Origin of the sequence: Nocardioides sp. ChNu-153 (assembly GCF_030466625.1) — a bacterium.
In the GTDB taxonomy this organism is placed as follows: Bacteria; Actinomycetota; Actinomycetes; order Propionibacteriales; family Nocardioidaceae; genus Nocardioides.
Genome location: NZ_JADEVT010000001.1, coordinates 398,558 through 764,977 on the forward strand (window position 1 = coordinate 398,558; position 366,420 = coordinate 764,977).

Sequence of the window (366,420 nt, forward strand, 5' to 3'; positions counted from 1 at the left end):
CGTCGGGCACGAGGCCCCGGGTGGGCCGCTCGAGCGCCGACATGGGCGCGCGGCCGGCTCCCACGTAGTTGAGCAGCGGCCGGTAGTGGTGGGTGGTGCGCGGCTCGACGATCGCGACGTCCGCGACCCCCTCCCGGCGCAGCCGGGCGGCGAGCGAGATGCCGGCGTTGCCGGCCCCGACGATGGTCACGTCGTGATGGTCCACGCCGCCGATCCTCCCGGCCGGCTCCAACTGACCGACCGGCGCACGCGGGGCGGGCCTCAGCGCTGCTCGAGGATCTCCTTCATCCGCGCCAGCGTGGCGGGGATGCCGGTGCGTGCGGCCTGCTCGCGCCCGGCGATCTGCGCCTCGGGGTCCTCGGGGAACTTCGCCGCCAGGAACGCCTGCCCCTGCGGCGTGAACTCCCACGACTCCGTCAGCTCGGTGCCGCCCTCGACGGGCCGCATCGTGTAGGTCCACAGCACGTTGCCGCCCGTCACGCTCCACCCGAACGCGCGGCCCTCGTCGGCCACCGTCACCTCGCAGCGCGTCTCCCACGTGCGGCCGGGCGTCACGTTGCGGCCCGTGAAGGTCGCGCCGACGCGGGGTCCGTCGCCCTCGTCCCACCAGCAGGCCTCGCACACGGGCGACCACTCGCCCGTACGGGTCACGTCGGCGACGAGCGCGTAGACCGCCTCGGGGGAGGCGGCGATGACGGTCGAGTCGGCGAAGGTCAGCGATCCGGTCGCGGCGTCGGTCATGGGTCGAGTCTGCCGCCGACCGGTGACCACCACCTCACAGGGGCGCGACCCGGTCGGCCCACGGCACCGACTCCTCGAGCTGGGCGGCCAGCTGGAGGAGCAAGGTCTCGCCCCCGAGCGGGGCCACGAGCTGCACGCCGAGCGGGAGCCCGTCCGCCGTCTGGTGCAGCGGCAGCGAGATCGCCGGGCGGCCCGTGACGTTGGCGAGCTGGGTGTAGGGCACCCACCCCAGGTTCTTCTGCACCATGTCGTCGACGATCGGCGTGCGGGTGAGCAGGCGCGCCGTACCCGTGCGCAGCAGCGCGTCCGCCGCGACCCGCAGCGCCGCCGGCAGCTCGAACTCCCCGACCTTCGGCGGGGGAGTGGCCAGGGTCGGGGTGAGCAGCAGGTCGTAGGTGTCGAAGTACGTCGAGAGCCGCCGCGCGTGCTGGTGGCGCCGCTCCACCGCGTCGAGGTAGTCGACCCCGCTCGTGGCGTTGCCGAGCGCCGCCATGATCCGGGTGTCGCGCTCGAAGGCCGTGGCGGGGGCGCTGCTGGGCGTCGCGCACCTCCCAGGCGATGTAGACGAACCAGGCGAGCAGGAACTCGCGGGCCAGGGCGGCGTCGTCGAACGGCGCCTCCGCCAGCTCCTCCACCTCGTGGCCGAGGTCGGTGAGCGCGCGCACGGCGCCGGCCACCGCGGCGTACGCCTCGGGGTGCGGGTCGGGGGTGATGGCGGACGGCACGCGGACGCCGATGCGCAGGCGGCCGGGGTCCTTCCCCAGCACCGAGGAGTACGGCGCGGACGGCAGGCTCGGCTGGTACGGGCCCCACGGCTCGCCGCCGGCCATCACGTCGAGCAGCGCCGCGCTGTCGCGGACGGTGCGGGTGACGACGCCCTGCACCGCGGCGCCGTGCATCATCTCGCCCGCACCGGGGCCGAGCGGGGTGAGCCCGCGGCCCGGCTTGAGACCGACGAGGCCGCAGCACGCGGCGGGGATGCGGGTCGAGCCGCCGCCGTCGTTGGCGCCGGCGGCGGGCACGATGCCGGCCGCGACCGCCGCCGCGGAGCCGCCGGACGACCCGCCGGGGGTGCGGGTGAGGTCCCACGGGTTGCGCGCCGGGCCCCAGGCGTCGGGCTCGCTGATGGCCTTGGCGCCGAACTCGGGGAGGTTGGTCTTGCCGAAGATCGCCAGGCCCGCGTCGAGCCAGCGCTGGACGACGGTGGAGTGCTCGGCGGCGGGCACGGACTGCAACGACCGCGACCCGCTCGAGGTGGGCAGACCCGCGTAGTCCTGCCCCAGGTCCTTGATGAGGAACGGCACGCCCGCGAAGGGGCCGCTCCGCTCCTCGTCGCCCGCGCACGGCACGTCCCGCACGATCGCGTTGATCCGCGGGTTCACCTCGGCGGCGCGCTCGCGGGCGACCTGCAGCAGCTCGGCCGCGCTGACCTGCTTCTCGGCGACCAGCCGGGCCAGGCCCGTGGCGTCGTGGCGGCGGTACTCTGCGAAGTCCATCGGTGCTCCCGTCGGCGGTGCGTGCGTACGGCGCGATCCGTACGGGGCCGATCCAACACGATCGGGGGCCGCCGCGGGCCCGGAAGCGGCGAGCGGCCGACGCCGGACGTCGTACCGATCGGGGCCCCGGCGCCACCCTGCGCATGACGTCCGCGGCGGACGAGGACCCCGGGCGTGGGGCGTCATGCGGACCGAGCGCCCAGGGGCACGCTTCGCATGACGTCCCGCGAACGGACGTCCGCCCGTCACGGCTGACATCTCGACACCGCCGTCGTCGCCGAGTCCTCGAAAGACGCCACGCCACGCGCCCACGACTGCCACAGTGCCCGCCATGGAGACGACAACCATCACCAACTGGACCCTGATCCAGGAGATCCCCATCCCGGACGATGTGAACGACCTCCTGGTGGAGGGGGAGCAGGCCGTCGCGGCGTACAAGACGTTCCGTGACTCCGCGGTGTTCACAAGCAAGCGGCTGATCGTGCGCGATGCTCAAGGCTTGACGGGAAAGAAGGTGGAGATCTACTCCCTGCCCTACAGCCGCATCGACATGTGGTCCTCGGAGAACGCCGGGAAGCTCCTCGACTTCAATGCGGAGCTCGAGCTGTGGACCCGTGCGGGTCACATCAAGATCAAGCTCGACAAGAAGGTCGACATCCGACGCCTCGACAAGTTGATCGCGTGGGCGGTCCTGTCGGCGAGCTGAGACCGCGCGACCGGGCTCAACCCGCTTCCGCGTCCCACCACCGCAGCACGCGCAGCGCCTGGAGCGTCAGCCACGGGCTCGGCTCGCCCTCGTCGACGTCGACCGGGAACCAGGTGCGTCCCCGGTGCGGCGGGCCCTGCAGCCACCGGCCGTCGGGCTGCTGCTGCTCGCGCAGGATCGCGACGGCCTCGGCGAGGCGCGGGTCGGGCGGGGTGCCCTCGTGCGCGGCCGCGGCGCGGAAGTGGTCGAGCGCGTTGAGCACGTCGTAGTAGGCCCGGGGCGGGTACGTCGGACGCAGCGCCCACGGCGCCACTGTCTCGCCGGTGGACAGCCGGCGGTGGAGGCGGCGCTCGAGCAGGTACTCCTCCCCGGCCCGGCGCGCCTCCCGGGTGCGTCCGGCGTCGCCCGTGCGCACGGCGTGGTCGAGCAGCCCCTTGAGGGCGTTCAGCGTCGAGTGGAACGAGGAACGGCGCGCGCCGTCGACCCAGAAGCAGTTCCAGCCGCCGTCGGGCAGGCGGTGGTCGAGGAACCAGTCGACGAGGCCGTCGACGTCCGCGCCCAGCCACAGCCCGTTCGACAGCGTCCACGAGTTGATGCAGACGTCGACCTCGCCGCCCCAGTAGGGGAGGTCGTCGTACTCCCAGCGGCAGCCCGCGGCGAGGCGCTCCGCCGTACCGGCGAGGTGGGAGGCGTCGACGCCCCACTCGCGCAGGCTGCTGAGCGACCACGTCGTGGCCGTCCACGGCTGGCCCTCGGCGTCGGGCGCGTGCTCGGAGAAGTCGGCGGGGAAGAAGGCGCCGCCGGCCCACTGGCCGTCCGGGTCCTGCAGGGCCAGCAGGCGGGCGCCGTACCCCTCGGTCGTGACCCGTGCCCGGGTGGCCCGCCACACCTCGTCCGGGGCGTCGAGGAGGTCGCGCTCCACCTGCCAGCGCAGCGCCGGATCCTGGTCGAGCAGCCACTCCCGGGTCCCCGTGTCCACGCGCGCGACGCTAGGCGAGCAGGGCCGGTCGGGGGAAGGCCCGCGTCAGGCCTGGTTGACGCGCACGAGGTTGCCGGCCGGGTCGCGGAAGGCGCAGTCGCGCACGCCGTAGTCCTGGTCCGTCGGCTCCTGCACGACCTCGGCACCGCTCGCCTCGATGCGGGCGAAGTCGGCGTCCAGGTCGTCGCTCGCCAGGGTGAGCGCGGCGAACGTGCCCTTCGCGATGAGGTCGAGCACCACGCGGCGCTCCTCGTCGCTGATGGTGGGGTCGACGGCCGGCGGGTGCAGCACGATCGAGGTGCCCGCTCCACCGGGCGGGCCGACGGTGATCCAGCGCATCTGCTCGTGGCCGACGTCGTTGCGGACCTCCAGGCCCAGCGCGTCGCGGTAGAACGCCAGCGAGGCCTCGGCGTCGGTGTGGGGGAGGAAGGCGTGGTGGATGCTCAGGCTCATGCCGCTCAACCTAGGCGCGGGTCGGGCCGGGGTGCTTCTCCGTTCCTGACCGGTCGCGTGGCCTGCTTGGCGACGCAGGGCGGGATGCCGGCGCCGTCGCCGGCCGCCGCCCGCGCGCGGTAGGTGCTCGGCGCCATCCCGACCAGCTCGGTGAACCGGGTGCTGAACGTGCCGAGCGAGCCGTAGCCCACCGCGAAGCACACCTCCGTCACGCTGAGGCCGCCGCGCCGCAGCAGCGTCATGGCCCGCTCGATGCGCCGCGTCATGAGGTAGCTGTACGGCGACTCGCCGAACGCCCGCCGGAACTCGCGGCTCAGGTGGCCCGCCGACCAGTGCACGCCGCGCGCCAGGGACTCGACGTCGAGCGGTTGCGCGTGGTCGCGGTCGATGCGGTCGCGCACCCGGCGCAGGAGCACGAGGTCGCGCCGCCGCTCCTCCTCGGTCTGGGCCACCGCGGCAGGGTGCGACGGCACTCGCCGCCCGCCGGTGGGTTTGCGCGTCCCCGCGACCGGACAGACCGGCCGGGGGCGGCGAGTGCCGCCGTACCGGACGACGAGGGGGACAGCGATGACGACGTGGCCGACGGACGCGCAGGTGTGGCGGGAGCGCGAGGCGCGCGGCGAGGACACGCCGTGGAGCGAGGAGGGCGTCACGTTCCTCGCCGACGGCGAGGTGCCGGCCGTGCTCGACGAGTCCTACCTGACGCCCGACGACCTCGCGAACCCCGACATCGCCGCCAACGTGGCCGCGAACCGGGACACCGCCGCCCTCGTCACCTGGGTGGCGCAGCGCGAGGAGGAGGCGGCCTACGGCTACTGGCGGGGGCCGGACGACACCCCGCTGGCCGAGGCGGCGGTCGTGCTGCTCGACACCGAGGGCCAGTTCGGCGTGCTCGAGGGCCGCACGATCAGCGAGGCGCTGAGCGCCGACCACGACGGCCTCCGCGTCGACTACGAGGACTACGTGGCGGCCTGCGCCGAGGCCGGGGTCGAGATCGCCGCGGACCTCGACGACCTCGAGCAGCCCGAGGTCGCCGTGACGCCCCGGGCCTTCCACCAGCAGCGGTACGACGCGCACCGCGCCGGCTGACCCCCCGCGGGCCGCCGTGGGCCGCCGGGGCCGCGCGGGCTACGGTCGCCCCTCCCTCCCGAGGAGCACACGTGGACGACGACCGCCCTGGCGACGACGCCGGTCTCTGGCGCCTGCACGGCCTCGTGCCCGCGGCCGAAGAGGTCGACCTGCGCGAGGAGCTGGAGCGCGACCGCACCGTCGAGCGGGCGCTGCGCCGGCTCGACGTGCCGGTGCCGGCGGACGAACCCGAGGAGCCCGAGGAGCCCGAGGTGAACGGCCCACCCGTCACCGACGGCCAGGCGCTGGGGATCCTGGAGCACCTCCTCGGTGCCGAGCCCGAGGACCCCGAGGGCGAGTGACCGTCGGTGGCCCCAATGGTTGAGGTGCTCGCGCTAGCGAGCCTCGAAGCCACGTTCGGATTCGGTGGTGGTTTCGAGGGGTGCTGGCGCACCCACCTCAACCACCGGAACTGTCGCTGGCGCACCCACCTCAACCACCGGCGCCGGGCTGGCTCCCCGGTGGTTGAGGTGCTCGCGCTAGCGAGCCTCGAAACCACGTTCGGATTCGGTGGTGGTTTCGAGGGGTGCTAGCGCACCCACCTCAACCACCGGAACTGTCGCTGGCGCACCCACCTCAACCACCGGCGTCGGGCTGGCTCCCCGGTGGTTGAGGTGCTCGCGTTAGCGAGCCTCGAAACCACGTTCGTGTCCGGTGGTGGTTTCGAGGGGTGCTGGCGCACCCACCTCAACCACCGGGGTGGGGCTACGGCTTGACGGCCAGCACCGGCACACCGGCGCCGAGGAGCACGCGCTGGGCGACGCTGCCGAGCACGAGCTTGCCGACGGGGGACCGCTTGCGCAGGCCCACGACGATCACGGTGCCGCCGTCGGTCTCGGCGACCTCGAGCACGGCCTCGGACACGTCGGGCGCCATGGGGCGGCGGATGACGTGCTCGATGCCGGACTCCGCGAGCGCACTCTCGAGCGCGTCGATGGCGGCGTCGTCGGCGTACCGCTCGTCCACGAGGGCGTCGCCGCGGGTGGCGTTGACCGCGACGATCCGCGCGGAGCGGCGGCGGGCCTCGACGATGCCGTGTTCGAGCGCGGCGCGCCCGAACTCGTCGGGGGTGTAGGCGATGACGACGGTCTCGGCGCTCATCGGGCGGTCTCCTTCTCACGAGGCTCACGGGGGTCGGTGGGGTCGGTGGGGATGGTGTCCTCGGCGACCCGGGCCGTCGGCGCCGCGCCGGGGCGCACCCGGGACAGCACGAGCGGCACGACGACGAGCAGCACGATGACGCCGTAGACGATCACGGCCAGCGGCTCGTCGACCAGGCCGTTCAGGTCGCCGTCGGAGATGGCGAGCGCCTCGCGCATCTTCGTCTCCATCAGCGGGCCGAGGATGACGCCGAGGATGAGCGGCAGCACCGGCAGCCCGAAGCGCCGCATGGCCAGGCCGAGCAGGCCGAAGACGAGCAGCAGGAACAGGTCGAAGGGCTGCTGGTTCGCGGTGTAGGCACCCAGTGAGGCGAAGAACAGGATGCCGGCGTAGAGGTAGGGCCGGGGGATCCGCAGCAGCTTCGCCCACAGCGGGGCCAGCGGCAGGTTGAGCACGAGCAGCAGCGTGTTGCCGATGAGCAGGCTGGCGAGCAGCGTCCACACCAGGTCGGCGTGCTCGGTCATCAGCTGCGGGCCGGGCTGGATGCCGTAGCCCTGCAGCGCGGCCAGCATGATCGTCGCCGTCGCGGTGACGGGCAGGCCGAGCGCGAGCAGCGGCACGAAGGTGCCGGCGGCCGAGGCGTTGTTGGCCGCCTCCGGTCCGGCGACGCCCTCGATGGCGCCGTGGCCGAACTCGTGGCCCTTGCGGGCCAGGCGCCGCTCCAGCACGTAGGACAGGAACGTCGGCGTCTCGGCGCCACCGGCCGGCACGGCGCCGAACGGGAAGCCGAGCGCGGTGCCGCGCAGCCACGGCCCGACCGAGCGCCGCCAGTCGTCGCGGCCCATCCACGGGCGCCCGACGGGGATCACCGAGAGCGGCTTGCGCCGCAGGTGCGCCGCGACCCACAGCGCCTCACCGACGGCGAAGATGCCGACGGCCACGACGACGATGTCGATGCGGTCCGCGAGCAGCGGCTGGTCGAACGACAGGCGCGGCTGGCCGGTGTTGAGGTCGAGGCCGACGAGCCCGATCGTCAGGCCGAGGAACAGCGCGATGAAGCCGCGCAGCCGCGACGACCCCAGCACGCTGGTGACCAGCACCATCGCCATGAGCATGATCGCGAGGTACGACGGCGCGCCGATCTCGACGGCGACCTCGGCCAGGGCCGGGGCGAAGAACACGACGAGCAGCGTGCCGATCGTGCCGGCGATGAAGGAGCCGATGGCGGCCGTGGCGAGCGCCTGGGCGGCCCGCCCCTTCTTCGCCATCCGGTTGCCCTCGAGCGCCGTCATCACCGACGCCGACTCACCGGGTGTGTTGAGCAGGATCGAGGTCGTCGAGCCGCCGTACATGCCGCCGTAGTAGATGCCGGCGAACATGATGAACGCCTGGGTCGGCTCGAGGCCGAAGGTGACGGGCAGCAGGAGTGCCACCGCCATGGCGGGACCGATGCCGGGCAGCACGCCGACGAAGGTGCCGAGCAGGACGCCGATGGCGGCCCAGAGCAGGTTCTCGGGGGTGAGGGCCGTCGCGAGGCCGTCGCCGAGCAGCGAGAGACTTTCCATGGTCCAGGCCCCTCTCAGAGGATTCCGTCGAGGACGCCCGGCGTCAGCGGGATGCCGAGGCCGACGTAGAACGCGTACCAGCTGGTCACCGACAGCACGACGCCGATGAGCAGGTCCCGCACGGGCGTGCGGGAGCCGAGCGCCCACGTCGCCCCCGCGAACAGGAAGGCGCCGGTGACGGCCCAGCCGAGCCAGCCGACGGTGGCGATGGTCAGCACCAGCACCGCGACGAGCTTGACGACGGTCATCCAGTCCGACCCCTGCGAGAGGTCGACGTCCTCGCCGTCGTCGAGGTCGGGCACGTCGCCGCGCAGGGCCGCGACGGCGAGCAGCACGCCGAGGCCCGTCAGCACGGCGCCGATGACGTAGGGGAACGCCTTCGGCCCGACCGGGTCGGCGAACCCGACGACGAGGGTGGAGGCGTCGTACACGGTGTAGAGGCCCACCACGACCAGCGCGGCGGCGAGGCCCAGCTGCGCGAGGTCGCGCTCGGGCGCGGGGGGATCGAGGGTCACGGGGTCACCTGTGGCTGCGGGGGAGGAGGGGGCGGAGGAGGGGTCGGGGGTACGGCGGAGCGCGCCGTCGCGGGTGGCGCTCACGTCGCGAGACCCAGCTCGTCGAGGGTGTCGGCGACGCGGGCGTCCTCCGACTCCAGGAACTCGGTGAACTCGTCACCGGTCTGCAGGGCGTCGATCCAGCCGTTGTCGGCCATCGCCTGCTGCCACTCGTCGGTGGCGTGCATCTCCTCGACGAGGTCGATGAGGCGCTGGCGCTCCTCGTCGGTGATGCCGGGCGGGGCGAGCACGCCGCGCCAGTTGTTGAAGACGAGGTCGACCCCGCCCTCCGTCACGGTCGGGACGTCGGAGAGCGACGGGCTGTCGACGCGCTCCTCGCCGGAGACGGCCAGGGCGCGCAGGTCGCCCGAGGCGATCTGGCCCTCGAACTCGCCGAGGCCCGAGAAGCCCACCTGGATCTTGTCGCCGAGCAGCGCGGACGTCAGCGGCCCGCCGCCGTCGTACACGACGTAGCGGACCTCGCGCGGGTCGATGCCCGCCGCCTGGGCGAGCAGCATCGGGAAGAGGTGGTCGGGGCCGCCCACCGACGAGCCGCCGCCCACGACGATCGCGTTCGGGTCGGCGCGCCATGCGGCGATGAAGTCCTCGAGCGTGCGGTAGGGGGAGTCGCGGGGGACGAGCACGCCCTCCTGGTCCTCGATCAGCTTGGCGATCGGGGTGGCGTCCTGCGGGCGGAAGTCGTTGCCGTTGGAGTAGAGCGAGCCGACGACGCCGAGACCCATGTACATCATCAGCCGCGGGTCGCCCTCGGCGTTCATGAGCCGCGACATGGCGACCGAACCGCCGGCGCCGATGATGTTGCTGATCTCGAAGTCGCCGCCCGTGAGGTCGTTGCGCTCCATGGCCGCGACGGCGGCACGGCCGGTCTGGTCGTACCCTCCACCAGGGCTGTTCGGGATGTAGACGGTGAAGTCGTTCGACGCGTCACCGCGCGTGACGCCGCAGCCGGTGAGGGCCGCGAGCAGCACCACCGCCGAGACGGTCCCGGCCGCGCGTCGTCGCGCGGTCCGGCGGGAGAATGGGTTCCACATGTGGGGATCGTCACCGGTGGTGTGGCCCCCGTCACGCTTTGGGTCGCAACGGAGGTTCGGCAACTTGTGGTCACGCTCGCGCCTCACGCTCGCGGGGCAGTTCCTGCTGCTCCAGCTGAGCGTGCTGCTCGTCGTGCTGACCGTGGCGGGCTTCGTCACGGTGCAGCAGGCGGACTCGGCGTTCCGCGACGACCGCGGCAGCCGGCTGCGCTCAGCGGCGGAGAACCTGGCCAACACCGGGGCCGTGCGCAGCGGCCTGCAGGAGCGGTACCCGCCCGAGGAGGCGCTGGCGTCGTACGCCGGTGACGTGCGCGACCGCCTCGGGGCCGACGCGGTCTACCTCCTCGACGCCGGGGGTCGGCAGGTGGTGGGCCCGAATCCGACGGAGGAGGGCGAGCAGGTCGACGTCGGCGACGGCTCGATCCTCGAGGGGCGGGTGTGGACCGGGGACGTCCGCGAGCGCGGCCGGCCCTCGCTCGCCGCCCTCGTGCCGGTCCTCTCCGACACGGGCGACCAGGTGGGCATCGTGATGGTCGCCGAGCGGTACCCGGGCTGGCAGGCCCGCCTGGAACGGTCCGCGCCCGACCTCGCCGTCTTCCTCGGCCTCGGGTTCGCCCTCGGCGCGGTCGGCTCCTTCGGCCTCTCCCGGCTCATCAAGCGCCGCACCCGCGGGCTCGAGCCCGCCGAGATCGGGGCGCTGGCCGACCAGCGCGAGGCGCTGCTGCACTCCATCCGCGAGGGCCTCGTGGCCGTCGCCGACGACGGGCGCATCACCGTCGTCAACGACACCGCCCGTGAGCTGCTGGAGCTCGACCCGGCCGTCGGCCCCGGGACGGCGCTGCTCGACGCCGCGCTGCCGCCCGAGGTCGTCGCGGTGCTCGCCGCGGCCGGCGACGTCGAGGAGATCCGCGACGCCCTGCTCGTCGTCGGCGGGCGGGTGCTGGTGGTGAACCGCACGCGGGTGCGCGGCGGGGGCGTGACCGGCGGGGTCGTGGTGACGCTGCGCGACCACACCGAGCTGCTCGCCCTGCGCAGCGAGGTGCGCGCCCGCGAGTCGGTGACCGAGACCCTGCGCGCCCAGACCCACGAGTTCGCCAACCGGCTCCACACCATCTCCGGGCTGCTCCAGCTGGGCGAGCACGACGAGGCGGCGGCCGCCATCGGCACCATCGTGCGGCGCCAGGCCGCGATCAGCGACCGCGTGCGGGCCCGGGTCGAGGACCCGCAGGTCGCGGCGCTGCTCGTGGCCAAGTCCACCGTCGCCGCCGAGCGCGGCCTGGCCGTCGAGCTCGTGGGGGAGGAGACGCTGCCGCGCCTCGACGCCGACCTCGCGGCCGACGTCGGCACCGTCCTGGGCAACCTCGTCGACAACGCCGTCGACGCGGTCGCCGGGCAGGTGGCGGGGCAGGCCGGGCAGGCCGGGGACGCCGGGGTCCGCGTGCGGCTCTGGTACGACGGCGCCGCCGCGTGGGTCGAGGTCGCCGACTCCGGTCCCGGCGTCGACGCGGCCGAGCGGGAGCTGGTCTTCGAGCGCGGCTGGTCGTCCAAGGAGCCGGTCGCCGGGGGCCGGGGCATCGGACTGGCGCTCGTGCGCCAGGTCTGCCAACGTCGGGGCGGCGAGGTACGGGTCGGCACGGGGTCGCCCGGCGCCGTGTTCACGGCGGTGCTGCCGGGAGGTCGGGCATGAGCGGGGCGGGTGACGAGCTGCGGGTGCTCGTGGTCGACGACGACTTCATGGTCGCCTCCATCCACACGCGCTTCGTCGAGCAGATCCCCGGGTTCGTGCCCGTCGGCGTGGCCGCCACCGGCACGGCCGCGCTGGCGGAGGTCCAGCGCCTGGCCCCCGACCTCGTGCTCCTCGACGTGCACCTGCCCGACCTGTCCGGCATCGAGGTGCTGCGGCGCCTGCGCGGGCGGGGCGACGACACGGGCGTCATCATCGTGACGGCGGCCCGCGAGGTCGACACGGTGCGGGCGGCGGCGGCCGCCGGCGCCGCGCACTACCTGGTCAAGCCGTTCGAGCGGGACGACCTCGTCGCCCGTCTCGAGCACTTCCGCCGCAGCCACCAGGCGCTGGCCGCGATCGGGGCGGACGACGGCGAGACCGGCCCGCGGCCCGAGGCGCGCACGACCCAGCACGCGATCGACGCGGTCTTCGCCCCCGTCGGCGCCGCCCGCCGCCAGCTGCCCAAGGGGCTGTCGCCGGAGACCGCGGCCGCGGTGGCGGCCGAGCTGACCGGCGACGTCGAGCTCCCCGCGGCCGAGGTGGCCGACCGGGTGGGGGTGTCGCGGGTCAGCGCGCGGCGCTACCTCGAGCACTTCGTCGAGACGGGCGAGCTGACCGCCCGTCTGCAGTACGGCGGCGCGGGCCGCCCGCAGCGGCTCTACCGCCGCACCGCGGGCTGAGCCCCGAGCACGACCGTGGGGTCCGTCCCGCGCGGTTCGGTCACCGCGCGCACGGCCACGGCGAGCAGGATGAGCACGCCGCCGACGACCCCGACGGGCCCGAGGCGCTCGTCGGCCACCAGCGCCGCGAGCAGGGCGGCGCTCACCGGCTCCAGCAGGGTGGCGACGGTCGCCGTGCCGCTGCTCGTCGTGCGCAGCCCGGCGTAGAGCAGCCCGTAGGCCAGCGCCATCGTCGCGACGCCCAGCCACACCAGCCACGTCAGCGAGACGGGGTCGGTCGTCGCCACCGGCAGGCCCCGCGCGGCCTCGACGGCCGCCCACGGGAGGAGCAGCAGGGCGCCGACCGTCGTCGCCAGCGTCGTGAGCGCCAGGGGAGGGGCCTCCTGGCTGACCGTGCGCCCCACGAGCGTCGTCGCGGCGTAGCCCACCGCGGCGGCGACGGCGAGCCCGACCCCCAGCAGCGGCGACGGGCCCGCGGCGGCGTCGCTGCCGCCGTACGTGACGAGGGCGAGGCCGGCCAGAGCCGCCACGAGGGCGACGAGCTCGCCGGGGCGCGGCGCCCGGCGCTCGCGCAGGCACTCGACGACCGTGACGAGCGGCGGGGCCAGGCCGAGCGCGACCACCGTCGCGACCCCGATGCCGGCGGTGAGGACGGCGGCGAAGTAGAGCCCCTGGTACGCCGCGGTCGCCGCGCCGAGCAGCGCCGTGCGGACCGGGTGGCGACGGGCCAGCGCGGCCACGGCGGGTCCCTGGCGCAGCGCCAGCACGACGACGACGAGCACGAGCGCCGCCAGGCCCATCCGCCACGCGCTGACGGTGCCGGACGCCATGCCCTCGCGCTCGTGCAGCTCGTGGACGGCCAGGCCGCCCGTGCCCCACAGCACCCCCGCCGCGCACACCTGGGCCAGGCCGCGGCGGGCGGGTCCGGCGGCGGGTGCGGTGGTCACGGGCGGTCCTCGGGGTCGGGCGGGTGGTCCTCGGCGCGCCGAGCCTAGGGCTCGTCGGCCGTTGTGGTCGGGCCCCCTCCTCCCTACCCTGCTCCCATGAGCGTCTCGGGCCCCGCGTCCCCCCTCTCGTCCCGGCGCCGGTGGCGCAGCCCGCTGCGTCCGCGGGGCACCGTCGCGGTCACCGGCCTCGTCGTCGCCGCCCTGCTCGTGGCCCCGGGGGTGGGGTACGCCGACGCGACCGCGCCGTCCGCGGCCGCGGCGCCGCACGCGGTCACCGCCGAGACGGACCCGCCGGCCTCCGAGCCGACCGAGCCCACGACGCCGACCGAGCCGGCCGAGCCCGCAGCGCCGAGCCAGCCCGCCCAGCCTGCCCAGCCCGACGCGGGGGCGACCGAGCCCGACGCCGGCGCGGCGGAGCCCGACGCCCCCGCCGACCCCGCCGCCGCGGCGCCCGCCCGGGTCACGGTGAGCGCCCCGGCCGGGTTCAAGGGCGACCAGGTGGACGTCACCATCGCCGTCGCCGACGCCGACGGCGCGCCCCTGGCCGGTGCCCGCGTGCGCGTGGAGCGCTTCACCTACGGCAAGTTCGCGCCCGTCGCGACGCTCACGACGGGCGCCGACGGCACGACGACGGCGACGGTGGTCGTGGCGGCGTACTCCCGCGACAACGTCGTGCGCGCCCTCTTCGACAGCGACGGCGAGCACGCGGGGGCCATCGGCGAGGGCCGCATCACGCTGCGCCAGCGCCGGGCGGTCGTCGAGCTCGCCGCGCCCACGAGCGTGCGCGACGAGCACCCCCTGACGCTCTGGTACGCGGTGCGCGACGAGGCCCGCAACCCGGTCACCGGCACGGTCGAGGTGCACGCCAACGACGGGTCGGGTTACGAGGTCGTCGCGGCGCGCGCCCCGCTGGCGTCGAACGGCGGCGGCAAGGTCGTGTTCAAGCCCCGCAGGGGCACGAAGTACCGCGTCGTGTTCCGCCCGCAGGAGTGGATCGCCCAGGGCATCAGCCCGGAGCGCTGGGTGAACGTCGCGCCGTACGCCCCGCCCGTCGTGCTGCCCAGCGGCGCGCCCCGCCCGACGGTCTACGTGCCGCCGGCCCCCCGCGCCACCATCCCCGGCCCGGCGCCCGAGGTGCTGACGATCCCGAACCACATCTGGGCGGACATGGTCGGGCGCTCGTGGCGCCCCGGCTGCCCCGTGGGCCGCGCCGACCTGCGGCTGGTGCGCGTCAACTACCTCGGCTTCGACGGCTTCCGCTACCGCGGCGAGGTCGTCGTGCACCGCTCGATCGCGACGCGCACGGCGCGGATGCTGAGCGCCCTGCACGACGGCGGCATCCCGATCCGCTCGATGGTGCGCCCCGACGGGTTCGGCTACAGCTCGCGGCTGCGGGGGGCCGACGACTACAAGTCGATGGCCGCCGACAACACCTCGGCGTTCAACTGCCGCGGCGTCGTGGGCAACCCGAGCCGCCGCTCGCCGCACTCGACGGGCCGCTCCATCGACATCAACCCGTGGGAGAACCCGTACCGCTCGGCCCAGGGCGCGGTGCCGAACACGTGGTGGCTCAGCCGGTCGCACCCGACCGTCGCGTGGCGCAGCCGCTCGCACCGGGTCGTGCAGATCCTCGCGAACCACGGCTTCCGCTGGACCTACGGCCTGGGCGACCTGCACCACTTCGACGGCTGAGCGCCGGGTGCCACCAGCACGGGCCGCGACCGTGTGCGTCTTCTGCGCCATCGTGGCGCGGGAGGCGGACGCCGACGTCGTGCACGCCGACGACGACCTGGTCGCCTTCCTCGACCAGCGCCCGGTGTTCCACGGCCACGTGCTGCTGGTGCCGCGCGTCCACGTCGTGACGCTCGACGAGCTGCCGGCCGCGCTGCGCGACCCGTTCCTCGCGACCGCCCAGCGGCTGTGCCGCGCCGTGGTCGACGGCCTCGGCGCCCAGGGGTCGTTCGTGGCGGTCAACAACGTCGTCAGCCAGTCGGTGCCGCACCTGCACCTGCACGTCGTGCCCCGCACCAAGGGCGACGGGCTGCGGGGCTTCTTCTGGCCCCGGCAGAAGTACGGCGCGGGCGAGCGCGCCGCCGCCGCCGGCCGCATCCGGGACGCCCTGGCCGCGCCGGGCGATGGCCTAGGGTGACGCGCATGGGTCGATTCGACGGACGGGTGGCAGTCATCACGGGCGCGGCGCGGGGCATCGGCTTCGGCACCGCCCAGCGGTTCGCGAGCGAGGGCGCGTCGGTCGCGATCCTCGACCTCGACGAGGGGGCCGCCGCCGACGCGGCCGGCCGCGTCGAGCTCGCCGACGGGGCGCGAGCGGTGGGCATCGGTGCCGACGTGTCCGACGCGGCCTCGGTGGACGCGGCCGTCGACCGGGTCGTCAGCGAGCTCGGCGGTCTGCACGTCCTGGTGAACAACGCGGGCGTGACGCGCGACAATCTGCTGTTCAAGATGACCGAGGTCGACTGGGACCTCGTCATGGGCGTGCACCTCAAGGGCGCCTTCCTCATGACCAAGGCGGCGCAGAAGCACTTCACGGAGCAGCGCTACGGCAAGGTCGTGTGCCTCTCCAGCACCTCCGCGCTCGGCAACCGGGGCCAGGCGAACTACTCGGCCGCGAAGATGGGCATCCAGGGCTTCGTCCGCACGCTCGGCATCGAGCTCGGCCCCTTCGGCATCAACGTCAACGCGGTGGCCCCCGGCTTCATCGCCACCGAGATGACGGACGCCACCGCGGCCCGGATGAAGATGAGCGTCGAGGACTTCCGCGCCGGCGTGGCCGAGCGCAACCCCGTCAAGCGCATCGGCCTGCCCGAGGACATCGCGGCCGCGGTCACGTTCCTGGCGAGCGACGAGGCGTCGTACATCACCGGCCAGACCCTCTACGTCGACGGCGGCGCCACGCTCCTCTGAGCGCCGGCGACCGCCCCGGTCCCCCCTCTCCTGCAGGCACCTCGGACGCCCCACTGGTCTCGACCAGTGGGGCGTCCTGCGTCATCCGTGCGCGTGGCGCCGTGCCGTCCCGGCCCCCGCGGCCCAGACTGGCGCGCGCCGGCGGCTGCGCCGGGCACGACGGGACGACGAGGAGCGGGGCAGTGACGGGTACGGCGCGGGCACGGGCCCGGCGGACGATCGGCGGGGTCGGTGCGCTCGCGCTCGCCCTGGCTGTGGCGGCCTGCTCCGGCGACGCGGGCGACGTCGCCGCGCAGGGGGACGACCCCGCACCCGCGGCGGCCCCCGAGCCGCCGCCGACGTGGCCCTTCACCGGTCTGCCCGCGGACCCGTCGGCGACCACGGGGCCCGCCTTCGTGGTGAAGATCGACAACACGGCGGCCTCGGCGCCCCAGCGGGGGCTCGGCAGCGCCGACCTCGTGGTGGAGGAGCTCGTCGAGGGCGGTACGACGCGGCTCGCCGCCTTCTTCCACACCGAGCTGCCGGACGAGGTCGGGCCGGTGCGGTCGATGCGGGCCAGCGACATCGGCATCGTGCCCACCGACGACACGACCGTCGTCACCAGCGGGGCGGCGCAGCGCACCATCACACGGCTGCGCGACGCCGGGGTCGGCTTCGTCGAGGAGGAGGGCGCGCCCGCGGGGTTCTCCCGCAGCGACGCGCGCCGCATCCCCTACAACCTCTTCGCCGACCTGACCGAGGTCGTCGGCACCCCCTCCGACGGTGAGCGTCCCGACGACTACCTCGCGTGGGGCGACGGCGCCGCGTGGGCCGGGGGCGCGCCCGCCACGGAGGTCGACGTCCGGTTCTCGGGGTCGCACACGACGAGCTGGGAGCTCGACGGGGACGCCTACGCCGTGGTCGACGGCAACGCCGGCGAGGGCGACGACTTCCGGGCCGACACCGTGGTCGCCCTCGAGGTCGACGTCGTCGACGCCGGCTACCTCGACCCCGCGGGCAACCCCGTCCCGGAGTCGGTGCTCGAGGGCACCGGCACGGCGACGGTGTTCCACGCGGGTCGTGCCGTCGAGGCCACGTGGTCGAAGGCCAGCGCGGCCGCACCGCTGCGGCTGCTCGGCGCCGACGGCGCCGAGCTGGCCGTCCCGGCGGGCCACACGTGGATCGAGCTGGTCCCGGCCACCGAGGGGTCGGTCACCTACGACTGAGCGGCGCCAGCGTCAGTCGGCCGCGGGCGGGGCGCCGTCCGGGTCGGCCTCCCCCTCGAGGGCCTCGGGCTCGTCGAGCTGCTCGGTCGTGGGGAGTGCGACGCCCCCGTCGCGCATGAGCTGCATCCCGCTGAGGATGTAGCCGACGACGACCTCGACGCGGCGGCTGGCCGCACCCGGGTCGTCCGAGTCGGCGACGAACTCGCCGGCGGCGGACAGCGCGCCGAAGAACACGCTGCTGAACGACGAGAGCAGGAGGTCGTCGAGCGGGGCGCCCGGGTCGGCGAGCACGTCGGCCACCATGTCGTGCACGAGCGCGAAGCTCGTGCGCTCCTGCTGCTCGCGGATCCGCTCGTAGCCCAGGACGGCGGGCCCCTCCTGCACGACCACCCGCCGGTACGCCGGCTGCTGCACCACGTCGACGAAGGCGCGCAGCCCGGCCAGCGCCTTGTCCCACGGGTCGCGCGCCTGGCCCATCGAGCGCTGGATCGCCTTGACCGCCTCGCCCTCGACGCGCTCGAAGACGGCCTCGAAGAGCGCTCGCTTGCCGTGGAAGTGGTGGTAGAGCGCGCCCTTCGTCACCTCGGCGCCCGCGACGATCGCGTCGAGGGAGGCTCCGGCGTACCCCTCCTCGGCGAAGAGGCGCTCGGCCACGTCGACCAGTGCTCGCTTCGTCGACGCCGAGTACTGCGCCCGCCGGTTGGTGCCGGGGACGGACGGCAGCCCGGGCAGGCGGCGCTTGGACGAGGGGGGCTTGCTCATGGCGCCGCCCAGCATAGGTGGGGCGGCGCGCGGCTCCGGGAGGGTGAGCGCCGCCACGTGCGCGACGTCACCGTCACGGTGCCTTCGGTGCGGGGTACCTGCTGGGCATACTCGCAGTACGTACCGCTGGTATGTGAATGCCCGACCGAAGGAGACGACCATGACGTGGAACTCGTACCACCGCCGCGGTGAGGTGCTCGCGGCCGTGGCCGCGACCGCGGACGCCCGGCGTGACGGCCTGCTGCCCACCGACGTCGCCGGGGTCGCCGAGACCTTCCGCGACGACCTCGACCTGCTCGGCGCGCTGCAGCTGCGCTGGCACACCCGGCTGGCCGGGCGCATCGACCGCGAGCTCTCCGGACAGCCGCTCGACCTCGAGGCCGCCGTCGTGGCCGCGTGGGTCGCGACGGCGGGCGACCTCGCCGGCGTGCGGATGGTGCTCGACCGGGCGATGACCGAGGGCGCCGGCGAGGAGGCCGACCGCATGCTCGGCATCGCCGTGACGAAGGAGCGCCTGGTGCTGGCCGCGATGGCGGGCCGCTCGAGCTTCGACGACGCCGCGTCGGCCGCGGTCGGCGCCGCGATCGAGGACCGCGCCCGGGCCACGCTCGCCGCCGAGGCGGCGGCGCCCCCCCGGGTCGGCGCCCACGCCGCCGGGCCCCGCCCGACCCTGCTCGACCGGCTGCGGGCGGCACTCGCCGCGTGAGGCCGCCCCCGCGACGCCGCCGCGACCGCCGTACCCCCCAGGTGCGGCGGTCGCGTGCATGATGGACGCATGATCGAGGCCCGTCCCGGGATGCTCCTGGTCGCCTCGCCGGAGCTGCAGGACCCGAACTTCGCGGAGGCAGTGGTGCTGCTGCTCGACAGCGACGAGGACGGTGCGCTGGGCGTCGTGCTCAACCACCCCTCGCCCGTGCTCGTCGCCGACGTGCTCGACCAGTGGCGCGACGTCGTCTCCGACCCCGACGTCGTCTTCCGCGGCGGACCCGTCAGCCCCGACGGCGCGCTCGGCCTCGCCCGCCCGGCGGACCCCGCGGCGCCGCCCGTCGGCTACCGCGAGGTGATCGGCGGCATGGGCATGGGAGTGGTCGACCTCGACACGCCGGTCGAGCTGCTCGAGGGCGGTCTCGCCGCCCTGCGCATCTTCGTCGGGTACGCCGGGTGGGGCCCGGGCCAGCTGGACGCCGAGGTCGCGGAGGGCAGCTGGTACGTCGTGCCCGGCGTCCCCGCCGACGCCTTCGCCGACGACCCCGACGACCTGCGCCGCGACGTGCTGCGGCGCCAGCCGGGCGAGCTCGCCTGGGCCGTGAACCGGCCCGTCGACCCCACCCTGAACTGACCCCCTCGGCCGCTCCGTCGAGTCGGTCGGAACGCCCGGGGGACCGTAGGATCGACCCCGTGAGCACTCGCATCGGATTCTCCGGCCCGGGCACGAGCGGTGGCACCAGCGTGGTGGAGGACCGTCGTACGGTCCCGGTCGACGACGGTGACCACGAGCGGTTCAGCCACTACGTGCCGAAGGACAAGCTCACCGAGGCGATGGTGCTCGGCACCCCCGTGATCGCCCTGTGCGGCAAGGTCTGGGTGCCCAGCCGTGCCCCCGAGAAGTTCCCGGTCTGCCCGGAGTGCAAGGAGGTCTGGGACTCCATGCAGGACGGCTCGGGCAAGGGCGGCGGCTCGGGCGACGAGGCGTGAGCGGGGGAGCACCCGGCAGGCCGCAGGAGCCCAGCACCGTCGACCTGTCGCCGGCCTGGCCGGAGCGTGCGGCGTGGGGCACGGCCCCGTCGCTGCGTGCGTGGCAGGTGGCCGCGATGCGGCAGTACCTCGAGGACTCCCCGAAGGACTTCCTGACGGTCGCGACCCCGGGCGCCGGCAAGACCACCTTCGCCCTGTCGGTCGCGAAGGAGCTGCTGGAGCGGCGCGTCGTCGACCGCATCACGATCGTCGCGCCCACCGAGCACCTCAAGGTGCAGTGGGCCGCGGCGGCCGCGAAGGTCGGCATCCCGGTGGACCCGGCGTACGCCGCGGGCCAGGGCCGCACCTCGAAGGAGTACGTCGGGATCGCCGTCACCTACGCCGGCGTCGCGGTGAACCCGCTCGCGATGCGCATCCGCACCGAGCGGTTCCGCACGCTGGTGATCCTCGACGAGATCCACCACGCCGGTGACGCGCTGTCGTGGGGCGAGGGCGTCCGCGAGGCGTTCCAGCCGGCCCAGCGCCGCCTGGCCCTGACGGGCACGCCCTTCCGCTCCGACATCAACCCCATCCCGTTCGTCACCTACGCGCCGGGCCCCGACGGGGTCCCGCGCTCGGTGGCCGACTACACCTACGGCTACGAGCACGCGTTGGCCGACCACGTCGTGCGCCCGGTGCTCTTCCTCGCCTACTCGGGCGAGATGCAGTGGCGCACCCGCGCGGGCGACGAGGTCGCCGCCCGCCTCGGCGAGCCGTTGACGAAGGACATGACGGCGCACGCCCTGCGCACCGCCCTCGACCCCGCCGGGTCGTGGATGCCGTCGGTGCTCGCGGCCGCCGACAAGCGGCTCTCGGAGGTACGCCGGCACGTGCCCGACGCGGGCGGCCTCGTCATCGCCACCGACCAGACCTCGGCCCGGGCCTACGCCAAGCTGCTGCGCGCCATCACGGGCGAGGCGGCCACGGTCGTGCTGAGCGACGAGAAGGCGTCGTCGAAGAAGATCTCGGAGTTCGCCGCCGCGGAGAGCCGCTGGATGGTCGCGGTCCGCATGGTGTCGGAGGGCGTCGACGTGCCGCGCCTGGCGGTCGGGGTCTACGCCACCACCACGTCCACGCCGCTGTTCTTCGCGCAGGCCGTCGGCCGGTTCGTGCGCGCCCGCAAGCGGGGCGAGACCGCGTCGGTCTTCCTGCCGTCGGTGCCGCGCCTGCTCGAGTTCGCCTCCGAGCTCGAGGTGCAGCGCGACCACGTGCTGGGCCGCACTGTGAAGGACGAGGACGACATCTTCGCCGCCGAGGACGACCTGCTGGCGCAGGCCAACGCGAGCGAGTCCGCGATGGCCGAGGAGGGCCAGCTGCCGTTCGAGGCGCTCGGCTCGGAGGCCGTCTTCGACCGGGTGCTCTACGACGGCGGCGAGTTCGGCCATGCGGGCGAGGTGAGTGTCGGCTCGGAGGAGGAGATGGACTTCCTCGGCATCCCGGGTCTCCTCGACGCCGACCAGGTGCGCGACCTCCTGCAGTCGCGACAGTCGGAGCGCGCCCGCAAGCAGAAGGCCGCGGCCGACGCCGGGCCACCTGCACCGGCCCGCGCGGCCGACACCGCCGACGAGCTGACCGCCCACGAGCAGCTGGCGGTCCTGCGTCGCGAGCTCAACGGCCTGGTGGCGGCGTGGAACCACCGCACGGGCCAGCCGCACGGCGTGACCCACGCGGCGCTGCGCCGCGACTGCGGCGGACCGCCGGCGGCCGTCGCCACCGCGGAGCAGCTGCGTGCGCGCATCGACCGCATCCGCGACTGGGCGGTGCGGCGCACGTCCTGAGCGAGGACCGGCCGGCGGCTCAGCCCCCGGCCGTGGGCAGCAGCCGTGCGCCCGGGCCCGGCTCGATGCTCGTCTCGCGGGGGTCGGTGAGCACGTGACCGGCCGAGCAGACCGGAGCAACGTCCACCGAGGCTCCGCAGTCGCGGTGGCGGAACTCCAGCGGCGGCCCCTCGGGGTCGGCCAGGTGGCGGTCGCCCCAGCGGGTCAGGGCGACGAGTGCGGGCTGGAGGTCGAGGCCCTTCTCGGTCAGCCGGTACTCGTGGCGCTCGCGCGCCCCCGGCTCGCGGTAGGGCGCGCGGTGCAGGAGGCCGGCGTCGACGAGGGTCGCCAGGCGGGTGGTGAGCACCTGGCGGGGGATGCCGGTGTGGCGGCGGATGTCGTCGAAGCGGCGCACGCCGATGAACACCTCGCGCAGCACGACGAGGGTCCAGCGGTCGCCGAGCACCTGCACCGCCCGCACGAGCGAGCAGTTGTCGGTGGCGTGGTCGAGCACGGAGGGGCGGGACACCCCGCCACCCTAGGTCTCGTTGACAGACTCAGCAACGCCCTGCTTGGCTGCGTCCATGACACAGACCCAGCCCGCCCCGATGGACGGCCTCGCCCAGCTCCGCGCCATGGTCGCCGGCGTGCTCCCCACGGCGCCCATCGCGACCACCCTCGGCATGAGCGCCTTCGACGTGCCCGAGCGCGGCCGGGTGCGGGTCGAGCTGGTGCCCGACCTGACCCGGCACGGCAACCCGCTCGGCACGGTGCACGGCGGCGTGCACTCGACGCTCCTCGACACGGTGTGCGGCTGTGCGGTGCACTCGACCCTCGCGCCGGGGGAGCGCTACACCTCCCTCGACCTCACCGTGAAGTTCCTGCGCCCGGCCACCGACGCCTCCGGCGTGCTGCGGGCCGAGGGCACCGTGGTGCAGCGGGGCCGGCGCACCGCCCTGGCCGAGGGGCGCCTCACCGACGCCGACGGTCGCCTCGTGGCGTTCGCGACCTCGACCTGCATGATCTTCCCCGCGGACGACGGCGCCGCCGGCTGAGGGAACCGCCCGGGGCCGGGCCGCGTCCTAGGGTGGACCGCAGCCCGACCGACCCAGGAGCTGATCTCGGATGGTCCTCGACCGCACGCGCCTGCGCACCCCGCTGGCCGGACTCGCCCTCGTCGCGACCCTCGCGCTCGCGGCCTGCGGCGGCGACGGCGACACCGGCGACGACGCGGCCCGCGACCGCACCACGCCCAGCACCTCCGGTGCGACCCCCTCGGCAGGAGACGACATGAGCGCGACCCCCGGCGGCACGACGTACGACGAGGTGGTCGCCGCCGCGGTGGCCGACCTGGCCGAGCGCGAGGGCGTCGACCCGGCCGAGGTCACCCTCGTCTCCGACGACGCCGTCGAGTGGCGCAGCGGCGCGCTGGGCTGCCCCAGCGCGGGCGGGATGTACACCCAGGCCGTCGTGCCCGGCCGGCGCGTCGTGCTGGCCGTGGAGGGCCGGGACTTCGCCTACCACGGCCCGGCCGAGGGTGCCGTCTCCTACTGCGCCAGACCCGAGGCGCCCGCGGCCCGGTAGGCGCGAGCGCGCGCCGACGCCCGCGCGCGGCACGGGTGCGCGACGATGACGGCGTGCCCACCTACGTCGCGTTCCTGCGGGCCATCAACCTGGGCCCGCGCCGCCGGTATCCCATGGACGAGCTGCGCGCGGCGCTGCAGGCCGCGGGCTTCGCCGACCCCACGACGTACATCCACACGGGCAACGTGCTCCTGCGCACCCCGATGCGCAGCGTGGCACGCCTGACCGAGCGGCTCGAGGAGGCCCTGAGCGCCGAGCGCGGCTTCCCGATCGAGGTCGCCGTGCTGACCCCCGCGGAGGTCCGCACGGCGGCCGCGGAGGGCGAGGCGATGCTCGCGGCCGCCACCGCCGCGGCGGCGACGAGCGGCGCCGCGCCGCCCGCGGGGCAGTACGTCACCCTCCTGCGCGACACCCCCGCGCCGGAGGCGGCGGCCGCGTTCGAGGCCCTGTCGGGGGACGACGCCCGGGTGCGGGTCAGCGGCCGGGCGGTGCACCTGACGCTGTCCGGGGGGTACGTCGCGACCCGCCTCGACAACGCCCGCGCCGAGCGCGTGCTCGGCGTGACGGGCACCAGCCGCAACCTGACCGTCGTACGACGGGTGGCCGCGGACTGGTGCTGAGCCACCGGCGCCGGGGTGGGTCGGGGCCGTCTGCGACGATCGGGGCATGGCTGTCAGCGACCTCGTGCTCGGGTGCATGTACTTCGGGACGAAGACCGACGAGCGCACCTCGATGGCGCTGCTCGACCGCTTCGTCGAGGCGGGCGGGACCACGCTCGACACCGCCGACTGCTACGCCTTCTGGGCCTCCGAGACCGGCGCGGGCGGGCAGAGCGAGGCGCTGCTGGGGGAGTGGCTGCGCCGCAACCCCGGGGTCCGCGACGAGGTCGTGCTGGCCACCAAGGTCGGCCCCGAGCCGGTCGTGCCGGGTGACCCCTCCCGCGTCGTCGGCCTGGCCCCCGACGTCGTGCGCCGCTCGATCGTCGCCAGCCGCGAGCGCCTCGGCGTCGACGTGGTCGACCTCTACTGGGCGCACCTGGAGGACCGCAGCGTGCCGCTCGAGGACGTCGTCGCGACCTTCGGCGAGCTCGTCGCCGACGGCCAGGTGGCCCGGCTCGGCATCTCCAACCACCCCACGTGGCGGGTGGAGCGGGCCAACGCGCTGGCCGCGGCGGCGGGCACGGAGCCGTTCACGGCGCTGCAGCTGACGACGTCCTACGTGCGCCCGCGCCCCGACACCGAGGTGCCCGGCAAGGACCACCGCTTCGGCTTCGTCACCGACGAGACCGTCGACCACGTCACCGAGAACCCGGGCCTCGACCTGTGGATCTACAGCCCGCTCGTGCAGGGCAGCTACGACCGGGCCGACCGGCCCTTCCCCGAGCCCTACGACCACCCCGGCACGACGCGTCGCCTCGCCGTGCTGCACGAGGTGGCGGGCGAGCTCGGGGCGCGGCCCGGCCAGGTGGTCCTCGCCTGGCTGCTCGGCGGTCGGCCCGCGATGCGCCCGATCGTCGGCGTGTCCTCGCCCGAGCAGCTGGACGAGGCGCTCGCCGCGGCCGCACTCGAGCTCGACCCCGACCAGCGCGCGCGTCTCGACGCCGCTCGCTGAGGGGTCCCGCGGGGGCCGGGTGCCGCCGTACGCTCGGGACATGTCCCTCCTCCTCGCCACCCCGCTGGCCCGCGTGCGGCGGGTCGTGCGCGCCCTCACCGGCGACCCGACGAGCCCGCTCGCGGGCCGCACCGTGCTGGTCACCGGCGCCTCCTCGGGCGTCGGCGAGGCCACGGCGCGGGCGGTCGCCGCGCGCGGCGCGACAGTGCTGCTGGTGGCGCGGCGCGCGGCGGAGCTCGACCGGGTGCGGGACGCCGTCGAGGCGGCGGGGGGCACGGCGTACACCTTCGTCGTGGACCTCACCGACGGCCCCGCTGTCGACGCGCTGGTACGGCGGGTGGTCGCCGAGTTCGGGCCCGTCGACCACCTCGTCAACAACGCGGGCCGCTCGATCCGCCGCTCGCTCGACCTCACCTACGACCGGTTCCACGACTTCGAGCGCACGATGGCGGTGAACTACTTCGGTCCGCTGCGCCTGACGATGGGCCTGCTGCCGGCGATGCGCGCGCAGAAGTTCGGCCACGTGGTCAACGTCGTGACGTGGGGCGTGCAGGTGAAGAGCCCCAAGTTCGCGGCCTACATCGCCTCGAAGTCCGCCCTCGACGTCTTCGGGCGCATCGCGGGGCGCGAGACCTACCGCGACAACGTGACCTTCACGAACCTGCGGCTCTCCCTCGTGCGCACCAACATGGTGGCGCCGACCGAGGCGTACTCCCGCGTGCCCGCGCTGACGCCGGAGCAGGCGGCCCTCAAGATCGTGCGGGCGCTCGAGGAGCGGCCGATCACCGTCGACGTGCTCCCCGCCCGCCTCGCCGAGATCGCGAACGTCGTCGCGCCGCGGCTCACCGACCTCGTGTTCTCGCTGGCCGACCGGGCCTTTCCCGACTCCGTCGCCGCGCGCGGCACCGGTGACGCGGAGCGCCTGCGCTCCCGCGACGGCTCGCTGGGCTGAACCGGGGCCGGCACGACGGGGGGAGCGGGTCAGCTGGCCTTGCGCTCGGCGGCCTTCTTGGTGGTGGTCTTCTTCGCCGCCGTCTTCTTCGTGGCGGACTTCGCGGTGGTCTTCCCGGCGGCCGCCTTCTTGGCCGGCGCCTTCGCGGCGGTCCCGCTCGTCGCCGTCTTCCGCGGCGTGCGCTTCCGGGCGGGCTTCTCGTCGGCCTCGTCGGACGTGTCCGCTGCCTCGTCCTCCGCCTCGTCGTCCGCCGCGTCCTCGGCCTGGTCCGGCACGTCCTCGCCACGGGCCTTCTTCGCGGCCTGCACGGAGCGCTGGAGCGCGGCGAGCAGGTCGACGACCTCGCCGGAGCTCTTCGTGGAGGTCTCGGTGCGCGTGACCTCGCCGCCCTCGACCTTGGCCTTGACGACGGCCTCGACCGCCTCGGCGTAGTCGTCGGTGAACTCGTCGGCGTCGAAGTCGCCGGCCAGGGTCTCGACGAGCATCTGCGCCATCTTGACCTCGGTGTCCTTGACCTCGCCGACCTCGACGGAGAAGTCGGGGGTGCGCACCTCGTCGGGCCACATCATCGTCTGCAGCACGATCACGTCGTCGCGCACGCGGAGCACCGCGATGGTGGTGCGGTTGCGGATCGCCACGGTCACGACCGCCATCCGGTCGGCGGCCAGCAGCGCCTCGCGCAGCAGCGCGTAGGGCTTCGCGCCGCTCTTCTCGGGCTCGAGGTAGTAGGACTTCTCGAACAGCAGCGGGTCGATCTGCTCGCTCGGCACGAACTTCTCGACCGCGATCTCCCGCGACGAGCTCGACGGCAGCGACGCCAGGTCGTCCTCGTCGAGCACGACCATCTCGCCGTCCTCGGTCTCGTAGCCCTTCGCGATGTCGGCGTAGGGCACCTCCTCGCCGTCGAGCGAGCAGACGCGCTGGTAGCGGATGCGTCCGCCGTCCTTCGCGTGCACCTGGCGGAACGAGACGTCGTGGGACTCGGTCGCGGCGTAGAGCTTGACCGGCACGCTCACCAGGCCGAACGAGACCGCACCCTTCCAGATCGCGCGCATCGCCCACTCCTCTCCGTCGCCACCGGGCCACCAGCTCCGACCCCGACGGGGCCCCGGACTCATCGGGGGCGGGGAAGACCGTCGGGCGACCCGGTCAGTATCGCCCCCACCGGTACCCGGGACCAGGGCAGGATGACCGCGTGACGACCGACCTGCGCCCGATGCTCGCGACCCGGGGCGACGCCGTGCCCGCCGCCGCGGGGTGGGTCCACGAGGTCAAGTGGGACGGGATGCGCGTGCTCGCCCACGTGCGCGACGGCGCGCTGCGCCTGGGGAGCCGCAACGGCAACACCGTGACGGCCGCCTACCCGGAGCTCGCCGGGCTCGTCGACGCGGTCGGCGGGCGCGACGCCGTGATCGACGCGGAGGTGGTCGCCTTCGCCGACGGCCGGCCCAGCTTCGCCGCGCTGGCCGACCGGATGCACGTGCGCGACACCCGCCGGGCCGCCCGCCTCGCGGCCGCGCAGCCGGTCACCCTCGTCGCCTTCGACCTGCTCGAGGTGGGCGGCCGGTCGCTGCTGCGCCGGCCGCTGGCCGAGCGCCGGGAGCGCCTCGAGGCGCTCGTCGCCGTCGACGACCGCTGGCAGGTGCCCCCGACGTACGACGACGGCGCCATGCTGCTCGCCGCCACGGACCAGCAGGGCCTGGAGGGCATCGTCAGCAAGCGCGCCGAGTCGCCGTACCAGCCCGGCGCGCGCAGCCGTGACTGGCTGAAGTTCCCCCACCGGCGCCGCGAGTCCTACGTCGTGGGCGGCTGGCGCCCGGAGACCGGCTCGACGTCGCGCCTCGGCGCCCTCCTCGTGGGCACGCCGACCGCGGCCGGCCTGCTCTACCGCGGACGCGTCGGCTCGGGGATCGCGGGCAAGGCGGGCCCCGTGCTGCGCGACCTGCTGGCCCCGCTGGAGCGCGGCACCAGCCCGTTCGCCGACGAGGTGCCGCGCGTCGACGCGACGGGGACGCACTGGGTGGAGCCCGTCGTGGTCGTCGACGTCGAGGCGCTGGGCCTGGGCGGCGCTCCCGACGAGTCCGGTGCGCGGCTGCGCCAGCCGTCGTACCGTGGGGTCCGATCCGATCTCGAGGCGGAGGACCTGTGAGCACACCCCCCACCACCCCCGGCCCCACGCCGTACACGGCCACGCGACGCGCGGCCCTGGGCACGGTCGGCGCCCTCGCCGTCACCGGCCTGGTGCGTCCCACGGCGGCGCGGGCGGCGAGCACCGTGCGCCTCGACGGCATCGACGTGGCGCTGCGCAGCGGTACGCGCGCCGTCGTCACCGTCAACCGCACGAGCGGCTACCGCGCCCGGGTCGCGTTCTGGCAGCTGCGCAGCGGCCGCTGGGACGTGCAGTTCCTGACCACGGACGGCCGGATCGGGTACGGCGGGCTCGTCGCCCCCACGCGCCGCCGGCAGGGCAGCGGCACGACACCGCTGGGCACCCACGGGCTGATCTCGTCGTTCGGCAGGTGGAACCACCAGACGGCGTGGCGGATGCCGTACCGCAAGATCATGCCGGGCGACTTCTGGGTGCAGGACAACGCGTCGGGCCACTACAACCGCTACCGGCACCAGGACCAGGGCGGGTTCCGGTGGTGGCTGACGGGGGCCGACTCCTCGGAGCGGCTGACGGACTACGGCGCGCAGTACGAGATGAGCGTCGTCACCGACTACAACTACCGCGAGCAGGTCCGCTACCGCGGCGCCGGGATCTTCCTGCACGTCAACGGCTCGGGCGCGACCGCAGGGTGCGTCAGCGTGCCGCGGCACGTGATGGAGGCGCTGATGCTCCACCTCGAGCCCGCGCAGGTGCCGCTCATCGCGATGGGCCACTGAGGGTGCCGGCTGCGGCGGGGACGGAGGTCCGGGTCGAGGTCGAAGGCCGTGTGCTGCGCCTGACCAACCTGCAGAAGGTGCTGTACCCGGTCACCGGCACCACCAAGGGCGAGGTGCTCGACTACTACGCCCGCATCGCCCCGGTGCTGCTGCCGCAGCTGCGCGACCGGGCGGTGACCCGGGTGCGCTGGCCCCACGGGGTCGGGGGCCAGAGCTTCTTCGAGAAGAACGCTCCGTCCGGCACCCCGCCGTGGGTCCGCACCGCCGAGGTGTCGACGACGGGCTCGCGCCGCGCCCGCAGCACCGGCGGTGAGCCGGAGGACGGCACGATCCGCTTCCCCGTCGTCGACGACCTCGCGACGCTGACCTGGCTGGTCAACCTGGCCGCGCTCGAGCTGCACGTGCACCAGTGGCGGGTCGGGCGCTCGGGTCGCTCGCGGCGCCCCGACCGGCTGGTCATCGACCTCGACCCGGGCGACCCCGCCGGGCTGCACGAGTGTTGCGTCGTGGCGCTGATGGTGCGCGAGCGCCTCGCGGAGCGCGGGATGGCGACGACCCCGGTGCTCAGCGGCAGCAAGGGCCTGCACCTGTACGCCGATCTCGACGCCCTGCCGCGGGCCGAGGCGCCGGTGGACCCGGACGCCTCGACCGCGCTGGCCCGCGAGGTGGCGGAGGACCTGCAGCGCTCCCACGGTTCGCTGGTGACGGCGACGATGACGAAGCAGCGCCGGGGCGGCAAGGTGTTCCTCGACTGGTCGCAGAACGCGGGCTCGAAGACGACCGTCGCGCCGTACTCCCTGCGGGGACGCGACCGCCCGTTCGCCGCGGCCCCGCTGACGTGGGACGAGGTCGAGGACGGCGCCGACGACCCGCTCGCGCTGGAGCAGATGACCTTCGACGTCGTCCTCGACCGGGTCGCCGCCCACGGCGACCTGTACGGCGTCAGCCGATGAGGTCGCGCAGCTCCGCGATCGTGGCGGCGGGGTCGGCGGAGACCGGGGTGACGTTGATGTCGGTGACGCCGGCCTCCTCGAAGGCGGCGAGCCGCTCCTTCACGTAGGAGGCGGGGCCGACGAGGTTGGCGGCCTCCAGCCACTCGGTGGGGACGAGCGCCTCGGCCTCCTTCTTCTTGCCCGAGAGGTAGAGCTCCTGGATCTGCTCCGCCTCGTGCCCGTAGCCGTAGGCCTTGGCGACGTCGTTGTAGAAGTTCCTGCCCTTGGCGCCCATGCCACCGACGTAGAGCGCGAAGACCGGGCGCGCGAGGTCGAGCAGCCCGCGGGTGTCCTCGCCCTCGCCGATGGCGAGCATGCCGCCCGCCATGACCTGCAGGGTGCCGAGCTCGTCGGGTCGCTTGGCCGCGCCGGCCGCGAGGGCGTCGCCCCACACGCCGGCGGCCTTCTCCGGGTGGAACAGGTGGGGGATCCAGCCGTCGGCGTACTCGGCCGTGTGCTCGACGTTCTTCGGGCCCAGCGCGGCGATCCAGATGGGGATCGAGGAGCGCTCCGGCTTCGTGAGCAGCTTGAGCGGCTTGCCGAGACCGGTGACCGCCCCCTGCTCCTTGGTGAGCGGGAGGTTGATGAGGCCCTCGTGCTGCAGCGGCTCGCGGCGCAGGCCCTGGCGGATGATCTCGACGACCTCGCGGGTGCGGGCCAGCGGCTTCTCGTAGGGCAGGCCGTGGAAGCCCTCGATGACCTGCGGCCCGGAGGCACCGAGACCGAGGATCGCGCGACCGCCGCTGACGTTGTCGAGGCCCGCGGCCGTCTGCAGGAGGGCGCCGGGGGTGCGGGAGAAGATGTTGAGGATCGCGGCGCCGATCTTGACCGTCTCGGTCTTCGCGGCCAGGTAGCCCATGAGGGTGGGGGAGTCGAACCCGTACGCCTCGGCCACCCACACGGAGTCGAGACCGGCCTTCTCCCAGGCGCTGACCTGGTCGGCGGCGGAGCGGGGGTTGCCGTCGTACATGAGCATGGACGCGATGCGAAGGGTCATGGCGGCCACGATGACAGCACGACTGTCACCGTGACAACCGCCCCGTGCGGTGCGTCACGTCGCGGCGCTCAGAACCCGCCGCCACCGCCGTCGAAGCCCCCGCCGTCGAAGCCCCCGCCCCCGAAGCCGCCGCCGTCGTCGGAGCCGCCCATGTCCCAGCCCCCGCCGGCGCCGTCGGCCCCGCCGTACGTGTCGAAGGCGGAGGCGTCGCTCGCCATCATGCTGAGGACGAGCACGGGGAAGAGACCGTTCATGGCGGCCACCCCGTAGTAGCCGTCGGCGTACGGGCGGTAGGCGGCGCCGCCGTCGTACCAGGGCACCATGCGGCTGCCGTCGCGGACCATGCGGGTGTCGGGCTCGGCGCCTGCGGCGAGCCGCTCGGCGTCGTCACGGCAGACGGGTACGTCGCGCGCGACGCCGCCGGGCGGCGCCCACTCGACCTCCTCGCTCGACGGGCCGTGCGCGGCGTTGAAGAAGCAGGGGGCGAGGCGCTGGGGGAGCGGGTCCCCGGCCTGCCGGGCGAGGACGCAGGCCATGGCGTAACGGCCGTCCTCCAACGAGCGGGTGACGGCCTTGACGTCCTCGGGGCGGGCGACGTCGCGGAGCAGGTCCTTCGCGGCCTCGTAGGAGTCGAGCGCGCGCTGGTAGTCCTGGCGCATCGCGACGTCGAGGTCGGTGGTGAGCGTCTCGACGTGCAGGTCCTGCAGCTCCTCGCCGAAGCGCGTCACGTCCTCGTCGGCGACGCGGGTGACGGCCTCGAGCGCGGCCACCCGCTCCCGCTCGCGCCTCGCGCGCGCCCGCTGGGCGGCGGCCACCGCGACAGCGGCGACCGCGGCGAGGAGCAGGACGACGACGACCGCGGTCATGCCGTCGAGCCTACGAGCGGCCCGGTCGTCGCGCCGGCCGCCCGGCTTTGGTGGTTGAGGTGGCCGCCCGGGCACTCGGTGGTTGAGGTGGCCGCCCGGGCACTCGGTGGTTGAGGTGGCCGCCCGGGCACTCGGTGGTTGAGGTGGCCGCGCTAGCGGCCCTCGAAACCCCGCCCCGCGGATTCGGTGGTTGAGCCGGCCCCGCGGCTTCGGTGGTTGAGGTGGCCGCGCTAGCGGCCCTCGAAACCACGCACCTCGTCCTCGCCCGGGAGCAGGTCCACGAGGTCGAACGCCTCCGCGAGCGCCAGCGCCACCGTCTCCCAGGTGGCGATGGCCTCGTCGCCCCCCTCGTGCGGCAGGTTCCGCGACCGGGCCTCGCGTTGCTCGTGGCGCAGCCACTCGGCCTGGGCGCGCGCGTAGTGGACCAGGTCGCCCACGCGGTCGGGAGCGAGGTGGGGCGGCTCCGGCGGGACGTCGCCGCGTGCGTCGCACACGCGGGACGAGGCCACCTCGTGGGGCTCGTCCGACGGAGGCACGACCGGCGGCTCCGGGTAAGTCCCCGGCTGCCCGCCCAGGGCTTCCCGGACCTTCTGCACCTCGGACTCGACGAAGTTACGGCCCTGGAGAGCGAGCACGGCCTGTGCCTCCTCCTCGCCCAGGTCGTAGGTCTCCTGCAGCGCGACGACCGCCTCGTCCAGCGTCCGGACTGCCGAGATCAGGTCCCAGTAGCGGTGGGGTGCCGCGGTCACCGCCGCGATCGCCCTCAGCCGGCTCAGGTGTCGCTCGTCGCGTCCGTCCATCCCCGCATCCAAGCAGCGGAGCCGTCTTGGGCTGGCGCCGGGCGGACCGCCGGCCTGCGGAGATGCGCGTGGTCCGCTCCCGCCCGCACCACGTGACGTCGCGCACGTCGGGCCCGGATCGAGCCCGCCGTACCCCGTCCGGCTTGGAGCCGGGGACCTCCGTCGTCCTATGGTGGTCGGGTGAGCGCGGACGCCTGGTGCGAGCACTGTGACATGTCGTTGACCTACTGCCCCCACGGTGCGCCGAAGCCGCCGCCGGAGCCGGCGGCCGCACCTCCCGCCGCCCGGGCGCCGCGCACGACGCGCACCACCGTCCCCGCCGGAGCGGGCACCACCCGCCGTGCCGCCGCCCGCGTCCCGGGCGCCCCGGCTGCCCCGGCCGCGCCCGTGCGTCGCGCCCCCCGCACGGCGCCGGGCCGCACGCCGCAGTCGGCCTTCCGCCCCTACGTGCTCGCGATCCTGGGCGACCACGCCGGCCGCCTCGAGCGCGAGCTGGTGATGGACGAGCTCGCCGTCCGGATGGCCCGCGTCCTGCAGCGCGACGACCTCGCGGTCGGCCCCAGCGGCGAGGTGCGCTGGCGCACCGTCGTCACCAAGGAGCGCCGTGCCCTCGGGGACGACGGCCTCGTCACCTCGGGCGGCCCCGGGCTGTGGGAGCTGACCCCGGCCGGGTACGCCGCGCTCGAGGCCATCCGCGCCGCCGTCGCCGCCAGCGAGGCGGCCGCCGTGGAGCAGCCCGCGTCCGAGTGAGCGTCGGCGCCTGTGCGCGCCGATGTCACCTCGCCGTCACCCGACGGTGGCGCCGCCGTCGTTCCCGGCTGGTGCTCTCGAGGGCGTGACGGTCCAGATCACGCTCGATCCCGGACGTACGACGCCCACCCGCAGCCGCGCGGCCCTGCCGAGCCCGGCGCGACGTGTCGTCCCCAGCCTCGTCGTCACCCCCAACGTGACGGCCCACCGCGGAGCCTCCGGCTACCGCCCCGAGCACACCCTCGACGCCTACCGCACGGCGATCCGCGCGGGCGTCGACGACATCGAGCTCGACCTCGTGTGCACCGCCGACGGCGTGCTCGTCGCCCGCCACGAGAACGAGCTGTCCGTCACCACCGACGTGGCGACCCGCCCCGAGCTCGCGCACCGGCGTACCCGTCGCGTCGTCGACGGCGTGCAGCGCGACGGCTGGTTCGTCGAGGACCTCACCGTCGCCGAGGTCAAGACCCTCACCGCCCGCGAGCGCTTCCCCGAGCTGCGCACCTCCTCCGCCGCCCACGACGGCCGCGAGGGGGTCCCCACCCTCACCGAGGTGCTCGCGATGGTGGAGGCCGAGTCCGTGCGCCGCCAGCGCGTCGTCGGCGTGATGCTCGAGCTCAAGCACGTCGAGCACGCCCGGCTGCGCGGGCTCGACGTCGAGGGCGCCCTGCTCGCCGACCTGCGTCGCCACGACCTGGACCACCCCCGGGCGCGCGTCACCGTCATGTCGTTCGAGACCGCCGTCCTGCGCCGCCTGGCCGCCCGCACGAAGGTGCAGGTCGTGCAGCTGCTCGACCTCCCCGACCGCCAGCCGCCGGACGCCGTCGTGCACGGCCTGGCGACGACGTACGGCGACCTCTCGACGCCCGAGGGCCTCGCCCGCGTCGAGGAGTACGCCGACGGCATCGGCGTCTCGAAGGCCCTCGTGCTCCCGCCCGCCGACGACGGCGGCCTCGGCCGACCCACGACGCTCGTCCGCGACGCGCACCGTCGCTGGCTGACCGTGCAGGTCTGGACGCTGCGCGCCGAGAACCGCTTCCTGCCGGTCGACCTGCGCAGCGGTGACGACCCGGCCGCGTTCGGCGACCTGGCGGCCGAGGCCGCCGCGTTCCTCGACGCCGGGGTCGACGGCCTCACGACCGACCACCCCGAGATCGCCCTCGCGGTCGTCGCCGCGCGCACCTGACGTCGCCCCCCGGGTTTGGCCCTCCGGTCCCGGGGGGTAGGCCGGTCGCGGTGCGCGGGACCACCCCGCGCGATCGGCGAGGGGGATCGATGGACGCGGCGGTACGAGCGCGGCTGGACCAGCTGCGACGGCACGGTCGGAGGGGGTACGCCGAGCACGCGCCGGTGGAGGGCAGCAGCCTCGACGGTGCGGTGACGCTCGTGGTGGACGCGAGCGGCTGGGTCGACGAGGTGCGGGTCGGCGACGTCACCGGGCTGCGCGAGCCGGCGGCCCTGGCGTCGGCGGTCAACGAGGCCTACCAGGTCGCGACGCTGCGCCGGACCCTCGAGGCCAGCGCCCACGACCCGGCCACCCCGGAGGAGAAGGAGGCGGCGCTCGCCCTCGTGGAGGGACGGGGCGCGGTCCGCGTGCGGCCGGCCCCCCGGGTCCCCCTCCCGTCCCCGCCGGCGCTGTCGCCCGAGGACCTCGCCGGCCCGGGCATCGGCGACCGCCGCCCGGCGCCGCTCCGGGGGACCTCGCGCGACCGCGAGCTCGACGTCGTCGCGCACTTCCCGGCGGGTTTCAGCAGCTTGGAGGCCGACGCGGCCTGGCTGTCGTCGGCGTCCGCCGACGACGTGCGCTACGCACTGAAGGAGGCCTTCGCCTCCGCCTACACGAGAGGGGAGTGGTGATGGGACACGGGGACCCGGTGGCGCCGGGCGGGGGGTTCAGCGTCGAGGCCCAGCGGCTCGTCGACGCGGCCGCGCGCTGGGACGACATCCGCAGCAAGCTGAGGACGGCCGGCGAGAACGTCAGTGCCGACTTCGACCTCACCGGCCTCTTCGGCATCGCGGACGCCCTCTACACCGCGAGCGGCAAGCACGCGGCCTTCAACGCGGCCATGGTGACCGCCCTCGAGACGGGCGCCACGGCGGCCGGGCTCCTGGCCGACGGCCTCGTCGAGACGGCCAACGACTACGCGGGCACCGACACGAGCGCAGCGGACAACTTCGGGGTGCCGGCATGACGACGATGAGCCCGGAGACGTTCCTCTCCGAGATCGACCAGGGCATCGAGGACGTCGCCGCCGCCATCGGTCAGATGTTCGAGGACGTCGCCACCTGGCTGACCGAGAACGCCGAGTGGGTCGGGACCGTCATCGGCTTCGCCGGCGGCGGACTCCCCGGTGGCATCGCCGGCTGGCTCCTCGGTCGGGCGATCCAGGAGATCTACGACGGCGCCTGCGACCAGATCAGCGAGCGGTGGGAGGTGGCGGTCGAGGAGATTCGGACGGCCACCCAGAAGATCCTCGGCGACCCGCCGCGGATGGCCGGCCTGGCCGCCGACTACCGGTCCGCGGTGACGGAGATCGGCCAGGTCAGCACCACCGTGGCGTCGACCAACACCGCGGTCGGCAACTACTGGGAGGGACGCGGGTTCAACGCCTACGTCACCATCGCCGAGCAGCAGGACCAGGCGGCGAAGGCCGTCGGCACCGTGCTGGGCGAGGCGGCGTCGCTGCTCGAGGAGGGATCGGCCCGGCTGCTCACCGAGTGGGCCAACCAGATCAGCAACCTGGTGGACCTGCAGGCCGGCATCGTCAACGCGGCCGGGGGCTTCGCCAGCCTCGACAAGGCGACCGGAGCCTGGGTCGCGCCGACGATCAACCTCATCACCGAGATCGTCACCAACATCAACACGATCGTCACGGACTTCGTGAACTACTTCATCGAGCTCAACGTGACGTACGCCGGCTCGTGGGCCGACATCACCAGCGGGCTCGGCATCGAGGGGCTCCCGGGCGGCGCCTGGCCGCCGTTCGACCCGTTCCTCGTCACCGACGCCAACACCGACGGGGGTTGGCGCCCCGGCGAGGGCTGAGCGGCTCGTCGTACCGCCCGGCTGTACCTGCCGCGGCTACTGCTCGGCGTCGTCGTCCTCGCCGACGGCGGCGTCGAGCCGTTCGCGGGCCCCGTCGAGCCAGGTCTGGCACGAGCGGGCCAGCAGTTCGGCGCGCTCCCACAGCGCCAGCGACTCCTCGAGCGTCGTGCCGCCGCTCTCGAGCCGGCGCACCACCTCGACCAGCTCGTCGCGCGCCTGCTCGTAGGAGAGGGCCTCCTCGGTGGTGGCCTGCTTCTCAGCCATCGGTCTCCTCGATGTCGGGGTCGAAGTCGGAGTCGGAGTCAGGGGCGGGGGCGGGGGCCGGGTCGGCCTCGACCCGCTCGAGCCGGGTGGGGGTGGCGTGGACGCGGCCGTCGGCGATCCGCACCGTCACCGGCTCGCCGACGCCCACCTGGTCGAGCGCGGTGACGACCGCGCCGTCGGCGCTCTGCAGCACGGCGTACCCCCGCCGCAGCGTCGCCAGCGGCGACAGCGACTCGGCGCGGGCCCGGCGGTGCTCGACGTCGTCGGCCGCCCGGTCGAGGCGGTGGCGCAGGGTGCGCCGGGCGCGGTCGCGCAGGGCTGCGACCTCGTCCCCCCGTACGGCGAGCAGGTGCCGCGGGTCGGCCATGGCCGGGCGCGAGCGCAGGGCGTCGAGCCCCGCCTGCTCGCGGGCCAGGAAGTGCTCCAGCACCCGGCGGGCCCGGTCGCGGGCGTGCGCGACGCCGCGCCGCTCCTCGGTCACGTCGGGCACGATGCGCTTCGCCGCGTCGGTCGGGGTGGCCGCGCGCCAGTCGGCGACGAGGTCGAGCAGCGGCGAGTCGGGCTCGTGCCCGATCGCGGAGACCACCGGCGTGCGCACCGCGTGGACGGCCCGCACCAGGCCCTCGTCGGAGAAGGGCAGCAGGTCCTCCACCGAGCCGCCGCCCCGGGCGACGACCACGACGTCGACCTCGGGGTCGCGGTCGAGCCGCTCGACGGCCTCGATGACCTCCGGCGCGCAGCGCTGACCCTGCATGGCGGCGTGCACCACGCGGAACCGCACCGCCGGCCAGCGCCGTCGGGCGACCTCGAGCACGTCGCGCTCCGCGGCCGAGCCCGGCGCCGTGACGAGCCCGACCACGCCGGGCAGGAACGGCAACGGCCGCTTCAGGTCGGAGGCGAACAGGCCCTCCGCGGCGAGCAGCTGCCGGCGCCGCTCGAGCCGGGCGAGCAGCTCGCCGAGGCCGACCATGCGGATCTCCCGCGCGTACAGCGAGAAGGTGCCCCGGTTCGGGTAGTACGACGGCTTCGCGTGCACCACCACGCTCGCGCCCTCGACCAGCGGCGGGTTGAGCCCGTCGAAGAGGGTGCGCGAGCAGGTGAGCGTCACCGACAGGTCGGCCACCCCGTCGCGCAGCGTCATGAAGACGGTGCTGACCCCGGGGCGGCGGCTGACCTGCGCGACCTGGCCCTCGACCCACACGGGCCCGAGCCGGTCGATCCAGCCGGCGACCGCGTTGGCGATCTGCCGCACCGGCGCCGGCTGCTCGGGGGAGGTCTCGAGGGCCACGGCGGTGAGCCTAGGGGAGCCCGCCGACGCCGGCGCGCGCCGCCGTACCGCAGGACTTCGGCCGCGTGCCCCGCTCGCCTAGACTCGGGACCCATGAGCACCGACCTGGGTACGCCGCGACTCCTGCCGCGCGACGACGCCGAGAGGGCCGTGCTGCTGGCGGCGCCCCGCGGCTACTGCGCCGGCGTCGACCGCGCCGTCATCACGGTCGAGAAGGCGCTCGACCTCTACGGCGCGCCCGTCTACGTGCGCAAGCAGATCGTCCACAACAAGCACGTGGTGCGCACGCTCGAGGAGCGCGGCGCCGTCTTCGTCGAGGAGATCGAGGAGATCCCCGAGGGGGCCACCGTCGTCTTCTCCGCCCACGGCGTCTCGCCGATGGTGCACGCCGAGGCCGCCGAGCGCTCGCTGAAGACCATCGACGCGACCTGCCCGCTCGTCACGAAGGTGCACCACGAGGCCATCCGCTTCGCGCGGGAGGGCTACCGCATCCTCCTCATCGGCCACGCGGGCCACGAGGAGGTCGAGGGCACGGCCGGCGAGGCGCCCGACCACATCACGCTGGTCGAGAGCCCGGACGACGTCGACGGCCTCGAGTTCCCCGAGGGCACGCGGCTGTCGTGGCTCTCGCAGACGACGCTGAGCGTCGACGAGACCATGGAGACGGTGCGCCGGCTGCGCGAGAAGTTCCCGCAGCTGGAGGACCCGCCGAGCGACGACATCTGCTACGCCACGCAGAACCGCCAGGTGGCGGTGAAGGAGATCGGCGCCGGCGCCGACCTCGTGATCGTGGTCGGTTCGGGCAACTCGTCGAACTCCGTGCGGCTCGTGGAGGTCGCCCTCGAGGCGGGGGCGAAGGCGTCGTACCGCGTCGACGACGCGAGCGAGATCGAGGAGGCCTGGCTCGACGGCGTCGAGACCGTCAGCGTCACCTCGGGCGCCTCCGTGCCGGAGGACCTGGTGGAGGGCGTGCTGGCCTTCCTCGCCGAGCGCGGCTACCCCGACGCGCGCGCCGTGCAGACGGCCGAGGAGTCGCTGATCTTCGCGCTGCCGCCCGAGCTGCGCCGCGACCTCAAGGCCGCCGGGCGGGTCTGAGCCGGTGGCCCGCTACCTCGACCTCCACCCCGTCGACCCCCAGCCGCGCCTCGTCGCGCAGGTCGTCGAGGCGTTGCGCGACGACGCCCTCATCGCCTACCCGACCGACTCCGGCTACGCACTGGGCTGCCAGCTCGGCAACCGCGACGGCAAGGACCGGATCCTGCGGATCCGCGACCTCGACGAGAAGCACCACTTCACGCTCATGTGCTCCGACTTCTCGCAGCTCGGGCACTTCGTGCAGGTCTCCAACCACGCGTTCCGCTCCGTGAAGGCGGCGCTGCCGGGGCCCTACACCTTCATCCTGCCCGCGACCCGCGAGGTCCCGCGTCAGCTCATGCACCCGAAGAAGAAGACGGTGGGTGTCCGCATCCCCGACCACCCGGTCGTCGCCGCCCTCCTGGCCGGCCTGGGCGAGCCCATGCTCACGAGCAGCCTGATCCTCCCCGGCGAGACCGAGCCGCGCACGATCGGCTGGGAGGTCAAGGAGGACCTCGACCACGCGGTCGACATCGTCATCGAGGCCGGCGAGACCCCGGCCGTGCCCACCACGGTCGTCGACTGGTCGGAGGACGCCCCCGAGGTGCTCCGCCACGGCGCCGGCGACGCCGCGCGCTTCGAGGAGTAGGTGCTCAGTCGCCCGTCATGCGGGCGGCGAGCGTCACCAGGCACAGGGCGTAGCCCACGCCGAGCCCCACCGCGTGGTGCAGGACGCCCGACACGAGCGCCTGCACGGCACCGTCCTCCGGTCGGGCCAGGGCGCCCGGGGCGAGCACCGCCACGATCGTGAACGCGCCGAGCAGCAGCAGGGGCGGCAGCACGCCGACCACGAAGACGTCCGCGCGGTCCACCAGCACCGCCAGACCCAGGCACAGCACGATGAAGCACAGGTCGAAGAAGAGGCCGACGGTCGGGCCCAGCAGCAGGTCCAGGCCCAGGACGCCCAGCACGGCCACGACGCCCAGCAGCACGACGCGACGACCGGGGACGTGTCCCGTCGTCGGACGGGTGGCCGCGAGCAGGCTCACGCCCACGACCCTAAGGCGCGCTGTCAGGCGCCGTGCGCCGACGCGCCGGGGTCCGGGCGCACCGCGTCCGGCCGCACGGGGTCGACGACCGCCTCGAGGCCCGCGTCGCCGAGCACGTCCCCCTCGGGCCGCCCGTCGTGGGGGTCGGCGACCGTCGTACGACGGGGGAGGTCGCCCACCGCGCGGGGACCGGGCAGCTCCTCGTCGGTGACCCCGAGCTCGGCGAGCCGGCGCGCCGAGACCAGCACCCGGCTCTCCAGCGACCCGACGGCGCTGTTGTAGTGCCGCGTCGCTGCCCCGAGCGACCGGCCGAGGGCGTCGAGGTGCTCCGCCCACGTGCGCAGCCGCTGGTGGAGCTCGCGGCCGGTGCGCTGGATCTCCTCCGCCCGCTCGGCCAGCCCCTCCTGGCGCCACCCGTGGGCGACCGTGCGCAGCAGCGCGATGAGGGTGGTCGGCGTCGCCAGCACGACCTGGGCCGCGGCCGCGTGCTCGAGCAGGCCGGGGTCGGCCTCGAGCGCGGCGGCCAGGAACGCGTCGCCCGGCACGAACAGCACGACGAGCTCGGGGGAGTCGGGCAGCGCCGCCCAGTAGCGCTTCGCGCCGAGGGCGTCGACGTGGCTGCGCACCTGCCGGGCGTGGCGGGCCAGGTGGGCCCGCTGGCGCTCCGCCTGCTCGGCGTCGCCGCCGTCGAGCTCGGCGGCGTCGAGGAACGCGTCGAGCGGCACCTTGGCGTCGACCACCAGCGAGCGCCCGCCCGCGAGGTGCACCACGACGTCGGGCCGCAGCGCGCCGTCGGCGAGGCGCACCTGCTCGGAGAAGTCGCAGCGGTCGACCATGCCGGCCAGCTCGACGGCGCGGCGCAGGTGCAGCTCGCCCCAGCGCCCGCGCACGGTCGGGCGCCGCAGGGCGGTCGCGAGCGCGTGGGTCTCGCGGCGCAGCTCGCCCGTCTGGTCCCGCATCGCGGCGACCTGGGCGGTCAGCTCGCCCTGCCACACGGCTCGGTCGTGGTGGAGGTCGGCGAGCTGGTCGCCGAGCCGGTCGATGCCCTCGGCGAGGCGCAGGGCGTCGACCGCCGCGGCGCGCTCGGCCGGGCGGCCCCGGGACCAGAGCACCCCGACGTACCACCCCGCCGCCACGCCGACCGCGAGCAGGGCCAGCGCCGTCACCACGTCGAGCACGTCCATGGGCGACAGCATGGCGGGGCCCACCGACCGTTCGCCGGAGCCCCGCCACGCCCAGGCGCCCGCGTCGGGCTCAGGCCTCGCCGGCCGCCAGCACGCGCGCGGCCTCCCGCGCGGCCGCCGCGTTCGCGACGCCGGCGCGGGAGCCGGCCAGCTTGGCGCGCAGGTGCTCGGCGACGGTGACGGGCTCGTAGGCCGAGGCGCCGTCCGCGTCGCGGCAGGTGGGCAGGGTGGCGATGACGGCGTCGATGTCACCGTCGTGGAAGTACGCCGCGCTGCGCCGACGCCGGATCGTGCCGTCGACGATCGGCGGCTTGACGCGGTGCACGGTCGACATCCAGTGGTCGTTCGTCCAGCGCGCCATGAGGTCGCCGAGGTTGATGAGCAGCGCGCCGTCGGCCGGCTGGACGTCGTTCCACGACCCGTCCGCACCGAGCACCTGCAGGCCGGCGACCTGGTCGGCCCACAGCACGGTGACGATGCCGTAGTCGGTGTGGGCGCCCATGCCCGTGAGGTCGCCGTCGAGCTCGACGGCGCCCGGCTCGAGCGCGTAGTTGTTCATCCGCAGCACGTCGACGGAGTGACCGGTGAAGGCGTCGAAGTAGCCGGGCTCCAGGCCGAGCGCGTCCGCGAACAGCGTCGTCAGGGTGCGCGCGACGCGGCCGGCCTCGTCGAAGTACGCCGACACGGCTGCCCGGAAGCCCTCCGCCCCGAGGGTCTCGTCGGGCCACACGTTCTCCGGGTAGTCGGCCAGGGGCAGGTCGAGGCCGGGGAAGTCGGAGACCGCGAGGCCCACGTTGAAGGCCTCGAAGAAGTCGTGCATGCGGTTCGACGGGGCGACGCCGAGGCTCAGGCTGAGCGACTCCGTCTTGGGCGGGCTGTAGCCCCGGTTCACCTCGGGCGGGGTGCGGTAGGTCTTCTTGGCCTCCAGCGGCATCCCGAAGAACGCGTCGAGCCCGTCCGCGAATCCGCGGAGCACGTCGTCGGGCACGCCGTGGCCGACGACCTGCACGAAGCCGACGGTGCGCGCCGCCTCGTCGAACGCGGCGGCCGCGGCGGCGCGGGCGGCGGCGTCCCCGTCGCCCACGTAGGCGCTGATGTCGACGGTCGGCACGCGGAAGCCGTCGGGGCCGACGCGGGCGCCGCCGCGCACGGCCTCGGTGGTGGTCTCGCTGGTCATGGGGTCCTCCTGGGGTACGGCGGAGCGGGCGGGGTCAGGCGGGGTCGGGCGGGTCCGCGAGCAGCGGGGCGCAGAGCTCGTCGACGCGCCGGGCGAGGTCGGCCTTGTCGCTCTCGTCGAGCCAGCAGGCCTCGACGGCGTTCCTCGTGAACGCGGCGAGCTCGGGCGCGCCGTACCCCAGCGCGTGGGCGAGCACGCGGAAGTCGTGGGTGGGGTCGGTGCCGAACATGGGCGGGTCGTCGGAGTCGATGGTGACGAGCAGCCCCGCGTCGACCATCTCGCGGATGCGGTGGTGGGTGCCGTCGCCGGAGCCGGAGTACCGCCCGATGTCGGAGCTGACCGGCGTGCAGTTGAACGGCACCCGCTCCTCGACGCAGCGCGCGGTGATCGCCGGGTCGTCGACCACGTGGTAGCCGTGGTCGACCCGGGAGCAGCCGAGCTCGTCGAGCAGGGTGAGGACGTGGGCGGGCGGGCCGGACTCGCTGTGCGCGGTACGACGCAGGCCGTGGCGCCCGGCGAGGCGGTAGGCCTCGACGAAGCGCCCGGGCGGGCCGTTGACCTCGGCGTAGTCGAGGCCGATGCCGAGCACCTCGTCGCGCCGGTCGGCGACGACCTGCTCGACGAGCTCGACGGCGTCCGCCCCGCTGCGCTCGCGGTTGATGCCGATGACCAGGCCGAACGAGATGCCCGTGTCGGTCTGGGCGTCGCGGGCGCCGGCGAGCACGCCGTCGAGGAGGCGGCCGTACGGCACGTCCGGGTGGCCGGGCGGGCTCAGCTGGATCTCGCGGTGCAGCACGTGGTGGTCGGCGCCGCCCTGCGTGAGCGACTCGTAGGTGATGCGGTGCAGGTCGTCGGCGTCGCGCACGAGCGAGCCGACGACGTCGAGGACGCGCAGGAACTCGCCGAGGTCCTCGTAGCTGCCGTGGTCGTAGAGCTCGTCGGCGCTGCGGCCCAGGTCGACGCCGTGCTTGCGGGCGAGGTCGACGACGGTGCCGGGCGCCACGGTGCCGAGGAGGTGGCAGTGCAGGCTGACCTTCGGCAGCGCCGCCACCAGCGCGTCGATCGCCGGGTCGGCGGGGGTCGGGGTGGAGTGGGCGAAGGTGCTCATCGGCCCCGCCCCGCGTCGTCGCCGTAGCGGGCGAGCACGACCGACTCGACGAGCTGGGCGACGAGGTAGAGCACGAGCGACGCCACCGTCACGATGACGACGAGCGACCAGGTCTCGTTGATCCGGCCGTTGCGAGAGGCCGACACGATGGCCGAGCCCATGCCCTGGCCGGTGGCCAGCCACTCCGCCAGCAGGGCGCCGGTGATCGCGCCGGGCACGGAGATGCGGATCGCCGCGAAGAGCGACGGCAGCGCCGCCGGCAGGGCGGCCCGGCGCAGGACGGTGCCCTCGCTCCCGCCGTACACGGTCACCACGTCGCGCAGCTGGGGTGAGACCGAGCGGAGGCCGAACACGACGGTCACGAGCGCGGGGAAGAGGACGACGACGCCGCTGATGAAGGCGACGGTGAGGAACCCGCGCCCGGCCAGCAGGATGATGATGGGCGCCAGTGCGACGAGGGGCACGGAGCGCAGCACCATCGCGACCGGCATGACGGCGCTCTCGACCGCGCGGAAGCGCACGATGAGCAGGGCGAGGACGACCGCGGCGACGAGGCCGACGACGAAGCCGGTGGCCGCGTCCTCCAGCGTCACCAGGAGCAGACCCAGCATGCCGTCGCGGTTCTCAGCCGCGTCGGGGTCCGTCACGAGGTGGGCCCACACGTCGGCGGGGCCCTTGCCGACGAAGTCGTCGACGTCCCACAGCGCGAGCCCGGCGACCCACAGCCCGACGACGACGGCGAGGACGAACGTCATCGTGACCAGGGTGCGGCCCACGGACCGCAGCACGGCGAGGCCCGTGCGGCTGCGCACCGGCTGCTGCTCCGGTCCCGTGTCGGCGTGCGGCGGGGTGAGGGTGGCGCTCATGCCGCGACCCCCTTCGACCACGGGCTGACGACGCGGCCGAGCAGCCCGAACGCGGCGTAGCCCAGGCCGGCGACGAGGGCACACAGCAGCCCGGTGGCCCAGGCCCGCTCGACGTCGAGGTTCTGCTGGGCCGTGACGAGCACGCGGGCGACGCCGGGGCGCAGCCCGCCGGCGTACTCCCCGAGGATCGCGCCCAGGAAGGCGGCGGGAGCGGCGATCTGCAGGGCGTTGAGGATGGACGGGAGGGCGGAGACCAGCTGCACCTTGCGGAGCTGGGCCCACCGGCCGCCGCCGTACACGCTCACGACGTCGAGGCTGGTGCGCTCGGCGGAGCGCAGCCCCAGCACGGTGCCGACCACGGTCGTGAAGAAGACCGACAAGGTGGCGAGGGCGACCGCGGTGCCCGAGGGGGCGCCGTCCTCCGGGATGCCGATGACGATGTAGAGCACCGGCGCGATGGCGACGATGGGGATGCAGTAGCTGATGACGGCCAGCTGCATGATCACGCTCTCCAGCTGGGGCACGAGCAGCACGAACGAGGCCAGGGCGATGGCCGCGACGTTGCCGTAGACGAAGCCGACGAGGGCCTCCTCCACGGTCATCGAGAAGTTGGGACCGTAGTAGGCCCAGCCGTCGTCCAGCACCGAGGCGACGACGCCGCCGGGGGTGGGCACCCGGGCGTCGGCGAGCAGGGTGAGGGCCAGCAGCCACCACAGCAGCACGACCACGACGACGCCGGCGGCACCGACGAGCAGGGAGCGGGCACGTCCGGGAGCGCGCACGGGGCGGCCCTCAGTCCGTGCCGTGCGAGCCGAAGAGCAGCTCGCTGGCCTGGTCGTGGAGGGCGTGGAACTCGGGCGTGCGCATCATCTCGGGCAGGCGGGGCCGCGGCAGGTCGACGTCGATGACGGCCTTCACCCGGCCCGGCCGCGGGCTCATCACCGCGACCTGGTCGGACAGGAAGATGGCCTCGGAGATGCCGTGGGTGACCATGAGCGTGGTCGCCGGCTTCTCGGTCCAGATGCGGAGCAGCTCGACGTTGAGGCGTTGGCGCGTCATGTCGTCGAGCGCTCCGAAGGGCTCGTCGAGCAGCAGCACCGACGGTTTCACCACCAGCGACCGGGCGATCGAGACCCGCTGGCGCATGCCGCCCGAGAGCTGGGCGGGCTTGGCCTTCTCGAACCCGGTGAGGCCCACGAGCTCGACGAGCTCGGCGATGAGGGCCTCGTCGGGCTTCTGGCCGGACACCTCGAACGGCAGCCGGATGTTGGCGACCACCGAGCGCCACGGCAGGAGCGCGGAGTCCTGGAACGCGATCCCCAGCTCGTGGTCGCGGCGCAGCTCCAGCGGGGTGCGGCCCTCCACGAGCGCGGTGCCCGAGGTGGGCTTCTCGAGCCCGGCGAGGATCCGCAGGATGGTCGACTTGCCGCAGCCCGAGGGCCCGAGCAGCGAGAGGAAGCTGCCCTTGTCGGTCGACAGCGTGGCGTCGTCGAGCGCGGTCACGCTGCGCCGGCCCATCCGGAACGTCTTGGTCAGGTTCTCGATCCTGACCCCCGTGCCGGTGGAGGCGGGGGTGCCGGACGGCGTCCGGGGCGGGACGACCGCGGCGGCGGTCGGTGTCGTGCTCACGGGGGACTCCCTCGGGTGCTGCGGGGGCGGGCGGTGCGGACGCGGGCGTGCCGCCGCCCCGCGGGGGGCGGCGGCACGCGCGGGGTCAGGACGTCGGGACCTCGACGCCCTCGGGCAGCTCGGCCAGCTCGGGCTTCTCCTCGAGCAGCTCGGTGAGCAGGGAGAGGTCGAAGACGTCCTCGGCGCTCACGTCGATGTCGGCGGCGGCCAGGGTGGCCAGGTTCTCCTCGATGAGCGCGTCGCTGATGGTGAACAGGCCGTTGCTGACGACGTCGGGGGTGACGATGAGACCGGTCTGGACGCGGGCCTGCTCCAGCTCCTTGTCCATCGACAGGTCGAGGTCGGCGCCGTACTCCTCCACGGCGAGGCGGGCGGCCTCGTCGGGGTCGGCGAGCGCGTCCTGCCAGCCGCGGATCTCGGCCTCGAGGAACGCCTTCACCATCTCGGGGTCCTCCTCGATGGTGCGCTCGTTGGCGATGAGCGACTCGCCCACGAACGGCAGGCCGTTGTCGGCGAAGGGCAGGTTGGTGACCTCGTGGCCGTCCATCTGCACGGTGATGGACTCGTTGGTCAGGTAGGCGAGGAAGCCGTCGACCTCGCCGTCCACGAGCGGGGAGGGGTCGTACTCCACCGGCACCTTGGTGACGTCGGCCGGGTCGATGCCGTTGACCTCGAGCAGGGCGTCGAAGAGCGTCTCGTTGCCGCCGGCCTGCACACCGATGCGCTTGCCCACGAGGTCCTGCGGCGTCGCGATGTTGCCGCCGTCGGCCATCGACAGGATGGTGAACGGGTTCTTCTGGAACTTGGTGCCGACGATCTTGATCGGGGCGTCCTCCTCGGCGACGAGCTGGGCCGTGGCGATCGCGTTGCTGAGGCCGAACTCCGCCTCGCCCGAGGCCACGAGGGTCTCGATGGCGCCGGGGCCGGGGTTCATGGTCACGTCCCCGAAGCCGGCGTCGGCGTAGTGCCCGTTGGTGTCGGCGAAGAACTCGCCGGCGAACTCGGCGTTCTTGACCCACGAGAGCTGCAGGGTGACGTCGCCGAAGTCGCCGTCGGCGGCGTCGGACTCCTCCGAGCCGCCTCCGCAGGCGGACAGGACGAGCGCGGTGGCGCTGGCGACGGCGGCGCAGCGGGCGAACCGTCGGTGGCGCAGGGACAGCTTCATGGTCTCTCCTCGATCAGGGGTGTTGGCGGCACCTGTCGGTGCGGGGCCCCGAGTACGCGAGGAGGCTAGGAAGGGCGGGTAACGCCGCGACGTTGGCGGCGTTTCACCGCTGTTACGTTCGTTTCAGTCCTCAGTAGCGGGTGCGGTCGACCTTGGCGAGCCAGGCGTCGAACGGCGCGGCGGCATCGTCCGGGCGCACCTGCACCACGGGCATGGCCCACTGCTCGCGGGGCGCGGCCAGCAGGTCGTAGAACGCGCGGTCGTCGAAGCCCCCGTGCGCGGCGTCGTCGCGGTCCGCGGCGTACACCACCCGGTCCACCCGCGCCCACAGCGACGCGGCCACGCACATCGGGCACGGCTCGCACGAGCTGAACAGCTCGCAGCCGGCCAGGGAGAAGTCGCCGAGGGCGCGGCATGCGGCGCGGATGGCCTGCACCTCGGCGTGCGCCGTCGGGTCCAGGGTCGGCGTGACGCGGTTCTGGCCGGTCGCGACGACCTCCCCGTCGCGCACGACGACGGCGCCGAAGGGCCCACCGCCGTCGGCGACGTTCTCCACCGCGAGCGCGACGGCGCGGGCCAGCCAGGTGGCGTCGGTGGCCGTCGGGCCGGCTGCGGGCGCTGCGGGGGCTGCGGGGTGGGGTGCGCTCATCGGGGGTCCTCGCTCGGGGTGGTCGGGGTGGCCGGGGTGGCCGGGGTGGCCGGGGTGGCCGGGGTGGCCGGGGGTGCGGCGGGCCGCTGCTGCGCGAGGCGCCACACCCGGTCGCGGCTCATCGGCACCTCGTGGGGGCGGACGCCGAGGGCGTCGCGCACGGCGTTGGCCATCGCGGCGGCGACGGGGTTGTAGGGCGCCTCGCTCATCGACTTCGCGCCGGCCGGGCCGAGGGTGTCGACGGTGTCGGCGAACAGCACGCGGGTGGGCGGCACGTCGGCCATCTGCGGCACCCGGTAGTCGCGGAAGGCGGCGGTGGTGACGGCCCCGTCCCGGGTCATCACCTCCTCGTGCAGCGCGCCGCCGACGGCCTGCGCGACGCCGCCCTCGACCTGCCCGCGCAGCTGTTCGGGGTTGAGCACGACGGCGGCGTCGACGCCCTGCACGGAGTCGAGCACCCGCACCTCGCCGGTGCGCGGGTCGACCGCGACCCGGAAGCCGTGCACGTTGAACGCGACCGAGCGCGGCGATCCGGTGTGGGACGCGCGGGCCGTGACGGGCGACTCCAGCACCCCCGGGCCGCCGACGGCGTCGAGGCGCGCCCGCAGGTCGGCGGCCGCGCGGGCGACGGCGGCGCCCGCGACGACGGAGCCCGTCGAGCCGTAGGCGCCGGTGTCGTAGCCCGACGTCGCCGTGTCGGAGGTGCGCAGCGTCACGCGCCCGACGGGCACGCCGAGGGCGTCGGCGACGAGCTGGGTGTGGACGGTGGCGGTGCCGTTGCCGAACTCCGCGGTGCCCACGTCGACGGTGACCGACCCGTCGGGCGCGACGGTCACCGCCGCCTCGCTGTGGTGCCCGCGCGGGGGGATGGTCGCGATCATGGCCGCGGCGACCCCCTCGCCGAGCAGCCAGCCCTCGCCGGGTACGGCGGCACTCCCGCGGGTCTCGGACAGGGCGGTCTCGACGAGGTCGAGGCACTGGTCGAGCCCGTAGCTGCCGAAGACGAGGTCGGCGTCGGGCGGGCCGTTGACGACGAAGTCGTCGCCCGGCACGACGGCGTTGCGCCGCCGGACCTCGAACGGGCTGATGCCCACCTCGCGGGCCAGCTCGTCCATCGCCGACTCGATGCCGAGCACCACCTGGCCCAGCCCGTAGCCGCGGAAGGCGCCCGACGGCACGTTGTGGGTGTAGACGGCCTCGGCGTCGACCCGCTTGTTCGCGCAGCGGTAGAGCGCGACCGACTCGTGGCAGCCGTGGAACATGACGCCCGGCCCGTGGTTGCCGTAGGCACCGGTGTCGGACAGCACGTCGACGCGCAGCGCGGTGAGCACGCCGTCGGCGTCCGCGCCCAGCTCGACCTCGACGCGCATGGGGTGGCGCAGCGGGACCATCGTGAACTGCTGCTCGCGGGTGAGCTCGAGCTGCACCGGCGCGGTCTCGCCGCGCTCGGCGAGCCGCAGCGCGGCGACGGCGACGAGGTCCTCGACGATCATCTCCTGCTTGCCGCCGAAGCCGCCGCCGACGCGGGCCGCGACGACGCGCACCGTGGCGGGGTCACGGTCGAGGATGCGCGCCAGCTCGTCGCGCACGAGGAACGGCACCTGGGTGCTGGTGCGGACGACGAGGGTGCCGTCGGGCTCGACCCAGGCGCGCGCTCCGTGGGTCTCCAGCGCGGCGTGGGTGACCCGCGCGGTGCGCCACGTGCCGCTCACCCGGTGGGCGGCGGCGGCGAGACCGGCGGCCACGTCGCCCACCTCGCCGTGGCTGCGCGCGACCGTGTTGCGGCCCGGGTCGGCGATGCGGCTCTCCGGCCCCTTGTCGCCGTGGACCAGCGGCGCCCCCGGGGCCCGGGCCTCCTCGGGGTCGAGCACCGCCGGCAGGGGCGCGTAGGTGACCTCCACGAGGCGGGCGGCGGCGGCCGCCGTACGGGGGGAGTCGGCGACGACCGCGACGACGCGCTGGCCAACGAACCGCACCACGTCGTCGAGCACGCGGGTGTCGTCGGGGTCGTCGAGGCGGCTCTGGTGCCGCGCGGTCGAGAAGAGCACGCCGGGGACGTCGCGGTGGGTCAGCACGAGCCGCACCCCCGGCAGCGCCTCGGCGGCCCGCGCGTCGACGGCCACGACGCGCGCGTGGGCGTGGGGGCTCTGCACGAGGGCGACGTGCAGCACGCCGGCCTCGGGCAGGTCGAGGGTGAACGGCTCGCGGCCCGTGACGACGCGGCGCGCGGCCGGGGCGCCGACGGAGCGGCCGAGGGCGGCGGTCGGGGCCGGGCCCGGCCCGCCCGGCGCGCCGTCCGGCTCCTCGACGTTGCACCGCCCGGCGAGGGCGTCGCGGATGGAGCGGTAGCCGGTGCAGCGGCACAGGTTGCCCTTGAACGTCCGCGCCACCTCCTCGGCGCGGGCGGGGTCGTCGGCCCCGGGCACGACGCCGCGCTCGTCGGCGAGGGCGGCCGCGGTCACGACGTACCCCGCCGTGCAGAAGCCGCACTGGAAGCCCGCCGCGCGGGCGAAGTTGCGCTGCACCGGGTGCAGGTCGTCGGGCGCCCCGAGGCCGGCGACGGTGGTGACGGCGCGGCCCTCGGCCCGGTGCAGCGGGAGCACGCAGGAGTGGGTGGCCGCACCGTCGACGAGCACGGTGCACGCGCCGCAGTCGCCCGCGTCGCAGCCCTTCTTCACCTCGAGGTGGCCGGTCTCGCGCAGGAACGTGCGCAGGCACTGGCCGGGGTGGGCGCCGGACGCGTCGACCGCGGTGCCGTTGACCTCGATCACGCGGCCACCTCCTCGCTGCTGGTGGTGACGGCCAGCTCGGCCAGCACCTCCGCGGCGAGGACGGGGGTGATCCCGGCCCGCCAGTCCGCGGGGCCGTGAGGGTCGTCGTACCAGGTCGTGACCCCGGCGAGCGCGTCGGTGACCTCGGCCGCGCCGGGCAGGGCGGGGAAGCGGAGGCGCAGGGGACGGGTGGTCGCGGCGGTGACCACCAGCGTGCAGGCGCCGTCGGCGTCGAGGCGGCCGACGACGAGCGCGGAGGAGCGGCCGACGGGGGTGAGGGCGAGCTGGCGGGAGGCGTAGCGAGCGGTGAGGGCCGCGGCGGGCACGTCGACGCCCCGCAGCAGCTCGTCGCCGGCGCGGTCGGTGCGGCCGGGGCCGGTGACGAGGTCGACGACGGGTACGGCGCGCGCCCCCCGGTCCGGCGACCACAGGTCGGCGACGCCGTCGAGGGCCGCGGTCAGCGTGATCATCGCGCCCGCGGGGAGGCCGAGGCAGAGGTTGCCGCCGACGGTGGCGACGCTCCAGACCTTCGACGACATGAGGAAGGCGTCCGCGCAGCGGCGCACGAGGGCGGCGGCGCTCGCGGTGGCCGGGTCGGCGGCGGGCCACGTCGCCGCGGCGGCGACGAGCTCGGCGACCGTGCAGGTGCCGGCGATCCGCAGCGCCCCGTCGTCGTCGCGGGCCGTCGGCGCCCAGCCCATGCCGGTCAGGTCGACGAGGCCGGTGAGGTGGGGCTGCGGGGTGGAGTAGAGCCACGACCCGCCCCCCAGCCACGCCTCACCGGGGCGGAGCACGAGGTCGTCGGTGGTGCGGGCGACGCGCACGCCCGTCAGCTCGGCGAGGTCCATCACTCGATCTCCCTCAGGCGCAGGTAGGCGTTGCTGATCGTGGTGACGCGCTCCCGCCCGGCGGCGCCGCGCGCGGCGAGGACGCCGTCGGCCAGCACGGCGGCCATGCTCATCGCGGCCGCGTAGGAGTCGAAGGCGAGCTCGGTGGCGATGGGGCACCCCAGCCAGGTGCCGCGCGGCCCGAGGTGGCGGCGGTGGTCGGCGGCGGTCGGGTCGGCGAGCAGCACGACGTCGGCGCCGGTCGCGACCGCGTCGGCGAGGAAGGCGCTGAACCCCACGGGACGGCGGCGGAACCCGACGAGGAGCACCGCGTCCCCGGCGTCCACGTCGGCCAGCTCCTCGCCCATGACCTGGCCGGGCAGGGGCGCGAGGCGCACGTCGGGACGGGCCTGGGCGAGCTGCTGGCGCAGGTGGAGCGCGACCGCGTGGCTGCCGCGCCACCCGACGACGTGCACGCGCCGGGCCGAGGCGAGGGCCGCGACGGCCGGTACGACGCCGGGCTGGCCGACGACGGTCGCGATCGTCGCCGCCTCGGCCCGGGCGTGCGCCGGCAGGCTCGCGGGTGCGCTGAGCTGGCGCGGCTCGCCCGCCACGCGCTGGGCCCGGAGGTGGTCGCGGACCTCGTCGAAGTCGGCGTACCCCAGGCTGCGGAACAGCCGGCTCATCGTGGCCTTCGAGACGCCGGCCAGGTCGGCGAGCTCGGCGGCGCGGTAGGTCGCGAGGTCGTCGAGGTGCTGCAGCAGTGTGTCGGCGGCGCGGCGCTCCTGCGGCGACAGGGTGGCGCGGTGCGTGGCGATGCGCTCGTCGATCCGCACCGTCGTCACCGCACCGGTCCCGTCGCAGGGGCGGGCACGGCGGCGGTGCCACCGGCCTCGTACGCCGCGGCCGCGGCGAGCACCGCGGCCTCGAGCGCGTCGGCGGCGCGGGCCACGTCGACCTCGCGGACGTCCTCGCCCGGGTGGTGGCTGATGCCGTCGTGGCAGCGCACGAACAGCATGCCGATGTCGGCGACGGCGACGACCGCCATGGCGTCGTGGCCCGCGCGGCTCCACAGGGCCATCGGGTCGGCGTCACCGGTCGCGCGGATGCCGTCGACGACGGCCTGCTGGAGCCACCCGGCGCACGGGGCGGCGGGCGCGCGGTGGGTCTCGCTCACCTCCAGCGTCAGGCCGCGCGCCGTGCAGGCGGCGGCGATGGCGGCGTGCAGCACCTCCCACGCGTGGTCGCGGTCGGCGTCGCGCGGCGCCCGCAGGTCGAGGCTGAGGTCGGCGCGGCCGGGGATGACGTTGACGGCGCCCGGCTGCACCTCGATCTGCCCGACGGTGGCGATGACGCCGAGCTCGCGGGCGAGGCGCTCGACCGCGGTGACGGCCTCGCTGGCGCCCACGAGGGCGTCGCGCCGCCGCTCGTACGGCGTGCCCCCCGCGTGGCGGGCCTCGCCGTGGACGGTCAGGGCGAAGCGCCGGGCGCCGGCGATGGTGGTGACGACCCCGAGCGAGGCGTCGGCGGCCTCGAGGTAGGGCCCCTGCTCGATGTGGGCCTCGAGGTAGCCGACGAGGCTGCCGGGTGTCCGGGCGGCCTCGTGGTTGCGCGCGGGGTCGAGCCCGAAGGCGCGGTAGGCCTGCGCGAGCGTGGTGCCGTCGCGGTCGGCGAGGTCCCACCAGGCGTCGTCCCACGTGCCGGCGAGGGCCTGGCTGCCGAGCAGGGCCGTGCCGAAGCGGGCGCCCTCCTCGTCGGAGAACGCGACCAGCTCGAGCGCGAAGGGGAGGTCCGCGACCCGGTCGCCGAGGCGCTGGGCGACGGCCACCGCCAGCACGACGCCGAGCATGCCGTCGAAGCTGCCGGCGTCCGGCACCGTGTCGAGGTGGGAGCCGAGGAGCAGCGCCGGGAGACCGGGCTCGCGGCCCTCACGCCGGCCGCAGAGGTTGCCCGCCGCGTCCTGCCACGTCGTCAGGCCGGCCTCCGTCATCCAGGTGCGCACCAGCGCGTTGGCCGCCGCGTGCTCGGGCGTCAGGTGGAGGCGCTCGAGCCGGTCGGGCGCGGCGGAGAACGCGTCGAGCTCGGCGCAGCGGGCGAGCACGCCGGCGGCGGTGGTGGAATCGGTCGTGGGGTCGGTGGTGGGGCCGGTGGTGGTCATGCTGCGGCCCCGGCGGTCGCGGCGGCTCCGTCGTACACCTCGCGGGCCGCGGCGACCCCGCCGCCGCCCGTCAGCGGCACGCCGTACCCGCGCAGGACCTGCTCGAGGGCGGCGAGGGTGGTGAGCACGGCGTCGCGGCGGGCGTTGTAGCCCATCGTGCCGATGCGCCAGACCCTGCCGTGGAGGGGGCCGAAGGAGGTGCCGATCTCGATGCCGAAGTCGGTGAGCATCGCCGCGCGGGCCGCGTCGCCGGGCACACCGTCGGGGATGTGGACGGCGACGACGTTGTGCATCTTGTGGGCGACGTCGCCGAAGACGGCGAGGCCGAGGCCCGTCACGCCCGCCAGCATGGCGTCGCCGTGGAGGCGGTGGCGCTCGACGGCCGCGTCGACGCCCTCCTCGACGAGGATGCGGGCGCACTCGCGGGCGCCGTAGAGCATCGTCGTGGCCTCGGTGTGGTGGTTGAGGCGGCGGGGGCCCCAGTAGTCCATGATCTGTGCCAGGTCGAGGTAGTTGGACGCGATGCGGGTGCCCGCCTCGCGCGCCACGTCGGCCTCCTCGCGGATGCCGGCCTCGACGTGGCGGCGCCCGTCGACGACCGCGACGGCGCGCGGCGAGAGCGTGATCGGGGCGCTGCCCGAGGGCCCGCCGAGGCACTTCTGCAGCCCGGCCGACGCGACGTCGACGCCCCAGTCGTCGGTGGCGAAGGCGTTGCCGCCGAGGGTGGCCGTGGCGTCGACGTAGAGGAGCGCGTCGTGGCGCCGGCAGATCTCGCCGAGGTGGGCGAGCGGCTGGGCCATCGTCGTCGCGGTGTCGCCGTGGACGACGGCGACGAGCTTCGGGCGGACGGCGCGGACGGCGTCCTCGACCTGCTCGGGGGCGAACACCGTGCCCCAGTCGGTCGCGAGCGTGTGGACCTCGGCGCCGCAGCGCTCGGCGATCTCCACGAGGAGGTGCCCGAAGCGACCGAACACCGGAACGAGCACCCGGTCGCCGGGCTCCAGCAGGCTGACCAGCGCCGCCTCGATGCCGGCCCGCGAGGTGCCGTCGACGAGCAGCGTCTGCTCGTTCGTCGTGCGGAACACCTCGCGGTAGAGCGCCATGGTCTCGTTCATGTAGCCGGTCATCGCCGGGTCGTACTGGCCCACGAGCGGCGCCCCCATCGCCCGCAGCACGCGGGGGTCGGCACTGATCGGGCCGGGGCCCATCAGCAGGCGCGCGGGTGGGTGGACCGGGGCGACCGGTGGGGCGACGGGCATGGCGAGGACGCTATGAAACGGTCGTTTCCCGGGTGTTTCGGCGCGCGAACGGGTTGTTTCGGGGCGGCGGGAGTGCGCAGGTTCAGTCGGGTGGGGCCTCGGCGACCGGACCTGCGCACTCGGGCGGCGGAATGGGGGGCGCCGCGGAGGCGTTGGCCCGTCCGTGACCGGTCTGTGGATCCTGCTCGCCGCCGTCGTGCTCGCCGGCGGCCTCGGCCTGTGGCGCCTGCGCACCGACGGCGCCTTCCGGGGTGCGCGGCGCGGCGCCGCTCCTGACGCCGCTGCCGGTACGCCGGAGCCCGCCGCGGCTGCCCCCGCGGCCGGAACCGCGGCGCCGGACACCGAGCCGGTCGAGGCGGCCGAGCCCGGCGCGTGGGCGCGGGCGGCGGCTGCCGGCGTACCGGGGGAGCCCGGCGAGCGCGCCACGCTGCTGCAGTTCTCCTCCGCCTTCTGCGCCCCGTGCCGGGCCACGCGGCGCGTGCTCGGCGAGGTCGCCGCGGTGGTGCCGGGCGTGGCCCACGTCGAGGTCGACGCGGAGCACCACCTGCAGCTGGTGCGGGACCTGGACGTCCGTCGTACCCCGACGACCCTCGTGCTCGACGCCGCCGGTCGCGAGGTCACCCGCGCCGCGGGCGCGCCGACCAAGCAGCAGGTGCTGGCCGGCCTCGAGGCCGCGCTGTAGGGACCTAGCGCACCCGCTCCAGCATCCGCCCCCAGGTGTGGTCGGGGCGGTCGACGTCGACGGCGTTGCCGCGCACGACGGTGCGGACGACGCGGCCGCCGTACCGGATGCCGTCGTACGCCGAGATGGGGTTGCGGTGGGCCAGCTGCGCGGCCTCGACGCGGAAGTCGACGCCGGTGTCGTAGACGGCGAGGTCGGCGTCGGCGCCCACGGCGATGCGGCCCTTGTGGCCGAAGCCGACGAGGTCGGCGGTGTGGCGCGACATCCACCGGCTGACCTCGGCGAGCCCGATGCCGCGCCGGCGGGCCTCGGCGGCCATCACCGCGAGCCCGACCTGCAGCCCCGACACCCCGCCCCACGCCTGCTGGAGGTCGCCGTCGCCGCGGCCCTTCTCCTCCGCGGTGGCGGGGGAGTGGTCGGAGACGACGCAGTCGATGATCCCGGCGCGCAGCGCGGCCCACAGCTCCTCGCGGTTGCCGGCGTCGCGGATCGGGGGGCAGCACTTGAACTGCGCCGCCCCGTGCGGCACCCGCTCGGCGTCGAAGACCAGGTAGTGCGGGCACGTCTCGACGGTCAGCCGCAGCCCCTCGGCGCGGGCGTCGGCGATCATCCCCAGCGCCCGCGCGCTCGACAGGTGCAGCACGTGCACCCGGGCGCCGGTCTCGCGGGCGCCGTCGATCACCTGCCGGATCGCCGCGGTCTCCGCCTCGTGGGGCCGCGAACGCACGAACGCGCGGTAGGAGCCGCCCGCCTCCTGCGGCGCCGCGGCCAGCACACCTGCGTCTTCCGCGTGCACGATCATCAACCCGTCGAAGCGGGCCACCTCCCGCAGCGCGAGCAGGAACTGGGCGGGGTCCAGCGGCGGGAACTCGTCGACGCCGCTCGGCGCGAGGAAGCACTTGAACCCCAGCACCCCGGCGTCCCACAGCGGCTCGAGGTCGCCGACGTTGCCGGGCACCGCGCCGCCCCAGAACCCCACGTCGACCATGAGCTGGTCGCGCGCGACGGCCCGCTTGACGCGCAAGTGCTCCACCGTCGTGGTCGGCGGCAGGGAGTTCAGGGGCATGTCGACGAGCGTCGTCGCGCCGCCGAGCGCCGCGGCCCGCGTCGCGGACGCGAAGCCCTCCCACTCGGTGCGTCCCGGCTCGTTGACGTGCACGTGGGTGTCGACGACCCCGGGTACGACGTACGCCGTGTCGGCGGCCTGCACGACCACGCCCTCCGCCTCGTGCTCGTAGGCCTCGACGGCGGCGATCCGTCCCCGCTGGACGACGACGGTGGCGGGCACGAAGGCGTCCCCGACGAGCACCCGCCGGCCGCGGACGGCGTCGACCCGCATCAGGCGAACGCGGGCACGGTGGCCCACGCCTGCGGCACCTCGGCCTGCCCCTCCCGGGTGATGGTGGCCTGGATGAGCCCGTACGGGCGGTCGGCCGCGTAGAACACCTCGCCCGGGTTGTCGAGGCCGAACGGCTCGAGGTCGACGAGGAAGTGATGCTTGTTCGGGCACGACAGGCGCACCTCGGCCACCACGCCGTACCGCTCCAGCACCCGGCGTCCCATGGCGAAGAGGGTCTGCTGCAGGGCCAACGAGTGGAGGTCGGCGAACGCGGCGAGCAGCTCCGCGCGGATGCCGTCGTGGAGGGCGTCGAAGTCGAGCTCCTCGAGCTCGGCCTGGGTCTGCGGGGCGTAGCGCCACCACGCGGTCACCGACGTGGCCATGACGCGGTCGTCGACCTCCGCGAGCGTCGTGTAGCGGTCGCGGGGGAACCCGTGGAACTCCGAGCCCGTCGACTTCAGCACCACGCAGTCCTTGAGCCCCGACACGATCCAGGTGGCGTCGCCGTCCTTCTGCACGACCGTGGTGCGGGTCTCCTGCCCGCGCCGCACGAACGAGTGGTCGTGCGGCGCGCCGTCGACGCTGATGCGGTCCCAGGTGGACGTCTCGGCCTCCCAGCGCCCGCCGCTCACCCAGTCGAACCCCTCGACGAAGTGCGCGCCGTACGTCATGAGGAAGTGCTCGGGCGTGCGCACGCCGTGCTCGCGGGCGAAGGCGTAGAGCGTGTTCTTCTGCGTGTCCGTGGCGACCACCTGGCTGTTGTCGCCGTCGGTGTGGCAGGCGGTGAAGTCGCCGCGCAGCTGGGCGGTCACGGTGAGGTCGGTGATGCGGTGGACCGGGCTGTCACGGTCGACGCGCACGAGGCGGCACTCCGCCTTGCCGTACTGGTTGGCCCCCAGGACGATGTCGCCGATCGCCATCTCAGCTCCCCTTGTAGGTGGTGTAGGAGTACGGGCTCAGCAGCAGAGCGACGTGCACGTGCGGTCCCGCGAGGGCCACGGTCAGCTCGACGCGCGGGAAGAAGGTGGCGCGCCCGGCGGCCGTGAACCACGGGCCGGTCGCGAACCGCAGCTGGTACGTCGCGGGGTCGAGCTCGGCGCCCGCGCCCGCCCGCTCCAGGGGCTCGTCCCAGCGCACCCGCCCGTCGCCGTCGGTGGTGGCGTGGGCCAGCGCGACGCCGTCGGCGTCGGCCAGGGTCACCTTGAGCCCGGCCGCCGGCACGCCGCGGGCGGCGTCGAGCACGTGGGTGGAGCAGGTGGTCACGAGAGGATCCCGTCGAGTCGGAGGAGCGCGATCTGGGTCAGCTGCTCGGCGACCTCGGCGGCCTCGGCGGCCGGCTCGTTGTCGAGCCGGCGCACGAGCTCGTCGAGGATCTCCTTGCGCGTGCGGCCCGCGGCACGGATGAGGAAGACGCGGTCGAAGCGGGCCTCGTACGCCGCGTTCCCGGCCGCGACGGCCTCCTCGAGGCCGGGGTCGCGGGGGCCGGGGTCGACGATCGCGGCCTGCTCGCGGCGGCTGTGGGCGGCCTCGGCGCCCTCCCCGGCGGGGCGCTCGCCGATCCGGGGGTGGTGGGCGAGGGCGGCGTCGACGTCGGCGGTGCTCCACCGGGCCGCGTCGCGCTCGGCGCGGGCGAGCAGGGCGTCGCGGTCGTCGTACGGACGCGCGGCGACGAGCCCGTCGACCCACCAGCCGACGTCGGCGGCCGGGCGCAGCACCTCCCGCGCCGCGTCGGCCGGCAGGCCGTTGAAGTCCTCGATCCGCACGCCCCTGGCTCCCTTCCCCGCGGTCGGCGACCAACCTAGGGACGCCGTGTTTCACGGACCGGCGCGCGCGTTTCGCCGTGGTAACGAACGTTTCGTCAGGCGCCGGCGCGGCTGCGGGCGAGGTCGGCGGCGAGCGCGAGGAGGTCGCGGTCGCGGCCCGGGGCGGCGACGAGGCAGACCCCGCAGGGCAGTCCCTCGGCGGTGCGCAGCGGCACGTTGACCGCCGGGAGGCCGCCGATCCCGGCGATGGAGGTGAGCGCGAGCAGGGTGTCGCGCAGCTGCTGGTCGGCCGTGCCGGGGTACGGCGCCACCGTCGGCGTCGAGGGCAGGAGGAGCACCCGGTCGCCGATGCGGTGGCGGATCTCGAGCCGGATGCCGGTCAGGGCGTCGGCGGCGGCCGCGACCTCGGCGGGGTCGAGGCGGGCGGCGGCCTCGAAGCGCTCCCGCACCGGCGCGCTCAGGGTCGAGAGCCGGGAGGCGACCCAGCCCGCGTGCTGGCGCCACGCCTCGGCGGACTGCACGAGCACGAACGTGCGCCGCCAGGCGGCCAGCTCGTGGGCACCGAACGGCTCGCGGAAGACGGTGCCCCACGACCGGGTGACCGCCTCGACCGAGGCGCGCACGTCGGGCGCGGCCAGCGCCAGCAGGTCGGTGGCGAGCACGAGGTCGCTCACGGCCGGGGGCGGGGCCGGGGGGAGTAGCACGTCGCCGACGCGGGCGAGGAGGCCGGCGTCGCGGGTCATCCACCCGACGGTGTCGAAGGTCGGCGCGAGGGCGAGCAGCCCGTCGCGCGGCACGGCGTTGCGGGAGGTCCGGATGCCCCACAACCCCTGCCACGAGGCGGGCACGCGGATCGACCCGCCGGTGTCGGTGCCGAGCCCGATGCTCACCTGGCCGAGGCTCGTGGCGGTGGCGGAGCCCGACGACGACCCGCCGGGGATCCGGCGCGGCGCGTGCGGGTTGGGCGGCGTGCCGTGGTGCTCGTTGGTGCCGAACAGGCTCCACGCGAACTCGTCGGTGCGCGCGATGCCGGTGACGTCCGCGCCCGCGTCGAGCAGGCGCTGCACGGCCCGGGCGGTGCGGGGCGCGGGCGGGGCGGCGGCGAGGTACGCCGGACTGCCCGCTCCCACCTTCTGGCCCGCGATGGCGTAGACGTCCTTGACGGCGACCGTCTCCCCGGCCAGCTGGCCCTCGTCGCGGCCGGTGACGAGCGGGTCGCCCACGACGCGCCAGATCCGGGTGTCGAGGGCGGGCGGGGTGGTCGCGACGTGGGCAGCCGTGACGACCCAGCCCTGCTCGCGGCGCTGCCACAGCTGGGTCTGCACGCCGCGGCCGCCGCGGGCCAGCTCGGTGGTGGCCATCACGAGCGCGTTGACGTCGTCCACCACCTGGACGCGGACGTCGACGACGGTACGGCGGGGCGCGCCGCCCCGGCCGCCGCGGAACGCGCTGATCTGCTCGTGGCCGACGAGGACGCCGGCGGCGTCGGCGCGCAGGGTGTCGGGACCGGGGGCGAAGAGCGCGTCCAGCGTCGCCAGGTCGTCGGCCATCAGCGCCCGCTCGTAGGACCAGAAGGCCTCGACCAGACCGGGGGGCAGGTCGTCGGGGGCGCTCGCCGTACCGCTCATGCGCGGCATCATCGCGTGCGGGGGCCGGTCGGCGGCGGTAGGTGGGCGAAGTCGGCGGTGCGGATCCGCGCGTGGACGCCCTTGACGACGTCGACCACCTGGGAGATGTCGAAGTCGGTGGCGGCCGAGAGGTAGGCGTAGGCCATCGCCGGCTCCATCCCGTAGCGGGCGCCGAGCAGGGCGATGGCGGCGCGCACGCAGTTCTGGGTCGCGACGTCGAGGTCGGGGTCGAGGCCGGTGGGCACGAGGTGGTCGGAGGTGGCGGCGAGCGGGCCGGCCAGGTCGCCGAAGGCGGCCACCGCGTCCTCGTGCGCGACGACGTCGAGGCGGACGGTCGCGCGGAGGCTGGCCTCCATCGCCGTGAGCGCGACCTCGCCGTCGCCCTGCGCGAAGTGGGGGTCGCCGAGGTAGGCCAGCGCCCCGGCGACCTGCACCGGGAGGTAGAGCGTCGACCCGACGGTCAGCAGGTTGATGTCGAGGTTGCCCCCGTGGGCGCCGGGCGGCACCGAGTGGGGCCGGGCCTCGTCCGCGACCGCCACGCCCATGATCCCGAGGAAGGGCGCGAGCGGGAACCGGGCGCGCGGCGCCTGCGGGTCGCCGTACCCCGCGTGGGTGAGGGGCAGCTCCCCGTACGACGCCCGCTCCCCGCCGGCGCCCGTGTGCTCGGCCATGGCTGCGAAAGCGGAGAAGACGGGGAGGTCGTCGAGGGGGTACTCGCCGGGCAGCGTGCCGCGGCCGTGCCGGTTGGAGACGACGCCGTAGGGGACCCGCGGCAGGGTCTCGAGGACGGTGATCGCGAGCAGGTCCCCGGGGCGCGCGCCGGTGACCGCGATCGGCCCGGTGACCACGTGCGGGCCTTCGGTGCCGGGGTCGTGCGGGTGGTCGGAGGCGGCGAGGTCGACGGCGTCGGCGAGCACTCCGTCGCCCTCGACCCCGTGGCGGGCGAAGAAGGCGCGCGGGTCGCGGCCCTGGTCCTCCAGCACGCCCTCGTGGCTGAGGGTGTCGACGGTGACCTCGGTGCCGGGGTCGACCGTGAGCACCGGCCGGTCGCGCGCGCAGGGCAGGCGCCCCCACAGGAGGTTCTCGCGGGCCGACGGGAGGTAGGTCGCCGAGCGGATCGGCCCCACCCCGGCGTCGAGCGGCCGGTCGGGCACGGGGAGGAGGGTCACGCGCCGCACGCTAGGAAACCGATGTTTCGGGGGTGTTCCGGGCGTTGCAGCGCTGAGGTTTCCCCGCCTGGGCGCTGCCCGCCCGGACGGCGGCCGGGGGAGTGCGTGGATTCAGTCGGCGGGCGGGGCCGTGGCTGAATCTGCGCACGCGGACGCTGCGCGCTCGGGGTCCCTGCGGTGGAGGCCGCGGGCGGTCAGGAGGTCCGGTTCCTGCCGAGGTACCGGAGCAGCGCGAAGGCGAGCACTGCGTACACGACCACAGCGAGGGCCACCACAGGAAGGAACGACCAGTCCGGCAGGTCGAACAACCTCGGGAGCGTGGACGCGGCGAGGATGAACAGCACGTTGAACGCGGCAAAGACGTCGTTGCGGCGGTCGGGGTGGTGGTCAGTCGTCACGGTCCACTCCCGCCGCCACCCGACGGGACCTCTTCGACCGGAGGAAGACGATCTGGACGAGGACCGCAGCCGCTCCGGTCAACGGCATCACGATCGTGACCTTGAGCCACCAGTGAACGTCTGGCCCACTGAACAGCACCAATGCTGAGGAAGCCGGTGGTGAGGCCGAAGAAGAGTCCCCACTGCTCGTCGGTGGACATCGGCTCCCGCCGCGCGGGGCGTCTCCACCTCTCCCGACCGCGGACGGTGGCGACGGAGTAGCCGAACAGGCAGCCGACAGCCACGCACGACGTCTGACCCGCTGTGCGGTGGGTGGTGGAGACGTCGTCGACCAAGAAGCCCGCCACGAAAATGACGGCAGCGCCGGTCGCGACCACGACGGGCATGAGAAGCGCTGTCACGGCGTCCCGCGGGGGTCGTGCTCGAGCGGACGGCTGGGCGCGTCTGGGCCTGCGACGACCTGGTGCCGGCTCAGGCGCAGGACGGTCTTGTCGATGACGAACATGACAGCGCCACCCACGGGAAATAGGACGAGGACGCCGAACCAGTAAGGGAGGTCGAGACCGATCCAGACGGCCAGGACGACGGCTGCGATGGCGGCACCCGAGACGGCCGCGGCGACTCTGCCCCGGGCGCTGGTGGGCGCGCCCGCGACGGTGGTGATGCTGGCCCGCCCGCGAGGGGTGAGGAGGTGGTACGCGCAGAGCGTCACGGTGGCGAGCAGGAGCAGCCCCGCTGCGACTCGATCCAGCGTGGCATCGTCGCCGTCGAAGATGTAGAGCGACGTGCTCGTCGACACGCTGATCAGCAGGGCCGTGAGGCTCACGGCCGCTCGTCACCGGTGAGTGCCACAACCGTCAACCTAGCGAAAGTGCGCCGCCCTGTACCCAGAGTGCTCGCGACAGCCGCCCGTGGCTGGTGGGCCTGGGCGTGTGGTCGTGTCTCCGCCAGGCTGCGCGGCTCCTCAGTCCAGGTCCACCACGACGGGGGCGTGGTCGGACGCACCCTTGCCGGCGCGCTCCTCGCGGTCGATGAAGGCCCCCGTCACGCGGTCGGCGAAGCTCGGCGAGCCGACGACGAAGTCGATGCGCAGGCCGCGGTTCCGCTCGTACCGCTGCCGGTAGTAGTCCCAGTACGTGTAGACGTCCGGCCCCGGCGTGTGCGGCCGCACGACGTCGACCCAGCCGTCGTCGAGGAACGCCTGGAAGGCGGCGCGCTCGCGCGGCGTCACGTGCGTCGACGTCGCGAACTGCTTCATGTCGAACACGTCCTCGTCCCGCGGCGCGATGTTCCAGTCGCCCACGAGCGCGGTCGGGGTGTCCGCCCAGGCGCCGGCGGCCTCGCGCAGGCGGGCGAGCCAGTCGAGCTTGTAGACGTAGTGCGGGTCGTCGACCTTGCGCCCGTTGGGCACGTAGAGCGACCACACGCGCACCCCGCCGCAGACCGCGCCGATCGCCCGCGCCTCCGGCTCGACGGGCTCGCCCCAGCCCGGCATGCCGGGGAACCCGACCTCGACCTCCTCGAGGCCGACGCGGCTGATGATCGCCACGCCGTTCCACTGGCTGGTGCCGGCCGCGGCCACCTCGTAGCCGCGCGCCTGCAGGCCCATCAGCGGCAGCTGGTCGACCCGCGCCTTCGTCTCCTGCAGCGCCAGCACGTCGACGTCGTGCCGCTCGAGGAAGGCCTCGACGCGGTCGATGCGGGAGCGGAGGGAGTTGACGTTCCAGGTCGCGATGCGCACCGCTCGAGGCTACGTGGCCCGTGCGGGGGCGGCGCGGAACGGGGTCAGCAGGCCCGGCGTCGCGGCGTCGGCCAGGCGCAGCCCGACGCCGAGGTCGACGTCGCGCACGCGCACGGACTCCCCGCCGGCCGCGGTGGTCGCCACCAGGTCGGCCAGACCCGTACGACGCTGGAAGAACGACTGCTCGACCACCCAGCCGATGACGCCTTCGGCCTCGAGCACGGTGCGGGTGCGCGCGAACGCGCCGCTGCCGGCCACGAGGTGCCGCGGCCGCCCGTCGAGCGTCGTGAGGGCGTGGCCGAGGTTGCGGTACGACGACTCCGCCCCCGCGACGCCGAGCACCGCGAAGAACACGACGACCGGCACGGGCGCCCAGCCGGGCGTGCCGTCGACCAGGAGCGCGGCGAGGGCTGCCGTGCCAAAGATCAGCGTCGACCACTGCCAGCGCACGTGGGCGCGACGACGAGCACCCGGGCCGTGCTGCACGAGGGGGGTGGTGAGGGGAGCGGCGGCCGCCGCGTCGGGGCCCAGCACGTCGTGACCGACGGCGACCGCCACGTCGAGGGGGCAGGAGGGCAGCACCTTGGTGGTGCCGTTCTCGACCCCGGTGGCGAGCGTCGACAGCTCGGCGCCGTCCGCAAACCGCATCAGGGCGGGCTCGACGAGCTCGACGCCGCGCACGCGCCGCTCCTCCACGGTGACGGAGCGCGTCGTGAGCAGGCCGGCGCGCAGGTGGAGCGAGGTGTCGCCGGGCCGGCGCCCACCGGGCTCGCGCACGAGGCGGAAGCCGGCCCACTGCACGACGTACCCCGTCAGCGAGATCACCAGCCACAGCACCAGCAGCACGACGGCGACCACGAGCAGCAGCAGCGGCAGGAACTGCCGGCCCAGCCAGTCCCACAGCGCCGAGGCGTGCTCGGTGTCGAAGATCGGCAGGTCGTCGAAGAACTGCGAGCCGGCACCGAACGCGCCGGCCACGATCGCGAGCCGCGCGAGGCTCAGCGGGGCGAAGCGCAGCCACGACCATCGCAGCGTCGCGAGCACCTGCTCCGCACCGGGACCCGGCACGCCGACGGGGGCGCCCGGCACGGCCTCCGGCGGGTACGGCGACGCGTCCGCCGCCGCCTCGCCCCCACCGACGGCGGGGGTCGGGGCCGGCCCCGCGCCCTCCGCGGTCCGGGGCAGCAGCGCGACCTGCAGACGGTGGGCCTCCGGTGCGGTCACGACGTCCAGGGTGATGCGGCTGTCGTCGACGCCGGTGCCGATCTCGACCTTCGTCACGCCGAGCACGCGGTGCAGCAGCGACGCGGTCTGGTCGACGCTGCGCACCCGGTCGAGCGGCGCCGTCTGGTTGGTGCGGTTGAGCAGGCCGCGGCGGACCTCGAAGTGGGTGGCGGTCTGGCGGTAGTACGTCGTCAGCCACGGGATCGCGCCCAGCACGCACGCGGCCACGACGGCGATCGGCACGAAGAGCAGCGCCCACGGGCCCATCTGCGTGCCGATGCCGATGAAGCCGAGCAGCAGCGGGAAGGCGAACTGCCCCAGCACGCGCACCGGGCCGATGACGAGCATCCGCTTGTCGAGGCGCGTCCAGCCGTCGTCCGGGTCGACCGGCCGGTCGACCGGCCGGTCGTACGGCGGGGGGTGCGGCGGGGCGTACGGCGGGGGGTGCGGCTCGCTCACGTCGCGTCGTCCCGGGTGGCGGAGGTGATGGCCGTGAGGTCGGCGACGAGCTCGCGGGCCAGCTGTTCGTCGAGGCACTCGATGCTGATCGGGCCGGCCGCCGACGCGGTGGTGACGGTCAGCGACCTCAGGCGGAACATGCGTTGGATCGGCCCCTGCGAGGAGTCGACCGTCTGCACGCGCGACAGCGGGGCCACCCGCTCGTCGATGCTCAGCCAGCCGCTGCGGGTGTGGACGGCGTCGCCGGTGACCTCCCACCGGTGGATGCGGTAGCGCAGCGGCGGCATGACGACGACCTCGACGAGAAGCACCACGACGGACGCGACGAGGAGCAGCGTGAACCACCACGGCCGCTCGCCCCACAGCACCCAGGCCACCGCCAGGCCGATCACCGGGAGCGACGTCGCCAGCGCCGCGGTGAGCCGCCAGTAGCCGCGGGCGCGCGGCGACACCTGGTGCGCCGGGAGGCGCAGGGCGACGGGGGTCGGGTCCGCGGGCGGATCCTGCCGGGGCGGCGACGTCGGGGTGCTCACGGAGCGAGCCTCCCACGCCGCACCGACGGGGCGGCCGCAGATGTGAGCGGCGGGTGCGGCGCGCCGTACACTCGCGCCCCGTGGCTCTCACCATCGGCATCGTCGGTCTCCCCAACGCAGGCAAGTCGACGCTCTTCAACGCGTTGACGAAGAACGACGTGCTCGCGGCGAACTACCCGTTCGCCACGATCGAGCCCAACGTCGGCGTCGTGGGCGTGCCCGACGAGCGCCTCGCGGTGCTCGCGGAGATCTTCGGCTCGGCCAAGGTGCTGCCCGCGACCGTCGAGTTCGTCGACATCGCCGGCATCGTCCGCGGCGCGAGCGAGGGCGAGGGCCTGGGCAACAAGTTCCTCTCCCACATCCGCGAGTCGGCCGCGATCTGCCAGGTCACGCGTGTCTTCCGCGACGAGGACGTCACCCACGTCGACGGCGAGGTCAACCCCGCCAACGACATCTCGACCATCCAGACCGAGCTGATCCTGGCCGACCTGCAGACGGTGGAGAAGGCGATCCCGCGCCTGGAGAAGGAGGCGCGGGCCAAGAAGGAGCTGGCCGCCACCCTCGCCGCGGCCAAGGAGGCGCTGGGCCACCTCGAGGCCGGTACGCCGATCATCGCCACCGCGGTCGACCGCGAGCTCGTGCGCGAGCTGTCGCTGCTGACCGCCAAGCCGTTCATCTACGTCTTCAACTGCGACGCCGACGAGCTCGCCGACGAGGAGCTCAAGCAGAAGATGCGCGACCTGGTCGCGCCCAGCGAGGCGATCTTCCTCGACGCGAAGTTCGAGGCCGAGCTGGTCGAGCTGGGCGACGACGACGAGGCCCGCGAGATGCTGGCCGAGACGGGCGTCGACGAGCCCGGCCTCGACGTGCTCGCCCGCGTCAGTTTCGACACCCTCGGCCTGCAGACCTACCTGACCGCCGGCCCCAAGGAGACGCGGGCCTGGACGATCAAGAAGGGCTCGACCGCCCCCGAGGCCGCCGGCGTCATCCACACCGACTTCCAGCGCGGCTTCATCAAGGCCGAGATCGTCTCGTTCGACGACCTCGTCGCCGCGGGCTCGATGCAGAAGGCCAAGGAGGCCGGCAAGGTCCGCATGGAGGGCAAGGACTACGTCATGGCCGACGGCGACGTGGTGGAGTTCCGCTTCAACGTGTGAGCCGCGCAGCGGCAGACGCCCTGCCACCCACGCCCGCCGTCGGTGACCATCGGCCGCCGACGACGAGCGTGGGTGTCAGAGCTTCGGGCGCGAGCGTCGGTTCTTCGCCGACGCCACCGCCTTCTTGATCTTGGCCTGGTTGTGCGGCTTGCGGGCCTCGTCGTACAGCTTCTTGCCGATCCCGATCACAGCGGCGCTCCTCAACAGCTTCATGGAGGTTCGGTACCCACCGCCCGCTGGCTCACCCGCCGTGGGAGCGTGGTCGGCGCGCCCGGTGGGTAACGGGTGCGGAGCGCGACGACCCCAGCAGGGCCACGACGAGCCAGCCGATCCGGAGGAGGAGCCGCATGCCGCCGCAGATCATCGCCGGCCGCTACCGCATCGAGCGGGAGATCGGACGCGGGGGGATGGGCAGCGTCTGGCTGTGCCACGACGAGGTCCTCGGCCGGGCGGTAGCCGCCAAGCAGGTCGGCAAGCTGCCGGGCGAGTCGACGCCCGACATGGCCCGCGCGATGCGGGAGGCGCGCTCGCTCGCGGCGCTCAACCACCGCAACGTCGTGTCGGTGTACGACGCCATCCAGGACGGCGACCACATCTGGATGGTGATGGAGTACGTCGCGGGCCGGACCCTCTCGCAGATCGTCGCCGAGGAGGGTCCGTTGTCGCCGGCGCGCGTCGCCCGGATCGGCGCGCAGGTCGCCGACGGTCTGGTGGCCGCCCACCACCGCGGCACGGTGCACCGCGACGTGAAGCCCGGCAACATCCTGGTCACCGAGGACGACGTCGCGAAGATCTCCGACTTCGGCATCGCCCGCACCTCCGGGGACGACCAGCTGACGCGCTCCGACATCGTCGTCGGGAGCCCGGCGTTCTTCTCGCCCGAGCTGGCCCGCGGTGAGGAGCCCAGCCGGGCCGCCGACGTCTGGGCGCTCGGGGCCACGCTGTACACGGCGGTGGAGGGCGCTCCGCCGTACCCCGAGCAGGGCAACGCCATCGCGCTGCTCGCCACGATCGCCACGCAGCGCCCGCCGCAGCCGCAGCGGGCAGGCGTCCTCGGCGACGTCCTCGCCCGGATGATGGACCCCGACCCGGTGTCCCGCTGGTCGATGGACGACGCCGCCCACGCCCTGCGCCGCGTCGCGGCGCGGCACGGCTCCGGGGAGGCGCTGCCGCGCTCGGGAGCGTTCCTGGGCCCGACCACGCCGGCGTCGCCGGCCGAACCGGTCGCCGTACCCGTCGCCACGCAGACGCGCCCGGCACCACCCCCGCCCGTGGCGCCGGACCCGGTCGACGACCGCGCCCGCCGGCGCTGGCCGCTCGTGGCCGCTCTCGCGCTCCTCGCCGTGCTCGGCGGCGTCGCCTTCCTCGTGTGGGGCCAGGGCGACGACGACCAGCAGAGCGCCGACGACCGCACGAGCACCACCCCCACCCGCGAGGCCCCGGCGAGCACCGCCACCGAGGACGAGCCGGCGAGCCCGGAGCCCAGCGCCTCGACCTCCGAGCCCGCGCCCACGACGACCACCCCCGCGCCCGACGACGAGGCCGGCCGTGCTGCGTTCGTCGAGTCCTACTACGGGGCGCTGCCCGGCGACACCGCGATGGCGTGGGCGATGCTCGGCAGCGACTTCCAGGCCGAGGTCGGCAGCCTCGACGACTACGAGGGCTTCTGGGCGACGATCGACGCCGTGTCGGTCGACGACGTCCAGCCGGCGGGCGAGGACGCGGTCGACGTGTCCCTCACCTACACCACCGACGGGTCGTCGCAGAGCGAGGTCCGTCGGCTCTACCTGGAGCCCACGGACGGCGGCTACCTGATCGTCGACGACGAGGTCACCGGCTGACGGGCGGCCGGGTCGGGTACCTGCCCCGGTCCACGCCTACCCCCGGAGGCCCCCGTGTTCCTGTTCTTCAGCAACCGCCTCGGTTGCTTCGGCTCGATCCTGCTCTCGCTGGCGCTCACCGCGCTGCTCGTCCTGGTGCTGGTCGTCCTCTGACCCGTCCGACGTGACCCACCGGGCCGGTACGGCGCTCGCCGTACCGCTCAGCCGCCCGCCGCGTGCCACCACCGCGGGGGCGCGTCCACGAGGTACCACGCCACCCACGTGACGGGGAACAGCGCGCCGGCCGCCGCCGCGCGCACCCGTCCCGCACCGCGCCGCCGACTGCCGAGCGCGGTGAGGACGACGAGCGCGAGCGGCAGTGCCGTCAGCGCCGCAGCCACCCAGACGAGCTCCATGCCGAGCAGTGTGGCCCAGGCGCGGCCGCCGCGCACCCCCCTGCTCGCCGGGCGCTGAGACCGCGGGCCCCGCGCGCGGCGCCCCCGTGCTACGTTCGCGGGCGAGTCGATCGCATCCGAACGGATGCCAGGGAACACCGGTGGGAATCCGGGACTGGCGCGCAGCGGTGAGGGAGACGGCGACACCAGGTGCCACTGGGGCGGGAGTCCTGGGAAGGCGGTGTCGTCGGACGATCCCGAGTCCGAAGACCTGTCGGCTCTCGTGTTCGACAGCGGGCCCTCGCGCACAGGGCCCCGGACCCGAGAGGCACCTCGCCGTGGACCCGTCACCCCGTCCTCGACCCACACCCGGCCCCACCCCGTGAGCCACGGGAAGCGGACCCGGACCGCGCGCCCCCGCCGGCGCCTGCCGTTCTGGCCGCTCGTCCTCGTGCTGGCCGCAGCCGGGCTCGCGAGCATCGTCGTGTCGCTGGCCTTCGGGTCCGAGGCCATCCCCGTCGGCGAGGTCGTGTCGGCGGTGACCGACCGCCTCGCCGGGCGCGAGCCGGGCCGCTGGGACGTGATCGTGTGGGAGCTGCGCCTGCCGCGGGCGCTGCTGGCCTTCATCGTGGGCGCCGGCCTGGCCGTGGCCGGCGCCGGCATGCAGACCCTGGTGCGCAACCCGCTGGCCGACCCGTACCTGCTGGGCATCAGCTCGGGGGCGTCCGTCGGCGCGACGGCGGTCATCACCATGGGGGTGCTCGGCGCGCTCGGCATCTACGCCATCTCCGTCGGCGCCCTGCTGGGCGCCCTCGTGGCCGCGCTCCTCGTGTGGCTGGTGGCGACCGCGCAGGGCGGCCTGACGCCGCTGCGCCTCGTGCTCTCCGGGGTCGTCCTCTCCTCGGGGCTGTCGGCGATCGCCTCGTTCCTCGTCTTCCTCAGCGACGACCCGCGCGCCGCCAACTCCGTCATGTTCTGGATGCTCGGCAGCGTCGGCGGCGCGACCTGGGAGAAGCTCGTGATCCCCGCCGTCGTCGTCGCGGTGGCGACCGTGGCCATGGTCGCGATCCACCGGTGGATGGACGCCCTCGCGGCCGGTCCCGAGACCGCGTCGGCGCTCGGCGTCAGCGTGGGCGGGCTGCGCACCACCCTCTTCGTGGGCCTCGCGGTGCTCGTCGGCGTGCTGGTCGCGGTGAGCGGCGGCATCGGCTTCGTGGGCCTCATCGTGCCCCACGCCGCCCGGCTGGTCGTCGGCGCGCAGCACCGCGTCGTGCTGCCGGTCGCGGCGCTCGGCGGCGGTCTGTTCCTGCTCTGGGTCGACGTGGTGGCCCGCCTCGCGGTGCGGCCCCAGGAGATCCCCCTGGGGGTCGTGACCGGGGTCGTCGGCGCGCCGCTCTTCCTGCTGCTCATGGGCCGGGGCCGCTACGAGTTCGGCGGCGGCCGGTGAGCGCCGGGAGCCCGTCGCAGGCGCCCCCCGACCTGGCGCTGCGCCTGCGCGGCGTCACGGCCCGTCTCGGCGGGCGGGAGGTCCTGCGCGACGTGGACCTCGACGTACCCCGGGGAGGCCGGCTCGGGATCGTCGGCGTCAACGGGGCCGGCAAGACTACCCTGCTGCGCGTGCTGGCCGGCGTGCTGCACCCCGGGGCGGGCGACGTGCTCATCGCCGACGCCGCCGGCCGGCTCGAGGACAGCCACGACGTGTCGACCCGGGAGCGGGCCCGCCGCCTGGCCTACGTGCCCCAGGAGGAGGTGGTCGCGGCCGAGCTGCTGGTCGGCGAGATGGTGGCGCTGGGCCGCGTCCCGCGCGCCCGGCCCTGGTCCCGCGGGGGTACGGCGGAGCGCGAGGTCGTGCTCGCCTCGCTGGCCGCCGTCGGCCTGGCCGACCGCGTCGACGACCCCTGCGACCAGCTCTCCGGCGGCGAGCGCCGCCGCGCGGTGCTGGCCCGCGGCCTGGCCCAGCAGTGCCCGGTCATGCTGCTCGACGAGCCCACCAACCACCTCGACGTCTCCTGGCAGCTGCGCCTGCTCGAGGTGCTGGCCGAGCGCGCCGAGACGCTCGTCGCCACCATCCACGACCTCGACCTGGCCCTGCGCTTCTTCGACGTCGTCGCCGTCGTCGGGTGGCCCGACCCCGACCGGCGGGGTGCCGGGCCCGCCGGCCTCGTCGCCGTCGGCCGTCCCGAGGACGTGCTGAGCGCCCCCAACGTCGCGGCCCACTTCGGGGTCGGGTCGACCCAGGTCGCCCACCCCCACCTCGACCAGTCCCACCTCCTCATCCACGCCCGGAAGGACCTCTCGTGAGCAGCAGCGCCCCCGCCCGCCTCGTCGGCCTCGTCTCGCTCGCCCTCGGCGCCTCCCTGCTCGCCGGCTGCGGGGCGGACGACCCCGGCTCGGCCGCCGCGGGCGGCATCACCGTGGAGAACTGCGGCGAGGACCTGACCGTCGCCGAGCCCGTCACCGAGCTCTACGCCTACGACGGCGGCATCATCTCGATCGCCCTCGCCGCGGGCGCGCGCGAGGAGCTCGTCGCCGTCACCGGCATGGCGCGGGACCAGGACGTGCTCGAGCTCGCCTACCCCGACGACCGTGTCGACGAGCTCGAGGTCGTCGGCGACCAGTTCCCGACGCTGGAGAACGTCCTCGCCGTCGACCCGCAGCTGATGTTCGCCGGGTGGGGCTACGGGTTCAGCGAGGCCCGCAACCTCGTGCCCGACATGGTCGAGGAGCACGACATCGCGACCTACCTGCTGAGCGAGACCTGCCAGCAGGACGACGGCGGCCGCGGCACGATGGACGCCTGGACGGCCCTGACGACCGACCTGCGCAACATCGGCGAGCTCACCGGCCACGCCGGGACCGCCGAGCAGGTGGTCGCCGACATCGAGGCCCGTCGTACCGCGCTGCAGGAGGCGCCGCAGCCCGCCGAGGCGCCGACGGCGTTCCTCTTCGACTCCGGCACCGACGCGATCTTCACCTCGGGCTCGTACGGCGGGCCCCAGGCCATCTTCGACGCCGCCGGCGTCACCAACGCCACGGCCGACGTCGACGACACCTGGACCGAGGTCGGCTGGGAGACGCTCGCCGCCGCCGACCCCGACGTCATCTTCTTCGTCGACTACCCGGGCCAGTCCTTCGAGGACAAGGTCGAGGTGCTGCGCTCCAACCCGGCGTCGCGCGACCTGGCGGCGGTGCGCGAGGAGCGCTTCGTGAACCTGCCCTACGCGCTGTGGGTCTCGAGCCCGCTCAACATCGACGCCGCCGAGTGGGTACGGCGGGCGGTCGAGCACTACGGGTTCGCCCCGGAGTCGGGCATCGAGCCGACCCTCGACATCACCGCGCTCGACGAGCTGACCGGGAACGAGTGGATCGGCTGACGCCGAGGCCCTCCCGTTCGTGCGGGGTCGCGGTGGCGGAGGGCGAGCCGTCGCCGGCCTGCTGTCGCAGGTGCGCTCAGCGCGACCGCACCTGCCGCACGAGGTCGGCGGCGGCCTCGGGCCACGACGGGTGCTCGAAGGTGAAGCCCGCCTCGAGCAGCCGCCCGGGCACGACGCGGCGGCTCTTGAGGAGCAGCTCCGTGTCGCTGCGCAGCGCGAACGCCCCGAGCGCGGCCATCCACCGCGTGGCCGGCAGGCCGGGGCGGTGGCCCCACTCCCGGCGCAGGGCGCGCATCAGCTCTCGCTGGGGGAGCGGCTCCGGGGCGGCGACGTTGACCGGCCCGTCGATGTCGTCGCGCTCGAGGAGCAGCAGGACGGCGCGGACGAGGTCGTCCTCGTGGATCCACGAGACGTACTGCCCGCCGCCCGCCACCGGCCCACCCACGCCGAGGCGCGCCATCCACAGCAGGTAGTCGAGGATGCCGCCGCGGTCGGGGCTCATCACGAGGGCGGTGCGCAGCGCCACGCGGCGGGTGGCGGGCGTCGCCGCCTCCGCCTGCGCCGCCTCCCAGCTCCGCGCGATCCGCACGCTGTACTCCCAGTACAGGGGTACGTCGGGCTCCTCGCCGCCGATGACGCCGTGGGTCTCGTCGTGGGCGGGGCCGCGCGTGTCGGCGTAGATCGTCGCGGTGCTCATCTGCAGCCACACCCGGGGCGGCCGTTCCGCCTGCGCGATCGCGGCGCCGACGACCCGGGTCGAGGTGACCCGCGAGTCCATCATCTGCCGCAGGTTGCGGTCGGTGTAGCGGCAGTTGACGGAGCGGCCGGCGAGGTTGACGACGGCGTCGACCCCGTCGAGCTCCTCGGCCCACGGGCCGACGGTGCGCCCGTCCCACACCACGTGCCGCACGCCCGGCTCGAGGGCCTCCGGACGCCGGCTGAGCACGACGACGTCGTGCCCCTCCGCCGCCAGCGCCCGCCGCAGGATGCCTCCGACCTGCCCGGTCCCGCCGGGTATCACGATCCTCATGGGCTGACCGTAGCGCAGAACTGAACGCGTTCAAATAGGCGGCGGGCCTAGGACGCGACAGGATGCCCCGGTGACCGGACCAGAGCACCCGAGCGCTGTCGACATGGCGGGCCCACCAGCGCCGTGAGATCCCTCCTCGAACGGCTGCGCGGCTGTAGGTCGGGCTCGTTCCGGGAGCCCGCGGACTCCGGAGACGCCCGGGCCCTGAGCGCCGCCTGGGCGGCGGCGTGGCCGGGACACGCGCCCGACGCGTGGGAGGTCCGGGCGCTGCCAGGCGCCCACCACGTGCGGCTCGACGGACTGGCCGACGGCCGGCTGCCGCACGGTGACGCGGACGACGCCGACGTGGTGGACCTCTACCTCCGGCTCGTCCGGCGGCTGCGCAAGCTGCACGAGGACGAGCCCCTCGTGATCGTCGGGCACGAGTACGGGCGACGCAACATCATGGCTGGCCACTTCCGGAGGGCGTTCCCCGAGGCATGGCCCTGGCGGACCGACCGTCCGTACGGGGGCGTGCAGCGCGGCGGTGAGCCCATCACGTACTTCTGGGTCGTGGGTCCCGGGGTAGAGGCCGGTGAGCTGCGCCGTCTGCTGCGGGAGATCGTCCGCGACGAGGCGCTCACGGTCGTCCTGGCCCCGTCGTCCTTCACGTGGCTGTTCTACCCCTTCGGGCAGGCGGGCGACCTCGCCGTCGTCGACCGTTGGCGCTTCGACCTCGTGCTCGCCGAGTTCGAGGCGTGGGTGTGCCACCACGACGACGTCCCGGACGACGGGTTCCCGCCCGGCGCCTAGGGTGGCCGCCGTACCCCCAGCCGAGGAGGCAGCCATGGCCACCGTCGTCCTGTTCCACCACGCCCAGGGCCTGACGGACGGCGTCCTCGGGTTCGCCGAGCGCCTCCGCGAGGCCGGCCACGAGGTCCACACCCCCGACCTCTTCGACGGGCGCACGTTCGACACGGTCGTCGACGGGGTCAACCACGTCGCCGACATCGGCTTCCCGGCGATGCTGCAGCGCGGGGCGGCCGCGGTCGGCCACCTCCCGACCGAGCTCGTGTACGCCGGGTTCTCCCTCGGCGTGCTGCCCGCGCAGATGCTCGCGCAGGGTCGTACGGGCGCCCGAGGTGCGCTGCTCCTCGAGGCCTGCGTGCCGCCCAGCGAGTTCGGCGACCGCTGGCCCGACGAGGTCCCGGTGCAGGTGCACGGCATGACCGAGGACCCGTACTTCGCGGGCGAGGGCGACCTCGATGTCGCCCGGGCGCTCACCGCGCAGGTCGAGGGCGGCGAGCTGTTCCTCTACCCCGGGGACGCGCACCTGTTCGCCGACCCGACGCTGCCGTCGTACGACGAGGAGGCCGCCGGCCTGCTCATCGACCGCGTCCTGGCCTTCCTGGAGCGGGTGGACGCCCGGGCCTGAGCCAGGACGTCAGGAGCGCGGGCCCGTGCTGCCGCCGCGGTCGAGCTCGGCGGTCGTCATCGCGCGCAGCGCCCCGGTGTCGCCGTCGAGGACCGCGCCGTGGCGGGCGCCGGCGTCGTCGCGCCACACGATGTCGACCCGCGCGTCGATGGGGCGCAGCAGGAGCACCAGCTGGCCGTCGCCCTCCTGCAGGCTGCGGGCCCGCACGTCGGAACCCGGGTAGAGCGCGGTGCGGGGGTGGGGGAGGGCGACCACGTCGTGGACCGTGCCGTGCCCCGCCCAGCTGACGTGGTGGCTGCGGTGCTGCTCGTCGCCCTGCGCGGAGCTGCGGACGACGAGGTGGCCCGGTCGTCGGACCTCGCCGTGACGTTCGTGCGTCAGGTTCACGGGGTGCGCTCCTGGGGCAGGCGGATCGTGGCGGTGGTCCCGGCGCCGGGGGCGCTGTCGAGCTCGATGGTGCCGGCGTGCGCGGCGACGACGCGCTGCGCGACGGGCAGGCCGATGCCGAGGCCCTGGGTGGCGCTGCGGCGGGCCCGCTCGGTGCGGTAGAAGCGCGTGAACGCCTGGCGCGCCTCCGCCGGGGTCATGCCGTCACCCGTGTCGCGCACGGCCACCACGGCGTCGGGGCCGTTGGGCCCGTCCTCGCGGCGCACCGTGATGGTGACGCAGCCGCCGTCCGGGGAGTGCTTGACGGCGTTCGACACGAGCTGGTCCACGGCCTGCGCCAGGCGGGGCTGCGCCAGCACGCGCACCGGCGCGGGTGGTACGTCGAGGCGCAGCGTCGTGCTGCGCTCGGCCGCCAGCGCGCGGTGGCGGTCGTGCGCCTGGCGGGCCAGGTCGGCGAGGTCCGTCGGGCTGCGGTCGCCACCGACGTCGGCGAGGTCCTCGCGGGACGCCTCCAGCAGGTCGTTGATGCGTCCCATGAGGACGGCGGCGTTGCGGCGCGCGGAGTCGACCGAGCGCACCAGGCGCGGGTCACCCGGGCGGTGGCCGCCGTTCTCCAGCGCCTCGGCGAGCAGCTCGTTGTGGCCGATGATCGAGGTGAGCGGCGTCCGCAGCTCGTGGGAGACGGTCGAGAGGAACCGGTCGCGCACCTCCACCGCCTCGGTGAGCTCGGTGACGTCCCACGCAGCGACGACGGACCCGAGGTGCACCGGCGGCTCGTCGGCCCGCTCGTCGGCCGCCCCCGAGCCGGGACCCGTGCCCGTGCCGGGGAGGGGGCCGCGGTGCTGCCCGCCGCCGGAGGGGGCGCGGCCCTCCCACAGCTGGTGGCAGGAGGCCATCATGGCCCGCTGGTCGCCGGGCGGACCGACCCAGTAGAGCCGGCCGGGCTCGTCGTCGCCCCGTCGGGCCCGGGCGACGATCTGCTCGCGGGCCGGGACCGGGGTGACGCGGTCCTCGTAGAAGACGCGGTGGGGGGAGCCCGGGGGCGGACCGACGGGGACGGGCTGGCTCGCGTCGTACCCCGCGAGCGCCGCGAGGTGCCGCGCGTAGGGGTTGAGCAGCGCGGGGCGGCCGCGGTCGTCGAGGTAGCAGACGCCGGCGTCGATCACGCCCGTGACGCGCTCGGCGACGAGCAGGCGGTGCCGCGCCAGGTCGAGCTGCTCCCGCAGCGCCGCCCGGGAGGCGAGGAGGTCGTCCTGCTTGCGCTGCAGCAGCATCGCCAGCGAGCGGGCGGTCACGACCACCGCGATCGTCACCACGGGGAACAGCGAGGCCTGCACCCAGGCGAGGCCGGTGGACAGGCCGGTGCCGGGACCGACGAAGGTCCAGGCGCTCTGGGCGAACGCCCCCGCCAGCGCGAGGACGATGCCGCGCCCCCCGAACTCGAACGCCAGCCACGTCAGCGGCAGCACCGAGAGCAGGCCGATCGAGCGGAGGTCGCCCAGGTCGAGGCGCAGCACCACGGTCGCCAGCAGGGTGGCCGCGGGCACGACGATGCGCCAGGCGAGGCCCCAGCGCTCCCACGGCGCGGCGAGGGCGGCGACGGAGGCCGCGGCGACGAGGGCGAGGGAGAGGACGATGGGTGTGCTCGCCAGGAGGTGCGGGGCCGTCAGGGCCAGGGCGGTCGCCAGGTAGGCCGTCAGCAGCAGCGTGGGCAGCTGCCAGACGACGAACACGCGCACGCGTCCGCGCAGCGTCACATCACGTTCCGGTCCGAGCACCCGAGTGTCCTTCCATCTCCACGCACCGCGCGTGGGAGGGAACAGTCCACACCAGGAACGGGATGACGCCACCGTGCTTGTGGACAACCACCGCACAACTTGTGGCGGTGCAGAAGCGGTCTTCAGCAGGGCGCGGGAGGCGGCGCCGCAGCGCCGGGGTCCTCGCCAGACTAGGGCTTCGCGGCGCCCCTGTCCGACGATCCGGCGGGCCAGGCCGGCAGCAGCGGGACCAGCACGGCGAGCTGCTCGCGGGACACCCAGGACGGGTTGGAGCCGGCGGGCATCCGCAGCACCTCGAGGTCGCCCGCGCCGGCGGCCCGGACCTCCTCGGCCGGCACGCCGTCCGGCAGGAGCGGTACGTCGAGCCCGACCTCCGGGCGTCCGTCACCGTCGCGGGGGCGCACGGCGGCGGTCACGTTCCCCAGCCCCCAGATGCCGCGCGTCAGCAGCCGCCCGTCGCCGGACACCCAGAGGAGCACCCGGTCGCCCGGCGCCATCATCCGGCCGCGGTAGTTGTCGCTGACGCAGCGCCTCGTCACCACGAGCGGTACGCCGCCCCTCGCCGCCGCGACCAGGTCGGGGTTCGCGCGGGGGTCGGTCTTGACGAGCCACGCGCCGAGCGTCGCGGGGGTGATGCGGGCGGTGGCCACGCTTCGTTCCTACCAGGACCGGGCATGAAGACCGCTCGGAAGGGGAAGGAGAGCAGCCGTGAGCAACGGCAGGAACACCACCCTCGTGAGCTGGCTGTGGGCGCTCGTGCCCGCTGTCACGCTGGGCCTCGGCACCCCGGCGATCATGGCCCACGCGGCGGTCAAGAAGCGCAGCCGGGCGCAGGCGGTCGCCGTCGCGGTCTACCTGGCCGCGGTCGCGGCGCTGTTCGGCGTCGACCGTGATCGGGGCGGCCTCGATGCTGCCCTGTTCACGGCGGCGATGGTCGTGCTCCTGTTCGTGGGTCTGGCGCACGCCGTGGCGATCCGGGCGTGGGTCTTCGCGGACGACAGTCCTGCGGTGTCCCGCTCGCAGCCGTCGCCCGTGCTCGAGCAGCAGGCCGCGGCGGTCGCCGTGCACCGGGAGACGGTAGCGGCACGGGAGACGGCCCGGCACCTGATGGACGACCAGCCCGCGCTCGCGCACGAGCTGCGGATCGGACGCCCCGATCTCGTCGGCCGGACGTTCCCCGACGGTGGCCTCGTGGACGTGAACCGCGTCGACGCCCGCACCCTCGCGCAGCACGCCCACCTGCCCCTGCCGCTGGCGGAGCAGGTGGTGGCCGTGCGGGACGGCATCGGCGGGTACGGGTCGTTCGACGACCTCGTCGCGCTCTCCGGCGTCCCCCCGCACGAGCTCGACCCCGCCCGGGGCGTGCTGGTCTTCAGCCGCCGCCTCGGGTGACGCGGGCTCAGGCCAGCAGGTCGGGCTCCGTCTTGGCGCGGACCTCGGCCTCGTCGACGCCCGGCGCGAGCTCGACGAGGCGCAGGCCGTCGGGGGTGACGTCGATGACGGCGAGGTCGGTGATGATGCGCTGCACGACGCCGCGGCCGGTGTAGGGCAGCGAGCACTCCCGCACGATCTTGTAGGACCCGTCGCGCGCCACGTGCTCCATGAGCACGACGACCTTCGCGGCGCCGTGGACGAGGTCCATCGCGCCGCCCATGCCCTTGACCATCTTCCCGGGGATCATCCAGTTGGCGATGTCGCCCGCCTCGGACACCTGCATGGCGCCGAGGATGGCGGCGTCGACCTTGCCCCCGCGGATCATGCCGAAGCTGGTCGCGGAGTCGAAGTAGGACGCGCCCCGCCGCACCGTCACCGTCTCCTTGCCGGCGTTGATGAGATCGGGGTCGACGGCATCGTCGGTGGGGTAGGCGCCGACGCCGAGGATGCCGTTCTCGCTCTGCAGCACGAGCTCGACGTCGTCGGGCACGAAGTTGGGGACCCGGGTCGGCAGGCCGATGCCCAGGTTCACGTAGGAGCCGTCGTGCAGCTCTCGGGCCGCGCGGGCCGCCATCTCGTCGTGGGTCCAGCCCATGTCAGGCCTCCTCGCCGCTCGCGCGCACCGTGCGCTTCTCGATCCGCTTGTCCGCCGCCTGCTCGGGGGTCAGCGGCACCACCCGGTGCACGAAGACGCCCGGGAGGTGCACGTGGTCGGGGTCGAGGTCGCCGGGCTCGACGAGCTCCTCGACCTCGGCGATCGTCACCCGGCCGCACATGGCGGCCAGCGGGTTGAAGTTGCGGGCCGAGCGGCGGAACACGAGGTTGCCGTGGCGGTCGCCGCGGGCGGCCCGCACCAGGGCGAAGTCGGCGACGATCGCCTCCTCGAGCACGAACTCCTTCTCGCCGTCGGTCGTCTCGAAGACCTGGGTCTGCTTGGCGGGCGAGGCCTTCACGACGTTGCCGTCGGCGTCGTAGCGCCAGGGCAGGCCCCCGTCGGCCACCTGGGTGCCGACGCCGGTGGCGGTGAAGAACGCGGGGATGCCCGAGCCGCCCGCGCGCATCCGCTCCGCCAGGGTGCCCTGGGGCGTGAGCTCGACCTCGAGCTCGCCGGAGAGGTACTGCCGCGCGAACTCCTTGTTCTCCCCGACGTAGGAGGCCACCATCCGCCGCAGCCGGCCCGCTCCGAGCAGCAGGCCGAGGCCCGCGTCGTCCACGCCGGCGTTGTTGGAGAACGCCTCCAGCTGGTCCACGCCCGTGGCGAGCAGTGCCTCCAGCAGGACGGTCGGGATCCCGCAGAGGCCGAAGCCCCCGACGGCGATGCTCGACCCCGACCCGATGTCCGCGACCGCCTCAGCGGCCGAGGCGACGACCTTGTCCACCCGGCTCCTCCTGCCCTCGTCCTGCCCTCGTCCTGCTGCGTCCGTCCGGTGTCGCCCGAGCGACCCGTCCGCGAGTCCACCGCTGGGCCCGCACGGGGTCAAGCGACCGGTCGGGACTGCTCGCCGGGTGACCGCCTCTCGCTGGACGCGTCCACTGAGCGGACGCGTCGTACGATCCCGTCGTGAGCGAACCCCTGGGCATGGTCGGGCGCACCGCGGCCGTGCTGCGGGCGCTCGCCGAGCTCGACGCCGCGGGAGCCCGCACGGCCGACCTCGCCCGGGCCGTCGGGCTGCCGCGCCCGACGGTCCACCGGCTGCTGAGCGCGCTGCTCGAGGAGGGGTTCGTGGACCGCGCGGCCGGGAGCGGCCGCTGGCACCTCGGGCCGGAGCTGTTCGTGCTGGGCGCGGCGGCGGCACGTCGCTACGACGTCGCCCAGGTGGCCCACCCCGCGGTGCGGCGCCTCGCCGAGGTGACGGGGGAGAGCGCCTTCTTCTCGGCGCGCCGCGGCGACGACACCGTCTGCCTGCTGCGCGAGGACGGTGACTTCCCCATCCGCTCCCACGTGCTCGTCGAGGGTGCACGGTTCCCGCTCGGGGTCGTCTCGGCGGGGCTCGTCGTGCTCGCCCACCTGCCCGACCGCGAGGTGGAGGACTACCTCGCCCGCGTCGACCTCGCCCCCCGGTACGGCGCGCCCCACGCCCCCGAGGCGTTGCGGGCCCGCATCGCCACCACCCGGGCCGACGGCTACGCCACCAACCCCGGGCTCATCGTCGAGGGCAGCTGGGGGCTCGCCGCCGCGGTGTTCGACGGCGCGGGTCGCCCGGCGTGGGCGCTGACCCTCACGGGGATCGAGGCCCGGTTCGCCCCCGCCCGGCGCCGCGAGCTGGGCGCCCTGCTGCTGCGCGAGGCCCACGCGCTCGGGACCCGGCTGAGCGCCGGCCCCGCTCGCACGCCCGTCCCCGACGCCTGACGCGCCCCCGGCGTACCGCCCCGCGGGGACGCCCGGTGCGCCATCATGGGCGCGGCCGACCGGGAGGTGCCCGGCCGGGGGAGGGAGCCCACCCGTGCGCACGGACGTCGTCGTCGTCGGAGCCGGCCTGGCCGGACTGGTCGCCGCGGCGGAGGCCGCCGACGCGGGCCGCTGGGTCGTGCTGGTGGACCAGGAGCCCGAGCAGTCGCTGGGCGGCCAGGCGTTCTGGAGCCTCGGCGGGCTCTTCCTCGTCGACAGCCCGGAGCAGCGGCGCATGCGCGTGCGCGACTCCGTCGACCTCGCGCTGCAGGACTGGATGGGCTCCGCGCAGTTCGACCGTGAGGAGGACCGCTGGCCCCGGGCCTGGGCGGAGGCCTACGTCGACTTCGCCGCGGGCGAGAAGCGCTCGTGGCTGCGGGCGATGGGCCACCGCATCTTCCCGGTGGTGGGCTGGGCCGAGCGCGGCGACGGGCGGGCCGAGGGCCACGGCAACTCGGTGCCGCGCTTCCACATCACGTGGGGCACGGGCCCGGGCGTCGTCGCGCCGTTCGAGCGGCGGGTGCGTGAGCACGTGGCCACGGGCCGGCTCAAGCTCGCGTTCCGGCACCGCGTCGACGAGGTCGTCGTCGAGGGCGGTGCGGCGGTGGGCGTGCGCGGGCGCACCCTCGCCCCGGACGACGTCCGGCGCGGCGGCGCCTCCAACCGCGACGAGACCGGCGACTTCGAGATCCGCGCGCAGGCGGTCGTCGTCACCAGCGGCGGCATCGGCGGCGACCACGACCTCGTACGGCGCAACTGGCCGGCCCGCCTCGGCGAGCCGCCCGCGTCGATGGTCGCCGGTGTCCCGGCCCACGTCGACGGCCGGATGCTCGGCATCACGGAGGCGACGGGCGCCCGCGTCGTCAACCCCGACCGCATGTGGCACTACGTCGAGGGCATCCGCAACTGGGACCCGATCTGGGCGAACCACGGCATCCGCATCCTGCCCGGCCCCTCCTCGCTGTGGCTCGACGCGAACGGCGACCGGCTGCCCGCGCCGTACCACCCCGGGTTCGACACCCTGGGCACCCTGCGCCACCTGCGCTCCACCGGCCACGACCACTCGTGGTTCGTGCTGACGCAGAAGATCATCGAGAAGGAGTTCGCGCTCTCGGGATCCGAGCAGAACCCCGACCTCACCGGCAAGGACCTGCGGCTGCTGCTCAAGCGTGTCACGCCCGGCGCCCCGGGCCCGATCGAGGCGTTCAAGGAGCACGGCGAGGACTTCGTCGTGGCCGACGACCTCACGACCCTCGTCGCCGGCATGAACGAGCGCAACGGCACCGCCCGCATCGACGAGACCGCCCTGCGCCGCCTCGTCGAGCAGCGCGACCGCGAGATCGAGAACCCGTACACGAAGGACGCCCAGATCACCGCGCTGCGGGGGGCGCGGGGCTACCTGGGTGACAAGCTCGTCCGCGTCGCCTCCCCCCACCGCCTCCTCGACCCGGCGGCGGGTCCGCTCATCGCGGTCCGCCTGCACGTGCTGACGCGCAAGAGCCTCGGCGGGCTCGAGACCGACCTGCGCGCCCGCTGCCTCACCGCGTCGGGCGCCCCCCTGCCGGGCCTGTACGCCGCGGGCGAGGTGGCGGGCTTCGGCGGCGGCGGCATGCACGGCTACAACGCGCTCGAGGGCACGTTCCTGGGCGGCTGCCTCTTCTCGGGGCGTACGGCGGGGCGCGCCGCCGCCGCCGACGTGCGCTGAGGCGACGCCCCCGGGGAGCGGTCGCGACGACGTCGGGAAGGCGGACCGCCACGGTCCGCCACCGGCGCTAGCGTGCGGGCATGGACACCACGAAGGATGTGCTGCACGCTACCTGCGCTCGCACCGCGAGGCGGTGCTGTGGAAGCTCGAGGGACTGCCCGAGCGCGACCAGCGCTGGCCCGCGACCCCGTCGGGCACCAACCTGCTCGGTCTCGTCAAGCACCTGGCGTTCACCGAGGCGGGCTACTTCGGGCTCGTGTTCGGACGCCCGCCGCACTGGGCGCCCCAGTGGGTGCTCGACATCGCCACGGGGGCCGACGAGGAGCCCAACTCCGACATGTGGGCGCGCCCCGACGAGTCGCCCGAGGAACTGGTCGCCCTCTACCGCCGGATGGCGTCCCACTCCGACGACACCATCGCCGCGCTCCCGCTCGACGCCCCGGGTCGGGTGCCGTGGTGGGGCGAGCAGGGCGACACGACGCTGCACCACGTGCTCGTCCACATGATCGCGGAGACGGCGCGGCACGCCGGGCACGCCGACGTCGTCCGGGAGGGCATCGACGGGGCCCGCGGCCTGGCCGCCGGCAACGACAACCTGCCGGACGCCGACGAGGCGTGGTGGGACCGCTACGTCGACCGTCTCCGCGACGTGGCGCAGGCGGCCGACGGCTGAGCGCCGCCCGGCGCCGGCAGTTGGCCCCTCAGGCGCCGGGCGCCACGCGGTGCACCTTGTGCTGCGCCGCCTGGGCGCGGGGCCGGATGACGAGCTCGTCGATGTTGACGTGGCTCGGGCGCGTGACGACCCAGCCGATGGCGTCGGCGACGTCCTCGGCGACCAGCGGGTCGGGCACGCCGGCGTACACGCGGTCGGCGGCCTCCTGGTCGCCGCCGAAGCGCACGAGGGAGAACTCGGGCGTGTGCACCATGCCGGGCGCGACCTCCGTGATGCGGACGGGCTCGCCGACGAGCTCGAGGCGCAGGGTCTGCGTGACGACCTTCGTGCCGTGCTTGGCGGCGGTGTAGCCGGCGCCGCCCTCGTAGGCCACCCGGCCGGCGGTCGAGCCGACGTTGACGACGACGGCGTCGCCGCTGGCCCGCAGCGCGGGCAGCAGGGCCTGGGTCACCTGCAGCAGGCCGACGACGTTGACGTCGTACATCGCGCGCCACTGCTCCGCGTCCGCCCGCTCGACCGGGTCGGAGCCGAACGCCCCGCCGGCGTTGTTGACGAGCACGTGCACCACGTCGCCCGCGGCCCGGGCGAGGTCGGCGACCTGGGCGGCGTCGGTGACGTCGCAGGCCACCGCGGTGCCGTCGATCTCGGCGGCGAGCGCCTCGACCCGCTCGGCGCGCCGGGCGGCGCACACGACGTGGAACCCGGCGGCGGCCAGGGTGCGGGCGGTCGCCGCACCGATGCCGCTGCTGGCTCCGGTGACGACGGCGGTACGGCGGGTGGCGGGGGCGCTGGGCGTGGACATGCGCCCAGTCTGACCGACCTTGGGGCCGGGGTGGACAATGGGCGGCGGTGCCCGGTCCCCGACGTGGGGCGGGCCGAGGCGAGGAGGTGCCGGGTGAAGCGGGTCGCGATGGTCAGCCTCCACACCTCGCCGCTCGACCAGCCCGGCACCGGCGACGCCGGCGGCATGAACGTCTACGTGCTCGAGCTCGCGCGCCGCATCGGCGCCCTCGGCGTGGACGTCGAGGTGATGACGCGGGCGACGTCGTCGCGCCAGCCCGCCGTCGTGGAGGTGGCCGAGCACGTCCGCGTCAGCCACCTCGTGGCCGGCCCCTACGAGGGCATGGACAAGGCCGACCTGCCCGCCCAGCTGTGCGCCTTCGCCCGCGAGGTGCTCCGGCAGGAGGCCGAGGCGCCCCGCGGCCACTTCGACGCCGTCCACACCCACTACTGGCTGTCCGGCCAGGTCGGGGCCCTGGCCCGCGACCGGTGGGACGTGCCGCTCGTGCACTCCATGCACACGATGGCGAAGGTCAAGAACGCCGCGCTCGCGGCCGGCGACCGCCCCGAGCCGGCCGTGCGCGTCATCGGGGAGGAGCAGGTCGTCGACGCGGCCGACCTCCTCGTGGCCAACACCGTCCGCGAGGCCGACGAGCTGGTGAGCCTGTACGGCGCGGCGCCCGAGCGCGTGCAGGTCATCCACCCCGGTGTCGACCTCGGACGCTTCCGTCCGCAGCACCGCGCGAGCGTCCGCGCCGCGCTCGGGCTGCCGCGCGACGCCCGCGTCGTGCTCTTCGCCGGCCGCATCCAGCCCCTCAAGGCGCCCGACGTGCTGGTGCGCGCCGTGGCCCGCCTGCTCGCCGACGACCCGGCCCTGCGCCCCGGTCTCGTCGTCCCCATCGTCGGCGGTCCGTCGGGCTCGGGGCTGGCCCGCCCGGAGGCCCTGGCGCAGCTGGTCGGCGAGCTCGGGCTCGACGACGTCGTCCGGTTCGTGCCGCCGGTCGGCCAGGCCGAGCTCGCGTGGTGGTACGCCGCCGCCGATCTCGTGGCCGTGCCGTCGTACAACGAGTCGTTCGGCCTCGTCGCGCTCGAGGCCCAGGCGACCGGTACGCCGGTGGTCGCCGCCGGCGTCGGAGGCCTGACGACGGCCGTGCGCCACGGCGAGAGCGGCTGGTTGGTCGACACCCACGAGCCGGGCGACTGGGCCGCGGTGCTGCGCCGCCTCCTGCGCGACGACGCCGCGCGCCTCGCGCTGTCGGCGGGAGCGCTGGAGCACGCCCGCGGGTTCGCCTGGGAGCGGGCCGCGGAGGCCACGCTGGCGGCGTACGAGCACGCGCGTCGCACGATGCGCGTGACGGCAGGACGGTGACCCGGTGAGCGAGCTGGACGAGCAGCAGCCCGAGCCCGACGTCGACGAGGGGGCCCGCGCGCTGGTGCGCGCCTACCTCGAGGCGGGCGGCATCGAGCACGACGAGCAGGTCCCCGGCGTCTTCTCCCTCTCGCTGCCCGGCGAGCGCAAGCTGACGATCCCGGTGCGCCTCGACGTGGGCCGGCACGCGCTGGGGGTGCACGCGTTCGTGTGCCGCAACCCCGACGAGAACCACGAAGGCGTCTACCGCTGGCTGCTGCAGCGCAACCTGCGGATGTACGCCGTCGCCTTCGCCGTCGACCGCACCGGCGACATCTACCTCGACGCGCGCCTGCCGCTGGAGGGGCTCGGCGAGGAGGGGCTCGACCGCCTGCTCGGCTCGGTGCTGACCTACGCCGACGAGTCGTTCAACACGATCCTCGAGCTGGGGTTCGCCACCTCCATCCGCCGCGAGTGGGAGTGGCGCATCGAGCGCGGGGAGTCGACCCGCAACCTCGACGCGTTCCGGGGCTGGCTCGAGCAGGGCCCCGACACCGACGCCGGCGCGCGGCGCGGCTAGGACCCTGCAGCGGCCGGCCGCGGCCGGCGCCGGGTCAGCAGCACGCCGCCGATGCACAGCGCGCCGCCGAGGAACGCCAGCGGCGGGGGCACCTCGTCGAGCGCCACCCATGCGATGCCCGCGGCGAGGAACGGCACGAGGAACGTCGTCAGCGCCATCGTCGAGGCGTTGGTGCGCGACAGCGCGTAGGCCCAGGTGCTGAACGCCAGCGCCGTCGGGAACAGCCCGAGGTAGACGATCCACACCACGGTGTCGACCGACGAGTCGCCCAGCATCGTCACGAGGTCGCCGGCCCAGGGCAGGCACACGGCCGCGCCGATCGCGCAGGCCAGGAAGGTCACCTCCAGGGCGCCCGCGTGGGCCAGCACGGGCTTCTGGCTCAGCACCCCCACGGCGTAGGTCAGCGCGGCGACGAGGGCGAGCAGCACGCCGCCCAGGTCACCCGTGCCGTGGCCCGAGGAGGCCTGCGCGATGACCACGACGCCCGCGAAGCCCACGACCATGCCGACGACGAGCCACCGGTGGAGCACCTCGCCGAGGAACACGGTGGCCAGCAGCGCGACGAGGATCGGGCCGACCTGCACCACCAGGGCGGCGGTGCCGGCGTCGATGCGCCGCTCCGCGGCGTTGAGCGCCACGTTGTAGACCCCGAACCAGGCGACGCCGCAGAGCAGCAGGACGGGGAGGTGCCGGCGTACCGGCCAGCGCAGCGAGGAGCGGCGGCGCAGCAGCAGGAGCGCCCCCAGCACCAGGGCGGCGACGAGCAGCCGGCCGAGCGACAGGGCGCCCGGCGAGACGGACTCGCCGAGGTGGCGGATCGCCACGAAGGCCGAGGCCCACAGCACCAGCGTCACGGCGCCGGCGGCCACCGGCAGCCAGGGCCGCTCCGTCGGGCGGGGCGTGACGTCGTCGGGCGCGGGGGCCGGGGCGGGGGCCGCGGCGGGCGGGGGAGTGCTGCTCACCCCCGCACGCTAGGGCACCCCGCCGACCCGGCGACACTGGGTTTCCTGCCGGGCCGCGACGATCCCCCGCCAACCCTCAGAGGTCGAGCTTGTAGCCCAGGCCGCGCACGGTGACGAGGTACTTCGGCTCGCTCGGGTCCGGCTCGAGCTTGGCGCGCAGGCGCTTCACGTGCACGTCGAGCGTCTTGGTGTCGCCGACGTAGTCGGAGCCCCACACGCGGTCGATGAGCTGGCCGCGGGTCAGCACCCGGCCCGGGTTGCGCAGGAACATCTCGAGCAGCTCGAACTCCTTGAGCGGCAGCCGCTGCTCGTTGCCGTCGACCGTGACGACGTGACGCTCCACGTCCATCCGCACCGGCCCGGCCTCCAGCGTGGAGGGCGACAGGTCCGGCTCGGCGCCGCGCCGCAGCACGGCGCGGATGCGGGCCACCAGCTCGCGGGGCGAGTAGGGCTTGGTGACGTAGTCGTCGGCGCCCAGCTCGAGGCCGACCACCTTGTCGACCTCGTCGTCCTTCGCGCTGACCATGATGACCGGCACGCTCGAGGTCTGCCGGATCTGGCGGCACACCTCGGTCCCGGGGATGCCGGGGAGCATGAGGTCGAGCAGGACGATGTCGGCGCCGTTGCGGTCGAACTCGGTCAGGGCCGTGTTGCCGTCGGCGGCGATGGCCACCTCGAAGCCTTCCTTGCGGAGCATGTAGGCGAGCGCGTCGCTGTAGCTCTCTTCGTCCTCGACGACGAGTACCCGCGTCACGGGCGTTCCTCCTGGTGGGTGGGGCGGAGCTCGGAGCTGGACACGAGGTCCCGGGGGTCCTCGGGCACGACGAGGTCGTCGTGGTGGGGGGAGTGGTCCAGGCTGCGGGGCAGCCGGAGCCGGAAGGTCGAACCCTGGCCCTCGACGGACCAGACGCGCACATCGCCGCCGTGCGTGGCGGCGATGTGCTTGACGATGGACAGGCCGAGGCCGGTGCCGCCCGTCGAGCGGTGGCGCGCCGGGTCGACGCGGTAGAAGCGCTCGAAGATGCGGTCGATGTCGCTGGCCGGGATGCCGATGCCCTGGTCGGAGACCGCGATCTCGACGTCGTCGTCGCACGCCTTCGCGGTGATCGCCACCGTCGAGCCGGCGGGGCTGTAGGTCACCGCGTTCGCGACGAGGTTGCCGACCGCGATGAGGATCTGCTCGCGGTCGCCGAGCACCACGAGGTCGGGCTCGGCCGAGAAGGCCACCGTGACGTCGCGCGTCTGCGCGTCGATCGTGTTCGTGTCGACGGCGGCCTCGACGACCTGGGCGACGTCGACCGGCGCGGCGTGCTCCAGCGGGTCGTCGCCCTGCAGGCGGGAGAGCTCGATGATCTGCTGGACGAGCACGGAGAGCCGCTCGCTCTCCTTGATCATCCGCAGCGCGAAGCGCTCGACCGCCTCGGGGTCCTCCGACGCCTCGACGGCTGCGTCGGCCAGCAGGCGGATGGCGCCGACGGGGGTCTTGAGCTCGTGGCTGACGTTCGCGACGAAGTCGCGGCGCACCGCCTCCACGCGGTGCTCGCGGGTGCGGTCCTCGACCAGGCCGAGCACGAGGCGCGAGCCGAGCGGCGCCACCCGGGCCACGATCGTGCGCGTCGGGTAGCCCGGGCGCGCCATCGTGATCTCCTGCTCGCGGATCTGCCCGTCGCGGCGCACGTCGCGCACCATCTCGGCCAGGCGCGGGTCCACGACCTCGCGGCCACGCACGATGCCCAGCGCGTACGTCGGGGCGGAGGCCTTGAGCACGACGTCGTCGTCGTCGACCACCAGGCCGCTGCTGCGCAGCACGGACAGGACGTCGGCGACGCCGGCGGGCAGGGCGGGCTCGGCGGCGGGCGGGGCGGAGCGCTGCAACCGGTCGCTGATGTGCCAGGCCATCACGGCCGACCCGGCCACGAGGGCGCCCAGGAGGGCAGCCACGAGTGCCTGGGTCGACGGGTCCACGCGGCGATCGTACGCATCCTCCACCCGTGCCCCCTCCGCCGTGGACCCCTGCGAGGGGATGTTCACCGCCCGTTCACGCATCGATCGCCGCAGCGGTCGGCGGCCCCGCGGGGCACGTCGTACCGTCGGGGCATGCGCGTCATCTTCCACGAGAAGCTCGACTCCCTCTTCGACGACCTGGCCACGATGGCCGGCCTGATCCGTCACGCGGTCGCCGACGCCACGGAGGCGCTGCTCTCGGGCGACGCCGAGATCGCCGAGCGCGTCATCTCCGCCGACAAGGAGATCGACGACCTCCGCGAGCGCACCGAGGAGAACGCGTTCGCGCTGCTCTCCCTCGAGGCCCCGGTCGCGGGCGACCTGCGCGTCGTCGTCGCCGCGCTGCGGATGGTCACCGAGCTGGAGCGCATGGGCGACCTCTCGGTGCACGTCGCGAAGATCGCCCGCCTGCGCGTGCCGGAGCTCGCGGTCCCGGAGCCGGTGCGGCCCACGCTCGAGCGCATGGCGAAGGTCGCCGAGACCATGACGGCGCGCGTCGAGACGATCATCGCGAACCGGGACGCCGAGTCGGCCGCCGACCTGCGCCTCATCGACGACGAGATGGACCAGCTGCGGCGCGCGACCTTCACGGCGATGCTCGGCGACGACTGGCCGCACGGCGTCGAGGCCGCCGTCGACCTGGCCCTGCTGGGCCGCTACTACGAGCGGATCGCCGACCACGCCGTCTCCGTCGCGAACCGCGTCGTCTTCGTCGTCACGGGCGAGAACCCGTCGGCGCACCAGGTCGCCCGCTGACCCACCGACGACGAAGGGCCCGGAGTGATCTCCGGGCCCTTCGTGCGTGGGGTGGCCGTCGTGACGGCGTCACGGGGGGTACGGCGGGACTCAGCGCCCCTGGTTGGCGACGGCCGCCGCGGCCGCGGCGGCGGCCTCGGGGTCGAGGTACTCCCCGCCGCGCACCGTCGGCGTCATCGACGCGTCGAGGCGGTAGACCAGCGGCATGCCCGTCGGGATGTTGAGCCCGGCGATCTCGTCGTCACCGATCTGGTCCAGGTGCTTGACGAGGGCGCGCAGGCTGTTGCCGTGCGCGGCGACGAGCACCGTGCGGTCGGCCTGCAGGTCCGGGACGATCTCCGACTCCCAGTACGGCAGGAACCGCTCGATGACGTCCTTCAGGCACTCGGTGCGGGGCAGCTCGTCACCGAGGTCGGCGTAGCGGGGGTCGCCGGCCTGCGAGAACTCGTCGTCGTCGGCCAGGGGCGGGGGCGGCACGTCGAACGAGCGGCGCCAGAGCATGAACTGCTCCTCGCCGAACTCCTCGAGCGTCTGCTTCTTGTCCTTGCCCTGGAGGGCGCCGTAGTGGCGCTCGTTGAGGCGCCACGAGCGCTTCACGGGGATCCAGTGGCGGTCGGCGGCGTCGAGCGCGAGCGCGGCCGTGTTGATGGCGCGGCGCTGCAGCGAGGTGTGCACGACGTCGGGGAGCAGGCCCGCCTCGCGGATGAGCTCGCCGCCCCGGACGGCCTCGGCGCGACCCTGCTCGGTCAGCGCCACGTCCACCCAGCCGGTGAAGAGGTTCTTGGCGTTCCACTCGCTCTGGCCGTGGCGCAGGAGCACGAGGGTGTGCGTCATGGCGCTCAGCCCTCCGAGCCGTCGTCGGTCGCGGACGTGGTGGGCTCGCCCGAGGTCGTCGGGGCGACCGTCGCGGCCTCCCCGGCGACGCCGTCGGCCGAGCGGTCGAGACCGGCCCAGGGGTTCTCCGCGCCGTCGTGCGCCTCCTCGTGCTCCTCCCCGTCGCCGCTCTCGTGCCCGTCGCGGCGGGGCTCGGTGGTGAGCTCGTCGTCGTCGGGGACGACGGGCACCCACATGGTGCGGGCGTCCTCGCCCTCGCCGACCTCGAACGGGATGGAGGCACCGGCGTCGACGTCGTCGCCGGACACGGTGATGGGCTCCATGGTCTCGTCGGCGAGGTTGACCGCCTCGTTGCCCGAGAGCTCGAACGGCTCGTAGCCGACCAGCTCGACGCCCTCGGTGGCCTCGATCTGCGGGGTCGTCATGGTGTCGCGCGAGGTGTTGAGGAAGGTGGCGACCAGGGTGCCCCGGCCGTCCTCCGCGGACACGATCACCATGCCGTTGACCTGCACGAGCGCGTCGAGGGAGGACACGCGGTAGTTCGCCCCGTGGTTCGGCACGTAGGGCCGGTCCGTCTCGACGTCGAAGCCGGTCAGCTTCGAGCAGCCGGTCAGCGCGGGGGCCGCCAGCAGGGCCCCGGCCAGCACGGCGCCGGCGGTGCGGCGCCTGCGGGCGCGGGAGGCGGCGGAGGTGCGTGCGGGGGTGCGCGACATCGTGTCTACCTTCGACGGTCGGTGGGCGGGACCTGCGCCGCGCCGGGGCGTGGCGGACGACAGCCTAGCGTCCGGCCCGGGGCCGGGGACGCGTGCCCTCAGGCGGTCAGCCCGACGGTGGCCCCGGCGACGAGGAGCCCGACCACGACCAGGCCGGTCGCCACCCCGGAGAGCAGCAGCAGCCGCGAGGCGCCCGTCCGCAGGGCGACCCGGAGGGGGAGGTGGCGGCGGCCGTCGCGGTTGTCCTGCACCAGCCCGGGCAGGGCCCGCAGGAAGTGCACGCACACGCCGAGGAGCGCCGCCAGCGCGACGACGACGAGGTGCGGCGGCTCGCCCTCGTGGCGCCCGCCGAACCCGCCGTACGAGAGGAAGACCGGGTAGAGGCCGAAGGAGACGGCCCACGGCAGCCACGACAGCACGCTGCCCCGCAGCACGAGGTTGCCCAGCAGGGCGACCACGAGGCTGCCGACGTACGCAGCGGCGGCCACCAGACCGTTCGCCACGGACAGGGGCACGAGGGCCAGCACCGCCGCCGCGACGGCGAACCACACGGTCCCCGCGTCGAGGCGCCCGTCGGCCACCGGCTTGCCGGCCCGTCCCGCGTCGCGGTCCGCCTCGGCGTCCACGACGTCGTTGTGCCACCCCAGCACGGCCTGGCCGATCGCCACCGTCAGCCCGACGAGCGCGACCTCCTCCACGGGACGCCCGGCGACGAACGCGGCCAGGGCCACGGCGGCGGCGGTGAGCACCAGCTGGCGGGGGTGGGCGGCGACGACGAGGGCCAGGGCGTTGCGGACGGCGCCGGGCACGGGGATGCGTCGGCGGGCGCGCGCGGGAGCGGCGTCCGAGGGGCTCGTCGAGGTCGGCGAGGGGGACGAGGACGGCGACGCCGCGGACGTCGTCGTCCCGCTGCTCGTGGTCGGGGCGGCCATGGAGGGGAGTATCGGTCACGACGGGCCGCCCGGGGAGGTCTTGCGCGCAGATCGCGTCCACCGCGGGCGTGCGCACCACAGCGGATCCTGTCTTGTCAACCCCTTGCGAGGCGCTGACCTGCACAAACGTCCCTGAGAGGGAGATGAGAGCCGTGTTAGACTCGACCCCCTAGGAAGGGGAACCTGACATATGACTTTCACCGTCGGCGAAACGGTCGTCTATCCCAATCACGGGGCCGCAGTCATCGAGGACATCGAGATGCGGAAGATCAAGGGAGAGGACCGGCAGTACCTGGTGCTGCGGATCGTGGCCCAGCAGGACCTGGTGGTGAGGGTGCCGGCGTGCAACCTCGACCTCGTCGGAGTGCGCGACGTCGTGGACAAGGCCGGCCTGGACCGGGTGTTCGACATCCTCCGCGCCGAGCAGGTGGAGGAGCCGACCAACTGGTCGCGCCGCTACAAGGCCAACCTGGAGAAGCTGCACAGCGGCGACGTGAACAAGGTGGCCGAGGTCGTCCGCGACCTGTGGCGCCGTGAGCGCGACCGCGGTCTGTCGGCCGGCGAGAAGCGCATGCTGGCGAAGGCGCGCCAGATCCTCGTGTCCGAGCTCGCGCTCGCGGAGAGCACGAACGAGGACAAGGCCGAGTCGATCCTGGACGACGTGCTCGCCTCCTGAGCACCACCACTGCACCACCACTTCCGTCGAGGGCCCCCGGGGTGATGACCCCGGGGGCCCTCGTCGTCCCGGTGCCCGGGTCGTCCCGCCTGAACGACCCCCGTGCCGGGTAACGGCACGGGAGGAGGTCGCATGACGCACGACACGCCCACGTTCCCGGGGACCCACCCCGGCGCCCGCCCGCAGCCCCGTCCGGAGGTACGGCGGGAGCCCCGCCCCGACCCGGCCCGGGGACGCCGGGTGCTCCGTGCCCCCCACCGCCCGCCCGCGTCCTCCGTCCCGCCCGCGACGTGCCTCTACACGCCCTCGGCGGACCCCTCCGGGATGGGTCAGCACATGCTCGACCTCGCCGCCTGCCTCTTGGAGCGGGGCACCGACGTCACCCTCATGGCGTGGCCCACCGACCCGGGCCGGCGCCTCCTCGAGCGCGCGGCGGCCGCGGGCGCCGTACCCGTCGCCCTGCCCCACCCCCGCGACCCGGGCTTCGCCGCCGCGATCGCCACCCACCTGCGCCGGCGCCACGTCGCCGTGTTCCACGCCCACGTCGGGACGGGCCGGGAGAACTTCGACGGCGCCCGCGCGGCCCGGGCGGCCGGCGTGCCGGCCGTGGTGCAGACCCTGCACCTGCCGTGGATGCTCTCGGAGCGACGCAAGCGCGACCCGTTCTTCGCCGCGATCGCGGACGTCGACCACCTCGTGACCGTGTCCGAGGCGCAGCGGGCGACGTACCTGCGGATCGGTGTGCCGCCCGGGATGCTGAGCACCGTGCCCAACGGCGTGCGGCCCCGGGGCGGGCCGCCGCCCGCCGCGCCCTCGGGCTCGACGCGCACCAGCCGGTCGTGATGGCGGTGGGGCGGCTGACCGTGATGAAGGGGCAGCGCTACCTCGTCGACGCCCTGCCCCACCTCCTCGCGCAGTGGCCCGACCTGGCCGTCGTCGTGGTCGGCTCCGGCCACCTCGAGGCGGCCCTGCGCACCCAGGCCGAGACGCTCGGCGTCGCGCACGCCCTGCATCTCGTCGGCCACCGGTCCGACGCCCGCGACCTGCTCGACGCCGCGGACGTCTTCGCGTTGCCCTCGCTGCACGAGGGGATGCCGCTGGCCGCCATGGAGGCGATGGACGCCGGTCTCCCCGTGGTCGGCACCTCGGTGGTCGGCACCGCCGAGATCGTCGAGCCGGGTCGCACCGGCGAGCTCGTGCGCCCCCGCGACGCCGTGGCCCTCGCCGGGGCGATCGCCGGTCTGCTGCGCGACCCCGCCCGCCGGGCCGCGCAGGGTGCGGAGGGACGGCGCCGCTTCGCGGAGCGCTTCACCGCCGACGAGATGACGGCCCGCACGACGGAGGTCTACCGCTCGGTGCTGCGCGCCGTCGGCGCCGACGTCGCGGGCTAGGTTGGCGAGCGTGACCCAGGACAGCGAGCAGCCGGCGTACCCCGAGGTGGAGGGGCCCGTCTGGGGTGCCGTCGTGGAGGAGGGGCGCGGCGCGCTGCCGTTCGCGCTCGTCCACGGCGAGTCGCTCGTCGCGTGCGCCTCGTGGGCCCTCGGCGCGGCGGAGGTCGAGGCCGTCGCCCTCGGCACGCCGTGGGCCGTCGTGCAGGAGGCCGAGGTGCCGTTCGTGCTCCACGACGCGCTGTGCCCGCTCCTCGACGCCGGGGTGATCCTGGAGTGCGTGCGCCGGGCCGTCGCCGAGGACGTGGTCGTCGTCGGGGTGCGCCCGGTGACCGACACCGTGAAGCTGGAGCGCGGCGGCGTGCTCGGCGGCACCGTCGACCGCGACCACCTCGCCGCGGTGGCCTCGCCCGTCGTGCTGCCTGCCGGCGTCGTGGCCGACCTGGAGCGCCTGCCGTCGACCGACTTCGCGGCGCTGACGACCGTGCTGCAGGCGCGCTACCCCGTCGTGCTGGTCGAGGTGCCCGCCAGCGGGGCCCGCGTGTCGTCGGTCGCCGACCTCGCCGTGCTCGAGGCGCTCACGGCCGGATGAGGTGCTCGGCGACGCGCACGTCGCCGGGCCAGGTCACCTTGAGGTTGGTGGCGTCCGAGGGGACCGCCACGACCTCCACGTCCGGCCCACCGTGACCGGGTCGCCCCGCCCAGGCCGCGACGCACGAGGCCGTGTCGGTGCCGGTGAAGCCCGTCTCCTCCGCCCAGCGGTGCGCCGCGAGCAGCACGTCGGCGCGGAACGCCTGCGGGGTCTGCACCGCCACGGTCCGGGATCCGCGCCCCGCGCCCGGCACCGGGCCGCCGTCGCGGCGCACGAGGCCCGTGACGGGGTACGCCGGGACCGCGCCGCCGTGCTCCCGGGCCGCGGCGAGCACGGCGTCGTACAGAACCGGGGCGGCGAGCGGACGGGCCGCGTCGTGCAGCGCGACGACGTCGATGCTCCCGTCGTCCACCTCCGCCTCGAGCGCCCGCAGGGCGGCGCGCTCGGAGGCGTGCCGCGTCGCCCCGCCCACCGTCACCCGCACCTCGCGGTCGGCGTGGTCCGGGTGCTCGAGGAGCACGGGCGCCACGGCGTCGGCGACCTCCGCCTCGTCGCCGGGGCGCACCACGACCACGAGGTGGTCGACCTCGCCGACGGCCAGGGCGGAGCGCAGCGCGTGCACCAGCACCGGCGCACCGGCGACGGGCAGCAGCACCTTGTTGACCCCGGCGCCGACACGGGTGCCGGACCCGGCGGCGAGCAGGACGACGGCGGCGCTCACGAGCGCTCCCTCCGGACGGTTGTTTTTCACGGGCGTTACACACCGACACGCGGCGTTGACACGCAGAGCCTAGTTTCCGAGCGACCAGCGAGATCTCGGGCCTCGCGGCGCCTGCCGGCGCAGCGCGGTCCGTCGGAGCGAGGGGGACCGATGGGCGGGGCGCAGGAGTGGCGACCGGTCTGCCGCGTGGCCGAGCTCGAGGTGGAGCGCGGGGCGACCGCGCTCGTGCACGGCCAGGCCATCGCGCTGTTCCGGCTGCCGGACGACCGGGTGTTCGCGCTCGGCAACCACGACCCGTTCGCGCACGCGTCGGTGATGGCACGCGGCATCGTCGGGTCCCGCGACGGCGTGCCGTTCGTCGCCTCACCGGTGCACCGGCGCTCCTTCGACCTGCGCACCGGTCGTTGCTGCGAGGACGAGGGGGTCTCGGTGCCGGCGTACGAGGTGCGGGTCGTCGAGGGCGTCGTCCTGGTCGGCGGACGCCGCCAGGAGGCCGCTGCCTGAGCGTCGTGCCCGCCGGTGGGGACCTCCCTGCGATGATGGCCGCGATGAGTGCGCGCCACGGGGAGATGACGATCGACGAGCTCGCCGCACGGGTCGGGATGACCGTGCGGAACGTCCGCGCGTACGCGACCCGTGGCCTCATGGCCGCACCCCGTCTCGTGGGCCGCAAGGGCTACTACAGCGAGGAGCACGTCGCCCGCCTCGCGCTGGTGCGCGACCTCCTGGACCGCGGCTACACCCTCAACGCCGTCGAGAAGGCCCTGGCGGAGAACCCGCACGTGCCCGAGACCCACGCCCTCGACCTCCTGACGCTGCTCACCCGCCCCGTCGGCGGCACGGTCGAGCCGGAGGAGATCGCGGTCGACGCCCTGGCCGAGCTGGCCGGCATCGAGCACGACGACGACTTCGTCGCGCGCCTCGAGGAGCGCGGCCTGCTGGTGCGGGTCGACCCCGACACCGTGCGCCTCCTGCGGCCCGCGCTCGTGCGCGCCGGCGCCCAGGCCATGCGCCTCGGGCTGGGCAAGGAGCGCGTGCTCGAGCTCTTCGGCCAGTCGCAGGACCTGCTGGGCCGGATGGCGGGGGCGTACGTCGGGGCCTTCCGCGACGACGTGTGGCGCCGCTTCCTCGGCGAGGGCATGCCCGAGGAGAAGTGGCCCGCGCTGGTCGGCAGCATCGAGACGCTGCTGCCGGTCGTCAGCCAGGCCGTGCTCGCGTCGTTCCGCTACGAGCTGGCGCGGGTCATCGAGCAGGCCCTCGCCGAGGAGCTGGGCGCGCTGACCGGCGAGCAGGCCCAGGCCCTCTTCGGCGGTGACGACGGCGCGCTCGGGTCGTTCGGCGCCTAGCCGGCCGGCTGGTCGAGGGGGACGACGAGCGCCGTCGCGACGGCCGCCACGCCCTCGCCGCGCCCGGTGAGCCCCAGCCCGTCCGTCGTCGTCGCCGACAGCGTCACCGGCGCCCCGACCACGGCGCTGAGGACCGCCTCCGCCTCGGCCCGGCGCGCCCCGATCCGGGGGCGGTTGCCGATCACCTGCACGGCGACGTTGCCGACCACGAAGCCGGCGGCGCGCACCCGCCGTACCGTCTCGGCGAGCAGCGCCGTCCCGGCGGCACCCGCCCAGGCCGGCTCGGCCGTGCCGTAGTTCGACCCCAGGTCGCCCAGGCCGGCCGCGGACAGCAGGGCGTCGCAGGCCGCGTGGGCGGCGACGTCGGCGTCGGAGTGGCCCTCGAGGCCCTGCTCCTCGTCCGGGAAGTGCAGGCCCGCCAGGTGCATCGGGGCGCCCGGGGCGAACCGGTGGACGTCGGTGCCGACGCCCACACGGGGCAACGCGGGGGGCAGCGCGGGCGGGAGGGGGTGGGGGGAGGGGTGGGGCTGGCCGTGCACGGGGGCGTCGCCGGATACGGTCACGTCGGGCATCATGCCGGACGGTCGGGGCCGAGAGGAGGACGGGCGTGGAGGAGCGCACCCGCGTCGCGTGGGCCGGTTCCGGCCTCGTCGCGGCCCTCCTCGGGTTCGGCGTCAGCGAGCTCGCCGCCGGCGCGCTCACCCTGCACACCGGACCCCTGCCCGGGGTGCGTGAGGCGGTGCAGCGGCTGCTGCCGGCGGAGTTCGTCGTGCACAACGGCATCGACCTCGTCGCCCTCGCGACCGGCCCGCTGCTCACCCTGCTCGTCGCCCTCGTCGTGGCCGGCCTCGCGCTCGCCTCGGGCCTCGCCGCCGCGCGCGGCTGGCGCCGCCCCGCCGTGGTCGCGGCCGGCGTGGGCGTGGTGGGCGCCGCGCTGACCCTGGTGCGACCCGGCGCCGGGCTCGTGGACCTGCTGCCGGTCGCCGCGGGCGTGCTCGGCTACGGCGCGACGCTGCTCGGCCTGGCGACGGTCCTGCGCCGCCAGGGCGACCCGACGGACAGCGCCCCCGCCGCCGCCCCCGACGGCGCCCCCGACGGCGTCCCCGCCGCCGCCCCCGACGCCGCCCCCGACGGCGCCGCCGTCCCGGGCGGACCGACGGGGCACCGGGTCGCCGCGCTCACCGGGCGGCGCGGTTTCCTCGCGGCGGCGGGCGCGGTCGCGGTGGTCGGCGTCGTCCTGGCCGTCACGGGCGAGGTGGTCGGACGGGGGCGGCGCGCGGTCGAGGAGGGCCGCCGGCTGCTGCGCCTGACGATGGTCACGGAGCCCCGGGTGCCGGCGGGCGCCGGCGTCGGGGTGCTGGGTGTCGTTCCGTGGCAGACGCCGAACGAGGACTTCTACCGCGTCGACTCGGCCATCGTCGTGCCGACCACCCCGGCGGAGGACTGGGCGCTGCGCATCCACGGCGAGGTCGAGCGCGAGGTCGTCGTCGACTTCGCCGAGCTCATCGCCATGACCACCCGGGAGCAGTGGACGACGCTCGTCGGGCTGACGAACGAGGTCGGCGGCACCCGGGTCGGCAACGCCTGGTGGAGCGGCGTGCCCACGAGCGCGCTGCTCGAGCGCGCCGGCGTGCTGCCCGGCGCCGACGCCGTCGTGCAGACGGGCGCCGACGGCTGGCGCTGCGTCACGCCGACCCAGGTGCTCGGCGACCCCGGCCGCTCCGCGCTGCTCGCGTTCGGCATGAACGGCGAGCCGCTGCCGCTGGACCACGGCTTCCCGGTGCGCACCCTCGTCCCGGGGCTGTACGGCGGGGTGGCGGCCTGCAAGTGGGTCGTCGACTGGGAGGTGACGCGGCTCGAGGTGCTCGAGCCCTCGTGGGACGCCGACCGGCCGCTGACGGCGCCCGTGCGGCTGGCGTCGCGCATCGAGGTGCCCAGCGACGGCGCCGAGGTGCCGCCCGGCGTGGTCGACGTGGCCGGCACGGCCTGGGCCCCGCCCGCCGGCGTGGAGGCCGTCGAGGTCGCGGTCGACGGCGGTGACTGGCAGCGGGCGGTGCTGGGCGACGTACGTCTCGACGACGCGTGGGCGCAGTGGCGCGCCGCCGTCGAGCTGGAGGCGGGCAGCCACCGGGTGCACGTGCGCGTGCGGGACCGCCTCGGCGGCGTGCAGGAGGGGGTCGTCGCCGACGACGGGGCCGGCGCGACCGGCCTGCACGAGGTCACCCTCGAGGTCGTCGCGCCCGAGGCGTGACGACCCGGCTCACCAGTTGCGGCGGGTGCCCCGGGGCGGCAGCTGCGTCGCCGCGTCGCGGATGACGTAGACGAGCCCGCCCGAGCGCGGCAGCCAGGCCCGCTCGAACTGCGCCCGCTGGTAGACGCGGCGCACGGACGAGTTGCGCGGCGCCGCCGGGTCGTTGACGACGACGTCGCCCTCGGGCGTGAAGCCGGCGATGACGAGCAGGTGGCCGTTCGTCGCCCCGATGGGGGAGCCGTCCAGCTCGCCGCGGGCGAAGGAGATCGACGCGACCAGCGGGATGCCGTAGGCGATGAACTCCTCGGCCTCGCGGAGGCTGCGGAGGCGGGTCACGAAGGCAGAGGCGACGCGCTGGTTGGCGTAGGCGGTGTTGAACGGCCAGTTGCCACAGCCGCGGTACTCCGCGTCGTAGACCATCCGCGCCGCGTGGTCGACCCACGGGTCGGTGTGGCCGGCGGGCACCCAGGAGTAGGCGCTCGAGGACGGCAGGGCGCGGTAGTAGTGCAGCACCATCGACACCGAGGTGGGGGAGCACCACGCCTCCCCGCCGTTGCCGTACGACGGGTAGTGGCCGCTGTGGATCATCTGCGAGAACTGCGGCACGGGCAGGGTGCGCGCGATCCCCAGCGGGGCGGAGGCGCGCCACGTCGAGGGCAGCCGCGACGTCATCGCGCCGATGGCGGTGACGGTGGGGCTGGCCGTCGTGGCCCCACGCAGCCGGTAGAGGCTCACCCGCAGCTGGAAGCCGCGCAGGCCGGTGGCGCTGTTCGCCCTCCACGTGTCGACCGCCATGGAGGCCATGTCGTCGCTCTGGCTGGTGAAGGAGGTGCGCCGCACCTTGGAGTCGCCGGTGGCCCAGCGGGCGAGCGTGTCCCAGCTCGACAGGCGGCCCGACGCGTCGCGACCGCGCACCTCGACGAGCACGAAGCTGTCGCCGGGCGTCTCGGCCTTCCAGGAGGGCACGAGCTCGGTGAAGCCGAAGGACTCGGTGATCCACGGGGAGTGCCAGGCGCCGCCGACGTACGCGCGGCCGTTGAGCGTCGTGGTGAGGCGGGGGCTCGCGGCCAGCGCGAGGCGGCCCGCGGAGTCGATGACGACCCGGTCCAGGGCGCCCTGCCGCAGGAGGCGGGGGCCCTCCCAGTTGCGGTACATCACGAGGCGGTCGCCCGCGGCGGCCTCGGCCGGCGAGGCCGTGCCGACCAGGGTCGCGGCGGCCGCGCCGCCGGCCACCACGGCGGGCGCGCGCAGCAGGGTGCGGCGGTGCAGGGCGGCGGCGGGGGTCGACGCGGCGGTCGGCGCGGGGGCCGACGCAGGGGTCGACGCAGGGGTCGACGCGGGAGAGGCCGGGGAGGAGGTGGGCTGGTCCACCGCTCGAGGGTACGACGGCCCCGCCGTCGTGTCAGCCGATACGCATGAGGTCGTCGTGACGCGTGGGGCCCGTGGGGTCGCGCGTGGCGCGGAGTCGGCGCAGCCCCGCGTCGCACCTAGAATCGTGCGGGTGACGCTGAGGCTGTACGACACCGCTGCCCGCGAGGTCCGTGACTTCGTGCCCCTGGTCGAGGGTCGCGTCGGTGTCTACGTGTGCGGGCTGACCGTGCAGTCCGAGCCCCACGTGGGCCACGTGCGCTCCGGGGTGAACTTCGACGTCCTGCGCCGCTGGCTCACCGCACGCGGCCTCGAGGTGACGTTCATCCGCAACGTGACCGACGTCGACGACAAGATCCTGGCCAAGGCGCAGGCCGCCGGTCGACCCTGGTACGCGCACGCCCAGGCGATGCACCGCGAGCTGAGCGCCGCGTACGCCGCCCTCAACGTCGCGCCCCCGACGTACGAGCCGGCGGCCACGGGCCACGTGCCCGAGATGCTCGAGCTCATCGCGCTGCTGGTCGAGCGCGGCCACGCCTACGCCGCCGACGACGGCTCCGGTGACGTCTACTTCGACGTCCGCTCCTGGCCGGCGTACGGCGAGCTGACCCGCCAGCGCGTCGACGACATGGAGGCGGCGGCCGACGCGGACCCGCGCGGCAAGCGCGACCCCCGCGACTTCGCGCTCTGGAAGGGCCACAAGCCCGACGAGCCCGCCACCGCGTCGTGGCCCTCGCCGTGGGGACGCGGCCGCCCGGGGTGGCACGTCGAGTGCTCGGCGATGGCCGGCAAGTACCTCGGCGAGGCCTTCGACATCCACGGCGGCGGCTTCGACCTGCGCTTCCCCCACCACGAGAACGAGCAGGCCCAGTCGCGCGCGGCGGGGCACCCGTTCGCGTCGTACTGGATGCACAACGCGTGGATCACCACCGCCGGCGAGAAGATGAGCAAGTCGCTGGGCAACACGCTGTCGATCCCCGCGATCCTCGAGCGCTTCCGCGGCATCGACCTGCGCTACTACCTCGTGGCCGCGCACTACCGCTCGCACGTCGAGTTCAGCTTCGAGGCGCTCGCGGAGGCCGCCGCCGGGTTCGGCCGGGTCGAGGGCTTCCTCGAGCGCGCCGCGGCGGTCGGGTCGACCGACCCGGGCCAGGACCTGCTGGCCGCGCTGCCCGCGGCGTTCACGGCGGCGATGGACGACGACCTCGGCACCTCGACGGCCGTGGGTGTGCTCCACGACGTCGTGCGCGAGGGCAACCGGGCGCTGGCCGACGGGGACCGCGACGCGGCCCTGCGCCACGCCGTCGCCGTGCGGGCGATGCTGGGCGTCCTGGGGCTCGATCCCGCCGACGACGTGTGGCCGCGCGCCGCGGCCGACGCCGGGCTGACGAGCGCGCTGGACGTGCTTGTCGGCGCCCTGCTCGAGCAGCGTGCCGCCGCCCGTGCGGCGAAGGACTTCGCCACGGCGGACGCGATCCGCGACCGGATCGCCGCCGCCGGCATCGAGGTCACCGACAGGCCGGACGGCGCCACGTGGGCGCTCGCGGCAAGCACCGACAGCACGACCGACGGCCGGGAGGGCTGACATGGCGGGCAACTCGCAGCGCAAGGGCGCGATCAAGAAGACGGGCAAGGGCAACCCCACGGCGGGGTCCGGCGGGCGCGTGCGCCGCGGGCTCGAGGGCAAGGGCCCGACGCCCCGGGCGGAGGACCGCCCCTACCACAAGGCGCACAAGGCGAAGAACGCCGCGCAGCGCTCGTCGAGCCCGGGTCGTCCGGCGCAGCGGCGCCGCGGCAGCAGCGACGCCGAGTGGATCGCCGGGCGCAACTCGGTGGTCGAGGCGCTGCGCGAGGGCGTGCCCGCCACGGCCCTCTACGTCGCCGAGGGCGCAGAGCGCGACGGTCGGCTCCGCGAGGCGTTCGGGCTCGCCGCCGACCGCGGGATGGCCATCGCCGAGGTCTCGCGCACCGAGCTCGACCGGCTCACCGGCGGGGCGGTCCACCAGGGCATGGCGGCGCGGATCCCGTCGTACGAGTACGCCCACCCCGACGACCTGCTCGACCGTGCCGACGAGATGGGGGAGCCGCCGCTGATCGTGGCCCTCGACTCCGTCACCGACCCGCGCAACCTGGGCGCGGTCATCCGCTCCGCGTCGGGCTTCGGCGCCCACGGCGTGCTCATCCCCGAGCGCCGCGCCGCGGGCATGACGGCCTCGGCGTGGAAGACGTCGGCCGGTGCGGCGGCCCGCATCCCGGTGGCGCAGACGGTCAACCTCAACCGGCAGCTGAAGGCGTACGCCGACGCGGGCCTGATGATCGTCGGCCTGGCCGCGGACGGCGACGTCTCCCTGCCCGACCTCGAGCTGGGCGACGGCCCGCTGGTGGTCGTCGTCGGCTCCGAGGGCGCGGGCCTCTCGCGGCTCGTCAAGGAGCACTGCGACCAGCTGGTGTCGATCCCGATGGCGGGCGACCTGGAGTCGCTCAACGCCGGTGTCGCGGCCTCGGTGGCCCTCTACGCGGTGAGCCAGGCGCGGGCCTCGGCGTGACCGTGAGCGTGGCCGCGTCCCCCCGGCGACGCTGGTGGCGGCGGCCCGGGGCCGTCGTGGCGGTGGCGCTGGCCGTCGCCACGTGGGCGGTGGTCGCCGCGGTGGTCGCCGTCGTCCTGTTCCTGGGGAGCAGCCGCGAGACCGTGGTCGCGGGCCACGACGCCGTCGTGCGCCCGACCTTCGACCCGTACGCCGTCATCCGCCCGGGCGCGCTGCTGCCGGACGTGCGGGTCCCCCTCGACAGCCGGGTCGGCGTCGACCTCGAGCTCGGCAAGACCGAGGTGACCTCGACCGACGAGCTGGTGCAGCGCTACGCCTTCATCGCCTCCCAGCCGGAGGGCCAGGTGGAGAAGGTGACGGGCCTCGTCACCGACATGGCGCTCTCGGCCGCCCTGCGCGGCGCGGTGGTGGGCGCCGTGCCGGTCGCCCTGTGGCTGCTGCTGGGCCCGGTGCGGCGGCGCCAGCTGCTGCGGGGCGTCGCGAGCTGGCGGGGCGTGGCGGTCGTGGCCGCGGGCGCGACCGCGGTCGTGCTCCTCGTGCAGCCGTGGGACCCCGACGCCGCGACGACCGCGCAGGCCCAGGAGGAGGACACCTGGCAGGGCCTCGGCGACTTCCTCGGCGACGCCGTGCCGCTGCCCGCCGAGGCGCAGGCGGTCGAGATCCGCCAGGACGTCGTGACCGCGCAGACCCGGCGCCTCGTGGAGAGCGCGATCTCCACCTACGACACCTCGCTGGAGTTCTACTCCGCCGCGGCGGAGGAGGCCGCGGAGCTCGAGGTGCGGCAGCCGGAGGAGGACGAGACCGTCGTCGTGCTCGTCTCCGACCGCCACGACAACATCGGCATGGACCCCGTGGCGCGGGCGATCGCGGACGCCGGCGGCGCCACGGCCGTCTTCGACGCCGGCGACGACACCTCGACGGGCCAGCCGTGGGAGGCGTTCAGCCTCGACTCGCTGCAGTCGGCGTTCGGCGACCTGGAGCGCTACTCGATCACGGGCAACCACGACAACGGCGACTTCGTCGGGGACTACCTCGCCGACGCCGGGTGGGAGCGCCCGGTCGACGGGGAGGTCGTCGAGGGCCCCGGCGGGGCGACGCTGCTGGGCGTCGACGACCCGCGCTCGAGCGGCCTCGGCAACTGGCGCGACGAGACCGGGCTGAGCTTCGGCGAGGTGCGCGACCTCGTCACCGAGGCGGCCTGCGAGGCCGACGAGCGCGTCGCGACCCTGCTGGTGCACGACGCCGCGCTCGGCCGCGACGCCCTGGCGCAGGGCTGCGTCGACCTGGTGGTGGGCGGGCACATCCACGTCCGCTCCGGCCCCACCGCGGTCGAGGGCGCCAACGGCGAGGTGGGCTACACCTACACGAGCGGTACGACGGGGGGTGCGGCGTACGCGATCGCGGTCGGCAGCAAGCCCCGCCGGCCCGCGGAGACCACCCTCCTCACCTACCGCGACGGCCGCCCCGTGGGACTGCAGTGGGTGGTGCTGCAGACCAACGGCCGCTTCGACGTGGGGGAGTACGTCGAGCTCGACTACGCGCCGACCACGACCGGCGCCGACGGCGAGCCGACGGACGTCCCGACCGAGGTCCCCGAGCAGCCCGCGGCCCCGGAGGACACGGCCGGGCCCACGGACGACGGCGCCACCGGCTGAGCCCGGGCCCGACCGGGTGCGACGCGGCGCGGCTCAGAAGTAGTCGCGCACGTGCACCTGCCGCCCGCCGAACCAGGCGGCGAGCAGCGCGTCGTGCGTCGTCGGGCCCTCGAGGTGGCCGGCGACCCGCAGGTTCGCAGGGCCCTGCGCGCCGGCGTACAGCAGGGAGAGGCCGGCGACCGTGAGCACGGGCGCGGTCGTGGACGTGGTCGCCTCGACCTCCGCGACGCCGTCGGCCACGCGCAGCCGCCAGGTCCCGTCGACGAGGCCGAGGCGGTCGCCCGTGACGGCGAAGGTGGCCTCGCCGTCGACGGCGAACGTGCGGGGCACGAGCGCGCCGGGCACGTCGAGCAGGCGCAGCATGTAGGGGTGGCTCTCGACCCGCTGCCAGGCCAGCGAGGGCAGCACGAGCCGCGCCGTGTCGGGGTCCGAGGTGTGCAGCCGCACGCGGCCCGTGACCGACGAGAACGAGCCGATCAGCCGCCACAGCGCCCGCGCGGCGTCGGGGGTGAGCGCGACGAGGTCCTCGACCTCGAGCACCCGGTCGGCGCCGTAGCCGGTGCCGCGCTGCCATGCGGCGTACCCGACGACGCGCGGGCCGTCCGGGCCGTCGGTCTCCACCAGGCTCACGCCGGTGACGTCGTCGAGCAGGGTCTCCTCGGCGAAGAGCGGGCCGCGGCGGGTCAGCGGGCCGTTCTGCTGCGACGCCCACGCGTCGTACGCCGCGGTGAGGGCCGGCAGGTCGCCCGGGCGGGCGCGGCGCACCGTGACCGACGGCGCAGGGCGGACCCCGGCGAGCTCGGCGGCGGGCAGCTCGACGGTGTCGAAGGAGGTGGCGAGCTCGTAGCCGAACCCGCGGTAGATGCCCGGCGCGGTCGGGAACAGCGTGCTGACCGCGGCCCCGGCGGCGGCCGCCTCGCCCAGCGAGCGGCGCAGGAGCTCGGCGAGGTGCCCGCAGCCCCGGTGCTCGGCCGCGACGACGACGCCCGCGAGACCGCAGGTCGGCACGGCGGCGCCGCCCCACCAGGACGTGTAGTCGTGGGTGCGCACCCGCGCCACCATGCGCGGGCTGCCGTCGGCCGGGTCCGGGTCGGCCGCGTCGAAGGTCGCCCACATGCCGACGCCGTCGGGCCAGCTGCCGGGGGCGGGCATCGGCGGCGGGGTCGCGCCGGGCGGCATCGTGCCGAACGCCTCGGCGCCCAGGGCGCGGGAGGCGGCGGTCACCGCCTCCGGGTCGTCGGGACCGAGGCGACGCACGTCGAGGGTCATGCGGGCAACCTACGGGGCGCCGACGGCCTCGCTCGACCCGGTTTCCGTCGCGGCGACGGCCTCCTCGGGCCGCCCGGTGAGCACGGTGTCGATGTAGTCGCGGGCGGTCGCGAAGATGTCGACCTCGTGGCCGGCCTGCTCGGAGAGGTACCACCGGTGCTCCAGCACCTCGTGGAACACCTCGGCCGGCTCGAGCCGGCCGCGGACGTCGGGCGGGATCATCGCGACGAGCGGCTCGTAGACGTCGTTGAGCCACTTGTGGGCCACGAGGCTGCGGTCGGTGCCGCCGAGGCCGAAGTGGGCCGTGAAGGCCGCGATGTCGTTGAGCAGGCGGCGGGCCTGGGCGTCCTCGACGGAGAGGCCGGTGAGGGCCTGCAGCTCGCGGCGGTGGTGGCCGGCCTCGACGACGCGCGGCTGGATGCGCACCCGGTCGCCGTCGTAGTCGGTGACGATGTCGAGCTCCTCCACGTCGAACCCGAGGGCGTTGAGGCGCTCGACGCGCTGCTCGATGCGCCACATCTCCTCGGTGCCGAACTCCTCCTCGCCGGTCAGCTCGTTCCACAACGCGTCGTAGCGCTCCTGCAGCATCGTCACGACGCTGCGCGGCTCGAAGTTGGCGGACAGCGAGCCGGCGGCCTGGAGGTCCATGAGCTCGGCGAAGACGTTCTGGCAGCCCACCTCCACGTCGTACTCCCGCAGGCGGGGGGACAGCGGGGAGCGCCACTCGCCGGTCTCGGCGTCCACCAGGTACGCCGCGAACCCGCCCGCGTCGCGGCGGAAGAGCACGTTGGAGAGCGAGACGTCGCCCCAGTAGAACTCCTGCAGGTGCAGCCGCACGAGGAGCACGACGAGGGCGTCGACGAGCGAGGGGACGTCGTCGGTGCTGGCGCCGTGGGAGAAGAGGCTGCGGTAGGGCAGCGAGAAGCGGAGGTGGCGCGTCAGCAGGGCCGCCGGCAGCGGCTCACCGTCGGCGGCCGTGCGGCCGGTGACCACGGCCTCGGGCGTCACCGACGGCAGGCCGGCGCGGCGCAGGTCGCGCAGCAGGCGGTGCTCGCGGAAGGCGAGGGGCTCCTGGGTCTCCTTCACCGCGTACGTCGCGGGCGGGCGGCCGCCGCGGCCCGGCAGCTGCACGATGCGCACGACGTGGCGCGAGAGGCCGCGCGGGAGCGGGACGACGTGCTCGGTCCACTCCTCCAGCGGGGTGGACCACGGCAGGGTGACGAGCGCCGGATCGGGCCGGTTCGCGACGATGCGCAGTGCCATGGCAGGACCTCCGCGGGCGACCCTACGCCAGGCGCGCCGGCGGGGGCGTGGGTCGCTGGGTCGGTCGAGCGGGGGGTGTGACGCGCACCGCAGTCGAGCGCGGACCGGAATGCGGCCGGGGCGCCCGGCCGTTCCAGCCCCTCGTGGACCTCTTCACCCCCGTCGCCCTCGGCGAGCTGCGGCTCGCCAACCGCGTGGCCCTCGCGCCCCTGACCCGCATGCGTGCCGGTGCGTCCGGCGTGCCCGGGGACCTGCTGGTCGAGCACTACGCCCAGCGCGCGGGCCTCGGCCTGGTCGTCACCGAGGGCACCTACCCCCGTCCCGCGTCGCAGGCGTTCGTCGGCCAGCCCGGCATCGTCACCGACGAGCAGCAGGCGGGCTGGGCTCGTGTCGCCGACGCGGTGCACGAGCGCGGCGGGCAGATCGTCATGCAGGTGATGCACGGCGGGCGCGTCACCCACCCTGACGTCAACGGCGGCCGTCGCGTGGAGGCGCCCAGCGCGATCGCGATCCAGGGCTCGGTGCACACCGAGAACGGCAAGCAGCCGTACCCGGTGCCGCACGCCCTCACCGTCGCCGAGGCCCACGAGGTGCGCGACGACTTCGTGGCCGCCGCCCGCCGCGCCGTGGCCGCCGGCCTCGACGGCGTCGAGGTGCACGGGGCCAACGGCTACCTGCTGCACGAGTTCCTCTCGCCCGCGGCGAACGTCCGCGACGACCAGTACGGCGGCAGCCCCGAGAACCGCGCCCGCTTCGTCGTCGAGGTGGTCACCGCCGTCGCCGAGGCCGTCGGTGCCGGTCGCGTCGGGCTGCGGATCTCGCCCGAGCACGGCATCCAGGACGCCCTCGAGCCCGACCGCGACGACGTGCTCGCGACGTACGGCGCGCTGCTCGACCAGCTGCGCCCGCTCGGCCTGGCCTACCTGTCGGTGCTGCACCGCGAGCCCGCGGGCGACCTCGTGCAGGAGCTGCGCCGCCGCTTCGACGGCCCGCTGATGGCCAACAGCGGCTTCGGGACCGTCACCACCCGCGCCGAGGCGCTCGAGCTCGTCGAGGCCGCCCACGCCGAGGTCGTCGCCGTCGGCCGCCCGGCCATCGCCAACCCCGACCTCGTCGAGCGCTGGCGCCACGAGCACCCGGAGAACGAGCCCGACGCGTCGACGTTCTACGCCGGCGGCGCCCGCGGCTACACCGACTACCCGACGCTGAGCGCCTGAGGGGCCGCGAGGTCTGAGCGCCTGAGCGCCTGAGCGCGGCGCCGTGTAACGCGGTGTCCGGGCGTCTGCACACGCGGTAGACCGCGTGGGAAGACGCCGGGACACCGCGTTACTGCTTCCCGCGGCGTTCCTACGATCGTCTCGTGGTGGTCGAGATCGTGGTCCGGACGGGTCAACGCCATGCCCGGCGGTGCGGTGGTTGAGGTAGCCGCGCGGCAGTGCGGTGGTTGAGGTGGCCGCCCCGGCGGCCCTCGAAACCACGTCAGGTTCCCGGGCGTGGTTTCGAGGGGTTGCCAGAGCAACCCACCTCAACAACCGGGGGTTCGGGCGCGCGGGTTGATCAGACGCGCCGGGTGAACCTGAGCTTGCCGGTGCCGAGTGTCTCGGTGAGGTACGTCGGGTCGTGGGCGACGCGGTGGTGGCGCCAGCACAGCAACCGGCCGCGCGTCACTGATGTCCCTCCTCCGCGTGACCAGGGGTCGTCGTGGTGGGCCTCGCACCAGTGCGGTGGTGCGTCACAGTCCTCGGCGGTGCAGCCGCCGTCTCGCAGGATCATCGCGATCCGCTGGGGTCTGCTGTGGAACCGGGAGGCGCGTCCGAGGTCGAGCACCTCGCTCCTCGTACCCAGCACCGCCGGTACGAGGTCGGCGTTGCAGGCGAGGCGGCGTGCTTCGCCGGGCGAGATGCGGTGGCCGGTGTCGAGCGACGCCGCGGCAAGGCCGCCGGTGAGGGTGTCGACCTGCATGGTCACGACGACCGTCGCGCCGGCTCCGGCGGCGTCGGGGAGGTCGACGTCGCGCATCCGCTCGATGAGCTCGAGGAACGCCTGGCCGCGGCGCTCCCAGGACGGGCGCGGGTCCGCCACGCGTTCACTGGCGTCGGCGGCGTCGTCAGTAGCCTCATCGCGGCGGAGGTGGTGACGTCGCGGCGACGCGATCGCGTCGAGCATCTTCGCGAACATCGCGCCGTGCATCTCCGGCACCGTGAACCGGCCGTGGACGCAGCCCTGACCGTCCTCGCGCATCGTCAACCGGATCTTCGCGGCGGCGTCGCGTTCCTCCTGCGCCAGCAGCTCCGCCTCCCGGGCTTCACCCACGGCGGGGGCCACGATGTCCAGGATCCGACGGCCCAGGAGCCGCAGGGCCTTGGCGTCGTGACTGGCTGCGAAGCCGACCAGTGCCTGTTCCGCCTGGACGAGGACGTCGGCGTCGACCTCGGCCTGGCCCGAGCCCGCCTTCAGGTCGTCGAGCGCCCGCGCGATCACCTCGGTCTGGCTGGGCGAGACTGCGCCGGAGGAGCCCGCGGCGGCGAGGGCGGCGTACTGCTCCTCGGCGGCGACCGCGGTGCGCACCCGGCGGTGGGCCTCCGCCCGCGAGACACGGGTGGCGTTCGCGAACCACACCGCTGTCGACGGCGCCCCCGTCTGATCCTCGACGCGCACCTCGCTGGCGTGGGCCAAGAGCCGCGACTGCAGCGCGGCGAGGCGGTTCGCGGCTCGCTCGAGCTCGACGAGGGCCGTGCCGGTCTCGGCAGGGCCCAGCGTCAGCAGACCGAGCTCGAAGCCGTCGTCGAGATCCTCGTCGAGACGCGCGACGACCCCGGCCAGGGGGTGCAGCGTCGTCTCGGTCATGAGTCCATGACACCAGGGACCACCGACATTCCTGGGTCCGAGCGACGCTTCTCCAGAAGTTGCATTTGCGCAGTTCAGACGGCGTGTGTGGCTAGCGACGACTTGGTGCACTCACGCGTGCAGGTTGCGACGACTCGCCATCCCACCGCGTCCAGTTTGCGACGACTCGGCGTACCCACGCGTGCAGCTCGCGACGACTCGACGCACGCGAGCCGGGCGCGCGGCCCGCGACGACGCGTCGCCAAGGAGGATGGAGCCGGTGACAGGATTCGAACCCGCGACATCTTCTTTACAAGGTAGAGACCCCGGGCCAGAATGAAGCGGCCATAGGCCGCTGACCTGCACAAACAGGCCGGGGCCCGCCGGTCCTAGGGGGTCCACATGGCTGTCAGAATGGCTGTCATCGGGCGTACGATGAGACCGTGTCCAGGAAGAAGCCACAGGCGTACGGCGACGGGTCGGTCTACCAGCGCGCCGACGGCCGCTGGGTCGCGACCATCGAGGCCGGCTACACCGCGTCCGGCAAGCGCCGCCGGGTCACCGTCACCGGCAAGACTGAGCCTGAGGTCCGTCGCAAGCTGCGCGACAAGAAGGCCGAGATCGCCGCGAACGCCGGCCGCATCACCGACGCCGCCAAGGCCCGGATGACGGTCAAGCAGTGGACCGACGAGTGGCTGACCGAGCGCCAGACCACCGTGCGGCCGAAGACCTACGAGAGCGACCGCTGGGCGGTCCGCAACTACGTCGTCCCCACCATCGGTGCCGAGCGGCTCGTCGACCTCGCTCCGCGCGACGTGCGCCGCGTCGCGGCCAAGACCCGGGCGAAGGCCGGCGACGCCAGCGCGCTGCGGGTGCAGCGGTGCCTCGTGAAGTGCCTGCGCGACGCATCCGAGGAGGGCTACCCGATCACGCCCGGCATCTTCGCGATGAAGGCACCCTCCCAGCCCGTCACCGACCGCCAAGCCCTCGACACCGCGCAGGCCGTGGCCGCGCTCGCGCACGCCCGCGACCTGCCCGGCGGGGTCCGCTGGTTCGTCGCCTTCTACCAGGGCCTGCGCCAGGGCGAGGTCCTCGGCCTCACCGAGGACTCGATCGACTGGGTCGCCAACACCCTCACGATCGACTGGCAGCTCCAGCCCCTCACCTACGCCGACAAGCAGGACCGCAGCCAGGGGTTCGTCATCCCCGTCGGCTACGAAGCGAAGCGGCTGCGCGGGCGGTTCCACCTGGTACGCCCGAAGTCCAGCAAGGGCTACCGCGTCATCCCGATGGTCCCCACCGTGCGCGCTGCGCTCGAGACGTGGCTCGACGACCCGGCCCGGCCACGGAACCCGTGGGGGCTGCTGTGGTGCCGTGAGGACGGGTGGCCGATCGACAAGGCCGACGACTCCAAGGTGTGGCGGGCCCTGCAGGACGCCGCGAACGTGAAGCACCCGTCGGGGCGGCACTACTACGGCCACGAGATCCGGAACACGACCGCCACGCTGCTGCTCGAGGCGCGCGTCGACCCGGTCATCATCACCGCGATCCTGGGCCACTCCTCGATCGTCACCAGCCGCGGCTACATGACCGCCCGCTCGGACGCGCTCACCGCCGCGCTCGAGGGCGTCGAGGCCGCGTTCACCTCGCCCGCCGACGCACCGCCCGAGCTCAACGCAGGGGAGGGCTGAGAGGCGCCTGCTACTCGTCGCCCAGCATCAGGATCGCGTCGGCCATCCGCGCCTGGTAGTAGCCGGCCTCGCTCGTCGTCAGGGCGCTCAGCCGCACCTCGAGGATGATGGGGTCGACCCACAGTTCCTCGGCGGCCCGCTCGTAGTCACCGCGGTACCAGATCAGCGCGTCGCACAGAGCCCGAATGGAGGGGACCAGGAGCCTGGCAACTGCCCGGTCGACCTCGAGCTCCTCCGCCATGTCGCTGCACAGCGACGTCGGCCCCCGGCGGGCGTGCTCGACCTCGTGAGCAACGGTGCACCGCCGTTCCTCGAACGACATGTCGGCGTGGAGCGTGATGGTGCGGGTGTCGTGGCACGTGTAGCCGTAGGTGTCGCCGTCGAGGGGGAGCCACCGCAGCTTCCACGACGGGCCCAGCTCCCGCATCCTGTGCCACGGATTGAACCGCGTCGTCGACCCCCGCATGAGGGACGAAAGTAGGCGGGGCCGCCGACAGTCCTAGACCGTGACCTTCGCGCTGGCCAGGTTGCCGACCATCAGCCGGCCGACCGTCATGTCCATCGTGAGACCGAGCGCCTCGAACGACTCCCAGCCGTGGCCGGTGCGGTCATCGGTGGCGACCTGAGTGCCGAACACCATGCTGTCGGCCACTGCCGCGACGACCACGACGTTGTCGCCGCGAGGGTCGAGCTGCTCGACGACCCACCCCAACGTGTCGCTCGACAGGCAGCAGACGTACGTCACGACACCAGTCGCGTCCGGCTCGTGGGTCCGGAGCTGGTCGATGGCGTTCTCGTCCTGCAGCATCCGCTGCACCCGGTTGCCGGCCACGACGCGGGCCTCCGGCTGGTCATCGGTCTGCCACCGGATGACGTACTCCTGCCCGCGCACATCGACTCCGCGGACCTGCCAGTGCCCAATCACGTTGGTCGGCGTCCGGTCGGGCAGCGCCCGGACGAGGTCCTGCTGGTACTCCCGCGCCGCGACCACGTCATCCGGGTAAGCGGCCACCCAGCCGGGCAGCTGGGGGCTCGTCGCCGACCGCCCGTACTCGCCCTCGTCGGTCATGAACACGTGCACACGTCGATCAGGCACGCTTCACCACCTCCTGGGCCTCCTCGAGCGTCAGTCCAACCTGCTTGACGAGGATACTGCGCACCAGCGCTGGGCCTAGCCCCTTCGTGTGGATCGCGAGCGTGATCGGCGGGTGGGTCGGCGACTTCAACCGCTGATGCGAACCGGCGCCCCGGACGACGACATACCCGAACTCGCGCTGCAGCAGACGCATCAGGGTCTTGGGGCTCATCTCGCCGAACCCTGGCGCCAGGGGAGGCATCAGTCCGGGTCCTGCTCCCGCCGGCCCTTCGGGCCCCGCCCAGGCCGCTTCCGTGCGGCGCGGCGGGTGGCGCGGTCGAGGTAGGTGAACGCCTCCTGCCCGCCGGGTTCGTCGATGCGCAGCTTGGCGGCCGCGGCGGCGCTCTCGAAGTCGGAGTCCTCCCGCAGGAGGCCCGCGACGATCGCGAGCGCCGCCGGCGACAGGCCGGAGACCTCAAGCTCGCGCCGCTGGGGGAGCGTCAGCCCCTCCAGCAGGTCATCGAGGTTGGTAGCGCGGGCCTCGTCCGCGTTCTTGGTGGCGGCGGCACTTCCTGCATGTGCCCCACCTCCCTCCGTCTCGGCAGCGAATGAAGCAGTCGGGGCGGAGATCCCCCCGACGAACTTCACGCGCCGGCTGGCCACGAACTCCTGCACGCGGGGAAGGTCTGTCCGCACGGCCTCGCTCAGCTGCTCCCAGCTGATGTCGGTGAGGCGGACGATCTTCTCCATGTCGTCGGGCTGGATCGTCGACTCGCAGTGCTTCCAAGCGCTCATCAGCGAAGTCGAGATGCCCAACATCCCCGCCATCTGGCCCTGTTTGGGCTTCAGGGGGTGGCGGCTCGACCAGTCCTCCAGCAGGGCCCAAACGGCACCTGGCTGCTTCGTGGTCGGTCGCATGGCTCGATGCTCCTCGCGGGCGTTGCTCGGGCGCAACGCGGCCGGACACAGGGTCCAGCGACGCTGACGGAATTTGTGGACACCACAAGGTAGCGAACAACAGACCCGTAATTCGACGCGGCGGCGCAGTTTCAGGGCGCAGGTCGGCTTTGAGACTTGACGAGTGGACACTGCCGTTGAAAACTATGTCCGACAACGCTGGACACACAGACCGACGGAGACGTACCGTGGCGACATCGCCCCAACCCATCCCACTGCCGGAGATCTACATGCTCTTGAAGGACCGAAAGCAGCTCGCGAAGCTGATGGTCATCCAGGGGGTCTCGGCGCGACAGCTCGCCAAGGTCGCTGGGTGGCGGTCGCACTCGTACATGAACCGCCTCCTGGCTGGACAGGTGCGGTCGCTTTCGACGGACCCGGCTCTTCGGATCGCGAACCACCTCGGCGTGGGCGTTGACGATCTTTTCCTGGTCCGAGTTTCCAACGACGCTGGCCGAAACGTTCAGCAGCCGCAGCGGAAGGCATCCTGATGGCCATCTTGACCGCGTACTCGTACGCGCAGCACGAGGTCCGCACGATCTCGGTCGACGGGGAACCCTGGTTCGTCGCAGCCGACGTGTGCGCAGTCCTCGAACACAGCAACCCGAGCATGGCCGTCGCTGGCCTCGACGACGACGAGAGGGGTCTAAGGAGTGTTGAGACCCCTGGTGGCGCCCAGCAGCTCGTGTGCGTCAGCGAGGCGGGGCTCTACTCGCTGATCCTGCGGAGCCGCAAGCCGGAGGCCAAGGCGTTCAAACGGTGGGTCACCCACGACGTCCTCCCCGCCATCCGCAGGACCGGTCGCTACGGCTCCGACGTCGAGATGCTCGCGGCGCTCCCGTCGTCGAAGCTGCTGGCCCTCGCGGCCCAGGCCGCCGAACGCGCCGAGGCAGCGGAGGAGCGGGCCCGCGAGCTCGAGGCCCCCGCCGGCGCATGGAAGGACCTGTCCGCCGCCGAGGGCGACTTCACCGTCTCCGACGCAGCGAAGCTGCTCCGGCGCGCGGGCATCGTCACCGGCCCGCGCCGCCTCTACTCGTGGCTGGCCGACAACGGCTGGGCCTTCCGCCGCGGCGGGCGGTGGCAGGCGATGCAGACCGCGGTCAACGCCGGCTGGCTGGTCGAGCGCGTCACGTCCGGCTACTTCGACGAGAAGACCGGCGAGCGCCACCAGGGCGACCCGCAGATCCGGGTCACCCCGAAGGGGCTGGAGCGGCTCCGGGCCGTGATGGGGGAGCGGGCGCTGGCGGTGGTGCCGTCGTGAGCGTCGCGAAGCCGAAGCTCGCGTACGACACCGCCGAGCTCATCGAGGCGACCGGACTGTCGAAGGACACGATCGATCAGGCGGTCGCGACCGGCCGGCTGCGAGCGAAGAAGTCGGGCGTGAACAAGAAGACGGGGGAGCCCGCCGGCAAGCGGGTCTACCTCGAGGAGGACGTCCGCGACTTCCTCCGATCTCTGCTCAGCGCCTGAGGGCGCACCACACCTGCACACCCACCAGGCCCCGCGACGACACGGGGTCTCCTCGGCCACGGCTCATACCCGTGACCGAGGGCGACGGTTCCCGGCTCCGGCCGGACCCCGACTGAGGGACGCGTACGAACGGCGCCTTCCCCTCGACCGCGGGAACTCAACAGCGAGAAGCACCACCCGATACGGGACGCCCCGACCACTGCGGCTACGCGGGGCGGTCGCCACACCCGTCGAAGGACCCCGGTCGCAGGGGATTCCGACGGAGGCAACGGGGTGGAGCACCGGGTTCGCCGCCCGGTCCGGCGCGCTGCAGCGCCAGCACGGAGGACGCGGTAGGTCCCGCGTCGGTCCGTGCACCCCAAGAACACAGCCCCCGCCCCGCACACCAGGTGCGGCGCCGGCCCGCGACCGAGCGGGGGCGCAACGAACCTTCCCCCATCTAGGAGCCCAGGAGCACCGCATGACGAACCAGCAGATCGACGACGACGAGCTCGAGGCCCAGACCCTCGCCACCTGGATCCAGAAGAGCGGCGGCCTCAGCGACTCCAGCTACCTGGAGGGCGTGCACCAGACGTGCCTTCTGCTCAGAAAGACCTCCCTCTGGAACAAAGTGGCGCAGATCCTGGTCGACCGCGGCGTCCTGACGCTGGACATGCGGAGGTGGACGAGCGGCATCGCCCCCGACGCGGACGACGGCTCGTGATCGCCCCCGGCACGAGGCTCGCGGCGCTGCCCGGGTCTCGGGTGGTTCACCTGTACGACGGGCCGCTGCCCGTCGACGGGCGCCGCCTTCCCGGGCGGCCGGTGTGCCGGGTGCGGACCCGGGACCGGCTGCTCGAGGTGGGCCAGTCGCGGGTCTCCGATGACAGTCCGCGGCGCGCGTGCCGGACCTGCTCGGCCGTCGCCTTCGCTGGGCCGGGTGTACCGGCCGCCCGCGACGCCGCCGCTGAGGAGTACCGAGACATCGCCGTCCGTGACCTGCTCCTCGCGCTGCTCTTCGCGCGGACCCCGGAGAACGTCGACAGGGTGCGGCTCGTCGCGTTCGTGGTCCTCGGCGGCGTGGGCGGCCTGATGCGTCCCATCGAGGTGCCCGGGTACGGCGGCTCGCTCTACGACCTGCTCATCCGGCGCCGCGCCGACTCGGTCACCGCGTCGCTCACCGCGGCCGAGCGCGCCGACCGCGTCGCGCTGCGCCAGCAGGAGACCGCCGAGCGCGCCGAGATCTACGACGCCGCCCGCCGCGAGGAGTCCGACCGCCGCCGCGCCCGGTGGCTCGAGAAGCAGGACATCTTCGCCGGCTTCAACCTCGCCCGCTGACCCCGCCCCAGACACGAAGCGGGCCCGTCCCCTACCTCCGCGTACCGGCTCGCACCCGCCACGCGCAGGGATCCCAGGAACGGGCCCACCCGACAGCCCAGGAGGCTACGCGATGCACGACCTGACCGAATGGCTCGCAACGCTGTGGGCGGTGGTGTGGGCCCTCCGCTGGTGGGTCCTCGTCCTGACCGCCGTCGTCGTCTGCTTGCTCATCGTCGCCGGACCGCCGCGTCGGGAGCGGCGCCGGATCCGGCGCTCCAACCAGCTGCACGAGGCAGCCCTGCGCCGCGCGGTCGAGCGACGCGCCGCGCAGGCGGGTCTCCCGCCGTATACGCCGCCAGCCCGCGGCCGCCGGGCGAAGCGGACGGCGGTGCAGGCGTGATGGAGCACCGGTTCGTCGTCGACGTCGACCGTGACGAGGTCGTGCTGACCACCTCGTTCGCGACCCTCGGCCACCTCATGCTCGCCGCGAAGGACCACGGCCCGGCCGGCGCCCTCGACGTCACCTTGCAGCCCTACGGCGAGGTGTCGATGCGACTCACCCCCACCCAGGCCCGCGCCATGGCCCACGCCTGGGACGCCGCCCGCCGCACCGGCACGTACGCCGGCCCGCCGCGGCCGCAGCACGCCAACGAGGCGCCGCTGCTCCAGCTGCACGCGGCGCTCGCCGCCCACCACGGCGCACCCCGGCCGGCCGGCCAGCCGATCCGCGCCGTCGTCATCCCGTTCCCGACCTTGCAGGGGAGTGATCATGTTGACCGACACCGACCAGCTTGAGCTCGACCTCTCGCCGCTGGTCGAGCCGGAGTACGCCGCCGGCCTGACCCTCGCGGAGCGGTTCGAGGTCTTCCACGCCACGAACCCCCACATCGCGGACGCCCTGGAGCGCCTTGCCGCGCAGTGGCTCGCCCGCCACCAGAAGGTCGGCGTGAAGGCCCTCGCGGAGCAGCTGCGGTGGCGCACCGGCGTTGAGACGACCGGCGAGCCGTGGAAGATCAACAACTCGCACGTCGCGTTCTACGCCCGGGTCCTCATCGCCCGGCGCCCCGAGTGGGCGGACGCGATCGAGACCCGCGTGCAGAAGGCCGTGTGAGCCCCGCCGCCCAGCGCGGGATCTGGTGCCGCGAGCCCGGCTGCTCGGTGCGGATCCACTTCGCGAACCACCACGCCACCGGCCGTGCCGTCCCGCTCGAGGTGAAGGACCGGCCCCCGTTCACCCAGGAAGCGACCGGCGCGCTCGTCGTGGTCGCCGGCCAGGCGTGGCGCGTCGAGCCCCTCGTGCAGCACTTCATGGCCCGCTTCGAGGTCACCGAGCCCAAGGCCCGCGAGCTCGTCGCGGGCTACCCGCACCACCGCGTCCACACCCACGGCCCGGCAGGGGAGTCGTGATGCCGCCCTGCCCACGCTGCGCCGGATGCCAGGCGGCCGCGATCTCCCCGGTCGACGGGCTCCCGGTCTGCGCCCGCTGCTACATGCACGACGTCGCGCCGGCCGAGCACGGCCCGTGCCCCAGCCGGACCCAGCCGTGAGCGACCTCGCCGCGTTCCGCGACCACGCCCGGGCGATGGCGGCCAAGACCGGCCACGACCTCGCACACCTCGCGTCCTGGTCCTGCCTGGCCGCCCGCCACGACGGGTGCGACCTCGGCCACGACCGGTGCCCCTGCCCCTGCCACGAGCCGCACCGCACCCCCATCCCCACCGACACCCAGCGCGAGCAGTGGACCCAGCTCGCGGATGAAGCCGACGCCCGCCTCGCCCGCGCCCACGAGCCCGCGCTGTTCGACCCCTAGGAGACCCGATGACCGCACCGGCCCCCGACCTGCCCGCCGTGACGCTCACCGACGAGGAGCGCGGTCTGATCGCAGGGACCATCGACTCCTGCACCGTTTGGGAGACGGTCGAGGCGGTCGAGGAGACCGTCGAGCGCATCGTGGCTGCTCGTCTCGCCGCCCAGCCGGTCGCCCCGGCCCCCGACCGCGACGCGCTGGCCGAGGCGCTCCGTGACGTCTTTCGGGGCGACGAGTACGAGGAGAACGCCGCAGCCGCAGCAGGTGAGGGCGAGTGGTCCTGGTTCGCCTGGCTCGCGGCGACCGCCGGAGTGGACGCCGTGCTCGACGCCCTCGCTGCCCGTCCGGCCCCCTCGGGTGACGCCGACCTCGCGGCACGCGTGCAGGAGCTCGCCGACGAGTGGGACGCGCCCTACGACATTGGCGCGTTTTCCACCCCCGACGCGTACGAGGAAGCCGTCCGCGACTGCGCTGCCCGCCTCCGCGCCCTGCTCGCTGACCAGCCCGCCGCCACCCCCGAGGGAGGCGCGTCCGATGGCTGACGCGATCCGCAACCCGAAGCGCGGCAAGGCGCACCGCTCGACCCTGCACCCGAATGCCCCCGCCAGGTCCGTCGGACAGACGGCGTGCGGGAAGTACGCGCGCGACATGACCGAACACATCGACGTCGAGCGCACGGCGCCCGAAGATCGCTGCAAGGCGTGCTGGCCCGAGGGCACGGAGAGCGACCGATGAGCGAGGAGCGGCACCCCGTCGTGATGTGCGACGGCCAGGACGGCTGGTGCGGCGTCGTCGAGCTCGACCACACCCTCGGCGGCATCGGACGCCTCGTGGGCAGCGGGACCCAGCTCCCTGAGGGATGGACTGGCGCACGCCCGGGCGACAGGGGCGAGCACTACTGCCCGTCGTGCAGCGCCGAGCGCGCCGCACCTGCGGGCGGGACGCGGCCGTGATCGTCGTCGAGTTCCGCGACATCGCTGACGTCGCTCGCCTCATCGACGGCCTCCTCGAAGCCGCCACCGCAGCGGAGCCCACCGCGCCGATGGTGGCCCGCGCCTACACCGACCTGTCGAACCGCGTCGCCGACGCGCTCGACGCCCTCCCCGCCCCATCCGGCTTCCGCGCGCAGGTGGAGCTCGCGCGCGCCCGGCGGGCCGAGTCCAGGAGCACGACTTGAACGACGCCACGATCGCGGTCCGCACCTGCGCGGACACCACGCCGACGGCGGGCCCGCAGAAGCGCGACACCGGCCACGTCACCCACGGCTGCAGCCAGCCCCGGGGCCACACGGGCGCCCACCACTGCGGGACGTGCGGGATCCGGTGGGCGCCGAAGAAGCCGCGGCCGAGCTACCACGACAACCACCCCTTCCGCCTGTGACGGCCCGGAAGCGGATCCAGCGCCAGCGCACGAAGGGATGGCGGATGCCCGAGGGCGCGGTCTACGTCGGCCGAGGCTCGAGGTGGGGCAACCCGTTCAAGGTTGAACGCGTCCCGAACTGGCCCCGGTGGGCCAGCTCCGCGCCCTGGCAGGTCGTCACACCCGACGGCCGCCGATGGGAGCAGGACGACGACCGGAAGGTGATCGTCGGTCGCGCGGCCGCCGACGCCCACCGCCACCGCCGGGCCGTCGAGCACGCCGTCGAACTGTTCCGCACCCACATCGGCCCGATGGGCAACTACGAGTACGACGACGAGACGCTCGCCCGCCTCCGTGTCGACCTGGCCGGCCGTGACCTCGCGTGCTGGTGCCCGCTGAACCAGCCGTGCCACGCAGACGTGCTCCTCGAGCTCGCCAACGGCACCCACTGACCCATCCCGCCCGCTCGCACCGGGCGCACCACCACGCGGGCCACCGGTCCCACCCGACACCAGGAAGCGGCACCATGACGAACATGCCCCCGACACTCGACGGCCTGCGGATCTCCGAGTCGCTCACCCTGCCGCTCGAGGCGGTGACGGAGACGTTCGCGATCCTCGCGAAGCGCGGCAAGGGCAAGACCAGCACCGCGGTGGTGATGGTCGAGGAGATGACCGCCGCCGGCCTCCCGGTCGTGGTCATCGACCCGGTCGGCGTGTGGTGGGGCATCCGCTCCGACGCCGCCGGCACCGGCCCGGGCGTGCCCGCGGTCATCTTCGGCGGCGACCACGCCGACGTGCCCCTCGAGGAGGGCGCCGGCGAGCTGGTCGCCGACGTGATCGTCGAGGGCCGGTTCCCCGCGGTGCTCGACATGTCGGGGCTGTCGAAGTCGGCTGCACGCCGGTTCATGGCGCCGTTCCTGGAGCGGCTCTACCACCGCAACCGCGAGGCGCTGCACGTCGTGGTCGATGAGGCCGACGCCTACGCCCCGCAGCGCACCCAGGCCGACGGGGCCCGGCTCCTCGGGGCGATGGAGGACCTCGTGCGCCGCGGCCGCGCCCGCGGGATCGGCGTCACCCTCATCACCCAGCGCCCCGCCGTGCTCAACAAGGACGTCCTCACCCAGGCGGAGGTACTCATCGCGCTCGGCATGACCGGGCCCCGCGACGTCGCCGCGATCGACGAGTGGGTCCGCCTCCACGCCGACGAGGACCAGGCCGCAGAGGTGAAGGCGTCGCTGCCGTCCCTGCCGGTCGGTACGGCGTGGGTGTGGTCCCCGGGCTGGCTCAACCTGCTGGAGCGGGTCCAGGTCCGCCGCCGCACGACCTTCGACTCCTCAGCCACCCCGACGCCGGGGGAGCAGCGCCGCACCCCGACCAGGCTCGCCGACGTCGACCTCGCCGCGCTGGGGGAGCGGATCACCGCGACCGTCGAACGGGCCAAGGCCGACGACCCGAAGCAGCTGCGCGCCCGGATCCGCGACCTGGAGCGGGCCCTGGCCGAGGAGCGCGCGAAGCCGCGGGAGGTGGAGCAGGTCGAGGTGCCGGTGCTGGACCCCGCCCACGTCGCCGACCTGCACGAGACGCTCGAGCCGGTCCGTCGGCAACTGGAGCACCTGGCCCGCACTCTGGACGCCCTCTCGGCGCCCCGCCCGGCGGCCACGGCTACGCCGCGGACACCCCGCCCGGCGGCGGTGCCCGCGCCGCGCGCCCCGGCCGCCGTCAGCCCCACCACCGACGTCCGACTCCGGTCCGGCGCCCACCGCATGGTCGAGGCCCTCGGTCGGATGGCGCCCCTCCGGCTCACGAAGAGCCAGTGGGGCGCCGTCGCCCGGCTCAAGACCTCCGGCGGCACCTGGTCGACCTACCTCTCCGACATCCGCCGAGCGGGACTCCTCGACGAGTCCCCGGCCGGCTACACCCTCACCGACGCCGGGTTCGACTACCTGGGCGGCCGCCCGGCGCCCATGAGCGCGACCGAGCTGCAGGACCACTACCGCAGCGTGCTGCGCGAGGGCGCCCGGAAGATGCTCGACGCCCTCCTGGCCGCGCACCCCTCGGCCATGACCCGCGACGAGCTCGGCACCGCCGCCGGCATCGCCACCACCGGCGGCACCTTCTCGACGTACCTGTCGGACCTCGTCCGCAACGGCCTCGCCGAGCGCCGCGGTCCGGAGGTCACGGCCACCGACGTCCTCGTGTACGGCGCGGACCAGTGACCCTTCCGCGCTGACGCGCGCCCCCACCGCCCCACCTCTCGACGGCGTCTCGGACCACCACGGTCCGGGGCGCCGTTCTCGCATCCAGGAAGGAGCCGCAGCGTGCTCGACCCCGAGCAGTACCGCCTCCTGAACCGCGCCTCTGCGCCGTGGCTGACGCTCTGGCTGATCGTCGACTTCGAGGGCGGCCGGGCGCACGCCATCGGCGGCCAGGGCGGCGGGTCCTACGCCCTCCCGGACGGCTCGACCGGCTGGTACGCCACCAGCACCGCCGGGATGACCGGGTCCCGTCGGATCGGTGACCCACCGAAGGTCACCGTCACGTGGCAGGAGGCCCGCCGCTGGGTCGCGTCACTCCCCGCGGCGGTGGTGCAGAAGGCCGCCGCGCTCCGCGCCGAGGGCCACACCCGACAGGCCGCCTACCCGAACCACTACCCGGGCATCGGCCGCCCCTACTGCTGGGACCAGCAGTGCACCACCCCCGACTGCGAGCAGTGCGCCCAGGACCGCGCCGACCTCGCCGTAGCGCACCAGCGCCGCGACGTGGAGCGCGAGGCGTGGCACCTGGAGCAGCGCGCTCACGACCGCCGCGTCCGCGCGTTCCTCGCCGCCCTCGCGCCCGACGACGAACCCACCGACCTCCTCGCCCTGCTCGAGCAGCAGGCCACCTCTTCCGGAGCACCCGCATGAAGATCACCCGCCCGTTCTGGCACTACACGTGCGACGACAAGGTGGCAGCCATCCAGGGCGCCGGCGTCGTCGTCCCGGGAACCCCCGACACGGACGGCCCCGGCCGCTACGGCTGGTTCGCCGACCTCGCCCACCCGGTCCGCGACGCCCTCGGCCTCACCTCGCAGGTCCTGACCTGCGACCGCACCCGGCACCGCTTCCGCGTCACCGACCCCGACGCGCTCACCCACTGGATCCGCGTCCGCCGCAGCCACCCGTGGGCCCTCGACCTCGAGACCGCCCCGGGCGCCCGGCTCATGCACTGGTGGGTCGCCACCGTCCCGGTCCCGGTCATCTACGACCCCATCACGACAGGACCCCGACCATGAGCGCCCCGCACCACACCGACGAGCGGATCACCGTGCACCACGGCGACTGCCTCGATGTCCTCCGCTCCGACACGCTCGGCTACCCCTTCGAGCTCGGCTACGGCCCTCGCCTAGTGCCCGACAACAGCGTCGACGCCGTCGTCACCGACCCGCCCTACGGCCTCGGCTTCATGGGCAAGGAGTGGGACAGCGGGAAGTCGTTCGTCGAGCGGAGGGCAGCGAAGTCCAACCACTTCGACCACGTCGGCGGGAACCACAACCCGGCGAACAGCGCCGACCAGCAGCGCACGCGGCTCCGCGAGAACGCCGCGTTCGGGGCGTGGTGCGAGGAGTGGGCCCGCGAGTGTCTGCGTGTCCTCAAGCCTGGCGGCCACATGCTGGCGTTCGGCGGCACCCGCACCTGGCACCGGCTCTCGTGCGCTGTGGAGGACGCCGGCTTCGAGGTCCGCGATTCGATCGCGTGGCTGTACGGCTCCGGGTTCCCAAAGTCGATGAACGTCGCCAAGGCGATCACCGGCACGCAACTGGGGCACGGCAGCAACTCGGGAGCCATCCGCCGGGCCACGATGGGCAACGAGTACGAGCCGTCTGGCGTCCGAGGCCCCCGCGCCGGCGTGACGCGGCGCAGCGACACCGGCATGGCCAACCGGGACCTTCCGCTCACCGAGGACGCCGAACCGTGGACCGGCTGGGGCACCGCGTTGAAGCCTGCCTTCGAGCCGATCGTCGTCGGCCGCAAGCCCCTGGCGGGGACCGTGGCCGTCAACGTCCTCACCCACGGCACCGGCGCGCTCAACATCGACGCCTGCCGCGTGGGCTCAGACTCCACGCGGCGAAGCAACACCGCCGAGATGGGCTACCACGGAGGCAACCTCGCGTCGTCGTACAACACCGGCAGCGAGCTGGGGCGTTGGCCCGCGAACGTCGTGCTCGACGAGTCTCAGGCCGCGGAGCTCGACGAGCAGGCCCCTGAGACGGGGGGCGCTGGGCGTGCGTCGGGACCCTCGCTGCGCGGCGCTACCGACGCGACCGTCGCGTACGGCGGTCGAGGCGGCTGGGACGGTGAGCCCGCCTACTACGGCGACAGCGGCGGTGCGTCTCGGTTCTTCTACGTGGCCAAGGCCGACCAGTCCGAGCGCGTCCGGGTCGGCGGCGTCGCCCACCCCACGGTGAAGCCGCTCGACCTGATGCGGTGGCTCGTTCGCCTCGTCAGCCCACCGGGCGGCACGGTCCTCGAACCTTTCGCAGGCTCCGGGACCACCGTCGAGGCGTGCATCCTCGAGGGCTTCCGCTGCGTCGCGATCGAGCGGGAGGTGGACTACCTCCCGCTGATCCGTCAGCGCATCGCCCGCCGCCTCGACCCGGTCGCGGCGGTCCGCGGCGCCGGTGGTGACGGCGGCCTGTTCGATTTGCTGGCGCAGGAAGGTCCGTCGTGAAGCGCTACGACGGCGGCGTGTTCCCGGCGTGGATGGGCGCCCCGGGCCGTCCCTGCGGCACCGGCAACCCGGAGGACTGGTTCACGCGCCTCGAGGCGGCCGGCACCCCCAACCCCACCCAAGTCGCGGCCGCCCGCGCCCGAGCCGCGGCGCTGTGTGCTGGCTGCCCGGTCCTCACCGAGTGCCGCGACCACGCGCTCGCCGCCCCCGGCCTCGAAGGCATCTGGGGCGGCACCACGCCCCTGCAGCGCCGAGAGGCCCGTACACGAGAGGAGGCGTCGTGAACCCCGACGACCCCCGCCACGGCACCTACGCGGGCGCCTGCCAGCACCAGCGAGACGGCGAGCGGGTGGAGGACTGCCCGCCCTGCCTCAACGCCCGCCGCGTCTACCACCGGCGCCGCGGGAAGCTCCGCACGATGGGCCGCCCGGGCTACCTCGAGGTCACCGCCGGGCACCTCGCGAAGATCACCAACGCCCGCGCCTCCGGGATGTCGGCGCAGCAGGTCGCGGACGCCATCGGGTTCGACCTCACCGCCCTTCTCCGCATCACGAACGCGGGGGAGGGCTACAGGGTCCGCGCGGCCACCTGGCAGCTTCTCGACCAGTGGCGTCCCCACCCGCCGACGGTCACCGGCGTGGGGATCCTCCGCCGCCTCCGGGCCCTCACGTGGATGGGCTGGTCCGCCGGGCAGCTCTCGGCCCGGTTCGGGATCCACGAGCAGACCATCACCGAGGGCCTCAACCTCTCCCGCACCGTCTGGCACGAGCACACCACCACACGGGTCGTTGAGGGCTACTCCCGCCTGTGGCAGACCCCGCCCCCCACGGGCACCTCGCGGGAGAAGGCGGCCGCGACCCGGCTGCGGCGCGTCGCCCGCGAACGCGGCTACGTCCCGGGCGCAGCCTGGGACAACATCGACGACGCCACCGAGACCCCCAAGGGGATCGGATTCGACCACCACGGCGACGTCGACGAGGTCAAGGTCGCCCGCATCGTCGACGGCGACTTCCACCTCGCCGCCACAACCGCGGAGCGCCGCGAGGTCTGCGCCCGATGGGCCACCACCGGCCGCCCGTTCGCAGAGCTGGCGCGCGGCACCGGCTGGAAGATCGAGCGGTACTTCCGCCCCGAGCTCACCGAGGGGGCCGCGTGACCGACGAACTCCACGAGGCCATCTACACCGAGGAGGGCGGCGGGACGGTGGTGACCTGCTCCTGCGGGTGGCTGCAGTGGCACCCGAGCGACCCGTCCGCGCGCAGGGCAGCGGCCGACCACCGGCGCAGCAAAACGCCGAGCGGAAGCCCGTGAGTGTCGGAGCCCGCCGCCACACTCCGGGCACCGCACAGTCGCCACGAAGGAGCCCCCCGATGAGCGAGCGCACCACCATCCCGAAGCGTGTCCGGTTCGCCGTGATGACCCGCGACGGGTTCCGCTGCTACTACTGCGGCACCGGCCGCGACGACGGCGCGAAGCTCACCATCGACCACGTCGTACCGGTCGCCCTCGGCGGCGACGACGACCCCGGCAACCTTGTCACCGCCTGCGAGCCGTGCAACAGCGGGAAGTCGTCGGTGCCACTCGACGCACCCCAGGTCGAGGCCATCGCCGAAGACGCGCTGCGCTGGTCAGTCGCTATGCAGCAAGCAACCTCCGAGGCCCGCGCCCAGCGGGTGGACCTGAACGTCTGCCTCGAGGTGTGGTCGACGCGGTGGAACGACTGGGGCTACACGGCCGCGGACGGTGAACGCGTCCGTATCCCGCTGCCGGGCGACTGGCAGCCCAGCGTCCGCAACATCCTCGAGTGCGGCGCCGACATCGACACGCTCGTCGAGCTGATCGACGTCGCCATGACCTCGAAGGCCAAGGACACGTTCCGCTACTGGTGCGGATGCGCCTGGAACCACGTGCGCGCCCTCCAGGACCGCGCCAAGGAGATCCTCGCCGAACCGACCAGCGACCCGCAGTGGTCGCCCGAGTACTCGACCGACGACCTCGTCCGCGAGGCGTACTGGGAAGGCCACGTCGCCGGCTACGACGCCGGACACCAGGACGGCTGGGAGGGCGGCATCAAGTTCGGCCGCCACGGCCGCGACGTCGACAACGACGCCCGCCCCGAGCCCGTCCGCCTCGACCAGATCCTCGCCATCCCGAAGGAGCCCTGATGCCACGAATCCGCTCGGTGAAGCCCGAGTTCTGGACCCACTTCCCGACCGCCCGCCTCTCCCGCGACGCCCGCCTGCTCTACATCGGCCTGTGGAACTTCGCCGACGAGCACGCCCGCCTCGCCGGCGACCCGCGCTTCGTGAAGGGCCAGGTGTTCCCCTACGACGACGACCTCGACGCCACCGGCGTGGACGCGCTGCTCGACGAGCTGGAGGCCGCGGGGAAGGTCGAGCGGTACAACGTCGACGGTGCCCCGTTCCTCGTCCTGCCGGGCCTCGGCCAGCACCAGCGCCTCGAGCCGGGGAAGGTCCCGTCCCGACTCCCGGGACCCGAACAGGGGCACCGCCCGGGCCGACCAGCGCGCCGCGCGGACTCGTCTGCGCGGGACTCGGACGAGTCGCCGCCGGACCCAGACCCACACCCTGTGGATAACCCGAAAACCGAACACGACGAGGCATCTGCCCAGGTCAGAGGCCAGTCTGCGCGCCGCGCAGATGAGTCCGCGCGAGACGCCGACTCATCTGCGCTTCTTTATGTAGCAGGGAGCATGGAGCATGTAGCAGGGAGCATGGGTGCTGCTGCGGCAGCACCGCGCGAGCGCGCGCACGACGAGCCGCCGCCGCTGCTGCCGCCCGCGGTCGAGATCCTCCGAGCCCAGCTCGACGCCCGGAAGCTGACCGTCCGCTGGGACAAGCTCGACGCCTCCGCGCTCGCCGAGGTCGAAGCCCTCATCGACCTCCACGGCGACGGTCCCCTCGTCCGAGCCGCCGTCCAGTCCTACCGCCCCGACAGCCCGCCCGCGTTCGCGCAGGCGTGGCTGAAGTCGTGGCGGGCCTTGCCCGCACCTGGCCACCTGCTGCGTGTCGCCGACCCCGCATGCACCGAGCCCGGCCACACAGGCACCACCCGCTACTGCGTCCAGTGCGCAGCCGAACAGAAGGCAGCCCGATGACCCGACCCCTCGTCTTCGTCGACACGGAGCCCACCTCGCTCGACCCGTCCCGCCGCCCGTGGGAGGTGTGCCTGATCCGCCGCGCCCCCGACAGCACCGAGCGCACCACCTGGGTGATGGTCGAGGACGTCGACCTCGCCTACGCCGACCCCGACTCGCTCCGCATCGGCGGCTTCTACGACCGCCACCCGGCCGGCTCCGGCCTCGCGGTCGTCCAGCGACCAGGCCCGTGCCGCCTCGAGGTCCTCCGCGAGGACCGCCTGGCCCGCATGGTGGAGCGCGAGACCCGCGGCGCCACCCTGGTCGGGGTCAACCCCGGCTTCGACGTGCACGTGCTCGACAAGATGCTCCGCCGCCACCGCTTGGCGCCGGCGTGGCACTACTGGCCGGTCGACGTGAAGTCGATGGCGATCGGGGCGCTCCACGCCCGGGGGCTCGACGACCTCCCCGACTCCTCCGACGCGCTCGCCGAGCTGTGCGGCGTGACCCCTGTCCCGCCCGCGATGCGCCACACCGCGATGGGCGACGCGACGTGGGCCCGCGACTGGTACGACCGGCTCGCCACCGGCCGCGGGTGGGCGGTGGGAGAGAACCCGCACACCGAGCCGCACCTGTGCGACCCGACCCCACCGCCGTTCATCGCGGACCCTCGCGTCCTCGATGGCGGGCGGAAGGCAGCGGGCCGGTGAGCCTGCGCCATACCGCGCTGGTGCGCCGCACGGAACTGCGGCGCACCGAGCTGGCCCGGACTGCCCCGATGCAGCGGTCGCGGGAGAAGCGCCTGAGCCGGGCGCAGACGGCCGGGAAGGCGCCGCGGGACACCGGGCCCTCCACGAACGTCCGCCGGGTCGTGCTGGGCCGCGCGGACGGCTGCTGCGAGGTGTGCGGCCGGCAGCTGTACGGCGACGACGGGTGGGGGTCGTTCCCGCACTCGTTCCACCACCGCCGGCCGCGGGGGATGGGCGGCACCAGCCGGGCGGACGCGAACAGCCCTGCGAACCTGCTGCTGGTGTGCGGGTCGGCGACGACCCCGGACGGCTGCCACGCCCTCATCGAGACCCAGCGCGTCCTCGCGCTCTCGACCGGCTGGCTGCTCCGCCAGGACGAGGACCCGCTGCAGGTCGCCGTCGTGCTCCACGCCTACCCGGGCGAGCGCACGTACCTCCACCACGACGGCGGCGTCAGGCCCGCAGCATGAAGGCCCTCACCGTCCGCCAGCCGTTCGCCGGCGCCATCGCGTCGGGCGAGAAGACGATCGAGAACCGCACCACCAGGTGGTCCCACCGCGGCCCCCTCGCGATCCACGCCGGCTCCCGCCCAGACGCCGAGTGGGCGTTCGACATGGTCGAGCGCCTCACCGGCCGCCCCGTCCCCAACCCCGGGGTCCCGCGCTGCGCGCCGCGGTGGCGCATGTCCGCGGTCATCGCCGTCGTCGACCTGGTCGACGCCCACGACGAGACCGAGTGCCGCCTCGGCTGCTCCCCGTGGGCCATGCGCGCGGTCGACCTCTGCGCCGACCACCGCAAGGGCCGCTGCTCCACCACCCACCGGCCCGCCTGGCACTACGAGCTCGCCAACGCCCGGCTGCTGCCGGTCCCCATCCAGGCCGACGGAGCGCTCGGCCTCTGGACCCTCCGACCGGACCTCGCCGTCCGCGTCGCCCGACACATCGACCTCACCCTCGAGGAGACCCCGTGATCCCGCACCGCGCCATCTGGCACACCGACGACGTGCTCGTCACCGACAGCTACGACCGCATCGGCACCACGCTGGCCGACGCCATCCGCCGCTGGCTGACCGAGCACCACATCCCCGACGACGTCCCGCTCGACGCCTCGTGGCCCGCCCCGTTCCCGGACGCCGTACTCGCCGAGCCCGGCGCGCACGAGTGCCCGACGTGCGGCCACGACCCGAACGCGGAGCTGCGGGAGCAGTACTCCACCACCGACGCGGGGGTCGTCTACCCCTTCGTGGAGGACGAGGTCTGCAACGTCACCGGCTTCGGCCACCAGCCCAAGGCCGCCTTCGCCGAGGCGGTCAACCGCTGGGACCGCGTCGTCGGCGGCGTCGAACTTGCCGACGGAAACGCGGGGTGGACGGCCGCCCACGTCAGCCACAAGTGGGCGCTCGCGTTCGAGGACGAGCACTTCTGGAACCGCGACCCGAGGACCGGCGAGCCGATCACCGGGGCCACGCCGGGCGCGTTCCCGATCACGACGCTCTGGGGCCAGCGGTGAGCGGCGACATCCTGGCCGCGATCGAAGGGGCCCTCGACGACTGGGAGACCAGCCCCGACGCCATGCGGTGGACACCCGACCCGCCGCCGACTCAGCCGACGTCCGTCCTCGGACCGCGCATCGCGAGCCGCGCGGTCACCTTCCGGGTGCACGTCGACCTGAGCCCGTTCATCACTGCCGTGACCGAGGCGGCCCGAGCCATGGCGGCCCTGATGGCCGGCCTGCACATCGACCCCCTCTCCGGGGTCGCGCGCCCCGTCGACACCCACCACCCGCGCCCGTTGCCGATCGACGGTGCGGCGTACCACCGCCGGCGCCGAGCCCGCACCAGGAGGACCCGATGACTCTCCACACCCGAGTGATGATCACCAGCCCCGGGGTCCGCGCTGCCGACGCGTTCCTCCGCATGCGCCAGCTCATCGGCGCCGGCGAGCAGTACGACGCGCGGACCTCACCGCACGGCCTGCACATGGACCTCGGACAGGGCCTTCCCGCTCTCCTGTGGGTCGACCACCGGGACGGTGACCTGATCCCGGCCGAGACCTGCGACGAGTACTGCGATGCGTTCTGCGACACCACCGACGCCGAGCGTTACTGCCTCCGGTTGCACGACCCGGCCGGCTACGTCCTGGTCCACTTCGACACGGGCTACGGCTACACCGCGGTCAACGGCGCGGGGTGCCGCGACCTGCACGCGTGGCTGGTGCGCGAGTTCGGGGCGTGGCTCGATGACCGCGGCGCGACGTGGCGCTGGTACGACGAGTCCGGTGACGGGTGGCTGCCGAGCAGCACGCCGTGGGGGACGGGCTACGAGTGGCACGCGGGAGACGCTGACCGCGGTGCGCTGACGGCTGCAGATCACGAGCGGTCGGAGCGCAACCGGCGGGACAACCTGCTGCGGCGGTCGGCGTGATCCGCCCCGAGACCGAAGACAGCCGGGATGTGGTGGCCGCGGCTGACTCCATCGAGCCAGGCAAGGGCGCCCACCTGAGCGCCAAGGAGGTGCGAGAGCTGGAGCAGTACGTCAACGCGGTGCGTGAGCGCCTGCACCTCACGCACTGGACAGTCTGGATCGCTGCCGACCCCGCTGAGGAAGGCGTGCACGCCTCGGTGCACCCGACCGAGGGCCGGTTCATCGCGATGATCTACTTCGCGACCGACTGGCGTGACCAGCCCGAGGACATCCTCCGCAACACCATCACGCACGAGCTGCTGCACCTCGTGCACCGCGACCAGACCGACACGATCCGGTGCGCGCTCCAGGACTCCGGCTACCTCCCCGAGAAGGCGTTCACGCTCCTGTGGCGGGCGTTCGCTCTCCACACCGAGGCCATGGTCGACCACCTCGCGGGCGTGCTCGCTCCGACGATGCCGCCCGCCCCCACGCCGTCACGAGAGGCCCACGCATGACCCAGTGCCGACCAGCGGGCCGCCACGAGCCCCGCGTCATCCCCGGCCGCCACGCCGAGGACGCCCACCCCCACGCCGCCGAGGACGAGTGCCGCGGCTGCCTGCCCTGCACCGAGCCCCACTGCCGGGTCTGCGGCAACACCCACATCGACGGCACCTGCGCCGAGTGCCTCGCCGTCACCCGCGCCGACCTCCACGAGATCGCCCGCATGGTCGACGCGCTCCCCGCCGAGGTCAAGCACCGCGGCGTGGACTCCGAGGCGATGATGCTGCTCGGCCCCGCCAGCGACCCCGAGGCGTGGCACCACCACGCCGCCTCGGCGCTGGCCGGCCGAATCGTCCCGCCCGACTGCGACGCCCGCGACGTCGACGAGCTCAAGGCGTGGCTCGACCAGCAGGCCGGCGACGAGCTCCACCCGCTGTGGGTCCTCGGCACCTGGGACATGCTCTGGCGCGACACCCTCGAGCACGACCAGCCGAACCCCGACGAGCCGTTCACCATCGCGGTGGCCGTCGACTACCTCGACCGTCAGCTCTCGTACATGGGCGGCTACGAGCACCTCGACTTCGCCCCGTTCGCCCGCGACCTGCGCCGCTGCCGCCGGCACGTGGAGAACGTGCTGCGCGACGGAGAGCGCCGGGAGCACACCCGGGTGCCTTGCCTCGACTGCGGCGTGCGGCTCGCGGTGGTCTACGCCGACAAGACCGAGGACGACAGTCACGAGTGCCCCCGCTGCGGCCGTGTCTACAACCAGGGCGAGTTCGCCCGAGCCAAGGCGGACTGGCTCGCACACGAGGGAGCATCGCGGTTCGTGCCCATCTCGGACGCCGCCAACGCGATCGACCGACCCCAGCACACCGTCCGCACCTGGCTGCGGCGGATGACTGTCGGTGCCGTCTGCGACCTTCGGACCCGACGACTCCTGGTGTGGTGGCCCGACGTCCGCGACGCGCACCAGGAGAGTCGCGCCCGCAAGCACCACGGGAAGGCGTCCTGATGCCCTATGCTTTGAACAACCCCAGCGGTAATCGGCATGCCCGGAAGTAGGCGCGTCTGCGCCGAGGCGGGCTGCCCCACGCTGGTCGAGGCCGGTGCCCGAGGTGGGCGCTGCCTCGACCACCGGCGCCAGGTCGAGCGCGAGCGCGGCTCGGCCACCGCCCGCGGCTACGACTACACCCACACGCAGCTGTCCAAGCGGATGCGGGCCGAGGCCGTCGGCATGACGTGCCACCTGTGCGGCGATCGCATGGCCGCCGATCAGGACCTCGCCCTCGACCACACCGGGGATCGCAGCGGCTACCGCGGCGTGGTCCACCTCAGTTGCAACGCCCGCGACGGCGCACTGCGCGGCAACGCCCAGCGTCTCCGCTAGCACCGACACCCCGCCGCCCAGACGGCCCCCGCACGCTCGCCCAGAGGGCCAGCGACGGGGGTCGTGGCGTTTCCGAAGGGAGGGACGCCGGTGCCGGCTGCCCGAACATGCGACGTCCCCGGCTGCCGCAACGGCCACCGTGCCCGCGGCTACTGCGCCACGCACTACAACCGCCTCGTGATGGGCGAGAGCTCGCGGCACCCGAAGGAGCAGCGGCCGTGCGTCGCCTGTGGCGCCGTGGTCGTGCGCCGCGTCGACGCCTCGTACGCCACGACGTGCAGCGTGCGCTGCCGCAGCGTGGTGCAGTGGGGCCACCGCCTCGCCCCCAGCTCGGGGTACGACTGGGCGCAGGACGCGGTTAAGCGTGCTCGCGCCGCGGGCGTGGCGATCGTCGAGGTGTTCGACCGGGCCGATGTGTTTGCTCGCGACGAGTGGACCTGCCAACTGTGCGCCATCCGGTGCACCGATCCCGACCCGTACACCTTGACCGCGGCGACCGTCGACCACGTCGTCGCCCCCTCGCCGACCAAGGCGAGCACAGCAGAGCGAACGCTCAGACCCTCTGCCTGTCGTGCAACAGCAGCAAGCAAGCGGGTATCGCACAGAAGGTATAGCCCTCGCCGGTCTGCCCAGGGGGGTGGGCCGAACCCGGTCCGGTGGAGACCGCGGAGGAGACCTGAAAAAGGTGCGGAGGGTTCAAAAGTTCCGGCCCCGGGCCAGCGCCCGCGCCGGTATAGCACCAGACGCATACCGGATCGGGCGCGACGCCCGACCGGTCCGCCGACGTGGGCGCGACGCCCACCTCGAGGAGGTTGGACCGTGGCCAGTGGAGGTGCACGCAACCGGTCGGGGCCGTCGCTGAACCCCAACTCGGGGCGCAGCGACAGCCGCGGCGTCAGCCTGACCGCTCTGCCGTCCGAGGGACGCAAGGGTCACGCCCCGGCGTTCCCGCTGCCGAAGGTCCAGCGTTGGCTCACCCTGGCCGGCGAGGGCGGCTCGAAGATGCGCGTGCCCGACAAGGCGGCGTCCAACGAGTTTCGCAAGCGTGAGCTGCAGATCTGGCGCGACCACTGGAAGATGCCGCAGGCGGTCGCGTGGGAGCTGGAGCGCTGGCGCTGGCCGACGATTGCTGAGTTCTGCCGCCTCAAGACCGTCGTCGAGCTCGAGCCGGACGCCAACGCGTCGCTCGTGGCGCAGCTGCACCGCTTCCGCGACCAGATCGGACTCACCCCGGCCGGGCTCCGTGAGAACGGCTGGGCCATCGCGACCGACAGCCTGGGCGTGAAGCGGGCCGAGAAGGAACAGGCGGCGCCCCCCGCGCCGCGGTCTTCCCGAGACCGGATGAAGGTCGTCACCGGCAATGGCCGGTGACGCCCTTGCCCTCGACTTCGACCCGCTGCTGACCCTCGGGTTCATCGTCACCGACTGGGTCGAGGCGCACTGCCGTGTCCCCTCGGGCGTGATGGAGAACGACCCGCTGGAGTTCAACGGCTGGCAGCTGTTCTGCACCGCCAACCACTACCGGGTCCACGCCCGTGCGATCGCCGACTCGCGGCGTCTGCTCGCCCCGTTCGTGTACCGCCGTTCGGTCATCGTCGGCCCCCAGAAGTGCGGAAAGTCCCCGTGGGGCGCCGCGATGCTCCTGGCCGAGGCCGTGGGCCCCACGCTCTTCGACGGGTTCGCTCGCGGCGGCGAGGTGTACCGGTGCGCCGACCACGGCTGCGGCTGCGGATGGGAGTACGAGTACCAGGTCGGCGAGGCCATGGGGATCCCGCGGCGCAAGTCGCTGCTCGGGCTGCTCGCGTTCGCGGAGTCGCAGACCAACAACGTCTACGAGCCGCTGCAGACGATGATCCACTCGGGTCCGCTGGCCGAGTTCGTGCACGTGCGCGAGGGGTTCATCCGGCTCCCGAACCGCGGGAAGATCGTGCCGCTGTCGTCGGCGGCGAAGTCGAAGCTCGGGCAGCCCCTCACCGGCGGCCTGGGTGACGAGTCGGGGCTCTACACGTCCTCGAACCGGGTGCTCGACACGTGGCAGACCATGCGCCGGGGCATCGCCGCGATGCAGGGCCGCACCATCGAGCTGACGAACCCGTGGGACCCGATGGAGAACTCGGCCGCCCAGCAGGCTTTCGAGTCGCGGGTGAAGGACATCTTCCGGTACTACCGGAAGCCGCCGGCGGAGCTGGACTACCGCAAGAAGCGCGACCGTCACCAGATCCACGTCCACGTCTACTCCGACTCGCCGTGGGTCGACCCCAAGAGCATCGACGCTGAGGCTGACGAGCTCGTGGAGAAGGACCCAACGCAGGCGGAGCGGTTCTTCGGGAACCGGCTGGTGCAGGGCCTCGGGTCGTTCCTCACCGACGCGCTGTGGGGCGACGCCGTCGAGGTCGAGGTGTCAGGGTCGATCTGTGCTGGCTTCGACGGGTCGAAGTCGGGGGACTGGACCGCGATCCGCGCCGAGACCCAGGACGGGCACCGGTTCACGCCCACCTACGGGCCCGACGACCGGCCGATGATCTGGAACCCGGACGAGTGGGGTGGCCGGATCCCGAAGGACGAGGTCAAGACCGCGGTCGCGACGCTGTTCGAGCGGTACGACGTCGAGCGTCTCTATGCCGACCAGGACCCCATCTGGGGGACACAGATCGACGAGTGGGCGCTCGAGCACGGTGAGGACGTCGTGGTCCCGTTCCCCACCCGGTCGATCACGCGGATGCACTTCGCGCTCGACCGGTACATCAACGACATCGCCGAGGGCGCCACCACCCACGACGACTGCGCGATCACCCGCACCCACGCGCTGAACGCGCGCAAGGTCGGGAAGCCGGGCGACAAGTACATCCTCGGCAAGCCGTCGGACCACCAGAAGATCGACGCCCTGATGGCCGACGTCCTCGCTCACGAGGCTGCTGCCGACGCTCGAGCGAGCGGTTGGGAAGCGAACACGGGCCCCGCCTACATCCGGTTGCGCCGCTGACTGCTCCGACGTTGGAAGGGAGGCGGGTGCTCGTGGCTCTCGACCAGAGCGAGATCGACCTCCTGAACCGGCTGCGGGCCCGCCTGGGCGCGCGCCGGCGGCACGACGAGCTGATGTGGCGCTACTACCTCGGTCAGCAGCGCATCGAGCAGCTCGGCATGGCGATCCCTCCCGAGATGCGACGATTCCTGGTCATCACGAACTGGTGCCGGACGCTGGTCGACACCATCAACGACCGCCAGCAGGTGCGGTCGCTGGTGCTGCCCGGTCAGGAGACCGCCGACGGGGACCTGCGGGCGATCTGGGACGCGAACAACCTCTCTGCGCACTTCTCGATGTTCAACATCGACCGGCAGGTGTTCGGTCGCGGGTTCCTCACCGTCGGCAGCAACGAGCGCGACGAGGACCTCCCGCTGGTGCGGGTCGAGTCGCCGCGGCAGATGACCGGTGTCATCGACGCCCGCAGCGAGCAGATGACGGCTGCCGCGCGGTTCTTCCGCTCCACCAACGTCGACGGCGCCCGGGTCTCCTGCTCGACGCTGTACCGGCCCAACGTCACCGTCCACACGGAGCTGCGGCGCGGCCGGTGGGTCGAGGTCGACCGCGACGAGCACAACCTGGGCGCGGTGCCGGTCGTGATGCACCTCAACCGGCGGGTGTCGGGGGAGTGGGAAGGCGAGTCGCAGATGAGCGACCTCATCCCGCTCGTCGACGCCGCCGCACGGTCGCTGACGAACCTGCAGTTCGCGCAGGAGGCCCACGGTGTGCCGTCGATCTGGGCCACCGGCATCGCGAAGGGCGACTTCGTCGACGACAAGGGCCAGCCCGTCCCGCTGTTCGAGGCGTACTTCGACGCCATCAAGATCCTGACCAGCAAGGAAGCCAAGTGGGGGCAGTTCTCCCAGGCCGACCTGAAGAACTTCCAGACCGCGCTGGAGATCTACGGCAAGGAGGCTGCCAACGTCTCCGGCTTCCCGGCTCGCTACTTCGGGCTGCTGTCCTCGAACCCGCCGGCCGAGGGCGCCATCCGCGCCGACGAGGCGCGGCTCGTGCGCTCGGTGGAGCGGCAGAACGAGGAGCTCGGCATGTCGCTGGGCTGGGTCGGTGCGCTCGCCATGCGGTTCCGCACCGGCGAGTGGGTGACCGGCAACCGCGTCCGCGTCGAGTGGTTCGACCCCGCCACCCCCACCGTGTCGCAGCGTGAGGACGCGCTCGCGAAGCGGCACGCGCAGAAGGTCCTGTCTCGGGAGGGCTACTGGGACGAGCTCGGCTGGTCCGAGGCGCGCAAGGCCAAGGAGCGGGAGTACTTCGCGGCCGAGGCCGGCGACCCCACGCTCGAAAGCATCGACCGGACGCTGAGGAATGCCGACCCCGCCGGCCTCGGCGAGTAGGCACCAGCGGCGCATCGCGCGGCTCCTGGCCATCGCCCGGGCCGGGGTACGGCGAGCGTGGTCCCGGATGGACCCCGCGTCGACGTCGTGGGAGGACCAGTACCAGCAGGAGGTCGCGGGGCCAGCGCTCGCGCTCATCGCGGGCGCGCAGGTCCTGGCCGCACGCGAGTCCGACGTGTACGTCGCCGACGTCCTCAACGAGCTGGCGTTCGGGCCCCGCACCGAACCGGGTGTGTTGCGTCCCGAAGCGTTCACGGGCGTCTCCGGCGACGGGCTGCCCACAGGAGGGCTCCTCGAGCAGGCTGTCGCCCACGCTGGCCAGCGGTACAACGACCTGCGACGGACCGACCTCAGCGAGACCCTCACCGTCACCCGCGGGCCCGACATCGTCCTCGCCCGCCAGGCGCTCGACGACACCCAGGACTACATCGACGGCCTCGTCGAGACCATCCTGGCCGACACCGCCCGCGCCGCCGACGAGGCTGCGATGGCCCAACGGCCGTGGGTCACCGGTTGGGTGCGGATGGCCGAACCCGGGGCGTGCTCGCGGTGCATCGTGCTGACCGGCCGGTTCTACCTGTTCAACGAGGGGTTCGAGCGCCACCCGCGGTGCCGCTGCACCCACCTCCCGGCCCCCGACAACCGCACCGCCGCCGGCCGCGAGACCCTCGACCGGCTCATGGCAGTGGAATCCCCGGACTCCCACTTCGCGGCGCTCACCGAGACCGAACAGGACCGGGTGTTCGGCGCCGCGGGCGCGCAGGCGATCCGCGACGGCGCGGACATCTCCCGCGTCGTGAACGCACGGCGAGGGATGCGACGAGCGCAGGTCGCCGGCCGCAGCGTGCTCCTCACGACCGAGGCGACCACCCGCCGCGGCCGCACCCCTGGGCAGACCCGCGGCCCGCGGCTCATGCCGGAGTCGATCCTCGCGCTCGCCGGCGACGACCCCGCCGAGCGGATCCGTCTGCTCCGGCTCCACGGCTACATCACGTAGCCCCCACAGACCACCCCGAGGCGCGAGGCCGAGGGGAACTCCGCGACGGAGGAACCCAGTGAAGCGACTCAAGCTCAGCCCGCGCGACGCGGCCTGGCTGAACCACACCATCGCCCGCAACCAGGCCACGTTCGGCGGCTTCACGATGATGGCCGACGACGGCGGCGCGGACGGTGGCGACGGCGGCGGGAAGGGCGGTGAGCCCGGCAATGACGACGGTGGCAAGGACGGCAAGTCCGGGTCCGGGGGCGACCCCCAGGACAAGGACAAGACCGGCGGGCAGGACAAGGGCGGCGACGACACCCTCGGCGACGGCGGCAAGAAGGCCCTCGACGCCGAGCGCACCGCCCGCAAGCAGCTCGAGAACCAGCTGTCGGACCTCAAGAAGGGGCTCCTGTCCGCACTCGGTGGCGACACCGACGGCAAGAGCGACGACGGCGACGTCCTGAAGTCGGTGCAGCAGCAGCTCGCCGACATCAAGCACGAGAACACGGTCCTCGCGCTGGCCACCCGGCACCGCATCACCGACACCGCCGACCTCGAGCTCCTCAAGAGCACCCGCGACCAGGCGGCGCTCGACAAGCTCGCCGCCCGCCTCGCGCCCAAGGACGGCGACCAGGACAACGGCGGCGGGAACAGCGGCGGGAACGGCAAGCCGAAGCCGGACCGCACCCAGGGCGGCGCCGGCGGCGACGCCGACGACAAGCCCTCGGTCGACCGCGGCCGCGAGCGGGCCCGCCAGCGTCACCCGCGCCGCAGCAAGACCTCCTGACCCTCCCTGCGGGGTCCACGGAGGACCGGTGGCCCCAGGGGCCGCCCCGCCCCTGAACCACCACCCAGCACTACCCCTCTTCGACCCCAAGGAGTGACACGAGATGGACCTCTCCGTCCGCATCGAGAACTTCGGGCAGGACGACCAGACCTGGATCGGTGCCGCCCACGGCATCGACCTCGCCCGGTCGATCACGCTCGACACCTCGGCGTTCACCGCCGCCACCCACTACCCCAACGGGTACATCCGCGGCGGCACCCCGCTCGGCAAGATCACCGCCACCGGCCTCTACGGCCCCTACGACAACGCCGCCGCCGACGGCCGGGAGACCCTCGCCGGGTTCCTCCTGACGCCGACGAAGCCCGGCGCGGTCCCCACCGCCGACGTCCAGGCCCCGCTCTACGAGCACGGCCGCGTCGTCGAGGTCAACCTTCCCATCGCCATCGACGCTGCCGGCAAGGCCGACGTCGACGGCCGGATCACCTTCGAGTGAGGCACACATGTACCTGAACACGGACTACATCGAGCCGACGGAGCTGACCGGCTACGTCCGCCAGCGCCTGCAGGACCTCGCGGTCAACCAGTTCCGGCTCAGCCGGTTCCTGCCCGACCGCCCGATCGACGACATCGACTACCGCTTCACCCGCGGCGGCGAGGGTCTGATCGAGGCGGCCACCTTCCGGTCCTACGACACCCCCTCGCGGTTCGGGTCCCGCCCGGGCGCCGTCCGGGTGTCGGGGCAGCTGCCCCCGGTGTCGCGGCAGATCAAGCTGGGCGAGTACGACCGGCTCAAGCTGCGCCAGGCCAGCGACGACGCGATCGTCAACGCCATCTACGACGACGCCGACCGCATGGCCCGCGCCGTCGCGGCCCGGATGGAGCTCGCGCGAGGCGAGGCCCTCACCACGGGCAAGGTCGTCATCAACGAGGGCGGCGTCGTCGCGTCCGTGGACTACGGCCGCAAGGGCACCCACACCGTCGTCGCGGGCACCCCGTGGACCACGCTCACGGCGCCGGCGCTGGAGAACCTCATCGCCTGGCGTGACACCTACCGGGCCAGCAACGGCGCCTCCCCGGCCGCCGCGCTCACCTCGCAGCGGGTCATCTCGCTGCTGCAGCGCAACGCCGAGGTCATCGCCGCCATCGCGGGCACCCAGACCGGCCGGACCCGCGTGAACCGCGCGGAGCTGGACGACCTGCTCGCCTCCGAGGAACTGCCCCCGCTCGTCGCGTACGACGCGCAGGTCGCGGTCAACAAGCAGACCGTGCGGGTCATCGCGGAGGACAAGCTCGTGTTCACCGCCGACCAGGCCCCCCTGGTCGAGGGCGAGGACGGCGACTACGCCGTCGCCGACGCCTCCGAGATGGGCGCCACCCTGTGGGGCACCACCGCGGAGTCCCTCGAGGAGGAGTACGGACTGGCCGGCGACGAGGCCGGGATCGTGGCCGGCGTCTACAAGCAGCCGAACCCGCTGTCGTACTTCACGAACGCGGTCGGGATCGGTCTGCCCGTCCTCGCCAACCCCGACCTGACGTTCTCCGCCGACGTCTTCTGATCCAGGAAGGAACACCTGCCATGGGCAAGAAGCTCACCGCCTACGTGACCGTCGGTGCGACCACCTACCCGCCCGGTGTCGTGCCGGACGAGGTCGCGAAGGAGGTCACCAACCCGAAGGCGTTCGCCACGGGCTCCGCCTCCCCGGCCGAGGCCCCCGACGCCGACGACACCGGCAAGGAGTCCGGCGCGGGCGAGCCGCCCCGCGCCGGCAAGGGCTCCGGCGTCGACGCCTGGGCGTCGTACGCCAAGGCCCTCGGCCTCGAGGTGAAGGACGACGCCACCCGCGACGAGCTCATCGAGCTCGTCGACCAGCACAACAGCACCAACTCCTGAGAGGAGGTGGGGCGGCCGTGACCGTCACGCCGACAGACGTCGCCGAGAACCTCGGCCGCCCCGCCCCCGACCAGAACTCCCCGCTGTACAAGCAGTGGGACCGGTGGATCACTGCGGTCCTGCTCGTCATCAAGAACCGCCTCGGCCCCACCGAGCAGCTCGACCAGGACACGCTCGACTACGTCGTGCTCGAGACGGTCTCCGAGCGCGCAGCGGTGGCGCTGCGCCAGGGGCAGACCTCCACCACTGTCACCGTCGACGACGGCACCGTGACGAACCGGTGGGAGAACAGCACCGACACCCGCGGCTTCGACTTCGACGACCGCTGGTGGGGATGGGCCCTCCTCCTGCCGCGCACCTCCCAGGAAGGGTTCTCCACCCGCCCGACCTTCGCCCCCGACCGCCGATGCTGAACTTCCACGAGCAGCTCGCCGCCGGCCTCGACCAACTCCGCGGCTACGCCGAAGACCGCATGCGCTCCCGCGTCGCTGTCGGTCGCCGCACCGGCGGCCGGGGCACCGACCCCACCACGGGCGCCCTGGTCGACCAGTACGTCGTCGTCCACCCGGACCTCGCCGCTCGTCTAGCCGGGAACGCCAACGGCCAGTCGCAGTCCACCCGCGCCGCGGCAGGCGCCGCCGAGGCGAGCCTCGCGAAGCGGGTGCTGCACCTGCCCTACTCCACGCCCGAGCTGTCCGACGGCGACATCGTCCACATCGTCGTGGGGGAGCGCGCCGGGACGTGGTGGCGCATCGAGGAAGGCGACCTCGCCGACCAGCAGGCCGCAGCCCGGTACCCCGTGACCGCGACGACACGACCGGAGGGGTGGCCGCTGTGACCCTGTCCGACCTCGCCCGCGACATGCGGGCCATCCCGCCCCGCGCGGCCCGCGACATGCGGGAGATCGTCCGCGACGGTGTGCGCGCCGGCGCCACGTTGTCGCGGCAGAACGCGGAGCGCACCTCTGGGGCGCACGGCAAGCACGCCCCGAAGGCCATCAGCAGCGAGATGCACAGCGGCGGCGGGCTGTTCGGGAACTCGATCTCCGGCGAGTGGGGCTTCGACGCCAACAAGCCCCAGGGCGGCATGAGCTGGGAGACCGGCTCGCGGAACCAGCCGGCCCACCTCCCGCTGGCCAAGGCCGCCGACATCATCGGGCCCCAGTTCGCGGTCGAGGTGCACCGGGCGACCGGGCGCTGGTACTGGCTGTGAGCGCCGCGACCGCAGAGGCCACCGCCGCCGCGCTCGTCGCGCAGGTTCGCACCCAGGTCGCCGCCGCCGTCGGTGTCTACCTCGCCGACGAGGTGCCCGGCACGAACGGCGACGACAGCAGCCGCCTCCCACCGCGGTGGGTCGAGGTCGGCCTGTCCCGCACCTTCGGCGGCGTCTACCGCATCGGCGCCCGGCCCAGCACCACCGCGCACTACGTCACCGTCGGCACCGCCGACGGCAACGTCCCCAGCGTGCAGCGCCTCCAGCAGCAGACCGCAGCGGCGCTCGAGGGGGCCCGCATCCAGATCGGCGCGGCGTCGACGTCCCCGCTGGCCTTCTACGCCCAGACCGACGTGACGTACCTCCGCGACCTCGGCCGCTACTGGCAGCTCACGACCTACTCGTTCGCGATCTGAGGAGACCGCCCGTGCCCGACAACCTCGTCCGCGTCCGCCACCAGGGGCGCGAGTTCAACTACGGCCGGGACGCCGCCGAGCTCACCGGGCTCGAGGTTCTCGACGACGAGCCGACCCGCCGCCGCGACGGCTCGCCCCGACCCGCGACCCGTGCCGCCAACGGCCGGCGCGCCAAGCCCACCACGAAGCTCGCTCCCGCCAAGAAGGCGGCGGCGAAGGAGGCGGTCACCTCGTCCGCCAACGACACGAAGGAGCAGGACCAGTGACCATCGTCTTTCCCGAGACCACCAAGGCGCGCGGCAACACCAGCATCGGCGTGCTGACCGCCTACAACGGCGACGGGACGCTCTCCCTCGCCACGGACGTCAACGTCGACACCTCCCTGATCGTCTCGTGCTTCATGTACGGCGACGAGTGGGGCATCACCACGAACGAGAACGTCGGGCAGGGCCCCAAGCCGTTCTGCTCGAAGAAGGTCCCGCAGGAGTTCGGTGACGAGACCGTCGAGGTCGCCGCGCTGCAGTACTCCTACGACCCCCAGGGCGCGGCGGCCTCCGAGGCCAACCGGGCGAAGACGCTCCTCGTCCCCGGGACCGAGGTGTGGCTTGTCGTGCGTCGCGGTATCGACGCGGAGACCGAGCCGTTCGCGGTCGGGGACATCGTGGACCTGCACCGCGTGGTGCTCGGCAAGCAGAACAAGACCCAGACCGGCGCCGGCGAGTTCGACATCTACACGATCACCCAGCGCGCGGTGCACCGCCAGTCGGTCGAGGACGTCGCGATCGCCGCCTGACCGGCACCCCCACCACGCCCGCCGCCGGACGCCATGCCGAGTCGTCCGGCGGCGGGTCACCACTCGGCACCACTCGGCCAGCCAGGAGCGCCCCATGCCCAAGTCCCTCAGCGAGCTGCGCGCCGACACCCGGCCCGACGGCCAGCCGCGCCGCGTCGAGCGCATCAAGTCCATCTGCCTCGCGCAGCACCTCGTAGCCGAAGCTCAGCGGCTGCAGGCGGCCCGTGCCGACGCGTTCACGGCCGTCCGCACCGAGCAGGAGGGCGAGGCCCCCCGCTCGATGGTCCGGTCCCCGGCCGAGTCGGCGCTCAACGCCATCGACACCGAGCTCGCCGCCATCGGCGAGCAGATGCGGGACGCGACCGGCGAGCTGCTCCTGCGCGGGATGACCGGCGGCGAGTGGCGCCGATGGGTCAGCGAGCACCCGGCTCGCAAGGGCAACGCCATCGACGAGCGGTGGGGACTCGGCGTCGTGGACGCCGACGCCCTGGCCAACGACCTCGGCAAGTGGGTGGTGTCCTACAACGACGAGCCCGTCGACGCCGACGCCCTCGCGTTCATCCTCGACAGCGCCGCGGCCGCCGACGTCAACGACATGGTGTCGATCGTCGTGCAGATGCACGAGATCTCGGTGACGATCCCAAAATCGCGGAGCGCCTCGTCGGACAGCCCGACGAGCGCGCCCGCCTCGACCTCGCCCGCACCCTCGGAGTCGCACCGCGACGGCTCTACGGCTGGGAGCCCGCCGAGCGCCACGAGCACTACGACGCCGACGGCGAGCTGACCGGCTACACCGTCGTCACCCGCGAACCCGAGTGGTCCGATCAGGACCGAGACCTGCTGCTGGCGCTCGCGGCCTACGAGCGCGGGGTCTGCGAGTGCGGCTACCACGCCTCGCTCGCCGCCGACAGCAGCAACTTCTTCACCTTCGAGGTCTCGACGTGCCCGGTGTGCGCCGGCGCCGCACAGTACGCCCGCGTGCAGCAAGCCGCCGACGAGCGCGAGGAGAAGCGAGGCAGCGGCGAGACGTTGCCCCCTCAGGCTCGCCGAGCGAGCGATGGGCGGCGGACGCACATCCGCCTGATGACCGAGCGGGAGAAGGCCGAGACCCTGGCGAAGGCAGGCGGCCGCTAGCGCTCGGCGGGGGTCACGCCGCGCCGGGGGTCTCGTCGTCTAGTGGAACAGGCGCAGACGCGTAGAAGAGCACCGCCGCGGTCGCCGCGACAGCGATCAGCAGCGCCAGCAGCACGGGCCCCTCCACGGCGGCAAGTACCAGCGCGGCGATGACGCCAGCGACCGCCCCGCTCCCGAGGGCGTTGCCCACCTTCCGCATCCGCCACTCCGCCAGCAGCGACAGATGGACCATCAGCACCTCGATGTCCTCGCGGCTGGCCGGTTCGTTCGCGCTCATGCGCTGAGCCTAGAGACATCGAGGAGGGTCGCGTGGCTGTACGTCACGAGAAGGTCGTCCTCACGCTCGAGGACCGGTTCACCACACGGGCGGCGCAGGCGGCCGCACAGACGGCCCTGCTCGAGCGGGAGGTCGAGCGGCTGAACCGTCGTGCCGGCCAGAACGCCACCGCCTCGGACCAGCAGGGCCGTGCCCTCGAGCGCCTGAACCAGCAGCTCGTGGCGAACCGGAACGCCCTGCAGGGAGTGCGCGGCGGCCTCGGCAACGTCAACCAGCAGCTGCCCATCGCATCGCAGAACTCGCAGACCCTGGCGAACCAGATCGACCGCGCATCGGGCCGTCTCGGGCTGCTGGCAGAGGCGGCGATCGCGCTCGGCCCGGCGCTCATCCCGATCGGCGCTGTCGCAGTTCCGGCCGTCACCGGACTCGCCGCACAGCTGGGGTTCGCCGCGCTCGCCGCCGGCACCGCAGTCCTCGCTTTCCAGGGGGTCGGGGACGCCGTGACGGCGATGAACGAGGCGGCACTTGACCCCTCGATCGACAACCTGATCAAGGTCCACGAGACCCTCGACCGGCTCTCGCCGTCCGCCCAGGACCTCGTCGCACAGCTGCAGTCGATGCGCAGTGGCCTCGCCGCGGTCCGCGACTCCGCCGCTGGCGGGCTGTTCCCCGGCGTGATCGAGGGCCTCCAGCACCTCGAGCGGCTCCTGCCCCGGCTGGAGGACTTCGTCGCTGCCATCGGTCAGGCCGGCGGCCAGGCGTTCGCCGACGTCGCCGAGTCGCTCGCGTCCGACCGCTGGGCCCCCTTTCTCGACTTCCTCCAGGACGAGGCGCCTCAGGCCATCCACGAGCTCACCATCACCCTCGGCGCCCTCGCCCACGGGCTCGCCGAGCTGTGGATGGCGTTCGACCCGCTCAACGACGACTTCTCCCGCTGGCTCCTTGGGCAGGCCCGCGCCTTCGACCGCTGGGCCGCCGCGCTCGACCAGACCCAGGGCTTCGAGGACTTCACCAACTTCATCCGGGAGAGCGGCCCCCAGGTCGCCGAGACCCTCGGAGCCATCGGCAACGCCCTCGTCCAGGTCGTCGAGGCCGCCGCACCCCTCGGCGGGCCCGTGCTAGAGGTCCTCGAGACGCTCGCCGACGTCCTCGCCGGCATCGCGAACACCAACGCCGGGAGCCGCCTCATCACGATGGCGGCCGCAGTCGTGGTCCTCAACCGCACCCTGGCGGGCCTCACCGCCATCATGGGCCGCTTCGGGGCCGTCGCGGGCGGGGCGGCCGGGGGCGCCGGCGGCGCCGGCGGCATGGCGGCGTTCACGTCCCGCGTACAGGGCGCGCGAACCGCCGTCACCGGGTTCCGCAACGACGTGCGGTCGATGCGAGGGGAGTACCGCAACCTCGGCGCAACCTCGGCGCTCGTCACGTCCGCCATGTCGAACACGACCGCCGCGTCGCAGCGGACCCGCGCCGCCATCGCCCAGACCACCCGCGTCGTCGGCGGAGCCGCCGCCGGCGTCGCTGCATTCGCCGTGGCGTCCGGCGCAGTCGGGTCCTCCATGGACATCCAGAACACCGCGATGCTCGGGCTCGTTGGTTCGATGAAGGGCCCGTGGGGCGCTGCCATCGGCGCGAGCATCGGCCTCTTGCTCGACATGCAGAAGGGCGGCGACCAGGCCGAGAAGGCGATCGTGCGGCTCAACAGCGCGATGGCCGCAGCCGACTCCGTCGAGGGCATGAACCAGGCCCTCGCCGACACCGGCGCCGAGCTCGACGCGCTGATGGAGAAGGCCAACAAGTTCGGCGGCCTCAACCCCACCGGCATCGGGATGGGCTTCGACTACATCTTCTCCGGGTTCGACATGGACGACACCGCGATCGGCAAGGCTGCCGACGCGCTCGACACCCAGCGCGAGAACGTCGAGAACCTCGAGTTCTCGCTGCGGCAGCTCGGCATGGCCATGAACATGCCGAGGGAGACCGGCGCCGACCTCACCGCGATCCTCAAGGCCGCGGGCCCGGCGATGAACGACCTCGGCATCAGCGCCGAGGACCTGGCCGACGCAGCGGCCGACGGTCGGATCGTCCAGTTCGCCGAGGACCTGGCCGGCTGGGACGACCACGCCAACGCCGCGCGGTTCTCGATCGAGCAGCTGGGCGCGTCCTTCGCACACCTCAACAACCAGCTCGACGGCCGCGCTTCCATGCGCGACTACGAAGCCGCACTCGACGGGGTCACCGCATCCATCGCCGAGCACGGCCGCACCCTCGACATCGACACCGAGGCCGGACGCGCCAACGAGGCGGCCCTCGACGGAGTCGCGCAGAGCGCGCTCGACCTCGCCGACACGATGTCCGGGATGGAGCGAGCGGAGTTCCTCCACCGTGCGCGCCAAGACCTCATCGCTGCGGCCGAGCAGTTCGGACTGTCCGGCGACGCCGCTGCCCGGTTCGCTGACCGGGTCGGTCTCAGCGGAGACCTGGTGGGCGAGGCGGTGAACGCCGCGCGGGCCGAGGTCGACCAGCTCTACGCAGCGTTCATGGCGCTGCCCGGCGAGGTCCGCACGGACCTGCGAACGAACGGCTACCCCACGAGCGCCGCCGAGGTGTCTGCGCTGCAGCGGAAGTACGACCTGACCCCCGACCAGGTCACCACGATCCTCCGGGCCCGTGACGAGGTGTCCCCGATCGTAGCCCGGGTGCGGGCCCAGCTCGCCACGATCGGCACCAACTTCACGGTCCGCATCAACGGCGTGCTCGGTGACTTCTTCTCGGCCGGCGGCAACTTCTTCCGACCCGGCAGCCTGCCGGTCACGGCGTTCGCTGGCGGCGGCCTTGACCTGCCCAACGCACACCAGGCCGAGCTCACCCGACCTGGAGCACCCCTCCGGATCTGGTCTGAGCCGGAGACCCAGGGCGAGGCGTACATCCCGCTGGCGAACGACTGGCGCCGGCCCCGCGCCCTGGAGATCTTCCGAGAGACGGGCCGAGTCCTGGGCGTACCGACGTTCGCCGACGGCGGCGTGGTCCGCCCTGCCCCGGCCAGCCGCGTCGTGACTCTGGAGCGGCCCTCCGGTGCCTCAGGCGAACAGATCGACTACGGCCGTCTCGCCGCGGCGGTCGCCGCCGCGCTCATGCGTCAGCCCCCGCCGGTCGTCCGCGTGGACGGGCCCGGGGCCATGGCCATCGTTCAGGCCGGTGAACGGGAATGGCGCGACGTAGGGAACAGGGGGTAGCGCATGATCGTGGTCCCGCCCGGAACCCCTGCGCCCAACGTCGTGGTCGACACCGAGTCGCCGTTGTACCTCCGTGTCAACGACCACTGGCTCCACCTCAACGGTGTCGAGGCCGACCTGCAGGTCGACACCAGCCGCGGCCGGGACATGTTCGAGTCGCTCGACGGATTCCTGTGGTGGCAGCAGGCGCCGGCGAACAAGCGGACGTGGAAGCTGGACTACCGGTGGGCCACCGAGCTTGCGATGCGTGCGCTGCGGGTCGCGGCCAACTACCCCGGCGACGTGTGGCTCCTGCACCGCGAGCACGCAGTCGCGAACATGCTCGCTCCTCTCGACTGCCAGGGAACCGGTGCCCCTCTCCTCGCGGGAGGGATGCCGCTTCGGCGGTTCGTCAGCGCCACTTCCGTGACGTCCATGGTCCGCGGCGGGGTCCCAACATTCCTCGGCGTCTGGACCGACGCCGCGGCCGGCACTCCGGTCGGGACGGTCACATACCCGGGCGGAAGCGCTGTCCTAGAGGCGCCGGCGGGCACAACCGCGCAGCGCACCCAGGTCGCCTTCACCCCCGACGTCGACGGCCTCGTCACCGCCACCGTCGTCGCTGGCACCACCGGGTTGCAACTGACCGAGGACTGGATGCCCGCCGAGTGGATGCCAGGGCTGCGTGCTCCGTGTCGGGTCGCAGTCACAGATCCCCAGCGGCGCCTCAACCGTATGGAAGACCGGAGCCAGGGACGCGGGGACTACACGGTCGAGATCATGGAGGTGGGGCCTTGAGCGTGTTCACCGCCCCATCGTTCGCATCTCTGACTCCCGTAGTCACCGCGAGCGTCGAGGGGACTCCCCTCGCTGGCGAGGTGTCGTCCTGGCGGACGGTTCGGGAGCTCACGTCAGCCGCGCTCCCGGGGCAGCTGCGGGACCACTCGGGGCGAACCATCGGAAGCGGCTCGGTCACGATCCGCAACCCCGACCCCGTCGCCAACACCCCTTGGTCCACGGGCTCCTCCCGCATGCCTGCGGGCGGCGAGGCGACACTGACCGCCGCAGACCCTGTCACCGGCGAGGAGTGGTCGCTGGGGTCGTGGATGGTCGGGCCCTCGTCAGGGTCACTGCTGTCCGCCGAGGTGGCGCTCGAACTGCGGGAGTCCCAGTTCCGGGGCCGTGGCGCTGGGCGGTCGGTGCGGAACCTGCTGCCCGCGATGTTCCCGTGGTGGTACTCGTACCCCGAGCACACCACGGACGCCTCGTGGGCGATCGACGTGCTCGCCCGCCAGATCGGGTTCTACTCCACCCCGGCACCGGTCGCGTCGTGCGTCGGGTCCGTGCCGATGAACGGCGGCATCTGGCAGGAGGTCTCCCCGGCCAGCCCGCTGATCATGGACGTCGAGAGCGGGTGGGGCTGGGGTGGCGTGCGCGGCGCGCTCGGCCCGGTCGGTGCGCACCGGCTGTACGGCTCGCTCGGGATCCGCGGCTACTACTACCGCTCGGGGGTCTACTTCCCCGCCCCGACGCGGCGACTGATGGACGACATCCCGCAGTTCCACACCCTCGACGTGGTGGGCACCGAGCTGATCGAGGTCGGCATCGGCGCTGTCGGTCAGGCGCACGTCGAGATCCGCGCCGACGACGGTGTGCTCGCGGTGCGCGGCGGCACCTCGCGGCCGTGGGTGACGGTGCCGTACACGCCCGGCCTTGACGCCACGTACCCGCACAGGGTGCAGGTCGAGATGCGCCGCGGCGGCACCCCGGACGAGCCGGGCGGCAACGTCGGCACGTTCGGCCCGGTGCGCGCCCGCATCCGCTCGGCGCACGACGCGCCCTGGTCGGAGTGGGCGATCGACCCGTGGGTCGGTCTGTCGCAGGGACTCGAGGACGTGCGGATCTCGGGCGGCGACGGGTCCTCGTTCTGCGGCTGGCAGATCACCACCGACACCGACCCTGCGCTGTGGGCGCCGCCGACCGCCGACATCGTCAAGCTGGGCGGCAACGTGCAGGCGCCGTACCTGCCTGCGACCACCGACCCCTGGTCGGGCATCCAGGAGTTCGCGGCGTCGTGGCTGGCCGCCGCGTGGCAGGACCGCCACGGCGTGCTGAAGGTCCGCGACCGGGCGTACCTCGCCGGCGGCGCCCCGGCGTCAGCGGTCGTGACGATCGACGTGGGGCAGCGGGTCGAAGACCTGCAGTGGACCCTCGACCCGGCCGACGAGGCCGACCGGCTGACGGTGACGTACTCCCCGGTCGACCCGGTCGTGCCGACCAACGACCCGGAGACCGGCCACCGGGTGGCGCCGATCCTGTGGGAGGCGTCCGAGGCGCTCGAGCTCGCGCCCGGTGAACGGCGCGAGATCTACGCCGACGTCGACGAGCTCGGCCTCGACCTGGGCGGCGTCTACCAGCAGGCCGTCGGTACGCCGTGGGTGCAGCTGTATGACACCGCCAGCGACGACGCGGTCTACTCCACCTGGGCGGCGTCCCCGGTGCGCAGCGGTGCGGAGCCGAGCCCGGGCCCGGGGGCGCTCGCGATCTATGCCACGCGGGTGTCGGCGGGCCGGTTCAAAATCCTGGTCTTCAACCAGACCCCGCTGGTGCTTTACACGGTCGACGGCGAGGGCCGTCCGCATCTGAAGCTGCGCGGAGAGGTGCGCTTCGATCAGGACCAGACCGCGACCGTTGAGCGCGGCGCGGGCGAGTACGACGCCGCACAGCCCCTGCCTGTCGACCTCGGCCGCCACGTCCAGCGGCCCGAGGACGCGGCGGCCGTGGCGGACTTCCTGTGGGCCCGCGCCCAGCAGCCCGGCTACCGGCTCAACAGCGTGCGGATCGTGCCCGACTGGTCGCGCGACATCGGCGACGTCGTCATGCTGCGCCACCCCCGCTCCGACCTGGCGCAGAAGGCGCTCGTCACCAAGGACGCCCGGCGCGGCCAGGCCGGCCAGGTCGAGCAGCACCTCGACCTCGTGGTGCTGCCGTGGACGTGGGCCGACTTCGCCGCCCAGAGCGAGCAGACCGACCGCACGTGGGGCGACTTCGCCGACGAGTGGGCGGGACGCACGTGGGGCGACTTCGCCGACCGACCGATCGAGACAGGAGCGTGACGTGCCGCTGACCGAGAACGGCATCTGGCACCCGGACGAGACCACGCCCGCTCGCGGGTGGCCGGACTTCAAGGAGCTGGCCGAGTCCGTCGACGAGGCGATCAGCCTCAGCACCAGCGACAACGGCTACGTCCGCGATCCGTTCGACGGGAACATCACCGTTCACCGGCAGGGCAAGATCGTGGTGCCGGTCGGGACGATGACCCTCCCCGACGAAGAGTGGACCGGGGCGGGATGGGTGCACGCCTTCTACGTCCCCGTGGGGTACGGCCCGGCGGGCACGTGGCTGCTCCCCTGGCAGCCGCTCAGCAGCGGCGTCATCTACCGGGTACGGGTCGACCCCGACCGGTCCGGGCACGTGCAGATGACCGGCCCCCACGAGGGCACCATGAGCCTCGCGCTCGGAACCTGGGTGACCCCGTGAGCACGGAGGCGCCGTCGAACGGCGAGCTGGTGCGTCGCTTCGAGGACGCGACCACCCGCCTCACGAAGCAGCTCGAGGCGCTGACCACCGAGATCCGCGAGGACCGGGCCGAGGCCAGCCGCACCTACGTGCGGCGCGACGTCTACGACGCCGAGCGCCGCGCGGACGAGGCGGCCCGCAACGACGTCGCGAAGGACGTCAAGAAGCTCGAGGACAAGGACGCGGCGGCGACGGGCTTCAGGCGCCAGATGCTCGTCTCGGGCGCGGTCATGGTCATCAGCGTGCTGGTGAGCATCGTCCTCAACGTCGTCAACCTGCTCGCGAGGTGAGCCCGATGAACGCACGCATCCCTGTCCCGTCTCCTCGTGTCGTCACCATCGCGTGCTGGACCGCGGCCGTCGTGCTCGCGGCGGTCCTCGCGTGGCTGGTGTGGCTCGCGGTCACGCTGGCGCACGACGCCGAGCAGTTCGAGGACCGCGACCGCGAGTCGATGGCCGACCGCGCCGACCTGCGGCAGATCGTCGGCGACCAGGGCGAGGCGCTCGCCGAGGCGAACCGGCGGCTGCAGGCGGTCGGCCAGGAGCCCGTCGACGAGCCCGACACCGACGACCCGGCCGTTGCTCTGCCCGGCCTGCCGGGTCTGCTCGGCGCCCCGGGCGAGCCGGGCCGCGACGGCCAGGACGGGGCACCCGGGGAGGACGGCGCACCGGGTGCTGTCGGCGCGACCGGCGAGCCCGGCGCGGTCGGTGCCCCGGGCGTCGGGTCCACTGGCGAGACGGGCGCCACCGGACCGCAGGGCGAGCCCGGCCCCGCCGGTCCGCAGGGCGAGCCTGGCGTCCCGGGAGCGGCTGGCCCCCCGGGCCCCGTCGGCGCAGACGGGAACGGCGTCACGGCGGTCGACTGCACGGCCGGGACCGGCACCTTCGTCTTCACCTTCACCGACGGCACCACCCAGACCGTCACGTGCGGCCCCATCGAGGAGCCGACCGACCCCCCGAGCGAGGAGATCCCCTGATGGCTGAGCTGACTCTGGGCGGTGGCCCGTCCGACGTCCTCGTCGAGGTGCTGTCCGGCGCCGTGCGTGCGCGGGGGCCGGCGGTGTGCACGGTGTGGTCCGCGCCCACGGGCGGCACCCGGTACGACGTAGTGGTCGACGAGCAGTCTGTGCCGTCGTTCCGGATCGGCTCCACCGGACGCGTGCCGGTCTTCACCGTGACGACCGCGGGCGACGCGGTGGTCGAGGTGTGGCTGCAGGTCGCCGACGCGGCCGAGCGCTACCGCCTGTCGGTCACCCCGGGCCCTGCCGGCCAGCCGGGCGCACCGGGTGCGCCGGGTGGGTCGGACGCCGAGACCGCCCAGCGGATCGAGTCCGGGCCGCTCACGCAGGCCGCGCTATCTGCCACCATGGAGCCGGTCATCGAGGAGGCGGTGCCGCCCCTCGCGCTCGGCGTGGTGCGCGCTGAGCGGACGAAGCCGATCGTGCTCGGCTTCGACGGCGACTCGCAGACCACGAGCGGTCACCAGCAGTGGGGCATGTCGATGCAGAACCAGGTGCTCCGCGGGCTCGGGTCGCAGGTCACCACCTTCAACGCCGCCGTCGGCGGGCAGGATCTCAACAACATGATCGGCCGGGGCGCGGCCTACGTCGACGTCCACTACGACGCCGACGCCGCCGACAACATCCTGGTCGCGTGGGCGGGCACGAACCAGATGGGCTCCACCCTCGAGGTCGTCCAGAGCCTCTACCAGCAGTACGTCGCCGCGCGCCGCGCCGCCGGGTGGAAGGTCGTCGTCGGCACGATGCTGCCCCGCTCCAACGCGGGCACCCCCGCCGACTACGAGACCAAGCGACAGGCGTTCAACACCTGGCTGCGCAGCAACTGGATGACGTTCGCCGACGCCCTGGCCGACCTCGCCGCCGACTCCCGCATCGGCGACGCGGGCGACGAGACGAACCTGACCTACTACCGCCCCGACCTCGTGCACATCAACAACACCGGCGCCATGGTCGTCGCACAGTACGTCCGCGGCGCACTCGCCACGCTCGGGCTCGGGTCGGTCACCCGGCCGCCCGAGTCAGTGTTCGTTCCGGCCACCAACCAGATGATCGCCGCCGGCACCCCTGCCGACGTGCTGCGCGGCTCGGCCGCCTGGTGCGCCTTCGACGGCGACGTCATCGAGACCGTCGCGGTGACCCAGAAGTTCCCCACCGGGCTCGGGCTCATGTACGTGGACTTCATCTGGCACGCCCCCACCGCCAGCGGCGGGAACGTCGTGTGGACCCTGAGCCTGCACGAGATCGACGCCGCCACCGGCAGCTACAACCCGGCGCCGTCGTTCTCCGCAAACGCGACCGGGGCGGCCAGTGCGACGGCCAACAACATCGTCCGCACCCGCTGGGCCAGCAACTTCGCCGTCGACACGTCGCGCTTCCAGCACCTCCGCATCGGCCGCAACGCGACCCACGCCGCCGACACGCTCGCCGGGGACGCCTACCTGCTTGGCGTCATCTTCGTGCCGATCAACCCCCTGACCGGGGGAACGGCATAGCTCACACGTCAGTTGCGGTAGTCGCGCGCGCGTTCTTCATTCGTGGCGCGAAGAACGGCGCTACCGAGCCAAGCCACAGCGATGATGGCCCCGATCATCAGCATGAGCACGCCGACAGACGGGGCCACTGCCATGGCAGCGACACCACAGGTCAGGGCGGTGATGGTGACTGCTTCGTGCTGCTTCTGGGTCATCGAACCCTCTCACCTGGTTGATCGTTCGGCTGTCCCGTTCTGACGCTGCGCGGGCTCGCCGCGAACCCAGCGAGCAGGAAGACCAGGACGACGAAGTTGACGCTGCCGAGCGAGTTGTTGAAGACCGAGTCGACCATGAAGACCACCGTGGCTGCCAGCCCTCCGAGCGCGAAAGGCGACTGGGTGGTCCGATATTCGCGTAGAGCGAATAGCAGCAGCGCCCCGGCCAGGATCAGGAACAGCACGGCACCCACGACGCCGTAGCGGAACCACTGCTGGAAGAAGTTGCTGTGCGCGTGCCCCAGCACCAGCACGTCCGACGCCACCTGCGACTGCATTGCGGGTATCCACTCCGCGGCCCCGAGGCCGTCGATGGTGCGGCCTGCAGCGTTTGTCGCCTGCACAACGCCTTCCCAGAGTTCGGTGCGAGAGGACCGCGATCGGTCGCCAGCGTCGGTGGCGGACAGCGTTCGTTCCCAGGCGTCGGCGAAGAGCTGGGGAGCGAAGATGACGGTCAGCGCGGCCAGCAGTGGGCCGAAGATCCAGATGGCGCCGATCCGACGCAATCGGGGCGAGACGGCGATCACGACAACGCTGACGAGCGCGACAGCCAAGATTGCGGCTCGCGTCTCCGTAGCGACAATGACTCCCAGCGTGACTACGGCGATGAGTCCGCCGCGCACCCCGCGCGTGGTAAGGGCGAGGAACATGCCGAGCATGGCGGCGAAGGTGCCGAACGTCGTGGGTCCGGTGAACAGTCCGAAGGGTCGGACGTCGCCACTGAACGTGTAGTAGTGGAACCCGTTCTCGAAGGTGTAGCCAAGGGTCTGCAGTCGCGTGAAGCCACCCATCAGCTGGTACGCGGTGAGTGCGACAACGACTAGGAACGCGACACGCAGCCCCCGGAGAAGCGCCGGACGAAGGTTAGCTTGAGATCCCAAGTGGAACGCGGCCAGTCCCGCGATCAGGGCACCGATGTCGCCCACCACGAAGGTGGCATCTACGGACTCTCCGTACGCCGTTGCGAGTGGGACTAGGCGGATGAGGGCCCATCCCGCTACGAGGACAAGAGCCACGCGCACGGTCGTACCGGAGGTGGTGTCGCGACGGTGGGCCACTGCTAGGACGACCAGCAGCGCGGCCAAGGGCATCGCCAGAGAAAGCCGGCCGAGGCCGATCTCGAGCGGCACGACGGGGACGGCCGTCAGCGCGGCAGCAAGAGATAAGAGGGCCCCGCCCGGCCGGCGGCGCCGAGTGGCGCGTTCATCCGTTTCGGCTACCAGCGACACCCGCGCGATGCTACGTCACCTTGCACGACCTGACCTGCGAACGGTCGCGTCGCACCTCGCCGCCCTGCGCGGGTCCAGCCGGTCAGTCGGTGAGCGCTTCCTCTACGGCCTTGGCCACGAGTTCGGCCCCCTCAGGAGTCGGGTGGGTGCCGTCCACAGTGAGCCCCTGGCCTGAGACCGTGGCCGCCACTTCGACGAGGCGCGCGCCGGTGTCGGTGGCCAGCGCACGGATGCCGTCGTTCAGCGGTGCTGCGTCGGTCCCGTCCCATGCCGGCACCGTGCCGATCACGACGACGTCGGCGAGTCCCTGCGCGATGGTGACCATCTCGGCCAGGTTCGCGAGGGTCCGATCCGTTGGGACGCCGGTGCGTAAATCGTTGGTGCCCGCGATGATGACCACGGCGTCGGGGTCGGCGTCGCGGACCTCATCAAAGCGGGCGAGGATCTGCGCGCTGGTCTGGTTGGTGCCGCCAGCGTTGCGGCCATGGGCCAGCCCGGTGCCGTCGTCGCAGACGGCGTGCGCGTACCAGGACGACTCCCCGAGCACGCCGTACCCGCTCTCGGCCTGCGTGATTGAGTCGCCGATCCCGACAAGGCGCAGACCCTCGTCGGAGGCCGTTGCGCTCAGGCACTCGGCGTGGCGGTAGGAGTACACGGCCGCGCGCGCCGTGTCATTGGTGTAGGCAGCGACGCCCACGGCCAGAAATGCGACGCAACTGCCGGCCGCGATCAGTCGACGCCTCGAACCTCGAACATCCGCCCCCACCCGCGCACCCTAGCCCGCCCTGCTCCCGCGCGGCGCCGTCTTCCTAGCAACCCTGCGGCGCACGGCCTTCGACCCGTTGTGCGCCGGCCGCTCGACCAACCGGTAGAAGGCGAGCGCGGCGACGAGCGACACCGCCAGCCCCAGAGGGATCGCGAACCAGAGCAGGTCGTCACCGAGGGCCCGCGCCAGCGCGACGAGGATCGGCTCGTGAACCAGGTACAGGCTGAACGAGACCATGCCGAGCCACGTCAGCGGCCGGGTCGAGAGCGCCCACCGCAGGGCCGGGCAGTAGAGCGCGGCGAGCACCAGGAGCGTGGCGCCACCCGTCGCCGCGGCGAGCTCGAGGGTGTCGCTCGAGCGGCCGGTCAGGCCCGGCAGGGTCCATCGGGCGGGCAGCGTCACCGCCACGACCACCGCAGCGGCTAGCCACACGCTCGCGGACAGCGCTCGCCGCTCGTTGAGGGCGTCGGCCAGCGCGCCCAGGCGCTCGGCGTTCGAGGCGAGCAGCGCACCCAGCAGGAACATGACCATGTAGCGCTCGCCGCCGACCGTCAGGACCATGACGCCCGCGAGCGCCGCCGCGCCGCCCACCCACAGCCAGCGAGGCGGGCGCGCCGGGCGAGCGAGCAGCACGAACAGCGGCAGCAGCAGGGAGAACCACACCTCCCACTGCAGCGACCACAGCGGAGTCACGAAGTGCCCCGGGTCGACGAGCAGGACGGCGTCGTCGACGAGCACCCCGAGGGACGGGTCGTGTGTCCGGCGCTGCAGCCACTCGGACGTCGCGTTGCCGTCGAACGGGGACAGCGCCCACGTCACCGCGAGCGCCAGAACCAGCGCCGCCCAGACCGGCACGTACAGCCGCACGATGCGCGACGGGTAGTAGGCCGCCCAGTCGTAGCGGTCGGGCCCGGCGCGTAACACCTGCCACACCAGGACGTAGCCGCTGAGGACGAAGAACACGTAGACCGCGGCGTTGCCATCCCACAGGGCGTGGAGCGGTGTTGTGGTGAACCACGCGACCGACGCGGGCGCAGTGGCGGCCCTGTCGAAGTGCAGCACCGCGATGGCCGGGACCAGTAGCGCGGCGTGGTGCAGCATCACCGCGATCGAGGCGGCGCCCCGGAGCCCGTCGAGCGATGCGAGTCGATGCGTCTTCGTCGCGCTCGACAGGTCCCGGGCGTGGGGGGCGACTGTCACCCGCGCACCGTAGCCCGACACCCGGTCCCCGCGCCGCGCAATCTGCACGGTCAGTCCCGCACCACACCACCTCCACGGCCGCCCGGCCAGCACGACCGGGCGGCCGTTCCCGTCAGGACTCGGTGAACACGTCCGTGATGGGCGGCATCTCGTTCGCAAGACCCCAAACCGACCAACCGGCTAGCGGCAGGTTCACGAGCACGATGAGCATGACCATCGCCTCCATCTCGCCGACGATCTCGACTGCCTGGCCCTCGGGCATACCTCCAACGAGGCGCATCGCCACCATCCGGTTGGGGTCCTCGGAGTTGATCACTCGATCGCTGAGGCCCATGCCGTCGATCGCGGACACCACTTCCTGCCGGGTGTAACTGCGATCGGGGACGCTGAACGCGCGGAAGAGCGCGTCGTCACCGTCCCGCGCCGCGAGGACCCAACCCACCGCTGCGCGCCGAGGGTTCGTCGGATCGGTCAGGTCGCCGAAGCGCTCGAACGACCCTTCGGTCGCCTGGACGATCGGGGCCGGCATCTCGCCGTCATTGCCAGTGCTCTTGTCCGCCATGCCCGCAACCTAGCCCGCCCCGCACCGCGCGCGGCGGGCTTCGTCGCATCCGACCACCCCCCAGGAGGCCCCTCCATGTCCACCGCGCTGCCCAACCCCTACGACGTCGACGACGTCACCCAGGAGGACGACTCGCCCGCCGAGCAGTACCTCCCCGGCCCCGACGGCCCGCCCGACTTCGACGCCCTCCCCGACCTCGAGCAGGTCCCGGCCGGGGACCGCACCGACACCGACGAGGAGGACTGACCATGGCCATCCGCACTCCCGCCGAGGCCATCGCGTGGGGCCGCCACTGGGTCACCAGCCGCGACGACGCCCCCACCAGCACCGACGACTGGTACCGCTGGTGCCTCGTGTTCGTCCGGTCCTGCTTCGGGGTCGCCGCCCGCTACTCAATGGCCGGCCAGGCGTGGGACCACGCCCAGCTGAAGCACCGCACCAGCGATCCCGACACCATCCCCGCCGGCGTGCCGATCTTCTGGGAGCTGCCCGGCGAGGCCGACCACGTCGCACTGTCCCTCGGCGGCGGCTGGTGCCTGTCGAACGACATCCTGCGCCGCGGCCGCATCGACCGGGTGCGGATCGACACCATCACGCGGGCGTGGGGCGGACAGCTGCAGGGCTGGACCGAGGACCTCAACGGCGTTCGCGTGTGGCGGCCCGAGCCGGCCAAGCCCGAGCCGGCCAAGCCCGAGCCGGTGCGCGTGTGGCCGACGCTGCGGGCGCTGTTCTGGGGGGAGCACCAGCTGCACCTCGACGCCACCGTCGGCGGGGACGAGTCGCTGTGGCCGAAGATCGGCGACCTGCGCGAGGGGATCTGGGGCGCCCCGGCGGTCCAACACAAGGCGCTGCGCGGCGAGCTCGTCGCCGGCGAGCGCGCGGCCGCCCCCGGCAGCAAGCGCCGTGCCGGCATGGCCCGGGCCCGCAAGCACCTCGACCGGATCCTCGCGAAGGCAGCCTGATGGGCGAGCACCGCGCGGAGGACCGCGACCCGTCTCCGCTAGAGCGCCTGGTGCGCGAGCCCGCGCTCGTCACCGGCGTGCTCACCGCCGCGTTCGGCGTGGCCGTCGTCTTCGGCCTGCCCATCACCCCGGAGGGCATCGGTGCCATCGTCACGCTGGCCGGCGCCCTGATGGCGCTGCTCCGGTTCCTGCTCGTGCCCGCGTCCGAGGTCGTGGTCCAGCAGAAGCCTGGCAAGGAGCTGGCCGAGGCTGGTCCGGGGTCGGCCCTGCCGACGGGCACTCCGGTCGTCGAGGTCAGCACCGAGCACATGACGACGTACGTCGAGGCCCCGCCCAACCACTGACCTGGTCGGCCCACAGCGCCCCCGTCATCCCCTCACGCAGGGGGTGGCGGGGGCCATTCGTCGTTCCCGGATTAAGCGCCAGGCTTCATCTCGACGAAGTTAAGCCCAGCGGTTTAGGAGTTTCCCGGCGTGTGTCGGCGAGGGGACTCCCTACTCCCAGTCGAGGTGCACGCGGATGCCGTCGGCGCTCAGGTAGACGAAGATGTCCTGCGAGATGTTCAGCATCTTGACGAGGTGGTCGAGGTGTTGCGAGACCAGGTCGATGGCCGCTCGTTCCTTGCAGGCCAGTTGCACGTGCCGCCCAATCGGATTCCGCCGCCGGCGGGCCGAGAACGCGACGTCGTGTGTCAGGACCGCGGCACCGTGGGTGTCGGCGTAGACCGAGACGTCGTCGTCCGGTTCGCCGGCAAGGCCGCTGTCGTTGATGGACCAGGCTTCGTGGCCAGCCTTGTGTAGGAGTCCGACGAGGCGCACGTCGACGTCCTCATCGAGGACGAACCTCACGCGATCGACAGCGTCCGGACGCTGTCGATATCCGTCGGCGTCAAGCTGGGATACGCCTGAAGCACCTCGGCGTCGGACGCGCCGTCCTCCAGGAACGAGAGCACCGATCGGACCGGCACGCGCGTGCCGGCGATGACGGGCGTCGAGCCGCGCACACCGCGGCGCTTCTCCGTGCGTCCGATGTCGGCGGCCGCACGGTCCGAGGACGTCAGCAGGCGGGTCCGCAGCGGCTCGAGCGCGAGCACTTCGTGCAGCACGATCTGCCCCGGGTCGTCGACACCGCTCCACGTACCGTCCGGCAGCTGGAAGTGGACGCGGTTCCCGACCAGGGCGAACCGCACTTCGGGGACACGGAACTGAAGCTCGCGTAGGTGGCTGACGATGACCCGCAGGTGCTGGAGGCTGACCTTCCGGCGGAGGGCGGCGAGCGCCATGATCGTCATGGCGGCCGTGAAGTCGTACAGGCGAACTCGCCGGTTGCCGCTGGTGATTCGCTCGACGGTGGGAGCGACCAGACCGGTCTTCTCCCAGTAGTCGATGCGGCTCTCGGTGACGCCGGCGAGCCGTGCGACCGTCTCGCGACGGAGCATCAGGTACTGCTCGGATGCCATGGCCGCCACCTCTCATCCACAACTTTCTTCACAGGGCCCGGACCCCTGTGCACAGCGCAACCATACGTGCTGAGCGCGTAGCGGCGCCGGGAAACCTGAACACCTGGCCGAGGTTGCCGGGCGCATGAGAAGCCCAGGGGTTCAGGTCGGGACGCCGTTGACCGGCTTCACCCACGACACGTCGAGCGGCGGCTTCGGGCCGTCGACCTTCCGCACGCACCCCGCCGGCATCCACCCGACCTTCCACCGCGGCGACCCGCCGTGCGCCCGGGCACCGACCTCCGCCCACCCGACGAACGCCCACCAGCTGCCGTTCTCCATCCGCTCCCACCACGCCAGCAGGCCGGGCCGCGCGGTGTCGACGCCCCACCGCGCGGTCGGGTCCACCCAGACGTGCTGCGGGCGAGCGATCATGCGGCGACGGTACGGCCGGCCGCCGACCATGGGCTCCTGGCCAAGGGCCTTGACGGTCGTCAGGGCCGCGGGGGTAGCCTCCGGTCCCGAAAAGTAAAGACGGCCCCGCCGGCGGACGGCAATCCTCCGACAGGGCCTTGCCCCCTCAACCTGACATCACCAGGAGAGAAGACCGTGGCTGACGCTACCCTCATCGCGCCCACCCAGAGCACCACCCACCTCTACGTGGCGCAGTTCCTCGCCCGCTACTCGGGCGGCACCCGCGACCTGTACGGCATCCGCATGCGCCTGTTCCTCGGCTGGTGCGACCAGCACGGCGTCGATCCCATCACCGGGATCACCCGCCCGCTCCTCGAGCTCTACGGCCGCCACCTCGAGGAGGTCCGCGGCAACGCCCCCGCGTCGGTGGCCGGCACGCTCGGCACCCTCAGGATGTTCTACCGGCTCCTCGCCGTCGACGGCGTCATCCCCACCAGCCCCGCCGAGTACGTCCGCACCCCGAAGGTCTGGTACGACGACGTCAAGATCGTCGGCCTGTCCCGCATCGAGCTTGGCTCGTTCATCGCGACCGCCCGCACCATGAGCCCCAACCACGCCGCCCTGGCCACCTTGCTGGGGCTCCTCGGCCTGCGCGTCTCGGAGGCGTGCGCCGTGCAGATCCACGACTTCCAGGACTACGAGCGTGACCACCGTGTCCTGCGCGTCGTGGGGAAGGGGAAGAAGCCCGCCACGATCCCGCTGCCCCCACCGATCTTCCGCGCACTCGACGCCGCCGCCGGCGACCGGGACCTCGGGCCGCTGCTGCACCGCCTCGACGGGGTCACGCCGCTCGACCGGCACTCCGCGGCCCGCATGACCCGCGCGATCGCGAAGAAGGCCGGGATCCGGAAGCCCGTCCACCCCCACGTGCTGCGGCACTCGTTCATCACCGCCGCGCTCGACGCCGGCGCGCCGCTGCGCGACGTGCAGATCGCGGCCCGCCACTCCGACCCGAGGATCACCACGCGCTACGACCGGGCCCGCGGCAACCTCGACCGGCACGCCGTGCACATCGTCGCCGCGTACATCGCCGGCGCCGCCTGATCCGCGCCGGGGCCCGGCCGCAGGTGATCTACCGGCGGCCGGGCCAGGTCGAGCCGCGGCGCCCGGCGGCGCGGGCATCGCGAAGCCGACGCAGACGGTTCACCAGCACGGGATCCCACCTCAGTGCGTCCGGCTGGTCGAGCAGCCAGTTGACCTTCTGCGCGAACTGCGCGGGGGAGAGGCCGAACATCTCCCGGATGACGGTGTCCTTGCGGCCTGCGTACTTGAAGCGGGTCCCCTCGAGCTCGAGCATGGCGCGCTGCTCGTCGGAGATCCCAGGTGCGAGCTGGGTGTCCATGCCCGGGACCGTACGCCCGGCCGCCGACAACGACCGGCTCACAGCACCCAGTCCTCGGGCGGCGACTGGTCCTCCTCGCCGGCCGCGCGCTGGGCGATCATGTTCGGGTCGGTCTCGTCGTGGGTCTTCCCGTAGTGCGCGCGCACGGTGCCGCAGGTGCTCCACACGCACCCCTCGTAGCCGTCGGGGACCTCGGGGAACGTCACCGTCGCTGCGTGCGCCAGCGTCTCGGCGTGGCGTGCGTCGGCCTCCGCGACAGCCGCGAGGACCTCCTCGCGCGTGGAATCCATGGTCAGGCTCGCCCAGAGCGGGCGCGGTCGCTTCTCACCCATGCCCGTGGACCGTAGGTGGGTGCGCCGACGGTTCGCGTGGAGCCGCGTGTCGGACTCGAACCGACGACCTTCGCTTTACAAGAGCGGTGCTCTACCAGCTGAGCTAACGCGGCGGGATGGCTGCACTCGATGGGATGGCTGTCACGATGGCTGTCAACCGCAGCAGCGGCGTGTCAACCACGGGCCAGAACCATCGCTCACATCCTCCTTACAAGAGAAGCGCTCTACCGACTGAGCTACACCGGCGCGGCCGGACGCGGGGCGGCCGGGACGCGCGGCCATCGTAGGGGGTCGCGCGTCCCGCCCGCCGGGGGCCTCAGGGCTCGGTGATCTCGCCGTGCACGTCGGCGTGGGGCACCGTGGGGATGGTGCCGAGCCGGCCCTTGCCGAAGTCCTCGAACGCCTGGGCCACCTCGGCGCGGGTGTTCATGACGAACGGGCCCATCCAGGCCACCGGCTCGCGGATCGGCTCGCCGCCGAGCACGACGACCTCGAGCGCCTCGTGGCGCGACTCCTGCACGCGGTCGGCGCCGACGGTGACCGTCTCGCCGTGGCCGAGCACCGCGAGCTGCCCGCTGCGCAGGGGCCGCCGCGAGCCGGAGACGTAACCGTCGCCGCTCAGCACGTAGACCAGCGCGTTGAAGTCGGTGCGCCACGGCAGCACGAGCTCGGCGCCCGGCGTGACGGTCGCGTGCACCATCGCCATCGGGGTGCGGGTGCTGCCCGGGCCGCGGATGCCGTCGACCTCCCCGGCGATGACCCGGATGAGCGCGCCGGCGTCGGGCGACGTGCCGAGCCCGACCTCGCTGGCCCGCAGGTCCTGGTAGTGAGGCGGCAGCCACTTGTCGGCGCGCGGCAGGTTCACCCACAGCTGCAGACCGTGGAACAGCCCGCCGCGGGCGACGAGCCACTCCGGGGGCGCCTCGAGGTGCAGGAGGCCCGAGCCGGCGGTCATCCACTGGGTGTCGCCGTCGGTGATCGAGCCGCCGCCGCCGTGGCTGTCCTGGTGGTCCATGACCCCGTCGATCATGTAGGTGACCGTCTCGAACCCCCGGTGGGGGTGCCACGGGGTGCCCTTGGGCTCGCCGGGGGCGTACTCCACCTCGCCCATCTGGTCGAGGTGGATGAACGGGTCGAGCATCCGGGCGTCGACGCCGGCGAACGCGCGCCGCACGGGGAAGCCCTCGCCCTCGTAGCCCCGCGGGGCCGTCGTCACCTTCACCACGGCGCGGTCCTCCGCGCCGGGCAGGGCGGCGACGGTGCGGGGGAGGACGGTCCAGTCGGGAACGGTCACTGCAGGCATCGGGAGCCTCCTCGTCGGTCTAGTTGAAAGATGAACTAGATGACGCGGCGGCGCATTCCCTCACCGCAGCTGGCGCGCGGCGAACCGCTCGGGCGGGTTGGCGATGGACGCCTGCGCCCCGACGAGCTGGATCTCCCGCGTGCCCGCGGCGATCGTCGCCTCCAGGATGCTGAACACCGACGACGTGGTGCGCTCGAGCGCGACCTGGGGCGAGCCGGTGGTGCGCAGGTGGGCGAGGTAGAGCGCCGACGTCACGTCACCGCACCCGTTCGGCGTGATGGGCAGCTGCGGGGTCGTCACCGCCCAGGCGCCGTCGTCGGAGACCGCGACGACCTCGAGCGACCCGGCCGGCGTGGCGTCGGTGATGACGCTCGTGACGAGCACGTCGCGGGGCCCGCGGTCGCGCACGCTGTCGACGGCGTCGAGCACCTCGTCCTCGGTGCGGGTCGTCGTGCCGGCGAGGAAGTCGAGCTCGAAGTGGTTCGGGGTCAGCACGTCGGCGTGGGGGACCACGTGGTCGCGCATGAACTCGGGGATGCCCGGCCGCACGAACATGCCGCGCCCCACGTCGCCCATCACCGGGTCGCAGCAGTAGACGGCGCGCGGGTTGAGCTCCTTCACCCGGGCGACCGCGTCGAGCACGACGGCGCCCACCTCCTCGGCGCCCTGGTAGCCCGACAGCACCGCGTCCGCGGTCGCCAGCACGCTGACCGGCTTCCCGTCGGCCCCGGTCACCTCCCGCTCGCCGATGCCCCGGATGACCTCCGCGACGTCGGTGGGGGCCAGCAGCGGGCCGCGCCACGCGCCGTACCCCGTGTGGTTGGAGAAGTGCACGGTGAGCACGGGCCACACCTCGTGGCCGAGGCGCTGCAGCGGGAAGGTGGCCGCCGAGTTGCCCACGTGCCCGTAGGCGACCGACGACTGGATCGACAGGATCTTCACGGGCGCGATCCTCCCACGGCCCCGGTCGCCGGGGGTGGCGCCTCAGGCGACCTGCAGCGAGCGCTTCGCGAGCCCCATCCAGTAGCCGTCGATGCGCTGCTCCGACGGCTCGTCGGCCCGCGCGGCCGCCCCGAGCGTCACGAACAGCGGCGAGTAGTGCTCGACCGTCGGGTGGGCGTAGGGCATCCCGGGCGCCCTCGTGCGGTACGCCGCGAGCTCGTCCACGTCGCCCCGGGCGAGGGCATCGGCGGCCCAGAGGTCGAAGTCGACCGACCAGCCCGGCGCCTGCGCGTCGATGCTGAAGTCGCGCAGGAACGGCAGGCCATGGGTGAGGAACCCCGAGCCGACGATCATCACGCCCTCGTCGCGCAGCGGGCGCAGCCGCTCGCCCAGCGCCAGCAGTCGGTAGGGGTCGTCGGTCGGCAGGGACATCTGCAGGACGGGCACGTCGGCGTCGGGGTACATGATCTTCAGCGGCACCCAGGCCCCGTGGTCGAGGCCGCGGGAGGCGTGCTGGTGCACGGGCTGGGTACGCGGCATCATCGCGGCGACCCGCACGGCGAGCGCGGTCGCGTCCGGCGTCGCGTAGGTCATCCGGTAGAAGCGCGGGTGGAAGCCGCCGAAGTCGTAGACCAGGGGGGCGCCCGAGGCCGAGAGGCTGACCGGCGCCGACTCCCAGTGCGCGCTGACGACGAGGATGGCCCGCGGGCGCGGCAGGTCCCGCGCCCAGGTCGCCAGCTGGCCCGACCAGACGGGGTCGTCGAGCAGCGGGGGCGCGCCGTGCCCGATGTAGAGGGCGGGCATCGGGTCGGCGGTGGCGGTCATGGGCTTCCTCCTGGGTCGGGGGCAGCCTAGGCCGGTTTGGTTGAACCTTCAAGTGTGTGTCATGGGTAGGGTGCGGCCCGTGACCGACGGACCCTGGCTCGACGAGGCCGAGATGGAGGCGTGGCTGGCGCTCGTCGGCGTGCTCCTGCGGCTGGGCCCCGCCCTCGACTCGCAGGTGCAGGGCGAATCCGGCATGACGCACTTCGACTACCAGGTGATGGCGATGCTGTCGGCCGTGCCCGACCGGCGCCTGCCGATGAGCGAGCTGGCCGTGCAGGTCAACGCGTCGCTCTCGCGCCTGTCCCACGTGGTGAAGAAGCTCGAGACCCGGGGCTGGCTCGCGCGCACGCCGAGCCCCGTCAGCCGCCGCGTCACCGAGTGCTCGCTCACCGCGGCGGGCTACGACGTGCTCGTCGCCGCCGCCCCGGGTCACGTCCGGGCGGTGCGCCAGCTGGTCTTCGAGGGCCTCGCGCCCGAGCAGGTGCGCCAGCTGGCGGCGATCGCCGGCACCATCCGCGCCAACCTCGACGCCTCCGGGCTCTCCACCCTCGACGGCTGAGCGGTGTCCACGCGTCCCGACCGGGGACGGACCCTCAGCCGGGCAGGCGCCAGTCGACCGGCTCGCCGCCCTGCTCGCGCAGCAGCGCGTCGACCTTGCTGAACGGCTTGGAGCCGAAGAAGCCGCGGCTGGCCGAGAGGGGCGACGGGTGCGGCGAGGCGACGGACGGCACGTCGCCGAGGTGCGGCGCCAGGCCCTGGGCGTCGCGGCCCCACAGCACGGCGACGCGGGGGCCGCCCCGCCGTACCCACGCCGTGATCGCGGTCGCCGTCACGTGCTCCCAGCCCTTCCCGCGGTGCGACGCCGAGGCGCCCGGGCGCACCGTGAGGCAGCGGTTGAGCAGCATGACGCCCTGGTCGGCCCACGCCGTGAGGTCGCCGTGGTCGGGGGTCGGCACGCCGAGGTCGTCGCGCAGCTCGCGGTAGATGTTCTCGAGGCTGCGCGGCACCGGCCGCACGTCGGGCGCCACCGCGAACGACAGCCCGATGGGGTGGCCCGGGGTGGGATAGGGGTCCTGGCCGACCACGAGCACGCGCACGTCCGCGAACGGTCGCTGGAAGGCGCGGAACACCGCGTCGCCCGCCGGCAGGTAGGGCCGCCCGGCGGCGAGCTCCTCGCGCAGGAACGCCCCCATCGCGGCGATGCGCTCGTCGATCGCCGGGTCGACCCCGCGCAGGGCCTCGGCCCAGTCGGGGGCGACGAGGCCCTTCTCCACCAGTGCGTCCAGGCTGCCCACGGAGGCCATCGTGCCGGGTCGGCCGGAACCCGCCGTCAGCGGCTGTCGGCCCCGCCGTCGAACCCGCCGTCGAACCCGCCGCCGCGCACGGGTCGCGACAGCCGGTCGAGGAACGCGGTGAGCAGCGCCTCGCGCAGGGCGGGCGTGGCCACGTCGAGCAGGGCGTCGACCTCGCCCCTCCGCTCCGGCAGCGCGAGGCCGCCGTCGGCACCGCCCCCCATGCCGACCGCCGCGAGCAGCCCGTCGAGCGCGGCGTCGTCGAGCGTGGCGGGGTCGAGCGCCCGGACGAAGCCGACCACCTCGTCGTCGAGCGCGACCGGGCCCGCGGCCCGCGCGGCGTCGACGGCGCGGCGCAGCGCGAGGAGCAGCCCCTCGACGTCGGTGGCCGCGCTGAGGGAGAGGTGGAGCGTCGGCGGCTGCCCGGCGTACGACAGCTGCGGCTGCGCCAGCCAGCCGTCGGCCGCGAGCTCGTCGGCCACGGTGAACACGTCGCAGGAGCCGTCCGCGGCCACCGCGACGAGGGTCGAGTCGGGCGCGGCGACGAGGTCGAGCCCGGGGAGGTCCGCGAGCCCGGCCACGAGCCGGTCGACGCCGTCCAGCACCGTGCGGGTCAGCTCCAGGTAGCCGGCGTCACCGATGGTGCGCAGCACCGCCCAGGCCCCGGCCAGCGGTCCGCCCGACTTCGTCGACTGCAGCGTGGTGTTGAGCATCGTGTAGCCCGGCCAGTCCGCCTCCGCGAACAGCTGCGGCCGGCGCAGCCCGGCGTCGCGGTGCAGCAGCACCGAGGTGCCCTTCGGGGCGTAGGCGTACTTGTGGAGGTCCACCGAGATGCTCGTGACGCCCGGCACCGCGAAGGTCCACGGCGGCACCGGCCGGCCCAGCCGCGCGGCGTAGGGCAGCACCCACCCGCCGATGCACGCGTCGACGTGGCAGCGCACGCCGTGCTCCGCGCCGCGATCGCGGCCACCTCGGCGACGGGGTCGACCACCCCGTGGGCGTACGACGGGGCGCTCACCGCCACGAGCACCGTGCGGTCGGCGTCGGCCGCCACGGCCGCGCGCGTGGCCGCCACGTCGGCGCGGAAGTCCGGGCCGACGGGCACGACCACGGTCTCGACTCCGAAGTAGTGGGCCGCCTTGTGGAACGCGGCATGGACGGTCGACGGCACGACCATCCGGGGCCGCAGCCCGGCCGCGGCGAGGTCGGGCCGGGCGTCGCGGGCGGTCTGCACCGCGAGCAGCACCGACTCGGTGCCGCCCGAGGTCACCGTGCCGACGACGGGGTCCGGCGCGTCCAGCAGGTCGCACGCGGCGCCCACGACCTCGTTCTCCATCACCAGCACGCTCGGGAAGGCGGTGGGGTCGAGCCCGTTCGTGGCCGCGTACGCCGCGACCGCGGCCCGCGCGACGCGGTCCACCTCCGGGAGGCCGGCGTCGTACACGTAGGCGAGGGTGCGTCCCCCGTGCGTCGGCAGGTCGCCCCGCTGCAGCTCCGCGAGGCGGGCGAGGACGGGGTGCTCGGGCCCGCTCACGCGCTCACCTCGGCGACGGTCGTCGCGTCGAGGGAGTAGCGCCGCAGCCACAGCAGGCTGAGCAGCACCAGCGCGGCGGGCACGAGCGAGAAGCCGAGCGCGATGGCGGTGACGGCCGAGTCCGGCTGCGCGGAGGCGCCCCCGGTGCTCGACACGTAGCCGCCCAGCGCGAGCGCGACGCCGAAGACACCGGGGCCCAGGGCCAGGCCGACGGTCTCGCCCGCGGTCCACACGCCGGTGTAGACGCCGGCCCGGTTCTCCCCGGTGCGGCGCGCGTCGACGGCCGCGGCGTCCGGGAGCATCGCCAGCGGGAAGACCTGGGTGCCGGCGTACCCGACGCCGACCACGGCGACCGCCAGCGCGACGACGACCAGCGGCGCGACGAGGGCGCTGGCGGTCGCGGCGGCGCCCGCCGCCAGCACGAGCGAGGCGACGACGAACCCGCGCTGCTTGCCCACCCGCTCGCCGTACCGGGTCCAGACCGGGGTCAGCACGAGCGCCGGGCCGACGAAGCAGACGAACAGCGGCGTCGCCAGCGACGCGTCCTCGAGCACGTGCCGGGCGAGGTAGTCGACGCCGGCGAGCATGGTGCCGACCGCGAGGGCCTGCACGACGTACGTCGAGAGCAGCAGCCGGAAGTCGTGGGCGCGCGCGACGACCCGCAGCTGGTCGCGCAGGCTGCCGGCCCCCGCGGCGGGGGCGAGGACGGGCGCGCGGCGCGTGCCGACGTACGCCCCGACCACGCCGACGGCGATGAGGACCGCGATCGTCAGGCCCATGGCCCGGTAGCCGTCGCGCCCGCCGACGGCGTCGCGGATGGCCGGCGCGCTCGCGCCCGCCACGAGGATGGTCAGCGCCAGGATCGCGACGCGCCACGTCATCAGCCGGGTGCGCTCGTCGTAGGAGTCGGTGATCTCCGCGGGCATCGCGACGTAGGGCACCTGGAAGAACGCGTACGCCGTCGCGCAGCCCAGGAACGCGACCAGCACCCAGAGCGCCTCGAGCCACTGCGCCCCGAGGCCGGGCGAGGCGAAGACGAGCGCGAAGAGCACGGCCAGGGGCAGCCCGGCGCGCAGCAGCCACGGCCGGCGCGGGCCGCGGGGGTCGCGCGTGCGGTCCGTGATGCGCCCGGCGACCGGGTTGACCACGACGTCCCAGGCCTTCGGGGCGACGACGAGGATGCCGGCCCACAGGGCGGCGACGCCGAGCTCGTCGGTCAGGTAGGGCAGCAGCATGAGGCCCGGCACCGTGCCGAAGGCGCCGGTGGCGACCGAGCCGCTGCCGTAGCCGAGGCGGACGGAGCGGGGGAGCGTGCGGGTGGTGGGGGAGGGCGCCGGGCGCTCAGCCGAACGCACGCGACGCCGCCGATCCGTAGCGGCGGTCGGGGTTGGAGCCGATGCGGTCGGCGCGGGGCGCGCTCGGCGGGGTGGAGCCCGGGCGCGGCGTCGAGCCCGGGCGCGGCGTCGACCACTGGTCGACCCACGCGTCGATGGAGCGCCAGGTCGTCCCCCGCGCCGCGCGGCCGGTCAGCATGCCGAGGTGCCCGCCGGGCACGACCTCGAACTGGACCTCCTCGGCGCCGGTCAGCAGCTCGGTCAGCGGCTTGACCGCGCTGACGGGCGCGATGCCGTCGGTCGCGCCCGCGAACACCAGCACGGGGCAGGTGATGTCGGCGACGCGGATCTCCCGCGGCCCGTCGGGGGTGTCGAGGGGGAAGGTGCCGGAGAGCAGGGCGTTGCCCCGGTACATCCGGTGGTAGAGCTGCCCGAACGAGCGGCCGGGGTAGGCGATCATCCCCGCCGTGAACGCGTTCACGGCCTCCACCTGGGCGAGGAAGTCGGCGTCGTCGAGGTTGGCCGCCAGCGCCAGCGGCTTGGTCACCAGCTTCTGGAAGGCGCTGAGCTGGAAGGCCCACCGCACGAGGGGCCGCGGCGCCCCGCCCATCGTCTGGTAGACCCGCGTGACCGCGCGCAGCTGCGGCGGCAGCACGTCGAGGTTGAGCAGCGGGCGCAGCGGGGCGATGAGCGGCACCTTGCTGAGGTCGAAGGGCGAGCCCACGACGGTGAGCGAGGCGACCGGAAGGTCGGTGTCGCCGGCCAGCGTGAGGGCCGCGAAGATGCCGCCGAGGCTCCACCCGACGACGTGCACGGGGCGCCCGCCGGAGTGCCGCGCGACCTCCCGGATCGCGGTCGGCACCACCTCGGAGATCCAGTGCTCCATCCCGAGGTTGCGGTCGCGGAAGGAGACCTGGCCGTACTCCACGAGGTACGTCGGGCGCCCCTCGGCCACGAGGTGCTCGACCAGCGAGCAGCCCCGCCGCAGGTCGAAGCAGCTCGCCGGCGCCGCGAGCGGCGTCACCAGCAGGACGGGGTCGCCCTTCTCGGGGACCGAGGGGTCCGGGCGGTAGTGGTAGACCTCGCGCAGCTGACCGTCGTCGATGAGCACCCGGGGCATCTTCCGCAGGTCGGCGAGCCCGCCGTAGAGCACCTTGTGCGCCACGTTGCCGGTGGCCGAGATGACCTGGTCGGGCTTCGGGAGGAGGTCCATGGGGGGCAAGGTACTCCGGCGCGCAGGGCCAGGGGAGGGTCTGTTACCCACCGGTCACCTCGCCCGTCGAACGGTCGTGGGGCAAGGTGGGTGGATGAGGTGGACATCCCTGGCCGGTCTCGGCGCCGCGGCCGTCGGCGCCCTCGCCGTGCGCGACGCGACCCAGAAGAAGCACGCCATCCTGCGCAACTACCCGGTCGTCGGCCACGGCCGCTTCCTTGTGGAGCGCTTCGGCCCCGAGCTGCGGCAGTACATCGTGACCTCCAACGACGAGGAGCGGCCCTTCAGCCGCGACCAGCGCCGCTGGGTCTACGCGAGCTCCAAGCTGGAGAACGCGTACGTCGGGTTCGGCACCGACAACGACGTCGAGAACACCGCGGGCTACCCCGTCGTGAAGCACCGCACCTTCGCCGGCAGCGGCCCGGGCACGCACCCGCACAGCGAGGAGGGCGTGCCCCTGCCGGGCCTCAAGGTGCTCGGCGGGCCGCGCGGGCGTCGCCACGCCTTCGTCCCGCCGTCGATCGTCAACGTCTCCGGCATGAGCTTCGGGTCGCTGTCGCACGCGGCGATCACGGCGCTGAACCAGGGCGTCGCGACCGCCGGGGCCTGGCAGAACACCGGCGAGGGCGGGCTCTCGACGTACCACCGCGCCGGGGGCGACCTCGTCTTCCAGATCGGTACGGCGTACTTCGGCTGCCGTGACGCGGAGGGGCGGTTCGACCTCGCCCGGCTCGTGGACCTCGTGGCGTCCGCGCCGGTGCGCGCCATCGAGATCAAGCTGTCCCAGGGCGCGAAGCCGGGCCTCGGCGGGCTGCTGCCGGGCGCGAAGGTGACCCCCGAGATCGCCGAGGTGCGCGGCATCCCCGTCGGCGTCGACTGCGCCTCCCCGAGCCGGCACACGGCCTTCGACAGCGTCGACTCCATGCTCGACCTCGTCGAGCGCGTCGCGGACGCCACCGGGCTGCCGGTCGGCATCAAGTCCGCGGTCGGCAACCTCGACTTCTGGGACGAGCTCGTCGCGCAGATGGCGTCGGGCGAGCGCGGCGTCGACTTCGTCAACATCGACGGGGGCGAGGGCGGCACCGGCGCGGCGCCGCTCATCTTCTCCGACGCCGTGGCCTACCCCTTCCGCATCGGGTTCGCCGAGGTGCGCAAGCGCTTCGACGCCGCCGGGCTGGGGGACCGGGTGACCTTCCTCGGGGCCGGCAAGCTCGGCATCCCGGAGAACGCCGTGGTCGCCTTCGCGCTGGGCGTCGACGTGATCAGCGTCGGCCGCGAGGCGATGCTGGCGCTGGGGTGCATCCAGGCCCAGAAGTGCCACACCGACCGGTGCCCGGTGGGGGTCGCGACGCAGGACCCGCGCTACGTGCGCGGCCTCGACGTGCCGTCGAAGGCCGAGCGGGTCACGAACTACCTCGTGTCGCTGCGCCGCGACCTGCTGAAGGTCGCCGAGGCCGTCGGGGTCGACCACCCGGCGCTCATCACGGTCGACGACATCGACGTGCTCGACGGTGTGACGACGCGGCGCAGCCTGCGCGACGTGTACGGCTACTGAGCGGGGGCGGGGGCGGGGGCGGGGGTGGGTCCGGCCCCGCGGGGCCGGCCGTCCCCGCCCGTCAGGACTTGCGGGCGGGACGGACCGTCTTGCCGTGGTCGGGACGCGTGGCCGACAGCTCCTCGAGGAACCGCGCGGCCCAGAACGCCACGTCCTTCTCCGTCACCGTCTTGCGCATCGCCTTCATGCGGCGACCGCGGTCCTTCGGGTCCGCCTGGTGCGCGGCCAGGAGCGCCTGCTTCATGCCGTTGATGTCGTAGGGGTTGACGAGCCACGCCTGGCGCAGCTCCTCCGCCGCGCCCGCGAACTCCGAGAGCACGAGGGCCCCGTCGTTGTCGTAGCGGCACGCGACGTACTCCTTGGCCACGAGGTTCATCCCGTCGCGGTACGGCGTGACCACCATGACGTCGGCCGCCCGGTAGAGCGCGGCCATCTCCTCGCGGGGGTACGAGGAGTGCAGGTAGGAGATGACGGGGCGCCCGATGCGCCCGAGGTCGCCGTTGATGCGACCCACGAGCCGGTCGATGTCGTCGCGCAGGATCCGGTACTGCTCCACCCGCTCGCGCGACGGCGTCGCGACCTGCACGAACACGGCGTCCTCGACCCCGAAGTGGCCGTCGGCCACGAGCTCGGAGAAGGCGCGCAGCCGGGCGTAGATGCCCTTCGTGTAGTCGAGCCGGTCGATGCCGAGGAAGATCTTGCCCGGGTTGCCGAGCGCCTCCCGGATCGCGCGGGCGCGCCGGTCGACGGTCTCGGAGCGCGCCAGCTCCTCGAACCCGGCGGTGTCGATGCTGATGGGGAACGCGGCCGCCTTCACCATGCGCCCGTCGGGCAGGTAGACCATGTCGCGGTGCGTCTTGTGCCCCACCCGCTGGCGCACGAGCCGGATGAAGTTCTGCGCCGCGCCGGGCAGCTGGAAGCCCACGAGGTCCGCGCCCAGCAGCCCCTCGAGGATCTGGCGGCGCCACGGCAGCTGCTGGAACAGCTCGGTGGGGGGGAACGGGATGTGGAGGTAGAACCCGATCCGCAGGTCGGGGCGCAGGTCGCGCAGCATCTGGGGGACGAGCTGCAGCTGGTAGTCCTGCACCCACACGGTCGCGCCCTCGGCGGCGATCTCCGCGGCGCGCGCGGCGAAGCGCTCGTTGACGCGGACGTAGGAGTCGAACCACTCGCGGTGGAACTCCGGCTTGGCGACGACGTCGTGGTAGAGCGGCCACAGCGTGCTGTTGGAGAAGCCCTCGTAGAACTCGACGACCTCCTCGGCGCTCAGGCCGACGGGGACGAGCTGCAGCCCGTCCTCGACGAACGGCTCGAGGTCGCTGTCGCCGCTCCCGCCGGGCCAGCCGATCCACGCGCCGTCGTTGGCGCGCATGACCGGCTCGAGCGCGCTGACCAGGCCACCCGGCGAGCGGCGCCACCCGACGGAGCCGTCGGGGTTGGTCGTGCGGTCGACGGGGAGTCGGTTGGCGACGATGACGAGGTCTGCCGTGCCTGTGGGAGCCACGCGATCACCCTAGTGGGACGAGGGGCGCGACCCGCCCGGCCTGTCCGGTGGGTCGCGCCGCGACGCACCGCGCGCGTGAATGACACCGTTGTCGTTCGTCGCCTACCATGGCCGGGATCGCGCGTGAGAACGCGCGTGGCGCACCCCGCGGGGCGCGCCGCCGCCCGTCCCCTGCACCAGGAGCTGTCCATGGATGCCGCGAACGCCGTCTCCCCGGACGCACGGAGCGCCGTCGAGGCCGAGGGCCTGTCGGAGCGCGACCTCGAGATCCTCGAGCTCGAGCGCCACTGGTGGAAGTACGCCGGGGCGAAGGAGCAGGCGGTCCGGAACAAGTTCCAGATGAGCTCCACGCGCTACTACCAGGTGCTCAACGCCCTCATCGACAAGCCGGAGGCGCTCGCGGCCGACCCGCTGCTGGTCCGTCGCCTGCGTCGGCTGCGCGCGGCGCGGCAGCGCCAGCGCTCCGCCCGCCGCCTCGGCTTCGACGACTGAGCGCCGTGCGCACCCGTCGCGACGACCGCGGGGCGGCGTACCCCGCCCCCCTCGTCATGCTCAGCGTCATCGCCGTCGCCATGGCCGGCCTCGCCTTCGCCCTCACCGGCGGGGACGACCGGGACGACGAGGTCGTGACGGCCGCCCAGCCGGCCGCCACCTCGGAGGCGACCCCGACCGAGACCGCCACGAGCGCCCCGGCCCCGCCGCCGGCGCCCGAGCCGCCGCCGGTGGACCGCGCACAGGTCGTCGTCGAGGTCTTCAACAACTCGGGCATCCGGGGCCTGGCGTCGCGCACCGGCGACGAGGCCGCCGCCGCCGGCTGGCAGGTCGTCGGGTCCGACAACTGGGTCGGCACGATCCCGGCCTCCACCGTCTACTTCCCCGAGCGGCTCGAGCGCGAGGCGCAGCTGCTCGCCGAGGACCTCGGCATCACCCGCCTCATGCCGGCCGTCGACCCCATGCGGGGCGATCGGCTGACGGTGATCCTCACCGCCGACCGCGCCTGAGGCACCCCCGCGCGGTGTGACGCGGCTCCGGTCGCGATCGATGCCCGCGGCGGTGGCGTTCCGTGGTCCACTGTCCGTCATGGAGTTCTCCTCCCCGAGCGCCGAGCGGCACTACGCCGCGGTGGTGAAGGTGGCGGCCTCGACCGTGGTCGCGCTCGACTTCGACGGCACCCTCTCGCCGATCGTCGACGACCCCGCCACGGCCCACATCCACGACGACGCGCCGGGCGTGCTCGTCGACCTCGCGGTGCACGTGCGCGCCCTCGCCGTGGTGACGGGTCGTCCCGCGCGCCAGGTGCTGGCCCTCGGTGGTCTCGACGAGGTGGGCGAGCTGGTGCACGACGCCGGCAGCGACCTCTACGTCTTCGGGCAGTACGGCAACGAGCGCTGGGACACCCAGGACCGCCGCGTCCGCTCGCCCCGCCCGCCGCACGGGCTCTCGACCTTCCTCGCCGGCCTGCCGAAGGTGCTGCGCACCGCGGACGCCACGGAGGCGTACGTCGAGGAGAAGGGCCTGGCCATCGCGGTCCACACCCGTCGTCTGGCCGACCCGCAGGGCGCGTTCGAGCGCCTCATGCCCCTGGTGTCGGAGCTGGCGGCCGCCAACGAGCTCGGCGTCGAGCCGGGCCGGTCGGTCATCGAGGTGCGCTCGCCGGGCATGCACAAGGGCGAGGCCGTGCGCACGCTGGTGCGCGAGACCCGCGCCGGTGGCTTCGTCTTCGCCGGCGACGACCTCGGCGACGTCGAGGCCTTCAAGGCCGTGGCGGACCTGCGCAACCAGGGGATGCCCGCGCTGCTGGTCTGCTCGGCGTCGGAGGAGCAGAGCGCGCTCGCCGACCTGGCCGACGTCGTCGTACCCGGCCCGGAGGGCGTGCTGGACCTGCTCCGACGGCTCGCCTCCGACGCCGCGTCCGTCCGCGCCTGACGTCGGTCCCGGCCGTGCTCCGCCGCGCCACGGCGGGGTGACGGCCGCGCGTGTCCCAGTGGGTGGACACGTGTCCCACATGACGGTACGACGATTCGCGCCCCGCTCGCGCCCCTCCCTACGCTGACGCACAGCTCATCGAGAGGGACTGAGGGAACGGCCCTGTGAAGTCCCGGCAACCGCCACGTCTCCCTGCCGGCGCCCCGTCGGCAGTCGTGGAAACGGTGCTAATTCCGGCCCACGGCGAGGGACGTCGCGGGGAAGATGAGAAGGAGGACTCATGAGCGCGTCCGTCGTCGAGACCGAGACCACCGCGGGCACCACGCCCGCCACCAGCCCCGCCCCCGGCAGCCCCACCCTCCGCGAGGGCGCGTTCGGCAACGCCACCGCCCTCTCGTGCCGCGAGTGCGGCCACCAGGTGGAGCTGGGTCCCTCCTACGCCTGTCCGGAGTGCTTCGGCCCCCTGGAGGTGGCCTACGACTTCCCGGCGGTGACGCGCGAGGAGATCGAGGCCGGGCCCCGCAACATCTGGCGCTACCAGGCGCTCCTGCCGGTGCCGACCGACATCGCGAGCAGCCCCAACACCGAGCCCGGCTTCACGCGGCTGCTGGAGGCGCGCAACCTGGCCGCGACCCTCGGCCTGGAGAAGCTGTGGGTCAAGGACGACTCGACGAACCCGACGAACTCCTTCAAGGACCGGGTCGTCGCCTGCGCGCTCAGCGCCGCCCGCGAGCTCGGCAGCCGCGTGTTCGCCTGCCCCTCCACCGGGAACCTGGCCAACGCCGTCGCCGCTGCGGGCGCCCGCGCCGGCATCCGCACGGTCGTGTTCATCCCCAGCAACCTCGAGACGCCGAAGGTCGTGAACTCGGCCGTCTTCACCGACTCGCTGGTGGCCGTCGAGGGCAACTACGACGACGTCAACAAGCTGGCCTCCGAGATCGCGGGCGAGGAGGGGGGCTGGGCGTTCGTCAACGTCAACGTGCGCCCCTTCTACGCCGAGGGGTCGAAGACGCTGGGCTACGAGATCGCCGAGCAGCTCGGGTGGCGCCTGCCCGACCAGGTCGTCATCCCCGTCGCCTCGGGCTCGCAGCTGACGAAGGTCGACAAGGCGTTCCAGGAGCTGATCCAGCTCGGTCTGGTCGAGGACAAGCCGTACACGATCTTCGGCGCCCAGGCCACGGGCTGCTCGCCCGTCGCGGCGGCGTTCAAGGACGGCAAGAAGGTCGTCCGCCCGGTCAAGCCCGACACGATCGCCAAGTCGCTCGCCATCGGCAACCCGGCCGACGGGCCCTACGTGCTCGACGTGTGCCGCCGCACCGGCGGGGTCGTCGAGGACGTCAGCGACGACGAGGTGCGCGAGGCCATCGTGCTGCTCGCCCGCACCGAGGGCATCTTCACCGAGACCGCGGGCGGCACCACCGTCGGCGTGCTGAAGAAGCTCGTCGAGACCGGCCAGCTCGACACCACCAAGGAGACGGTGGTCATCAACACGGGCCACGGCCTCAAGACGCTCGACGCCGTCGCCGGGGCGGTCGCGCCGGCCGCGACGATCGCGCCGAACTACGCGGCGTTCGCCGCCACCGGCCTGGCCTGAGCCGCCGCACGGACCGCGCCACGCGGCCCCGCTCCCGGGAGGGGGCGGGGCCGTCGTGCGTCTGCCCGTTGGTGAGCGGTCCCGGGCGGCCGCCTCAAGTGTCGGGGGCAGGGCACGCCGCGTTGGCGGCGCGTTCACCTCGCGCTCGTGCGCGTCGGGCATCAACGAGCGCATGTCTGCTTCGTCGAAGGTGCGCGCCGCGGTCGCGGTCGCGACTGCTGCCGGTGGTGTCGGGGTCGCGGTGGGGTACGGCGGGAGGTCGCTCCTGCGCCGCCAGGCCGCGACGGCGCGGCGCCTCATCGGCAAGCCGCTCGGGGAGCAGGCGCTGGACGCGGACAAGACCTACCGCAAGCGGTACGGCGGGCGGCCCGTCGAGCTGCTCGTCCTCGGCGACTCCATCGCCGCCGGCCTGGGCGCGGAGACGCCCGGCGACACCTTCGGCGCCCGCGTCGCCAAGCACGTCGCGAGCGAGCTGGAGCGCCCCGTGCGGCTGCGCAGCGTCGCGCAGGTCGGCGCCGAGTCGAGCATGCTGGGCGACCAGCTGGCCGTGCTGCCGCCCGACTACCGCGCCGACGTCGCCGTGCTGGTGGTGGGCGGCAACGACGTGACCCACCGCGTGCCCGTCGCCGACTCGGTGCGCCACCTGCGGGAGGCGATCGAGGCGCTCCGCGAGCGGGGCATCCCCGTGGTCGTCGGCACGTGCCCCGACCTCGGTGCCCTGCGTCCCGTGCCCCAGCCGCTGCGCTCGCTCGGCTCGCGGGCCTCGCGCCAGCTCGCCGCCGCGCAGCGGGTCGCCGCCGTCGCCGCCGGCGCCCGCGTGGTCTCGCTCGCCGACGTGGTCGGTCCGTTCTTCATCACCAACCCGGACGAGATGTTCAGCCTCGACCGGTTCCACCCCAGCGCGGCGGGCTACAAGCGCACGGCCAAGGCCGTCCTGCCGTCCGTGCTGGCAGCGCTGGGCCACGTCGACGAGGTGCCGTTCGGGCACCACGCACCCCCCGCCGCCCCGGTCGAGGCCGGGGTCGAAGCAGCGGTCGAGGCAGCGGTCGAGGCAGCGGGGCCGCGCGAGGGCTGGGACGCCGACGACTGGGGCATCGACGACCAGGTCGTGGGCGGGCCGCGCGACCACGCGGACGCGACCGGTCCGGCGGGCACCTCCACGGCGTCCTAGGCTTCCGCGGTGACCGCCGCCGCCCGCCCCGCCGCCCGTCCCACCGTCCTCCTCGCCACCTTCCAGCTCGCCCCGGCGGGCGAGACCGGCGGGGAGCGGCTCGTCGCCGCCCTCGACGCGCGCGGTGTCGACGCCCGATGGGCGGTCTGGGACGACCCGGCCGTCGACTGGGCCGGGGCCGACCTCGTCGCGGTGCGCGCGACGTGGGACTACCACCGCCGGCTGCCCGCCTTCCTGGAGTGGGCGCGCCGTACCGAGGCCGCGACGCGCCTGCTCAACGGCGCCGCCACGTTCGCGTGGAACGCCGACAAGACCTACCTCGTCGGCCTGGCCGAGAGCGTGCCGACGGTGCCGACCCGGGCCGTCGACGACGCCACCCTGCGCCCCGTCCTCGCCGCGGCGACCGCGGACTGGGGGACGGTCGTCGTCAAGCCCGCCACCGGCGCCGGCGGGGTGGGGGTCGTGGTCGTGGACTCCGTGGAGGACCCGCGCCTGGAGGGCCTGACGGCCGGGCCGTGGGTCGTGCAGCCGCTGGTCGCGTCCGTGCGCACGACCGGCGAGACCTCCGTCTTCGTCCTCGACGGGCGTCCCGTGCTGCAGGTGGACAAGCGTCCCGCCGGGGGCGAGGTGCGGGTGCACGAGCAGTACGGCGGGAGCTCCCGCGCCGTGCCGCTGGTCGACGAGATCGCCGTCGTGGCCCGCCGGGCCGTCGAGGCGGCCCAGGAGTTGCGCTCGACGACGCTCGACTACGCCCGCGTCGACCTGCTCCACCACGACGGCGCGTGGGCGGTGAGCGAGCTCGAGCTCATCGAGCCCGGGCTCTACCTCGACGTGGCCCCCGAGATGGCCGAGCACGTCGCCGAGCTCGTCGTGCGGCGCCTCGGCTGACGGCTCGTCTCCTTGCACTCCCGGGGGTCGAGTGCTAGACATTGGACTGGCACTCTCCTGGTGAGAGTGCCACCGAACGTGCAGCACCACCCGGCTCGGTGAGTCGAGGTCAGCAGCGACGGTGGGAAGGGTCCGCCGGTCGGCCTGACCGTCCGTCGCGGGCGACGACCCGGGCCATCCGCACTCTCCAGCAGACAAGGAATCGCAGGAGAACATGTCGAAGCTCATCGCTTTCAACGAGGAGGCCCGGCGCGGTCTCGAGCGTGGGATGAACACCCTCGCCGATGCCGTCAAGGTCACCCTCGGTCCCAAGGGCCGCAACGTCGTGCTCGAGAAGAAGTGGGGTGCCCCCACGATCACCAACGACGGTGTGAGCATCGCCAAGGAGATCGAGCTCGAGGACCCCTACGAGAAGATCGGCGCCGAGCTGGTCAAGGAGGTCGCCAAGAAGACCGACGACGTCGCCGGTGACGGCACGACGACGGCCACCGTCCTCGCGCAGGCGCTGGTCCGCGAGGGTCTGCGCAACGTCGCCGCCGGCTCCAACCCGATCGCCCTCAAGCGGGGCATCGAGGCCGCCGTCGCGTCCGTCTCCGAGCAGCTGCTGGCGCTCGCCAAGGAGATCGAGACCAAGGAGCAGATCGCTGCGACCGCGGCCATCTCCGCCGCCGACCCGACCGTCGGCGACATCATCGCCGAGGCGATGGACAAGGTCGGCAAGGAAGGCGTCATCACCGTCGAGGAGTCGAACACCTTCGGCATCGACCTCGAGCTGACCGAGGGCATGCGGTTCGACAAGGGCTACATCTCGGCCTACTTCGCCACCGACATGGAGCGCATGGAGGCCGTCCTGGAGGACGCCTACCTGCTCCTCGTCGAGAGCAAGATCTCGAACGTGAAGGACCTGCTGCCGCTGCTGGAGAAGGTCATCCAGACCGGCAAGCCGCTCCTCATCATCTCGGAGGACGTCGACGGCGAGGCCCTCTCGACGCTGGTCGTCAACAAGATCCGCGGCACGTTCAAGTCCGTCGCCGTCAAGGCCCCGGGCTTCGGCGACCGCCGCAAGGCCATGCTGCAGGACATCGCGATCCTCACCGGCGGCCAGGTCATCTCCGAGACCGTCGGCCTCTCGCTCGAGACCGCGGGCATCGAGCTCCTCGGCCAGGCGCGCAAGGTCGTCGTCACGAAGGACGAGACCACGATCGTCGAGGGCGCCGGCGACGGCGACCAGATCAACGGTCGCGTCAACCAGATCCGTGCCGAGATCGAGAACAGCGACTCGGACTACGACCGCGAGAAGCTCCAGGAGCGCCTCGCCAAGCTGGCCGGCGGCGTGGCCGTCATCAAGGTCGGCGCGGCCACCGAGGTCGAGCTCAAGGAGCGCAAGCACCGCATCGAGGACGCGGTGCGCAACGCCAAGGCCGCCGTCGAGGAGGGCATCGTCGCCGGTGGTGGCGTCGCCCTCGTCCAGGCCGGTGCCACGGCGTTCGACAAGCTCGAGCTCACGGGCGACGAGGCGACGGGCGCGAACATCGTGCGTCTCGCCATCGAGGCCCCGCTCAAGCAGATCGCGATCAACGCCGGCCTCGAGGGCGGCGTCGTGGCGGAGAAGGTGCGCAACCTGACCCCGGGTCACGGCCTCAACGCCGCCACGGGCGAGTACGTCGACCTCGTCGCCGCGGGCATCATCGACCCGGCGAAGGTGACGCGTTCCGCGCTGCAGAACGCCGCGTCGATCGCCGCGCTGTTCCTCACCACCGAGGCCGTCGTGGCCGACAAGCCGGAGAAGGCGGGCGCCCCCGGTGGCGACCCGACCGGCGGCATGGGCGGCATGGACTTCTGAGTCTGCCGCTCCACCAGCACCACCCGCGAGGCCCTCGCTCCCACCCGGGAGCGGGGGCCTCGTGCCGTCAGCGGGCGCGTCGTACCCGGATCGGTCCGCGCGCGGTGGCGAGGTCGACGACCTCGCCCCCCTGGGTCACCTCGACCCGGCCCTGGCCCACCAGGTCACCGACGACCGCGCGCACCGGGTCCATGAGGGCGCGCCAGTCGCCGTCGTCGCCCGCGACGCGGCGCGCCGCCTCGGAGGGACAGATGGTCGCGCCGGCGGCGCGGGCGTCCAGCAGGTCGTCGACCGCTGCGGCGATCCGGCGGTCGAGGTCGGGCGCGTCGGGGGAGGGGCTCACCCGTCCAGCATGCCGCGCCGGCCCTCGCCGTGCCGGACGCGGTCGCGCGCCCGGTCGGCCGCCCGCGCACGGCGCTCGCCCACGAGCCGGCGCCAGTGCGCCTCGTGGTCGAAGCGGACGCGGGCGACCCGCACGGCGCCGGGGTGGAAGCGCAGGCGCGGCGCGTAGGCGAGCTCGCAACGGGCGCTCAGGTACTCGTCGGCGCCCAGCACGTGCGAGATGTAGAAGAGCGCGGCGCGGCTCGACAGGCCCAGGAGGTGCTCGGTCGAGAGGGCCACGTGGAATCCCTCGTCCACCGCCGCGCCGCGCGCCATCGGCGCCGTGTCGCACCGGGTCCAGCCCAGGTCGACGTACGGCGCGCCGCACCCGCCGCGCTGCTGCTCGAGGAAGGCGTCGAGCTCGACGTCGAGGACGGCCTCCACGTCGCACGCGCTGCGGGTGTCGAGGCTGACCGCGCACGCGGCGTCCGCCAGCCAGGCGTCGAGGTCGTCGGCCCCGACGTCGTCGACGGTGGTGCCCGCGGCGGGTGCGGCGGCGAGCACCGCGCGGAGGCAGTGGTCGTCGACCGCGCCGGCGAGCTGGAGCATCAGCTCGTGCTGGACGCGGTCGACGTCGTCGGCGTTCGTGCGGTCGAACTGGGCGGGCGCGGTGCGGACGACGACGTCGTGCCGGCGGTCGTGCCGGTCCGGCGTGTCCTCCTCCAGGTAGTGGGGCGAGTGGCGGGCGAACGCGCTGTGACCCTCGAAGGTGCCACCGCGCTCGTCGTCCTCCTCCAGGCGGACGGAGGTGCCGGCATCGAGATCGGTCATGGGCGCCGAGCCTAGGGTCGGCGGGCGGCCTGGCGCCTCCGGTTTTCCCGGCCCGCCGGGTCAGAAGACCCCGGCGGGGCGGAACTGCACCGACAGGCGCGGGCCCGCGTGGGCGACCTTCGGCACGGCGTGCTCCCACGTGCGCTGGCACGAGCCGCCCATGACGACGAGGTCCCCGTGACCCATCACGAACGACAGGGCCTCGCCCCCGCCGCGCGGGCGCAGCGCGAGCCGCCGCGGGTCGCCGACCGAGACGATGGCGACCATCGTGTCGTGGGTGGACCCGCGACCGATGGTGTCGCCGTGCCAAGCCACCGAGTCGTGGCCGTCGCGGTAGTAGCAGCAGCCCGCCGTCGTGAACGGCTCGCCCAGCTCGTCGGCGTAGTGCGCGCTCAGCTCGTCCCGCGCGCGCTCCAGGGCGGGGTGGGGCAGGGACTGGCCCGCGCCGTACGTGTGGAGCAGGCGCGGCACGTCGACCACCCGGTCGTACATCTGGCGCCGCTCGGCCCGCCACGGCACGCGCGTCACGAGCGCGTCGAACACCGCGTCCGCGTCGGCGGCCAGCCAGTCGCGCGCCACGTCCACCCAGGCGCCCGCGCTGAGCTCGTGCCGCTCCACCCGGCCGGCCAGGCCGGCCCCGGCGTCCGCCCCGGCCTCGGCCTCGGGCGCTGTCGCGAAGAGGGTCGCCTGGAAGTCCATGGCGGGAGCGTAGTCGAACAGGTGTGCGACCGACCAGGGCTCGCCCTGGTGCCGTGACCGGGCACCCGGGAGAGTGGGTGCATGAGGCCCGAGCCCGATGCGACGCCGGCGCCGACCCCGTCGCGCCCCCCGGCGGTCCGCGTGCGCGACCTCGTGCGCACGTACGGCGCGGGCGAGTCCCGCGTCCACGCCCTCGACGGCGTCACGCTCGACATCGGGCGCGGCGAGTTCACCGCCGTGATGGGCCCGAGCGGCTCCGGCAAGTCGACGCTCATGCACTGCTGCGCGGGTCTCGACACGCCGGACTCGGGTTCGGTCGTGCTGGGCGACACCGAACTGGTGGGGCTCGGCGACCGCGAGCTCACCCGGCTGCGGCGCGACCGCGTGGGGTTCGTCTTCCAGTCGTTCAACCTCGTGCCCACGCTCACGGCGGAGGAGAACATCCTCCTGCCGCTGGCGATCGCGGGCCGCAAGCCGGACCCGGACGTGCTGGCCTCGGTCATCGCCACCGTCGGACTCGCGCCCCGACTGCGCCACAAGCCGAACGAGCTGTCGGGCGGGCAGCAGCAGCGGGTGGCCATCGCCCGCGCCCTCGTGAGCCGCCCCGACGTCGTCTTCGCCGACGAGCCGACCGGCAACCTCGACTCGCGCTCCGGCGCCGAGGTGCTCGGGCTCCTGCGGCGCAGCGCGGACGAGGTCGGCCAGACGGTCGTCATGGTCACCCACGACGCGGTCGCCGCGGCCTTCACCGACCGCGTCGTGCTGCTCGCCGACGGTCGCGTCGTGGACGAGCTGCGCGCGCCCGACCGCGAGCAGGTGCTGGCGGCCATGGCCCGGACCGACCCCGGCGTGGCGCCCGCGCCGAGCGGCGACGCCTGATGCTCCGCGCGGCCTGGCGGAGCCTGCTCGGACGCAAGGTGCGCCTGGTGATGAGCACGTTCGCCGTCGTGCTCGGGGTGGCCTTCACCTCCGGCTCGCTCATGTTCTCCGACACCCTCGAGCGCTCCTTCACGTCGCTGTTCTCCTCCACCGTGGGCGACGTCGTCGTGCGGCCCGCGTCCGGCACCGGGTTGGGTGGCCCGGGTGGGCCGGGCGGCACGAGCCGCACCGTGCCGGCCTCCCTCGTCGGCGAGCTCGCCGCCGAGCTGACGGGCGGCGGCGGCGCGGCCCGGGTCGACGGCAAGGTCACCGTGCCGGGCGTCAACGTCGTCGACGTCGACGGCAAGGTGGTCGGGGCCCAGGGGGCGCCGGGGCTCGGCCTGGGGTTCGACACCGCCCCGAGCGCGGGCGGCGGGGAGGGGCTGAACCTGACCGCCGGGCGCGCGCCCGAGGGCGAGGCCGAGGTGGCGCTCGACGCGGCGACGGCGGAGCGGGCCGGCTACGAGCTCGGCGACACCGTCTCCCTCGTGACGGCGTCCGAGCGCCCGACGCTCTCGGCGACCCTGGTCGGCCTCGTCGCCTTCGGGGACCGGGCCTCGCTGAACGGCGCGACGGTGACGGTGCTCGAGATGCCAGTTGCCCAGACCCTGCTCCTCGGCGAGCCGGACGCCTACACCGAGGTGTGGGTCAGCGCCGCCGACGGCACCTCGCAGACCGAGCTGCGCGACGCGGTGGCGCCCCTGCTGCCCGACGGCGTCGAGGCGGTGACGGGGGAGCAGGCCTCCGACGAGACCGCCTCGGTGCTGCTCGAGGCCATCTCGTTCCTCACCACCTTCCTGCTCATCTTCGCCGGCATCGCGCTCGTCGTCGGCGGCTTCCTCATCGTCAACACGTTCTCGATGCTCGTCGCCCAGCGCAGCCGCGAGCTCGCCCTCCTGCGCGCCCTCGGCGCCTCCCGCGGCCAGGTGGTGCGCTCGGTGCAGCTGGAGGCGCTCGTGCTCGGCCTCGTCGGCTCGACCCTCGGCCTGGGGCTCGGTGTCGTGCTCGCGATCGCCATCCGCACGCTCTTCGGCCGGTTCGGGCTCGACCTCGAGGGCCAGCCGCTCGTGCTGGAGCCGCGCACGGTCCTCGCGGCGTACGCGGTGGGCGTGCTCGTCACGATGGCCGCGGCCTGGGGACCGGCGCGCCGCACCACCCGCATCGCCCCCGTGCAGGCGCTGCGCGACGACGTGGCCCTCCCCGAGACGACCATCCGCCGCCGCAGCCTGCTGGGGCTGGTGCTGGTCGCGGGCGGGGCGGTGGCCGTGCTGCTCGGCCTGCGGCTCGTCGGCGACGTGCCCCGCCCGTTCTGGTGGCTCGGCGCCGGGGTCCTGGCCGTGCTCCTCGGGGTCTCGGCCGCGAGCCCGCTGCTCGGGCGGCCGGTGCTGCTGGCGGCGCACGCGCTCTACCGCCGGGCCTTCGGGACGGTGGGGGACCTCGCGGGCCTCAACGCCCTGCGCAACCCCCGTCGTACGACGGCCACGGCGTCGGCGCTGATGATCGGGCTCGCGCTGGCCTCGACGATGGCGATCCTCGGCGACTCCGCCAAGGCGTCCGTCGACAAGACCATCGCCGACTCGTTCCCCGGCGACTTCGTCGTCAGCAACCAGGTCGGGCAGGGGTTCTCGACCGCGGTGGCCGGGGCGATGCGCGAGGTGGAGGGCGTCGAGAGCCTGGTGGCGCTGCGCTACGGCGTCGTCGAGGTCGACGGCGGGCCCCAGGGCCTCGCCGGTCTCGACCCCGCCGACCTCGGACGCGGGCTCGAGCTGGAGGTCGTCGAGGGCGACCTCGCCGACCTGCGGGACGGCACGGTCGTCGTCGACACCGAGGAGGCCGAGGAGGAGGGCATCGCGGTGGGCGACGAGCTGGTCGTCGGCACGGTCGGCGGCGAGCGCACGCTCCCGGTGGTCGCGCTGGTCGAGCCGGACCCGGTCATCGGGTTCCCCCTCGCGACGACGACCGGCACGCTCCTCGACGCCGGCTACCGCGACGTCGACTCCACCCTCGTCGTCGAGGTCGCCGAGGACGCCCCCGGAGGGCTGGTGGGGACGCAGGAGCGTCTCGACGCCGTGGTCGCCGACAACCCGCTGCTGACGGTGAAGGACCAGGCGGACTACGCCGCGGAGCAGCGCGAGCCCATCGACCAGCTCGTGCTCGTCGTGCTGGCCCTGCTCGGTCTCGCCCTCGTCATCGCGGTGCTCGGCATCGTCAACACCCTCGCCCTGTCCGTGGTGGAGCGCACGCGGGAGGTCGGCCTGCTGCGCGCCGTGGGGCTGGGCCGGGGGCAGCTGCGCTGGATGATCACGCTGGAGTCGGTGGTGATCGCGCTGCTCGGCGCCGTCCTGGGGCTCGTGCTCGGGGTGGTGCTCGGCGTCGTGCTCATGCGCGCCCTGCGCGACGAGGGCCTGGAGGTCGTCAGCGTGCCCGTCGACCAGCTCGCCGCCTTCGGCGTCGCCGCGCTCGTCGTGGGGGTGCTCGCCGCCGTCCTGCCGGCGCGCCGCGCCGCCCGCCTCGACGTGCTGGGCGCCGTCGGCACGGAGTGACGCAGGCCTGGTCTGGTCCACGGCCGGTCCGCCTGGTCCGTTCTCGGGAAACCTGGTACGGAAATTGAGGTCGAAATGCCGGACACGGGTGCCCCGGGGTCCCTACGGTGAGCCCGTGGACAACGCGGTGGTGGTCGAGCGGGAGCCGCTCAAGCACGTGCAGGTACGTGAGTACGTGCGGGACCTCGTGGGCGAGTGCGCGCCGGGTACGCCGGCTCCCTCGGAACGCGAGCTGGTGCAGCGCTTCGGCGTCGCACGCATGACGGTGCGCCAGGCGATGGACGCGCTCGTCGCGGAGGGCCTGCTCGAGCGGATGCCCGGACGGGGCACGTTCGTGGCCAAGCCCCGCAACCAGGTCGGGCGCCTGCTCAGCTACACCTCCGAGATGCAGCGCCGCGGGCTCCTGCCGGAGTCGCAGACCATCCTCGCGCGGCGCGAGCAGGCCGGCCCCGGCGTGGCCCGGGCCCTCGACCTCACCGAGGGCGACGCCGTCATCCACTGGAAGCGCCTGCGGCGCGCCGACGGCCAGCCGATGTGCATCGAGGACGCCTACCTCAACGAGGTGCTGCTCCCCGGTTTCCTGCAGAGCGGCATGCCGACGAGCCTCTACCACGCGCTGTCGATGCGCGGCCTGCGCCCGAGCTGGGCGGAGGACTCGGTGACGGCCGACGTGCCGACCGCCGAGGAGGCCCAGGCGCTCGAGATCGGCCTGGGTACGCCGGTGCTCCGCGTCGCGCGTCGCGCCGTCGCGGGCGACAAGGTCGTCGAGGTGTCGCGCTCGGTCTACCGCTCCGACCGCTTCACCCTCTACGTGCAGCTCAGCGACGACTGAGCCCGGCGTCATCGAGCCCGCCGCACCCGCCGCACCCGCCGCACCCGCCGGGCGACCGGCCGTCGTCGGCCTCCTCCTGGCGGCTGGCGCGGGCCGGCGCATGGGCCGGCCGAAGGCGCTCGTCGACGACTGGCTGACGCGGTCGGTCGCCACCCTGCGCGCCGGCGGCTGTCCCCGGGTCCTCGTCGTGCTCGGGGCCGAGGCCGCGGCGGCACGCGCCCTGCTCGACGCCGGCCCCGTCCCGCACCCCGCCGAGGACGTCGTGGTCGCCGCCGACTGGGCGGACGGCATGGGCGCCTCGCTGCGGGCGGGGCTGTCCGCCGCACCCTCCGACGCCCCCGGTGTGCTCGTGCACCTGGTCGACCTGCCCGACGTGGGACCCGACGTCGTACGACGGGTGCTCGCCGCCTGGAGCGGCCCGGCGACGGCCGCGCGCGCGGCGTACGGCGACCCCGCCGATCCCCGCCCCGGCCACCCCGTGCTGCTCGGTCGCGACCACCTCGACGCGGCGGGAGCGGTCGCGGGCGGCGACCAGGGTGCCCGGCGGCTGCTCGCCCGGGTGGGCGCCACGTCGGTGTGGTGCGGCGACCTCGCCGGCGGCGCCGACGTCGACCACCGTCCCTGACGCAGCCGCCCCGCACGCGGTCGTCCGGACGGACCCGCTGGCTACGCTGACGGGGTCCACCCGTGCAGGAGGAACCATGACCCCGCTCGCGCCCCTCCGGCCCGTTCCTCCCCACCGGCGCGCCGTGCGCCTCGCCGCCGCCGTGCTGGCCCTCGCGCTCGCCGCGGGCGCGTGCAGCGGCGCGTCCGACGACACGGCGGACGGCTCGGGCTCCGCGTCGTCGGCCCCCGCGTCCCCGGCCCCGCCGTCGGCGTCCTCGTCGGCGTCGGCCCCGTCCTCGACCAGTACGGCGGACGCCCTCCCCGCCGCACCTCACGAGCTGTCGCTGCCCACCCTGATGCGCGAGGAGATGGCCGGCGGCCCGCTGCAGCGGGTGCGGGAGACGGCGGCCGAGGGGCCCTACCGACGCTTCGAGGTCACCTACGACAGCTCCGGCACGACGGTCTCCGGCGTGCTGCTGGTGCCGGAGGGCGCGGGGCCGTTCCCGGCCGTCGTGCTCGCGCACGGCTACATCGAGCCGTCGGCCTACGTCACGGGCCAGGGCATGCGCCGCGAGCAGGACCGGCTCGCCCGGGCGGGGTACGTCGTGCTCCACACCGACTACCGGGGCCACGCGGCGTCGTCGCCCGCGAGCGACCTCGACCGGGAGTCGCGCCTCGGCTACACCCGCGACGTCGTCAACGCGGTGCGGTCGCTCGAGCGGGAGCCGGTCGTCGACGCGGCGCGCACGGCGGTGGTCGGTCGCTCCATGGGCGGCGCGGTGGCCTACAACGTGCTCGTCGCGCAGCCGGGCCTTGTCGACGCGGCGGTCGTCTTCGCGCCGGTCAGCTCCGACTTCGTCGACAACTACGAGCGCTGGGCCGTGCCCGAGCGGGCCGAGGTGGTCGAGCGGCTCACCGCGGGCGTCGGCACGCCCGCGGAGAACCCCGCGTTCTACGCGGGGCTGTCGGCCCGGACGTACGCCGACCGGATCACCGAGCCGGTCCTCATCCACCACGGCACCGCCGACGACACGTGCCCGGTGGTGTGGTCGGAGGAGACGCAGGCGGCGTTCACGGCCGCCGGGGTCGACAGCACGCTGCTGACCTACCCGGGGGAGGGGCACGCCTTCGGCCCGCAGTTCGAGGTGTCGATGGAGCGCACCATCGCGTTCCTGGGCGAGCACCTCACCAGCGCCTGAGGCCCCAGGCGTCAGGCGGCGGTGAGCCGCCCGAGCGGCGCGATCGCCTGGCCGGAGTTCTCGCACACCCAGTGCGGGTCCGGCCCACCGATCTCGGGGTCGACCCGCAGCGCGTGCTCCTCCACCGAGGGACACGTGGTGCAGGTCGGCCACCGCGACCCGCGGTCGAGCAGGGCGTCCTGCACGTCGGTGGCCACGAGCCCGGCCACGAAGGCGAGGCCGTCGGGCCACTGCTCGACCCACCAGCGGCGCTCCGACAGCGCGTTCTCCAGCAGCGACACACCCTCCGCGTCCGCGAAGCCGCGCGCCCCGAGGTCGGCGAGGACGAGGGCGCGGGCGGAGAGCAGCTCGACGTCGGACATGCCCCCATTCTCCGACCGCGCCCAACCACGACGCCCCCGAGCGCCGGGTGGCGGTCGGGGGCGTCAGGGACGGGCCGTGGGGGTCGGGCCGTCAGGTCCGGTGCGTCAGGGGGTCGGCGTGACCGTCACGGTGACCGTGGTGGTCGGGTTGCTCGTGGCGGAGGGCGCCGGGGTGGTCGGGCTGGCCGTGGCGGTGCTCGTCGGCGTGGCCGTCACGGTGACGGTGGTCGTCGGGGCGGGCGCGGTCGTCGTGGGCGCCGTGGTCGGCGCGGTCGTCGGGGCCGTGGTCGTCGGGCTCGCCGTGGGCTCGGTGGTGGGCGTGGTCGGCGGGATGCACAACGCGTTCTGCGGGTGGCCGACGGCGCGCAGGCCGAGGCGGCCGACGTTCGCGACCTGGCCCTGGCGGATGGTGAAGGCCGTCGTGGTGAGGCCGGCGTACTGGCACTGGTCGTTGCCGCCGGTGCCCCACTTCACCCAGCCGCCGTCGGGCCGCTCCAGGACGAGCTTGTAGCCGCCGTTGCTGCGCAGGGCGCCGTTGATGGTGAAGCGGCCGCTCGGCGAGGTCCACGCGCTGCCGACGGGCGCGCCGTACTTGTCGAAGAGGCGCACGAGCACGCTCGGCAGGCCGCGGTCGGTGACGCGGGCGTCGGTGACGGAGCCGGTGACGGAGCCTCCGCGCTGCACGAGCTCGAAGGCGGAGAACAGGACGCCGCCGGCCGGCACGTGGCGCCCGCCCGGCAGCGCGCCGGTGCGGCCCAGGTAGTTGCCCATGTCGGGGACGGTCACGCTGTAGGCGCCGGGCGCGACGCCGGCGAAGTTGACGGTGCCGTTCGTGGCGCGCGCGACGTACCACTGGCCGCTGCTGCGGTTGGTGGCCGTCACCCAGCCGGTGCCCCGCAGGTCCTGCCCGCCGCCGACGACGTTCACGACGAGCGAGCCGGCGCGGTAGTTGAGCTTGATCGCGATGTTCGTGTTGGCCCCGACGCGGCGGCTGGGGAGGTAGGTGCTGCCGGCGGCCCACTGGCGGCGCGCGTCGTAGGTGAAGACCGAGTAGTTGCCGGCCGGCATGCCGGCGACGGCGAACTGGCCGTTGTTATTGGCCGTCGTCTCGAAGGACTGGCCGTACTGGTTCGCGGCGACCACCCGGGCGTAGGAGCCGACGCCGCCGCCGGTCGTCACGGTGCCGGTGATGCTGACGCCCTTGCGCATGACCGCGTCGGCCTGCCGGGTCTGGCCGGGGACGACGGGGACGTAGAGGTCGGCGGGCGCGAACCGGTTGGTGTCGTACGTCGGGCGGGTGTCGGTCACCTGGATCCGGTAGGTGCCGGCGACGACCGGGATCGAGTACGTCGAGCGGGCCGTCGTGTAGCCCAGCTGCTTCCAGTTGCGGTCGAACAAGGTGACCTTGACGGCCCCGCCCCACAGCTGCCCGTTGGCCTGGCGGATCGCCCCGACGAGGCGGGCGTTCGTGGCGGTCGCGGCCTCGGCCCGCGAGCCGACGGAGGTGGAGCCGACGGCGACGGCCGCGCCCGCGACGAGCACGAGCAGCGCGACGAGGGCGGCGAGCGCGTGGCGGCGCGCGGGCGACAGGGCAGCAAGCATCAGGGCGACTCCGGGGAGGGATTGGCGCGGCCGGATCCGCGCCGCCGCCAGCCTAGGGTCGGCGTCCCGCGCCCGCCTTCAAGAAGGTCGCAAGTGACGGGGAAGATCCGTCAGGCGAGCCAGAGCGCGACGTTGAGCGTCAGCGCCAGCAGGACGACGACCATGAGCAGCAGGAACGCCCACAGGCCCGGCCGCTGCTGCGGGACGTGCCCGATCCGACCACCGACGAACGCGACGTAGGGCGGCGCGTAGAAGACGGGCACGACGTCGCCCGGTCGGGCGTGGAACTGCACCGTGGCCCGGCCCTGCTGGAAGATCCAGTGGAGGTAGCACTCCACCTGCACCGGCCCGGGTGGGATCGGGAGGCGGTTGCCGCCGTAGGAGACCCGCGCCGGCACCCCGTTGACCAGCGCGCGCGGGCCGTTGAGCGCCGACGTCAGCGCGTTGCCCTTGACGTGGAGGTCGAGCCACGCCGGCGGGTACGCCGGCTGCTGGCCGTACGGCTGCTGGCCGTACGGCGGCTGGTGGGGCGGGCGCGGCGGCGGCGGCTGGTACGGCGGCGGGTGCACGCGCTCATCCTCGCGCGTCGGCGGCCCCCGCGGTGGTGGAAGCGCGCAGCTCGTCGACGACGTCGCGGTCCGACGTCATGGCCCACCGCACGGTCGCGGTCGACAGCCGGCCCAGGACGGGCACGACGGTGCGCTCGGTCAGCGGCAGGTAGGGCAGACGCAGCGGCAGCCGCGTCCAGGCCGGCATGAGCCCGACCGCGGCGGCGGCGAGCACGCCGTACGGCGCGCGGGCCGGCAGCGGGAGCGGGGGCTTGAGCAGCAGGTAGCGCACGGCCTCCCGGGCCTCGGGCGTCGCGCGGAGCTCGGGGCGGTAGGCGGCGAGGGTCTCGTCGAGCTCGGCCCGGCTGCGGGGGACGTCGGTGGCGCCGAGGGCCTCGGCGACGTGGGCGGCCTGCGCGACGTACGTGTCGGTGTCCTCCGGCGACAGCGGCTCGGCGCCGTAGGCCCGGTGCGCGGCGAGGAAGCTGTCGATCTCGGCGACGTGGACCCAGCGCAGCAGGTGGGGGTCGGAGGCGGCGTAGGGCACGCCGTCGCGCGTCGTGCCCGTGATGCGCTCGTGGATGCGGCGGATCGCGCTGATCGCCGCGTCGGCGTCCGCGTCGGTCGCGAAGGTGGTGGTGGCGAGGAACGTGGCGGTGCGGTTGAGCCGCCCCCACATGTCCTCGCGGTAGGCCGAGTGCTGCGCGACGCCGGCCATGGCCGAGGGGTGCAGCGTCTGGAGCATCAGCGCCCGCATGCCGCCGACGAACATGGACGCGTCGCCGTGCACCCGGCCGATGGGGTCGTCGACCGAGAAGCGCCGCGGACCGGGTCGGCCGTGGATGCGGGCCCGCATGCGCTCGCCGTCCGGCCCCGCGACCCGGGTGAAGAGTGCCTGGCCCAGGCGCTGCCGGGCGTCCGCGACCACCGGGCCCACGACCGGCGTGAGCACGGGGGACAGCACGGGGCCGACCACGGGACCGATGAGGGGGACGCGCATCCCTCCATCGTGCCCCGCGGCCGGTACCCGGACCAGGACGTCGGCTGGTCGCCGTACCGCTCAGTCGCCCTTGACGTTGACGAGCTGGTGCAGCACGTGGCGGACCCGCACGAGGTCGGCCGCGTCCTCCATCACCCGGTCGATCGGCTTGTAGGCCGCCGGGATCTCGTCGAGGAACGCGACGGTGTCGCGGTACTCGATGCCCGCCATGGACTCCTGCAGCTGCGCGCGGGTGAACGTCTTCCGGGCGCGCGTCCGGGAGTACTCCCGGCCCGCGCCGTGCGGCGCCGAGTGGAGCGCGTCCGCGTTGCCACGGCCCACCACGACGTACGACGCCGTGCCCATCGACCCGGGGATGAGCCCGGGGCGACCCGCCTCCGCGTTGATGGCGCCCTTGCGCGAGAGCCAGACGCGGCGGCCGAAGTGCTCCTCCGGCTCGGTGTAGTTGTGGTGGCAGTTGATGGACTCGACGCGCTCGACCGGCCCGGGCTCGCCGACCCACGCCGAGAACTCGGCGACGACCCGGTCCATCATCTCCTCGCGGTTGAGCAGCGCGTAGTGCTGCGCCCACTGCATCTCGATGATGTAGGCGTCGAACTCCGGCGTGCCCTCGGTGAGGTAGGCGAGGTCGCGGTGCGGCAGGTCCACGCCGGCCTGCTCGCACTGCCGCCGCGCGACCGCGATGTGCCGCTGGGCGATCTCGTTGCCCACGCCGCGCGAGCCGGAGTGCAGGAACAGCCACACCCGGTGCTGCTCGTCGGCGGTCACCTCGATGAAGTGGTTGCCGGAGCCGAGCGTGCCGAGCTGCAGCTCCCAGCGAGCCGCGTAGCGGGCGGGGTCGAACCCCGCGGCCTCCGCCCGCGCCGCCAGGTCGTCGAGCCGGGCGCGCGTGTGGTCGCGGCGGACGTCGCGGTTCGCCGCGCCCGCGGAGAGCGGTACGACGCGCTCGATCGCCTCGCGCAGCGCGCGCCGGTCGGCGGGCAGCCGGCCGGTCGTCCAGGCGGTGCGGACCGCGATCATGCCGCAGCCGATGTCGACGCCGACGGCGGCGGGCATGACGGCGCCGAGGGTCGGGATGACCGACCCCACGGTGGCGCCCAGGCCGAGGTGCGCGTCGGGCATCAGGGCCACGTGCGGGTGGATGAACGGCATCGTGGCCGTCGTGACCGCCTGCGCGCGGGTGTCCTCCTCGAGGATCGACGCCCAGCTCATGAGCGTCGGGGTGATCTGCTCCATCGTCGTCCTGCCGTCGTCCCTCTCCGGTCTCGTCCCGCACCGGTCGGCGCGGGTGCGGCGACCACCCGGCCGCCGCGTCCCGCACCGTAGGAGCCGCGAAACGGCTTGCACGACGCGTTTGTCGTGTGCGTGTGGCCGAGTCGACGCCCGCGCCGGGTGGGGTGGCGCGCCGGTGCCCGGCACCATGGAGGGCATGCGTGGGGAGACGGGTACGGCGAGGGGTCACCACCAGCCGGAGGGGTCGCTCCGGGCGCGGTGGCGGCGGTTCACCCGCCCGTGGCCGCACGAGAGCCTGTCCCAGCCCGGCGAGCACGCGGTCGAGCTGCTGGCGACCGGGCCGAACCAGGTGGCGGTCGTCAAGGCCGTCCGGCAGATCACCGGGTGGAAGCTGCTGCCGGCCAAGCAGGCCACCGACCGCCCGCCCGTCGTGCTCGCGACGGGCCTCTCGGCCGGGAGCGCCGAGGCCGCGCGCCGCGTGCTGGAGGAGGCCGGCGCCACCGGCCGCGTCGTGCACCGCGGACCGACGCAGCCGGCGGCCTGAGGGGTCGGCCCGGGCGTCGCCGACGCCGTCGGGTGTCCGCTCGGCGGACGCCGGGACCCACCGGCGGGCGCCGGGGTGGCGCGCCTGCGATGATCGTTCCCGGCCTGCACCGCGACCGATGAGAGTGAGCCCCTGATGGCGCTGCCCGACCTCGCCCCTGCCGACCTCGCCGCCTTCGCCGACGCCCAGCGCGCGGCGTACGCGGAGCTGAAGGCGAAGGGTCTGAAGCTCGACCTGACGCGGGGCAAGCCGTCGCCGGAGCAGCTCGACCTGTCCGAGGGCCTGCTGTCGCTGCCGTCGGGCCACGTCGCCGCCGACGGCACGGACGTGCGCAACTACGGGGGGCTCGCGGGCCTGCCCGAGCTGCGCGCGATCTTCGCCGAGCTGCTGGGCACCTCGCCGGCCAACGTCGTCGCGGCCGGCAACTCGAGCCTGACGCTCATGCACGACACCCTCGTGCAGTCGCTGCTCTACGGGCGCCCGAGCAGCCCCGAGCCGTGGGGCGTCGAGGACGTCGTGCGGTTCCTGTGCCCCGTGCCGGGCTACGACCGCCACTTCGCGCTCGCGGACCGTCTCGGCATCGAGCTCGTGCCGGTCCCGCTGACCGACGAGGGCCCGGACACCGAGGTCGTGGCCACGATGGTCGCCGACGACCCGACGATCAAGGGCATGTGGCTCGTGCCGACCTACGCGAACCCCACCGGCTCGGTGTGCTCGGTCGAGGTGGCGCGCACGCTGGCGTCGATGCCGACCGCGGCGCCCGACTTCACGATCCTGTGGGACAACGCCTACGCGGTGCACCACCTCACCGACGTCGAGACCGCGACGCCCGACATCCTCGGCCTGGCCGCCGAGGCGGGGAACCCGGACCGCGTCGTCATGTTCGCCTCCACCTCGAAGATCACCTTCGCGGGCGCCGGCGTCGCCTTCCTCGCCGGCTCGGACGCCACCGTCGCGGCGTACCTCGAGGGGCTCGGCTTCTACTCCATCGGCCCCGACAAGGTGAACCAGCTGCGCCACGTCGAGTTCTTCGGCGACGCCGAGGGCGTGCGGGCGCACATGCGCCGCCACCGCGACCTCATCGCCCCGAAGTTCGCCGAGGTGCAGCGCATCCTCGGCGAGCGCCTGACCGAGCACGGCATCGCGGAGTGGACCGACCCGGCGGGCGGCTACTTCGTCAGCCTCGACGTGCTCGACGGCACGGCGCGCCGCGTGGTCCAGCTCGCGAAGGAGGCCGGCATCGCCCTGACGCCGGCCGGCTCGTCGTTCCCGTACGGCGAGGACCCGCGCGACCGCAACATCCGCCTCGCTCCCACGCTGCCGCCGGTCGCCGAGGTCACCGCCGCGATGGAGGGCGTCGCGACCTGCGTGCTGCTCGCCGCCGCGGAGAGCCTGCAGGGCTGAGCCCGGGTCGAGCCCCGACCGGGTACGCCGTGCCGCGCGGCGCGGCGTACCCGGTCAGCCCGTGACGCTCGGGGCGCCGTCCAGGACCGCCCCGAGCGGCTGGGGCGCGCTGGCGCCGCCCACGACGTGGGCCACCTCGGGCACGTCGGCGTAGAACTCCCGCGCGGCCGCCGCCTCGGTGTCGCCGCCGGTCACCTCGACCACCAGCCCGTCGGGGAGGGCGTACATCGAGACGGCCGCGAAGCCCTGCCCGGAGTCGCCCAGGTCGAGGTCCTCCATCACGGCGTGCAGGTGCTCCTCGGTGTAGCGGGCGGTCAGCAGCTGCACCGTGACCCCGCGCTCGGCGCCGAGCGCGACGAGCGCGGCGTCGACCTCCGGGTCCGGCGTGGTGCGCCACGCCGTGACCCACCCCAGTCCCTCGTGGACCTTGATCCAGGAGAAGCCGGACCCGCTCCCGACCAGGCGCTGCTGCACCTGGGTCGCCACGTCGGAGAGCGCCACATCGGCCTCGTCGACCACCGCGTCCTGCGGGGCGCCGTCGTCGATCGTCAGCTCGTGGTCGAAGCGGTCGAGGACCGGCGCGGTCGCCGAGCGCACCGCGGCGCGGTCCGGCTCGCCGTCCGCCATCCACGCCGTGACGGTGCGCGTCGCCGGGTCCTCCGCGAACGTGACGAAGGCGAGGCCCGGGTCGAGCGCGACGGCCGCGTAGAGCTGCTCGAGAAGCGGCCGGTCGTCGGGTACGGCGGACGTCGCGGCCTCCGGCGTACCCGGGTCGGCAGCGACACCCGGCTCCCCGCCGCGCAGGGCGAGGGCGCCCACGACGGCGCCGCCGGCGACGAGGAGGACGGCCGCCACCACGGCGGGGACGACGAGGCGGGCGCGTCCGTCCTGTCCGGTGCGGTCGGTCGGGGCGGTGGCTGGCATGGCAGGTCCTCCCGTGGGTGGGTGATCACCGGTACGACGCGCCGGTCGCCGCCACGGTTCCCCTCAGTGCGCGCCGAGGTGACCGCTGAGCCGCTCGTGCATCCCGGCGCTGGCCTTGTTCAGCCCGACCACCTCGACGTGCTTGCCCTTGCCGGCGTACTTGGTCACGACGGCGTCGAGCGCCGCGACGGTCGAGGCGTCCCACACGTGGGAGGCCGAGAGGTCGACGAGCACCCGCTGGGGGTCGCCGGCGTAGTCGAACTGGCTGTAGAGGTCGTTGCTGGAGGCGAAGAACAGCTCGCCGGTGACGGTGTAGCGGGCGAGCTCGCCGTCGGCGTCGGTCTCGACGGTGCGGTCGACGCGCGCGAGGTGCGCGACGCGGCGGGCGAAGAGCACCATCGCGACGAGCACGCCGACGGCCACGCCGATGGCCAGGTTGTGGGTGGCCACGACGACCACGACGGTGCTGACCATGACGGTGGTCTCGCTGCGGGGCATGCGGCGCAGGGTCGACGGCGCGACGCTGTGCCAGTCGAAGGTGCCCACGGCGACCATGATCATCACCGCGACGAGGGCGGCCATCGGGATGCGACCGACGACGTCGCCCAGGCCCACGACGAGGACCAGCAGGAAGAGGCCGGCGCAGAAGGTCGAGATGCGCGTGCGGGCGCCCGACGCCTTCACGTTGATCATCGTCTGGCCGATCATCGCGCAGCCGCCCATGCCGCCGGTGAACCCCGTGATGACGTTGGCCGCGCCCTGGCCCCACGACTCGCGCGTCTTGTCGGAGGGCGTGTCGGTGATGTCGTCGACGAGCTTGGCGGTGAGCAGCGACTCGAGCAGGCCGACGAGCGCCATCGCGAGCGCGTAGGGGGCGATGATCTCGAGGGTCTCCAGCGTGAACGGCACGTCGGGCACGAGGAACGTGGGCAGCGTGTCGGGCAGCTCGCCCTGGTCCGCGACGTCGGGCAGCACCCAGCCGGCGGCGAGGGTGAGCGCGGTCAGCACGACGATGGCCACCAGCGGGGCCGGCACGACGTCGGTGAGGCGGGGGAGGAGCACCATCATCGCGATGCCCGCGGCGACGAGGGGGTAGACCAGCCAGGGCACGTCGCGCAGGTAGGGCAGCTGGGCCGTGAAGATCAGGATGGCCAGGGCGTTGACGAACCCCACCATCACCGAGCGCGGCACGAAGCGCATGAGCCGGGCGACGCCGGCGAGGGCCAGCGCGACCTGGATGAGACCGCCGAGGATGACGGTGGCGATGAGGTGGTCGACCCCGTGGTCGCGCACCACCGGCGCGATGACCAGCGCGACCGCACCGGTGGCGGCAGAGATCATCGCGGGCCGGCCCCCGAGGAACGCGATGCTGACCGCCATCGTGAACGACGCGAAGAGGCCGAGGCGCGGGTCGACGCCCGCGATGATCGAGAACGAGATGGCCTCGGGGATGAGCGCGAGCGCGACGACGAGGCCGGCGACGACCTCGCGGCGCAGCACGGCGGGGGAGCGGAGCGCGGTCCGCACGCGGTGGTCGGGCGGGGGCTGCACGGGTGTCGCGGGCGTCGCGGGTACGGCGGAGGTCACCGCCGCAGCAAACCTCACGTTGCGTGAGGGTTGCAAAGCCGGGGCTGTGTGGCCTGCGCCACGAGGGATGGTCTGCTCAGGTGTCGGCGCGCTCCAGCGTCGCAGCGAGGTCGGCGGCGAAGGCCTCGGCGGTGGCGAGCTCGCGGCGTACCTTCGTCACCCGCTCCTCGGCGTCCGCGTGGTAGGCGGCGAGGCTCGTGAGGAGGCGGTGGCGCTCATCGGGGTCGGGGGCGGCGTCGGGATCCTGGTCGGCGTCCGCGGCGAGGGCGTCGACGATGCCGAGCAGGTCGCGCATCTGGTCGAGGGTGAACCCGAGCGGCTTCATCTGCATGATGAGCCCGAGCCGCGCGAGGTCGGGCTCGGTGTAGAGCCGGAACCCGCCCGCCGTCCGGGCCGACGGCGCCACGAGACCCATCTCGTCGTAGTAGCGGATCGTCCGCAGGCTCAGCCCCGTCCGCGCCGCGACCTCGCCGATCTGCAGGTGGGTGGGTGCGTCGCTCACCGGGCCAGTGTCGCAGGGGTGGTGGGGGGTTCCGGGGGCACCTACGGTGGCGCGATGACCCCGACCGCGAAGGACCTCCGGGCGCTGGCGCGCAGCTCGCCGTGGCTGTGGCGGTCGGCGCACCTGCGCTACCGGGGCGGGCTCGGGCGGGTCGAGGCGTGGGTGGAGCGACCGGGGCGCCTGCGCCTGCGGTTCCCCTCCGGGGCGGAGCAGGTCGTGGAGGAGGGGCCGCCGTCGGCGGTGTGGGTCCCTCTGGGCGGCGCGGCGCGTGCCCCGGAGTGGCGGCGACCGCACGAGGTCGAGCCCGTACGCCGGCGCGACGGCCTGATTCGCCGTCGGCCGCGGGACCTGGGCGTCGTGTACGACGACCCGGTGTGGCGCGACTACAGCTGGGTGGCCCTGCTCGACCCGGTCGAGCTCGCAGCCGGCGTGGAGCTGGACGCCCTGGCCTCCGAGGAGCGGGCGGGGCGGGAGACGTGGACCGCGCGGGCCGTCCCCGTGGAGGGCTACGAACCGCGGTGCGGCTGCTGCGCCCTGCTGTGGTCGGCCGTCGCCGCCCGGGACTCGGGGCTGCCGGTGCGGGAGGGCGCGACGTACCCGCCCTGGTACGACGTCGCCCTCGACCGCGCCACCGGCATCGTGGTCTCGGTGCAGCCCGGTGGGACGGGGTTCGAGCCGTCGGCGAGCCTGTCCTCCGAGGTCGAGGTGGTCGCGCACACGGCGTGGTGAGGGGGCGTGGTGAGGGGGCGGCGACCCTGTCGCCGACCGGCCGCCCGCCCCCGCGGACCGACCTGTGGAGAGTCGTCCGCCGACCCCGGAACTGTCGGTGCTCGCTGGTGTCATGGACCCATGACCGCGACCGCGCTGCACCCCCTCACCGAGGTGCTCGCGCGTCTCGACGACGTGGTGGGTGAGGGGTTCGAGGTCGGCCTGCTGAGCGCGTCACCGAGCGAGACGGGTGCGGCGCTCGTCGAGCTCGAGCGTGCGGCGAACCGCCTGGCCGCCCTGCGCGCCCGGGTCCTGGCCCACGCGGCGGCCGTGCGGGTGGAGGACGAGAACGGCGCGCCGTCGACCGCGGTCTGGCTCGCGAACGCCACCCGGGTGACGCGGGCGGACGCCCACCGCCGGGTGCGGGCGGCCGTGGCCGCCGAGGAGCGGTACGACGCCCTCGCTGTCGCCGCAGCGCGCGGGGCCGTGGCGCCGGACCAGGCGGAGGTGATCGTGCGGGCCCTCGACGACCTCGCCGACGACGTGAGCGGCGACCTGTTGCGCGAGGCGGAGCGGACGCTGGTCGGCCTGGCGGGCGACCACGACGCCAAGGAGCTGCGCGTGCTGGGGCGGCGGATCCTCGACGTCGTCGCCCCGGCCGTCGGCGAGGCGCGGGAGGCGGCGCTGCTGGCCACGGAGGAGCGGGCGGCCGCGGCGAAGGTCTCGCTGACGATGCGGGAGGACGGCCAGGGCTGCGTGCACGGGCGCTTCGTGCTGCCCGAGCTGCACGGCGCCATGCTGGCCAAGATCCTCGACGCGATCGCCTCCCCGCGGCGCGACCACCTGCGCGACGGCGACGGGGTCGCGGACGGTGACGAGCAGCGGCCGTCGTGGCTCCGACGCGGGGAGGCGTTCGCCGAGCTGGTCGAGAGGATGCGCGACGCCGACCTGCCGGACGCAGCGGGCGCGGGGGCCACCGTCGTGGTGACGATGCCGCTCGACACCCTGACCGGCGGTCTCGCGGCGGCGAGCCTCGACACCGGTCACCGGATCTCGCCGGGCGAGGCCCGGCGCCTGGCCTGCGGTGCCGACCTCGTGCCCGCGGTCCTCGGCACCGCGAGCGAGGTCCTCGACCTCGGCCGGGCTGCGCGCCTCCACAACCGGGCGCAGCGCATCGCGCTCGTCGTCCGCGACCGGGGCTGCACCGCAGAAGGCTGCGACGCCCCGCCGCAGCGCTGCGAGGCGCACCACGAGACGCCCTGGTCGCGGGGCGGGCGCACGTCGGTCGACGAGGGGCGCCTGCTCTGCCACCGCCACCACCGCGTCGCCCACGACCCGGCGTACCTCACGGAGAGGCTGGGCACCGGCAAGCTGCGGTTCACGCGGCGGACGTAGGCCGACCCGGCGGGTGGCAGGGGAACGGTCGGCCGACCGATGACTCGGCAGGGTGGGACTGGTCGTACCTACGACCGTGCCCCCACGCACACCCCAGGAGGAAGAATGCAGCACTTCGACGACCGCCGGGACGAGCTGCTCGGCATCGCCCGCTTCACCTTCGTCGACGGCGGCGCCGCCGAGTTCAAGCGGCTCTCGGCCCGCTGCATGGAGATCGTCCGGACGAAGGACAGCGGGACGCTGCAGTACGACATCTACCTCGACGACGACGAGACGGGCGCCGTCGTGATCGAGCGCTACCGCGACTCCGCCGCCCTCGTCGAGCACCTGGCCAACATCGGGGACGACCTCATGCAGGCCATCCTCGCGACCGCGACGTCCGTGGAGGGGGAGACGCTCGGCCGGCCGAGCGACGACCTGCGGGCCCGTATGGCGGAGGGGCCGGTGCGGCTGTTCGTGCCGTACGCCTCGATGTAGGGGACCCGCTCAGAGGCGCGACCCGAGCGAGTCCATCGTGTCGGTGAGCATCGACTGCCAGAAGAGCGACGGTGCCACCACGAGGATGACGAGGAACAGGAGCGCGCCGAGGACAGGACGGCCTCGCACCACGTGCAGCACCGCTCCGACGGCCACGGCGGGTACGACGAACACGGCCGCCGTCGGCAGCTGGACCAGGCACCACGCGAGGATGCCGCCGTACACGAGCAGACCCCACAGACGCGTCTGGACGCGCGCCCGCCGCGACCACCGGGGGCGTGCCAGCGACTGGTTGCGCGTCACGTCCCGCATGGGTAGGTGGCACGAGCGGCAGCTCGCCGCGTTCGGCGGCACGTCGTTCCTGCACACGGGACAGGTCAAGGTCTGCAGCACGGGCGCCCCCCCGGTCGCGGCTGGTCACGGATCGACGGCAGCATCGGCCGGTCGGCGGCTCACCCGAGGTGAACGGCTGCTCCGATCCGGCTGGTCCAGACCGTTGCGCGAGCCCGCTCCCGTCGGATCGAGCCGAACACCGGACCGGGCCCTGTCCCGGCAGCTAGGTTCGGGGCCGGTCGCGACGGGCGGCACGGGTACCGAGCAGGGAGCGCGAGCGGACGCATCGCGTGGTCCGACGGAGGTGGGGACATGCGGAACGACCACGGGGTGCACGTTCCGAGGGCCAGCCTCGGGGCGGCGATGGTCGGGGGCTTCTCAGCGGCGGCCGCCGGCGTCCTCCTCGGGTCGGACGCGGGGGACGACGACCCCGTCGCAACCGCGATCGCCTGCCTGCTCCTGCTCGTGACGGCCGGTGCCTTCGTGGTGTCCTTCCGCGCAGGGGTTGGCGCCCGGCGACAGACGCGGGAGGTGCTGCGCGAGCGGGGCTACCGCCGGGGAGAGCAGCCGTGGCCGTGGGCCGCGCACGGCACCTGGGTCGTCGTGACGCCGGTGGCCGCGGTGACCTTCCTCGCGATGCAGCGCGACGGAGGTTCCGAGGCCGAGTGGTGGGCCGCCTGGCTGATCGTCGTCGGTGCCGGGATCACCGCGGCGCAGGTCGTCTGGTCCGCGGTCCAGAAGGGGATCGGCGAGCGGGCCCGGCGCCGGCAGGGGAGGCGTGTGGACCTGTCGAGGCCGGTCGGTGCCTGGCAGTTGCTGATGGGCGTCCTGATCGGTCTCCTCCTGCTGCTCAACGGCGTCAGCGGGCTCGTCTCGACCGATGACGGCATGCTCACGGCCTGGTGGGACGTGGTGGCGACAGCGGTCGGCGCCCCGCTCCTCGTCGGGATCGCCGTCACGGCGCTGCGGCGCCTCCTCGCGCAGCACTGAGCGGCTGAGCCACGCGCCGGCGTACGTCGGACCCGCGGCGACGGCAGGCGCGTGCCGCGTTTGGCGGCGGCGGACGTCGGGTAGCCAGGCGCCCGGGCCTATCGGGAGGCTCGCCCGCCGAGCCCGACCCCAGGAGTCCCCGTGACGCACCCCGAGCAGCCCGCCCACACCGTGCTGACGCTGAGGCGCACGGTCGTCTCCGTCGCTGCCACTCTCGCCCTCACGATCTTGTTCGGGACCTGGGCAGTGCGCGACGAGGGCGGCGCGCGGGTGGGGGCGGCCGTCGTGGCCGTGCTCGCCCTCCTCCTCGCGCTGATGTTCGTCGCGGGCTACGTGCGCGCGCGACGGGTGCAGCGGAACCCGGACTCACCCGAGGCGCGCCGGATGCGGGAGACACTGGCAGCTGTCCCGCCGCCGCCGAGCGGGCCTCACCGGTGGGTGGGGCTCGGCCTCTCCGTGGGGTTCTTCGTCCTGCTCGCGCTGCGGGGCATCGACGGTCTGTCCGACCCGCTGGTGGTGACCCTCCGCGTGCTCCAGGTCGTGATCTTCGTCGGGATGGTGGTCTTCAGCATCCGTGAGCTGCGCCGCCACCGGAGGTGGTCCCGCGAGCACCGCACCACCGCCTGACGGGCCCACCCGGCTACCGCGCGGGGCAGCCCTGTCGAGGCACGCTGCTAGCTCACGCCTGGACAGTGACGACGAACCACGCGTCGTCGTCGACGCGGAGGACCTCGCCCGTCGCGACGACCACCACCGTCGGCACCACGTCGTCGTCGAAGGAGCGGTCACCTCCGTCGTCGACGAGACCCACGAGCTCCGACCCGCTCGGCAGCCGCTCCACCGGGACGCGCCCGTCGCCCACGACCATCGCGAGGTCGACCACCCGCCCGCTCACCTCCACGAACGGCTCCGCCCGCTCCGGGTCCAGATGCCAGGCGCGATCCAGGCGGCCGTCGTACGGCAGGCACGTCCATCGGACTACCTCACCGCGCTGCACGGCCTCACCGCAGCAGTCGTGCTCCCACCCGCCGACGTACACCTCGACGGGTCGAGGAGGGCTCACACCCCCAGCTCCTCCGCGTCGAGGATGCGGTACGCGTACCCCTGCTCGGCGAGGAAGCGCTGGCGGTTCTGCGCGAAGTCGGCGTCGACGGTGTCGCGGGAGACGACGGTGTAGAACCGCGCGACCTTGCGCTCGCCGCCGGGGCCGGGGTCGCCGGGGCGCAGCAGCCGCCCGAGGCGCTGGGCCTCCTCCTGCCGCGAGCCGAACGAGCCCGACACCTGGATGGCGACCTCGGCGCTCGGCAGGTCGATGGAGAAGTTCGCGACCTTCGACACCACCAGCCGCCGGATCTCCCCGGTGCGGAACGCCTCGAACAGCCGCTGGCGCTCCTTGACCGTCGTCTCGCCCTTGATGACGGGGGCGTCGAGGGCGGCGGCGAGCTCGTCGAGCTGCTCGATGTACTGCCCGATCACGAGCAGCGGCTGCGCGGCGTGCTTCTCGACCAGCGACTTCACGACCTGCGTCTTGCGGCTCGTGCAGGCCGCCAGCCGGTAGCGCTCCTCCGGCTCCGCGGTCGCGTAGACCAGTCGTTCGTCGTCGGGCAGCGTCACCCGCACCTCGACGCAGTCGGCGGGCGCGATCCAGCCCTGGCTCTCGATGTCCTTCCAGGGCGCGTCGTACCGCTTGGGACCGATGAGGCTGAACACGTCGCCCTCGCGCCCGTCCTCCCGCACCAGCGTGGCGGTCAGGCCGATGCGCCGGCGGGCCTGCAGGTTCGCCGTCATCCGGAAGATGGGCGCGGGCAGGAGGTGCACCTCGTCGTACACGATGAGGCCCCAGTCGCGGGCGTCCAGCAGCTCGAGGTGGGGGTAGACGCCCTTCCGCTTCGTGGTCAGCACCTGGTACGTCGCGATGGTGACGGGCCGGATCTCCTTGGTCGAGCCGGAGTACTCGCCGATCTCCTCCTCCGTCAGCGACGTGCGCTTGACCAGCTCGTCCTTCCACTGCCGCGCGCTGACGGTGTTGGTGACGAGGATCAGTGTCGTCGCCTGGGCGTGCGCCATCGAGGCCGCGCCGACGAGGGTCTTGCCGGCGCCGCAGGGCAGCACCACGACGCCCGAGCCGCCGTGCCAGAACGAGTCGGCGGCCTCGCGCTGGTAGGGCCGCAGCGTCCACTCGTCCTCGTTGAGCGAGATGGCGTGGGCCTCGCCGTCGACGTACCCCGCGTAGTCCTCCGCGGGCCAGCCGATCTTGAGCAGCGCCTGCTTGAGGTTGCCGCGCTCGGAGGGGTGCACGGCCACGGTGTCGGGGTCGACGCGCTCGCCGAGCATGCCCTGGACGCGCTTGGCGCGCAGCACCTCCTCGAGCACCGGCCGGTCGGTCGTCGACAGCACGAGGCCGTGCACGGGGTGCTTCTCGAGGCGCAGCCGGCCGTAGCGGGCCATCGTCTCGGCGACGTCCACCAGCAGCGCGTGCGGCACCGGGTAGCGGCTGTAGGACAGCAGGGTGTCGACGACCTGCTCGGCGTCGTGGCCCGCGGCGCGCGCGTTCCACAGCCCCAGCGGGGTGAGCCGGTAGGTGTGCACGTGCTCCGGGCTGCGCTCCAGCTCGGCGAACGGCGCGATCGCCTTGCGGCACTCCGCCGCCTGCTCGTGGCCGATCTCGAGCAGGAGCGTCTTGTCCGACTGGACGATGAGGGGGCCGTTCACCGCTCCAGCGTACGAGCCACCCGTACGGCGGCCGCACCGCCGCTGCACGGCGGCCGCACCCCGGCTACACGGCGTGGACCGCCGTGATGCGGTGCACGGCGAAGACGCGCTCGTCGTCGCTGCGGTGGTCGTACGCCGTGAGCTGGCCGCCCTCGACCCGGCGGGGGTCGACGACGCGCTCGAGGAAGGTGCCGTGGTTGTCGACGTACGCGATCCGCACGGTCGACCCGAGCTCGATCGCCTCGCGCAGCATGCTCAGCGCCGCGGCCGGCGTCGTGGTCGCGGGCCGGGGCGCCGGCGTACCAGGAGCCCGTGGCTCGGGGGCGGGACGGGAGGCCACCGCGCGGTCGCCGGCGCGCACCGCGGTGACGACGGCCGAGGCGTGCGCGGCCTCCCGCGCCGCGCTCGCGCCCGCCACCCGCCGCGTGCGGGGCACGCGGGCCCGCAGCACGTCGGGTCGCGCCACCCGCACCGTGCCGTCGGGCGCCTCGACCACCGGGGCCGTGCCCAGCTCGCGCAGGCGGGGCAGCAGCACGTCGATGGGTACGGCGCTCACCACCACCGTCGGCGCGATCCGCCGCAGCCCGAGCGACGCAGCCCGGGGGTCGTGGAGCAGGGAGGTCAGCGCCGTCTCGTCGTCCGTGCGCACGAACGCCTCGGCGTGGCCGACCCGCAGGGTGCCGAAGGTGCGGGCGACGTCGTCGACGAGGTAGGTGAGCGGCTGCGGGACAGGGGTCGCCGACACCTCGGCGACGAACGCGTGCACGTCCGAGGCGCTCCAGCCCACGTCGAAGGCGCGCCGCACCGACGAGGCCGAGAAGCGGTAGACCGCGGCGCCGCCCGCCGACTCCAGGTCGGCGACGAGCTGCAGCCGGCGCGCCAGCTCGGCCTCCAGCGGCCCGGGGGCGACGGCCGTGAGGTCGGCCTGCAGCAGCACGCGGTCCACCGGGTCGGGCAGCAGAGTGTCGAGGGCGGCGACGCCCCGCTCGCCGTCGTCGGCCAGCACGGCCCGCGCCGCCGTGGTGAGGCCCCCGAGGGCGACGAGACCGAGCACGGCCGCCTCCTCGAGCGACCACACGACGACCTCGTCGCGCAGCGGCGGGCGCCGCGGCCGCAGCCACCGCACGTGGGCGACCACCGAGGCCGGTCCCGTGCCCGACGCCAGCACCTCGCCGGCGGGCAGCTCGCGCAGCAGCACGTCGAGGGTGGTACGGCGGGTCTCGGCCGCGACCGGGTGGGTGAGGTCGGGCTCGAGGGCGTTGGCGGCCTTGCGGGTGCGCTCGTCGCGCCGCCCGACCAGGCCGACCAGCCGCGACGAGTCCAGCCAGGCCTGCGCCAGCACGAGCCAGCGGGCGGCCACGTCGCGGGTGACCCACGCGTCGTACGCGTCGGTCGGCACCCACACCGGGTCCCCGTCCCCGTCGACGCCCTCGGCGAGCAGCCCGGCGGCGTGGGCGACCTCGACGACGAGCGCGGCCTCCGGCTCGCCGACCTGCAGGGCCGCGGCCGCGGCCCGGAGGTCCCGCACCGCGAGCCCGCCCGCACGCAGCAGCCCGGGTGGGCGCGTGCCCCAGGTGTCCAGCAGCAGCTCGGTGCGCCGTACCAGCTCGAAGGCGGCGCCTGCGCCGGCGCGGTCCACGACGGCGGCGTCGCGGGTCGACGTCGCCAGCGGCGGCGCGGTCAGGTCGTCGACGGCGATCCCGGTGCCGAGCACCACCCCCACCTCGCCGGGCACCCGGACCTCGCCGGTGCCGCGGGGCCGCAGCAGGCCGGCGGCGACGAGCTCGGTGACCGGGGTGCTCGGGGCCGTGGCGTCGCGCAGGTCCTCCTTCGTCGTGCCCCGCCCGCCGTGCGCGTGCACGTGGTCGAGCAGGGCCCGGGCCGGCTCGGACAGCGCCGCGAGGCCCGCGCGCACCGCGTCGGGCGCGAGCGCGTCGGCGGTCAGCGGCTCGAGCGGCACGCGCGTCTCGACGGGGCCGACACCGAGCGCGTCGGGGACGGTCGAGAGCGGGCGCAGGCCGTCGGGGGACTGCCACAGCAGCGCCTGGTCGACGAGCCGCGCGAGCGCGGCGTCCACCCGCGAGCGGTCGCTCGGTAGCGTCACGCCCAGCACGTCGGCGGCCGTCCATGCGGGGGTTTGCCCGACGAGCACCTGGGAATGCAGGACCAGCAGCTCCCACCGGTCCAGCCGGTCGAGGGCGCGGAGGACGGATGCACGGGTGGCCGCTCGCGACGCGAGCTGGCCCGAGTCGTGGGGAGCGGGAGTGGCGAGGTCGGGTCGTGCGTGGAGCAGACGGGTGAGCTGCTCGTCCGACCAGCTGCGCAGCTGGTCGGCGAGGCTCCGGTACGCCGGGGGAGGCGTGGCTGCTGCGGACATCCCCCTCACGCTACTGGTCGAGCGCGCGAGCGTCGGAGGAACCGGGGGGACGGCTCGGTGAACGAGGTCGAGCTGCACTACGGCTCCGCGACCGACGTCGGCCGGGTGCGCGCCACCAACCAGGACGCGTTCCTGGCCCAGCCCCCCGTCTTCGTCGTCGCCGACGGCATGGGCGGCCACGACGACGGCGACGTCGCGAGCCGCATGGTGGTCGAGGAGTTCGCGCTGCTGACCGACGCCGCGTGCGACGCCGAGCGCGGCGCCGAGCTCGTCATCGCCTCGCTGCGCTCCTGCCACGGCCGGCTGCTCGAGCGGGCCGAGGACATGCGCACGGCCGGCCAGCCCGACTGGTACTCCGGCACCACCGCCGTCGTCGCGCTCGTGGTGGAGGACGAGGGGGTGCCGAAGTGGCTGCTGGCCAACCTCGGCGACTCCCGCATCTACAAGCTGAGCGACGGCGACCTCGACCAGGTGAGCATCGACCACTCGGTCGTGCAGGAGATGTTCGACGCCGGCCACATCAGCGCCGCCGAGATGGCGACGCACCCCCGGCGCAACGTCATCACGCGTGCGCTGGGCGGGCCGGGCTTCGACCAGCCCGACTTCTTCCTGCTGCCGCTCGCGTCCGCCGAGCGGATCGTGCTCTGCAGCGACGGGGTGAGCGGCATGATCGACGGCGAGGCGATCGCCGGGATCCTGCGCGACACCCCCGACCCCCGCGACGCCGCCGAGCGGGTGGTCGCGGCCGCGGTGGAGGCCGGTGGCCAGGACAACGCCACGGCGGTCGTGGTCGATGTGGTGGGATTGGCGCGGTCCGGGCAGGTCTACGACTCGGCCCAGCAGCAGCAGAGTCTCGAGGAGAAGCTGGGAGCACTGCCATGACAGAGCACGTGAGCACGACGGGCGCCGTCGCCCGGTCCTACCGGCCGGGCTCCTGGTTCGCCGTGTTCGGCACGGGCGCCTCGGTGCTCCTGCCGCCGAGCGAGAAGCGCCGCGTCGCCGCGCTGTGGGCGCTCGTCGACGACGGAGCGGGCTTCGACGAGGTGCTCGACGCCCTCATCACCTCCGGCCTGCGCGACCTCCCGGGCTTCGTGCTGCTCGGCCACGAGGGCACCACGGTGCGCGTCGTCGTCCGCGGCGGCGCGAGCGTCACCTTCACGCTGCCCGACGACGAGGTCGAGGTCTCCGGCCTGGCCGCCTCCACCTGGGTCGAGCGGACCCTCACCGACGTCACCAGCCACGCCGTCGTCCTCGAGGGCGCCGACGACACCGAGCTCGCCGACGACGCCGCCGACCTGCCCATCGCCTCCGGGCTCGTGCGCGTCGCGCGCGTCGACACCCCCGCCCGTACGGCGCCGCGCCCGGTCCCGGCCGAGGCGCTGGGCGACGGCGGTGCGGTCGCCGCCCCGGCGGCCCCCGTGGCCGTCATCTCGCCCGTCGAGGTGCCGGCCGCGCCCGACCCGCTCGGCGTCGACACCGTCCCCGAGCCCGAGGTCCCCGCCGAGGCGCCGGGCGACGAGGCCGCCGCTCCCGTCGAGGAGCGGCCCGACGACCTGCCGGGCGACGTGCCCGACGAGGAGCTGGGGGAGATCGCGGCGGAGGCCGCGGGCGACGTCGAGGACGAGGACGAGGGGGAGCAGCAACCGGCCTCCTCCGCCGCCCCGGCGCCGTTCGACCTCGTGAAGTCGCCTCCGGCCCCGGCGCCGGACGACGCCGGCATGCCGCCCATGCCCCCTCTCCCGCCGCGCGCCCCCGTGCCCCCGGCCTCGCCGTTCCCGGTGGGCGGCTTCGACGACGCCCCGGCGCACGACGGCGGGCACGCCGTACCGGCCGGGGACGACCCGCTGAGCGACGCCTACCCGCCGCCGCCCCCGCCCCTGGGCGACTTCGAGGAGCCGGCCCCGCGCCACGACCCGCCGCCCCCGCCGCCGCCGTTCGGCCACGACCAGGCCGCCGCGGGCGGCGACCACGGCGCCGAGCCGGCCACCGAGGCCATGCCGCTGGCCGAGGACGCTCCGCCGCCCCCGCCGCCGGCCTGGGCGCCGGGTGGTGGCTACGCGCCGCCGCCGCCCCCGCCCGCACCCTCCGAGGGCTTCGCCGCCCCCGCGTGGGCCGGTCCGCCGGCACCCGCGGGCGACGACGACGTCGACCACGACGGGATGACGCAGGCCGGGGGCTGGGACCCCGCCCAGTTCTCCCGGCCATCGCACGGCATCCCCGGCCAGCCGCCGGCGCCCAGCGTCACGTCGCGCCCGGTGGCCAAGCTGGTGATCTCCAGCGGCGACACCGTGGACGTCGACCGCGCGATCCTCGTGGGCCGCGCGCCGGAGGCCCGGCGGTTCAGCTCGACCGAGCAGCCGCGCCTGGTGACGGTGCCCAGCCCGCAGCAGGAGATCTCCTCGACCCACCTCGAGGTGCGCCCCGGCTCCGGCGTCGACCACGGCTCGGCCGTCGTCACCGACATGGGCTCGACCAACGGCACCGTGCTCATGCAGCCCGGCCTGCCGCCGGAGGAGCTGCAGCCCGGCATCGCGGTGCAGCTCATCCCGGGCGCCGTCATCGACCTCGGCGACGGCGTCACCATCCAGGTCGCCAACCCCTGAGCCGGGGGGTCCGCCCCGTCCCGCCGGCCCCGCCCCGCTCGTCCACCCGCCCGCCCGTGATCCCCGAGGTGCCCCGATGTCCCTGTCCGCTGCCGACGCGTCCGCGCCGGCCGCCGAGGTCGACCGCCGCTTCCTCGCCCTCGTCGTCGACCGGCTCGTGGGCTGGGGCCTCATGGCGGGCATCGGCTGGGCGGCGTGGCGCTACCTCGGCCAGGAGGGGCGCACGGCGCTCGCGTGGGGCGTCGCGGTCGCCGGGGTGCTGCTGGTCGGCCTGGTCTTCGCGGTGCTGACGGGCACGCGCGGGGTGACCCCGGGCAAGGCCCTGCTCGGGCTGCGGGTCGTGCACCACGGCACGGGTACGCCGATCGGCGTCGGCCCCGCGGTGCTCCGCTCGCTCATCGTGTTCGCGGCCACCGTGCCGCTCGGGTTCGGCCTCGTGACGCTGGCGTGGACGGCCGTCACCGACCAGGGTCGTCAACGGCGCGGCTTCCACGACCTCATCGCGAACTCGGTGGTGCTCGACGTGCGTCGCCGCGCCGCCGACGAGGCGCCGCCCGAGGACGAGGCGCCGCGCCACGTCGTCAACCTGACGGCGATGCGCCTGCGCCCCGCCCCGGCGGACCCGACCCCGGCGCGACAGCCCGCCCCCGTGCCGCAGCCGGCACCGGTATCCCAGCCCGCCCCCGCGCCGCCGCCGGCCCCGCCGGCGCACCCGCAGCCGGTGCGTCAGCCGTCGTACGAGCCGCAGCCGCAGCAGCCGCAAGCCCCGCCGCAGCAGCCCCAGGCCCAGCCGTCGTGGACCCCGCCGCCGGTGGCGCCGGCGTACCAGCAGCCGCCGCAGCCGGCGTACCAGCAGCCCGCGCCGCCGCAGCCGCAGCCGCAGCCCCAGCCGCAGCCCCAGCCGCAGCAGCCGCAGCAGCCCCCGCAGCCGGGCCGCCGTCGCCGCGACCCGTCGGCGGCTCCGCAGGGCCCCACGCCGCCGACGGTGGCGACGCCCGCGGTGCCCCCGGCCCCCGCCCCGCAGCAGCGTCCGGTCGCGCCTCCGACGTCCCGGCACGCGGTGCAGCCGCCGGGGCGCTCGGCGACGTGGCGGGTCACCTTCGACTCGGGGGAGTCGTTCGTCGTCACCGGCCTCGGGCTGGTGGGGCGCCGTCCCGAGCCGCGCGGGGGCGAGGAGGTCGCGCACCTGGTGCCGCTGTCCTCCAGCGACATGTCGGTCTCGAAGACGCACGCGCAGTTCCACCTGTCGGCCGACGGCGCCCTGGTCGTGATGGACCGGGGCTCCACGAACGGCTCGTTCATCAACCGCGGCGGCGTCGCCCGCGAGCTGTCGCCGGGGCGGGCGGCCACGCTCGTCGACGGCGACGTGGTGCGCTTCGGCGACCGCGAGATGCGGGTGGCGCGGGAGGGCTGAGCCCGTCCCGGTAGCCTCCCCGCGTGCACGGGTCGCTGCTGGTCGCCGGGACGACGTCGGACGCCGGCAAGTCCGCCGTGACGACCGGGCTGTGCCGCGCGTTCGCGCGCCGCGGCCTGCGCGTCGCCCCCTTCAAGGCCCAGAACATGTCCAACAACTCGATGGTCTGCGCCCTGCGGCCCGACGACCCGGGCAGCGGCACCGCCGAGATCGGCCGGGCGCAGTGGACGCAGGCGCTCGCCGCCCGCGCCGAGCCCGAGGCCGCGATGAACCCCGTGCTGCTCAAGCCCGGCGGCGACCGGCGCAGCCACGTCGTGGTGATGGGCCGCCCCGGCGGGTCCGTGTCCTCCGCCGACTGGGAGACCGGTCGGCGGCACCTCGCGGCGGCCGCCCACGCCGCGTACGACGACCTCGCGGAGCGGTACGACGTCGTGGTCGCCGAGGGTGCGGGCAGCCCGGCGGAGATCAACCTGCGCGCCGGCGACTACGTCAACATGGGCCTGGCCCGCCACGCCGACATGCCGGTCGTGGTGGTCGGCGACATCGACCGCGGCGGCGTCTTCGCCGCCTTCCACGGCACCGTCGCGCTGCTGGAGGCGGCCGACCAGGCGCTCGTGGCCGGGTTCGTGGTCAACAAGTTCCGCGGCGACCCCGTGCTGCTCGCCCCGGGCCTGGCCGAGCTGGAGCGGCTCACCGGTCGCCGCGTCTACGGCACGCTGCCGTGGAGCCCCGACGTGTGGCTCGACTCCGAGGACGCCCTCGACCTCGCGGGCCGCCGGGCTGCCGCGGGCGGCGCGCTCCGGGTCGCGGTCGTGCGCCTGCCGCGCATCAGCAACTTCACCGACGTCGACGCCCTGGGTCTCGAGCCGGGCGTCGACGTGGTGTTCGCGTCCTCGCCCGCGGCGCTGGCCGACGCCGACCTCGTCGTGCTGCCGGGCACGCGCGCGACGCTGGAGGACCTCGCCTGGCTGCGCGCCCGGGGCCTCGACCACGCCGTGCGCGACCACGCGGCGGCGGGCCGTCCCGTGCTCGGCATCTGCGGGGGCTTCCAGATGCTGGGGCGCCGGGTGGAGGACCCCGACGGCGTCGAGGGCCGGCCAGGCGCGTCCGCCGACGGGCTGGGCCTGCTCGACGTCACGACGACGTTCGCGGCCGAGAAGGTGCTGCGCCTGCCGCGCGGGACCGCGCTGGGCGCGCCCGTCGGGGGCTACGAGATCCACCACGGCCGCACCACCCGCCACGGTGGCGAGGAGTTCCTCGGCGGCGCCGCCCAGGGCGCGGTGCACGGGACCATGTGGCACGGCTCGCTGGAGTCCGACGCGTTCCGCCGGGCGTTCCTGGCCCGGGCCGCGGCGGCGGTCGGCGCGTCGTACCAGCCAGCGGAGGAGGTGTCGTTCGCCGCCGCCCGCGAGGCGCGCTTCGACCTCCTCGGCGACCTCGTGGAGCAGCACCTCGACGTCGACGCCCTGCTCGACCTGGTCGCGTCCGGCCCCCCGCGCGACCTGCGCCCGCTGCCCCCGGGGAGCGAGCGGTGATCCTCCTGCTCGGCGGCACGGCCGAGGCCCGCGACCTGGCCCGCGTGCTCGTCGAGGCGGGGGAGGAGGTCGTGTCGTCCCTCGCCGGCCGCGTCGCCCGCCCGCGCATGCCCGTCGGCGAGACCCGCGTGGGCGGCTTCGGCGGCGTCGACGGGCTCGTCGCGTGGCTGCGCGAGCACGGGGCCCGCGCCGTCGTCGACGCCACCCACCCGTTCGCGGTCGGCATCTCGGGCAACGCCCGGGCCGCCTGCGCCCGCACGGGTACGCCGCTGCTGCGGCTCGAGCGCCCTGGCTGGTCCGGCGAGCCGGGGGCGGACGCGTGGGTGTGGGTCGACGACGTCGCCGCGGCCGCCCGCGCGGCCGCCGGCCTCGGTGACCGCCCGTTCCTCACCGTCGGACGGCAGGGCCTCGAGGACTGCACGGGACCGCTGGCGGACGCCGCCGTGCTCGCGCGGGTCGTCGACCCGCCCGAGGTGCCGCTGCCCGACGGCTGGCGCGTGCTGCTCGACCGCGGCCCCTACACCGTCGACGGCGAGCGCGCCCTCGTCGCGGAGCACCGCGCGGACGTGCTCGTCACCAAGGACTCCGGCGGCGACCTCACCCGGGCCAAGCTCGACGTGGCCCGCGAGCTCGGGCTGCCGGTCGTCGTGGTGCGCCGCCCCAGCGCGGTGCGCGCGCCGGGCACCGACGCCCCGCCGGTGGTCCACGACGTCGCCGCGGCGGCGTGCTGGGTACGCGCCGTCAGCGACGCACGCTGAGGGCGGTCGCCGCCGCGACGAGCACGGCCCCCGTGCCGACGTACGCCGCCAGTCGCCGCGCGCGGGCCACGTCGCCCGCCGCGACGGGCCGGCCGTCGCCGAGCACCGGTCGGTCCTCGACGCGCTCGGCGCCGGGGGCGCCGTACACGGTCCGTCCGCCGAGGCGCACCCCGAGCGCGCCCGCGAAGGCCGCCTCCACGGGCCCGGCGTTGGGGGAGGGGTGTGCGCCGGCGTCGCGGCGCCAGGCGCGCAGGGCGTCGCGGGGGGCGCCGTCCACCAGCGGGGCGGCCGCAGCGGCGAGCAGCGCGGACAGACGGGCGCCCGGCAGGTTGAGACCGTCGTCGAGGCGGGCCGAGGCCCAGCCGAAGCGCTCGTGGCGCGGCGAGCGGTGGCCGACCATCGCGTCGAGCGTGTTGGCGGCGCGGTAGCCGACGAGCCCCGGCACCCCCGCCAGCGCGCCCCACACGAGCGAGGCGACGACGGCGTCGGAGGTGTTCTCGGCGACCGACTCCACGACGGCCCGCGCCACCTCGTCGGCGCTCAGGTCCTCCGTGCGGCGACCGACGAGGTGCGTCAGGCGTCGGCGAGCGGCGGGCAGGTCGTCGGCGGCGAGGAGGCGCTGGACGGCGGCGGCCTCGCGGTCGAGCGAGCGGCCCCCGAGCACGGCCCAGGTGGCGAGCGCGACGAGGGCGACCTCGCCGGACGCGCCGGCGACGTCGCGGGTGCGGCGCTCGGCGAGGGCGCCGAGCCCGGTCACGGACCCGACGAGCAGCAGTGTGTACGCCGCCCCGCGACCCCGGCTGTCGGCCCACCCGAGCGTCTCGAGCCGGCCCGCGACTCGGCCGAAGCCGGCGACGGGGTGGCCGCGGCGCGGGTCGCCGAGCGCCCGGTCGACCGCGAACCCCAGCAGCAGGCCCGCAGCCCGGGCGCGCGTCACCGGGCTCCGACGCCGGAGGTGATCGACGCCAGCGCGGTCAGCAGCGAGCGGGTGCGCTCGGGGCTCCGCACCGCGATCCGCACCCAGGAGGCGTCGAGCCCCGGGAAGGTGTCGGCGCGGCGCACGGCGTGGCCGTGGCGGCGCAGCTCCTCCCGCACGCCGGCCCCGGGCCGGGCGAGCACGAAGGGGGCGTGGCCGGGCACGTGGGGCACGCCGAGCTCGTCGAGGCCGGCGACCAGCACGCCGCGCCACGTGGCGAGACGGCGCACCCGCTCGGCCGCCTCGACGACGGCCTCGTCGGAGGCGCAGGCCCGCATGGCGGCCAGGGCGGTCGACGAGACCGACCAGGGCGTCTGCACGGCGCGCAGCTGCTCGAGCACCGCCGGCTCGCCGAGCACGTAGCCGGCCCGGACCCCGGGGATGCCCCACAGCTTCGTGAGGCTGCGCAGCACGACGAGGCCGGGCACCTCGGCGTCCGCGAGGGCGTGGCGGGGCTGAGTGATCGCGTCCATGAACGCCTCGTCGACGACGACGAGGCGCCCGGGACGGGTCAGCGCCCGGAGGTCGACGGCGGGGTGGACGCGTCCCGTCGGGTTGGTCGGGTTGCCGACGACGACGAGGTCGGCCTCGTCGGGCACCCGCGACGGGTCGAGCGCGAAGCCGTCCTCGGCGCGCAAGAGCACGTGCCGCGCCGGGGTGCCGGCCGCGGCCAGCGCCACGTCGGGCTCGGTGAACTGCGGGTGCACGACCACCGGGTGGCGCCACGGGCGTGCCCGGGCGACGAGGGTGAACGCCTCGGCGGCGCCGGCGGTGGCGAGCACCTCCTCGGCGGGCCGGCCGTGGCGGCGGGCCAGCGCCTCCTCCGCCACGCGCACGCGCGCCGCGTCGGGGTAGGCGCCCACGTCGTCGAGCGAGCCGAGCAGCGCCGCGGTGAGCCACGGCGGGCGGGGCCCGTCGTACGTGTTGACGGCGAAGTCGGCCAGCGGCGTGCCGTCCGCGGCGCTCGTCTCGGTGTCGCCGTGGTGGCGCAGCGGGTCGGCGGGCGGGGCGTCGTGGGGTGCGGCCGCGGGGACGCCGGCCGCCGGGGCGGCGACGGGCGCCACGGGGGAGTACGGCGCGGTGGCGGCCGCCGCGGCGGCGAAGCGCTGCGCCAGGTGCGGGTGCCCCGCCCAGTGCACGTGCAGGTAGGACGCGTGGAGCGTGGGGGAGGCGTAGCCGTCCTCGGTGCGCGGGTGGGAGGCGGTCGGCTCGAGCACCCAGCCGGGGGTGCCCCCGGCCGCGGGGGTGACCCGGGTGCGGTGGAACTCGTGGCCGGTGACGGTCTCGCCGGGGCGCCCGAGCAGGGTCGCGACCTCCGACGTCGCGGACCGGTAGGCCAGGGTGAGGCGGGGGGCCATCGCCGCGGTCGCGGGCAGCGCACCGACCATCGGGGCGTGGTCGAGGGTGCCGCAGAGGTAGAGCAGGCCCGCGCACTCCGCGACGGTGGGCACCCCGGCGGCCACGGCGGCCCGGAGGTCGTCGCGCAGCGCCGCGTTGCGGCTCAGCGCCGCCGCGTGCACCTCGGGGAAGCCGCCCCCGAGGTAGAGACCCTGCGTGCCCGGCGGAAGACCCGTGTCGCGGGTCGGGTCGAGCACGACGACCTCGCAGCCGGCCGCCTCGAGCAGCTCGGTGGTCTCGGCGTAGGTGAACGTGAACGCGCGGCCGCCGGCGACGGCGATCTTCGGGCGGGCGGCGGCCGCGACCGGCTCGACGGCGGCGGCCGGCTCCCACGCGGGTACGGCGAGGGGCGCGGCGCCGCGCGCGATCTCCAGCACGGCGTCGAGGTCGATGCGCTCCGCGACCTGCGCGGCGAGCCGCTCCAGGGACGTGGCGGCGTCGGCGCGCTCGGCGGCGGGCACGAGGCCGAGGTGGCGCGACGGCGCGACGATGGCGTCGTCGCGACCCAGCACGCCGAGGACGGGGATGCCGGTCGCGGCGACCGCGCGGCGTACCTCGTCGGCGTGCCGCGGCGAGCCCGCCTTGTTGAGCACGACACCGGCCACCCGCACGCCGGGGTCGTGGCCCGCGAGCCCGGCGACGACGGCGCCGATGGTGCGCGAGGCCGAGGAGATGTCGACGACGAGCACGACCGGGCTGGCCGTCAGCGTCGCGACGTGGGCGGTGGAGGAGAAGCCGTCGCCGCCGATCTGGCCGTCGAAGAGACCCATGACGCCCTCGACGACCGCCACGTCGGCGGGGCGCGGGGCGCGGGCGCCGTGGAGCAGCAGCGGCACGATCCGTTCCTCGCCGACGAGGTGCGGGTCGAGGTTGCGGCCGGGCCGCCCGGTCGCCAGCGCGTGGTAGCCGGGGTCGATGTAGTCGGGGCCGACCTTGTGGCCCGACACCTCGAGCCCGCGGCGGGCGAGCGCGGCCATGAGGCCGGTCGCGACGGTGGTCTTGCCGTGGCCGGAGGCGGGGGCGGCGACGACGAGCCGCGGCAGCGGGGTGCTCACCACTCGATCCCCCGCTGGCCCTTCTGGCCACGGTCCATCTGGTGCTTGACCTTCGTCATCTCGGTGACGAGGTCGGCGACCTCCACGAGCCGGGGGTGGGCGCGGCGGCCGGTCACCACGACGTACTGCCGCCCGGGGCGGTGCGCGAGGGTCTCGACGACGTCCTCGACGTCGACCCAGCCCCACTCCATCGGGTAGGTGAACTCGTCGAGCACGTAGAGGTCGTGGCGCTCCGCCGCGATGCGGCGCTTCACCTCGGCCCAGCCCTCGGCCGCGTCGCGGGCGTGGTCCTCGGCCTCGCCGGCCTTGCGCGACCACGACCAGCCGGAGCCCATCTTGTGCCACTCGACGGGGCCGCCCTCGCCGGTCTGCTCGTGCAGCTCGCCCAGGCGCTCCAGCACGGTCTGCTCGCCGATGCGCCACTTGGCGGACTTCACGAACTGGAAGACCCCGACGTCCCAGCCCTGGTTCCAGGCGCGGATGGCGAGGCCGAACGCGGCGGTCGACTTCCCCTTGCCGTCGCCGGTGTTGACCATGAGCAGCGGCAGGTTGCGGCGCTGCGCGGTGGTGAGGCCGTCGTCGGGCACGACGACCGGCTTGCCCTGCGGCATCAGGCCACCCCCCGCGTCCCGGAGCGGTCGAGGTGGGGGCGCTCGGCGCGGTCGGCGGTCGCCGCGCGCGCGGCGCCGGCGAGCACCTCGGCGCTCACCTCCGCGACGGGCAGGTACGTCGCCTGCAGGTGCTCGGCGAGCTTCCGGGCCAGGCCGAGGCGGAACGGGCCGTTCTCGCAGTCGACCACGACGGTCTCGACGCCCTGCTCGGCCAGCCACGCGGCGACCTGCCGGGAGCGCTCCACCGGGTCGGCGCCGGCGGTCGCCCGGCCGTCGGTGACGAGCACCAGCAGCGGGCGGCGGCGCGGGTCGCGCAGGCGCTCGCGGCGCAGCACGTCGGCGGCGGCGATCAGGCCCTCGGCGAGCGGCGTGCGTCCGCCGGCCGGCAACGCGTCGAGGCGGCGCGCGGCCACGTCGATCGAGCCGGTGGGCGGCAGCGCGACCTCGGCCTCCAGCCCGCGGAACGTCACCAGGCCGACCTTGTCGCGGCGCTGGTAGGCGTCGAGCAGCAGCGACAGGATCGCCGTCTTCACCTGCTGCATCCGCTTGCGGGCAGCCATCGAGCCCGACGCGTCGACGCAGAACAGCACGAGGTTGGACTCCCGGCCCTCCCGCACCGCGCCCCGCAGGTCCGCGCCGCGCAGCAGGAGCCGGCCCGCGGTGCGCCCGCGGGCGTGCTGGTGGGGGGCGGCGGCGCGGACGGTGCCGACGAGGTCGAGCCCGCCCGCCGTGCCGGGGGCGTTGCCGATGCGGCGCCCCGTCGAGGTGATCGCGCGGGAGCGGCGCCCCGCCTCGCCCTCGCCGGTGCCGGCGACCCGCAGCACGCGGGGACGGTACGGCGCGCCCGCCGCGACCGTCGTACCCGCCGGGGCGGCGGGGGTGCCGGCGCCGTCGCCGGGCTGGTCGGCGGGGGTGTCGGGGGAGTCCGGGGAGTCCGGACCGGCGTCGGGCCCGCCCTGGTCGTCCCGGCCGGCGGGCGGCTCGGCGGCGGACCCGCCGTCGCCGCCCGGCTCCGGGCCGTCGCCCGCTCCGTCGGGACCGCCGCCGTCGGTGCCGCCGCCGTCGGTGCCGCCGCCGGGCTCGCCGGGCTGGTCGTCGGGCCGGGGCTCCTCGGGCTGCGGGTCCGGGTCGGGCTCGTCGTCGCCGAGCACCTGGTCGAGCAGGTCCTCGTCGATGCCGGGCGCGTCGAAGGGGTTGCGGCGCCGGCGGTGGGGGAGCGCGAGCAGGGCGGCGGCGCGGATGTCCTGGCGCAGCACGTACCGGCGGCCGTGCCAGGCGGCATGGGCGATCGCGGTGCGGGCCGTGACGATGTCGGCGCGCAGGCCGTCGACGTCGAACGCAGCGCAGACCTCGGCGATCTTGCGCAGCGCCCCGTCGCCGAGCACGACGGAGGCGACGAGCTCCTGGGCGGTGGCGATGCGGGCGCGCAGCGCGGCCTCGTCGTCGGCGTACCGCTCGGCGAACGCCTCGGGGGCGGCGTCGAAGGCGAGGCGGCGGCGCACGACCTCGGTGCGCAGCGACGGGTCGCGGGGCGCGGCGACCTCGACGGTGAGGCCGAACCGGTCGAGCAGCTGCGGGCGCAGCTCGCCCTCCTCGGGGTTCATGGTGCCGACGAGCACGAACCGGGCGGCGTGCACGACCGAGACGCCGTCGCGCTCGACCGTCGCGCGCCCCATGGCGGCGGCGTCGAGCAGCAGGTCGACGAGGTGGTCGTGCAGCAGGTTGACCTCGTCGACGTAGAGGATCCCGCGGTGCGCGCGGGCCAGGAGCCCGGGCTCGTACTCGGCGACGCCCGCCGAGAGCGCCCGCTCCAGGTGCAGCGAGCCGAGCAGGCGGTCCTCGGTGGCACCGACGGGCAGCTCGACGAGGCGCACGGGGCGCGTCTCGACGCCGACGTCCGCGCCGAAGGGTCCGTCGGGCGACAGCGGCGCCGTGTCGGCCGGGTCGGTGGAGAACCGGTCGCCCGCGACGACGTCGATGGGGGGCAGCACGGCGGCCAGGGCGCGCACGGCCGTGGACTTCGCCGTCCCCTTCTCCCCGCGCACGAGGACGCCGCCGATCTCGGGGCTGACGGTCGTCAGCAGCAGGGCCAGGGTCATGTCGTCGGAGCCGACGACGGCCGTGAAGGGGTAGTGCTGTGGCATGTGGGGCTCCCGCTCGCTCTGCCATCGGTCAGGGGTGACGAGAGGCCGGTCTTCGGACTTCCGTCGTGCCCGCTCTCGAGCGGACCGGCGGTTACCGCAGCGGGCCCTGTGCCGGACTCCCACCGGCTTCCCAGATTCTCCCCACGCCCCCGGTTGTCTCCCGGGTGCGCCGACGGGGCACCTCACGTCCGCCGCCACCCTAGACCCGTGCGCCGACCCCGGCGTGGTCAGGGCCGACGACGCGTCCCGAGCCGCCCACCCGGTGCCGTGCGGCCCCCGCTAGCCTGCCGGTCGTGCCCGAGGAGCCGCTCCACATCGTCGTCGCCGCCGTCTGCCTGCGCGACGCGGAGGGTCGTCTGCTGAGCGTCCGCAAGCGCGGCACCCACGCCTTCATGCTGCCCGGCGGGAAGCTCGAGGCCGGGGAGACCCCCGCCCAGGCCGCGGCCCGCGAGGCGCGCGAGGAGGTCGGGGTCGAGGTGGCCGACCTGGCGCTGCTCGGGGAGTTCGTCTCGGCCGCGGCCAACGAGCCCGGCGCGGTCCTCACCTCGACGGTGTTCACCGCGACCGCCGCCACCGCCCCGGTGGTCGACGGCGAGATCGAGGAGCTGCGCTGGCTCGACCTGGCCGCACTACCCGACGACGTGCCGATCGCGCCGATGCTGCGCCACCACGCCGCCCCGGCGTTGCTCGCCCGCGACGCCGCGGGAGCCCGCCCGTGAGCGGCCCGGTGAGCGGCTCCGTGAGCGGCCCCGTGCGCGTCACCGTCGTCGGCATCGGCGCGGACGGCTGGCCGGGCGTGCCCGAGCGGCTGCGCGCCGTGGTCACGGGGGCGGAGGTCCTCCTGGGCGGCGAGCGCCACCTCGCGTTGGTGCCCGCCGTACCCGGTCAGGTGCGCGAGCCCTGGCCCTCCCCGCTCAGGGCGGGCCTGCCCGCCCTGCTGGAGCGGTACGCCGGCCGCGACGTCGTCGCGCTGGCCTCCGGCGACCCGTTCGTCTCGGGCATCGGCACGACGCTCGTCGACCTGCTCGGCCCCGACGCGGTGCTCGCCGAGCCGGCCGTGTCGTCGGTGGCGCTGGTCCGGGCCCGCCTCGGCTGGTCGGCGGAAGGCAGCGTCGTCGTCAGCGCCGTGGGGCGGGACGTGCGCCGGGTGCTGCGCGAGCTGGCGCCGGGGCGTCGCGTGATCGTGCTGTCCGCCGACGCCACCACCCCGGGCGACCTCGCCGCCCTCCTCGCGATGAGCGGGTGGGGCGCCGCCCGCCTGACGGTCCTCGGCGACCTCGGCGCGGCCGAGGAGTCGCGCCTGGCGGCGACGGCCGACGCCTGGGCCGCCGACCCGCCCGTGTTCGGCGACCTCACCGTGGTGGCCGTGGAGGCCCCCGCGATCGCGCCCGCCGACGCCCCCGTGACCTGGACGTCCGGCCTGCCCGACGAGGCGTTCGAGCACGACGGTCAGCTGACGAAGCGCGACCTGCGGGCCGCGGCGCTGGCCCGGCTCGCGCCGTACCCCGGTGCGCTGCTGTGGGACGTCGGCGCCGGTGCCGGCTCGGTCGGCGTCGAGTGGATGCGCGCCCACCCGGCCTGCCGGACGGTCGCCGTCGAGGCGGACGCCCAGCGCGCCGCGCGGGTACGGCGCAACGCGGGCCGCCTCGGCGTGCCCGACCTGCGCGTCGTCCACGGGAGCGCGCCGGACGCCCTGGCCGGGCTGCCGGCGCCGGACGCCGTCTTCGTCGGCGGCGGCGCCACCCGCGCCGGCGTGCTCGAGGCGTGCGTCGCCGCGCTGCGCCCTGGCGGGCGCCTGGTGGTGCACGGCGTCACCGTCGAGACGGAGGCGCTGCTGGCGCGCTGGCACGGCGAGCGCGGGGGAGAGCTGACGCGCCACGTGGTCGAGACCGCCACGCCCATCGGCTCGTTCCGCGGCTTCACCCCCGCCCGCGCCGTGACCCAGTGGGCGTGGACCGCACCTGCCGACCACCCCGCCGACGACCCCGAGGAGCCCGCGTGACCGTCCACTTCGTCGGTGCCGGCCCCGGCGCCGCGGACCTGCTGACCCTGCGCGCCGCGCGGATGCTGGGGGAGGCCGACGTGGTGCTCTACCCGGGCACCTACCTCGACGCCGCCGTGCTCGAGCACGCCCGGCCCGGCGCACGGCTGGTCGACACCCAGGACCTCGACCTCGACGCCATCACCGCCGAGCTCGTCGCGGCCGACCGCGCCGGCGGCGACGTGGTGCGGCTGACCTCGGGCGACCCGTCGCTCTACTCGGCGCTGTTCGAGCAGACGCGGCGCCTCGACGCGGCGGGCGTCACGTGGGACGTGACGCCCGGGGTGCCGGCGTACGCCGCCGCGGCGGCCCGCGTGGGCCGCGAGCTGACGGTGCCGCTCGTGGCGCAGTCGGTGGTGCTGACCCGCACCCAGGCGCGTTCGACCGCCATGCCGGAGGGCGAGTCGTTGGAGGCGTTCGCCGCCACCGGCGCCACGCTGGTGCTCCACCTCGCGATCACCCGCACCCGCGAGCTCGCCGCGGCCCTGGCCGCGTCGTACGGCGACGACTGCCCGGTGGCGGTCGTCTACCGCGCCTCGCAGCCGGGGGAGCAGGTGCTGACCGGCACGCTCGCGACCGTCGCCGACGCCGTGGAGGCGGCCGGGCTGCGCCAGGCCGCCGTCATCCTCGTGGGCCGGGCGCTCACGGGCGCCCGCCTCGAGGGGGCGGGGGAGTCCTACCTGTACGACGCCGCGCGTGACCGCTCGCTGAAGCGGACCGGGCCGGGCGCCTAGGGCACCGGGCCCGTCAGGTCGCGGCGAACCGGCGGCGGTACGCCGTCGGCGTGGTGGCGAAGGTGGCCGCGAAGTTCTGCCGGAGCGTCACCACGCTGCCGAAGCCGCAGGCCCGGGCGACGCGCTCGACGGGCCAGTCGGTCACCTCGAGGAGGCGCCGTGCCTCGTCGAGGCGCCGGCGCAGCACCCACCGGGCCGGCGTCGACCCCACCACCTGGCTGAAGCGGCGGATGAAGTTGCGCGTGCTCATGCCGGCGTGCGCCGCAAGGGCGTCGACACCCAGGTCGGCGCCGAGGTGCGCCAGCGCCCAGTGGAGCGTGGGCCACAGGTCGTCGGCTCCACCCGGCTCGGGCAGGGGCCGGTCGACGTACTGCGCCTGGTCGCCGTCGCGGTGGGGGGCGACCACCAGGTGCCGGGCGAGCGTGGTCGCCGCGGCGGAGCCCAGCGCGGTGCGCACGACGTGGAGGCAGGAGTCGAGGGCCGAGGCGGTGCCCGCGGACGTGAGGACGTCGCCGTGGTCGACGTAGAGGGCCGACTCGTCGACGGCGACCGCGGGCCGCCGGCGGGCCAGCTCCTGCGTCGCTCCCCAGTGCGTGACCGCCGAGCGACCGTCGAGCACCCCGCTCTCCACGACGGGGAACGCGCCGAGACACAGCCCCGCGATGCGGGTGCCGGCCGCGTGGGCGTCGCGCACCACGGCGCCGAGCGCGTCGTCGAGCCGGGGGAACGAGGCGGGCCACGAGGGGAAGACGAGGAGGTCGGCGCCGGTGGCCGCGTCCGGGCCCTGCAGGTCGTCCACGAGCAGGCCCTCGGCGGTGCGCACCGCGCCGCCGTCGTCGCTCCACACGGTCGTGCTCCACCCCTCGGCCAGCCCGAGCCGCGTGACCTCGCCGAAGACGAGCAGCGGCGAGGAGAGGTGGAACAGGGTCATGCCGGCGAAGGCGTGGACGGCGATCCTCATGGCGCGATCCCATCGTAAGTCGGCGTTCGTGCCACTCACGGTACTGCCCCGCTCCCGCGAGGGTGGGGCGGGAGGGGCCGCGAAGGGCCCCCGTGACCCGAGGAGAGACCGATGGAGAACCCCCGACGCGCCCTGGTCGTGGTCGACGTGCAGCAGGAGTACTTCGACGGCGTCCTGGAGATCCAGCACCCGCCGCGCGCCGAGTCCGTCGCGCAGGTGGCCCGCGCGATCGACACGGCCCACGCGCACGACCTGCCGGTCGTCGTGGTGCAGCACGAGCTGCCCGAGGGTGCCCCCGTCTTCGCCGTGGGCTCGCCGGGCTGGTCCCTCCACCCGGCGGTGGAGGAGCGCGCACGGCCCTCGTGGAGGCGGATCGCCAAGCACCGGGCGAGCGTCTTCGCCGGCAACGACCTCGCGGCGTGGCTCGCCGCGCGGGGCGTCGACACGATCGTGCTGGTCGGCTACATGACCAACAACTGCGTCCTCGGCTCGGCCGCGGCCGCCGAGGAGCTCGGTCTGGCCGTGGAGGTCCTGCGGGACGCGACCGGCGCCATCGACCTGGCCAACGAGGCGGGCACGGCGCCCGCGTGGCAGGTGCACGAGACGCTGATGGTGCTGCTGCACTCCAACTTCGCCGCCGTCGCGACCACCGACGCGTGGGTCGAGGCCGTCGCGGACGGCCGGTCGCTGCCCGGCAGCGACCTCGGCGCGTCGGCAGCGCAGGGCCGCGCGGCGGCGAGCGCCTGACCGGCCGCGCTCAGCCGCGCGCGGTGCGCACCACGGCCTCGCCGGCGGCGACGAGCGCGGCGGCGGTGCCGGCGGGGTCGCCGTCGAGGCTGCTCGCGACCATCGCACCGTCGCGCAGCATGAGGAGGGCGTGGGCGGCGCGCTCCGCGGCGGCGGCGCCGAGCCCCATCTCCGCGAGCAGCTCGCTGGCCTGGCGCAGCAGGAAGGTGCGGTGGGCGGCCACGACCGCGCGGGCCGGGTGGTCCTCCTGGGCGATCTCCGCGGCGGCGTTGAGGAACGCGCAGCCCCGGAAGCTCTCGGCGCAGCTCACCTCGGCGACGTGGTCGGCGTACCAGAGGAGCACCGCTGCGGGATCGTCGCTGCGGGCGGCACGCACGCGGGTGAGGGCCTGCTCCTCCTCGGCGGCGACCCGCTCGAGGTAGGCCACCACGAGGTCGTCCTTGGAGGCGAAGTGCCGGTAGAAGGTCACCTTCGAGATGCCGGCGTCCGCGATGAGCCGGTCGGCGCTGACGGCGCGGATGCCGTCGGCGTAGAAGCGGTGCGTCGCCGCCTCGAGGATCCGGGCACGCACGGCGGGGCCGCGCAGGGTCGGCGCCTCGGCGCGGGCGTCGCTGGTGGTGGGGCTCATGTCCGGTCCTTGCGTAGCGGTCTCCGACGTGTCAGTCTGATGTAGACGTACTAGTCACTCTACATGGCTTCCGGCCGCCGCGCCGGGGGTTCGACAAGGAGAAACGATGCCCACCTCCATCGCGTACACCGCCTCCGCCACCGCGACCGGCGACGGCCGCAACGGCCACGCCTCGACCTCCGACGGCCAGATCGACGTCGAGCTCGTCGTCCCGAAGGAGATGGGTGGCGCCGGCGGCGGCACCAACCCCGAGCAGCTCTTCGCGACGGGCTACGCGGCCTGCTTCCTCGGCGCGCTGAAGGCCGGCGCGAAGGAGCACGGCGTGAAGCTCGAGGACGTCTCCGTCACCGCCGAGGTCGGCATCGGCCCGCGGGAGGACACCGGCTTCGGCCTCGCGGTCAAGCTGTTCGTCGAGTTCGGCGGCGGCGTCTCGCAGGCCGACGCGGAGAAGGCGGTCGAGACCGGCCACCAGATCTGCCCCTACACCCACGCCACCAAGGGCAACGTCGACGTCGTCACCGAGATCGACGTCGCCTGAGGTCCCCCTCGCGGGTCCCCCCGCCCCGCGCGCCGCGCCCGCCGTACCGGCCCCCGTCCGGTACGGCGGGCGTCGTCGTCGGTGGTCGATGACAGATGTCACGCCCACCCGGTGACAGGCGGGTACGGCGCCGCACCCGCCGCCGCCGCGAGGCTGGGGACATGACCACCACCCGCACCGCCCCGCCGTCGCAAGGGGCCGCCGCGCAGCCGGCACCACCGGCCACGGCCGCCCCCGCTACCGTCGCTCTCGACGGCGTCACCAAGACCTTCCGTACCCCCGACGGCGAGGTCCGGGCCGTGCGCGGCATCGACCTGCGGGTCGCGCCGGGTGAGGTGGTCGCCTTCCTCGGCCCCAACGGCGCCGGCAAGACCACGACGCTCGACATGGTGCTCGGCCTCACCGAGCCCACGACCGGCGCCGTGCGCGTCCTCGGGCGCCACCCGCGCCACGCGGTGCGGGAGGGGCGCACGGCCGCCGTGCTGCAGACCGGCGGCCTGCTGCGCGACCTGACCGTGGGCGAGACCGTACGGCTCGTGGCCTCGACGTACCCCTCCCCGGTCGCGGTCGACGACGTGCTCGAGCGGACGGGGCTGACGCCCCTGGCCGGCCGGCTCGTGGCGAAGTGCTCCGGCGGGGAGCAGCAGCGGCTGCGGTTCGCGCTGGCGCTGCTGCCGGACCCCGAGCTGCTCGTGCTCGACGAGCCGACGGCGGGGATGGACGTGACGGCCCGTCGCGAGTTCTGGCGCACGATGCACGCCGAGGCCGCGCGGGGACGGACCGTCGTCTTCGCGACGCACTACCTGGAGGAGGCGGACGCGTTCGCCGACCGCATCGTCGTGGCCGCCGCCGGGCGCGTGGTCGCCGACGGCTCGACGGCCGACATCCGTTCGCGGGCCTCGGGGCGGACGGTGCGGGCGGACCTGCCGGTGCCGGGGCGCGAGGCGGCGCTCCGTGCGCTGCGCGCCCACCCCGGGGCCGCGGACGTCCGGGTGCAGGGTGACCGGGTGAGCGTCCGGGCGACCGACGCGGACGCCGTGGCGCGGACGCTGCTGGTCGACCTCGGGGGCCACGACCTCGAGATCGCGACGGGTTCGCTCGACGAGGCCTTCGTCGCCCTCACGTCCGGCACGGTGGGCGCGGAGGAGGTCCGGTGAACACGACGTACCTCGGGCTCGAGCTGCGCCGCTTCGCCCGCGACCGCGCGAACCTGTTCTTCGTCGCGGTGCTCCCCACCTTCCTCTTCGTGGTCTTCGGCTCCACGCAGGACCACGCGAGCACGTCCGTGGGCAACGGCAACGTCGCGCTCTACATGCTGGTCTCGATGGCGGCGTACGGCGCGGTGACGGCCACCGTCGGCGTGGGCGGCTCTGCGGCGGTCGAGCGCATGCAGGGGTGGGGTCGGCAGCTCGCCCTGACCCCCCTCCGGGACGGCTCCTTCGTCGCGGTCAAGGCCGCGCTCGCCGTGCTGGTGGCGCTCCTGCCCGTCACGCTCATCGCGCTGGTCGGGTGGATCGGCGGCGCGGAGGGCCCGGTCGTCGCGTGGGGCCTCAGCATGCTGGCGGTGGCGGCCGGGTCGACGGTCTTCGCGCTGTTCGGGCTGTGCGCGGCCCTCGCGTTCCGGACGGAGGCGGCCGTGTCCGCGGCCAGCGGTATGGTCGTCATCCTCGCTTTCCTCGGCAACCTGTTCGTGCCGCTGAGCGGCGTGCTGCTGGACATCGCGAGGTTCACCCCGCTCTACGGGTACGTGTCGCTCGCCCGCTACCCCGTCACGGAGGGCCGACTGATCTCGAACGACGGGCGCGACCTGGGCACCGAGGCGCTGTGGGTGCCGCTGCTGAACCTGGGTGTGTGGGCGCTGGTGCTGGGCGTCGTCGCGACGCTGCTGGTACGCCGCGGGCGCGGCCGCCAGTGACGGAGTCGGCCCCGGCCCGGGCCCCGGCCCCGGCCGACGGGGGCGCTGCGCCGGACCCCTGGGCGCGCTGGGCCTGGCTGATGCCGGCGGTCTGGCTGGTCTTCATGGTCTTCCCCGTCCTGGACCTCGTGGACACCCCGCGGCCGGCCGCGGAGCGGCTGGTCGGGGCGGTGGTGCTGGTGGCCTTCGTCGCCGTCTACCTCCACGGCTTCGTGCTCTCCGACCGCCCCGCGCTCGCGCGCCGGTGGCCGGCGTGGTGGCCCGTGGCCGGGGTCGGCGCGCTGGTGGTCCTCGGCGCCGCCGGGACAGCGCTGCAGGGCACGCCGGCGATGGGCCTGAGCATCTACACCGCGTCCTACGCACTGCTCCTGGCGCCGCTCCGGCTGGGGCTCGGGACGGTCGTCGTCCTGACGGGGGCCACGGCGGCGCTGACCACGACGGTGGACCGGTTCGACGGCGGCCTGTTCTTCGTGCCGATCATGCTGGCGACGGTGGTGACGTTGACGGCCGTGCGGGTCCTGGAGGAGCACCGGGAGGCCTCGCAGGGGGTCGCGGAGGAGCTGGCGCTCGTGGCGGAGCGCGAGCGGGTGGCCCGCGACGTGCACGACGTGCTCGGCCACAGCCTGACCGTCGTGGTCGCCAAGGCCGAGCTGGCCGAGCGGCTCGTGGACCTCGATCCCGCCCGGGCCCGCACCGAGCTCGCGGAGATCCGCTCGCTGAGCCGGGAGGCCCTCGGCGAGGTGCGGGCGACCGTGGCGGGGCTGCGCATCGCCCGTCTCGGTGACGAGCTGGCGGCCGCCCGGGCCGCCCTGGCCGCGGCCGGGGTCGAGGCCGACGTGCCGGACGACCCGTCCGTGGTGGACCCGCGCCGCCGCATCGTCGTCGCGTGGGTGCTGCGGGAGGCGATCACCAACGTCGTGCGCCACAGCGGCGCCCGGCGCTGCGCGGTGACGCTCGCGGACGACCGTCTCGTCGTCGCGGACGACGGCCGCGGCGGGCCGTACCCGCCGGGCAACGGCCTGCGCGGCATCGCCGAGCGCGTCCGCGCGGCCGGGGGAACCCTCGTGGTCGACGAGGCGCCCGGCGGCGGGACCCGGGTAGAGGTGGCGTGGACGTGACGATCCGGCTGCTGCTCGCGGACGACCAGGCGCTGGTGCGTGGCGCACTCGCCGCCCTGCTCGCCCTCGAGCCCGACCTCGAGGTCGTCGCGGAGGTGGGGCGCGCGGACGAGGTCGTCGACGCCGCACGGGCCGCCTCCGTCGACGTGTGCCTGCTCGACATCGAGATGCCCGGCGACGCCGCCGTCCCCGACGGGATCGCGGCCGCGGCCGCCCTGCGGGCCCACGTCCCCGGGGTGCGGTCGCTCGTGGTGACGACCTTCGGGCGTCCCGGCTACCTGCGCCGCGCCCTCGAGGCCGGCGCGTCGGGCTTCGTCGTCAAGGACACCCCGGCCTCCGAGCTGGCCGACGCGGTGCGCCGGGTCCACGCGGGGTTCCGGGTCGTCGATCCGCTGCTGGCGGGGGAGTCCCTCGCCGGAGGGTCGAACCCGCTGACGGACCGCGAGGTCGAGGTGCTGCGCGTCGCGCTCGACGGCGTACCCGTCGCCCGCATCGCCGAGCGCGTCCACCTGTCCCCGGGCACCGTGCGCAACTACCTGTCCTCGGCCATCGGCAAGACCGGCACGGCGACCCGCGTCGAGGCCGCCCGCGTCGCCCGCGACCGCGGCTGGATCTGAGGCGCCCGGGCCCCCGTCCGTGGTAGCAGCGCCGCGCCTTCCGCGGCGCTGCTACCACGAACCGTCGGCGACACGACCGGTACGGCGCGCCGCGGCGCCCTGCCTAGCGCGCGGGGTCCGCGTCGTCGGGTGCCGCGTCCACCAGGTGCACGTCGACGCCCTCGGCCCGGAACCCGTCGAGCAGGTCGGGTGCGGCGGCGGTGCTCGTCACGAGGTGGGTGAGGTCCGCGGCGTCGCCGAACCGGAAGGCCGAGGTGCGCGCGAGCTTCCCGGGGGCGGCGACCAGCACGCGCCGCGCCGCACCGGCCAGCACGGCGCGCTTGAGCCGCGCGTCGTCGTGGGTCGTCGACGTCAGTCCCTGGGCCGGCGAGGCGCTGCAGGCGCCGATGACGGCGACGTCGGCGCGGAAGTCGTGGACGGCCTCGACGGCCGACGCGCCGCCGAACGCGAGCGTGTCCGTCTCGACGACCCCGCCGGGCACCACGACCGTCGCGCCGGGCCGCGCTGCGAGGGCGGCGGCCGCGTGCAGGGACAGGGCGAGCGCCGTGACGGAGCGCCCGGCCAGCGCGTGAGCCACGGCCAGGCAGGTCGTGCCGTTGTCGACGACCACCGCGTCCTCGTCCGCCACGAGTCCCGCCGCCACCGCGGCGAGCGCCGACTTGAGCTCCTGGTCGGCCGCGGACCGGGTGGCGAACGGCATGGGCACGCCGCGCTGCCGCGCCCGTCGTACGCCGCCGTGGGTCCGCACCACGGCCCCGACGGCCGCCAGCTCGGCCAGGTCCCGGCGGATGGTGACCGCCGAGACGCCGGTCAGCTCGACCAAGGCTGCGATCGTGACGGCATCGCCGCCCGCCACGGCGTGGATGATCGTTTTGTGGCGTTTCGATTGTTGCACGTGATCAGTCAACCACCTACGGTCGCGCAGTGCCTGCCGCTCCCGCCCCCGCCGTCCCCACCGCGCGCCTCGGACGCGCGCGCCTGGGCGTCTCGCTCATGTTCTTCACCAACGGGGTGCTCTACAGCGCACTGCTGCCGCGCTACCCCGAGATCAAGCGGGCCCTCGACCTCTCGGACACCGCGTTCGGGCTGACGGTCGTCGCCTTCCCCGCGGGTGCGATCGCAGCAGCCGCGGCGGGCGCGCCGCTCATCCGCCGCTTCGGCGCGCCCCGGGTGACGGCCGTCGGCTCGGTGCTGCTGGCCGTCGCCATGGGGGTGGCCGGGGTCAGCGGGACCGTGGCGCTGCTCTTCGCGGCCCTCGTGCTCGGCGGTGTGCTCGACGCGGTCGTCGACGCCGCCCAGAACGTGCACGGCATCGCCGTCGAGCGGCTGGCCGGGAGGTCGATCATCAACTCGCTGCACGCGATCTGGAGCCTGGGCGCCGCCTCCGGCGGGGTGATCGGCGCCACCGCGGCCGCCGCCGACGTCGCGATCGGGCTGCAGATGGTCGTGAACGGCGTCGTGTGGGCAGCGGTCGCGCTGCTCGCGGCGCGCCTGGCGCGGCTGCCGCACGGCGCGCGGCCCGACGCGAGCGCAGCCACGGCCGCCGGCGGGCCCAGTGACCAGGCGGGCGGCCCCGTTGCCACGACGGACGGCGCGGAGCGGGCGCGCCCGGCTGCGCGGCGCACGGCGTACCGACTGCTCGTGCCCCTCGTGCTCCTCGCCGTCTGCGGCACGCTGCTGGAGGACGTGGCGAACAACTGGGTGGTGCTCCTCCTCGGCCGCGAGACCGCGGCGCCCGCGGTCGTCGCGGGGCTCGGCCTCACCGTCGTGCTCGTCAGCCAGTTCGTCGGCCGGCTGCTCGGCGACCCCATGACCGACCGCTGGGGCCGGGGCGCGGTCGCGCGGGCCGGGGGCCTGCTCGTCGCCGGTGGTCTCGTGCCGGTGGTGGCGGGCGCGTCGTACCCGTTCGTGCTCCTCGGGTTCGCCCTCGTGGGTTTCGGCAGCGCCACGCTCGTGCCGGCGGCCTTCGCGGCCGCCGACCGGGTGCCGGGGCTGCCGGTGGGGACGGGCGTGGCGCTGACGGGCTGGCTCATGCGGCTCGGCTTCCTGGCCACCTCGCCGCTCGTCGGCGTGCTGTCGGACGCGACGACCCTGCGCACCGCCATGGTCGTGCCCCTCGTCGCGGGCCTCGTCGCCGCCGTGCTCGCCGAGCGCACCCGCCGCCGCGACCGCGCGACCTGACCCGCTCGTGGTGGCAGCGCCACGTTTTCCGCGGCGCTGCTACCACGAACCGGCGCCACGAACCGGCCCGGAGAGCCGGCAGCGCTCAGTCCACGCTGCGCGGCGTCCAGACGCGGCCGTGGTCCACCCGGGTGCGGGTGGCCCCGATGATGAGCAGGCACTTCATGTCGACCGTCTCGGGGTCGAGCTCGCCCAGCGTCGTCACGCGCAGCTCCTCCTCGGCGCGCCCGACGTCGCGGCCCACGACCACGACGGTGGCGTCGTCCCGCACCTCGCGCAGCGCCTTCAGCGCGTCGCCGAGCTGGTCGGGGCGGCTGGCCGAACGCGGGTTGTAGAGCGCTAGCACGAGGTCCGCGGCCGCCGCGGCGCGCAGGCGCTGCTCGACCACGGCCCACGGCTTGAGCCGGTCCGAGAGGCTCATCACCGCGAAGTCCCCGCCGATCGGCGCGCCCGCCCGGGCGGCGACGGCCTGGACCGCGGAGACGCCGGGCACGACGCGGACGGGCACGGCGGAGTACGCCGGGTCCTCCGCGGCCGCCGCGACCTGCGCCTCGTGCACCGCGGTGGCCATGCCGAAGACCCCGGCGTCGCCGCCGGACACCACCGCGACCCGCTCGCCGCGCAGCGCCAGGTCGAGCGCGAGGCGGGCCCGGTCGACCTCCACGGCGTTGCCGCTGGCGTGACGCGTCAGGCCCTCGCGGTGCGGCACCCGCCGCACGTACGGCGCGTACCCGACCACGTGGTCCACCACCGCGAGGACCGCGGAGGCCTCGGGCGTCAGCCAGCGGTCCGGCCCCGGGCCGAGCCCGACGACGGCGAGCTCGGCCGGGCCCGCGGCGACGACGCCGTCGGCGCCGATCGCGGCCGGTCGTGTCGTGGCGCCGGCGGCAGCGGTCCCCGTCCGCCGGCCGACGCTGTGCAGCGAGTCGCCCGCGACGACGATGAGGGAGAAGTACGGCACCGAGTCGGGGTCGACGTCGACGACGCGCAGGTGCCGCTCCGAGGCCATCGACGCCCGCTCGACGTAGACGGCGTGCTCGAGCCGGCCCGCGGCGGCGAGCGCGCGCCGTACCGCGGGGAAGCGTCGACCCAGCTTCATGATGATCGCGCCGTCGGTGTCGGCGAGGCGGCGCGCGAGCTCGGTCTCGGGCAGGGTGCCGGGCAGGATCGTCAGCACGTCGGTCTGGCGCACGAGGGGCGCGGCGACGGTGGCGGTGGCGGCGGCGAACGCCGGCACCCCCGGCACGACCTCGGTCGAGAAGCGCTCGGAGAGGGCGTCGTGCATGTACATGTACGACCCGTAGAACATCGGGTCGCCCTCGGCGAGCAGCACGACGTCGCGGCCCGCCTCGAGGTGGGCGGCCAGCCGCGCGGCGGACTCGAGGTAGAAGTCGGCCATCGCGCCGGCGTACCCGCCCGGGTGGTCGGTCGCGCCCGTGGTGACGGGGTAGACGAGCTCCTCCTCGATCACGCCGGCCGGGATGAGGTCGGCGGCGATGCGTCGGGCGTTCGACTGCTTGCCGCGGCCCGCGTGGAAGGCGACGACGTCGGCGGCCGCGATGAGGCGCGCCGCCTTGAGCGTCACCAGCTCGGGGTCGCCGGGCCCGACGCCCACGCCGTGGAAGCGGCCGGGCGCGACGGGGGCCCCGGTGGTCGGGCCGGGGGTGCTGCCGGGGGTGCTCACTCCGCCTCCTGGGCGATCGCGTTGAGGGCCGAGGCGGTCATGGCCGAGCCGCCGCGGCGCCCGTGGACGGTGAGGAACGGCAGGTCGTGCGCGCCGGCCCAGGCGGCCAGCGCCTCCTTCGACTCGGCGGCGCCGATGAAGCCGACCGGGCAGCCGACGACCGCGGCGGGCGGCGGGCAGCCGTCGGCGAGCAGCTCGAGGAGGTGGAACAGGGCGGTGGGCGCGTTACCGATCGCCACCACCGAGCCGGGGAGCCGGTCGGCCAGCAGCGACAGTGCGGCCGCGGACCGCGTGGTGCCCCAGGCCGCGGCGAGCCCGCCGACGCGGGGGTCGCGCAGCGCGCAGAGCACCTCGTTGGCGGCGGGCAGGCGGGCGCGGGTCACGCCCGTGGCCACCATGTGCGCGTCGGTGATGATCGGCGCCCCCGCCGCGAGCGCGGACCGCGCGGACCGCACCAGCTCGGGGTGCACGACGACGGAGGGGGCGAGGTCGGTCTGCCCGGTGCCGTGCACCATCCGCACGACCACGCGCTCGACGTCCGGGTCGGGCTCGCCGTCGGCGCCGCGGGGGAGGTGGTCGAACCCGCCGGCGGCCCGCACCTCGCGGCGGATGGTGGCGAACGAGTCGACGTAGATCGCCGCGCCCGAGCCCTCGTAGGCGTAGCGCCGGGTCGGGCGCCGCAGCTCCGCGGCGGCCGCGGGCGCGACGACGACCGGCAGCAGCAGGGAGCGCCAGGGCGTGACGACCACGGGCGCGTCGTCGGGCAGCCCGTCGAGCAGCCGCGCCAGCAGCGGCGGGGTGAGCACCCCGTCGGGCACCGCGACGTGGTCGTGGGTGCCGCCCACCGGTCCGTACGGCGGGGGCTCGGCCGCCGCGGGCACGCGCGGGTCGGGCGCGCCCGCGGGCAGGGGCAGCGGCGCGTCGAGCTCGTCGACGTGCCACGGGGCCTCGGGGCCCTCGCCGCGGGCGACGAGGAACTCGTGGGCGACGCCCACCAGGGCCGGGACGGCGCCCTCCAGCGGCACGACCGGACCCCAGCCCGCCGAGCCCCAGCGCACCTGCGCGGTGGTGGCGTCGAGCGCGACGAGACCGACGTCGGTGGGGCGGCCGAGCACGTCACCGCGGCCGTCGTCGAGCACGAAGAGGAACCGCGCGGAGAGCCCGGCCAGCGCCGGGTCCGCCCGCAGGGCCTCGTCGAGCGCCTGCGCGACCGGTCGCAGGTCGGCGCGTCCCCCCTCGACCCCGGTGAGGGGCGAGACGAGCACGTTGCGCACCAGCTCGTGGCTGCGCGAGGGCAGGAGACCGGTGGCCTCGACGGCGGCGTCGGCCGCGGGCAGCAGCCGCCCGTCCTCCAGCGCGAGGCCCCGCAGCTGCAGGTTGGCCCGCCGCGTCAGGTGCACGTCGCCGTCGCCGTGCGCGGCGGCGACCCGGCCGACGGCCCGGAGCGTGCCGGCGTCGGTGGCGCCCCCGACGAGTCGCAGCCGCACGAGCCCGCCGTCCTCGGCGGGCCAGGGCCGGGCGACGCCGGGGCACAGGTCGGTGCGCGTGCGGGTGGCGACCATGGGAGACCTCGTCCGTGCCGGGGCTCGTCACGCGGAGCCCGTCCTCGACACCGGTGGCGGGCGCCACCGGGTGCCAGCAGGTCTTCGGGCTCGGGGTCGACCGGCCGGGACGCCTTCCCAGGGGGATCACCCCCAGTGGCCCCTCTCGAGGAGGTCCCGCCCGTCACCCACACCGCTGCGCGTCAGCCCCGGAGTCGCACCGGGTTCCCTGCCCCTCGCGGGGTCGACTGGCGCGGCGAGACTACCAACCGTCGGCGGTGACGAAGTCCGCGAGCGGCCGGGCGGTCGTCCAGCCGTCGAGCTCCAGCGTCGGACGCTCGTCGAAGTGGGGCGTCGGGCCCAGGCACAGCACGGCCACCGGCTCCGCACCGTCGGGCATGCCGAGCAGCTCGGCGAGGGCCACGGGGTCGAACAGCGACACCCACCCGGTGCCCAGACCCTCGGCCCGGGCGGCGAGCCACAGGTTCTGGATCGCGCAGGCCACCGACGCCAGGTCCATGTGCGGCATGGTGCGCCGGCCGAAGACGTGCGGCTCCCGACCCTCGCGGAGCGCGACGACCAGCAGCTCTGCGCACTCGCGCACGCCCTCGACCTTGAGCCGCAGGAACTCCGCCGCCCGCTCGTCGAGCGCCGCCGCGGTCGCGTGCCGCTCGGCCTCCACCAGGGCGTGGATGCCCTCGCGCAGGTCGGGGCGGGTGATCCGCACGAAGCGCCACGGCTGCATCAGCCCGACGCTCGGCCCGGCGTGCGCGGCCGCGAGCAGCCGCGCGAGCACCTCGTCGGGCACCGTCGCGCCCGGGACGAACCGGCGCACGTCGCGGCGCTGGCCGATGGCGCGGTAGACGGCGGCGCGCTCGGGGTCGCTGAAGGCGTGGGAGGTCACGGGCGGGGAGGGTACGCCGTCGCGCCTGCGGCTGGGGCGGGTCAGAGCATCTGGCGCGGCTGGGCGGTGGACTCCAGCACGCTGAGCCACAGGTCGCCGTCGGGGGAGACGCTGTGCGCCCGCTTCGTCACGGCGGGGATCGGCACGTTGACGAAGCGGTGCTTGCGGCGCCCGACCACCACGTCGGTGCGGCCCGACATGGCGGCGTGCACGGCGCTCTGCGCGAGGCGCGCGCAGTAGACGGCGTCGGCGGGGTCGGCGGGCACCGAGCGGATGAAGTACCCGGGGTTGAAGTAGCGCAGCGTCGCCTCCTCGCCGTGCTCGGCGAAGTCGTCCCGGATGCGCTGGCGCAGGTAGCGGCCGGGGTCGCCGAGCACCTGGTTGCCCGACGCGTCGGTCGCGTCAGCCGCCGCCTCGCCACCCGGGAGGAGGTGCGGGCCGACGCCCTCGGCGACCACGATCACGGCGTACCCGCGGTCGGCGACGCGCTGGCGCACGTGGGCGAGCAGGCCGCCGGGCCCCTCCAGGGAGAAGGGCACCTCGGGGATGAGCACGAAGTTGGCGGTCTGCGCGGCCAGCGCCGAGTAGCAGGCGATGAAGCCCGCGTGGCGGCCCATGGTCTGCACGATGCTGACGCCGTTGACCGCGGCCTGCGCCTCGACCTTCGCGGCGGTGATCGACTGCGCGGCGCGGGCGAAGGCGGTCTGGAAGCCGAAGCTCTGCCCGATGTGGGGGATGTCGTTGTCGATGGTCTTGGGCACCCCGACGATGGCGATCGGCAGGCCGCGGCGCGCGCACTCCTCCGACAGGGCGTGGGCGCCGCGCATCGAGCCGTCGCCGCCGACCACGAAGAGGATGTCGATGGCGTGCTCGACGAGGGTGTCGACCATGACGCCGGGGTCGCGGGCGCCGCGCGAGGAACCCAGCACGGTGCCGCCGCGTTCGTGGATGTCGGCGACGTACTCGCGGGTGAGCGCCACCGGCTGCAGTCCGCTCGCGGGGTCGAGGCCGGCGTACCCGTTGCGGAACCCGACGACCTCGGTGACGCCGTAGTGGTCGTCGAGCGAGCGCACGAGCGCGCGGATGACGTTGTTGAGCCCGGGGCACAGCCCGCCGCAGGTGACGACGGCGGCGCGGGTCCGCGACGGCTCGAAGAAGATGCGGGCGCGGGGGCCGCCGGCCTCGAAGGTCGGGAGGTCCTCGCGGGGGACGCCGCGAGCGTCGATCAGCGCCAGGGTGTCGTCCATGAGGATCCGATCGCCCTCGGCGACGTAGTACTGGTTCGTCGTGCGGCCCTCGACGTAGGAGGCGAGGGGGGACTCGACCGTCGGCTCGCCGAGGGTCCTGACCTGGAGGTCCGCGAGGGTCACCACGTGCGGAACCCTAGTGGTCCGTGCCGGGAAGCGGTGGCCCGTGCCCTAGGCTGCCGTCGACCCTTCCGCCGACGGACCCAGGAACCCGGCGCGACTCCGGGGCGGTTCCGCCACTGTGACCCCCGCGACGCCCGACGGCGGCGCGGGCCAGCCAGACACTGACCGTGGGCGGTCCTGACCCGACGGGGCGAGAACCCCGAGGAGGAACCCCGTGACCCGCATCGCGCTCGTCTCGACGTCCGACACCGACCTGCTCTCCGCCCGCGCCAGCGGCGTCGAGTTCACGGTCGCCAACCCGTCGCGCTCCGCGCACCAGGAGATGGGGGCGGCGCTCGCGGAGGCCGACCTCGTCGTGGCCCGCATCCTCGGCTCGCCGCAGGACCTGTGCTCCGGGTTCCGCCGCATCGTCGGCACCGGCGTGCCCACCGTCGTGCTCGGCGGCGAGCAGACCCCGAGCGCCGAGCTCATGGAGCTCTCGACGGTGCCGGTCGGCGTCGCCGCGGAGGCGCACCGCTACCTCGCGGAGGGCGGGCCGGAGAACCTGCGCCAGCTGCACGCGTTCCTCTCCGACACCGTGCTGCTGACGGGCGAGGGCTTCGAGCCCCCCGCGTCGCTCCCCGCGTGGGGCTGGGCGGAGCGCCCGCAGGCCGCCGCCCTCGCCGACGCCGGCGACCGGGCGCGGATCGGCATCCTCTACTACCGCGCGCACCACGCCTCGGGGAACACCGCGTTCGCCCACGCGCTGGCCGACGCCGTCGACGCCACGGGCACCGCCGTGGGCCTGCCGATCTACTCCTCCTCGCTCCGCTCGGCCCCCGACGACCTGTACGACGCGCTGGGCTCCCTCGACGCGCTCGTGGTCACCGTGCTGGCCGCCGGCGGCTCGACCCCCGCGGACGTCGCGGCGGGCGGCGCCGACGAGACGTGGGACGTCGAGCGCATCGCCGCCCTCGACGTGCCGGTCCTGCAGGCGCTCGCGCTCACCAGCAGCCGCGAGGAGTGGGAGGCCTCCGACGACGGCGTCTCGCCGCTCGACTCCGCGACGCAGATCGCGATCCCCGAGTTCGACGGTCGCATCATCACGGCGCCGTTCTCGTTCAAGGAGGTCGACGAGGACGGGCTGCCGCGCTACGTGGCCGACCCCGAGCGCTGCGCCCGCGTCGCGGGCATCGCCGCCGCGCACGCCGCGCTGGGCCGCACGCCGGCGGCGAGCAAGCGCCTCGTGCTCATGCTGTCGGCGTACCCGACGAAGCACGCCCGCATCGGCAACGCGGTCGGCCTCGACACCCCGGTCTCGGCGATCCGCCTCCTGCGCGCCCTGCGGGCCGACGGCTACGACCTGGGCCCCGCCGACGGCGAGGTCACCCGCCTGCTCGACCTCGAGGACGAGACCGCCGCCGGCGACGCCCTCATCCACGCGCTCATCGCGGCCGGCGGGCAGGACGAGGAGTGGCTGACCAACGCCGACCTCACCGACGCGCACGTGCGCATCACCCCGGAGCAGTACGCCGCGTGGACCGCCGAGGTCTCCCCGACGCTCAAGGCCGAGATGGTCGAGGCGTGGGGCGAGGCGCCCGGCACCCTGTTCGTGAACGACGAGGGCGCGATCGTGCTCGCCACCCTGCGCGCCGGCAACGTCGTCGTGATGATCCAGCCGCCGCGCGGCTTCGGCGAGAACCCGGTCGCGATCTACCACGACCCCGACATGGCGCCGAGCCACCACTACCTGGCGGCCTACCGCTGGATCGAGGCGTCGCCCGAGGCTGGCGGCTTCGGTGCCCACGCCGTGGTGCACCTCGGCAAGCACGGCTCGATGGAGTGGCTGCCCGGCAAGAACGCGGCGCTGTCGGCGGACTGCGCGACCGACGCCGTGCTGGGCAACCTGCCGCTCGTCTACCCGTTCCTCGTCAACGACCCGGGGGAGGGGGCGCAGGCCAAGCGCCGCGCCCACGCCACGATCGTCGACCACCTGGTGCCGCCGATGGCCCGTGCGGAGACGTACGGCGACATCGCCCGCCTCGAGCAGCTGCTGGACGAGTACGGCAACATCGCGGCGATGGACCCGGCGAAGCTGCCGGCGATCCGCGGCGAGATCTGGACGCTCATGCAGTCGGCCCAGATGCACCGCGACCTCGGGCTGGAGACCCGCCCGGAGGACGACGACTTCGACGACTTCCTGCTCCACGTCGACGGCTGGCTCTGCGAGGTCAAGGACGCGCAGATCCGCGACGGCCTCCACGTGCTCGGCGGCGCCCCCGAGGGCGACGCGCGGGTCAACCTCGTGCTCGCCATCCTGCGCGCCACCCAGGTGTGGGGCGGCCAGGCCGGCGCGGTGCCGGGCCTGCGCAGCGCGCTGGGCCTGCCGACCGGTGCGGGCAAGGAGCCGAGCACGGCCGAGGTCGACGCCGTGGAGCGTCGCGCCCGCGCGCTCGTCGAGGCGATGGAGGCGGCCGACTGGGAGCCCACCGCCGTCCCCGGTGTCGTGGACCGGCTCGAGGGCGACGCCGACCCCGCGGTCGGCGAGGTCCTCACCTTCGCCGCGACCCAGGTCGTGCCCCGCCTGGCGCGCACGACCGACGAGCTCACCGCGGTGCTGCACGCGCTGGACGGCGGCTTCGTGCCGGCCGGCCCCTCGGGCTCGCCGCTGCGCGGCCTCGTCAACGTGCTCCCGACCGGGCGCAACTTCTACACGGTCGACCCGCGCGCGGTGCCGTCGCGGCTCGCCTACGACACGGGCGTCGCGATGGCCGAGTCGCTCCTGGCGCGCCACCGCGACGACACGGGCGAGTGGCCCCGCTCCGTCGGCCTCTCCGCCTGGGGCACCTCGGCCATGCGCACCTCGGGCGACGACGTCGCCGAGGTGCTCGCGCTCGTCGGCGTGCGGCCCACCTGGGACGAGGCGTCGCGCCGCGTCAGCGGCCTCGTGCCGGTGCCGCTCGACGAGCTCGGCCGCCCGCGCATCGACGTGACGCTGCGCATCTCGGGCTTCTTCCGCGACGCGTTCCCGCACGTGGTCGACATGCTCGACGACGCGATCCGCATGGTGGCCGACCTCGACGAGCCCGACGACCTGAACTTCGTGCGCGCCCACGCCCGGGCCGACCTGGCGGAGCACGGCGACGAGCGCCGCGCCACGACCCGCATCTTCGGCTCGGCCCCGGGCGCGTACGGCGCGGGTGTGCTGCAGGCCGTGGAGTCGGGCAACTGGCGCACCGACGCCGACCTGGCGGAGGTCTACACGGCGTGGGGCGGCTTCGCCTACGGCCGCGACCTCGCCGGCGTCCCGGCGACCGCGGACATGCAGGCCAACTACAAGCGCATCGCGGTCGCGGCGAAGAACCTCGACACCCGCGAGCACGACATCGCCGACTCGGCCGACTACTTCGAGTACCACGGCGGCATGGTCGCGACCGTCCGCGCCCTGACCGGCACCGCGCCCCGCGCGTACGTCGGCGACTCCACCTCGCCCGACGCCGTGCGCACCCGCACGCTGGGCGAGGAGACCGCTCGCGTCTTCCGGGCCCGCGTGGTCAACCCGCGCTGGATCTCGGCGATGCAGCGCCACGGCTACAAGGGCGCGTTCGAGCTGGCGGCGACCGTCGACTACCTCTTCGGCTTCGACGCCACCGCCGGCGTGGTGGGCGACCACATGTACGACGCGCTCGCCCGCGCCTACGTCCTCGACGAGGACGTCCAGGCGTTCCTGCGCCAGTCGAACCCGTGGGCGCTGCGCGGCATGGTCGAGCGGCTCTCCGAGGCGGCCGAGCGCGGCATGTGGGCCGAGCCCGACCCCGAGGTCGTGGCCGAGATGCAGCGCGTCTACCTCGAGGTCGAGGGCGAGATCGAGGACCGGTGACCCGCACGCTCCACGTCGTGGGCCTGGGCTCGGGTGACCCCGCGCAGCTGACGGGCGAGGCCGTCGCGGCGCTGCGGGGGGCGGCGTACGCCGTGGCGCCCCGCAAGGCCCGCGCGGACGGCGGGGACGACCCCCTCGTGGCGGTACGGCGCGACCTCCTCGCCGCCGTCGCCCCCGGGCTGGCGCTCGTCGAGGTGCCCGACCCCGAGCGCGACCGGTCGGCGCGCGTGGCGGGTGACGCCTCGGCGTACCGGGGGGCCGTCGCCGACTGGCACGCGGCCCGCGCGGCGGCGTACGAGCAGGTGCTGCTCGAGCGGCCCGGCGACGTGGCCTTCCTCGTGTGGGGCGACCCGGCGTTCTACGACTCCACGCTGCGCATCGTCGACGCCGTGCTCGCGGGTGGCCGCGTGGCGGCCGAGGTGCGGGTCGTGCCGGGCATCTCGAGCCTGCAGCTGCTCGCGGCGGCGCACCGGATCGTGCTCCACGAGGTGGGTCAGCCCATCACCGTCACCACGGGGCGACGGCTGCGCGAGGCCGTCGACGCCGGCGCCGACAACGTGCTGGTCATGCTCAACGCCGGCCTCGACCTCGCCGGGCTCGAGGACTGGACGATCTGGTGGGGCGCCAACCTCGCCGCCACCGGCGAGCGCCTCGTCGCCGGCCGCGTCGGCGACGTGCTGGGCGACGTGCTCGCCGCCCGCGACGCGGCGAAGGTCGAGGCCGGGTGGGTCATGGACTGCTACCTCCTGCGCCGCCCGCCGAGTCGTCGCTAGCTGCACGCGATGGCACGCCGAGTCGTGGCCAGCTGCACGGCCGCCACCGCCCGATCGTCACCACACGTCGTACGACGTGCCCGTCACCGCGGGGCGCGCCGCGGGGGAGTGGTGACGAACGGGCGGGCCCGTCGCAGGACGAGCCCGCCCGTCGGCGGATCAGCGGCCGGTCGGCCGCGGGGGATCAGCAGCAGCGCCCCGCGGCGGCGTGCTCGCGGAGGTGGTCGCGGTGCCGCTCGAACTCGCGGCGCGACACCGGCTCGACGCCGTCGGCGGCGCAGCGCGCGACGTACGCGTCCCAGCGGCCCTCGCCGCTGACCTCCCGCAGGTACCAGCGCACGCCGGCCCAGGCGCGGCGGGTGCGCTCGGCGAGCGCGATCACACCTCTGCCCCCGCCTTCTCGCGCCGCTCGGCCTCCCAGGCGGCCAGCTCGGCCTTCTCCTCCCTGGTGGCCACGAAGTCCGCCGGCGCCACGATCGTCGACGGGACCGCGGGCACCTCGGTGGTCGGCAGCGACCCGGCCCGCACGGCGCGCACCCAGACGAGCACCGCGTTGGCGACGATGACGATGACGAGCAGCGCGAACGCCGCCTGCAGCACGCCGTTGGTGGTCGAGTTGCGGATGACGGTGTCCATCTGGCTGGCGTCGGCGGCCGGCGCCAGCACCTCGCCCGCGTCACGGGCGTCGCGGTAGGTGTCGGCCTGCGCGAAGTAGCCGATCTTCGGGTTCGACGAGAACACCTTCTGGTACGACGCCGTCATGGTCACGACGAGGTCCCAGGCCAGGGGCACGGCCGGCACCCAGACGTAGCGCAGCCAGCCGTGCTTGAGGAAGAGCGTCACGCACAGGGTCAGCGCGATGGCGGCCAGCAGCTGGTTGGCGATCCCGAACAGCGGGAAGAGCTGGTTGATGCCGCCGAGAGGGTCGGTGACGCCGACGTAGAGCATGTAGCCCCAGCAGGCGACGACCACCGCGGAGGCCGCCCAGGCCGCGGGCTTCCACGACGTGTCGGCGAACTTGGGCCACACGTTGCCGACGGTGTCCTGCAGCATGAAGCGGCCCACGCGGGTGCCGGCGTCGACGGCGGTGAGGATGAAGAGCGCCTCGAACATGATCGCGAAGTGGTACCAGAACGCCGCCAGCCCGCCGCCGAACGCCTCGTCGAAGATCAGCGAGATGCCGAAGGCCAGGGTCGGGGCGCCACCGGTGCGGGAGATGAGCTCCTCCTCGACGCTCGCCGCTGCGGCGGTCAGCTGGTCGGGGGTGATCGAGAACCCGAGACCGGCGACGAACTCCGCCGCGCTCTCGGCGGTGCCGCCGGTCGCGCCGAGGGGGGCGTTCATCGCGTAGTAGAGCCCCGGGTCGATGACCGAGGCGGCGATGAGCGCGGAGATGGCGACGAACGACTCCATGAGCATGCCGCCGTAGCCGATCATCATGACCTGGCGCTCCTTGGCGACCATCTTGGGCGTGGTGCCCGACGAGATGAGCGCGTGGAACCCCGACAGGGCGCCGCAGGCGATGGTGATGAAGAGGAACGGGAAGAGCTGGCCCGCGAAGACCGGGCCCTCGCCGCTGGTGGCGAAGTCGGTGACCTTCTCGTTCTCCAGCACGGGACGCGCCAGCACGAGGCCGATGGCCAGCAGCACGATGACGCCGACCTTCATGAACGTCGAGAGGTAGTCGCGCGGGGTCAGGAGCATCCAGACCGGCAGGATCGAGGCGACGAAGCCGTAGCCGACGAGCATCAGCGTCAGCGTCTCCTTGTCGAGCGTCAGGGCCTCGCCGAGGCCCCAGCTCTCGACGTACCCGCCGCCGATGATCGCGAGCAGCAGCAGAACGACGCCGATGGCGGTCGTCTCGAGCACGCGGCCCGGGCGCAGGTAGCGCAGGTAGACGCCCATGAACAGCGCGATCGGGATCGTCAGGCCGATGGAGAACACGCCCCACGGCGACTCGGCGAGCGCGTTGACGACGACCAGCGAGAGCACCGCCAGGATGATGATCATGATGGCGAAGACGGCGATGAGCGCCGCGATGCCGCCGACGACGCCGATCTCCTCGCGCACCATCTGGCCGAGGCTCTTGCCGTCGCGCCGCATCGAGAGGAAGAGGACGACCATGTCCTGCACCGCGCCGGCGAGGATGACGCCGACGATGATCCACACGGTGCCGGGCAGGTAGCCCATCTGCGCCGCGAGCACCGGGCCGACCAGCGGGCCGGCGCCCGCGATGGCGGCGAAGTGGTGGCCGAACAGCACGCGGCGGTCGGTCACCTCGAAGTCGGTGCCGTTCTCCAGCCGCTCGGCCGGCGTGGCGCGCCGGTCGTCGAGGCGCAGCACCTTCCGCCCGATGAAGCGGGCGTAGAAGCGGTAGGCGATGGCGTACGACGCGAGCGCCGCGAAGAGGATCCACAGGGCGGAGACGGACTCGCCGCGGCTGAGCGCGAGCACGGTCCAGCAGGTGGCGCCGACGAGGGCCACGGCCACCCAGACGGCGATGGAGGCGGGGGACCGGCGGGCGCGGGGAGCGGGTGGGGAGGGTGGGGTGGACGTCGTCGTCGACATGGGGTGCTCCGAGGGGCAGGCGGATCGCGGACCGGTGAACGTTACCTCCCGCGGGAGGTGCCGCGCTGCCGCCGACGCGGCCCCGGGCCGGCCCTACCCTGGTCGCCGTGACCCGCTCCGCCGCCCCGCTCGTCGTCGGGTTCGACCTCGACATGACGCTCATCGACACGGTCCCGGGGTTCGCGGCCGTGCTGCGGGCGCTCGGCGAGGAGCTCGGCGTCGACCTGCCCGTCGCGGAGATGACCGAGCGCCTCGGCCCGCCCCTCGACGTGCTGCTCGCGCCCCACCTCGAGGCCACCCGCGTCTCGGACGCCTGCGACCGCTTCCGCGCCCTCTACCCGGACCTCGCCGTCGCCAGCGTGCCCGCGCTGCCGGGGGCCCACGAGGCGCTGGCCGCGGTGCGCCGCCACGGCGGCCGGACGCTGCTCGTCACGGGCAAGTACGAGCCCAACGCGCGGCGCCACGTCGACCACCTCGGGCTCGACGTCGACGAGGTCGTGGGGTGGGTCTGGGGCGTGCTGAAGGCCGACCCGCTGCGGGCGGCGGGGGCGGCGGCGTACGTCGGCGACCACGTCCACGACGTCGAGGGCGCCCTGGCCGCCGGCACCACGAGCGTGTCGGTGCCGACCGGCGGCTGCACCGCCGACGAGCTGCGCGCCGCGGGCACCCACGTCGTGCTGCCCGACCTCCTCGCCTTCCCCGCCTGGCTCGACGAGCACCTCGCCACCCGCGCCTGAAACCCGCGCGACCGCCCTGGTGGCCGGGCGTTAGGCTGGACGACAGGCCGGGCGGTTGCCCGGCCTGCGTGCGTCCCGGGAGCCTCCGGGTGGATCGAGAGAGGGGTCGGAGCGGTGCCGACTGGCAAGGTGAAGTGGTACGACGCGGCCAAGGGCTTCGGTTTCCTGTCCACGGACACCGGCCAGGACGTGCACGTGCGGGCCGACGCGCTGCCGGCGGGCACCACCGCTCTCAAGGCCGGCACGCGTGTGGAGTTCGGCATCGCCCAGGGCCGCCGCGGCGACCAGGCGCTGCAGGTGCGGCTGCTCGACGCCCCCAGCTCGGTGGTCCGCAACCAGTCGCGGGCCGCCCGCAAGAAGCCGGACGAGATGGCCCCCATCGTCGAGGACGTCATCCAGCTCCTCGACAAGGTGGGGGAGGGCTACCGCCACGGCCGCCACCCCGACCCGCGCACCGCGGGCCCGACCGCCAAGCTGCTGCGCGCGCTGGCGGACGAGCTCGAGCTCAACGGCTGACGCCGGGTCCGCCCGCGTCGCGCACGCCCCACGGCTGCGTCGGCGGCAGCCCGTCCCCGTCGAGCCCGTCCGCGTCGAGCCCGTCGGCGTCGAGCCCGTCGTGCCGGCTCCCCTCCCGGGGCGGGTACGGCGTGCCCTCCGCCGCGGGCGCGGTGCCCGGCTGGTCGCCGGCCGGGGCGCGGTGCGCGAGGCGGCGGGCCTGGAGGCGGCCGCCGAGCACGTAGACGGCCCAGGCGACGAGCACGGCGGCGGCCACCGACAGCCCGAGGCGTCCCGGCTCGAGGGGGACCGCGATGCCGACGAACCCGCCGACGACCCACGCCAGCTGCAGCAGCGTGTCGGAGCGGCCGAGCGCGCTGGTGCGCACCCGCTCGTGCACGTCGGTCTGGATGGTGGAGTCGAGGGAGAGCTTCGACAGCGACTGGGCGAGGCCCGCGGTGAGACCGAGCAGCGACAGGGTCAGCACGCCGTGGAAGAGCGCGGCGAGGGTCGCCATGGCGGCCGCCGCGGCCAGGGCCAGCACGACGGTGAGCGCCGGGTTCACGTTGCGCAGCAGGGAGGCCAGCGCGATGCCGAGGGTGTTGCCGAGCCCCGCGGCGCCGATGATGAGGGCGAAGAGCACCTCGGTGCTCCACCCGTCGAACGGGTTCGTGGCGAGCAGGAACGCCACGTACATGGTGAGGAAGCCCGAGAGCCACCGCGGCCCGCAGTTGGCCCGGAGCGCGAACGAGACCGACACCGGCATGCGCAGGTTGGCCTTGCGCCGGTCGCCCGGGTCCTTCGCCATGCTGGGCGCGGACGGGCCCGGCACGAGCGCGAGGTGCGTCTCGCCGTGGGTGGAGTCGACGCGGCGGGGGAGCAGGATCGCCAGGATGGTGGCGACGGTGAACACCGCGAAGGCGTAGCGCAGCGACCACTCCGGCCCCGCCAGCGACGCCAGCCCGGCCAGCGGCGCGGACACGCCGGCGCCGACCACGCCCGCGAGCGAGACCCGGGCGTTCGACTTCACCAGCGTCAGGTCGGGCGGCACGAGGCGCGGCACGGAGGCGTTGCGCGTGATGCCGTACGCCTTGGACGCCACGAGCACCCCGAGCGCGGCCGGGAACAGCCACGTGGAGCCGGTCACGACCGCGCCGGCCAGCACCCAGCACAGGAACGCGCGGATGGCCATCGTGCCGCCGATCGCCCACCGGCGCCCGTGGCTGAACCGGTCGAGGAACGGCCCGATGAGCGGGGCGACGATGGCGAACGGCAGCATCGTCAGGCCGAGGAACAGCGCGACCTGCCCGCGGGCCTCGCCGGTGGGCACCTGGAAGAACAGGGTGCCGGCCAGCGAGATGGCGACGGCCGCGTCACCGGCGGCGTTGAAGGCGTGCAGCTCGATGAGGCGCGACAACCCGCTGGCGCCGGCGCCCTCGGCGTGCGACGCCCGGCGGGCCTGCGTGACGGTGAAGCGGCCCGCCCGGCCCGTCGCGCGGGCGGCCCGGGCCACGCCGTGCCCGGTGGCGCGCGCCGTCCGGGCGGCGACCGCCGCGGCCGACGGACCCTCCCGGCCCGGGGCCTCCCCGGGGGCGCCGTCGCCGGGACCGCCGGGGCTGCCCGGGGCGGACGGGCCGGACGGGCCGGACGGGTGGGGGTCGCGGGCGCCGGGTGCGTGGTGCTGGTCCCGCTCGTCGCCGTACGGCGTGCTCATCGGCCTGGGTTCTCCCTGCGTCCGGGTCGTCGGCCCATCCTGCCACCCGACCCGCGCCCCGGGGCGCGACCCGAGCCCCCGGCGCGACACGGCGCGGCCGGATGCGTCATGATCGGGCCCGTGACTCCCACTACGACGACGGCCACGACGACGGTCGCCGCCGCCGCGCCCGCGGGCGTCGACTCCACGCTGGCCCGCGCCGTCGACGTCGCCCGTGCCGCCCTGCTGGAGCAGGTCGACGCCGCCGACGTCGGGGACCACCTCGGCTGCCACGCGGAGGGCGACCGCGTCGCCACCCACGCCTTCGCCTGCCTGCGCCCCGGCTACCGCGGCTGGCACTGGTCGGTCACGGTCGCCCGCGCCTCGCGCCAGCGCACCGCCACCGTCGACGAGGTCGTGCTGACCCCGGGCGACGAGGCGATCGTGGCGCCGCCGTGGGTGCCGTGGCGCGAGCGCGTCCGCCCCGGCGACCTCGGCCCCGGCGACCTGCTGCCCGTCGACGACGACGACCCGCGCCTCGTGCCGACGTACTCCTTCGGCGACGACCCGATCGACGACGACACCCGCACCCAGGTGCGGCGCGTCGCGCGCGAGCTCGGCCTCGGCCGGGTGCGCACCCTGTCGCCCGAGGGCCGCGACCTGGCGGCCCAGCGCTGGTACGACGGGGACGGCGGCCCCGCGACGCCGCTCGCGGCGTCGGCGCCCGCGGCCTGCACGACCTGCGGCTTCCTCGTGCGTCTCGCCGGCCCGCTCTCGGAGATGTTCGGCGTGTGCGCGAACGCGAACGCCAACGACGACGGCCGCGTGGTCTCCCTCGACCACGGGTGCGGCGCCCACTCCGAGGTGCAGATCGCGAAGAAGCACCTGCCCGCCCCGCTGCCGGACCCCGTGGTGGACACGATCACCCTCGAGGACCTCGAGCGCTTCTGAGGGTCCGGGGCGCTGAGCGGCTCAGGCCGCCGGCCCCGCCCCGGGACCCAGCGGGTCCCCGGTCTCCCCGACACCGGCGGCCTCGGCGGCCTCGGTGCGGGCCCGGCGCCGCCGGCGGCAGTACTCCAGGCCCAGCAGCCCGAGCCCCAGGCCGGTCAGGCAGGTCCACAGCACCCAGCCCGCGCCCTCCGCGGACAGGCGGGAGTAGAAGGGCAGCAGGCCGACGAAGGCCACGGCCCACAGCACGCAGCCGATCTCGACGGTGCGCACGCCGTCGACGTCGAGCGGCTCGACGTCGGCGACGGCGTAGGTGCGCCGACCGATCTCGTGCTGCGTCGGCTGGTCGTCGCGGAGCTCCACGCCGGTCACCCTAGACGACGCCGGGCCGGCCCCCGGTCGGCCGGCGGAATAGTTACCCGAGGTAACGAGTTACGCTCGGTGACATGCCCCCCACCACCGAACGCGTCGCCCGCACGGACGCCGGCCTCGCCGCCGAGCTCCGCGTCGCGGTCATGCGCCTGCGCCGTCGCCTCGCCAACGAGCGCGACCCCGCCAACGACCTCGGCATCGGGGTCATGGGCGTGCTCGGTGCGCTGCACCGCCACGGCGAGGCGAGCGTCGGCGAGCTGGCGGCCTTCGAGAAGGTCCAGCCGCCGTCGATGACGCGGGCGGTGCGCAAGCTCGAGGAGCGCGGCTACGTGGCCCGGCGCTCCGACGAGCGCGACGGCCGCCTCGTGCTGGTGTCGCTGACCGACGCGGGCCGCGAGCTGGTGCTCGCCGACCGGCGCCGGCGCGACGAGTGGCTGGCGCGCGAGCTGCGGGCGCTGACGCCGGCCGAGCGCGCGACGCTGCGGGCCGCCGTACCGATCCTCGCGCGGCTCGCCGTGCAGGACTGAGACCCCCCGACCCCCGCCCACCGACGACAGGAGCGCCCACCGAGTGAGCCCCACCTTCCGCTCGTTGCGGAACCCGAACTACCGCCTCTACGCCGCCGGCGGCATCGTCTCCAACACCGGCACCTGGATGCAGCGCGTCGCCCAGGACTGGCTCGTGCTGGCGATCGCCGCCAACGGCGCCACCGCCCTCGGCATCACCACGGCCCTGCAGTTCCTGCCGATGCTGCTGCTCTCGCCGTACGCCGGGGTGGTCGCCGACCGCGTGCCCAAGCGACGCCTGCTGCAGGTCACGCAGCTGATGATGGCGGTGCCGTCGGCGGCGCTCGGCGTGCTCGCGGTGACCGGGACGGTCGAGGTGTGGCACGTCTACACGTTGGCGTTCCTGTTCGGCGTGGGCACGGCCTTCGACGCCCCGGCGCGGCAGTCGTTCGTGAGCGAGATCGTCGACGAGGACGACCTGACGAACGCGGTGGGCCTCAACTCGGCGTCGTTCAACGCCGCGCGGCTCGTCGGACCGGCGTTGGCCGGCGTGATGATCGCGGCGCTCGGTGGCGGCGTGGTGGGCACGGGCTGGGTCATCCTCATCAACGCGGTGTCCTACCTGCCGGTCATCGCGGTCCTCGGCCGGCTCGACGGCGCGGCGCTGCACAGCGCCTCGGTGACGGGGCGGCGCAAGGGCGCGCTGCGGGAGGGCCTGCGCTACGTGCGGGGTCGCCGCGACCTGATGCTGGTGCTGGCCGTCGTGTTCTTCGCCGGCACGTTCGGGCTCAACTTCTCCATCACCTCCGCGCTCATGGTCACGGAGGTGTTCGGGCGCGAGTCGGCGGCCTACGGGCTCGTCGGCTCGGCCGTGGCGGTCGGCTCGCTGACCGGGGCGCTGCTGGCGGCCGGCCGGGCCCAGGTGCGCCTGCGGCTGGTGGTGGGCGCCGGGCTCGTCTTCAGCGTGGCCGTCGTCGTCGCGGGCCTGCTCCCGACGTACTGGTCGTTCGTCGTGTTCGCGCCGGTGCTCGGCATCACCGCGCTGACCATGATCACCGCCGCCAACACCCGCATGCAGATCGCCACCGACCCGGCGCTGCGCGGGCGCGTGATGGCGCTCTACCTGATGATCTTCATGGGCGGCACACCCGTCGGCGCACCCCTCATCGGGTGGGTGGGGGAGGAGTACGGCGCACGCTGGACCCTCGTGCTCGGAGGCGCCGTCACGCTGGTCGGGATCCTGGTCTCGCTGGCCGTCCTGGGGCACCTCCGGCCTGTTTTGACCGCCCTGAGGCGACCCGGTAGCCTCGGTCCTCGTGTCTGGCACAGCCGGACCGTCGAGCGTGCCGGAAACCAGATCGACACGCCCGACCGCGGGGGCAGCGTCCCCGTGGGAGCGGGCGGTCGCCAGGCGTGAGGCAACCACCGGATCGAGCAGCACCACCCGCAACACACCGTGCCCGGCAGAGCGCCGGGTACTGAGAGCGACAAGAGAGGGAACCACCAGGTGCCCACCATCAACCAGCTGGTCCGCAAGGGCCGCCAGGACAAGGTGTCGAAGACCAAGACGCCTGCCCTGAAGGGATCGCCCCAGCGCCGCGGCGTCTGCACGCGCGTCTACACCACCACCCCGAAGAAGCCGAACTCCGCGCTGCGCAAGGTCGCGCGTGTGCGTCTGAGCTCGCAGGTCGAGGTGACCGCCTACATCCCCGGCGAGGGCCACAACCTCCAGGAGCACTCGATCGTGCTCGTGCGTGGAGGTCGTGTGAAGGACCTCCCGGGTGTCCGTTACAAGATCATCCGCGGCGCGCTCGACACGCAGGCCGTGAAGAACCGCAAGCAGGCGCGTAGCCGCTACGGCGCGAAGAAGGAGAAGGGCTGATGCCGCGCAAGGGTCCCGCCCCGAAGCGTCCCGTCGACGTCGACCCGGTCTACGGGTCGCCGCTGGTGTCGCAGCTGGTGAGCAAGGTGCTGCAGGACGGCAAGAAGCAGGTCGCGCAGCGCATCGTCTACACGGCGCTCGAGGGTGCTCGCGAGAAGACCGGCACCGACCCGGTCGTCACGCTGAAGCGCGCGCTCGACAACGTCAAGCCGGCCATCGAGGTCAAGTCCCGCCGCGTCGGCGGTGCGACCTACCAGGTGCCGATCGAGGTCAAGCCGAACCGCAGCACGACGCTGGCCCTGCGCTGGCTCGTCGGCTACGCGAAGGACCGTCGCGAGAAGACGATGTCCGAGCGGCTGATGAACGAGATCCTCGACGCGAGCAACGGCCTCGGCGCCGCTGTGAAGAAGCGCGAGGACACGCACAAGATGGCCGAGTCGAACAAGGCCTTCGCGCACTACCGCTGGTGAACCCACGCGCCGGGCGCCCCGCCTGACGGCGGGCGCCCGGCGCCCACCCACCCAGTCCGAACTTTCTAAGGAACCAGACCCAAGTGGCTGTCGACATCACCACGGACCTCACGAAGGTCCGCAACATCGGCATCATGGCGCACATCGACGCCGGCAAGACCACCACCACCGAGCGGATCCTGTTCTACACCGGCATCACCTACAAGATCGGTGAGGTCCACGAGGGCGCTGCCACGATGGACTGGATGGAGCAGGAGCAGGAGCGCGGCATCACCATCACGTCCGCCGCGACGACCTGCTGGTGGAAGAACCACCAGATCAACATCATCGACACCCCGGGCCACGTGGACTTCACCGTCGAGGTCGAGCGCTCGCTGCGCGTCCTCGACGGCGCGGTCGCGGTGTTCGACGGCGTCGCCGGTGTCGAGCCGCAGTCCATGACGGTGTGGCGCCAGGCGAACAAGTACGCCGTGCCCCGCATGTGCTTCGTCAACAAGCTCGACCGCACCGGTGCCGACTTCTTCCGCTGCGTCGACATGATCGTCGAGCGCCTCAACTCCACGCCCCTCGTGCTGCAGCTGCCCATCGGCGCCGAGCAGGACTTCATCGGCGTCGTGGACCTCGTCGGCATGCGTGCCCTGACCTGGCGTGGCGAGACCACGATGGGTGAGGACTACACGGTCGAGGAGATCCCCGCCGACCTCGCCGAGCAGGCCGCGGAGTACCGCGAGAAGATGATCGAGACGCTCGCCGAGACCGACGACGACCTCATGGAGCGCTACCTCGAGGAGGGCGACGTCTTCTCCGTGGAGGAGGTCGAGGCCGCCATCCGTCGCGCGACGCTCGCCGACAAGCTCAACCCGGTCCTCACCGGCACCGCGTTCAAGAACAAGGGCGTGCAGCCCCTGCTCGACGCGGTCGTCAAGTACCTCCCGTCCCCGCTGGACGTCGAGGCCATCGAGGGCCACAAGCCCGGCGACGAGGACACCGTCATCGAGCGCAAGCCCGCCGACGACGAGCCGTTCTCCGGCCTGGCGTTCAAGATCGCGTCCGACCCGCACCTCGGCAAGCTGACCTTCGTCCGCGTCTACTCGGGCAAGCTCGAGGCCGGCGCGACGGTGGTCAACTCCGTCAAGGGCCGCAAGGAGCGGATCGGCAAGGTCTACCAGATGCACGCCAACAAGCGTGAGGAGATCGCGTCGGTCGGCGCCGGCCAGATCGTGGCCGTCATGGGCCTCAAGGACACGACCACCGGCGAGACGCTCAGCGACCCCGCCAACCAGGTCGTCCTCGAGTCGATGACGTTCCCGGCCCCGGTGATCGAGGTCGCCATCGAGCCGAAGACGAAGAGCGACCAGGAGAAGCTCGGCGTCGCGATCCAGCGCCTGTCGGAGGAGGACCCCACCTTCACCGTCAAGACGGACGAGGAGACCGGCCAGACGATCATCGCCGGCATGGGCGAGCTCCACCTCGACGTGCTGGTCGACCGCATGAAGCGCGAGTTCCGCGTCGAGGCGACCGTCGGCAAGCCGCAGGTGGCCTACCGGGAGACGCTGCGCCGCAAGGTCGCGAACCACAGCTACACCCACAAGAAGCAGACGGGTGGCTCCGGCCAGTTCGCCAAGGTCGTCATCTCCCTCGAGCCCAGCCTCGACCCGGAGACGGGCCACGGCGCCGGCTACGAGTTCGTCAACGCCGTCTCGGGTGGCCGCGTGCCGCGCGAGTACATCCCGTCGGTGGACCAGGGTGCGCAGGAGGCCATGCAGTTCGGTGTCCTCGCCGGCTACCCGATGGTGGACGTGAAGGTCACGCTGGAGGACGGCGCCTACCACGACGTCGACTCCTCGGAGCTCGCGTTCAAGATCGCCGGCATCGCGGCCTTCAAGGAGGCGGCGCGCATGGCGAAGCCGGTCCTGCTCGAGCCGATGTTCGCCGTGGAGGTGACCACGCCCGACACGTTCCTGGGCACGGTCATCGGCGACATCAACTCGCGTCGCGGCCAGATCCAGACGCAGGAGGAGCGTCACGGCGACATGGTCGTCACGGCCCTCGTCCCGCTGTCCGAGATGTTCGGGTACGTTGGCGACCTGCGGTCCAAGACCTCCGGTCAGGCGTCGTACTCGATGGAGTTCGACTCGTACGCCGAGGTTCCCCAGAACGTCGCCGACGAGATCATCAAGAAGGTCCGCGGCGAGTAACCGCTCCCTGCAGGATCCTCGGCACACCGCACCACCACCACGAGTCAAGTAACAACCACACCAGGAGGAGCCCCCAGTGGCTAAGGCGAAGTTCGAGCGGACCAAGCCGCACGTCAACATCGGCACCATCGGTCACATCGACCACGGCAAGACGACGCTGACGGCTGCGATCACGAAGGTCCTGCACGACAAGCACCCGGACCTGAACGCGGCTTCCGCGTTCGACGAGATCGACAAGGCTCCCGAGGAGCGTCAGCGCGGCATCACGATCTCGATCGCGCACGTCGAGTACCAGACCGAGGGTCGTCACTACGCCCACGTCGACTGCCCCGGTCACGCCGACTACATCAAGAACATGATCACCGGTGCGGCGCAGATGGACGGCGCCATCCTGGTGGTCGCGGCGACCGACGGCCCGATGCCGCAGACGCGTGAGCACGTGCTGCTCGCCCGCCAGGTGGGCGTGCCCGCCCTGGTCGTGGCGCTCAACAAGTGCGACATGGTCGACGACGAGGAGCTCATCGAGCTCGTCGAGATGGAGGTGCGCGAGCTCCTCAGCGAGTACGAGTTCCCCGGCGACGACATCCCCGTGGTCCGCGTGGCCGCCTTCCCGGCGCTGCAGGGCGACGCCAAGTGGGGCGAGTCGATCATGGAGCTCATGGACGCGGTCGACGAGGCCATCCCCACCCCCGAGCGCGAGACGGACAAGCCGTTCCTCATGCCGGTCGAGGACGTCTTCACCATCACGGGTCGCGGCACGGTCATCACCGGCCGCATCGAGCGCGGCATCGTGAAGGTCAACGAGGAGGTCGAGATCATCGGCATCCGCGAGAAGGCGCAGAAGTCGACGGTCACGGGCGTCGAGATGTTCCGCAAGCTGCTCGACGAGGGCCAGGCGGGCGAGAACGTCGGTCTCCTGCTCCGCGGCACGAAGCGCGAGGACATCGAGCGCGGCATGGTCGTCATCAAGCCGGGCACGACCACCCCGCACACGAACTTCGAGGCGTCGGTCTACATCCTGAGCAAGGAGGAGGGCGGCCGCCACACGCCGTTCTTCAACAACTACCGCCCGCAGTTCTACTTCCGCACGACGGACGTGACGGGCGTCGTGACGCTGCCCGAGGGCACCGAGATGGTCATGCCCGGTGACAACACCGAGATGGCCGTCGAGCTCATCCAGCCCATCGCGATGGACGAGGGCCTGCGCTTCGCCATCCGCGAGGGTGGCCGCACGGTCGGCGCCGGTCGCGTCACCAAGATCACCAAGTGATCACCGCCGTCTCCTGACGGCACCGCAGCACGGCAGCACCGCGAGGCCCCGCTCCCCAGGGAGCGGGGCCTCGTGCCATTTCGCCCCGGCACGGGTGTCGGGGGAGGATCGCCCCCATGTCCGACCAGCACGCCGTCGCCGCCGCTCGCCCGCACCACAAGGTCACCGAGGAGGGGCGCCGGGTGCGCGAGGTGCTCACCTACTCGCGCCGGGGCAGCCGCTTCACCCCCAGCCAGCAGGAGTCCTGGGACGCCCACCACGAGGCGTGGGTGATCCCCGACGAGGCGGTCGACGCCGACGGGTTCGACCTCGACGCCTGGTTCGGCCGGGGCCCGGGGGAGCGCGACGGGCTCGTCGTCGAGATCGGCTCGGGCATCGGCGAGGCCACGGCGGCCCTCGCGGCGCAGCGGCCGTCGTACGACGTGCTGGCGCTGGAGGTGTGGCGTCCGGGTGTCGCCCACGGCCTGGGGCTCGTCGCGGAGGCCGGGGCGACCAACGTGCGCTTCTGCAGCATCGACGCCGTGTGGTTCCTGGGCACGCTGCTGGGGGAGGGGTCGCTCGCCGAGGTGTGGACCTTCTTCCCGGACCCGTGGCCCAAGGCCCGCCACCACAAGCGCCGCCTCGTCACGGCTCCCCACGCGGCCCTGGTCGCCTCCCGGCTGCGGGCGGGGGGCACGTGGCGGCTGGCGACGGACTGGGCGGAGTACGCCGAGCAGATGCGGGTGGTGCTGGACGCGGAGCCGCTGCTGGAGGGCGGGGTCGTCGAGCGCTGGGCCGACCGTCCCGTGACGAAGTTCGAGCGCAAGGGGCTCGCGGCCGAGCGCTCGATCACCGACCTCGCCTACCGCCGCCGGGGCTGAGCGCCGGGCCCGGAGTCAAATGTGGAAGGCCGCTGCGGGGTTCCACCCCGTCGGCGGCCCTGCCTAGGGTCGATCCCGCGTGACCCGCTCGGGGGTCGCGCCGCTGTCCGTCTCGGGACGGTGCTGACGACGGTCGCGTCCGCGCGACCGCACGGAGGATCGGGGACACCCATGCGCACCACCACGCGCGCCGCTCTGGCCGGACTGCTGGCGGCGACCGCCACGTCCGCCGCGGCCACTGCCGCCACCGCTGCCGACACCGACGTCGACGCCGCACCCCTCCTCGCGGCGTCGGGCGACGTCGTCGAGGGCCGCTACATCGTGATGCTCGAGGAGGGCGCCACCGCCGCGGCCGGGGAGCGGCGGGCCGCCGCCCACGGGGGCGAGGTCGTCGCGACGTACGACGCCCTCGGGGGGTACGCCGCCGACCTCACGGCCGCCGAGCTCGACGCCGTGCGGGACGACCCCGCGGTCGCCTTCGTGCAGCCGGACACGATCGTCACGACCGCGGAGGTCGAGGTCGCGGGCACGCAGACCGGCGCGACGTGGGGGCTGGACCGCATCGACCAGGCAGCCCTGCCGCTGGACGGCACCTACACGTACGACGCGACCGGGGCCGGCGTGACGGCGTACGTGATCGACACCGGCATCGACTCCGACCACCCCGAGCTGGGCGGGCGCGTCACCTCCGGCATCGACACGATCGGCGACGGCAACGGCACGGAGGACTGCCAGGGCCACGGCACGCACGTCGCCGGCACGATCGGCAGCACGACGTACGGCGTCGCGAAGGAGGTCGACCTGGTGGCCGTGCGGGTGCTGGGCTGCGACGGCTCGGGCTCGACGGCCGGCGTCATCGACGGGATGGACTGGGTCGCGGCGGACGCGACCGGGGCGAGCGTGGCCAACATGAGCCTGGGGGGACCGGCCGACAGCGCGACCGACGCCGCGGTCGACCGCATGGTCGACGCGGGCGTGACCGTCGCGGTCGCCGCCGGCAACGAGTCGACGGACGCCTGCAGCAGCTCCCCGGCCGCCGCGGCCTCGGCCCTCACGGTGGCGGCGAGCAACGACGCCGACGAGCTGGCCTACTTCTCCAACTACGGCAGCTGCGTCGACGTCATCGCCCCGGGCGAGGCCATCACCTCGACGTGGACGGGCGGCGGGGTGCGCACCATCTCCGGCACCTCGATGGCCGCCCCGCACGTGGCGGGCGCCGCGGCGCTCTACCTCGAGGGCGACCCGGGGGCGAGCCCCGCGACCGTCACCGACGCGTTGCTGGGCGCGGCGACCCCGGGGGTCGTCACGGGCACGGCGGGCTCGCCGAACCTGCTGCTGCACACCCCCTGAGCGCGCCGGCGCCACAGGAGCACGACCGGCGTCGCCGCGGTGGACCCCCCGGGGTCAGCCGCGGCGACGCTGCAGCAGGCGGGAGCGCAGCCGGGCCTCCCGGCCGAGCCGGTCGAGGTCCCGCTCGCGGCGCGTGGCGAGCACCGCGCACAGGAACGCCTCCGGCGGCGCGGTCACGGGGGGCAGCGGCGCGACGTACGCCGTGAGGCGGTCGGCGAGCTGCAGGGCCAGCACCTCGCGGGCGCGCGGCTCGAGGGTGTGGGCGCGGGCGAGGAACTGCCGGGCCGCGAGCACCAGGTGCGGTGGGGGCGCGGCGACGTCGGCGGTGCGGGCCCACTCCTGCAGGGGCCAGGGCATCGCCGGCGGCGTGGGCAGCACGAGCTGCACGCGCTCGCGGGCGACGTACGTGCCCGCGGCGTGGTCGCCCAGCCGCTTGCCGCGCGGGCTGAGCAGGGCCGTGAGGAACGCCGGGGCGCCGAGCAGCAGGTAGGTCTCCACGACGCCGACGAGCGCGCGGGTGAAGGCCTGCGGGAAGGCGATCGGCCCGCCGTCGTCGCGCACCGTGCGCAGCCCGAGCGCGAGCTTGCCGACGCTGCGCCCGCGGGTGAGCGTCTCGACGAGGGTCGGGGCGCCGACGAAGGAGAGCACGAGCGCCAGGATGCTCGCGGCCTCGAAGAGCGCCTCGTCGGTGCCGATCGTCGCGACCGAGAAGAGGATGGTCAGGGTCACGAACGTCCCGACGACGCACAGGCCGTCGAGCAGGCCCGACGCGACCCGCACGCCCAGGCCGGCGGCGGGCACCTCGATGGCCACGGCCTCCGCGGTGACGACGTCGTCGCTGCCGACGGCGGCGTGGTCACCGGGGTCGCCGACCCGGGCGCCGCGCGGCCAGGGACGGACCGCCGCTCGTGTGCTCATCGCGGCCCAGCATAGGGCGCTCTAAGGTGGGCGCGTGGACCTCGACGCCTACGCCGTGACGCACGCGGGGGAGTGGCAGCGCCTCGACGAGCTGTCGCGGGCCCGCCGCCTCTCGGGAGCCGAGGTCGACGAGCTCATGGAGCTCTACGACCGGGTCGGCACCCAGCTGTCCGTCGTGCGTGCCGTCGCCCCGGACGCGGAGGTCGTCGGCTTCCTCTCCGCGCTGCTGGCCCGCACGCGGATCCGGGCGGGCGGGGCGCGCACCACGACGTGGCGCGCGGTGGCGGAGTTCCTCACGCACCGCTTCCCGGCGGCGCTCTACCGCCTGCGCTGGTGGTGGCTGGCCACGGTCGCCGTGAACGTCGTCGTCTTCGCCGTCTCCGTGCTGTGGCTGCTGGAGAACCCGGTGGTCGAGCAGAGCCTGCTCTCACCGGGGGAGATCGAGCAGTACGTCGACGAGGACTTCGAGAACTACTACAGCGAGCACGCGGCGGCGAGCTTCGGCGCGCGGGTGTGGATCAACAACGCGTGGGTCGCGGCCCTGTGCCTCGCCCTCGGCGTGCTGGGCGTGCCCGTCGTGTTCCTGCTGCTGAGCAACGTCGTGAACGTCGCGATGGCCTGCGCGATCATGACGCGCGCCGACCACGGCGGCCACTTCTGGGGGCTGATCCTCCCGCACGGCCTGCTCGAGCTGACGGCCGTCTTCGTCGCCGGCGGGGTCGGGCTGCGCCTGTTCTGGTCGTGGGTCGATCCCGGCGACCTGACCCGCGGCCGCTCGATGGCCCGCGAGGGCCGCACGGCCGCGACCGTCGCCCTGGGGCTGGTGCTCGTGCTGCTGGTCTCCGGCGTGATCGAGGCCGTCGTCACCCCGTCGCCGCTGCCCACGGCGGCGCGCATCGCCATCGGGGTGCTCGCCGAGGCCGTCTTCCTGGCCTACGTCTTCGTGCTCGGGCGCCGCGCCGTGGAGCAGGGGTACGACGGGGACGTCGCCGAGGACGTCGGCGGCGCCCGCGTCGCGACCGCGGCCTGAGCCGTCGTACCCGGCCCGACCGGTGCCAGGGCCGGCCGGTGGTAGAGGCAGACCGGCGTCAGAGGAGGCCGCGGGCCTTCAGCGACAGGTAGTGGTCGGCCAGCGCCGGGGCGAGGCGTTCGGCGTCGGTGTCGACGACGTGCACCCCGAGCGCCGCGAGCAGGTCGGCCGTGGCCCGGCGCCGCGCCATCGCCTGCTCGGCGGCGGCCGCCGTGTAGACGTCGCCCGCGTCGTCGCGGGTGCCGGCGAGCGCGTCGAGGGCGGGGTCGCGCACGGAGGCGACGACCACCCGGTGGTGGCGGGTGAGCGTCGGCAGCACGGGCAGCAGGCCCTCCTCCACCGCCGCGGGCTCGAGCGGCGTCAGGAGCACGACGAGCGCGCGCCGGCGTCCCATGTCCTGCACCGCCCCGGCGAGGCCGCGCCAGTCCGCCTCCGCGATGACGGAGCCCAGGCCGGCCATGGCCTCCGACAGGGCGTGCACGACGCTGCCCCCGCCCGTGGCGCGCACGCGGCGCCGTACCACCCGGTCGCCGGCCAGGAAGTCGACGCGGTCGCCGGCGCGCCCGGCGAGCGCGGCCAGCAGGAGGGCGGCGTCCATCGCGGAGTCGAGCCGCGGCACGTCGGCCACCCGGCCGGCCGACGTGCGGGAGGTGTCGAGCACGAGCACGACGCGCCGGTCGCGCTCCGGCTGCCAGGTGCGCACGACGACGTTGCGGCTGCGCGCGCTGGCCCGCCAGTCGATGGAGCGCACGTCGTCGCCCCGCACGTACTCGCGCAGCGAGTCGAACTCGGTGCCCTGGCCGCGCACGCGCAGCGCCGAGCGACCGTCGAGCTCGCGCAGCCGCTCGAGCCGGCTCGGCAGGTGCTTGCGCGAGGAGAACGGGGGCAGCGCCCGCACGCTGCCGGGCACGTCCAGCGTCCGCTGGCGGTACGCCGTGCCGAGGGGCCCCGCGAGCCGCACGGTGGTGCCGAGCGAGCGCAGGTCCCCGCGGCGCACCGGGTGCAGGGCCGTGGTGAGCCGCACGGAGTCGCGCCCGGTCAGGACGAAGCGGTGACGGTTGCCGCGTGCGCCGGCCGAGGGCTGCCACGCGTCGCGCAGCCGCCCGCGCACCGTGCGGGCGCCCGTGCCGCGCACGACCACCGTGGTGCGGGTGCTCGTGCCGAGGCGGATGCTGCCGCCGTCCTCGACCCGCGTGACCTCCACCGCGCCCGGGGACGGCGCGAGCAGCCAGTCGGCCGCGACGACGAGCGTCACGACGGCCAACCAGAGCCACACGGTGCCGATGCCCGGGCGCAGCACCACGGGCACCAGGCCGAGGAGCACGAGGAGCGGGACGCGCCCGCTGATCGCCACGCCGGCCTCAGCGGGGGACGGGGACGCTCGCCAGCGCGCTGGCGAGCACCTGCCCGACCTGGACGCCCTCGAGCTCGGCCTCCGGCCGCAGGGTGAGGCGGTGGGCCAGCGTCGCGTGCGCCAGCGCCTTGACGTCGTCGGGGGTGACGTAGTCGCGGCCCTGCAGCCACGCCCAGGCCCGGGACGTGCGCAGCAGGGCGGTGGCGCCGCGGGGGCTGACGCCCAGCTCCAGCGACGGCGACTCGCGGGTGGCGCGGGCGATGTCGACGACGTAGCCGAGCACCTCCTCGGCGACCTGCACCCGGCGCACGGCGGCCTGGCCGGCGAGCACGTCGTCGGCCCCGGCGACCGCGGTGATGCCGGCGGAGGCGACGTCGCGCGGGTCGAAGCCCGCCGCGTGGCGCCGGAGGACCTCGAGCTCGGCGGCGCGCTCCGGCACGGGCAGCACCACCTTGAGGAGGAACCGGTCGAGCTGCGCCTCGGGGAGCGGGTAGGTGCCCTCGTACTCCACGGGGTTCTGCGTCGCGGCCACCAGGAAGGGGCGGGGCAGCTGGCGGGTCGTGCCGTCGACCGAGACCTGGCCCTCCTCCATGGCCTCCAGCAGCGCCGACTGCGTCTTCGGGGGCGTGCGGTTGACCTCGTCCGCGAGGAGCAGGTGGGTGAAGACCGGGCCCTCCCGGAACACCAGCTCGCCGCCGCCGCCCTCGACGACCATGGAGCCGGTGATGTCGCCGGGCATCAGGTCCGGGGTGAACTGCACGCGGCGGGTGTCGACCGACAGCGCGCCGGCGAGCGAGCGCACGAGGAGCGTCTTGGCGACGCCGGGCACGCCCTCCATGAGCACGTGCCCGCCGCACAGCAGCGCGACGAGCAGCCCGGAGACCGCGGCGTCCTGGCCCACGACCGTCTTGGCCACCTCGCGGCGCACCGCGGCCAGCCGCTCGCGCGCCCGGGCGTCGGCGTCGTGGGCAGCGCCGGCCGGGGCGGTGCCGGCCGGGGCGGCGTGGGCTCCGGCGTGCGGCTGGCCCTCCTTGCCCAGCGACAGGGGCGGGGGCGGGGGCGTCTCGCTCATGTGCGGCGTACCTCTTTCTCCAGGTCGGTCAGCAGGTTGGCGAAGGCGACGAGGCCGGCGTCGTCGTCCGGCACGGGGGCCGACGGGTGCAGCAGGGCGCCGACGGCCCCGACGTCGCGGCCGCTGCGGGCGGCGACCTCGACGACGAGCGCGTGCGGGTCGGTGCGGCGGGACGCCCCCAGCTGGGCGGCCAGCCGCTCGCGCGTCGCGGAGCGGAGGGCGTGCGCGGCGTGCTGGCGGTCGCGCGCCCCGCGGTAGAGCCGGCCGCGGCCCTCGGTGGTCTCGATGGCCCGCACGGTGACGGGCAGGGGCTCGACCGCGAGGGCGCCGAACCGCCGGCCGCGCCACCAGGCGAGGGCGACGACGACGGCGACGAGCAGCCAGCCCGCGGGCACCACCCAGCGGGGGAGCGCGGCGCCGAGGCCCACGCCCTGGTCGCCGACGAGGTCGTCGGGGTCGGGCACGTACCAGACGAGCCGGTCGGAGGCGCCCAGGAGGCGCAGCGCGACGGCGGCGTTGTCGGCGCGGAGCACCTGGTCGTTGGTGAGCAGGTCGTCGGCGCCGAGGAGCACGACGCCCTCCTCGACGGCCAGCAGGACGCCGTCCGCGGTGGGGAAGCAGCCGTCGGCGTCCTCGAGGGCGAGGGCGGAGTCGACGGCGATCTCCAGGCCGTCGAGGTCCGCCTCGAGGTCCTCGGCGGCGGCCCGGTCGCAGTCGGCGGCCAGGTCCTCGGCCTCGCCGGCCCACCGGGGGTCGACGTCGAGGCCGAGCAGGTCGACGGCGCCCGGGCCCGGGTCGGCGACGACGAGCCGGCCCGGGGCCGTGGCGTCGACCAGGTCGCGGGCGCCGCGCTCGCCGAGCGCGGCGGGGTCGCTGACCAGGACGGTGGTGGCGTCGTCGACGTCGGCGTCCGCCAGGGCGTCGGCGTCGCGGGCGACGACGACGTCGACGCCCTGGTCGGCCAGCACGCGGGCCAGCGCCCGCCCGCCGGTGGGCGTCGCGTCGTCGGGGTCGAGACGACCGGAGTACGTCGGCTGACCCCGCCCGAGCGCCACGGCCGTGACGATCAGCGCGAGGAGGGCGAGGCCCACGACGAGGGCGGTGCGCAGCGACCGGCGCCGACCGGGTCCCGGGCCGCCGCTCCCACCGGCGGCGGGCGCTGCCGGTGGGAGGGGGTGCACGGGGGCGCTCACCGGGCGCCCGCCAGGGTGTCGTCGAGCGCGAGCACGGAGCGGGCCTGGTCGGCGGTCGCGGGGCGGTCGCCGTACAGCACGTCGTCGAAGAGCCGCGCGGCCGCGGGCACGCCGGCGGCGCGGTCGGGCGAGGCGTCGACGAGGGCCCGGGCGACCTCGCCCGCGGTGGCCCCGGGCACGTCCGCGATGCGGCCCCGCTCGACGGCACGGACGGCGAGCGCGCGGAAGGCGTCGAGCACCGCGTCCTCGTGGCGGCCGGCGGCCAGGGCCGCCTCGGCGCGGGCCCGCAGCTCGGCGGCGCCGACCCCCCGCTCGCCGAGCACCGCCCCGGCGCGGCGCACCCGGGCCGAGCCGCGCAGCCGGGTCAGCAGCCACGCGAGCGCGAGGACGAGGAGCACGGCGACGAGCAGGGTGGCGAAGGTCTGCAGGGGCGGGGACTCGGCGGTGGTGCTGACACCGTCGTCGAGCCAGCGCCGGAGGCGGTCGACGATGCGCTGCACGAGGTCGCTGTCGTTGTACTCCGGGCGGAGCAGCTCGCGGCGCAGCGCGTCCCGGGCCTCACCGGGGGCGGGGTCGAGCGGCGGGTCGGCCAGGATCCTCACCGGCGTCCCCCCGTGTGCCCCTCGTCGGCCTGCGTCCACAGCGTGACGTCGTACCCCTCGCCGCGGATGCGCAGGTCGAGGTACTGCACCGCCACCACCGCGGCCAGGTACGGCGTCACGAGCGCCCCCACGGCCACCGAGCCCAGCGCGGTGAGGCCCACGGCGATCCACTCGCCCGCCTCGCCGGCCGCCGACGGCGCGACCTCCGCGCCGATGGTGAAGGGTGCGGAGAGCAGCAGGGTGGCCACGAAGGAGACGAGCCCGGCGAGGAGCCACGTGCCCAGCACGCGCCAGAACGAGCGGCGCGTCAGGGCGAGCGCCCGGCCGAGCCCGCGGCCGACCCCCGTGCGCTCGAGGGCCACGACCACGAGGGCCAGCCCGGTGAGGCGGACCCCCGTCCAGAGCAGCAGGAGGAGCAGGAGCGGACCCGTGAGCAGGCAGTAGAGGACCGTGAGGCCCACCGACCCGGTCCCGGCGAGCAGCACGACCGACAGCAGGTAGCCACCGACCAGCAGCGCGTAGCCGACGGCGATGAGGACGGTCAGGCCCAGCAGCGCCCAGCGCCGGCCCCGCAGCCGCCGCCACGCCTCGTCGAGGGTGATGAGCTCGCCCACCGCGGCGGCGTGCACCACGTGGGCGAGGATGCCCGCCAGGTAGGCGGAGCCGACGAGGGAGACGACCTGCCCGACGACGAGGACCGTGCCGGAGCCGAGCAGGCGGGAGACCGACTCCGCGGAGCCGTCCCCGAGACCGTCGCCGACGGCCGCCCCCGCCACGGTGGTCAGCCCCCCGACGACGAGCACGGGGACGACGAGCGTCACCGCGGCCACGACGAGGGCGGCGCCCAGCGTGGCACCGGGGGCGGTGCGCAGGACGCGCAGCGCGGTGTCGAGGACGTCCCCGGTGCTCATCGGACGCAGGGGCACGCCCCCGGGCTGGCTGGCGAGGGGGACGCGGGCCGCTGCCGGGCGCGAGCCGGCCGGCGTGGTGGCGGGCGCGACGCCCATCCCCGCCAGCGCGGCGGCGTACGGCGAGCGCGGCGCCTCGGGGGCGCGGGCAGCGCCGGGCGGGGGAGTCGTGCCGCTCAATGGGGCCCCCGTCGCTCAGGTGGGGGAGCCGCCGACCGGCCGCCCCCGCGGTCGTGCGGCATGCTACCGGGGGAGCAGGCGGCGCACCGGCCGACCACCGCGCCCGGCGCGCGGGACCCGATTTGGACGCCTGCCCGACCTTCTGCCAAGATAGCCCGGTTGCTCCGGCGGGTCGCCGGGGCGTGGCTCCACCTTGAACACTGAATCGCGTCTCCCGTCGGGCTCAGGCCCGGCCTGCGTTCGGTGCTCGGCGTGGTCGCCGCGCCGCACCTGGAGACCCGATCAGCCCGACGAACCGGTCGGGCGCCGCCAACGACATCGCAGGACCCCGGTCCTGTCGCGCCCCGCGCACTGCTGTGCGAGGAGCCCGCGACACGCCCGACCGCGTGGGTCGGAGATGTCAGGTGGTGGAGACACGGCGGCGAGGTCCCACCCGGGACAGCGTCGTGAGACGACAGCACGCGGTGCTCCACCGGGCACGAACGAGTAAGGACGAGAGAGACCTATGGCGGGACAGAAGATCCGCATCAGGCTCAAGGCCTACGACCACGAGGTCATCGACACCTCGGCGCGCAAGATCGTTGACACGGTCACCCGTACGGGCGCGAAGGTCGCCGGTCCTGTGCCGCTGCCGACGGAGAAGAACGTCTACTGCGTCATCCGCTCGCCCCACAAGTACAAGGACAGCCGCGAGCACTTCGAGATGCGCACCCACAAGCGCCTCATCGACATCATCGACCCGACCCCGAAGACGGTGGACTCGCTCATGCGGCTCGACCTGCCGGCGGGCGTCGACATCGAGATCAAGCTCTGAGTTCGGGCAGGACGGAGACAACAGAGCCATGACCATCGAACACAACGTGAAGGGCCTGCTGGGCACCAAGCTCGGCATGACCCAGACCTGGGACGAGAACAACCGCATCGTCCCCCTGACCGTCGTCGCCGCCTCGACCAACGTGGTCGCCGCGGTCCGCACCCCCGACGTGGACGGCTACAACGCCATCCAGGTCGGCTTCGGCGAGATCGAGGGCCGCAAGGTCTCGAAGCCGCAGGCGGGCCACTTCGCGAAGGCCGGCGTCACGCCGCGCCGCCACGTGGTCGAGATCCGCACCGCCGACGCCTCGACGTACTCCGTCGGCCAGGAGCTGGACGCTTCCGAGATCTTCGCCGCGGGCGAGGAGATCGACGTGACCGGCACCAGCAAGGGCAAGGGCTTCGCGGGCACGATGAAGCGCCACGGCTTCTCCGGCGTCGGCGCCTCGCACGGTGCGCACCGCAACCACCGCAAGCCGGGCTCGATCGGCGCCTGCGCCACGCCCGGCCGTGTCTTCAAGGGCACGCGGATGTCCGGTCGCATGGGTGGCGACACCGTCACCACGCAGAACGTGACGGTGCACGCCGTCGACGCCGAGAAGGGCCTCGTGCTGCTCAAGGGTGCCGTCCCCGGCCCCAAGGGCGGGCTCGTCGTCCTCCGCTCGGCCGCCAAGAAGCAGGAGGCTGGCAAGTGAGCGACGTCAAGAAGGTCGCCGTGGACCTCCCCGCCGAGGTCTTCGGCGTCGAGGTGAACGTCCCGCTGATCCACCAGGTCGTGGTGGCGCAGCAGGCCGCGGCCCGCCAGGGCACGCACGCCACCAAGACCCGCGGCGAGGTCCGCGGTGGTGGCCGCAAGCCCTACAAGCAGAAGGGCACCGGCCGCGCGCGCCAGGGCTCGACCCGCGCCCCGCAGTTCGTCGGCGGCGGCACGGTGCACGGCCCGCAGCCGCGCAGCTACGAGCAGCGCACGCCCAAGAAGATGAAGGCCGCCGCCCTGCGCGGTGCCCTGTCGGACCGGGCCGCCAACGGCCGGGTGCACGTCGTCGAGGCCTTCCTCGAGACCGGCGTGCCCTCGACCAAGGCCGCGAAGGCCGCCCTGGCCTCGATCTCGGACCGCACGCGGTTCCTCGTCGTGGTCGAGCGGGACGACACGCCCACGTGGCTCTCGCTGCGCAACCTGCCGTCGGTGCACATCGTCGCCCAGGACCAGCTGAACACCTACGACGTGCTCGTCTCCGACGAGGTCGTCTTCACGACCACGGCGTACGACGCGTTCGTCGCGCGGATCGCCGGCCAGAAGGAGGACGCGAAGTGAGCGCCCTGAACAAGGACCCGCGGGACATCCTGCTCGCGCCCGTGGTCTCCGAGAAGAGCTACGGCCTGCTCGACGCGAACAAGTACACGTTCCTCGTGCACCCCGACGCCAACAAGACCGAGATCAAGATCGCGGTCCAGAAGGTGTTCGGTGTCAAGGTCACCTCGGTCAACACGCTCAACCGGGCGGGCAAGACGCGTCGCACCCGCTTCGGCATGGGCAAGCGCAAGGACACCAAGCGCGCGATCGTCAGCCTCGCCGAGGGCGACTCCATCGACATCTTCGGAGGTCCGGTCGGCTGACCGGGCTTCCCGAGACAAGGACTCCTGACTCATGGCAATCCGCAAGTACAAGCCGACCACGCCCGGACGCCGCGGCTCGTCGGTCGCCGACTTCGTCGAGATCACGCGCACCACGCCCGAGAAGTCGCTGACGCGTCCGCTGCCCAAGAAGGGCGGCCGCAACAACCAGGGCCGGATCACCACCCGGCACCAGGGTGGCGGTCACAAGCGCGCCTACCGCGTCATCGACTTCCGTCGCTACGACAAGGACGGCGTGCCGGCCAAGGTCGCGCACATCGAGTACGACCCGAACCGCACGGCGCGCATCGCGCTGCTGCACTACGCCGACGGCGAGAAGCGCTACATCGTGGCGCCCAAGGGCCTGCTGCAGGGCACCCCGGTCGAGTCGGGCCCCGGCTCCGACATCAAGACCGGCAACAACCTGCCGCTGCGCAACATCCCGGTCGGCACGACGATCCACTGCATCGAGCTGCGGCCCGGCGGCGGCGCGAAGATCGCCCGCTCCGCGGGCAACAGCGCCCAGCTGGTCGCCAAGGAGGGCTCGCGCGCCACGCTGCGCCTGCCCTCGGGCGAGATGCGCTTCGTCGACGTGCGCTGCCGCGCCACCGTCGGTGAGGTCGGCAACGCCGAGCAGTCGAACATCAACTGGGGCAAGGCCGGCCGCATGCGCTGGAAGGGCAAGCGCCCGACCGTCCGTGGTGTCGTCATGAACCCGGTCGACCACCCGCACGGTGGTGGTGAGGGCAAGACCTCCGGTGGTCGCCACCCGGTCTCGCCGTGGGGCAAGCCCGAGGGCCGCACGCGCAAGCGCAAGGCCAGCGACGCCCAGATCATCCGTCGTCGCAAGTCCGGCAAGAAGCGCTGATAGGGAAGTAACGAGATGCCTCGCAGCCTGAAGAAGGGCCCCTTCATCGACGACCACCTCGCCAAGAAGGTGGACGCGGAGAACGAGAAGGGCACCCACAACGTCATCAAGACGTGGTCGCGCCGCTCCATGATCGTGCCGGACATGATCGGTCACACGATCGCCGTGCACGACGGGCGCAAGCACGTCCCCGTGTTCGTGACCGACTCGATGGTCGGCCACAAGCTGGGCGAGTTCGCCCCGACCCGCACCTACCGCGGGCACGTGAAGGAAGACCGGAAGGGACGTCGCCGATGAGCACCACCGAGCGTCAGCGCACCAGCGCCCGCCGCACGTCGCTGCTCGGCGACGCCCCGGGTGCCTTCGCCAGCGCCCGCTACGTCCGCATCACGCCGCTCAAGGCACGCCGGATCGTGGACCTGGTCCGCGGCCGGTCGGTCGCGGAGTCGCAGGCCCTGCTGGCCTTCGCGCCGCAGGCCGCCGCCGAGACCGTCGCGAAGGTCCTCAACTCCGCCGTCGCGAACGCCGAGACCGTCGAGGGCCTCAAGGCCGCCGACCTGGTCGTCTCGGTCGCGACGGTCGACGAGGGCCCCACGATGAAGCGGTGGCGCCCCCGCGCCCAGGGCCGCGCCACGCGGATCAACAAGCGCACGAGCCACATCACGATCGCCGTCCAGCCCGCTGACGCGGTCGCCGCCGGCACGAAGAAGAAGGGACGGTCTGCCTGATGGGTCAGAAGATCAACCCGAACGGCTTCCGCCTCGGCATCTCGACCGACCACAAGAGCCGTTGGTACGCCGACAAGCTCTACAAGTCGTACGTCGGCGAGGACGTCGCGATCCGCAAGCTGCTCAGCAAGGGCATGGAGCGGGCCGGCATCGCGAAGGTGGAGATCGAGCGCACGCGTGACCGCGTCCGCGTCGACATCCACACCGCGCGCCCGGGCATCGTCATCGGTCGCCGCGGCGCCGAGGCCGACCGCATCCGTGGCGAGCTCGAGAAGCTCACGGGCAAGCAGGTGCAGCTGAACATCCTCGAGGTCAAGAACCCCGAGGTCGACGCGCAGCTGGTCGCCCAGGGCGTCGCCGAGCAGCTCAGCGGCCGCGTGCAGTTCCGTCGCGCGATGAAGAAGGCCATCCAGACCTCGATGCGCTCCGGTGCCAAGGGCATCCGGATCCAGTGCTCCGGCCGCCTCAACGGCGCCGAGATGTCGCGCACCGAGTTCTACCGCGAGGGCCGCGTCCCGCTGCACACGCTGCGTGCCGACATCGACTACGGCTTCTACGAGGCCCGCACGACCTTCGGCCGCATCGGCGTGAAGGTCTGGATCTACAAGGGCGAGGTCGCGGGCACCCGCGCCGAGCGCGAGGCCCAGGCTGCCGCCCGGGCCGGTGCGCCGGGTCGTGGTGGCCGCCCGACGCGTGGCGGGGAGCGCCCGAGCCGTGGCTCGCGTGCCGACCGTCCGACCCGTTCGGGTCGCGAGGGCGCGTCCGCCGAGGGTACGGCGACCGAGGCCCCGGCCTCCGCCGCCGCCGAGACCGCTGCCGCTCCGGCAGCCACGGAGGGCTGATCCCCATGCTGATGCCCCGTCGCGTCAAGCACCGCAAGCAGCACCACCCCAAGCGGACCGGTGCCGCCAAGGGCGGCACGTCGCTCAACTTCGGCGACTTCGGTATCCAGGCGGTCGAGTCGCACTACGTGACCAACCGTCAGATCGAGTCGGCGCGTATCGCGATGACCCGCTACATCAAGCGTGGCGGAAAGGTCTGGATCAACATCTACCCGGACCGTCCGCTCACCAAGAAGCCGGCCGAGACCCGCATGGGTTCCGGCAAGGGCTCGCCCGAGTGGTGGGTCGCCAACGTCAAGGCCGGCCGTGTCATGTTCGAACTCTCCGGTGTTTCCGAGGACGTTGCTCGCGAGGCCATGCGCCGCGCGATCCACAAGCTCCCCATGAAGTGCCGCTTCGTCTCCCGCGAGGCAGGTGAATTCTGATGTCCCAGAAGGTCAGCAAGGCGTACGAGCTCGACGAGGTCGACGGCGTCGACCTCGCGGAGAAGTTGCGCGAGGCGAAGGAGGAGCTGTTCAACCTCCGGTTCCAGGCGGCCACCGGCCAGCTCGAGAACAACAGCCGTCTGCGCACGGTGAAGAAGGACATCGCCCGCATCTACACGGTGCTGCGCGAGCGCGAGCTCGGCATCCGCAGCACGCCGGGCTCCGACGACATGACGAAGGACGGCGCCGCATGAGCACCGAGACCCAGGAGACCGCCCAGCGCGGCGCCCGCAAGGTTCGCGAGGGCATCGTCGTCAGCGACAAGATGGACAAGACCGTCGTCGTCGCCGTCGAGGACCGCGTGAAGCACGCCCTGTACGGCAAGGTGCTGCGCCGCACGAGCAAGCTCAAGGCGCACGACGAGCCCAACGCCTGTGGCACCGGCGACCGTGTCCTGATCATGGAGACGCGACCGCTGTCCGCCACCAAGCGCTGGCGCGTCGTCGAGATCCTCGAGAAGGCGAAGTGACCTCTCGCCCCACGGCGAGTTCAACCCATTAGTTCGGCCAGGCTCCCGCCCCACCGCGGGCGGGAGAACCGGTCCGACGACCAGGAGAGAAGATGATCCAGCAGGAGTCGCGACTGAAGGTCGCCGACAACACGGGTGCGAAGGAGATCCTCTGCATCCGCGTTCTCGGTGGTTCGGGTCGCCGCTACGCCGGTATCGGCGACGTCATCGTCGCCACCGTGAAGGACGCGATCCCCGGTGGCAACGTGAAGAAGGGTGACGTCGTCAAGGCCGTCGTCGTGCGCACCGTCAAGGAGCGCCGCCGGCCCGACGGCTCGTACATCCGCTTCGACGAGAACGCCGCGGTGATCCTGAAGAACGACGGGGAGCCCCGGGGCACCCGCATCTTCGGGCCCGTCGGCCGTGAGCTGCGCGAGAAGAAGTTCATGAAGATCATCTCGCTCGCGCCGGAGGTGCTCTGACCATGGCGAAGCTCAAGATCAAGAAGGGTGACACCGTCAAGGTGATCGCCGGCAAGGACAAGGGCGCCCAGGGCAAGGTCATCGGCGTGCTCCGCGAGGAGCAGCGGGTGATCGTCGAGGGTGTCAACCGCGTGAAGAAGCACACCAAGGCGGCGCCGCAGGGCGGCGACGCGACGGGCGGCATCATCACGACCGAGGCCCCGATCCACGTGTCCAACGTGATGCTGGTCGAGGGCGACGGCGTGACCCGTGTCGGCTTCAAGCGCGTCGAGGGGACCAAGCGCCGGGCCGACGGCTCGGAGTACTCCGTCGAGCGCGGCGTGCGCGTCTCGCGCACCACCGGCGAGGAGATCTGAGATGACCGAGACCACCATCGCCGCCCCGGCGATCCCGCGCCTCAAGGCGCGCTACCGCGAGGAGATCCTCCCCGCGCTGAAGAGCGAGTTCGACATCGCGAACGTCATGCAGGTGCCCGGCCTGACCAAGATCGTGGTCAACATGGGCGTCGGCGAGGCCGCTCGCGACTCGAAGCTGATCGAGGGCGCCATCCGCGACCTCACCGCGATCACCGGCCAGAAGCCGCAGGTGACCAAGGCCCGCAAGTCCATCGCCCAGTTCAAGCTGCGCGAGGGCATGCCGATCGGCGCGCACGTCACGCTGCGCGGCGACCGCATGTGGGAGTTCCTGGACCGCCTGCTCTCCCTGGCCCTGCCCCGCATCCGCGACTTCCGCGGGCTCTCGCCGAAGCAGTTCGACGGCCGTGGCAACTACACGTTCGGTCTCACGGAGCAGGTCATGTTCCACGAGATCGACCAGGACAAGGTCGACCGCTCGCGTGGCATGGACATCACCGTCGTGACCACCGCCACGACCGACGAGCAGGGCCGCGCGCTGCTGAAGCAGCTCGGCTTCCCCTTCAAGGAGAACTGACATGGCGAAGACGTCGCTGAAGGTCAAGGCCGCCCGCAAGCCCAAGTTCGCGGTCCGCGGCTACACCCGCTGCCAGCGCTGCGGCCGGCCCCGCGCGGTCTACCGCAAGTTCGGTCTGTGCCGCATCTGCCTGCGCGAGATGTCGCACCGGGGCGAGCTGCCCGGCGTGACCAAGTCCAGCTGGTGACCTGCTCAACCTGACCTGCCATTCCCAGATCAAGCACGAGTCGCTGTAGGTCGCACCGCGTGCGCGGTGCGAAACCACGGTGGAGAAAGGCCTTGTGGCCATGACGATGACTGACCCGATCGCAGACATGCTCACGCGTCTGCGCAACGCCAACCAGGCGTACCACGACTCCGTCGAGATGCCGTACAGCAAGCTCAAGGCGGGCGTCGCGGAGATCCTCCGTCAGGAGGGCTACGTGACCTCGTTCGAGGTGACGGACAACGTCGACCCCAAGACGGGCGAGGCGGCCGTGGGCAAGACGCTGACGATCACGCTGAAGTACGGCCGCAACCGCGAGCGTTCCATCGCCGGTGTGCGCCGCATCAGCAAGCCCGGTCTCCGGGTGTACGCGAAGTCCACGAGCCTCCCCAAGGTCCTCGGTGGCCTGGGCGTCGCGATCATCTCGACGAGCCAGGGACTGCTGACCGACCGCCAGGCCAACCAGAAGGGCGTGGGTGGGGAAGTCCTCGCCTACGTCTGGTGACGAGAGACCGAGAGAGGAGAGAAGAAGCATGTCGCGCATTGGCAAGCTCCCCATCACGGTCCCGTCCGGTGTGGATGTCGCGATCGACAACAGCCTCGTGACGGTGAAGGGCCCCAAGGGGACCCTGACCCACACGGTGCCGGCGCCGATCACGATCGAGAGGAACGACGGTGTCCTCGAGGTCCGGCGACCGAACGACGAGCGCGAGAGCCGCTCGCTGCACGGCCTGACCCGCACCCTGGTCGCCAACATGGTGACGGGCGTGACCGACGGCTACGAGAAGAAGCTCGAGATCGTCGGCGTCGGCTACCGCGTGCTGTCGAAGGGCCCGACCCAGCTGGAGTTCCAGCTCGGCTACAGCCACTCGATCACCGTGGACGCCCCCGCCGGGATCACGTTCACCGTCGAGGGCCCCACCAAGCTCGGTGTCCAGGGCATCGACAAGCAGCTCGTCGGCGAGACCGCGGCGAAGATCCGCAAGCTCCGCAAGCCCGAGCCCTACAAGGGCAAGGGTGTCCGCTACGCGGGCGAGCAGGTCCGCCGCAAGGTCGGAAAGGCAGGTAAGTGACGATGGCCATCTCCCTTGCCAACAACAAGCACACCGCGGCGCGGGTCAAGTCCCGCCTGCGTCGTCAGGTCCGTGGTCGCAAGCGCATCGCCGGTACGGCGGAGCGCCCGCGCCTCGTGGTCACGCGCAGCGCCAAGCACATCTCCGTGCAGGTGGTCGACGACGTGATCGGCAAGACCCTCGTGTCTGCGTCGACGATGGAGGCGGACCTCCGCTCCCACGACGGCGACAAGACGGCGAAGGCGAAGCGGGTCGGCGAGCTCGTCGCCGAGCGCGCGAAGTCCAACGGTGTCGACGCGGTCGTGTTCGACCGCGCCGGCAACCGCTACCACGGTCGCGTCGCGGCCCTCGCGGACGGTGCCCGCGAGGGTGGGCTGACCTTCTGATCGCGAAGACGAACCAGAGAGAGAAGAGGAAAGTCTCATGAGCGGACCCCAGCGCGGACGCGCCGGCGGCGAGCGCCAGGGCGGTGACCGTCGCGGAGGACGCGACGATCGCCGTGGTGGCGGCGCCGACAAGACCGCCTACATCGAGCGCGTCGTCGCGATCAACCGTGTCGCCAAGGTCGTGAAGGGTGGTCGTCGCTTCAGCTTCACCGCCCTCGTGATCGTCGGTGACGGTGACGGCCTGGTCGGCGTCGGCTACGGCAAGGCCAAGGAGGTGCCCGCGGCGATCGCCAAGGGCGTCGAGGAGGCGAAGAAGGCGTTCTTCCGCGTCCCCCGCATCCAGGGCACGATCCCGCACCCCGTGCAGGGCGAGAAGGCGGCCGGCGTCGTCTTCCTGCGTCCGGCCGCCCCCGGTACCGGTGTCATCGCCGGTGGTCCGGTGCGCGCCGTGCTCGAGTGCGCGGGCATCCACGACGTGCTGAGCAAGTCGCTCGGCTCGTCCAACCAGATCAACATCGTGCACGCCACGGTCGAGGCCCTCCGCATGCTGGAGGAGCCCGAGGCGGTGGCCGCGCGACGTGGTCTGCGGGTCGAGGACGTCGCCCCGGCGGCCCTCCTGAAGGCGCGGGCCGAGGTGCCCGCCGCCTCGGGGGTGAACGACTGATGCGTCTCAAGGTCGAGCAGAAGAAGTCGGGCATCGGTCGCAAGCAGAACCAGCGCGACACGCTGCGCACGCTGGGTCTCAAGCGCATCGGTGACGTCGTCGTCAAGGAGGACCGTCCGGAGATCCGGGGCATGGTCCACACGGTCCGTCACCTGGTGACGGTCGAGGAGGTCGACTGACATGACGCTGAAGATCCACCACCTGCGTCCTGCCCCCGGTGCCAAGACCGCCAAGACCCGCGTGGGTCGCGGTGAGGGCTCCAAGGGCAAGACCTCGGGCCGCGGTACCAAGGGCACGAAGGCCCGCTACCAGGTCCCCTCGGCCTTCGAGGGTGGCCAGATGCCGATCCACATGCGGCTGCCGAAGCTCAAGGGCTTCAAGAACCCGTTCAAGGTCGAGTTCCAGGTCGTGAACCTGGACCGCGTGAGCGAGCTCTTCCCCGAGGGCGGCGAGGTCTCCAAGGAGACCCTGGTCGCCCGCGGTGCGGTGCGCAAGAACCAGCCCGTCAAGGTGCTGGGCACGGGCGACATCACGGTCGCGGTCCAGGTCTCCGCGGACGCCTTCTCGGCGTCGGCGAAGCAGAAGATCGAGGCTGCCGGCGGTTCCGTGACCGTCGTCGGTGCGTGACGTCGTACCACTGATCGACGCAGGGCGTCGTCGGGCCTGACGGCCGGGCGGCGCCCTCGTCGTATCCCCACCCGACCACCGTCGAGTCGGCTGTTAGGCTCTGCCGCGGCCCTCGGGGGACGGGTCCGAGGCCGTGTGCCACCAGGAAGAAAGAGGATCTCGTGCTGGGCGCCTTCGCCAACGCATTCCGGACACCGGACCTGCGTCGCAAGCTGCTGTTCGTCCTGTTGGTCGTCGTGCTCTTCCGGCTCGGTTCGCAGGTCCCGTCGCCGGGCGTGCACGTGGACAACGTGCAGAGCTGCCTCAACCAGATCGAGGACCAGGGGCTGTACACCCTCATCAACCTGTTCTCCGGCGGGGCGCTGCTGCAGCTGACCATCTTCGCGCTCGGGATCATGCCGTACATCACTGCGAGCATCATCCTGCAGCTGCTCGTGGTCGTCATCCCGCGGCTGGAGGCCCTCAAGAAGGAGGGCCAGTCCGGCCAGGCGAAGATCACGCAGTACACGCGCTACCTGACCCTGGCGCTCGCCGTCCTCCAGGCCACCGGCATCGTGGCGCTCGCCCGGAGCCGCCAGCTGCTCCAGGGCTGCGAGCTGCCGCTGCTGCACAGCGAGGACAGCCGCCTCACCTTCCTCGTCATGGTCGTGACCATGACGGCCGGCACCGCCGTCATCATGTGGCTCGGTGAGCTCATCACCGACCGCGGCATCGGCAACGGCATGTCGATCCTCATCTTCTGCCAGGTCGTCGCGACGTTCCCCGGCTCGCTGTGGGCCGTGCGCGAGTCGCAGGGCTGGGGCACCTTCGCCATCGTCATGGCCATCGGGCTCGCGATCGTGGCGGCCGTCATCTTCATCGAGCAGGCGCAGCGCCGCATCCCGGTGCAGTACGCGCGGCGGATGGTCGGGCGGCGCATGTTCGGCGGCAGCTCGACGTACATCCCGCTCAAGGTCAACCAGGCCGGCATCATCCCCGTCATCTTCGCCAGCTCCCTGCTCTACCTGCCGGCGATGGCGGCGCAGTTCAACGCGACGTCGGACTCCGCGTGGGTGCGGTGGATCAACGAGCACTTCGTGCGCGGCGACCACCCGCTCTACATGGCGGTCTACTTCGCGCTCATCATCTTCTTCACGTACTTCTACGTCTCGATCACCTTCAACCCGAAGGAAGTCGCGGACAACATGAAGAAGTACGGCGGCTTCATCCCCGGGATCCGGGCGGGCAAGCCGACCGAGGACTACCTGTCCTACGTCCTGTCCCGCATCACGCTGCCGGGCGCGCTCTACCTCGGTCTCATCTCGCTGATCCCGCTGATCGCGTTCGCGGTCATCGGGGCCAACCAGAACTTCCCGTTCGGCGGCACGTCGATCCTCATCATGGTCGGCGTCGCCCTCGACACGGTGAAGCAGGTCGAGAGCCAGCTCCAGCAGCGCAACTACGAAGGATTCCTCCGCTGATGCGTCTCATCATCATGGGCCCCCCCGGGGCCGGCAAGGGCACCCAGGCCAAGGGCGTCGCGGCCCGCTACGGCATCCCCGCGATCTCGACCGGGGACATCTTCCGGGCGAACGTCTCCGAGGGCACCCCGCTGGGGCTCGAGGCGAAGCGCTACATGGACGCCGGTGACTACGTGCCCGACTCCGTCACCAACAACATGGTGCGGGACCGCCTCGCCCAGGACGACGCCGCGAGCGGGTTCCTGCTCGACGGCTACCCCCGCACCCTGGCGCAGGTCGCCGAGCTCGACGGCATGCTCGAGGCGAGCGACACCGCCCTCGACGCGGTGCTCGTGCTGACGGTCGACGACGACGAGCTGGTGAAGCGGCTCGTGCTGCGCGCCCAGACCGACGGCCGCACGGACGACACGGAGGAGGTCATCCGGCACCGCCAGGACGTCTACAACGAGCAGACGGCCCCGCTCATCGAGGTGTACGCCGAGCGCGGCCTCCTCGTGCGCGTCGACGGGATGGGCGAGGTCGCCGAGGTGGCCGAGCGCATCGCGTCCGCGCTCGACGGCGCCCGCGCCTGACGCTGCCGCTCATGGGACTCCTGCGCCGCGGCGTCGAGCTGAAGACGCCGGCGCAGCTCGACGCGATGCGCGAGGCCGGCCTCGTCGTCGGCCGCACGCTGGAGCTGGTGTCGGTGCGCGCCGCGCCCGGGATGACGACGGCCGAGCTCGACGCCCTGGCGGAGGAGAGCATCCGCTCCGCCGGGGCGGTGCCGTCGTTCCTGGGCTACCAGGGCTTCCCGGCCTCCCTGTGCATCTCCGTCAACGACGAGGTCGTGCACGGCATCCCCGGGTCCCGGGTGCTGCGCGAGGGTGACGTCGTGTCCATCGACTGCGGCGCCATCGTCGACGGCTGGCACGGCGACGCCGCGGTCACCGTGGTCCTCGGCGAGGTCGCCCCGGAGGTGGCCGAGCTCGTGCGGGTGACCGAGGACGCGCTGTGGCGGGGGATCGCCGCGCTGCGCCTCGACGGCCGGGTGGGGGACGTCTCCCACGCGGTGGAGTCCCACGTGCGCTCGTGCGGCGACTACGGCGTGGTCGAGGACTACACGGGCCACGGGATCGGCTCGGCGATGCACCAGCCGCCCGACGTGCCGAACGTGGGCCGCCCGGGCCGCGGACCGCGGATCGTCGAGGGCATGGCGCTGGCCATCGAGCCGATGGTCACGCTCGGCTCCCCGGCGAACGACACCCTCGACGACGACTGGACCGTCGTGACGCGCGACGGCAGCCCCGCCGCCCACTTCGAGCACACGACGACGGTCACCCCCACCGGGGTGTGGGTGCTGACCGCCCTGGACGGTGGCGCGAAGCGGTTGGCAGATGCAGGGATCCCGTACGGCGGGAGGTAGGTTGTCGCCGCTCGGGGCAACGTCGCCGCCGGGCCCCTGTCGGCCCCTCCTGTGCAAAGGCACCTCGCCGTGATCCTCAAGACCTTCGGGTGGTCCTTCGCGATCACCGTCGCCGGTCTCGTCGGCGCCTTCCTCTACGGCTCCCGCGACGGCACGTCGGCCGCGATCAGCGCGCTGTCCGTCGCGGCCATCCTCATCGTCCTCGAGGTCTCGCTCTCCTTCGACAACGCCGTGGTCAACGCCAAGGTGCTGAACAAGATGTCGAAGTTCTGGCAGACGATGTTCCTCACCGTCGGCATCCTCATCGCCGTGTTCGGCATGCGCCTGGTGTTCCCGTTCCTGGTGGTCTGGGCCTCCGCGGGCCTCAACCCCGTCGACGCCTGGGACCTGGCGATGGCCGGTGGTCACGGGGAGGGCTCCTACGCCTACATCCTCGAGGAGGCCCACCCGATCATCGCGGCCTTCGGTGGCATGTTCCTCATGATGATCTTCCTCGACTTCTTCACCGACGAGGAGAAGGAGCACCACTGGCTGGGCCCGGTCGAGCGCCCGTTCCAGCGCCTGGGCGCGGTCAGCGGCATCTCGGTGGCGGTCGCGCTCGCGCTGCTCGTCATCATCGGGGAGGTCTTCCGTCGTACCCAGCCCGAGGAGTTCACCGCCGAGGAGTTCGGCAGCGTGCTGCTCGCCGGCATCCTCGGCCTGCTGACCTACCTCGTGGTGAAGGGCCTCGGCGACGCGTTCGAGTCGTCGTCCGGCCTGATGGACGACGAGGACGCGGACGACGACGGTGCGCTCACGCCCGCCCAGGTGTCCGGCGGCGAGGTGGCCCTGGCGACGGGCAAGGCCGCGTTCTTCATGTTCCTCTACCTCGAGGTGCTCGACGCGAGCTTCTCGTTCGACGGCGTCATCGGCGCCTTCGCCATCACGACCGACCCGATCGTCATCGCGATCGGCCTCGGTGTGGGCGCGCTCTACGTCCGGTCGATCACGGTCTACCTGGTCCGCAAGGGCACGCTCGCCGAGTACGTCTACCTCGAGCACGGTGCCCACTGGGCGATCGGTGCGCTGGCGGTGCTGCTGTTCGTGACGATGGGCGTCTCCATCCCGGAGGTCGTGACCGGCCTCATCGGCGTCGTCATCATCCTCTCGGCCCTCGGGTGGAGCATCCGCGAGAACAAGCTGCACCCGGAGTCGAAGCACGAGGTCCACGTCTGACCTCGCGCGGTCGGGTGCCCCTCTAGGCTCGTGGGGCACCCGACCGACGGGTGCACGGGTGGACGAGGAGGCTGGCGCAGCATGGGAGTGACGCTCCGCAAGGGTGGCAACGTCTCGTTGGCGAAGGCGGCGGGCGCGCCCCTGACCCGGCTGCGCATCGGCCTGGGCTGGGACGTGCGGGTCACGACCGGCGTCGACTTCGACCTGGACGCCTCGGCGCTCCTCGTCGGCCAGGACGGCAGGGTCCTCAGCGACCAGCACTTCGTCTTCTACAACAACCTGACGTCCCCGGACGGCTCGGTGCACCACAGCGGTGACAACACCACCGGTGAGGGCGACGGCGACGACGAGACCATCGAGGTCGACCTGCCGACCGTGCCCGAGCAGGCCGTGCGCGTCGTCTTCCCGGTCTCGATCCACGACGCCGACCTGCGCGGGCAGAGCTTCGGGCAGGTGAGCGGGGCGTTCATCCGTGTCGTCGACGCGGTGCGGGAGGTCGAGGTGGCCCGCTTCGACCTGACCGAGGACGCGAGCACGGAGACGGCCATGATCTTCGGCGAGCTCTACCGCCGCGACGGCGACTGGAAGTTCCGCGCGATCGGCCAGGGCTACGCCTCCGGACTGCTCGGCATCGTGCACGACTTCGGCGTCGACGCCAGCTGAGTGGCGCCCGCTCCTACGATGGGCGCATGAGCTCCCCGCGCCCCGACCGTCGCCGCCGGCGCGGGGGAGCAGACCTGCTCGAGCGCGCCCTCGAGGCCCGGGCGCAGCTGCAGGAGCACTTCTTCCGCGTCGACCAGCTGCAGCGCGACGTCGGCGGCACCGTGGCGCAGTACGCCGCGCTGCTGCCGGACCGTGCGCGGTCCACGGGCGTCGTCCCGGCCTGGCGCCAGCTCGACCAGCGCGCCGGCGACGCGGTGCTGGCCTACCTCGGCGTGCTCGACGCGCACGACCCGGTCGAGGACCTCGACCCCTACCGCGTGGGTGCGGCGACCACGGCCTTCGAGCGCGGCGTCCCGGCCCTGCGCGAGGTCGCCGAGGCCATCGACCGCTACCTCGACCAGTACGGCGCGGAGCTCGGCCGCGTCGGGGAGGTCCGGGAGCGCCCGGCGCGCCGGCTGGCCGCCGCCCAGGAGTCCGTCACGCGCGCGGAGGCGGCCTGGCGCGCGATGACCGAGGAGGGGTTCAGCCTCCCGGAGGCCGACGAGGCGCTGGCCCGCGCCCGCGTCGCGGCCCGCAAGCTCGCCGAGATCGCCGACCGGCTGGGGCCCGACGACGCCGAGGAGCCGGCCGCCGTGGTGGAGCGCCTCGCCGAGGACGCGCGCTCCCTGGCCACCGAGCTGCCCGCCCGCCTGCGCACGCTGGGCCAGCGCATCCCGTCGCTGGCCACCCGCATCGAGGCGGTCACCACCCGCTCGGAGCGGATGGGCGAGCACATGTCCGGCCTGCGCCGGGAGTTCTCCTACGCCAGCTGGGACGACCTGGCCCGCGCCGAGGAGGAGCTGCGCTCCCGCGTCGCCTCGGCCCGCGACGGTCTCGAGCCGCTCCGGCGCCTGCACGCCGCGGGCGACCACGCCGGGGCGCTCGCCGCGCTGACGCGGGTGGAGGACGACGTGCGGCGCGCCTCCGACCTGGTGGACGCCCCGCGGCTGCGGCTCGAGCGCCTGCGCGAGGTCAAGCGCGACCCGGAGGCGCTGCTCGAGCGCGCCCGGTTCGCGCTGCGCGACGCCCGGCTCCTGCTGAGGCGCGGCTCGCCGCAACCGTGGGGCGGACGCCTCGACGCCCTGGCCCACGAGCTCATCGCCGTGGAGGGCCTGCTGGAGGGGGCGCACCCCGACTACTGGCAGCTGCTGACGCGGGTCGAGCGCCTCCACGCCGGCGTCGACACCCTGGTCGCGGACTTCCGGGCCGACCAGGCCGGACGTACCCGGCGGTAGCCGCAGGACCCCCGCCGGACGTCCACCCGGGTGCCCCCGGGCGTTTCCCGACCACCCGTATCCTGCCCTCCGTTTCGCTGCCCGGGGGTCGGCAGCCGTGAGGAGGAGTCGTGCAGCACTTCGGTCATCTCGGGGAGGACCAGCGGGCCGCGCTCTTCAGCGTCCCGCCGGAAAAGTTCGAGCGGGACGCGGCCCCGGAGCTCCTCGCCGTCGCGCTCGGCGCGACCCTCTACACCCCGGCGACCCGCCCGACGATCGAGCGGGACCTCCCACGCGCAGCGGCCCACGGCGTCATGTGCTCCGTGCTGTGCCTCGAGGACGCGATCGCCGACGGCGACGTCGAGTTCGCCGAGAAGAACCTCGCGCACCAGCTGGGCCAGCTCTTCGAGTCGGGCGCGCCGCGGCCCCTCGTCTTCGTGCGGGTGCGGCACCCCGACCAGGTGCACCGACTCGTCGAGGCGCTCGGGGACCAGGCGGACGGCCTCGACGGGTTCGTCGTCCCCAAGTTCACCGCCCGCTCCGGCGTGTTCCTCGACGCCGTCGCCGAGGCGTCCGGGCGCACGGGCCACCGGCTGTGGGTCATGCCCGTCATCGAGTCGCCCGAGGTGTTCGCGGTCGAGACCCGCGTCCAGGCGCTCGTCGACGCCCGGGACCTGCTGCACGCGCACCGCGCCGACGTGCTCGCCGTGCGCATCGGCGCCACCGACCTCTCCTCGATGCTCGCCCTGCGTCGCCCGGCCGACATCACCGTGTACGACGTCGCCCCGCTGGCCTCGGTGATCGGCGACATCGTCAACGTCATGGGGCGCCGGGACGGCACCGGGTTCGTCGTCACCGGCCCGGTCTGGGAGCACTTCGACAACGGCGAGCGCCTCTTCAAGCCCCAGCTGCGGGAGACGCCGTTCACGGCCCCGGCCGAGCGCGTGCTGCGCCGCCGGCTCATCAGCAAGGGTCTCGACGGGCTCATCCGGGAGGTCACGCTCGACCACGCCAACGGCCTCTTCGGCAAGACCGTCATCCACCCCTCCCACGTCGCGGCGGTGCACGCGCTCAGCGTGGTGACCCACGAGGACCACACCGACGCCCTCGACGTCGTCGAGGCGCGCCGCGGCGGGGGCGTCTCGGCGTCGCGCTACGGCAACAAGATGAACGAGGCCACGCCCCACACCGCCTGGGCGGAGTCGGTGCTCCTGCGGGCCCGGGCCTTCGGGGTCGCCGCGGAGGACGTCACCTTCGTGGACCTGCTCGAGGCCGGGGTCCGCCTGTGAGCGCCGGCGTGCCCACGGCCGGTGTGCCTGCGACCGGTACGACGTGGTCCGGCGCGTGGACGGCCGAGCGCCTCGGCGTCGAGGTCGTGCCCGCCGACGGTAGCCGAACGGGGCCGGCCCTGACGGACCTCTTCGGCCTCGCGCTGCGGGTCAACCCCCGCCGCCCGCACCTGCTGGTCTCGACCGTGCTGGCGAAGCACGTGCCGACCGACCCACGCGTGGTCCGCGCCGCGGGCCTGCTGCTCGGCCTCGAGGTCGCGGCCCGCCTGGGCCGCCCGGGCGCCCACGACGACGCGCTCGACCCCGTCCGCGCCGCCCTCGCCGAGGTGCTGCGCAGCGGTGCCGGGGACGACGCGGTCGCGACGCTCGACGCGGCGGCCGCCGACGCCTGCGCCGCCGTGGCCGACGGGGACGGCCTGGTCCTCGGGTACGCCGAGACCGCGACCGCGCTGGGCCACCTCGTGGCCCGTGCCCTGCGCGTGCCGTCGGTGCACTCCACCCGCCGGCACGTGCCGGGCGCCGTGCCCGCCCTCGGGTTCGACGAGGCGCACTCGCACGCCACCGAGCACCTCGTCGTGCCCGACGACGCGGCGCTGCTCAGGACGCCCGGCCCCGCCGTGCTCGTCGACGACGAGCTGTCGACGGGGCGCACCGCCCTGGGGACCATCCGCGCGCTGCACGCGGTGGCGCCGCGCGAGGTGTACGTCATCGCCGCGCTCGTCGACGTCCGCCGGGCCGAGGACCGCGCCGCGCTGGACGCGGCCGCCGCCGAGCTCGGGGCGCGCATCGAGGTCGTCGCGCTCGCGGCGGGCGAGGTCCGCGTGCCCGCCGGGGCGACGGCGCCGGGGGCGTCCGCCGTACCGCTGCCGTCGGAGGGGGCGACCACCGGTGCGCCGGGGGAGCCCGAGGTCCCCGACGCGGGGGACGCGTGGCCCGTGGGGGTCCGCGAGTCCGGGCGCCACGGCTTCGCGCCGGCCGACGAGGCGCCGCTGCAGGCGGCGGCCGCGGCGGTGGCCGCCGCGGTGGCGGCGCGCCTGCCGCTCGACCCGGACGGCGCCGGCGAGGTGCTGGTGCTGGGCACGGAGGAGCTCATGTACGCCCCGCTCGAGGTGGCGGACGCGCTGCGGCGCACCGGCGTGCCCGTGCGCTTCTCGACCACGACCCGCAGCCCGGTGCAGGTGCGGGACACCGACGGCTACGCGGTGCGCTCGGGCGTGCGGTTCGTCGCCCACGACCGGGACGCGGACGGGTACGGCGCGGCCGACCGGTTCGCCTACAACGTCGCGTCGCGCCCGTGGCGCGCGATCGTCGTCGTGCTCGACCGGCCGTCGGCCACGGCGGCGCTGCACGGCCCCGACGGGCTGCTGGCGGCGCTGGCGCCGCACGCCCCCGTGGTGCTGCCCGTGGTGCTGTCCGTCGACGCCGCGGGCCCCGGGCCGCTGCGCGGGCCCGCGTTCGGCTCGTACGCCGCGGATGAGGTCGGCTGGCTGCTCACCGACCTGTCGCACGTGACCCTGGAGGGCGGGCGCGAGGAGCGCGAGCGGGCCATCCAGTCGGGCGAGGCCCACTACGCGGAGTCGCTGCCGACGGAGTACCGCCCCGACGCGGCCTACCGCGCCCTCTACGCCGAGCAGGTCGGCGCCGTCGCCGACCGGGTCGCCGCCGCCGTGGTCACCGTGGGCGACCTGGCCCGCACCACCCGTGGGCGCGACGACCTGGTCGTGGTGTCCCTGGCGCGGGCCGGCACGCCCATCGGCATCCTGCTGCGGCGCTGGGCCGCGCGGCAGGGCTGGGACTGGCCCCACCACGCCGTCAGCATCGTGCGGGACCGGGGGATCGACCTCACGGCGCTGCGCTGGCTGGTGGACCGCTACGACCCGCAGCGCCTGCTGGTCGTCGACGGCTGGACCGGCAAGGGCGCGATCGCGCGCGAGCTGGCCGCGGCCGTCGCGAGCGCCAACGAGCAGCTGCGCCTGGGCGGGCGGGGCGTGCCCGCGGACCTCGCGGTGCTCGCCGACCCGGGGGAGTGCGTCGAGCTCTTCGGCACCCGCGACGACTTCCTCATCCCCTCGGCCTGCCTCAACAGCACGGTGTCGGGGCTCGTCTCCCGCACGGTGCTCAACGCCGACCTCATCGGGCCGCACGACTTCCACGGCGCGAAGTTCTACGCGGAGCTGGCCGACGAGGACGTGTCGGGCGACTACCTCGACGCCGTCACCGCGGCCTTCGACGCCGTCGAGGCCGACGCCCGCCGGGAGGCCGAGCGGCTCCGCGCGAGCGACCGCACGCCGACGTGGTCGGGCTGGGTCGCGGCCGAGAAGCTCCAGGCCGAGCACGGGCTGCCGAGCGTCAACCTCGTCAAGCCCGGGGTGGGCGAGACCACCCGCGTGCTGCTGCGCCGGGTGCCCTGGCGGGTGGTGGTGCGGCCCGGCCGCGACGCCGACCTGCGGCACGTGCGCCTGCTCGCCGCGGAGCGCGGCGTGCCCGTCGTGGAGGTGGACGACCTGCCCTACAGCTGCGTCGGCATCATCCGACCGACCGAGCAGGACGGCTCGTGAGCGGCCGGGGCCTCCTGGTCGCCTCCGACCTGGACCGCACCCTCATCTACTCGGCCGCCGCGATGCAGCTCGGCGAGGCCGTCGCGGAGCCCGTCTGCGTCGAGGTGTACGACGGGCGGCCGACCAGCTTCATGGACCCCGCGGCCCTCGACGCGCTCGGCGCGCTCTCCGAGCGCACCCCGTTCGTGCCGGTGACCACGCGCACCCGGGAGCAGTTCGGCCGCATCGTCCTGCCGGGCGTGCGCTCGACCCACGCCGTCACGACGAACGGCGCCGTCATCCTCGACGGCGGGACGCCGTGTCCCGAGTGGGCGGCCGAGGTGCGCCGGCGCACGGCGGGGGGCGCGTCGTACCTCGACGCCACCCGCGCCCTGCGGCCCGTCTGGGAGCGCCCGTGGGTGCGCAAGGTCCGCGACGCGGAGGAGCAGTTCGTCTACGCCGTGGTCGAGCCGGCGCTGACGCCCGCGGAGTGGTACGACGAGCTCGCCGCCGCCACGACCGCCCTCGGCTGGGTGCTGTCGGTGCAGGGGCGCAAGGCGTACGTCATCCCGCCCGGGCTGACCAAGGAGGCCGCGGTCGCCGAGGTCGCCCGGCGTACCGGCGCCGACGCGGTCGCGGCCGCCGGGGACTCGTGGCTGGACGCCGGGATGCTCGCGGCGGCCGATTACGCGGTGCGCCCGGCGCACGGCGAACTGCACGCGCAGGACTGGTCGACGCCGGGCCTGCGGGTGACGACCGCGGCCGGCGGACGGGCGGCCGCGGAGATCGTCGCCGCGTTCGACGGATGGGAGCGCGAGGGCGCGTCGGGGTGGTCTACGGTGTCGTCCGACCCCCTCCCCTGACGACGGAGACCGATCACGTGGTGCCTCCCGGACCTGCGGGTCCCTCCCTCCGCGTCGGCATCGGCGGTGAGTCCCGCGACTTCGCCCCCCAGACGACCGTGACGATCGGCCGCGACCAGGCCTGCACCCTCGTGCTCGCGCACGGCGACGTGTCGCGGCGCCATGCCGAGCTGCGCCACGAGCGCGGGTCGTGGTGGGTCGTGGACCTGGGCAGCACCAACGGCACCCTCGTCGACGGCCAGCGGGTCGGCGAGCTCGCGCTCGCCCCCGGCCGGTCCGTCGACGTGCTCGTCGGTGGCACCCGCGGGGTGCCGCTGCGCGTGCAGGTCGGGGCCGGACCGGCCGCGCCGGCCGCACCCCCGCCGTACGCCGCCCCCGGCCGCCCGCCCCAGCAGGCACCCCAGCAGGCACCGCAGCAGACGCCGCGCGGGGCCCGGCCGCCCGCGCACCAGCCGCCGCCGTTCCAGCCCCACCAGCCGCCGGCCGACGACCGCACGATGGCCGCAGGCGCCCCCGCGGCGTTCGCGGGCGGCGCGGGCGGTCCCGGGCACGGTCCAAGGCACGGCGGTGCCGCGGCCCGCACGGCGCCGCCCGGCCAGTTCGCGCACGGGCAACCCCTGCTGCGCGGCCCGGTGGTCGCGGGGCGCACGTTCACGATCGGGCGCGCGCAGGGCTGCGACGTCGTGCTCGACGACCCGCTCGTCTCGCGGCGTCACGCCGCGATCGAGCTCGGCCGGGCAGCCGTGCTGCGCGACCTGGGCAGCTTCAACGGCACGTACGTCAACGGGTCGCGGCTCCAGGGCGGCGTCGGGCTCTCGCCGGGCGACGAGGTCATCGTCGGCAACCAGACGTTCACGTGGACCGGTGGCCAGCTGCTGGCCCGCAACACGCGCTCCGACCTCACGCTCGTCGTCGAGGGCCTCACCACCGTGGTCAAGGGCGGCCGGCGGCTGCTCGACGGCGTCTCGCTCGAGCTCGGCCCGGCGTCGCTGACCGCGGTCATCGGACCGTCGGGCTCCGGCAAGTCGACGATGCTCGGGGCGCTGACCGGCACCCGGCCCGCGACGTACGGCAACGTCATCTGGCAGGGGCACGACCTCTACGCGCACTACGACCAGCTGCGCCACCAGATCGGTCTGGTGCCGCAGCAGGACATCCAGCACCCGCAGCTCACGGTGCGCCAGGGCCTGTCGTACGCCGCGCGCCTGCGCCTGCCGCCCGACACCGGCTCGGCCGAGCGCGCCCAGCGCGTCGAGCAGGTGGTCGGCCAGATGCAGCTCGGCCGCCAGGTCGACAACCGCATCGGCACCCAGCTGTCCGGCGGGCAGAAGAAGCGGGTCTCGATCGCGACCGAGCTGCTCACCGCCCCGCCGCTGCTCTTCCTCGACGAGCCCACCTCGGGCCTCGACCCGGGTCTCGACCGCGACGTCATGCACCTGCTGCGCGGGCTGGCCGACGAGGGTCGCGTGGTCGTCGTCGTCACCCACTCGGTGCTGGCGCTCGACGTGTGCGACAAGGTCGTCGTGATGGCGCCCGGGGGCCGCATCGCCTACGCGGGCCCGCCCGACGAGGTGCTGGCGCACTTCGGCTGCAGCGACTACCCCGAGGTCTTCGACCTGCTCGACGAGCCCGACCTGTGGCGGCGGATCCCGCCGCCGCCCGGTGGCCGCGCGGCGACGGGCGCCCTGCCGGTCGTGGCGAACGCCGCGCTGCCCTCGCCGCCGCGCCAGTCCTTCGCCCGCCAGTTCGGCACGCTGGTGCGCCGCACCCTGTCGGTGATCGCGTCCGACAAGATGCTGCTCGCCCTGCTGCTGCTCACCCCGCCCGCCATCGGCGGCCTCAGCCGGCTGGCGCAGGGCGGTGACGGGTTCGCGCTGGCCCGCACCGCCGACGACAACGGCCTGCTGCGCCCGGGGGAGGTGGTGCAGCGCCTGACGGTCTTCATCGTGGCCGCCGCCCTCATCGGCGCGGTCATGACGGTGTGGGCGCTGGTCAACGAGCGGGCGGTCTTCCGGCGCGAGTACGCCGTCGGCCTCTCGCCCGGGGTGTACCTCACGAGCAAGGTCGCCGTCTTCGGCGTGCTGTGCTTCCTGCAGGGGGTGGTGGTCACCTTCGTCGGCACGGTCGGGCTGCCCGGTCCGGACGACGGGGGCGTGGTCGGCCTGGGCTGGTTCGAGGTGGCGATCGCGGTGGGGCTGGTGTGCACGGCGGTGGCCGTGCTGTGCCTGGCCATCAGCGCGCTGCTGACCAGCTCGGAGCAGGGGATGCCGGCGCTCATCGGCGTCGTCATGACGCAGCTGGTGTTCTCGGGCGCCATCATCTCCGTCGCCGGGCGGGCCGTGCTCGAGCAGCTGGCCTGGCTGGCGCCGGCCCGGTGGGGGTACGCCGCGTCCGCCGCGACCGTCGACCTGAACCGGTCGAAGGAGGGCGCCGACGGTGCGCTGCTCGAGGGGGAGGAGCGCGACGTGCTCTACACCCCCGACGTCGACCAGTGGGTGCTCAACCTGTTCGTGCTCGTGCTGCTGACGCTGGCGTTCGTGGTGCTGGGCTACCTCACCGTGCGCCGCAGCGCCCGCGCGCCGGAGTGAGCGGCGTCGTACCGCGGAGGTCGCCCGGGCGCGCGCGGGCAACGGGAACGTATCGGGATCGGCGAGCGTTGAAGGAGTACGAGCCCGTAGCATGACGGGCCCGCACCTCAGGAGGAGTGAGTCCCATGCAGAGCAACAACCCGGTGTTCAGGCGTTCGGCCGAGTTCAACGGGTCGCGCGCCAACGGCACCCCGACGTATGCCGGCGGCGTCGGCTACGGCCAGCCCCAGGGCCAGCCCTACGGCTACGGTGACCCGGCGTCGTGGGACATGTCCCGTGCCACCGCGCCTGCCCCCGCCTCGGGCCGGATGACGATCGACACCGTCGTGCAGAAGACGGCGTTCTCGGTCGGCACCGTGATCCTCGCGGCGATGGCGACGTGGATCCTGACGCCCGACATCACGACGACCAACACCGACGCGATGGGCGCGCTCGGTGCGCTCGCCGGCCTCGGCGCCCTCGCGGCGTTCGGCCTCTCGATGGTCAACTCGTTCAAGCGGCTCGTGAGCCCCGCGCTCGTCATGGCGTTCGCCGTGGCCGAGGGTGTCGCGCTCGGCGCGCTGAGCAAGATGTTCAACGGCATGTTCGGCGGCGGTGTCGTCATGGGCGCCGTCATCGGCACGTTCGCGGCCTTCGCGGGCACGCTGGCGGCCTACAAGGTGCTGAACATCCGCGTCGGCGACAAGTTCCGCATCTTCGTCGTCGCCGCCATGTTCGGCATGGTCGGCCTCGGCCTGATGGAGCTCGTGCTCGGCCTGTTCGGCGCCCAGATCGGCCTGTTCGGCTTCGGGGGCCTCGGCACGGTGATGGCGATCGTCGGTCTCGTGCTCGGTGTCTTCATGCTGATCCTCGACTTCGACTTCGTGGAGCAGGGCATCGCCGCCGGGCTCGACGAGCGCGAGTCGTGGCGCGCCGCGTTCGCGATGACGGTCAGCCTGGTCTGGATCTACACCAACCTGCTGCGCCTGCTGGCGATCTTCAGCCAGGACTGACCGGCACCGGTAGCACCCGCAGCACCGCTCGACGCGAACGGCGCCGTCCCCCTCGGGGGGCGGCGCCGTTCCGTGTTCCCGGGTCGCATCTCCCGGGTCGCGCCGGCCCGGGTGCGCCGCCCGGCGTACCCCCCCGGCGTCTGGTGCGGTGCCAGCGCCACTGGTGCGGGCGCAGACCGCGTCTCCAGTAGCTCGGACACCGCGTTACACCGGGGCGGGCGTCAGGAGCCGGTGGCGGTCGTCCCGCTGTCGCCGAGGCCCCCGCCGGCGCCACCAGCACCGGCCTCACCAGCACCGGCCTCACCAGGAGCGGCCGCACCGCCACCGCCCTCGACGGCGGTGAGGTGCGGAGCGGCGGGCGGCGCGTGGTCCTCGGCCGACTCGGGGCCGACGGTGTCGGTGCCCGGGCGGCGGCGGCGGTGGCGCAGCTCGACCCAGCGCCCGCGGACGCCGCGGCGGTTGCCCGCCACCTCGGTGCCGCCGAGCTCGGTGCCCGGCGTGCGCACGGCCTCGATGGCGGCCTGGGCGATGGGCAGCACCCGCTCGCCGCGGAACGCCTCGGGCAGCCGCTCGTCCTCGGGCAGCTGGCCCAGGGCGGCGAGCATCGAGGGCAGCAGGGACGCCGCCATCTGCTCGTAGCCGTGGGCCGAGGGGTGGAACTGGTCGGGCCCGAAGAGCAGCGCCGGGGCCGCCTCGAACTCGGGACCGAGCACGGAGCCGAGCGACACGGTGCGGCCGTCCTCCTCGACGACCGCGATCGTCTGGCCCGCCGCGAGGCGGCGCGACCAGGAGCGCGCGATCTGCTTGAGCGGCGGCGGGACGGGCTTGACGGTGCCCAGGTCCGGGCACGTGCCCACGACGACCTCGCACCCGGCGGCACGGAAGCGCCGTACCGCCTCGGCGAGGTGCTGCACCGACTCCGACGGCTTCACGGTGTGCGTCACGTCGTTGCCGCCCACGACGATGACGGCCACGTCGGGCTCGACGGGCAGGGCGCGGTCCACCTGGGGCGCGAGGTCGCTCGACAGGGCGCCGACGACGGCCAGCGTGCGCAGGTAGACCCGCCGGTCGGCGTGCACGGCGAGGCCCGAGGCCAGCAGGGCGCCGGGGGTCTGCTCGACGCTCTCGACGCCGTAGCCGGCGGCGAGGGAGTCACCGAGGATCACGACCTTGTAGGCGGGCCCGGGGCGGCCGCGGCCGTACCAGCCGGTGGAGTCCGGGGGCGGGTCCTCCCGGGGGTCGCCGATCGTCCTCCGCGCCACGGTCGCCTCGAAGCGGAGGAGCCCGTAGAGCCCCGCACCGACGACGGAGAGCCCTCCTCCGCCGTAGGCAGCGGCGGCCGCGAGCTTCCTGGCTGCTGCTGCTCTTCCCACCCCGACACTCTACGGACCGCCGCGCCGCGCCGGGGGCTAGATTGCCCCCATGCAGTTCGTCACCTCCTTGCTCGAGCTCATCGGCGACACCCCGCTGGTGCAGCTCTCCCGCGTCCTCGACCGGCCCGCCGCCACCCCCGGCTCCGGCCCGCTCGTGCTGGCCAAGGTCGAGTACCTCAACCCGGGCGGCTCGGTGAAGGACCGCATCGCGACGCGCATGATCGACGCGGCCGAGGCCTCCGGCGAGCTGCAGCCGGGCGGCACGATCGTCGAGCCCACCTCGGGCAACACCGGCGTGGGCCTCGCGATGGTCGCGCAGCAGCGGGGCTACCGCTGCGTGTTCGTCTGCCCCGACAAGGTCAGCGAGGACAAGCGCAACGTGCTCCGCGCGTACGGCGCCGAGGTCGTCGTCTGCCCGACCGCCGTGGCGCCGGAGCACCCCGACTCCTACTACAACGTCTCCGACCGCCTCGCCTCCGAGCCGGGCGCGTGGAAGCCGAACCAGTACGCCAACGTCCACAACCCGCGCTCGCACTACGAGACCACCGGCCCGGAGATCTGGGCGCAGACCGAGGGCCGCATCACCCACTTCGTGGCGGGCGTCGGCACCGGCGGCACCATCTCCGGCACCGGGCGCTACCTCAAGGAGCGCAACCCGGACGTGCAGGTCATCGGGGCCGACCCGGCCGGCTCGGTCTACTCCGGCGGCACCGGCCGGCCCTACCTCGTCGAGGGCGTGGGCGAGGACTTCTGGCCCGACACCTACGACCGCGAGATCGCGGACCGCATCATCGAGGTCTCCGACGCCGACTCGTTCGCCTTCACCCGCCGGCTCGCCCGCGAGGAGGCGATGCTCGTCGGCGGCTCCTCCGGCATGGCCGCCTTCGCCGCCGTCCAGCTCGCGCACGAGCTCGAGGGCACGCCGGAGGGGAAGGACGCCGTCATCGTCGTGCTCCTGCCCGACTCGGGGCGCGGCTACCTGACGAAGGTGTTCAACGACGCGTGGCTGGGGCAGTACGGCTTCCTGGCCGCCGCGTCCGACCGCACGGTCGGCGAGGTGCTGCGCGCCAAGAGCGGCTCGCTGCCCGACCTCGTGCACACCCACCCGGCGGAGACGATCGCCGAGGCGGTCCACATCCTGCAGGAGTACGGCGTGTCCCAGATGCCCGTGGTCCGCGCCGAGCCCCCGGTGGTCGCGGCCGAGGTCGCGGGCTCGGTCTCCGAGCGCGACCTGCTCGACGCCCTCTTCACCGGCTCGGCCCGCCTCACCGACCAGGTCGAGGACCACATGTCGCCGGCCCTGCCGACCATCGGTGCCTCGGCGTCCGCGGCGGACGCGGTCGAGGCGCTCGGCTCCGCCGACGCCCTGCTCGTCCACGAGGACGGCAAGCCCGTCGGCGTCGTGACGCGGCAGGACCTGCTCGCCCACCTGGCCCGCGGATGAGCCGAGGCCCCGGACCGCTGCGCCTCGCCCTCGTCAACGACTACGAGGTCGTGGTGGCGGGGCTCGTGCGCCTGCTCGAGCCGTACGACGCGCAGGTGCGCATCGTGGAGGCGGCGGCCGGCGAGCGCGTCGGCGCGGACGCCGACGTGGTCCTGTTCGACACGTTCGCGCAGCCGTGGGGCGGGGTCCGCCTCGAGGACGTCGCCGAGCCCGGCACCCCCGTCGTCGCCTACACGTGGGACGACCGCGACGAGGTGCGCGCGGAGGCGCTGACCTGGGGCGCGGTGGCCTGCGTGCCGAAGTCGGTCGGCGCCGAGGAGCTCGTCGACCTGCTCGAGCGGGTGCGTGCCGGCGCGGTGCCGGGCGTCGTGCCGGCCGGGACGGCGTCGCGCCCGCTGCGGGCCCGCGGCTGGCCCGGGATGGAGCACGGGCTGACCGAGCGGGAGTCGGAGGTGCTGGCCCTGCTCGCGGCCGGGCGCAGCAACACCGAGATCGCCGCGGCCCTCCACCTCAGCATCAACTCCGTCAAGACCTACCTGCGCCACGCCTACCGCAAGGCGGGCGTGAACCGGCGCAGCCAGGCGGTGCTCTGGGCGCTCGACCACGGGTTCGGACCCGCGGTCGCCCGCAGCCGCACGGCCGGCTCGTGATCGCGGGGATCGACACCGAGGTCCTGCTCCTCCTGCTGCTCGCCGGGCTCGTCGCCGGCTACGTCGACGCGGTCGTGGGCGGCGGCGGGCTGGTGCAGCTGCCGAGCCTGCTGCTGGCGCTGCCGACGGCGTCGCCGGTCGAGGTGCTGGCGACCAACAAGCTGGCGTCGGCGCTCGGCGTGACGGTGAGCGCCACGACGTACTTCCGGCGGGTGCGGCCCGAGGTCGGCACGTTCGGCCCCCTCATGCTGACGGCGTTCGCGGGCTCGCTGGGCGGCGCGGGGGTGGCCTCGCTCATCCCGCGTGCGGCCTTCGAGCCGATCATCCTCGTGGTGCTGCTGGGGGTCGGCGCCTACGTGCTGCTGCGCCCCGACCTGGGCACGGTCACCGAGCTGCGCCTCGACCGGCGTGCCCACGTCGTGGCGGCGGCCCTCACCGGGCTCGTCGTCGGGTTCTACGACGGCGCGCTGGGGCCCGGCACGGGGTCGTTCTTCGTGCTGGCGCTGGTGGGCCTGCTCGGCTACGACTTCCTCAGCGCCTCCGCCAACGCCCGTCTCGCGAACTGGGCCACCAACGTCGCGGCGCTCGCCGTCTTCGTGCCCCAGGGTGCGGTGCTGTGGGGCACCGGGCTGGTCGTCGGGGTGGCGAACGTGCTCGGCAGCTACCTCGGTGCCCGCACCGCGGTGAGCCGGGGGTCGGGCTTCGTGCGCGTCTTCTTCGTGCTCGTCGTGGGCGGGTTCGCCGTGCGCATCGGGGGCGAGCTGCTCGGCCTCTGGGGCTGAGGCGGGAGTCGGGGCGAGGGACGGCCCGCTAGATTCTCCCGGTGGCCATCGCCGGGGGTATCGACCGCTTCCAGCGGCGCTTCCCGCCGTTGTCGGTGCCCATCGCCGTCATCTACAAGTACGGCGACGACCAGGGCGCCTACCTGGCCGCCATCATCTCGTTCTACGCGTTCCTCGGGATCTTCCCGCTGCTGCTGCTCGCCACGTCGATCCTCGGGTTCGTGCTGCAGGGCCAGCCCGACCTGCGCGAGGACGTGCTGAACTCCGCCCTCAGCAACTTCCCGATCATCGGCGACCAGCTCGGCCGGCCCGAGGGCGTGCAGGGCTCGGTGACCGCGATCGTCGTCGGCTCGGTCGCCGCCCTCTACGGCTCGATGGGCCTCGGCCTGGCGCTGCAGAACGCGATGCACATCGCGTGGGCGGTGCCGCGCAACAGCCGCCCCAACCCGTTCCTCCTGCGGTTCAAGAGCCTGCTGCTGCTCCTCGTGGGCGGCCTGTCGGTGCTCGCCGTGACGTCGGTGTCGGTGATCGGCAACAACACCGAGCTGCTCGGGGCGTTCGGCCTGCTGGGGCGCGCGCTCATCAGCCTCGCCACGATCCTGGCGACCGGCGTCGTGCTGAGCGTGCTCTTCCGCCTCTCCGCGGCCCGCAGCCACAGCCTGTGGGCGGCCCTGCCGGGCGGTCTCCTCGCCGCCGCGACCTGGCACCTCCTGCAGTACGCCGGATCCGCCTACGTCACCCACGTGCTGGGACGCACGTCGTCGATGAACCAGACCTTCGGCCTGGTGCTCGGCCTCATGGGCCTCATCTACGTCGCCTCGATCGTGGTGGTGCTGGCCATCGAGGTGAACGTCGTGCTGGCGCGCAGGCTCTACCCGCGCGCGCTGCTCACCCCGTTCACCGACGCGGTGGACCTGACCGATGCCGACAAGCGGGCCTACACGGCGTACGCCCGCGCGCAGCGCCACAAGGGCTTCGAGACCGTGACGGTCAGCTTCGAGAAGGTCGACCCCGGCACTCCCGAGGACGCGGTCGGCGACGACACCCGCAGCACGAGGGACATCGAGGGCGCCGGCCGGTCCGACGCGTGAGGGCGGGGTGAGCACGTCGTACCTCGTGCCCGCCGGGGACGGCGAGGCAGTGCTCGAGGTGCGCCGCTCCCGCTTCCTCGCCACCGTGCGGCGCACGGCGAGCGAGGACGAGGCGCGCGCCGTCGTCGACGGGCTGCGCCGGCGCCACCCCGACGCGCGCCACCACTGCTCGGCCCTCGCCCTGGGCCCGTGGGGCGCGAGCGGGTCGGTGCAGCGGGCCTCCGACGACGGCGAGCCGGCGGGCACGGCGGGGGCGCCGGTGCTGGACGTGCTGCGCGGCCGGGAGGTCGGTGACGTCACGCTCGTCGTCTCGCGCTGGTTCGGCGGGGTGCTGCTCGGGGCCGGCGGCCTCGTGCGGGCGTACGGCGACGCGGCCCGGGCCGGCGTCGAGGCGGCCGGGCTGCGCCGGCGCTCGCGGCTGGTCGAGCTGGAGCTGGCCGTCGACCACGGCGCGGCCGGCCGCCTCGAGAGCGACCTGCGCTCGCGCGGGGTCGCCGTGCTCGACGCGGGGTACGGCGCGGGTGTCGTGCTGCGCGTCGGCGTGCCCGACGACGAGGTCGCGACCCTGGAGCGCCTGGTCGGGGAGTCGAGCGCCGGCGCGGTGCGGCCGGTCGTGGTGGGGGAGTCGTGGGTGGACGGGCCGGTCGAGCGCGCCGCGGGTCAGCCGGCCTCGACGTCCCCGTCCACGTAGACCCAGCGCCCCGCCCGTCGGGTGAACCGGCTGCGCTCGCGCAGCACCCCGGCGCCGCCCGGTCCGGCGTGGTGGGCGGCGAACGCGACGACGCCGTCGGTGTCGTCGGCCCCGCCGGCCACCGCCTCGAGCACCTCGAGCCCGGTCCACGTCGTCGCCGGGTCCGGCGTCACGTCGTCGGGCCGCGTGCGGGGGTGCCAGCTGCGGAAGAGGTGGTCGGCGCCCTCGCGCCCGCCGATCACGTGCGCGGTGTAGCGCGAGCGCATCAGCTCCTCGGCCGTCGTCGCGACGGCGGCGCCGCGTAGCAGCCGGCCGCAGCAGGCGTCGTACGTCGCGGGCAGGCCGCACGGGCAGGGGCGGGCGAGGTCCACGCGGCGACGCTAGCTGGTCCGCGGGTGGTGCCGCTCACCTGCGGCGACTGGTCCCGTCGGGAACCCGGGAATAAGGTTGCCCGGGCTAATGGTTGCGATCTGCAACCGTCCTGTGGTGGGTGGTCGACGGACGAGAGGGCTGGCGTGGCGGACGAGACGAGCGTGACCGGGGGACCCGTGGTCGAGGGGACGCAGGACCGTCCGGCCGGGGGACGCCGGGTCCGCGGGCACTGGGCCGTGACCTTCGCCGTGCTGGCCGTCGCGGTGTCGGCCTTCACGCTCCTGCAGTCGATGGTGGTGCCGGTGCTCGGCCTCATCGCCGTGGAGATGGAGACGGACACGTCGACCGCGACGTGGGTGCTGACGGCGTACCTGCTGTCGGCCTCGATCTTCACCCCGCTGCTGGGCCGCATCGGCGACGTGGTGGGCAAGCAGAAGATGCTCGTCGTCACGATGGGCGCGCTCACCGCCGGCTCGGTGCTGGCCGCGCTGGCGACCGACATCCACGTGCTGATCCTCGCCCGGGTGCTGCAGGGCGCGGGCGGTGGCGTGCTGCCGCTGTCGTTCGGCATCATCCGCGACGAGTTCCCCGGGCGCAGCCGGGCCACGGCCCTCAGCGTCATCGCCTCGCTGGCCTCCGTCGGGTTCGGCGTCGGCATCGTCGTCGCGGGCCCGATCGTCGACGCGTTCGGCTACCACTGGCTCTTCTGGCTGCCGGGGATCGCCACGGCGATCGCCGCGCTGGCCACCGCCCTGCTCGTGCCCGAGTCGCCGGTGCAGGAGCGCACCCGGCTGCCGCTGGGCCCCGCCGTGCTGCTCGCCGGGTGGCTGGTGCCGCTCCTGCTGGCGGTCAGCCGGGGCAACGAGTGGGGCTGGGGCTCGCCGCTCGTCGTCGGCCTGCTCGTCGCCGCGGTCGTGCTCGTCGTGACGTGGGTCGTCGTGGAGAGCCGGGTGCGGGTGCCGATGGTCGACATGGTGATGATGCGCCGGCGCGGGGTGTGGACGACGAACCTCGTGGGCGCCTTCGTCGGGTTCGGCATGTTCTCCAGCTTCGGCTTCCTCCCGCAGTTCCTGCAGACCCCCGACGGCGCGGGCTACGGGTTCGGCGCCAGCATCACCGAGTCGGGCCGCATCCTGCTTCCCTCGGCCGTGATGAGCTTCCTGGTCGGCTTCGTGACGGCGTACCTGGTGCGCCGGGTGGGCGCCCGCGTGGTCATCGTGACGGGCACGCTGCTGTCGGCCGCCGCGTTCGGATCGATCGCGGTGTGGCACGACGAGGTGTGGCAGATCGTCGCCGCCATGACCGTGCAGGGCCTCGGGAGCGGCCTGGTGTTCGCCTCGATCGCCGGCGTGGTCATCGCCTCCGTGCCCGCGCACCAGACCGGCGTCGCGTCCGGCATGAACGCCAACATCCGCACGATCGGCGGCTCGATCGGCTCCGCCGTGATGGCCGGCATCGTGACCGCGCACGTCGGTGCCGGCGGCCTGCCGACGGTCGACGGCTACGTCATCGGCTTCGCGCTGCTGGCCGGCGGCATGCTCCTGGCCGCCCTCGCCGCGTGCGCGATCCCGGACCAGCGCACCCCCGGTGAGCGTCGCCGTACCGCCCCCGTCGTGGCCTCGCAGCCCGCCTCCCCGGTGCTTGCGCCCGGGTCTAGCGTGGGGGCGTGACCCCACCCCCCACCCCGCCGCCGACCGCGGCGACCCTCGGCGAGCTCCGCGCGACCGGCTACGCGCCGCGCACGGTCAAGGCCGAGATCAGGGACAACCTGCTGGCCCGCCTCGCCGCCGGCGAGGACCCCTGGCCCGGGCTGCACGGCCTGCAGGACACCGTGCTGCCGCAGCTCGAGCGGGCGCTCATCGCCGGCCACGACGTGGTGCTGCTGGGCGAGCGCGGCCAGGGCAAGACCCGGCTCCTGCGCACCCTCGTCGGCCTGCTCGACGAGTGGCAGCCCGTCATCGCCGGCTCCGAGCTGGGGGAGGACCCCCTCGAGCCCGTCACGCCCGCGTCGCGCCGCCTGGCCGCCGAGCTGGGGGACGCGCTGCCGGTCGCGTGGCGCCACCGCAGCGAGCGGTACGCCGAGAAGCTGGCGACACCGGACACGTCGGTGGCGGACCTCATCGGCGACGTCGACCCGATGAAGGTCGCCGAGGGCCGCCTGCTGGGCGACCCCGAGACCATCCACTTCGGCCTGGTGCCGCGCAGCCACCGCGGCATCGTCGCGATCAACGAGCTGCCCGACCTCGCCGAGCGCATCCAGGTCGCGATGCTCAACGTGATGGAGGAGCGCGACGTGCAGGTGCGCGGCTACGTCGTGCGCCTCGACCTCGACGTGCTCGTCGTCGCGTCCGCCAACCCGGAGGACTACACGAACCGTGGTCGCATCATCACGCCGCTGAAGGACCGCTTCGGCGCGGAGATCCGCACGCACTACCCGACCGAGCTCGACGACGAGGTCGCGGTGATCCGTCAGGAGGCCGACCTCGTCGCCGACGTGCCGGCCCACCTGCTCGAGATCCTTGCCCGCTTCACGCGCGCGCTGCGCGGCTCGTCGTCGGTGGACCAGCGCTCGGGCGTCTCCGCGCGCTTCGCGATCGCCGGTGCCGAGACCATCGCGGCGGCCGCGCTGCACCGCGCCACCCGGCGCGGCGAGGACGAGGCCGTGGCTCGCGTCGTCGACCTGGAGACCGCCGTCGACGTGCTCGGCGGCAAGGTCGAGTTCGAGTCGGGCGAGGAGGGGCGCGAGCGGGCGGTGCTCGACCACCTCCTGCGCACCGCGACCGCCGAGGCCGTGCGCCGGTACCTGCGCGGCGTCGACCTCGCCGCCCTCGTCGACGCGTTGGAGGCGGGCGCCTCCATCACGACGGGCGAGCAGGTCACTGCGGGCGAGCTGCTCGACGGGCTGCCCCCGCTGCCGCCGAGCGGCGCGGGCGAGTCGGACCTGTACGACGTGCTCGCCGAGCGCCTCGGCGCCACCACACCGGGCCAGCGCGCGAGCGCCATCGAGCTCGCCCTGGAGGGCCTGTTCCTCGCGCGCAAGGTCGGCAAGGAGCAGGACACCGGGCGCACGACGTACGGGGTGGAGTAGCCGTGGCCACGCGGGGCTCGCGCTACCAGCGGTACGCCGGCGGGGACCCGCTGGCGCCGCCCGTCGACCTCGCCGAGGCGCTCGACGCCATCGGCGAGGACGTGATGGCCGGCTACTCGCCGGAGCGCGCGATGCGCGAGCTCCTGCGCCGCGGCACCCGCGACCAGCAGGGCCTCGACGACCTGATGCGGCGCGTGGCGGAGAAGCGGCGCGAGCTGCTCGCCCGCCACGACCTCGACGGCACGCTGCGCGAGGTCACCGAGCTGCTCGAGCGGGCGGTGCTCGCCGAGCGCGGGCAGCTCGCGCGCGACGTGACGATGGACGACGCCGACCGCACCCTGCGCGAGATGCAGCTGGAGAACCTGTCGCCGTCGACGGCGGCGGCGGTCAGCGAGCTCGCCTCCTACGACTGGGCGTCCAGCGAGGCCCGCGAGACCTACGAGCAGATCAAGGACCTGCTGGGCCGCGAGCTGCTCGACCAGCGCTTCGCCGGCATGAAGCAGGCCCTCGAGGGCGCCAGCGACGCCGACCGCGCCGCGATCGCGGCGATGCTCACCGACCTCAACGCCCTGCTGGAGAAGCACGCCCGCGGCGAGGACACCGAGCAGGACTTTCGCGACTTCATGGCGGAGCACGGCGCGTACTTCCCGGAGGATCCCCAGAGCGTCGAGGAGCTGGTCGACGCGATGGCCCAGCGCGCCGCGGCGGCGCAGCGGATGCTGAACTCGATGACGCCCGAGCAGCGCGCCGAGCTGATGGAGCTCTCCGCGCAGGCCTTCGGGTCGCCCGCGCTGCTCGACGAGCTCTCCCGGCTCGACGCCAACCTCCAGGGCCTGCGCCCGGGCGAGGACTGGGGCGGGTCGGAGCAGTTCGGCGGCTCCGAGGGGCTCGGGCTCGGCGACGGCACCGGGGCGCTGCAGGACCTGGCGGAGCTCGACGCGCTGGCCGAGCAGCTGGCGCAGTCCCACCCCGGCGCGCGGCTCGACGACGTCGACCTCGACGCGCTGGCCCGCCAGGTCGGCGACGACGCCGCCGTGGACGCGCGCACGCTGGCCGAGCTCGAGCGGGCGCTGCGCTCGTCGGGCTACCTCCAGCGCGGGTCCGACGGGCAGCTGCGCCTGTCGCCGCAGGCGATGCGCCAGCTCGGCAAGGCGCTGCTGCGCGACGTCTCCCAGCGGCTCTCGGGCCGGCAGGGTGCGCGCGAGATGCGCTCCGGCGGCGGCTCGGCCGACGCGACGGGCGGCACCCGCGAGTGGGCGTTCGGCGACACCGAGCCCTGGGACCTGCCGCGCACGGTGCTCAACGCCGTACGCCGCGAGGTCGCCGCCGGTGGGCGGCCCGCGGGGGCGCGCGGGGTGCGGCTGGAGATCGGCGACGTCGAGGTGACCGAGTCGGAGCAGCGCACCCAGGCGGCGGTGGCGCTGCTGGTGGACACGTCGTTCTCGATGGCGATGGACGGCCGGTGGGTGCCGATGAAGCGCACCGCGCTGGCCCTGCACCAGCTGATCTCGACGCGGTTCCGGGGCGACCGGCTGGAGCTCATCGGCTTCGGCCGGCACGCGGAGACCCTGCAGATCGAGCAGCTCACCGGCCTCGACGCGATGTGGCAGAAGGGCACGAACCTGCACCACGGGCTCCTGCTCGCGCAGCGCCACTTCCGCCGCCACCCCGGCATGCAGCCGGTGCTCCTCGTCGTCACCGACGGCGAGCCGACCGCCCACCTCGAGCGCGGTGGCGACGTGTTCTTCGACTACCCGCCCCACCCGCTGACGCTGGCGCGGACCGTGGCGGAGCTCGACAGCGTGGTGCGGCTCGGCACGCAGACGACGTTCTTCCGGCTGGGCGAGGACCCGGGCCTGGCCCGCTTCCTCGACTCCCTGGCGCGCCGCGCCGGCGGCCGGGTCGTCGCGCCCGAGCTCGACGACCTCGGTGCCGCCGTCGTCGGCTCCTACCTGGGGGACCGCTCGGGCCGCTCGCCGTACGGCGGGGGCGGCGGGGGCGGGTACGACGGCGGGTTCGGCGACCTCGGGGGCTGGGGCGGCCGGGGGTCCTGGGCGGGCTGACGCGGCTGACGCGGCTGGCCGGAGACGCCTGGCCGGAAGTCGACGGAGGCTGACGGTCGGAGCCCTCGTGGCGTCGCGCTCGAGCCGCGACGATCGGCGTCGTGATGATCGGGATCCTGGTGTTCGACGACGTCGAGGTGCTCGACGCGTGCGGGCCGTACGAGGTGTTCACGACCGCGGCGCGGGTCGCCGCACGACGCGGGGACGTCCGCGAGGAGGCCCCACCCTTCGAGGTGCTGCTGGTCGCCGCGGACGCGTCGCGGCCCGTGCGGGCGCGCGCGGGGCTGCGGCTCGGGGTGGACGTGGCGCTGGCCGACGCGCCCGCGCTCGACCTGCTGCTCGTGCCGGGCGGCGTCACCGACGCCGTGGAGGCGGACGCCGAGGTCGTCGCCTGGGTGCGGGAGCGGGCAGCGGCGACACCCCTCGTCGCGTCGGTCTGCACCGGCGCGTTCGTGCTGGCCGAAGCCGGGGTCCTCGTGGACCAGACCGTGACGACGCACTGGGAGGACGTGCCCGACCTCCGCCGCCGCTGGCCCGCCCTCGACGTGGTCGAGGACCGGCGCTGGGTCCGCGACGGGGACGTCCTCACCTCCGCGGGCATCTCCGCCGGCATCGACCTCGCGCTCCACCTCGTCGAGGTGCTGGCCGGACGCGCGCTCGCCGAGGCCACCGCGCGGCAGATGGACTACGCGTGGCAGGAGACCGCGGCCGGCTGAGCGCGGCGTGTCAGGGGAGTGGTGACGACCGGGCGGGAGCGTCGGGGCGCGAGCGCCGCCCCGACCGCCGGGCCCGCCCCGGCTGCCCCGGATGGGCGGGCGCGCGGCGGGCGACGAGTCGGTCGAGCACGCCGTACAGCGTCATGGCCCCGCAGCCGACGGCGACCAGCAGCGCCACGCCGGCGACGGTGTCGGAGGCGCCGCGCAGCGCCACCGCCGCGACGACGGCCAGGGCGGTCGCGAGCGTCCACCGGGTCACGGTGCGCCGGGTCCACGGCGGGTGGCCGAGCTGGCGGGAGAACAGCACGCGCCGAGGATAGGCGGGCGCCCCGTAGGGTCGGCCCGTGACGACGCCGACCGCCGACCACGACCCGTTCCTCTGGCTCGAGGAGGTCACCGGCGACGACGCGCTGGCCTGGGTGGCCGAGCGCAACGCCGGCGCCGAGGCCACGCTGGGCGCCCTGCCCGGCTTCACCGCGACCCGCGACGCCGTGCTCGGTGTGCTCGACGCCGACGACCGCATCCCGCTCGTCGGCAAGGCGGGGGACTGGTACTACAACGTCTGGCGCGACGCCGCCCACGAGCGGGGGCTGTGGCGCCGCACGACGCTCGCGTCGTACCGCACCGACACCCCGGAGTGGGACGTCCTGCTCGACCTCGACGCGCTCGGCGAGGCCGAGGACGAGAAGTGGGTCTGGCACGGTGCCCAGGTGCTGCGCGTCGGCCCCCTGGCCCACCGCCGCGCACTCGTCACGCTGTCGCGCGGCGGCTCCGACGCCGACACCACCCGCGAGCTCGACCTCGACACCCGCACGTTCATCGCGCCCGAGGACGGCGGCTTCGTGCGGCCCGAGGGCAAGGGCGGCGTCGCGTGGGTCGACGCCGACACCCTCCTCGTCGCCACCGACACGGGCCCCGGCTCGCTCACCACCTCCGGCTACCCGCGGATCGCCCGCCGCTGGCGACGCGGCACCCCGCTCGCCGACGCGCCCGTCGTGCACGAGGGCGCGGTCGACGACATGGCGGTGGGCGTCGGGTACGACGCGACGCCCGGCCACGAGCGCGCGTTCGTGCACCGGATGATGGGGTTCTACACCTCCGAGACCCACCTGCTGGGCGACGACGACACCCTGGTGCGCATCGACGTCCCCGACTCCGCCGAGCCCGCCGTGTGGCGCGAGCACCTCCTCGTCCACCTGCGCGAGGAGTGGACACCGGCGGCGGGCGGGCCGACGTACCCCAGCGGGTCCCTGCTGGTCGCCGACCTCGACGCCTGGCTGGGGGGCGAGCGGGACCTGGTCGCGCTCTTCACCCCGACCGCCACGCGCTCCCTGGCCGGCTGGACCCGCACCCGCCACCGCCTCGTGCTCGTGCAGCTGGAGGACGTCGTGCACCGCGTCGAGGTGCTGACCCCGCCGACCGCACCGGGCGAGGCCTGGGAGCGCCACGACCTGGCGGGGCTCCCGCCGTACTCCTCCGTGGGCGTGCGCGCGGTCGACGCGACCGACGACGGCCCCGACGGCGACCTCGCGTGGCTCGACGTGAGCGGCTACCTGACGCCTCCCACCCTCGCGCTCGTCGACCTCGGCGCGAGCGGGGCGCCGGGGGAGCCCACCCCGCTCAAGGCGAGCCCGGCGCGCTTCGACGCCTCGACCCACACCGTCACGCAGCGCTTCGCCACCTCCGACGACGGCACGCGGATCCCCTACTTCGTCGTCGCCCCGCACGCCGCGCTCGCCGGCGACGCGCCCGTCCCGACGGTCCTGTACGGCTACGGCGGGTTCGAGGTCTCGCTGACGCCCGGCTACTCCGGCGGGGTCGGGCGGGCGTGGCTGGCCCGCGGCGGCGCGTACGTCGTGGCGAACATCCGCGGCGGCGGCGAGTACGGCCCCGCGTGGCACCAGGCGGCGCTGCGCGAGAACCGCCACCGCGCCTACGAGGACTTCGCAGCGGTGGCGCGCGACCTCGTCGCCACCGGGCTCACCACCCGCGACCGGCTCGGCATCATGGGCGGCTCGAACGGCGGGCTGCTGGTCGGCAACGTGCTGGTGCGCTACCCCGACCTGGTCGCCGCCGTCGTCTGCACCGTGCCGCTGCTCGACATGCTGCGCTACCCGCACCTGCTGGCCGGCGCCTCCTGGATGGCCGAGTACGGCGACCCCGACGACCCGGCGGACCGCCCGTTCGTCGAGCAGATCTCCGCCTACCACCGGGTGGCGGAGGGCACGACGTACCCGGCCGTGCTGCTCACCACCTCGACCCGCGACGACCGGGTGCACCCGGGCCACGCCCGCAAGACGGCGGCGCGGCTGGAGGAGGTGGGCGCGGACGTCACCTACTGGGAGAACGTCGAGGGCGGCCACGGCGGCGCGTCGACCAACGCGCAGGCGGCCACGAAGGCGGCGCTGGAGTGGGAGTTCCTGGCCGACCGGCTCGGTCTCGCGGGGGCACCCGAGCGCGGCTGAGGGCCGGGCGTGCTCGGGCGCGGGCGGACCTCAGGTGAGCTCGCGCAGCTCCGAGAGGCTGGTGCGGGTGGCCGCGCGCCACGCCTCGAGCTCGTCCTCGCCCGCCTCGGCCCACAGCTCGTGCAGCTCGGAGGCCTCGGTGCCGGCGAGCGCCCGCTCGCCCTGCCGCACCAGCCAGGCGAGCCGCTCGGGGGTCAGGAGGGCCGCGAAGGCCGTGAGGTCGAGGTCGGCGACCTCCTCCGACGGGTCGTGGGCCTCGAGCGCGACGAGGGCCAGCTCGACGAGCGCGACGGCGAACTCGCCGCCGTCGGCGTCGAGGTAGTCACCGTCGAACGCCCACTCGATGGCGTCGAAGGAGAACGTCCCGTCCTCGATCTCCCCGAGGAGGTCCGCCGCTCCGTCGTTGTCGAAGGGGCCCAGCCCCCAGGTGCCCATGCGCGGAACTCTGGCACACGGCCGCCGTCCGGGTCACGCCCCGCGGTTCACACCTGCGGGTCGGGCCCGGCGCCGGGTTCCGCGAACCCCGGCAGCGACTCCTCGAGGATGCGGCGGAACGGCGCCTGCGCCTCGAGCTGGCACAGCACGCCGACGGCGGCGAGCCACGTGCGGTGGATGAGCAGGTACGACGGGGGCAGGTTGAGGCGCAGCCCCACCGCCGCGACGGGGTCGCGGGGGTCGCTCAGCCGCTCGTACTGCTCGCGCAGCCACTCCCGCGTGAAGCGGTAGTCGTCGACCATCGTCGGCTCCACGAACGGGGCGAGGAAGGTCAGCAGCAGGTCGGGGTCGACGCGGACCTTGTCGCGGATGAACCCCTCGGCGCGCAGGCCGGCCTCGAGCCCGTCGCGGTCGGAGCGGCCGGCTACGCGCAGCAGCCGCCCCATCGCCTCCGGCATGCCGCCCTCGGGCAGCCGCGCGACCGCGCCGAAGTCGAGCACGCCCAGGCGCCCGGGGGCGCCGTCGGCGGTGGGCAGCACCCGGAAGTTGCCCGGGTGCGGGTCGGCGTGGAGCAGGCCCGTGCGCCGCGGGCCGTCGAAGAGGAAGCGGGCGAACAGCTGGCCGTAGTGGTCCCGCTCCTCGGGGGTGCCGTCGGCGATCGTCCCGGCGATGGAGCCGGGGCTGTCGAGCCACTCGGTGACGAGCACCTTCTCGGTGTGGGCGACGACGTCGGGCACGACGTACTCGTCGTCGTCGCGGTACGCCGCCGCGAACGCCGCCTGCGCCTCCGCCTCCAGGCGGTAGTCGAGCTCCTCGGCCATCCGGTCCTGCAGCTCGGTGACGAGGGCGCGCACGTCGATGCCCGGCAGGAGCGGGGCGAGGGTCCGCGCCAGGCGGGAGAGCTGGCGCAGGTCGGAGGCGATGGCCTCCCCGGCACCCGGGTACTGCACCTTGACGGCGACCTCGCGCTCGGTGGCGGGGTCGTCGGGGTCGTCGCGCCAGCGACCGCGGTGCACCTGGCCGATGGACGCCGCGGCGGTGGGCCCGCCGTCGAACCACACGAGGTGGCGTCGCCACGCGATGCCCGCGGCGCCCAGCTCGGCGTCGAGCACCTCCCGCACCTGGTGGGTGGGCATCGGCGGGGCCGCGTCCTGCAGCCGCGTGAGCTCGGTGCGGTAGGCCGCCATCGACTCCTCCGGCAGCGCCGCCTCGAGCACGGACAGCATCTGGCCGAACTTCAGCGCCCCGCCCTTGAGCTGGCCCAGCGTGCGGAACACCTGCTCCGCGGTGCGCTGCTGGATCTCCGCGGTCACGAGCTCGGCGGGGCGACCACCGATGCGCTTGCCCAGGCCCACGGCGCTGCGGCCGGCGTACCCCAGCGGCAGCGCCGCGAGCCGGGCCGTGCGTGCGGCGGTGCGGCGCGGGAGGCCCCGGCGCCCGTCGCGCTGGACGGGGTCGGGGCTCTCGGGACGCTCGCCCCGGTCGCGGGGCTCGGGGGGCTGGCTCACGTCGTCCATCGTCCCCCACGACCGGTCACGGGCCCGGGACCCGCGTCAGGCCGTCGCCGGGAACCGCACGCCGGTGTTGGCGTGGCAGCGGTAGCCGAACGGGTTCTTCGCCAGGTACTGCTGGTGGGCGGGCTCGGCGTAGTAGTACTCCGCGGCGGGCGCGATCTCGGTGGTCACGTCGCCGAGGCGCTGGCGGCGCAGCTCCGCGGCGTACACCTCGGTCAGCTCGCGCGCGGTGGCCTCCTGCTCGGGGGTGGTGAAGTAGATCGCCGAGCGGTACTGCGTGCCCACGTCGTTGCCCTGCCGCATGCCCTGCGTCGGGTCGTGGACCTCGAAGAACGCCTTCACCAGGTCGGCGTAGGAGATCCGGGCGGGGTCGAACACGATCCGGACGGCCTCGGTGTGGCCGGTGCGGCCGGAGCAGACCTCCTCGTACGACGGGTGCGGCGTGTGCCCACCGGCGTACCCGACCGACGTGGAGAAGACGCCGTCCTTGCCCCAGTAGACCTCCTCGGCGCCCCAGAAGCAGCCGAGGCCGAAGATCGCGACCTCGAGACCGTCGGGGACGTCGTCGGTGACGACCGGGGTGCCCAGCACGACGTGCTCGCCGAGGGTGAACCAGGGCTCGCTGCGCCCCTTCAGCGCCTCGTCGGCGGTGGGCAGGGTGCTCTTGCTGCGGGATCCGAACACGGGGTCCTCCAAGTGGTCTCGACGTCGTCGTCCATGGTGCCCAACACCGCGCGGGCCCCGAGCCTTCCCGCCCGCGTAGGCTCGCCGGGGTGAGCAGCGAGCAGACCCCGCAGGGGCACGGCCAGCAGGGCAAGCACGGCTTCGAGACGCGCGCGATCCACGCGGGCTACGAGCCCGACCCGACGACGGGGGCGGTCATCCCGCCGATCTACGCCACGTCGACCTACAAGCAGGACGGCGTCGGCGGCATGCGGGGCGGCTACGAGTACAGCCGCTCGGGCAACCCGACGCGCACCGCGCTCGAGGCGAACATCGCGGCGCTGGAGGAGGGCGAGCGCGGCTTCGCGTTCGCCTCCGGCCTCGCCGCGGAGGACACCCTCATCCGGGCGCTCACCCGCCCCGGGGACCACGTCGTCATCCCCGACGACGCGTACGGCGGCACCTACCGCCTCGTCGACAAGGTCGCCCGGCCGTGGGGCCTCGAGCACACCCCGGCGCCCGTCGCGGACGTCGACGCCGTGCGCGCCGCGATCCGTCCCGGCACCACGAAGCTCGTGTGGGTCGAGACGCCCACCAACCCGCTGCTGACCATCGGCGACATCGAGGCCCTCGCGGGCGTCGCCCACGACGCGGGCGCGCTGCTCGTCGTCGACAACACCTTCGCCTCGTCCTACCTGCAGCAGCCGCTGACGCTGGGCGCCGACGTCGTGGTGCACTCGACGACGAAGTACGCCGGCGGCCACTCCGACGTGGTCGGCGGCGCGCTCGTCGTGCGCGACCTCGAGGTCGCCGAGCAGCTCGCCTTCTTCCAGAACTCCATCGGCGGCGTCGCCGGGCCGTTCGACTCCTGGCTGGTGCTGCGCGGCCTGCGCACCCTCGCGCTGCGCATGGAGCGGCACTGCGACAACGCCGAGCTCGTCGCGGCCCACCTCGACGCCCACCCGGCGGTCGAGCAGGTCATCTACCCGGGCCTGGAGTCGCACCCCGGCCACGCGGTCGCCGCGCGGCAGATGCGCCGCTTCGGCGGGATCGTGTCGTTCCGCCTGAAGGCCGGCGAGCAGGCGGCGCTGGACCTGTGCGCCGCGACCGAGCTGTTCACCCTCGGGGAGTCGCTGGGCGGGGTGGAGTCGCTGATCGAGCACCCGGGCCGCATGACGCACGCCTCGGTCGCCGGCACGGACCTCGAGGTGCCGGGGGACCTCGTGCGGCTCAGCGTCGGCATCGAGACCGGCGCCGACCTCGTCGCCGACCTCGACGAGGCCCTGGCCCGCACCACCCGGTGAGGCCGCGTCCGTGAGGCTCGCGGTCTGCGCCGACCTGGGCTCGACCTGGACCAAGGCGCTGCTCGTCGGACTCGAGGGTCCCGACACGGGGCGGGTGCTGGCCACGGCCGCGCACCCGACCACGCTTCCCGGGCCGACCGGCCCCGAGGCCGACCTCCTCGACGGGTACGACGCCTGCCTCGCCGCCCTGCTCGCCGCACGTCCCGACGCCCGCGTCGCGCTGGGCGAGGGACGGCTCGAGCAGCACGCGTGCTCGTCGGCCGGGGGAGGGCTGCGGATCGCGGTCGTCGGCAACGAGGCGCTGGTGACGGCCGAGACCGGGCGCCGCGTGGCCCTGTCCAGCGGCGGCCGGGTCGTCGCGGTGCACGCGCTGGCCGACGCACCGGGCCTTGCGGGCGGGCCCGACGTCGCGCCCGCGCTCGCGGCGCGGCCCGACGTCGTGCTGCTCGTCGGCGGCACCGACGGCGGCAACCCCGAGCCGCTGGTCGCCGGGGCCACGGCGCTCGTCGCGGGCGGCTGGCGGGGCCCCGTCGTCGTGGCCGGGGACGTCGCCGCACAGCCCGCCGCCGCCGCGGTGCTGGCCGCGGCCGGCGTGCCGCTGCGCACCGCCGCCAACGTGGTGCCGCGCATCGGCGAGCTGGCCCCGGCGGGGGCACGCGCCGCCGTGCGCGAGCTGTTCCTGGCCCACGTCATCGGGGGCAAGGAGCTGTCGCGCCGGCCGGGTCTGGGCGAGCTGCTGCGCGGCGCCACCCCCGACGTCGTGCTGTCCGGCGTGGAGGTGCTGGCCGCCGTGCACGGCGACGTCGTCGTGGTCGACGTCGGCGGCGCGACCACCGACGTCTACTCCGTCGTCGAGCCCGACCCCGAGGCCGCCGGGCGCGACGTCGTCGCCACCACCCGCGCGACCCGCACGGTCGAGGCCGACCTGGGCGTGCGGTGGTCCGCCGCCGGGGTCGTCGAGGCCGCCGGGCTGGACGACCCCGCGCTCGAGGCGGCGGCAGCCCGCCGTACCGCCGAGCCGGGGCTCGTCGCCACCACCCCCCAGGAGCGGGCCGAGGACCTCGCCCTGGCCCGCGCCGCGGTCGTCACGGCCGCCCGTCGGCACGCCGGGCGGGCCCGGGCCGCCGAGCCGGGCCCGCGGGGCGGCACCGACCTGCGCGCCGTCGACCTGCTCGTCGGCTCCGGCGGGGTGCTCCGCCACGCCCCCGCGGACGCCGCGGCCGGCCTGCTGGCCGCGGCCACTGCGGCGGGTACGGCGGACCCCACCGCCTGGCGGCTGCCGCGGGCGCCGCGCGTCGCGGTCGACACGGCGTACGTGCTGGCTGCCGCCGGGCTGCTGGCCGCCGACCACCCGGCCGCGGCGCGCGCGCTGGTCACCGCCCTGACCGGGGGTGCCGCTCGGTAACGTGGCGCCGTGGACGCGGACAGGAAGGGGCCCGAGGGCTCGGGCCCGGGGGACGACCCCGTCGAGACGGGGGAGCTCCGCCGGCGCCTCGCGACGCTCGTGGCGCGCCGCGGCCGCGACGCCGACGACGGCACGGACGAGGACCGCGAGGAGGAGCGGGAGCGTGACCGCCTCGTCCAGCAGGTCGTGACGCAGTGGGCCATCGCCCGCGCCGAGCGCCGCCCCGTCGGCGCCGAGCCCCTCCCGATCCAGGGCGGCCGGTCGAACCTGGCCCGGGCGCAGGTGCCGTGGGGCCTCGACCTCGCGGCGGCGTGGGCGTGGCGCTTCCTCGTCATCGTCGCCGCCGGCGCCGTCCTGGTCTGGGCGTTCTGGCACGTCCGGGTGGTCACGCTGCCGCTGCTCATCGCCCTGCTCATCACGGCGCTCGGCAACCCGGTGGTGCGCCTCGGTCGCCGGCTGCGGGTGCCGCCCGCGCTGTCGGCCGCCGTCGTCGTCGTCGGCGGCATCGGCTTCGTCGCGCTGCTCCTCACCTTCGTGAGCCAGCAGGTGGTGGACGGCATGTCCGACCTGGCGGACCAGGTGGTCGTCGGCCTCGACGAGGTCCGCACCTGGCTGAAGGACGGCCCGCTCAACGCGAGCGACTCGCAGATCGACGGCTACATCCAGGAGGCGCAGGGCTACATCACGGAGGCCGGGCAGGACCAGCAGCTCGTGCGCCAGGTGACCGAGGTGGGCACGACGCTGACCCACATCTTCGCCGGCTTCTTCATCGTGCTCTTCGCGTCGTTCTTCTTCCTCGCCGACGGTGCCCGCATCTGGTCGTGGTGCGTGCGCCTCGCCCCCAAGGCGGCCCGTGAGCAGATCGACGGCTCGGGTCGGGTGGCCTGGGTGTCGCTGACGCAGTTCATGCGCGCCACCGTCATCGTCGCGCTCGCCGACGCCATCGGCATCATGATCGTCGCGGCCGTGCTCGACGTCCCGCTCGTGGCGGCGATCGGCGTCCTCGTCTTCATCGGCGCCTTCGTTCCGATGATCGGCGCCACCGTCGCGGGCTCGGTGGCCGTGCTCGTCGCGCTCGTCGCCCAGGGGCCGCTCACCGCCCTGCTCATGCTCGGCGGCGTCATCCTGGTCCAGCAGATCGAGGGCCACATCCTGCAGCCGTTCCTCATGGGCCGGTTCGTGTCCGTGCACCCGCTGGGCGTCATCATCGCGATCGGCGTCGGTGTGCTCGTCGCCGGCATCGCGGGCGCCCTCATCGCCGTGCCCCTGGCCGCCGCGGTCAACGCCGTCGTGCTCCACCTGGCCGACGAGACGGCCGCACCACCCCCCGCCGACGAGCGCGACATGGGGGAGGACCTGGCGGAGGACCCGGGCAACGTCGGCGACTTCGAGGCCGTGGGCGGGCACCCCGACGACGAGCCGGACCGGTGAGCGACGTCCCGGGGGTCACCCTCGAGGACGTGCGCCGCGCCCACGACGTGCTGTCCTCGGTGGTCACGCGCACGCCGATGGAGGCGTCGCGCTGGCTCGCGGGGGCCGCCGGCGGTCCGGTGTGGCTCAAGGCGGAGAACCTGCAGCGCACCGGGTCGTTCAAGATCCGCGGCGCCTACCTGCGGATGGCCCGGCTCAGCGCCGAGGAGCGCGCGGCCGGGGTCGTGGCGGCGTCGGCCGGCAACCACGCCCAGGGCGTCGCTCTGGCCGCCCAGCTGCTGGGCATCCACGCCCGGGTCTACATGCCGGAGGGGGCGCCGATCCCCAAGGAGAAGGCCACCCGGGGGTACGGCGCGGAGGTCGTCTTCGCGGGCCGCTACGTCGACGACGCACTCGTCGCCGCGCGCGAGCACGCCGAGCGCACGGGCGCGGTGCTCATCCACCCCTTCGACCACCCGGACATCGTGGCGGGACAGGGCACCGGCGGCCTCGAGGTGCTCGAGCAGCTGCCGGAGGCGGCGAGCATCCTCGTCCCGACCGGCGGGGGCGGCCTGCTGGCCGGCATCGCGGTCGCGGTGAAGGCGCACCGCCCCGACGTGCGCGTCGTGGGGGTGCAGGCCGAGACGGCCGCCGCGTTCCCGGGTTCGCTGAGCGCGGGCGCGCCCACGGCGGTGGCGGAGATGGCGACGATGGCCGACGGCATCGCGGTCGGCTGCCCCGGCCAGGTGCCGTTCGCGGTCGTGCGCACGCAGGTCGACGAGGTGCTCACGGTCTCCGAGGAGGGGATCTCGCGGGCGCTGGTGGGGCTGATGGAGCGCGCCAAGCTGGTGGTCGAGCCGGCGGGTGCGGTCGCGGTGGCCGCGCTGCTGGAGCACCCGGGGGCGTTCCCGACGCCGGCCGTGGCCGTGCTGTCGGGCGGCAACATCGACCCGCTGCTCACCGGGCGGATGATCCGCCACGGCATGGCGGCCGCGGGGCGGTACCTGTTCCTGCGCGTCACCGTCGTCGACAGCCCGGGCGGCCTGGCGCAGCTGCTCGCCGAGCTGGCCGACGCCGGCGCCAACGTGCTCGACGTGGCCCACGAGCGCATCTCCCCGACGCTGCACGTCGACGAGGTCCAGGTGCGCATCCAGGTCGAGACGCGCGGGCCCGTGCACGCCGAGGCCCTGCTCGCCAGGTTGCGCGAGCAGGGCCGTCGGGTGGTGGTGGGCTGAGCGACCCGACGGGTCGCCAGCCGTCGGATCAGCCCTGGAAGGGCACGGCCTCGAGGATCTCGACGCTGAGCTTGCGGCCGTTGGGCGCCTCGTAGCTGACCGTGTCGCCGCGCTTCGCGCCGATGATCGCGGAGCCGAGCGGGGACTGCGGGGAGTAGACCTTCAGTCCCTCGGGCTCGATCTCGCGGGCACCCAGGAGGAACTCCTCGGCCTCGTCGTCGTCGTCGCCGACGAACTTGTAGGTCACCTTCATGCCGGGCTCCACGATGCCGTCGTCGGCCGGCGTCTCGCCGACCTCGGCCTTGCCGAGCATGTCCTCGAGCTGGCGGATGCGCCCCTCGAGCTTGCCCTGCTCCTCGCGGGCGGCGTGGTAGCCGCCGTTCTCCTTCAGGTCGCCCTCGTCGCGGGCGGCGGAGATGCGCTCGACGATCTCCTGGCGCCCGGGGCCCTTCAGGTGCTCCAGCTCCGCCACCAGCTTCGCGTGGGCCTCGGCGGTCAGCCAGATGACATCGGTGTCGCTGGACTGCGTCATGTACCTCTCCTAGCAGCACGGCCGGGGCGGCGTTGACGCCATCCCGGCCGATGCTCGGTGTGCGAAGCCCCGCCGGGTCCGGTCGACACGTCGTCGTCCGCGGCGGGGCAGATCAGAACTTCCAGTGTAGCCAGGCGGCAGCGAAGCGCCAGTCGCGTGCGCCGCGAGGATCCCTCAGGAGGGGCGCTGCTGCGAGTCGGTCGTGCACCCGACGAGCTCGACGGAGGTGGCGCGGCGCAGGGTGCGGAACTCCCGCTCCACCACGCCGCCGTCCGCGCCGCCGGCGTCGGTGGGCACGCGCACGACGAGGTCGCCCACCGCGTTGTGGTCGGCGGACAGGGCCCGCGCCCGGCAGGTCGCGACCTCGTCGCCGTCGAGGGCGACGTCGAAGGTCACCCGCACGGTGTCGTCGTCGACGACCTCCCAGCTCACGAGCTGCGAGGAGACCGACGGCGTGCCGTGGAACCACGCGAGGTAGACCAGCCAGCTGCCCCCGACGAGACCGCCGACGACGCACACCGCGACCAGCACGCGGGTGGCCCACGGACGGGGCCGGCCGTAGCGGCTCGCGAGGTCGGGGGCGGCGGTGCGGGACGAGGCGGTCACCCCTCCATGGTGACATCGGGGGCCCGCCTAGGATTCTCCGCATGCCCGACAGCTCCGGCCTGCGCCTCCTGCACGTGCACGCCCACCCCGACGACGAGTCGAGCAAGGGGGCCGCGTCGACGGCCCGGTACGTCGCGGAGGGCGCGGAGGTGCACGTCGTGACCTGCACGGGCGGCGAGCGCGGGTCCGTGCTCAACCCGCGCATGGACCGCCCCGACGTCTGGGAGAACATGTCGGAGATCCGGCGCGCGGAGATGGACGCCGCCCGCGAGATCCTCGGCATCACCCAGCACTGGCTCGGCTTCGTCGACTCCGGCTGGCCCGAGGGCGACCCGAAGCCCCCGCTCCCCGAGGGCTGCTTCGGGCTGGCGCCGCTCGAGGAGGCCGTCGAGCGCCTCGTGCGGATCCTGCGCACCGTGCGCCCGCACGTGGTCACGACGTACGACGAGCGGGGCGGCTACCCGCACCCCGACCACGTGCGCTGCCACGAGGTCTCCGTCGCCGCCTTCGAGGCGGCGGGCGACCCCGAGCGCTTCCCCGACGCGGGCGAGCCGTGGCAGCCGGCGAAGCTCTACTACCACCACACGTTCAACCGCCCCCGCACCCAGGCGCTGCACGACGCGATGCTCGCGCGGGGGCTGGAGTCGCCGTACGCCGAGCGGCTGGCCGACTGGAAGCCCGAGCCCGACTGGGACGCGCGCATCACGACGCGCGTGCCGTGCGGGGAGTACTTCGGGGTCCGCGACCAGGCGCTGCTGGCCCACGCCACCCAGATCGACCCCGACGGCGCGTGGTTCGCCGTGCCGCTCGACCTGGCCCAGGAGGTCTGGCCGACGGAGGACTACGAGCTCGTCACCTCCCACGTGCCCACGACGACGCCGGAGGACGACCTCTTCGCCGGTCTGCGGGACGGCGCCGCCAGCGCCTGACCGTCGGCGCCTGACCGTCAGCGCCTGACCGTCAGCGCCTGAGCGCCACCGCGGCCACGGCCGCGCCGGGTGCCCCGGCCAGTGCCCCGGTCAGTACGACGGGCACGTCCGCGACGTGCGCGCGGGGGGTGCGGGCGTCGTACGTGGCGAAGTCGTCGATGTGCAGCAGGCCCGCCTTGGCGGCTGCCTCCTTGCGGGTCCACCAGGCGAGGAAGAGGGCTGAGCGGCCGGAGGGGTCGGCGGCGGTCAGGGCCGCCTGCTCGCCCGGGGTCAGCGCCACCGGGGGTACGTCGAGGGGCCGCACCGGCTCGACGTCGACCCCGCAGGGCGCGTCGGCGACCACCGCGGCCACCCACCCGCCCGCGTGGGCGAGGCTCACGTGCAGCTCGGGCTCGCCGGGCACCGACGGGCGGCCGTGGTCGGTCGACCCGCACGTGGGGCAGTGGTGGGCCAGGGGAGGGGCGGGCCGGCCCGTGGTCTCCGCGACGAGGCGGCGGGCCAGGGCGTGGGCGAGGGCCCGGTCCCGCTCGTGCGGTCGCGCCGCGTCGGCGCCGGCACCGTCGGGGGCGCGGGCGACGACGACCGTCCCGCGCAGGCCGGGCAGCGCGGGGAGCAGGGCGCCGAGGTCCACCCGCGCAGTCTGCCGTGCGGCCCCCTGGGGCATCATGGGCAGGTGGCTCCGCTCCTGACCGACCTCGTCCTCCTCGCGTCGCACCTCCCCGGCGTCGTCGCGCCGATCCTGCAGGCGGCCGAGACGCCGAAGCCGGAGGACGTCAAGGCGGGCTGGACGGGGGCCGCGGTGCTGGCCGGCCTCATCGTCGCCGTGGTGCTGCTGCTCGTCAGCATGAGCCGTCACGTGCGCAAGGTCCGTCGCAACCAGGACGAGGAGGCCCTCGACGCGGAGCTCGACGCCGAGCGCGCCGCCCGGGGCGAGGCCGACCCGGCGCAGTGACGCGCCGGGCCCGCCCGGGTCCCGACGCTCAGCCCTTGAGCAGCTGCCGCGCCATGACGACGCGCTGCACCTGGTTGGTGCCCTCGTAGATCTGGGTGATCTTGGCGTCGCGCATCATCCGCTCGACGGGGAAGTCGGTGGTGTAGCCGTAGCCGCCGAGCAGCTGCACGGCGTCGGTCGTCACCTTCATCGCCACGTCGGAGGCGAAGCACTTGGCGGCCGCGCCGAAGAACGACAGGTCGGCGTCGTCGCGCTCCGACTTCGCGGCGGCGACGTAGACCATCTGGCGCGCGGCCTCCACCTGCATGCCCATGTCGGCGAGCATGAACTGGATGCCCTGGAAGTCGGCGATGCGCTTGCCGAACTGCTGGCGCTCCTTGACGTAGCCGAGCGCGAAGTCGAGCGCGCCCTGGGCGACGCCGACGGCCTGGGCGCCGATGGTGACGCGGGTGTGGTCGAGGGTGCGCAGCGCGAGCTGCAGGCCCGTGCCGGGCTCGCCGATGATGCGGTCGCCGGGGATGCGGACCCGGTCGAGGAGCAGCTCGCGGGTGGGGGAGCCCTTGATGCCGAGCTTGTTCTCCTTGGCGCCGAACGTGAAGCCCGGGTCGGACTTCTCGACGACGAACGCGCTGATGCCCTTGCCCCGCGGGGCGTCGGGGTCGGTCACCGCGAGCACGGTGTAGAACTCCGAGACGCCAGCGTTGGTGATCCACGACTTCTGCCCGTCGAGCACCCAGTCGTCGCCGTCGCGCACCGCGCGCGTGCGCATCGAGGCGGTGTCGGAGCCGGCGTCGCGCTCGGAGAGGCCGTAGGAGAAGTTGCCCTCGCCGCGCGCCAGCGGTGCCAGGTACTTCTGCTTCAGCTCCTCGGAGCCGCCGAGCTGCACCGGGAGGGAGCCCAGCTTGTTGACGGCGGGGATGAGCGAGGACGAGACGCAGGCGCGCGCGACCTCCTCGATGACGATGCACGTGGCGAGCGCGTCCGCGCCGACCCCGTCGTACTCCTCGGGCACGTGGGGCGCGTGGAAGTCGGAGGCCACGAGGGCGTCGTGCGCCTCCTGGGGGTAGCGGGCCTCGGCGTCGACGGCTGCCGCGTGGGGCGCGATCTTCGCGTCGACGACGTCGCGGACCGCGGCGCGCAGCTCCTCGTGGTCGTCGCTGGTGCGGAACAGGTCGAAGTCGGTGGACGTGCCCATGGGTGCTTCCTGTCGGGGGTGCGGGTGGTGGGTGCGGGAGGGTCAGGAGGAGTAGGTGTAGAAGCCGCGGCCGGTCTTGCGGCCGAGCAGGCCGGCCTCGACCATGCGGGCGAGCAGCGGCGGCGGGGCGTAGAGCTGCTCCTTGAACTCCTCGTAGAGCGACTCCGCGACGGCCTTGGTGGTGTCGAGGCCGATGAGGTCGGCGAGCGCGAGGGGGCCCTGCGGGTGCGCGGCGCCGAGCACGAGGCCGCGGTCGATGTCCTCCGCGGTCGCGAAGCCGGACTCGAACATCCGGATGGCCGAGAGGATGAACGGGATGAGGAGCGCGTTGACGACGAAGCCGGCGCGGTCCTGGCAGTCGATCGGCTCCTTGCCCATCGACTCGGCGAACGTGCGCGCCCGGGCGGTGGTCTCCGCGTCGGTCATGAGGCTGGGCACCAGCTCGACGAGCTTGAGCACCGGCACGGGGTTGAAGAAGTGGATGCCGAGCACGTGGCTGGGCCGGCTCGTGACGACCGCCAGCTTCATGATCGGGATCGACGAGGTGTTGGAGGCCAGGATCGCGTCGGGGGAGGTGACCACCCGGTCGAGCTCGCGGAACAGCGCGGTCTTGGCGGCCTCGTCCTCGACGATCGCCTCGACGACCAGGTCGCGGTCGGCGAGCTCCTCGATCTCGGTGACCACGCGGATGCGGGCGAGCACGGCGTCGGCCGACTCGATCTTGCCCTTGGTCTCGGCGCGGCGCAGCGACGCCTCGAGGCGCCCCCGGCCCGCGTCGGCGCGCTCGGTGCTCGACTCGACGACCACGACGTCGTACCCGGACCGTGCCGCCACCTCGGCGATGCCGGCCCCCATCAGGCCGCAGCCGACGACGCCGACGCGCTCGATGTGCTCCCCGTTCCCCACGGTGTCCTCCCTCGTTCGGTACCCAGTACCGTAGCGCGGAACGGCGTGCTGCCCCGCTGAGCCGCCGATCCGTCGTACCGAGACGCGATGCCTAGGATGGTCCACCATGCCCACCCCCGCGGGGCGCCCGTCCGCGCCCACGACCGTCCGCGAGCGCCTCCAGCAGGCGGCCTTCGCGCTCTTCGACGAGCAGGGGTACGACGGCACGACGGTCGACGCGATCGCCGAGCGCGCCGGTGTCGGGCGCACGACCTTCTTCCGGGCGTTCCGCTCGAAGGAGGACGTGATCTTCCCGCACCACGACGAGCTGCTCGAGCAGGTGCAGGCCCGTCTCGACGCCGCCTCGTCGCGCCACAGCCTGCTCGCCGTCTCCGAGGCCACCCGGCTCGTGCTGCGCCACTACCTCGCCGAGGGCGAGCTGGCGCGGCGCCGCTACGAGCTGACGCGCAGCGTGCCGAGCCTGCGGGAGCGCGAGATCGCCGGGATGCAGCAGTACCTGCGGGTCTTCCGCGAGTACATCCGCACCTGGATGGACGACGAGCTGCGGGCCGAGCTGATGGCCGGCAGCATCGTCACCGCTCACAACGTCGTCCTGCGTCGCTGGCTGCGGGGCCAGAGCGAGGACGCGCACGCCGACTTCGACGCCGCGATCGCGCAGGTCCTCGACCTGTTCGCCGACCGCGGCGAGCGCGACGGTCGCTCGGGCGCCACGGTCGTCGTCGTCCCCGGGTACGACGACCCCTCCGCCGTCGCCGCGGCCGTCGAGCAGGCGCTGCGCGAGCAGGCGCCCCGCGGCTGAGGCCTCAGGCCGCCGCGACCCCGCCCCGCGATCGGCGGGCGAGGCGCCGCAGGAGCAGCAGCAGCGGCGTACCGACGAGCAGGGCGAGCACCGCCCACGGCAGCAGGACGCCCGCGACCGTCGCGACGCCGCTGCCGAACTCGGCCAGCGCGGCCCAGCCGTCGCGCAGGCCGCCGACGAAGCCGCCCGTCGCCTCGTCGGTGTCGTCGGCGCCGTCGGTGTCGTCGGCCGGGCGCTGCACCTGGACGGTGATGGTCGACCAGCTGGTGGCGTCCTGCAGGTAGGCGAGCTGGGAGGCCAGGCTGTCGAGGTCGGCCTGCCGGCGGGTGAGCTCGCCCTCGATGCTGACGACCTCGCCGAGGTCGTCGGCCTCGGCGAGCAGCGCCTCGACGCGCGCCAGGCTCTCGCGCTGCGCCCGCACGCGGGCCTCGGTGTCCACCACCTGGGTGGTGACGTCCTCCAGGCCCCGGCTGCTGGAGGACGTGGGCGCGAGGTCCTCGACCGCGGTCATCGTCGCGTCGAAGGTGGCGCTCGGCACCCGCAGCACGAGGCGGCTCGCGACGGTCGTGCCGTCGTCGTCGGCCGTCGTCTCCTCGCTCGAGAGGCGGCCGCCGACCTCGTCGGCCAGGCGCTGGACCGCCCGGCGCGTCTCACCGACGTCCTCGGCGAGCAGCTCGACGGTGCCCGTCGCGATGATCGCGGGCGGCTGGGCCGCGGCGGCGGCCGGGGCCGCCCCGCCCGACGACCCCGACGACCCCGACGACCCCGACGAGCGGTCGGTGGCGGCGTCTCCCGCCGTGGCGTCCTGCTCGGTGGCGGCCTCGGGCGCGAGCACGTCCAGGTCGGCGCCGGCGGGGGCGTCCTCCGGGGCGGCCGGCCCGGGGGCGGAGGCCTCCTGGGGGATGCCGGAGCTGCCGGAGCTCTCGGCGCTCTCGTTGCCGGCGCCGCACGCGGCGAGGGCGAGGGTCGTGACGAGGGCCAGCGTGGTGGCCCGGAGGAGCAGGAGTCGGTTCATGGCGGTCCGACGGCGCGACGCCCCGATCGGTTCCGTCCCCGTGGCAGGGTGGGCGCATGGCGCGGGTCGTGGTGGTGGGAGCCGGGGTCGCCGGGCTCGTGGCGGCGTGGTCGCTCGCGCGGTCGGGGCACGCGGTGACGGTGCTCGAGGCGGACGACGTGGTCGGCGGCAAGCTGCGCACGGCCCGGGTCGCCGGGGTGTCCGTCGACGTCGGCGCCGAGGCGATGCTCAACCGCCGGCCCGAGGGCGTGGCGCTCGCGGGCGCGCTCGGCCTGCCCGTGACGCACCCGGCGCTGGTGTCGTCGCGCGTCTGGACCAGCGGCGCCCTGCGCCCCCTGCCCCGCAGCCTCATGGGCGTGCCGCTCGACCTCCCGGGTCTGGAGGCGTCGGGGGTGCTGTCGGACGAGGGGCTGGCGCGGGTGCGCGCCGAGGTCGACCTGCCCGCGGAGGCGGTCGAGACGGGGGAGGACATCACCGTCGGCGACCTCGTCGACCGCCGGCTGGGGCCCGAGGTCACCGACCGGCTCGTCGAGCCGCTCCTCGGCGGGGTGTACGCCGGCGACGCGCGCCGCATCTCCGCCCGCGCCGCCGTGCCCCAGCTGGTCGCGCTGGCCGGCCGTGGCTCGCTGCTCGAGCAGGCCGCCGGGCTGCCCACGACGTACGACGCGCCCGTCTTCGCCGGCATCACCGGCGGGATGGGACGCCTGCCCCTCGCGCTCGCCGCGGCGGTGCGGGACGCCGGGGGAGTGGTCCGGGAGGGGACCCCCGTGCGCGGGCTCCGCCGTACCGAGCCGGAGGGGACGACCGGGCGCGCCCCCACCGTGCTGCTCGACGAGGAGGACGTGGAGGCCGACGCCGTCGTGCTCGCCGTGCCCGCGCCCGTCGCCGCGGTGCTGCTGCGCGACGTGGCGCCGCGGGCGGCCACCGATCTCGAGGCCGTAGCGACGGCGTCCGTCGCGGTGCTCACCTTCGCGTTCCGCGCGGCCGACCTGCCGCCGCTCGACGCGTCGGGCTTCCTCGTGCCGCCCGTGGAGGGGCGGCGCATCAAGGCCTCCACCTTCTCCTCCGACAAGTGGGCCTGGGTCGCGGACGCCGGACGCGGCGCCGGGCCCGCGGGCGAGGACCTCCGGTTCCTGCGCACCTCGGTGGGCCGGGCCGGCGACGACGAGGCCGCCCGGCCCGACGCCGACCTCGTGGCCGACTCGCTCGCCGAGCTCGAGGCCGCCCTGGGCGTCAGCGCGGCGCCGGTCGCCCGCCACGTGCAGCGCTGGCCGGACGGCCTGCCGCAGTACGGTCTCGGCCACCTCGACCGGGTACGGCGGGTGCGCGCCGCCGTCGCCGCCGTCCCCGGCCTGGCGGTCGCGGGTGCGACGTACGACGGCGTCGGCATCCCCGCCGTCGTGGCGTCGGCGCACGCGGCCGTGGCGGCGCTCGACCTCGGCGCCGTCGCCGCGCCCCGGTCCGCTCCCGAGCCCGACCCGCGGTCGGGCGCGCGCAGCGGCGGAGCAGAATGGGGCCCATGAGCGCCGAGACGGAGACGACGGGCACCACGAGCACCACCGGGAACGACCCGCAGGAGCACCTGAAGACCAACGCGGCCAAGCTGCGCGAGATCAACGACACGGTGCGCTACACCATGTGGTCCGTGTTCCGCCTCGAGCACCTGCTGGGCTCCGACGCGAAGCGCAGCAAGGAGGCGAAGGAGGTCGAGCGCCTCTTCGACGCGCTCGCGAAGGACGGCGTCGTCGTCCGCGGCGTGTACGACGTGTCCGGGCTGCGCGCCGACGCCGACCTCATGGTCTGGTGGCACGCGGAGGACTCGGTGGCCCTGCAGGCCGCGTACAACCGCTTCCGCAGCACCGCCTTCGGGCGACGCCTCGCGCCCGTGTGGTCGCAGATGGCGCTGCACCGGCCGGCGGAGTTCAACCGCAGCCACGTGCCCGCGTTCCTCGCCGACGAGACGGTCAAGGCGCACGTGTGCGTCTACCCGTTCGTGCGGTCCTACGAGTGGTACCTCCTGCCCGACGAGGAGCGGCGCGCGCTGCTCGTCGAGCACGGCAAGATGGCGCGCCCCTACCCCGACGTGCGCGCCAACACCGTCAGCTCGTTCGCGCTGGGCGACTACGAGTGGATGCTGGCGTTCGAGGCCGACGACCTCGGCCGCATCGTCGACCTCATGCGCGAGCTGCGCGCCTCCGGCGCCCGCCGCCACGTGCGCGAGGAGACGCCGTTCTACACCGGTGCGCTGACCCCCGTGCGGGAGCTCGTCGAGCGCCTGCCCTGAGCCCGGGGCGCCGGGCGCGCGGGCGCGCGGGACCCGCGCCCGGCGTTCGTGGTGCCAGCGCCACGGAATGTCTGGCGCTGGCCCCACGCAACCTGCGATCGCGGGTCGAGCGGTGGTCGAGGTGGCCGCGCTAGCCGCCGGTGGTTGAGGTGGCCGCCCCGGCGGCCCTCGAAACCACACCTGGACATGCCGGTGGCCCCGCCAGGTCCTGCTGGGGTGGCGGGGTCGGCGCTAGCGGGTTAGTTCAGAGGTGTGGTGCCGGTCGAGTCGACGGCGTATCGAAGCCCGTGCGGGCTGGTCCAGAGGTAGGTGCCGAGGGGGTCGCGGTGGTAATGCCATCGGCGATCGGGCGGATCTGCGCTGGTCGGACTGAAGTCCGGTGGGCTCGCCCCTGACAGCGACGGATGGGTCTTGGCCCTGTGCTCGCCTCGGCAGAGCGGCGCGAGATTAGTCGTGGATGTCTGGCCGGCGCCGGGTGCTGCTTCCCACCGGTAGGGCTCGGTGTGGTCGAGGTCGAGCCCTCGTGCAGCTCTGCCGCAGTAAGGGAAGGCGCAGGTGGGCCGGTCGAGGCGCACTCGTTCGGCGATCCGGTCGGGGACCTCGTACGCGTCGACCGCCACATGCCCGCTGAGGTCGATCACCGGCTTCAAGACCACTTTCGTGCCGGGCGTGCGGCACCAGTCGCGGACCTGGTCGGCCGTGACGAGGCTGCCGGTGTTCTCGAGGCGGGCGAGGTCGATGCCCGTGGTCCCGGTCGCGGCGTCGATGCCGGGTCCGTCACCGGGTCGGTGTGAGGCGATGGCGGCGTCGGAGAGGTGGACGTAGAGCACGACCTGACGGGCGGGTGCCCGGGTCGAGCCGGCCGCCTGCCCAGCGTCTGCCTCCGCACCGTAGAGGTCGAGTGCGGTCTGGCGTCGTGCGAGCTCGCCGAGGGCCATGGAGCGGCGTACGTCGAGGTCCGCGTCGCAACCGGCGGCGGCGAGGTCGGCAGCCACTCGTTGGACGGCGTTGTTCAGGTCGAGGGCGTCGGCGAGGTCGAGGGTGCCGTGGACGGGCACCACACCGGTCCACGGCGACGCCGCGTCGACGGGAGAGGTCTCGACCGTGAAGTAACGGCCGGCGTCCGCATCCGCCCGGTCGAGCTCGGCGTTCTCGGGGTCGAACCGCACCACCGCTTCGGCGACGAGGCGCTCGACGGTCGGCATGGTGGCGCGATGGGCGACGGGGGCGAGGTTCCGGTCCACGAAGTCAGCCGCCTCGGCGGTCAGCGTGCGGGTCAGGGCCGCGATCTTCCGTGCCCGCCACACCGGCAGTGCCTGCTTCTGCGTGGCCGGGTCGGCGCCGGCGTGGACCCGGGCCCACAGCCGCGGGAGGCGGTGACGCAGCTCGATCGCGTCACCGACCAACGGCCGGCCGGACGCGACGGAGCGGCCGAGCGCCGCGGAGATCTCGTACAGGCAGAACTCGGAGACCAGGGGTGCGCCGGGTCCGCCGAGCTCGAGGAACCGGTCACCGCCCGGCACTGAGCTGGGGTCGTCGTGCCAGAGCCCGAGGGGACCGATGGGGTCGCCCACGACGGCGCCGGCCTTGCCGTCGGTGTGGGCGTCGGCCCAGTCGGCGACCGCGACGAACGCCGCTACCTCCGCCGCACGCTGGGTCGCTGCAGCGGCTCGGGCGGTAGCGAGCAGCGCCGGCGTGTCGATGGCGGGTGGGGCCTCGACGACTGCGGTGCTCGGGTGGTTCATACGGACAACGCTAGGGGTGGCCACCGACAGTTCCGGGTCCGCGAACGGGGGTTGGGGAAAGAAGTTCTGAGTCTTTCTCGCCGGGTCCCGGCCGACCTCGCTGTGTCTGCCCGGGCGTGGTTTCGAGGGGCGCTGGCGCGCCCACCTCAACCACCGGAGCGCAGACCGCCGACCTCGTGCGGGCGTGGTTTCGAGGGCCGCTGGCGCGCCCACCTCGACCAGCGCTGGCGCGCCCACCTCGACCACCGCTGACGCGCCCACCTCAACCACCGACCGGGCGCGGCGGACCCGCGCCGTACCGTCCACCATGTGACCACGCGGGCGACCGCGTCGGGGCGCCTCTGCTACGAATGACCCATGTCCTCCCACGGTCTCGCGGTCGCGACGCACGACGCCGTCTGGCGTCTGCACGTCGACCTCCGCCTGACCGCCAGCGCCCTGTGTCGCTGCCGTCGCTGCTCGCTCTGAGACCGACCACCACGCCCGCACCGCGGGCCGTCGCCGCGCCAGCGCGCGGCTGAGCACCCGGCACGACCGAGGCCCGGACCACCGGGCGACACCCCAGGACGCCACCATGACGCTGCAGAACATCCGCCGTACCGACGGACCGGCCCGCGAGACCCCGGCCGGGCTCGCGGTGCTGCCCCTCCTCCAGACGCTCCGCGAGATCGCCGCGGACCCCGACCTCCACGAGCTGGTCGACCTCACCCACCCCGACCGGCAGTCGCTCGAGCTGCACGCGACGCCCGAGCTGCAGGTGTGGCTGCTGACGTGGCCACCCGGGTTCTCGACGGGCTGGCACGACCACGCCGGCTCGCGCGGCGCCTACGCCACCCTGCGGGGTCGGCTGACCGAGCACACGTGGGAGCTCGGCACCCCCTCGGCCTGGCACGTCGGGCGCGGCGAGGCCCGCGCGTACGCCGGCGGTCACGTGCACACGGTGCGCAACGAGACGGGTACGACGGCACTGTCGGTCCACGCGTACGCGCCGAAGCTGACCGCGATGACGCGCTACGAGGAGCGCGGCGGGCGCCTGTCCGTGGTCGGCGTCGAGCAGGCGGGGGTGCAGCTGTGAGCGCCCCGGCCATCGAGACCTGGTACGCGACTGCCGCGACCTCCGCGACCACCCGCACCACCACGCCCCGCACGCCGGCGGCGCCGGCCGGCCCCCGCTTCGAGGAGGTCTGGTTCGACGGTGTCGACGACATGCTGGCGGAGGCGCGGGCCCGGCTGCACCGCCTGAGCCCGCGGGCGGCGTACCAGTCCGTGCTGTGGCGCCGGGCGCTGATCGTCGACATCCGTCCCGAGCGGACCCGCCGCGAGCAGGGCGAGGTCGACCCGCGCCTGCGTCCGGTCGTCGTCGAGCGGGTCGACCTGGAGTGGCTGCTCGACCCGCGCAGCCCGCAGCGCCTGCCGGAGGCGGACTACGACCTCGCGGTGGTGGTGCTGGACGCCCACGGCACGACCTCGTCGCTGGCGGCCGAGTCGCTGCAGCGCCTGGGCCTCCACGACGCCACCGACGTGGTCGGCGGCTTCGCGGCCTGGCGGGGTCAGGGGATGCCGACCGTCTCCTGACGGCTGATCGAGCGCTGGGCCCGGCGGGCGAGGATCTTGTCCTTGACCGCCAGGCTCGGCTTCTCGACGACGTGCCACGAGACGTAGGCGAGCGCCGCGGTCACGAGGGCAACGACGACGAAGTTCACCGCGAGCCGCGTCGTGCCGAACCACAGCACGAAGAGCTGCTGCACGGGGAACGCCCACAGGTACATCCCGTAGGACAGGTCGCCGAAGCGGGCGGCGCGCCGGAAGTACGGCGTGCTGCCCATCCCGACGACGAGCACGACGTAGGGCAACGTCAGCCAGGCGTACCAGTGCAGCTGGTCCGGACGCACCTGCTGCACCAGCACGTGCGCCGCGAGCAGCGCGACGGCGACGTCGGCGCGCAGGAAGCCCCGGCCCCACCGCTCGACCGCGAGGCGGATGAGCGAGCCCGCCATGAACAGCACGGCGAACCGGGCGAACTGCTCCGGCGCGAAGCCCCACACGCGGTCGAAGGTGCCGTTGGGCTGGTAGGCGACCCAGCACAGCCCGAGCACCACGACGAGCAGGGCGGCGAGGCGGAAGCGGTGGTCGCGCAGCACCAGCAGCGGCACCAGCAGGTAGCAGACGAACTCCATGGGCAGCGTCCACAGCGACCCGTTGATCGACGCCGGGTAGGGCAGGTCGTCTGTCACGCCGGGCAGCACGTTCTGGTGGTAGAGCGCGATGTTGCGGAAGTAGTCCCAGGTCAGCGGGTCCGAGAAGTACGAGCGGGCGCCCACCGACGAGGCCAGCGGTCCCAGCACGAGCGCGGTCACCGCCACGAGCACCGCGAGGGCGGGGAAGATGCGCAGGCACCGCGCGGCGAAGTAGGCGACCAGGTCGCGCTTCGACGCCCAGCTCGCTGCGATCAGGTAGCCCGAGATCGAGAAGAAGATGACGACGCCGAGCGTCTCGAGGGAGAACCCGCCGAACTTCGGCGTCTCCTCGGCGCGCCCGACGAGCACGAACCCGTGCCCGACGAGCACCATGAGGGCGCCGACGAGGCGCAGCCCGTCGAGGTTGTTGGTGCGGTGATCCACCCGCGGAACCCTACGGGGTCGCGGGCGGGTCCCCGCTCAGGCCTCCGGGCGCGGCTCGAGCGTCAGCGAGATCGAGTTGATGCAGTAGCGGTCGCCGGTCGGCGTGCCGTACCCGTCGGGGAACACGTGCCCCAGGTGCGAGCCGCACGACGCGCAGCGGACCTCGACGCGCTTCATGCCGTGGGAGTTGTCCTCGATGTACTCGATCGTGTCGCTGATCGGCTGGTAGAACGACGGCCAGCCGCAGCCCGAGTGGAACTTGGTGTCGGACTCGAACAGCTTCGCCGAGCACGCCTTGCAGCGGTAGACGCCGGTCGTCTCGGTGTCGGTGTACTCACCCGTGAACGCGCGCTCCGTGCCGGCCTGGCGGAGCACCGCGTACTCGGCGGGGGACAGCTCGGACCGCCACTGCTCGTCGGTCTTCTCCACGTCGTAGGCCATGGGGTCAACGATACGGACCGGCCTACGATCGACCCAGCTCGTTCGCCCAGGGAGGACACGCCCGTGCGCCAGTGCCGCCGTACCGTCGCGGGTGCCGCGCTGCTCCTCGCCCTCGCGGGGTGCTCCGGGACCTCCGACGAGGCGGGTCCCGCGGACGACCCGGCGAGCAGCACGACCAACAGAACCAATACGACCGGCACGCCCGGTACGCCGCCCGAGGCCGCCGACGACCCTGCCGCCGCCGACCCGTGGGGGCCGGAGCGCCGCGCCGCGTCCGAGGCGGCGTTCACCGAGGCCGTCGCGGCGGCGGGCACGTCGTACGTCGTGGGGGAGGACGGCTTCCACTTCTTCGGCGACGACCGCAACCTGAACCTCTCCCAGGCGCTCGGCCGGGTGCGCCTCGACGCGGCCGGGGCGCAGGAGTGGGCGACCTACCTCACCGACCTGCAGGCGCGGGCCGAGGCCGGGGGCGCCGTGTTCCGCGCCGTCGTCGCCCCCGCGAAGTGGGACGTGCACCGCGACCGGCTGCCCGCCTGGGCGCGGGAGCTGTCGGGGGAGACCTCGGCGCAGGTGCTGCGCCGCCTCCACCCCGACCTGCCGCTCGTCGACGTGCGCGCGGTGCTGCGCGACGCGCCGTACCCGACCTACGACCCGCTCGACAGCCACTGGACCCCGTACGGCGGGTGGCTGGCGTGGGCGGCCGTGGTCGCCGACCTGGAGGCGGCGGGCGTCGAGGGCCTCGCGCTGCCCGAGATGGTCGACGTCGCCACCGTGCCCTCGAACAACGAGCTCGCGGACCTCGGCGTGCCCGACGCGCCGCCGGTGCGGACCGTGCCGGTGTTCGACGGCCCGCAGCCGCCGTCCGAGGTGACCGGTCCCGACGGGGCGCTGCCGGCGAGCGCGGGCGGGGTCGTGGCGCTCGGGGCCATGCCCGCCGAGACGCGCACCCCGGGCGCGCTCGGCACCGCCGAGGTGCTGCTGCTGCGCGACTCGATGCTCACCCTCGTGTCGCCGGCGATCGTGCGCACCAGCCCCCGCACGCTGCAGCACTCCCACGGCATCGCGGGCACCGGGCCCGTCCCCGACGTCGGCGCGCTGGTCGCCCGGGAGAGCCCCGACGTGGTGTTGCTCGTGCTCGCCGAGCGCTACCTCGGCGCGGGCCCGCCCGGCTGACCCGCCTCGAGGGCGGCCGGGTCCGCCGGCCCGTCCACCTCGTCCGGCTCGTCGCCACCGGGCGCGGGCGCGGGAGTCCGGAGGCGGTGCACGACGTGGACCCCCTCGATGCCGCGCAGCTCGACCTCGCGCGCCCCGTCGACGTCGATCAGGGAGCGGTCGGTCACCGCGTCCGCGACGGCCGCGCTCACCAGCACCTCGCCGCCCGCGGCGAGCGCCGCGACGCGCGCGGCGTACGCCACGTGGAGGCCGAAGAGGTCGTTGCCGCGGTGGAGCACCGAGCCGCGGTGGATGCCCATCCGCACCCGCACGCGGGGCTCGCGGCGCCACCCCGCCAGCCGGGCCTGCACCTCGAGCGCCGCCGCGACGGCGTCGTCGGCTGGGCCGAAGGCCACCATGAACCCGTCGCCCTGCGTCTTCACGACCTGCCCGTGGTGGGTCTCGACCGCCCGGCGCACGACCCGGTCGTGGCGGGCCAGCAGCCGCACCCAGGCGCGGTCGCCCAGCCGGTCGTTGAGGCTCGTCGACCCCTCGATGTCGGAGAACAGGATCGTCACGCGCCCGTCGCCCGTCGCGAGCCGCACGAGGTCGGGCCGCTCGACCTGTGCCCAGCCCGCCAGCTCCTCGATCGAGGAGCGCAGGGCCCCGCCGACGCCGCGGTCGCGCACCAGCTCGACGGTCTCCCACACCGCCTTCACGGCCTCCCGGGGGCGGGGCAGCCGGCGCCGCGACCCCGGCCGACCCTCGGCGGCGTGCAGGGCGGCGAGGTCGGCGGCCAGGTCGGCCGCGCGGCGGCGTGCGGTGAGCCAGAGGACGCCGAAGGTCGTCGCGAGGGCGACGGTCGCCACCTGGACGACGACGAGCAGCACGATCGACCAGGTCGGCACGAGCGCATGCTGCCACTACGTTGGGGCCATGGCGAGCAAGGCGGCGGCGGCCGAGGTCATCGCGGGCGACCGCGCGGTGCGGGTCTCGAGCCCCGACCGCGTCATCTACCCCGCGACCGAGCGCACCCCGGACATCACGAAGCTGCAGGTGGCGCAGTACGTCGCGGACGTGTCCGACGGCCTCGTGCGCGCCCTGCGCGAGCGGCCCACCGCGCTGGAGCGCTGGCCCCGCGGCGTGCTCCCGGGCATCGAGCTGTCGACCGGCCGGCCGGGCGAGAAGGCCGACGCGTTCTACCAGAAGCGCGTGCCGACGGGGGCTCCGCCGTACCTGGAGTCGGTAGAGATCACCTTCCCCTCGGGCCGCACGGCCCGCGAGATCTGCGTGACCGAGCCGGCCGTCGCCGTGTGGGCGGCGCAGATGGGCACGATCACCTTCCACCCCTGGCCCGTGCGCCGCGCCGACGTCGACCGCCCCGACGAGCTGCGCATCGACCTCGACCCGCAACCCGGTACGACGTTCCGCGACGCCGCGCGCGTCGCCGGCGTGGCCCGCGAGCTCCTCGCCGAGCACGGCGTCACGGGCTGGTGCAAGACCTCGGGCAACCGCGGGGTGCACGTCTACGTGCGCATCGAGCCACGCTGGGAGTTCACTGACGTGCGCCACGCGGCCATCGGGTTCGCCCGCGAGCTGGAGCGCCGCGACGACCAGGTGACGACGGCGTGGTGGAAGGAGGAGCGCGGGGAGCGGATCTTCGTCGACTACAACCAGAACTGCCGCGACCGCACGATCGCGTCGGCGTACTCCCTGCGGGCCCGCCCCGGTGCCCCCGTCTCGACGCCCCTGACCTGGGACGAGCTGGCCGCGCTGGAGGACCCGCGCGCGCTCAACCTGCTCACCGTGCCGGAGCGGCTCGCCGACGGCGACCCGTGGGAGCGGATGGACGACGAGGCCCACTCGATCGAGCCGTTCCTCGCGATGTTCGCCGAGCAGGGGTCCGTCGAGCTGCCCTACCCGCCCGACCACCCCAAGATGCCCGGCGAGCCGCCGCGCGTGCAGCCGAGCAAGAAGGTCGCCGACCACTGGGACGCGGCCGGCAACCGGGTGGAGTGACCCGTCCGGCGCCGGCCCGGCGGCCGCCGGGCCTCAGACGCCGGTGATGCCCTCGCCGTGGCCGTCGGCCTGCTCGGCGAACGTCTCCTGCTCGAGCAGGTGCAGCACCGGTACGTCGAGGTGGCGCCGCGCCCGGGAGGTCCAGTCGACGCCGAAGAACTCCGCCACCACGTGGGGGCTGGTCAGCACGATGACCTCGGCCGCGTCGACGGCGGCGACGGTGGCGCGCAGCGCGTCGATGGGGTGGTCGTCGACGACGGCGCCCTGGGCGGTGGCGCCGTCGGCGCGCAGCAGCGCCAGCGTGCGCGCGAGGCCCTCGTGCGCCTCGACCTCGCTCTGGTCGTGCAGCTCGTCGAGGTCGATGCTCGCCAGCGCGTAGCTGGGGGAGCCCACGACGTCGCCGGAGCCCAGCGTGCCCACCGCGGTCGCGACGCGCTCGGCGGCGTCGTCGACGGGGAGGAGCACGTCGTACACCACCTCGTCGCCCAGCTCGAGGTGGAGCGACGTCACCTGACGGGCGTCGAGCTCCGTCAGGGGCTGCTCGACGAGCAGGACGACGTGGTAGGTCATGGCGTCTCCTCGGTGGTGCGGTCGGTCGGGGCTGCGGTGTCGGACGGGGTCAGGACGGTGGTGAGGTCGTAGCCGACCGGCTCGTCGAGCTGGTCGTACCCGCAGGACGACGGGTCGCGGTCCGGCCGCCACCGCTTGAACTGCGCGGTGTGGCGGAAGCGGCGGCCCTCCATGTGGTCGTAGCCGACCTCGAGCACCCGCTCGGGCCGCAGCGGGGTGAAGGACAGGTCCTTGCCCGCGCTCCAGCGCGACTGCGTGCCGGGCACGCGGTCGGGGTTCGCGACGGCCCACTCCTCCCACGCGCCCCAGGGGTGCTCCTCGACCGGGCAGACCAGCGGCGCCAGCTCCTCGATCAGCTCGGCGCGGCGGGCGGCGGTGAACGAGGCGGAGACCCCCACGTGCTGCAGCGTGCCGTCCGCGTCGTGCAGGCCCAGCAGCAGCGAGCCGAGCAGGGGGCGCTCGGGGGTCGAGGTCTTGTGCTCCCGGTAGCCCGCGACCACCACGTCCGCGGTGCGCGCGTGCTTGATCTTCAGCATGGTGCGGCCGTTCTCCGTGTACGGCGCGTCGAGGGGCTTGGCGACGACCCCGTCGAGCCCGGCGCCCTCGAACTGCTCGAACCAGGCGGCGGCCTCGGCGGCGTCCGTCGTGGTGCGCACGAGGTGGCAGCCGGTCAGCCCGTCGTCGTGCACCCGGCCGGCGAGGTGGGCCAGCGCCTCGGCGAGGGCCGCGCGGCGCTCGGCGAACGGCCGGTCGACGTACGACGTGTCGCCCAGCGCGAGGAGGTCGAAGGCCACGAACCCGGCCGGGACGGTCTCGGACAGCATCCGCACCCGCGAGGCCGCCGGGTGGATGCGCTCCTGCAGCACCTCGAACTGCAGGCGCGGCACTCCGTCCTCCCCGGGGGCGGACACGAACAGCTCGCCGTCGAGGACGCAGCGCTCCGGCAGCTGCTCGAGGACGGCGGCCACGACCTCGGGGAAGTAGCGCGTCAGGGGCTTGGTGTTGCGCGACGTCAGCTCGACCTCGTCGCCGTCGCGGAACACCAGGCAGCGGAAGCCGTCCCACTTGGGCTCGAACGACAGCCCGCCGCGGCCGGCCCAGGTGGCCGGGTCCGGCACCTGCGCGACCGACTTGGCCAGCATCGGCCGCACGGGCGGCATCACGGGCAGGTCCACGGGGCGACCCTATCCATGCGGCGCCACGAGCGCGGGGCGGGCGCGCCGCCGGGTCGCACAGGGTCGCACGGGGTCGCACCGGGTCGCATAGGGTGGGGCACTGCCCGCGACGTCCGGCGACGCGCGCGCATTCCCCGGTTGGTCTGCCGGCAGGGCCCGCCTGACTTTGAATCAGGACAAGCGACGTAGGTTCGACTCCTACCCGGGGAGCCTCTCCCCGCGGGCGCCACGCGCCCCGAGGCCCGACTAGGGTGGGGCCGCATGAGCGCGATCACCGTCATCGTCCTGGCCGCCGGCGGCGGCACGCGCATGAGGTCGAAGACCATGAAGGTCCTCCACCGCGTGGGCGGGCGCAGCATGGTGGGCCACGTCCTGGCGGCAGCGCAGTCCGTCGCCCCCGACCGGGTGGTCACGGTCGTGGGCCACCAGCGCGAGCAGGTGGGCGCGCACGTGCTCGAGCTGGCGCCGGGATCGGTGCTGGCGGTGCAAGAGACCCAGGAGGGCACCGGCCACGCGGTCCGCGTGGCCGTCGAGGCCCTCGGCGGCCAGGTCGACGGCACCGTCGTCGTGCTGACGGCCGACACGCCCCTGCTGCGCGGCGACAGCCTCGCCGCGTTCCTCGCCGACCACGAGGCCGCCGAGCGCGCGGTCAGCATCCTGTCGGGCGAGGTGGCCGACCCGTTCGGCTACGGCCGGATCGTGCGCGACGAGGACGGCGACGTCCTCGCCATCGTCGAGCAGAAGGACGCCGACGCCGACCAGCGCGAGATCCGCGAGATCAACTCCGGCATCCTCGCCTTCGACGGCGCGTTCCTCACCGAGGCCCTGGGCCGGATCGGCAACGACAACGCCAAGGGCGAGTACTACCTGACCGACGCGGTGGGCCTGGCCCGCGAGTCGGGCCTGACCGTCGGCGCCTACTGCCTGGAGGACGTGCGGCAGACCGAGGGCGCCAACGACCGCTCCCAGCTCGCGCGCCTGGGCAAGGAGATGAACCGCCGCATCCTCGAGCACTGGATGACCGAGGTGGGGGTCACGATCATGGACCCCGACACCACCTGGATCGAGGACGACGTGGTGCTCGCCCGCGACGTCACGATCCTGCCGGGCACGCAGCTGCTCGGGGCGACGGTGGTCGCCGAGGACGCCGTCATCGGGCCCGACACCACGCTGGAGGACTGCGAGGTCGGCGCCGGCGCCCGCGTCGTGCGCACCCACGGCCAGCTCGCCGTCGTCGGCGACGGGGCCCAGGTCGGCCCCTACGCCTACCTGCGCCCGGGCACGCGCACCGGCACCGGCTCGAAGGTCGGCACGTTCGTCGAGACCAAGAACGCGGTGCTGGCCGACGGCGCGAAGGTGCCCCACCTGTCGTACGTCGGCGACGCCGAGGTCGGCGAGGGCAGCAACGTGGGCGCGGGCACCGTCTTCGCCAACTACGACGGCGTCGCGAAGCACCGCACGACGATCGGCCGCCACGCCCGCACCGGGTCGAACAACACCTTCGTGGCGCCCGTCACGATCGGCGACGGCGCGGGCACCGGCGCCGGCACGGTCGTGCGCGAGGACGTCCCGCCCGGCGCCCTGGCCGTCTCGGCCGGCCCGCAGCGCAACCTCGAGGGCTGGGCGGCCCGGCGCCGTCCGGGCACGGCGCAGGCCCGGGCGGCCGAGGCGGCGGGCGGGGAGGCGGGCGCGGAGGAGCGTCCCCACCCCTGAGTTGGCGCCACCCCCGCGGTAGGCGAGAATCGGCGGGGCCGACCGACCCCGGCCTCCCCCGAGCCCGACAGGAGCGCATCCGGCGTGAGCGGAATGAAGCTGACCACCGAGAAGAACCTCATGGTCTTCAGCGGACGGGCGCACCCCGAGCTCGCCGAGGAGGTCGCCGAGCTCGTCGGCACCGGCCTCGTGCCCTCCTCGATGTACGACTTCGCCAACTCGGAGAAGTACGTGCGCTACGAGGAGTCGGTGCGCGGCTGCGACGCCTTCGTGATCCAGAGCCACACGGCGCCGATCAACGAGTGGATCATGGAGCACCTGATCATGGTCGACGCGCTCAAGCGCGCCTCGGCCAAGCGCATCACGGTGGTCATGCCGTTCTACGGCTACAGCCGCCAGGACAAGAAGCACCGCGGCCGCGAGCCCATCTCCGCCCGTCTGGTCGCCGACCTGTTCAAGACGGCCGGCGCCGACCGCCTCATCTCGGTCGACCTGCACGCCGACCAGATCCAGGGCTACTTCGACGGCCCCGTCGACCACCTCATGGCGCTGCCCATCCTGGCCGACTACGTCCGCGGCAAGTACGGCGCGGACGCCGACCTAGCAGTCGTCTCGCCCGACGCGGGGCGCATCAAGGTGGCCGAGCGCTGGTCGGCCCGTCTCGGGGGCGTGCCGCTCACGTTCATCCACAAGACGCGGCGCACCGACCGGCCGAACGAGACCGTCGCCAACCGCGTGGTCGGCGAGGTCGAGGGACGCATGTGCGTGCTGGTCGACGACATGATCGACACCGGCGGCACGATCGTGAAGGCCGCCGAGGCCCTCCTGGAGCAGGGCGCCAAGGGCGTCATCATCGCCGCCACCCACGGCATCCTGTCCGACCCGGCCGTGGACCGGCTCAAGAACAGCCCGGCCACCGAGGTCATCCTCACGAACACGCTCCCGCTGGCCGCCGACAAGCACTTCGACAAGCTGACGGTGCTGTCCATCGCGCCGCTGCTGGCGCGCGCCATCCGGGCCGTCTTCGAGGACGGCTCCGTGACGTCGATGTTCGACGGGCACGCCTGAGCCACGCATCCGGGGAAAAGCCGACGCGGGGTCGTCGGGGCGGCCTACGCTGCCTCGACCGTCACCCTGCCAACGGCCCCGGGCGCGCGCCGGAGCCGACGCTCCTCGAGGAACGCCCATGTCACCGTCTGGTCGACCGACCGCCCCGGCAGGCGGCCGCACCCCCCGTCGTACCGCCCGTCGCACCCCTCGCCGTAACGCCCGTCGCACGGCGCTGCTCGGCGTGCTCGCGACGCTGACCGCCGGCCTGGTCTCCGCGCCGCAGGTGGCGCTCGCCGCGCCCGAGAGCGTGCTGCGCGTCGTCGACGTGCGGCTCGGCGGTGACGGTGCCACGACGGCCGTGACGACGACGACCGTGCGCGACGCGGACGGCGACCTCAGCACCGACGAGGAGACCCTCGACCCGGCGGACGCGACGCTGCCGGTGCGCGTGCTCACCTCGTGGCGCAGCGAGGACGGGGCGGGCACCGACCTCGCCGACCTCGCCGGGTACGACGGACGCGTCACCGTCGACGTGACGGTGCAGAACACCACGGTGCGGCCCGTGCCCGTCCGCTACGACAGCGGGGGCGAGGCGTTCGAGGAGCACGCGCTCGTCGGCAGCCCGCTGACGGTCGTCGCCGGCACGGAGCTGCCCGGCGCGACGCGGGTCGTCACCTCGACGCTGGCCGACGACCCGGCGGCCACCAACGGGGTGCTGGGACGCACGAGCGACGGCACGCCGGTGGTGCAGTGGGCCGCGCTGCTGGCCCCGCCCCGCCTCGCGTCGACGGCGACGTTCCGCCTCGTCCTCGACGTCGACGACTTCGAGCCGCCGGTCCTCGACCTCAGCGTCCAGCCCGGGCTCGTCACCGACACCTCGCTCGACGGTCTCCTGCGCTCCGCGTTCGCGGACGGGCCGGGCAGCAACCGCCGGGTGCAGGACGAGACCATCGCCACGATCGAGGCCGTCAACACGGTGCTCCGCGATGCCGGCGCCTCCCTCGACGCCATCCGCGCGAACCTGCAGGCCACCTCGACCGGCTTCGGTCGCCAGGCGCTCACCGAGCTGGGCGCCGGCCAGGAGGAGGTGCCCGCCCGCATCGCCGGCGTGGTCGCCGACCTCGAGGCGCTGTCGAACTCCGGGGGCACCGGGGCGCTGGACCGCACCATCGACCGTGCCGCCGAGCAGGGCGAGCGGGGGCTGGTCGAGGCGCTCGGCAGCATCCGCGTCCTGCTCGGCACCGCGGGCGCGACCCTCCCCGCGCCCGGCCCCGGTGCCGGGACGGGCTGCGCCGTCGCCACCCGCCCCCCGAGCGGCACGGACCTGCTGAGCCTCTTCCGCGGCGTCGAGTCGCAGTTCGAGGCCTTCGCCGGCTCGACCGGCGCCTGCCGCGCCGCCATCGCGGCCTCGCTCGAGCGCTCGGTCGGCACCGCCGCCGAGCTCGAGGCGCTGGCGACCGCACCGGACGCCACCGCCGCGTGCGGCACCTCGCGGTCGCTGGTCTGCGTCCTGGGCATCGCCCGCGGCGAGGTCGCCCGGGGCGCGGGCGAGCTGGTCGCGGCGGGCGCGGCGCTCGCGGCCGAGGTGAACCCGGCGGAGGAGACCGGCCGGGTGGTCGCCGGCATCGCCGGGCTGCGCACCGCCACCGCCCGGGTGGGTACGGCGCTCGCCGCGCTCTCGACGGCGGACGCGGCCACCACGGCGGCGGCCCTCGAGGACGTGCTCGCCGCCGCCCGCCTGCTCGTCGACGACCTGACGGCGCTGCAGGTCCTCCTGCAGTCGTCCGGCGACCTGGCCCGCGGGCTCGACGAGGTCGGGACGATCGCCACCACGCAGGCCGCGCTGCTCGACGGCGGCCTCGTGGCCGCGCTGGACGAGCTCGTGCGCACGGCCTGCCGCGCCCCGGAGCCCGACGCCAGCCCGGACCTGGTCGCCTTCCTCCAGGACGTGCTCGGCGCGCTGCCGGCCTGCGCGACGACGGGGGCGGAGCCCGACGTGACCGCACAGCTCACCGGCGTGGCCGCGGCGTGGGACGAGGTGGCCGCGCTCGTGGGTGCGGGCGGCACCCTGCCCGCCGCCCTCGCCGACCTCAACACCTCCGTCGGCGGGCTGCTGGACACCGCGACGGACGTCGTGGGCGCCCTCGAGCAGGCCACGGCCCTGCCCGGCCAGCTCGCCGCGCTGGGCGACGCCATCTGCACCACGGCCGCGCGGGCCCGCGAGCTCGGTGAGGTGCCCCCGACCACGCAGCCCTGCCCCGCCCCCGAGCCCGGCGCCCCCACCGCGATCGACGTGCTCGCGGCCGCCTGGGACGGTCTCGCCGCCCGCAACGCCGACCTCGGCGACCGCGTGGGCGCGGCTTTCGGCGCCGCGCGGACGACGTACCTCGACGCCGCCCGGGGCGACCTCGGCGCCGGCATGGCCGCTGCGGTCGGGGCCCAGCAGAGCGCGACGGACGACCTGGGCACCTTCCTCGGCGGTTTCGAGGCCGAGCTCGAGTCGGCCGGCGACCGGGCGTTCGCGGAGGGCAGCGACCGGGTCGAGGGCGTCGACGAGGCCGCCGCCGCGGCGCTCGGCTCCAGCCGGACCACCCTCACCGGCGACCTCGCCCGGGCGCGCGGCGCCCTGGCCGACCAGATCGGCGTCAACCAGGTCGCCCTGACGGGCACGAGCGCCGCCCTGTCGGAGCGGCTGCGCGCCACCGTCGCGGCGCTGGGCAGCCGCGAGGGCCGGGGGAGCGGCATCCTCGGCGCCCTGGCCTCGAACGCGCGGCAGGCCGACCGGGAGAACGGCAACCTCGTCGAGGCCGGCGGCACGACCAGCGCCTTCGCGGCCCTGCGCCGCCTCGACCTGCGCGACGCGAACCGGCAGCGGGCGCAGTCCGAGCTCGCCGCCCGGATGCAGGAGGAGCTGAGCCGCGCTGACGCCGACGCCGGCGCGGACGCCGACGTCCTCACCGTCTACGCGCTGCACCTCGGCGGTGCCGGGTGACGCGCCCGCCACGCCGCGCCACGGTGCCCGGGCTCCCGGGGCTCGCGGGCCTGGCCCTCGTCTGCGCCCTCGGCCTGACGGCCTGCACCGACGACGGTGCGGGGGAGGAGGAGCGGCCCGACGCCGCTCCGGGGCGTGCCCCCGCCCCCGTCGCGCTCGACGTCGCCGACCTCGACGGCCCGGTGCGCGTCGGGGTGCTCGTGAGCACGGCCGGGGCGCCGGGCGAGGGCTCGGACCTGGCCCTGCCGGCCCACGGCGCGATCGTCGCGGAGCGCCGTCTCGACGCCGGCGGGGCCGACGTGGAGCTCGTCGTCGCGGACGACCGGGGCGACGCCGACGAGGCCCGGCGGGCCGTGGCGGAGCTCGCGGAGGCCGGGGTCGTGGGGGTCGTCGCAGCCACGACGGGGACGCACCTCGCGGCGGCGCTCGACGACGCGGCCGCGCTCGACGTACCGGTCCTGCTGCCGTACGCCGAGGACGCCGCGGGTCTGTCGGCCGGCGCCTGGTCGACCGCACCGTCGGCGTCGGCCGTCGACGCGGGCGTGGCCGCCGCGTTGCGGTCGGCGGGCAGCACCGCCCCGCTCGTCGTCGCCGGAGCCGGGGCCCGCACGCCCACGGTGCCGGGGGCGCGCACCGTCACGCTGGGTACGGCGGGCACCGGCGCCGCCGTCGACGCCGTCGAGCAGGCGGTGGCGGACGGGGCCGACGCGGTGGTCGTCGCCGCTCCCGCACAGGCGCAGGGCGAGGTCGTCGCGGGCGTCCAGGCCGTCGACGACCTCCCGCTCGTGCTCACGCCGCACGCGCTGCGCCCCGCCTTCACGACCGCGCTGACGGACGCCGGCGGCGCGACCAACGGGGACCTCCGCACGGTGGGGCCCGACGCGGGCGACACCACGACCCTGGCCGCGGGGGAGGAGGGGGACCGCGCGGCGGCGTACTTCGCCGCGCTGCGCCAGGCTGCCGACGACCCCGACCAGCAGGACCTCCTCGGCACCGGCCCCTTCGCCGCTCGGGCCGGTGACGCCGACCTGGCCAGCCACGACGCGGTCGTCGCGCTGGTGCGGGCCGCCGAGGAGGCGGGCAGCACCGCGGCGGGCGACGTCGTCGCCGCCCTCGACGGCCTGGCCCTCGACGGCGGTTCGGGACTGGCCGGCCCGCCGCTGGTCTTCGACGACGCGGAGGCCCTCGACGACGCCGACGTCCACGTGCTCGTGGGCACGACCCAGGACCCCGGCGTGCGGCCGCGGCCCGTCGACCCGGCGGTCCGCCTGGCGTGGTTCGCCGTGCCGGTGGACGGGTGAGCGTGGCCGACGAGCAGGACCCCGAGGCGGTCCCCCGGGCCCTCGGCAGCCGCTACGAGCTGGTGGAGCGGCTCGGCGGGGGCGCGATGGGCCAGGTCTGGAGCGCGGTCGACCGCACCACCGGCGAGGCCGTCGCCGCGAAGCTGCTGCACGAGACCTACGCGCACGACACCGACATCGTCGGCCGGTTCATCCAGGAGCGCGCCATCCTGATGAACCTGCGCCACCCGGGCATCGTGCGGGTGCGCGACCTCGTCGTCGAGGGCTCGCAGCTCGCCATCGTCATGGACCTGGTGGCCGGGGGCGACCTGCGCAGCCACCTGCGCACCGCCGGCACCCTCGCGCCCCGGGCCGCGGTCGCCGTGACCTGTGCGGTGCTCGACGCCCTCGCCGCGGCCCACGCCGCCGGCTTCCTGCACCGCGACGTGAAGCCCGACAACGTGCTCCTCGTCGGCGGGCAGCCCGGGGACGGCTCGGGCGTGCGCCTGTCGGACTTCGGCATCGCGCGGCTCGCGCAGGACTCGACGGTGCAGGCGACGGGTCTCGTCGGCACCCCCGGCTACATGCCGCCCGAGCTGTTCCAGCACGGCCGGTTCAGCACGGCCTCCGACGTCTACGCGACCGGCATCCTGCTCTACGAGCTGCTCGGCGGGCGCACGCCGTTCGCGGGCAAGGGCACCGTCCACACCATCGGCAACCGCCACGTGACCGTCGAGCCCCCGCCGCTGCCGGTGCACCCCCTGCTGTGGAGCGTGCTCGCGGTGATGCTGGCCAAGGACCCCGCCACGCGCCTCCCGGCCGGGGCGACCGCCCGCGCCCTGCGCGACCTGCCGGACGAGGCCCTCGACGGCGACCCGCTGCCGCGCCAGCCCGACCCCGAGACGTGGCACACCGCCGAGCGGACCGTCGTGCGCTCCCACCCCGCGCTGCCCGGCGCGCCCGCCCCCGGGGCCGCGGCCGTCGCGGCGGCCGCCGCCAGCGCGCCGCCCGGCCACACCGTCGACGTGCCCTTCGTGCCGTCGGGGGCCGTGGGCGCCGGCGGGCCCGACCCCGTTCCGGTCGCCCCGGAGACCCCGGAGACCCCGGCGCGGCGGGAGCCGCGACGTCGCGCCGTGGTCGCCGTGGTCGCCGCGGTGCTCGTGCTCCTCGCCGCGGTGCTCGCGGGCTCGTGGTGGGCGGGCCGCGACGACACCGGGGGTGGCGATGTGGACGCCGCCACGCGCGCGACGGCCCCCGAGCAGGAGGCCGAGCTGGACCCGGTGGCCTCGCCGAGCGGTCTCGTCGTCGCCCGCGCCGCGTCGTACGACCCCGGCGGGTCGACGGTGGAGGTCGAGCTGAGCCTGACGAAGCCGGCGGCGGCCGAGCCCACGGTCCTCGTCTTCCTGCCCGGCCCCGCCGACGACCCGGCGGACTGCCCGACCGACGTGGCCTGGGACGTGCCCGCGGCCCCGGTGGACCCGTACACGACGGCGGTGGAGCAACCGTGCGGCTGGAGCCTCGGCCCGCTGCCGGCCGGTACGACGACGCTGCGGGCCGCGGCCGTCGTCGGGGTCGACCTGGGGGTCGAGGAGGGCGCGCTGGAGGCGTGGGAGTCCGACGCCGCCGACCTCCTGACGACCGCCGTCGCCGACACCGCCAACCGCACGACCGCGTTCCCCGCCCAGCGCGTGCGCAGCCTCCGGATCGAGGTCACGCCACCCCGCATCGACGTCGACGGGACCGCGTCCACGCTCCTGTTCGCGACCTGGGCGCAGGGAGAGGTGGGCTCCGACCCGGTCCACGACAGCGGGGCCCGGGTGGCGAGCGGCGTCGTGCGGGAGCTCGCGGGCGACGGGCTGCGCTTCGCGACGGGGTGCGACGCCGTCGCCGTGAGCGTCGACGGCGACGTCCGCGGCTACTTCCCGACGACCGGCCCCTGCGAGGTGGTCGCCGAGGTGGGTGGCTTCGTGCTCGAGCCGGCCGCGGTGGCCGTCGTCACCCCCAGCACCTGACCCGACCGGGCACCACCCGATTTGTCCGGTCCCTCCGGCGGCGGCTAGGGTGCTGCGGTTGCCTCGGCGAGGGAGCCTCCGGGTTCCGTGATCGACAGGGCCGGTCGGACTCCCGTGTCCGCCGCGCTGTCGCGCCGCGGCGCCCGACCTGACGAGCGGCCTCCCGTGCCGCCGTACCCGCACCACGAGGAGTCCCACATGTCCAGCGAGAAGATCACCTCCGAGCGTCGCACCGAGTTCGGCAAGGGTGCGGCCCGCCGCATCCGCCGCGCCGACAAGATCCCCGCCGTCGTCTACGGCCACGGCATGGAGCCGCTGCACCTGACGCTGCCCGGCCACGACACGATGCTCGCGCTCAAGCACGGTGGCGCCAACGCGCTGCTCGAGCTCGACGTCGAGGGCGAGGCGCAGCTGGCGCTGACCAAGCACGTGCAGGTCGACCCGATCCGCCGCGTCATCGAGCACGTCGACTTCGTCGCCGTCGTCAAGGGCGAGAAGGTCACGGTCGACGTGCCCGTCGTCGTCGTGGGCGAGGCCGCCTCGGAGACCCTGGTCGTCACCGAGAACGCGACCGTCCAGGTCGAGGTCGCCGCCACCGACATCCCCGAGCAGGTCGAGGTGTCCGTCGAGGGCGCCGAGGCCGGCACGCAGGTCACCGCGGCCGACCTGGCCCTGCCGGGCGGCGCGACGCTGCTGACCGAGGGCGACGTCCTCGTCGTCAACGTCACCGCCGCCGCCACCGCCGAGCAGGTCGAGGCCGAGCTGGCCGAGGCCGAGGCCGACGCGGGCATCGAGAAGGACGAGCCGGAGGCCGCCGAGGGCGACGCCGCCGACGCCGGCGACGCCGAGCAGGGCGAGGCCACCGACTCCGAGTGAGTCCGGGCCCGGCGCGAGCCGGGCCCCCGAGCAGAGAGGGCCGGGGTTCCCCCATGTCCGAGACCGAGAACGCGCCCGGGGGCGTGTGGCTCGCCGTCGGGCTGGGGAACCCCGGCCCGTCGTACGCCGGCAACCGGCACAACATCGGTTACCTGGTGGTCGAGGAGCTGGCCGCGCGCTGGGGCAGTCCGTTCCGCTCCCACAAGACCGGGCGGGCCGACGTGGTCGAGGGCCGTGTCGGCGCACCGGGCACGCCCGGGCCCCGGCTGGTGCTGGCGCGACCGCGCAGCTACATGAACGAGGTGGGGGGCCCGGTCAAGGCGCTCGCCACCTTCTACAAGGTGCCGCCCGAGCGCATCGTCGCCGTCCACGACGAGCTCGACATCGCCTTCGGCACCCTGCGCGTGAAGAAGGGCGGCGGGGACAACGGCCACAACGGCCTGCGCTCGATGCGCTCGTCGTTGGGCACCGGCGACTTCCACCGGGTGCGAGCCGGGATCGGCCGGCCCCCGGGGCGCCAGGACGTCGCGGACTTCGTGCTGTCGGACTACTCGCGCACCGAGCGCAAGGAGCTCCCGCTGCAGGTGGGCGACGCCGCCGACGCGATCGAGTGCCTCGTCACCGAGGGCCTCGAGCGCACCCAGCAGCGCTTCAACTCCTGAGCCCGCCGGGCTGGGACGAAGGTCCCGGTTCGGGCCCGCTCGTGTGGGAGTGCGACGCGCGTCACTTCCGAGTGACTTGCAGTGCCCCTGCATCGTTGGCATCGCGAAGGTGCAGTCACAGCCCCGGTCCTCGGGCGTCCAGTGTGCGTGGCAGCGCGGGGGAGAGCCGTATCCGGAGGGCGTGGGCAAGTCGTGGAGAGTTCTGCACTGGACGAGGTCGAGCGGTGGCGCGAGCTGGTGGAGCACACCATCCGCGCGGCCATCTCGCTCGACGCGGTGACCGTCGCCCGGTACGACGACACCGTCGAGCTTCCCCTGGCGGGAGGCGCGACGCCGTCCTCGTCCCTGCGCAGCACCACGACGGGGCCGCCGGAGGACGACGGCGTGATCGCCGTGCGCCGCGAGTGCGCGGACGGCACCGGCATCGTCCTGCACCTCGTGCGCTCGACGGGCTCGTTCGACGCCGAGGAGCGCCGCCTGGCCCGGCGGGTGGTCGACGCCCTCGAGCAGCTGGTGCGCGGGACGGTCGGCCAGCTCCCGGACGAGCTGGCGCCCGGCGACGTGGCCGACGCGCTCGAGCGCACCCTCCACGACCTCGACGACCTGGTGGACGCGCCCGTGGTGGACCGGCTCACGGCCGTCGCCTGCCGCTTCGCCCAGCGCCTCGACGTCGCGGGCTGGTGGATCGGGCGGGCCGGGAGCACGGAGCTGTGGCGGGCGGCGAGCGCCGTACGACGCGACGGCCCCGACGGCGAGCGGCTCGCCGCCGTGCTGGCCGCGCCCTCCCGGCAGGTCACCGACGAGCAGACGGCCGCCGTGCTCGAGGGTGGCTCGTTCGTCGCCTGGTCGGGCGACGGGTCGGCCGCCGCCCGGGCCATGGAGGTGTGGGGCGGCGGGGTCACGCGCGTGGCCGCCGGCGGCTACGACCTCGACGCGCGCCGCTGGATGCTGTGCATGGTCGGCGACGTCACGACCCCGGACCTGCGCCAGGCCCAGGCCGCCGTCTCCGCGGCGGTGCAGGTGGCGCTGGGCTTCCCCCGGGCGCCGCGGCTCTCGTGAGGTCGGACGGTGGGGACAGCCAGGCCGCCTGGGGAGCGGGGGTCAGCGGTAGTGGGTGCCCAGGACGGTGCGCACGTGGTGCTCGAACGCCTCCGCGACGTCACCCATGATGAGCCCGGCGTGGCCGAACAGCTCGAGGCAGACGAAGCCGTGGATCGACGCCCACACCTGCGTGAGCCGCACGACGGCCTCGGGACACACCCCGTCGGGGCCCAGCGCCTGGGCCACCTCGAGGATCTCCGGCTGCACCACGGGTAGCGGGGTCGCCATCGTGCCGAGCGCCACGTGCCCGGCGGCGACGTCCTCGAGCATGATCACGAGGGGGACGCGGTAGAAGCCCAGGAGGTGCTCGCGCCAGGTCGGTGACCCGGCACCGCTCACGTTGCCGTGGCGGAAGATCAGGGCGAACTCGGCCGGGTGGCGCAGGCACCAGGCGCGGTAGGCGTGGGCCATGTCCACGGCCCGTTGCAGGGGGGCGCGGTCCGGGACCGCCGCCGCCTCGCCGAGTGCGGCGGCCACGGAGTCGAACGCGTCGAGCGCGAGGGCCTCCATCAGGTCGTGGCGCGACTCGAAGTACCGGTAGATCGCCGAGGGGGTCATTCCCACCTCGCGCGCGACGGCCCGCAGCGACAGGTCGCTGCCCTCCTGGGCGGGGGCGAGGAGCTCCCGGGCGGCGGCCTTGATCTCGTCCGTCGTGGCCAGCCGGGCGCGGTCGCGGCGCGACGGGGCCCGCTCCGGTCCCGTGGACGCGGACGTCTCGGGCTGCGCGCCCCTGTCCGGTGTCTCCGTCATCGCACCCATCTCCCGAGTGACCTTACTGGCCCGACTGGCTCCCGTGCGTCAAAGACGCACGGTTGGGCGCGGCTGGCAGGTAAAGAACCGTGTTCTCACTTGACAACGCCGTTCACGAAAGCGAACAGTGTTCTCCAAGCAGGTCTAGTCCACCCCGGATCAGGGGTCGAGGTCAAGGAGGCGCCGGTGTCGGGCGTGGTGCGAGAGGTGTCGGGCGGTGAGCGTGGTCACGCCACGGTGCAGCCCGTCGTCGGGGAGCCCGGCCCGGTCGGCACGACCCCCCGCCCCGTCGCGGCGGTCCGCTCCGTCGCCCCCGCCCCGGCCCCGGCTCCGGCTCCTGCCGCCCCGGCTCCCGCCGCCGTCGCGGCCCCGGCCGGACGCCGCTCCCGGGTCGTCCTCGCGCTGGGCGAGGCGGTCCTCCCGGTCGCCGTGCCGGCCGGGGGAACGCTGGCCGGCCCCCTGTCACTGCCCGCGGCGGGCCTCGTCGCCGGTGCCTGGTGGGCGGCGCGGCTGCTGCTGGCCGGCTCCCGCCCGGCCCACTGTGCCGTGACGGGCGCGGACCTCCCGGGCCTGGCCCGGGTCGCGCTGCTCGCGGCCGGCCTGCTCGCGCTCGGGGTCACCGCGGGTCTCCTCGTGGCCCCCGTCGGGCTGCTCGTGCTGGTCGTGGTGCTCGTCGCCGTCCTGCTCGCCGTCGTGCGGGCCGCGCTCGCGGCCGGGCGCCGCGAGCCCCGGGTCGTGCTGCTGGTCCCGTCCGGCCGCCGGGCCACCCCCGACCCCGCGGGCCTCGCGGCCCCGGTGGCCCCCGTGGCCACGGTCGGCGTCGACCTCGAGACCGGCGACGCCCCGGCGCTGGCCCGCACGGTCGTCGACCACCGCGCCGACCTCGTGCTCCTGGCCCCGGGCGCCGGGCTCGCCCCCCGCGCGGTGCGCGCCGTCACCTGGCAGCTGCAGCCGACCGGCGTGCCGCTCGGGTTCGCCGCACCTGCCGTCGCCCCCCGCCGCCTGGCCGTCGGCCGTCTCGGCGGCCCCACGGGAGGCACCGTGCTCACGCTCGCCCCGCCGCGGCACGGCACGGTGGGGCGGGTCACCAAGTCGCTCGCAGACCGCACGCTGGCCGCGGTGGCGCTGGTGCTCCTGTCACCGCTCCTGGGGCTCCTGGCGCTCGCCGTGCGGCTCGACAGCAGCGGCCCGGCCCTCTTCCACCAGGTGCGGGTCGGGCGCGACGGCCGCCCGTTCGTCCTGCACAAGCTGCGCACCATGAGGGCCGACGCCGAGCGCCTGCGCTCCGCGGTGACCCACCTCAACGAGTCCGACGCCGTGCTCTTCAAGATCCGGGCCGACCCGCGGGTCACCCGGTTCGGCCGCTTCCTGCGGCGCTCCTCGCTCGACGAGCTGCCGCAGCTGTGGAACGTCGTGCGGGGCGACATGTCCCTCGTCGGTCCGCGCCCCGCCCTGCCGGCGGAGGTCGCGGCGTACGACGAGACCTCCCGCCGCCGCCTCGCCGTGAAGCCCGGGCTCACCGGGCTGTGGCAGGTCAGCGGCCGCTCCGACCTCCCCTGGAGGGACGGCGTGGACCTCGACCTGGCCTACGCCGACGACCTGTCCATCGCGGGTGACCTCGTCATCTGCGTCCGCACCGTGTCCGCCGTCCTGCGGGCGAAGGGAGCCTACTGATGACCGACATCGCCGCCGTGCCGGGGCAGCGCGCGCTGCTCGTGAGCACCCAGGGCGGCCACCTCGCGCAGCTGCTCGCCCTGCGCCCCTGGTGGGAGCAGCGGGAGCGCACGTGGGTGTGCCCGGACACCCCCGACGTGCGGGACCGCCTCGCGGACGAGCGGGTCGTCACCTCCTACTCGCCGACCACCCGCAACGTCGGCAACCTGCTGCGCAACCTGGTGCTCGCCTGGCGGGTCCTGCGCCGCGAGCGGCCCGACGTCGTGGTGAGCGCCGGCGCGGGCGTGGCGGTGCCGTTCTTCGTGCTCGCCTGGGTGCTGCGCATCCCCACCGTGTTCCTCGAGGTCTACGACCGGGTCGACTCGCCGACCATGACGGGACGCCTGTGCGGCCCCTTCACGTCGCGGCGGATCGTGCAGTGGGACACGCAGCTGGACGTCTACCCGGACGCCGCTCTCGTCGGGCCGCTCCTGTGACCGCCGTCGACGCCGGCCGCCCCCTCGTGGTGGCGCTGCTGGGCACCGACCACCACCCGTTCGACCGGCTGGTCGACTGGATGGACACGCTCGCGGGCTCCCTCGAGGGCCGGGCGCACGTGGTCGTCCAGCACGGTCACAGCGCCGAGCCGCGGGTGGCGGAGGGCCACGCCTTCGTGGACCACGACGACCTGGAGCGCCTCGTTCGCACCGCCGACGTCGTCGTGTGCCACGGCGGCCCGGGCACGATCATGGACGCCCGCCGTGCCGGGCACGTGCCCGTCTGCGTGCCCCGCGACCCCTCGCTCGGCGAGCACGTCGACGGCCACCAGCAGCGTTTCGCCGAGGTCGCCGGTGACGCCGGGATGGTGCAGCTGGCGACCGAGCGCGACGGCGTCGACGCGGCCGTCCTCGACGCGCTCGCCGGCACGGGCCCCCGCGTGGAGCAGGAGGCGGACGACGCCGCCGGCCAGGCCGCCGCGCGCTTCGCCCACCACGTCGACGAGCTGGTCGGCCACCGTCAGCGCCGAGTCCGCTCGGTGCGCCGCGCCCTGCTCTCGCGGGTGCAGCGATGAGCGTCCTGCGGCGGGTGGGCGCCGCCGTACGCCTCGACGCGGGGATCGCCTGGCGCCACCTCGTCCTGGGCGTCGTGGCCGGCTCCGCGCTCGTCCCGCGCCCGCTGCGGTGGCTGGTCTACCGCGCCGCCGGCCTCGACGTCCGCACCCGCAACGTGTTCAGCGGCGTGACCATCACCGGCAGCGCGCTGAGCGTGGGGGAGCGGACCTTCGTCAACCACGACTGCTACCTCGACGTGGCGCGGGGTCGCATCGAGATCGGCGCCGACTGCCACCTGGCCCCGCAGGTCATGGTGCTGACGGCCACCCACGGGCGCGACGAGGACGGGCGCACGTCCCGCGACGCGGAGTACCTGACGACCCGCGTCGGCGACAACGTGTGGCTGGGCGCGCGCGCCACCCTGCTCCCGGGCGCGGTCGTCGAGGACGGCTGCGTCGTCGCCGCCGGCGCCGTCGTCACCGGCCGCCTCACCAGCGGCGGTGTGTACGCCGGGGTGCCCGCCCGCCGCGTCCGCGAGGTGGCGGCGTGAGCGCTCCCACCGTCGTGCGGCGCGACCCAGCGCCCCCCTCGACCGCGACCCCCGCCGAGCTGACCTCGGCGGTGCGGCCCGTCGCGCTCCTCCTCCTGGCCTACCCCCTGTGGTGGGCCCTGGGCGTGCAGGTGCCCGCGTGGGTGGTCGCCGCCGTACCGGTCGTGCTCTGGCTGGCGGTCAACCGCCGCGTGGTGACCCTCCCGCCGGGCTACGGCGTGCTCCTGCTCTTCCTCGGCTGGGTGCTGGTCTCGGCGCTGATGCTGAGCACGGCGCGCTACGCGGTGTCCTACGGGTTCCGGCTCGCGCTCTACGCGAGCGTCGTCGCGATGGCGGTCGTCGTGTGGAACGCGCTCGACCGCGGTCTGCCGGGACGCCGCGTGCTGACGTGGCTGGTCGCGCTGTGGGCGGCGGCGGTGCTGCTCGCCTACCCGGGCATCCTGGTCGACAACCTGCAGTTCACGAGCCCGTTCCAGGCGCTCACCCGGGCCGTCGGCCTCGACGACCCGTTCGTGACGTCGCTGACCCACCCCGAGTTCTCGGAGTACGACGGGCTCTACGGCTCACCGCGCCCCAGCCCCCTCTTCGCCTACACCAACGACTGGGGCGCCGCCGTCGGCATCGGCTTCCCGGTCGTCGTGCACGCGTTCTGCGTCGCCACCCGCCGCCACGAGCGCGTGCTCCTCGCGGGGCTGCTGGTCGCGGCGGTGCCGCCGGTGCTCGTGTCGCTGAACCGCGGCTGCTGGGTGACGATCGCCGTCGCCGCGGCGTACGTCGTGGTGCGGCGCGCCGCGACCGGCGACCTGCGGGCGCTCGGCGCCGTCGGCGGCACCGTGGCCGGCCTGGCGGCGACGATCTGGCTCGTCGAGCCGGTGCGACGCGTGCTGACGGCCCGGCTGGAGTACGCCAACACCAGCACCCGCGAGACCCTCTACCAGGCGTCGTGGGACCTCGCGCTGCGCTCGCCCCTCTTCGGCTGGGGCGCGCCGCAGTCCTCGGCCGGCCTCGCCGACAGCAACGACGTCTCCATCGGCACCCACGGACAGCTGTGGACGATCCTCGTCTCCCAGGGGATCGCCGGCGCCGTGGTGTTCGTGCTGGCCGTGCTCGCCGTGTGGTGGCACGCCCGGCCGCGCGACGGCCGCTCGGCCGACATCTGGCTGCACGCCACGGGTCCGGCGCTGCTCGTGCAGATCGCCTTCTACGAGGTGCTGCCCGTGCCGCTCGCCGTGACCCTGCTGGCGCTCGCCCTCACCGGGGTGCGCCGCCTCCACACCACCTCTCCCGCGGCGGGCGCCACCAGCGCCGCGCCCGTGGCACCCCACCCCAGGAAGGTGACCGCTCACCATGCATGACGAGAAGACGACGGCCCTGGACACGTCTCCGGAGCCCACCGCGACCTGCGCGACCACCGCGACCACCGCGACCACCGCGCCTGCCGGGACGGACGACGGACGCGAGCTGCGTCGCCTCCCCACGCTCGCCGCGGCCATCCGCGCTCACCGCCTCCACCTGCTCGTGGGGATGGCGCTCGGCCTCGTCGCCGGGCTCCTGGTCGCGGGGCTCACGCAGCCGACGTACGCCGCGACGTCGACCGTGCGGGTCGGCAGCGGCCTCGTGCCCGTCGGCGACTTCCGCCCCGACACCCTGTGGGCGGAGGACCAGGTCGCCCTGACCCGCACCCCACCCGTGCGGGAGGCCATCGCCGAGGAGATCGGCGACGGCACGACGGCCGACGACGTGGCGCGCCGCCTGGGCGTGGTGGCGGAGACGAACAGCAACTACCTCGTCTTCACCTGGACCGACGACGACGCCGAGGAGGCGGAGGAGCGCGCCGACACCGCCGCCGAGGTCTACCTGGAGCGGGCGCAGGCGGAGGCGGTGCAGCGCTGGGAGAGCCACGACGCGCTGCTGGCCGACCTCATCGCCGCCTACGACGCCGACGACCCGCGCGCCGCGGAGCTCGTCGAGGAGCGGGTGCTGCTCGAGGAGACCGTGGTGGACCCCGGCAAGATCGCGGGCGCCGCCGCCGGCACCGCCCGGCAGACCTCCCTCACCCCTGCCGCGCACGTGCTGGCCGGTCTGCTCGGCGGCCTGCTGCTGGGCCTCGTGTCGGCCTACCTGTGGCACCTGCGGTCCCCGAACGCCCCGCGGCAGCTCGCGCTCGCCGGCGCCGGCGCCGGCGCCCACCCCGGTGCCGGTCCCGACGCCGGTCCCGACACCGCCCGGGGTGGCGGTCTCGCCGGCGCCGTGCGCCGTCGGCGCGGCGCCGCCCGCGACCGGGTCGACGGGGAGGAGCCGGCTCCGGAGCTCCTCGGCAGCGACGTCGACGTCCCGGCGACCGAGCTCGCCGTGCTGGCCGCCGTGCGCCGCGACGCCCCCGACGGGGCCCTGGCCACGATCGGCCTCGGCGTCACGCGGTGGCTCCTGCGCCGCGAGCAGGAGGACCCGGGGGCGGAGCTGCGCCTCGGTGTCTACGTCACGCCCGACCTCGACCCCAGCGCGGCGGACCTGGTGCGCCGCGGCGTCCGCGCGGTCGGCGCCGACGGCCGCCTCGAGATCGACCTGCTCGACGTCACCCTGCCGAACTGGCGGATCGACTTCGAGGCCTGCGACGGCGTCGTGGTGGTCGTCGGCACGAGCCGCTGGGCCGCCGACGCGCTCGACGTCGCCCGCATGCACCTCGCGGCCGTGGACGTCACCGTGCTCGGACGGGTGGAGGTCGAGGGCGTTGAGTGAGACCGCCCCGGGCGCCCGCCGCGACGAGCGCCACCCCGCCGTCTCCGTCACCATCGCCACCCACGGCCGCACTGAGACCCTCCGACGGGCGGTCCTGTCGGTGTGGGAGCAGACCTACGAGGGGCCCGTCGACCTCGTCGTCGTGCTCGACGACGACCGCGACCCGGCCGAGCTGGGCCTGCCGCAGCCGCAGCGCGCCGGCCAGCGGCTGCGGGTCGTCCGCAACGCCCGGCGCCCCGGTGTCGCCGGCGCCCGCAACACGGGTCTCGCGCTCGCCGAGCACGACCTGCTCGCGACCTGCGACGACGACGACGCCTGGCTGCCGGGCCGGCTCGACGCCCAGGTCCGCGAGCTGCTCGCCGAGCCCGACCTGCTCGCCGTCGGTGGGAGCGTGCGGGTCGTGCGGGGTGACGTGCACGTCGTACGACGCGCGCCCCGCCGCCGCGTGCACCTGCAGGACCTGCTCGACGACCGCGTCATGGAGCTGCACCCCTCCGCGCTGCTCTACCGCTGCCGCGCGGTCGCCGTGGTGGGCGGCTGGGACGAGGACCTGCCGGGGGGCTACGCGGAGGACTACGAGCTGCTGCTGCGCCTCGCCCGCACCGGCACCATCGGGCTCGTCGAGGACGTCGTCGCCGACATCCACTGGAACGGCGGGTCGTACTTCTTCAGCCGGTGGCAGACCGTCGCCGCCGCCCTGTCGTCGCTCCTCGCGGCGTTCCCCGAGTTCGCCGCGTCGCCGAGCGGACGGGCGCGGATCTCCGGCCAGATCGCCTTCGCCCACGCCGCCGCCGGCGAGCGGGGCGAGGCCCGCACCTGGCTGCGGCGGGCGTGGACCGACAACCGCCGGGAGCCCCGCGTCGTGCTCACCGCCCTCGTGCTCAGCCGTCTCGTGAGCGCCACCCGCATCCAGTCCGCGCTGCACGCCCGTGGTCGCGGTATCTGAGGAGCCGCGGCCCCTGGCGCCGCGGCCGGCCGAACGCAGGGAGATGGCGCGCAGCGGCGCCGTGTCGCTGGTCGGGTCGGTCGCGGCCGCCCTCGGCGGGTTCGCGCTGACGATCGTGCTCGGACGGTTGTTCGGCGCCCACCTGGCCGGGCTCTACTTCCAGGCCGTCGCGGTGCTGATGATCCTCAACGGGGTCGCGCTCGCCGGCAGCGACACCGGGCTGGTGCGCGCCCTGTCGGGCCACCGCGCGGTCGGCGACCACCAGCGCGCCTGGAGGGCCGTCCGCCTGACGCTGACCCCGGTGCTCCTGTGGAGCCTCGTGGTCGCCGCCACCCTCGCCGTGCTCGTCGACGACATCGCCGCGACGTTCCCGGCGGCCGACCGCTCGACGGTCACCGCGTTCTGCTGGGTGCTCGTCGGCACCCTCGTGGTCTCCGCGACCGGGCAGGCCGCGCTCAACGGCACCCGCTCGCTCGGCTCGGTCCTGCCCTTCGTGTGGCTCTACCAGGTGCTCCTGCCGACCTCCCGGCTCGCCGCCGTCGCCCTGCTGTGGTGGGTCGACGCCCCGGCGGAGTGGCTGCTCGTCAGCTACGCCGCGCCCCTCGTGCTCATGGACCTCGCCGCCGCCGCGCTGCTCCTGCGCGGTGTGCGCCGGGCCCGCACCGCGGCCCCGGCCCCGGCCTCGAGCCCGGCGGCCACACCGGCGACCCCTCCCGACGTGCGGGCCGAGGCCCGCGCGCTCTGGGCGTTCAACCTGCCCCGCGGTGTCGCGTCGTGCCTGGAGCTCGCGATCGTCTGGGCCGACGTGATCGTCGTCGGCATCCTGCTCGGCCCCGCGGCCGCCGGCGCCTGGGCCGCGGCGAGCCGCTTCGTCACCACCGGCACCATGGCGATGGAGGCCCTGCGCCTGCAGAGCGCCCCCGCGATGGCCGCCGCGTGGGCGCGGGACGACCGGGCGGCGTTCCGCGACGTCTACGCCGTCACCACCGTCTGGCTGGTGCTGGTGTCGTGGCCGATCTTCCTGGGCCTCGCGGTGCACGCGCCGCTGGTGCTCGGGGTCGTCGGCCCGGAGTTCGCCGAGGCGGCCCCGGCGCTGACCGTGGTCGCGCTCGGCATGCTCGTCTACGTCGCGATGGGCAACGTCACCGCCGCCCTGCTGATGGCGGGACGCAGCGCGCTGACCGCGGCCCACACCGCGGTCGCGCTGGGCCTCAACATCGTCCTCAACCTCGTGCTCGTGCCACGGATCGGCCTGGTCGGCGCCGCCGTCGCGTGGGCGGGGTGCCTGGCCCTCGACTCCGCGCTCGGCCTGGTGCGCGGCGGTCGCCGCACCGGCATCCGCCTGCCGTGGCGTCCGGTGCTCGTCGCGGGCGCCTGCGCCCTGCTCGCCTACGGCCTGCCCGGCCTGGCGCTGCGGCTGGTCACCGACCCCACGTGGTCCTGGCTGGGGGTCCACGCCCTGGTCGGCACGCTGGCGTACGCCGCGCTCCTGCAGCTCGCGCGCCGCCCGCTCGACCTCCCGGCGCTGCGGCTGCCGGCCACCCACCGCCCGTCCCGCCCGTCCCGCCCGTCCCGCCCGTCCCGCCCGTCCCGTTGGAGGACCCCGTGAGCAGTCTCGACGACTCCGCAGCCCTGCGGCGGGCCAAGTCACTGGTGCCGCAGCCCGCGAAGCAGGCGGTGGGCGGCGCCGTACGCCTCGGCGGGACGGCCACGGCCGCCTGGCGACCCGGTCCGGACGTGCTGGTGGTGGGGGCGAAGCGCAGCGGCACCACGTTCCTGTGGTCGGCCCTGCTGTCGCACCCGCAGGTGCTGCCGCTGCTGCCGGCGGCGCAGCACGTGAAGAGCCCGCACTGGTTCACGCGCCACGCGGACCGCTCCGAGGCGTGGTACCGCGGGCACTTCCCGACCGCGGCCACCCGGCGTCGCCACGCGGAGCGCCACGGCGCGGCGCTCGCGGTGGAGGCCGACCCGGCGTACCTCTTCGACCCCCGGGTCGCCACGCGGGCCCACGAGGTGCTGCCGGACGCGCGGATCGTCGTGCTGCTGCGCGACCCCGTCGAGCGGGCCTACTCCCACTACCGGGAGCGGGTAAAGGCCGGCGTCGAGTCGCTCGGGTTCGCCGCGGCGCTCGCCGCGGAGCCCGGGCGGCTGGCGGGGGAGCGGGAGCGGCTGGCCGCGGACCCGACGTACCACCCGCGGGCGCTGGACTGGTACTCCTACCGCGCCCGCGGCGAGTACGCCGGTCAGGTCGCCGCGTGGCTCGACGCCTACGGCCCCGACCGGGTGCTGGTGCTGCGCAGCGAGGACATGTACGCCGACCCCGCCACCGCCCTCGGGCGGGTGCAGGACCACGTCGGCCTCGACCGGCGCCCGCCCGCGTCGACCCGCCGCAACCGCGCGCCCGGGGACGCCTTGCCGGCCGGACCGGCGGAGGAGCTGCGGGCGCACTACGAACCGCACACGAAGGAGCTCGCACGGCTCCTCGGCACGGAGGTGTGGTGGTGAGGCCGATCGGGCGGCCCCGGACGCCGCACACGCAGCACCCCACCCCACCCAGCACGCCCACCGGCCCCGCCGGTGCGACCCGAGGAGACGAGAACGTGGAACTGACCAGAACCAGGACCGGTGCCCGCACCGGCACCGGCGCCCGGGCGAGGTGGCGGGGTCGCGCCGGCGCGGCCAGCAGCGTCGTCGCCACCGTCCTCGCCCTCCTGCTCGGGCAGGTCGTGGCCGCCCCGGGGGCCTCGGCGGCCACGGTGGTGAGCGACGTGCCCGTGCCGATGTCGCAGACCAACGGGCCCGTCTGGGCGGTCGAGATGGCCGCGGGGCGGATCTACGCGGGCGGGGCGTTCACCTCCACCCGGCCCTCCGGCGCGGCCGCGGGCACGAGCGAGTCCGGCCAGGGCCGGCTCGTGGCCTTCGACGCGGCGACGGGGGCGCTCGTCCCGTCGTTCGCGCCGCGTCTGACCAACGAGTGGGACGGCTCGCCCGGCACCGTGCACGCGATGGTGCTGTCGCCGGACAAGAAGGTCCTGTACGTGGGCGGTGACTTCAACTCCGTCGACGGCCAGACCGCCGAGCACCTCGCCATGTTCGACACCGCGACCGGTCGGTTCCTCGGCCAGGTCGGCTGGAACGGGGTGAACGGCACCGTGCGCTCGCTGGCGATCTCGCCCGACGGCCGCACGCTCTACGTCGGTGGCGCGTTCAGCGTCGGGAGCTGGACCAGCCGGGACCGGCTGGCGGCCTTCGACCTCACCACCCGCGAGGTCACGCCGTGGCGGCCGGTCATCAGCGCTCCCGTCGCGGGCGAGGCGCTGCGCACCACGGCCCTCGCGGTGTCCGCCGACGGGGCCCGCGTCTTCGTCGGCGGCCCGTTCCAGCAGGTCAACGGCCGCGCCGCGCAGGGCGTCGGTGCCGTCGACGCCCGCACCGGGGCGACGGTGGCGAACTTCCGCACCGACTACCTGCTCGCGCCGTACAACTGGGCCACCGCGCTCCACGTCGTGGGCGACACGCTCTACCTCGCCGGTCGTGACGACCGGTCGGGCTCCGCGAGCCGCAAGGAGGGCGTGCAGGCGATCGCCACCGCGACGGGCGCCGTGCGGTGGTACTCGCGCTGCTACGGCGACACCTTCGACGTGCTCCCGCTGGGCAGCGAGATCTACGTCGCCTCCCACGCGCACGACTGCAGCGCGGCCGGCGGCTTCGGCGAGACCAACCCCCGCCGCTACGTCGCCATGCACGTGCTCGACCGCTCGACCGGGCGGGTCAAGAGCGGATTCCAGGTGATGACGAGCGGCGTGAGCACGCAGCCCGACACGCTCCTGCTGTCGCGCACCCTCGCCACGGACGGCCGCCAGATCGTCATGGGCGGCGGGTTCACCTCGGTGCAGGGTCGGCCCCAGGCCAACCTCGTCCGTCTGCCCGGGCGCTGAGGGGCGGGTCGTGGAACGCGCCGATCTCGTGACGCCGGGGGGTGACCCGGCCTGGGCCCGCACCGCGGCCGTCGTCTGGCCGCTCCTCGGCGGCGCGGGCTCGGCGCTGGCCCCGGCCCGGCCCGCGTCCGCGGCGGACGAGGCCTACGAGCTCGTCCGGTACGGCGGGCGCGTGCGGTACGTCGTCGACCGCGCCCTGCCGCGGCGCGGGCGCCACGCCGTCCTCATGTACGGCAACCGCCTGCGCGCCCCGCGCCGCCGGGCGGCCCGCTCCCTCGTCGCCGCCGCCTTCCTGGCCGGTCCCCGGGCCCGGGCGGGGCAGGTGGTGCGGGTCGTGGCCGAGCGCGACGCGCTGCGGCTCCGGGCGCTGGCCGCGGCGTCGCTGGGGCGACCCGAGCGGGAGCTGCACCTGAGCCTCGCCGTGCTCGACCGCGACGGTACGGCCCGGCCCACCGTGCTCGTCACGGACGCCGCCGGGACCCCGGTGCTGTTCCTCAAGCTGGGGGGAGGCCCGGAGCGACGCGCGGCACTGCGCCGCGAGCGCACCGCGGCGCTGGCGGCCGCCCGTGCGTCCGACCTCGTCGGCGACGGTGCGCTGCTCGTGCCCCGGCCCGTGCTGTGGCACGACGAGGACGGGGTCGCCGTGCTGGGCACGACGCCGCTGCCCCACGACGTCGCCCCGGCGGACGCCGCCGACCCGGCGAGCACCTGGGACCGGCTCGACGCGCTGGTGGGTGCCGCACGTGGCTCGGCGCCGCCGCTCGCGGAGTCGCCGTGGCTCGCGCGTCTCGTGGTCGACGTGGCCGACCTCGTCGCGTCGCCCGACGTCGCCGTCGCGGAGCGGGGCGTGCGGTGCGCGGCGGTGCTGGACGCCGTACGCCGCCTCCACGGGCGCACCGTGCTGCCCCACGGGCTGCGGCACGGCGACTGGTCGTCGTGGAACCTCGGCTGGTCCGACGGCGGGCGCCGGCTCGCGGTGTGGGACTGGGAGTACGGCGAGGGCAGCGCGCCGCTGGCGCTGGACCGGCACAACTGGCAGTTCGCCCACGCCACGAGCGTCGGGGGCGCCTCCGCGAGCCGGGCCGCGGCCGAGCTGCTGCAGCGCTCGGCGGACCCGCGCTCGGCCGGGCGGGTGCGCACCGGTCCGCTGACCGCGCGGCTCTACCTCCTCGACATGGCCGTGCGCCGGGCCGTTCTCGCCGGGGGCGGCGAGCGGGGCTCGGGCGAGGCGGCGGACGCCATCCTCGACGTGCTCGCCGCCGACGGCCTGGGGCGACCCCGCACGACCTAGGCTGGGGCCCGTGCCCGGGACCGACCTGTCGTCGTACGACGACCACGCGCTCGCCGCCCACCTCGCCACCGTCGCCGGCGAGCAGCTGCTCGACCTGCGGGTGCGGGCCGTCGCGGAGAGCTGGGAGCCGGCGCAGCTGAAGGACACGGGCGACCGGGTCGCCCACGAGCTCATCGTCGGCCTGCTGGCCGGTGCCCGGCCCGGCGACGCCGTGCTGTCGGAGGAGGGCCGTGACGACCTGGTGCGGCTCGAGGCGGAGCGGGTGTGGATCGTCGACCCGCTCGACGGCACGCGGGAGTACGGCGAGCCGCCCCGCGAGGACTGGGCCGTCCACGTGGCGCTGTGGGAGCGGGACGCAGCCGATCCCGCCGGCGGCGGGGACCTCACGGTCGGCGCCGTCGCGCAGCCGGCCCTGGAGGAGACGTTCTCGACGGCCGCACCCCGGATGGCGCCGCCCGCCGCGGGAGGACGGCGCCCGCGGCTCGTCGTCTCGCGCAGCCGTCCGCCGGCGGTCACCGACGTCGTCGCCACCGCGCTCGACGCGGAGCTGCTGCCCATGGGGTCCGCCGGGGCGAAGGTGATGGCGGTCGTGCGCGGCGTCGCGGACGCCTACGTGCACGCCGGCGGCCAGTACGAGTGGGACTCCGCCGCGCCCGTCGCCGTCGCCCGCGCGGCCGGCCTCCACACGAGCCGCGTCGACGGCTCGACCCTGCGCTACAACCAGGCCGACGTGTACCTGCCCGACCTCGTCGTGTGCCGGCCCGAGCTCGCCGACCGCGTGCTGGCCGCCATCGCCGGGGCGTGAGCGCGCCGCGCAAGCCGGCCGCGCGAACCGCGGCGAAGAAGGCGGCGGCGAAGCCGCCCGCGGGGAAGTCCGCCGCCGCGAAGAAGGTGCCCGCGAAGAAGGTGCCCGCGAAGAAGGTGCCCGCGAAGAAGGCCGCCGCGCGCCGGCCCGCGGCGCGACCGGCCCCGCGGCGACCGGCCACGCGGCGACCCGTCACGGCCGCGCGGCGGGGGAGGCACGTCGTACCGGGGCTGCTCGTCGTCATCGCCGTCGCCCTGCTCGGCGCGGCCTGGTGGGTCGCGCGCGAGCCGGCGCCGCAGCCGCGCTCCGAGCCCGGCACCTCCGCGTTGGGCGAGGTCGCCCCGCCGCCCGCGGCGGAGCAGCCGCTGCTGCCGCCGGGTCGTCCGGTCGTGCCGGTCGTCGACGCCGCGTGGACGGCCGACGTCGCCGCGCGCACGGGGCTCCCGCAGGTGGCGACGAACGCGTACGCCGTCGCCGAGCTGCGCGTGCGCGCCGAGGACCCCGGGTGCGCGATCGGGTGGGCGACGCTGGCGGGCATCGGGTACGTCGAGTCCCGCCACGGCACCATCTCCGGCAGCATCCTCGGCCTCGACGGCCGGTCCAGCCCGGCCGTGGTGGGGCCGGCACTCGACGGCACCGGCAGCTTCGCCGCCATCCCGTCGCACCCGGCGCTCGTGCAGTGGCACGGCGACCCCGTGTGGGACCACGCCGTCGGGCCGATGCAGTTCATCGGCTCGACCTGGGCCCGGTGGGGCGCCGACGGCGACGGCGACGGCGAGACGGACCCGAACGACCTCGACGACGCCGCGTACGCCGCCGCCCGCTACCTGTGCCACGACGACAACGACCTCGCGAGCGGGCAGGGCTGGGCCGACGCGGTGTTCTCCTACAACCACGACCAGGCGTACGTCGACGCCGTGCACGCCGCCGCATCCGGGTACGCCGCCCGCTCCGCCGAGGGCAGCTGAGTCTGGCCACCGACGGCGCGTCTCGGTGGTCGAGGTGACCCCGCGGGTGCGGCGGCGGTCGAGGTGGGCGGCGTTCCGGTGGTTGAGGTGGCCGCGCGCGTTCCGGTGGTTGAGGTGGGTGCGCTAGCACCCCTCGAAACCACGCCCGGACACGCCGGTGTCCCCGCCAGCCGCCGGTGGTTGAGGTGGCCGCGCGCGTTCCGGTGGTTGAGGTGGCCGCGCGCGTTCCGGTGGTCGACGTGGCCGCGCGCGTTCCGGTGGTTGAGGTGGGTGCGCTAGCACCCCTCGAAACCACGCCTGGACATGCCGGTGGCCCCGCCAGGTGGTGCTGGGTGGCGGGGTCGGCGTTGGTGGCGGTGCTAGTCGAGCGGTGTGGTGCCGGTCGAGTCGACGGCGTAGCGAAGCCCGTGGGGGCTGGTCCAGACGTAGGTTCCGAGCGGGTCTCGGTGGTAGCGCCATCGTCGATCGGGTGGCACGCCGCCCGGTGGGTCGTCGGGACCGTCGGATGGGCCTGGTGGGCTGGCTCCGGTCGGTGACGGGTGTGTCTTGGCTCGGTGCTCGCCTCGGCAGAGCGGGGCGAGGTTGCTGGTGGACGTCTGCCTGGCACCGGGTGCTGCTTCTCGCCGGTAGGCCTCGGTGTGGTCGAGGTCGAGGCCTCGTGCTGGTCTTCCGCAGTAGGGGAAGGCACAAGTGGGTCGGTCGAGGCGGACGCGTTCGGCGATGCGGTCGGGGACCTCGTACGCGTCCACCGCCACATGCCCGCTGAGGTCGATGACGGGCTTCACGACGACCTGCGTGCCGGGCGTGCGGCACCAGTCGCGGACCTGGTCGGCGGTGATGAGTGCGCGGGTGTTCTCGAGGCGGGCGAGGTCGATGCCGGTGTGGCCGGTGACCGGGTCGATGCCGGGCCCTGTCTCTAGCCCGTCGGCGGAGCGGTGGGCGGCGATGGCGGCGTCGGAGAGGTGGACGTAGAGCACGACCTGCCGCGCGGGTGTCCGGGTCGAGCCGGTTGGCGCCTCGCCGCCGTCGACTGCGGTGGCGCCGTACAGGTCGAGGGCGGTTTGGCGGCGGGCCAGCTCGCCGAGGGCCATGGAGCGGCGGACGTCGAGGTCGGCGTCGCATCCGGCGGCGGCGAGGTCGGCGGCGACACGTTGCACGGCGTTGTTCAGGTCGAGGGCGTCGGCGAGGTCGAGGGTGCCGTGGACGGGGACGACGCCGGTCCAGGGTGCTGCGGCGTCGACGGGGTTGGTCTCGATGGTGAAGTAGCGGCCGGCGTCTGCGTCTGCACGGTCGAGCTCGGCGTTCTCGGGGTCGAACCGGGCGGTGGCTTCGGCGACGAGGCGTTCGACGGTCGGCATGGTGGCGCGGTGCGCGACGGGCGCGAGGTTGCGGTCCACGAAGTCCGCGCCCTCGGCCGTCAGCGTGCGGGTCAGGGCCGCGATCTTCCGTGCCCGCCACACCGGTAGCGCTCGCTTCTGCGCGGTGGGGTCTGCGCCGGCGAGGACGCGGGAGTAGAGGCGGGGGAGGCGGTGCCGCAGCTCGATCGCGTCCCCGATCAAGGGTCGGCCCGAGGCGACGGAGCGCCCGAGGGCGGCAGAGATCTCGTAGAGGCAGAACTCCGAGACCAGTGGTGCGCCGGGGCCGCCGAGCTCGAGGAACCGGTCGCCGCCCGGAACTGAGTTCGGGCCTTCGGACCACAAACCGAGCGGGCCGATCGGGTCGCCCACGGTGCCGCCCGAACGGTCGGTGTGGGCGTCGGCCCAGTCCGCGACCGCGACGAACGTGGCCACCTCGGCGGCCTGCTGCGCGGCGGCAGCCGCGCGGGCAGTGACGAGCAACGCGCTCGTGTCGGTGGCCGCGGGGGCCTCGACGACGGCGGTGCTCGACTGGTTCATACCGACAACGCTAGGGGTGACCACCGACAGTTTCGGCCGGGCCAGCGGGGGCTGGGGAAAGAAGATCTAGGCATCTGAGCTTCGTCACAGCACTCTGCCGGCGACCGTTCCTGAGGTGGTTTCGAGGGCCGCCGGGGCGGCCACCTCAACCACCGAACCGGGCGGCCACCTCAACCACCGGGCGGCCACCTCAACCACCGAACGGCGCGGCGACCTCGACCACCGGCCTGCCCGCCCGGTGCACGGATCGCGGCGATCTCACCGCAAGCACCCTCTCTGACGGTCGGTCGGGGCCCGTTTGCCGCGATCGGGGCCGGTGCGCGCCTTCGCCCGTGGTTTCGAGGGCCGCTGGGGCGGCCACCTCAACCACCGGTGCGGGGCGGCCACCTCGACCACCGGTGCGGGGCGGCCAGCTCAACCACCGATCGGTCCGGCCGCGTCGGCCCCGTGGTTTCGAGGGCCGCTGGGGCGGCCACCTCAACCACCGAGCCGGGCGGCCACCTCAACCACCGGTGCGGGGCGGGTACCTCAACCACCGAGCCGGGCGGCCACCCCACCTCCGAGCCGGGCGGCCACCTCGACCACCGAGCCGGGCGGCCACCTCATCCACCGAGCCGGGCGGCCACCTCCACCACCGAACCAGCCCCGCCCCGCCACCAACTGCCGCGGGGCGGGTACCGGGGCGGCGCCAGTAGGCTGGCGGGGCGCTTTCCCCCCACCCCTCCGTCGCGCCCGGCTCCCCGGGTCGCGCCGCGGAGGGGCTGTGGTGGTGCGCGCCCGAGCCGATCCGCGCCCTCCCAGGAGCAATCCCGTGCACCTCTCCGGCCTCGCCGACGCCGTCCTGGCCGACCCGACCCTCGACAGCGCGCTCGCGGGCGCACGCGACGGGTCGGAGCGCGTCCTCGACCTGACGGGCCCGGCGGCGGTGCGGCCGTTCGTGGTCAAGGGCCTCGTCGACACGGGTCGGGTGGTGCTCGCGGTGACCCCGACGACCCGCGACGCCGAGGAGCTGGTGGCGGCGCTGGGTGACCTCGTCGACCCGAGCCGCGTGGCCTACTTCCCCAGCTGGGAGACGCTGCCGCACGAGCGCCTGAGTCCCCGCAGCGACACGGTGGGCCGCCGCCTCGCGGTGCTGCGCCGCCTCGCCCACCCCGGCACCGACGCGACCAACGGCCCGGTGTCGGTCGTCGTCGCGCCGGTCCGCAGCCTGCTGCAGCCGCAGGTCAAGGGCCTCGGCGACCTCGTGCCGGTCGAGCTGGTCCCGGGGCAGGAGGCGCGGCTCGACGACGTGGTCGCGGGGCTGGAGGGTGCGGCGTACGCGCGTGTCGACCTCGTCGAGAAGCGCGGGGAGTACGCCGTGCGCGGCGGCATCGTCGACGTGTTCCCGCCCACCGACGAGCACCCGGTGCGCGTCGAGTTCTGGGGCGACGAGGTGGAGGAGGTCCGCACCTTCTCCGTCGCCGACCAGCGCACCGTCGACAAGGTCGAGCGCCTGTGGGCGCCCCCGTGCCGCGAGCTCCTGCTCACCCCCGAGGTACGCCGCCGCGCGGCCGAGCTCGGGCAGGCCCACCCCCAGCTGCGCGAGCTCACCGAGAAGATCTCGGAGGGCATCGCGGTCGAGGGCATGGAGTCGCTGGCCCCGGTGCTGGTCGACGACATGGAGCTGCTCGTCGACGTGCTCCCCGCCGACACCCACGTCCTCATGCTCGACCCCGAGCGCGCCCGCCGCCGCGCGGCGGACCTGGTGGCCACCAGCGAGGAGTTCCTGGGGGCGTCGTGGGCGGCGGCGGCCGGCGGGGGAGAGGCCCCGATCGACCTGGGCGCGGCGTCGTACCACGCGTTCGCCGACGTCCGCGAGCACGCGCTCGCCCGCGGCCAGGCCTGGTGGGGCGTCAGCCCCTTCGGCATCGACGACGACACCGCCCCGCAGGACGCGGCCGGGCGCGACGCGGCGACGGCCGGCGTACCCGTCCGGGCCCTGTCGCCGCGCCCCGCCGAGGCCTACCGCGGGGACGTGGAGAAGGCGCTGTCGGACGTGGCGTCGTGGCACCGCTCGGGCTACCGCGTCGTCGTCGTCCACCCCGGCCACGGTCCCGCCCAGCGCACCGTCGAGGCCCTCGCGGACCGCGACGTGCCGGCCCGCCTCGTCGAGCAGGTCGAGGACCTGCCGCCCGCCGACGTCGTCACCGTCACCTGCGGCTCGCTGTCGCAGGGCTTCGTCGACGAGGCCAACCGCGTCGTGCTGCTCACCGGGGAGGACGTCTCGGGCCAGAAGGCGTCGACGCGCGACATGCGCAAGATGCCCGCCCGCCGCAAGCGCCAGATCGACCCGCTCGAGCTCAAGGCCGGGGACTTCGTCGTGCACCAGCAGCACGGCGTGGGCCGGTTCGTCGAGATGAAGCAGCGCGAGGTGGGCGGCGCGGTGCGGGAGTACCTCGTGCTCGAGTACGGCGCGTCCAAGCGCGGCGCGCCGCCGGACCGCCTCTACGTCCCGGCCGACACGCTCGACCAGGTGACCCGCTACGTCGGCGGCGAGCAGCCCAGCCTCGACCGTCTCGGCGGCGGCGACTGGACCAAGCGCAAGGCCCGCGCCCGCAAGGCGGTCAAGGAGATCGCGGCCGAGCTCATCAAGCTCTACGCCGCGCGGCAGGCCACGCAGGGCCACGCCTTCGGCCCCGACACGCCCTGGCAGCGCGAGCTGGAGGACGCCTTCCCCTACGCGGAGACGCCCGACCAGCTCACGACCGTCGACGAGGTCAAGGGCGACATGGAGCGCACCATGCCGATGGACCGCCTGGTCTGCGGCGACGTCGGCTACGGCAAGACCGAGATCGCGGTGCGCGCCGCGTTCAAGGCGGTGCAGGACGGCAAGCAGGTCGCGGTGCTCGTCCCGACGACGCTGCTCGTCACCCAGCACTTCTCGACGTTCGCCGAGCGGATGAGCGGCTTCCCGGTCGTGCTCAAGGCCCTGAGCCGCTTCCAGTCCGACAAGGAGGCCACGGCGGTCCTCGAGGGCCTGGCGAAGGGCGAGATCGACGTCGTCATCGGCACGCACCGCCTGCTCAACCCCGAGATCCGCTTCAAGGACCTGGGTCTCATCATCGTCGACGAGGAGCAGCGCTTCGGCGTCGAGCACAAGGAGCAGATGAAGCGGCTGCGCACCAGCGTGGACGTGCTCGCCATGTCCGCCACGCCGATCCCGCGCACCCTGGAGATGGCCGTCACCGGCATCCGCGAGATGTCGACCATCACCACGCCGCCCGAGGAGCGCCACCCGGTGCTCACCTACGTCGGCGCCTACGAGGACCGCCAGGTCGTGGCCGCCATCCGTCGCGAGCTGCTGCGCGACGGCCAGGTGTTCTACATCCACAACCGGGTGCAGTCGATCGAGAAGGCGGCACAGCGGCTCACCGAGCTGGTGCCCGAGGCCCGGGTCGCCACGGCCCACGGGCAGATGAACGAGAAGCAGCTCGAGCAGGTGATGCTCGACTTCTGGGAGAAGCGCTTCGACGTGCTCGTCTGCACCACCCTCGTCGAGTCGGGCCTCGACGTCTCGAACGCCAACACCATGCTCATCGAGCGCGCCGACACCCTCGGCCTCAGCCAGCTCCACCAGCTGCGCGGCCGCGTCGGCCGCTCCCGGGAGCGGGCCTACGCCTACTTCCTCTACCCGAGCGAGAAGCCGCTCACCGAGACCGCCCACGAGCGGCTCGCGACGCTGGCGCAGCACTCCGACCTCGGCGGCGGCATGGCGATCGCCATGAAGGACCTCGAGATCCGCGGCGCCGGCAACCTGCTCGGCGGCGAGCAGTCGGGCCACATCGCCGACGTCGGCTTCGACCTCTACGTCCGCCTCGTCGGTGAGGCGGTCGCCGACTTCAAGGGCACCCCCGACGACCAGCTCGAGGAGGTGCGCGTCGAGCTGCCCGTCGAGGCCCACCTGCCGCACGACTACGTGCCGAGCGAGCGGCTGCGCCTGGAGATGTACAAGCGGCTCTCCGAGGTGCGCTCCAACGAGGACGTCGACGTGCTGCGCGACGAGCTCGTCGACCGGTACGGCGAGCCCCCCGTCGAGGTCGAGAGCCTGCTCTACGTCGCGCGCTTCCGGGCCCGCGCCCGGCAGGCCGGCATCCGCGAGGTCACGATGGCGGGCAAGAACGTGCGCTTCGCCCCGGTGTCGCTGCCGGAGTCGCGCACGGTGCGCCTGCAGCGGCTCTACCCGAGGTCGCTCGTCAAGCCGGCCACCGACACGATCCTCGTGCCCCGCCCGCAGACCGCGGTCGTGGCCGGGAAGCCCATCACGGGGCTGGCGCTGCTCGAGTGGTGCGCGCAGGTCATCGACGCGGTGATCGACCCGCGGGAGTCGTGACCGCTACGGTGTGACGGTGATCACCTCGCCCCGTCGCGCCGCCCGGGTGGGCGGCGCGCTCGTCTCGCTCGCCGTGACCGCGCTCCTCGCCTCCGGCTGCGACGCCGACCCCCGCACGGCCGTCGCGGTCGACGGGGAGCGTCTCGAGGTCGACCGCCTCGACGCCGTCACGACCGCCTACTGCGGCTACATCAGCGAGGTGGGGGTGGAGGCGCAGCCGCGCGCGGTCGTGCGCGCGGGATTCGCGCAGCTGTGGGTGTACGGCGCGGCCCTGCGCGAGGAGGCCGGCGAGGACCTGCTGGCCCCGCCACCGCAGGCCGAGGACCTCGTCGCCGAGCTCGAGGACGCGGGCGCGCAGGCCGAGGTGGCGCGCGAGACGGTGCGCCTGCTGACGCTGGGCAACGCCCTGTCCGACCCGGTCGTCGCGGGCGCCGCGGCCCAGGCCGTCGAGGGCGCGGACGTCACCGTCAACCCGCAGGTGGGGCAGTACGACGAGGGGGTGCTGTCGCTGGACGGCGACGGCATCAGCGTGGCGCAGGGCGAGGAGGCCCGGGCCACCACGTTCGCCTCCGACGCCCCGGTGACCCCCGAGCAGGTGGCCGCGCTCCCCGCCGGGCAGCGCTGCGGCGGCTGACGGCTGACGGCTGGCGGCCCGGGCGGGCTAGCGGCTGGCGTCGGCGACGATGCGGCGCGCCACGCCCTCGGTGACGAGCTCGCGCGCGGGCAGGTCGGTGAGCAGGTAGGCCGCCCCGAGCAGGCCGCTGGGCCGGAAGGTGATGCGCAGGTGCAGGCGGCAGCCGGTGTCGCGCGGCGTCAGCCACGTCGTCAGCCGCACCTGGCCCGGCGCGTGCACCCGGGCCTGCAGCCGCAGGCGGTGGGCCACGTGGTCGGCCGCGAGCACGTCCCAGAACCCGGCGGTGTCGCCGGTCGACAGCAGGTCGGGCGGGCCGGGTGCGTCCTCGCCGCGGCGCACCTCGGGCCGGGGCGGGTCGCCGAGCACGGCGCGGGCGAGGTCGTCGATGCGGGCACGCAGCACGAGCGGCGCGGCGTCGGCGTACCAGCGGGGGGCGTCCCCGTCGGGGCGGGCGGCGAGCACCGACCACACCTCCGCCAGCGGTCGCTCCAGCCGCACGTGCCGCTCGCTGCGGCGCAGTCCGGGTCGGGGTCGGCGCATGGTCACAGCCTCCGTCGTACGGCGTCGCGCAGGGCCTGCTCGGGATCGGTGCCGCTGGCCCGGGCCTCGGCGACGAGCGCCAGGAGGCGGTCGCCGAGGTCGGCGGCGGCGGCGGTGGGGTCGGGCGTCGCGAGGGGGGTGCCGGCGCGCTCGGCGCGGTCGAGCACCTTGTCGGCCCACAGGAGTGCGGGCAGCGTCGCCGGCAGCCCGTCGACGGGGGAGGTGCGGCGCTTCTCGGTCGCCTTCACCGCCTCCCACGTCTCGTTGACCGTGGCGGCGTCGGGGACCGGCCCCGCGGTGTCCCCGGCGGCCCCGGGGGCGCTGCTCGCGCCCTCGCCCAGCACGTGCGGGTTGCGCCGCACCAGCTTGGCGTGCAGGTCGGCCGCGACGTCGTCGACGTCGAACTCTCCGCGCTCCTCGGCGATGGCGGCGTGGAAGTAGACCTGCAGGAGCAGGTCGCCCAGCTCCTCGCGCAGCAGCGCGGTGTCGCCGGTGTCGAGCGCCTCGAGCACCTCGTGGGTCTCCTCCAGCAGGTGCCGCGCCAGGGTGCGGTGGGTCTGTGCGGACTTCCAGGGGCACTCGGCGCGCAGCCGGCGCATGACCGGCACCAGCGCGGTCAGGGCGGCGCCGTCGGCGCGGGGGACGGGTGCCGGGCTCACCTCGTCGACTCTACCGACGCACCCGCGCGGCCCCGGCGAGCCCGTCGGGCGGCGGGGGCCGGTCCCGTTAGGCTGACCGGCGGTCGGCGGCACCCGTCGGCCGGGCACGGTCACCTCACGTCGTGCGCCGCGGTGCGGCGTACCCCGACACAGGAGCAACATGGCAAGCATCGTCGCCGTCGGCGCCCGCGAGATCCTCGACTCGCGCGGCAACCCCACCGTCGAGGTCGAGGTCCTCCTGGAGGACGGCGTCCTCGGCCGCGCCGCCGTCCCGAGCGGCGCCTCCACGGGCGCGTTCGAGGCCGTGGAGCTGCGCGACGGGGGCGACCGGTACCTCGGCAAGGGCGTCCAGCAGGCGGTGGAGGCCGTGCGCGAGCGCATCGCCCCCGTGCTGGTGGGCCTCGACGCCGACGACCAGCGCCTCGTCGACGCGAGCATGCTCGAGCTCGACGGCACGCCGAACAAGGCGCAGCTCGGCGCCAACGCCATCCTCGGCGCCTCGCTGGCGACCGCGCAGGCCGCGGCCGAGTCGGCGGGCCTGCCGCTCTACAAGTACGTCGGTGGCCCCAACGCCCACGTGCTGCCCGTGCCGATGATGAACATCCTCAACGGCGGCGCGCACGCGGACACGAACGTCGACGTGCAGGAGTTCATGGTGGCGCCCATCGGCGCCCCGACCTTCGCCGACGCGGTGCGCAGCGGCGCGGAGGTCTACCACGCGCTCAAGTCGGTGCTGAAGAAGCGCGGGCTCGCGACCGGCGTCGGCGACGAGGGCGGCTTCGCCCCCGACCTGGCGTCGAACCGCGCCGCGCTCGACCTCATCGCCGAGGCCGTCGACGCCGCGGGCTACACGCTGGGCCGCGACATCGTGCTCGCCCTCGACGTGGCCGCGAGCGAGTTCTGCACCGACGGCGTCTACACCTTCGAGGGCGCGTCGAAGTCGGCCGAGGAGATGACGGCCTACTACGCCGAGCTCGTCGCGGCGTACCCCATCGTCTCGATCGAGGACCCGCTCGACGAGGACGACTGGGAGGGCTGGAAGGCCATCACCGACACCCTCGGTGCCCGCACGCAGCTCGTCGGCGACGACCTGTTCGTCACCAACGTCGAGCGCCTCCAGCGCGGCATCAGCGGCGGCCAGGCCAACGCGCTGCTGGTCAAGGTCAACCAGATCGGCTCGCTCACCGAGACGCTCGACTCCGTCGAGCTGGCGCACCGCAACGGCTACCGCTGCATGATGAGCCACCGCTCGGGCGAGACCGAGGACGTCACCATCGCCGACCTCGCCGTCGCCACGAACTGCGGCCAGATCAAGACGGGCGCCCCCGCGCGCTCCGAGCGGGTCGCGAAGTACAACCAGCTCCTGCGCATCGAGGACGAGCTCGGCGACGCCGCGCGCTACGCCGGCGCCGGCGCGTTCCCGCGCTTCCAGGGCTGACCCGCACCCGCACGAACACCAGCACCGCAGCACCGCACGAGCAGCAGGGGAGGACGACCGTGGTCGACGAGCGCCGCCGGGCACGGTCGTCCGGCCCCGGGGCCCGCGGGCCGCGCACCGGTCCGGGCAGCGGCCCGGGCCGGTCGCGCCCGGCCG

At 74.5% G+C, this 366,420-nt stretch carries 392 protein-coding genes, 2 tRNA genes, 2 pseudogenes and 4 riboswitches (1 of these 400 running past the window's edge); of the genes and pseudogenes, 246 read left to right on the forward strand and 150 right to left on the reverse strand.

The window, feature by feature from the left end:
• The 4 genes and pseudogenes from INN71_RS01900 to INN71_RS18080 form a co-directional block, all read right to left on the reverse strand.
• Positions 1 to 205, reverse strand: partial view of an FAD/NAD(P)-binding oxidoreductase gene (locus INN71_RS01900; protein WP_277497545.1) — the 5' portion only. The gene continues 989 nt to the left of window position 1, outside the view; only the first 205 of its 1,194 coding nucleotides appear in the window; it begins with the start codon at positions 203 to 205; its stop codon lies off the left edge, out of view.
• Positions 206 to 261: 56 nt separating this feature from the next.
• Positions 262 to 741 (reverse strand): SRPBCC family protein, encoded by a 480-nt coding sequence (locus INN71_RS01905; RefSeq protein WP_277497544.1) that lies wholly within the window; start codon positions 739 to 741, stop codon positions 262 to 264.
• Between the two features lie 34 nt (positions 742 to 775).
• Positions 776 to 1,234 (reverse strand): amidase family protein, encoded by a 459-nt coding sequence (locus tag INN71_RS01910; RefSeq protein ID WP_277497543.1) that lies wholly within the window; start codon positions 1,232 to 1,234, stop codon positions 776 to 778.
• A 184-nt stretch (positions 1,235 to 1,418) separates the two neighbouring features.
• Positions 1,419 to 2,618, reverse strand: a pseudogene (locus tag INN71_RS18080) (amidase); the annotation flags it as partial.
• Between INN71_RS18080 and INN71_RS01915 the strand changes: the two are divergent.
• On the forward strand, positions 2,569 to 2,943 hold the full coding sequence (locus INN71_RS01915; RefSeq protein ID WP_277497542.1) for a PH domain-containing protein: 375 nt from the start codon (positions 2,569 to 2,571) through the stop codon (positions 2,941 to 2,943). The pseudogene INN71_RS18080 and the gene INN71_RS01915 overlap by 50 nt on opposite strands.
• 16 nt (positions 2,944 to 2,959) lie before the next feature.
• Here the strand turns inward: INN71_RS01915 and INN71_RS01920 are convergent, their stop codons facing one another.
• From INN71_RS01920 to INN71_RS01930, 3 genes are read right to left on the reverse strand one after another with little or no spacing between them, the layout of a single operon-like run.
• Complete coding sequence (locus tag INN71_RS01920) at positions 2,960 to 3,922, reverse strand: squalene cyclase (RefSeq protein ID WP_277497541.1); 963 nt, start codon at positions 3,920 to 3,922, stop codon at positions 2,960 to 2,962.
• A gap of 45 nt (positions 3,923 to 3,967) precedes the next feature.
• Positions 3,968 to 4,375 (reverse strand): VOC family protein, encoded by a 408-nt coding sequence (locus INN71_RS01925; protein ID WP_277497540.1) that lies wholly within the window; start codon positions 4,373 to 4,375, stop codon positions 3,968 to 3,970.
• A 5-nt stretch (positions 4,376 to 4,380) separates the two neighbouring features.
• Positions 4,381 to 4,827: a helix-turn-helix transcriptional regulator gene (locus INN71_RS01930; protein WP_277497539.1), complete on the reverse strand. Its 447-nt coding sequence runs from the start codon at positions 4,825 to 4,827 to the stop codon at positions 4,381 to 4,383.
• A gap of 115 nt (positions 4,828 to 4,942) precedes the next feature.
• On the opposite strand from INN71_RS01930, the gene INN71_RS01935 reads away from it, so the two are divergent.
• On the forward strand, positions 4,943 to 5,464 hold the full coding sequence (locus INN71_RS01935) for a hypothetical protein (protein WP_277497538.1): 522 nt from the start codon (positions 4,943 to 4,945) through the stop codon (positions 5,462 to 5,464).
• A gap of 71 nt (positions 5,465 to 5,535) precedes the next feature.
• Entirely contained in the window at positions 5,536 to 5,805 is a 270-nt protein-coding gene (locus INN71_RS01940; protein WP_277497537.1) for a hypothetical protein, read from the forward strand.
• A gap of 403 nt (positions 5,806 to 6,208) precedes the next feature.
• Here INN71_RS01940 and INN71_RS01945 read toward each other — a convergent pair whose 3' ends face one another.
• The 4 genes from INN71_RS01945 to INN71_RS01960 form a co-directional block, all read right to left on the reverse strand.
• Positions 6,209 to 6,604: a universal stress protein gene (locus INN71_RS01945; protein WP_277497536.1), complete on the reverse strand. Its 396-nt coding sequence runs from the start codon at positions 6,602 to 6,604 to the stop codon at positions 6,209 to 6,211.
• Positions 6,601 to 8,169 carry a tripartite tricarboxylate transporter permease gene (locus tag INN71_RS01950; RefSeq protein ID WP_277497535.1) on the reverse strand — a complete coding sequence of 523 codons (1,569 nt, stop codon included), beginning with the start codon at positions 8,167 to 8,169 and terminating at the stop codon, positions 6,601 to 6,603. Before INN71_RS01950 ends, INN71_RS01945 begins: the two co-directional genes overlap by 4 nt.
• A 14-nt stretch (positions 8,170 to 8,183) precedes the next feature.
• Positions 8,184 to 8,684, reverse strand: a complete 501-nt coding sequence (locus tag INN71_RS01955) for a tripartite tricarboxylate transporter TctB family protein (RefSeq protein ID WP_277497534.1) — start codon at positions 8,682 to 8,684, stop codon at positions 8,184 to 8,186.
• 80 nt (positions 8,685 to 8,764) lie between these two features.
• Entirely contained in the window at positions 8,765 to 9,775 is a 1,011-nt protein-coding gene (locus INN71_RS01960; protein ID WP_277497533.1) for a tripartite tricarboxylate transporter substrate binding protein, read from the reverse strand.
• A 64-nt stretch (positions 9,776 to 9,839) separates the two neighbouring features.
• On the opposite strand from INN71_RS01960, the gene INN71_RS01965 reads away from it, so the two are divergent.
• A complete protein-coding gene (locus INN71_RS01965) occupies positions 9,840 to 11,462 on the forward strand; it encodes an ATP-binding protein (protein ID WP_277497532.1) in 1,623 nt (540 codons plus the stop codon).
• The gene (locus INN71_RS01970; RefSeq protein ID WP_277497531.1) at positions 11,459 to 12,181 is read left to right on the forward strand and encodes a response regulator; all 723 of its coding nucleotides are present in this window, start codon (positions 11,459 to 11,461) and stop codon (positions 12,179 to 12,181) included. The genes INN71_RS01965 and INN71_RS01970 overlap by 4 nt, the downstream gene beginning before the upstream one ends.
• Here INN71_RS01970 and INN71_RS01975 read toward each other — a convergent pair.
• Positions 12,160 to 13,128 carry a DMT family transporter gene (locus tag INN71_RS01975; protein ID WP_277497530.1) on the reverse strand — a complete coding sequence of 323 codons (969 nt, stop codon included), beginning with the start codon at positions 13,126 to 13,128 and terminating at the stop codon, positions 12,160 to 12,162. The genes INN71_RS01970 and INN71_RS01975 overlap by 22 nt on opposite strands.
• Positions 13,129 to 13,224: 96 nt before the next feature.
• Between INN71_RS01975 and INN71_RS01980 the strand changes: the two genes are divergently transcribed.
• The 4 genes from INN71_RS01980 to INN71_RS01995 all read left to right on the forward strand — a co-directional run bounded on the left by INN71_RS01980 (position 13,225) and on the right by INN71_RS01995 (position 17,255).
• Positions 13,225 to 14,820, forward strand: coding sequence for a M15 family metallopeptidase (locus INN71_RS01980; RefSeq protein ID WP_277497529.1), 1,596 nt, complete (start codon positions 13,225 to 13,227; stop codon positions 14,818 to 14,820).
• Positions 14,821 to 14,827: 7 nt separating this feature from the next.
• Complete coding sequence (locus tag INN71_RS01985; protein WP_277497528.1) at positions 14,828 to 15,277, forward strand: HIT family protein; 450 nt, start codon at positions 14,828 to 14,830, stop codon at positions 15,275 to 15,277.
• A 5-nt stretch (positions 15,278 to 15,282) separates the two neighbouring features.
• Positions 15,283 to 16,050: an SDR family NAD(P)-dependent oxidoreductase gene (locus INN71_RS01990; RefSeq protein WP_277497527.1), complete on the forward strand. Its 768-nt coding sequence runs from the start codon at positions 15,283 to 15,285 to the stop codon at positions 16,048 to 16,050.
• A 182-nt stretch (positions 16,051 to 16,232) separates the two neighbouring features.
• A complete protein-coding gene (locus INN71_RS01995; RefSeq protein ID WP_277497526.1) occupies positions 16,233 to 17,255 on the forward strand; it encodes a DUF3048 domain-containing protein in 1,023 nt (340 codons plus the stop codon).
• Positions 17,256 to 17,267: 12 nt separating this feature from the next.
• Here the strand turns inward: INN71_RS01995 and INN71_RS02000 are convergent, their stop codons facing one another.
• A complete protein-coding gene (locus INN71_RS02000) occupies positions 17,268 to 18,017 on the reverse strand; it encodes a TetR/AcrR family transcriptional regulator (RefSeq protein ID WP_277497525.1) in 750 nt (249 codons plus the stop codon).
• Between the two features lie 160 nt (positions 18,018 to 18,177).
• On the opposite strand from INN71_RS02000, the gene INN71_RS02005 reads away from it, so the two are divergent.
• The 4 genes from INN71_RS02005 to INN71_RS02020 all read left to right on the forward strand — a co-directional run bounded on the left by INN71_RS02005 (position 18,178) and on the right by INN71_RS02020 (position 21,529).
• Positions 18,178 to 18,723 (forward strand): hypothetical protein, encoded by a 546-nt coding sequence (locus INN71_RS02005; RefSeq protein WP_301799333.1) that lies wholly within the window; start codon positions 18,178 to 18,180, stop codon positions 18,721 to 18,723.
• A gap of 69 nt (positions 18,724 to 18,792) precedes the next feature.
• The gene (locus INN71_RS02010) at positions 18,793 to 19,356 is read left to right on the forward strand and encodes a YqgE/AlgH family protein (RefSeq protein WP_277497523.1); all 564 of its coding nucleotides are present in this window, start codon (positions 18,793 to 18,795) and stop codon (positions 19,354 to 19,356) included.
• A gap of 110 nt (positions 19,357 to 19,466) precedes the next feature.
• Positions 19,467 to 19,712 (forward strand): DUF3039 domain-containing protein, encoded by a 246-nt coding sequence (locus tag INN71_RS02015; protein ID WP_277497686.1) that lies wholly within the window; start codon positions 19,467 to 19,469, stop codon positions 19,710 to 19,712.
• Between the two features lie 44 nt (positions 19,713 to 19,756).
• Entirely contained in the window at positions 19,757 to 21,529 is a 1,773-nt protein-coding gene (locus INN71_RS02020) for a DEAD/DEAH box helicase (protein ID WP_277497685.1), read from the forward strand.
• A 19-nt stretch (positions 21,530 to 21,548) separates the two neighbouring features.
• On the opposite strand, the gene INN71_RS02025 is transcribed toward INN71_RS02020, so the two are convergent.
• Positions 21,549 to 22,037, reverse strand: coding sequence for a helix-turn-helix domain-containing protein (locus INN71_RS02025; RefSeq protein WP_277497522.1), 489 nt, complete (start codon positions 22,035 to 22,037; stop codon positions 21,549 to 21,551).
• Positions 22,038 to 22,092: 55 nt separating this feature from the next.
• Between INN71_RS02025 and INN71_RS02030 the strand changes: the two genes are divergently transcribed.
• The 5 genes from INN71_RS02030 (at position 22,093) to INN71_RS02050 (ending at position 25,655) form a co-directional block, all read left to right on the forward strand.
• The gene (locus INN71_RS02030; protein ID WP_301799334.1) at positions 22,093 to 22,563 is read left to right on the forward strand and encodes a PaaI family thioesterase; all 471 of its coding nucleotides are present in this window, start codon (positions 22,093 to 22,095) and stop codon (positions 22,561 to 22,563) included.
• 70 nt (positions 22,564 to 22,633) lie between these two features.
• Positions 22,634 to 23,092, forward strand: a complete 459-nt coding sequence (locus INN71_RS02035) for a hypothetical protein (RefSeq protein ID WP_301799335.1) — start codon at positions 22,634 to 22,636, stop codon at positions 23,090 to 23,092.
• Between the two features lie 53 nt (positions 23,093 to 23,145).
• A complete protein-coding gene (locus tag INN71_RS02040) occupies positions 23,146 to 23,712 on the forward strand; it encodes a DUF1697 domain-containing protein (RefSeq protein ID WP_301799339.1) in 567 nt (188 codons plus the stop codon).
• A gap of 46 nt (positions 23,713 to 23,758) precedes the next feature.
• Positions 23,759 to 24,703 carry an aldo/keto reductase gene (locus INN71_RS02045; RefSeq protein ID WP_301799341.1) on the forward strand — a complete coding sequence of 315 codons (945 nt, stop codon included), beginning with the start codon at positions 23,759 to 23,761 and terminating at the stop codon, positions 24,701 to 24,703.
• 40 nt (positions 24,704 to 24,743) lie between these two features.
• On the forward strand, positions 24,744 to 25,655 hold the full coding sequence (locus INN71_RS02050) for an SDR family NAD(P)-dependent oxidoreductase (protein WP_301799342.1): 912 nt from the start codon (positions 24,744 to 24,746) through the stop codon (positions 25,653 to 25,655).
• A gap of 29 nt (positions 25,656 to 25,684) precedes the next feature.
• On the opposite strand, the gene INN71_RS02055 is transcribed toward INN71_RS02050, so the two are convergent.
• Complete coding sequence (locus tag INN71_RS02055; RefSeq protein ID WP_277497517.1) at positions 25,685 to 26,710, reverse strand: Ku protein; 1,026 nt, start codon at positions 26,708 to 26,710, stop codon at positions 25,685 to 25,687.
• Positions 26,711 to 26,850: 140 nt separating this feature from the next.
• Between INN71_RS02055 and ligD (INN71_RS02060) the strand changes: the two genes are divergently transcribed.
• The 3 genes from ligD (INN71_RS02060) to ligD (INN71_RS02070) are packed head-to-tail and all read left to right on the forward strand — an operon-like array spanning position 26,851 to position 29,494.
• Positions 26,851 to 27,804 carry a non-homologous end-joining DNA ligase gene (ligD, locus tag INN71_RS02060; RefSeq protein WP_301799343.1) on the forward strand — a complete coding sequence of 318 codons (954 nt, stop codon included), beginning with the start codon at positions 26,851 to 26,853 and terminating at the stop codon, positions 27,802 to 27,804.
• Positions 27,801 to 28,541, forward strand: coding sequence for a L,D-transpeptidase family protein (locus INN71_RS02065; protein ID WP_301799344.1), 741 nt, complete (start codon positions 27,801 to 27,803; stop codon positions 28,539 to 28,541). Before ligD (INN71_RS02060) ends, INN71_RS02065 begins: the two co-directional genes overlap by 4 nt.
• Positions 28,542 to 28,591: 50 nt before the next feature.
• Positions 28,592 to 29,494, forward strand: coding sequence for a non-homologous end-joining DNA ligase (gene ligD / locus INN71_RS02070; RefSeq protein ID WP_301799345.1), 903 nt, complete (start codon positions 28,592 to 28,594; stop codon positions 29,492 to 29,494).
• Here the strand turns inward: ligD (INN71_RS02070) and INN71_RS02075 are convergent.
• The 3 genes from INN71_RS02075 to INN71_RS02085 all read right to left on the reverse strand — a co-directional run bounded on the left by INN71_RS02075 (position 29,484) and on the right by INN71_RS02085 (position 32,196).
• Positions 29,484 to 30,530, reverse strand: a complete 1,047-nt coding sequence (locus INN71_RS02075; RefSeq protein ID WP_301799347.1) for an LLM class F420-dependent oxidoreductase — start codon at positions 30,528 to 30,530, stop codon at positions 29,484 to 29,486. The genes ligD (INN71_RS02070) and INN71_RS02075 overlap by 11 nt on opposite strands.
• 68 nt (positions 30,531 to 30,598) lie before the next feature.
• Positions 30,599 to 31,396, reverse strand: coding sequence for a hypothetical protein (locus INN71_RS02080; protein ID WP_277497512.1), 798 nt, complete (start codon positions 31,394 to 31,396; stop codon positions 30,599 to 30,601).
• 230 nt (positions 31,397 to 31,626) lie between these two features.
• Positions 31,627 to 32,196 carry a hypothetical protein gene (locus tag INN71_RS02085; RefSeq protein WP_277497511.1) on the reverse strand — a complete coding sequence of 190 codons (570 nt, stop codon included), beginning with the start codon at positions 32,194 to 32,196 and terminating at the stop codon, positions 31,627 to 31,629.
• Between the two features lie 180 nt (positions 32,197 to 32,376).
• On the opposite strand from INN71_RS02085, the gene INN71_RS02090 reads away from it, so the two are divergent.
• The 5 genes from INN71_RS02090 to INN71_RS02110 all read left to right on the forward strand — a co-directional run bounded on the left by INN71_RS02090 (position 32,377) and on the right by INN71_RS02110 (position 35,992).
• Complete coding sequence (locus INN71_RS02090) at positions 32,377 to 32,946, forward strand: hypothetical protein (RefSeq protein ID WP_301799348.1); 570 nt, start codon at positions 32,377 to 32,379, stop codon at positions 32,944 to 32,946.
• An 85-nt stretch (positions 32,947 to 33,031) separates the two neighbouring features.
• Positions 33,032 to 34,132 carry a glycerophosphodiester phosphodiesterase family protein gene (locus INN71_RS02095; protein ID WP_277501229.1) on the forward strand — a complete coding sequence of 367 codons (1,101 nt, stop codon included), beginning with the start codon at positions 33,032 to 33,034 and terminating at the stop codon, positions 34,130 to 34,132.
• Positions 34,133 to 34,296: 164 nt separating this feature from the next.
• The gene (locus INN71_RS02100; RefSeq protein ID WP_301799351.1) at positions 34,297 to 34,803 is read left to right on the forward strand and encodes a YbaB/EbfC family nucleoid-associated protein; all 507 of its coding nucleotides are present in this window, start codon (positions 34,297 to 34,299) and stop codon (positions 34,801 to 34,803) included.
• Positions 34,803 to 35,138, forward strand: a complete 336-nt coding sequence (locus tag INN71_RS02105) for a hypothetical protein (RefSeq protein WP_277501231.1) — start codon at positions 34,803 to 34,805, stop codon at positions 35,136 to 35,138. The genes INN71_RS02100 and INN71_RS02105 overlap by 1 nt, the downstream gene beginning before the upstream one ends.
• Positions 35,135 to 35,992, forward strand: coding sequence for a WXG100 family type VII secretion target (locus tag INN71_RS02110; RefSeq protein WP_277501232.1), 858 nt, complete (start codon positions 35,135 to 35,137; stop codon positions 35,990 to 35,992). The genes INN71_RS02105 and INN71_RS02110 overlap by 4 nt, the downstream gene beginning before the upstream one ends.
• A gap of 36 nt (positions 35,993 to 36,028) precedes the next feature.
• On the opposite strand, the gene INN71_RS02115 is transcribed toward INN71_RS02110, so the two are convergent.
• Together INN71_RS02115 and xseA are read right to left on the reverse strand one after the other, a co-directional pair.
• Positions 36,029 to 36,256: an exodeoxyribonuclease VII small subunit gene (locus INN71_RS02115; protein WP_301799356.1), complete on the reverse strand. Its 228-nt coding sequence runs from the start codon at positions 36,254 to 36,256 to the stop codon at positions 36,029 to 36,031.
• The gene (gene xseA, locus INN71_RS02120; RefSeq protein ID WP_301799358.1) at positions 36,249 to 37,544 is read right to left on the reverse strand and encodes an exodeoxyribonuclease VII large subunit; all 1,296 of its coding nucleotides are present in this window, start codon (positions 37,542 to 37,544) and stop codon (positions 36,249 to 36,251) included. The genes INN71_RS02115 and xseA overlap by 8 nt, the downstream gene beginning before the upstream one ends.
• A 93-nt stretch (positions 37,545 to 37,637) precedes the next feature.
• Here xseA and INN71_RS02125 point away from each other — a divergent pair, with 93 nt between their 5' ends.
• Together INN71_RS02125 and INN71_RS02130 are read left to right on the forward strand one after the other, a co-directional pair.
• Positions 37,638 to 38,639, forward strand: a complete 1,002-nt coding sequence (locus tag INN71_RS02125) for a 4-hydroxy-3-methylbut-2-enyl diphosphate reductase (RefSeq protein ID WP_277501235.1) — start codon at positions 37,638 to 37,640, stop codon at positions 38,637 to 38,639.
• Positions 38,640 to 38,643: 4 nt separating this feature from the next.
• On the forward strand, positions 38,644 to 39,267 hold the full coding sequence (locus INN71_RS02130; RefSeq protein ID WP_277501236.1) for an L-threonylcarbamoyladenylate synthase: 624 nt from the start codon (positions 38,644 to 38,646) through the stop codon (positions 39,265 to 39,267).
• A 4-nt stretch (positions 39,268 to 39,271) separates the two neighbouring features.
• Here the strand turns inward: INN71_RS02130 and INN71_RS02135 are convergent, their stop codons facing one another.
• The 14 genes from INN71_RS02135 to INN71_RS02200 all read right to left on the reverse strand — a co-directional run bounded on the left by INN71_RS02135 (position 39,272) and on the right by INN71_RS02200 (position 54,460).
• Positions 39,272 to 39,667: a DUF6542 domain-containing protein gene (locus tag INN71_RS02135; protein WP_277501238.1), complete on the reverse strand. Its 396-nt coding sequence runs from the start codon at positions 39,665 to 39,667 to the stop codon at positions 39,272 to 39,274.
• A 23-nt stretch (positions 39,668 to 39,690) separates the two neighbouring features.
• Positions 39,691 to 40,851, reverse strand: a complete 1,161-nt coding sequence (locus INN71_RS02140) for a DNA recombination protein RmuC (protein ID WP_277501240.1) — start codon at positions 40,849 to 40,851, stop codon at positions 39,691 to 39,693.
• Between the two features lie 70 nt (positions 40,852 to 40,921).
• Positions 40,922 to 42,028 carry an isopenicillin N synthase family oxygenase gene (locus INN71_RS02145; RefSeq protein ID WP_277501241.1) on the reverse strand — a complete coding sequence of 369 codons (1,107 nt, stop codon included), beginning with the start codon at positions 42,026 to 42,028 and terminating at the stop codon, positions 40,922 to 40,924.
• Between the two features lie 34 nt (positions 42,029 to 42,062).
• The gene (locus INN71_RS02150) at positions 42,063 to 43,136 is read right to left on the reverse strand and encodes an adenosine deaminase family protein (RefSeq protein ID WP_277501242.1); all 1,074 of its coding nucleotides are present in this window, start codon (positions 43,134 to 43,136) and stop codon (positions 42,063 to 42,065) included.
• Entirely contained in the window at positions 43,133 to 44,002 is an 870-nt protein-coding gene (locus INN71_RS02155) for an ABC transporter permease (RefSeq protein WP_277501243.1), read from the reverse strand. The genes INN71_RS02150 and INN71_RS02155 overlap by 4 nt, the downstream gene beginning before the upstream one ends.
• Positions 43,999 to 44,784, reverse strand: coding sequence for an ABC transporter permease (locus INN71_RS02160; protein WP_277501244.1), 786 nt, complete (start codon positions 44,782 to 44,784; stop codon positions 43,999 to 44,001). The genes INN71_RS02155 and INN71_RS02160 overlap by 4 nt, the downstream gene beginning before the upstream one ends.
• A gap of 10 nt (positions 44,785 to 44,794) precedes the next feature.
• Positions 44,795 to 45,631 carry an ABC transporter ATP-binding protein gene (locus tag INN71_RS02165; RefSeq protein ID WP_277501245.1) on the reverse strand — a complete coding sequence of 279 codons (837 nt, stop codon included), beginning with the start codon at positions 45,629 to 45,631 and terminating at the stop codon, positions 44,795 to 44,797.
• 85 nt (positions 45,632 to 45,716) lie between these two features.
• Positions 45,717 to 46,796, reverse strand: a complete 1,080-nt coding sequence (locus INN71_RS02170; RefSeq protein WP_277501246.1) for an ABC transporter substrate-binding protein — start codon at positions 46,794 to 46,796, stop codon at positions 45,717 to 45,719.
• A gap of 130 nt (positions 46,797 to 46,926) precedes the next feature.
• Positions 46,927 to 47,445: a nucleoside deaminase gene (locus INN71_RS02175; protein WP_277501247.1), complete on the reverse strand. Its 519-nt coding sequence runs from the start codon at positions 47,443 to 47,445 to the stop codon at positions 46,927 to 46,929.
• Positions 47,442 to 50,216, reverse strand: coding sequence for a molybdopterin cofactor-binding domain-containing protein (locus INN71_RS02180; protein WP_301799363.1), 2,775 nt, complete (start codon positions 50,214 to 50,216; stop codon positions 47,442 to 47,444). Before INN71_RS02180 ends, INN71_RS02175 begins: the two co-directional genes overlap by 4 nt.
• Positions 50,213 to 51,064: an FAD binding domain-containing protein gene (locus tag INN71_RS02185; RefSeq protein WP_277501638.1), complete on the reverse strand. Its 852-nt coding sequence runs from the start codon at positions 51,062 to 51,064 to the stop codon at positions 50,213 to 50,215. The genes INN71_RS02180 and INN71_RS02185 overlap by 4 nt, the downstream gene beginning before the upstream one ends.
• Positions 51,064 to 51,888 (reverse strand): MurR/RpiR family transcriptional regulator, encoded by an 825-nt coding sequence (locus tag INN71_RS02190; RefSeq protein ID WP_277501639.1) that lies wholly within the window; start codon positions 51,886 to 51,888, stop codon positions 51,064 to 51,066. The genes INN71_RS02185 and INN71_RS02190 overlap by 1 nt, the downstream gene beginning before the upstream one ends.
• Positions 51,885 to 53,201 (reverse strand): allantoate amidohydrolase, encoded by a 1,317-nt coding sequence (locus INN71_RS02195; RefSeq protein ID WP_301799367.1) that lies wholly within the window; start codon positions 53,199 to 53,201, stop codon positions 51,885 to 51,887. The genes INN71_RS02190 and INN71_RS02195 overlap by 4 nt, the downstream gene beginning before the upstream one ends.
• Complete coding sequence (locus INN71_RS02200) at positions 53,198 to 54,460, reverse strand: alanine--glyoxylate aminotransferase family protein (RefSeq protein WP_301799369.1); 1,263 nt, start codon at positions 54,458 to 54,460, stop codon at positions 53,198 to 53,200. The genes INN71_RS02195 and INN71_RS02200 overlap by 4 nt, the downstream gene beginning before the upstream one ends.
• Positions 54,461 to 54,623: 163 nt before the next feature.
• Here INN71_RS02200 and INN71_RS02205 point away from each other — a divergent pair, with 163 nt between their 5' ends.
• The gene (locus INN71_RS02205; RefSeq protein WP_301799370.1) at positions 54,624 to 55,142 is read left to right on the forward strand and encodes a thioredoxin family protein; all 519 of its coding nucleotides are present in this window, start codon (positions 54,624 to 54,626) and stop codon (positions 55,140 to 55,142) included.
• 4 nt (positions 55,143 to 55,146) lie between these two features.
• Here INN71_RS02205 and allB read toward each other — a convergent pair whose 3' ends face one another.
• The 11 genes from allB to INN71_RS02260 all read right to left on the reverse strand — a co-directional run bounded on the left by allB (position 55,147) and on the right by INN71_RS02260 (position 65,396).
• Positions 55,147 to 56,481, reverse strand: a complete 1,335-nt coding sequence (gene allB / locus INN71_RS02210; RefSeq protein WP_301799372.1) for an allantoinase AllB — start codon at positions 56,479 to 56,481, stop codon at positions 55,147 to 55,149.
• Positions 56,481 to 57,401 (reverse strand): factor-independent urate hydroxylase, encoded by a 921-nt coding sequence (gene pucL / locus INN71_RS02215; RefSeq protein ID WP_301799373.1) that lies wholly within the window; start codon positions 57,399 to 57,401, stop codon positions 56,481 to 56,483. The genes allB and pucL overlap by 1 nt, the downstream gene beginning before the upstream one ends.
• 1 nt (position 57,402) lies before the next feature.
• Positions 57,403 to 57,744: a hydroxyisourate hydrolase gene (gene uraH, locus INN71_RS02220; protein WP_301799375.1), complete on the reverse strand. Its 342-nt coding sequence runs from the start codon at positions 57,742 to 57,744 to the stop codon at positions 57,403 to 57,405.
• Positions 57,741 to 58,244, reverse strand: coding sequence for a 2-oxo-4-hydroxy-4-carboxy-5-ureidoimidazoline decarboxylase (uraD, locus tag INN71_RS02225; RefSeq protein WP_277500208.1), 504 nt, complete (start codon positions 58,242 to 58,244; stop codon positions 57,741 to 57,743). Before uraD ends, uraH begins: the two co-directional genes overlap by 4 nt.
• Before the next feature lie 95 nt (positions 58,245 to 58,339).
• A complete protein-coding gene (locus INN71_RS02230) occupies positions 58,340 to 59,872 on the reverse strand; it encodes an AtzH-like domain-containing protein (protein ID WP_301799380.1) in 1,533 nt (510 codons plus the stop codon).
• 8 nt (positions 59,873 to 59,880) lie between these two features.
• A complete protein-coding gene (locus INN71_RS02235) occupies positions 59,881 to 61,041 on the reverse strand; it encodes an acetamidase/formamidase family protein (RefSeq protein WP_301799381.1) in 1,161 nt (386 codons plus the stop codon).
• A 194-nt stretch (positions 61,042 to 61,235) separates the two neighbouring features.
• Positions 61,236 to 61,439, reverse strand: coding sequence for a hypothetical protein (locus tag INN71_RS02240; RefSeq protein ID WP_277500211.1), 204 nt, complete (start codon positions 61,437 to 61,439; stop codon positions 61,236 to 61,238).
• A gap of 397 nt (positions 61,440 to 61,836) precedes the next feature.
• On the reverse strand, positions 61,837 to 62,265 hold the full coding sequence (locus INN71_RS02245; protein WP_277500212.1) for a hypothetical protein: 429 nt from the start codon (positions 62,263 to 62,265) through the stop codon (positions 61,837 to 61,839).
• 138 nt (positions 62,266 to 62,403) lie between these two features.
• On the reverse strand, positions 62,404 to 63,180 hold the full coding sequence (locus INN71_RS02250; protein ID WP_277500213.1) for an exodeoxyribonuclease III: 777 nt from the start codon (positions 63,178 to 63,180) through the stop codon (positions 62,404 to 62,406).
• Between the two features lie 9 nt (positions 63,181 to 63,189).
• Positions 63,190 to 64,863 carry a PH domain-containing protein gene (locus INN71_RS02255; protein ID WP_301799382.1) on the reverse strand — a complete coding sequence of 558 codons (1,674 nt, stop codon included), beginning with the start codon at positions 64,861 to 64,863 and terminating at the stop codon, positions 63,190 to 63,192.
• The gene (locus INN71_RS02260; protein WP_277500215.1) at positions 64,860 to 65,396 is read right to left on the reverse strand and encodes a PH domain-containing protein; all 537 of its coding nucleotides are present in this window, start codon (positions 65,394 to 65,396) and stop codon (positions 64,860 to 64,862) included. Before INN71_RS02260 ends, INN71_RS02255 begins: the two co-directional genes overlap by 4 nt.
• 80 nt (positions 65,397 to 65,476) lie before the next feature.
• Here INN71_RS02260 and ychF point away from each other — a divergent pair, with 80 nt between their 5' ends.
• The gene (gene ychF / locus INN71_RS02265; protein ID WP_301799384.1) at positions 65,477 to 66,553 is read left to right on the forward strand and encodes a redox-regulated ATPase YchF; all 1,077 of its coding nucleotides are present in this window, start codon (positions 65,477 to 65,479) and stop codon (positions 66,551 to 66,553) included.
• 75 nt (positions 66,554 to 66,628) lie between these two features.
• Here the strand turns inward: ychF and INN71_RS02270 are convergent, their stop codons facing one another.
• Positions 66,629 to 66,766, reverse strand: coding sequence for a hypothetical protein (locus tag INN71_RS02270; protein WP_301799385.1), 138 nt, complete (start codon positions 66,764 to 66,766; stop codon positions 66,629 to 66,631).
• Between the two features lie 134 nt (positions 66,767 to 66,900).
• Here INN71_RS02270 and INN71_RS02275 point away from each other — a divergent pair, with 134 nt between their 5' ends.
• Entirely contained in the window at positions 66,901 to 68,394 is a 1,494-nt protein-coding gene (locus INN71_RS02275) for a serine/threonine-protein kinase (RefSeq protein WP_301799386.1), read from the forward strand.
• A gap of 200 nt (positions 68,395 to 68,594) precedes the next feature.
• Here INN71_RS02275 and INN71_RS02280 read toward each other — a convergent pair whose 3' ends face one another.
• The gene (locus INN71_RS02280; RefSeq protein WP_301799387.1) at positions 68,595 to 68,789 is read right to left on the reverse strand and encodes a hypothetical protein; all 195 of its coding nucleotides are present in this window, start codon (positions 68,787 to 68,789) and stop codon (positions 68,595 to 68,597) included.
• A 90-nt stretch (positions 68,790 to 68,879) separates the two neighbouring features.
• Positions 68,880 to 69,062: riboswitch (cobalamin riboswitch) on the forward strand.
• Between the two features lie 133 nt (positions 69,063 to 69,195).
• Between INN71_RS02280 and INN71_RS02285 the strand changes: the two genes are divergently transcribed.
• Genes INN71_RS02285 through INN71_RS02295 form a run of 3 tightly spaced genes read left to right on the forward strand, consistent with a single transcriptional unit; the run spans position 69,196 to position 72,142 of the window.
• Positions 69,196 to 70,215 (forward strand): iron ABC transporter permease, encoded by a 1,020-nt coding sequence (locus INN71_RS02285; RefSeq protein ID WP_301799689.1) that lies wholly within the window; start codon positions 69,196 to 69,198, stop codon positions 70,213 to 70,215.
• Positions 70,212 to 71,069, forward strand: a complete 858-nt coding sequence (locus INN71_RS02290; protein WP_277500220.1) for an ABC transporter ATP-binding protein — start codon at positions 70,212 to 70,214, stop codon at positions 71,067 to 71,069. Before INN71_RS02285 ends, INN71_RS02290 begins: the two co-directional genes overlap by 4 nt.
• Positions 71,066 to 72,142 carry an ABC transporter substrate-binding protein gene (locus INN71_RS02295; RefSeq protein WP_277500221.1) on the forward strand — a complete coding sequence of 359 codons (1,077 nt, stop codon included), beginning with the start codon at positions 71,066 to 71,068 and terminating at the stop codon, positions 72,140 to 72,142. Before INN71_RS02290 ends, INN71_RS02295 begins: the two co-directional genes overlap by 4 nt.
• A 76-nt stretch (positions 72,143 to 72,218) precedes the next feature.
• Here the strand turns inward: INN71_RS02295 and INN71_RS02300 are convergent, their stop codons facing one another.
• Positions 72,219 to 73,172: a TIGR01777 family oxidoreductase gene (locus INN71_RS02300; protein WP_277500222.1), complete on the reverse strand. Its 954-nt coding sequence runs from the start codon at positions 73,170 to 73,172 to the stop codon at positions 72,219 to 72,221.
• A 285-nt stretch (positions 73,173 to 73,457) separates the two neighbouring features.
• On the opposite strand from INN71_RS02300, the gene INN71_RS02305 reads away from it, so the two are divergent.
• Together INN71_RS02305 and INN71_RS02310 are read left to right on the forward strand one after the other, a co-directional pair.
• Positions 73,458 to 73,964, forward strand: coding sequence for a hypothetical protein (locus INN71_RS02305; protein WP_277500223.1), 507 nt, complete (start codon positions 73,458 to 73,460; stop codon positions 73,962 to 73,964).
• A 34-nt stretch (positions 73,965 to 73,998) separates the two neighbouring features.
• Entirely contained in the window at positions 73,999 to 74,586 is a 588-nt protein-coding gene (locus INN71_RS02310; RefSeq protein ID WP_277500224.1) for a dienelactone hydrolase family protein, read from the forward strand.
• Between the two features lie 9 nt (positions 74,587 to 74,595).
• Here INN71_RS02310 and INN71_RS02315 read toward each other — a convergent pair whose 3' ends face one another.
• The 3 genes from INN71_RS02315 to INN71_RS02325 form a co-directional block, all read right to left on the reverse strand.
• The gene (locus INN71_RS02315; protein ID WP_277500225.1) at positions 74,596 to 74,973 is read right to left on the reverse strand and encodes a hypothetical protein; all 378 of its coding nucleotides are present in this window, start codon (positions 74,971 to 74,973) and stop codon (positions 74,596 to 74,598) included.
• Complete coding sequence (locus INN71_RS02320; protein WP_277500226.1) at positions 74,970 to 76,751, reverse strand: cell wall metabolism sensor histidine kinase WalK; 1,782 nt, start codon at positions 76,749 to 76,751, stop codon at positions 74,970 to 74,972. The genes INN71_RS02315 and INN71_RS02320 overlap by 4 nt, the downstream gene beginning before the upstream one ends.
• A gap of 170 nt (positions 76,752 to 76,921) precedes the next feature.
• Complete coding sequence (locus tag INN71_RS02325; RefSeq protein ID WP_277500228.1) at positions 76,922 to 77,401, reverse strand: EVE domain-containing protein; 480 nt, start codon at positions 77,399 to 77,401, stop codon at positions 76,922 to 76,924.
• Between the two features lie 58 nt (positions 77,402 to 77,459).
• On the opposite strand from INN71_RS02325, the gene INN71_RS02330 reads away from it, so the two are divergent.
• On the forward strand, positions 77,460 to 78,143 hold the full coding sequence (locus INN71_RS02330) for a helix-hairpin-helix domain-containing protein (protein ID WP_277500230.1): 684 nt from the start codon (positions 77,460 to 77,462) through the stop codon (positions 78,141 to 78,143).
• Positions 78,144 to 78,150: 7 nt separating this feature from the next.
• On the opposite strand, the gene INN71_RS02335 is transcribed toward INN71_RS02330, so the two are convergent.
• Positions 78,151 to 78,780 carry a 3-oxoacid CoA-transferase subunit B gene (locus INN71_RS02335; protein ID WP_277500231.1) on the reverse strand — a complete coding sequence of 210 codons (630 nt, stop codon included), beginning with the start codon at positions 78,778 to 78,780 and terminating at the stop codon, positions 78,151 to 78,153.
• Position 78,781: 1 nt separating this feature from the next.
• Complete coding sequence (locus INN71_RS02340) at positions 78,782 to 79,564, reverse strand: CoA transferase subunit A (RefSeq protein ID WP_277500232.1); 783 nt, start codon at positions 79,562 to 79,564, stop codon at positions 78,782 to 78,784.
• 182 nt (positions 79,565 to 79,746) lie between these two features.
• Here INN71_RS02340 and INN71_RS02345 point away from each other — a divergent pair, with 182 nt between their 5' ends.
• From INN71_RS02345 to INN71_RS02355, 3 genes are all read left to right on the forward strand, one after another.
• On the forward strand, positions 79,747 to 80,535 hold the full coding sequence (locus INN71_RS02345) for an IclR family transcriptional regulator (protein ID WP_277500233.1): 789 nt from the start codon (positions 79,747 to 79,749) through the stop codon (positions 80,533 to 80,535).
• 94 nt (positions 80,536 to 80,629) lie between these two features.
• The gene (locus tag INN71_RS02350; protein WP_277500234.1) at positions 80,630 to 82,279 is read left to right on the forward strand and encodes an FAD-binding dehydrogenase; all 1,650 of its coding nucleotides are present in this window, start codon (positions 80,630 to 80,632) and stop codon (positions 82,277 to 82,279) included.
• 133 nt (positions 82,280 to 82,412) lie between these two features.
• A complete protein-coding gene (locus INN71_RS02355; RefSeq protein WP_277500235.1) occupies positions 82,413 to 82,952 on the forward strand; it encodes a DinB family protein in 540 nt (179 codons plus the stop codon).
• Between the two features lie 28 nt (positions 82,953 to 82,980).
• Here INN71_RS02355 and INN71_RS02360 read toward each other — a convergent pair whose 3' ends face one another.
• The gene (locus INN71_RS02360) at positions 82,981 to 83,754 is read right to left on the reverse strand and encodes an SDR family NAD(P)-dependent oxidoreductase (protein ID WP_301799390.1); all 774 of its coding nucleotides are present in this window, start codon (positions 83,752 to 83,754) and stop codon (positions 82,981 to 82,983) included.
• Between the two features lie 93 nt (positions 83,755 to 83,847).
• Here INN71_RS02360 and mshA point away from each other — a divergent pair, with 93 nt between their 5' ends.
• Both mshA and INN71_RS02370 read left to right on the forward strand, forming a co-directional pair.
• On the forward strand, positions 83,848 to 85,101 hold the full coding sequence (gene mshA / locus INN71_RS02365) for a D-inositol-3-phosphate glycosyltransferase (RefSeq protein ID WP_277500237.1): 1,254 nt from the start codon (positions 83,848 to 83,850) through the stop codon (positions 85,099 to 85,101).
• A gap of 61 nt (positions 85,102 to 85,162) precedes the next feature.
• The gene (locus INN71_RS02370; RefSeq protein ID WP_301799691.1) at positions 85,163 to 85,660 is read left to right on the forward strand and encodes a YbjN domain-containing protein; all 498 of its coding nucleotides are present in this window, start codon (positions 85,163 to 85,165) and stop codon (positions 85,658 to 85,660) included.
• On the opposite strand, the gene INN71_RS02375 is transcribed toward INN71_RS02370, so the two are convergent.
• From INN71_RS02375 to INN71_RS02385, 3 genes are all read right to left on the reverse strand, one after another.
• The gene (locus tag INN71_RS02375; RefSeq protein ID WP_277500239.1) at positions 85,657 to 86,622 is read right to left on the reverse strand and encodes a DMT family transporter; all 966 of its coding nucleotides are present in this window, start codon (positions 86,620 to 86,622) and stop codon (positions 85,657 to 85,659) included. The genes INN71_RS02370 and INN71_RS02375 overlap by 4 nt on opposite strands.
• A 76-nt stretch (positions 86,623 to 86,698) precedes the next feature.
• Positions 86,699 to 87,376 (reverse strand): response regulator transcription factor, encoded by a 678-nt coding sequence (locus INN71_RS02380; RefSeq protein WP_163774485.1) that lies wholly within the window; start codon positions 87,374 to 87,376, stop codon positions 86,699 to 86,701.
• Entirely contained in the window at positions 87,373 to 88,587 is a 1,215-nt protein-coding gene (locus INN71_RS02385) for a cell wall metabolism sensor histidine kinase WalK (RefSeq protein ID WP_277500240.1), read from the reverse strand. Before INN71_RS02385 ends, INN71_RS02380 begins: the two co-directional genes overlap by 4 nt.
• A gap of 132 nt (positions 88,588 to 88,719) precedes the next feature.
• Here INN71_RS02385 and phoU point away from each other — a divergent pair, with 132 nt between their 5' ends.
• Entirely contained in the window at positions 88,720 to 89,382 is a 663-nt protein-coding gene (gene phoU / locus INN71_RS02390; RefSeq protein ID WP_277500242.1) for a phosphate signaling complex protein PhoU, read from the forward strand.
• A gap of 90 nt (positions 89,383 to 89,472) precedes the next feature.
• On the opposite strand, the gene INN71_RS02395 is transcribed toward phoU, so the two are convergent.
• From INN71_RS02395 to INN71_RS02405, 3 genes are all read right to left on the reverse strand, one after another.
• Positions 89,473 to 90,216, reverse strand: a complete 744-nt coding sequence (locus tag INN71_RS02395; RefSeq protein WP_277500243.1) for a phosphoglyceromutase — start codon at positions 90,214 to 90,216, stop codon at positions 89,473 to 89,475.
• A gap of 5 nt (positions 90,217 to 90,221) precedes the next feature.
• Positions 90,222 to 90,929 carry a hypothetical protein gene (locus INN71_RS02400; RefSeq protein ID WP_277500244.1) on the reverse strand — a complete coding sequence of 236 codons (708 nt, stop codon included), beginning with the start codon at positions 90,927 to 90,929 and terminating at the stop codon, positions 90,222 to 90,224.
• Positions 90,930 to 91,027: 98 nt separating this feature from the next.
• Positions 91,028 to 91,861: a UbiA family prenyltransferase gene (locus tag INN71_RS02405; RefSeq protein WP_277500245.1), complete on the reverse strand. Its 834-nt coding sequence runs from the start codon at positions 91,859 to 91,861 to the stop codon at positions 91,028 to 91,030.
• Positions 91,862 to 92,051: 190 nt separating this feature from the next.
• Between INN71_RS02405 and INN71_RS02410 the strand changes: the two genes are divergently transcribed.
• The 4 genes from INN71_RS02410 to INN71_RS02425 all read left to right on the forward strand — a co-directional run bounded on the left by INN71_RS02410 (position 92,052) and on the right by INN71_RS02425 (position 94,517).
• Positions 92,052 to 92,537, forward strand: a complete 486-nt coding sequence (locus INN71_RS02410) for a CarD family transcriptional regulator (RefSeq protein ID WP_277500246.1) — start codon at positions 92,052 to 92,054, stop codon at positions 92,535 to 92,537.
• Positions 92,538 to 92,669: 132 nt separating this feature from the next.
• Entirely contained in the window at positions 92,670 to 93,380 is a 711-nt protein-coding gene (locus INN71_RS02415; RefSeq protein WP_277500247.1) for a glycosyltransferase family 4 protein, read from the forward strand.
• Positions 93,380 to 93,928 (forward strand): glycosyltransferase, encoded by a 549-nt coding sequence (locus INN71_RS02420; RefSeq protein WP_277500256.1) that lies wholly within the window; start codon positions 93,380 to 93,382, stop codon positions 93,926 to 93,928. Before INN71_RS02415 ends, INN71_RS02420 begins: the two co-directional genes overlap by 1 nt.
• 10 nt (positions 93,929 to 93,938) lie before the next feature.
• Positions 93,939 to 94,517 carry a 2-C-methyl-D-erythritol 4-phosphate cytidylyltransferase gene (locus tag INN71_RS02425; protein WP_277500248.1) on the forward strand — a complete coding sequence of 193 codons (579 nt, stop codon included), beginning with the start codon at positions 93,939 to 93,941 and terminating at the stop codon, positions 94,515 to 94,517.
• Here the strand turns inward: INN71_RS02425 and INN71_RS02430 are convergent.
• Complete coding sequence (locus tag INN71_RS02430; protein WP_277500249.1) at positions 94,504 to 95,238, reverse strand: 2-C-methyl-D-erythritol 4-phosphate cytidylyltransferase; 735 nt, start codon at positions 95,236 to 95,238, stop codon at positions 94,504 to 94,506. The two genes, INN71_RS02425 and INN71_RS02430, sit on opposite strands and share 14 nt — an antisense overlap.
• Before the next feature lie 150 nt (positions 95,239 to 95,388).
• Between INN71_RS02430 and nirD the strand changes: the two genes are divergently transcribed.
• Together nirD and INN71_RS02440 are read left to right on the forward strand one after the other, a co-directional pair.
• Positions 95,389 to 95,742, forward strand: coding sequence for a nitrite reductase small subunit NirD (nirD, locus tag INN71_RS02435; RefSeq protein WP_277500251.1), 354 nt, complete (start codon positions 95,389 to 95,391; stop codon positions 95,740 to 95,742).
• Between the two features lie 44 nt (positions 95,743 to 95,786).
• On the forward strand, positions 95,787 to 96,584 hold the full coding sequence (locus INN71_RS02440; RefSeq protein ID WP_277500253.1) for a MerR family transcriptional regulator: 798 nt from the start codon (positions 95,787 to 95,789) through the stop codon (positions 96,582 to 96,584).
• Here the strand turns inward: INN71_RS02440 and ispF are convergent.
• The gene (gene ispF, locus INN71_RS02445) at positions 96,581 to 97,066 is read right to left on the reverse strand and encodes a 2-C-methyl-D-erythritol 2,4-cyclodiphosphate synthase (RefSeq protein ID WP_277500257.1); all 486 of its coding nucleotides are present in this window, start codon (positions 97,064 to 97,066) and stop codon (positions 96,581 to 96,583) included. The genes INN71_RS02440 and ispF overlap by 4 nt on opposite strands.
• Before the next feature lie 125 nt (positions 97,067 to 97,191).
• Between ispF and INN71_RS02450 the strand changes: the two genes are divergently transcribed.
• A complete protein-coding gene (locus INN71_RS02450; RefSeq protein WP_301799399.1) occupies positions 97,192 to 98,835 on the forward strand; it encodes a molybdopterin-dependent oxidoreductase in 1,644 nt (547 codons plus the stop codon).
• Between the two features lie 9 nt (positions 98,836 to 98,844).
• Here the strand turns inward: INN71_RS02450 and INN71_RS02455 are convergent, their stop codons facing one another.
• Complete coding sequence (locus INN71_RS02455; protein WP_277500852.1) at positions 98,845 to 100,206, reverse strand: peptidase C39 family protein; 1,362 nt, start codon at positions 100,204 to 100,206, stop codon at positions 98,845 to 98,847.
• Between the two features lie 130 nt (positions 100,207 to 100,336).
• Here INN71_RS02455 and cysS point away from each other — a divergent pair, with 130 nt between their 5' ends.
• Genes cysS through INN71_RS02470 form a run of 3 tightly spaced genes read left to right on the forward strand, consistent with a single transcriptional unit; the run spans position 100,337 to position 104,404 of the window.
• Positions 100,337 to 101,788: a cysteine--tRNA ligase gene (gene cysS / locus INN71_RS02460; RefSeq protein WP_277500851.1), complete on the forward strand. Its 1,452-nt coding sequence runs from the start codon at positions 100,337 to 100,339 to the stop codon at positions 101,786 to 101,788.
• Position 101,789: 1 nt separating this feature from the next.
• The gene (rlmB, locus tag INN71_RS02465) at positions 101,790 to 102,749 is read left to right on the forward strand and encodes a 23S rRNA (guanosine(2251)-2'-O)-methyltransferase RlmB (protein WP_277500850.1); all 960 of its coding nucleotides are present in this window, start codon (positions 101,790 to 101,792) and stop codon (positions 102,747 to 102,749) included.
• Positions 102,746 to 104,404 (forward strand): metallophosphoesterase, encoded by a 1,659-nt coding sequence (locus INN71_RS02470; protein ID WP_277500849.1) that lies wholly within the window; start codon positions 102,746 to 102,748, stop codon positions 104,402 to 104,404. The genes rlmB and INN71_RS02470 overlap by 4 nt, the downstream gene beginning before the upstream one ends.
• A 33-nt stretch (positions 104,405 to 104,437) precedes the next feature.
• On the opposite strand, the gene eis is transcribed toward INN71_RS02470, so the two are convergent.
• Together eis and INN71_RS02480 are read right to left on the reverse strand one after the other, a co-directional pair.
• Positions 104,438 to 105,673, reverse strand: a complete 1,236-nt coding sequence (eis, locus tag INN71_RS02475; RefSeq protein WP_301799400.1) for an enhanced intracellular survival protein Eis — start codon at positions 105,671 to 105,673, stop codon at positions 104,438 to 104,440.
• 9 nt (positions 105,674 to 105,682) lie between these two features.
• Positions 105,683 to 106,936 carry a DUF4032 domain-containing protein gene (locus INN71_RS02480; RefSeq protein WP_301799401.1) on the reverse strand — a complete coding sequence of 418 codons (1,254 nt, stop codon included), beginning with the start codon at positions 106,934 to 106,936 and terminating at the stop codon, positions 105,683 to 105,685.
• Between the two features lie 143 nt (positions 106,937 to 107,079).
• On the opposite strand from INN71_RS02480, the gene INN71_RS02485 reads away from it, so the two are divergent.
• The gene (locus INN71_RS02485; protein ID WP_301799402.1) at positions 107,080 to 108,153 is read left to right on the forward strand and encodes an alkene reductase; all 1,074 of its coding nucleotides are present in this window, start codon (positions 107,080 to 107,082) and stop codon (positions 108,151 to 108,153) included.
• Positions 108,154 to 108,493: 340 nt separating this feature from the next.
• On the opposite strand, the gene INN71_RS02490 is transcribed toward INN71_RS02485, so the two are convergent.
• A complete protein-coding gene (locus tag INN71_RS02490) occupies positions 108,494 to 109,783 on the reverse strand; it encodes an HNH endonuclease signature motif containing protein (RefSeq protein WP_277500845.1) in 1,290 nt (429 codons plus the stop codon).
• A gap of 422 nt (positions 109,784 to 110,205) precedes the next feature.
• Here INN71_RS02490 and xerC point away from each other — a divergent pair, with 422 nt between their 5' ends.
• On the forward strand, positions 110,206 to 111,453 hold the full coding sequence (gene xerC, locus INN71_RS02495) for a tyrosine recombinase XerC (protein ID WP_301799404.1): 1,248 nt from the start codon (positions 110,206 to 110,208) through the stop codon (positions 111,451 to 111,453).
• A 10-nt stretch (positions 111,454 to 111,463) separates the two neighbouring features.
• Here xerC and INN71_RS02500 read toward each other — a convergent pair whose 3' ends face one another.
• The 4 genes from INN71_RS02500 to INN71_RS02515 form a co-directional block, all read right to left on the reverse strand.
• On the reverse strand, positions 111,464 to 111,880 hold the full coding sequence (locus INN71_RS02500; RefSeq protein ID WP_301799406.1) for an ImmA/IrrE family metallo-endopeptidase: 417 nt from the start codon (positions 111,878 to 111,880) through the stop codon (positions 111,464 to 111,466).
• A 72-nt stretch (positions 111,881 to 111,952) separates the two neighbouring features.
• Complete coding sequence (locus INN71_RS02505; RefSeq protein ID WP_301799408.1) at positions 111,953 to 112,549, reverse strand: hypothetical protein; 597 nt, start codon at positions 112,547 to 112,549, stop codon at positions 111,953 to 111,955.
• Positions 112,542 to 112,760: a type II toxin-antitoxin system HicA family toxin gene (locus tag INN71_RS02510; RefSeq protein ID WP_301799409.1), complete on the reverse strand. Its 219-nt coding sequence runs from the start codon at positions 112,758 to 112,760 to the stop codon at positions 112,542 to 112,544. The genes INN71_RS02505 and INN71_RS02510 overlap by 8 nt, the downstream gene beginning before the upstream one ends.
• A 29-nt stretch (positions 112,761 to 112,789) precedes the next feature.
• The gene (locus tag INN71_RS02515) at positions 112,790 to 113,323 is read right to left on the reverse strand and encodes a hypothetical protein (protein WP_301799410.1); all 534 of its coding nucleotides are present in this window, start codon (positions 113,321 to 113,323) and stop codon (positions 112,790 to 112,792) included.
• Between the two features lie 652 nt (positions 113,324 to 113,975).
• On the opposite strand from INN71_RS02515, the gene INN71_RS02520 reads away from it, so the two are divergent.
• The 50 genes from INN71_RS02520 (at position 113,976) to INN71_RS02760 (ending at position 143,859) form a co-directional block, all read left to right on the forward strand.
• Positions 113,976 to 114,746 carry a BRO family protein gene (locus INN71_RS02520; RefSeq protein ID WP_301799412.1) on the forward strand — a complete coding sequence of 257 codons (771 nt, stop codon included), beginning with the start codon at positions 113,976 to 113,978 and terminating at the stop codon, positions 114,744 to 114,746.
• Entirely contained in the window at positions 114,743 to 114,955 is a 213-nt protein-coding gene (locus INN71_RS02525; protein WP_277500837.1) for a hypothetical protein, read from the forward strand. The genes INN71_RS02520 and INN71_RS02525 overlap by 4 nt, the downstream gene beginning before the upstream one ends.
• Positions 114,956 to 115,415: 460 nt before the next feature.
• Positions 115,416 to 115,658: a hypothetical protein gene (locus tag INN71_RS02530; protein WP_277501133.1), complete on the forward strand. Its 243-nt coding sequence runs from the start codon at positions 115,416 to 115,418 to the stop codon at positions 115,656 to 115,658.
• Positions 115,659 to 115,768: 110 nt separating this feature from the next.
• Positions 115,769 to 116,272, forward strand: a complete 504-nt coding sequence (locus INN71_RS02535) for a hypothetical protein (protein ID WP_277501132.1) — start codon at positions 115,769 to 115,771, stop codon at positions 116,270 to 116,272.
• 112 nt (positions 116,273 to 116,384) lie between these two features.
• Complete coding sequence (locus INN71_RS02540; protein WP_277501131.1) at positions 116,385 to 116,654, forward strand: hypothetical protein; 270 nt, start codon at positions 116,385 to 116,387, stop codon at positions 116,652 to 116,654.
• Entirely contained in the window at positions 116,651 to 117,049 is a 399-nt protein-coding gene (locus tag INN71_RS02545; RefSeq protein WP_277501130.1) for a hypothetical protein, read from the forward strand. The genes INN71_RS02540 and INN71_RS02545 overlap by 4 nt, the downstream gene beginning before the upstream one ends.
• The gene (locus INN71_RS02550) at positions 117,024 to 117,365 is read left to right on the forward strand and encodes a hypothetical protein (protein ID WP_277501129.1); all 342 of its coding nucleotides are present in this window, start codon (positions 117,024 to 117,026) and stop codon (positions 117,363 to 117,365) included. Before INN71_RS02545 ends, INN71_RS02550 begins: the two co-directional genes overlap by 26 nt.
• On the forward strand, positions 117,362 to 117,661 hold the full coding sequence (locus INN71_RS02555; RefSeq protein WP_277501128.1) for a hypothetical protein: 300 nt from the start codon (positions 117,362 to 117,364) through the stop codon (positions 117,659 to 117,661). The genes INN71_RS02550 and INN71_RS02555 overlap by 4 nt, the downstream gene beginning before the upstream one ends.
• 136 nt (positions 117,662 to 117,797) lie before the next feature.
• Positions 117,798 to 118,064 (forward strand): hypothetical protein, encoded by a 267-nt coding sequence (locus INN71_RS02560; RefSeq protein WP_277501127.1) that lies wholly within the window; start codon positions 117,798 to 117,800, stop codon positions 118,062 to 118,064.
• 8 nt (positions 118,065 to 118,072) lie between these two features.
• Positions 118,073 to 118,603 carry a hypothetical protein gene (locus tag INN71_RS02565; protein ID WP_301799417.1) on the forward strand — a complete coding sequence of 177 codons (531 nt, stop codon included), beginning with the start codon at positions 118,073 to 118,075 and terminating at the stop codon, positions 118,601 to 118,603.
• Positions 118,596 to 118,796, forward strand: coding sequence for a hypothetical protein (locus INN71_RS02570; protein ID WP_277501125.1), 201 nt, complete (start codon positions 118,596 to 118,598; stop codon positions 118,794 to 118,796). The genes INN71_RS02565 and INN71_RS02570 overlap by 8 nt, the downstream gene beginning before the upstream one ends.
• Positions 118,793 to 119,014, forward strand: coding sequence for a hypothetical protein (locus INN71_RS02575; protein ID WP_277501124.1), 222 nt, complete (start codon positions 118,793 to 118,795; stop codon positions 119,012 to 119,014). Before INN71_RS02570 ends, INN71_RS02575 begins: the two co-directional genes overlap by 4 nt.
• Positions 119,011 to 119,238, forward strand: a complete 228-nt coding sequence (locus INN71_RS02580) for a hypothetical protein (RefSeq protein WP_277501123.1) — start codon at positions 119,011 to 119,013, stop codon at positions 119,236 to 119,238. The genes INN71_RS02575 and INN71_RS02580 overlap by 4 nt, the downstream gene beginning before the upstream one ends.
• Positions 119,235 to 119,441, forward strand: a complete 207-nt coding sequence (locus INN71_RS02585) for a hypothetical protein (protein WP_277501122.1) — start codon at positions 119,235 to 119,237, stop codon at positions 119,439 to 119,441. The genes INN71_RS02580 and INN71_RS02585 overlap by 4 nt, the downstream gene beginning before the upstream one ends.
• Positions 119,438 to 119,872 carry a DUF4326 domain-containing protein gene (locus tag INN71_RS02590; RefSeq protein WP_277501121.1) on the forward strand — a complete coding sequence of 145 codons (435 nt, stop codon included), beginning with the start codon at positions 119,438 to 119,440 and terminating at the stop codon, positions 119,870 to 119,872. Before INN71_RS02585 ends, INN71_RS02590 begins: the two co-directional genes overlap by 4 nt.
• Positions 119,873 to 119,955: 83 nt before the next feature.
• Positions 119,956 to 121,638, forward strand: a complete 1,683-nt coding sequence (locus INN71_RS02595) for a DUF87 domain-containing protein (protein WP_277501120.1) — start codon at positions 119,956 to 119,958, stop codon at positions 121,636 to 121,638.
• 102 nt (positions 121,639 to 121,740) lie between these two features.
• Entirely contained in the window at positions 121,741 to 122,328 is a 588-nt protein-coding gene (locus INN71_RS02600) for a hypothetical protein (RefSeq protein WP_277501118.1), read from the forward strand.
• The gene (locus INN71_RS02605) at positions 122,325 to 122,696 is read left to right on the forward strand and encodes a hypothetical protein (RefSeq protein WP_277501117.1); all 372 of its coding nucleotides are present in this window, start codon (positions 122,325 to 122,327) and stop codon (positions 122,694 to 122,696) included. The genes INN71_RS02600 and INN71_RS02605 overlap by 4 nt, the downstream gene beginning before the upstream one ends.
• The gene (locus INN71_RS02610) at positions 122,693 to 124,132 is read left to right on the forward strand and encodes a site-specific DNA-methyltransferase (protein WP_301799421.1); all 1,440 of its coding nucleotides are present in this window, start codon (positions 122,693 to 122,695) and stop codon (positions 124,130 to 124,132) included. Before INN71_RS02605 ends, INN71_RS02610 begins: the two co-directional genes overlap by 4 nt.
• On the forward strand, positions 124,129 to 124,416 hold the full coding sequence (locus INN71_RS02615) for a WhiB family transcriptional regulator (protein WP_277501654.1): 288 nt from the start codon (positions 124,129 to 124,131) through the stop codon (positions 124,414 to 124,416). The genes INN71_RS02610 and INN71_RS02615 overlap by 4 nt, the downstream gene beginning before the upstream one ends.
• Complete coding sequence (locus INN71_RS02620) at positions 124,413 to 125,288, forward strand: hypothetical protein (protein WP_301799423.1); 876 nt, start codon at positions 124,413 to 124,415, stop codon at positions 125,286 to 125,288. The genes INN71_RS02615 and INN71_RS02620 overlap by 4 nt, the downstream gene beginning before the upstream one ends.
• Positions 125,285 to 125,443: a hypothetical protein gene (locus INN71_RS02625; protein ID WP_301799425.1), complete on the forward strand. Its 159-nt coding sequence runs from the start codon at positions 125,285 to 125,287 to the stop codon at positions 125,441 to 125,443. The genes INN71_RS02620 and INN71_RS02625 overlap by 4 nt, the downstream gene beginning before the upstream one ends.
• A gap of 59 nt (positions 125,444 to 125,502) precedes the next feature.
• Entirely contained in the window at positions 125,503 to 126,297 is a 795-nt protein-coding gene (locus INN71_RS02630; RefSeq protein WP_301799426.1) for an HNH endonuclease, read from the forward strand.
• Positions 126,297 to 127,250: a hypothetical protein gene (locus INN71_RS02635; protein ID WP_301799427.1), complete on the forward strand. Its 954-nt coding sequence runs from the start codon at positions 126,297 to 126,299 to the stop codon at positions 127,248 to 127,250. Before INN71_RS02630 ends, INN71_RS02635 begins: the two co-directional genes overlap by 1 nt.
• Positions 127,247 to 127,939 carry a hypothetical protein gene (locus tag INN71_RS02640; RefSeq protein WP_301799429.1) on the forward strand — a complete coding sequence of 231 codons (693 nt, stop codon included), beginning with the start codon at positions 127,247 to 127,249 and terminating at the stop codon, positions 127,937 to 127,939. The genes INN71_RS02635 and INN71_RS02640 overlap by 4 nt, the downstream gene beginning before the upstream one ends.
• Positions 127,936 to 128,448, forward strand: coding sequence for an HNH endonuclease (locus tag INN71_RS02645; protein WP_277501605.1), 513 nt, complete (start codon positions 127,936 to 127,938; stop codon positions 128,446 to 128,448). Before INN71_RS02640 ends, INN71_RS02645 begins: the two co-directional genes overlap by 4 nt.
• A complete protein-coding gene (locus INN71_RS02650) occupies positions 128,445 to 128,948 on the forward strand; it encodes an ASCH domain-containing protein (RefSeq protein ID WP_277501604.1) in 504 nt (167 codons plus the stop codon). The genes INN71_RS02645 and INN71_RS02650 overlap by 4 nt, the downstream gene beginning before the upstream one ends.
• Entirely contained in the window at positions 128,945 to 129,487 is a 543-nt protein-coding gene (locus INN71_RS02655; protein ID WP_277501603.1) for a hypothetical protein, read from the forward strand. Before INN71_RS02650 ends, INN71_RS02655 begins: the two co-directional genes overlap by 4 nt.
• Complete coding sequence (locus tag INN71_RS02660; protein ID WP_277501602.1) at positions 129,484 to 129,831, forward strand: hypothetical protein; 348 nt, start codon at positions 129,484 to 129,486, stop codon at positions 129,829 to 129,831. Before INN71_RS02655 ends, INN71_RS02660 begins: the two co-directional genes overlap by 4 nt.
• Positions 129,828 to 130,400: a hypothetical protein gene (locus tag INN71_RS02665; RefSeq protein ID WP_277501601.1), complete on the forward strand. Its 573-nt coding sequence runs from the start codon at positions 129,828 to 129,830 to the stop codon at positions 130,398 to 130,400. Before INN71_RS02660 ends, INN71_RS02665 begins: the two co-directional genes overlap by 4 nt.
• A complete protein-coding gene (locus tag INN71_RS02670) occupies positions 130,397 to 130,897 on the forward strand; it encodes a hypothetical protein (RefSeq protein WP_277501600.1) in 501 nt (166 codons plus the stop codon). Before INN71_RS02665 ends, INN71_RS02670 begins: the two co-directional genes overlap by 4 nt.
• A complete protein-coding gene (locus INN71_RS02675; RefSeq protein ID WP_277501599.1) occupies positions 130,894 to 131,895 on the forward strand; it encodes a hypothetical protein in 1,002 nt (333 codons plus the stop codon). Before INN71_RS02670 ends, INN71_RS02675 begins: the two co-directional genes overlap by 4 nt.
• A gap of 36 nt (positions 131,896 to 131,931) precedes the next feature.
• Complete coding sequence (locus INN71_RS02680; RefSeq protein WP_277501598.1) at positions 131,932 to 132,270, forward strand: endonuclease domain-containing protein; 339 nt, start codon at positions 131,932 to 131,934, stop codon at positions 132,268 to 132,270.
• A 458-nt stretch (positions 132,271 to 132,728) separates the two neighbouring features.
• On the forward strand, positions 132,729 to 132,884 hold the full coding sequence (locus tag INN71_RS18085; RefSeq protein ID WP_367619021.1) for an HNH endonuclease: 156 nt from the start codon (positions 132,729 to 132,731) through the stop codon (positions 132,882 to 132,884).
• 205 nt (positions 132,885 to 133,089) lie between these two features.
• On the forward strand, positions 133,090 to 133,641 hold the full coding sequence (locus INN71_RS02685; RefSeq protein ID WP_277501597.1) for a hypothetical protein: 552 nt from the start codon (positions 133,090 to 133,092) through the stop codon (positions 133,639 to 133,641).
• On the forward strand, positions 133,631 to 135,253 hold the full coding sequence (locus INN71_RS02690; protein ID WP_301799431.1) for a hypothetical protein: 1,623 nt from the start codon (positions 133,631 to 133,633) through the stop codon (positions 135,251 to 135,253). Before INN71_RS02685 ends, INN71_RS02690 begins: the two co-directional genes overlap by 11 nt.
• A 32-nt stretch (positions 135,254 to 135,285) precedes the next feature.
• Positions 135,286 to 136,644, forward strand: a complete 1,359-nt coding sequence (locus tag INN71_RS02695; protein WP_301799433.1) for a phage portal protein — start codon at positions 135,286 to 135,288, stop codon at positions 136,642 to 136,644.
• 67 nt (positions 136,645 to 136,711) lie between these two features.
• Entirely contained in the window at positions 136,712 to 137,641 is a 930-nt protein-coding gene (locus INN71_RS02700) for a hypothetical protein (protein ID WP_301799435.1), read from the forward strand.
• Positions 137,642 to 137,699: 58 nt separating this feature from the next.
• Complete coding sequence (locus tag INN71_RS02705) at positions 137,700 to 138,413, forward strand: hypothetical protein (protein ID WP_301799436.1); 714 nt, start codon at positions 137,700 to 137,702, stop codon at positions 138,411 to 138,413.
• Positions 138,414 to 138,516: 103 nt separating this feature from the next.
• Complete coding sequence (locus INN71_RS02710) at positions 138,517 to 138,906, forward strand: head decoration protein (RefSeq protein WP_277501643.1); 390 nt, start codon at positions 138,517 to 138,519, stop codon at positions 138,904 to 138,906.
• Between the two features lie 7 nt (positions 138,907 to 138,913).
• Positions 138,914 to 139,969: a major capsid protein gene (locus INN71_RS02715; protein ID WP_277501644.1), complete on the forward strand. Its 1,056-nt coding sequence runs from the start codon at positions 138,914 to 138,916 to the stop codon at positions 139,967 to 139,969.
• Positions 139,970 to 139,989: 20 nt separating this feature from the next.
• Positions 139,990 to 140,304 carry a hypothetical protein gene (locus INN71_RS02720; RefSeq protein WP_301799437.1) on the forward strand — a complete coding sequence of 105 codons (315 nt, stop codon included), beginning with the start codon at positions 139,990 to 139,992 and terminating at the stop codon, positions 140,302 to 140,304.
• Between the two features lie 17 nt (positions 140,305 to 140,321).
• Positions 140,322 to 140,717 carry a hypothetical protein gene (locus INN71_RS02725; protein ID WP_301799438.1) on the forward strand — a complete coding sequence of 132 codons (396 nt, stop codon included), beginning with the start codon at positions 140,322 to 140,324 and terminating at the stop codon, positions 140,715 to 140,717.
• On the forward strand, positions 140,711 to 141,142 hold the full coding sequence (locus tag INN71_RS02730; protein WP_301799439.1) for a DUF6093 family protein: 432 nt from the start codon (positions 140,711 to 140,713) through the stop codon (positions 141,140 to 141,142). Before INN71_RS02725 ends, INN71_RS02730 begins: the two co-directional genes overlap by 7 nt.
• Complete coding sequence (locus INN71_RS02735; RefSeq protein WP_301799441.1) at positions 141,139 to 141,516, forward strand: hypothetical protein; 378 nt, start codon at positions 141,139 to 141,141, stop codon at positions 141,514 to 141,516. The genes INN71_RS02730 and INN71_RS02735 overlap by 4 nt, the downstream gene beginning before the upstream one ends.
• Positions 141,513 to 141,932, forward strand: coding sequence for a hypothetical protein (locus INN71_RS02740; protein WP_301799442.1), 420 nt, complete (start codon positions 141,513 to 141,515; stop codon positions 141,930 to 141,932). Before INN71_RS02735 ends, INN71_RS02740 begins: the two co-directional genes overlap by 4 nt.
• A gap of 11 nt (positions 141,933 to 141,943) precedes the next feature.
• On the forward strand, positions 141,944 to 142,198 hold the full coding sequence (locus tag INN71_RS02745) for a hypothetical protein (RefSeq protein WP_301799444.1): 255 nt from the start codon (positions 141,944 to 141,946) through the stop codon (positions 142,196 to 142,198).
• Complete coding sequence (locus tag INN71_RS02750) at positions 142,195 to 142,725, forward strand: hypothetical protein (protein ID WP_301799445.1); 531 nt, start codon at positions 142,195 to 142,197, stop codon at positions 142,723 to 142,725. The genes INN71_RS02745 and INN71_RS02750 overlap by 4 nt, the downstream gene beginning before the upstream one ends.
• 94 nt (positions 142,726 to 142,819) lie before the next feature.
• Entirely contained in the window at positions 142,820 to 143,509 is a 690-nt protein-coding gene (locus tag INN71_RS02755) for a hypothetical protein (RefSeq protein WP_301799447.1), read from the forward strand.
• A 194-nt stretch (positions 143,510 to 143,703) separates the two neighbouring features.
• Positions 143,704 to 143,859, forward strand: a complete 156-nt coding sequence (locus INN71_RS02760) for a hypothetical protein (RefSeq protein ID WP_301799448.1) — start codon at positions 143,704 to 143,706, stop codon at positions 143,857 to 143,859.
• A gap of 13 nt (positions 143,860 to 143,872) precedes the next feature.
• On the opposite strand, the gene INN71_RS02765 is transcribed toward INN71_RS02760, so the two are convergent.
• On the reverse strand, positions 143,873 to 144,136 hold the full coding sequence (locus INN71_RS02765; RefSeq protein ID WP_301799450.1) for a hypothetical protein: 264 nt from the start codon (positions 144,134 to 144,136) through the stop codon (positions 143,873 to 143,875).
• A gap of 32 nt (positions 144,137 to 144,168) precedes the next feature.
• On the opposite strand from INN71_RS02765, the gene INN71_RS02770 reads away from it, so the two are divergent.
• From INN71_RS02770 to INN71_RS02800, 7 genes are all read left to right on the forward strand, one after another.
• A complete protein-coding gene (locus INN71_RS02770; protein ID WP_301799452.1) occupies positions 144,169 to 147,372 on the forward strand; it encodes a hypothetical protein in 3,204 nt (1,067 codons plus the stop codon).
• A gap of 3 nt (positions 147,373 to 147,375) precedes the next feature.
• Positions 147,376 to 148,149, forward strand: a complete 774-nt coding sequence (locus tag INN71_RS02775) for a hypothetical protein (RefSeq protein ID WP_301799454.1) — start codon at positions 147,376 to 147,378, stop codon at positions 148,147 to 148,149.
• Positions 148,150 to 148,571: 422 nt separating this feature from the next.
• A complete protein-coding gene (locus INN71_RS02780) occupies positions 148,572 to 150,467 on the forward strand; it encodes a hypothetical protein (RefSeq protein WP_301799456.1) in 1,896 nt (631 codons plus the stop codon).
• Position 150,468: 1 nt separating this feature from the next.
• Complete coding sequence (locus INN71_RS02785; protein WP_301799458.1) at positions 150,469 to 150,891, forward strand: hypothetical protein; 423 nt, start codon at positions 150,469 to 150,471, stop codon at positions 150,889 to 150,891.
• Positions 150,888 to 151,220 carry a hypothetical protein gene (locus tag INN71_RS02790; RefSeq protein WP_301799459.1) on the forward strand — a complete coding sequence of 111 codons (333 nt, stop codon included), beginning with the start codon at positions 150,888 to 150,890 and terminating at the stop codon, positions 151,218 to 151,220. Before INN71_RS02785 ends, INN71_RS02790 begins: the two co-directional genes overlap by 4 nt.
• A gap of 5 nt (positions 151,221 to 151,225) precedes the next feature.
• Entirely contained in the window at positions 151,226 to 151,906 is a 681-nt protein-coding gene (locus INN71_RS02795) for a hypothetical protein (RefSeq protein WP_301799460.1), read from the forward strand.
• Positions 151,906 to 153,441: a hypothetical protein gene (locus tag INN71_RS02800; protein WP_301799461.1), complete on the forward strand. Its 1,536-nt coding sequence runs from the start codon at positions 151,906 to 151,908 to the stop codon at positions 153,439 to 153,441. Before INN71_RS02795 ends, INN71_RS02800 begins: the two co-directional genes overlap by 1 nt.
• Before the next feature lie 8 nt (positions 153,442 to 153,449).
• On the opposite strand, the gene INN71_RS02805 is transcribed toward INN71_RS02800, so the two are convergent.
• The 5 genes from INN71_RS02805 to INN71_RS02825 form a co-directional block, all read right to left on the reverse strand.
• The gene (locus INN71_RS02805; RefSeq protein WP_301799464.1) at positions 153,450 to 153,635 is read right to left on the reverse strand and encodes a hypothetical protein; all 186 of its coding nucleotides are present in this window, start codon (positions 153,633 to 153,635) and stop codon (positions 153,450 to 153,452) included.
• Entirely contained in the window at positions 153,632 to 154,924 is a 1,293-nt protein-coding gene (locus tag INN71_RS02810; RefSeq protein ID WP_301799465.1) for an O-antigen ligase, read from the reverse strand. Before INN71_RS02810 ends, INN71_RS02805 begins: the two co-directional genes overlap by 4 nt.
• A gap of 82 nt (positions 154,925 to 155,006) precedes the next feature.
• Positions 155,007 to 155,621, reverse strand: coding sequence for a GDSL-type esterase/lipase family protein (locus INN71_RS02815; RefSeq protein ID WP_301799467.1), 615 nt, complete (start codon positions 155,619 to 155,621; stop codon positions 155,007 to 155,009).
• A gap of 78 nt (positions 155,622 to 155,699) precedes the next feature.
• Entirely contained in the window at positions 155,700 to 156,890 is a 1,191-nt protein-coding gene (locus INN71_RS02820) for an acyltransferase (RefSeq protein WP_301799468.1), read from the reverse strand.
• A gap of 112 nt (positions 156,891 to 157,002) precedes the next feature.
• Positions 157,003 to 157,452 (reverse strand): hypothetical protein, encoded by a 450-nt coding sequence (locus tag INN71_RS02825; RefSeq protein ID WP_301799470.1) that lies wholly within the window; start codon positions 157,450 to 157,452, stop codon positions 157,003 to 157,005.
• Positions 157,453 to 157,527: 75 nt separating this feature from the next.
• Here INN71_RS02825 and INN71_RS02830 point away from each other — a divergent pair, with 75 nt between their 5' ends.
• The 3 genes from INN71_RS02830 to INN71_RS02840 are packed head-to-tail and all read left to right on the forward strand — an operon-like array spanning position 157,528 to position 158,758.
• On the forward strand, positions 157,528 to 157,698 hold the full coding sequence (locus INN71_RS02830; RefSeq protein WP_301799471.1) for a hypothetical protein: 171 nt from the start codon (positions 157,528 to 157,530) through the stop codon (positions 157,696 to 157,698).
• Positions 157,699 to 157,700: 2 nt separating this feature from the next.
• The gene (locus INN71_RS02835; protein ID WP_301799472.1) at positions 157,701 to 158,414 is read left to right on the forward strand and encodes a hypothetical protein; all 714 of its coding nucleotides are present in this window, start codon (positions 157,701 to 157,703) and stop codon (positions 158,412 to 158,414) included.
• Positions 158,414 to 158,758 (forward strand): hypothetical protein, encoded by a 345-nt coding sequence (locus tag INN71_RS02840; RefSeq protein WP_301799473.1) that lies wholly within the window; start codon positions 158,414 to 158,416, stop codon positions 158,756 to 158,758. The genes INN71_RS02835 and INN71_RS02840 overlap by 1 nt, the downstream gene beginning before the upstream one ends.
• Before the next feature lie 150 nt (positions 158,759 to 158,908).
• Here the strand turns inward: INN71_RS02840 and INN71_RS02845 are convergent, their stop codons facing one another.
• From INN71_RS02845 to INN71_RS02855, 3 genes are all read right to left on the reverse strand, one after another.
• Complete coding sequence (locus tag INN71_RS02845; RefSeq protein WP_301799475.1) at positions 158,909 to 159,262, reverse strand: DUF5615 family PIN-like protein; 354 nt, start codon at positions 159,260 to 159,262, stop codon at positions 158,909 to 158,911.
• Positions 159,259 to 159,873 (reverse strand): DUF433 domain-containing protein, encoded by a 615-nt coding sequence (locus INN71_RS02850; protein ID WP_301799477.1) that lies wholly within the window; start codon positions 159,871 to 159,873, stop codon positions 159,259 to 159,261. The genes INN71_RS02845 and INN71_RS02850 overlap by 4 nt, the downstream gene beginning before the upstream one ends.
• A gap of 141 nt (positions 159,874 to 160,014) precedes the next feature.
• Positions 160,015 to 160,287, reverse strand: a complete 273-nt coding sequence (locus INN71_RS02855; RefSeq protein ID WP_301799479.1) for a hypothetical protein — start codon at positions 160,285 to 160,287, stop codon at positions 160,015 to 160,017.
• 174 nt (positions 160,288 to 160,461) lie between these two features.
• Here INN71_RS02855 and INN71_RS02860 point away from each other — a divergent pair, with 174 nt between their 5' ends.
• The gene (locus INN71_RS02860; RefSeq protein WP_301799480.1) at positions 160,462 to 161,370 is read left to right on the forward strand and encodes a tyrosine-type recombinase/integrase; all 909 of its coding nucleotides are present in this window, start codon (positions 160,462 to 160,464) and stop codon (positions 161,368 to 161,370) included.
• A gap of 28 nt (positions 161,371 to 161,398) precedes the next feature.
• On the opposite strand, the gene INN71_RS02865 is transcribed toward INN71_RS02860, so the two are convergent.
• The 6 genes from INN71_RS02865 to INN71_RS02890 form a co-directional block, all read right to left on the reverse strand.
• Positions 161,399 to 161,668, reverse strand: coding sequence for a DUF3263 domain-containing protein (locus INN71_RS02865; RefSeq protein WP_301799481.1), 270 nt, complete (start codon positions 161,666 to 161,668; stop codon positions 161,399 to 161,401).
• A 38-nt stretch (positions 161,669 to 161,706) separates the two neighbouring features.
• Positions 161,707 to 162,000, reverse strand: coding sequence for a hypothetical protein (locus INN71_RS02870; RefSeq protein WP_301799482.1), 294 nt, complete (start codon positions 161,998 to 162,000; stop codon positions 161,707 to 161,709).
• A 37-nt stretch (positions 162,001 to 162,037) separates the two neighbouring features.
• Positions 162,038 to 162,113: transfer RNA gene (locus INN71_RS02875), tRNA-Thr, on the reverse strand.
• Positions 162,114 to 162,316: 203 nt separating this feature from the next.
• Positions 162,317 to 163,303 (reverse strand): pirin family protein, encoded by a 987-nt coding sequence (locus INN71_RS02880; protein ID WP_277499286.1) that lies wholly within the window; start codon positions 163,301 to 163,303, stop codon positions 162,317 to 162,319.
• 60 nt (positions 163,304 to 163,363) lie between these two features.
• Positions 163,364 to 164,245 (reverse strand): pyridoxal kinase PdxY, encoded by an 882-nt coding sequence (gene pdxY, locus INN71_RS02885; RefSeq protein ID WP_277499288.1) that lies wholly within the window; start codon positions 164,243 to 164,245, stop codon positions 163,364 to 163,366.
• Positions 164,246 to 164,287: 42 nt separating this feature from the next.
• The gene (locus INN71_RS02890; protein ID WP_277499289.1) at positions 164,288 to 165,070 is read right to left on the reverse strand and encodes a dioxygenase; all 783 of its coding nucleotides are present in this window, start codon (positions 165,068 to 165,070) and stop codon (positions 164,288 to 164,290) included.
• Between the two features lie 79 nt (positions 165,071 to 165,149).
• Here INN71_RS02890 and INN71_RS02895 point away from each other — a divergent pair, with 79 nt between their 5' ends.
• Positions 165,150 to 165,629: a MarR family winged helix-turn-helix transcriptional regulator gene (locus INN71_RS02895; RefSeq protein ID WP_277499291.1), complete on the forward strand. Its 480-nt coding sequence runs from the start codon at positions 165,150 to 165,152 to the stop codon at positions 165,627 to 165,629.
• Positions 165,630 to 165,663: 34 nt separating this feature from the next.
• On the opposite strand, the gene INN71_RS02900 is transcribed toward INN71_RS02895, so the two are convergent.
• The 5 genes from INN71_RS02900 to INN71_RS02925 form a co-directional block, all read right to left on the reverse strand.
• Complete coding sequence (locus tag INN71_RS02900; RefSeq protein WP_277499293.1) at positions 165,664 to 166,365, reverse strand: uracil-DNA glycosylase; 702 nt, start codon at positions 166,363 to 166,365, stop codon at positions 165,664 to 165,666.
• A 35-nt stretch (positions 166,366 to 166,400) separates the two neighbouring features.
• On the reverse strand, positions 166,401 to 167,075 hold the full coding sequence (locus tag INN71_RS02905; RefSeq protein ID WP_367619018.1) for a hypothetical protein: 675 nt from the start codon (positions 167,073 to 167,075) through the stop codon (positions 166,401 to 166,403).
• Positions 166,976 to 167,698, reverse strand: coding sequence for an aminotransferase class V-fold PLP-dependent enzyme (locus INN71_RS18090; protein ID WP_367619022.1), 723 nt, complete (start codon positions 167,696 to 167,698; stop codon positions 166,976 to 166,978). The genes INN71_RS02905 and INN71_RS18090 overlap by 100 nt, the downstream gene beginning before the upstream one ends.
• Before the next feature lie 194 nt (positions 167,699 to 167,892).
• Complete coding sequence (locus INN71_RS02920; protein ID WP_277499303.1) at positions 167,893 to 169,251, reverse strand: MFS transporter; 1,359 nt, start codon at positions 169,249 to 169,251, stop codon at positions 167,893 to 167,895.
• Positions 169,238 to 170,443 carry an alpha/beta fold hydrolase gene (locus INN71_RS02925; protein WP_277499304.1) on the reverse strand — a complete coding sequence of 402 codons (1,206 nt, stop codon included), beginning with the start codon at positions 170,441 to 170,443 and terminating at the stop codon, positions 169,238 to 169,240. The genes INN71_RS02920 and INN71_RS02925 overlap by 14 nt, the downstream gene beginning before the upstream one ends.
• Before the next feature lie 94 nt (positions 170,444 to 170,537).
• On the opposite strand from INN71_RS02925, the gene INN71_RS02930 reads away from it, so the two are divergent.
• The gene (locus tag INN71_RS02930; RefSeq protein ID WP_277499305.1) at positions 170,538 to 171,998 is read left to right on the forward strand and encodes an FMN-binding glutamate synthase family protein; all 1,461 of its coding nucleotides are present in this window, start codon (positions 170,538 to 170,540) and stop codon (positions 171,996 to 171,998) included.
• A gap of 61 nt (positions 171,999 to 172,059) precedes the next feature.
• Here the strand turns inward: INN71_RS02930 and INN71_RS02935 are convergent, their stop codons facing one another.
• Positions 172,060 to 173,502 carry a trehalose-6-phosphate synthase gene (locus tag INN71_RS02935; protein WP_277499306.1) on the reverse strand — a complete coding sequence of 481 codons (1,443 nt, stop codon included), beginning with the start codon at positions 173,500 to 173,502 and terminating at the stop codon, positions 172,060 to 172,062.
• Between the two features lie 189 nt (positions 173,503 to 173,691).
• Between INN71_RS02935 and INN71_RS02940 the strand changes: the two genes are divergently transcribed.
• The 7 genes from INN71_RS02940 (at position 173,692) to groL (ending at position 180,924) form a co-directional block, all read left to right on the forward strand.
• Positions 173,692 to 173,994 (forward strand): DUF3263 domain-containing protein, encoded by a 303-nt coding sequence (locus INN71_RS02940; protein WP_277499307.1) that lies wholly within the window; start codon positions 173,692 to 173,694, stop codon positions 173,992 to 173,994.
• A 5-nt stretch (positions 173,995 to 173,999) separates the two neighbouring features.
• Complete coding sequence (locus INN71_RS02945) at positions 174,000 to 174,503, forward strand: LytR C-terminal domain-containing protein (protein WP_277499308.1); 504 nt, start codon at positions 174,000 to 174,002, stop codon at positions 174,501 to 174,503.
• Positions 174,504 to 174,582: 79 nt separating this feature from the next.
• Entirely contained in the window at positions 174,583 to 175,428 is an 846-nt protein-coding gene (gene otsB / locus INN71_RS02950; protein WP_277499309.1) for a trehalose-phosphatase, read from the forward strand.
• 132 nt (positions 175,429 to 175,560) lie between these two features.
• A riboswitch (SAM riboswitch) is annotated at positions 175,561 to 175,699 on the forward strand.
• A gap of 9 nt (positions 175,700 to 175,708) precedes the next feature.
• Positions 175,709 to 177,022 carry a threonine synthase gene (gene thrC, locus INN71_RS02955; RefSeq protein ID WP_301799489.1) on the forward strand — a complete coding sequence of 438 codons (1,314 nt, stop codon included), beginning with the start codon at positions 175,709 to 175,711 and terminating at the stop codon, positions 177,020 to 177,022.
• Positions 177,023 to 177,194: 172 nt separating this feature from the next.
• Complete coding sequence (locus tag INN71_RS02960; protein WP_277499312.1) at positions 177,195 to 178,193, forward strand: SGNH/GDSL hydrolase family protein; 999 nt, start codon at positions 177,195 to 177,197, stop codon at positions 178,191 to 178,193.
• 9 nt (positions 178,194 to 178,202) lie between these two features.
• The gene (locus INN71_RS02965; protein WP_277499314.1) at positions 178,203 to 179,081 is read left to right on the forward strand and encodes a RimK family alpha-L-glutamate ligase; all 879 of its coding nucleotides are present in this window, start codon (positions 178,203 to 178,205) and stop codon (positions 179,079 to 179,081) included.
• Between the two features lie 214 nt (positions 179,082 to 179,295).
• The gene (gene groL / locus INN71_RS02970; protein WP_277499315.1) at positions 179,296 to 180,924 is read left to right on the forward strand and encodes a chaperonin GroEL; all 1,629 of its coding nucleotides are present in this window, start codon (positions 179,296 to 179,298) and stop codon (positions 180,922 to 180,924) included.
• Between the two features lie 67 nt (positions 180,925 to 180,991).
• Here groL and INN71_RS02975 read toward each other — a convergent pair whose 3' ends face one another.
• From INN71_RS02975 to INN71_RS02985, 3 genes are read right to left on the reverse strand one after another with little or no spacing between them, the layout of a single operon-like run.
• A complete protein-coding gene (locus tag INN71_RS02975) occupies positions 180,992 to 181,267 on the reverse strand; it encodes a DUF3253 domain-containing protein (protein WP_277499316.1) in 276 nt (91 codons plus the stop codon).
• Entirely contained in the window at positions 181,264 to 182,076 is an 813-nt protein-coding gene (locus tag INN71_RS02980) for a hypothetical protein (RefSeq protein WP_277499317.1), read from the reverse strand. The genes INN71_RS02975 and INN71_RS02980 overlap by 4 nt, the downstream gene beginning before the upstream one ends.
• Before the next feature lie 60 nt (positions 182,077 to 182,136).
• Complete coding sequence (locus INN71_RS02985) at positions 182,137 to 182,775, reverse strand: alpha-ketoglutarate-dependent dioxygenase AlkB (protein ID WP_277499318.1); 639 nt, start codon at positions 182,773 to 182,775, stop codon at positions 182,137 to 182,139.
• Positions 182,776 to 182,856: 81 nt separating this feature from the next.
• Between INN71_RS02985 and INN71_RS02990 the strand changes: the two genes are divergently transcribed.
• From INN71_RS02990 to INN71_RS03010, 5 genes are all read left to right on the forward strand, one after another.
• Positions 182,857 to 183,654 carry an ABC transporter ATP-binding protein gene (locus tag INN71_RS02990; RefSeq protein WP_277499320.1) on the forward strand — a complete coding sequence of 266 codons (798 nt, stop codon included), beginning with the start codon at positions 182,857 to 182,859 and terminating at the stop codon, positions 183,652 to 183,654.
• 50 nt (positions 183,655 to 183,704) lie between these two features.
• Positions 183,705 to 186,236: an ABC transporter permease gene (locus tag INN71_RS02995; protein WP_277499322.1), complete on the forward strand. Its 2,532-nt coding sequence runs from the start codon at positions 183,705 to 183,707 to the stop codon at positions 186,234 to 186,236.
• A 115-nt stretch (positions 186,237 to 186,351) separates the two neighbouring features.
• On the forward strand, positions 186,352 to 187,068 hold the full coding sequence (locus INN71_RS03000; RefSeq protein ID WP_277499324.1) for a GntR family transcriptional regulator: 717 nt from the start codon (positions 186,352 to 186,354) through the stop codon (positions 187,066 to 187,068).
• A gap of 76 nt (positions 187,069 to 187,144) precedes the next feature.
• Positions 187,145 to 187,693 (forward strand): NTP transferase domain-containing protein, encoded by a 549-nt coding sequence (locus tag INN71_RS03005; RefSeq protein WP_277499361.1) that lies wholly within the window; start codon positions 187,145 to 187,147, stop codon positions 187,691 to 187,693.
• 76 nt (positions 187,694 to 187,769) lie between these two features.
• Complete coding sequence (locus tag INN71_RS03010) at positions 187,770 to 188,873, forward strand: S9 family peptidase (RefSeq protein ID WP_277499326.1); 1,104 nt, start codon at positions 187,770 to 187,772, stop codon at positions 188,871 to 188,873.
• Positions 188,874 to 188,884: 11 nt separating this feature from the next.
• Here INN71_RS03010 and INN71_RS03015 read toward each other — a convergent pair whose 3' ends face one another.
• The 5 genes from INN71_RS03015 to INN71_RS03035 all read right to left on the reverse strand — a co-directional run bounded on the left by INN71_RS03015 (position 188,885) and on the right by INN71_RS03035 (position 193,621).
• Positions 188,885 to 189,235 (reverse strand): hypothetical protein, encoded by a 351-nt coding sequence (locus tag INN71_RS03015; RefSeq protein WP_277499329.1) that lies wholly within the window; start codon positions 189,233 to 189,235, stop codon positions 188,885 to 188,887.
• 105 nt (positions 189,236 to 189,340) lie between these two features.
• Positions 189,341 to 190,837 carry a hypothetical protein gene (locus tag INN71_RS03020; protein WP_277499330.1) on the reverse strand — a complete coding sequence of 499 codons (1,497 nt, stop codon included), beginning with the start codon at positions 190,835 to 190,837 and terminating at the stop codon, positions 189,341 to 189,343.
• Between the two features lie 110 nt (positions 190,838 to 190,947).
• Complete coding sequence (locus INN71_RS03025) at positions 190,948 to 191,406, reverse strand: hypothetical protein (protein WP_277499332.1); 459 nt, start codon at positions 191,404 to 191,406, stop codon at positions 190,948 to 190,950.
• A 4-nt stretch (positions 191,407 to 191,410) separates the two neighbouring features.
• Positions 191,411 to 192,385 (reverse strand): oxygenase MpaB family protein, encoded by a 975-nt coding sequence (locus tag INN71_RS03030; RefSeq protein WP_277499335.1) that lies wholly within the window; start codon positions 192,383 to 192,385, stop codon positions 191,411 to 191,413.
• Between the two features lie 60 nt (positions 192,386 to 192,445).
• On the reverse strand, positions 192,446 to 193,621 hold the full coding sequence (locus INN71_RS03035; protein WP_277499338.1) for an RtcB family protein: 1,176 nt from the start codon (positions 193,619 to 193,621) through the stop codon (positions 192,446 to 192,448).
• Between the two features lie 193 nt (positions 193,622 to 193,814).
• On the opposite strand from INN71_RS03035, the gene INN71_RS03040 reads away from it, so the two are divergent.
• Both INN71_RS03040 and INN71_RS03045 read left to right on the forward strand, forming a co-directional pair.
• Positions 193,815 to 194,162 (forward strand): ribosomal protein L7/L12, encoded by a 348-nt coding sequence (locus INN71_RS03040; RefSeq protein ID WP_277499339.1) that lies wholly within the window; start codon positions 193,815 to 193,817, stop codon positions 194,160 to 194,162.
• Positions 194,163 to 194,297: 135 nt separating this feature from the next.
• Entirely contained in the window at positions 194,298 to 195,566 is a 1,269-nt protein-coding gene (locus tag INN71_RS03045; protein WP_277499341.1) for an aminotransferase class I/II-fold pyridoxal phosphate-dependent enzyme, read from the forward strand.
• 54 nt (positions 195,567 to 195,620) lie between these two features.
• Here the strand turns inward: INN71_RS03045 and INN71_RS03050 are convergent, their stop codons facing one another.
• The 3 genes from INN71_RS03050 to INN71_RS03060 all read right to left on the reverse strand — a co-directional run bounded on the left by INN71_RS03050 (position 195,621) and on the right by INN71_RS03060 (position 198,579).
• Positions 195,621 to 196,490 carry a hypothetical protein gene (locus tag INN71_RS03050; RefSeq protein WP_277499342.1) on the reverse strand — a complete coding sequence of 290 codons (870 nt, stop codon included), beginning with the start codon at positions 196,488 to 196,490 and terminating at the stop codon, positions 195,621 to 195,623.
• 63 nt (positions 196,491 to 196,553) lie between these two features.
• On the reverse strand, positions 196,554 to 198,017 hold the full coding sequence (locus tag INN71_RS03055; RefSeq protein WP_277499363.1) for a SulP family inorganic anion transporter: 1,464 nt from the start codon (positions 198,015 to 198,017) through the stop codon (positions 196,554 to 196,556).
• Positions 198,018 to 198,153: 136 nt separating this feature from the next.
• Positions 198,154 to 198,579, reverse strand: a complete 426-nt coding sequence (locus INN71_RS03060) for a MerR family transcriptional regulator (protein WP_277499343.1) — start codon at positions 198,577 to 198,579, stop codon at positions 198,154 to 198,156.
• Positions 198,580 to 198,633: 54 nt separating this feature from the next.
• Here INN71_RS03060 and INN71_RS03065 point away from each other — a divergent pair, with 54 nt between their 5' ends.
• The 3 genes from INN71_RS03065 (at position 198,634) to INN71_RS03075 (ending at position 201,159) form a co-directional block, all read left to right on the forward strand.
• Positions 198,634 to 199,308 carry a hypothetical protein gene (locus INN71_RS03065; protein WP_277499344.1) on the forward strand — a complete coding sequence of 225 codons (675 nt, stop codon included), beginning with the start codon at positions 198,634 to 198,636 and terminating at the stop codon, positions 199,306 to 199,308.
• 120 nt (positions 199,309 to 199,428) lie between these two features.
• Positions 199,429 to 200,682, forward strand: coding sequence for an HNH endonuclease signature motif containing protein (locus INN71_RS03070; protein ID WP_277499346.1), 1,254 nt, complete (start codon positions 199,429 to 199,431; stop codon positions 200,680 to 200,682).
• A gap of 105 nt (positions 200,683 to 200,787) precedes the next feature.
• Positions 200,788 to 201,159, forward strand: a complete 372-nt coding sequence (locus INN71_RS03075; protein WP_277499347.1) for a putative quinol monooxygenase — start codon at positions 200,788 to 200,790, stop codon at positions 201,157 to 201,159.
• A gap of 9 nt (positions 201,160 to 201,168) precedes the next feature.
• On the opposite strand, the gene INN71_RS03080 is transcribed toward INN71_RS03075, so the two are convergent.
• Complete coding sequence (locus INN71_RS03080) at positions 201,169 to 201,462, reverse strand: hypothetical protein (RefSeq protein ID WP_277499350.1); 294 nt, start codon at positions 201,460 to 201,462, stop codon at positions 201,169 to 201,171.
• A 360-nt stretch (positions 201,463 to 201,822) separates the two neighbouring features.
• On the opposite strand from INN71_RS03080, the gene INN71_RS03085 reads away from it, so the two are divergent.
• Both INN71_RS03085 and INN71_RS03090 read left to right on the forward strand, forming a co-directional pair.
• Positions 201,823 to 202,482 (forward strand): hypothetical protein, encoded by a 660-nt coding sequence (locus INN71_RS03085; RefSeq protein ID WP_301799496.1) that lies wholly within the window; start codon positions 201,823 to 201,825, stop codon positions 202,480 to 202,482.
• A gap of 141 nt (positions 202,483 to 202,623) precedes the next feature.
• The gene (locus INN71_RS03090) at positions 202,624 to 203,109 is read left to right on the forward strand and encodes a hypothetical protein (RefSeq protein ID WP_277499355.1); all 486 of its coding nucleotides are present in this window, start codon (positions 202,624 to 202,626) and stop codon (positions 203,107 to 203,109) included.
• Positions 203,110 to 203,161: 52 nt separating this feature from the next.
• Here INN71_RS03090 and INN71_RS03095 read toward each other — a convergent pair whose 3' ends face one another.
• The 3 genes from INN71_RS03095 to INN71_RS03105 all read right to left on the reverse strand — a co-directional run bounded on the left by INN71_RS03095 (position 203,162) and on the right by INN71_RS03105 (position 207,571).
• Positions 203,162 to 203,545, reverse strand: a complete 384-nt coding sequence (locus INN71_RS03095; RefSeq protein ID WP_277499357.1) for a DUF6578 domain-containing protein — start codon at positions 203,543 to 203,545, stop codon at positions 203,162 to 203,164.
• Positions 203,542 to 205,194, reverse strand: coding sequence for a DNA repair helicase XPB (locus INN71_RS03100; RefSeq protein WP_277499359.1), 1,653 nt, complete (start codon positions 205,192 to 205,194; stop codon positions 203,542 to 203,544). Before INN71_RS03100 ends, INN71_RS03095 begins: the two co-directional genes overlap by 4 nt.
• A 64-nt stretch (positions 205,195 to 205,258) precedes the next feature.
• Positions 205,259 to 207,571 carry a helicase-associated domain-containing protein gene (locus INN71_RS03105; RefSeq protein WP_301799497.1) on the reverse strand — a complete coding sequence of 771 codons (2,313 nt, stop codon included), beginning with the start codon at positions 207,569 to 207,571 and terminating at the stop codon, positions 205,259 to 205,261.
• 57 nt (positions 207,572 to 207,628) lie between these two features.
• Here INN71_RS03105 and INN71_RS03110 point away from each other — a divergent pair, with 57 nt between their 5' ends.
• From INN71_RS03110 to INN71_RS03130, 5 genes are all read left to right on the forward strand, one after another.
• Complete coding sequence (locus tag INN71_RS03110; RefSeq protein ID WP_277501658.1) at positions 207,629 to 208,453, forward strand: PP2C family serine/threonine-protein phosphatase; 825 nt, start codon at positions 207,629 to 207,631, stop codon at positions 208,451 to 208,453.
• Entirely contained in the window at positions 208,450 to 210,174 is a 1,725-nt protein-coding gene (locus INN71_RS03115) for an FHA domain-containing protein (protein WP_301799498.1), read from the forward strand. The genes INN71_RS03110 and INN71_RS03115 overlap by 4 nt, the downstream gene beginning before the upstream one ends.
• Positions 210,175 to 210,250: 76 nt before the next feature.
• Positions 210,251 to 211,588 (forward strand): RDD family protein, encoded by a 1,338-nt coding sequence (locus INN71_RS03120; protein ID WP_301799499.1) that lies wholly within the window; start codon positions 210,251 to 210,253, stop codon positions 211,586 to 211,588.
• Between the two features lie 23 nt (positions 211,589 to 211,611).
• A complete protein-coding gene (locus INN71_RS03125) occupies positions 211,612 to 213,123 on the forward strand; it encodes a cobyric acid synthase (protein WP_277501583.1) in 1,512 nt (503 codons plus the stop codon).
• Positions 213,120 to 213,881, forward strand: a complete 762-nt coding sequence (locus INN71_RS03130) for a cobalt-precorrin-6A reductase (RefSeq protein ID WP_301799500.1) — start codon at positions 213,120 to 213,122, stop codon at positions 213,879 to 213,881. The genes INN71_RS03125 and INN71_RS03130 overlap by 4 nt, the downstream gene beginning before the upstream one ends.
• On the opposite strand, the gene INN71_RS03135 is transcribed toward INN71_RS03130, so the two are convergent.
• From INN71_RS03135 to INN71_RS03150, 4 genes are read right to left on the reverse strand one after another with little or no spacing between them, the layout of a single operon-like run.
• A complete protein-coding gene (locus tag INN71_RS03135; RefSeq protein ID WP_301799501.1) occupies positions 213,865 to 214,818 on the reverse strand; it encodes a cobalamin biosynthesis protein in 954 nt (317 codons plus the stop codon). The two genes, INN71_RS03130 and INN71_RS03135, sit on opposite strands and share 17 nt — an antisense overlap.
• On the reverse strand, positions 214,815 to 217,310 hold the full coding sequence (locus INN71_RS03140; protein ID WP_301799504.1) for a cobyrinate a,c-diamide synthase: 2,496 nt from the start codon (positions 217,308 to 217,310) through the stop codon (positions 214,815 to 214,817). The genes INN71_RS03135 and INN71_RS03140 overlap by 4 nt, the downstream gene beginning before the upstream one ends.
• Complete coding sequence (cobO, locus tag INN71_RS03145; protein WP_277501579.1) at positions 217,307 to 217,921, reverse strand: cob(I)yrinic acid a,c-diamide adenosyltransferase; 615 nt, start codon at positions 217,919 to 217,921, stop codon at positions 217,307 to 217,309. The genes INN71_RS03140 and cobO overlap by 4 nt, the downstream gene beginning before the upstream one ends.
• The gene (locus INN71_RS03150) at positions 217,921 to 220,065 is read right to left on the reverse strand and encodes a magnesium chelatase subunit D family protein (protein ID WP_301799506.1); all 2,145 of its coding nucleotides are present in this window, start codon (positions 220,063 to 220,065) and stop codon (positions 217,921 to 217,923) included. The genes cobO and INN71_RS03150 overlap by 1 nt, the downstream gene beginning before the upstream one ends.
• A gap of 35 nt (positions 220,066 to 220,100) precedes the next feature.
• Positions 220,101 to 220,250: riboswitch (cobalamin riboswitch) on the reverse strand.
• 108 nt (positions 220,251 to 220,358) lie between these two features.
• On the opposite strand from INN71_RS03150, the gene INN71_RS03155 reads away from it, so the two are divergent.
• From INN71_RS03155 to INN71_RS03165, 3 genes are read left to right on the forward strand one after another with little or no spacing between them, the layout of a single operon-like run.
• A complete protein-coding gene (locus INN71_RS03155) occupies positions 220,359 to 220,784 on the forward strand; it encodes an NUDIX domain-containing protein (RefSeq protein ID WP_301799507.1) in 426 nt (141 codons plus the stop codon).
• A complete protein-coding gene (cbiE, locus tag INN71_RS03160; protein ID WP_367619019.1) occupies positions 220,781 to 222,067 on the forward strand; it encodes a precorrin-6y C5,15-methyltransferase (decarboxylating) subunit CbiE in 1,287 nt (428 codons plus the stop codon). Before INN71_RS03155 ends, cbiE begins: the two co-directional genes overlap by 4 nt.
• Positions 222,064 to 222,840 carry a cobalt-precorrin-4/precorrin-4 C(11)-methyltransferase gene (locus INN71_RS03165; protein WP_301799509.1) on the forward strand — a complete coding sequence of 259 codons (777 nt, stop codon included), beginning with the start codon at positions 222,064 to 222,066 and terminating at the stop codon, positions 222,838 to 222,840. Before cbiE ends, INN71_RS03165 begins: the two co-directional genes overlap by 4 nt.
• Before the next feature lie 13 nt (positions 222,841 to 222,853).
• Here the strand turns inward: INN71_RS03165 and INN71_RS03170 are convergent, their stop codons facing one another.
• A complete protein-coding gene (locus INN71_RS03170; protein ID WP_301799510.1) occupies positions 222,854 to 223,801 on the reverse strand; it encodes a GlxA family transcriptional regulator in 948 nt (315 codons plus the stop codon).
• Positions 223,802 to 223,912: 111 nt separating this feature from the next.
• Between INN71_RS03170 and INN71_RS03175 the strand changes: the two genes are divergently transcribed.
• Positions 223,913 to 224,548, forward strand: coding sequence for an isochorismatase family protein (locus INN71_RS03175; RefSeq protein ID WP_301799511.1), 636 nt, complete (start codon positions 223,913 to 223,915; stop codon positions 224,546 to 224,548).
• A 10-nt stretch (positions 224,549 to 224,558) separates the two neighbouring features.
• Here INN71_RS03175 and INN71_RS03180 read toward each other — a convergent pair whose 3' ends face one another.
• Positions 224,559 to 225,176, reverse strand: a complete 618-nt coding sequence (locus INN71_RS03180) for a TetR/AcrR family transcriptional regulator (RefSeq protein ID WP_301799513.1) — start codon at positions 225,174 to 225,176, stop codon at positions 224,559 to 224,561.
• Between the two features lie 106 nt (positions 225,177 to 225,282).
• Here INN71_RS03180 and INN71_RS03185 point away from each other — a divergent pair, with 106 nt between their 5' ends.
• The 5 genes from INN71_RS03185 (at position 225,283) to INN71_RS03205 (ending at position 229,364) form a co-directional block, all read left to right on the forward strand.
• On the forward strand, positions 225,283 to 225,714 hold the full coding sequence (locus tag INN71_RS03185; protein ID WP_301799515.1) for an organic hydroperoxide resistance protein: 432 nt from the start codon (positions 225,283 to 225,285) through the stop codon (positions 225,712 to 225,714).
• Positions 225,715 to 225,875: 161 nt separating this feature from the next.
• Positions 225,876 to 226,871, forward strand: a complete 996-nt coding sequence (locus INN71_RS03190; RefSeq protein WP_301799516.1) for an ABC transporter ATP-binding protein — start codon at positions 225,876 to 225,878, stop codon at positions 226,869 to 226,871.
• Positions 226,868 to 227,629 carry an ABC transporter permease gene (locus INN71_RS03195; protein ID WP_301799518.1) on the forward strand — a complete coding sequence of 254 codons (762 nt, stop codon included), beginning with the start codon at positions 226,868 to 226,870 and terminating at the stop codon, positions 227,627 to 227,629. The genes INN71_RS03190 and INN71_RS03195 overlap by 4 nt, the downstream gene beginning before the upstream one ends.
• Complete coding sequence (locus INN71_RS03200) at positions 227,626 to 228,747, forward strand: sensor histidine kinase (protein ID WP_301799519.1); 1,122 nt, start codon at positions 227,626 to 227,628, stop codon at positions 228,745 to 228,747. The genes INN71_RS03195 and INN71_RS03200 overlap by 4 nt, the downstream gene beginning before the upstream one ends.
• Positions 228,738 to 229,364, forward strand: a complete 627-nt coding sequence (locus INN71_RS03205; protein ID WP_301799521.1) for a response regulator — start codon at positions 228,738 to 228,740, stop codon at positions 229,362 to 229,364. The genes INN71_RS03200 and INN71_RS03205 overlap by 10 nt, the downstream gene beginning before the upstream one ends.
• A gap of 103 nt (positions 229,365 to 229,467) precedes the next feature.
• Here the strand turns inward: INN71_RS03205 and INN71_RS03210 are convergent, their stop codons facing one another.
• A complete protein-coding gene (locus INN71_RS03210; protein ID WP_301799523.1) occupies positions 229,468 to 230,259 on the reverse strand; it encodes a DeoR/GlpR family DNA-binding transcription regulator in 792 nt (263 codons plus the stop codon).
• Positions 230,260 to 230,288: 29 nt separating this feature from the next.
• Here INN71_RS03210 and INN71_RS03215 point away from each other — a divergent pair, with 29 nt between their 5' ends.
• A complete protein-coding gene (locus tag INN71_RS03215) occupies positions 230,289 to 231,545 on the forward strand; it encodes an MFS transporter (protein ID WP_301799525.1) in 1,257 nt (418 codons plus the stop codon).
• Positions 231,546 to 231,630: 85 nt separating this feature from the next.
• Here INN71_RS03215 and INN71_RS03220 read toward each other — a convergent pair whose 3' ends face one another.
• The 5 genes and pseudogenes from INN71_RS03220 to INN71_RS03240 form a co-directional block, all read right to left on the reverse strand.
• Entirely contained in the window at positions 231,631 to 233,229 is a 1,599-nt protein-coding gene (locus INN71_RS03220; protein ID WP_301799527.1) for a precorrin-2 C(20)-methyltransferase, read from the reverse strand.
• Positions 233,226 to 233,912, reverse strand: a complete 687-nt coding sequence (locus INN71_RS03225) for a precorrin-8X methylmutase (RefSeq protein ID WP_301799697.1) — start codon at positions 233,910 to 233,912, stop codon at positions 233,226 to 233,228. Before INN71_RS03225 ends, INN71_RS03220 begins: the two co-directional genes overlap by 4 nt.
• A gap of 675 nt (positions 233,913 to 234,587) precedes the next feature.
• Positions 234,588 to 234,791: pseudogene (locus INN71_RS03230) on the reverse strand (nitrite reductase); the annotation flags it as partial.
• A 78-nt stretch (positions 234,792 to 234,869) separates the two neighbouring features.
• Positions 234,870 to 235,001, reverse strand: a riboswitch (cobalamin riboswitch).
• Positions 235,002 to 235,032: 31 nt separating this feature from the next.
• A complete protein-coding gene (gene bluB / locus INN71_RS03235) occupies positions 235,033 to 235,674 on the reverse strand; it encodes a 5,6-dimethylbenzimidazole synthase (RefSeq protein ID WP_301799529.1) in 642 nt (213 codons plus the stop codon).
• A gap of 41 nt (positions 235,675 to 235,715) precedes the next feature.
• A complete protein-coding gene (locus tag INN71_RS03240) occupies positions 235,716 to 237,047 on the reverse strand; it encodes an ATP-dependent 6-phosphofructokinase (protein ID WP_301799530.1) in 1,332 nt (443 codons plus the stop codon).
• Between the two features lie 211 nt (positions 237,048 to 237,258).
• Here INN71_RS03240 and cobN point away from each other — a divergent pair, with 211 nt between their 5' ends.
• Together cobN and cobF are read left to right on the forward strand one after the other, a co-directional pair.
• A complete protein-coding gene (gene cobN, locus INN71_RS03245) occupies positions 237,259 to 240,903 on the forward strand; it encodes a cobaltochelatase subunit CobN (protein WP_301799532.1) in 3,645 nt (1,214 codons plus the stop codon).
• Positions 240,900 to 241,676: a precorrin-6A synthase (deacetylating) gene (gene cobF, locus INN71_RS03250; RefSeq protein ID WP_301799534.1), complete on the forward strand. Its 777-nt coding sequence runs from the start codon at positions 240,900 to 240,902 to the stop codon at positions 241,674 to 241,676. Before cobN ends, cobF begins: the two co-directional genes overlap by 4 nt.
• 184 nt (positions 241,677 to 241,860) lie before the next feature.
• On the opposite strand, the gene INN71_RS03255 is transcribed toward cobF, so the two are convergent.
• Together INN71_RS03255 and INN71_RS03260 are read right to left on the reverse strand one after the other, a co-directional pair.
• Complete coding sequence (locus INN71_RS03255) at positions 241,861 to 242,058, reverse strand: YbdD/YjiX family protein (protein ID WP_301799535.1); 198 nt, start codon at positions 242,056 to 242,058, stop codon at positions 241,861 to 241,863.
• Positions 242,055 to 244,244 (reverse strand): carbon starvation CstA family protein, encoded by a 2,190-nt coding sequence (locus INN71_RS03260; RefSeq protein WP_301799536.1) that lies wholly within the window; start codon positions 244,242 to 244,244, stop codon positions 242,055 to 242,057. Before INN71_RS03260 ends, INN71_RS03255 begins: the two co-directional genes overlap by 4 nt.
• A 107-nt stretch (positions 244,245 to 244,351) precedes the next feature.
• On the opposite strand from INN71_RS03260, the gene INN71_RS03265 reads away from it, so the two are divergent.
• Complete coding sequence (locus tag INN71_RS03265; RefSeq protein WP_301799538.1) at positions 244,352 to 244,981, forward strand: HAD family hydrolase; 630 nt, start codon at positions 244,352 to 244,354, stop codon at positions 244,979 to 244,981.
• Positions 244,982 to 245,095: 114 nt separating this feature from the next.
• Complete coding sequence (locus tag INN71_RS03270) at positions 245,096 to 245,497, forward strand: cold-shock protein (protein ID WP_301799540.1); 402 nt, start codon at positions 245,096 to 245,098, stop codon at positions 245,495 to 245,497.
• On the opposite strand, the gene INN71_RS03275 is transcribed toward INN71_RS03270, so the two are convergent.
• Positions 245,487 to 247,190, reverse strand: coding sequence for an MFS transporter (locus tag INN71_RS03275; RefSeq protein ID WP_301799541.1), 1,704 nt, complete (start codon positions 247,188 to 247,190; stop codon positions 245,487 to 245,489). The genes INN71_RS03270 and INN71_RS03275 overlap by 11 nt on opposite strands.
• 120 nt (positions 247,191 to 247,310) lie before the next feature.
• Between INN71_RS03275 and INN71_RS03280 the strand changes: the two genes are divergently transcribed.
• The gene (locus tag INN71_RS03280; protein ID WP_301799542.1) at positions 247,311 to 248,120 is read left to right on the forward strand and encodes a DUF3027 domain-containing protein; all 810 of its coding nucleotides are present in this window, start codon (positions 247,311 to 247,313) and stop codon (positions 248,118 to 248,120) included.
• A 21-nt stretch (positions 248,121 to 248,141) separates the two neighbouring features.
• Here the strand turns inward: INN71_RS03280 and INN71_RS03285 are convergent, their stop codons facing one another.
• Positions 248,142 to 248,480, reverse strand: a complete 339-nt coding sequence (locus INN71_RS03285; RefSeq protein WP_301799543.1) for a DUF2530 domain-containing protein — start codon at positions 248,478 to 248,480, stop codon at positions 248,142 to 248,144.
• Between the two features lie 83 nt (positions 248,481 to 248,563).
• Here INN71_RS03285 and INN71_RS03290 point away from each other — a divergent pair, with 83 nt between their 5' ends.
• From INN71_RS03290 to INN71_RS03325, 8 genes are all read left to right on the forward strand, one after another.
• The gene (locus INN71_RS03290; protein ID WP_301799545.1) at positions 248,564 to 249,016 is read left to right on the forward strand and encodes a MarR family winged helix-turn-helix transcriptional regulator; all 453 of its coding nucleotides are present in this window, start codon (positions 248,564 to 248,566) and stop codon (positions 249,014 to 249,016) included.
• 43 nt (positions 249,017 to 249,059) lie between these two features.
• Positions 249,060 to 250,412: an MFS transporter gene (locus INN71_RS03295; RefSeq protein ID WP_301799547.1), complete on the forward strand. Its 1,353-nt coding sequence runs from the start codon at positions 249,060 to 249,062 to the stop codon at positions 250,410 to 250,412.
• Between the two features lie 90 nt (positions 250,413 to 250,502).
• Positions 250,503 to 250,877 (forward strand): 30S ribosomal protein S12, encoded by a 375-nt coding sequence (gene rpsL / locus INN71_RS03300; RefSeq protein ID WP_277501373.1) that lies wholly within the window; start codon positions 250,503 to 250,505, stop codon positions 250,875 to 250,877.
• Entirely contained in the window at positions 250,877 to 251,347 is a 471-nt protein-coding gene (rpsG, locus tag INN71_RS03305; RefSeq protein ID WP_301799550.1) for a 30S ribosomal protein S7, read from the forward strand. Before rpsL ends, rpsG begins: the two co-directional genes overlap by 1 nt.
• 83 nt (positions 251,348 to 251,430) lie before the next feature.
• Positions 251,431 to 253,545 carry an elongation factor G gene (fusA, locus tag INN71_RS03310; RefSeq protein WP_301799552.1) on the forward strand — a complete coding sequence of 705 codons (2,115 nt, stop codon included), beginning with the start codon at positions 251,431 to 251,433 and terminating at the stop codon, positions 253,543 to 253,545.
• 76 nt (positions 253,546 to 253,621) lie between these two features.
• The gene (gene tuf / locus INN71_RS03315) at positions 253,622 to 254,815 is read left to right on the forward strand and encodes an elongation factor Tu (RefSeq protein ID WP_277501376.1); all 1,194 of its coding nucleotides are present in this window, start codon (positions 253,622 to 253,624) and stop codon (positions 254,813 to 254,815) included.
• Between the two features lie 116 nt (positions 254,816 to 254,931).
• Positions 254,932 to 255,675: a tRNA (guanosine(46)-N(7))-methyltransferase TrmB gene (locus INN71_RS03320; protein ID WP_301799554.1), complete on the forward strand. Its 744-nt coding sequence runs from the start codon at positions 254,932 to 254,934 to the stop codon at positions 255,673 to 255,675.
• 171 nt (positions 255,676 to 255,846) lie between these two features.
• Positions 255,847 to 257,025: a S8 family peptidase gene (locus INN71_RS03325; protein WP_301799555.1), complete on the forward strand. Its 1,179-nt coding sequence runs from the start codon at positions 255,847 to 255,849 to the stop codon at positions 257,023 to 257,025.
• Positions 257,026 to 257,079: 54 nt separating this feature from the next.
• Here the strand turns inward: INN71_RS03325 and INN71_RS03330 are convergent, their stop codons facing one another.
• The gene (locus tag INN71_RS03330; RefSeq protein WP_301799557.1) at positions 257,080 to 257,943 is read right to left on the reverse strand and encodes an RDD family protein; all 864 of its coding nucleotides are present in this window, start codon (positions 257,941 to 257,943) and stop codon (positions 257,080 to 257,082) included.
• A gap of 34 nt (positions 257,944 to 257,977) precedes the next feature.
• On the opposite strand from INN71_RS03330, the gene INN71_RS03335 reads away from it, so the two are divergent.
• On the forward strand, positions 257,978 to 258,973 hold the full coding sequence (locus tag INN71_RS03335; protein ID WP_301799559.1) for a stage II sporulation protein M: 996 nt from the start codon (positions 257,978 to 257,980) through the stop codon (positions 258,971 to 258,973).
• Positions 258,974 to 259,031: 58 nt separating this feature from the next.
• Here INN71_RS03335 and INN71_RS03340 read toward each other — a convergent pair whose 3' ends face one another.
• The 5 genes from INN71_RS03340 to INN71_RS03360 are packed head-to-tail and all read right to left on the reverse strand — an operon-like array spanning position 259,032 to position 264,282.
• Positions 259,032 to 260,327, reverse strand: a complete 1,296-nt coding sequence (locus tag INN71_RS03340) for a DUF58 domain-containing protein (RefSeq protein WP_301799561.1) — start codon at positions 260,325 to 260,327, stop codon at positions 259,032 to 259,034.
• A gap of 7 nt (positions 260,328 to 260,334) precedes the next feature.
• Complete coding sequence (locus INN71_RS03345; protein WP_301799564.1) at positions 260,335 to 261,399, reverse strand: MoxR family ATPase; 1,065 nt, start codon at positions 261,397 to 261,399, stop codon at positions 260,335 to 260,337.
• On the reverse strand, positions 261,396 to 262,592 hold the full coding sequence (locus INN71_RS03350) for a DUF4350 domain-containing protein (RefSeq protein WP_301799565.1): 1,197 nt from the start codon (positions 262,590 to 262,592) through the stop codon (positions 261,396 to 261,398). The genes INN71_RS03345 and INN71_RS03350 overlap by 4 nt, the downstream gene beginning before the upstream one ends.
• Complete coding sequence (locus INN71_RS03355) at positions 262,589 to 263,194, reverse strand: DUF4129 domain-containing protein (RefSeq protein ID WP_301799566.1); 606 nt, start codon at positions 263,192 to 263,194, stop codon at positions 262,589 to 262,591. Before INN71_RS03355 ends, INN71_RS03350 begins: the two co-directional genes overlap by 4 nt.
• A complete protein-coding gene (locus INN71_RS03360; RefSeq protein ID WP_301799567.1) occupies positions 263,191 to 264,282 on the reverse strand; it encodes a hypothetical protein in 1,092 nt (363 codons plus the stop codon). Before INN71_RS03360 ends, INN71_RS03355 begins: the two co-directional genes overlap by 4 nt.
• 505 nt (positions 264,283 to 264,787) lie before the next feature.
• Here INN71_RS03360 and rpsJ point away from each other — a divergent pair.
• From rpsJ to INN71_RS03520, 32 genes are all read left to right on the forward strand, one after another.
• Entirely contained in the window at positions 264,788 to 265,096 is a 309-nt protein-coding gene (gene rpsJ, locus INN71_RS03365) for a 30S ribosomal protein S10 (protein ID WP_008360994.1), read from the forward strand.
• 34 nt (positions 265,097 to 265,130) lie between these two features.
• Positions 265,131 to 265,790, forward strand: a complete 660-nt coding sequence (rplC, locus tag INN71_RS03370) for a 50S ribosomal protein L3 (protein ID WP_301799698.1) — start codon at positions 265,131 to 265,133, stop codon at positions 265,788 to 265,790.
• Positions 265,787 to 266,410: a 50S ribosomal protein L4 gene (gene rplD, locus INN71_RS03375; RefSeq protein WP_277501002.1), complete on the forward strand. Its 624-nt coding sequence runs from the start codon at positions 265,787 to 265,789 to the stop codon at positions 266,408 to 266,410. Before rplC ends, rplD begins: the two co-directional genes overlap by 4 nt.
• Positions 266,407 to 266,712, forward strand: coding sequence for a 50S ribosomal protein L23 (gene rplW / locus INN71_RS03380; protein ID WP_277501001.1), 306 nt, complete (start codon positions 266,407 to 266,409; stop codon positions 266,710 to 266,712). The genes rplD and rplW overlap by 4 nt, the downstream gene beginning before the upstream one ends.
• Positions 266,713 to 266,743: 31 nt before the next feature.
• Entirely contained in the window at positions 266,744 to 267,577 is an 834-nt protein-coding gene (rplB, locus tag INN71_RS03385) for a 50S ribosomal protein L2 (protein WP_277501000.1), read from the forward strand.
• 15 nt (positions 267,578 to 267,592) lie between these two features.
• The gene (rpsS, locus tag INN71_RS03390; RefSeq protein WP_277500999.1) at positions 267,593 to 267,874 is read left to right on the forward strand and encodes a 30S ribosomal protein S19; all 282 of its coding nucleotides are present in this window, start codon (positions 267,593 to 267,595) and stop codon (positions 267,872 to 267,874) included.
• Positions 267,871 to 268,305 carry a 50S ribosomal protein L22 gene (rplV, locus tag INN71_RS03395; RefSeq protein ID WP_301799615.1) on the forward strand — a complete coding sequence of 145 codons (435 nt, stop codon included), beginning with the start codon at positions 267,871 to 267,873 and terminating at the stop codon, positions 268,303 to 268,305. Before rpsS ends, rplV begins: the two co-directional genes overlap by 4 nt.
• A complete protein-coding gene (rpsC, locus tag INN71_RS03400) occupies positions 268,305 to 269,147 on the forward strand; it encodes a 30S ribosomal protein S3 (protein ID WP_277500997.1) in 843 nt (280 codons plus the stop codon). The genes rplV and rpsC overlap by 1 nt, the downstream gene beginning before the upstream one ends.
• A gap of 5 nt (positions 269,148 to 269,152) precedes the next feature.
• The gene (gene rplP, locus INN71_RS03405; protein ID WP_277500996.1) at positions 269,153 to 269,572 is read left to right on the forward strand and encodes a 50S ribosomal protein L16; all 420 of its coding nucleotides are present in this window, start codon (positions 269,153 to 269,155) and stop codon (positions 269,570 to 269,572) included.
• Positions 269,572 to 269,826, forward strand: coding sequence for a 50S ribosomal protein L29 (rpmC, locus tag INN71_RS03410; RefSeq protein ID WP_277500995.1), 255 nt, complete (start codon positions 269,572 to 269,574; stop codon positions 269,824 to 269,826). Before rplP ends, rpmC begins: the two co-directional genes overlap by 1 nt.
• Positions 269,823 to 270,101, forward strand: a complete 279-nt coding sequence (gene rpsQ / locus INN71_RS03415) for a 30S ribosomal protein S17 (protein ID WP_277500994.1) — start codon at positions 269,823 to 269,825, stop codon at positions 270,099 to 270,101. Before rpmC ends, rpsQ begins: the two co-directional genes overlap by 4 nt.
• A gap of 92 nt (positions 270,102 to 270,193) precedes the next feature.
• The gene (rplN, locus tag INN71_RS03420) at positions 270,194 to 270,562 is read left to right on the forward strand and encodes a 50S ribosomal protein L14 (RefSeq protein WP_011757324.1); all 369 of its coding nucleotides are present in this window, start codon (positions 270,194 to 270,196) and stop codon (positions 270,560 to 270,562) included.
• Between the two features lie 2 nt (positions 270,563 to 270,564).
• Positions 270,565 to 270,918 carry a 50S ribosomal protein L24 gene (gene rplX / locus INN71_RS03425; RefSeq protein WP_277500985.1) on the forward strand — a complete coding sequence of 118 codons (354 nt, stop codon included), beginning with the start codon at positions 270,565 to 270,567 and terminating at the stop codon, positions 270,916 to 270,918.
• Position 270,919: 1 nt separating this feature from the next.
• Positions 270,920 to 271,492, forward strand: a complete 573-nt coding sequence (gene rplE / locus INN71_RS03430) for a 50S ribosomal protein L5 (protein ID WP_277500984.1) — start codon at positions 270,920 to 270,922, stop codon at positions 271,490 to 271,492.
• Position 271,493: 1 nt separating this feature from the next.
• Entirely contained in the window at positions 271,494 to 271,679 is a 186-nt protein-coding gene (locus INN71_RS03435; protein WP_277500983.1) for a type Z 30S ribosomal protein S14, read from the forward strand.
• 100 nt (positions 271,680 to 271,779) lie between these two features.
• Positions 271,780 to 272,202 (forward strand): 30S ribosomal protein S8, encoded by a 423-nt coding sequence (gene rpsH, locus INN71_RS03440; protein WP_277500981.1) that lies wholly within the window; start codon positions 271,780 to 271,782, stop codon positions 272,200 to 272,202.
• 28 nt (positions 272,203 to 272,230) lie between these two features.
• Positions 272,231 to 272,770: a 50S ribosomal protein L6 gene (rplF, locus tag INN71_RS03445; RefSeq protein WP_277500980.1), complete on the forward strand. Its 540-nt coding sequence runs from the start codon at positions 272,231 to 272,233 to the stop codon at positions 272,768 to 272,770.
• Positions 272,771 to 272,772: 2 nt separating this feature from the next.
• The gene (gene rplR, locus INN71_RS03450) at positions 272,773 to 273,156 is read left to right on the forward strand and encodes a 50S ribosomal protein L18 (RefSeq protein WP_277500979.1); all 384 of its coding nucleotides are present in this window, start codon (positions 272,773 to 272,775) and stop codon (positions 273,154 to 273,156) included.
• Positions 273,157 to 273,193: 37 nt separating this feature from the next.
• The gene (rpsE, locus tag INN71_RS03455) at positions 273,194 to 273,820 is read left to right on the forward strand and encodes a 30S ribosomal protein S5 (protein ID WP_277500978.1); all 627 of its coding nucleotides are present in this window, start codon (positions 273,194 to 273,196) and stop codon (positions 273,818 to 273,820) included.
• A complete protein-coding gene (gene rpmD, locus INN71_RS03460) occupies positions 273,817 to 273,999 on the forward strand; it encodes a 50S ribosomal protein L30 (protein ID WP_277501016.1) in 183 nt (60 codons plus the stop codon). The genes rpsE and rpmD overlap by 4 nt, the downstream gene beginning before the upstream one ends.
• Position 274,000: 1 nt before the next feature.
• Entirely contained in the window at positions 274,001 to 274,447 is a 447-nt protein-coding gene (gene rplO, locus INN71_RS03465; RefSeq protein WP_277500977.1) for a 50S ribosomal protein L15, read from the forward strand.
• A 161-nt stretch (positions 274,448 to 274,608) separates the two neighbouring features.
• A complete protein-coding gene (secY, locus tag INN71_RS03470; RefSeq protein ID WP_277500976.1) occupies positions 274,609 to 275,907 on the forward strand; it encodes a preprotein translocase subunit SecY in 1,299 nt (432 codons plus the stop codon).
• Positions 275,907 to 276,479: an adenylate kinase gene (locus INN71_RS03475; protein WP_277500975.1), complete on the forward strand. Its 573-nt coding sequence runs from the start codon at positions 275,907 to 275,909 to the stop codon at positions 276,477 to 276,479. The genes secY and INN71_RS03475 overlap by 1 nt, the downstream gene beginning before the upstream one ends.
• 11 nt (positions 276,480 to 276,490) lie before the next feature.
• Positions 276,491 to 277,309: a type I methionyl aminopeptidase gene (map, locus tag INN71_RS03480; RefSeq protein WP_277500974.1), complete on the forward strand. Its 819-nt coding sequence runs from the start codon at positions 276,491 to 276,493 to the stop codon at positions 277,307 to 277,309.
• A gap of 69 nt (positions 277,310 to 277,378) precedes the next feature.
• On the forward strand, positions 277,379 to 278,524 hold the full coding sequence (locus INN71_RS03485) for a DUF475 domain-containing protein (RefSeq protein ID WP_277500973.1): 1,146 nt from the start codon (positions 277,379 to 277,381) through the stop codon (positions 278,522 to 278,524).
• Positions 278,525 to 278,605: 81 nt separating this feature from the next.
• Entirely contained in the window at positions 278,606 to 279,187 is a 582-nt protein-coding gene (locus tag INN71_RS03490) for a TerD family protein (RefSeq protein ID WP_277500972.1), read from the forward strand.
• A gap of 26 nt (positions 279,188 to 279,213) precedes the next feature.
• Positions 279,214 to 280,461 (forward strand): hypothetical protein, encoded by a 1,248-nt coding sequence (locus INN71_RS03495; protein WP_277500971.1) that lies wholly within the window; start codon positions 279,214 to 279,216, stop codon positions 280,459 to 280,461.
• 110 nt (positions 280,462 to 280,571) lie between these two features.
• Positions 280,572 to 281,729, forward strand: a complete 1,158-nt coding sequence (locus tag INN71_RS03500; RefSeq protein ID WP_277500970.1) for an HpcH/HpaI aldolase/citrate lyase family protein — start codon at positions 280,572 to 280,574, stop codon at positions 281,727 to 281,729.
• An 8-nt stretch (positions 281,730 to 281,737) separates the two neighbouring features.
• Positions 281,738 to 284,287: a phosphoribosyltransferase gene (locus tag INN71_RS03505; protein WP_301799629.1), complete on the forward strand. Its 2,550-nt coding sequence runs from the start codon at positions 281,738 to 281,740 to the stop codon at positions 284,285 to 284,287.
• Complete coding sequence (locus INN71_RS03510; protein WP_301799631.1) at positions 284,284 to 285,129, forward strand: HAD family hydrolase; 846 nt, start codon at positions 284,284 to 284,286, stop codon at positions 285,127 to 285,129. The genes INN71_RS03505 and INN71_RS03510 overlap by 4 nt, the downstream gene beginning before the upstream one ends.
• 20 nt (positions 285,130 to 285,149) lie before the next feature.
• Positions 285,150 to 287,717 (forward strand): FHA domain-containing protein, encoded by a 2,568-nt coding sequence (locus tag INN71_RS03515; RefSeq protein WP_301799632.1) that lies wholly within the window; start codon positions 285,150 to 285,152, stop codon positions 287,715 to 287,717.
• A gap of 125 nt (positions 287,718 to 287,842) precedes the next feature.
• Positions 287,843 to 288,709 (forward strand): Bax inhibitor-1/YccA family protein, encoded by an 867-nt coding sequence (locus INN71_RS03520; RefSeq protein ID WP_277500925.1) that lies wholly within the window; start codon positions 287,843 to 287,845, stop codon positions 288,707 to 288,709.
• A 221-nt stretch (positions 288,710 to 288,930) separates the two neighbouring features.
• On the opposite strand, the gene INN71_RS03525 is transcribed toward INN71_RS03520, so the two are convergent.
• Positions 288,931 to 290,082, reverse strand: a complete 1,152-nt coding sequence (locus tag INN71_RS03525) for an SGNH/GDSL hydrolase family protein (protein ID WP_301799634.1) — start codon at positions 290,080 to 290,082, stop codon at positions 288,931 to 288,933.
• Positions 290,083 to 290,131: 49 nt separating this feature from the next.
• Between INN71_RS03525 and INN71_RS03530 the strand changes: the two genes are divergently transcribed.
• From INN71_RS03530 to INN71_RS03550, 5 genes are read left to right on the forward strand one after another with little or no spacing between them, the layout of a single operon-like run.
• Positions 290,132 to 291,526 carry a cystathionine beta-synthase gene (locus INN71_RS03530; protein WP_301799635.1) on the forward strand — a complete coding sequence of 465 codons (1,395 nt, stop codon included), beginning with the start codon at positions 290,132 to 290,134 and terminating at the stop codon, positions 291,524 to 291,526.
• Positions 291,523 to 292,176: a response regulator transcription factor gene (locus INN71_RS03535; protein ID WP_277500928.1), complete on the forward strand. Its 654-nt coding sequence runs from the start codon at positions 291,523 to 291,525 to the stop codon at positions 292,174 to 292,176. Before INN71_RS03530 ends, INN71_RS03535 begins: the two co-directional genes overlap by 4 nt.
• Positions 292,173 to 292,958, forward strand: a complete 786-nt coding sequence (locus tag INN71_RS03540) for a TSUP family transporter (RefSeq protein WP_277500929.1) — start codon at positions 292,173 to 292,175, stop codon at positions 292,956 to 292,958. The genes INN71_RS03535 and INN71_RS03540 overlap by 4 nt, the downstream gene beginning before the upstream one ends.
• Positions 292,959 to 292,999: 41 nt before the next feature.
• Positions 293,000 to 294,049: a YihY/virulence factor BrkB family protein gene (locus INN71_RS03545; protein ID WP_277500930.1), complete on the forward strand. Its 1,050-nt coding sequence runs from the start codon at positions 293,000 to 293,002 to the stop codon at positions 294,047 to 294,049.
• Between the two features lie 7 nt (positions 294,050 to 294,056).
• Positions 294,057 to 294,740 (forward strand): YigZ family protein, encoded by a 684-nt coding sequence (locus INN71_RS03550; protein ID WP_277500931.1) that lies wholly within the window; start codon positions 294,057 to 294,059, stop codon positions 294,738 to 294,740.
• Here INN71_RS03550 and INN71_RS03555 read toward each other — a convergent pair.
• Positions 294,710 to 295,111 carry a YchJ family protein gene (locus INN71_RS03555; RefSeq protein ID WP_277500932.1) on the reverse strand — a complete coding sequence of 134 codons (402 nt, stop codon included), beginning with the start codon at positions 295,109 to 295,111 and terminating at the stop codon, positions 294,710 to 294,712. The genes INN71_RS03550 and INN71_RS03555 overlap by 31 nt on opposite strands.
• 162 nt (positions 295,112 to 295,273) lie before the next feature.
• On the opposite strand from INN71_RS03555, the gene INN71_RS03560 reads away from it, so the two are divergent.
• From INN71_RS03560 to INN71_RS03575, 4 genes are all read left to right on the forward strand, one after another.
• Positions 295,274 to 296,782 carry an MFS transporter gene (locus INN71_RS03560; RefSeq protein WP_277500933.1) on the forward strand — a complete coding sequence of 503 codons (1,509 nt, stop codon included), beginning with the start codon at positions 295,274 to 295,276 and terminating at the stop codon, positions 296,780 to 296,782.
• Complete coding sequence (locus tag INN71_RS03565; protein ID WP_277500935.1) at positions 296,779 to 298,200, forward strand: sigma 54-interacting transcriptional regulator; 1,422 nt, start codon at positions 296,779 to 296,781, stop codon at positions 298,198 to 298,200. Before INN71_RS03560 ends, INN71_RS03565 begins: the two co-directional genes overlap by 4 nt.
• 2 nt (positions 298,201 to 298,202) lie before the next feature.
• Entirely contained in the window at positions 298,203 to 300,263 is a 2,061-nt protein-coding gene (locus tag INN71_RS03570) for a VWA domain-containing protein (protein ID WP_277500936.1), read from the forward strand.
• Between the two features lie 104 nt (positions 300,264 to 300,367).
• The gene (locus INN71_RS03575) at positions 300,368 to 300,979 is read left to right on the forward strand and encodes a DJ-1/PfpI family protein (RefSeq protein WP_277500944.1); all 612 of its coding nucleotides are present in this window, start codon (positions 300,368 to 300,370) and stop codon (positions 300,977 to 300,979) included.
• Positions 300,980 to 300,989: 10 nt separating this feature from the next.
• Here INN71_RS03575 and INN71_RS03580 read toward each other — a convergent pair whose 3' ends face one another.
• A complete protein-coding gene (locus INN71_RS03580) occupies positions 300,990 to 301,286 on the reverse strand; it encodes a hypothetical protein (RefSeq protein WP_277500937.1) in 297 nt (98 codons plus the stop codon).
• Between the two features lie 37 nt (positions 301,287 to 301,323).
• On the opposite strand from INN71_RS03580, the gene INN71_RS03585 reads away from it, so the two are divergent.
• Positions 301,324 to 303,444, forward strand: coding sequence for a prolyl oligopeptidase family protein (locus INN71_RS03585; RefSeq protein WP_277500938.1), 2,121 nt, complete (start codon positions 301,324 to 301,326; stop codon positions 303,442 to 303,444).
• Between the two features lie 30 nt (positions 303,445 to 303,474).
• Here the strand turns inward: INN71_RS03585 and INN71_RS03590 are convergent, their stop codons facing one another.
• Genes INN71_RS03590 through msrA form a run of 3 tightly spaced genes read right to left on the reverse strand, consistent with a single transcriptional unit; the run spans position 303,475 to position 306,077 of the window.
• A complete protein-coding gene (locus tag INN71_RS03590; RefSeq protein ID WP_277500939.1) occupies positions 303,475 to 303,879 on the reverse strand; it encodes a DUF4259 domain-containing protein in 405 nt (134 codons plus the stop codon).
• 47 nt (positions 303,880 to 303,926) lie between these two features.
• On the reverse strand, positions 303,927 to 305,387 hold the full coding sequence (locus INN71_RS03595) for an AarF/ABC1/UbiB kinase family protein (RefSeq protein WP_301799639.1): 1,461 nt from the start codon (positions 305,385 to 305,387) through the stop codon (positions 303,927 to 303,929).
• A gap of 45 nt (positions 305,388 to 305,432) precedes the next feature.
• A complete protein-coding gene (gene msrA / locus INN71_RS03600; protein WP_301799641.1) occupies positions 305,433 to 306,077 on the reverse strand; it encodes a peptide-methionine (S)-S-oxide reductase MsrA in 645 nt (214 codons plus the stop codon).
• A gap of 89 nt (positions 306,078 to 306,166) precedes the next feature.
• Between msrA and INN71_RS03605 the strand changes: the two genes are divergently transcribed.
• From INN71_RS03605 to ilvA, 4 genes are read left to right on the forward strand one after another with little or no spacing between them, the layout of a single operon-like run.
• The gene (locus INN71_RS03605) at positions 306,167 to 307,360 is read left to right on the forward strand and encodes a cystathionine gamma-synthase (RefSeq protein WP_301799642.1); all 1,194 of its coding nucleotides are present in this window, start codon (positions 306,167 to 306,169) and stop codon (positions 307,358 to 307,360) included.
• Positions 307,361 to 307,370: 10 nt separating this feature from the next.
• Entirely contained in the window at positions 307,371 to 308,765 is a 1,395-nt protein-coding gene (locus INN71_RS03610; RefSeq protein ID WP_301799643.1) for a glutamate mutase L, read from the forward strand.
• A gap of 9 nt (positions 308,766 to 308,774) precedes the next feature.
• Positions 308,775 to 310,196, forward strand: a complete 1,422-nt coding sequence (locus tag INN71_RS03615; RefSeq protein ID WP_301799646.1) for an AI-2E family transporter — start codon at positions 308,775 to 308,777, stop codon at positions 310,194 to 310,196.
• Positions 310,193 to 311,410 (forward strand): threonine ammonia-lyase, encoded by a 1,218-nt coding sequence (ilvA, locus tag INN71_RS03620; protein WP_301799648.1) that lies wholly within the window; start codon positions 310,193 to 310,195, stop codon positions 311,408 to 311,410. Before INN71_RS03615 ends, ilvA begins: the two co-directional genes overlap by 4 nt.
• A 28-nt stretch (positions 311,411 to 311,438) precedes the next feature.
• On the opposite strand, the gene greA is transcribed toward ilvA, so the two are convergent.
• Positions 311,439 to 311,942, reverse strand: a complete 504-nt coding sequence (gene greA / locus INN71_RS03625; protein ID WP_277500600.1) for a transcription elongation factor GreA — start codon at positions 311,940 to 311,942, stop codon at positions 311,439 to 311,441.
• 174 nt (positions 311,943 to 312,116) lie between these two features.
• Positions 312,117 to 312,548 carry a DUF4307 domain-containing protein gene (locus tag INN71_RS03630; protein ID WP_301799651.1) on the reverse strand — a complete coding sequence of 144 codons (432 nt, stop codon included), beginning with the start codon at positions 312,546 to 312,548 and terminating at the stop codon, positions 312,117 to 312,119.
• A 41-nt stretch (positions 312,549 to 312,589) separates the two neighbouring features.
• Between INN71_RS03630 and mca the strand changes: the two genes are divergently transcribed.
• The gene (gene mca, locus INN71_RS03635) at positions 312,590 to 313,477 is read left to right on the forward strand and encodes a mycothiol conjugate amidase Mca (RefSeq protein WP_301799654.1); all 888 of its coding nucleotides are present in this window, start codon (positions 312,590 to 312,592) and stop codon (positions 313,475 to 313,477) included.
• Positions 313,478 to 313,508: 31 nt separating this feature from the next.
• Here the strand turns inward: mca and INN71_RS03640 are convergent, their stop codons facing one another.
• Positions 313,509 to 314,108, reverse strand: coding sequence for a 4'-phosphopantetheinyl transferase superfamily protein (locus INN71_RS03640; RefSeq protein ID WP_301799655.1), 600 nt, complete (start codon positions 314,106 to 314,108; stop codon positions 313,509 to 313,511).
• 42 nt (positions 314,109 to 314,150) lie between these two features.
• On the opposite strand from INN71_RS03640, the gene INN71_RS03645 reads away from it, so the two are divergent.
• Complete coding sequence (locus INN71_RS03645) at positions 314,151 to 314,429, forward strand: hypothetical protein (protein WP_277500604.1); 279 nt, start codon at positions 314,151 to 314,153, stop codon at positions 314,427 to 314,429.
• A 28-nt stretch (positions 314,430 to 314,457) separates the two neighbouring features.
• On the opposite strand, the gene INN71_RS03650 is transcribed toward INN71_RS03645, so the two are convergent.
• Together INN71_RS03650 and INN71_RS03655 are read right to left on the reverse strand one after the other, a co-directional pair.
• Positions 314,458 to 315,624 carry an acyl-CoA dehydrogenase family protein gene (locus tag INN71_RS03650; protein ID WP_277500605.1) on the reverse strand — a complete coding sequence of 389 codons (1,167 nt, stop codon included), beginning with the start codon at positions 315,622 to 315,624 and terminating at the stop codon, positions 314,458 to 314,460.
• 42 nt (positions 315,625 to 315,666) lie between these two features.
• Complete coding sequence (locus INN71_RS03655; RefSeq protein WP_277500625.1) at positions 315,667 to 316,512, reverse strand: 3-hydroxybutyryl-CoA dehydrogenase; 846 nt, start codon at positions 316,510 to 316,512, stop codon at positions 315,667 to 315,669.
• 124 nt (positions 316,513 to 316,636) lie between these two features.
• On the opposite strand from INN71_RS03655, the gene INN71_RS03660 reads away from it, so the two are divergent.
• Positions 316,637 to 317,329: a TetR/AcrR family transcriptional regulator gene (locus INN71_RS03660; protein WP_277500606.1), complete on the forward strand. Its 693-nt coding sequence runs from the start codon at positions 316,637 to 316,639 to the stop codon at positions 317,327 to 317,329.
• 4 nt (positions 317,330 to 317,333) lie between these two features.
• Here the strand turns inward: INN71_RS03660 and INN71_RS03665 are convergent, their stop codons facing one another.
• The gene (locus tag INN71_RS03665; RefSeq protein ID WP_301799658.1) at positions 317,334 to 318,344 is read right to left on the reverse strand and encodes a DUF4349 domain-containing protein; all 1,011 of its coding nucleotides are present in this window, start codon (positions 318,342 to 318,344) and stop codon (positions 317,334 to 317,336) included.
• 56 nt (positions 318,345 to 318,400) lie between these two features.
• Here INN71_RS03665 and hemG point away from each other — a divergent pair, with 56 nt between their 5' ends.
• Positions 318,401 to 319,867, forward strand: coding sequence for a protoporphyrinogen oxidase (gene hemG, locus INN71_RS03670; RefSeq protein ID WP_301799659.1), 1,467 nt, complete (start codon positions 318,401 to 318,403; stop codon positions 319,865 to 319,867).
• Complete coding sequence (hemQ, locus tag INN71_RS03675; RefSeq protein WP_367619020.1) at positions 319,864 to 320,628, forward strand: hydrogen peroxide-dependent heme synthase; 765 nt, start codon at positions 319,864 to 319,866, stop codon at positions 320,626 to 320,628. Before hemG ends, hemQ begins: the two co-directional genes overlap by 4 nt.
• A gap of 239 nt (positions 320,629 to 320,867) precedes the next feature.
• On the opposite strand, the gene INN71_RS03680 is transcribed toward hemQ, so the two are convergent.
• Positions 320,868 to 322,373 carry an HNH endonuclease signature motif containing protein gene (locus INN71_RS03680; protein WP_277500609.1) on the reverse strand — a complete coding sequence of 502 codons (1,506 nt, stop codon included), beginning with the start codon at positions 322,371 to 322,373 and terminating at the stop codon, positions 320,868 to 320,870.
• 574 nt (positions 322,374 to 322,947) lie between these two features.
• On the opposite strand from INN71_RS03680, the gene INN71_RS03685 reads away from it, so the two are divergent.
• Entirely contained in the window at positions 322,948 to 323,448 is a 501-nt protein-coding gene (locus tag INN71_RS03685; protein WP_277500610.1) for a cysteine dioxygenase family protein, read from the forward strand.
• Entirely contained in the window at positions 323,445 to 323,948 is a 504-nt protein-coding gene (locus INN71_RS03690; RefSeq protein ID WP_277500611.1) for a rhodanese-like domain-containing protein, read from the forward strand. The genes INN71_RS03685 and INN71_RS03690 overlap by 4 nt, the downstream gene beginning before the upstream one ends.
• Here INN71_RS03690 and INN71_RS03695 read toward each other — a convergent pair.
• Together INN71_RS03695 and msrB are read right to left on the reverse strand one after the other, a co-directional pair.
• Positions 323,924 to 324,994, reverse strand: coding sequence for an acyltransferase (locus INN71_RS03695; RefSeq protein ID WP_277500612.1), 1,071 nt, complete (start codon positions 324,992 to 324,994; stop codon positions 323,924 to 323,926). The genes INN71_RS03690 and INN71_RS03695 overlap by 25 nt on opposite strands.
• Before the next feature lie 36 nt (positions 324,995 to 325,030).
• Complete coding sequence (msrB, locus tag INN71_RS03700) at positions 325,031 to 325,435, reverse strand: peptide-methionine (R)-S-oxide reductase MsrB (protein WP_277500613.1); 405 nt, start codon at positions 325,433 to 325,435, stop codon at positions 325,031 to 325,033.
• A gap of 63 nt (positions 325,436 to 325,498) precedes the next feature.
• On the opposite strand from msrB, the gene INN71_RS03705 reads away from it, so the two are divergent.
• Positions 325,499 to 326,608, forward strand: a complete 1,110-nt coding sequence (locus INN71_RS03705; RefSeq protein ID WP_277500614.1) for a hypothetical protein — start codon at positions 325,499 to 325,501, stop codon at positions 326,606 to 326,608.
• Here INN71_RS03705 and INN71_RS03710 read toward each other — a convergent pair.
• A complete protein-coding gene (locus INN71_RS03710; RefSeq protein WP_277500615.1) occupies positions 326,581 to 327,495 on the reverse strand; it encodes an adenylate/guanylate cyclase domain-containing protein in 915 nt (304 codons plus the stop codon). The two genes, INN71_RS03705 and INN71_RS03710, sit on opposite strands and share 28 nt — an antisense overlap.
• Before the next feature lie 28 nt (positions 327,496 to 327,523).
• Between INN71_RS03710 and INN71_RS03715 the strand changes: the two genes are divergently transcribed.
• Positions 327,524 to 328,606, forward strand: a complete 1,083-nt coding sequence (locus INN71_RS03715) for a DNA polymerase domain-containing protein (RefSeq protein WP_277500616.1) — start codon at positions 327,524 to 327,526, stop codon at positions 328,604 to 328,606.
• Between the two features lie 33 nt (positions 328,607 to 328,639).
• Here INN71_RS03715 and INN71_RS03720 read toward each other — a convergent pair whose 3' ends face one another.
• Both INN71_RS03720 and INN71_RS03725 read right to left on the reverse strand, forming a co-directional pair.
• A complete protein-coding gene (locus INN71_RS03720; RefSeq protein WP_277500617.1) occupies positions 328,640 to 329,176 on the reverse strand; it encodes a hypothetical protein in 537 nt (178 codons plus the stop codon).
• Positions 329,173 to 330,351, reverse strand: a complete 1,179-nt coding sequence (locus INN71_RS03725; RefSeq protein ID WP_277500618.1) for an ATP-dependent DNA ligase — start codon at positions 330,349 to 330,351, stop codon at positions 329,173 to 329,175. The genes INN71_RS03720 and INN71_RS03725 overlap by 4 nt, the downstream gene beginning before the upstream one ends.
• Positions 330,352 to 330,482: 131 nt before the next feature.
• Here INN71_RS03725 and INN71_RS03730 point away from each other — a divergent pair.
• From INN71_RS03730 to INN71_RS03770, 9 genes are all read left to right on the forward strand, one after another.
• Positions 330,483 to 330,561 (forward strand) — tRNA-Gln (locus INN71_RS03730).
• A 51-nt stretch (positions 330,562 to 330,612) separates the two neighbouring features.
• Positions 330,613 to 332,064 carry a bifunctional UDP-N-acetylglucosamine diphosphorylase/glucosamine-1-phosphate N-acetyltransferase GlmU gene (gene glmU, locus INN71_RS03735; RefSeq protein WP_277500619.1) on the forward strand — a complete coding sequence of 484 codons (1,452 nt, stop codon included), beginning with the start codon at positions 330,613 to 330,615 and terminating at the stop codon, positions 332,062 to 332,064.
• Between the two features lie 93 nt (positions 332,065 to 332,157).
• Positions 332,158 to 333,132 carry a ribose-phosphate diphosphokinase gene (locus INN71_RS03740; RefSeq protein ID WP_301799701.1) on the forward strand — a complete coding sequence of 325 codons (975 nt, stop codon included), beginning with the start codon at positions 332,158 to 332,160 and terminating at the stop codon, positions 333,130 to 333,132.
• A gap of 223 nt (positions 333,133 to 333,355) precedes the next feature.
• Positions 333,356 to 336,106 (forward strand): hypothetical protein, encoded by a 2,751-nt coding sequence (locus tag INN71_RS03745; protein ID WP_301799661.1) that lies wholly within the window; start codon positions 333,356 to 333,358, stop codon positions 336,104 to 336,106.
• Positions 336,103 to 337,407 carry a hypothetical protein gene (locus tag INN71_RS03750; protein WP_277500622.1) on the forward strand — a complete coding sequence of 435 codons (1,305 nt, stop codon included), beginning with the start codon at positions 336,103 to 336,105 and terminating at the stop codon, positions 337,405 to 337,407. Before INN71_RS03745 ends, INN71_RS03750 begins: the two co-directional genes overlap by 4 nt.
• Before the next feature lie 2 nt (positions 337,408 to 337,409).
• Positions 337,410 to 339,398 carry a serine/threonine-protein kinase gene (locus INN71_RS03755; protein WP_301799662.1) on the forward strand — a complete coding sequence of 663 codons (1,989 nt, stop codon included), beginning with the start codon at positions 337,410 to 337,412 and terminating at the stop codon, positions 339,396 to 339,398.
• A 198-nt stretch (positions 339,399 to 339,596) separates the two neighbouring features.
• Positions 339,597 to 340,274, forward strand: a complete 678-nt coding sequence (locus INN71_RS03760; protein WP_277500728.1) for a 50S ribosomal protein L25/general stress protein Ctc — start codon at positions 339,597 to 339,599, stop codon at positions 340,272 to 340,274.
• Positions 340,275 to 340,327: 53 nt separating this feature from the next.
• On the forward strand, positions 340,328 to 340,936 hold the full coding sequence (pth, locus tag INN71_RS03765) for an aminoacyl-tRNA hydrolase (protein ID WP_277500727.1): 609 nt from the start codon (positions 340,328 to 340,330) through the stop codon (positions 340,934 to 340,936).
• Positions 340,937 to 341,128: 192 nt separating this feature from the next.
• Positions 341,129 to 341,995 carry a hypothetical protein gene (locus INN71_RS03770; RefSeq protein WP_277500726.1) on the forward strand — a complete coding sequence of 289 codons (867 nt, stop codon included), beginning with the start codon at positions 341,129 to 341,131 and terminating at the stop codon, positions 341,993 to 341,995.
• A 42-nt stretch (positions 341,996 to 342,037) separates the two neighbouring features.
• On the opposite strand, the gene INN71_RS03775 is transcribed toward INN71_RS03770, so the two are convergent.
• Positions 342,038 to 342,787 (reverse strand): TetR/AcrR family transcriptional regulator, encoded by a 750-nt coding sequence (locus INN71_RS03775; RefSeq protein WP_277500725.1) that lies wholly within the window; start codon positions 342,785 to 342,787, stop codon positions 342,038 to 342,040.
• A 186-nt stretch (positions 342,788 to 342,973) separates the two neighbouring features.
• Here INN71_RS03775 and INN71_RS03780 point away from each other — a divergent pair, with 186 nt between their 5' ends.
• The 13 genes from INN71_RS03780 to INN71_RS03840 all read left to right on the forward strand — a co-directional run bounded on the left by INN71_RS03780 (position 342,974) and on the right by INN71_RS03840 (position 356,729).
• Positions 342,974 to 344,461 carry a sugar transferase gene (locus INN71_RS03780; RefSeq protein ID WP_277500724.1) on the forward strand — a complete coding sequence of 496 codons (1,488 nt, stop codon included), beginning with the start codon at positions 342,974 to 342,976 and terminating at the stop codon, positions 344,459 to 344,461.
• Entirely contained in the window at positions 344,461 to 344,937 is a 477-nt protein-coding gene (locus INN71_RS03785) for a UDP-N-acetylglucosamine--LPS N-acetylglucosamine transferase (RefSeq protein WP_277500723.1), read from the forward strand. Before INN71_RS03780 ends, INN71_RS03785 begins: the two co-directional genes overlap by 1 nt.
• Positions 344,934 to 345,512 carry a glycosyltransferase gene (locus INN71_RS03790; RefSeq protein WP_277500722.1) on the forward strand — a complete coding sequence of 193 codons (579 nt, stop codon included), beginning with the start codon at positions 344,934 to 344,936 and terminating at the stop codon, positions 345,510 to 345,512. Before INN71_RS03785 ends, INN71_RS03790 begins: the two co-directional genes overlap by 4 nt.
• A complete protein-coding gene (locus INN71_RS03795) occupies positions 345,509 to 346,042 on the forward strand; it encodes a DapH/DapD/GlmU-related protein (RefSeq protein ID WP_277500721.1) in 534 nt (177 codons plus the stop codon). Before INN71_RS03790 ends, INN71_RS03795 begins: the two co-directional genes overlap by 4 nt.
• On the forward strand, positions 346,039 to 347,397 hold the full coding sequence (locus INN71_RS03800) for an O-antigen ligase (RefSeq protein ID WP_277500720.1): 1,359 nt from the start codon (positions 346,039 to 346,041) through the stop codon (positions 347,395 to 347,397). The genes INN71_RS03795 and INN71_RS03800 overlap by 4 nt, the downstream gene beginning before the upstream one ends.
• Entirely contained in the window at positions 347,390 to 348,781 is a 1,392-nt protein-coding gene (locus tag INN71_RS03805) for a hypothetical protein (RefSeq protein ID WP_277500719.1), read from the forward strand. The genes INN71_RS03800 and INN71_RS03805 overlap by 8 nt, the downstream gene beginning before the upstream one ends.
• Complete coding sequence (locus INN71_RS03810; protein WP_277500718.1) at positions 348,774 to 349,727, forward strand: glycosyltransferase family A protein; 954 nt, start codon at positions 348,774 to 348,776, stop codon at positions 349,725 to 349,727. The genes INN71_RS03805 and INN71_RS03810 overlap by 8 nt, the downstream gene beginning before the upstream one ends.
• A gap of 43 nt (positions 349,728 to 349,770) precedes the next feature.
• The gene (locus INN71_RS03815) at positions 349,771 to 351,336 is read left to right on the forward strand and encodes a lipopolysaccharide biosynthesis protein (RefSeq protein ID WP_277500717.1); all 1,566 of its coding nucleotides are present in this window, start codon (positions 349,771 to 349,773) and stop codon (positions 351,334 to 351,336) included.
• Positions 351,333 to 352,232 (forward strand): sulfotransferase, encoded by a 900-nt coding sequence (locus INN71_RS03820; RefSeq protein WP_277500716.1) that lies wholly within the window; start codon positions 351,333 to 351,335, stop codon positions 352,230 to 352,232. Before INN71_RS03815 ends, INN71_RS03820 begins: the two co-directional genes overlap by 4 nt.
• 95 nt (positions 352,233 to 352,327) lie before the next feature.
• Entirely contained in the window at positions 352,328 to 353,665 is a 1,338-nt protein-coding gene (locus INN71_RS03825) for a YncE family protein (RefSeq protein WP_301799671.1), read from the forward strand.
• A 10-nt stretch (positions 353,666 to 353,675) separates the two neighbouring features.
• Complete coding sequence (locus INN71_RS03830) at positions 353,676 to 354,956, forward strand: hypothetical protein (RefSeq protein ID WP_277500714.1); 1,281 nt, start codon at positions 353,676 to 353,678, stop codon at positions 354,954 to 354,956.
• 10 nt (positions 354,957 to 354,966) lie between these two features.
• Positions 354,967 to 355,761 (forward strand): 3'(2'),5'-bisphosphate nucleotidase CysQ, encoded by a 795-nt coding sequence (locus INN71_RS03835; RefSeq protein WP_277500713.1) that lies wholly within the window; start codon positions 354,967 to 354,969, stop codon positions 355,759 to 355,761.
• Positions 355,758 to 356,729 (forward strand): lytic murein transglycosylase, encoded by a 972-nt coding sequence (locus tag INN71_RS03840; protein WP_277500712.1) that lies wholly within the window; start codon positions 355,758 to 355,760, stop codon positions 356,727 to 356,729. Before INN71_RS03835 ends, INN71_RS03840 begins: the two co-directional genes overlap by 4 nt.
• Positions 356,730 to 357,088: 359 nt before the next feature.
• Here INN71_RS03840 and INN71_RS03845 read toward each other — a convergent pair whose 3' ends face one another.
• Positions 357,089 to 358,624 carry an HNH endonuclease signature motif containing protein gene (locus INN71_RS03845; protein ID WP_277500711.1) on the reverse strand — a complete coding sequence of 512 codons (1,536 nt, stop codon included), beginning with the start codon at positions 358,622 to 358,624 and terminating at the stop codon, positions 357,089 to 357,091.
• 811 nt (positions 358,625 to 359,435) lie between these two features.
• Here INN71_RS03845 and mfd point away from each other — a divergent pair.
• Positions 359,436 to 362,993, forward strand: a complete 3,558-nt coding sequence (mfd, locus tag INN71_RS03850; protein ID WP_277500710.1) for a transcription-repair coupling factor — start codon at positions 359,436 to 359,438, stop codon at positions 362,991 to 362,993.
• A 16-nt stretch (positions 362,994 to 363,009) separates the two neighbouring features.
• Complete coding sequence (locus INN71_RS03855) at positions 363,010 to 363,627, forward strand: hypothetical protein (RefSeq protein ID WP_277500709.1); 618 nt, start codon at positions 363,010 to 363,012, stop codon at positions 363,625 to 363,627.
• A gap of 27 nt (positions 363,628 to 363,654) precedes the next feature.
• Here the strand turns inward: INN71_RS03855 and INN71_RS03860 are convergent, their stop codons facing one another.
• On the reverse strand, positions 363,655 to 364,167 hold the full coding sequence (locus INN71_RS03860; protein ID WP_277500708.1) for a DUF2867 domain-containing protein: 513 nt from the start codon (positions 364,165 to 364,167) through the stop codon (positions 363,655 to 363,657).
• A gap of 2 nt (positions 364,168 to 364,169) precedes the next feature.
• Positions 364,170 to 364,826, reverse strand: coding sequence for a MazG family protein (locus INN71_RS03865; protein ID WP_277500707.1), 657 nt, complete (start codon positions 364,824 to 364,826; stop codon positions 364,170 to 364,172).
• 160 nt (positions 364,827 to 364,986) lie between these two features.
• On the opposite strand from INN71_RS03865, the gene eno reads away from it, so the two are divergent.
• Entirely contained in the window at positions 364,987 to 366,264 is a 1,278-nt protein-coding gene (gene eno / locus INN71_RS03870) for a phosphopyruvate hydratase (protein ID WP_277500706.1), read from the forward strand.
• Positions 366,265 to 366,420: the final 156 nt, after the last annotated feature.

Excerpts from the sequence above, each read along its gene's own strand:
- INN71_RS02005 (WP_301799333.1), top strand. The coding sequence starts at position 18,178 with ATGACGTGGAACTCGTACCACCGCCGCGGTGAGGTGCTCGCGGCCGTG.
- INN71_RS02565 (WP_301799417.1), top strand. The coding sequence starts at position 118,073 with ATGACCGCACCGGCCCCCGACCTGCCCGCCGTGACGCTCACCGACGAG.
- INN71_RS02925 (WP_277499304.1), bottom strand. The coding sequence starts at position 170,443 with ATGGACCTCCTCCCGAAGCCCGACCAGGTCATCTCGGCCACCGGCAAC.
- INN71_RS03120 (WP_301799499.1), top strand. The coding sequence starts at position 210,251 with ATGTCCCTGTCCGCTGCCGACGCGTCCGCGCCGGCCGCCGAGGTCGAC.
- INN71_RS02175 (WP_277501247.1), bottom strand. The coding sequence starts at position 47,445 with ATGAGCGCACCCCACCCCGCAGCCCCCGCAGCGCCCGCAGCCGGCCCG.
- INN71_RS02765 (WP_301799450.1), bottom strand. The coding sequence starts at position 144,136 with ATGAGCGCGAACGAACCGGCCAGCCGCGAGGACATCGAGGTGCTGATG.
- INN71_RS03035 (WP_277499338.1), bottom strand. The coding sequence starts at position 193,621 with ATGGAGCAGATCACCCCGACGCTCATGAGCTGGGCGTCGATCCTCGAG.
- INN71_RS03665 (WP_301799658.1), bottom strand. The coding sequence starts at position 318,344 with ATGAACCGACTCCTGCTCCTCCGGGCCACCACGCTGGCCCTCGTCACG.
- INN71_RS02610 (WP_301799421.1), top strand. The coding sequence starts at position 122,693 with ATGAGCGCCCCGCACCACACCGACGAGCGGATCACCGTGCACCACGGC.
- rplX (WP_277500985.1), top strand. The coding sequence starts at position 270,565 with ATGGCGAAGCTCAAGATCAAGAAGGGTGACACCGTCAAGGTGATCGCC.
- INN71_RS02420 (WP_277500256.1), top strand. The coding sequence starts at position 93,380 with ATGGCGGTGGGGCGGCTGACCGTGATGAAGGGGCAGCGCTACCTCGTC.
- INN71_RS03535 (WP_277500928.1), top strand. The coding sequence starts at position 291,523 with ATGAGCCGAGGCCCCGGACCGCTGCGCCTCGCCCTCGTCAACGACTAC.
- phoU (WP_277500242.1), top strand. The coding sequence starts at position 88,720 with ATGCGCGTCATCTTCCACGAGAAGCTCGACTCCCTCTTCGACGACCTG.
- INN71_RS02855 (WP_301799479.1), bottom strand. The coding sequence starts at position 160,287 with ATGATCGCTCGCCCGCAGCACGTCTGGGTGGACCCGACCGCGCGGTGG.
- INN71_RS02870 (WP_301799482.1), bottom strand. The coding sequence starts at position 162,000 with ATGGGTGAGAAGCGACCGCGCCCGCTCTGGGCGAGCCTGACCATGGAT.
- INN71_RS18090 (WP_367619022.1), bottom strand. The coding sequence starts at position 167,698 with ATGGAGAACGAGGTCGTGGGCGCCGCGTGCGACCTGCTGGACGCGCCG.
- INN71_RS03785 (WP_277500723.1), top strand. The coding sequence starts at position 344,461 with ATGACCGACATCGCCGCCGTGCCGGGGCAGCGCGCGCTGCTCGTGAGC.
- INN71_RS02985 (WP_277499318.1), bottom strand. The coding sequence starts at position 182,775 with ATGGACTTCCAGGCGACCCTCTTCGCGACAGCGCCCGAGGCCGAGGCC.
- INN71_RS02775 (WP_301799454.1), top strand. The coding sequence starts at position 147,376 with ATGATCGTGGTCCCGCCCGGAACCCCTGCGCCCAACGTCGTGGTCGAC.
- INN71_RS02865 (WP_301799481.1), bottom strand. The coding sequence starts at position 161,668 with ATGGACACCCAGCTCGCACCTGGGATCTCCGACGAGCAGCGCGCCATG.
- INN71_RS02510 (WP_301799409.1), bottom strand. The coding sequence starts at position 112,760 with ATGAGCCCCAAGACCCTGATGCGTCTGCTGCAGCGCGAGTTCGGGTAT.
- INN71_RS01980 (WP_277497529.1), top strand. The coding sequence starts at position 13,225 with ATGAGCGTCTCGGGCCCCGCGTCCCCCCTCTCGTCCCGGCGCCGGTGG.
- INN71_RS03740 (WP_301799701.1), top strand. The coding sequence starts at position 332,158 with ATGAAGCTGACCACCGAGAAGAACCTCATGGTCTTCAGCGGACGGGCG.
- INN71_RS01910 (WP_277497543.1), bottom strand. The coding sequence starts at position 1,234 with ATGGCGGCGCTCGGCAACGCCACGAGCGGGGTCGACTACCTCGACGCG.
- INN71_RS03495 (WP_277500971.1), top strand. The coding sequence starts at position 279,214 with ATGAGCTCCCCGCGCCCCGACCGTCGCCGCCGGCGCGGGGGAGCAGAC.
- INN71_RS02140 (WP_277501240.1), bottom strand. The coding sequence starts at position 40,851 with ATGGACGTGCTCGACGTGGTGACGGCGCTGGCCCTGCTCGCGGTCGGC.
- INN71_RS02515 (WP_301799410.1), bottom strand. The coding sequence starts at position 113,323 with ATGAGCGCTTGGAAGCACTGCGAGTCGACGATCCAGCCCGACGACATG.
- INN71_RS02050 (WP_301799342.1), top strand. The coding sequence starts at position 24,744 with ATGTCCCTCCTCCTCGCCACCCCGCTGGCCCGCGTGCGGCGGGTCGTG.
- INN71_RS03290 (WP_301799545.1), top strand. The coding sequence starts at position 248,564 with ATGCCCCCCACCACCGAACGCGTCGCCCGCACGGACGCCGGCCTCGCC.
- INN71_RS03260 (WP_301799536.1), bottom strand. The coding sequence starts at position 244,244 with ATGTCGACGACGACGTCCACCCCACCCTCCCCACCCGCTCCCCGCGCC.
- INN71_RS02010 (WP_277497523.1), top strand. The coding sequence starts at position 18,793 with ATGATCGAGGCCCGTCCCGGGATGCTCCTGGTCGCCTCGCCGGAGCTG.
- INN71_RS02300 (WP_277500222.1), bottom strand. The coding sequence starts at position 73,172 with ATGAGGATCGTGATACCCGGCGGGACCGGGCAGGTCGGAGGCATCCTG.
- INN71_RS02650 (WP_277501604.1), top strand. The coding sequence starts at position 128,445 with ATGAAGGCCCTCACCGTCCGCCAGCCGTTCGCCGGCGCCATCGCGTCG.
- INN71_RS03325 (WP_301799555.1), top strand. The coding sequence starts at position 255,847 with ATGCGCACCACCACGCGCGCCGCTCTGGCCGGACTGCTGGCGGCGACC.
- rpsJ (WP_008360994.1), top strand. The coding sequence starts at position 264,788 with ATGGCGGGACAGAAGATCCGCATCAGGCTCAAGGCCTACGACCACGAG.
- INN71_RS02680 (WP_277501598.1), top strand. The coding sequence starts at position 131,932 with ATGCCCGGAAGTAGGCGCGTCTGCGCCGAGGCGGGCTGCCCCACGCTG.
- rpsS (WP_277500999.1), top strand. The coding sequence starts at position 267,593 with ATGCCTCGCAGCCTGAAGAAGGGCCCCTTCATCGACGACCACCTCGCC.
- INN71_RS01970 (WP_277497531.1), top strand. The coding sequence starts at position 11,459 with ATGAGCGGGGCGGGTGACGAGCTGCGGGTGCTCGTGGTCGACGACGAC.
- INN71_RS02990 (WP_277499320.1), top strand. The coding sequence starts at position 182,857 with ATGAGGCCCGAGCCCGATGCGACGCCGGCGCCGACCCCGTCGCGCCCC.
- INN71_RS02270 (WP_301799385.1), bottom strand. The coding sequence starts at position 66,766 with ATGAAGCTGTTGAGGAGCGCCGCTGTGATCGGGATCGGCAAGAAGCTG.
- INN71_RS02110 (WP_277501232.1), top strand. The coding sequence starts at position 35,135 with ATGACGACGATGAGCCCGGAGACGTTCCTCTCCGAGATCGACCAGGGC.
- INN71_RS02595 (WP_277501120.1), top strand. The coding sequence starts at position 119,956 with ATGCCCCCGACACTCGACGGCCTGCGGATCTCCGAGTCGCTCACCCTG.
- eis (WP_301799400.1), bottom strand. The coding sequence starts at position 105,673 with ATGACCCTCGACGTGCGTCGCCTCGGTCCCGACGACCCGGAGGCGGTG.
- INN71_RS02930 (WP_277499305.1), top strand. The coding sequence starts at position 170,538 with ATGAGGTGGACATCCCTGGCCGGTCTCGGCGCCGCGGCCGTCGGCGCC.
- INN71_RS02230 (WP_301799380.1), bottom strand. The coding sequence starts at position 59,872 with ATGAGCGGTACGGCGAGCGCCCCCGACGACCTGCCCCCCGGTCTGGTC.
- INN71_RS02150 (WP_277501242.1), bottom strand. The coding sequence starts at position 43,136 with ATGAGCACCTTCGCCCACTCCACCCCGACCCCCGCCGACCCGGCGATC.
- INN71_RS02185 (WP_277501638.1), bottom strand. The coding sequence starts at position 51,064 with ATGGACCTCGCCGAGCTGACGGGCGTGCGCGTCGCCCGCACCACCGAC.
- INN71_RS03020 (WP_277499330.1), bottom strand. The coding sequence starts at position 190,837 with ATGCTTGCTGCCCTGTCGCCCGCGCGCCGCCACGCGCTCGCCGCCCTC.
- map (WP_277500974.1), top strand. The coding sequence starts at position 276,491 with ATGGGACTCCTGCGCCGCGGCGTCGAGCTGAAGACGCCGGCGCAGCTC.
- INN71_RS02665 (WP_277501601.1), top strand. The coding sequence starts at position 129,828 with ATGACTCTCCACACCCGAGTGATGATCACCAGCCCCGGGGTCCGCGCT.
- INN71_RS03860 (WP_277500708.1), bottom strand. The coding sequence starts at position 364,167 with ATGCGCCGACCCCGACCCGGACTGCGCCGCAGCGAGCGGCACGTGCGG.
- INN71_RS03845 (WP_277500711.1), bottom strand. The coding sequence starts at position 358,624 with ATGAACCAGTCGAGCACCGCCGTCGTCGAGGCCCCCGCGGCCACCGAC.
- groL (WP_277499315.1), top strand. The coding sequence starts at position 179,296 with ATGTCGAAGCTCATCGCTTTCAACGAGGAGGCCCGGCGCGGTCTCGAG.
- INN71_RS03815 (WP_277500717.1), top strand. The coding sequence starts at position 349,771 with ATGGCGCGCAGCGGCGCCGTGTCGCTGGTCGGGTCGGTCGCGGCCGCC.
- INN71_RS02780 (WP_301799456.1), top strand. The coding sequence starts at position 148,572 with ATGTTCCCGTGGTGGTACTCGTACCCCGAGCACACCACGGACGCCTCG.
- rpsC (WP_277500997.1), top strand. The coding sequence starts at position 268,305 with ATGGGTCAGAAGATCAACCCGAACGGCTTCCGCCTCGGCATCTCGACC.
- INN71_RS02105 (WP_277501231.1), top strand. The coding sequence starts at position 34,803 with ATGGGACACGGGGACCCGGTGGCGCCGGGCGGGGGGTTCAGCGTCGAG.
- INN71_RS02335 (WP_277500231.1), bottom strand. The coding sequence starts at position 78,780 with ATGGGCTGGACCCACGACGAGATGGCGGCCCGCGCGGCCCGAGAGCTG.
- rpmC (WP_277500995.1), top strand. The coding sequence starts at position 269,572 with ATGTCCCAGAAGGTCAGCAAGGCGTACGAGCTCGACGAGGTCGACGGC.
- INN71_RS02960 (WP_277499312.1), top strand. The coding sequence starts at position 177,195 with ATGTCTGCTTCGTCGAAGGTGCGCGCCGCGGTCGCGGTCGCGACTGCT.
- INN71_RS02700 (WP_301799435.1), top strand. The coding sequence starts at position 136,712 with ATGGACCCCGCGTCGACGTCGTGGGAGGACCAGTACCAGCAGGAGGTC.
- greA (WP_277500600.1), bottom strand. The coding sequence starts at position 311,942 with ATGACGCAGTCCAGCGACACCGATGTCATCTGGCTGACCGCCGAGGCC.
- INN71_RS03475 (WP_277500975.1), top strand. The coding sequence starts at position 275,907 with ATGCGTCTCATCATCATGGGCCCCCCCGGGGCCGGCAAGGGCACCCAG.
- INN71_RS03175 (WP_301799511.1), top strand. The coding sequence starts at position 223,913 with ATGGAGAACCCCCGACGCGCCCTGGTCGTGGTCGACGTGCAGCAGGAG.
- INN71_RS02080 (WP_277497512.1), bottom strand. The coding sequence starts at position 31,396 with ATGACCGCGGTCGTCGTCGTCCTGCTCCTCGCCGCGGTCGCCGCTGTC.
- rlmB (WP_277500850.1), top strand. The coding sequence starts at position 101,790 with ATGGCGGGCAACTCGCAGCGCAAGGGCGCGATCAAGAAGACGGGCAAG.
- INN71_RS01950 (WP_277497535.1), bottom strand. The coding sequence starts at position 8,169 with ATGGAAAGTCTCTCGCTGCTCGGCGACGGCCTCGCGACGGCCCTCACC.
- INN71_RS01935 (WP_277497538.1), top strand. The coding sequence starts at position 4,943 with ATGACGACGTGGCCGACGGACGCGCAGGTGTGGCGGGAGCGCGAGGCG.
- rpsG (WP_301799550.1), top strand. The coding sequence starts at position 250,877 with ATGCCGCGCAAGGGTCCCGCCCCGAAGCGTCCCGTCGACGTCGACCCG.
- INN71_RS02195 (WP_301799367.1), bottom strand. The coding sequence starts at position 53,201 with ATGACCACCACCGGCCCCACCACCGACCCCACGACCGATTCCACCACC.
- pucL (WP_301799373.1), bottom strand. The coding sequence starts at position 57,401 with ATGGCGATCGGCGACATCGTCCTGGGGGCCAACCAGTACGGCAAGGCG.
- INN71_RS02880 (WP_277499286.1), bottom strand. The coding sequence starts at position 163,303 with ATGCCTGCAGTGACCGTTCCCGACTGGACCGTCCTCCCCCGCACCGTC.
- INN71_RS02500 (WP_301799406.1), bottom strand. The coding sequence starts at position 111,880 with ATGCGGGAGCTGGGCCCGTCGTGGAAGCTGCGGTGGCTCCCCCTCGAC.
- INN71_RS02635 (WP_301799427.1), top strand. The coding sequence starts at position 126,297 with ATGCCACGAATCCGCTCGGTGAAGCCCGAGTTCTGGACCCACTTCCCG.
- INN71_RS02825 (WP_301799470.1), bottom strand. The coding sequence starts at position 157,452 with ATGGCGGACAAGAGCACTGGCAATGACGGCGAGATGCCGGCCCCGATC.
- rplN (WP_011757324.1), top strand. The coding sequence starts at position 270,194 with ATGATCCAGCAGGAGTCGCGACTGAAGGTCGCCGACAACACGGGTGCG.
- INN71_RS03795 (WP_277500721.1), top strand. The coding sequence starts at position 345,509 with ATGAGCGTCCTGCGGCGGGTGGGCGCCGCCGTACGCCTCGACGCGGGG.
- INN71_RS03530 (WP_301799635.1), top strand. The coding sequence starts at position 290,132 with ATGCAGTTCGTCACCTCCTTGCTCGAGCTCATCGGCGACACCCCGCTG.
- mca (WP_301799654.1), top strand. The coding sequence starts at position 312,590 with ATGCCCGACAGCTCCGGCCTGCGCCTCCTGCACGTGCACGCCCACCCC.
- INN71_RS02395 (WP_277500243.1), bottom strand. The coding sequence starts at position 90,216 with ATGACGCACACCCTCGTGCTCCTGCGCCACGGCCAGAGCGAGTGGAAC.
- otsB (WP_277499309.1), top strand. The coding sequence starts at position 174,583 with ATGGAGTTCTCCTCCCCGAGCGCCGAGCGGCACTACGCCGCGGTGGTG.
- INN71_RS02715 (WP_277501644.1), top strand. The coding sequence starts at position 138,914 with ATGTACCTGAACACGGACTACATCGAGCCGACGGAGCTGACCGGCTAC.
- INN71_RS03805 (WP_277500719.1), top strand. The coding sequence starts at position 347,390 with ATGCATGACGAGAAGACGACGGCCCTGGACACGTCTCCGGAGCCCACC.
- INN71_RS03150 (WP_301799506.1), bottom strand. The coding sequence starts at position 220,065 with ATGCCACAGCACTACCCCTTCACGGCCGTCGTCGGCTCCGACGACATG.
- INN71_RS02830 (WP_301799471.1), top strand. The coding sequence starts at position 157,528 with ATGTCCACCGCGCTGCCCAACCCCTACGACGTCGACGACGTCACCCAG.
- INN71_RS03435 (WP_277500983.1), top strand. The coding sequence starts at position 271,494 with ATGGCGAAGACGTCGCTGAAGGTCAAGGCCGCCCGCAAGCCCAAGTTC.
- INN71_RS02045 (WP_301799341.1), top strand. The coding sequence starts at position 23,759 with ATGGCTGTCAGCGACCTCGTGCTCGGGTGCATGTACTTCGGGACGAAG.
- allB (WP_301799372.1), bottom strand. The coding sequence starts at position 56,481 with ATGCGGGTCGACGCCGTCCGCGGCCGGCGGGTGCTCGTCGGGGACGCC.
- hemG (WP_301799659.1), top strand. The coding sequence starts at position 318,401 with ATGGCGCGGGTCGTGGTGGTGGGAGCCGGGGTCGCCGGGCTCGTGGCG.
- INN71_RS02800 (WP_301799461.1), top strand. The coding sequence starts at position 151,906 with ATGGCTGAGCTGACTCTGGGCGGTGGCCCGTCCGACGTCCTCGTCGAG.
- INN71_RS02415 (WP_277500247.1), top strand. The coding sequence starts at position 92,670 with ATGACGCACGACACGCCCACGTTCCCGGGGACCCACCCCGGCGCCCGC.
- INN71_RS02980 (WP_277499317.1), bottom strand. The coding sequence starts at position 182,076 with ATGACCGATCTCGATGCCGGCACCTCCGTCCGCCTGGAGGAGGACGAC.
- INN71_RS02400 (WP_277500244.1), bottom strand. The coding sequence starts at position 90,929 with ATGTCGCGCACCCCCGCACGCACCTCCGCCGCCTCCCGCGCCCGCAGG.
- INN71_RS02995 (WP_277499322.1), top strand. The coding sequence starts at position 183,705 with ATGAGCACGTTCGCCGTCGTGCTCGGGGTGGCCTTCACCTCCGGCTCG.
- INN71_RS03775 (WP_277500725.1), bottom strand. The coding sequence starts at position 342,787 with ATGACGGAGACACCGGACAGGGGCGCGCAGCCCGAGACGTCCGCGTCC.
- INN71_RS02490 (WP_277500845.1), bottom strand. The coding sequence starts at position 109,783 with ATGACCGAGACGACGCTGCACCCCCTGGCCGGGGTCGTCGCGCGTCTC.
- INN71_RS02085 (WP_277497511.1), bottom strand. The coding sequence starts at position 32,196 with ATGGACGGACGCGACGAGCGACACCTGAGCCGGCTGAGGGCGATCGCG.
- INN71_RS02275 (WP_301799386.1), top strand. The coding sequence starts at position 66,901 with ATGCCGCCGCAGATCATCGCCGGCCGCTACCGCATCGAGCGGGAGATC.
- glmU (WP_277500619.1), top strand. The coding sequence starts at position 330,613 with ATGAGCGCGATCACCGTCATCGTCCTGGCCGCCGGCGGCGGCACGCGC.
- INN71_RS02640 (WP_301799429.1), top strand. The coding sequence starts at position 127,247 with ATGACCCGACCCCTCGTCTTCGTCGACACGGAGCCCACCTCGCTCGAC.
- INN71_RS03680 (WP_277500609.1), bottom strand. The coding sequence starts at position 322,373 with ATGAACCACCCGAGCACCGCAGTCGTCGAGGCCCCACCCGCCATCGAC.
- INN71_RS03715 (WP_277500616.1), top strand. The coding sequence starts at position 327,524 with ATGGCGAGCAAGGCGGCGGCGGCCGAGGTCATCGCGGGCGACCGCGCG.
- INN71_RS03070 (WP_277499346.1), top strand. The coding sequence starts at position 199,429 with ATGACCGCGACCGCGCTGCACCCCCTCACCGAGGTGCTCGCGCGTCTC.
- rplR (WP_277500979.1), top strand. The coding sequence starts at position 272,773 with ATGGCCATCTCCCTTGCCAACAACAAGCACACCGCGGCGCGGGTCAAG.
- rplB (WP_277501000.1), top strand. The coding sequence starts at position 266,744 with ATGGCAATCCGCAAGTACAAGCCGACCACGCCCGGACGCCGCGGCTCG.
- INN71_RS03190 (WP_301799516.1), top strand. The coding sequence starts at position 225,876 with ATGACCACCACCCGCACCGCCCCGCCGTCGCAAGGGGCCGCCGCGCAG.
- INN71_RS02520 (WP_301799412.1), top strand. The coding sequence starts at position 113,976 with ATGGCCATCTTGACCGCGTACTCGTACGCGCAGCACGAGGTCCGCACG.
- INN71_RS02440 (WP_277500253.1), top strand. The coding sequence starts at position 95,787 with ATGAGTGCGCGCCACGGGGAGATGACGATCGACGAGCTCGCCGCACGG.
- rplV (WP_301799615.1), top strand. The coding sequence starts at position 267,871 with ATGAGCACCACCGAGCGTCAGCGCACCAGCGCCCGCCGCACGTCGCTG.
- INN71_RS03760 (WP_277500728.1), top strand. The coding sequence starts at position 339,597 with ATGTCCAGCGAGAAGATCACCTCCGAGCGTCGCACCGAGTTCGGCAAG.
- INN71_RS01905 (WP_277497544.1), bottom strand. The coding sequence starts at position 741 with ATGACCGACGCCGCGACCGGATCGCTGACCTTCGCCGACTCGACCGTC.
- INN71_RS02675 (WP_277501599.1), top strand. The coding sequence starts at position 130,894 with ATGACCCAGTGCCGACCAGCGGGCCGCCACGAGCCCCGCGTCATCCCC.
- INN71_RS02145 (WP_277501241.1), bottom strand. The coding sequence starts at position 42,028 with ATGACCAGCGAGACCACCACCGAGGCCGTGCGCGGCGGCGCCCGCGTC.
- INN71_RS02075 (WP_301799347.1), bottom strand. The coding sequence starts at position 30,530 with ATGACCCTTCGCATCGCGTCCATGCTCATGTACGACGGCAACCCCCGC.
- INN71_RS02850 (WP_301799477.1), bottom strand. The coding sequence starts at position 159,873 with ATGGCATCCGAGCAGTACCTGATGCTCCGTCGCGAGACGGTCGCACGG.
- rplO (WP_277500977.1), top strand. The coding sequence starts at position 274,001 with ATGACGCTGAAGATCCACCACCTGCGTCCTGCCCCCGGTGCCAAGACC.
- rplP (WP_277500996.1), top strand. The coding sequence starts at position 269,153 with ATGCTGATGCCCCGTCGCGTCAAGCACCGCAAGCAGCACCACCCCAAG.
- INN71_RS02480 (WP_301799401.1), bottom strand. The coding sequence starts at position 106,936 with ATGGCACTGCGCATCGTCGCGAACCGGCCCGATCCGGCGCTCGTCACC.
- INN71_RS03330 (WP_301799557.1), bottom strand. The coding sequence starts at position 257,943 with ATGAGCACACGAGCGGCGGTCCGTCCCTGGCCGCGCGGCGCCCGGGTC.
- INN71_RS03490 (WP_277500972.1), top strand. The coding sequence starts at position 278,606 with ATGGGAGTGACGCTCCGCAAGGGTGGCAACGTCTCGTTGGCGAAGGCG.
- INN71_RS02310 (WP_277500224.1), top strand. The coding sequence starts at position 73,999 with ATGGCCACCGTCGTCCTGTTCCACCACGCCCAGGGCCTGACGGACGGC.
- INN71_RS02575 (WP_277501124.1), top strand. The coding sequence starts at position 118,793 with ATGAGCGAGGAGCGGCACCCCGTCGTGATGTGCGACGGCCAGGACGGC.
- nirD (WP_277500251.1), top strand. The coding sequence starts at position 95,389 with ATGGGCGGGGCGCAGGAGTGGCGACCGGTCTGCCGCGTGGCCGAGCTC.
- rplE (WP_277500984.1), top strand. The coding sequence starts at position 270,920 with ATGACCGAGACCACCATCGCCGCCCCGGCGATCCCGCGCCTCAAGGCG.
- INN71_RS03170 (WP_301799510.1), bottom strand. The coding sequence starts at position 223,801 with ATGAGGATCGCCGTCCACGCCTTCGCCGGCATGACCCTGTTCCACCTC.
- rpsE (WP_277500978.1), top strand. The coding sequence starts at position 273,194 with ATGAGCGGACCCCAGCGCGGACGCGCCGGCGGCGAGCGCCAGGGCGGT.
- INN71_RS02730 (WP_301799439.1), top strand. The coding sequence starts at position 140,711 with ATGCTGAACTTCCACGAGCAGCTCGCCGCCGGCCTCGACCAACTCCGC.
- INN71_RS02125 (WP_277501235.1), top strand. The coding sequence starts at position 37,638 with ATGAGCACCGACCTGGGTACGCCGCGACTCCTGCCGCGCGACGACGCC.
- INN71_RS03345 (WP_301799564.1), bottom strand. The coding sequence starts at position 261,399 with ATGAGCGAGACGCCCCCGCCCCCGCCCCTGTCGCTGGGCAAGGAGGGC.
- INN71_RS02570 (WP_277501125.1), top strand. The coding sequence starts at position 118,596 with ATGGCTGACGCGATCCGCAACCCGAAGCGCGGCAAGGCGCACCGCTCG.
- INN71_RS03030 (WP_277499335.1), bottom strand. The coding sequence starts at position 192,385 with ATGCGCGTCCCCCTCATCGGTCCCGTGGTCGGCCCCGTGCTGTCCCCC.
- rpsH (WP_277500981.1), top strand. The coding sequence starts at position 271,780 with ATGACGATGACTGACCCGATCGCAGACATGCTCACGCGTCTGCGCAAC.
- INN71_RS01915 (WP_277497542.1), top strand. The coding sequence starts at position 2,569 with ATGGAGACGACAACCATCACCAACTGGACCCTGATCCAGGAGATCCCC.
- eno (WP_277500706.1), top strand. The coding sequence starts at position 364,987 with ATGGCAAGCATCGTCGCCGTCGGCGCCCGCGAGATCCTCGACTCGCGC.
- rplF (WP_277500980.1), top strand. The coding sequence starts at position 272,231 with ATGTCGCGCATTGGCAAGCTCCCCATCACGGTCCCGTCCGGTGTGGAT.
- INN71_RS03010 (WP_277499326.1), top strand. The coding sequence starts at position 187,770 with ATGACCCCGCTCGCGCCCCTCCGGCCCGTTCCTCCCCACCGGCGCGCC.
- INN71_RS02410 (WP_277500246.1), top strand. The coding sequence starts at position 92,052 with ATGACTTTCACCGTCGGCGAAACGGTCGTCTATCCCAATCACGGGGCC.
- INN71_RS03050 (WP_277499342.1), bottom strand. The coding sequence starts at position 196,490 with ATGCCAGCCACCGCCCCGACCGACCGCACCGGACAGGACGGACGCGCC.
- INN71_RS03045 (WP_277499341.1), top strand. The coding sequence starts at position 194,298 with ATGGCGCTGCCCGACCTCGCCCCTGCCGACCTCGCCGCCTTCGCCGAC.
- INN71_RS02630 (WP_301799426.1), top strand. The coding sequence starts at position 125,503 with ATGAGCGAGCGCACCACCATCCCGAAGCGTGTCCGGTTCGCCGTGATG.
- INN71_RS03065 (WP_277499344.1), top strand. The coding sequence starts at position 198,634 with ATGACCCCGACCGCGAAGGACCTCCGGGCGCTGGCGCGCAGCTCGCCG.
- cobO (WP_277501579.1), bottom strand. The coding sequence starts at position 217,921 with ATGCCGCAGGGCAAGCCGGTCGTCGTGCCCGACGACGGCCTCACCACC.
- INN71_RS02905 (WP_367619018.1), bottom strand. The coding sequence starts at position 167,075 with ATGCTCAACACCACGCTGCAGTCGACGAAGTCGGGCGGACCGCTGGCC.
- INN71_RS03520 (WP_277500925.1), top strand. The coding sequence starts at position 287,843 with ATGCAGAGCAACAACCCGGTGTTCAGGCGTTCGGCCGAGTTCAACGGG.
- INN71_RS01960 (WP_277497533.1), bottom strand. The coding sequence starts at position 9,775 with ATGTGGAACCCATTCTCCCGCCGGACCGCGCGACGACGCGCGGCCGGG.
- INN71_RS02720 (WP_301799437.1), top strand. The coding sequence starts at position 139,990 with ATGGGCAAGAAGCTCACCGCCTACGTGACCGTCGGTGCGACCACCTAC.
- INN71_RS03040 (WP_277499339.1), top strand. The coding sequence starts at position 193,815 with ATGCGTGGGGAGACGGGTACGGCGAGGGGTCACCACCAGCCGGAGGGG.
- INN71_RS02280 (WP_301799387.1), bottom strand. The coding sequence starts at position 68,789 with ATGGAGCTCGTCTGGGTGGCTGCGGCGCTGACGGCACTGCCGCTCGCG.
- msrB (WP_277500613.1), bottom strand. The coding sequence starts at position 325,435 with ATGGCCTACGACGTGGAGAAGACCGACGAGCAGTGGCGGTCCGAGCTG.
- INN71_RS02360 (WP_301799390.1), bottom strand. The coding sequence starts at position 83,754 with ATGTCCACGCCCAGCGCCCCCGCCACCCGCCGTACCGCCGTCGTCACC.
- INN71_RS01945 (WP_277497536.1), bottom strand. The coding sequence starts at position 6,604 with ATGAGCGCCGAGACCGTCGTCATCGCCTACACCCCCGACGAGTTCGGG.
- INN71_RS03590 (WP_277500939.1), bottom strand. The coding sequence starts at position 303,879 with ATGGGCACCTGGGGGCTGGGCCCCTTCGACAACGACGGAGCGGCGGAC.
- INN71_RS03015 (WP_277499329.1), bottom strand. The coding sequence starts at position 189,235 with ATGTCCGACGTCGAGCTGCTCTCCGCCCGCGCCCTCGTCCTCGCCGAC.
- INN71_RS02170 (WP_277501246.1), bottom strand. The coding sequence starts at position 46,796 with ATGAAGCTGTCCCTGCGCCACCGACGGTTCGCCCGCTGCGCCGCCGTC.
- INN71_RS01990 (WP_277497527.1), top strand. The coding sequence starts at position 15,283 with ATGGGTCGATTCGACGGACGGGTGGCAGTCATCACGGGCGCGGCGCGG.
- pth (WP_277500727.1), top strand. The coding sequence starts at position 340,328 with ATGTCCGAGACCGAGAACGCGCCCGGGGGCGTGTGGCTCGCCGTCGGG.
- INN71_RS02055 (WP_277497517.1), bottom strand. The coding sequence starts at position 26,710 with ATGCGCGCGATCTGGAAGGGTGCGGTCTCGTTCGGCCTGGTGAGCGTG.
- INN71_RS02890 (WP_277499289.1), bottom strand. The coding sequence starts at position 165,070 with ATGACCGCCACCGCCGACCCGATGCCCGCCCTCTACATCGGGCACGGC.
- INN71_RS02835 (WP_301799472.1), top strand. The coding sequence starts at position 157,701 with ATGGCCATCCGCACTCCCGCCGAGGCCATCGCGTGGGGCCGCCACTGG.
- INN71_RS03115 (WP_301799498.1), top strand. The coding sequence starts at position 208,450 with ATGACAGAGCACGTGAGCACGACGGGCGCCGTCGCCCGGTCCTACCGG.
- INN71_RS03650 (WP_277500605.1), bottom strand. The coding sequence starts at position 315,624 with ATGGGCACGTCCACCGACTTCGACCTGTTCCGCACCAGCGACGACCAC.
- INN71_RS02550 (WP_277501129.1), top strand. The coding sequence starts at position 117,024 with ATGTTGACCGACACCGACCAGCTTGAGCTCGACCTCTCGCCGCTGGTC.
- INN71_RS02605 (WP_277501117.1), top strand. The coding sequence starts at position 122,325 with ATGAAGATCACCCGCCCGTTCTGGCACTACACGTGCGACGACAAGGTG.
- INN71_RS02795 (WP_301799460.1), top strand. The coding sequence starts at position 151,226 with ATGAACGCACGCATCCCTGTCCCGTCTCCTCGTGTCGTCACCATCGCG.
- INN71_RS03685 (WP_277500610.1), top strand. The coding sequence starts at position 322,948 with ATGACGCTGCAGAACATCCGCCGTACCGACGGACCGGCCCGCGAGACC.
- INN71_RS02755 (WP_301799447.1), top strand. The coding sequence starts at position 142,820 with ATGCCCAAGTCCCTCAGCGAGCTGCGCGCCGACACCCGGCCCGACGGC.
- INN71_RS02155 (WP_277501243.1), bottom strand. The coding sequence starts at position 44,002 with ATGAGCGCCACCCTCACCCCGCCGCACGCCGACACGGGACCGGAGCAG.
- INN71_RS02840 (WP_301799473.1), top strand. The coding sequence starts at position 158,414 with ATGGGCGAGCACCGCGCGGAGGACCGCGACCCGTCTCCGCTAGAGCGC.
- INN71_RS01925 (WP_277497540.1), bottom strand. The coding sequence starts at position 4,375 with ATGAGCCTGAGCATCCACCACGCCTTCCTCCCCCACACCGACGCCGAG.
- INN71_RS02940 (WP_277499307.1), top strand. The coding sequence starts at position 173,692 with ATGGATGCCGCGAACGCCGTCTCCCCGGACGCACGGAGCGCCGTCGAG.
- INN71_RS03320 (WP_301799554.1), top strand. The coding sequence starts at position 254,932 with ATGTCCGACCAGCACGCCGTCGCCGCCGCTCGCCCGCACCACAAGGTC.
- INN71_RS02690 (WP_301799431.1), top strand. The coding sequence starts at position 133,631 with ATGGCCGGTGACGCCCTTGCCCTCGACTTCGACCCGCTGCTGACCCTC.
- INN71_RS02710 (WP_277501643.1), top strand. The coding sequence starts at position 138,517 with ATGGACCTCTCCGTCCGCATCGAGAACTTCGGGCAGGACGACCAGACC.
- INN71_RS02540 (WP_277501131.1), top strand. The coding sequence starts at position 116,385 with ATGCACGACCTGACCGAATGGCTCGCAACGCTGTGGGCGGTGGTGTGG.
- INN71_RS02530 (WP_277501133.1), top strand. The coding sequence starts at position 115,416 with ATGACGAACCAGCAGATCGACGACGACGAGCTCGAGGCCCAGACCCTC.
- INN71_RS02030 (WP_301799334.1), top strand. The coding sequence starts at position 22,093 with ATGACACAGACCCAGCCCGCCCCGATGGACGGCCTCGCCCAGCTCCGC.
- INN71_RS03275 (WP_301799541.1), bottom strand. The coding sequence starts at position 247,190 with ATGAGCACGCCGTACGGCGACGAGCGGGACCAGCACCACGCACCCGGC.
- INN71_RS03105 (WP_301799497.1), bottom strand. The coding sequence starts at position 207,571 with ATGTCCGCAGCAGCCACGCCTCCCCCGGCGTACCGGAGCCTCGCCGAC.
- INN71_RS02805 (WP_301799464.1), bottom strand. The coding sequence starts at position 153,635 with ATGACCCAGAAGCAGCACGAAGCAGTCACCATCACCGCCCTGACCTGT.
- INN71_RS03180 (WP_301799513.1), bottom strand. The coding sequence starts at position 225,176 with ATGAGCCCCACCACCAGCGACGCCCGCGCCGAGGCGCCGACCCTGCGC.
- INN71_RS02405 (WP_277500245.1), bottom strand. The coding sequence starts at position 91,861 with ATGGCCGCCCCGACCACGAGCAGCGGGACGACGACGTCCGCGGCGTCG.
- INN71_RS03075 (WP_277499347.1), top strand. The coding sequence starts at position 200,788 with ATGCAGCACTTCGACGACCGCCGGGACGAGCTGCTCGGCATCGCCCGC.
- hemQ (WP_367619020.1), top strand. The coding sequence starts at position 319,864 with ATGAGCGCCGAGACGGAGACGACGGGCACCACGAGCACCACCGGGAAC.
- rpsQ (WP_277500994.1), top strand. The coding sequence starts at position 269,823 with ATGAGCACCGAGACCCAGGAGACCGCCCAGCGCGGCGCCCGCAAGGTT.
- INN71_RS03720 (WP_277500617.1), bottom strand. The coding sequence starts at position 329,176 with ATGACCTACCACGTCGTCCTGCTCGTCGAGCAGCCCCTGACGGAGCTC.
- INN71_RS03575 (WP_277500944.1), top strand. The coding sequence starts at position 300,368 with ATGATCGGGATCCTGGTGTTCGACGACGTCGAGGTGCTCGACGCGTGC.
- INN71_RS02035 (WP_301799335.1), top strand. The coding sequence starts at position 22,634 with ATGGTCCTCGACCGCACGCGCCTGCGCACCCCGCTGGCCGGACTCGCC.
- INN71_RS03185 (WP_301799515.1), top strand. The coding sequence starts at position 225,283 with ATGCCCACCTCCATCGCGTACACCGCCTCCGCCACCGCGACCGGCGAC.
- INN71_RS02200 (WP_301799369.1), bottom strand. The coding sequence starts at position 54,460 with ATGCCCGTCGCCCCACCGGTCGCCCCGGTCCACCCACCCGCGCGCCTG.
- INN71_RS02115 (WP_301799356.1), bottom strand. The coding sequence starts at position 36,256 with ATGGCTGAGAAGCAGGCCACCACCGAGGAGGCCCTCTCCTACGAGCAG.
- INN71_RS02000 (WP_277497525.1), bottom strand. The coding sequence starts at position 18,017 with ATGAGCAAGCCCCCCTCGTCCAAGCGCCGCCTGCCCGGGCTGCCGTCC.
- thrC (WP_301799489.1), top strand. The coding sequence starts at position 175,709 with ATGAGCGCGTCCGTCGTCGAGACCGAGACCACCGCGGGCACCACGCCC.
- INN71_RS03660 (WP_277500606.1), top strand. The coding sequence starts at position 316,637 with ATGCCCACCCCCGCGGGGCGCCCGTCCGCGCCCACGACCGTCCGCGAG.